Annotated in this window: 365 protein-coding genes and 6 pseudogenes (1 of these 371 cut by a window edge); 179 read left to right on the plus strand and 192 right to left on the minus strand. The window is 63.7% G+C overall.

The window, feature by feature from the left end; genetic code table 11:
- The first annotated feature begins 65 nt into the window (after positions 1-65).
- The 8 genes from BTHE68_RS29075 to BTHE68_RS29110 all read left to right on the plus strand — a co-directional run bounded on the left by BTHE68_RS29075 (position 66) and on the right by BTHE68_RS29110 (position 20164).
- Positions 66-10580 carry a cadherin-like domain-containing protein gene (locus tag BTHE68_RS29075; protein WP_232078238.1) on the plus strand — a complete coding sequence of 3505 codons (10515 nt, stop codon included), beginning with the start codon at positions 66-68 and terminating at the stop codon, positions 10578-10580.
- Positions 10581-10602: 22 nt separating this feature from the next.
- Positions 10603-12231, plus strand: coding sequence for a TolC family protein (locus BTHE68_RS29080; RefSeq protein WP_232078240.1), 1629 nt, complete (start codon positions 10603-10605; stop codon positions 12229-12231).
- A complete protein-coding gene (locus tag BTHE68_RS29085; protein ID WP_232078242.1) occupies positions 12212-12979 on the plus strand; it encodes an efflux RND transporter periplasmic adaptor subunit in 768 nt (255 codons plus the stop codon). Before BTHE68_RS29080 ends, BTHE68_RS29085 begins: the two co-directional genes overlap by 20 nt.
- Positions 12980-12989: 10 nt before the next feature.
- On the plus strand, positions 12990-14339 hold the full coding sequence (locus tag BTHE68_RS29090) for an efflux RND transporter periplasmic adaptor subunit (protein ID WP_162069784.1): 1350 nt from the start codon (positions 12990-12992) through the stop codon (positions 14337-14339).
- Positions 14339-16432, plus strand: coding sequence for a site-2 protease family protein (locus BTHE68_RS29095; RefSeq protein ID WP_162069785.1), 2094 nt, complete (start codon positions 14339-14341; stop codon positions 16430-16432). The genes BTHE68_RS29090 and BTHE68_RS29095 overlap by 1 nt, the downstream gene beginning before the upstream one ends.
- A gap of 108 nt (positions 16433-16540) precedes the next feature.
- Entirely contained in the window at positions 16541-17836 is a 1296-nt protein-coding gene (locus BTHE68_RS29100; RefSeq protein WP_162069786.1) for a sugar efflux transporter, read from the plus strand.
- A gap of 44 nt (positions 17837-17880) precedes the next feature.
- The gene (locus tag BTHE68_RS29105) at positions 17881-18810 is read left to right on the plus strand and encodes a LysR substrate-binding domain-containing protein (protein WP_162069787.1); all 930 of its coding nucleotides are present in this window, start codon (positions 17881-17883) and stop codon (positions 18808-18810) included.
- Between the two features lie 85 nt (positions 18811-18895).
- The gene (locus BTHE68_RS29110) at positions 18896-20164 is read left to right on the plus strand and encodes an MFS transporter (protein WP_162069788.1); all 1269 of its coding nucleotides are present in this window, start codon (positions 18896-18898) and stop codon (positions 20162-20164) included.
- Between the two features lie 716 nt (positions 20165-20880).
- On the opposite strand, the gene BTHE68_RS29115 is transcribed toward BTHE68_RS29110, so the two are convergent.
- The 7 genes from BTHE68_RS29115 to BTHE68_RS29145 form a co-directional block, all read right to left on the minus strand.
- Positions 20881-22113 carry an MFS transporter gene (locus BTHE68_RS29115; RefSeq protein WP_162069789.1) on the minus strand — a complete coding sequence of 411 codons (1233 nt, stop codon included), beginning with the start codon at positions 22111-22113 and terminating at the stop codon, positions 20881-20883.
- Complete coding sequence (locus tag BTHE68_RS29120; protein WP_162069790.1) at positions 22110-23312, minus strand: YbfB/YjiJ family MFS transporter; 1203 nt, start codon at positions 23310-23312, stop codon at positions 22110-22112. The genes BTHE68_RS29115 and BTHE68_RS29120 overlap by 4 nt, the downstream gene beginning before the upstream one ends.
- 108 nt (positions 23313-23420) lie before the next feature.
- Complete coding sequence (locus BTHE68_RS29125; RefSeq protein WP_162069791.1) at positions 23421-24344, minus strand: LysR family transcriptional regulator; 924 nt, start codon at positions 24342-24344, stop codon at positions 23421-23423.
- 65 nt (positions 24345-24409) lie between these two features.
- Positions 24410-24826, minus strand: coding sequence for an organic hydroperoxide resistance protein (locus BTHE68_RS29130; protein WP_197919766.1), 417 nt, complete (start codon positions 24824-24826; stop codon positions 24410-24412).
- Between the two features lie 34 nt (positions 24827-24860).
- Positions 24861-25133 (minus strand): hypothetical protein, encoded by a 273-nt coding sequence (locus tag BTHE68_RS29135; protein WP_162069792.1) that lies wholly within the window; start codon positions 25131-25133, stop codon positions 24861-24863.
- A gap of 42 nt (positions 25134-25175) precedes the next feature.
- Complete coding sequence (locus BTHE68_RS29140; protein WP_162069793.1) at positions 25176-25394, minus strand: DUF4148 domain-containing protein; 219 nt, start codon at positions 25392-25394, stop codon at positions 25176-25178.
- Positions 25395-25606: 212 nt separating this feature from the next.
- Positions 25607-26134, minus strand: coding sequence for a thioredoxin family protein (locus BTHE68_RS29145; protein ID WP_162069794.1), 528 nt, complete (start codon positions 26132-26134; stop codon positions 25607-25609).
- 238 nt (positions 26135-26372) lie between these two features.
- On the opposite strand from BTHE68_RS29145, the gene BTHE68_RS36670 reads away from it, so the two are divergent.
- From BTHE68_RS36670 to BTHE68_RS29160, 4 genes are all read left to right on the plus strand, one after another.
- Positions 26373-26516, plus strand: a complete 144-nt coding sequence (locus BTHE68_RS36670; RefSeq protein WP_167390430.1) for a hypothetical protein — start codon at positions 26373-26375, stop codon at positions 26514-26516.
- Positions 26503-27246 (plus strand): response regulator, encoded by a 744-nt coding sequence (locus tag BTHE68_RS29150; RefSeq protein WP_162069795.1) that lies wholly within the window; start codon positions 26503-26505, stop codon positions 27244-27246. The genes BTHE68_RS36670 and BTHE68_RS29150 overlap by 14 nt, the downstream gene beginning before the upstream one ends.
- Positions 27243-28589 carry a sensor histidine kinase gene (locus BTHE68_RS29155; protein WP_162069796.1) on the plus strand — a complete coding sequence of 449 codons (1347 nt, stop codon included), beginning with the start codon at positions 27243-27245 and terminating at the stop codon, positions 28587-28589. The genes BTHE68_RS29150 and BTHE68_RS29155 overlap by 4 nt, the downstream gene beginning before the upstream one ends.
- A gap of 278 nt (positions 28590-28867) precedes the next feature.
- A complete protein-coding gene (locus BTHE68_RS29160) occupies positions 28868-30868 on the plus strand; it encodes a glycoside hydrolase family 28 protein (RefSeq protein WP_162069797.1) in 2001 nt (666 codons plus the stop codon).
- Here the strand turns inward: BTHE68_RS29160 and BTHE68_RS29165 are convergent, their stop codons facing one another.
- The 8 genes from BTHE68_RS29165 to BTHE68_RS29200 form a co-directional block, all read right to left on the minus strand.
- Positions 30869-31636, minus strand: a complete 768-nt coding sequence (locus BTHE68_RS29165; protein ID WP_162069798.1) for a glycosyltransferase family 2 protein — start codon at positions 31634-31636, stop codon at positions 30869-30871. It abuts the gene before it with no gap.
- A gap of 121 nt (positions 31637-31757) precedes the next feature.
- Complete coding sequence (locus BTHE68_RS29170; RefSeq protein WP_162069799.1) at positions 31758-32120, minus strand: HepT-like ribonuclease domain-containing protein; 363 nt, start codon at positions 32118-32120, stop codon at positions 31758-31760.
- Positions 32117-32407: a nucleotidyltransferase family protein gene (locus BTHE68_RS29175; protein ID WP_162069800.1), complete on the minus strand. Its 291-nt coding sequence runs from the start codon at positions 32405-32407 to the stop codon at positions 32117-32119. Before BTHE68_RS29175 ends, BTHE68_RS29170 begins: the two co-directional genes overlap by 4 nt.
- Before the next feature lie 125 nt (positions 32408-32532).
- The gene (locus BTHE68_RS29180) at positions 32533-33342 is read right to left on the minus strand and encodes a lysophospholipid acyltransferase family protein (RefSeq protein WP_162069801.1); all 810 of its coding nucleotides are present in this window, start codon (positions 33340-33342) and stop codon (positions 32533-32535) included.
- Positions 33335-34150 (minus strand): MipA/OmpV family protein, encoded by an 816-nt coding sequence (locus tag BTHE68_RS29185; protein ID WP_232078245.1) that lies wholly within the window; start codon positions 34148-34150, stop codon positions 33335-33337. The genes BTHE68_RS29180 and BTHE68_RS29185 overlap by 8 nt, the downstream gene beginning before the upstream one ends.
- A gap of 41 nt (positions 34151-34191) precedes the next feature.
- Positions 34192-35529 (minus strand): NAD(P)/FAD-dependent oxidoreductase, encoded by a 1338-nt coding sequence (locus BTHE68_RS29190; protein ID WP_162069802.1) that lies wholly within the window; start codon positions 35527-35529, stop codon positions 34192-34194.
- Between the two features lie 11 nt (positions 35530-35540).
- Positions 35541-36257 carry a 3-oxoacyl-ACP reductase FabG gene (gene fabG, locus BTHE68_RS29195; RefSeq protein ID WP_162069803.1) on the minus strand — a complete coding sequence of 239 codons (717 nt, stop codon included), beginning with the start codon at positions 36255-36257 and terminating at the stop codon, positions 35541-35543.
- A gap of 30 nt (positions 36258-36287) precedes the next feature.
- Positions 36288-36548 carry a phosphopantetheine-binding protein gene (locus BTHE68_RS29200; RefSeq protein ID WP_061173699.1) on the minus strand — a complete coding sequence of 87 codons (261 nt, stop codon included), beginning with the start codon at positions 36546-36548 and terminating at the stop codon, positions 36288-36290.
- Between the two features lie 454 nt (positions 36549-37002).
- Between BTHE68_RS29200 and BTHE68_RS29205 the strand changes: the two genes are divergently transcribed.
- From BTHE68_RS29205 to BTHE68_RS29250, 10 genes are all read left to right on the plus strand, one after another.
- The gene (locus tag BTHE68_RS29205; protein WP_162069804.1) at positions 37003-37656 is read left to right on the plus strand and encodes a COG4648 family protein; all 654 of its coding nucleotides are present in this window, start codon (positions 37003-37005) and stop codon (positions 37654-37656) included.
- Between the two features lie 20 nt (positions 37657-37676).
- Positions 37677-39371: an ApeI family dehydratase gene (locus BTHE68_RS29210; protein WP_162069805.1), complete on the plus strand. Its 1695-nt coding sequence runs from the start codon at positions 37677-37679 to the stop codon at positions 39369-39371.
- 68 nt (positions 39372-39439) lie between these two features.
- Positions 39440-40348, plus strand: a complete 909-nt coding sequence (locus BTHE68_RS29215) for a lysophospholipid acyltransferase family protein (protein ID WP_162070901.1) — start codon at positions 39440-39442, stop codon at positions 40346-40348.
- A 4-nt stretch (positions 40349-40352) separates the two neighbouring features.
- A complete protein-coding gene (locus BTHE68_RS29220; RefSeq protein ID WP_162069806.1) occupies positions 40353-40955 on the plus strand; it encodes an outer membrane lipoprotein carrier protein LolA in 603 nt (200 codons plus the stop codon).
- A 7-nt stretch (positions 40956-40962) separates the two neighbouring features.
- The gene (locus tag BTHE68_RS29225) at positions 40963-43335 is read left to right on the plus strand and encodes an MMPL family transporter (protein ID WP_162069807.1); all 2373 of its coding nucleotides are present in this window, start codon (positions 40963-40965) and stop codon (positions 43333-43335) included.
- On the plus strand, positions 43332-44147 hold the full coding sequence (locus BTHE68_RS29230; RefSeq protein WP_162069808.1) for a polysaccharide deacetylase family protein: 816 nt from the start codon (positions 43332-43334) through the stop codon (positions 44145-44147). Before BTHE68_RS29225 ends, BTHE68_RS29230 begins: the two co-directional genes overlap by 4 nt.
- 39 nt (positions 44148-44186) lie before the next feature.
- Positions 44187-44909 (plus strand): class I SAM-dependent methyltransferase, encoded by a 723-nt coding sequence (locus BTHE68_RS29235; protein ID WP_162069809.1) that lies wholly within the window; start codon positions 44187-44189, stop codon positions 44907-44909.
- 80 nt (positions 44910-44989) lie between these two features.
- Entirely contained in the window at positions 44990-46195 is a 1206-nt protein-coding gene (locus BTHE68_RS29240; protein WP_162069810.1) for a beta-ketoacyl-[acyl-carrier-protein] synthase family protein, read from the plus strand.
- A complete protein-coding gene (locus tag BTHE68_RS29245; RefSeq protein ID WP_162069811.1) occupies positions 46192-46989 on the plus strand; it encodes a beta-ketoacyl synthase chain length factor in 798 nt (265 codons plus the stop codon). The genes BTHE68_RS29240 and BTHE68_RS29245 overlap by 4 nt, the downstream gene beginning before the upstream one ends.
- Positions 46986-47453, plus strand: coding sequence for a hotdog family protein (locus BTHE68_RS29250; protein WP_162069812.1), 468 nt, complete (start codon positions 46986-46988; stop codon positions 47451-47453). The genes BTHE68_RS29245 and BTHE68_RS29250 overlap by 4 nt, the downstream gene beginning before the upstream one ends.
- Here the strand turns inward: BTHE68_RS29250 and BTHE68_RS29255 are convergent.
- From BTHE68_RS29255 to BTHE68_RS29270, 4 genes are all read right to left on the minus strand, one after another.
- Positions 47426-48178, minus strand: coding sequence for a class I SAM-dependent methyltransferase (locus BTHE68_RS29255; protein ID WP_162069813.1), 753 nt, complete (start codon positions 48176-48178; stop codon positions 47426-47428). The two genes, BTHE68_RS29250 and BTHE68_RS29255, sit on opposite strands and share 28 nt — an antisense overlap.
- 85 nt (positions 48179-48263) lie before the next feature.
- Complete coding sequence (locus tag BTHE68_RS29260) at positions 48264-48962, minus strand: hypothetical protein (RefSeq protein WP_232078247.1); 699 nt, start codon at positions 48960-48962, stop codon at positions 48264-48266.
- Between the two features lie 267 nt (positions 48963-49229).
- Complete coding sequence (locus tag BTHE68_RS29265) at positions 49230-49811, minus strand: flavin reductase family protein (RefSeq protein WP_162069814.1); 582 nt, start codon at positions 49809-49811, stop codon at positions 49230-49232.
- Positions 49812-50068: 257 nt separating this feature from the next.
- On the minus strand, positions 50069-50989 hold the full coding sequence (locus tag BTHE68_RS29270) for a LysR family transcriptional regulator (RefSeq protein ID WP_162069815.1): 921 nt from the start codon (positions 50987-50989) through the stop codon (positions 50069-50071).
- Between the two features lie 192 nt (positions 50990-51181).
- Here BTHE68_RS29270 and BTHE68_RS29275 point away from each other — a divergent pair, with 192 nt between their 5' ends.
- Both BTHE68_RS29275 and BTHE68_RS29280 read left to right on the plus strand, forming a co-directional pair.
- Entirely contained in the window at positions 51182-51760 is a 579-nt protein-coding gene (locus tag BTHE68_RS29275; RefSeq protein WP_162069816.1) for a YceI family protein, read from the plus strand.
- Between the two features lie 49 nt (positions 51761-51809).
- Positions 51810-52715, plus strand: coding sequence for an NmrA/HSCARG family protein (locus BTHE68_RS29280; protein ID WP_162069817.1), 906 nt, complete (start codon positions 51810-51812; stop codon positions 52713-52715).
- Positions 52716-52904: 189 nt separating this feature from the next.
- Here the strand turns inward: BTHE68_RS29280 and BTHE68_RS29285 are convergent, their stop codons facing one another.
- The 4 genes from BTHE68_RS29285 to BTHE68_RS29300 form a co-directional block, all read right to left on the minus strand.
- Positions 52905-54014, minus strand: coding sequence for a Gfo/Idh/MocA family protein (locus tag BTHE68_RS29285; protein WP_162069818.1), 1110 nt, complete (start codon positions 54012-54014; stop codon positions 52905-52907).
- Positions 54015-54065: 51 nt separating this feature from the next.
- Positions 54066-54575, minus strand: a complete 510-nt coding sequence (locus tag BTHE68_RS29290) for a nuclear transport factor 2 family protein (RefSeq protein ID WP_162069819.1) — start codon at positions 54573-54575, stop codon at positions 54066-54068.
- 1 nt (position 54576) lies between these two features.
- Positions 54577-55626 carry a homogentisate 1,2-dioxygenase gene (locus BTHE68_RS29295; RefSeq protein WP_162069820.1) on the minus strand — a complete coding sequence of 350 codons (1050 nt, stop codon included), beginning with the start codon at positions 55624-55626 and terminating at the stop codon, positions 54577-54579.
- 113 nt (positions 55627-55739) lie between these two features.
- Positions 55740-56684 (minus strand): 3-keto-5-aminohexanoate cleavage protein, encoded by a 945-nt coding sequence (locus BTHE68_RS29300; RefSeq protein ID WP_162069821.1) that lies wholly within the window; start codon positions 56682-56684, stop codon positions 55740-55742.
- 355 nt (positions 56685-57039) lie between these two features.
- Between BTHE68_RS29300 and BTHE68_RS29305 the strand changes: the two genes are divergently transcribed.
- Complete coding sequence (locus tag BTHE68_RS29305) at positions 57040-57582, plus strand: MarR family winged helix-turn-helix transcriptional regulator (RefSeq protein WP_162069822.1); 543 nt, start codon at positions 57040-57042, stop codon at positions 57580-57582.
- Positions 57583-57703: 121 nt separating this feature from the next.
- Here BTHE68_RS29305 and BTHE68_RS29310 read toward each other — a convergent pair whose 3' ends face one another.
- Positions 57704-57994 carry a DUF4148 domain-containing protein gene (locus BTHE68_RS29310; protein ID WP_162069823.1) on the minus strand — a complete coding sequence of 97 codons (291 nt, stop codon included), beginning with the start codon at positions 57992-57994 and terminating at the stop codon, positions 57704-57706.
- A 485-nt stretch (positions 57995-58479) separates the two neighbouring features.
- On the opposite strand from BTHE68_RS29310, the gene BTHE68_RS29315 reads away from it, so the two are divergent.
- From BTHE68_RS29315 to BTHE68_RS29330, 4 genes are all read left to right on the plus strand, one after another.
- Complete coding sequence (locus BTHE68_RS29315) at positions 58480-59607, plus strand: substrate-binding domain-containing protein (RefSeq protein ID WP_232078250.1); 1128 nt, start codon at positions 58480-58482, stop codon at positions 59605-59607.
- 15 nt (positions 59608-59622) lie between these two features.
- Positions 59623-62100 (plus strand): ATP-binding cassette domain-containing protein, encoded by a 2478-nt coding sequence (locus BTHE68_RS29320; RefSeq protein ID WP_162069825.1) that lies wholly within the window; start codon positions 59623-59625, stop codon positions 62098-62100.
- An 8-nt stretch (positions 62101-62108) separates the two neighbouring features.
- Positions 62109-63119: an ABC transporter permease gene (locus tag BTHE68_RS29325; RefSeq protein WP_353622672.1), complete on the plus strand. Its 1011-nt coding sequence runs from the start codon at positions 62109-62111 to the stop codon at positions 63117-63119.
- Between the two features lie 92 nt (positions 63120-63211).
- Positions 63212-64357 (plus strand): porin, encoded by a 1146-nt coding sequence (locus BTHE68_RS29330; protein WP_232078252.1) that lies wholly within the window; start codon positions 63212-63214, stop codon positions 64355-64357.
- Between the two features lie 78 nt (positions 64358-64435).
- On the opposite strand, the gene BTHE68_RS29335 is transcribed toward BTHE68_RS29330, so the two are convergent.
- On the minus strand, positions 64436-64972 hold the full coding sequence (locus BTHE68_RS29335; protein ID WP_162069827.1) for a MarR family winged helix-turn-helix transcriptional regulator: 537 nt from the start codon (positions 64970-64972) through the stop codon (positions 64436-64438).
- Between the two features lie 217 nt (positions 64973-65189).
- Here BTHE68_RS29335 and BTHE68_RS29340 point away from each other — a divergent pair, with 217 nt between their 5' ends.
- The 3 genes and pseudogenes from BTHE68_RS29340 (at position 65190) to BTHE68_RS29350 (ending at position 69831) form a co-directional block, all read left to right on the plus strand.
- Positions 65190-68147 carry a molybdopterin-dependent oxidoreductase gene (locus tag BTHE68_RS29340; RefSeq protein WP_162069828.1) on the plus strand — a complete coding sequence of 986 codons (2958 nt, stop codon included), beginning with the start codon at positions 65190-65192 and terminating at the stop codon, positions 68145-68147.
- Positions 68117-68989 carry a 4Fe-4S dicluster domain-containing protein gene (locus tag BTHE68_RS29345; RefSeq protein WP_162069829.1) on the plus strand — a complete coding sequence of 291 codons (873 nt, stop codon included), beginning with the start codon at positions 68117-68119 and terminating at the stop codon, positions 68987-68989. Before BTHE68_RS29340 ends, BTHE68_RS29345 begins: the two co-directional genes overlap by 31 nt.
- 68 nt (positions 68990-69057) lie before the next feature.
- Positions 69058-69831 (plus strand): annotated as a pseudogene (locus tag BTHE68_RS29350) (SDR family oxidoreductase).
- A 45-nt stretch (positions 69832-69876) separates the two neighbouring features.
- On the opposite strand, the gene BTHE68_RS29355 reads toward BTHE68_RS29350, so the two are convergent.
- Complete coding sequence (locus tag BTHE68_RS29355; protein ID WP_162069830.1) at positions 69877-70869, minus strand: ABC transporter substrate-binding protein; 993 nt, start codon at positions 70867-70869, stop codon at positions 69877-69879.
- Positions 70870-71225: 356 nt separating this feature from the next.
- Between BTHE68_RS29355 and BTHE68_RS29360 the strand changes: the two genes are divergently transcribed.
- Positions 71226-72926: an FAD-binding protein gene (locus BTHE68_RS29360; protein ID WP_232078325.1), complete on the plus strand. Its 1701-nt coding sequence runs from the start codon at positions 71226-71228 to the stop codon at positions 72924-72926.
- Positions 72927-72949: 23 nt separating this feature from the next.
- A complete protein-coding gene (locus tag BTHE68_RS29365; protein WP_162069832.1) occupies positions 72950-74329 on the plus strand; it encodes an MFS transporter in 1380 nt (459 codons plus the stop codon).
- 367 nt (positions 74330-74696) lie between these two features.
- On the opposite strand, the gene BTHE68_RS29370 is transcribed toward BTHE68_RS29365, so the two are convergent.
- The 6 genes and pseudogenes from BTHE68_RS29370 to BTHE68_RS29395 form a co-directional block, all read right to left on the minus strand.
- Positions 74697-75794, minus strand: a complete 1098-nt coding sequence (locus BTHE68_RS29370; protein ID WP_162069833.1) for a threonine aldolase family protein — start codon at positions 75792-75794, stop codon at positions 74697-74699.
- Between the two features lie 112 nt (positions 75795-75906).
- Positions 75907-76716, minus strand: a complete 810-nt coding sequence (locus BTHE68_RS29375) for a helix-turn-helix transcriptional regulator (RefSeq protein WP_162069834.1) — start codon at positions 76714-76716, stop codon at positions 75907-75909.
- 581 nt (positions 76717-77297) lie between these two features.
- Entirely contained in the window at positions 77298-78767 is a 1470-nt protein-coding gene (locus BTHE68_RS29380) for an MFS transporter (RefSeq protein WP_232078254.1), read from the minus strand.
- A 401-nt stretch (positions 78768-79168) separates the two neighbouring features.
- Positions 79169-80106: pseudogene (locus BTHE68_RS29385) on the minus strand (MFS transporter).
- A gap of 85 nt (positions 80107-80191) precedes the next feature.
- The gene (locus tag BTHE68_RS29390) at positions 80192-80638 is read right to left on the minus strand and encodes a tautomerase family protein (protein WP_162069836.1); all 447 of its coding nucleotides are present in this window, start codon (positions 80636-80638) and stop codon (positions 80192-80194) included.
- A gap of 238 nt (positions 80639-80876) precedes the next feature.
- Positions 80877-81311: a MarR family winged helix-turn-helix transcriptional regulator gene (locus tag BTHE68_RS29395; RefSeq protein ID WP_162069837.1), complete on the minus strand. Its 435-nt coding sequence runs from the start codon at positions 81309-81311 to the stop codon at positions 80877-80879.
- A 722-nt stretch (positions 81312-82033) separates the two neighbouring features.
- Here BTHE68_RS29395 and BTHE68_RS29400 point away from each other — a divergent pair.
- On the plus strand, positions 82034-82423 hold the full coding sequence (locus tag BTHE68_RS29400) for a tautomerase family protein (protein ID WP_162069838.1): 390 nt from the start codon (positions 82034-82036) through the stop codon (positions 82421-82423).
- Between the two features lie 724 nt (positions 82424-83147).
- Here BTHE68_RS29400 and BTHE68_RS29405 read toward each other — a convergent pair.
- The 3 genes from BTHE68_RS29405 to BTHE68_RS29415 form a co-directional block, all read right to left on the minus strand.
- Positions 83148-83990, minus strand: a complete 843-nt coding sequence (locus tag BTHE68_RS29405; protein ID WP_232078256.1) for an isocitrate lyase/PEP mutase family protein — start codon at positions 83988-83990, stop codon at positions 83148-83150.
- A 215-nt stretch (positions 83991-84205) separates the two neighbouring features.
- Positions 84206-84844, minus strand: coding sequence for a hypothetical protein (locus tag BTHE68_RS29410; protein ID WP_162069839.1), 639 nt, complete (start codon positions 84842-84844; stop codon positions 84206-84208).
- Positions 84845-84922: 78 nt separating this feature from the next.
- Positions 84923-85444, minus strand: coding sequence for a hypothetical protein (locus BTHE68_RS29415; protein ID WP_162069840.1), 522 nt, complete (start codon positions 85442-85444; stop codon positions 84923-84925).
- Between the two features lie 417 nt (positions 85445-85861).
- On the opposite strand from BTHE68_RS29415, the gene phaP reads away from it, so the two are divergent.
- From phaP to BTHE68_RS29440, 5 genes are all read left to right on the plus strand, one after another.
- Positions 85862-86443, plus strand: a complete 582-nt coding sequence (phaP, locus tag BTHE68_RS29420) for a TIGR01841 family phasin (RefSeq protein ID WP_162069057.1) — start codon at positions 85862-85864, stop codon at positions 86441-86443.
- Between the two features lie 90 nt (positions 86444-86533).
- Positions 86534-87640, plus strand: a complete 1107-nt coding sequence (locus tag BTHE68_RS29425; RefSeq protein ID WP_162069841.1) for an extracellular catalytic domain type 1 short-chain-length polyhydroxyalkanoate depolymerase — start codon at positions 86534-86536, stop codon at positions 87638-87640.
- A 386-nt stretch (positions 87641-88026) separates the two neighbouring features.
- Complete coding sequence (locus tag BTHE68_RS29430; RefSeq protein ID WP_174258129.1) at positions 88027-88770, plus strand: PadR family transcriptional regulator; 744 nt, start codon at positions 88027-88029, stop codon at positions 88768-88770.
- Between the two features lie 16 nt (positions 88771-88786).
- Entirely contained in the window at positions 88787-89617 is an 831-nt protein-coding gene (locus tag BTHE68_RS29435) for a siderophore-interacting protein (protein WP_162069842.1), read from the plus strand.
- A gap of 80 nt (positions 89618-89697) precedes the next feature.
- Positions 89698-91455, plus strand: coding sequence for an IlvD/Edd family dehydratase (locus tag BTHE68_RS29440; RefSeq protein WP_162069843.1), 1758 nt, complete (start codon positions 89698-89700; stop codon positions 91453-91455).
- Between the two features lie 4 nt (positions 91456-91459).
- Here the strand turns inward: BTHE68_RS29440 and BTHE68_RS29445 are convergent, their stop codons facing one another.
- The 9 genes from BTHE68_RS29445 to BTHE68_RS29485 all read right to left on the minus strand — a co-directional run bounded on the left by BTHE68_RS29445 (position 91460) and on the right by BTHE68_RS29485 (position 99601).
- The gene (locus BTHE68_RS29445) at positions 91460-92329 is read right to left on the minus strand and encodes an isocitrate lyase/PEP mutase family protein (RefSeq protein ID WP_162069844.1); all 870 of its coding nucleotides are present in this window, start codon (positions 92327-92329) and stop codon (positions 91460-91462) included.
- A gap of 16 nt (positions 92330-92345) precedes the next feature.
- Positions 92346-92963, minus strand: a complete 618-nt coding sequence (gene leuD, locus BTHE68_RS29450; RefSeq protein WP_162069845.1) for a 3-isopropylmalate dehydratase small subunit — start codon at positions 92961-92963, stop codon at positions 92346-92348.
- Entirely contained in the window at positions 92960-94366 is a 1407-nt protein-coding gene (gene leuC / locus BTHE68_RS29455) for a 3-isopropylmalate dehydratase large subunit (RefSeq protein WP_162069846.1), read from the minus strand. The genes leuD and leuC overlap by 4 nt, the downstream gene beginning before the upstream one ends.
- Positions 94367-94368: 2 nt before the next feature.
- Positions 94369-95145 carry an ABC transporter permease gene (locus BTHE68_RS29460; protein WP_162069847.1) on the minus strand — a complete coding sequence of 259 codons (777 nt, stop codon included), beginning with the start codon at positions 95143-95145 and terminating at the stop codon, positions 94369-94371.
- Positions 95142-95900 (minus strand): ABC transporter permease, encoded by a 759-nt coding sequence (locus tag BTHE68_RS29465; RefSeq protein WP_162069848.1) that lies wholly within the window; start codon positions 95898-95900, stop codon positions 95142-95144. The genes BTHE68_RS29460 and BTHE68_RS29465 overlap by 4 nt, the downstream gene beginning before the upstream one ends.
- Complete coding sequence (locus tag BTHE68_RS29470) at positions 95897-96757, minus strand: ABC transporter ATP-binding protein (RefSeq protein ID WP_162069849.1); 861 nt, start codon at positions 96755-96757, stop codon at positions 95897-95899. Before BTHE68_RS29470 ends, BTHE68_RS29465 begins: the two co-directional genes overlap by 4 nt.
- A 7-nt stretch (positions 96758-96764) precedes the next feature.
- Positions 96765-97715, minus strand: coding sequence for an ABC transporter substrate-binding protein (locus BTHE68_RS29475; RefSeq protein ID WP_162069850.1), 951 nt, complete (start codon positions 97713-97715; stop codon positions 96765-96767).
- A gap of 283 nt (positions 97716-97998) precedes the next feature.
- Positions 97999-98676 carry a GntR family transcriptional regulator gene (locus BTHE68_RS29480; protein ID WP_225936496.1) on the minus strand — a complete coding sequence of 226 codons (678 nt, stop codon included), beginning with the start codon at positions 98674-98676 and terminating at the stop codon, positions 97999-98001.
- A gap of 49 nt (positions 98677-98725) precedes the next feature.
- Entirely contained in the window at positions 98726-99601 is an 876-nt protein-coding gene (locus BTHE68_RS29485) for a LysR family transcriptional regulator (protein ID WP_162069851.1), read from the minus strand.
- A gap of 150 nt (positions 99602-99751) precedes the next feature.
- Here BTHE68_RS29485 and BTHE68_RS29490 point away from each other — a divergent pair, with 150 nt between their 5' ends.
- Both BTHE68_RS29490 and BTHE68_RS29495 read left to right on the plus strand, forming a co-directional pair.
- Entirely contained in the window at positions 99752-100534 is a 783-nt protein-coding gene (locus BTHE68_RS29490; RefSeq protein ID WP_174258130.1) for a glutaredoxin domain-containing protein, read from the plus strand.
- A 193-nt stretch (positions 100535-100727) separates the two neighbouring features.
- The gene (locus BTHE68_RS29495) at positions 100728-101423 is read left to right on the plus strand and encodes a GntR family transcriptional regulator (protein ID WP_232078258.1); all 696 of its coding nucleotides are present in this window, start codon (positions 100728-100730) and stop codon (positions 101421-101423) included.
- Here the strand turns inward: BTHE68_RS29495 and BTHE68_RS29500 are convergent.
- Positions 101375-101896, minus strand: coding sequence for a universal stress protein (locus tag BTHE68_RS29500; protein ID WP_162069852.1), 522 nt, complete (start codon positions 101894-101896; stop codon positions 101375-101377). The two genes, BTHE68_RS29495 and BTHE68_RS29500, sit on opposite strands and share 49 nt — an antisense overlap.
- A gap of 162 nt (positions 101897-102058) precedes the next feature.
- Between BTHE68_RS29500 and BTHE68_RS29505 the strand changes: the two genes are divergently transcribed.
- The 5 genes from BTHE68_RS29505 to BTHE68_RS29525 all read left to right on the plus strand — a co-directional run bounded on the left by BTHE68_RS29505 (position 102059) and on the right by BTHE68_RS29525 (position 106071).
- On the plus strand, positions 102059-103327 hold the full coding sequence (locus tag BTHE68_RS29505; protein WP_162069853.1) for a LysR family transcriptional regulator: 1269 nt from the start codon (positions 102059-102061) through the stop codon (positions 103325-103327).
- An 89-nt stretch (positions 103328-103416) separates the two neighbouring features.
- On the plus strand, positions 103417-104082 hold the full coding sequence (locus tag BTHE68_RS29510) for an O-methyltransferase (RefSeq protein WP_162069854.1): 666 nt from the start codon (positions 103417-103419) through the stop codon (positions 104080-104082).
- A 96-nt stretch (positions 104083-104178) separates the two neighbouring features.
- A complete protein-coding gene (locus tag BTHE68_RS29515) occupies positions 104179-104727 on the plus strand; it encodes an anti-sigma factor (RefSeq protein WP_232078261.1) in 549 nt (182 codons plus the stop codon).
- 4 nt (positions 104728-104731) lie between these two features.
- Positions 104732-105250: an RNA polymerase sigma factor gene (locus BTHE68_RS29520; RefSeq protein WP_162069855.1), complete on the plus strand. Its 519-nt coding sequence runs from the start codon at positions 104732-104734 to the stop codon at positions 105248-105250.
- On the plus strand, positions 105247-106071 hold the full coding sequence (locus BTHE68_RS29525) for an anti-sigma factor family protein (protein WP_162069856.1): 825 nt from the start codon (positions 105247-105249) through the stop codon (positions 106069-106071). Before BTHE68_RS29520 ends, BTHE68_RS29525 begins: the two co-directional genes overlap by 4 nt.
- Positions 106072-106077: 6 nt before the next feature.
- Here BTHE68_RS29525 and BTHE68_RS29530 read toward each other — a convergent pair whose 3' ends face one another.
- Together BTHE68_RS29530 and BTHE68_RS29535 are read right to left on the minus strand one after the other, a co-directional pair.
- Complete coding sequence (locus tag BTHE68_RS29530; protein WP_162069857.1) at positions 106078-107655, minus strand: SulP family inorganic anion transporter; 1578 nt, start codon at positions 107653-107655, stop codon at positions 106078-106080.
- Positions 107656-107736: 81 nt separating this feature from the next.
- Positions 107737-108384: a carbonic anhydrase gene (locus BTHE68_RS29535; protein ID WP_162069858.1), complete on the minus strand. Its 648-nt coding sequence runs from the start codon at positions 108382-108384 to the stop codon at positions 107737-107739.
- A 269-nt stretch (positions 108385-108653) separates the two neighbouring features.
- Between BTHE68_RS29535 and BTHE68_RS29540 the strand changes: the two genes are divergently transcribed.
- On the plus strand, positions 108654-109481 hold the full coding sequence (locus tag BTHE68_RS29540; protein ID WP_162069859.1) for an alpha/beta fold hydrolase: 828 nt from the start codon (positions 108654-108656) through the stop codon (positions 109479-109481).
- Between the two features lies 1 nt (position 109482).
- Here BTHE68_RS29540 and BTHE68_RS29545 read toward each other — a convergent pair whose 3' ends face one another.
- The 6 genes from BTHE68_RS29545 to BTHE68_RS29570 form a co-directional block, all read right to left on the minus strand.
- On the minus strand, positions 109483-110337 hold the full coding sequence (locus BTHE68_RS29545; protein WP_162069860.1) for a polysaccharide deacetylase family protein: 855 nt from the start codon (positions 110335-110337) through the stop codon (positions 109483-109485).
- Positions 110334-111419 carry a glycosyltransferase gene (locus BTHE68_RS29550; RefSeq protein ID WP_162069861.1) on the minus strand — a complete coding sequence of 362 codons (1086 nt, stop codon included), beginning with the start codon at positions 111417-111419 and terminating at the stop codon, positions 110334-110336. Before BTHE68_RS29550 ends, BTHE68_RS29545 begins: the two co-directional genes overlap by 4 nt.
- Before the next feature lie 432 nt (positions 111420-111851).
- A complete protein-coding gene (gene tssJ / locus BTHE68_RS29555) occupies positions 111852-112502 on the minus strand; it encodes a type VI secretion system lipoprotein TssJ (protein ID WP_502710619.1) in 651 nt (216 codons plus the stop codon).
- Between the two features lie 13 nt (positions 112503-112515).
- Positions 112516-114021 (minus strand): type VI secretion system baseplate subunit TssF, encoded by a 1506-nt coding sequence (gene tssF / locus BTHE68_RS29560; RefSeq protein ID WP_162069862.1) that lies wholly within the window; start codon positions 114019-114021, stop codon positions 112516-112518.
- Between the two features lie 21 nt (positions 114022-114042).
- A complete protein-coding gene (tssA, locus tag BTHE68_RS29565; RefSeq protein WP_162069863.1) occupies positions 114043-115632 on the minus strand; it encodes a type VI secretion system protein TssA in 1590 nt (529 codons plus the stop codon).
- An 18-nt stretch (positions 115633-115650) separates the two neighbouring features.
- Positions 115651-116214, minus strand: coding sequence for a hypothetical protein (locus tag BTHE68_RS29570; protein WP_162069864.1), 564 nt, complete (start codon positions 116212-116214; stop codon positions 115651-115653).
- 309 nt (positions 116215-116523) lie between these two features.
- On the opposite strand from BTHE68_RS29570, the pseudogene BTHE68_RS37370 reads away from it, so the two are divergent.
- The 4 genes and pseudogenes from BTHE68_RS37370 to tssE form a co-directional block, all read left to right on the plus strand.
- Positions 116524-116604 (plus strand): annotated as a pseudogene (locus tag BTHE68_RS37370) (type VI secretion system contractile sheath domain-containing protein); the annotation flags it as partial.
- Entirely contained in the window at positions 116588-117517 is a 930-nt protein-coding gene (gene tssK / locus BTHE68_RS29580) for a type VI secretion system baseplate subunit TssK (RefSeq protein WP_232078327.1), read from the plus strand. The pseudogene BTHE68_RS37370 and the gene tssK, both read left to right, overlap by 17 nt.
- Positions 117514-118176, plus strand: coding sequence for a DotU family type IV/VI secretion system protein (locus BTHE68_RS29585; RefSeq protein ID WP_174258132.1), 663 nt, complete (start codon positions 117514-117516; stop codon positions 118174-118176). The genes tssK and BTHE68_RS29585 overlap by 4 nt, the downstream gene beginning before the upstream one ends.
- A 28-nt stretch (positions 118177-118204) precedes the next feature.
- Complete coding sequence (gene tssE, locus BTHE68_RS29590; protein WP_174258150.1) at positions 118205-118636, plus strand: type VI secretion system baseplate subunit TssE; 432 nt, start codon at positions 118205-118207, stop codon at positions 118634-118636.
- Here tssE and BTHE68_RS29595 read toward each other — a convergent pair.
- Both BTHE68_RS29595 and BTHE68_RS29600 read right to left on the minus strand, forming a co-directional pair.
- On the minus strand, positions 118627-119223 hold the full coding sequence (locus BTHE68_RS29595; protein WP_162069865.1) for a nitroreductase family protein: 597 nt from the start codon (positions 119221-119223) through the stop codon (positions 118627-118629). The two genes, tssE and BTHE68_RS29595, sit on opposite strands and share 10 nt — an antisense overlap.
- Before the next feature lie 106 nt (positions 119224-119329).
- Entirely contained in the window at positions 119330-120784 is a 1455-nt protein-coding gene (locus BTHE68_RS29600; RefSeq protein ID WP_162069866.1) for an NAD(P)-binding domain-containing protein, read from the minus strand.
- Positions 120785-121075: 291 nt separating this feature from the next.
- Here BTHE68_RS29600 and BTHE68_RS29605 point away from each other — a divergent pair, with 291 nt between their 5' ends.
- From BTHE68_RS29605 to BTHE68_RS29645, 9 genes are read left to right on the plus strand one after another with little or no spacing between them, the layout of a single operon-like run.
- On the plus strand, positions 121076-122644 hold the full coding sequence (locus BTHE68_RS29605; RefSeq protein WP_162069867.1) for an ABC transporter substrate-binding protein: 1569 nt from the start codon (positions 121076-121078) through the stop codon (positions 122642-122644).
- 3 nt (positions 122645-122647) lie between these two features.
- Positions 122648-123568 carry an ABC transporter permease gene (locus BTHE68_RS29610; RefSeq protein ID WP_162069868.1) on the plus strand — a complete coding sequence of 307 codons (921 nt, stop codon included), beginning with the start codon at positions 122648-122650 and terminating at the stop codon, positions 123566-123568.
- Positions 123565-124362, plus strand: coding sequence for an ABC transporter permease (locus tag BTHE68_RS29615; RefSeq protein WP_162069869.1), 798 nt, complete (start codon positions 123565-123567; stop codon positions 124360-124362). Before BTHE68_RS29610 ends, BTHE68_RS29615 begins: the two co-directional genes overlap by 4 nt.
- Entirely contained in the window at positions 124359-125354 is a 996-nt protein-coding gene (locus BTHE68_RS29620; RefSeq protein WP_162069870.1) for an ABC transporter ATP-binding protein, read from the plus strand. The genes BTHE68_RS29615 and BTHE68_RS29620 overlap by 4 nt, the downstream gene beginning before the upstream one ends.
- Positions 125351-126328, plus strand: coding sequence for an ABC transporter ATP-binding protein (locus BTHE68_RS29625; protein ID WP_162069871.1), 978 nt, complete (start codon positions 125351-125353; stop codon positions 126326-126328). The genes BTHE68_RS29620 and BTHE68_RS29625 overlap by 4 nt, the downstream gene beginning before the upstream one ends.
- 3 nt (positions 126329-126331) lie before the next feature.
- Complete coding sequence (locus BTHE68_RS29630) at positions 126332-127723, plus strand: LLM class flavin-dependent oxidoreductase (protein ID WP_162069872.1); 1392 nt, start codon at positions 126332-126334, stop codon at positions 127721-127723.
- A complete protein-coding gene (locus tag BTHE68_RS29635) occupies positions 127716-128555 on the plus strand; it encodes a TauD/TfdA dioxygenase family protein (RefSeq protein WP_162069873.1) in 840 nt (279 codons plus the stop codon). Before BTHE68_RS29630 ends, BTHE68_RS29635 begins: the two co-directional genes overlap by 8 nt.
- Positions 128552-129922: an LLM class flavin-dependent oxidoreductase gene (locus BTHE68_RS29640; protein WP_162069874.1), complete on the plus strand. Its 1371-nt coding sequence runs from the start codon at positions 128552-128554 to the stop codon at positions 129920-129922. The genes BTHE68_RS29635 and BTHE68_RS29640 overlap by 4 nt, the downstream gene beginning before the upstream one ends.
- Positions 129923-129945: 23 nt before the next feature.
- On the plus strand, positions 129946-131142 hold the full coding sequence (locus BTHE68_RS29645) for an acyl-CoA dehydrogenase family protein (protein ID WP_162069875.1): 1197 nt from the start codon (positions 129946-129948) through the stop codon (positions 131140-131142).
- 3 nt (positions 131143-131145) lie between these two features.
- On the opposite strand, the gene BTHE68_RS29650 is transcribed toward BTHE68_RS29645, so the two are convergent.
- The 4 genes from BTHE68_RS29650 to BTHE68_RS29665 all read right to left on the minus strand — a co-directional run bounded on the left by BTHE68_RS29650 (position 131146) and on the right by BTHE68_RS29665 (position 134294).
- On the minus strand, positions 131146-132474 hold the full coding sequence (locus BTHE68_RS29650) for an LLM class flavin-dependent oxidoreductase (protein WP_162069876.1): 1329 nt from the start codon (positions 132472-132474) through the stop codon (positions 131146-131148).
- Between the two features lie 136 nt (positions 132475-132610).
- The gene (locus BTHE68_RS29655; RefSeq protein ID WP_162069877.1) at positions 132611-132832 is read right to left on the minus strand and encodes a hypothetical protein; all 222 of its coding nucleotides are present in this window, start codon (positions 132830-132832) and stop codon (positions 132611-132613) included.
- A gap of 33 nt (positions 132833-132865) precedes the next feature.
- Positions 132866-133993, minus strand: coding sequence for an FMNH2-dependent alkanesulfonate monooxygenase (gene ssuD / locus BTHE68_RS29660; RefSeq protein WP_162070910.1), 1128 nt, complete (start codon positions 133991-133993; stop codon positions 132866-132868).
- A 106-nt stretch (positions 133994-134099) separates the two neighbouring features.
- Positions 134100-134294 (minus strand): hypothetical protein, encoded by a 195-nt coding sequence (locus tag BTHE68_RS29665; RefSeq protein ID WP_162069733.1) that lies wholly within the window; start codon positions 134292-134294, stop codon positions 134100-134102.
- Positions 134295-134514: 220 nt separating this feature from the next.
- Between BTHE68_RS29665 and BTHE68_RS29670 the strand changes: the two genes are divergently transcribed.
- A complete protein-coding gene (locus tag BTHE68_RS29670) occupies positions 134515-135504 on the plus strand; it encodes a sulfonate ABC transporter substrate-binding protein (RefSeq protein ID WP_162069878.1) in 990 nt (329 codons plus the stop codon).
- A 15-nt stretch (positions 135505-135519) separates the two neighbouring features.
- Here the strand turns inward: BTHE68_RS29670 and BTHE68_RS29675 are convergent, their stop codons facing one another.
- On the minus strand, positions 135520-135744 hold the full coding sequence (locus BTHE68_RS29675; RefSeq protein ID WP_162069879.1) for a hypothetical protein: 225 nt from the start codon (positions 135742-135744) through the stop codon (positions 135520-135522).
- A 268-nt stretch (positions 135745-136012) separates the two neighbouring features.
- Here BTHE68_RS29675 and BTHE68_RS29680 point away from each other — a divergent pair, with 268 nt between their 5' ends.
- The gene (locus BTHE68_RS29680; protein WP_162069880.1) at positions 136013-137206 is read left to right on the plus strand and encodes a porin; all 1194 of its coding nucleotides are present in this window, start codon (positions 136013-136015) and stop codon (positions 137204-137206) included.
- 33 nt (positions 137207-137239) lie between these two features.
- Here the strand turns inward: BTHE68_RS29680 and BTHE68_RS29685 are convergent, their stop codons facing one another.
- Together BTHE68_RS29685 and BTHE68_RS29690 are read right to left on the minus strand one after the other, a co-directional pair.
- Complete coding sequence (locus BTHE68_RS29685) at positions 137240-138196, minus strand: sulfonate ABC transporter substrate-binding protein (RefSeq protein WP_162069881.1); 957 nt, start codon at positions 138194-138196, stop codon at positions 137240-137242.
- A 213-nt stretch (positions 138197-138409) separates the two neighbouring features.
- Positions 138410-139165, minus strand: coding sequence for a FadR/GntR family transcriptional regulator (locus tag BTHE68_RS29690; RefSeq protein ID WP_162069882.1), 756 nt, complete (start codon positions 139163-139165; stop codon positions 138410-138412).
- 599 nt (positions 139166-139764) lie between these two features.
- Here BTHE68_RS29690 and BTHE68_RS29695 point away from each other — a divergent pair.
- Both BTHE68_RS29695 and BTHE68_RS29700 read left to right on the plus strand, forming a co-directional pair.
- Positions 139765-140187 carry a hypothetical protein gene (locus BTHE68_RS29695; RefSeq protein WP_162069883.1) on the plus strand — a complete coding sequence of 141 codons (423 nt, stop codon included), beginning with the start codon at positions 139765-139767 and terminating at the stop codon, positions 140185-140187.
- A gap of 218 nt (positions 140188-140405) precedes the next feature.
- A complete protein-coding gene (locus BTHE68_RS29700) occupies positions 140406-143084 on the plus strand; it encodes an excinuclease ABC subunit UvrA (RefSeq protein WP_162069884.1) in 2679 nt (892 codons plus the stop codon).
- Here the strand turns inward: BTHE68_RS29700 and BTHE68_RS29705 are convergent.
- Complete coding sequence (locus tag BTHE68_RS29705; protein ID WP_232078264.1) at positions 143081-143776, minus strand: YdcF family protein; 696 nt, start codon at positions 143774-143776, stop codon at positions 143081-143083. The genes BTHE68_RS29700 and BTHE68_RS29705 overlap by 4 nt on opposite strands.
- A 431-nt stretch (positions 143777-144207) precedes the next feature.
- Between BTHE68_RS29705 and BTHE68_RS29710 the strand changes: the two genes are divergently transcribed.
- The 5 genes from BTHE68_RS29710 (at position 144208) to BTHE68_RS29730 (ending at position 150329) form a co-directional block, all read left to right on the plus strand.
- Positions 144208-144462 (plus strand): acyl carrier protein, encoded by a 255-nt coding sequence (locus tag BTHE68_RS29710; protein WP_061179864.1) that lies wholly within the window; start codon positions 144208-144210, stop codon positions 144460-144462.
- Entirely contained in the window at positions 144459-145712 is a 1254-nt protein-coding gene (locus tag BTHE68_RS29715; RefSeq protein WP_162069886.1) for an acyl-CoA dehydrogenase family protein, read from the plus strand. Before BTHE68_RS29710 ends, BTHE68_RS29715 begins: the two co-directional genes overlap by 4 nt.
- A 4-nt stretch (positions 145713-145716) precedes the next feature.
- Entirely contained in the window at positions 145717-146784 is a 1068-nt protein-coding gene (locus BTHE68_RS29720; RefSeq protein WP_162069887.1) for an amino acid--[acyl-carrier-protein] ligase, read from the plus strand.
- Complete coding sequence (locus tag BTHE68_RS29725) at positions 146781-147785, plus strand: DUF1839 family protein (protein WP_162069888.1); 1005 nt, start codon at positions 146781-146783, stop codon at positions 147783-147785. Before BTHE68_RS29720 ends, BTHE68_RS29725 begins: the two co-directional genes overlap by 4 nt.
- Before the next feature lie 78 nt (positions 147786-147863).
- Entirely contained in the window at positions 147864-150329 is a 2466-nt protein-coding gene (locus BTHE68_RS29730; RefSeq protein ID WP_162069889.1) for a glycosyl hydrolase 2 galactose-binding domain-containing protein, read from the plus strand.
- A gap of 3 nt (positions 150330-150332) precedes the next feature.
- Here the strand turns inward: BTHE68_RS29730 and BTHE68_RS29735 are convergent, their stop codons facing one another.
- Together BTHE68_RS29735 and BTHE68_RS29740 are read right to left on the minus strand one after the other, a co-directional pair.
- Positions 150333-151490 (minus strand): L-talarate/galactarate dehydratase, encoded by a 1158-nt coding sequence (locus BTHE68_RS29735; RefSeq protein ID WP_162069890.1) that lies wholly within the window; start codon positions 151488-151490, stop codon positions 150333-150335.
- A 36-nt stretch (positions 151491-151526) separates the two neighbouring features.
- Complete coding sequence (locus tag BTHE68_RS29740; RefSeq protein ID WP_502710620.1) at positions 151527-152891, minus strand: MFS transporter; 1365 nt, start codon at positions 152889-152891, stop codon at positions 151527-151529.
- A 174-nt stretch (positions 152892-153065) separates the two neighbouring features.
- Between BTHE68_RS29740 and BTHE68_RS29745 the strand changes: the two genes are divergently transcribed.
- Positions 153066-154097, plus strand: coding sequence for a LacI family DNA-binding transcriptional regulator (locus BTHE68_RS29745; protein ID WP_162069892.1), 1032 nt, complete (start codon positions 153066-153068; stop codon positions 154095-154097).
- Positions 154098-154099: 2 nt separating this feature from the next.
- Here BTHE68_RS29745 and BTHE68_RS29750 read toward each other — a convergent pair whose 3' ends face one another.
- The gene (locus tag BTHE68_RS29750) at positions 154100-155038 is read right to left on the minus strand and encodes a Gfo/Idh/MocA family protein (protein ID WP_162069893.1); all 939 of its coding nucleotides are present in this window, start codon (positions 155036-155038) and stop codon (positions 154100-154102) included.
- Between the two features lie 283 nt (positions 155039-155321).
- Here BTHE68_RS29750 and BTHE68_RS29755 point away from each other — a divergent pair.
- From BTHE68_RS29755 to BTHE68_RS29765, 3 genes and pseudogenes are all read left to right on the plus strand, one after another.
- Positions 155322-155528: pseudogene (locus tag BTHE68_RS29755) on the plus strand (helix-turn-helix domain-containing protein); the annotation flags it as partial.
- A 452-nt stretch (positions 155529-155980) separates the two neighbouring features.
- The gene (locus tag BTHE68_RS29760) at positions 155981-157372 is read left to right on the plus strand and encodes an OmpA family protein (RefSeq protein WP_162069894.1); all 1392 of its coding nucleotides are present in this window, start codon (positions 155981-155983) and stop codon (positions 157370-157372) included.
- A gap of 194 nt (positions 157373-157566) precedes the next feature.
- Positions 157567-158561 (plus strand): IS630 family transposase gene (locus BTHE68_RS29765; RefSeq protein ID WP_162069895.1). Its coding sequence is split into 2 segments (ribosomal slippage): positions 157567-158032 and positions 158032-158561, totalling 996 coding nucleotides; the frame shifts between segments, so codons are not numbered across the junction.
- A 32-nt stretch (positions 158562-158593) separates the two neighbouring features.
- Here BTHE68_RS29765 and BTHE68_RS29770 read toward each other — a convergent pair.
- Positions 158594-162127: an indolepyruvate ferredoxin oxidoreductase family protein gene (locus BTHE68_RS29770; protein ID WP_162069896.1), complete on the minus strand. Its 3534-nt coding sequence runs from the start codon at positions 162125-162127 to the stop codon at positions 158594-158596.
- Positions 162128-162231: 104 nt separating this feature from the next.
- Here BTHE68_RS29770 and BTHE68_RS29775 point away from each other — a divergent pair, with 104 nt between their 5' ends.
- Positions 162232-163137, plus strand: a complete 906-nt coding sequence (locus tag BTHE68_RS29775) for a LysR family transcriptional regulator (protein ID WP_162069897.1) — start codon at positions 162232-162234, stop codon at positions 163135-163137.
- A gap of 18 nt (positions 163138-163155) precedes the next feature.
- Here BTHE68_RS29775 and BTHE68_RS29780 read toward each other — a convergent pair whose 3' ends face one another.
- From BTHE68_RS29780 to ampC, 5 genes are all read right to left on the minus strand, one after another.
- Entirely contained in the window at positions 163156-164598 is a 1443-nt protein-coding gene (locus tag BTHE68_RS29780; protein ID WP_162069898.1) for an MFS transporter, read from the minus strand.
- 53 nt (positions 164599-164651) lie between these two features.
- On the minus strand, positions 164652-166613 hold the full coding sequence (locus tag BTHE68_RS29785) for an aconitase family protein (RefSeq protein WP_162069899.1): 1962 nt from the start codon (positions 166611-166613) through the stop codon (positions 164652-164654).
- Positions 166614-166706: 93 nt separating this feature from the next.
- Entirely contained in the window at positions 166707-167600 is an 894-nt protein-coding gene (locus tag BTHE68_RS29790) for a LysR family transcriptional regulator (RefSeq protein ID WP_162069900.1), read from the minus strand.
- A gap of 64 nt (positions 167601-167664) precedes the next feature.
- Positions 167665-168633, minus strand: coding sequence for a ferritin-like domain-containing protein (locus tag BTHE68_RS29795; protein ID WP_061179878.1), 969 nt, complete (start codon positions 168631-168633; stop codon positions 167665-167667).
- A 223-nt stretch (positions 168634-168856) separates the two neighbouring features.
- A complete protein-coding gene (gene ampC, locus BTHE68_RS29800) occupies positions 168857-170020 on the minus strand; it encodes a class C beta-lactamase (protein ID WP_162069901.1) in 1164 nt (387 codons plus the stop codon).
- Between the two features lie 108 nt (positions 170021-170128).
- Between ampC and BTHE68_RS29805 the strand changes: the two genes are divergently transcribed.
- Entirely contained in the window at positions 170129-171010 is an 882-nt protein-coding gene (locus tag BTHE68_RS29805) for a LysR family transcriptional regulator (RefSeq protein ID WP_162069902.1), read from the plus strand.
- A 2-nt stretch (positions 171011-171012) separates the two neighbouring features.
- Here BTHE68_RS29805 and BTHE68_RS29810 read toward each other — a convergent pair whose 3' ends face one another.
- Positions 171013-171774 (minus strand): YoaK family protein, encoded by a 762-nt coding sequence (locus BTHE68_RS29810; RefSeq protein ID WP_162070911.1) that lies wholly within the window; start codon positions 171772-171774, stop codon positions 171013-171015.
- 143 nt (positions 171775-171917) lie between these two features.
- Here BTHE68_RS29810 and BTHE68_RS29815 point away from each other — a divergent pair, with 143 nt between their 5' ends.
- The 6 genes from BTHE68_RS29815 to BTHE68_RS29840 are packed head-to-tail and all read left to right on the plus strand — an operon-like array spanning position 171918 to position 177610.
- Positions 171918-172427 carry a MarR family winged helix-turn-helix transcriptional regulator gene (locus tag BTHE68_RS29815; protein ID WP_162069903.1) on the plus strand — a complete coding sequence of 170 codons (510 nt, stop codon included), beginning with the start codon at positions 171918-171920 and terminating at the stop codon, positions 172425-172427.
- 4 nt (positions 172428-172431) lie between these two features.
- Positions 172432-174507 carry an FUSC family protein gene (locus BTHE68_RS29820; protein ID WP_162069904.1) on the plus strand — a complete coding sequence of 692 codons (2076 nt, stop codon included), beginning with the start codon at positions 172432-172434 and terminating at the stop codon, positions 174505-174507.
- Positions 174504-174713, plus strand: a complete 210-nt coding sequence (locus tag BTHE68_RS29825; protein WP_162069905.1) for a DUF1656 domain-containing protein — start codon at positions 174504-174506, stop codon at positions 174711-174713. The genes BTHE68_RS29820 and BTHE68_RS29825 overlap by 4 nt, the downstream gene beginning before the upstream one ends.
- The gene (locus BTHE68_RS29830) at positions 174710-175663 is read left to right on the plus strand and encodes an efflux RND transporter periplasmic adaptor subunit (RefSeq protein ID WP_162069906.1); all 954 of its coding nucleotides are present in this window, start codon (positions 174710-174712) and stop codon (positions 175661-175663) included. Before BTHE68_RS29825 ends, BTHE68_RS29830 begins: the two co-directional genes overlap by 4 nt.
- Complete coding sequence (locus BTHE68_RS29835; RefSeq protein ID WP_162069907.1) at positions 175660-177105, plus strand: efflux transporter outer membrane subunit; 1446 nt, start codon at positions 175660-175662, stop codon at positions 177103-177105. Before BTHE68_RS29830 ends, BTHE68_RS29835 begins: the two co-directional genes overlap by 4 nt.
- A 7-nt stretch (positions 177106-177112) precedes the next feature.
- The gene (locus tag BTHE68_RS29840) at positions 177113-177610 is read left to right on the plus strand and encodes an SRPBCC family protein (protein ID WP_162069908.1); all 498 of its coding nucleotides are present in this window, start codon (positions 177113-177115) and stop codon (positions 177608-177610) included.
- Positions 177611-177620: 10 nt separating this feature from the next.
- Here BTHE68_RS29840 and glcC read toward each other — a convergent pair whose 3' ends face one another.
- The gene (gene glcC, locus BTHE68_RS29845) at positions 177621-178394 is read right to left on the minus strand and encodes a transcriptional regulator GlcC (RefSeq protein ID WP_232078331.1); all 774 of its coding nucleotides are present in this window, start codon (positions 178392-178394) and stop codon (positions 177621-177623) included.
- 199 nt (positions 178395-178593) lie between these two features.
- On the opposite strand from glcC, the gene glcD reads away from it, so the two are divergent.
- From glcD to glcF, 3 genes are read left to right on the plus strand one after another with little or no spacing between them, the layout of a single operon-like run.
- Positions 178594-180093: a glycolate oxidase subunit GlcD gene (gene glcD / locus BTHE68_RS29850; RefSeq protein WP_162069909.1), complete on the plus strand. Its 1500-nt coding sequence runs from the start codon at positions 178594-178596 to the stop codon at positions 180091-180093.
- Positions 180093-181160 carry a glycolate oxidase subunit GlcE gene (glcE, locus tag BTHE68_RS29855; RefSeq protein WP_162069910.1) on the plus strand — a complete coding sequence of 356 codons (1068 nt, stop codon included), beginning with the start codon at positions 180093-180095 and terminating at the stop codon, positions 181158-181160. The genes glcD and glcE overlap by 1 nt, the downstream gene beginning before the upstream one ends.
- Before the next feature lie 22 nt (positions 181161-181182).
- The gene (glcF, locus tag BTHE68_RS29860) at positions 181183-182400 is read left to right on the plus strand and encodes a glycolate oxidase subunit GlcF (RefSeq protein WP_162069911.1); all 1218 of its coding nucleotides are present in this window, start codon (positions 181183-181185) and stop codon (positions 182398-182400) included.
- Between the two features lie 5 nt (positions 182401-182405).
- Here glcF and BTHE68_RS29865 read toward each other — a convergent pair whose 3' ends face one another.
- The 4 genes from BTHE68_RS29865 to BTHE68_RS29880 all read right to left on the minus strand — a co-directional run bounded on the left by BTHE68_RS29865 (position 182406) and on the right by BTHE68_RS29880 (position 186847).
- Positions 182406-184541 carry an FUSC family protein gene (locus tag BTHE68_RS29865; RefSeq protein ID WP_162069912.1) on the minus strand — a complete coding sequence of 712 codons (2136 nt, stop codon included), beginning with the start codon at positions 184539-184541 and terminating at the stop codon, positions 182406-182408.
- A 15-nt stretch (positions 184542-184556) separates the two neighbouring features.
- The gene (locus tag BTHE68_RS29870; protein ID WP_162069913.1) at positions 184557-185450 is read right to left on the minus strand and encodes an efflux RND transporter periplasmic adaptor subunit; all 894 of its coding nucleotides are present in this window, start codon (positions 185448-185450) and stop codon (positions 184557-184559) included.
- Between the two features lie 83 nt (positions 185451-185533).
- Positions 185534-186013, minus strand: a complete 480-nt coding sequence (locus tag BTHE68_RS29875) for a nuclear transport factor 2 family protein (RefSeq protein ID WP_162069914.1) — start codon at positions 186011-186013, stop codon at positions 185534-185536.
- A 12-nt stretch (positions 186014-186025) separates the two neighbouring features.
- Positions 186026-186847 carry an alpha/beta fold hydrolase gene (locus BTHE68_RS29880; RefSeq protein WP_162069915.1) on the minus strand — a complete coding sequence of 274 codons (822 nt, stop codon included), beginning with the start codon at positions 186845-186847 and terminating at the stop codon, positions 186026-186028.
- 240 nt (positions 186848-187087) lie between these two features.
- Between BTHE68_RS29880 and BTHE68_RS29885 the strand changes: the two genes are divergently transcribed.
- The gene (locus BTHE68_RS29885; RefSeq protein WP_162069916.1) at positions 187088-187594 is read left to right on the plus strand and encodes a DUF1003 domain-containing protein; all 507 of its coding nucleotides are present in this window, start codon (positions 187088-187090) and stop codon (positions 187592-187594) included.
- A 6-nt stretch (positions 187595-187600) separates the two neighbouring features.
- Here BTHE68_RS29885 and BTHE68_RS29890 read toward each other — a convergent pair whose 3' ends face one another.
- Complete coding sequence (locus BTHE68_RS29890) at positions 187601-189700, minus strand: putative bifunctional diguanylate cyclase/phosphodiesterase (RefSeq protein ID WP_162069917.1); 2100 nt, start codon at positions 189698-189700, stop codon at positions 187601-187603.
- A 279-nt stretch (positions 189701-189979) separates the two neighbouring features.
- Here BTHE68_RS29890 and moaA point away from each other — a divergent pair, with 279 nt between their 5' ends.
- The 4 genes from moaA (at position 189980) to BTHE68_RS29910 (ending at position 195875) form a co-directional block, all read left to right on the plus strand.
- Positions 189980-191017, plus strand: a complete 1038-nt coding sequence (gene moaA, locus BTHE68_RS29895; RefSeq protein WP_232078266.1) for a GTP 3',8-cyclase MoaA — start codon at positions 189980-189982, stop codon at positions 191015-191017.
- 115 nt (positions 191018-191132) lie between these two features.
- Positions 191133-193475: an FdhF/YdeP family oxidoreductase gene (locus tag BTHE68_RS29900; protein ID WP_162069919.1), complete on the plus strand. Its 2343-nt coding sequence runs from the start codon at positions 191133-191135 to the stop codon at positions 193473-193475.
- Positions 193468-194868 (plus strand): cytochrome ubiquinol oxidase subunit I, encoded by a 1401-nt coding sequence (locus BTHE68_RS29905; RefSeq protein WP_162069920.1) that lies wholly within the window; start codon positions 193468-193470, stop codon positions 194866-194868. Before BTHE68_RS29900 ends, BTHE68_RS29905 begins: the two co-directional genes overlap by 8 nt.
- Positions 194869-194885: 17 nt before the next feature.
- Complete coding sequence (locus BTHE68_RS29910; RefSeq protein WP_162069921.1) at positions 194886-195875, plus strand: cytochrome d ubiquinol oxidase subunit II; 990 nt, start codon at positions 194886-194888, stop codon at positions 195873-195875.
- Positions 195876-196006: 131 nt separating this feature from the next.
- Here BTHE68_RS29910 and BTHE68_RS29915 read toward each other — a convergent pair whose 3' ends face one another.
- Positions 196007-196384 carry a DUF3331 domain-containing protein gene (locus BTHE68_RS29915; protein WP_162069922.1) on the minus strand — a complete coding sequence of 126 codons (378 nt, stop codon included), beginning with the start codon at positions 196382-196384 and terminating at the stop codon, positions 196007-196009.
- 10 nt (positions 196385-196394) lie between these two features.
- A complete protein-coding gene (locus tag BTHE68_RS29920) occupies positions 196395-197327 on the minus strand; it encodes a helix-turn-helix domain-containing protein (RefSeq protein WP_162069923.1) in 933 nt (310 codons plus the stop codon).
- Between the two features lie 476 nt (positions 197328-197803).
- On the opposite strand from BTHE68_RS29920, the gene BTHE68_RS29925 reads away from it, so the two are divergent.
- The 3 genes from BTHE68_RS29925 to BTHE68_RS29935 all read left to right on the plus strand — a co-directional run bounded on the left by BTHE68_RS29925 (position 197804) and on the right by BTHE68_RS29935 (position 200545).
- On the plus strand, positions 197804-198145 hold the full coding sequence (locus tag BTHE68_RS29925; RefSeq protein WP_162069924.1) for a DUF4148 domain-containing protein: 342 nt from the start codon (positions 197804-197806) through the stop codon (positions 198143-198145).
- A gap of 28 nt (positions 198146-198173) precedes the next feature.
- Positions 198174-198977 carry an alpha/beta hydrolase gene (locus BTHE68_RS29930; protein ID WP_162069925.1) on the plus strand — a complete coding sequence of 268 codons (804 nt, stop codon included), beginning with the start codon at positions 198174-198176 and terminating at the stop codon, positions 198975-198977.
- 158 nt (positions 198978-199135) lie between these two features.
- A complete protein-coding gene (locus BTHE68_RS29935; RefSeq protein WP_162069926.1) occupies positions 199136-200545 on the plus strand; it encodes an HdeD family acid-resistance protein in 1410 nt (469 codons plus the stop codon).
- A 5-nt stretch (positions 200546-200550) separates the two neighbouring features.
- Here the strand turns inward: BTHE68_RS29935 and BTHE68_RS29940 are convergent, their stop codons facing one another.
- From BTHE68_RS29940 to BTHE68_RS29965, 6 genes are all read right to left on the minus strand, one after another.
- On the minus strand, positions 200551-201780 hold the full coding sequence (locus BTHE68_RS29940) for an NYN domain-containing protein (protein ID WP_162069927.1): 1230 nt from the start codon (positions 201778-201780) through the stop codon (positions 200551-200553).
- 68 nt (positions 201781-201848) lie between these two features.
- A complete protein-coding gene (locus tag BTHE68_RS29945; protein ID WP_162069928.1) occupies positions 201849-202238 on the minus strand; it encodes a cupin domain-containing protein in 390 nt (129 codons plus the stop codon).
- A gap of 82 nt (positions 202239-202320) precedes the next feature.
- Positions 202321-203145 carry an AraC family transcriptional regulator gene (locus tag BTHE68_RS29950; RefSeq protein WP_162070913.1) on the minus strand — a complete coding sequence of 275 codons (825 nt, stop codon included), beginning with the start codon at positions 203143-203145 and terminating at the stop codon, positions 202321-202323.
- A gap of 64 nt (positions 203146-203209) precedes the next feature.
- Complete coding sequence (locus tag BTHE68_RS29955) at positions 203210-203605, minus strand: SRPBCC family protein (protein WP_162069929.1); 396 nt, start codon at positions 203603-203605, stop codon at positions 203210-203212.
- Between the two features lie 13 nt (positions 203606-203618).
- Entirely contained in the window at positions 203619-205319 is a 1701-nt protein-coding gene (locus BTHE68_RS29960; RefSeq protein ID WP_162069930.1) for a DNA-binding protein, read from the minus strand.
- A 271-nt stretch (positions 205320-205590) separates the two neighbouring features.
- Complete coding sequence (locus BTHE68_RS29965) at positions 205591-205899, minus strand: DUF4148 domain-containing protein (protein ID WP_162069931.1); 309 nt, start codon at positions 205897-205899, stop codon at positions 205591-205593.
- A 256-nt stretch (positions 205900-206155) separates the two neighbouring features.
- Between BTHE68_RS29965 and BTHE68_RS29970 the strand changes: the two genes are divergently transcribed.
- Positions 206156-207085, plus strand: coding sequence for a LysR substrate-binding domain-containing protein (locus tag BTHE68_RS29970; RefSeq protein ID WP_162069932.1), 930 nt, complete (start codon positions 206156-206158; stop codon positions 207083-207085).
- On the opposite strand, the gene BTHE68_RS29975 is transcribed toward BTHE68_RS29970, so the two are convergent.
- Genes BTHE68_RS29975 through BTHE68_RS29995 form a run of 5 tightly spaced genes read right to left on the minus strand, consistent with a single transcriptional unit; the run spans position 207075 to position 212651 of the window.
- Positions 207075-207782 (minus strand): transcriptional regulator NanR, encoded by a 708-nt coding sequence (locus BTHE68_RS29975; protein ID WP_162069933.1) that lies wholly within the window; start codon positions 207780-207782, stop codon positions 207075-207077. The two genes, BTHE68_RS29970 and BTHE68_RS29975, sit on opposite strands and share 11 nt — an antisense overlap.
- A 39-nt stretch (positions 207783-207821) precedes the next feature.
- Positions 207822-209201 carry a 3-oxo-isoapionate kinase OiaK gene (gene oiaK / locus BTHE68_RS29980; RefSeq protein ID WP_162069934.1) on the minus strand — a complete coding sequence of 460 codons (1380 nt, stop codon included), beginning with the start codon at positions 209199-209201 and terminating at the stop codon, positions 207822-207824.
- Positions 209198-210442, minus strand: coding sequence for a ribulose-bisphosphate carboxylase large subunit family protein (locus tag BTHE68_RS29985; RefSeq protein WP_162069935.1), 1245 nt, complete (start codon positions 210440-210442; stop codon positions 209198-209200). The genes oiaK and BTHE68_RS29985 overlap by 4 nt, the downstream gene beginning before the upstream one ends.
- A gap of 15 nt (positions 210443-210457) precedes the next feature.
- On the minus strand, positions 210458-211288 hold the full coding sequence (locus BTHE68_RS29990; protein ID WP_061177837.1) for a phosphogluconate dehydrogenase C-terminal domain-containing protein: 831 nt from the start codon (positions 211286-211288) through the stop codon (positions 210458-210460).
- Positions 211289-211307: 19 nt separating this feature from the next.
- Entirely contained in the window at positions 211308-212651 is a 1344-nt protein-coding gene (locus BTHE68_RS29995; RefSeq protein ID WP_162069936.1) for an MFS transporter, read from the minus strand.
- A gap of 318 nt (positions 212652-212969) precedes the next feature.
- On the opposite strand from BTHE68_RS29995, the gene BTHE68_RS30000 reads away from it, so the two are divergent.
- Positions 212970-213248, plus strand: coding sequence for a type II toxin-antitoxin system RelE/ParE family toxin (locus tag BTHE68_RS30000; RefSeq protein ID WP_162069937.1), 279 nt, complete (start codon positions 212970-212972; stop codon positions 213246-213248).
- 10 nt (positions 213249-213258) lie between these two features.
- Positions 213259-213555 carry a HigA family addiction module antitoxin gene (locus BTHE68_RS30005; protein ID WP_162069938.1) on the plus strand — a complete coding sequence of 99 codons (297 nt, stop codon included), beginning with the start codon at positions 213259-213261 and terminating at the stop codon, positions 213553-213555.
- A 45-nt stretch (positions 213556-213600) separates the two neighbouring features.
- Here BTHE68_RS30005 and BTHE68_RS30010 read toward each other — a convergent pair whose 3' ends face one another.
- Entirely contained in the window at positions 213601-214818 is a 1218-nt protein-coding gene (locus tag BTHE68_RS30010) for a tetratricopeptide repeat protein (RefSeq protein ID WP_162069939.1), read from the minus strand.
- Between the two features lie 324 nt (positions 214819-215142).
- On the opposite strand from BTHE68_RS30010, the gene aspT (BTHE68_RS30015) reads away from it, so the two are divergent.
- The 3 genes from aspT (BTHE68_RS30015) to BTHE68_RS30025 all read left to right on the plus strand — a co-directional run bounded on the left by aspT (BTHE68_RS30015) (position 215143) and on the right by BTHE68_RS30025 (position 220318).
- Positions 215143-216831 (plus strand): aspartate-alanine antiporter, encoded by a 1689-nt coding sequence (aspT, locus tag BTHE68_RS30015; RefSeq protein WP_162069940.1) that lies wholly within the window; start codon positions 215143-215145, stop codon positions 216829-216831.
- 129 nt (positions 216832-216960) lie between these two features.
- Positions 216961-218646: an aspartate-alanine antiporter gene (gene aspT / locus BTHE68_RS30020; protein WP_162069941.1), complete on the plus strand. Its 1686-nt coding sequence runs from the start codon at positions 216961-216963 to the stop codon at positions 218644-218646.
- Positions 218647-218668: 22 nt separating this feature from the next.
- On the plus strand, positions 218669-220318 hold the full coding sequence (locus tag BTHE68_RS30025; RefSeq protein ID WP_162069942.1) for a bifunctional aspartate transaminase/aspartate 4-decarboxylase: 1650 nt from the start codon (positions 218669-218671) through the stop codon (positions 220316-220318).
- 47 nt (positions 220319-220365) lie between these two features.
- Here BTHE68_RS30025 and BTHE68_RS30030 read toward each other — a convergent pair whose 3' ends face one another.
- Both BTHE68_RS30030 and BTHE68_RS30035 read right to left on the minus strand, forming a co-directional pair.
- On the minus strand, positions 220366-221643 hold the full coding sequence (locus BTHE68_RS30030; RefSeq protein ID WP_061177843.1) for an MFS transporter: 1278 nt from the start codon (positions 221641-221643) through the stop codon (positions 220366-220368).
- 25 nt (positions 221644-221668) lie between these two features.
- A complete protein-coding gene (locus tag BTHE68_RS30035) occupies positions 221669-223087 on the minus strand; it encodes a M20 family metallopeptidase (RefSeq protein WP_162069943.1) in 1419 nt (472 codons plus the stop codon).
- A gap of 126 nt (positions 223088-223213) precedes the next feature.
- Between BTHE68_RS30035 and BTHE68_RS30040 the strand changes: the two genes are divergently transcribed.
- Positions 223214-224149, plus strand: a complete 936-nt coding sequence (locus BTHE68_RS30040) for a LysR family transcriptional regulator (RefSeq protein WP_162069944.1) — start codon at positions 223214-223216, stop codon at positions 224147-224149.
- Between the two features lie 4 nt (positions 224150-224153).
- Here BTHE68_RS30040 and BTHE68_RS30045 read toward each other — a convergent pair whose 3' ends face one another.
- Genes BTHE68_RS30045 through BTHE68_RS30060 form a run of 4 tightly spaced genes read right to left on the minus strand, consistent with a single transcriptional unit; the run spans position 224154 to position 227452 of the window.
- The gene (locus BTHE68_RS30045) at positions 224154-224534 is read right to left on the minus strand and encodes a VOC family protein (RefSeq protein ID WP_162069945.1); all 381 of its coding nucleotides are present in this window, start codon (positions 224532-224534) and stop codon (positions 224154-224156) included.
- A gap of 55 nt (positions 224535-224589) precedes the next feature.
- The gene (locus BTHE68_RS30050) at positions 224590-225852 is read right to left on the minus strand and encodes a DUF3734 domain-containing protein (protein WP_162069946.1); all 1263 of its coding nucleotides are present in this window, start codon (positions 225850-225852) and stop codon (positions 224590-224592) included.
- A gap of 9 nt (positions 225853-225861) precedes the next feature.
- On the minus strand, positions 225862-226644 hold the full coding sequence (locus BTHE68_RS30055; RefSeq protein WP_162069947.1) for a 3-hydroxybutyrate dehydrogenase: 783 nt from the start codon (positions 226642-226644) through the stop codon (positions 225862-225864).
- A gap of 28 nt (positions 226645-226672) precedes the next feature.
- Positions 226673-227452: an acetoacetate decarboxylase gene (locus BTHE68_RS30060; RefSeq protein ID WP_162069948.1), complete on the minus strand. Its 780-nt coding sequence runs from the start codon at positions 227450-227452 to the stop codon at positions 226673-226675.
- 341 nt (positions 227453-227793) lie between these two features.
- Between BTHE68_RS30060 and BTHE68_RS30065 the strand changes: the two genes are divergently transcribed.
- The gene (locus BTHE68_RS30065; RefSeq protein WP_162069734.1) at positions 227794-227982 is read left to right on the plus strand and encodes a hypothetical protein; all 189 of its coding nucleotides are present in this window, start codon (positions 227794-227796) and stop codon (positions 227980-227982) included.
- 66 nt (positions 227983-228048) lie between these two features.
- Here the strand turns inward: BTHE68_RS30065 and BTHE68_RS30070 are convergent, their stop codons facing one another.
- From BTHE68_RS30070 to BTHE68_RS30080, 3 genes are all read right to left on the minus strand, one after another.
- Positions 228049-228603 (minus strand): hypothetical protein, encoded by a 555-nt coding sequence (locus BTHE68_RS30070; protein ID WP_162069949.1) that lies wholly within the window; start codon positions 228601-228603, stop codon positions 228049-228051.
- A gap of 5 nt (positions 228604-228608) precedes the next feature.
- Entirely contained in the window at positions 228609-229460 is an 852-nt protein-coding gene (locus tag BTHE68_RS30075) for an oxidoreductase (protein ID WP_162069950.1), read from the minus strand.
- 130 nt (positions 229461-229590) lie between these two features.
- A complete protein-coding gene (locus tag BTHE68_RS30080) occupies positions 229591-229842 on the minus strand; it encodes a hypothetical protein (protein ID WP_162069951.1) in 252 nt (83 codons plus the stop codon).
- Positions 229843-230013: 171 nt separating this feature from the next.
- Here BTHE68_RS30080 and BTHE68_RS30085 point away from each other — a divergent pair, with 171 nt between their 5' ends.
- The 11 genes from BTHE68_RS30085 to BTHE68_RS30135 all read left to right on the plus strand — a co-directional run bounded on the left by BTHE68_RS30085 (position 230014) and on the right by BTHE68_RS30135 (position 241741).
- Entirely contained in the window at positions 230014-231273 is a 1260-nt protein-coding gene (locus BTHE68_RS30085; RefSeq protein ID WP_162069952.1) for an MFS transporter, read from the plus strand.
- A 198-nt stretch (positions 231274-231471) separates the two neighbouring features.
- Positions 231472-232197 (plus strand): ABC transporter permease, encoded by a 726-nt coding sequence (locus BTHE68_RS30090; protein ID WP_162069953.1) that lies wholly within the window; start codon positions 231472-231474, stop codon positions 232195-232197.
- A gap of 3 nt (positions 232198-232200) precedes the next feature.
- Positions 232201-233319 (plus strand): ABC transporter ATP-binding protein, encoded by a 1119-nt coding sequence (locus tag BTHE68_RS30095; RefSeq protein WP_162069954.1) that lies wholly within the window; start codon positions 232201-232203, stop codon positions 233317-233319.
- Positions 233316-234017 (plus strand): ABC transporter permease, encoded by a 702-nt coding sequence (locus tag BTHE68_RS30100; RefSeq protein WP_162069955.1) that lies wholly within the window; start codon positions 233316-233318, stop codon positions 234015-234017. Before BTHE68_RS30095 ends, BTHE68_RS30100 begins: the two co-directional genes overlap by 4 nt.
- A gap of 35 nt (positions 234018-234052) precedes the next feature.
- On the plus strand, positions 234053-234937 hold the full coding sequence (locus tag BTHE68_RS30105) for a glycine betaine ABC transporter substrate-binding protein (protein WP_162069956.1): 885 nt from the start codon (positions 234053-234055) through the stop codon (positions 234935-234937).
- 33 nt (positions 234938-234970) lie between these two features.
- Positions 234971-235789, plus strand: coding sequence for a nitrilase-related carbon-nitrogen hydrolase (locus tag BTHE68_RS30110; RefSeq protein WP_162069957.1), 819 nt, complete (start codon positions 234971-234973; stop codon positions 235787-235789).
- Between the two features lie 19 nt (positions 235790-235808).
- Complete coding sequence (locus BTHE68_RS30115; RefSeq protein ID WP_162069958.1) at positions 235809-236981, plus strand: acyl-CoA dehydrogenase family protein; 1173 nt, start codon at positions 235809-235811, stop codon at positions 236979-236981.
- Positions 236982-236999: 18 nt separating this feature from the next.
- Positions 237000-238574 (plus strand): class I adenylate-forming enzyme family protein, encoded by a 1575-nt coding sequence (locus BTHE68_RS30120; protein ID WP_162069959.1) that lies wholly within the window; start codon positions 237000-237002, stop codon positions 238572-238574.
- Positions 238571-239371, plus strand: coding sequence for a crotonase/enoyl-CoA hydratase family protein (locus BTHE68_RS30125; RefSeq protein WP_162069960.1), 801 nt, complete (start codon positions 238571-238573; stop codon positions 239369-239371). The genes BTHE68_RS30120 and BTHE68_RS30125 overlap by 4 nt, the downstream gene beginning before the upstream one ends.
- Before the next feature lie 3 nt (positions 239372-239374).
- Positions 239375-240706, plus strand: a complete 1332-nt coding sequence (locus tag BTHE68_RS30130; protein WP_162069961.1) for an MmgE/PrpD family protein — start codon at positions 239375-239377, stop codon at positions 240704-240706.
- Between the two features lie 3 nt (positions 240707-240709).
- Positions 240710-241741 (plus strand): GlxA family transcriptional regulator, encoded by a 1032-nt coding sequence (locus BTHE68_RS30135; RefSeq protein ID WP_162069962.1) that lies wholly within the window; start codon positions 240710-240712, stop codon positions 241739-241741.
- 5 nt (positions 241742-241746) lie between these two features.
- On the opposite strand, the gene BTHE68_RS30140 is transcribed toward BTHE68_RS30135, so the two are convergent.
- Positions 241747-242364 carry a hypothetical protein gene (locus tag BTHE68_RS30140; protein WP_162069963.1) on the minus strand — a complete coding sequence of 206 codons (618 nt, stop codon included), beginning with the start codon at positions 242362-242364 and terminating at the stop codon, positions 241747-241749.
- A 406-nt stretch (positions 242365-242770) separates the two neighbouring features.
- Between BTHE68_RS30140 and BTHE68_RS30145 the strand changes: the two genes are divergently transcribed.
- Both BTHE68_RS30145 and BTHE68_RS30150 read left to right on the plus strand, forming a co-directional pair.
- On the plus strand, positions 242771-243934 hold the full coding sequence (locus BTHE68_RS30145) for a porin (protein WP_162069964.1): 1164 nt from the start codon (positions 242771-242773) through the stop codon (positions 243932-243934).
- Positions 243935-244167: 233 nt separating this feature from the next.
- On the plus strand, positions 244168-244719 hold the full coding sequence (locus BTHE68_RS30150; RefSeq protein WP_162069965.1) for a 4-hydroxylaminobenzoate lyase: 552 nt from the start codon (positions 244168-244170) through the stop codon (positions 244717-244719).
- Between the two features lie 54 nt (positions 244720-244773).
- On the opposite strand, the gene BTHE68_RS30155 is transcribed toward BTHE68_RS30150, so the two are convergent.
- The 9 genes from BTHE68_RS30155 to BTHE68_RS30195 all read right to left on the minus strand — a co-directional run bounded on the left by BTHE68_RS30155 (position 244774) and on the right by BTHE68_RS30195 (position 253629).
- Positions 244774-245358, minus strand: coding sequence for a ProQ/FinO family protein (locus BTHE68_RS30155; RefSeq protein ID WP_162069966.1), 585 nt, complete (start codon positions 245356-245358; stop codon positions 244774-244776).
- A gap of 124 nt (positions 245359-245482) precedes the next feature.
- The gene (locus BTHE68_RS30160; protein WP_162069967.1) at positions 245483-245752 is read right to left on the minus strand and encodes a hypothetical protein; all 270 of its coding nucleotides are present in this window, start codon (positions 245750-245752) and stop codon (positions 245483-245485) included.
- 163 nt (positions 245753-245915) lie between these two features.
- Positions 245916-247274 (minus strand): MFS transporter, encoded by a 1359-nt coding sequence (locus BTHE68_RS30165; protein ID WP_162069968.1) that lies wholly within the window; start codon positions 247272-247274, stop codon positions 245916-245918.
- Positions 247275-247510: 236 nt separating this feature from the next.
- Positions 247511-248485, minus strand: a complete 975-nt coding sequence (locus BTHE68_RS30170; RefSeq protein ID WP_162069969.1) for a LysR family transcriptional regulator — start codon at positions 248483-248485, stop codon at positions 247511-247513.
- Between the two features lie 4 nt (positions 248486-248489).
- On the minus strand, positions 248490-249239 hold the full coding sequence (locus BTHE68_RS30175) for a gamma-glutamyl-gamma-aminobutyrate hydrolase family protein (RefSeq protein ID WP_162069970.1): 750 nt from the start codon (positions 249237-249239) through the stop codon (positions 248490-248492).
- Positions 249236-250462: an NAD(P)/FAD-dependent oxidoreductase gene (locus BTHE68_RS30180; protein ID WP_162069971.1), complete on the minus strand. Its 1227-nt coding sequence runs from the start codon at positions 250460-250462 to the stop codon at positions 249236-249238. The genes BTHE68_RS30175 and BTHE68_RS30180 overlap by 4 nt, the downstream gene beginning before the upstream one ends.
- 4 nt (positions 250463-250466) lie before the next feature.
- A complete protein-coding gene (locus BTHE68_RS30185; protein WP_061177872.1) occupies positions 250467-250790 on the minus strand; it encodes a 2Fe-2S iron-sulfur cluster-binding protein in 324 nt (107 codons plus the stop codon).
- 25 nt (positions 250791-250815) lie between these two features.
- Positions 250816-252252 carry a glutamine synthetase family protein gene (locus tag BTHE68_RS30190; RefSeq protein WP_162069972.1) on the minus strand — a complete coding sequence of 479 codons (1437 nt, stop codon included), beginning with the start codon at positions 252250-252252 and terminating at the stop codon, positions 250816-250818.
- 60 nt (positions 252253-252312) lie between these two features.
- Entirely contained in the window at positions 252313-253629 is a 1317-nt protein-coding gene (locus BTHE68_RS30195) for a Rieske 2Fe-2S domain-containing protein (protein ID WP_162069973.1), read from the minus strand.
- A gap of 349 nt (positions 253630-253978) precedes the next feature.
- On the opposite strand from BTHE68_RS30195, the gene BTHE68_RS30200 reads away from it, so the two are divergent.
- Positions 253979-254710 carry a GntR family transcriptional regulator gene (locus BTHE68_RS30200; protein WP_061177874.1) on the plus strand — a complete coding sequence of 244 codons (732 nt, stop codon included), beginning with the start codon at positions 253979-253981 and terminating at the stop codon, positions 254708-254710.
- On the opposite strand, the gene BTHE68_RS30205 is transcribed toward BTHE68_RS30200, so the two are convergent.
- The gene (locus tag BTHE68_RS30205; RefSeq protein WP_162069974.1) at positions 254705-255361 is read right to left on the minus strand and encodes a TetR/AcrR family transcriptional regulator; all 657 of its coding nucleotides are present in this window, start codon (positions 255359-255361) and stop codon (positions 254705-254707) included. The two genes, BTHE68_RS30200 and BTHE68_RS30205, sit on opposite strands and share 6 nt — an antisense overlap.
- Before the next feature lie 86 nt (positions 255362-255447).
- Here BTHE68_RS30205 and BTHE68_RS30210 point away from each other — a divergent pair, with 86 nt between their 5' ends.
- A complete protein-coding gene (locus tag BTHE68_RS30210) occupies positions 255448-256566 on the plus strand; it encodes an MBL fold metallo-hydrolase (RefSeq protein ID WP_162069975.1) in 1119 nt (372 codons plus the stop codon).
- A gap of 17 nt (positions 256567-256583) precedes the next feature.
- Here the strand turns inward: BTHE68_RS30210 and BTHE68_RS30215 are convergent, their stop codons facing one another.
- On the minus strand, positions 256584-257210 hold the full coding sequence (locus tag BTHE68_RS30215; RefSeq protein WP_162069976.1) for a CGNR zinc finger domain-containing protein: 627 nt from the start codon (positions 257208-257210) through the stop codon (positions 256584-256586).
- A gap of 123 nt (positions 257211-257333) precedes the next feature.
- On the opposite strand from BTHE68_RS30215, the gene BTHE68_RS30220 reads away from it, so the two are divergent.
- The 6 genes from BTHE68_RS30220 to BTHE68_RS30245 all read left to right on the plus strand — a co-directional run bounded on the left by BTHE68_RS30220 (position 257334) and on the right by BTHE68_RS30245 (position 263658).
- Entirely contained in the window at positions 257334-258188 is an 855-nt protein-coding gene (locus BTHE68_RS30220; protein ID WP_162069977.1) for an alpha/beta fold hydrolase, read from the plus strand.
- Between the two features lie 43 nt (positions 258189-258231).
- Positions 258232-259203: a zinc-binding alcohol dehydrogenase family protein gene (locus BTHE68_RS30225; RefSeq protein WP_162069978.1), complete on the plus strand. Its 972-nt coding sequence runs from the start codon at positions 258232-258234 to the stop codon at positions 259201-259203.
- Positions 259204-259219: 16 nt separating this feature from the next.
- Entirely contained in the window at positions 259220-259990 is a 771-nt protein-coding gene (locus BTHE68_RS30230; protein WP_162069979.1) for an SDR family oxidoreductase, read from the plus strand.
- A 105-nt stretch (positions 259991-260095) separates the two neighbouring features.
- Complete coding sequence (locus BTHE68_RS30235; protein ID WP_162069980.1) at positions 260096-260989, plus strand: LysR substrate-binding domain-containing protein; 894 nt, start codon at positions 260096-260098, stop codon at positions 260987-260989.
- Between the two features lie 118 nt (positions 260990-261107).
- Positions 261108-262409 carry an MFS transporter gene (locus tag BTHE68_RS30240; protein ID WP_162069981.1) on the plus strand — a complete coding sequence of 434 codons (1302 nt, stop codon included), beginning with the start codon at positions 261108-261110 and terminating at the stop codon, positions 262407-262409.
- 22 nt (positions 262410-262431) lie between these two features.
- On the plus strand, positions 262432-263658 hold the full coding sequence (locus tag BTHE68_RS30245) for a metal-dependent hydrolase family protein (RefSeq protein ID WP_162069982.1): 1227 nt from the start codon (positions 262432-262434) through the stop codon (positions 263656-263658).
- Here the strand turns inward: BTHE68_RS30245 and BTHE68_RS30250 are convergent.
- Positions 263648-264667 carry an Ldh family oxidoreductase gene (locus BTHE68_RS30250; RefSeq protein ID WP_162069983.1) on the minus strand — a complete coding sequence of 340 codons (1020 nt, stop codon included), beginning with the start codon at positions 264665-264667 and terminating at the stop codon, positions 263648-263650. The two genes, BTHE68_RS30245 and BTHE68_RS30250, sit on opposite strands and share 11 nt — an antisense overlap.
- A gap of 110 nt (positions 264668-264777) precedes the next feature.
- Between BTHE68_RS30250 and BTHE68_RS30255 the strand changes: the two genes are divergently transcribed.
- Positions 264778-265158: a DUF1090 domain-containing protein gene (locus BTHE68_RS30255; RefSeq protein WP_162069984.1), complete on the plus strand. Its 381-nt coding sequence runs from the start codon at positions 264778-264780 to the stop codon at positions 265156-265158.
- 35 nt (positions 265159-265193) lie between these two features.
- Entirely contained in the window at positions 265194-265652 is a 459-nt protein-coding gene (locus BTHE68_RS30260; RefSeq protein ID WP_162069985.1) for an MEKHLA domain-containing protein, read from the plus strand.
- Here BTHE68_RS30260 and BTHE68_RS30265 read toward each other — a convergent pair.
- Both BTHE68_RS30265 and BTHE68_RS30270 read right to left on the minus strand, forming a co-directional pair.
- Positions 265631-266512 (minus strand): NmrA family NAD(P)-binding protein, encoded by an 882-nt coding sequence (locus BTHE68_RS30265; RefSeq protein ID WP_162069986.1) that lies wholly within the window; start codon positions 266510-266512, stop codon positions 265631-265633. The genes BTHE68_RS30260 and BTHE68_RS30265 overlap by 22 nt on opposite strands.
- A gap of 202 nt (positions 266513-266714) precedes the next feature.
- Positions 266715-267446, minus strand: a complete 732-nt coding sequence (locus BTHE68_RS30270) for a GntR family transcriptional regulator (protein WP_162069987.1) — start codon at positions 267444-267446, stop codon at positions 266715-266717.
- A 136-nt stretch (positions 267447-267582) separates the two neighbouring features.
- Here BTHE68_RS30270 and BTHE68_RS30275 point away from each other — a divergent pair, with 136 nt between their 5' ends.
- From BTHE68_RS30275 to BTHE68_RS30290, 4 genes are all read left to right on the plus strand, one after another.
- The gene (locus BTHE68_RS30275) at positions 267583-268953 is read left to right on the plus strand and encodes a class-II fumarase/aspartase family protein (RefSeq protein WP_162069988.1); all 1371 of its coding nucleotides are present in this window, start codon (positions 267583-267585) and stop codon (positions 268951-268953) included.
- A gap of 27 nt (positions 268954-268980) precedes the next feature.
- Complete coding sequence (locus BTHE68_RS30280) at positions 268981-270393, plus strand: cation:dicarboxylate symporter family transporter (RefSeq protein ID WP_162069989.1); 1413 nt, start codon at positions 268981-268983, stop codon at positions 270391-270393.
- Between the two features lie 121 nt (positions 270394-270514).
- On the plus strand, positions 270515-273253 hold the full coding sequence (locus BTHE68_RS30285) for an MGH1-like glycoside hydrolase domain-containing protein (protein WP_162069990.1): 2739 nt from the start codon (positions 270515-270517) through the stop codon (positions 273251-273253).
- A gap of 94 nt (positions 273254-273347) precedes the next feature.
- Positions 273348-273794 (plus strand): universal stress protein, encoded by a 447-nt coding sequence (locus tag BTHE68_RS30290; protein ID WP_162069991.1) that lies wholly within the window; start codon positions 273348-273350, stop codon positions 273792-273794.
- Positions 273795-273804: 10 nt separating this feature from the next.
- Here the strand turns inward: BTHE68_RS30290 and BTHE68_RS30295 are convergent, their stop codons facing one another.
- The 8 genes from BTHE68_RS30295 to BTHE68_RS30330 all read right to left on the minus strand — a co-directional run bounded on the left by BTHE68_RS30295 (position 273805) and on the right by BTHE68_RS30330 (position 283761).
- Positions 273805-275262 carry an NAD-dependent succinate-semialdehyde dehydrogenase gene (locus tag BTHE68_RS30295; RefSeq protein ID WP_162069992.1) on the minus strand — a complete coding sequence of 486 codons (1458 nt, stop codon included), beginning with the start codon at positions 275260-275262 and terminating at the stop codon, positions 273805-273807.
- Between the two features lie 209 nt (positions 275263-275471).
- Positions 275472-277133, minus strand: a complete 1662-nt coding sequence (locus tag BTHE68_RS30300) for a cation acetate symporter (protein WP_162069993.1) — start codon at positions 277131-277133, stop codon at positions 275472-275474.
- Entirely contained in the window at positions 277130-277435 is a 306-nt protein-coding gene (locus tag BTHE68_RS30305; protein WP_162069994.1) for a DUF485 domain-containing protein, read from the minus strand. Before BTHE68_RS30305 ends, BTHE68_RS30300 begins: the two co-directional genes overlap by 4 nt.
- Positions 277436-277691: 256 nt before the next feature.
- On the minus strand, positions 277692-278456 hold the full coding sequence (eutC, locus tag BTHE68_RS30310; protein WP_162070914.1) for an ethanolamine ammonia-lyase subunit EutC: 765 nt from the start codon (positions 278454-278456) through the stop codon (positions 277692-277694).
- Positions 278456-279835 (minus strand): ethanolamine ammonia-lyase subunit EutB, encoded by a 1380-nt coding sequence (locus BTHE68_RS30315; RefSeq protein WP_162069995.1) that lies wholly within the window; start codon positions 279833-279835, stop codon positions 278456-278458. Before BTHE68_RS30315 ends, eutC begins: the two co-directional genes overlap by 1 nt.
- The gene (locus BTHE68_RS30320; RefSeq protein WP_162069996.1) at positions 279832-280983 is read right to left on the minus strand and encodes a branched-chain amino acid ABC transporter substrate-binding protein; all 1152 of its coding nucleotides are present in this window, start codon (positions 280981-280983) and stop codon (positions 279832-279834) included. Before BTHE68_RS30320 ends, BTHE68_RS30315 begins: the two co-directional genes overlap by 4 nt.
- A gap of 94 nt (positions 280984-281077) precedes the next feature.
- Positions 281078-282310: an NAD(P)/FAD-dependent oxidoreductase gene (locus tag BTHE68_RS30325; RefSeq protein WP_162069997.1), complete on the minus strand. Its 1233-nt coding sequence runs from the start codon at positions 282308-282310 to the stop codon at positions 281078-281080.
- Positions 282310-283761, minus strand: coding sequence for an amino acid permease (locus BTHE68_RS30330; RefSeq protein ID WP_162069998.1), 1452 nt, complete (start codon positions 283759-283761; stop codon positions 282310-282312). The genes BTHE68_RS30325 and BTHE68_RS30330 overlap by 1 nt, the downstream gene beginning before the upstream one ends.
- A gap of 298 nt (positions 283762-284059) precedes the next feature.
- Between BTHE68_RS30330 and BTHE68_RS30335 the strand changes: the two genes are divergently transcribed.
- From BTHE68_RS30335 to BTHE68_RS30365, 7 genes are all read left to right on the plus strand, one after another.
- Positions 284060-285469 (plus strand): aminotransferase-like domain-containing protein, encoded by a 1410-nt coding sequence (locus BTHE68_RS30335; RefSeq protein WP_162069999.1) that lies wholly within the window; start codon positions 284060-284062, stop codon positions 285467-285469.
- 462 nt (positions 285470-285931) lie between these two features.
- Positions 285932-287194 carry an efflux RND transporter periplasmic adaptor subunit gene (locus tag BTHE68_RS30340; RefSeq protein ID WP_162070000.1) on the plus strand — a complete coding sequence of 421 codons (1263 nt, stop codon included), beginning with the start codon at positions 285932-285934 and terminating at the stop codon, positions 287192-287194.
- Positions 287195-287248: 54 nt separating this feature from the next.
- Positions 287249-290482, plus strand: a complete 3234-nt coding sequence (locus BTHE68_RS30345) for an efflux RND transporter permease subunit (RefSeq protein WP_162070001.1) — start codon at positions 287249-287251, stop codon at positions 290480-290482.
- A gap of 1 nt (position 290483) precedes the next feature.
- Positions 290484-291947, plus strand: coding sequence for an efflux transporter outer membrane subunit (locus BTHE68_RS30350; protein WP_162070002.1), 1464 nt, complete (start codon positions 290484-290486; stop codon positions 291945-291947).
- Positions 291944-293230 carry a paraquat-inducible protein A gene (locus BTHE68_RS30355; protein WP_162070003.1) on the plus strand — a complete coding sequence of 429 codons (1287 nt, stop codon included), beginning with the start codon at positions 291944-291946 and terminating at the stop codon, positions 293228-293230. Before BTHE68_RS30350 ends, BTHE68_RS30355 begins: the two co-directional genes overlap by 4 nt.
- Entirely contained in the window at positions 293227-294828 is a 1602-nt protein-coding gene (locus BTHE68_RS30360) for a PqiB family protein (RefSeq protein ID WP_162070004.1), read from the plus strand. Before BTHE68_RS30355 ends, BTHE68_RS30360 begins: the two co-directional genes overlap by 4 nt.
- On the plus strand, positions 294828-295412 hold the full coding sequence (locus BTHE68_RS30365) for a PqiC family protein (RefSeq protein ID WP_162070005.1): 585 nt from the start codon (positions 294828-294830) through the stop codon (positions 295410-295412). Before BTHE68_RS30360 ends, BTHE68_RS30365 begins: the two co-directional genes overlap by 1 nt.
- 9 nt (positions 295413-295421) lie before the next feature.
- Here the strand turns inward: BTHE68_RS30365 and BTHE68_RS30370 are convergent, their stop codons facing one another.
- The 9 genes from BTHE68_RS30370 to BTHE68_RS30410 all read right to left on the minus strand — a co-directional run bounded on the left by BTHE68_RS30370 (position 295422) and on the right by BTHE68_RS30410 (position 305019).
- Positions 295422-296423 carry a hypothetical protein gene (locus BTHE68_RS30370; RefSeq protein ID WP_162070006.1) on the minus strand — a complete coding sequence of 334 codons (1002 nt, stop codon included), beginning with the start codon at positions 296421-296423 and terminating at the stop codon, positions 295422-295424.
- A 2-nt stretch (positions 296424-296425) separates the two neighbouring features.
- Positions 296426-297208, minus strand: a complete 783-nt coding sequence (fabI, locus tag BTHE68_RS30375) for an enoyl-ACP reductase FabI (RefSeq protein WP_162070007.1) — start codon at positions 297206-297208, stop codon at positions 296426-296428.
- The gene (locus BTHE68_RS30380) at positions 297205-298395 is read right to left on the minus strand and encodes an acetate/propionate family kinase (protein WP_162070008.1); all 1191 of its coding nucleotides are present in this window, start codon (positions 298393-298395) and stop codon (positions 297205-297207) included. Before BTHE68_RS30380 ends, fabI begins: the two co-directional genes overlap by 4 nt.
- A 4-nt stretch (positions 298396-298399) precedes the next feature.
- Positions 298400-299338 carry a phosphate acetyltransferase gene (locus tag BTHE68_RS30385; protein ID WP_162070009.1) on the minus strand — a complete coding sequence of 313 codons (939 nt, stop codon included), beginning with the start codon at positions 299336-299338 and terminating at the stop codon, positions 298400-298402.
- A gap of 39 nt (positions 299339-299377) precedes the next feature.
- Positions 299378-301699 carry a DUF3141 domain-containing protein gene (locus BTHE68_RS30390; RefSeq protein WP_162070010.1) on the minus strand — a complete coding sequence of 774 codons (2322 nt, stop codon included), beginning with the start codon at positions 301697-301699 and terminating at the stop codon, positions 299378-299380.
- Between the two features lie 148 nt (positions 301700-301847).
- Positions 301848-303542 (minus strand): SulP family inorganic anion transporter, encoded by a 1695-nt coding sequence (locus BTHE68_RS30395; protein ID WP_162070011.1) that lies wholly within the window; start codon positions 303540-303542, stop codon positions 301848-301850.
- Between the two features lie 13 nt (positions 303543-303555).
- On the minus strand, positions 303556-304389 hold the full coding sequence (gene ppk2, locus BTHE68_RS30400; protein ID WP_162070012.1) for a polyphosphate kinase 2: 834 nt from the start codon (positions 304387-304389) through the stop codon (positions 303556-303558).
- Positions 304390-304490: 101 nt separating this feature from the next.
- Positions 304491-304748 (minus strand): RNA recognition motif domain-containing protein, encoded by a 258-nt coding sequence (locus tag BTHE68_RS30405; protein WP_162070013.1) that lies wholly within the window; start codon positions 304746-304748, stop codon positions 304491-304493.
- Between the two features lie 58 nt (positions 304749-304806).
- Positions 304807-305019 (minus strand): DUF2964 family protein, encoded by a 213-nt coding sequence (locus BTHE68_RS30410; protein ID WP_225936489.1) that lies wholly within the window; start codon positions 305017-305019, stop codon positions 304807-304809.
- A 228-nt stretch (positions 305020-305247) separates the two neighbouring features.
- Here BTHE68_RS30410 and BTHE68_RS30415 point away from each other — a divergent pair, with 228 nt between their 5' ends.
- Positions 305248-306174, plus strand: a complete 927-nt coding sequence (locus BTHE68_RS30415; protein ID WP_502710627.1) for a hypothetical protein — start codon at positions 305248-305250, stop codon at positions 306172-306174.
- A 9-nt stretch (positions 306175-306183) separates the two neighbouring features.
- On the opposite strand, the pseudogene BTHE68_RS30420 reads toward BTHE68_RS30415, so the two are convergent.
- The 12 genes and pseudogenes from BTHE68_RS30420 to BTHE68_RS30475 form a co-directional block, all read right to left on the minus strand.
- A pseudogene (locus tag BTHE68_RS30420) lies at positions 306184-306681 on the minus strand (hypothetical protein).
- Positions 306682-306717: 36 nt separating this feature from the next.
- Entirely contained in the window at positions 306718-307305 is a 588-nt protein-coding gene (locus tag BTHE68_RS30425; RefSeq protein WP_162070015.1) for a hypothetical protein, read from the minus strand.
- Between the two features lie 36 nt (positions 307306-307341).
- Complete coding sequence (locus BTHE68_RS30430; protein ID WP_162070016.1) at positions 307342-307815, minus strand: glycine zipper domain-containing protein; 474 nt, start codon at positions 307813-307815, stop codon at positions 307342-307344.
- A gap of 70 nt (positions 307816-307885) precedes the next feature.
- A complete protein-coding gene (locus tag BTHE68_RS30435; protein ID WP_232078268.1) occupies positions 307886-308800 on the minus strand; it encodes a DUF2950 domain-containing protein in 915 nt (304 codons plus the stop codon).
- A 10-nt stretch (positions 308801-308810) separates the two neighbouring features.
- Positions 308811-309965: a DUF3300 domain-containing protein gene (locus BTHE68_RS30440; RefSeq protein ID WP_232078270.1), complete on the minus strand. Its 1155-nt coding sequence runs from the start codon at positions 309963-309965 to the stop codon at positions 308811-308813.
- A gap of 215 nt (positions 309966-310180) precedes the next feature.
- Complete coding sequence (locus BTHE68_RS30445) at positions 310181-310852, minus strand: hypothetical protein (RefSeq protein ID WP_162070018.1); 672 nt, start codon at positions 310850-310852, stop codon at positions 310181-310183.
- Positions 310853-310864: 12 nt separating this feature from the next.
- Positions 310865-311860 (minus strand): 2-hydroxyacid dehydrogenase, encoded by a 996-nt coding sequence (locus tag BTHE68_RS30450; protein WP_162070019.1) that lies wholly within the window; start codon positions 311858-311860, stop codon positions 310865-310867.
- A gap of 44 nt (positions 311861-311904) precedes the next feature.
- Positions 311905-313494, minus strand: a complete 1590-nt coding sequence (locus BTHE68_RS30455) for an aspartate:alanine exchanger family transporter (protein ID WP_162070020.1) — start codon at positions 313492-313494, stop codon at positions 311905-311907.
- Between the two features lie 84 nt (positions 313495-313578).
- Positions 313579-315675, minus strand: a complete 2097-nt coding sequence (gene glgX, locus BTHE68_RS30460) for a glycogen debranching protein GlgX (protein ID WP_502710628.1) — start codon at positions 315673-315675, stop codon at positions 313579-313581.
- Positions 315659-318157: a glycogen/starch/alpha-glucan phosphorylase gene (locus BTHE68_RS30465; RefSeq protein WP_162070022.1), complete on the minus strand. Its 2499-nt coding sequence runs from the start codon at positions 318155-318157 to the stop codon at positions 315659-315661. The genes glgX and BTHE68_RS30465 overlap by 17 nt, the downstream gene beginning before the upstream one ends.
- 106 nt (positions 318158-318263) lie before the next feature.
- Positions 318264-319514: a Zn-dependent hydrolase gene (locus BTHE68_RS30470; RefSeq protein ID WP_162070023.1), complete on the minus strand. Its 1251-nt coding sequence runs from the start codon at positions 319512-319514 to the stop codon at positions 318264-318266.
- Between the two features lie 33 nt (positions 319515-319547).
- Positions 319548-320498, minus strand: a complete 951-nt coding sequence (locus BTHE68_RS30475) for a GlxA family transcriptional regulator (RefSeq protein WP_162070024.1) — start codon at positions 320496-320498, stop codon at positions 319548-319550.
- Positions 320499-320604: 106 nt separating this feature from the next.
- Here BTHE68_RS30475 and BTHE68_RS30480 point away from each other — a divergent pair, with 106 nt between their 5' ends.
- On the plus strand, positions 320605-321399 hold the full coding sequence (locus BTHE68_RS30480) for an SDR family NAD(P)-dependent oxidoreductase (RefSeq protein WP_162070025.1): 795 nt from the start codon (positions 320605-320607) through the stop codon (positions 321397-321399).
- Between the two features lie 4 nt (positions 321400-321403).
- Here the strand turns inward: BTHE68_RS30480 and BTHE68_RS30485 are convergent, their stop codons facing one another.
- Together BTHE68_RS30485 and garD are read right to left on the minus strand one after the other, a co-directional pair.
- Entirely contained in the window at positions 321404-322570 is a 1167-nt protein-coding gene (locus tag BTHE68_RS30485; RefSeq protein WP_162070026.1) for an MFS transporter, read from the minus strand.
- Between the two features lie 99 nt (positions 322571-322669).
- Entirely contained in the window at positions 322670-324262 is a 1593-nt protein-coding gene (gene garD / locus BTHE68_RS30490; RefSeq protein ID WP_162070027.1) for a galactarate dehydratase, read from the minus strand.
- Positions 324263-324464: 202 nt separating this feature from the next.
- Between garD and kdgD the strand changes: the two genes are divergently transcribed.
- Both kdgD and BTHE68_RS30500 read left to right on the plus strand, forming a co-directional pair.
- Positions 324465-325382 (plus strand): 5-dehydro-4-deoxyglucarate dehydratase, encoded by a 918-nt coding sequence (gene kdgD, locus BTHE68_RS30495; RefSeq protein ID WP_162070028.1) that lies wholly within the window; start codon positions 324465-324467, stop codon positions 325380-325382.
- Between the two features lie 132 nt (positions 325383-325514).
- Positions 325515-326867, plus strand: coding sequence for an MFS transporter (locus BTHE68_RS30500; RefSeq protein ID WP_162070029.1), 1353 nt, complete (start codon positions 325515-325517; stop codon positions 326865-326867).
- 46 nt (positions 326868-326913) lie between these two features.
- Here the strand turns inward: BTHE68_RS30500 and BTHE68_RS30505 are convergent, their stop codons facing one another.
- Positions 326914-327246 carry a DUF2322 family protein gene (locus BTHE68_RS30505; RefSeq protein ID WP_162070030.1) on the minus strand — a complete coding sequence of 111 codons (333 nt, stop codon included), beginning with the start codon at positions 327244-327246 and terminating at the stop codon, positions 326914-326916.
- A gap of 53 nt (positions 327247-327299) precedes the next feature.
- Positions 327300-327794, minus strand: coding sequence for an MOSC domain-containing protein (locus BTHE68_RS30510; protein ID WP_162070031.1), 495 nt, complete (start codon positions 327792-327794; stop codon positions 327300-327302).
- 133 nt (positions 327795-327927) lie between these two features.
- Here BTHE68_RS30510 and BTHE68_RS30515 point away from each other — a divergent pair, with 133 nt between their 5' ends.
- Positions 327928-328392 (plus strand): GNAT family N-acetyltransferase, encoded by a 465-nt coding sequence (locus BTHE68_RS30515; RefSeq protein WP_162070032.1) that lies wholly within the window; start codon positions 327928-327930, stop codon positions 328390-328392.
- Positions 328389-329006 (plus strand): FMN-dependent NADH-azoreductase, encoded by a 618-nt coding sequence (locus BTHE68_RS30520; RefSeq protein WP_162070033.1) that lies wholly within the window; start codon positions 328389-328391, stop codon positions 329004-329006. Before BTHE68_RS30515 ends, BTHE68_RS30520 begins: the two co-directional genes overlap by 4 nt.
- On the opposite strand, the gene pdxR is transcribed toward BTHE68_RS30520, so the two are convergent.
- Positions 329003-330466 (minus strand): MocR-like pyridoxine biosynthesis transcription factor PdxR, encoded by a 1464-nt coding sequence (pdxR, locus tag BTHE68_RS30525; RefSeq protein WP_162070034.1) that lies wholly within the window; start codon positions 330464-330466, stop codon positions 329003-329005. The genes BTHE68_RS30520 and pdxR overlap by 4 nt on opposite strands.
- A 103-nt stretch (positions 330467-330569) precedes the next feature.
- On the opposite strand from pdxR, the gene BTHE68_RS30530 reads away from it, so the two are divergent.
- A complete protein-coding gene (locus BTHE68_RS30530; RefSeq protein ID WP_162070035.1) occupies positions 330570-331319 on the plus strand; it encodes an SDR family oxidoreductase in 750 nt (249 codons plus the stop codon).
- Between the two features lie 20 nt (positions 331320-331339).
- Here BTHE68_RS30530 and BTHE68_RS30535 read toward each other — a convergent pair whose 3' ends face one another.
- Positions 331340-332449, minus strand: a complete 1110-nt coding sequence (locus BTHE68_RS30535) for a porin (protein WP_502710621.1) — start codon at positions 332447-332449, stop codon at positions 331340-331342.
- A 218-nt stretch (positions 332450-332667) separates the two neighbouring features.
- Between BTHE68_RS30535 and BTHE68_RS30540 the strand changes: the two genes are divergently transcribed.
- Positions 332668-334578, plus strand: coding sequence for a glycoside hydrolase family 28 protein (locus BTHE68_RS30540; protein WP_162070036.1), 1911 nt, complete (start codon positions 332668-332670; stop codon positions 334576-334578).
- Positions 334579-334991: 413 nt separating this feature from the next.
- Here BTHE68_RS30540 and BTHE68_RS30550 read toward each other — a convergent pair whose 3' ends face one another.
- Positions 334992-336962, minus strand: a complete 1971-nt coding sequence (locus tag BTHE68_RS30550) for a PhoX family protein (RefSeq protein ID WP_162070038.1) — start codon at positions 336960-336962, stop codon at positions 334992-334994.
- 213 nt (positions 336963-337175) lie between these two features.
- On the minus strand, positions 337176-337418 hold the full coding sequence (locus BTHE68_RS30555; protein ID WP_162070039.1) for a hypothetical protein: 243 nt from the start codon (positions 337416-337418) through the stop codon (positions 337176-337178).
- Between the two features lie 236 nt (positions 337419-337654).
- On the opposite strand from BTHE68_RS30555, the gene cadR reads away from it, so the two are divergent.
- On the plus strand, positions 337655-338086 hold the full coding sequence (gene cadR, locus BTHE68_RS30560) for a Cd(II)/Pb(II)-responsive transcriptional regulator (protein WP_162070040.1): 432 nt from the start codon (positions 337655-337657) through the stop codon (positions 338084-338086).
- A gap of 12 nt (positions 338087-338098) precedes the next feature.
- Here the strand turns inward: cadR and BTHE68_RS30565 are convergent, their stop codons facing one another.
- The 3 genes from BTHE68_RS30565 to BTHE68_RS30575 are packed head-to-tail and all read right to left on the minus strand — an operon-like array spanning position 338099 to position 342018.
- On the minus strand, positions 338099-339127 hold the full coding sequence (locus BTHE68_RS30565; protein ID WP_162070041.1) for an alpha/beta fold hydrolase: 1029 nt from the start codon (positions 339125-339127) through the stop codon (positions 338099-338101).
- A 40-nt stretch (positions 339128-339167) separates the two neighbouring features.
- Positions 339168-340673, minus strand: a complete 1506-nt coding sequence (locus BTHE68_RS30570) for a M81 family metallopeptidase (RefSeq protein ID WP_162070042.1) — start codon at positions 340671-340673, stop codon at positions 339168-339170.
- Between the two features lie 31 nt (positions 340674-340704).
- Positions 340705-342018, minus strand: a complete 1314-nt coding sequence (locus BTHE68_RS30575) for an MFS transporter (protein WP_162070043.1) — start codon at positions 342016-342018, stop codon at positions 340705-340707.
- A gap of 123 nt (positions 342019-342141) precedes the next feature.
- Between BTHE68_RS30575 and BTHE68_RS30580 the strand changes: the two genes are divergently transcribed.
- On the plus strand, positions 342142-343125 hold the full coding sequence (locus BTHE68_RS30580; protein WP_162070044.1) for a LysR family transcriptional regulator: 984 nt from the start codon (positions 342142-342144) through the stop codon (positions 343123-343125).
- Here BTHE68_RS30580 and BTHE68_RS30585 read toward each other — a convergent pair.
- The 6 genes from BTHE68_RS30585 to BTHE68_RS30610 all read right to left on the minus strand — a co-directional run bounded on the left by BTHE68_RS30585 (position 343067) and on the right by BTHE68_RS30610 (position 350352).
- Positions 343067-344284 carry an MFS transporter gene (locus tag BTHE68_RS30585; RefSeq protein ID WP_162070045.1) on the minus strand — a complete coding sequence of 406 codons (1218 nt, stop codon included), beginning with the start codon at positions 344282-344284 and terminating at the stop codon, positions 343067-343069. The genes BTHE68_RS30580 and BTHE68_RS30585 overlap by 59 nt on opposite strands.
- 86 nt (positions 344285-344370) lie before the next feature.
- Entirely contained in the window at positions 344371-345024 is a 654-nt protein-coding gene (locus BTHE68_RS30590; protein ID WP_162070046.1) for a hypothetical protein, read from the minus strand.
- Between the two features lie 46 nt (positions 345025-345070).
- Positions 345071-347350: an EAL domain-containing protein gene (locus BTHE68_RS30595; RefSeq protein WP_162070047.1), complete on the minus strand. Its 2280-nt coding sequence runs from the start codon at positions 347348-347350 to the stop codon at positions 345071-345073.
- Positions 347351-347430: 80 nt separating this feature from the next.
- Positions 347431-348069: a Vgb family protein gene (locus tag BTHE68_RS30600; protein WP_162070048.1), complete on the minus strand. Its 639-nt coding sequence runs from the start codon at positions 348067-348069 to the stop codon at positions 347431-347433.
- A 38-nt stretch (positions 348070-348107) separates the two neighbouring features.
- Positions 348108-349328 (minus strand): helix-turn-helix domain-containing protein, encoded by a 1221-nt coding sequence (locus tag BTHE68_RS30605; RefSeq protein WP_162070049.1) that lies wholly within the window; start codon positions 349326-349328, stop codon positions 348108-348110.
- Positions 349329-349350: 22 nt separating this feature from the next.
- Positions 349351-350352, minus strand: a complete 1002-nt coding sequence (locus BTHE68_RS30610; protein WP_162070050.1) for an FUSC family protein — start codon at positions 350350-350352, stop codon at positions 349351-349353.
- Positions 350353-350589: 237 nt separating this feature from the next.
- Between BTHE68_RS30610 and BTHE68_RS30615 the strand changes: the two genes are divergently transcribed.
- Both BTHE68_RS30615 and BTHE68_RS30620 read left to right on the plus strand, forming a co-directional pair.
- On the plus strand, positions 350590-352125 hold the full coding sequence (locus BTHE68_RS30615; protein WP_162070051.1) for a methyl-accepting chemotaxis protein: 1536 nt from the start codon (positions 350590-350592) through the stop codon (positions 352123-352125).
- Between the two features lie 142 nt (positions 352126-352267).
- The gene (locus tag BTHE68_RS30620; RefSeq protein WP_162070052.1) at positions 352268-352567 is read left to right on the plus strand and encodes a DUF4148 domain-containing protein; all 300 of its coding nucleotides are present in this window, start codon (positions 352268-352270) and stop codon (positions 352565-352567) included.
- Positions 352568-352596: 29 nt separating this feature from the next.
- Here BTHE68_RS30620 and BTHE68_RS30625 read toward each other — a convergent pair whose 3' ends face one another.
- The 6 genes from BTHE68_RS30625 to BTHE68_RS30650 form a co-directional block, all read right to left on the minus strand.
- The gene (locus BTHE68_RS30625) at positions 352597-353997 is read right to left on the minus strand and encodes a heavy metal sensor histidine kinase (RefSeq protein ID WP_162070918.1); all 1401 of its coding nucleotides are present in this window, start codon (positions 353995-353997) and stop codon (positions 352597-352599) included.
- Complete coding sequence (irlR, locus tag BTHE68_RS30630; protein ID WP_162070053.1) at positions 353994-354677, minus strand: heavy metal response regulator transcription factor IrlR; 684 nt, start codon at positions 354675-354677, stop codon at positions 353994-353996. Before irlR ends, BTHE68_RS30625 begins: the two co-directional genes overlap by 4 nt.
- Complete coding sequence (locus BTHE68_RS30635; protein WP_162070054.1) at positions 354678-357893, minus strand: efflux RND transporter permease subunit; 3216 nt, start codon at positions 357891-357893, stop codon at positions 354678-354680. It lies immediately after the preceding gene.
- Between the two features lie 32 nt (positions 357894-357925).
- On the minus strand, positions 357926-359383 hold the full coding sequence (locus BTHE68_RS30640; RefSeq protein ID WP_162070055.1) for an efflux RND transporter periplasmic adaptor subunit: 1458 nt from the start codon (positions 359381-359383) through the stop codon (positions 357926-357928).
- Positions 359384-359393: 10 nt separating this feature from the next.
- Positions 359394-360614, minus strand: coding sequence for a TolC family protein (locus BTHE68_RS30645; protein ID WP_232078272.1), 1221 nt, complete (start codon positions 360612-360614; stop codon positions 359394-359396).
- 189 nt (positions 360615-360803) lie between these two features.
- Entirely contained in the window at positions 360804-361163 is a 360-nt protein-coding gene (locus BTHE68_RS30650; protein WP_232078274.1) for a DUF4148 domain-containing protein, read from the minus strand.
- Positions 361164-361505: 342 nt separating this feature from the next.
- Between BTHE68_RS30650 and BTHE68_RS30655 the strand changes: the two genes are divergently transcribed.
- The 4 genes from BTHE68_RS30655 to BTHE68_RS30670 all read left to right on the plus strand — a co-directional run bounded on the left by BTHE68_RS30655 (position 361506) and on the right by BTHE68_RS30670 (position 367576).
- Entirely contained in the window at positions 361506-364610 is a 3105-nt protein-coding gene (locus BTHE68_RS30655) for an acetoacetate--CoA ligase (protein WP_162070057.1), read from the plus strand.
- A 137-nt stretch (positions 364611-364747) separates the two neighbouring features.
- Positions 364748-365797 carry a glycosyl hydrolase family 28-related protein gene (locus tag BTHE68_RS30660; protein ID WP_162070058.1) on the plus strand — a complete coding sequence of 350 codons (1050 nt, stop codon included), beginning with the start codon at positions 364748-364750 and terminating at the stop codon, positions 365795-365797.
- A 111-nt stretch (positions 365798-365908) separates the two neighbouring features.
- Positions 365909-366205, plus strand: a complete 297-nt coding sequence (locus BTHE68_RS30665) for a hypothetical protein (protein WP_162070059.1) — start codon at positions 365909-365911, stop codon at positions 366203-366205.
- Positions 366206-366430: 225 nt separating this feature from the next.
- Entirely contained in the window at positions 366431-367576 is a 1146-nt protein-coding gene (locus BTHE68_RS30670) for an IS481 family transposase (RefSeq protein WP_162070060.1), read from the plus strand.
- A 157-nt stretch (positions 367577-367733) separates the two neighbouring features.
- On the opposite strand, the gene BTHE68_RS30675 is transcribed toward BTHE68_RS30670, so the two are convergent.
- Positions 367734-368852 (minus strand): 3-deoxy-7-phosphoheptulonate synthase, encoded by a 1119-nt coding sequence (locus BTHE68_RS30675; RefSeq protein WP_162070061.1) that lies wholly within the window; start codon positions 368850-368852, stop codon positions 367734-367736.
- Positions 368853-369019: 167 nt separating this feature from the next.
- Here BTHE68_RS30675 and BTHE68_RS30680 point away from each other — a divergent pair, with 167 nt between their 5' ends.
- Together BTHE68_RS30680 and BTHE68_RS30685 are read left to right on the plus strand one after the other, a co-directional pair.
- Positions 369020-369694, plus strand: coding sequence for an HAD family hydrolase (locus BTHE68_RS30680; RefSeq protein WP_061173279.1), 675 nt, complete (start codon positions 369020-369022; stop codon positions 369692-369694).
- Between the two features lie 13 nt (positions 369695-369707).
- Positions 369708-370739 (plus strand): aldose epimerase family protein, encoded by a 1032-nt coding sequence (locus tag BTHE68_RS30685; RefSeq protein ID WP_232078276.1) that lies wholly within the window; start codon positions 369708-369710, stop codon positions 370737-370739.
- Between the two features lie 7 nt (positions 370740-370746).
- Here the strand turns inward: BTHE68_RS30685 and BTHE68_RS30690 are convergent, their stop codons facing one another.
- The 6 genes from BTHE68_RS30690 to BTHE68_RS30715 all read right to left on the minus strand — a co-directional run bounded on the left by BTHE68_RS30690 (position 370747) and on the right by BTHE68_RS30715 (position 377757).
- Positions 370747-371883: a porin gene (locus tag BTHE68_RS30690; protein ID WP_162070063.1), complete on the minus strand. Its 1137-nt coding sequence runs from the start codon at positions 371881-371883 to the stop codon at positions 370747-370749.
- Between the two features lie 188 nt (positions 371884-372071).
- Entirely contained in the window at positions 372072-373574 is a 1503-nt protein-coding gene (locus BTHE68_RS30695; protein WP_162070064.1) for an ATP-binding cassette domain-containing protein, read from the minus strand.
- The gene (locus tag BTHE68_RS30700) at positions 373571-374497 is read right to left on the minus strand and encodes a branched-chain amino acid ABC transporter permease (protein ID WP_162070065.1); all 927 of its coding nucleotides are present in this window, start codon (positions 374495-374497) and stop codon (positions 373571-373573) included. Before BTHE68_RS30700 ends, BTHE68_RS30695 begins: the two co-directional genes overlap by 4 nt.
- Positions 374498-374499: 2 nt before the next feature.
- Entirely contained in the window at positions 374500-375375 is an 876-nt protein-coding gene (locus BTHE68_RS30705; protein WP_162070066.1) for a branched-chain amino acid ABC transporter permease, read from the minus strand.
- A 57-nt stretch (positions 375376-375432) separates the two neighbouring features.
- On the minus strand, positions 375433-376698 hold the full coding sequence (locus BTHE68_RS30710; protein WP_162070920.1) for an ABC transporter substrate-binding protein: 1266 nt from the start codon (positions 376696-376698) through the stop codon (positions 375433-375435).
- 162 nt (positions 376699-376860) lie between these two features.
- Positions 376861-377757 carry a LysR family transcriptional regulator gene (locus BTHE68_RS30715; RefSeq protein ID WP_162070067.1) on the minus strand — a complete coding sequence of 299 codons (897 nt, stop codon included), beginning with the start codon at positions 377755-377757 and terminating at the stop codon, positions 376861-376863.
- 92 nt (positions 377758-377849) lie between these two features.
- On the opposite strand from BTHE68_RS30715, the gene BTHE68_RS30720 reads away from it, so the two are divergent.
- Positions 377850-378626 carry an NAD(P)H-dependent oxidoreductase gene (locus BTHE68_RS30720; protein ID WP_162070068.1) on the plus strand — a complete coding sequence of 259 codons (777 nt, stop codon included), beginning with the start codon at positions 377850-377852 and terminating at the stop codon, positions 378624-378626.
- Positions 378627-378793: 167 nt separating this feature from the next.
- On the opposite strand, the gene eno is transcribed toward BTHE68_RS30720, so the two are convergent.
- Together eno and BTHE68_RS30730 are read right to left on the minus strand one after the other, a co-directional pair.
- On the minus strand, positions 378794-380071 hold the full coding sequence (gene eno / locus BTHE68_RS30725; protein ID WP_162070069.1) for a phosphopyruvate hydratase: 1278 nt from the start codon (positions 380069-380071) through the stop codon (positions 378794-378796).
- Entirely contained in the window at positions 380068-381090 is a 1023-nt protein-coding gene (locus BTHE68_RS30730; protein WP_162070070.1) for a phosphotransferase family protein, read from the minus strand. Before BTHE68_RS30730 ends, eno begins: the two co-directional genes overlap by 4 nt.
- 194 nt (positions 381091-381284) lie before the next feature.
- Here BTHE68_RS30730 and BTHE68_RS30735 point away from each other — a divergent pair, with 194 nt between their 5' ends.
- Together BTHE68_RS30735 and BTHE68_RS30740 are read left to right on the plus strand one after the other, a co-directional pair.
- The gene (locus BTHE68_RS30735) at positions 381285-382337 is read left to right on the plus strand and encodes an SGNH/GDSL hydrolase family protein (RefSeq protein WP_162070071.1); all 1053 of its coding nucleotides are present in this window, start codon (positions 381285-381287) and stop codon (positions 382335-382337) included.
- A gap of 590 nt (positions 382338-382927) precedes the next feature.
- Positions 382928-383986, plus strand: coding sequence for a glycosyl hydrolase (locus BTHE68_RS30740; protein WP_232078280.1), 1059 nt, complete (start codon positions 382928-382930; stop codon positions 383984-383986).
- A gap of 96 nt (positions 383987-384082) precedes the next feature.
- On the opposite strand, the gene BTHE68_RS30745 is transcribed toward BTHE68_RS30740, so the two are convergent.
- The 4 genes from BTHE68_RS30745 to BTHE68_RS30760 form a co-directional block, all read right to left on the minus strand.
- The gene (locus tag BTHE68_RS30745; RefSeq protein WP_232078282.1) at positions 384083-385300 is read right to left on the minus strand and encodes a trypsin-like serine peptidase; all 1218 of its coding nucleotides are present in this window, start codon (positions 385298-385300) and stop codon (positions 384083-384085) included.
- Positions 385301-385920: 620 nt separating this feature from the next.
- On the minus strand, positions 385921-386073 hold the full coding sequence (locus BTHE68_RS30750; RefSeq protein WP_162070073.1) for a hypothetical protein: 153 nt from the start codon (positions 386071-386073) through the stop codon (positions 385921-385923).
- A 385-nt stretch (positions 386074-386458) separates the two neighbouring features.
- The gene (locus BTHE68_RS37205; protein ID WP_162070074.1) at positions 386459-387949 is read right to left on the minus strand and encodes a hypothetical protein; all 1491 of its coding nucleotides are present in this window, start codon (positions 387947-387949) and stop codon (positions 386459-386461) included.
- Positions 387950-388064: 115 nt separating this feature from the next.
- A complete protein-coding gene (locus BTHE68_RS30760) occupies positions 388065-388463 on the minus strand; it encodes a hypothetical protein (RefSeq protein ID WP_162070075.1) in 399 nt (132 codons plus the stop codon).
- Between BTHE68_RS30760 and BTHE68_RS30765 the strand changes: the two genes are divergently transcribed.
- The 8 genes from BTHE68_RS30765 to BTHE68_RS30800 all read left to right on the plus strand — a co-directional run bounded on the left by BTHE68_RS30765 (position 388438) and on the right by BTHE68_RS30800 (position 396212).
- Positions 388438-389568, plus strand: coding sequence for an FAD-binding oxidoreductase (locus BTHE68_RS30765; protein ID WP_162070076.1), 1131 nt, complete (start codon positions 388438-388440; stop codon positions 389566-389568). The genes BTHE68_RS30760 and BTHE68_RS30765 overlap by 26 nt on opposite strands.
- A gap of 30 nt (positions 389569-389598) precedes the next feature.
- A complete protein-coding gene (locus BTHE68_RS30770) occupies positions 389599-390828 on the plus strand; it encodes a M24 family metallopeptidase (protein ID WP_162070077.1) in 1230 nt (409 codons plus the stop codon).
- A 156-nt stretch (positions 390829-390984) separates the two neighbouring features.
- Positions 390985-392004 carry an AAA family ATPase gene (locus tag BTHE68_RS30775; protein WP_162070078.1) on the plus strand — a complete coding sequence of 340 codons (1020 nt, stop codon included), beginning with the start codon at positions 390985-390987 and terminating at the stop codon, positions 392002-392004.
- Between the two features lie 3 nt (positions 392005-392007).
- Positions 392008-392871, plus strand: coding sequence for a DUF58 domain-containing protein (locus BTHE68_RS30780; protein ID WP_162070079.1), 864 nt, complete (start codon positions 392008-392010; stop codon positions 392869-392871).
- Positions 392868-393728 (plus strand): hypothetical protein, encoded by an 861-nt coding sequence (locus BTHE68_RS30785; protein WP_162070080.1) that lies wholly within the window; start codon positions 392868-392870, stop codon positions 393726-393728. Before BTHE68_RS30780 ends, BTHE68_RS30785 begins: the two co-directional genes overlap by 4 nt.
- Positions 393729-393733: 5 nt before the next feature.
- Positions 393734-394714 (plus strand): vWA domain-containing protein, encoded by a 981-nt coding sequence (locus tag BTHE68_RS30790; RefSeq protein WP_162070081.1) that lies wholly within the window; start codon positions 393734-393736, stop codon positions 394712-394714.
- A complete protein-coding gene (locus BTHE68_RS30795; RefSeq protein WP_162070082.1) occupies positions 394711-395256 on the plus strand; it encodes an MxaL protein in 546 nt (181 codons plus the stop codon). The genes BTHE68_RS30790 and BTHE68_RS30795 overlap by 4 nt, the downstream gene beginning before the upstream one ends.
- Positions 395253-396212, plus strand: coding sequence for a vWA domain-containing protein (locus tag BTHE68_RS30800; protein WP_162070083.1), 960 nt, complete (start codon positions 395253-395255; stop codon positions 396210-396212). The genes BTHE68_RS30795 and BTHE68_RS30800 overlap by 4 nt, the downstream gene beginning before the upstream one ends.
- Here BTHE68_RS30800 and BTHE68_RS30805 read toward each other — a convergent pair.
- The 5 genes from BTHE68_RS30805 to BTHE68_RS30825 form a co-directional block, all read right to left on the minus strand.
- Positions 396165-397412 carry an enolase C-terminal domain-like protein gene (locus BTHE68_RS30805; RefSeq protein ID WP_162070084.1) on the minus strand — a complete coding sequence of 416 codons (1248 nt, stop codon included), beginning with the start codon at positions 397410-397412 and terminating at the stop codon, positions 396165-396167. The two genes, BTHE68_RS30800 and BTHE68_RS30805, sit on opposite strands and share 48 nt — an antisense overlap.
- 4 nt (positions 397413-397416) lie before the next feature.
- The gene (locus tag BTHE68_RS30810; protein ID WP_162070085.1) at positions 397417-398736 is read right to left on the minus strand and encodes an MFS transporter; all 1320 of its coding nucleotides are present in this window, start codon (positions 398734-398736) and stop codon (positions 397417-397419) included.
- A gap of 13 nt (positions 398737-398749) precedes the next feature.
- Positions 398750-399517: an SDR family oxidoreductase gene (locus BTHE68_RS30815; RefSeq protein WP_162070086.1), complete on the minus strand. Its 768-nt coding sequence runs from the start codon at positions 399515-399517 to the stop codon at positions 398750-398752.
- A 104-nt stretch (positions 399518-399621) separates the two neighbouring features.
- On the minus strand, positions 399622-400341 hold the full coding sequence (locus BTHE68_RS30820; protein WP_162070087.1) for a FadR/GntR family transcriptional regulator: 720 nt from the start codon (positions 400339-400341) through the stop codon (positions 399622-399624).
- A 63-nt stretch (positions 400342-400404) separates the two neighbouring features.
- A complete protein-coding gene (locus tag BTHE68_RS30825) occupies positions 400405-401013 on the minus strand; it encodes a VC0807 family protein (RefSeq protein ID WP_162070088.1) in 609 nt (202 codons plus the stop codon).
- A 116-nt stretch (positions 401014-401129) separates the two neighbouring features.
- Here BTHE68_RS30825 and BTHE68_RS30830 point away from each other — a divergent pair, with 116 nt between their 5' ends.
- Positions 401130-401723 carry a TMEM175 family protein gene (locus BTHE68_RS30830; RefSeq protein WP_162070089.1) on the plus strand — a complete coding sequence of 198 codons (594 nt, stop codon included), beginning with the start codon at positions 401130-401132 and terminating at the stop codon, positions 401721-401723.
- Here BTHE68_RS30830 and BTHE68_RS30835 read toward each other — a convergent pair.
- Together BTHE68_RS30835 and BTHE68_RS30840 are read right to left on the minus strand one after the other, a co-directional pair.
- Entirely contained in the window at positions 401720-401923 is a 204-nt protein-coding gene (locus BTHE68_RS30835) for a hypothetical protein (protein WP_162070090.1), read from the minus strand. The genes BTHE68_RS30830 and BTHE68_RS30835 overlap by 4 nt on opposite strands.
- Before the next feature lie 22 nt (positions 401924-401945).
- Entirely contained in the window at positions 401946-402959 is a 1014-nt protein-coding gene (locus tag BTHE68_RS30840) for a prohibitin family protein (RefSeq protein ID WP_232078284.1), read from the minus strand.
- Positions 402960-403144: 185 nt separating this feature from the next.
- Between BTHE68_RS30840 and BTHE68_RS30845 the strand changes: the two genes are divergently transcribed.
- Entirely contained in the window at positions 403145-403840 is a 696-nt protein-coding gene (locus BTHE68_RS30845) for an SAM-dependent methyltransferase (RefSeq protein WP_162070092.1), read from the plus strand.
- Between the two features lie 109 nt (positions 403841-403949).
- Here the strand turns inward: BTHE68_RS30845 and BTHE68_RS30850 are convergent, their stop codons facing one another.
- Positions 403950-404309, minus strand: coding sequence for a DUF6072 family protein (locus BTHE68_RS30850; protein ID WP_162070093.1), 360 nt, complete (start codon positions 404307-404309; stop codon positions 403950-403952).
- A 176-nt stretch (positions 404310-404485) separates the two neighbouring features.
- Here BTHE68_RS30850 and BTHE68_RS30855 point away from each other — a divergent pair, with 176 nt between their 5' ends.
- From BTHE68_RS30855 to BTHE68_RS30890, 9 genes and pseudogenes are all read left to right on the plus strand, one after another.
- Complete coding sequence (locus BTHE68_RS30855) at positions 404486-405784, plus strand: NtaA/DmoA family FMN-dependent monooxygenase (RefSeq protein WP_232078335.1); 1299 nt, start codon at positions 404486-404488, stop codon at positions 405782-405784.
- Positions 405785-405788: 4 nt separating this feature from the next.
- A pseudogene (locus tag BTHE68_RS37375) lies at positions 405789-407327 on the plus strand (amino acid adenylation domain-containing protein); the annotation flags it as partial.
- 3 nt (positions 407328-407330) lie between these two features.
- Entirely contained in the window at positions 407331-418967 is an 11637-nt protein-coding gene (locus BTHE68_RS30860) for an amino acid adenylation domain-containing protein (protein WP_502710629.1), read from the plus strand.
- A 16-nt stretch (positions 418968-418983) separates the two neighbouring features.
- Complete coding sequence (locus BTHE68_RS30865; RefSeq protein WP_162070095.1) at positions 418984-420480, plus strand: 4-hydroxyphenylacetate 3-hydroxylase N-terminal domain-containing protein; 1497 nt, start codon at positions 418984-418986, stop codon at positions 420478-420480.
- A gap of 13 nt (positions 420481-420493) precedes the next feature.
- A complete protein-coding gene (locus tag BTHE68_RS30870) occupies positions 420494-420697 on the plus strand; it encodes an MbtH family protein (RefSeq protein ID WP_162070096.1) in 204 nt (67 codons plus the stop codon).
- Between the two features lie 20 nt (positions 420698-420717).
- Entirely contained in the window at positions 420718-422352 is a 1635-nt protein-coding gene (locus BTHE68_RS30875; protein WP_162070097.1) for a cyclic peptide export ABC transporter, read from the plus strand.
- 95 nt (positions 422353-422447) lie between these two features.
- On the plus strand, positions 422448-422633 hold the full coding sequence (locus tag BTHE68_RS30880) for an MbtH family protein (RefSeq protein ID WP_162070098.1): 186 nt from the start codon (positions 422448-422450) through the stop codon (positions 422631-422633).
- 21 nt (positions 422634-422654) lie between these two features.
- Positions 422655-423551: a cupin-like domain-containing protein gene (locus BTHE68_RS30885; protein WP_162070099.1), complete on the plus strand. Its 897-nt coding sequence runs from the start codon at positions 422655-422657 to the stop codon at positions 423549-423551.
- 296 nt (positions 423552-423847) lie between these two features.
- Positions 423848-450025, plus strand: a complete 26178-nt coding sequence (locus BTHE68_RS30890; RefSeq protein WP_162070100.1) for a non-ribosomal peptide synthase/polyketide synthase — start codon at positions 423848-423850, stop codon at positions 450023-450025.
- 129 nt (positions 450026-450154) lie between these two features.
- On the opposite strand, the gene BTHE68_RS30895 is transcribed toward BTHE68_RS30890, so the two are convergent.
- Both BTHE68_RS30895 and BTHE68_RS30900 read right to left on the minus strand, forming a co-directional pair.
- The gene (locus tag BTHE68_RS30895) at positions 450155-450904 is read right to left on the minus strand and encodes a GAF domain-containing protein (RefSeq protein WP_225936479.1); all 750 of its coding nucleotides are present in this window, start codon (positions 450902-450904) and stop codon (positions 450155-450157) included.
- A complete protein-coding gene (locus BTHE68_RS30900) occupies positions 450870-451073 on the minus strand; it encodes a DUF6900 domain-containing protein (protein WP_061177443.1) in 204 nt (67 codons plus the stop codon). Before BTHE68_RS30900 ends, BTHE68_RS30895 begins: the two co-directional genes overlap by 35 nt.
- A 162-nt stretch (positions 451074-451235) precedes the next feature.
- On the opposite strand from BTHE68_RS30900, the gene BTHE68_RS30905 reads away from it, so the two are divergent.
- The 4 genes from BTHE68_RS30905 to BTHE68_RS30920 form a co-directional block, all read left to right on the plus strand.
- Positions 451236-452126, plus strand: coding sequence for an alpha/beta fold hydrolase (locus tag BTHE68_RS30905; RefSeq protein WP_232078286.1), 891 nt, complete (start codon positions 451236-451238; stop codon positions 452124-452126).
- Entirely contained in the window at positions 452114-453805 is a 1692-nt protein-coding gene (locus tag BTHE68_RS30910; RefSeq protein ID WP_162070101.1) for a cyclic peptide export ABC transporter, read from the plus strand. The genes BTHE68_RS30905 and BTHE68_RS30910 overlap by 13 nt, the downstream gene beginning before the upstream one ends.
- A gap of 85 nt (positions 453806-453890) precedes the next feature.
- Positions 453891-461066 (plus strand): non-ribosomal peptide synthetase, encoded by a 7176-nt coding sequence (locus tag BTHE68_RS30915; protein ID WP_162070102.1) that lies wholly within the window; start codon positions 453891-453893, stop codon positions 461064-461066.
- Between the two features lie 217 nt (positions 461067-461283).
- Positions 461284-461373, plus strand: the start of a protein-coding gene (locus BTHE68_RS30920) for a cold-shock protein (RefSeq protein ID WP_061177343.1). It continues 114 nt past the right edge of the window; only the first 90 of its 204 coding nucleotides appear in the window; it begins with the start codon at positions 461284-461286; the stop codon falls past the right edge of the window.

A 461373-nucleotide genomic window follows, 5' to 3' on the forward strand; every position in this document is an offset into this window, starting at 1 on the left:
GTCTCTGACAGCGGAGACATGAGATCCGGGTTGCCGTTTCAATTTCGTCGCATCGCGAGGCGAAAATGGCCGATCTGTTGCATTTTCCGAGAACTGCACAGCACCTGAGGCCGCGCAGCGAAGCCCTGGCGCTCGAACAGCGCATTTTGTTCGATGGCGCCGCCGCGTCCGCGGCCGATCATCAGCATCACTCCGACCCCGCGCATGCCGCGGCCACGAGCGAGCCTGCCGCCGCGCCGGAGGTGCGCCCGAGCACGACCGCGCCGCCCGCACCCGTGGCTGCGCCCCCTGCCGCACCAGCCGTCACACCCCGCAACCTCGTGGTGGTCGACAGCCGCGTCGAAAACGGCGGCGAACTGCTCGCCCAAGCGCCGGCCGGAACGCAGGTGCTCGTCGTGCAACCCGGACAGGACGCCGTCGGCGCGATCTCGGCTGCCTTGGCCGGCATGGGCCACGCGGATTCGGTGCAGATCTTCTCGCACGGCGCGGCAGGCCAGTTCACGCTCGGCAATCAGACCTTCACGAGCACGACACTCGTCCAGATGGCCGACGCGCTCGGCACATGGCGCAGCCATCTGAACCGCGACGCGGACATCGAACTGTACGGATGCGACATCGGCGCGGGCGATGCGGGCAAGGCACTCGTGCAGACGCTCGCAAGCGCAACGGGCACGACCGTCGGCGCATCCGACGACGCAACCGGCAGCGCCACGCTCGGCGGCGACTGGACGCTCGAAGTGACGAGCGGCACGCTCGAGAAACCGATCGCGCTCTCCGCCTACGCGCTCGCGCACTATGACCACCTGCTCGCCGACGCAAGCCCGACGGTCACGCTCGCGACCACCACGCAGGACGTCCTGCTCGGCAATCAGTTCTCCTTTGGTGTCTCGTTTACGAACGCGTCGACCCAGGTCGGATACGGCCCTTATGTCGATCTCCTGATGCCCTCCACGGGCCGCGACGGCAACGATGGCGTCACGTTCGTTTCCGCAAGTTACCTCGGCCAGGCGGTCACGGCCTTCACCATCACGTTCGATGCCAACGGCCACGCGGTGCATCCGCTCGCGAAAGACGCGGGCGGCAACGCGCTCGTCGTCAACGCCGCCACCTACGGTCTGCGCCCCGGCGACGAACTCGTCGTGCTCGAACTGCCGTTCGCGAGTGTCGCGCAGGGACAGCCCGCCATCACCGTGCAGGTCAACGCGCAGTTGAGCAATCTCGCCGACACGGCGTTCTCCAACAGCAGCCCCGACCTGACGATCGGCGCGCGCGGCGCATTCCAGTTCGGCAACGATTCGCTCGACAATCCCACGGCGGACCCGACTATCATCGAGACCGCGCTGCGGGACTTCACCGTGCATCCGACGGTCGTGTCGCTGAAGCAGACCGTCAACACGCCCGAAGGCGAGACCGCCACCGGCCCCAACTTCGGGCGCACGGAAACCGTCACCGCGACCGCCGCCACCGGGCAGACGCTCACCGATGTGGTCATCAATCAGGACGTCCCCGCAAACGTTCAAATCACCGCTATCACGCCGGGCGCGGGCGGCACGATCACGTCGCTCACGTTGCAGGACGGGTCGGTGCTGACCAACGCCGCGCTCATCAGTGCCGCGATCAGCAGCGACACCGTGTTCATCCGTTCGTACTCGGTGGAATACGCAAGTCTCAGCGGTTCGGTCGATACCGTGGTCAGCTTTTACGTGCCGCAAACGGATGCGTCCGGCGCCAGCGTGATCAATCCGACCACGGGAGCGCCGGTGAGCATCGCGTTCGGCACGGCATCGGGAAGCGGCCAGTGGGTCCCGCTCGATCCGCGCGATCTCACGCCGCCGAATACGAGTATCGCCTTCACCGGCAAAGCCGATGGCACCGGCACGACCTTCATCGCAAAGGCCGCGACGCTGGAAAAGCAGGTCAGCGAGCAAACCGACACCGGCACGGCGGGCGTCACGCCCGGCGACACGCTTGCCTATTCCCTCGATGTCGCATTGTCCGACTACTTCGCGCTCGGCAAGACGCAGCTCGGCGCGGGACAGTTCATCGTGACGGACCAGCTTGGCGACGGCCAGACGCTCACCGGCACACCGACGCTCACCTACACGCAGGACGGCGTCACGCACACCATCGCGCTCGTCTCGACGCGCACCGTCAACGCGAACGGCACGACGACCCTCGCCTTCGACATCGGCGCGTCGATCGCGGCGGCGCGCGCGCTGCAGCCCGGCGCGCTGGCGGGCGACATCATCTCCGATGGCAGCCAGCAGGGCGCGACCACGGCGCGCATCGACTATCTCGCCGTGGTCGGCCAGCGTTACGCGAGCAACTACACGCAGAGCGACATCAACGAGGGCGATTCCTTCGGCAATCACGCGACCGTCGCCGCGACGCTTCTGCTCGACCGGCTCAACCTGACGGGCGGCTCGGTAAGCGACGACTCATCGACGGTGAGCACGGTGCCCACGCATCAGGTCGACATCGCGCTCGTCACGGTCAACGGGACAGCGCCGCCCGCGAGCGGCGAACTGAATCCGGGCGATGTCGTCACCTTCAGCCTGCGCTACGACCTGGTCACCGGCGACTACGAACGGTTCTCGATCGCGGCCTATCTGCCGCTGCCGCTCCTGAACGCGACCGGCATCAACTGGACGCAGGGAAGCGGCGTCGGCCAGTGGAGCTTCGGCGCGGCCAACACGAACGCGGGCGGCCTCATCAGCGTGAGCGAAGGCAGCGGCAATTCGCTCGTGTTCGACTTCGGCAGCTTCGCGGCGAACGCCACGAGCGGCAGCACCATCCAGATTCTCTTCACGATGCGCGTGGGCGATCAGCCTTACGCCGATCAGCGCTCCTTCGACGTGCTCGCGCAATCGAACCAGGTCACGACGATCGCGCACACGCCGCTCGTATCGTCCGATGTCGCCGTGGTCGCCTCGGTCGCCGAACCGGTGCTCGACATCCGGCAGGGCGTCGTCTCGAGCAGCGACGGCGCCGTGTCCGGCACGACCGGAACCTGGAATGCGCCGGGCAGCGCCGGCGTGCCCTTCACAGGCTCGGTGACCGACGTGAAAGCCGTCGACGGCAACGTCAGCGGCATCGACGGCGGCGACACCGTGCGTCTCGCCACCGCGATCAAGAACACGGGCGGCGGCGGCGCGTTCGACGCCTCGACCACCGTCACGCTGCCCGGCGGGCTTCAGTTCGTCGGCGGCAGTCTCGCGGCGGCCGATCTCGCGATCTATCGCGGCGACGGCACGCGACTGACGGCCGGCGTGGACTACGCCGTCAGCGGCAATACGATCACGTTCCTCGATGCCGGCGGCGTCGCGACGCTGATCGCCGGACGCGCTGGCACGGCGGCGGATCAGGCGGGCGCGAACGTCGTCGTCGTCACGTACGATACGACGGTCGTCAATGGCATCGTCGCGGGCAGCACGCTGCGGACGAGCGCCGCACTCACACACTACGCGAGCGTCGAGGGCGGCACGGACTTCACGCCGACCGACCTCACCGACACGGCCAACGAGCAGATCGCCGCGCCCACCGTCAGCGTGCGGTACGGCGGCGGCACGCTCGACGACGCCGATTCGAGCGCGAGCCACACGACCGGCAGCGACCTCGTGATCGGCGAAAGCATGACCTACGACATCGTGGTGACGCTGCCCGAAGGCGGCACGCGCAATCTGCGCGTCGACGACCTGATTCCCGCCGGCCTGCGCCTCGACACGAGCTTCAACGGCGGCCTCGGCTATCAGATCATCACGACCGCCGCGGGCAGCGCCGCGCTCGCGGCGGACTTCAACGGCAGCGTGAGCGTGGCGAGCCTCGCGGCCTTGTCGGGCCAACTGGGCGCGGACGGCGCGGGCCCGCGCTGGACCTTCGCGACCTCCGCCGCCACCGCCGACAACAACGGCGCGAACGATTCCTTCGTGATCCGCGTGCATCTGGTCGCGAGCAATACCACGGGCAATCAGGCGGGCGTGACGCTCGCCGACCCCGGCCGGCTGGTCTACAGCGATCCGGACGGCGACACGCCCAATGGCGCGGCCGCGCTCGATCGCACCGTCGCGCAGAGCGGCGCCGCGCCGACCGTCGTGATCCGGGAGCCGACGCTGCAGGTCACGCAGACGACGCCCGCGCTGCCGCGTTTCGGTGTCGACCAGGGCGACACGGTCGAGTACGACATCACGATCAGCAACGGCGCGGGCGCGACCGATTTCAACGCGTTCGACGTGAGCTTTCTCGATACGCTGCCCGTGCAGCTCGGCAATCTGGCGATCCTCGGCGTCACGTACCAGAACGGCGCGACCAATCACGGCGGCCCGGATTTCGAGCTGGCGGGCGGCCAGTTGCGCACGACGGCGGGCGCCAATGTCGACATCGCGAAAGGCGGCAGCGTGACGATCCGCGTCTCCGGAACGGTGCTCGCGTCGGCAGCGAGCGTGCCGTCGTTCGACAACACCGCGACGGCCCGGTGGACGAGCCTCGACGGCACCACATCGGCCAGCGCCGATCCCGCTGGCGAGCGTACCGGAGCGGACGGCCTTCTCAACAGCGGCGCGCTCAACGACTACCGCACGAGCGCGACGCTGACGGTGCCGGTCGCGCAGGTCGTGACGATCTCGCGCGTGGGCGGTGTCGCGGACACGCCCGCGCCCGCGCCCACGGACGCATCGGACGAAAGCGTCACCGTGGGCGAAGTGATTCGATACCGCGTGGTCTCGCTGCTTGCCGAGGGCGCCACCAACGACTACTCGCTGCAGATCACGCTGCAGAACGGCCTGCGCTTCATCAACGACGGCACGGCGCGCATCGTGTTCATCGCGAACAACGGCATCACGACGGACATCACGAGTCTCGTGACGGGCGGCACGCTCAACGAAACCGGCAACGAAACCAGCCCCGAGGCGCTGCCGATCACGCCGGACCTGTCGGGCGCCGCGCCCACGGGCGTGCTCAACGCGGCGAACATCAGCGTCGCCACCGATGCCAACGGCAACGAGACGATCACGTTCCGGCTCGGCAATATCGTCAATCCGGACAGCGACGCCGACCTCGAAGGCATCTCGCTCGAATTCAACACGCGCGTGGCGAATCAGGCGTCCAATGTCGCGGGCGCGGCGCTGACGATGAGCGCAGTCGACCGTTCGGGCGCCAGTCTGCTGTCGACGGCGGATACGGTGCGCGAGGATATCGTCGAGCCGAACTTCACCGGCGTGCAAAAGCAGGTGTACGGCTTCGATCCGGGCGTCGGCGCGAATAGCGGCACGGCTCAGGTCGACGTGCGCTTCACGCAGAGCGGCACGTCGCCGGCCTACGACGTCGTGCTGACCGACAGCTTCACGGGCGCGACCGGCTATACATTCGACCATCTCGTCATCAACGGCACGACCTACACGGCGGCGCAACTCGCGGGCATCGGCGCGGCGGTGGACACGAGCAACGGGCTTCGCCTCACCTTCGCCGAACTCGCGGTAAACAGCCAGGTGCAGGTGTTCTACTTCGCCGATGTGCCAAACGGCGCGCCCATCGCCCCGACCAACGCAACGCTCACCTGGACCAGCCTGCCCGCCAGCTTCACGAACTGGGGCGGCTCGGGCGTCGGCGTCGCGGGCACGGCGGACGGCGAGCGCACCGGCGCGGGCATGAGTCCCAACACCTACGTTCGCACGAGCGCGGCGGGCCTCGGCGTGGTGAGCGGGACGCTGTGGGACGACACGGCATCCGCGACGGCATCCGCCACGCCCGACGGCCCCGGACTCGCCGGACAGACCGTCACGCTGACCTGGGCGGGCGTCGATGGCAATCTCGCCACCACCGCCGACAATCTCGCCTACACCGCCACCACCGACGCGAACGGACACTACGAATTCGGCGTGCTGCCGCTCGGCGTCTACCGTATTCAGGCGCCCACGGGCGCGATCACGTATCCGCAACCGGTCGGCGCGCTCGCGGTGCGTATCGACAGCGACGCGGCCACGCCGCTCGGCACCATCGGCTTTACGCTCGCGGATGGCGGCACGGCGAGCGCGAATGCCGGATATGTCGAGCAGAACGATGCGCCCGTCAACACGCTGCCCGCATCGCCGACCGGACTCGAAGACACGACGCTCAGTCTCGCGGGCATCACCGTGAGCGACGTGGACGCGGGCGGCGGCACGCTTCAGGTCGCGCTCAACGTGCTGCACGGCACGCTCTTTCTGAGCGCCCTGCCCGCCGGCGTCACCGAATCGGGCGAGCACACCGCGACGCTCACGCTGACGGGCACGCTCGCCTCGCTCAACAGCGCGCTCGCGAACCTGCAATATCTCGGCAACGCGAACTTCAACGGCCCGGATACGCTCACGGTCAGCACCAATGACCGCGGCAACTTCGGCGACTTCAACGGCAACGGCATTCCAGGCGAAGCGGGCGATGCGCGCATCGCCACCAGCACGCTGCCGATCACGGTGACGGCGGTCAACGACGCGCCCGTGGCCGTCCCCGATGCGGCGAGCGCGACCGAAGCCGGCGGCAACGCCAACGCGCAACCGGGCGTCGATCCGACCGGCAACGTGCTCACCAACGACACGGACGTCGATATCGCCACCAATGGCGACGCGCTGCGCGTCGTGCAGGTCGCCAACCAGAGCGGCGCGAGCATCTTCCTGCCGAACGTGGGGCGCGGCGTCATCGCCGGGCTGTATGGCACGTTGAGCCTGGGCGCGAACGGCGGCTATCAGTATGTTGTCGACAATGCCAATGCGGCGGTGCAGGCGCTGCGGCTCTCCGGCCAGACGCTGGTCGAACGCTTCACCTATGTCGTGAACGACAGCGCGAACGCGAGCGCGAGCACGACGCTCACCGTGACGATCCACGGCGCGAACGACACCCCCATCGGCGTCGACGACAACGGTTCGGCTACCGAAGCGGGCGGCGTCGCGAACGGCACGCCGGGCAGCAACGCGACCGGCAACGTGCTCACCAACGACACCGACGTCGACAGCGCGGCGAACGGCGAAACGCATCGCGTGACGGGCATCACGAATCGGCCCGAAAGCGCGGTCGACGCGCCGCTCGCGACGGTCGCGGCGGGCACGACGAGCGGCAACGGCACGAGCATCGCGGGCGCGTTCGGCACGCTGATCATCGGCGCGGACGGCTCGTATCGCTATGTCATCGACAACAACAATGCGCAGGTGCAGGCGCTCGTACCCGCCGATGCACCGCTCGTCGACACGTTTACCTACGCGCTGGCCGACGCGGGCGGGCTCTCCGATCTCGCCCAGTTGCGCATCGAGGTGCACGGCGCGAACGACAATCCCGTCGCGAGCAACGACGCGGGCGCGGCCAGCGCCGGTTCGGCCAGCACCGGCGTGAATCCCGTCGATGCGACCGGCAACGTCATCACGCAGGCGAGCCGCCCCGGCACGACCACGCAGCCGGGCGGCAACGGCATCGACACGGACGTCGACCATACCGACAATCCGAACACGCTTCTCGTGGTGAACGGCGCTCGAACCGGCGCCGAAGCGGCGGGCGGCGGCCTCACGGCGGTCGCCGCGGGCACGACCGCCGCGAACGGCACGAGCATCGCGGGCCTGTATGGCACGATCCGCATCGGCGCGAACGGCGCGTACGACTACGCCGTGGACAGCAACAACGCGGCGGTGCGCGCGCTCGCGCCCGGCGCGACGCTCACCGAAACCTTCACGTACCGGATCGTCGATACGAGCGGCCTCGCGGATCAGGCGCAACTCGTCATCACCGTGCGCGGCGTGAACGACGCGCCGACGCCCCAGACCGACACCGGCCGCGCGGTGGAAGCAGGCGGCGCGAGCAACGGCACGCCGGGCGTCGATCCGTCCGGCAACGTGCTCGCCAACGACAGCGATCCCGAGCGCGACCCGCTGACGGTATCGGCGATCCGCACGGGCGCGTCGTCGGGCGCGGGCACGGCGGGCACATTGGGCCAGCCGCTGCGCGGCGCTTTTGGCACGCTGACGCTCGGCGCGAACGGCGCGTGGCAGTACATCGTCGACAACGCCAACCCGAATGTGCAGGCGTTGCGGCTCGCGTCCGACCTTCTGACCGAGCGCTTCACCTACACGGTCACGGACTCGCACGGCGCGGCGGCGCAGGCCGAGCTGGACATCGTCATTTCCGGCAGGAACGACAATCCGGTCGCGCAAAACGACGTGGCGAGCGCGATGGAAGCCGGCGGCACGCTCAACCAGACGCCGGGCGTCGATCCGTCCGGCAACGTGCTCCTCAACGACACGGACGTCGACGCCGGCGACACCAAAGCTGTCGATGGCGTGCGCGTCGGCGCGGAAGCGTCGCCGGGCAACTTCGCCGCCGTCGCAGGCGCGACTTCGGTCAAAGGCACCTACGGCACGTTCACGATCAACCCGAACGGCAGCTACACCTACGTCGTCGACAACAGCCTGCCGGCCGTGCAACGCCTGATCATCGGCCAGAGCGTGCAGGAAACCTTCACCTACCGCATGCACGACGCAGCGGGCGCGAGCGACACGGCGCAGATCTCCGTGCAGATTCGCGGCGCTTTCGACGCGCCCGTCGCCCACGACGATTTTGCCCTCGCTTCGGCGAATATCGGCAATGGCAGAGCCTTCGACGCAGTCGGCAACGTGCTCACCAACGACACCGACGTCGATCAGACCGACTCGCTCAGCGGCAACGCGGCCCGCGCAGGCGGCCCGGCCGCGGCCGAGCCGTTGTCGGCGATCACACCGGGCAGCAGCAGCAACGTCGACGCCACGATTCTGCAAGGGCAGTACGGCACGCTTTTCATCGGTGCGAACGGTACCTATGTCTATCGCGTGGATACGACCAATCCGACGGTCATCGCGCTGGGTCCGCTGCAAACCGTCGACGATGTTTTCACGTATCGCGTGCGGGATCGCGACAACCTGACGGACCTGGGGCGGCTCACGATCGTCGTGCGCGGACGCAACGATGCGCCCGTCGTCCGCGACGACACCGCGACCGCCGTCGAAGCCGGCGGCATGAGCAACGCGACGCCTGGCGTGGACCCATCGGGCAACGTGCTCGCCAACGACGCCGACGCCGACGGCGACGCCATCCACGTGAGCGCCGTGCAGGGCGAGAGCGGCGCGGTCGGCACGCCGCTGCGAGGCGCATACGGCACGCTGACGATGAACGCCGACGGCACCTGGCGCTATGCCGTCGACAATGCATCGGCCGCGGTGCAGGCGCTGCGCACGAGCGGCCAGACGCTGCAGGACGTGTTCACTTATACGAGCGTGGATGTGCTCGGCGCGCAAGGCACGGCGCAGTTGCGCGTCACCATCGAAGGACAGAACGACACGCCCGTTGCGCGCGACGACGGCAGCACCGCGATCGAAGCCGGCGGCGTGAACAACGGCACGCCGGGACGCGACGCCACCGGCAACGTCCTCGCCAACGACACCGACGTCGACAGCGCAGCCAACGGCGAGACGAAACAGGTCGTGAGCATCGCAAGCGATGCGGGCGGCAGCGCCGAAGCAGGACAGGCGCTCGCGGGGCACTACGGCACGCTCGTCGTGAATGCGAACGGCAGCTACGACTATGTCGTGGATAACGCCAACGCGGCCGTGCAGGCGCTGCGCACGAGCGGCGACACGCTCACCGAAACATTCGCGTACCAGATGCGCGATACGGCGGGCGCGAACTCGCGGGCTACGCTCACGGTCACGCTCCACGGCGCCGACGATACACCCGCCCCGCATGACGACAGCAACGTCGCGAGCGATCAGACGCCCGCGCCGCAGGCACGCGGCAACGTGCTCCCCAATGACGCCGATGCCGATGCGAACGATCATCTCGATGTCGCCGGCGTACAGTCGGAAACCGGCGCCACCGCCGCGCCAGGACACGCACTTGCGGGGCGCTACGGCACGCTCACGTTGAACGCGGATGGCACGTACACCTATGCGATCGACCTGACGAACCGGCAGGTGCTGGCGGCGGCCGGACTCGGTCAGGTGCTGCAGGACACCTTCACCTACACCGTGAGCGACACCGCAGGCGCGACCGCGCAAGCCGCGCTGGTGATCCACCTCGACATTTCGTCGCCCTATATTCCGCCAGCAGGCGCGGGCCCGTACTGGAACGAGGCGCTCGCGACGACGGCCAATACGCAGACAGAACAGAACATCGTGCCTGTCGTGTTCGTGACGCCCGTCGTCGAGGCGGACGCCGTACGCGCGACCGAGCGCTCGCGCGAGGCGGACGGCAGCCAGATTGGCTGGCCGCTCGAACCCGATACGTCATTGGCGTCCCGCTCGATGCCCGAGCTTCAGCCCGGCGAATTCGTCGGCCGGACGGTACGCGACAGCCAGCTCGCGAGCAACTTCGATCAGGCGTGGATATTCGGCCGGCACGGACGCGTGAGCCTCGATGCCGACGGCCTGCTCGCCGATCCTTCGGTGTTCGCCGCGCTCGCGAACCATCTGACGGACGGCATGCATCCGCCCGTCGAAAAGGAGCCCGCAAAAACCGCGCAAGCCTTCGCGTCGCAGTTGCATGAAGCCGCGCGCAAGCTGCCCGCCATGCGCGGCAGAACGGCCAGCCGCTAGCTCTCGAACGAGGATTCGCGCCATGCCAAGACCTCAGCCGCATCTGTCCGGAGCCGCGGCCGCCTTTGCGCTGTGCGTTCTCGCGGGCTGCTCGTCCCTTCAGCCGCAACCCGCGACGACCGATCAGATCCGCGATCGCGTCGTCACCGACCAGCTCGCCATGTACGACGCACAGGAGCCGGTCAAAGGCCCCATCACGTTCTATCAGGCCGCCGCGCGCGCGCTGAAGTACAACCTCGACTACCGGCTCAAGCTGATGGAAAGCGCGCTCGCGGCGAATCTGCGCGATGTCTCGACCAATGCGCTGTTGCCGCAACTGGTGGCCTCGGCGGGCTATTCGTATCGCAGCAACGACTCGGGCGGAACGTCGATCGGCATCGAGGATCGGCAGGTGAGCTTGCGGCCGTCGACGTCAGAGCAGCGCTATCACGAACTGGTGTCGCTCGGCATGACGTGGAACCTGATCGACTTCGGCATGGCGTATTACCGCACGCAGCAACGCTCCGACCAGATGCTGATGGCCGAGGAGCGCCGCCGCAAGGTCGCGCAGAACGTGCTTCAGGACGTGCGCAACGCCTACTGGCGCGCGCTGTCCGCGCAGCGCCTGAAACCGGAAGTCGATCAGTTGATCGCGCGCACCCAGGCCGCGCTGCGCAATGCACACGAGGCGCAGGACAAGGGGCTCATGCCACGGCAGGACGTGCTGGCCTATCAGCGCGCGCTGCTCGACGCCATTTCGCTCCTGACCGTGCGCCGCCAGGATCTCGAATTCGCGCAGGCCGAACTCGTCGCGCTGATGTCGTTGCCGCCCGGCACGCCGCTCGTGCTCGCCGATACCAACGATGGCGCGCTGCCATTGCCGCCCCTGTCCACGCCGCAGCCGACGCTCGAACTGATCGCCCTGCAGAACCGCCCGGAGATCATGGAGGAGTGGTATCGCAAACGGGTCAACGAGAACGACATCAGGATCGCCAAGGCTCAGTTGTGGCCGAACATCGGCATCGACATGAATGTGAACTACGACTCCAACACCTATCTCTACAACAACTATTGGGCGGCGGTGGGCGTGCGCGTGTCGCTGAATCTGTTCCGGCTGCTGCAACTGCCGGCGCTGAACGAGCAGGCCGCCTCGCAGGAGCAGACCGACAACCTGCGGCGCATGGCGCTTTCGATGGCGATTCTCACGCAAGTGCGCATCGGCTCGCTGCGCTATCAGCTCGCGTTGCAGGAACTGAGCTTCGCCGACGACAGCCTGCGTGTCGATCACGATCTCCTCGATTACGCCAACGCCGCCCGCACGGCGTCGCTCGGGTCCGAGCTGGAAGTGATCCGCGCCGAAGGGCGTTATCTGCTGTCGCGCTATCTGCGCGAGGCGGCGTATTCCGACTGCCAGTCGGCGTGGGGACGGCTCTACAACTCGCTGGGTTATGACGTCATGCCCGATGCCATCGCGAAAGACGACGTCGATACGCTCGCACTCGAAATCAAGCGCACGATGACGCGGCAGGAGACGTATCTGCCGAGGCTTCCCGCCCCCGATTCGGCCGCGCCGCTCGCGCCGTTCGGACAGATGTCGCCGCCCGCGCCTGCAATCGCGCAACCGCTTGTCGCCCATCCGGCCGGAGCGAGCGATGCCCTATCCGTGCGCTGAACGCTTTCGGCGCGCGGCGGCGCTTCTGCTGTTCGTCCTGCCGCTCGCGCAGGCCGCGAAACCCGCCGGCGACGGTCTCGACGATCCCAACGCGATCCGCGTGCTGCTCGCGCCCAGTCTCGAAACCACGCTGTCGAGTGAAATGAACGGCACCGTCACCGAGCTGCACGCGTCGCTCGGCAAGCCGATTGCAAAGAACGCCGTGATCGCGCAGATGAACTGCGCCGAAGTGCAGGCGCGCGCGAGCGTCGCGAAAGCGGAGCTGAACATGGCGACTCAGAATCTCGCCGCCAAGCGCAGCCTGCGCGATCTGAAAGCGGCGGGCGATATCGAAGTGGCGATGGCGTCCACCGATGTCGAAAAGGCCAAGGGCGCGCTCTCGCTCGCGAAAGCACAACTCGGCTATTGCCAGGTGATCGCGCCGTTCAGCGGACGTATCGCGAAGGTGTACGTCAAGCCGTATCAGACCGTCAGCGCGGGCACCCCGATCGTCGATCTGGTCAGCGACGGCGCCCTCAAGGTGCGGCTGAACGTGCCATCCGCGCTGCTAGTCAAATTGCGCTCGGGCAGCCGGCTCGATATCACCATCCACGAAACCGGCAAGACGTATCCGGCGCATGTGAGCGCGGTCAACGCGCGGGTCGACGCGGTCGCGCAGACAGTCGAACTCGAAGCGCAACTCGACGGCGCGCCGCCGGATCTCGTCGCGGGCATGAGCGGCGTCGCGCGGATTCCGGCGAATCCCTGAACGAGCCGCGATGAACGAACCCTTCCCTCCCGCGCCGCTGCTGCTCTATCTGGACGCGCTGCGCGAGCGCGCGATGGCCGCCGATTCGGTCGATGCGCTCGCGTTCACGATGGCCAACGATCTGCACGCGGTGCAGCCCTTTCGGCAGGCGCTCGTGTTCGCCGATCGCGGCAGGCATTGCGAGCTCGTGTGCGCGTCCGGTCTCGCCTCGCCCGCCGAAGATTCGCCCTATCTCGTCTGGCTCGGGCGCGCGAGCGCGTGGATCGCGGCGCGGCTCGCCAGCGACGAGCCGCAATGGTTCGCGCGTGACGCCGTCGATCCGCCGCCCGACATCGCCGATGGCTGGGCCGAATGGTGGCCGAACGGCGTCTGGTGCGTCCCGGTGCATGCGCCGAACGGCAAGCGGCTCGCGCTGCTCTTCGTGCTCCTTGACGATCCGCCGGCCGAAGCCTTCGCCGCAGTGCTGCGCGGCACGGTCAAGACCTGGGGTTACTGCTGGTGGTCGCTCACGCGGCGCAGCCTGCGCTTCGGCTGGCGGCCGTCGCGCCGGCAGGTGCTCGCCGCGTGCGCGGCGGCCGCGCTGCTGCTGTTCGTTCCGGTGCGGCAGACCGTGCTCGCGCCCGCCGAAATCGTCTCGGGCAGCGCGCGCATCATCAGCTCGCCGATCGACGGCGTCATTGCCTCGCTCGCCGTGCGGCCCAATCAGCGCGTGGACGCGGGCGCGCTGCTCTTCTCGCTCGACGAGACGTCGCTGAAAAGCCGCGTCGACGTGCTGCAACGGCAGGTCGCCGTCGCGGATGCGGAACTGACCGCCGCGAGCCAGCGCGCCTTCGACAACGCGCAGAGCAAGAACGAGCTGACCGTGCTGAACGGCGTCGCGGAACAGCGCCGCGCGGAACTCGCCGCAGTGACGGCGCAGTTGCAGCGCACGCGGGTCTTCGCGCCGGAAAACGGCGTGGCCGTGTTCAGTGATCCCAACGACTGGATCGGCAAGCCCGTCATCACCGGCGAGCGCATCCTGCAACTCGCCGATCCGGGCAAGCCCGCGATCCTCATCCATCTGGCCGTCGCGGACGCCATCGCGCTCGATCCCGGCGACGAGGTCACGCTCTATCTGACGGCGTGGCCGCTCGCGCCGCTGCACGGCCGCATCGTCGAGACGAGCTACGAGGCGAAGGCGACCGAGGATGACATCGTCGCGTACCGGCTGCTCGCGAGTGTCGATGACGACGCAAACGAGCGCGAGCATGCGCGGCTCGGCCTGCACGGCACGGCGAAGCTGTACGGCCGGCCGGTGAGCCTCGCGTACTACCTGCTGCGCCGGCCGCTCGCCTCGCTGCGCGCCTGGTCGGGACTGTAATGACGATCGATCCCGACGCGCCCTCGCCCGCCCTGCGCGAAGACCTGCGCCTCTCGGAAGCATCGCCGGGACGAAACGGCGAGCCCGCGTGGGTGATCCAGGACATCGTCGTGAACCGCTTCTATCGGATCGGCTGGCTGGAGTTCGAATGTCTGCTGCGCTGGGACAGGCCGCCCGCGCAGATCTGCAGCGAGATCGAGCAGGAGACCGCGCTGAGGCCCGTGATCGAGCAGGTGATCGCATTCCGCGCGTTTCTCGAACGGCACGGACTCCTCAAGCCGACACCCGATACGCTCGCCCGTCTGCGACGCGCCCAGCGCGCGCAATGGTTCACGTGGCGCTGGTGGCTGCATCACTATCTGTTCTTCCGCATTCCGCTGGTGCGCCCGCAGCGCTTTCTCGCCTGGCTCGCGAAGCGCCTCGGCTGGCTCTTCACGCCGGCTACGCCGATCATCGTCGTGATCGCGAGCGTCGGCGGGATCGTGCTCGTGCTTCAGCAGTGGGACGTGTTCACGAAGGCGGTGGTCGAGTCCTTCTCCGTCGAAGGCATGGTGAGTTTCGCGCTTGCGCTCATCGTCGCCAAGACGCTGCATGAGATGGCGCATGCGATCGTCGCCACGCGGCTCGGGCTGAAGGTCGCGCACATGGGCGTGGCGTTCGTCGTGCTGTGGCCGATGCTCTACACCGACACCGGCGAAAGCTGGAAGCTCAAGCGCGCGCGCCAGCGGCTCGCGATCGCGTCGGCGGGCATTCTGTGCGAACTGTCGCTCGCGGGCCTCTCGACGCTGTGCTGGGCGCTGAGCGATCCGGGGCCGCTGCGCAACGCGTTCCTCTATCTCGCGACGACCAGTTGGGTGCTCTCGCTCGCGCTCAACGCGAGTCCGTTCATGCGCTTCGACGGATACTTCATCCTTTCGGATCTGCTCGACTTTCCGAACCTGCACTTCCGGGCGTCCGCACTCGCGCGCGTGAGCCTTCGACGCGCGATTCTCGGCCTCGACGATCCGTGGCCCGAACCGTTCGGCGTCATGCAACGGCGTCTGCTGGTCGCGTTCGAGTTCGTGACCTGGCTGTATCGGCTCGTGCTGTTTCTCGGTATCGCGATTACCGTGTATCTGTTCTTCTTCAAGCTGCTCGGCATCATGCTGTTCGCAGTCGAAGTGAGCTGGTTCATCGTGCTGCCGGTGTGGCGCGAACTGGGTTACTGGTGGGCGAATCGGCGGCGCGTGGCGCGGGGGCGCCGGCTCGTGTTCGGCGTTTTGGTCGCCGGCGCGCTCGGCTTGCTGGCGGTGCCCTGGCGCACGCAGATCCACGCGGACGGCGTCGCGCGTGCGGAGCGCGTGCTGCGCGTGTTCGTGCCGTTTCCCGCGCGCATCCAGGCGATTCGGCCGGGCGGCCCGGTCCATTCCGACGCCACGCTGATGGAGATGGACGAACCCGACATCGCTGGACGGATGCGCCGCAGCGAAGCCGGCATTCGCGGCTACGAAGGCCGCCTTGCGGGCCTCATCGCCGATGCGAACGGGCTCGATCAGCAGACCTCGGTGCGCGAGCGCCTGCGCGTGCAGGTCGAGGAAGCTGCTGCCGCGCATTCGGAGATCGCACGCCTGAGCCTGCGCGCGCCATTCGCGGGCCTTTGGACCGATGTCGATCCGCAATGGCGCGCCGGGCAATGGATCAACCCGAAAGTGCCGGTGGGCGTGCTGATCGATCCTCGTAGCTGGCAGGTCGACGCGTTCGTCAAACAGGACGAGGTTCAGCGCATCGCCGTCGGCGACCGGGCGCGCTTCTATCCCGTCGGACAGGTTGCGCCGATCGCCGGGCGCGTGCTCGCCATCGACACCACGCGTGTGCGTCAGCTCGATCAACCGATGCTCGCGTCGCGCTACAAGGGGCCGCTGGCGGTGTCGTCGGAGCGTGGCGCACTGGTTCCGAACCCGGCGCTGTTTCATGTGCTCGTCGGACTGGATGCGCCGCCCGTCAACATGTGGGAAACGCGCGGCCAGTTGCAGATCGATGGTGCGCGCAGGAGTCTGCTGGTCGAAGGGGGCACGCATGTGCTCGGCGCGCTGATCCGGCAGAGCGGATTTTGATGCGGCTCCTCCCGAGGACGCTGGCGCGCGCCGCTACAATCGCGTGATGTTTGCAACCGAGCCCGCCCCGCTCATCCCGACTCGCCCCCGAGTCGCCCCCACGCCCCAATGAACACGCGCCTGCTCAGTCTCACCCGGATTCCCTTCTTTCTGCCGCTGTCCGCTGCGACGCTGATGCTCGGCATCGCGATGTCCTTCACCGCGCCGTATCTGTCGCTGTTCAGCGTCGAACAGGCCGACATGAGCCCCTTGCGTCTCGGCGTGTTCATGACGTTGATCGCCGCGAGCGGCGTGGTGGCCAGCGCCTTCGCCGGCAAGTGGTCCGACAGACACGGCCATCATCGCGGACTCCTGCTCGCGGCGCTCGTCGCGTCGTCGCTCGGATTCCTGCTGCTTTGCCTGGTGCGCGACTACGCTGCGCTGGTCGCGATCGGCGTCGTGTTTCTGGGCGCGGGCGGCTCCGCCATGTCGCTGGTGTTCTCGTTCGCGCGCGCCGCGCTCCCCGTCGATGACGAAGCCGAACGCGCCCTCGCCCTCGCGACGCTCAGAACCGTCCTCTCGATGGCGTGGGTGTTCGGGCCTTCCGTCGGCGCGCTGGTCCTGGCCGCCGCCGGCTTCTACGGACTGTTTCTGTTCGCGGCGGCCTGTTTCGTCGCGTGCGGCGGCATCGTCTGGCGCATGCACGAGTCCCCCAGGGGCGACCCGCACAGCGCGCCCGCGCACTACGCCGGCGATCCGACATCACCGCTCGAAGTGACCGCGCCCGACACCGAAGAACTCGTGCCGCCGCACGCCGGCGCGCCGCACACGCGCGCGGAGATCACGCGCGCCACCATCGCGATGACGCTGATCGGGCTCGCCGCGAGCGCCACCATGATCGTTCTGCCGCTGTACGTCGTGCATGGCATGCATGGCTCGCGCATCGACGTCTCCGTCATGCTGGGGCTCGGCGCGCTGCTCGAGATTCCGATGATGCTGGCGCTCGGCGCGCGCGGCTCGCGTCTGAACAAGCAGCGCTGGCTCGCGGCAGGCGCGGTCGTGCATACGATCTATTTCGTTGCGGTCGCGGCGGCGTCGAACGTCGGATTCCTGATTCCGATGCAGGCCTTCAACGCATTCGTCGTCTCGGTGATCTCGTGCCTCGGCATGACCTACATGCAGGACCTGATGCCGCGCAGCCCCGGCTCGGCCACGGCGCTGTTTTTCAACGCGTCGCGCGTCGGCTCGATTCTTTCCGGCGTGTTGTCCGGCGCGCTCGTGGCCGCGCTCGGCTATCGCGGGACGTTTCTGGTCTGCGGCTTCATCGCGCTGGGCGCGGCGGTGCTGTTCGTCAATCCGCCGTTCCGGCTCATCGCCCGGCGTATCTGGGACGGATGGAAAGCATGGCGGCAGCCGGCCCGCTGATGGCAAACTAGCCGCACCTACGCCGCCAATCCGCGCACGCCAACATGCCCCAGCGCCTTCCGCCTCTCAACGCGCTCCGTCTTTTCGAAGCCGCCGCGCGCCACCGCAGCTTCAAGCTCGCCGCAGCCGAACTCAATGTGACGCCGGGCGCGGTGAGCCACGGCATCAGCGCGCTGGAAGAGATGCTCGGCGTCGAGCTGTTCGTGCGCGAGCCGCGCGGGCTGTCGCTGAGCCCCGCGGGCGAACATTATCTGCCGTATATCGCCGAGGCGTTCTCGCTCATCGCCATCGGCACGCAGACGCTGCCGGACAAACGCAAGCGCCGCTCGATCTCCATCACCTGCGCGCCGACGCTCGCCGCGCGCTGGCTGGTCCCGCGCCTCGCCGATTTCCGCGCGCGCTGGCCCAACATCGACGTCAGTGTCGACACCTCGCGCCGTCAGGCAGGCTTTCCCGTCGATGGCTTCGATTTCGGCCTGCGCCTGAGCCGCGGCCCGGTGGACGGCGCATCGTGGCAGCGTCTGTTCGGCGAGCGGCTCGTGCCGGTTTGCAACCCGGACTATCGCGCGGGGCTGACTAACGCTGACGGCGTCGTCGATCTCACACGCGCGGCGCTCATTCATGTCGATACGGCCAGCCAGGACTGGCAGGCATGGATCGACGGCGCGGGTCTCGATGATCTCGATGGTCTCGATCTCCACGGCGGCCTGCGCTTCGATACCGTGCAACTCGCCTTCGATGCCGCCGCGGCCGGGCTCGGCGTCGCGATCGGCCGGCGTCCGCTCGTCGATCGCGAACTTGCGGCGGGCACGCTCGTCGCGGCGTCGCCGACGAGCGTCGAGACGCAGACTGCCTACTGGCTCTGCGAGACGCCGCAAGCGAGCGCACGGGCGGATCTCGTCGCGTTCCGCCACTGGCTGATCGAACAGGCGGCCGGATTCATCGACGGCGCAGACCACGAATGTCGCGGTTGAACTGCGCTCAACCGTCCACGAAAACTTTTCGTTTGCCAGCACGGGCGTTCGGCTGCGAGGATGGCCGCAAGGAGGATTGCCAGCCATGTCGTCCCTGTCGACCACCACGAGCACGAACCGCGCAACGACGTGGGTGCTCATCGGCGCCGCCGCGCTGATCCTGAGCGCCGCCATGGGCGTGCGCCAGACGTTCGGGCTCTTCATCGGGCCGTTTTCCTTCGATCGCGGCATGCCCGTCACGCTGATCGCCTTCGCTATTGCGCTGCACAATCTCGTGTGGGGTTTCGCGCAGCCGTTCGCGGGCGCAGCCGCCGACCGCTATGGCGCCGCGCCCATCGTCGCGACGGGCGCGGCCACCTTCGCCGCCGGACTCGCGCTCGCCGCCGCCGCGACATCTGGCTGGATGCTCGTGCTCGGGCTGGGTGTGCTGGTCGGCATAGGCATCAGTTGCACGAGCTTCGGCGTCGTGCTCGCGACGGTCGGGCGCGTCGCATCGCCGCAAACGCGCAGTGTCGCGATGGGTCTCGCCAGCGCGGGCGGCTCGCTCGGGCAAGTGCTGATGGTGCCCTTCGCGCAGGAAGTGCGCGTGCATGCGGGCGTGGCGGCGTCACTGTACGCCCTCGCCTTCGTGCTGCTGCTCGCCGCGCCGCTCGGCATCGTGCTCGATCGCGCGAGCCGTGCGCGCAAGACGGCGCAATCGCACGAAAAGCACGAACCACACGCGCAACCCGCCACGATGCCGTTGCGCGAAACGCTGGCGTATGCGTCGCGGCATCGCGGCTATCGGCTGCTGACGCTCGGCTTTTTCACCTGCGGTTTCCAGCTCGCGTTCATCGCGACGCATCTGCCGGGCTATCTGATGCTGTGCCACATGCCGGTCGGGCTGGGCGCGACGGCGCTCGCGCTGATCGGCCTGTTCAACATGATCGGCAGTTGGGGATGCGGCTGGCTTGGCGGGCGCTGGCGGCAGCACCACGTGCTCGCGTGGCTCTATCTGATTCGCGGCGGCACGATCGCGCTCTTCGTGCTGCTGCCGACGACCAGCGTTTCCGTCGTCGTCTTCGCCGCCGTGATGGGGCTGACATGGCTCGGCACGGTGCCGCTCACCAACGGTCTGATCGCGAAGGTATTCGGCACGCGGCATCTCGGCACGCTGTTCGGCGTCGTGTTTCTGAGCCACCAGCTTGGCTCGTTTCTCGGCGCGTGGCTCGGCGGCTACGTGTTCGACACGACGGGTTCGTACTCGCTGATCTGGGGCGCGACGGCGGTAGCGGGGCTCGTGGCGGCCTTGCTGCATTTTCCGATCGATGACCGGCCTGTTGCCGATGCATCGATCGCGGGCGCGCGTGCCTGACTGGATCATGTAAGGCATTTTTTTGAGGTATGCGCGAAGTTTTCTGAGGCGCGTTTTCAGGCTTTTGCCGGGTCCCGTTTTCGCGTCGGTCTATTGGCGTTGCCCCTGTGCGGGGCGGCAGTCACTTTCTTTGCTGCTGCAAAGAAAGTAACCAAAGAAAGCAGCTCGACACGCCCGCGGTCACACGCAATTTGGGTGTTCTTCTCCTCGCTCGTGGCACTCAGTAGCGAGTGCCCTCATAGGCCTGATCGGGCTTGGACCGCGCACGGTCTGTCACGTCGCGCCGCGCAAGCGGCTGGTTCAGCACGAAATGGCTCCGGCCCGCTTCGCGGCCGATGGGTACATCGGGTCTGCGTGAGCTTCTGCGTTTCTCTTTTCTCGTTGGTTTCCCTCGCATACCCAACGGCAGCGCGTAGCGCTGTGCCGAAGCCATTTCGTGCTGAACCAGCGCGCTTAAACGACTAGCTCGTCAGACCGTGCGCGGTCCAAGCCCGATTAGGCCTATGAGGGCACTCGCTACAGAGCCCACGAACAACGAGAAGAACACCCAAATTGCGTGTGACCGCGGGCGGCTCAAGCTGCTTTCTTTGGTTACTTTCTTTGCAGCAGCAAAGAAAGTGACTGCCGCCCCGCACAGGGGCAACGCTAACCGACCAACACGCTAACGGGATCCGGCGAAAACCTGAACCTCGCCAACGAAAACCACGCGCAACACTTCAGCGACGCCGCGCCCAAAACGCCAGCCCCGCACACGCAATCAGCAGGCTGCCCGTGGCGAAGAACACCGAGTGCAGCCCGAACCACACACCGATCTGTCCGCCGATCACCGGCCCGACGACTTGCCCACTGAACTGCGCCGATTGCAGATAACCCAGCATCGTTCCGCTGCTGCGTTCATCGACGGCACTACGCGCGAGCTTCGAAATGGCGGGCAATAAACCGGCGAGCGTCATCCCCATCACGACGCGCAACGCCGCGAGCTGCCACCACTGATGCACGAACGCCTGCGGAATCATCGCGACGCCGGTCAGCACGAGACATCCGACGATCACGTTCCAGCTCCCGATGCGATCCGCCAGCGCGCCGAGCCGCGCCGCCGTCAGCATGCTGCCGAGCGCGGAGCATGCCATCACGACGCCCGCGATGCGCGCCACGCGATCGGCCGTCACGCCCAGACTGCCGATATACACGGTGATGATCGGTTCGATCGACATGTTCGCGAGCAGCACCATCATCGCGGTTGCGAGCAGCGCGGCGACCACGACATAGTTCGTGCGATGAGCATGCGTCGATGCCGTGTGCGCCGCGCGCTTCTTCGCATCGGCGGGATGAAAGTCTTCCTTCACGAGGAAGATCGTGGCGAGCGCGGCCACCGCGATCATCCCCGCGCCCGCGAAAAACGTCCCGCGAATGCCGATCAACCCCGGCAACAGCCCGCCGATGAGCGGTCCCGCGAGATTGCCCGCGAGCGCGCCCGTCGACAAAATGCCGAGCGCCCATCCTGCCCTCTCGTGCGGCGCCTGCGTGCCGATCATCACCGTCGATGCCGACGCGTAACCGCCGACCAGCCCCGCAATCAGACGCAACGCAACCAGCTGATGCACCGAATGCGCAACCCCGATCAGCGACATCACGACCGCCATGCCGACAGCCGCGCGCACGAGCATCGGCTTGCGGCCATAGCGATCCGCGAGCCGTCCCCACAGCGGCGCGGTGACGGCGGTGCCGAGAAACGTCGCGCTGAACGCGACACCCGACCATTCGATCACCGCCCGCTGCGATTCCACGCCGAGTTGCCGCACGTACAGCGGCAGAAACGGCAGCAGCATGCTCAGGCTCACGAGCGTCGTGAACGAACCGAATACGCACACGACGAGATTGCGCCGCCAGTACTGCTCGTTACGTTCGGCGTAGCCGAGCGGCATCGCCCCTTGAATGACATGGCTCATTTCGACCTCAACGCAGCAAACAGATCGACGGTCAACGCAACCGCAAGCGCCCCAGCGCCGATCCCGAACAACAACCGGTAGTCCCCGCCACTGCTCGAAAACAGAAACGACATTCCATACGCCGCGAGCGCTTGCAGCACGGCGAAACCCGTGGTCGCGCTGCGCCACGCGCCCTTCTGCGCGGCGGGATGATGCGCGAGCAGTTCATTCACGCGTCCCAGCACGAGCGGCACGATGCCCGGCGTGAACGCGCCGACCAGCACGCTCGACACCATCAGCAGCGAAGCATTCGACGTGACCGCCGGAATCGCGACGGCGATCAGTTGCAGCAGATACGCGACGCGCAACGCAGGCCCGAATCCCGCGCGATCGGCGAGATGGCCCGCCAGCAGCGGACCGGCAATCGCTCCGAGGCCGTACAGCACCCAATACTGCGCGCCCGCATCGACACCCTTGCCGAGTCCGCGCGCGATGAAATCGACGAGAAAGATCATGTGCGGCACGAGACCGACCGCATTGAGCGCGTACTCGACGAACAGCGCGCGCAACGCGGGCGGCGACGGCGCTTTCGCGTGCGTGTGTGCAGTCACAGGCGCCGGGACAGGCGCATCCTGCGACGGCCAGCCGTTCCACGCGACGACAGTCAGCAACAGCGACACCACCGCGAGCCCGAGCCACGTCTCGGTGAGCCCTTGCCGCAGCAGCAGCGGCACGATCGTCCCCGACGCCGCGATGCCAAGCCCGATGCCCGTGAAGATCGCTCCGCTCGCGAAGCCGCGACGCGCCGGCGCGACATGCGCGATGATCGTCGGCGCGGCGAGCACCATCAGCGCGCCGCCGGAAATTCCCGACAGAAACCGCCACACGAAGAACCAGAGAAACGAGACGGGAAACGCGCACGCGATGAACGCGACGGTGGCGAGCACCATCATCGCGCGCAGGACCGTCGCGGCGCGTGCGTGGCGCGCGAGCACGCCGGCCGCGAGCGCGCCCGCGAGATAACCGCCGAGATTGGCCGCGCCGAGATAAGCCGCCGTCGACGCCGGGAACCAGTGCGCGCCGATGATCGCCGGCAAGAGCGGCGTATAGGCGAACCGCGCCAGCCCGATGCCGACCAGACTCGCGCTCGCGCCGGCGAGCACGCCGCGCCAGACCTGGAACGAGCCACGTTCCGACCGATTCAAGACTGCGTATCGCATACTGCCTCCACGACTGCATCGGGCACGCACGCGCGCCCTTCGATGAAGGCCAGTCTATATTCGATCGATTGAAGAGAGAATCGACGTGGAACGGAAGATAATCTTCCGCTATGCGGTTGAATCGATCTGTAACTGCTTGAAATGACGGCGCAGACGCGGCGTGGCGAAGTCGACGAACGCGCGCACCTTCGGCACCGAAAGCCGTCCATGCGGCGTCAGCAGATGCACCGGCAAGGGCGCGTGCTCGCTGTCCGGCAGCACGATCTGCAGCGTCCTGTCCTTCACTTCTTTCGCGACGTGATACGAAAAGAGCCGCGTGAGCCCGTGCCCATCGACGGCGGAAGCCACCGCCGCCCGCACCGTATTCACGATGAGGCGTGGCGTGAACTGCACGACTTGCGGAATCGTCGAGCCGGTGGAGGTCGGAAAGCTCCACGAATCGAGGCCGAAGTGCGTCATCGAAATGATCTGATGCTGCGCGAGATCGGCGGGCTGCGCGATGCGCGGATGCGTCGAAAGATAGCGCGGCGACGCGGCCACGACGCGCCGCACTTCGCCCACGGGAATCGCGATCAGCGTCGAGTCCGACAGATGCGCGATGCGCAGCGCCACATCGATGCCTTCGTCGATCAGGCTCACGGGACGGTCGAGCATTTGCAGGCGCACGGAAACGGCGGGAAAGCGCGCGATGAAGTCATCGAGCATCGGGCGCAGCAGGTCTTCGCCCGCGGCGACGGGCGCGGTGATGGTCAGAAGCCCGCGCGGCGCGGAACGTTCGTGCGCGATCAGCAGATCGGCTTCTTCGAGATCGGTGAGAATGCGGCGGCACGCGGCGGCATAACGCTCGCCCGCTTCGGACAGCTTGATCGTGCGCGTCGTGCGATGGAGCAAGGCCGTGCCGGTGTGCTCCTCGAGAAACGCGATCGCCCGGCTCACGGCGGCGGGCGAGCGGCCGAGCCGCCGCCCCGCGCCCGCCAGACTGCCTTCGTCCAGCGTGGCGATGAACACTTTCATCGCGTCGATTCGGTCCATGTCGGCTCGGTGCTTCACTTGATCGATGAAGCGCCAAGTCTACCGGACCGAATCGTCGAAGCGCCTCAGACCACTGTGATCGTCACATCGATGTTGCTCTTCAGCGCCTTCGAGTACGGGCAGGTCTGATGCGCCAGGTTCGCGATTTCCTCGGCCACCGCGCGCTCGATGCCCGGCAGGCTCACGTTCAGGCGCGCGCGCAGCAGATACGCTTCGCCAGCCATGCCGAGGTCCACTTCCGCATCGACGGCGGTTTCGGCGGGCAGACGCGTCTTCAGTTTCGCGGCGGCCTTGCCCATCGCGCCGATGAAACATGCGGACCAGCCGGCGGCCAGCATCTGCTCGGGATTGGTGCCCGCGCCGGTCGATCCGGGCGGCGACAGCTTGACGTCGAGACGGCCATCGGTGCTCTTCGCGAAGCCTTCACGTCCTCCGACGACGCGGGTTTTGCCGGTGTACAGGACGGTATCGATCTGGGTCATGATGCGTTCCTCGTGGGTTCGAAAGTGGATGGAGTTAGTGATGCGCGAAGAGCGTGGCGACGTCGTTCGTCGTCGCGCCGCGCGCGCCCGATTGCGAGAACGTGTCGCCCATGCCGCCGTATGCCTGCGCCTGCGCGCCGCCGTTTTCATTGGCGATGGTCTGCGCGCTGATGCCGCGTTGCGATGCCGGCGCGCCCGCGAGCGGGTCGTAGTGCGGCGCGGGACCATAGCCGCTGCTGGCGAATGCGGAACCGGCTGCGACGGCGCTGACGGCGATGACTGCGGCGGTGACGAATTGCTTGATCATGATTGGGCCTCTGTTGTTTCGGTGGATTCGGTGAATGTCTGATCAGCTGCCTTGATACAGGCTGCGCAGCGCGGCGATCTGGCCATCGCGCTGGGCCTGCACCAGTTCCTGCTTCACTTCGGCGCGGGTCTTGCCGGCGTAGGCGTGCTTCGCCACGGCCTGTTCGGTCTGCACGCTCATCGGGGTGTTCGTCACGGCGGCGTGAGCAACACCGGTCATGGCGCTGGCGACGAGAGCGAAAGCAACGAGGGTGGATTTCATGGTGTCTCTCCTTAACGGAACAAATGGATCAATCAGTCGGTTGAATGAGTTACGGCACTTGGGCTTCGCGGGTGTTCGTCTTGCGTTTCACTCGTGAGCCGTCGTTGTGTGTATTTGAAGCCCCGCAGGTATCTGGCTTGTGTCCGGAAAGCGGGTCCTGTGCAATGTTTTGTATCGCGTGCGGTGCAGATACATTGCGATACGAAACCCGCTTACTGCGCGGCCAGCAGTTTCTCGATCACGGCTTCGGTCTGCGCGTAATCGCCCTCGCCGACGTGCGTATAGGCCACGCGACCGTGCTTGTCGATCAGATAGAACGCGGGCCAGTATTGATTGCCGTACGCGGCCCAGGTCGCGTAGCGGTTGTCCTGCGCGACCGGATACGTAATGCCGAAACGCTCGATCGCGCGCTGCACGTTGTGCGTGTCCTGCTCGAACGGAAACTCGGGCGTGTGCACGCCGACCACGACGAGCCCCTTGTCCCCATACTTCCGATGCCACGACTTCACGGCCGGCAGCGTGTTGACGCAATTGCCGCACGCGAAGGTCCAGAAATCGACGAGCACGACCTTGCCGCGCAATTGCGCGAGCGTGAGCGGCTGGCTGTTGAGCCATGTGTCGATGCCGGCGAATTCCGGCGCGATGGTGTTATTGACGGGCGCGGCGGCCTGCGCGGGCGCGATGGCCGCGCAGGCGGCCAGTCCGGCGCACGCGGCTGCGTTCTTGATGGCGGCGAGCATGACGAAGTCCTTTGAATGCGGTAGAAGATCGGGGCGCGCGATAAAGTCATATCGCCCCGGCAGGCCGACGTTCGCATCGGCATGACCGCATTGGACTGCGCGCGCGTATCCCGCTTGTGTCGGGCAAAGCGCGTTGCGCAATGTTATGTATCGCGCGGCATGCGGGATACACTGCGATACAAAACGTCCGCTGAGACGCGCTATAACGCAGACATCGCGCAATCAGCGGGAGCTAAAAATGAAACGCATGCTGGCGGTCCTCGCCTTTCTCGTCGGCGGGATCGCGACGGAAATGGCCCATCCGGTTCAGTGTCTGCTGGTCAGCCCGAGCCGGGTGCAACTCAAGCGTCAACGACAACGATCCATCGATGGAAACCACTGATCACGTATTGATCGTCGACGACGATCGCGGCATTCGCGAACTGCTTGCCACTTACCTCGAAAAGAACGGCATGCGCGTGTCGCTCGCCGCGAACGGCCGGCAGATGCGCGCCGTGCTGGAACAGCAAGGCGCGCCGGATCTGATCGTGCTCGATCTGATGCTGCCCGGCGAAGACGGCCTCGTGCTGTGCCGCGAGCTGCGTGCGGGCAAGTTCCGCGACGTGCCGGTGCTGATGCTCACCGCGCGCAACGAGGAAGCCGACCGCATTCTCGGCCTCGAAATGGGCGCCGACGATTACTTGCCAAAACCCTTTGCCGTGCGCGAATTGCTCGCGCGCATCCGCTCGGTGCTGCGCCGCACGCGCATGCTGCCGCCGGGCATGGAAGTGTCGGAATCGGCGGCGATGCTGAGCTTCGGCGACTGGCGGCTCGACACCACCGCGCGTCATCTGCTCGACGCCGAAGGCACGATGGTCGCGCTGTCCGGCGCCGAATACCGGCTGCTGCGCGTGTTTCTCGACAATGCGCAGCGCGTGCTGACGCGCGATCAATTGCTGAATCTGACGCAAGGACGTCAGGCCGATGCGTTCGACCGCTCCATCGACCTGCTCGTGTCGCGTCTGCGGCAGCGTTTGCGCGACACCGCCCGCGAGCCGCGCTACATCAAGACGCTGCGCAGCGAAGGCTACGTGTTCTCGGCCGAGGTCAAACCGATCGAGTCGTCTCAATGAGCACGCTTTCGTCCGCTTCTCATGCATCGCGCGCTTCCCTGCTGCACTGGCCGCGCACGCTGTTCGCGCGGCTCGCGCTGATTCTCGTCGTCGGACTCGCGCTCGCGCAGACCTTCTCGTTCCTTCTGACGATGCGCGAACGCGACGATTCGATGACCAACGTGATGATGGGCTACGTCGAGCGCGAGGTCGCGAGCTCGGTCGCGCTGCTCGATCATCTGCCCGCCGATGAACGCGCGCAGTGGCTGCCACGGCTCGCGCGGCGCAGCTACACGTTCATTCTCGGACCCGGCGAGACCGGCGCGCCGCTGGACGCCGCGCTGTCGGAACGCTTCGCGCGCTCGATCGGCGAAGGCATCGGCAAGCGCTATCCGCTGACGGTCAACGCGGTGCCCGGCGACAAGGAGCGCTTTCAGGTGCACTTGCGTCTGTCGGACGGCTCGCCGCTCACCATCGACATGCGTCCAATGGTCGGCACGCCGTTGTCCAGCTGGCTGCCGCTGGTTCTGGTGCTGCAACTGATCGTGCTCGGCGCGTGCTGTTGGCTCGCCGTGCGCCTCGCGACGGGCCCGCTCAAGAAGCTCGCCAGCGCCGCCGACACGCTCGGCCCCGATCTCAAGGCCGAGCGTCTGCCCGAGTCCGGGCCGGAAGAAGTCGCGCGCGCGGCGAAGGCGTTCAACGCGATGCAGGACCGCGTCTCGATGTACATGACCCAGCGCATGCAAATTCTCGCGGCGATCACGCACGACCTGCAGACGCCGATCACGCGCATGCGCCTGCGCGTCGACGTAATGGACGACGAAACCACCGGCGCCAAGCTCCAGCAGGACCTGAAGGAGATGGAATCGCTCGTGAAGGAAGGCGTGACCTATGCGCGCACGCTGCACGGCACGAACGAAGCGCCGCGCCGCATCGATCCGGATGCGCTGTTCGAAAGCATCGTCGACGACTATCTCGATGCGGGGCAATCGGTGACCTTGCGCGGCGCCATCGGCGGCGCGCTGATGGCGCCCCCGCAGGCGTTGAAGCGCGTCGTCGGCAATCTCATCGATAACGCGATCAAGTATGCCGGCGCGGCGGAAATCGAAGTCGCCACGCGCGACGATGGCCGCGCCGTCGTCGCGATCCTCGATCGCGGGCCGGGCATTCCGGATGAATCGCTGGAAGCGGTGTTCGAGCCTTTCGTGCGGCTCGAAGGCTCGCGCAACCGGCAGACCGGTGGCACCGGACTGGGGCTGGCCATCGCGCGGCAACTCACGCTCGCGATGGACGCGTCGCTCACGCTGCATCATCGCCAGGGCGGCGGACTGGAAGCACGACTGGTGCTCAAAAAGGCCGCTTAAAATACGATGTCCTATATCAAAACAGCCTACAGGTTTGCACCGGCTTGACGGGCGACAGCTAACTCCGCTAACGTTTGCTCCACGACGCGCGGCCCCACGCGCGCACCTGGACATCGCTGGAGACGCCATGCCCTGTCGCCCTAAAGTTGTACGACATCGTTTCTTTGCTCAGCCGCCGCGCTGACGCACGCGCCTTTCTCCCTTCGAATTCAAGACCGGACGCCGCCCCTGCGTCCACGCGCCCGCGCGCGCTCAAAATCCGCATCAAAGGAGACTTCATGAAGCAATCGAAACACGTATCGGCGGTGCCGTCGCCCGCGCGTCGCATGTTCGTGAAATTCGCGGGCATCTCGGCGGGCGCTCCGCTATTAGGCGCGATGGGCTCCCTCGGCCTCGCCGGCTGCGGCGGACACGACGACTCCGGCTCCGGATCGACGCCGCCGCCCGCGCAAGACCCGATCTGGGGCTCGTCCGGCTCCGCTACGCAGATCGTGAACGCGCTGCAAGGCGTATCGACGTCGATGTTTCCGAGCCGCCAGTTCCTCGTCACCGATTACGGCGCGAAGCCTTGCGCGGTCGTCGCGGCGACGAATCCGTACACCGATCCGGCCAAATCGCCGCTGTCCAAGGGCGCCGACCAGACCAACGCGCCCGGCTCGTTCGACTCGCGCCCGGCCTTTCTCGCGGCCATCGCGGCATGCAGCGCGGCGGGCGGCGGACACGTCGTCGTGCCGGCGGGAATGTGGTATTGCGCGGGCCCGATCGTGCTGCTGTCCAACGTCGACTTTCATCTCTCGGCGAACTGCACGATCTACTTCAGCCCGAATCCCGCCGACTACGCGAAGGACGGCCCGATCGATTGCGGCCCGAACGGCAAGCTCTACTACAGCCGCTGGCAGGCGAACGACTGCCTCAACTACGGCCCGCCGGTCTATGCGCGCAACCAGACGAATATCGCGGTGACGGGCGAAGGCAATACCTCCGTGCTCAACGGCCAGGCGATGACGCCCTTCGCCGGCAGCGGCAACACCGCGACCTGCTGGTGGACGTGGAAGGGCAACACGGGCGTGTACGGCTGCGTGAATTCGTCGACGCCTTCGCAGGCATCGAGCAACGCGAAGAACGTGGATCTGAAAACCGCCGTGCCCGGCATCCCCGATACGCTCTACGCGAAGCTCACCGATCCCGCCACGCCCTGGCAGCAGGACCAGAACTATCTGCCGGCGCTGTCGGAAGCGGGCGTCGCGATCGAGAAGCGCATCTTCGGCATCGGCCATTATCTGCGGCCGTGCATGGTGGAGTTCATCGGCTGCACGAACGTGCTGATGGAAAGCTATCGCACCAACAACACGCCGTTCTGGCAGCACCATCCGACCGATTGCCAGAACGTCGTGATGCGCAGCGTGACGGTGGACAGCATCGGTCCGAACAACGACGGCTTCGATCCCGACGCCTGCGACATGGTCCTGTGCGAGAACGTCACGTTCAACACCGGCGACGACTGCATCGCGATCAAGTCGGGCAAGGATCTCGACACGCAATACGGTCCGGCGCAAAACCACGTCATCCAGAACTGCACGATGAACAGCGGCCACGGCGGCATCACGCTCGGCAGCGAAATGGGCGGCGGCGTGCAGAAGATCTACGCGCGCAACCTGCAGATGCTGAACCAGTTCTGGGCGACCAATTCACTGAACATCGCGATTCGCATCAAGACGAACATGAATCGCGGCGGTTTCGTGAAGGATTTCTACGTGGACAACGTGACGCTTCCCAACGGCGTCAGTCTCACGCCTTCCGGTTACGGCAGCAGCCTGATCGCGGGCAGCCCGATCAATGCGACCGTGCCGCTCGGCGTGGCGACGGCGACGGCGGCGAATCCATCGGCGGCGCAGGGCGGCATCATCACGTTCGATTGCGACTATCAGCCGTCGAAGGACGCGATCCGCACGCGGCCCGCGCTCGTGCAGAACGTGAACATCTCGAACGTGAAGGCGAGCAACGTGTCGCTCAACGGCGTGACCGGATCGTGTTTTCAGGCGATCGTCGCGCAAGGGCCAGTCGCGTTCGACTACAACGGCCCTGCGCCGACGCCCACGATTCCGGCGATCACCGGCGTCACCATCACGGATTGCGATTTCGGCACGCCGGTCGCGGCAGGTCCGGCCACGGCGGCGACGCCCGGCCCGATCTACGCGTACAACGTGCACGACATCGTGCTGAAGAACACCATGATCGCGGGCGTGACGATGAACTCGACGGTCAGCGATCCGCGTTGATCATCGTCCGGTCAGGCGTCTCGCGATGAGCATCGGCACACGCAGCACGAAGCCGAGAAAAAGCCGCGTGTGCATCCACGTCAGCAGCGCGTTGTCGCGGCCATAGCGGAAATGCGAGACGCCGCCCTCTTCCGGCGTGAAATAGCGTACGGGGGCGTCGAGATTGATCGGGCGCACGCCGCGCCAGCACAGGCGCACTACCGCTTCGGGATCGAAATCGAAGCGGCGCATCCACGTCTGCCTGCGCATGAGCGCGGCGAGCGGCGCGATCGGATAGACGCGAAAGCCGTACAGCGAATCGCCGATGCCCATCCACAGCGTCTCCAGATTCGCCCAGCCGTTCGAGATGCGCCGGCCCTGGACGCGCAACTGCGGCGCGCTGGCGTCGAACCTCGGGCGGCCGAGGATCATCGCATCGGGCGCGTTCATCGACGTTTGCATGAACGTGCGGATCAGCGCGGCGGGATGCTGGCCGTCGGAGTCCATCGTGAGTGCGTGCGTGAAGCCGAGTTTCGCGGCTTCGTCGAGGCCCGCGAGGATCGCTGCGCCCTTGCCGCGGTTCTCCGGCAGCACGATCACGCGCAGGCCCGGATCGGCTTCAGCCAGCTTCGTGAGGCGTTCGGCGCTGCCGTCCGTGCTGCCATCGACGACGACCCATACCGGGTTCCACTGCTCGCGCGCACCGCGTACGGTTTCGTCGACTTTCTCGCCGGGGTTGTAGCTCGGGATGAGGACGAGATGGGTGGACGATGCGCTTGTCGAAGGCATTGAGAAAGGTGGAGAGTCGGAGGGATAGGGCGAATTTTAACGTCTGTGGACGTCGGCGCCGGAAGGCGTCGTCGTCGCCCAATTCCGCGCAAATCGACTGGACGCTCCAATCGGTGGCGCGTTATGAGGATACGTTTGCAGCGTTGCGAACGGCGGGTAGTTGTCTCAACAGGTCGGGCAACGCGGACTGTACCGTTTCCCACACCACATCGAGATTGATGTCGAAGTAGCCGTGCGCGATGCGGTTGCGCATGCCCCGCATGCCGCGCCACGGCACTTGCGCGTGCGCCTGAATGAACTCGGCGTAGCCGTCCATCACCTTCGTCGCCGCCTCACCGATGATGATGAGGCTCATGATGACGGCCTGCTGCGTGCGCTTGTCTTCCAGGAATTCGGTCTTGGCCATTCCATCCACGAAGGCGCACGCATCCGTCGCGGCCTGCTGCATGTGGTCAAGGTAATCAGGCAGGCGGTTCTCGCTCATACTGGCTGCGCCTCCGCGAGCACCTTGGCCCGGAATTTCAGCGGCAAGTCAGCCGGAGTCAACAGATCGACGTGAATGCCGAGCAGCGATTCCAGTTCGTCTTGCAGGCCACCCAGATCGAACAGCGTCGCGCCGGGCAGCGCATCGACGAGCAGGTCGAGATCGCTGCCGTCCTGGTCGGTGCCGCGAAGCACCGAACCGAAGACACGCGGATTCGCCACGCGAAAGCGGCTTGCCGCTTCACGGATGGCGCTTCGCTTGAGATCAAGTGCGAGTGAGGGTCGCATGGGCAGCGTTCGTTATCGAGACTCTTTGGATCAGTATGGGATCGAGAATAGCATTCCAGGAACCATTTTCGAGCATTCCAACGGCTCGCAAAGGCGAAGCACACAACGCGCTTGCCCGGGCGCTCTCAATCCCGCACCCGATGCCCATCCAGCTCACCCGCATAAAACCGCTGCAATTCGACGATGAACGCCTGCAACGCGGCATGATCGCGTCCTGGCGGCGCGAAGCGTCGGCCTAACGTCACGCGATAAGTAATCGGCAACGCGGGCTTCCTGAAAATCTGCCAGCCTTTGCCCAGAAACCCCGAATCCGTCTCGATGATGAGCGTCTGCACCGGAACCTGCGCGCGCGCCGCAATCAGCGCGATGCCGCCCTTCAGCGGGTTCACCGACGCATGCTCCGTGCGCGTGCCCTCGGGAAACAACAGCAGCGGCGAGCCGCGCTGCAATTCGGCAACAGCCGCACGGATCAGCCCCACGGACGTATCGTTGACGATATAACCCGCGAGCAGCGCGCCCGGCCCGAGAAACACGTTGCCGGCGACATCGCCCTTCATCACGCAGCAGGTGTCGGGCACGCGCGACGCGATCAGGAGCGCATCGAGCAGACACGGATGGTTCGGAGCGAGGATCATCGGCGGCTGCCCCGCGAGCGAGTCGAGCGCCGAGAGATCGAAGCGGCACGCGCCGAGCGCGCGCAGCAGCACGAAGTAGCCGTGCCATACACGCTGCACGACCGCACGCCCGACGCGTCGCCCCGCATCGACGGACAGCGCGCGCCGCAAAATCAGCGCGAACGGAAACCACGCGAGGCACACGAGCGCGAGCACGACCAGCGCGAAGTAGAACGCCACGCATTGCCACGCGGATTCGAGCGCCCCCGCGAACGACAGCTTCTCGCCCGCGCCGCCGATTTTCCGATGCGCGTCACTCATCGCTCGCCACCGTTTTCGACGACTGCCCGAACACCCACGCGAGCGCCACGCCGCCCGAGAGCACGCTCTTTTGCCGCACCAGCGGGCTGTCGGCGAAGCTCGCGCCCGCGAGATTCGCATAGCGCATGAAGGCGCCGACCCAGTAACGGCTGAAGCGCCGCGACATCGAGACGAGCGCCTGCGTGCCCGCGTAGCCGCCGCTCGCCTGGAACGCGGGGCGGCCGGGCGTCGCGTATTGCGGCGCGACGGTGTAGAAATGGTCGCTGTACTTGCCGTCGGCGAACATCGGACCGGCAAACATGCCGACGCGCAACCCCGACACGCCCGCGACATCGACGAGATCCAGATTCACGTTCGGCTCGAACTGCCAGCCGACCGTCGTCGGCGACGATTCCAGCGTGATCCCCATGCGCACCGGCAAACGCAGATCGAGCAGCATGTCGCGCGAAGGCGAGCGCCACAGATGCACTTCCACCGACGGGCCGATTTCGATCGTCGGCTTGAGGTCGGGCATGCCGGTGCGCGCGTTGTCGTCGTGGCTGGAAACCGGCAGCGAGCCGAGCACGCTGATATTGAAGTTGACGCGGTCGGTGCTGAGCAACTGGCCGCGCACGCCGTCGCGGTCGGCGCGCAGAAACTTGCCGCGATAGACCACGTAGGGAAACGGGAACACCCACGCGCGCGTCTGGTTCGAGCCGGGATAATGCGGAAACGCCGCCACGCCCATGCCGACGCCCAGCTCCCACAGCGGCTTGTCGGGCGGCGGCACTTCGTCTGCGCACGCCGCACCGCTTGCGACGAACAGCATCAGGGACGCGAGGCGTAGCGGGCGAAATCCCGGCATTGTGATCAATTGGCCGATAGCTCCGCGCGTTCCGCATCGCTCAGATTGCGACGACGCTGGCGGTACGCACGCAGCGAATTGCGCCAGTCGAGCGCAGCCGCGATGTAATAGATGCCCTTGAACGCGCGCAACGAATGCCAGATCGGCGTCGTGCCGAAGATATCGCCCGCGAGCAGCGACAGCAGCGCTTCCTTCATGCGCAGCGGGTTCTTCGGGCCCATGAAGAGATTGCGCATCGTCGGCGACGTCATGCGGTAGATGAACCACGAGAACTCGCGCGGGCCATGCCGCACGTCGCGATCGAACTTCGCGAGCGCGGCTTGCGCACGGGCGGGATGGGCAAGCGCCGTGTCGATCGCTTCCGCGCCCGCCAACGCGCTTTGCATCGCGAGCATCACGCCGGACGAGAACACCGGATCGATGAACGCGAAGGCGTCGCCGAGCAGCAGGAAGTTGCGCCCGTGCGTCATGTCGCCGGTGTACGAATAGTTGCCCGTCGCGTGGACTTCGCTGATCAGTTCGGCATCTTTCAGTCGCTCGGCGAGCGGCGCGCACAGCGCGATGGTGTCGCGAAAGTACGCTTCCACCGACGTGCCCTTCGGACGCCGCTTCAGATACGCGGGCCACACGACCGCGCCGATGCTGGTCGCGCCGTCCGCGAGCGGGATGAACCAGAACCAGCCGTGCTCGAACCAGAACACGGTGATGTTGCCTTCGTTCTCGCCGGCGTTGCGCCGCGCATTGCGGAAGTGGCCGTACAGCGCCGACGAGTTGTGACGCTCGTTGCGCCGCTTCGTCTTGAAATGATTCGCGAGCAGCGTATCGCGCCCGGATGCATCGACGACGAAACGCGCGCGCACTTCTTCGATGCGGCCATCGTCGTGCTCGGCGCCGATCGTCGCGCTGGAGCCATCCGGCGCGAACACGACATCGCGCGCGCGGCAGGCTTCGCTCACGTGCGCGCCGTGTTTCGACGCGTTGCGCAGCAGAATCTCGTCGAGTTCGGAGCGGCGCACCTGATACGCGCTCGGCATCGACTTGTCCCACGCATCGGCGAACAGAAAGCGCTGCGTGCGATCGCCGTGCTGCGGCGACACGAACTCGGCCGCAAGTTTGACCATGCCGATCGCGCGCACTTCTTCAGCGACGCCGAGCCGCTCGAAGAGCCGCAGATTCGCCGGCAACAGCGATTCGCCGATATGAAAGCGCGGATGCCGCGCCTTCTCCAGCACCCGCACGCGATAGCCGCGGTCCGCGAGCAGCGTCGCCGCCGTCGAACCGGCGGGACCGCCGCCGATCACGACGACGTCCCAGTCCTGCTGCGTTTGCTTCGCTTCCAACATTGCGTTCCTCTTCAGGCGATTCCGCCGTTGATCGACAAGACCTGTCCGGTGACATAAGCCGCCGCGTCCGATACCAGATACGCGACCATGCCCGCGATTTCGTCCGCCGTGCCCGCGCGCTGCGCCGGCACCAGTTGTTTGATGCGCTCTGGCGGGAACGCGTTGCCGAGCATCGGCGAATCGATGACGCCCGGCGCCACCGCATTCACCGTGATGCCGCGCGAGGCGAGTTCCTGCGCGAGCGCGCGCGTCGCGCCGATCAGCCCCGCCTTCGCCGCCGCGTAGTTCACCTGGCCGCGATTGCCCATCAGACCCGACAGCGATGACATATTCACGATGCGTCCCCAGCGCGTGCGGATCATCGGCATCAGAAGCGGCTGGGTGACATTGAAAAAGCCGTCGAGCGTGACGTCGAGCACGCGTTTCCATTGCTGGCGCGTCATGCCGGCCATCGGCGCGTCGTCGTGGATGCCCGCGTTGTTCACGAGAATCTGCACCGGGCCGTCCGCCAGAATGCGCGCGAGCGCGCTTTCGGTGGCGTCGGGATCGGTCACGTCGAAGGCGATTGCATGCGCCGTGCCGCCCGCCGCGCGAATGGCTTGCGCGCAGCTTTCAGCGCGCTCGATACCGCCGTTGGCGTGAATCCAGACCTCGTGCCCGGCGGCCGCCAGCGAGCGGCCGACCGCTTGTCCGATCGCGCCGCTGCCGCCTGTCACGAGCGCGCGCATGGCGTGGCTTCCGTCATCGATTGCATGGGTTTATCGCGTGCGGTGCGCGGCGACGTGCGCCGCGAGCGCGCCGAGGTTCGCGAAGATCTTCTGATTGTCCGGATTGTCCGAGCGCAGCTCGAAGCCGTATTTCTTCGAGATCAGAAGCGCGATCTCCAGGATGTCGATGGAATCGAGCCCGAATCCTTCTTCATACAACCGCGTGTCGGCCGAGACGGCCTTGGGATCGACGTCCTCGAGGTTCAATTCGGTGACGATCAGCTCCGCGAGCTCTCTTTCCAGTTCGTTCATCGTGTGTACAGACCAGCGCAAAAACGCGCGGCGAGGGCCGCTCGGAACACGTGCGCCCCGCGCTTTCCGCACGCTGCCGGCTGCCTGTTATCGAGATAATTGCAGTGGCGAAATTCTAGACGAAGCCCCTTGGGACGCCTAGTAGTAAAGGTAACCGGCCGCACCACTCTCCGCAGCACGATATTTCTGAGAAAAATCAGCGGTTTCGCCCTCTGGCAGGGGGGCCGTGACAGTAGGGTAAAATCGGCCGGTCTGACGAATGTAAGATCATCGAACAATCGGTTACAGACCGGGCCCGCACCCGCGCGGGAAAATACTCGTCAGGCAGGCGACTGCCGGGTTTTTGTTCAACTACCGAGCGTTCATGAAGAACGCCGCAGCCGCATCCCATGTTGCGTACCTTTTTCTTCCCACCTGTTCTTCCGTGTGCGTTTTGTGCGCCGGGAGCGTGCCGATGAGCCCCGTCCGCATCCTGCGCGCGGCGGGCGTCGTCGGCGTGATCGTCGCGTATCAGTTTGCCGCGCACCATGCCGCGTCCACGCCGGACGCGCACGGGCTGGGGCTCGCGCTCGTTCTCGCGCCGCTCCTGCTCATCACGCTGAACGCCGCTGCGCGCGCGTCGGCGCGGGCGTGGCTGCTGCCGCTCTGGGCGCTCGCCTGCGCGGCGCTGTGGTTCGGGCGCGCGCCGCTCACCGCGCACTTCGGCTGGGGTTTGTGGCTCGAACACGCGAGTTTCAATCTCGCGCTCGCGTGGATGTTCGGCCGCACGCTCGGTCACGGCCGCGAGCCGCTCTGCACCCAGTTCGCGACGATGGTCCACGGCAAGCTCGAAGCGCGCGTCGTGCGCTATACGCGGCGCGTGACCCTCGCGTGGACGCTCTTCTTCGTCGCGACCGCGCTCGTGTCGAGCGTGCTGTTCGCCTGCGCGTCGATCGTCGCGTGGTCCACCTTCGCCAACTATCTCGCGCTGCCGCTCGTCGGGCTGATGTTCGTCGCGGAGTACGCGTGCCGCCGCATCGCGCTGCCGGACATGGAGCCGTCGAGCATCATGGACGCCGTTCGCGCCTACACGCATTCGATGCAGATGCGTCGCAGCGGGGCGCAGTGATGCCGTCGAACTCATCGCCCATGCAAACCTTTCCGCTGGTATTCCACGCGTCGCCGGATCAGACGATCGCCTGGCGCGACGGCGCGCCCGTCAGCGTCCGCGAATTTCTCGCCGATGTCCGCACGCTCGCCGATGCGCTGCCCGAAGGCGGCCACGTGTTCAACGTCTGCACCGACCGCTATCGCTTCACGGTGAGCCTGTGCGCGACGCTCGTCGCGGGCAAGACGAGCCTGTTGCCGTCGACGCACACGCCGGAAATGGTGCGCGCCCTCGCCTCGTTCGCGCCCGACGCGTTCTGCCTGCACGACAACGACGATTGCGCGATCGATCTGCCGCGTTTTCGCTATCCGGAGACCGCCGCGCCCCGAGGCGCCGACCAAGCGGCCGTGCCGCACATCGACGGCGCGCGCGTCGTGGCCTACGTGTTCACGTCCGGTTCGACGGGCGTGCCGGTGCCGCATCGCAAGACATGGGGTTTTCTGGTGAAGAACGTGCGCGCGGCGGCGGCGCGTCTCGGCCTGCTGGGCGTTGCACCCGCGACGCTCATCGGCACCGTGCCGCCGCAGCACATGTACGGCTTCGAATCGACGGTGCTGCTGGCGCTGCTCGGCGGTCTCGCGTTCAGCAACCGCCAGCCGTTCTATCCCGTCGATATCCGCGCGGAACTCGATGCCGTGCCCGAACCGCGCGTGCTCGTGAGTTCGCCGATCCACCTGCGCGCGCTGTTCGCGAACGAGGATGCGTTGCCGCGCGCCTCGCTGGTGCTGTCGGCGACCGCGCCGCTTTCGGAAAAGCTCGCGCTGGACGCGGAAACGCGCCTGGACGCGCCGCTGATGGAAATCTACGGCAGCACCGAAACCGGCCAGATCGCGACGCGCCGCACCGCGCGCACCGCCGCGTGGGAGCTGTTTCCGGACATCGCGCTGACGCCGCGCGCCGACGATGCCAACGATAGCGGCGGCCAAACCATGTGGGCCTCGGGCGGCCACGTCGAAGTGCCGGTGCCGATGGGCGACGCGCTCGAACTCATCGACGATACGCATTTCCTGCTGCACGGCCGCAAGGCGGATCTGATCAATATCGCGGGCAAGCGCACGTCGCTCGCGTATCTGAATCATCAGTTGAACGCGGTCCCGGGTGTCGTCGATGGCGTGTTCTACATGCCCGATGAAACCCGCGATGGCGCCGACAGCGAACCCGTGCGGCGCCTGATGGCGCTCGTCGTCGCACCGGAACTCGCGGCGGCGGACTTGCAGCGCGCATTGCGCGAGCGCGTCGACGCCGCGTTCATGCCGCGTCCGCTGCTGTTCGTCGATGCGCTGCCGCGCAACGCCACCGGCAAGCTGCCGCGCGAAGTGCTGACGCAACTGATCGAACAGGAGCGCACGCGCCGCGCGGCGCTGCGCTTCACGGTGCCGCCGGAACATCCCGCGCTCGCCGGCCATTTTCCCGGCCGTCCGATCGTGCCGGGCGTCGTGCTGCTCGATCACGCACTCGATGCGATCGGCTCCGCAATCGGACAGCGCCTCGATGCGTGCAGGATCGAATCCGCGAAATTCCTGAGTCCGGCCGAGCCGGGCGAGCCGCTCGATATCGCCTTCGAGACGGCGGCGAGCGGCGCGATCCGCTTCACGATCCGCGCGGGCGCGCGTGCGGTGGCGAGCGGCGCGCTCGCCGCGCCTTCCACGTCGTCCACGGATATGCACGCATCGTGAACAAGCCGCGCAATCGCGACGACTGGGCCGACCGCCAGGAACGCAGCAACTTCGCGTTGCTGCGCTTCATGACGTGGGTGTCGCTGCGCTTCGGGCGGCGCATCGGGCGCGTGTTGCTGCGGATCATCACGGCGTATTTCGTGGTGTTCTCGCCGCGCGCGCGGCGGGCGTCGCGCGCGTATCTGAATCGCGCGCTCGGCCGGCATGCGGGCTGGCGCGATGGGTATCGGCACGTGTTCTCGTTCGCGTCGACGATTCACGACCGCATCTATCTGCTCAACGAACGCTTCGATCTGTTCGACATCCGCACGCACGGCGTCGAGGAAGTCGAAGCCGCGCTCGCCGGCGGACGCGGCGCGTTCCTGATGGGCGCGCATCTCGGCAGTTTCGAAGTGGTGCGCGCGATCGGGCGTGCGCAGCCGCATATCCGCGTCGCGATCACGATGTACGAGGAAAACGCCCGCAAGATCAACGCGATTCTCGCCGCCGTGAATCCCGCCGCGCATCACGATGTGATCGGACTCGGCAAGGTCGATGCGATGCTGAAGGTGCGCGAACGGCTCGATGCGGGCACGCTCGTCGGCATGCTTGCGGACCGTACGCTGCGTCAGGCCGGCGACACCCTCAAGGAACGCGATTTCCTCGGCGCGCCCGCCGCGTTTCCGCTCGGGCCGCTGCACATGGCGGCGGTGCTGCGGCGTCCGGTCGTCTTCATGACGGGGCTGTATCTCGGCGGCAATCGCTACGATATCCACTTCGAGACGCTCGCCGATTTCTCGACGATCGAACGCGGCGAGCGCGCCGCCGCCGTCGATGCCGCGCTCACGCGCTACGTCGCGCTGCTGGAGAAATATTGCCGCGCGGCGCCGTACAACTGGTTCAACTATTTCGACTTCTGGCAGGCGAACGCCGCAACTGAATCCGCGCCGGCGCGCGCGACGGGTGCCCGCTTGCAGGAAGTCACGAGGGATTCCTGAGCTTATGCGAGTTTTTTCCGCGCTGCTGAGCGCCGCCGCGCTCTGCGCCGCCTCCGCGTTCACTACGTTCGCCGTGGCGGCGGACGCGCCCGCTTCCGGCTGGACGCTCGACCGGCTGATGAACACGCTCGGCGCGAAGAAGTCGGGCCGCGCGCGCTTCACCGAAACGCGCTATCTGAAGATCGCGCAGGAGCCGCTGGAGTCGTCGGGCGAACTGGTGTTCGTCGCGCCCGATCATCTGGAAAAGCATACGGTCAGCCCGAAGCCGGAAAATCTCGTCGTCGATGGCGACATGCTCACGGTCGATCGCAACGGCCGCAAGGTCACGATTGCCCTGCGCAACTATCCGGAACTGGGCGCGTTCATCGAAAGCATTCGCGCGACGCTCGCGGGCAACCGCTTCGCGCTGGAAAACGCGTACACGGTGTCGATCGCGGGCCAGGGCGACGACTGGACGCTCACGCTCGTACCGATCGATTCGCGCATGAAGCAGAAAGTCGCTTCGATCACGCTCGCCGGCACCGGCGCGACACTCGCGCGCGTCGAGATCAGGCAGGCCGATGGCGACCATTCGCTGATGCGCCTGCAAGACGCGTCGGCGCACTGAGCGCGGCATGCGCGCGGTTTCGCGGTCCTTGCGTCAGCCCGCGGTCATCGCCTGGCTGTGCTTTCTCGCGGCGTGCGCTGCGGTCATCGCACGCACGAACTTTTCCGCCGATCTCTCCGCTTTCCTGCCGCGCTCGCCGAGCGAGCAACAGCGCGTGCTCGTCGAGCAGTTGCGCGACGGGCTCGTGTCGCGGCTGATTCTCGTCGGCATCGAGGGCGGCGATGCGAACGGGCGCGCCGACGTCTCGCGCAAGGTCGCGGCGACGCTGCGCGCGGACAAACGCTTTTCCGCGATCAACAATGGCGAACCGGTCGGGCAGGCGCGCGACGAGCGCTTCGTCTTCGAGCATCGTTATCAGTTGAGCCCGGCTGTGACGCCCGCGCGTTTCAGCGAAGCGGGCCTGAAGGATGCGCTCGCCGACAGTCTCGATCTGCTGAGCTCGTCTGCCGGCATGATGGCGAAAGACCTGCTGCCGCACGATCCGACCGGCGAAGTCACCGCGCTCGTCAGTCAACTGGACAGCGGCGCGCAACCCGCGATGCGGGACGACGCGTGGGTCTCGCGCGACGGCCAGCGCGCCGTGCTGCTCGCGCAAACCGCGAGCGCCGGTTCCGACACCGACGCGCAAGCCAGCGCGATGGCCGCGATCCGCGACGCGTTCCGGCAAGCGACGCCGGGCGCGTCGCCGTATCGCCTGCTGATGACGGGGCCGGGCGTGTTCGCCGTCGAAACACGCGATACGATCATGCGCGACGTGCGCTGGCTGTCGGCGGCGAGCATCGTGCTGATCGTCGTGCTGTTGCTGGCGGTGTATCGCTCGGTGCCGACGCTGCTGCTCGGTTTGATGCCGGTGCTGTCGGGCGTGGCCGCGGGCGTCGCCGCCGTGAGCCTCGCGTTCGGCACCGTGCATGGACTCACGCTCGGCTTCGGCACGACGCTCATCGGCGAGGCCGTCGATTATTCGATCTATCTGTTCGTGCAGTCGGCCGGGGTGCAGCGACGGGAATCGCTCAAGGACTGGGTCGCGAGCTTCTGGCCGACGATCCGTCTGGGCGTGCTGACATCGATCTGCGGCTTCGCGTCGATGCTCTTCTCCGGCTTTCCGGGCCTCGTGCAACTCGGGCTGTATTCGATCGTCGGCTTGTCGACGGCGGGCATCGTCACGCGTTTCGTGCTGCCGTATCTGTTGCCGCAAAACTTCGTGATCCGCGATGTCTCGCGCCTCGGCGATGGGCTCGCGCGCGTCGCGGCGCATGCGTCGCGCCTGCGTGTGGCGCTCGCGGTGCTGCTGCTCGCGGCGGTCGCGGCGCTGCTCATGCAGCGGCACGGACTCTGGAGTCAGGAGTTGTCCGCGTTGAGCCCGGTGCCGAAGGCTAGCCAGGATCTCGACGAACGCCTGCGCGCGGATGTCGGCGCGCCGGACGTGCGCTATCTCGTCGTGGTCTCGGCGGCGAGCGAGCAGTCGGCGCTCGAACGCGCGGAAGCGGTGGCGCAGCGCCTGCAACCTCTCGTCGATGCGCGCGTGATCGCCGGCTACGAAAGCCCGGCGCGCTATCTGCCGAGCGATGCTGCGCAGCGTGCGCGCATCGCCAGCCTGCCTTCGGCCAGTGATCTCCGCACGCGCCTCGCGAGCGCGCTGCGTGATCAGACGATCCGCGTGAAACCCGAAGTCTTCGAGCCTTTCATCGCGGATGTGGAAACCGCCCGCGCGCAACCGCTGCTGCGCCGCGCCGATCTGCAAGGCACGTCGATGGCGCTCGCCGTCGATTCGCTGCTGACCTCACGCGACGGCCGCTGGACCGCGATGCTCCCGTTGCGCGCGGCGCAGGGCTCGGACGTACAGGCGCAGCAGATCCGCGCGGCGGTGGCGGCGTCGCAGGTGCCGGACGCGCTTTTCGTCGATATGAAAGCCGAGGCCGACCGCCTCTATCAAAACTATGTGCGCGAGGACATTCGCCTGTCGCTCGGCGGCTTCGCGGCGATCGTCGTGCTGCTCGTGCTCGCGCTGCGCTCCCCGGTGCGGGCGGCGCGCACGCTCGCACCGCTGGTCGCGGCGGTGATCGTCGTGATCGCGGGGCTTGCTGTCGCGGGCAAGTCGCTCACGATCCTGCATCTGATCGGCATGCTGCTGATCGTTGCGGTCGGGTCGAACTATGCGCTCTTCTTCAACTATCGCGCGCACGCCGAAGACAACGCGATTTCGCCGCAAACGCTCGTCTCGCTCGTGATCGCGAATCTCGCGACCGTGCTCGGTTTCGGCCTGCTCGCACTGTCCAGCGTGCCGATGCTCAAGACTTTTGGGCTGACGGTCGGCCCCGGCGCGATTCTCGCGCTGCTGTTCTCGGCGATCCTCGCGCCGCGTTCGGGATTTACGCGATGAACCCGCCCGGCGAGCCGCGCCGATGGACCCCGTCGCCCCTGCTCGGCGGCGCGGCGGCCGTGCATGCGGGCGCGCTCGCGGCGCTGGCGGTCGCGCCGGCCGCATGGCCGTGGGCGGCGGGCGGCGTGGTTGCGTCGCATCTCGCGCTGACGGCAGCGGGGCTGTGGCCGCGCTCGGCGCTGCTCGGACACAACTGGACGGCGCTGCCGGAATCGGCGGGCGCGCGCATCGCCATCACGATCGACGACGGTCCTGATCCCGACGTCACGCCGCGCGTGCTGGATCTGCTCGATGCATATCACGCGCGCGCGACGTTCTTTTGCATCGGCGAGCGGGCGCGGGAACATCCGCGCATTGTCGAGGCGATCGTCGCGCGCGGGCATGCGGTGGAGAACCATAGCCAGCGTCATCGGCATCATTTTTCTTTGATGGGGCCGGGCGCGTTGCGACGCGAAATCGATGCTGCGCAGGCGACGATTGGCGCGATTGCGGGGGCGCGGCCGCTTTTTTTTCGCGCGCCGGCGGGTTTGCGCAATCCGTTTCTCGAGCCGGTGCTGTGCGGGCTGGGGCTGCATCTCGCGAGCTGGACTCGGCGCGGTTTCGATACCCGATCGGGCGATGCGTCGCTGGTCGCGCGGCGGCTGCTGAAGGGATTCGCGGCCGGCGATATTCTGCTCGTTCACGATGGGCACGCGACGAGGGATGCGCGTGGTGCGCCAGTCGTGCTGGCCGTGCTCGATACGGTTTTGCGGGCGGCGGCGGATCGTGGGTTGGGGACTGTGACCTTGCGCGATGCGGTTTTGGGTCACTAACGAAAGCCTGGAATTCACGAGCCTCCACTGCCCTCCCCCATGCCCCCGACCGCGCTCATCGAAACCGCCAGCCTTCCCTACCGCGCCGCGGGCCGTTTCGCGTGGCACTTCGCGCTCGGCAAATTACGCCATGATCCTTTCTTCAGCCACATCCTCGAGCACGGCCTGATTCCCGACGGTGCGCGCATCCTCGATCTCGGCAGTGGTCAGGGACTGCTCGCCGCGTGGCTCATCGGCGCGCACGCGTTGCATCGCGACAGCGCCAAATGCCAATGGCCCGCGCACTGGCCCGCGCCACCCGTGCCGCTATCGATACACGGCATCGAGTTGACCTCGCGCGATGTCGACCGCGCGCGCATCGCGTTGAAGGCGCACGAAGCACGCATCCGCTTCGTCTGCGACGACATTCGCACCGCGCCGTTTCCACAGTCGGATGTCATCGTGGCGTGCGATGTGCTGCATTACATCGACGCCGCCGCGCAGGAATCGATCCTGCGCCGCGTGCATGCGAGCCTCGCCGCGGACGGCGTGCTTCTGCTGCGCGTCAGCGATGCCGGCGCTGGCTGGCGTGCAAGCCTCGATCGCGCCGTCGATTTCGGCGTGCAGATCGCCCGCTCCGGGCGCGCGAACGGCCTCACGGTCCGCAGCGAGGCGCAATGGCTCACGCTGCTCGACGACCTGCGTTTTCGAGTGACGGTCAAACCGATGGGCAGCGGCGCGCACAGCGCCAATCGTCTGCTGATTGCGCGACCCATGGATTGAACCGCGCGCGGTCCGAAAGGCCTCGTTTGTTACAATTCATCGAATTCGAACGCCACCGGACTTTGGAAGACGAGCCCGTAGTGAACCCTCTTTTGCTTACGCATTTCACCGCCACCAGCTGCGCGGGACGCGGTCTCGACGCGACGCTCGCGGCGCTATCGACGGGACGCAGCGGACTCACGCCATGCGACTTCGAAGGCGCCGCGCTCTGCACCTATGCGGGCCGCGTCGCCGGCGTCGAGGGCGCGCCGGTACGCGCGGATCTCGCCGAATTCGACTGCCGCAACAACCGTCTCGCACAACTGGCCATGACGCAGGACGGCTTCGACGAACGCGTACGCGAGGCCATCGCTCGTTACGGCGCGGGGCGCGTCGGCGTCTTCATGGGCACGAGCACGGCGGGCATTCTGGAAACCGAGCTCGCCTACCAGCGCCGCGATCCGCAGACCGGCGCGCTGCCCGCCGCGTTCAAATACGCCACCACGCACAACCCCTATTCGCTGGCCGCCTTCGTGCGCGCGTATTTCGGGCTGCGCGGGCCGGCCATATCGGTGTCGTCGGCGTGTTCGTCGGGCGCGAAGGTGTTCGGCTCGGCGCGGCGCATGCTCGAAACCGGTCTGATCGATGCAGCCGTGGTCGGCGGCGTCGATACGCTCTGTCTGACGACGCTGTACGGCTTCAACTCGCTCGAACTGCTCGCGCCGGGACCGTGCCGGCCGTTCGATGTGAAGCGCGACGGCATTTCCATCGGCGAGGCGGCGGCGTTCGGACTGCTCGAACGCGATCGCCTCGATCATGACGATGACGACGCGATCCGCCTGCTCGGCATCGGCGAATCGAGCGACGCATATCACATGTCGTCGCCGCATCCGGACGGACTCGGCGCGCGCATGGCGATGGAACAGGCGCTCGCAAGCGCCGGACTCGATGCGCGCGACATCGGCTACGTGAACCTGCACGGCACCGCGACGCCCAGCAACGACGCCGCCGAGAGCCGCGCGCTCACGAGCCTGTTCGAGCGCGTGCCGTGCAGCTCGACCAAGGGCGCGACGGGCCACACGCTCGGCGCGGCGGGTGCGCTCGAAGCAGTGATCGCCGCGCTCGCGCTGAAGCATCAGATGATTCCGGCAGGCGCGAACACGCGCGAGCCGGACCTCGTCCTCGGCCTCGATTACGTGCTCACGACGCGGAAAACGCCGTTGCGCGCGGTGCTGTCGAATTCGTTCGGCTTCGGCGGGACGAATTGCAGTCTCGTGTTCGGACGCAAGGGAGCGGCATCGGCATGACTGCATTGCATGGCTTTATCGAAGGCGTCGGCGTGATCGGGCCAGGCCTCGCCGACTGGCCCCGCACCGCCGATGTGCTGACGCGACGCGCCACGCGCGAAGCCGCGAAAACCGTGTTGCCGCCGCCGACCGGCCTGCCCTCCGCCGAGCGCCGCCGCACCGGGCCGGTCGTGCGCGCGGCGCTCGCAGCCGCGCACGAAGCGGTAGCGCAAAGCGGCCGCGATGCGGCGACGCTCGCCGCCGTGTTCGCGGCATCGGGCGGCGACGGCGGAAACTTCCACGCGATTTGCGAAACCCTCGCGAGCGACGAGCCGCAACTTTCCCCGACGCGCTTTCACAACTCCGTCCACAACGCCCCCGCGGGCTACTGGAGCATCGCGACGCGCGCGATGGCCGCATCGAACGTGCTCTGCGCGTACGACGGCAGCTTTGCCGCGGGCTTGCTGGAGGGCCTGGCGCAAGTGCGCGTCGATGGCGCGGCGACGTTGCTGGTCGCTTACGACACGGATTACCCGGAGCCGTTGCGCCACGTCCGCCCGATTGCCGATGCCTTCGGCGTCGCGCTCGTGCTCGCGCCCGAGAAAAGCGAGCGCACGCTTGCGCGGATCGAGGCGCGTCTCACCGATGCCGGCGCGCTCACTTTCGCCGATGCCGATCTCGAAGCGCTGCGGCTTTCGAATCCCGCAGCGCGCGCGCTGCCGTTGCTCGAAGCCCTTGCGCGTGGGACGGCATCGCGCGTCGTGCTCGATTATCTCGATGACACGCGCGTGGCCGTCGATATCGATCCATCATGACGGCCGAGCAAACACTCGATCGCGACTGGATCGCCGCGCGCATTCCGCACAGCGGCTCGATGTGTCTGCTGGATGCCGTCGTCGCGTGGGATGCGGAGCGCATCCGCTGCACGACCACGAGCCATCGCGCCGCCGACAATCCGTTGCGCTCGAAGGGACGGCTCGCGCCGGTGTGCGGCATCGAATACGCGGCGCAGGCGATGGCGACGCACGGCGCGCTCGTCGGCGAGGAAGGCAAGCGTCCGCGCGTCGGCATGCTGACGAGCGTGCGCGGCGTGCAGACGCATATCGAGCGGCTCGACACGCTCGATGGTCCGCTCGATATCGAAGCCGAGCGCATCGGCGGCGATGACAACACCGTGCTCTATCGTTTTGCCGTGCGCTGCGCGGATCGACTGCTGCTGAGCGGACGCGCCGCTGTGATTCTCGATGCCGCTCAGGCCGCCGGTTTGGTCGCGCAATAAGCGGAGAAGATACCGAGCTCGACATCGCGGCGCACGTTCGCGAAACCCGCGCGCGTGATGGCGGCGATCACGGTATCGGGCGGCACGCAAGCCTCGATCGTGTCCCAGTAGTAACGCATCAGCTCGACGCTTTCCTCTTTCTTCCCGACGATGCGCGCGATCATCGGCACGACGCCGCGCATATAGAACCTCAGCGCGGCGACACCCACGTCATGCGCGGGCCGCGTGATTTCGAGCACGCAAAGCCGGCCGCCGGGCGCGAGTACGCGGAAATATTCGTCGAAAACTTTCGCGAGATCGCTCACGTGGCGCAGCGCGAAACCCATGCTCAGGAAATCGTAGGCGGCGCTGTCGCAGGGCAAGTCTTCGGCGGCGCCGATTCGCGTCTGTACGCCGATCGGCAGATGCGCCTGCCCGACCATGCCCGGACTCGGATCGACGCCGGTGACGAGCGCCGGATCGCCCGTTATCGCGATCGCTTCCTTCGTGACGAGCCCGGTTCCCATGCCGACATCAAGCACGCGCATGCCGCGCGCGAGACCAGCGGAACGCAGCGCGCGGTTGCGATACCACGGGCCGGAGCCGAAAGCCATCGCGCGTTCGATCGCGTCGTAGTCGGAGGCGGTGCGGTCGAAAATGCCGCGCAGCCAGAGGCGTCGTCTGGTTTCGTCGGGGTAGTAGGTCGTGAGAGGCTCGTGCGGGGCTGTTTCGTCGGGCCGGGTCATTGAGTCTCCTGTCTCATCGAACCGTTTCGAATTTTGGATGCAGAGTGCTTAATACCATAATTCGATGAGGCCCGGCCTGCCGGCCCTACTCTGGCACCGCTGCCAACGCTGGCGCTTTCGTTGCCGCAACCATGGCTATCGGCGTGGCCACGACCACCGGAGCGGGCAAGGCCAACGTCAACGCCTTGCGCGCGCGCATCATCGAATTGCGCACGCGCCGTTCCGGGCGGCTCAGCATCCCGCCGCCGACGAGCGCGACGAACGAGGCGATCAGAGGCACCGCGAGCAGCATCGTCGCGAATTTGAAGAGGCCGAGCTTGAGCGGACTACGCGACGCCCAGGCCGACCACGCGATCGCGAAGCACACATACGCGATAGCGGCTGGCGCACCCGCCAGTTCCGGCACGCCGACGCGTTGCGCGAAAGGCATCGGGAAAATCAGAACGAAGACCGCGACGCTGGACATCGCATGAACGAGAAGCACACGCCGCCGCCTCACAAGACCTGTGATCGACCAGAACGCCAGCACGAGCACGAAAGGCGGACACGCGGCCACCACGGCCGCGAGCGCGAGATACACCACGACGCCGCTCAGCAGGTTGCGCAGATACCCTTCCGACGACGCGTACCAGACCATGTACGCCGCGGCGAACGACGCCACGCACGCAATGAACGCCGTCATGCCGCTGCGCCCGTCCGGCGAAACGACGAGCCTCAGCGACAGAAGACTCGTGAAGCCCACGAGATAAACCAGGAACCGCATAACCGAAAAACGCTGTTTCATACCACGCCCCTTTCCCCTGACGGTGCGAGCGGTCATCAGCAAGGCCGCTCTGTCGCGCGATATCGCCGTATCGCGCTGCAGGAGACCTTACGAGACCCGTCCTCGCCCATCTATCGCCTGCGTCCGAATTCGAATGACGGATCGCAAGCTCAAAAAGCGCCGCCGCGAATAGCCTTTCGGTCTTTCGCGGTCGACGTCTCTTTATCGACTGGGGAATGGAGAATCTTTAGCCCCCGGTGCGGGGCTAGAGGGGCAACACCAACAACGTCAGCGGGCGAGCGGTTTCGCCAGTTCCATCGACGACGCGCGCACGAACTTACCGGCGCCGAGATGGTGAATCGTGTGCAGCGGCTGGTTCGACTCGTCGATGGTCCAGTGGCCATCGACGAACACGCGCGCATCGGCGGCCGCCGCGACGACTTCGGCGAAGCAGGTGTCGTAGGCGTCTTCCGTGTGCTTCTCGTCGATCAGTCTGCATTCGAGCCACGCCGAACAGTTCGTCTCGATGAGCGGCAGGCCGAGCACCGGCCCCTTCACCGTCTCGATGCCGAAGGCTTCGAACTTGTCGATCTCGCGCCCGCTCGACGAGCCGACGGCATACGTGAGATCGATCATCGCCGCCCCCGGAACGATGACGCCGAACGTGCCGCTTGCGGCGGCGAGTTCGCGCGTGTACGTGCGCTTGTCGATCACGACGGCGATGCGCGGCGGCGTGAATTCCACCGGCATCGACCAGGCGGCGGCCATCACGTTGCGCCGGCCGCCGTGCGCGCTCGTGACCAGAACGGTCGGGCCATGGTTAATGAGACGGCTGGCGTGCTCCAGCTTGACAGGACGAAAGTGGCTCATGGTTTTATGAATGCAAAAGACAATTCGAGCGATTGTATGCGACGTTCAAAATGCACGCGCGACCGTCTGTGATCGATGCCCGGAGTTGTGGCGCCCACTCCTTGATCTCGTTCGAGATGTTGCAGTGCAGTCGCCGGCTGGCTGAAGTCGATGGATTCGATCCACGCTTCGGGCTTGTTCGACGCGACGTAAGTGAGCAGAGTGCCATTTGCACACGCACCCTCGGCTTTGAGCGACCCTCGCGAGCGGCGTACCTATCAGCCGGCATGATGGCTTGATGGGTCTGTCATCGTCTCGTCCAGCTTCTCCACAAGAAATTCCGCAAAGACCGCGACCGCGGGCGGCACCGGTGGACGGCTTGTGTAAACCAGTTGCAGGCCGAGGCCCGAGTTCGCGCGGCGATAGCTCGGCAGTACCCGCACCAGTTTTCCCTGCGCCAGGGCCGGGTCGACCATCAACTGCGGCAGCAACGCAATGCCCAGCCCAGCGATACAGGCTTGCGCCAGCACTCGCATGTCGTTGACCGCGAACCGGCTGTCGATCGAAATCTCCTGACTGCCGCGCGGGCCCTGCAGACGCCATGTGCCACGCGCCTGGCGGGTGGATATCGTCAGGCAGTCGTGTCCGGCGAGTTCCCGCAGCGTGCGTGGTGCAGGACGGCGTTCCAGATAGGCCGGACTCGCCGCGAGAATCATTGCATTCGGCGCCAGCCGACGCGTCTTGAAACCGCTACCGGTCTCGATTCCCATGCGCACGGCGAGATCGATGCGCTCGGAGATGAGATCTGTCGGCGTATCGTCGAGCACGAAGTCGAGGCTGATCCTGGGATATCGCGCATAGAACTCGACTAGCCATTCCATGCCGATGAGTTCAAACAAACCTGCCATCGACGCCACGCGCACCGAGCCGGACGGCGCCTGCTCGTCTGCATGTAGCCGCCCTATCTCGAAGATCCGGTCGAGCGCAGGCGCATAGCGTTCGAACAACACCTGGCCCTCCGCGCTCAGCGAGAGCTTGCGAGTAGAGCGATGCAACAGACGAGTGCCGAGCTGGCCTTCGAGTTGATCGATTCTTCTGCTGAGCGTGTTCGCGGGCATGCCCAGGCGCCGCGCCGCCTCCGAGAAACTGCTCGCGCGGACCACCTGGACGAACATTGCGAGGTCGTTCAGATCGAGCATTTTATTTCTCCAAAAATGGATTAATCCAATCCGATTTTACCGTCTAGTGTTGGACACCGTTCTTACCCATACTTGAGGTTCGCACAGTAGGCGGCCGCCTCGCAGTTCGATTTGCCAACGAGCTTTCCCAACGCCCGCCCCTCCCCGGCACCGCGCACGAGCGCGACAACTCAACGTTTCAAGGAGCCTGATTTGAAGAGGCATTTGATCATCGCGGCCGGAGCACTCGCCGCTTCGCTGTCGTTTTCGGCGTTTGCAGACATCGCGACGTACCAGTTCGATCCGAGCCACACATATCCGGCCTTCGAGGCCGATCACATCGGCGGTCTGTCGGTCTGGCGTGGCAAGTTCGATAAATCGCAGGGCACCGTGACGCTCGATCGCGCATCCAGGACCGGCACTGTCGAGGTGATGACGGACATAGCGTCCGTCCACACGGGTAGTACGAAGCTCGATCAGGAACTGCAGTCGGACCAGTTCTTCGACGCGTCGAAGTTTCCCGAAGCAAGCTACAAGGGCACGATCAGGTTCAAGGGCGACAAGCCAGTCTCGGTCGTCGGCAATCTGACGATGCACGGTGTGACCAGACCGTTGACGCTGAACATAGATTCGTTCAAATGCATGGCGCATCCGATGCTCAAACGCGAAGTCTGCGGCGTCGACGCAGCCGGTGAATTCGACCGCGGTGACTTCGGCGTCGATTTCGGCAAGACATACGGCTTCAGCATGAAGACCAAGCTGCTCATCTCGGCCGAAGCACTCAAGCAGTAAGCGATTCGGAGCGTAGCGCTCTCCTTGCAAAACCTAACGGAAAGCAATCATGTCGAACACACAGAAACTCATCGCCGTCGTCGGCGCAACTGGTCAGCAAGGCGGCGCCGTCGTCCGCGCGCTGCAGGCAAGCGGCCAATTCAAAGTGCGAGCGTTGACGCGCAATCCAGCCGCGCATCCGAAGCTGGGTGACGAAGTCGTTCTGGCGGACTTCAATCGTCCGGAAACGCTCAAAGCGGCGTTTGCCGGAGCGTATGGCGTTTTTCTTGTGACCAACTCATGGGAAGCAGGAGCGGACGAACTCGGCCAGGCGCTCGCCGCTGTCACCGCAGCGAAAGAGGCTGGCGTCCAGCACCTCATCTGGTCGACTCTGCCGAATGTGGAAGCGATCAGCCGTGGCGACATTGATGTCCCGCATTTCACGAACAAGGCGAAGGTCGAACGCATCGTGACTGAAGCCGGATTTGCCCATCACACGTTCGTGATCGCGCCGTTCTACTACCAGAACCTGCTCGGCGCAATGGGCCCGCAAAAACAGGCAAACGGCACGACGGGTTGGGCGTTGCCGCTGGATCGCGAGCGGCGGGTCATTCATGCGGGCGACATCACTGAACTCGGCCGGCTGGTGGCTGGCGCGTTCGCGCAACCGGAACTCGCGGGACGCGGTGAACATTTACCGCTGGTGGGTGACTTCCTCAGCTTCAGCGAAATCATCGCCACGTTGAATCGACAAGGAAACGCGTTCTCGTTCACGCAGGTCCCGCGCGAGGTTTTTGCTACGTGGTTTCCCGGCGCCGGAGATATCGCTGCCATGCTCGCGTACTTCGAAGCGCACACGTATCTCGGCTCGGATTCGCGCGACGCGATCGCGCTCGCGAACAAAGTCGCCGGTCGGCAGCCCACGAGTTTTGCCGAGTGGGCCAGAGCGAACTTTGCGATCCCGGCGGCCTCATAAAAAAGGCCTTTCAGGCCGATCGGGTCCGATGCGTCTGTTCATCATCGCTGTTCGACCTCACGACGTGCCCTCATCGAAGCGTCGATGTTCACCGGATACTTCCTCAACTGCGCGCAGACCGAATCCGACGGCTTGGCGGGCGCCATTTCGTCGCGGTGTGCGCTGCGCGACGAACGCCAGCGGATTGGACTATCCGACTCGTACTCGCTGCCCCGTCGCGGAGGACCGTTCGATGGCATCGAGCGTCATATGCAGTACGAGGGCGTCGTCGAAATCGGGCGCCGTATGCGTGCCGTGCCGCAGGTCATTCGCCATCAACTTGTAGATACCGGCGACGTTCCGGGCCGTAATGGCATCTTCGAGGCCGAAATAGTGCGATCGCGGTACCTCGACTTCGTGATAACCATCCTCCTCTTTGCGGGCCGCCTCGATGCGCAACGGAGAAATATTGATCACGGGCACCTGATCGACCGCCGCCGTGATACGCACGTCCCCCTCTGTTCCGTTGATCTCCCACAGAAGCCGGGTTCCGCGCGGCAAGCCACCGCGAAGCTCCAGCGACAGCGGCGCTCCCGATTGAAGGATGGCATTGACCATCACGTGATCCGGTGTCTTCATCGGAAAGTTTTCGCCAGTCTCGATGATCCTCACGGTCTTCCGCCGCTGCGACAGTTCCGCACCCACTTCCTGTATGGGACCGAGCACGCGCTGTATCGCAGCGACGGCATGTCCGCCGATGACGGAAAGCAGCGTCGCGCCGTTTTTGGAGTCCATTGCATACGCGTCGCCGCCTGCTATTTCATCGCCCCAGGTGAAACCGGAACCAAGATATGTCGATGACAAGACCTCTCCGACAAAACCATCGGCCACCAACCGGCGTACGTACTCCAGTTCAGGTGACACGATCGCCTGCGTTCCGATGACGGCCAGCGCGCCCTTCCCGTGCGCGAGCCCGGCAAGCTCGGTGGCCTCGGCCAGTCCATTCCCGAGCGGCCATTCGCAGTAGATGTCCTTCCCTGCTTCGATAGCCGCGCCGACCACTTCCCGGTGATACGGAACCTTCACTGTGACCACCACGACGTCGATATCGGGAGACGCGACGAGTTCCGCCACATTCGCAAATGCGCGCGAAATCCCGAAGGCGGCCGCAGCGGCCTGAGCGCTCGTCAGGCTGGTGTTCGCCACGCCGGCGATTTCAAAGTCATCCGACAGAGCACGCAGTGCCGGAATGTGAGCTGTCGTGGCCCATCCGCGCTCCGCGCTAAGACCCACGATCCCCACACGTAAACGTTTGTTCATCGCTTCCTCGAACCATAGAAAAGAGTTGCTTGCCGCCGCGCGCCGGACGCTTCACGCGAACCCATACTTGTACGATGGATCATCGCGGCCGCGTCGCCCGACATTGGAGTTTTCCAGCGGCGCCAGGTCGCCGGGGACGGGATCCGATCGCTGCGAATCGAGCACCACGACGCGGTCAGCGATGCGCCACTCGCCATTGCGCCGCTCCATGCGATCGACGTAACGGACGTTCACGACCCAGTCTCTGGCGGGCTTGTCGCCGTCTGGCTTCGTGCGATGAAAGGCCTGTGCGTAGTGCTCGGCGCACGCCACGTCGCCGTTGACCTCGACATACTGGTTGCCCGTGAAGTGCTGGGTGCATTCAAAGGCTGGCAGCAACTCGGCGGCCCATTCGATGAATCCTTCCACACCGCCGTCATAGGCGCCGTGATGATCGACCGCGTCCGGGTGATAACACGAACGCACGAGGTCCCAGTCCATGCGATCGATGCCTCGGCAATAGCGAATATGAACGCGCTTGATTTCCGCCTCGTCGAGAAACTGCTGAAGCCGCGATTCCACGTTAATCCTCCTTGTTCATGCCTGGATGAGGGCCGTACTCTCCCGTTTCCATCAACTGCGACGCGGCGAGCGCTCTGGGTGTCCAGCGCAGGGTCGCGCGCGTTTCGAGCAGCCACGCCTGATAGGTCTCGCGCACGTTCTCGGAAGGCCCGTGATGAATGACGCCCTTGGGAACCCAGGTCAGCGTGCCCGGTTCGGAACAACCGCCCCAGACGCCGGGTCCTCGCACATAACAGATCACTTCGTCGAAGTCCGCGTTGATATGAATCGGCGGGCGGCCCGATGGGCGCGAACTGAGGTTGAACAGCAGCACATCGCCCGCAGCGGACGACAGAAACTGACTCGGCGGTCCGCCTTCCGGCAAGTAGGTGTGCACCTGGATCTTCGTCAGGTTGAGCTTCCATACCGGAACCGACTCGGACAACTGCACGCCGAGCGAGAGCGGGTCGTGCGGCATCGTGAAGACGGTGTTGTCGCCGTCCGACGTCTTCAGTACCAGCCGCGTCGGACCACCCACGGGAATATCGGCGCTCACCGCCGCGTAGGTCACGTCCCTCGCGGCGTTGATCATCCCCGAGGGCGCCGGCGGCGCGAGTCTCAACGCCGACGGACTTTCGATGATCACGCTGCGCATGCCCTCGCCGATCGGCGCGTAACGGTACGCGACCGCACGCGGGATACAGACGAAGTCACCCTCTTCTGCCGTGAGACAGCCGACATCGGTTTCGAATCGGACAGTGCCCGACTGAATGAAATGGATCTCGTCCGCTTCGACGTTTCGAACCACATAGGGCATCGGCTTGCGGCGCGCCGAGACAAGCAGCTTGACGCCAAGCCGGGACGTCGCTACTGCCGTCGGAAGGGCTTGCGCGTCGTCCTGATCGTCGGGAATCAGCCGATCCAGCACCGCTCGCCGCGGCGCATGAGGCCCTTCCACGGACAGGTAGTCCGGCGCATAGGTCGATCGGGTCACGACAGAAAGCGCGCCCATGAAGCCGTCCCGCGTCCACAACTGCACGGGGGGCTCGCCGCCGCTTGGCTTATCACCCATTTTCAGTCTCCTTCGGTGTTAAACACTCACAACAGGCACTTCGCTAAGGAAGCGGATCGACTTCATGCGACGTCGTCCGCTGTCCCGTCCGACGCCATCGCGTTGACGCGTGGTCAGCGCGTCGGCTTTCCGATCAGTGCACGATACTCGTTGGCGGTGGCGGGCTTACGCCCGAGCAGGCCGGCGATGTCGCGCGCCATCGTGAACATCTCGAGATTGCTCTTGAGGCGCTCATCGCTGTTCGGGAATTTCCACGGCGTGTCTTCCGTACCGACGCGGATATGCAGGCCCATCATAGTGGCAAGAGTTGTCATATACAGCGACGATCGGCCCGCTGCACAGACGCTGATGACCGAGGTCGGATCGATCTTGCGAATCTGGTCGACCATGAGGAACATGTGTTGCGCCATGTCCTGTGCGTCGCTGACCCAGGTGCCGGAGACCAGCGTGCGGCCGACGTTGAACGGCAGGCCGTACAGGATCAGCCAGTTGTACGGCTTCTTGAGAATGCCGGTATCGATCAACTTGCGCTTGGCGAGTTCGATTTCGCCCGAGCTATGAACCGCGAGTTCCGGCTTCACGCCAACCTCCTCGAGCGTTGCGACAGCCGGCACTGCAAAGGCCTCCGGATGTCCGGGCGCACACGGCGCAACCTCGGTCAGCCCTTCGCGTGCGGGGCTCATGCACATATCGAACGTGGTGCCATGAAGCACGTTCACATTCGGCACGAAGTCATTGCCGAAGCGGGCGCGCAGCGGCTCGATAACCTGCTTGTACGCTTCGACCGGCAGGATGTCGCGGTCGAGGCGACGCCCCTGTGCGTCGGTCATGAACGAGAAGTCGATATGAACGCCGCACGCGCCGGCCTCGATCACGCTGGTCGCTTCATCCACGTACGCCTGGAACGACGTCGTGTCTTCGAAGCGTCCGGAGACGGCGGCGTTGATTGCGATTTTCTGCGAGACGTCCCACTTGGGCTGCAACTCTGCCCCTGCAATGAATTGATACTCCTCCATTTCGCGTTTCGCGGCTTCCCAGAGTGGCAGCTTTTCAATCATGGTGATCCTCTACAAAGATGGTGAAGTAAGAGTAGAACTGTTCCGAACCTTCGGCCACTTGACTCCGGTAGATGCAGGCGTCATCGCGTCCGATCATTTGATTCGCAGTCCTGTATCAATAAAAATCGAACGGACCCGGTCTTGGCAACATTCATGCCGCAGGCCGACTCCGCTGGTATCACGACCGAATCATTTGTGCTAAGATGATTCCGTTAGATATCGATCTATATCGAATGATGTGTCTTGGAATGAATAAAGTCAAGGACGCTAGGGAATTCCCCAAGGAAGCGTCGTGACCGCGGCCCCGGACAGACGTCGGAGCGTCGAGCCTGTCCCTATCTTGAGGAATGAGCCCATGGCCAAGTCCTGCCCCTCCGCAATCGACACGCCCCTGGATCACATCGCGCCGTCCCGGGCCTCATCGGGAAGAGAGACGCCCGATATCCTTGACGACCGGGGAAGGACAGTGCCGTGGATGACCCGAACATTGCACCGGCTCTATGACGCCGAAGCGCAAAAGATCCTGGGCCGGGAGAGCGTGTCCATCGCGCACTGGTACTACCTGAGAGTGCTGGCACAGCGCGGCGAGCTGAATCAGCTGGAGCTGAGCAAGCGCGTCGGCATCGCCTCGACGACGGCCGTACCTGCTCTCGACAGCATGGAGAAGCGTGGTTTGCTCAAGCGAACGCGAGACCCGAAAGATCGCCGCAAGTACTACGTCAGTCTCACCGACGACGGACGACGTCTCGTGGAGACGATGATGCCGGAGATCGTTCACATGATCTCGAATTCGATCGACGGAGTAGACCCGGACGAGATGCGTGTCTTCTGGAAGGTCTTGCATCAGATCGCGCAGAATCTCCTGGACAAATCCAGCGAGGATTCCGTGGTCGATTGACGTCCGGTGCATGCACATCACCTGGATCGCATAAGAAAACGGCTGAGCCTCCCTGCCGTCTCAGGCAGGAAGGCTCAGCCGCAGGTCGCGATGGCTGGGCGCCGAATGTTAGCGCACGACTTCAGAAACCACTTGCCGAACCCGATCGGGTTGCCCCGTCGGATGCACCCCCAAACGCCGTCCCGGCGCCTTGCGCCGCAGCGTTCTGTGCCGCCAGTCTGGCCTGCGCTGCCTGGATGTTCTCGGGATAGTGCACCCAGTCATGCGGGTCATAACCTGCTTTCTCGAGTTGCGCCAGCTCCGCACGCACCTGTGCACGACTTGCCGGCTGACTGGAACTGGACTGCGCAAACGCCGCAGCCGGTACCGCAACCACGGCGGCAAAAAGAACCATTCTGGCGAACGACTTCATGATCATTACCTCAACGGATTGTTGTTAGCGGCGCTACAAACACTGACTGGCCACAAGTGGCTGAAAGTGTAAACGTCAAAAACGATTCGGGTAACTACTAGTTTTACAAACTCTGCGTTGCCGTGACGTCAACAATGCGTGAGTGAAGATGCTTTCCGGAAGTCGCGGAAGCGTCATTGAATCGGCTCGCACCTTAAGCGGCTGAGGCCTGTCCACAGGGCGTGAGCGGCTGCTTCATCGCTAGGGAGATTCCCCTAGTTGCTTGACTTTGTTCGTCCCGAAACACATCATTCGATATAAATCGATTCTACATAGCACAATATAGCGACGACCCCGTGCCGACGGCGAAGACGAACATCAGGCGGCACGATGACAAGCAATTAAATAGGAATACGTAATACATAAATTCAGATGACGTCGGAGACATCGACACACGTCTCGACAGATATCGCACGCGATTTCAACCACTCCGTTCGAGAATGATTATGCTCAGCCAATCCCGCTTCCGGCACGCCGCATCTCCAGGCAGAACCCCGCTTCGCCGCATTGTCGAGCGCGCCGCACCGTTAGTCTCGGCCGCGCTGCTCTCCGCCGCCGCACATGCTGCGGACGACTCCCTGACGAACCGTCAAGGCGACATTACGCCACTTTGCGGCACGAAGCCGATGATCGTCGGCGTATCCGACGGTTACGGCGGCAACACGTGGCGCAAGACCGGCCTGGCCGAGGTCAAGGACGAACTGAGTCGCTGCAAGAACGTCAAGCGGATCATCTACAGCAACGCCAATGGCGATCCGCAGAAAGCGAACTCCGACATCAACAGCATGGTTGCTCAGGGCGTCAATGTACTGATCATGCTTCCGGATTTCGGGGCCGTGCAGCTCCCGGCGATGCGCTCGGCCATGAAAGCCGGTGTGTCAGTCGTCCCTTATTCGGCCCAGATAGCCGGAGTGGCGGGACGGGACTATGTCGTCAATGTCGTCGGGGACACGAAGGAGATCGGCGCGCTCTGGGCCGACTGGCTGGGAGCGAGCGTCAGGAAAGGCAACGTGGTGTTCCTCGGCGGATCGCCGGGCGCGGCCGGATCCCAGAATTTCATGGACGGACTGAAGGCTGGCCTCAGGAAATACCCGGACATGAAGCTGCTGAATGAACAGTTCGTCGTGACGAACTGGAGCCCGGTCGACGCTCAAAAAGCCACCGCGGGACTCATTGCACAGTATCCGCAGATCAACGCCATCGTGACGGACTACGGCGTGACGGCATTCTCGGCGGCGAAAGCCTTCGAACAGGCTCACCTGCCGGTGCCCGCCATCGTCACCATCGCCAGCAACAATGAGCTGAATTGCCACTATCTGGCGAAGAAGAAGTCCGGCGCAAGCTTCCCCTACTACACGCTCGATGGCACGACCACCTATGTGCGCTTTGCCGTCCGCCATGGCGTAGCCAGCTACCAGGGCACGTCCGACAAGGAGTCGCCCGCGGTCCTTCCGTTCGCCTACGCCGATAGCGCGAAGGGTCTCGATCCCAAATGCGACCCGAGCGCCCCGCCCGACGCCGACCTGTCGTCCGCCCTTCCCCCAGAAAAGCTCAAGGCAGTGTTTGAGCAGTGATAGCGGAGAGACATCATGATCGAACAGAAAACACTGCTACAGATAGATCGCGTCACGAAGATCTTCCCCGGCGTACGGGCGCTCGATAACGTCACGTTCTCCGTGCTCGCCGGCGAGGTCCACGGGCTCGTCGGGGAGAACGGCGCCGGCAAGTCCACGCTCATGGCGGTCGCGTCCGGCGCGCTCGTCGCCGAAGAGGGACGTGTCCTGATCAACGGCGTCGAAACCAGAGGCGATACCGACGAGGCGCGCCGGCTCGGTCTCGCGATCGTGCGCCAGGAGCCGGCCCTCATGCCGGATCTCACCGTCGCGGAAAACCTCTATCTCGGCGTGCCCGTCGAGCAACGCCCTTCGCTGATGAGAACCGGCGGCTGGGCACGGCGACTTCTCCGGCAATGGAGCGACGATGTTGCGATCGACGCTGACGAACGGGTTCTGAGCCTGAATCCCGAGCAGCGTTTCATTGTCGAGATCGTGAAGGCGCTCGCCGCCAATCCGAAGGTCCTGGTGCTCGACGAGCCTACCGAGCACCTGCTCGCGGAAGATGTCGATCGGCTGTTCGAGCGTATTCGCAAGGTGACCGCGTCAGGCTGTGCGGTCGTTTATATCTCGCACCGCATTCGCGAGGTGCGGCAGATCGCGAGCCGCCTCACCGTGCTCCGCGACGGACAGGGGCAAGGAACGTATGAAGCAACGGGTCTCAGCGAGCAGCAGATCGTCGAGCTGATCGTCGGAGCGGCGCTCGATCGGGATTTCCCGCCCAAAGCCGGCAGCGAACGCGACGGCACCGTGCTCGGCGTGACGTCCCTGCGAGGTGCGGGCTTCACCGATATCTCGCTCCAGGTCCAAAAGGGAGAAATCGTCGGACTGGCCGGCATCGATGGCAACGGACAGCGCGAGTTCATGCGCGCGCTTGCTGGCCTGAACCGAAGCCACGGCAGAGTCGACGTGAACACAAGGCCGACGAAACTTCAAAGCTCCGAGGCCGCCGCCAGGTCCGGCATTCGTTACCTGCCCGGCGACCGACACAGAGAAGGCATCTTCGGCGAGCTTTCCTTGCGCGAGAACTTCTCGATCCGCAGTCTTCGCTTCGACGCCCTTCAAGGCTGGATCAGCCAGCGGCGCGAAGCAAAGCGCACGCGACAGGCCGTGGAAGCGTTTTCGGTCAAGACACCGTCGGTGGAAACGCCGATCCGCTCCCTGTCGGGCGGAAATCAGCAAAAGCTGGTGCTGGCAAGCGTACTGGCAAGCCGGCCCGAGGTCCTGCTCGTCGACGAGCCGACCCAAGGCGTCGACATCGGTGCGCGAATGGAAATCTACAAGGTGCTCCGCGAAGCGGCCGCATCGGGCACCGCGATCGTCGTGGTCTCGTCCGACGCACTCGAGGTGGCGGGCCTGTGCGACCGCGTGTTCATCTTCTCCCGCGGACACATCGTCAAGGAGCTGCGCGACGCGGACGTCAGCGAGAACAACATCACGTCGGCCGTGCTCACGGCAACCACGGAGCGCGAGCGCGGATCGGCCGATGTCTCCGGGTTCTGGAAATGGGCCGCGGGAGATTCCGCGCCGCTGGTGATGCTCGCGCTCGCGGTCTTCGCGCTGGGTTTCTTCGCCGCGCATGTCAACGAAAGCTATCTGTCCGCGCGCAATCTGAGCGGCATGCTGGCGCTGGTCGCAACGCTGGCCATCGTCGCTTATGGACAGCAGGCGCTGATGCTCGCAGGAGGAATCGATTTGTCCGTCGGGCCTCTGATGGGACTGATGGTCGTCATACAGTCGTTCTTCCTGGGCGACGGCTCCCCGCTGATGCACCAGTTATCCGGGTGGATCATCGTGTTGATCGCGGCGCTCGCCGTCGGACTGGTGAACTGGATCCTGGTCGACCCGTTCAGGCTCCATCCGATGGTGGCCACGCTGGCGACCTATATGGCCCTGCAGGCCATCTCCCTGTTCCTGCGTCCGGTGCCGGGCGGGTTGATCGCGGATGGCGTCGTCGAGACCATCGGTGCGCAGGCCGGATTCATCCCGGCGTTCCTCATTCTTGCCGTCGTTCTCGCGGTCCTGCTCGAGTTTGCGCTGTTCAAAAGCCGGCTCGGACTCGCGTTCCGCGGCGTCGGCTCCCGGATCGACGCAGCTCGCATGGCGGGCGTGCGTCCTCATCGCACCTTGCTGATGGCCTATGTCGGCTGCTCGCTTCTCGCGGGCGTCGCGGCCGTGCCGATGATGGCGCAAGTCGGCTCAGGCGACCCGAGCGCGGGGATCAACTACACGCTCGCCAGCATCGCTGCGGTTGTGATCGGCGGTGCGAGCCTCTTCGGCGGACGTGGGTCGTTCGTAGGTGCGCTGCTCGGCGCACTGCTCATCATTCAGGTGAACGTGGTCACGTCGTTCCTGGACATCGGGGACGCCTGGCAATCCTATCTGCTGGGCGGGATGATCCTCGCGTCGGTCGCGCTCTACTCGAAGAGCCGGGAAATGGCGGTGGCAAAATGAGAAAGGTCATGAGCAATCAGTCAGACGCCGTTTCGGACCTTCTGCGGTCCCGCGCTCCGAAGTGGAAGTCGTTCCGGGTTTCGGCCCTTGGCGAGTTCTGGTGGATCTGGGTCGGCCTGATCCTTCTCCTTGCCGTGAGCGCGGTCGTCGCCCCCGGCACCGTGACGCACGGCTCCATTCTGGCGATGCTTCCCTTCGCGGGCATCCTCGCGATCGTCGCGACAGGTCAGACGCTCGTCATCCAGCAGCGAGGCCTCGACATGTCGGCGGTCGGGATGGTCTCGCTGGCCGGCGTAGTGATGGCCCGAACCGGTGTCGGGTTCGATTCGATGGTCCTCGCGGTGGTCATGACGGTGCTGGTCGGTGCGTTCGTAGGAATCGTCAACGGAACGCTGGTGTCACGGCTCGCCATCACGCCGCTGGTCGCGACGCTCGCGGTCAACGCGCTTCTCATCGGCTGCGTCCGCTCCCTGACGGGCAACGTTCCGGTCAGCGTTCCCGCCGCCATGCAGACGGTATCCCATGCCCACGTTGGCGGCTTGCCGGCCAACGTGTGGTTCGCCCTGGTTTTCGTGATGACGGCATGGGTGATCACGCGAAAAACCGCGATTGGGCGCCGATTCGTGGCCGTGGGCGTGAATCCGCGTGCAGCCGATGCCGCCGGCGTGCGCGTCATGCACTATCGGGTCGGCGCGTATGTGGCATCCGCGGTCTGCTTTTCCGCGGCAGGCATGCTGCTGGGCGGATTCATCGGCAGCGCGTCGCAAACGTCGGGCAACGACTACCTCCTGCCTGCGATCGCAGCGGTGGTCGTCGGCGGCACGCCGTTCACCGGCGGCAAAGGAAGCGTCATCGCCAGCGCGGTCGCGGCCTTGTTCATGGCGCAGCTCGGCCAGCTCGTGCTGGCGCTCGGCGCGGGCCCTGCCGTCCAGCTGCTGGTGCAGGCATGCGCGATCCTGCTCGCAACCACCGTGCGCCATCTGCCGTCGATGATGCGGAAGTTTCGCAAGCAGGCGTAGTGGAAAGCGGTAAGCAGCGTGAATAGCGCCATCCGATAGTCGCGACCGTTCGCCCGACCGGTTCGCTGGAACATCGAAAGAGCCGGCCTGACTTGCAAGTCGATCGTTCTGGCTCGCAAGAGGCCGTGCAACCCGTTTCTGGAGATTCATACACTAAGGATACCGAAATGAAAAGGTCAGTCTTTTGCGCGGCTCTTGTGGCATGTGGCGTATGCAATGGTTACGCGCAGAGCAGCGTGACCCTGTACGGACGCGTTGCCTCGGGCCTTGATTTCGTCACCAACGTCGCGACGCCGGACGGTCAGTCGAAAAACAACTACAGGTTCGGCAGTAACCAGTATGGATATAGCTGGTTCGGCCTCAAAGGCGATGAAGACCTTGGAGGAGGCTTCCACGCGGTGTTCAAGCTCGAAAGCCTCTTCACTGCCGGCACGGGTCAGATCCCGCCCGACACGATCTTCACGCGTGACGCGTATGTCGGCTTGTCTCACGACAAATACGGCAGCATCTGGTTTGGACGCGCCATGAGTCTCACGGATGAAACCGGCTGGTACCTCGATCCGCTGGGAGAACAGGTGGGCATAGGCGTCGGAAACTTCGCGTTCGGGCGCGCGTGGGGACCGCGATCGAACGTCGTCACTTACAACTCGCCCAATTGGGCTGGCTTCTCGTTCAGAGTGCAGGACGGCTTCGGCAACGACGCGGGCAACTTTCGCGGCGGACGGCAATTCAGTGTGAGCGCGCAATACACGGCGGCAGCGTTCGCGGCTTACGGTGTATACGAAGAGTTGCGTGACGCCAACGGAAAGTTCTCGGGGCTTTATACGGCGTCGCGTGAGTATATGGCGGGCGCCACCTACACGCTGGGCCCGGTGAAGTTCTACGCAGGTTATCAGCAACTCGTCTCGTCGGGCCAGGACACCGTCGCGGATACCTTCAACCCTTTCGCGGCGACGCGCGCCCAGCAGGAGTGGCTCGGCGCCTCATACCAGGTGACTCCGGCGCTTGCCCTGCAGGCCGCCTGGTACCACGGCAATGTCAATCATGGCGGCGGCACAGGGAATCTTGCTGCGCTTGGCACGACCTATTACCTGTCGAAACGCACGTTTCTATACATGACCTTGGGCGCCATGTTCAACGGAAGTTCGTCGGCGTTCCCGGTCGAGACGGCCGACTCGCAACCGCTGCCCGGCCACAATCAGCAGGGCGGCTACTTCGGCATCATGCATTTCTTCTGAACGATTGCCCGCAGCGAGCGCGGGGCACCGGACGGCGCCCCGCGCTGGAACCGGAAGCACATGCCCGAGCGCCACCGCTCAATCCACGACCGTGTCTCCCTGAGACATCTGCATCAGATTTTTTTCGATCTGATGCGTCACCTTCCAGAAAACGCGCATGTCTCTCTCCGAAATTCCTTCGAGCGACGCGGAAATCATGTCGGTGAGATCGGGCAAGAGTTCATTGACGAGCCTCTTGCCCTCATCTTTCAGAGTCACGAAGTACTTTCGTCTGTCGTTCGGATCCCGGGTCCGCTGTACCAAACCGCGTTTTTCGAGGTTATCCAGAGCCGGCACCGCCGTGGTGGACGCAATGCCCACTCGCCTGCTCAGTTCCAGCTGATTGACTTCACCACGCTCCGCCAGCACGCGAAGGTAATACCAGTACGCGATCGCAAGATCCTCCCGGTCGAGAATCTTCTGCGCTTGCGCGTCGTAAAGCCTGTGGACGGTTCGCGCCATCCACGGCACGGATCGGCCTCGCTCATCGAAAACGTCTGAAGGTTGCTTTTCTCCGGGTTCCGTTGGTACGGCAGGCTTGGTGGCCTTGGCAGCGGCAGCGTTTGACTTGGGCATTCGACGATTCCTTTTTGAAAGTACCAATCACGGAATGACGCGAAGTCCTTGACTTTATTCATTCCGAGACACATGATTCGATATAAATCGATTTTGATCGGAATCATCTTTTCGCAGATGATCCGTCTTAATTGAGATCATACAACAGGTGACGGTGGTCGGTAACTCCGTCCTTCGCGCTCGCAGGGGCGTGTGTCGGCTTCAGGAAAAGGCTCTCATGCAAAGGCACGTTCTGGTACTGATACTTTGGCTGATGCCGATCGCGCTGCGGATGGCAGCACGCATGTTTCCTCCCGTGCGCAAGCACCTCGGCGCGCGGGACTGCGTGATTCAATTGCGCCTGCGGGACAACAGTCTCGCGAGGCAGCTTCATTTCAGGGGCGGCGTCCTGTCCGCTCGCTGGGGCGTGGCGCCTCAGCCGGATGCCGAACTCGTCTTCATGGACGCGGCCACCGCGCGCCAGATGCTGGCTCCGACGACCGATCATGCGTTTCTCATCGATGCGCTCAAGAACTTCAAGATCACGCAAGGCGGCAGCGATGCGGCGCTCGTCTGGTTCGGTCAGCTCGTGAACACGATGAAGACTGCGTCATGGCGCAGAGGCACCCGCATGAAAGACGGAACCACGCGTCACGTCACGCTCACCAACGGCGGGCCGGTTTTCGTCTTCGTGAAGGACGGCCGGATCATCCGCACCACCCCTATCGATCTGGAGCAGGACGACGGACCGAGCTGGACGATCAGCGCGAGAGGACATCGGTTTTCGCCCGCTCGCCGTGCGACCGTCAGCCCGCATGCGCTCTCGCTCAAATCGCTTGTCTATTCCGACAAGCGGATTCTCCATCCGATGAAGCGGATCGATTTCGATCCGAACGGTGAACGCAATCCCCAGAACCGCGGAATAGCAGGCTACGAGCGCATCAGCTGGGACGAAGCACTCGACATCGTCGCGGGCGAAATCCGCCGCATGAAGCAGGAACACGGCCCCGGCGCGATCGCGATGGCCACGGGCGCCCATCATCAGTGGGGAAACATCAACTACTACCTGAGCGCGATGCAGCGCTTCGGCAATCTGATCGGCTATACGCGCATCGAAATGAGCCCGATCAGCTGGGAAGGCTGGTACTGGGGCGCGATGCATCACTACGGCAACAGCCTGCGTCTCGGCACGCCGAGCTTCTACGGCACGACCGAGGATTGTCTGGAGCACGCAGAGGTGATCGTTTTCTGGTCCAGCGATCCCGAGTCGACCAACGGGGTGTACGCCGGTTTCGAGGGCACCGAAAGACGCTTGTGGGCCAAGCAGCTTGGGATTCAGTTCGTTCACATCGACCCGTATCTGACGCAAAGCGCCCAGTTCCTCGGCGGCAAATGGCTGCCCATCAAGCCAGGCACCGATTCCGCGCTCGCCATCGCCGTCATGCATGAATGGATGACCAACGGAACCTACGACAAGGAGTACATCGCGGCAAGGACCACCGGCTTCGACGAATGGCGTGCCTACGTGCTCGGCGAAGAAGACGGCGTTCCGAAGACACCGGAGTGGCAGGAGCCGGAAACAGGCATTCCCGCCAAGGACGTCCGCAGTCTCGCGACCTTATGGGCCGCCAAAAAGACCTACCTCGCCGCAGGCGGGCTCGGCGCGGGATTCGGCGGCGCATGCCGCACCGAGACAGGCGCCCAGTGGACGCGCAGCCTCGTCATGATGATGGCGATGCAGGGATGGGGAAAGCCCGGCATCAACTTCGGCAATCTGCAGATCGGCGCGCCGCAGGACCTTAACTTCTACTTCCCCGGCTACGCGGAAGGCGGCATCTCGGGCGACCTCAACTACACGGCGAGCGCGGCCAACAACTATTGCCGCATGCCGCACATCATCACGATCAATCCGGTGAAGCAGTCCATCCCGCGCCAGCGCTTCGCCGAAGCGATCACGGAGGGACACGCGGAAGGCTTCTTCTGGGATGGCTTCTCGGCTGAAGGGCAATTCGGTCAATACGCCTATCCCAAGCTGGGGCATTCGCGGGTTCACATGCTGTACCGCTACGGCTCGTCGTCGTTCGGCACGGTGCCGGGATCGAACAGACTCGTCGATGCCTATCGCCATGCATCGCTCGAGTTCGTCGTCAACCAGTCGGTATGGATGGAGAACGAAGCGCAGTTCGCCGACATCATCCTGCCCGCATGCACAGCGCTCGAACGCGACGACATCTCCGAATGGGCGAACTGCGGCGGATATATCCAGCATGCGCAGACCCAGCTCAATCATCGCATGATGATCATGCAGCACAAGTGCATCGAGCCGCTCGGCGAGTCGAAGTCCGACTATCAGATCTTCCTCGAACTCGCCACGAGGCTCGGCTATGGCGGCATGTACTCGGAAGGCGGCGGATCGGAACTGACGTGGTGCGAGCGCGTGTTCAATTCCACCGATCTGCCCACGCAAATCAGCTGGAAGAAGTTCCTGCAAAAGGGTTATCACGTCGTGCCGCCTCCCGCCGACAATGACAGGCCGCCGGTGGACATGCGCTGGTTCGCGGAAGGCCGCGCCAAGGACCTGCCGGAAGCGAATCCCCTTCCCGGCGTGTATTCGACCGGATTCAACCAGGGGCTTCCGACGCAATCCGGCAAGTTCGAATTCGTGCCATCGAGCCTGCGCCGCATCGAGCAGATCGATCCCGCGCGGCCGGCGGTCAACCGCTACATCAACAAGCCGGGCGACGCGCAACAAAGATTTCCGCTGCAGCTCGTGACCAATCATCCGGTCTACAGCTTTCATACCCAGGCCGATGGAAAGAACAGTCACATCAGCACGATCGACGAGCACAGGCTGAACGTCGATGGCTATCGATACTGGGTGCTGCGCATGAGCCCCGACGATGCCGCGGCGCGCGGACTCGGCTCGGGCGATCTGGTGCGGGTCTATAACGCTCAAGCGTCGGTCATCTGCGCAATCGACGTTTCGCAACTCGTCAAGGCCGGCGTTGCGCGCGGGAACGAATCGTGTGGCGAACTCGATCTGATTCAGACTCGTCTGGGTCCGGTGGATCGTGGAGGATGCCTCAATCTTCTGACTCCGGGACGAAAGATGAGCCCGACCGCGGATGGAATCATGCCCAACACTTGCTGGGTGGAGGTGGAGAAATGGGACACGGAAATAGCGAGGGCAGCATGACCGGATGGGCATTGGTAATCGACGTTTCGCTCTGCATCAACTGCCGGAACTGCGTGATCTCGACCAAGGACGAATACTCGGGCAATACGTTTCCTGGTTACTCGCCGCCTCATCCCCCCGAAGGATTGGAAACGATTCGTGTCGAGCGTCACGTGCGGGGAGAAGGCGCACTCGTGGATGTCACCTACGTTCCGAAGATGTGCAATCACTGCGACAACGCGCCCTGCGTGAAGGCGGCGGCGGACGGGGCGATCTACAAGCGCGCGGACGGCGTCGTGATCATCGACCCCGAGAAATCGCGCGGCCGGCGCGAGCTCGTCAAGAGCTGCCCTTACGGCATGATCGAATGGAACGAACAGGAGCAGGTCCCGCAGAACTGGAACTTCGATGCACACTTGCTCGACGCCGGATGGAAAGAGCCACGCTGCGCGCAAGCGTGTCCGACCAGGGCGATTCGCGCAGTGAACATGCAGGACAAGGAACTGGACGCGATGGTCGCGAACGAAGGTCTGTCGATCATCCATCCGGAGTTCGGCACGAAGCCACGCGTTTTTTACCGGCATCTCGATGACGCTCTGACGCATCTCGTCGCGGGCAATATCTGCGAAGCAGCCGCTGACGGCCGGCTGCGCAATCTGGAAGGCGTCGAGATCGTGATGCGCGACTTCTCCGATGACCGGGAACGCACCACCACAACAGACAGCTTCGGCGATTTCCGGTTTTCAGGCCTGACCGAAACGGTTTCGACAATCGAGCTGCGCGTAAGAAGGGATGGCGGCGAGAAGGTCATTGCAACGAGAGAACGCTCGGGGAGCGTCAATCTCGGCACCTTGCTGTATTGACATCGGACCCGAACGAGGCTTCACAACCAGCCTCACTCCATTTCGCACGATCACGACAGGCAACAGACATGCAACTGATCAACAAGGTGGCCGTCATCACAGGCGGAGACAGTGGAATCGGATTGGCTTCGGCGCGATTGTTCCAGCAGGAGGGCGCCGAAGTCGTCATCATCAGCAACGATCCGGTCTCGCTCGGAGCGGTTCATGATCGGCTGGGCGCGAAGGTCCTGACGCTCGAGGCGGATGTCACCGATGCTCACGCCCTGCGCGCCGCCTTCGGCGAAGTCGCCCGCCGGTTTGCTTCCATCGACGTTCTGCTGGCGGGCGCCGGCATCGTATCGCCCACGCCCCTCGATGACACGCCTTCGCAGCTTTTTGAACGCATCCTCAGCGTGAATGTCGCCGGCAGCTTCTACACGGTCCAGGCCGCATTGCCCTATCTGAGCGCAGGCGCATCGGTCATTCTCGTCGGCTCCGTCGTCGCGACGATGGGCATCGCCGGATTCTCGGCCTATGCCGCAAGCAAGGCCGGACTCTCCGGCATGGCACGCGCGCTGGCCTCGGAGCTCACCCCTCGAAGCATTCGCGTGAACACGCTGGTTCCGGGACCCACGCATACGCCGATCTGGAACACGCTGCGAGCACGGAGGCGGAGTTGCAGGCGCTCGAGCGGAACCTGATCAGAAGCATTCCGATCGGCCGTCTCAATGACGTCGACGAAGTCGCGCAGGCCGCGCTGTTTCTCGCTTCGGACCACTCCCAGGAGCATTCAGACAGCGGAAATCGTCGTCGATGGTGGCGCATCGGGTGCTCCGCAAGGAGCACCGGCGTATCGGGTGTGAATGGCGGCGCGATGCGACCGCGTCGCGCGCGCTTCAATCAGATCGTCAGATCGCAAAGCGTTCAAGGCTTGCCGGATGGAAGAGTTCCCGTGCTTCGAGCCGGCGGTTTGAAAGACCTTCGGCGTAGTGACGTGCGAGAAAGCGGTCGATCACATGCTCGTTCTCGGCGAAACCATATGACCAGAAGTCGTCGCCCATAAGCTTGCGGGCCGCGCGCAGCTGATCCTCCACGAAAGGCAGCGTGATCTTCGTAGCGGATGTATCGCTGAGCCGCGCGAGCGCGACAGACTTGGATTTCTCGAAGGCCTTCACTACTGCGCCCGGCAGCCATGGGTGCGCGTCCGCGAGCGTCTTTCTGATCCCGAGCGTATGCATGATCGGGAAAAGCCGGGTGTGCGAATACCATTCGGCGGCCACTTTCTGGGGATCATCGAACAGATACTTGACTTGAGGATGCCCGCGGTCGAAGCACGAAGGCGCGCGCGGCCCGATGACGGCGTCGATCTGGCCTTCCGCCAGCATGTTCGAGATCGTCTGGCCGTGGGGAGCGTTTTCGAGTTTTACATCGGCAGGCAGATTCAGCGCGATCTTTTCGACGCGGGTCGCATCCTCGTAACCGCCGCGAACCCAGGTCACGTCGGACGCCTTCACGCCGTACTCTTCTTCGAGAAAGAGACGGACCCAGACGTTCGCCGTCAACTGGTACTCGGGCACGCCGATACGCTTGCCCTTCAGATGCTCCGGACTGTCGATGCTCCGGTCCGCCCTCACATAGATCGAGGAGTGTCGAAACGCTCGCGACGGAAACACCGGAACGGCGATATAGGGCGACGTGCCGGCAGCCGTCTTCACCGAGTAACTGCTGAGCGAGAGTTCGCAGATATCGTAGTCCGCATGCCTGAAGGCCCGAAAGAAGATCTCCTCGGGATCCTGCAGCATGAAGACCGGATCGACCCCCTCGATCTGCACATCGCCGTCGACCAGCGGCCTGATCCGGTCGTAGTTGCCTACGGCGACGGAAAGCTGAAGCTTGCTCATTGTGGCTCCCGAATGTATCCAAGAAAGTAGATCGGTGAAGACGGACGCATCACCAATTTGATCTATATCGAATGATCCTATTCAGGTTAATGCATGTCAAGACGTTTTCTGAATCAGCGGGAAGAAGGACTGCCTCGATCCGCACGAGGGATTTCCCAATACTTCCTTGACAAGGTTCATACTGTTACGCATGATTCGATATAAATCTATATGCTCGGCGATGATCATTTGGCCTGTCCCGTGACCCACGGTCGTGGCCGGCACAACCGGGTTTTGAACAGCAGTGCCGATACAGGACATATGTCATGAACAATCGTGCGACGGAGAGTTGGGACCGCGAGGTCGACGTCATCGTCATGGGAGCGGGCGCGGCCGGCATGACGGCCGCTATCGTGTCGAAGAACGAAGGTCTCGTGCCGCTCGTTCTCGAAAAGACCGATCAGGTCGGCGGCACCACCGCGTGGTCGGTCGGCATGATGTGGTTCGTCGACAGCACGCCGATGCAGGCGGCCGGCTTCAAGGATTCGCCCGACAAGGCACGGCAATACTTCGCCGCGACCGTCGGGGACACAGTCGATCGTTCATTGCAGGAAGCCTATATTTCTCAGGGCCGTGTCGCGCTCGACTATATGCTGCGCCACTCGGAACTCGAGGTCGCGGCGCTCGAGTATCCGGACTACAGTCCTGAACTGGCGGGAGGCATGTTCGGGCGTGCGCATGCTCCCATCGAATTCGACGCCCGGAAACTGGGCCCGAACTTCAGAAACTTGCGCGCCCCACTGCCCGCTTTTGCACCATTCGGCGGGATGATGCTCGATCTCGTCGACCTTCTTCACTTCCTTTCATTCACCCGCTCGGCGCGTTCGTTCGTTCACGTATCGAAGCGCCTTGCGCGTTATGCGGTGGACCGCGTGAATCATCACCGGGGCACGCGGCTCGTCGGCGGAAATGCACTCGCAGGTCGTCTCTACAAGACGATGCTCGATCAGAAGATCGACGTCTGGCTGCAGGCATCCGCCACGCGTCTGATCATGGATGACGGCAAGGTCATCGGCGCGGAAGTCACGCGCGACGGCCGGGAGATCCGCGTTCGCGCCCGGCGCGGCATCGTCATTGCGACCGGCGGCTATCCAGGCAATCAGGCCATGCGCCGCGAGCACTCCCGTCAACCAACGGTGGAACTCGGTCTGGGACTGCCCAGCAACGTCGGCGAAGGTCTGCGCCTGGGCGAATCGGTCGGCGGCCGAATGGACCATAACGCTCGGGACACGGGCTATTACGTTCCCATGTCCCTCTTTCCGGACAAGGCGGGCAACATGCAGCCCTGGGGGCACTTCATGCTCGATCGTCCCAAACCCGGCTTCATTGCCGTCGGCAAGGACGGCAACCGTTTCACCAACGAAGCTGCCTCGTATCATGCCTTCACACTCGGCATGTTCGACGCAGGCGCGATACCGGCCTACCTGATCGCCGATGCCGCGACCGTGAAGAAGTATGGAATCGGCGTCATCCTGCCCGGCAGCCTGTCATTGCGACGCCATGAAAAGGCCGGTTATCTGTTCAGCGGCCGCACGCTCGGCGAACTCGCGAGCAGGATCGGCGTCGATCCGAAAGGACTGGCGCGAAGCGTCGAGCGCAACAATCGCTTCGCGAAGACAGGCGTCGACGAAGACTTCGGCAAGGGATCTTCCGCGTACAACCTGTACAAGGGCGACCCGACGCACGGGCCGAATCCTTGTCTCGGTCCCATCGAGAAAGGCCCTTTCTACGCCGTCAAGCTGATGCCCGGCGACTTTGGCACGAGCCGCGGACTCGTAACGGGCCCGCACGGGGAAGTTCTCGACGACCACGGCCGTCCCATTCGAGGCCTGTACGCCTGTGGCAACGACATGAACTCGCCCGTAGGCGGACATTACATCGGGGCCGGCATTACCCTCGGGCCGGCATTGACGTTCGGCTACCTTGCCGCGATGGCGTTGGCCCGGAATGACGCGTCAGAGAAACCAGTGAATCCGGAGATGGACTCACCCGCCGAACCGAACGTGAAACTGGCCTGACTCGGGCTTCGCTGGAGATGCTCATGAAACATGAATCGGTCGTCGACGTTCAGACGTTCATCAACGCGCATCCGTTCGGCAGGTTTCAGAAACTCGTTTTTCTGATGTGCTTCGTGATCGTCCTGCTGGACGGCTTCGACACGGCGGCGATTGGTTTCATCGCTCCCGCATTGCTGGGCGAATGGCACCTCGCGAAGCCCGCGCTGGCACCGGTGCTGAGCGCCGCGCTGCTCGGACTCGCATTCGGCGCGCTCGCGTCCGGCCCGGTGTCCGATCGCGTCGGCCGGCGCAAGCTGGTCGTCAGCGCGGTGTTCCTCTTCGGCATTGCCTGCCTCGCATCGGGCTTCGCGACCAGCATCGGTCAATTGACGGTGCTGCGGTTCATCACGGGCGTCGGTCTCGGCGCCGCGATGGCCAACGCAGTCACGATGATCGACGAGTTCAGCCCCACCCGGCGCCGCGCAACGATCACGAGCCTGATGTGTTGCGGCTTCCCGCTCGGCGCCGCCCTGGGCGGAACGCTGGCCGCATGGTTGATTCCACACGCAGGCTGGCGCAGCATCCTGATACTGGGCGGAGTGATGCCGATCCTGCACGGCGCGCTGCTGCTGCTCTGGATGCCTGAATCGGTACGGTTCATGGTCGCGAACGGCAAACCGGCTCCGGACGTGCGCGCCGTGCTCGCGCGGATCGGTCCTGAAGCAGACCATGCAGGCAGATTCACGCTGACCGAAAGCGCACTGCCGACCGGCTTCAAAGGGCTGAGCCTCGTCATGTCGCGGCTGTACATCGTCGGTTCGCTAATGCTCTGGGTGGCGGCCTTCATGGGTCTCGTGGTCTTCTACGCCGCAATCAACTGGATGCCGCTCTTGCTGCGCGATGCGGGCCTGAGCGCAACGAGCGCGACGCTGATATCGGTCCTCTTCCCGCTTGGCGGCGTCGGCGCGGTATTGTGCGGCGCGTTGATGGATAGGTTCAATGCCAGTCTTGTCATCGCCGGCTGTTATGCGCTCGCGGCAATCAGCCTGCTGTGCATCGGACAGACGGTCGGAAACGTGGCGCTGCTGGTGCCCGCCGTGCTGTTGTCCGGCGTATTGCTAAATACCGCACAGGCTTCGATGAACGCGCTCGCAGCCGCCTTCTATCCGACCGAAGGACGCGGCACGGGCGTCGCCTGCATGCTTGGCATCGGCCGCTTTGGCGGCATTGCAGGGTCCTTTCTCGTCGCCGAACTGATGCGCCGCCACTTCGCTTTCGCCGGAGTCTTCACCACGGTTGCCGCTGCGGCGGGACTCGCGTGCATTGCCTTGCTGATCAAGCACCTTGCACGCCCGCGGGCCTCGCGCGCGGCGCATGACGTCGTGAGCACCATCGATCCTCGAACGCCGCGCTCGCCGGTCTGATTGCGGGCGCCAGGCTGCTCGGGTTCATCGTCGTCTCCGCCATGCCTCCCCGGGGCATGGACTCGGCCCGCCGAATCGTGCGGGCCATTTTTCATCGCGCGCGGCTTGCAGGCTCCAAAGGCCACTGTACGAAACTGTGGCCTCCGGCGCTTCAGATAGTGTGCCGCATTCCTGCCGCCACCCCGGTCTGATTCACGCCGGGCAACCGGGTCGATGCGGACGCCCTCGATGGTGAAAGCGATGCAACTGGCGCGCGGAAGGCGACGGGACGCGCTGCATCTATTACGGCGCTGATGGCGAAGGCGAAGGCCTTTAAGGATATCGTGGAGCGCACGCGCTCCACGCCGCAGGGCACCGTCACCGCACGTCATCCACGCGGCATTTGAGCTCCGTGACCTGAGTCGCTCGCGTCCGCTCTTCGATGCGTCGAAGGCTTGTCGAGCCGGGCCAGGAACGCATCGATTTGCTGCTCGTCCGTAGCCCATGACGTTACAAGCCGAATGACTGAATGATCGCCTTGTGCTTTCGTCCAGATGTAGAAGGCAAAGTGCTCTTTCAATGCCGAGATGACGGAATCCGGCAGGATCGGAAACACCTGATTCGTGGCCGTTTCCGCATCCAGTGCGTAACCCCGATCCGCGATTCCCGCAGCGAGCCTTGCGGCCATCGCATTGGCGTGTCTGGCATTCTCGACGAACAGATCCTTGACCCCGAATAACGCCTGAAACTGGATGCCCAGCAGCCTGCCCTTTGCCAACATGCCACCGCGCTGCTTGATGTGAAACGCGAAGTCTTCCTTCAACGCCGGATTGCATACGACAATGGCCTCGCCCAGCAGTCCGCCCGCCTTGGTTCCACCGATCCAGAAAAGATCGACGAGGGATGCAATATCGGCCAGCGTTGCGTCGTTCCTGCTCGAAGCCAGTGCCGCGCCCAAACGCGCGCCATCGAGAAACAGGATGAGGCCGTGTTGCCTGGCAAGGGCGGAGATTTCCCGCAGTTCCGTGAGGGTATAGACCGTGCCTGTTTCCGTCGCATTCGAGAGGTAAAGGAGCCGGGGCCTCGCCATGTGCGGGAAATGGGCATTGCCCGAAAGCGCGGCTTCGATATTCTCCGGCGTGAGTTTTCCGTCAACGGCGGGGACGGTGATGAGTTTATGGCCCGTTGCCTCGATGGCTCCGGCTTCGCGCACGACAATATGGCCGGAGTTCACCGCGATGACGGCCTCGTGAGGACGCAGGCAACTCGATATCGAAACGATATTCGCCATGGTCCCACTCGCAACATAGTGAATTGCACCGTTGAATCCGGATCCCAAACGGGCCCTGATCAGATTCGTGGCGTCGGCAGAGTAAGTGTCTTCGCCGTAAGGTGCCTGCTGAATGTAGTTCGATCCGACCAGCGCGCTGAGAATATCTGGATGAGCGCCTTCACTGTAGTCGTCGAGAAAGCTGTAGATAGCCATTGAGTGCCTTTGTGCCTTGGATGAAAGTCGCGTTGCGAGAAGCGCGACATCTAAAGCCGACAGGTTATCGATGGTCTGACCAATCTCCTTGTATAAAATTGCCGCTCCACGCTCAGAACCGGGCTGGCGTGACCCCGTACGCCTGGCGGAAAGCCCGCGTGAAATGACTCTGATCGAAAAACCCCACTGCGTGCGCAACTTCAGTGATCGACATGCTCTTGCTCGCGCTGATGAGCGCAATCGCCTTTTCCAGCCGCAAGCGCAGCAACCACGCGTGGGGCGTCATGCCGATGGTCCGCTTGAACATCTTCAGGAAACGGAACCGGTCGAGGCCGACAAGAAGGGACAGGTCTTCAAGGATGATCTTGTCGGCAAGGTGGGCTTCGACAAAATCCCTGACTGTGCCCATCTGCTGGACGGACAAGCTGCCCTTGATCGTCTGCGGGGCGGGTTGTTTCAGACGCGCAAATAGCGACTCCAGCAACGCCAGAACGTATGTCTCACTCAGCATCGGGTCGGCGTGACGCTGGCGTAGGGTCGCATGTATTCCGAGCAACTGCTCCGCGAGATGGCCATCTAGCAGAACGACGGCGTCCTGCGAAGGAAAGTAGTACCTGCCGGTGATTTCCCCACCGAAATTCTCGATCAATGCAGGCGAAAGGCGGAAGGTCTGGAGGGTATACGACTCGTCGGCGCCCGCGTTGCCATCGTGTACTTCCCCCTGCGGCATGATCTGAATCGCGCCGCGTGTGAGCAGAAGGGATTCGCCCCGAAAAGTTTGATGCTGCACACCGCTGGCAACCAGTGCGATGTGACAGTCGAGATGATAATGGGGCTCGAACTGAAACGCCGCAAACTGGGCGGTACCGAGGATCAATCCCGGGATATGGCCGGGATGACTGTATTGAACTTCTTCTGGCATCGGAGCCTACTCGAAAGGCTGAGCGTCAGGCTCCATTATCCCAGCTTTGGCTTGATTCAGCTCTATCCAGAGAAGCCCCGGAAGGCGTTCGTCCACCGGCTGCGCGGCACATCTGCACCCTGCTCCATCATGCATTCATCGATATCGAGTTCGAGAGGTATTGACGAGCTTCTCAATGAAGGAAGATGAACACGGCTCGTGAGCGGCATGCGAGATCCGAGCGATATATTCACGCGTGTCCGATGGAGAGTCTCCTGTCCGCCGATCTGTACTCCAAAACGCGACTATTACGATAACGCTCATGCATTCGACAGCGGCATTTTCGCTGCAGACTCGATCCCGCCAAGGCGTCGAGCTGGGGAAGACTGTTGACTTGCACCGGAAACTGACCCACTTTTCTCTCCTGCAAACGCGAACGTAGTGATACTCACGGCTAGTCTTTCGCTCACTTATCTCAATGAAATTGTCTAGCTATCGCCGCGATTCCGAGCTTCAGCTGGGAGACACGTTAAACGTGCTGAAACCAGGCTTTAATCTTCATTTCATCGCCAATCCAGTACGCTGTTCAATCGATCAAACGATCAATTACCGAGTCTCCTTGGTCCCGAGGGCGCCGTTTCGGCTGGGCTGATTAGCCAGTGTGATGCTATCGCCGCCACAAAGGCGGTCATCGAGGCATATCTCATTACTTCATGAAGCCCCGCACCGACGATCTCCCTTGCAACACTTCCTGCGACGCCTTGTTTCTGCAAAAGCGCGGCAGCAGCCGTCATTTCGCCGCTACCAATAGCGCTCGATATCTCGCGCAAGAGATCACTACCGGCGAACGGTATTATATTACCTACCCCTGATGTGATTCCTTGAAAAAAAACAGCTCCCAGTGCCGCAAAGCCGATCACAATCCCGCTGAATCTCATTGTCCCGGAAACACCAGACGCCATCCCCGCGCGATCCGCCGGAATCACCGTCATACCGACCTTTACTACCTGCCCATTCAGAATGCCGGCGCCAATGGACGCCAGCATCATCGGAATAGCGATTCTTAGATAACTCATCGTGCCAACCTGTGTTGATGCGATCAAAAGACCGCTTCCAACCAGAATGAGACCGACGACGAGAAGCAATCGCCCCGAGACGCGGTGCTCAACATACGCAGTCACTAGGCGAGGGACAACGAAAAGCCCGGCAGCAAGAGGCAGCATCAACGCCCCTGCCTTCATCGGACCAAACGCAAGGCCATTCTGAAAGAAGAATGGTAGGTAGGTCAGCATGGTCAGGAAAGTCGCCGCGTATGCCACTGCCGCAATGTTTGCGCCGAGATACGTCGGCCGGATAAAGTACGTGAAGTCCATCATCGGTCGTTCCTGGATCCGTTCGACCACGATGAACGCAACCAGGGCCACGGCTGCACAGAAAGCACTCGTCAAGACAGGTTGGCTTGACCAGCCTGCATGATTTCCAGAGATCAATGCGTACGTCGCCAACCCAAGGAAGGCCGCCAAAGTCACCACGCCCATCACGTCAATGCGATTGGCCTTCGGGTCTCGCGATTCGTTCACAGTGAAAATTGTGAGCGCGATCATAGCCGCGCCAATCGGAAGATTGACGTAGAACGCCCATTGCCATCCGAGCATCTGCGTTATCACCCCGCCGGCGACCGGTCCGAGCATGATCCCAATGCCGATAATCGAGCCCCAGAACGCAAACGCCTTTGCTCGGTGCTTGCCCTGGAATTCGTTGGACAGGATTGCCAATGCCGCACTCAACTGCAACGCTGCGCCGGTACCTTGTACCGCGCGCGCCCAGTTCAACACCGTTACCGACGATGCTGCTCCGCATATCAATGACGCGAGTGTAAATACCGCAAGACCAGTGACCAGCAGCCGCTTGCGTCCAAACCGGTCAGCGAGCGCACCTCCCGGCATAACAAGGCTTGCGAACGCAAGCGTATATGCGCTAATTACCCATTCGGTCGCCCCAAAGTCCGCGTGCAACGTCTGTGCGATTGACGGCAATGAGACGGAAACAATGTTCGCATCCAGATTGATCATGAACGACGGTATTGAAACGCAGAGCAGTATCAAAAAACGCCTATCCATTCTTCACTCCACCTCGAAAGAAGCGGCAAACGCGCTTCAAAAGCGACTCCACCCTACGCGATGCGACAAGGAAATCAGGGAAAACATGTAAGCGCCATCACATTAGTCGTCGAATGGGTGCGTCTTGATATGCCTTCTGGCTGCCTCAAGAAGCTCCTCTGACAATTTGTTGTCCGCTATTGCTCGTGCGAGCGCGACAGCACCTAACAGATCAGCAGGGGGACGAATTATCGATATTCAAAATTCAAAAGATGACTTCGGAGGAAGCTTGGACAATCAGCTTCCTCCTTGTTAAGACATGCTAAGTTTCAATGGACGTCTCAGTTACACCTGCGCCGGCACGTACCATATCATCAGTCGATGATGCTCCTTTGGCGAGTCTCCGGTAGAAAGACAAAGCCAATGACCAGGGACACTGCGGCGATAACTACAGGGTACCAAACGCCTGCGTAAATATTACCCGTTGCGGCTACCAGCGCGAACGCAGTTGTCGGGAGGAAGCCGCCAAACCAACCATTACCGATGTGATACGGGAGCGACATTGCCGTATATCGGATGCGGGTCGGAAACAGTTCGACAAGCGTCCGAGGCGAACATTCTTCCACTCGCCGAACGCCTCCTTGATCGGCGCTTTAGAAGTCGTGTTTTCCGCCTTCATTTTCAGGAACACAGGAGATTCCGACAGAGTCATCCGAATCCATACCGAGATTGACACAAGGATCACTGAAAACAGGAACGGAATGCGCCACGCCCAATCGGCGAACGCAGACTCACCTGCAATCAGACGTGTTCCAAGAATCACGAGCAACGACAGGAAGAATCCCAAGGTAGCCGTGGTCTGGATCCACGCCGTGTAGCCACCCCGTTTGTGCCCCGGCGCATGTTCCGCGACATATGTCGCCGCGCCGTCATATTCGCCGCCTAGGGCGAGACCTTGCACAAGTCGGAGCACAATCAGCAACACAGGCGCAGTGATACCGATGCTCGCGTACGAAGGTAGTACGCCGACGAGAAACGTTGACGTACCCATCAAAAGAATTGTGACCAGGAACGTGTACTTACGGCCGACCAGATCTCCGAGACGCCCAAATACCAGCGCCCCAAACGGCCGCACTGCAAAGCCTGCTGCAAACGCCAGCAACGCAAAAATGAACGCCGCCGTTTCGTTGACGCCCGAGAAAAACTGCTTCCCGACAACAGCTGCAAGCGAGCCGTACAAGTAAAAGTCGTACCACTCAAAGACAGTACCGAGCGACGACGCAAAGATGATTTTGCGTTCGTCAGAGGTCATGCGTCGTGACTCGTTAAGGGGAATGACTGAGGTGTTCAAGGGCGTCTCCTACCTGGGTTCTGTGCGGTCGCGTCTGATTCGCGTGTTATTGAGCTTTACTGAGGCTCAACATGTAGTCACGATCTGCCGCTGACAGCGACTCGAGCCACTCGGCCTCCTTGCCAGGCTGGGGCAGCACTCGCCCATACTCGACCATATTGTTCGGCGTCAGCTCGGAGATATACGCCCACAGAAAGCGTTTCTCGATCCCTGTGACACCGTGAATTGAGTTGATGATGTCGGCGAGTAAGGCGCCTTTCTGTTCTTCAGTACGCCCAGCCCGGATGTGTCCATGTACGTAAACCTGATTCGCGCTGATTTCCACACCACCCATGAAATGCGATCCCGACGGGATTTCGCTGAAAATCACCTGAGCGAAAAAGCCTTGCGCGCCAGTGGCCTGGCTGTGGGCTCGTGTAACCTCCTTAGCGACCTTCTTTTTTTCCTCGGGAGACAACAGGTTTTGAGTTGCGGATACGATGTAAGTAGGCATCTTTCAGTCTCCAATAAGAATCCAATCGAACGCGAATGAGCTGTCTCAGAACGTTCAAGTGTGACGTCAATCATGTTTAGATGTAGCTGCAACTATTTGTCGGTGAAAAGGCGTGTTTATTTCAAGGAACTACCTGGCAAATAGTTGTAGGTACATCTTATACGGCGTGACCCACATGTCAATACGTATTTTGCCTTCGAGTCGCGCGCCCTTACTAGGACAATCCTCAGCTAACCGGTTACTTTAGTGGTACCCGTTGCAGCGCTTCTAACGCTTCCAGCAACTGCTGATTCGCGGGCCCATTAAGAAAACGCTGAACGCCATCCTCAACGAGACGCTGGGCGACTCTCCAGTACGGCTCGGCACTTCGGAGCTTCTTAACCCCTTCCTTGCTCAATTGAGCGGATCTGTAGCGCGCGTCCTCCTCGGGCGGTACGCTGACACTAACCCAGCCAGCGTTGATAAGCACCTTCAGATTTCGTGAAATTGTCGTCTTATCCAACGCTGCTTCCGCAGCGATCTCGTTGTACGTCGCCGCCCCTAGACGCTCAATTGCGCGCAGCAGCGAGAACTGAGTGATCTTCAGGCCAACCGGCCGCAAAGCCTCGTCGTAAATAGCAGTTAGCTGGTTTGCCGAGCGTCGAAACTGTGTGCAGTAGCAATCCGTAAACATGGATCCTGTCCTGTTTGTCTATGTCTAGGTGGATGCCCTCATGGGACCAAGAGCTGCAAGATGCATATACATCCATCAAGGACCAAGATCACACGGCACAGCCAGATTGTCAAGCCACAACAATCTTCCTACTAATCAGAGCAGCTTTTCTACGCCATCGCTGCCGTCCTCATCCAACCTCAGCACGGATCGAGCTACCGAAGTCAGATTACTGCGCCGAATACACAGAAAATCCGAAAGTTGCGTCTCGAAGCCCAAATCGCTCATACATACATAACGTGTCCGCCTCACTGCTCGCCACGTTCGCAATCGACCTTCTTTCACCGTGCAGCAAACCATATCCATGATCTGCCCTTCAGTGAGACAAGCTCGGCGTACTTCATCTAAGTCAATCGTTGAAATCCTCCCCCGGAACTCAGTAAGCCTTCTTGCGAACCAAACCGATGCACCCGCCTTCTGATCATCGGACTTGCGATGTCACGCCAACAGCATCTCGTCTTTCCCCCATCTTCGAGTGTGTCTTCCTAAAGTAAATTAGCGGACCCCCACATCTAATTACTCACGCGCAGAAAGCAACCGTGATGGATGCGCGACCAGAGATTGTTCACCTCAATGAACAATGATTTTTCAGTTCAACCATTTAAACCGGGGCAACCAACTCCTACACTGAGGACATGGTTCGATTGCAACCGCCATACGACTACCTTCACCAGGAGAAAGCAATGCCTCTCATCAAGTTCGACATTCTCAAGGGACGTACGGAAGCACAAACCCGTGCAATGCTCGATGGCGCACACCGCGCTGTTGTCAACGCATTCCAAGTGCCAGAGCACGACCGCTATCAAGTCGTGATGGAGCATGAACCAGCCCATCTTATTGTTGAAGATACGGGGCTAGGAATTGAGCGCACAAAGAACATGGTCATGATCACCGTGGTGACCCGTCCGCGAGCGCAAGAGGCGAAGGAACACTTTTATCAAGAACTCACCCGGGAGCTGCAAGAGCGTTGCCAGATCGCTCCAAGCGATGTAGTCGTTTCGCTTATAAGCAACTCCGACGCTGACTGGAGCTTCGGTCATGGCGTAGCGCAGTTTCTTACGGGCGAACTGTGATTCCGAGGAATGCATGAAGGCAAGCTGAACTTCTTACCAGGGACGATCGCCCCTGCTTTCCGCGTCGCTGTCAGGTCAGACGCCCGTTACCGGGCCGTCTGATACCGAAGGCTCTACGTGGCAATCAATGCTTTCTATATACTGCTCGCGTTACCGGTTGCGTCAGATTCCGACTCGGGATTGTGTGCATTTTTCTTCTGCCAACAGCGCGTCTGATACATCACTTCCGCAAGAAGCGACGCTTTTCTCCGGCCTATAGTCGTGTCTGCTCCACAAGCAAGATTGTTTGTCTGACGACGATCGCGGGCAGCTCTCGATCAGCCAGCTTTACCCCACTTATGCAGCGTCGATACTGTGCCCGAGTCGCGCCATGTAAGCCTTAACTTTTCGCTTAGCCAATTTAAGGGAGGGGTGCGCGGATGAATTCCCGCCGTATTCAGTCGATACACGAAACCTGACTTCGCCTTCGTCATAAAACGGGGGGCTTCGTGTTGCACATGCCGCTGCGCGGCACGCCATCGGCCGCAGCAGCCCGCGCGTTTGCATCGAACAGCATCTGGTGGGCTTGGGTGATGTAGGCGGTGAGCCAGAAGGCACTGTGCGCGTTGGGCTCAACGTGCGTCACATGTTGATGTCGATACAGAATTGACCCGTCGAATTCGGTGCAAATCAAGAGCAAAAGCGCGGCCGAAGTAGTCGCCCCTGCCGCGAGACTATCCCGCACTTACGTGCGCTCGGCAAACAGGCCTTGCAGTTCGCTATGGGCCATATAGTCAACTGCCATCGGGCCGGATTCGCCCTTTTCAACAAAAGCCCTGGCCAGGCGTGCTGCGTGGTTCCAGATCACCTGCGTAATGCCGGAGCCGGAGGATAAACGTACCACGCCCAGCTTTTGCAACTCGGCGGAATCGGCCAGCCCAGCCCATGCCATGAGAGCGGTCGGGATCGGTGAACCTTTGACCACGGTTCTGATGTCGTTGGCATCGTTAAGTGCTGGCAGGAAGATGCTGCTGGCGCCCGCCTTACCATACAGTTCGGCGCGCTTGATCGATTCGTCTGCACGCTTCGGCTCATCGACCAGTTGTTGCAGGTAGACGTCGCAACGTGCATTGATCCAGAGGGCGATACCCGCCTTTTCCGCGGCGGCCCGCACCGCTTCGATTTTCGCTGCCAGCACAGAGGGTGCGTCCTGACCGTCCTCGATGTTGATGCCGACAACGCCGGCGTCCAGGATTGGTTTGATATTCTCCGCGACTTTTTTGGGGTCATCGGAATAGCCAGCTTCGAAATCGATCGACAGCGGTACGCGGATCACGCGGGTGATGGTGGCAGCCACTTCCGCCTGCAGCCTCGCCGGTGCAAGATTTCCATCGGGATAACCCAGAGCCCAGAGTACTCCCGCGCTGGTGGTGGCGATTGCCTTCGCACCTTGTGCTTCAAAGATGCGCGCGCTACCCGCGTCCAGGCGTTCGGCAGGTTCAGGATCGGGTTGGCTTGATGAAGGTCGGCGAATACCGTGTCGAGTTTGCTCATGGTGTTTTCCTCGTGAGGTGGCGTGAGTCAACAACGGGGTGTGAATTCAGTTAAAGATGGTGTTCGGAAGGACAACGCGATCACGGCGAACGGAGTTCTTCCACAATGTTTGGCATAGCTCGTCTTCTGTGAATCGTTGCGGGTGATGAGCAGTCTGTTCTTCATGGTCTTGCAGAAGGTCCGGGACATGTCGCCTCGCGTCCATTTCCGGCTGGCTTCCGCTGCTTACCTGGCTCGCAGATAACGCCGTCATCTGACATACATGGCTTCATATTTGGCCAGCTGCGGGAATCCCTCATACTGGTCACTGTGGTCGCCCTCGTGGTTTTCATATCCCGGACGAGTCAGCAGACCACGCGGCTTCACCCAGCTGCAAATGGAACGGACCGGCATCTCATTCCAGGCAATGTTGAAGGCGCCGATTTTTGGGAAGAACTGCAGCTCGCTGTAGGGCAAGTGATCATGGATCCACCATGCAAGCGATTGCCACCGTTTCCCCTCGGCCAGTTTGTCAACGAACCAGGGCATGACAACGGTGGCCATCGCGCCAAAATGACCGGCAGCGTCGCGCTGGTCCCAGATGTGGCGCGCGCGGTCGCGTTCTTTGGACGCACAACTCAGGTCGTGCAGATTTCCGAGTTCGTTCACCTCCGGTGATCGGTATCCGGAGCGTAGAGAGATGCGTCCGAATGTTGCCTGCAAAGGCTCCAGCAACAGTTCGCAAAGGTGTCGACCTGCGGTGACAGCGAGATCCGGATTGTCCGGAAGATTCGGAAACCCGTTGATGGCCGCGATTTCGCTGAACATGAATTCGCGCATAAAGAAATTGCGCGACAGACGGGTGCGGCCCAGGTTTTCCAGACCGCGAACGGTACGGACCGGTCTCATAAGTTATTCTCCTCTTTCATTAGAACAAGCCCGCGGGTTCCAATCTGCCGGTCAAATTCTTTGCGCCAATCGCGTGTGTTACAACCTCGTTGCCTTCGTCGTCACGGCGACCATGACGTAGTAGCCAGTGAGCCCGATCAGATCAAGCATAGCCTCGGGTGAAAGGACGGCAGCAATCTGGTCCCAAGCCGCGCTGTCGATCTCACCCCCTTTCAGCAAGCACCGCACAAACTCGTGCACCACGAAATCCTCTTCTCGCGCATAAGGCGGTCGGCGCCCCACGCGGATGTGCTCAACGACTTCCTTTGAAAGGCCTTCCGCGATCGCCAGTGACGCGTGATGCGTGAAAACGAAGTTTGCCTTCCATTCGAAGGCGACCAGCAAGATCGTGTGTTCGATCATGCGTTTCGTCAGGCGGCTATCGAAACGCAAGTAGTTACCAACCTCCGCCAGGCCATTGGCCAGCTTTGGCGAATACAACCAGGTCCGGAAAGGACCGCTGACGCCAGCACGCGGGCCGCTCGACAATCGATCGTGAATGGTTCGCTGCTCAGACGTCAGTGCGTCGTACGACAGCAATGGGAAACGCGGCTCGAACATGTGTGAGTCCCTCGTGAATCAAGCTTCGGCGGGAGCTTCTGGTTCATGTTTTCTCGTCCAGGCGGCCGCTCTCAAAGTCCGGTGAAGAACCCTTACTTCCCGGCAGCGAACACTTCGACTTCGACCAGTATTTCTGGCTTGACCATCTGGTTCACGATGGACAACAAGTTCGTCGAAGCGGGCTTCTCGTGCCTGGTCTACGACCATCGCGGGTTGTTACCGACGTCCACTAATTTAGATGCTCAGTTTTTCACGACTGGATTTTCTCAGTGTTGTCTCCATTATCCCGGCCCGGCCCATCGCCGGCAGTGGGATGGTCCGTGTGTTTGAGCAGAGCCGTGAATTGTCCAGATTGAAGTCCACACCACCGATGACACGGAGAGGGAATCACGAATGCTTACTTGACGACAGCCGAAAGTGCCGTATGATAAGTCTCTATATTGCGGTGCAGCAAAATCGCGCTCGGTCATAACTACAGCTTTTTATACGAAGCTGAACGCAGGAGCAACAATGTTTCCTTCTTCTTTCGCGAATCAAACGTTTGTCTACCCGGCAGCAAGCCTCCAGGTCCTCGTGAATGTTGCAAAGCGGTATGCGAGCGGGCTTCAGCAACTTGCTGAACTGAATGTGCAGACGGCCAAGACCGTCTTCGAAGAAAGCACTGCCGTTGCCAAGGCCGGCCCGCAGGCAAAACCCGCCGATTTCCTGAGCTGGCAATCGACTCTGCTCGCCGAGACGCCCGAAAAGGCGGCTGCTTATACGCGGCATTTCTGGCAGATCGTTCGTGCGACGCAGACGGACATTCTCAATGAGGCGCGTGGCCCGATCGAGCAGTTCGGCTTCGGACTGAAGAAGGCGTCCGAATCTGCTTCGCAAGAGGCTGTCGGACTGCTATCGAGTGCCGCCGAGGCATCGACCGATCTTGCGGATGCCGGCGCCGAGGCGATCGAGTCATCCGAGAAGGCCGTTCGTTCCGCCAAGGCCGACGCGAAGCGCTAATCCGTGCCGTCAGCCCTGACGTGCCACTGTTGACTTTCGAAACCCGCATCACGCGGGTTTTTTATTCTGCTCGACCCGACGGGAAAATCGATGAATCCATTCCATCCGCTTGCGTGGGCGCACGACTCGTTCTGGTCGATGTTTCCGCGCGAACTCGTCGGTCTCACGGCGCAATTCTTCGACAATGCCGAGACAGCGGTCGCAAGCCCTGCGACTCCGCTGCCATCGGAAAGTGAAACGAAAAAGACATCCTCCGAAGATGAACCGCCGCACAGCGACGACCCGATCGCGCAAGCGGGCGCTCATCGCTGGTTGAGCAAGAGTTTCGAGCATGGCAACGAGCGCTATCGATTCAAGGTCTACGTTCCGACCGCATACGAAGGCCAGCCGCTGCCGATGATCGTCATGCTCCACGGCGCGCAGCAGGACCCGGACGACTTCGCGTCGGGGACCGAAATGAACATCGTCGCCGAAGAGAACGGCTTTATCGTCGTCTATCCGGAGCAGTCGGAAAGTTCGAATCCACTGAGGTGCTGGAACTGGTTCATGCCGGCGAATCAGACGCGCGAATCAGGCGAAGCGGCGGCCGTCGCGGCCCTCACGCGCGAGGTCGCGGCCACGTATAACGTGGATCGCGCTCGCGTTTATATCGCAGGTATGTCGGCTGGTGGAGCATTGGCCGTCAATCTTGCGGTGACGCATCCGGAGCTTTACGCGGCCGCGGCGATTCATTCGGGCCTGGCGTTCGGCGTCGCCGACGAGCAGATGACAGCACTCTGCGCGATGAATGACGGCAAAGGCAAAGTGCGCTTGCCCGACACCCTGTCCGGCGGCCCAAAACCGCGCGCGGTGCCTCTGATCGTTTTTCACGGCGATGCCGACGACACGGTGCATCCGCGCAACAGCGAACAGATCGTGGCGATGAGCCAGTTGCTGCATGGCATGTCCGACGACGCAGTGACGTCATCCTCGATATACGTCGCCGACGACGCGGGTGGCCACGCCTATACCCGGCACGTGTTTCATGATCGTGACGGTGAATCGATCGGCGAGCAGTGGGTCGTACACGGACTCGGTCACGCGTGGTCCGGAGGCCATCCCGACGGCACCCATACGGACATGCGCGGACCGGCGGCGAGCCGTGAGATTGCGCGATTCTTCGGTCAATTCACGAGAGACGGCAGCCGGCAATACTGACGGCAAGCGCTTATGCGTGGCGAAGTACATCCGCGAGAAGCCGACCGCTTCTCTGTGATACTCATCGCATCACAGAAAAAATTCAGGACGGAGCAACTTGCCTTAGGTGACAAGGGTGTACCGTGCCGCCCCTCTTCGGCTTGTGCCCGTTCGCGGAAGACTCGATAGATTTGCACCTTTTCTTGGGGCGACAGTGACCGCCAAGGAACTCGCCATGCACATCCTAGCCGTCGCTACTTGACGGCCAATGCCAGCGGCTCGGGTCTGCGCGAAGCCGCTCCATCGCACCCGCTCGCCGGTTCGGCACCCCGCTGAAACTCGCCTTGACAGACACTCTTAAGATATATATCTTTAGATATGTTTTACGACATATCTGGAGTGTTCCTATGAGATCCCGTTGTTTTCAACGTGCGCGTGAAGCCGGTTTCCGCGCATTCGGTTTTGGTTCTCCCTTCGAAGCCCCCGAGTGGGCTGAACGCTTCGCCTTCGAGCGCTGGGGCATGATCGGACGGCATCGTCATGGCGGCGGCGGCCGCTTCGGCGGTGGTCCCGGCGGCATGGGTGGAATGGGCGGCATGGGCGGTGGATTCGGCGGCGAGGACGGCATGCCGCGCGGCCGCAAGTTCTCGTCCGACGATCTGCAACTTCTGCTGCTCGCGCTGCTCGCCGAAGCGCCGCGCCACGGCTACGAACTGATCAAGGCGCTGGAAGACCGCTCGAACGGCTTCTACGCGCCGAGCCCCGGCATGGTCTATCCGGCGCTCACGTATCTCGAAGAACTGGGGCATACGACCGTCGAACTGGAAGGCAATCGCAAGCGCTATGCGCTGTCCGATGCGGGCCGCGAATACCTCGCATCGAACCGCGAGCGCGTGGACATCATGCTCGCGAAACTCACGCACTTCGCGCGCAAGATGGATCTCGTGCGGCGCGCATACATGGGCGAGGAAGTCGATGACGCTGCGGCCGACAGCGGCTGGGCGCCCGAACTGATCGCCGCGCGCCGCGCGCTGAAGAAAGCGCTGCTCTTGCGCACCGATGCGCCGCAGGACGAACAACGCCGCATCGCCGCGATCCTTGCCCGCGCCACTGCGGAAATCGAACAGAATCCCGCGCCGAAGCAGGCGTAAGAAGGAGCCACACACGATGACCGAATCCATTCTGCAAGACCGGCCCGATCTCGAAGTCACGCGCGTACGTCACGCGCTCAGGTTCCGCCTGCTGCAAGTCACGCGCGTGCAGGCGCTCAATCCCTATCTCGTGCGCGTGAGCTTCACGGGCGACGATCTCGCGGACTTCGTCAGCGCCTCGTTCGACGATCACGTGAAGCTGTTTTTCCCACAGCCCGGCGAGACGATGCCGGCGCTGCCGCAAGCAGGCTCCAATGGTCCCGAGTTCGATCCTTCGAAGCCGCGTCCGATCGCGCGCGATTTCACGCCGCGCCGGTTTGACACGGCCAGGCGCGAACTCGATATCGAATTCGCGCTGCATGAAGCCGGCCCCGCGACAGCATGGGCCACGCAAGCCGCGCCGGGCCAGTATCTCGGCATCGGCGGGCCGCGTGGTTCTTTCGTGATACCGACGCAATTCGACTGGCATCTGATGATCGGCGACGAAACCGCGCTGCCCGCCATCGCGCGTCGTCTCGAAGAGTTGCCCGAAGGCACGCGCGTCGCGACGCTGATCGAAGTGGCCGATCCATCCGCACGCATCGAATTCGACACGCGCGCCGATCTCTACGCGCAATGGCGCTATCGCAATGAGAGCGAGCATCCGGGCGGCGAGCTTCTGCTCGCGCTGCGCGAAACCTTTTTGCCCGATGGCGAAGGCTACGTGTGGGCTGCGGGCGAAGCCACGCTCATGCGCGCCGTGCGCAAGCTGCTCTGCGAGGAACGCGGCATCGACAAGCGCCGCATTCGCGCATCGGCGTACTGGAAGCGCGGCGAGCAAGGCGTGCACGAAACGATCGACAATTGATCGGACGTCGGGCGACGCAGGCATCATGGAAAGCCGCGATAATCGAGGGCATTCAACGCTCATCGAACGGCAGTGCGACCATGACCGACACATTCAAGAAGAAGCCCGGCGACGAACCCGCGCAACCGGGCGGCCTGCGCAAATCGCTGACGAGCTACGGAGACAGCGGCTTTTCGCTGTTCCTGCGCAAGGCATTCATCAAAGGCGCGGGTTATACCGACAGCGCGCTCGATCGCCCGGTGATCGGCATCGTCAATACGGGCAGCGCGTATAACCCGTGTCACGGCAATGCGCCGCAACTCATCGAAGCAGTGAAACGTGGCGTGATGCTCGCGGGCGGCTTGCCGATGGACTTTCCGACGATATCCATCGCCGAATCGTTCTCGCAACCGACGAGCATGTATCTGCGCAATCTCATGTCGATCGACACGGAAGAGATGATCCGCGCGCAACCTATGGATGCGGTCGTGCTGATCGGCGGATGCGACAAGACCGTGCCCGCGCAACTGATGGGCGCGGCATCGGCGGGCATTCCCGCGATTCAGCTCATCACCGGTTCGATGCTCACGGGCGCGCATCGCGGCGAACGCGTGGGCGCATGCACCGATTGCCGGCGCTACTGGGGGCGTTTTCGCGCGCAGGAGATCGACGAAGCGGAGATCGCGGCGGTGAACGACCGGCTCGTCGCGAGCGTGGGCACGTGCTCCGTGATGGGCACGGCAAGCACGATGGCCTGCATCGCCGAGGCGCTCGGCATGACCGTGCCGGGTGGCGCATCGCCGCCGGCGGTGACATCGGACCGCATGCGGATTGCGGAACTGACCGGCACGCAGGCCGTGCAGATGGCGCACGATAACCTCACCATCGACAGGATCCTCACCGCCGAAGCATTCGAAAACGCGATGCGCGTACTGCTCGCAATCGGCGGCTCGACGAACGGCATCGTGCATCTCACCGCGATCGCCGGGCGCATGGGCTACGACGTCGATCTGAAGGCGCTCGATCGCATGGGACGCGAGACGCCCGTGCTCGTCGATCTGAAGCCGTCAGGCTCGCATTACATGGAGGACTTCCACAAGGCCGGCGGCATGGCGACGCTGCTGCGCGAACTGAAGCCGCTTCTGAACCTCGATGCGCTGACCGTCACGGGCCGCACGCTCGGCGAAGAGATCGAAGCCGCGGGTCCGGCATTCGAGCAGGACGTCGTGCGTGCGTTCGACCAGCCGATCTATCCGCAAGGCGGCATCGCGGTGCTCGAAGGCAATCTCGCGCCCGGTGGCGCGATCATCAAGCAATCGGCGGCGAATGCGAAGCTGATGGAGCACGAAGGCCGCGCGGTCGTGTTCGAGAACGGCGCGGATCTCGCAGCACGCATCGACGCAGACGATCTCGACGTCACGCCCGAAGATATTCTCGTGCTGAAGAACATCGGCCCGAAGGGTGCGCCCGGCATGCCCGAAGCGGGCTATATCCCGATTCCGCGCAAGCTCGCGATCGCGGGCGTGAAGGATATCGTACGCATTTCCGACGGACGCATGAGCGGCACCGCGTTCGGCACGATCGTCCTGCACGTGACGCCGGAATCGGCGGTGGGCGGGCCGCTCGCGCACGTTCGAAGCGGCGACCGTATCCGTCTGAGCGTGTCGAAGCGCGAGATCAGTCTGCTCATCAGCGATGAAGAACTCGCCGCGCGCGCGCACGCTTCGCCCGTCACGCCGCCGAGCGCGGAGCGCGGTTATCGCAAGCTGTTTTACGACACCGTGACGCAGGCGGACAAGGGCGTCGATTTCGATTTTCTGCGCGCGACGGAGAAGCGCGGCGTGACGCCGCGCAAGTGAATGGCTATTTCGCGAAACGCTTTTCGACATCGACCGCCTTGTCGAGTCCGACGAAGCGGTTATATTCGTCGAACGGCGTCAGACGATCGGCGATGGCATCCGTCGAGCCTTCGCGCATGAACACGGCGAGCATGTCCTTTACCGCCTTGTGCATCGCGAGCATCGGCTCGATGGGACTCAACGTGTAATCGAAGCCGATTTCATAGGCGTCTTTCATCGACACATAAGGACTCTTGCCCGTGCGCGCCTGATTGAAAAGAATCGGCTTGCCGAGCGGCTTGAGGCGCCGCGTCAGCTCGCGCATGTGTTCGAGGCTTTCGGGCGCATCGGCATAGAGCCCGTCCGCGCCCGCTTGCGCGTACGCTTCGAGCCGCGCGATGGCGTCGTCGATGCCCGTCACCGCAATCGCATCGGTGCGCGCCACGATGAAGAAATCCGGATCGCGGCGCGCGTCGATCATCGCGCGTAGTTTCAGCACCATCTCTTCCTTCGATACGAGTTGCTTGCCCGCATAGTGGCCGCATTTTTTAGGCAGCGCCTGATCTTCCAGATGCAGCACGGACGCGCCCGCCTCTTCCCAGAGACGCATCGTGCGCTGCACGTCGAGGATGCCGCCATAGCCCGTATCGGCATCCGCGAAGATCGGCACCGATGTCACGCGGCAGATGCGCCGGATGTGCTCGAACATTTCCGTCTGCGACAACACGCCGACATCGGGCTGCCCCGCGACGACACCCGACGCGACGAAGCCCGACACATAAATGGACTTCGCACCGGCCTGTTCCGCGAGCATCGCGGTAATGGCGTCGTGCGCGCCCATGCAGACGAAAGGACCTTCCTTGAACAACTCGCGAAAGCGTGCGGAACGGGTCAAGATGAGTCTCCGGAAGTCAGGCAAGGTAAGCCCAGCCGCGCGCCTTGCGGTCGTCGGCGCGAAAACGATTGATCTGCTCTGCGAAGCGTCGTGTCTGGTCGATTTCGTCGAGTCCCTCCAGCAACGCCTCGCGTTGCGCTTCGTCGAATTCGAAGCGAATCGCGTCCAGTCCGGGCGCGCGTATCTCGAGCGCGCGCAGATCGACATCGACATGCGCGCCATCGCGTGAAGCAGCGGCGATGCGCTCGATCGCGATTGCATCGAGTTGCACCGGAAGCAAGCCGTTCTGCAGGCAGTTGTTGTAGAAGATATCGCCGAACGATGGCGCGATCACGCAGCGGATGCCCGCTTCCTCGAGCGCCCATACCGCCATCTCGCGCGAACTGCCGCAGCCGAAATTCTTGCCGCCGAGGATCGTGCATGCATCGACGAACGCAGGCTGATTCAGCACGAAGTCTTCGCGCGGGCCGCTTGCCGGTCCATCGCCGCGATAGCGCAAGGTCTCAAGCAGATAAGGCCCGAGCTGGCCGCGCTTCAGTTGCGAAATGCGTTCGATACGAATGATGAGGTCCGTATCGACGTTGTCGCGCAAGAGCGGCGCGGCCGGGCCCGTGATCGTCGTGACAGCTTTCATCGCGATGCTCCTGCCTGCGGCGCGGCGATGTGCCCCGCAAGCGCGCTGGCGGCGGCAACGGCGGGACTCGCGAGATGCGTGCGCGCGCCCGGCCCCTGTCTGCCGATGAAATTGCGATTCGACGTCGACACGCAACGCTCGCCACGCCCGACGACATCGCCATTCGCGCCGACGCACATCGAGCAGCCCGGCTCGCGCCATTCGAAGCCTGCCGCGCGAAAGATATCGTCGAGCCCTTCATCATGGGCCTGGCGCGCGATTGTGAGCGAACCCGGCACGACCCAGGCCTTCACATGACGCGCGACATGCTGACCTTCGACGACGCGCGCCGCCGCGCGCAAGTCCTCGATGCGGCTATTCGTGCACGAGCCGATGAATACGCGGTCCACCGCGAGCTCATCGAGATGCTGTCCCGCGCGCACGCCCATGTAATCGATCGCGTTCTGCGCCGCCTGGCGACGCGATTCGTCCGTGAGCGTCGCCGGATCGGGAACCGCGTCGTCCAGTGCGATCACATGTTCGGGGCTCGTGCCCCACGTCACCTGCACGCGAATCGCCGAGGCATCGATGGTCACCTCGCGGTCAAAGTGTGCGCCTTCATCTGTTGCGAGCGCTTTCCAGTCTGCGAGTGCGGCATCGAACTGCGTGCCTTGCGGCGCGTATGGCTTGTCGCGCAAATAGGCGAACGTCGTTGCGTCGGGCGCGACGAGCCCGAACTTCGCGCCCAGCTCGATGCTCAGGTTGCACAACGTGAGACGCCCTTCCATCGACAAGGCTTCGATCGCTTCGCCCGCATATTCGACGGCATGCCCCGTTCCGCCCGCCGCGCCGATCTGGCCGATCACATACAGAATCATGTCCTTGGCGCTCACGCCTTCGCGCACGCGCCCATCGAAGCGCACGCGCATCGTCTTCGGCCGCTTCTGGCGAATGGTTTGCGTTGCGAGCACATGCACCACTTCCGTCGAACCGATGCCGAATGCGAGCGCGCCCATCGCGCCGTGCGTGCAGGTGTGACTGTCCGCGCAGACGATCGACGTGCCTGGCAGCGAGAGCCCGAGCTCCGGTCCGATCACATGCACGATGCCCTGCTGTCCGTCGTTGCCGATATCGAAGATGGGAATCGCGTGATGCGCCATCTGATCGCGCATCGCATCGACCATGTCGGTGGCCCAGTCAGCATCGCCTGCGCGGCGGCCCGGCTTCGTCGAGATGACGTGATCGAGCGTCGCGAAGGTGAGCGCGGGGCTGTCCACGCTCAGGTTGCGCCGCTCCAGCACGCGCACGGCTTCCACGCCCGTCAGTTCGTGCATCAGATGGCGATCCACTTGCAGCAGATCGATGCCGCCTGCGAGATGCGCGATCGTGTGGCTGTCCCACAGCTTGTCGAAGAGCGTTTTCATGATCAGTCGCTATGCGTGAGATGACGTTGCCAGGCAAGGAACAGCATGTTGACGAGCGTGGCGAACACGAAGAGCATCAGCGCGAGCGCCATGATGGTGCTGGTTTCGTTGCGGTTCATCGCGATCATCAGCATTCTTCCGATGCCGCTCTGCGATGCGAACATTTCGCCGATCAGCGTGCCGAGCAGCGTCAGCGAAAACCCGATGCGCAATCCCGACACCACTTCAGGAACGCATGCCGGAAAAAGCACATGGCGCGCGAAATCGCCTGGACTCATGCGGTACGTCTTCGCCGCGCGCGCGTAGATCGGCGGCATGTTGCGCACCGCGTTCATCGTGAAGAGCGTGATCGGCACGATGCCGTGCATCACGCCGAAGACGATCTTGGCCCACAGCCCGAGACCGCATGCAAGCAGCACGACCGGATAGAGCGTGACCTTCGGGATCGAATAGAAGCCCATCATCAGCGGCTCCATGACGTCGCCAGCCATGCGGCGCGCGCCGAGCAGCAGGCCGAGGCAGACGCCCGCGATCGCCGATATCGCGAACGCCGAGGCGAACGCGAGCGAGGTCACGTACAGGCTCGCAGGAAAATCAGCATCACTGACGATATGCATCGCGCGCTGCACGGTATGCGCGGGCGTGGTCAGCACATCCGGGCCGAGCGCTTCGCTCAGAATCTGCCACAGCGCGACGAGCACGACGATCAGCACGAGCGCATCGGTCCAGCGCTGCGCGTGTCGCGTTCTCGTGCCGTGCGTGATGACGACGCTACTCATGCCGCCTCCCTTCTGATGCGCCGGTACAGGCGCTTTTCAGCCTGGCGCAGCAAGCCGTTGATCGTCGTGACGAAGACCAGCATCAGGAGCATGAGGCCGTACATCGTCGGATTGTCGAATGCGTTGTAGGCGAATGCGATCTGATAGCCGAAGCCGGAGCCCGACAATACGAACTCGCCCGCGACGACCGCGATGAACGCGTACACCACCGTCAGCTTGATTCCGGTGAACACGAACGGCAGGCTCGAAGGAAACGTGATCAGACGAATTTCATCGAGCGTGCTCAGGCGGCATACGCGCGCGGTGCGCAAGAGCACACGCGGCACGCGCTCCAGCCCGTTGAGCGTGTTCACCGCCATCGCCACGACGGCGAACAGAAAGCCGATGCCGACGAGCGGCCAGCGATTCAGCCCGAAGATCACGATGAGAATCGGATACAGCACGAACACCGGCACCGCGTAATACGAGAGCAGCAAGGGATCGAGCACCCGGCGCAGACGCGGCAAACGGAAGAGCAGCACGCCGCCGAAGAAACCGACGACCACGGCCAGCGCCACGGCCGCCAGCGCGCTGCCGAGCGTCTGCACGATATCGATAGTGTATTGCCCTGACGTGATGATGTCCCACGCACTGACCGCCATGCGCGAAGGCGGAATGAACGAGACGGGATTGATCCACGCGAGACGCGTCGCGATTTCCAGCAGCGCGATGAACGTGACGACGAGCACGACGCGCCAGCGCGCGGCCTCGTTCACGGCTTGCTCCCGAGCGCTTTCAATGCTTCGTCGCGCAACAGGCCCCACACTTGCGCGGTGAGTTCGCCGAAGCGCGGATCGAGTGCGATCTTGCTGTCGCGCAGGCGCGTCCAGCCTGTTTCGATGGTCGCGATGAAGCGGCCCGGACACGCCGACATCACGCCGATGCGATCCGACAGCAGCACCGCTTCATCGATCGAATGCGTGATGAGCATGACGGTCGCGCCCGTATCGCGCCACAGCTTCAGCATTTCGTCGCCCATCAAGAGACGCGTTTGCTGATCGAGCGCGCCGAACGGTTCGTCGAGCAGCATCAGGCGCGGACGCACGCACATCGCGCGCGCGATGCAGACGCGCTGACGCATGCCGCCCGACAACTGCGCCGGATACGCGCGCGCGAACGACTTCAGGCCCATGAACGACAACGCATGATCGACACGCTCGCGCACTTCGTTCTCCGCCACGCCCGCGCGGCGCGCGGCAAACGCTGCGTTGTCGAATACGTTGAGCCATGGAAAGCTCGCGTCTTCCTGAAACACGACCGCGACGCCGTCGGGCACTTCACGCCCCACGGGATTGTCTTCGAACTCGACCGTGCCGCCGCTCGCGGCATTCAGGCCGGCGAGCACATCGAGCAAGGTCGATTTGCCGCAACCCGATGGCCCGACGACCGAAAAGAACTCGCCCGCGCGCAATTCGAGGCTCACGGGACCGAGCGCGTGAAACGGCGGCTTGCCCGCAGCGCCGGGATAGATGCGCGTGACATCGGTGAGACGCGCCTGAACGCGCCCGGCGTCCTGTGAAGCGGGATCGCGCGATACGACCGATATCTTCGTGCGACGTGACAACACGCTCATCGCAGCCTCACTTCTTCGTTTGCAGATCGGCGGGGAGCAGCGATTCGTCGACGATCTTCGACCAGTCGAACGGGCCTTCGGGAATCGCCTTCACGAGAATCAGGCCCTTGAGCACTTCGTCCATGCTCTTGCGGTCGAAGCTGCCTTCGCTCCAGTACTTCGGGTCGGAGTCCAGCACGTTGTTGAGCGCGGAGGCCGCTACCGCCGGGTCCATCTTGTACTGCTTCGCGAGAATCTGCCCGGCCTCGTCGCGATGCGCGGTCATGTACTGCACGGCCTTGCGTCGCGCCTTGATGATCCCTTTGATCACCTCGGGATGCGCCTTCAGATAATCGGTTCGCACGATGCCGACCGTTTGCGTTTCATTGGGCACGATATCCGTCGATCTGAACGCGATGCGCAGCTGATCCTTCTTCGCGCTATACGACGGTTCCGTCATATAGGCGACATCGACCGCGCCTTGCTGCAGCGAAGTCAGCATGCCGCTCGAACTGCCGACGGGCTTGCGCTGCACTTGCCCCGTCAATCCAGCACGATCGAGCGCGATGGTGACGACCGTATCGGTCGTCGACTTCGGGCTGCTATAGCCGATGGTCTTGCCTTTCATCTGCTGGATGTTGGTGATCGTGCCGTTCTTCTGCTCGACCCAGACGAGATCGGCGAGGCTCTGGACGCCGCCATGCACGATGGTCAGATCGACGCCCTGCTTCACCGCCGAGATCGCCGCAGGCAGCGCGACTTCGCCATAGGGAATCTCGGACGCCATCGCATTGCGCACGGTGGTGCCGCCGCCTTCGGATGTGATAAAGCCGGTCACGTCGACGCCTTCTTCCTTGAAGAAGCCCTTTTCCATCGCGACCGCGAACGGCACGCCGTACATGCCGTCGCCCCAGTGCGTGACGGTGAGCGGCGCGGCGCGCGCGCCGATACTGCACGTCAGCGCAGCCGCGAGAGACATGAGACAGGCACCGCGCGCGAATCGCGCGATCTTTCCAGGCGCAAACATGTAGGCGTCTCCATCCATGATCGGCGGTCTCGCAACGTGCTCGGGGCCATGCGGCCGCACTGTGGTTTTCGGACCTGCTCTGGAGGTAGCAATCTGCATGAGCGCTGCGCATTCGTGGCAGCGCTCGCACGGCTGTATCGCTTAACCGTGCAAGTTAATGTATGCATTAAATTCGCAAAAGTCCAGATTCACGAAGGGCGTAGATACCCTCGTCGAAACTGGCGCGAGTATTGAATCAGGCTTGCTGAATGCCGTATTGCTGCAGCACGCTGGTCTGGTCGCGCCAGCCGCGTTCGCGGTGAGCGCGATAGAGCTCGCTCGCCTTCGCTGCATCGCCGCAACGCATCGCATCGATGATGTCGTAGTGTTCCTGTATCGACTTCGACGGCTGTGGGTGCGCCTTGACCATCTGCGTGAAGCGCCGCACGCGATGCACCTGGTCGCGGCAGTTCATGACGATGCCATGAAGCCGCGCATTGCCGCTCAACGCGACGAGCGTCTCGTGAAAGACCTCGTCCGCTTCGGCCCATGCGAGCATGTCGCCGCGTTCGAGCGCGGCGGTCATCGCATTGCATGCGTCGACGAGCGGCGCGAGATCCGCGCTCTTTCGTGCCGCGACAAGCGCCGCCGCCGTCGATTCGAGGCTGATCAGCACTTGATAGATGTGTTTGATATCGGAGATCGACGTGGGCACGATACGGATGCCGTGACGCGGCACGATCTGCACGAGCCCCTCGCCTTGCAGACGCAGCGCGGCTTCGCGGATCGGCGTGCGGCTGAAGCCGAGCATCAGCCCGAGTTCCTGTTCGAGCAGATACGAACCCGGCGTCAATTCGCTCTCGATGATCCGGCGACGCAGCTCGCGATACGCGAGCTCGGTCGTGTTGCGTCTCGCTGGCGATATGGCGGCCATGCTTGAAGTCTCCAAAGAAGACCGGCTGTGCGCCGATGGTAGCACCACATCAAACGTTCGCAAGATGCGCGACGAGCTTCCTGCACGCCTCCGGCAACGCATCGAGCGAGCGCACGCCGATGAGCAGTTCGCGCGCGGCCCAGGCATCGCTCAATGCGACGATGGCGAGCGCGTGTTGTCTCGCCACCGCCTCGGGCATCACGCCGAGGCCCAATCCCGCTTCGATCATCAAACATTGCGCGTCGTAACTCGACACCTGAATGCGTACGCGCACCGGGCGTCCGAGTTCATTCGCAACGCGCGTGAGGCGCTGACTGATCGCGGTATCGGCGGGCAAGGCGACGAACTCTTCATCGAGCGAATCGGCGAAAGCAATCGAGCGCGCTTGCGCCAAAGCATGTCCGGGCGGTGTCACGAGCACGAGGTTGTCCGTGCGATACGGCATGGCGTGGATCGCATAACCGTGCGGGACTGACGTGAAGACGCCGATATCCGCCGCATTGTCCGCAACCGCGCGCACGACCTGCGCGCTCGGTTTTTCATCGAGCTGGATGCGGACGTTCGGATGGCGCGCCGCGAACGACTGGATATCGCGCGGCAGAAACTGCACGATCGACGATATGTTCGCGGCAATGCGCACGATGCCGCTCGTGCCGCTCGCGAAGTCGCGCATCTGCACGGCGATATCGTCGAATTGATGCAATGCACGATGCGCGAGCGCCGCGAGCCGCTCGCCCGCTTCGGTCGGCTCGACGCCCTTGTTCGTGCGCCGCAACAGCGGCACGCCGAACATCGCTTCCACTTCGCTGATGCGCCTGCTGACGGCCGCCGCCGCGATGTGTTCGCGCTGCGCGGCCGCGGCGATCGTGCCCGCATCGATGACGGCGAGGAAGAGTCTCAGCGAAAGCGGATCGATCGGCGGCATGGGCTGATTTGCTCGGAGGACACGTCGGCAGTGTACTTAAAGAACGCTTGCCATCGTCTGTGGCGATGCCGGCATGACGAAGCATTGCTTTGCAGTGTCGGCCGCGTGATCGAAAATGCCCTGAATCAGGCACGATTCGAAGGAACCATCATGCAGGAAGCAATCAATGCGACCGCAAGCGGCACGCGAATCCGCGTGTTCTGGCAACCGGGCTGTTCATCGTGCTTGCGCACGAAAGAATTTCTCACGCGCCAGGGCATAGCGTTCGAATCCATCGACGTGCACAACGATCCCGAAGGTCGCGCGGCGCTCGCGGCGCTCGGCGCACGCAGCGTGCCCGTGGTCGCGCTCGGGACGAAGTACACGCTATGCCAGTCGATCAACGACGTGATCCGCTTTCTCGATCTCAAGACCACGCCGACGCCGCCTCTGCCGCCTGAGGAACTCGTCAGGAAACTCGCGCAAGTTCTCGAAGCGAATGCGCGCTATGCGCGGCAATTCGGCGCCGAGTATTTCCGCAAGCCCTTTCGGAACCGCAACCGGACGCCGGCCGGCTTGACGTTCCATGTGTTTCGCGTCGCTGAAATGGGCGTGCAGGCCGCGCATCAGATCGAATTGCGCTTCGAAGGTTTCGACGACGTGCCGCCGCAGGAATGGCAAGCGCAAGACATCGCGCGCTGGGGCGAAAGCGTACGCGCACAGCTGCTCGACTGGTGGGAACACGAGTCCGACCGCTCGCTCGCCTATGACGTGCCGACCTACTATGGCCGACGCTCGATGCACGAAGTGCTCGAACGCACCGCATGGCACAGCGCCCAACACACGCGGCAAGTGATGCTGATGCTGGAAAGCGACGGCGTGACGGTCGATCGTCCATTGACGGCGGACGAGCTCGGAGGTTTGCCGCTGCCGGAAGAAGTCTGGGATAAGTGATCTTCACGCTCGCGATCGCACGGTACGCGCCGCCCTTCACGGGGCGGCTTTTTTATCGGCCGCTAACGTATACGTTGAGCGATACGGCAATTTTCTTTTCATATAATGATGGCATTCCGTCTGCCGGCCCGATGATCCATAGCCCGGCAGACATTTCGTCCGTGCATCGACGGCAATGTTTTCGGAATGCCCCATGGCTCCAGCCCGAACCGCCGAAGCGATCAGCAAAGCGCGCGAAAAATCGACCGACACGGTCTATCAGGCGCTGCGAGAGAGAATTCTCAGCAACGACCTGCGGCCCGGCACGCAGATGCTCGAACAGGAACTGGTGGAAATGTTCGGCGTGAGCCGCACGCCCGTGCGCGAGGCGCTCATTCGTCTGCAAAACGAGCATCTCGTGCAGATCATTCCACGGCACGGCATGCGCGTGCGCAATGTTTCGATGGCCGATATCGAGGAAGTCTTTCAGGTGCAAACGAGCCTCGAAGCGACGGCTGCCGCGGCCATCGCCGCGCGAAAACCTGGCGCGCGCGAACTCAAAGCGCTGGAAAAAACGTGCACCGAAATGGATCGCGCCTTCGCGAAGCAGGATCGCGACGCGTGGTCCGCCGCGCGTGAAGCCTTCTATATGCGCCTCATCGAACTGAGCGATAACCCGCGTCTCACGCAGATCGTCGGTGAATGCTCGGATCAGGTGCGACGCGTGCGCGAGCTGACGCTGCGGCTCATCGATCTCGACGAATCGCAAGCGCAGGCCTTGCGCGCAATCGTCGAAGCGTTGCGGCAAGGCGATGCGTCATCGGCGCAATCGCTTTGCCGCGACGATCGTGCGCGCAATCTTCAGACGCAAATCGAAGCGTTGCGACGCTTCAGAGTGCTCGACGTCTGATCGCGCGTGCCGATGACGTTCGCTTGTTCTGATTCGCACGCGCTCGCGATCAGCACTTCCCGGTCCGTGTGACGGCACACGACATTGCGTACATGATTCACGCCGAGGCTATGGAAGCCGCGCTTGTTCGCGCCGAGCACGACGAGATCCGCATCGAGGCGATCTGCTTCATCGGCGATCACGCGCCCGATGCTGCGGCCATCTACTGGTAACGTGCGTGTGATCCACTCGGCTTCGATGCCGGCGCGCCGAAGCCGCTTCTCGCTGCTGCGGCGAATCACGAGCGCAAGCTGATTGACGAGCGACTGCGTGTCGCACAGGCTGTCCCACTGCCAACCGGCCCACCACGGCGCGGAATCGATCACGTGCAACACGGTGAGGTGCGCGTGACTTTCGCGCGCGCGGGCAATGGCGGTCGACAAGGCGGCTTCGCTGAAGCTCGGTCCCACGGCGACAAGAATATTCTGGTACATGGCACAACCCTCCGATCATTTGGACGGCGCCTTTCGCGGGCGCCCGTTGTTCTGCATGTCGTCATGATCGGCGCGCACAATTAGCAGAAAGTGAGCGTGCGCTGCGGGAAGCGTTACGATGCGATAAATCAAACTGATGGCATCAAAAGCGCCTTTTCCCATATGGACCATCGCGAATTGCTCAACCTCGCGTATCTGCGCGCCTTTCGTCTCGTCGCGCAAACCGGCAGCGCCACGCGCGCCGCCGCTGCGCTATTCCGCGCGCAATCGGCAGTCACGCGCTCGCTGCAGGAACTCGAAGCCGCCGTCGGCGAAACCCTGCTGGAGCGCCGCCCGTCGGGCATGCTGCCGACGCCCGCGGGTCGCGTCGTGCTGCTGCGATGCGAACGCATCTTCGGAGAGCTGGAGGAACTGGCGCAATGGTGCGCGACGCGGCAATCGCGCCGCCGCACCGCGACGGGGGGCACGCTCCCCGCCTTTCTTCTGAACACGCGGCGGCTGCAATTGTTCTCCGCACTCGCGCGCCATCGCCATATGCCGAGCGCGGCGCAAACGCTCGGGTTGAGCCAGCCGGCCGTGAGCAGCGCGATCCGCATCATGGAAACGGGCGCGGGCATGCAACTGTTCTACCGCAGCCCGCGCGGACTGCTGCTCACAAGCGAAGGCGAAACCTTCGTGCTGCATGTGCGCCGCGCGCTCAACGAACTGCGCCACATCCCCGACGATCTCGCGGCCTTGCGCGGCACGATTCAAGGTTATGTCACGGTCGGCGCGCTGCCGCTCGGCAGAACGCTGATCCTGCCGGGCGCGATCGCACGCGTGGCCGCGCAGTATCCGGGCGTTCGCATCGTGACCGACGAGAGTTCTTACGAAACGCTGGTCGCCGGCCTGAGATCAGGCGACATCGACTTCGTGCTCGGCGCGCTGCGTCAGAACGATGCGTCGAGTGGACTCGTCAACGAGCGGCTCATGTCGGAGGACATCGTCGTGATCGCGCGGCGTGGACATCCGCTTGCGGGCGTGAACGGACTCACGCTCAAGGATCTGATTGCCGCGCAATGGATTCTGCCGCGCAGTCAGGCGCCCGCGCGTGGCATGTTCGAGGCGCAATTCAAGCGCTGGAAATTGAAGCCGCCGATGCCGAGCGTCGAAACAGCGGACCTCGCCGTCATTCGCGGCCTGTTGATGCACACGGACATGCTCGCCGCCGTGTCCGCGCAACAACTGCACTACGAATGCGAATCGGGCCAGCTCGTCGTGATGGACATTCCGTTGCAGAACACGCGACGCGAGATCGGGCTCACGATGCGCGCGGGCGGCACGCCATCGCCGGCGGCGCGCGTGTTGATCGATGCAATACGATTGACTGTCGATCAGCTCGGGCATGAAATGCGGCGCGAAGCGGCTGCCATCGCCAAAGCCGCCATCTGAGTTGTTTATCGCGGCTGGGCATTTGTGTTCGTTCACACGTGTGCTGTATGGTAGTCGGCGCGATTCCCGGCAACGTCTAAGGAGATGCGATGAACGAGCAGCAATGGACCGCGATGGACGAGTACCTGTGCGACCGAACGCAAACACCCGACGAAGCGCTCGAAGCGGCTTTGAAAGTCAGCACGCAAGCGGGACTTCCGGCGATCAACGTCGCGCCGAATCAGGGCAAGCTGCTGCAGATGCTCGCGCGTATGAGCGGCGCGCGGCGGATTCTCGAACTCGGCACGCTCGGCGGCTATAGCACCATCTGGCTAGCGCGCGCCCTGCCCGCCGACGGCACATTGCTCACGCTCGAAGCCCTCGAGCATCATGCGGACGTCGCGCGCGGGAATATCGAACGTGCGGGTCTGTCAGGCGTGGTGTCCGTGATCGTCGGCGATGCGGTCGATACGCTCGAAGCGTTTGTGCGCGACGGCATTCCGCCTTTCGATTTCATCTTTCTCGATGCCGACAAACAAAGCTATCCGGCGTATCTGCGTCTCGTGCTGCGTCTGAGCCGGCCGGGCACGGTGATCGTCGCGGACAATGTCATTCGCCAGGGCCGCGTCGCGGATGCGAAGAGCAGCGACCCGGACGTAATCGGTGTGCGCCGGTTCTTCGACATGCTGGCGGCGGATGCCAGTGTGTCCTCCACCGCGATACAAACGGTCGGCACCAAGGGATGGGACGGATTCTCGGTTTCGATCGTATCCTGATCGCGTCGGCTTCGAAAATAATCGAGCGACTGCGGGAATAAAACGCTCGTCCGGTATGTTAGCGCATCGAGAGCCCATAAAAATCGATGCACCAACATGGAAGACCCGTTCGATCTACGAGACATTCGAGCCTTAGCGGACGGCCGCCATCGCTGGCGCGTGCGCCTTGTGTGGCGCCGCGTACTCATCGCCGCGAGCCTGGCCTCCGCCGCCGCCGGTTGGTGCGCGGCGACGCACGTTTCCGCCGACATGCTCGATGCCGCCGCAGTCATGGCCTTGATGGAAGCATCGAAGCATGACGGCGCGGACGTGCGGCCGCTCGTCTCGCACGACCCGCACTTCATCGAACTGACGCCTGTCGGACTCGAATTGATCGCAACGCGGACGCGACCTGCGGGCAAGTTCACGCATATCGACGAACTCGATTACCGCAACGCGGACGGCAATGCGGTCATCCTGCTGATCGCCGCCGCGCCGTTCGCGAGCGACGAGCCGCACTGGAGCGCACAACGCGTGGGCGATATCCGGCTGCTTTCGTGGATTGCCGGCGGCAAGCGTTACGTGCTCGGCGGACGCGCGGACACGCACGGACTCATGCGCGCCGCCGACGCGCTGACGCTCGCGCGCCAGCAAGACAACGGATAACGCGATGGCCATCCGTGACGAACTGATCGAACATGTTCCGCGGCTGCGCCGCTATGCGCGCGCGCTTCTGAACAACCGCGACCTCGCCGACGATCTGGTGCAGGACACGATCGAACGCGCCTTGTCGCGCACGACGATGTTCGAGGCGGGCACCGATCTGCGCGCGTGGCTTTTCACCCTCATGCATAACGTATTCGTGAATCAGATACGCAAGGCGTCGTCGCGTGCGGTGCATGTGTCCGTCGACGATGACGATATCGGCGAGCGCGAGTTCGCCGCGCCGGGCAATCAGATGCGCTCGCTCGAAGTGCGCGATCTCGACTATGCATTGCAGCGCCTGCCCGCCGAACAGCGAGAAGTCGTGCTCCTCGTCGGGCTTGAAGAGATGACCTATGCGGAAGTGGCGATCGCACTCGATATTCCCATCGGCACCGTGATGTCGCGGCTATCGCGCGGTCGCGAACGTCTGCGCACGTTGATGGCGGGCACGCAGCCCAGTGCCAGATTGAAGGTGGTGCGATGAACGAGCCAAAGACTCCGATCAGCGAAGACGATCTTCACGCTTACGTCGATGGCGCGCTTTCGCCCGAGCGCCGCGAACAGGTCGGGCGCGCCATCGAACTCAACCCCGCGCTGGCCGCGCGCGTGAGCGACTACTTCTCGCTCAATAACATGTTCCATGAACGCTACGACCGCGTGCTCAACGAACCTATGCCTGCACGCCTGCGCACGCTGAAGAAGCGGCGCTGGTTCAGCGCGGCGAACTGGCCGCATATCGCGGGCATGGCGGCGTCGCTCGTGCTGGGCATCGGCATTGGCGTTGGCGTCGGCATGGGGCGGGATGCGGTGTCGCTACCAGGAATGATTGCATCGAATACACATGGCGTGAGTGCCGAAAGCATGGAAGGCATGGCGCGTCAGGCCGCGCTTGCGCATGTCGTGTACATGCCCGCGGTCGATCGTCCCGATGATATCGGCAAGGATCGCGATCAGGACTTCGTGCAGTATCTGTCGAACAGACTCGGCACCGATGTGCATCCGCCGCTGCTCACGAAGAGCGGCTTCGAACTCATGGGCGGCCGTCTTCTTCCCGGCGAAAACGGCCCGACTGCACAGTTCATGTATCGCGATGCCAAAGGCGAGCGCGTGACGCTTTGCATCTCGCATCGCAAGACGAGCACGAACACGACTGCGTTCAAGCTGTATCGGGACGGGCCCGTGAACGTGTTCCACTGGATCGATGGCGATTTCGGTTACGCGGTATCGGGCGGCATCGATCGCAAGGTGATGCTCGAACTCGCACACGATGTCTACGCGCAACTGACGCCATCGACGCCGGGTTGAACGCGCTTATTCGGAAGACATTTCCCGTCTGCTCACGCGAAGCCATCTCCCGCGCACGGCGGGCACGCCCGTTTGCGCCCGCACGCGTGGCAGACTTCTGCATTCGACATGCATGCCGCGGTCAGGCGCCGCCGCCACAAAGCTGTCGATTTCCTCGCGCACGTCCGGGTCCATGTAGTCCGCCCGCGATGCATCGACGATCACGGTCGCGCCATCGGGAATCGTGCGCAGATGGTGCTTGAGCGTCACCTTGCCGAGAAACGATACGTCCTTGCGGAACGACAGCAGGTAGTGATCATCGTGTTGCGCGATCGTGATCGAGCGTTTGACATTCGCGCTGATCGCAAGGAGCAGGCTGCACGCGATGCCGAGCAGAATGCCCATCAGCAGGTCCGTCAGCAACACGCCTGCGATCGTCACGACGAAGGGCGCAAAGCGCTCCATGCCCTGCTTCGCCACTGCCGCGAACAACGAAGGCTTGGCGAGCTTGAGGCCCGTGAAGATCAGGATCGCAGCAAGACAGGCGAGCGGAATCAGGTTGATCACGCTCGTCAGCGCGAAGACGCTCGCGAGCAGCAGCACGCCATGCACGACCGACGACCAGCGGCTCTGCGCGCCCGCATTCACGTTCGCCGAACTGCGCACGATCACCGATGTGATCGGCAGCCCGCCGATCGCACCCGCCATCATGTTGCCGATGCCTTGCGCCTTGAGTTCGCGATCCGGATGCGCCGCGCGCTTCTTCGGATCGAGTTGCTCGACGGCTTCGAGGCTCAGCAGCGTTTCGAGACTCGCGACGATGGCGAGCGTGAAGGCAAGCCGCCATACATCGGGGTTCACGAACTGCGAGAAGTTCGGCAATGCGAGGGCATTCGTCAGCGCCGCAAACGTTTCAATCGACGGCAACGCAACGCGATGTTGCGCCGGCGGAGCAAACCCCGGCGCGAGGGAATCGAGCAGCAACGTGATGCCGATGCCGAACGCAACCACCGCGAGCGGCGCGGGCACGGCGCGCACGAGAGCGAAGCGGCGCATCACACGCGTTTCCCAGGCTGCCAGCATCGCGAGCGAAATCACGGCGACCATGCACGCGGCCATCGATATCGGACCGAACGGCGTGTCGAACATGCCGGGACCGCTCGCGACCGGCGCGCCCTCGTTGGCAAAACCCGCGGCGAGCGGAATCTGCTTGATGACGAGCAAGAGGCCGATGGCGGCGAGCATGCCTTTAATGACGGACGAAGGCACATATGCCGCGAAGCGCCCCGCCTTCAGCACGCCGAAGCCGAACTGGATCGCGCCCGACAACAGCACTGCGAGCAGAAAAGCGGAAAAGCTGCCGAGGCCCGCGATGCCATCGACGACGATCACGATGAGACCCGCGGCCGGACCGCTCACGCTCAATTGCGAGCCGCTCAGCAACGCGACGACAAGACCGCCGATGATGCCGGACAAAAGCCCGGCGAACGGCTCGACGCCGGATGCATTGGCAATGCCGAGACACAACGGCATTGCAACGAGAAACACGACCGTGCCCGCGAAAAGGTCACGCGGAAAAGTGGCTAATCGGTTAATTGAGCTCATGATTTTTTCGAACGAGTGGGGGCCTGCGAAGATCGCAAAAGCGATATCGCATCGAGAAACGATCGATGGGATGCGGCCGGTCTAAGCGGCCTGAAGCGATGCGACCTGCATGCGCTTGTCGTCTTGCGTGATGCCCTCTGCCTCGTAGCCGCAGGCGAGCACATTGATCAGGCCGTCGTGAAGCCCGAAGATCCAGCCGTGAACGAGGGGCGGCACTTCGCGATCGCGCACGACAGAGTGTTGTTGCAAGAGACGCACTTGCTCCAGCACGTTCAATTCGGCGAGGCGATTCGCTCGCGCATCGAGTTCGGTGTGTGCATCGAGTTCATCGCGATGCCGCTCGCCTAAGGCGCACAACGGCGCGATACGTCGATTCACGTGCGGCAAGTCGCTCGATTGCGGCAGCAGCGAGGCGCGCACACCGCCGCATCCGTAATGCCCGCAAATGATCACGTGATCGACTTTCAGCACGCGCACCCCGTATTCGAGCACGCTCATCGTGTTGTCATCGGACGGTGAGAACAGGTTCGCAATGTTGCGATGAACGAAGAGGTCGCCGGGATTGGCGTTCGTTACGGTTTCAGCCGGCACGCGGCTATCCGCGCAGCCGATCCACAGCACCTTCGGGCTTTGGCCTTGCGCCAGTCGCGGAAAAAACTGTTCATCGGCGTGGGCAGTCTCGCGTGCCCAGGCAAGGTTTTCCAATAACATCCGTTTCGGTCGATTCATGCATTGCTCTCCAAAGGATCGTAAAGGGGCCGCATCTGCATTGCAGTGGAGCGAGTTTCTTACGAATCACTTTCGCATAGAAAGTTCAGTGACGTCCAGCTAAAAAATCAGAACAATCGAATATGAACGTAGAGCGAAATTCAGCACCTTTTTGGAAACATGCACAATGTTGAAACATGCATGTGATTGCCGCGTTTTTTTTCTGACGAGAAAATGACGCAGACCGTCTGTTAATCTCTATCCCTCTCATGCTCGGCACTTTCATCTCCATGCACGATCCAGTAACAAGCGTCGACACGACGCGTTTCGTCGAATTGAAGATCGGCGCATATCCCTTGCGCATCGAATATCGATGGTTGAATGCGGACCGCGCCGATGCGCCCATTGCGTTGTTCCTGCATGAAGGGCTGGGTTCGATCGCGCTATGGAAAGGCTGGCCGCAAATGCTATGCGATCGCCTGAATTGCCGAGGCCTCGTTTATTCGAGGCCCGGATACGGACGCTCGACGGCGCGCCGGCCTGAAGAGAAATGGCCCGTCGAGTTTCTGCATGTGCAGGCGCATGACGTGCTGCCCGCGTTGCTCGATGCGCTGGAAATCAACGCGGAAGAACGCGCACGCATGTGGCTCATCGGGCATAGCGATGGCGGCACGATCGCGCTGCTTTATGCAAGTGCCTTCCCTGACGCGCTCGCGGGTCTCGCCATCATGGCGCCGCATCTGTTCGTGGAACCGATGACGGTCGAAGGCATCGAAAAAGCCCGCAACACATATGAAACGACATCGTTCAGAGAGAAGCTGCGGGCCTATCACGACGACGTGGATTCGGCCTTTTACGGATGGAACGACGCGTGGTTGAATCCCGCGTTCCTGCATTGGGATATCACGGAAGAGATAGCGTCGATCAGGCGGCCATTGCTCGCCATTCAAGGTTATGACGACGAGTACGCATCGATGCTGCAACTCGACAGCATCGAGGCGGCCGTCGATCACACACAACTCGTCAAGCTCGAGCAATGCCGGCATTCACCGCATCGCGATGCAGCCGATGCGGTGAACGAAGCGATCAGCGCTTTCGTGCAAGCGCATCGCGTCTGAATCAGCGCTTGATCGTCAGATACGCGCGGCTGATGGTGGGCCGCGTATGCACCCATAAGCGCGACGCCAGCCACGAAGCCGGACGATCGCGCACTTCCAGTCGCTTGATGGTGCGCTCGCCATCCACCGACCCGTTGCGATCCAGCGGATTCACGCCGACGTTCGTTCCCGAATGGCACGTATGGAAGTGCCTGAATCCCGCGTTCAACGCGACTTCGCGATAATCGTCGTCGTAATAGCCTTGCGGCCAGCACAGATGATCGGACACGTCGCCCAGACGCGTGCGCAATGCCGCGCGCGCCGCGCTCAGGTCCGCATGCAGACGCTCACGCTTTTCACCCCGCGAACCTGTGACCTGATCCCAGCGCACATGCGTATGCGTGTGGCTATGAAACTCGAATGTGCCGGCTTCGCGCATCGCTTCGATTTCGGACCAGCGCAGAATGACATCATCGACACGACCGTTCTCGATTGCACGTTCGCCCGCGTGATGATCGAGCAAAGCCGGAAGCGCGGAGTTCGCATTCGATACATTCGGGCGCACGCCGCCTTCGCCGGGCCAACTGCTCACGAGGAAGCACATCGCCGTCAATCCATGACGCTGCAGTACGGGATGCGCGTGTACCCAGTTGTCGAGATAGCCATCGTCGAACGTGATGACGATGGATTTCGCCGGCATGTCCTCACCGCTCAGAAAAGCAGCAAGCTCAGTCGAGCCGATCGTCCGATAGCCTGCGCCCGCGAGATACGCCATCTGCGCGGCGAAATTGCCCGGCGTCACGGTGATCATGCCGGGCGATGTGCTGACGTGGTGATACATCAGCACGGGAATGGCGCGCGCCTGATTGCGGCTCATCGGCGATGGCCTCGCTCGTGCAATGCGCGTCCATAAAAGAGCGCTGTTTCGTGCGCCATGTCGCCGACGGTGAAGCCGCGTTCGGTGATGCGCAGGCTTTCGCGTTGAAGTCGCTGCCGCAGTGCCGGATCACCGATCATGCGCGCGATCGCGCCGCGCAATGCGACGGGATCGTGCGGCGGCACGAGCAGCCCGTTGACGTTGTCTTCGATGAGTTCGGGCACGCCATCGACGTGCGTGCCGATGACAGGCAAGCCCGCGGCCATCGCCTCGATGAACGCCTGACCGAGTGCTTCCTGATGCGTGGGCAGCACGAAGAGATCGGAGCCGCGAAAGATGTTCGGCACGTCGGTGCGAAAGCCGAGCAAGTGAATGCGGTGCGCGAGTCCAAGGTTCACGACGATGCTTTTTATGCGATCGAAACTTGGACCGTCGCCCGCCATCACGACATGCAGATTCGCGTGCGTATCGAGCATCGGGCGGACTGCCGCGATCAGATCTTCATGGCCTTTCTTGTCGCGCATGATTGCGACCATGCATGCGATGAAAGCGTCCTGACCGAGACCGAGTTCCGCGCGCAAGGTCGAATGCGCGACAGGGTGCGTATTCACGATGCCGTCATGGATAGTCTGCACGCGCTTCTCCGCAACCCCTGCCGAGATCAGGTAGCGGCGCACGTAATGACTCACCGCGATCACGCGATGCGGAATCCATGAATACGTCGCAAGCGACGAAATCGGCAACGCGAGATGCCGCGTACGCACGATGAGCGGCGTGCGCGCGAGCCGCGCCGCCGTGCCTGCGACGAGACTGTCGTGACCACTGTGCGTATTGAGCACGTCGAATGCGCGGTGGCGCAATAGCGACTTGATGCGCAGCATCGATTGCATGTCCCCGCCGCTGCGCATGCGCGCGTGATGCACGGCGAAACCGAGCTCCGCGCAACGCTCACCAAGACGAGCCTCGCGGGGGCAAATCAGCTCGACGGTATGACCGCTTTCGCGCAGCGCCACCATCTCCTTCAACGTGCGGATCTCCTGACCACCCCATCCGGTCGATGACTCGCTATGTAAGATCTTCAAGTGCATGGTCTCCACAACCCCGGCGGCGAAGCGCCGGTAATATCTTGTAATAATTCGAATACCTTTCTGCCCTTGGTTATTCGTAAAGAAATAGCAAGGGAGAGAGTTAGGCCTCGAATGAGGCTTATCGGTAAAGACGCGCTGCTTGCAGGCGCAATGAAAGTCGACGGCCGACAGCGTTCTGTATGGCCAATCGACGCTTCAATGCAAGGTCGATTGGCGTGTTTGACTAAGCAAGCAGATGACCTGATCTGGCTAACGGCTTATCTTGGCGTTTGGTTGACGCGTAGCTGGCAATTTTGTCAGCTACGCAAGTACCAACGCAAGCGGAGTGCAGCGGCGCACTCAGTTGGAAAGCAGTCCGGCGGCGCTGTTCGACATCGCTGCGGCACTGGCGTTCTGCGCCGCGGCCTTGCTCGCGGCGGAAGCCGTCTATACGCCCGAAGCCGCCGATTTCGTCGCCGGTGCAGACTGCTGAGGCGCATCACGTTTCACCGGTTTCGGGTCCGCGCCCTCTATTGCGAGCATATTGCCCTGCAACCGGATCCTTTCCGGATCGGTGTCCTTCCACTGTTTCCTGGGTATCAGCAATTTCCATACTCCGGCATTGCCGGGCGTACGGAAGAACGCCACCACGCCCACGTATTCGGCGTCTTTCTGCATAGGCTCGCTCACGCTGACGGCCGCGCCCGGGCGCAAGACGACATCCTTCGTGGCGACGAGATCAGCCTTGAGCAGTTCCAGATCGTTGTTCTGCAACTGAGCGTACTCGAGTTGCGCGAACGTTTTCGAATCCTTGAGCTGATAGAACCGCACCACCGTCGAAAGCGACTGGCCGGCGACGGTTTCATTCAAGGCGGCGCGCCCTTTGAGTTCGACGTTCATTGTCTTGACCTGCGTGGTGAAGAGCCACTGTGCGGCGCTGACCGTCGTGTCCTTCGTGGCTTGCCAGGCGCCGCAGCCGCCCATCGACAGCAGACCCGTTGCGACGAGACCAGCGATCGCGCCGTTCAACACGCACCCGGACATTCGATTGTCGAGTGAGGTCACTTCTTTCATTCGTTGCATTGCCTTGTGTTGCATAGTTTTTGTTCAGTCAGTCGCGCCGGTCCAGCGGCCCAGATGCACGGGCGTGATCCGCGCGGACATCGCCGATCAGCACGCGCCATTGAAAGCGGTCGCCCGTGGGCGGGTAGACCGGCAGCGTCGGCGCGGCCAGATTGCGCACCGCGCCGATATTCGTGAAGCCGCCGCGCATGCGCGTGATGCCCGCCTCGCGCAACGCCTTGCGCGGCAGCATGCCGTTCGTGCCGGTCACGGACACCGAGAGCGTTTGCTTCCGCAAAACGCGTCCCGTATCCCAGGCGTGGCCGCCGAGTGTGAGCCAGGTTTCGAATCGTCCCGACGGCCCGCGCCGCATGCGTATGGAAATAGCGTTCGGGCGTCGCGTGGCGCAGCATGCCGCCGGATGCTTGAACGCCGCGAACGGGACGTATTCGAAACGTCGCCCGCCTGCGAAACCTTCGACGGTGTCGACCGAACAGATATCGACGAGCGGGCCATACTGCTCGCGCGCTCGCACACGATATTCAGTTTCGAACTGCGTGACCTTGACCGGATCGGCTGCGATCGGGAACAGGTTGATCACCGGCGTGCAATAGAGGCGCACGTTCTCTTCGGTGAAACGCATATCGTCGGGATAGGGCTTGTCGAGCACGACTTCGACATCGGACGACGACGCCGATGCGGGAATCGCCATCATGTCGAGGCCGAGCAGATCGACGAACATGAACTTCTCGGGGAACGTGAAATATTCGAGCAGCAACTGATAGCCGCCAAACGCGTTGTCGGCCTTGGGCCACAGCCGCTCGTCGGTAGCGAAGCCGGCTGGCGCGAGACGCAGACCTTCCATCGATTGCGGTGCGCCCGGACGATCGTCGGGAAAGCCCGGCACGCGCACCTGCATCGCCACGGGTTTCGCGCTCAGCGCCGCATAAAGGGCGTGCGCCACCGGACGGTCGGCGTTCAGGTAGAAGCGCAAGCGCGGCACACGCAGCCGGTCGCGCTGCGTCTGCGGCTGAATCGCGAAGCGAAGGCGGATCACCGAGCGCCCGTCCTCGCGTGCGTAGGCGCCCGCGTCCGTCAGCGTGAGCGGATACAGATCGACGGGTTGAGTCGTGCGATACACGCATTCGATCTGCGTTTCGTCGCCGGCGCTCAAACCTGTCGCGATCAGATCGGAAGTCGCTTCCAGTCCCGCTTCGACGATCTCGTGCTTTTGCAGCGCCCCCGCGTTCGGGATGAGCTTCAGAATCGACAGCGACGGAATCATCCGCAGATAGTGCGGCCACAACATGCTCACGAGCCCTTCGGTGAGTTCGGGCAGTTCGTCATCGAGCTTGTGGCGCAGACGCCCCATCAGAAACGCGAACCCTTCGAACAGACGTTCGACATGAGGATCGCGCTCGCCGAGGCGATCGATATCGAGTTCGCGCGCGCGGTCGGGAAACGCGCGGGCGAATTCCTTGCCCGCTTCGCGCAGATAGCGCATCTCCGCTTCGTAATAGCGCAGTATCTCGTTGTCCTTCGTGGGGGACGACATGCGTGGTTCTTCCTTCTTCTTTTAGATGAGCGCCACGGCGCGCGCGGCGTCGATCGCGGTCAGATCGCCCGTGAGACTGTCGATCCGGCCGCTCAATGCGGTCTTGTCGGCGTCCTTGCGGTTAAAGCGGCTCTTGAGGATGCGCAGCAGATGATGTTTCGCTTCGAACGCAAGCGACGGTTCCCAGCGCGCGAGCTGGAAGCGTTCGATGTCGGCGTCGAGGTGACCGAGCAGATACAGCGCGGTGTCGGAGCGCTTCGCGCGCTCGGCCACGCGCGCCATCACCAGTTGTCGCGTGAAGCGCTCGCGCTCGCCGCCCGCAATACGTGCGTCGTCCTGTGCGGGCTGGCGTTGCAGCCACGCGAGCGCGGCACCGATCCCTTGTTGCGCGGCGGTGTCGATAGCCTGTGCTTCGATCTCGGCCCAGTCGGAGCCGGCGTGAGACGCGGCCACCGGTGCCGCGGTCTCGCCGCGCTCGATGTCGCGCACCGTCGCATAGCGCGCGATCCATTCGAGCGTGGCGTCGTCGGCGAAAGATGATCCGTCGGAGAACGAGAGATGTTCGAGGCCCGGCAGACGCTCGAGCATCAGCGCGCAGTCGGTCGCCGCGCTTTCACGCACCTGCGCGTACTCGCCGCCGGCCTGCTCCTGCGCAACGAACGCGTAGTACTGCAGGTCGAGCCAGAAATGATTGGCGCCTTCGGCGAAGGCCGCTTCCACGCGCTCCAGCAATTCCGGCCATTGCTTTTGCAGCAGCAGACGCTTGAGGTTCGCGCGCAGTTCGGCGCGCGGCGCCACGAGACGCGTCTTTCCGCCCGCTTCGAACGGCGGCACCTCGGTGAGCGTGTCCCACCGCACGCAACGCATCAGCCGATACGCGGCCAGATAACCTTGCGGCTGCTCGCGAAGAAACTGCGCCATCTCGCGCGCGCGGTCGAGTAGTTCGCGGGTGGACGTGACTTCAGACGCTGCGGACAACGCCGACGATGTGGCCGGCGTCGGCGCAGCGCTCGAACCGGTCTGGTCGCCCGGCGGCGATTCGATCCGGCTCTCGAAGCGCCTGAACAACGGAGCAAGCGATGGGCGCGTGTCTTCCGGCCACATTTCGATACGCTCGCTGATCAGCGCGAGCGCGGAGAGCGTGCGTTCGAGCAGCGCTCCGTTGAGCCCTTGCACGGCATCGAGCCGATCGGCGAACGTGCTGCTGCACAGCCATTCGAAGGCCGCACGGCGCGAGCCGGCACGCGCGGGCAGAAGCGTATCGCCGAAGCGGTCGACCAGCGCCGAGAGTAGTTCGAAGCCGGCGGCGACGCCTTCCGCGCCATCGCGACGCAAGCGGCCGTAGACGTAGTACACCGCCAAGCGCACGTCCTTCGCACGGCTTTTGATCAAGCGCTCGGCGGAGTCGACGATCAGCGCATCGTCGATACTGGACAGCTTCGCCACTTCGTCCTTGATGGCGAGGAATTCGTCGTCGCAGCCGGGATCGTCGCCGACGGGCGTATCAGAGCGGATCGGTGTGAGCCAGTCGTGCCATTGCGGTAAAGCTTCGATGGCGAGATCGGATGGCTTGCGCGTGCCGAACAACGCGTTGAGGAGATTCGTGAACATGGATAGTGAGGCTTGAGATTAACGTGGGCGTGGCGAAGATCGGTTTGCAAGCGACGGCAGCGCAATCAGCGCCGGCTCGATGGCCATGCTGTCGTCGGGTCGCGCCTTTCGTCGCGCGGCTCGATATCGACGTTCTCGCTGCCAGTCATTCCAGAAACGGAGCAAGGGCCAGCGTGCATGAATGACATCCTCCAGACCGCGCCGCCACCCGACGGACCAGTAGCGGCGCATACCGAGATCGCGTTCGAAATCGTTGCCGCCGCCCTGGAGCAGCAGGCGCGCGAACGAAAGCAAAGGCGTTCCGACCTTGAGATCGTCGAAAGGCGTGTCTTCGCGCATGCGCGGTGTGCATGCGAGTGGAACGGGTTCATGGCCGAATGGACTCGTAGCGTACTCCGACCATTGGGCAACGGTCTCAACCTGTTTGGCCGCTTCGATCGCGGGCTTGGGTAGCGGCGGCGGGATGTCGGCTTTCGCGTTGCGCGCGAGCGTGTCGCGTTTCACAAAGATGCGGCTGGGCATGGTGAAGCCGCGCGGGTCGAGTAGCTCGAGCGGTCCCTTGCCGACATCGGTGCGCAGCATATACCTCACCGGATGCCGGTTCAGACAAGTGTTGATGAGCCTTCGCGCGCGGATGCGCTCGTTTGATTGGGGTCGGACCTTATCGTATTCGGCCCATTCTTAAAACCTCGAAAATTCTTAAATAGATCAGATGTTGCGCTTTGCTCATCATTTTTCAAAGCGTGACAAATATCAGCCTTCAGTCATGCTACACGTTTCGCTTTTCCGGAATCGCTGAAGGACCGGCACGCAGTCTCGGCGCTAATGCCGCTGCTCACGTGACCCGCCCCTCAAGAATAAGAAAGCCTCATCGGCCATCAGCTCGATGCGATCCTTCACCACCCCGATTTTCAACGGCTCGAAGCGGCCTGCCGCGGACTCAAGTTTCTCGTCGATCACACCGACTTCCGCAAGAACGTGTGGATCGAGGTGCTCGATGTACCAAAGGAAACGCGCAGGCGGCGATTACGTGACGTGTCCGGTCGCGCGCTTCATCCGCAACGCGCAGGGACGCTTCGATCCCGATGCGTCGTTCGTGCCGCCGTGCCTGTTTCTGTCGGCCAATGCGACGTTGACGACCCGCATGAAGCGCCTGTCGGAAATCCTCAGCGCCAAAAGCGCGAGCCTCGCGGTGCGCAGGCGCGAACGCTCCGACCAGATCGCCGACTACGCCGTGGCCGATGTATCGCTCTTCTGGCTGCTGCACAGCGTGAATTCGTCGTGGCCGGAACTCGCGCGCCTCGCGCAGGCGCCGGCTCAGCATCCGGAGAAGCTCTATGCGCTGCTGTCTCGCCTGGCCGGTTCGCTGCTGACCTTTTCGACCACGGAGACGCTGCAGGCGATTCCGCCCTACGATCACAGCGCGCCGGAACCCGTGTTCGCCGAACTGGAGTCGTTGATCCGCAACCTGCTCGATACGGTCATTCCGTCGCGCGTCGTGCCGATCGCGCTCGAGCGCGTCCGCGGCACGCTCTGGACGGGTCAGATCAAGGACGAACGTCTGGTCGAGGGCGCGGACTATTACCTGTCCGTGCAGGCCGCGCTGCCCGCGCACGCGCTCATCGAGCAGTTCCCGCGTCTGTGCAAGGCGGGCACGCCCGATGAAGTCGAACAGATCGTCAATTCGGCGCTCTCCGGCATTCCGATCAAACCGATGTCGCGCCTGCCTGCGGCGATTCCCGTGCGAATCGAAAATCAGTACTTCGCGCTCGATGCCGCGCATCCCGCGTTTAAGCGCATGATCGACGCACGTGCATGCCAGTTCTACGTGCCGGCCTCGATTCCCGATGTTTCGCTGGAACTCTACGTGGTGCTGCCGACATGAGAGACATGACATCGGCGCATGACGAGTTGCTGCCCGTGGCGCTGCGCGACACGGCGCTCATCGTTGCGGACTTCGCCGGCAAGCACACGGAGCAACCGGCCGAGGACCTGCGCGACCAGTGCGAGGCGCAGATCAAAGCGCTGAAGGCGGAACTCACTGCGCGCGGCTGGCCGCACGATGCCATTGAAGACGCGCTGTACGCGCAGTGCGCGCTCCTCGACGAGACGGCCTTGCGCGATCTGCAGGGACGCCCCCGCGATGAATGGGAACGCCAGCCGCTGCAATTGACGCAGTTCGACACCAACAATGCAGGCGAGGAACTCGTGAAGCGAATCGAAAAGCGCCTGCACGAAACACAGCCTCTTCGTCCGCTGCTGGCGATCTTCGGCGCAGCGCTGGATCTGGGGTTCACCGGACGGCTCGCGCTCGAATCCGGCGATGCGAAAGCGAAACTCAGAGAAGCCATCGATACACGCCTGGGCGTCACACGCTCACCGCACGATGACGCTTCCATCGTTGTCAAGACGGCGGTCGCACGTCCATGGACGCGGCGCATTTCTCCGCTCGCGTGTATCGGACTCGCGTGCGTAGCGGTCGGACTGGTCTGGTTCGGGACAAATCGATGGCTGGATGCGTCGGTGGCCCGCATAACGCATTGAAGTGAGAACAGTCATGACGTCGCATATGATGCGCCCCGGACCGGGCCTCTTCGAGCGAATCACCGGACACTTCGCCGATGGCACCGCGATCACCGATCATTCGCCCGAAGCGCAGACCTTCTATTCGGTGCGCGACAACTTCCAGCGCATTCTGAACAGCCGCCGCAAGGCGCTTGCGCATCTGCCGGGTTATGGACTCGATGACCTGTCGGAGATTTATCGGCATCTGCCTGCGTCCGCGCACAAGTTGAAGTCCGAAATCGAAGCGACGCTGCTGGAATACGAGCCGCGTCTGAAGTCGATCGACATCGAGATCAACAAGCCCGAACCGGGCATGCTGCTGAGTTTCACGATGGCGTGCCATCTGCGGCGCAAAGGCCTCGTGCGCTTCGGCACGGACTTCACGCCGGACGGCAGGACGCGGCTCAGGATGCTGCAACAGACGCCAGATCAGGGCTGAGCGCTCTTCCACGCGCCGAATTGCGCGATCTCGCCGATCGGCAAGCGTTTGCGCGGCGCCTGCTCGCGTTCGGCCAACGCCTCGGACAAGGCGCGCGCGTCGCCATGATGCGCCACGGAGATCACGGCGAGCGGCACGTAGCGCTCCGCGATGCCGAAGGTCTCACGCAAGGCCGTCGTGTCGAAGCCGCTCATCGAATGCGCGGCGAGGTTGCGGGCGTGCGCCTCCAGCAACAGCGCCAGCCCGGCCGCACCGGCGTCGTAGCTGGCGGTCGGATTCGCTTCGCCCTTCGCGTTGAGCGTATCGGCGATCACCACGATCAGCACCTGCGCGTGCCTGTTCCATGACTGGTTGAACGGCACGAGCGTCGCGAACGCGCGCTCGAACGCTGCCGCGTCCTCGCCCTTTTCGAACACGAGAAAGCGCCACGGCTGCATGTTGTACGCCGATGGCGCCCAGCGCGCGGCCTCCAGCAAAGCAAGCACGTCCGCGTGGGCGACGGGCTGCTCCGCATAGGCGCGCGGGCTCCATCGCCCGGCGATCAGCGGATGGATATCGATATCGGTCGGTGCGGGTCTGTGTGTCATGGGTTCCTGGCAAGAAGGCTTGCAGTTGATGAAAGAGCTTGAGCAGCGCGGCCTGATGCTTTCCGCTTCCCAAACCGGCTAGCTATGATAGTTCGCCCTGACGCACTCAATCCGCCGATTCGACATCCCGCTCGCGATAGACGCGCGGCTCATAGAGCGCCGTATCGAAATCCGCTGGCACGTCGGCGCTCATGCGCGCCTCGTGCGCGTCGAGGTCTTCGAGAAAGAGATCCTGGCTGATGCGCCGCACGACAGCCGGGATATCCCGCTTCATGCAGGGCACGTCGCCCACCGGCACGCCGCGACTCACGAAGCCCGCCGGGTTGAACACATGGATGTTCCTGAGGAACGGCGCGGTGCCTGACCGCTTTTCCACGTATTCGAGCGCGTCGCCGAGATAGGGATGCGCGCCCAGCGCGTCGTCGCGCTCGTCCGGAGCGGGCTGATATCGGTCGCGCCAGAGCAGCACGCGATCGGCGATGCGCGCAAGCTCGGGCCGCGCGTGCAGATCGATCGCATAGCCGGTGCCCGCGATCACGAAGTCGAATGCGAAGTCGCCATCGGCGGCGCAGGCGTGGACGCGGCCATTCGCGACGCTCGCTTCATGCCACGGCGCGCCCAGATGCAGATGAAAGTTGGCGAAGCGCGCCACGCGCTCGACCGCGTCGGCAGGCGCGGTCGAGCCGGCGCGTCTGAAGCGCAGCGCCTGGCGCCAGCGCACCGCGTCGGGCAGCGCGGGAAAGTTGTCGTAGGCGCCCGGATACGCACGCGCGCGGCTCACGGGCACCGCGGGTAGCCCGGCGCGGCGCACGAACAGATGCACGTCGCGCGCGCCGGCTTCGAGCGCGCTCGCCGCCGCATCGAAAGCCGAAGCCGCGCCACCGATCACCGCGACGGACTTGCCCGCGAGCGCGGCAAAGTCGATCGCATCCGAGGTATGCGCGAGATGACTCGGCGGCAACGCCGTGAGCGGCGGGACGATATTCGGTCTGCCGTTGCCCGCGACGCCATTGCCGAGAATGATCTTGCGCGCGGTTTCCACACGTGTCTCGACGCCCCGCTCCGTGCGGACCGTCAGATGCAGACGGAAATGCGAACCCGCCGGCTCGATGAGCGTAAGCGTCGTGCCATAGCGAATCGTGACGCCGAGAAACTGCCGATACCACGCAATGTACTCAGCCCATTGAGTGCGCCCGATGCGTTCGATGTTCGCATAGGCCGCCGCGCCATAACGCGCTTCGTGCCATGCCTGAAAGCTCAGCCCGGGCAAGCCCGCCTCTGGTCCCGCAAGCGTCTTCGGCGTGCGCAGGCGGTTCATCCGCGCGTAGTTGGTCCACGCGCCCGCGCGCGTCTCATCGGGCGCGGCGTCGATCACGCTGACTCGGCCAATGCCCGCGCGCCGCAGCGCGAACGCAAAGGCCGCGCCCGTCTGCCCGCCACCGACGATCAGCACATTGTGATCGATGCCCGCCCGTCCGACGACCCAGTCCTCGGGATCGGGACCGATGAGACGCAGGGTGTCGCGCGCGTGCTGGTCTTGCAGAGGGGACGATTGACTCATGAACGATGCATGCGGTGAAGTGTGTCGAACGATCGAGTATCGATGGTTCGCGCCACGTCGCAAACGAATCATTCGTGCTTTTCAATCCAGCGAAAAGCATGCGCGGACCATGAGTATTCCGACGCAAATCCCTTCATGAGCATCGATCGAATCGACCTGAAGGGCGCCTTGATATCGATATCACTTTTACTCGCTTCGAATTCCGGGGCGCGCGCGTCATCATGTTCGCTCCATCCGCAGGCTTTTCCAATTAGACGAGGGCGTTCCCTCGCCCGGCACTCAGACCAACCTATGCGTACCTTTTCGTCAGTCCTTCGCGGACTGGTCTTCGCCGCCGCCTTGTCCGGCGCTTTCACCGAACCGGCACGCGCCGCAAGCACCGCGCCCGCCGTCGATCGCGACACGGTCGTGATCGGCGTCGAAAAGGAGTTCTACAACCTCGACGGCCTGGTCGCCGTGAGCGGCGATTCGCTGCGCTACGGCTGGCAGATCTACGACACGCTCTACGGCTTCGACCAGAAGGGCAATCTCGTGCCGCGTCTCGCGACGAGCGTGAGCGTGTCCGCCGACGCACGCGTGTTCACCTACAAGCTGCGTCCCAACGTCAAGTTCCATAACGGTGCGACGCTGAGCTCGCGCGACGTGAAGGCATCGCTCGAACACGTGCTCGACCCGCGCAGCAAGAGCACGCGCCGTCCGTTCTTCGCGCCGGTCGTCGAGTCGATCGAGACGCCCGACGACCTCACCGTCGTCTTCAAACTGAAGCAGCCCGATGGCGCGTTCGCCAACAAGGTCGCGGGCTATCTCTACATCATTCCGGCCGACTATCTCGCGAGCCTGCCGAATCCCGATGCGTTCGCGCAAAAGCCAGTCTCGCTCGGACCGTACAAGTTCAAGTCGCTCGCGCCGGGTGGCAGCGAGCTCGTGCTCGAACGCTTCGACGATTACTGGGGCGAAAAGCCGCGCGTGAAAACACTGATCTTCCGCGCGATCACCGAGCCGGCGAGCCGCGTCAACGCGGTGCTGCGCGGCGAAGTCGATCTCTCGGTGGCGCTGCCCTTCTCCGACTATGCGCGGCTCAGGAAGGAAAGCGGGCTCGACGTGATCGAAAGCCGTGTTGCGTCGCCGGTCTATGTGCGGGTCTACACCACCGACAAGAACTCGCCCTTCGCCAACGTCCAGGTGCGTCAGGCGCTCAGCTACGCGCTCGACACCAATGCCATCATCAAGAGCGTGCTGTACGGCGTGGGCGAGCCGCTCGGCACGATGATCTCGAACTACTATCCGTACGGCGCGGACCGCTCGATCAAGCCGTATCCCTACGATCCCGCGAAGGCGCGCGCACTGCTTGCGCAGGCAGGCTATCCGAAGGGTTTCGAGACCACGCTCAACATTCAGGGCGACATGCCGCAAGGCGTCGCCGAGGCTATCGCGGCGTACTGGGGACAAGTGGGCGTGAAGGTCAAGCTCAATCGCCTGACCTATGCGACTTTCCAGCGCCTGAACAACACGCACACCTCCGGGCCGCTCGCGCTCAGCCAGTTCACCAATGCGCTGTATGACCCGGTGCACCCGGTCGGTGGCGCGTTCGCATCGGAGGGAAGCTGGTCCGACTATTCGAATCCGAAGGTCGATGCACTGCTCGCCGACGTCTCCCGCGTCAGCGATACGAAACAGCGCGGCGAAGTGTTCCAGAAGATCGGCCGCGAGCTGCATGACGATGCCGCCGCGTTCTTCATCTCCGAGTTCACCTACGTGTACGCGAAGAAGAAGACGCTGCAATGGCAGCCGCAGCAAGGCGGCGGCTTCCTCAACTTCCGCACGATCCAGTGGGCGCCGCAGACGGTCGCCGGAAACTGAGCGATGCCCGCCTATCTCCTGCGCCGCGTCGGTTCTGCCCTGCTCACGGTGTGGCTGATGTCGGTGCTGATCTTCGTGCTGGTGCGCCTGGTGGGCGATCCCGCCTATCTGCTGATGCCGCCCGAGGCGACCGAAGCCGACCGTCAGCTCTTTCGCGAGCAACTGGGTCTCGCCGATCCCGTCCCGCTGCAATACGCCCGCTTTCTGGCGGGCGTGCTGCGCGGCGACATGGGCAACTCGTTCCACTTCGGCGCGCCCGCGCTCTCGATGGCGCTGAGCCGGCTCGCATCGAGCCTGTTGCTGGTCGGCATTTCGCTGACGCTCGCACTGGCCATCGGCTTGTCGCTGGGCGTCGCGTCGGCGGTGCGGCGGGGAAGCTGGATCGACCGGCTCGCGTCGCTTTTTGCGGTGCTCGGGCAGGCCGCGCCGCCCTTCTTCGTCGCGTTGCTGCTGATCCGTCTTTTCTCGGTGCAATGGGGCTGGCTGCCGACCGGCGGCCACGGCACATGGCGTCATCTGATCCTGCCGGTATGCGCGCTCGCGTGGTATTCCGCCGCGGGCATCGCCCGGCTCACGCGCGCCAACATGCTCACCGTGCTCGAAGCCGATTACATCCGCATGGCGCGCATCAAGGGGCTGCCCGCGCATGTGGTGATCGGCACGCATGCGCTGCGCAATGCGGCGCTGCCGATCGTCGCGTTCGCGGCATCGCAGTTCGGCGTGCTGATCGGCGGCGCGGTCGCCATCGAAACGGTGTTTTCGTGGCCCGGCTTCGGCAGCCTGATGGTCGAAGCCATCAGCACGCTCGATTTCACCGTGGTGCAGGCCGCCGTGATCGTGTCGGTGCTGCTGTTCGTCTCGATCAATCTCGCGGTCGACGTGCTCTATGCGCTCGTCGATCCACGCATCCGGTACCAGCGATGAGCACGCGATCCCTTCTATTCGGCGGCCTGCTCGTCGCGATCGTCGCGGCGTCGGCGTTCGCGCCGCTGCTCTCGAACGTCGATCCGAATGCGATCGATCTGTCGGCCACGTTCCAGTCGCCGACCTGGCACCACTGGTTCGGCACCGACCAGATGGGCCGCGACGTCTTTACGCGCACGCTCTACGGCGGGCGCATCTCGCTCGCTATCGCGTTCTGCGCGGTGTTGCTCGCGGGGTTCTTCGGCGCGATCGCGGGCCTGCTGTCCGCATACCTAGGCGGACGTTTCGATGCCGCGCTCATGCGTATCGTCGATGCGCAATACGCGTTGCCGCCCGTATTTCTCGCGATGCTGATCGTCGGCATCTGCGGGCCGAGCATGACGAACATCGTCATCGTGGTGACGCTCGCGAACTGGGGACGTTTCGCGCGCATCATCCGCGCCGAGGCGCTGAGCCTGCGCGAGCGCGACTTCATCCTGATCGCGAAGCTCGCCGGCGCGACGCCGCTGCATGTCGTGATGCGCCATCTGCTGCCCAATGTGCGCAATACCTTCGCCGTGCTGCTGACGCTCGACATCGGTCTCGTGATCTTCATGGAAGCGGCGCTGAGCTTCGTGGGCCTCGGCGTGCAGCCGCCCGATCCGTCGTGGGGCGGGATGATCGCGGAAGGTCGCAACTATCTCGATACCGCATGGTGGCTCTCTGCACTGCCGGGGCTGGTGCTGATCGCGACGGTGCTGTCGAGCAATCGCATCGGCGAATCCCTGCAACGTGGCGATGGAGTGCTGCGATGAACGTGTTGACCGTTCATGACCTCGTCGTCGAGACGGAACACGCGCGGCTCGTCGATGGCGTCAGCTTCGCCGTGCGCGCCGGACGCACGCTCGGCCTCGTCGGCGAATCCGGCTCGGGCAAGAGCGTGACGTGTCTGTCGGTGCTGGGCCTGCCGCCGCGCGGCGTGCAGGTGAGCGGCGGCCGCATCCTGCTCGATGGCGACGATCTGCGCGCGAAGACGCCCGCCGAACTGAACGCGCTGCGTGGGCGCGAGATCGGCATGATCCTTCAGGACCCGATGACCTCGCTCAACCCGCTGCTCACGATCGGCCGGCAGATCACGGAGATGTTCCGCTATCGCGACGGCGTCACGAGCCGCAAGGAACGCGAGGCGCGCGCGATCGAGTTGCTGCGGCGCGTACGCATTCCCGCACCGGAAAGCCGCCTGAACAGCTATCCGCATCAGTTGAGCGGCGGCATGCGTCAGCGCGTGGCGATCGCGATGAACCTCGCATGCAATCCGCGTCTCCTGATCGCCGACGAACCGACGACCGCGCTCGATGTCACCGTGCGCCTGCAGATCCTCGATCTGCTGCGCGAAGTACAGGCCGAACGCGGCACGGCGATCGTGCTCGTCACGCACGATCTGCATCTCGTGCGCCGCTATTGCGACGATGTCGCCGTGATGTACGCGGGCCGCATCATCGAGCAGGGGCCGGTCGGCGACGTGTTCGCGCGGCCGCGTCACCCGTATACGAAAGGCCTGCTCGGCGCGGTGCCGCGTCTGCGCGAGCGGCAACATCGGCTTACCGTCATTCCGGGTCAGCCGCCTCTGGCCGGCAGCATCGCACAAGGATGTCGCTTCGCGCCGCGCTGCCCGCGCGCGCAAGCCGATTGCCTGAGCGCGTATCCGGCGACGCGTGCAATCGATACGCATCGCGGCGTCGCGTGCTGGCATCCGGAACCGGACCCGCAGACCGCCGACTCTCTTCTCGCGACGGCCACATCATGAACGCTCTCGACGTGTCGAACATCGGGCGCGCCTTTCCCGTGCGCGGCGGTCTGTTCGCCAGATCAAAAATGCTGCGCGCGGTGGAAGACGCCTCTTTCGCCCTGCCGAGCGGCGGCACGTTCGGGTTGGTAGGCGAATCCGGATCGGGCAAGTCGACGCTCGCGAAAATCATCCTCGGCGCCGACGAGCCGACGCGCGGCGAAGTGCGCTTCGGCGCGCGCGTGTTCGGCAAGACCACGGGCGACGCCGACCGGCGCTGGCGGCAACGCGCGGTGCAGGCGGTGCTGCAGGACCCGTTCGGCTCGCTCGATCCGCAGATGAACGTCGGCGATATCGTGCTCGAACCGTTGCGCATCCAGAAAAGCGGCTTCGCGCGCGATGCCTTGCACAAGCGTCTCGATGAACTTCTCGCGCAAGTCGGCCTGCCCGCGGAGTTCAAGCGCCGCCGTCCGGGCGAGCTGAGCGGCGGCCAGCGCCAGCGCGTGGCGATTGCGCGCGCGCTCGTGCTGGAGCCGGAAATTCTCGTGCTCGACGAACCGGTGTCCGCGCTCGACGTATCGATTCAGGCGCAAGTGCTCAACCTGCTTAAGGATCTTCAGGATGCGCTCGGCCTCTCCTATCTGCTGATCTCGCACGATCTCGCGGTGGTCGCCTTCATGAGCAGCCATATCGGCGTGCTCTATCTCGGCCGCTTCATGGAGCAAGGCACGCGTGACGATATCGTCGAGCGCGCGGCGCACCCGTACACGCATGCGCTGATCGCCGCGTCCGGACCCGATGCGCCCGACGTGCAGGCCGGTGTGCACGTGATAAGCGGCGAGATTCCATCGCCGCTCGCGCCGCCTGCCGGATGCGTGTTTCACACGCGCTGCCCCGCCGCGCGCGATGTCTGCCGCGTCAATACGCCGCCCGTGCAGCGTTTTTCGGCCACGCATCGCGTGACATGTCATTTCCCGATCACATCGAAGGCTTGAGCCATGTCCAAAGAGATTCGCATCAACGCATTCCTGGCCTTCGCGCCGACGCATCTGTCGCCCGGACTATGGGCGCATCCGCGCGACCGTGCGCTCGACTACAACTCGCTGTCGCTATGGACCGATCTCGCGCGCACGGCCGAGCGCGGCGGCTACGACGCACTTTTCTTCGCCGATGGCATCAGCCAGTACGACGTCTATGGCGGCTCGAACGCTGCCGGCGTGCGCTGGGGTTTGCAGTTTCCGCGTCTCGATCCGCTATTGCTCGTCTCCGCCATGGCGCAGGTCACCGAGCATCTCGGCTTCGCGGTGACGAGCAGCGTGAGCTACGAAGCGCCGTTCCTGTTCGCGCGCCGCATGTCGACGCTCGATCATCTGACGCGCGGGCGCATCGGCTGGAACATCGTGACGAGCTTCGGACAAAGCGGCTCGCGTGCGATCGGCCAGCCCGACGCGCGTCCGCACGACGAGCGCTATGACCTCGCCGACGAGTACATGGAGATCGTCTATCGGCTGTGGGAAGAAAGCTGGCAGGACGGCGCGGCGGTGCGCGACCGCGAGACGCGCGTGTTCGCGGACCCGGCGCGCGTGCATGAAATCCGCCACGAAGGCCGCTTCTTCTCGATGCAGGGCACGCACTACGCCGAGCCTTCGCCGCAGCGCACGCCGCTGCTCTATCAGGCAGGCACGTCGAATCGCGGCAAGGACTTCGCCGCGCGTCACGCCGAATGCGTGTTTCTCAGTTCGCCGACCGCGCAACTGGTGGCGCGCGATGTCGCCGACGTGCGCGCACGCGCCGCCGCGCTCGGACGCGATCCGGCCTCGGTGCTGTTCTTCTCGCTCGCAACCGTGATCGTCGCGCCGACGTCGGAAGAAGCGCAGGCGAAATGGCAGGACATCCAGCGCCACGTGAGTCTCGAAGGCGCGCTTGCGCTGTTCTCGCGCTGGAGCGGCATCGATCTGTCGAAGTACAGCCCCGACGATCCGTTGCGCTACGTGAAGAGCGAAGGCATGCAGTCAGCGATCGAAGCGTTCACCGTGGCCGATCCCGAGCGCGTGTGGACCATCGGCGAGCTGGCGATTTTCAATGCGATCGGCGGCAAGGGGCCGGTGTTCATCGGCTCGCCGACGGAAGTCGCCGATGCGCTCGAAAGCTGGAAGGCGCAGACCGGCGTCGACGGTTTCAATCTCAGCCACGCGCTGTTGCCGGGCACGCACGAGGATTTCGTCGATCTCGTGGTGCCGGAGTTGCGGCGTCGCGGCGTCTACAAGCAGGACTATCGCGCGGGCACGTTGCGGGAAAAGCTCTACGGCGAAGGGCAAGCGCATCTGTCCGCGCCGCATCCCGCCGCTACCCATCGCGCCGCTACTATCGAGGAACCCGACCATGCTTGATACCGCTTACGAAACCATCACCGTGCAGCCGTTGACGCGCCATATCGGCGCGCTGATCGGCGGCATCGATCTGACGCGGCCGCTCGCGCCCGAACAGGTGAACGATGTGCGTCGCGCGCTGCTCGCGCATCAGGTCATCTTCTTTCGCGATCAACCGATCACGCTCGATCAGCATCTCGCGCTCGGCCGGCACTTCGGCACGCTGCATGTGCATCCGAACAGTCCCGGCCCGGACGGCTATCCGGAAATCCTGCAAATCCATAGCGATGCGACCACGAAGCGCATCGCAGGCGACCGCTGGCATTCCGATGTCTCATGCGACGAACAACCGCCGATGGGCAGCATCCTCCATCTGCACACGCTGCCCGCGCACGGCGGCGACACGCTCTTTTCCAGCTCGTACGCGGTGTATGAATCGCTGTCGCTGGGTCTGCGGACCTATCTCGAAGGACTGAGCGCCACGCACGACGGCGAGCCGACGTATCGGCAACGCAACCGGCTGCGCGGCATCGACGATAGCGGCAAGACGTTTCCGAGGGCATCGCATCCGGTCGTACGCACGCATCCGGAAACGGGCCGCAAGGGCATCTTCGTGAATTCGAACTTCACGACCCATATCGACGGCGTGCCCGCAGCCGAAAGCGAAGGCATTTTGCGTCTGCTGTTCGAACGCTTCGCGTCGCCCGAATTCCAGGTGCGCTTTCGTTGGGAGCCGCATTCGATCGCCTTCTGGGACAACCGCGCCGTGCAGCATCTGGCCGTGTGGGACTACTACCCGGACGTGCGCTCGGGCTTTCGCGTGACCATCAACGGGGACAAGCCTTTTCTATGAGCAAGCCGAAGCAGATTCGCGTCAACGCGTTCGCGCTGCGCAGTCCGGTGCATCATTCGCCGGGCATGTGGCGGCATCCGCGCGACCGCTCGCTGGAATACAACACGCTCGACTACTGGGTCGACCTGGCGCGCACGCTGGAGCGCGGGCTGATCGATTCGCTTTTCATGGCCGACAGCATCGGCGTCAATGACGTGTACGGCGGCAGCATCGACACCGCATTGCGTCACGGCGCGCAGGTGCCCAAGCAGGACCCGGTGATGGCGCTCTCCGCGATGGCATACGCCACGCGCGATCTCGGCCTGTGCGTGACGAGCAACGCCAATCACGAACCGCCCTACGTATTCGCGCGCCGAATGTCGACGCTCGATCATCTGACGCGCGGGCGCATCGGCTGGAACATTGTGACAGGCTTCGCGCAGAGCAGCGTGAAAGTGCTCGGCAAGGATGGCGTGGCCTCGCGCGACGAACGCTACGACATCGCCGACGAGTACATGGACGTCGTCTACAAGCTGTGGGAAAACAGCTGGGAAGACGGCGCGAGCGTGCGCGATACCGCCACGGGCATCTTCGCCGATCCGTCGAAGGTGCATCGCGTCGAACATGAGGGCCGGTACTTCAGGGTGCACGGCATCCACATGACCGAGCCTTCGCCGCAGCGCACACCGGTGCTGTTCCAGGCGGGATCGTCGGCGCGCGGGCAGCGCTTCGCGGGGCGTCACGCCGAAGGCATCTATCTGAGCGGGCCGAGCAAGAAGGTGCTCACGCCGGTCGTCGCGGGCACGCGCGCCGAGGCGGTGAGAGCCGGACGCGATGCACGCGATATCCAGTTCTTCACGATGGCGACCGTCATCACCGGCCGCACGTCGAAGGAAGCGCGCGACAAGTACGAGGACTATCGCCGCTACGTGACGCCCGAGGCCGCGCTCGCGATGTTCTCGGGCTGGACCGGCATCGACTTCTCGACCTACGACCCCGACGAACCGATCCGCTACATGCAGCTCGACGCCGGCACCTCCTCCGCGCTCGAAGGCTTCACGAAGCTCGATCCGGAGCGCGTGTGGACGGTGCGCGAGCTTGCGCTGCACAACGCGATCGGCGGGCGCGGCCCGGTCTTCATCGGCGCGCCCGATGAAGTCGCGAACGCGCTCGAAGACTGGGTCGATGAAACGGATATCGACGGCTTCAACCTGAGTTACGCAGTCACGCCCGAAGCCTACGAAGATTTCGCGGATTTCATCGTGCCGGAGTTGCAGGCGCGCGGCCGCTACAAGACCGCCTATGCCCCGGGCACCTTGCGCGAAAAGCTCGGCGGCGCGAATGGCCGTCTGAACGAGCGTCATCCCGGCGCGGCATTTCGCCGATAACTTTTCTCTCGCAAACCAAAATCATGAGCACGACCCCGTATCACAAGGCACTGGCCGCCCTTCCCGCGCTGGCCGAAGAAATCGGCGTCGACGCCGCACAGCGCGAAATCCGCCGCGAATTGCCGTTCGCGGCCTTCGATGCGTTCCGCCGCTCCGGTCTCGGCGCGTTGCGCATTCCCGTCGAGCGCGGCGGTCTCGGCGGCACGCTCGAAGACGCGATTCATGTCGTCACCACGCTGGCCGCCGCCGAATCGAACGTGGCGCATGCGCTGCGCGTGCATTTCGACGTGGTCGAATCATTGCGGCTCGCGCCAGCCACGCCCTTTCACGACCGGCAAGTGAGCCGCATCGTCGAAGGGGCGCTGTTCGGTGGCGCATCGGGCGAACAGGGCACGGCGCGCGCGGGTGAGATCGAAACCGTGCTGCGACGCGAAGGCGACCACTTCCGCGTGACGGGAAAGAAGTACTACACCACGGGCACCGCGTATGCAGACTTCGTTCGCACCAACCTCGTCGATGAAAACGGCAAAGGCGTCACGGCGATCGTTCCGGTGCGCGCCGAAGGCGTCCAGGTGCTCGACGACTGGGACGGCATGGGCCAGCGCATGACCGCGAGCGGCAGCACGGTGTTCGACAACGTCCGCGTCGATGCGCACGAAGTGACCGAGAAAGGCTACGGCTCGCTTATCGGACGGCATGGCGGTGCGTATCGGCAACTGCATCTCGTGGCGGTGGCGGCGGGCATCGTGCGCAGCATCGTTGCCGATGCGCGCGGCTACGTGACCGCGCATGGCCGCCCCGTGATGCACTCCACCGCGCCGAGCGCGCGCGAGGATGTGTTCATCCAGCAGGTCGTCGGCGAATTGTCGGCGCTGAGCCATACCATCGACGTGCTGGTGCGCGAGAACGCGCGCACGCTCGGCGTGTCATCGGATGCGATTCTGCGCGGCGATCCCGATGCGGACGAACTCGTGCTGCAAGGCGCGCTCGCAACCGCGCGCACGCAGATCGTCGTCGGCAGGCTCGCGTTGCAGGCGGGCGAGCGGCTGTTCGATGCGGGCGGCGCGTCGGCGACGTCGCGCAAGCATAACTTCGACCGCCACTGGCGCAATCTGCGCACGATCTTCAGCCACAACCCGCTGCATCACAAGGCGAAGGTCGTCGGCGACTACATGCTCAATGGCGTGAAGACGCATCTGGTCGAAGGGCGCACGTTTTAAGCGCTAGCCTTCGAAGAAGCGGTTGGCGGGCCTCGGCAGGCCGAGATGCTCGCGCAGCGTCGCGCCCTCATAGGCTCGCCGGAAGATGCCGCGCCGCTGCAACTCGGGCACCACCTTCGTGGCGAAATCGTCGAGTCCCTCGGGCAGGAACGGGAACATCACGTTGAATCCGTCGCTGCCTTCCTCGACAAGCCACTGCTCCATTTCGTCAGCGATCTCCGTCGCGGTTCCGACCATCTGCAAGCCGGAATAGCCGCCGACGCGCTGCGCCAGTTCGCGGACGGTGAGCCCTTCGGCGCGCGCCATGTCGATCACGCGGTCGCGCGCGCTCTTGCTTGCATTCGTTTCGGGAATCTCGGGCAAGGGGCCGTCGGGATCGAACGATGAAACATCGTGGCCGAGCGCGATCGACAGCGATGCGAAGCCGCTGTCGTCGTGCACGAACGTGTCGAGCAGCGCGCGCTTCTCCTGCGCTTCGCCGTGCGAATCGCCCACCACGACGAACGCGCCCGGCAGGATCTTCAGATGCTCGCGCGCGCGTCCGAGGCGTTCCATGCGGCCTTTGACATCGGCATAGAAGCGCTTGCCTGCCGCGAGATTCGGCTGCGCGGTGAACACGGCGTCGGCGGTTTCGGCGGCGAGCTGCTTGCCTGCTTCCGACGATCCCGCCTGCACCACCACCGGCCAGCCCTGCACCGGCCGCGCGACGTTCAGCGGCCCGCGCACGGACAGATAGTCACCCTTGTGATCGAGCACGTGCAGCTTGTCCGGATCGAAGAACAGGCCGCTTTGCGTGTCGCGCACGAAGGCGTCGTCGGCCCAGCTGTCCCAGAGGCCCGTGACGACATCGTAGAACTCGCGCGCGCGCCGATAGCGCTCGTCGTGTTCCATATGCTCTTCGCGGCCGAAGTTGCGCGCGGCGTCGGGATTGGATGTCGTGACGAGGTTCCAGCCCGCACGCCCTTCGCTCAGGTGATCGAGCGAAGCGAAGCGTCGCGCGATGTGATAAGGCTCGTCGAACGTGGTCGACGCCGTCGCCACCAGCCCGATGCGTTCGGTCACCGAGGCGAGCGCCGAAAGTAGCGTGAACGGCTCGAACGATGTCGCGGTATGGCTGCGCTTGAGCGCGTTCACCGGCATGTTGAGCACGGCGAGATGATCGGCCATGAAGAACGCATCGAAGCAGGCTTTCTCCAGCGTCTGCACGAAACGCTTCAGATGCCTGAAATTGAAGTTGGCGTCGGGGTACGCCCCCGGATAGCGCCACGCGCCGGTGTGCAGGCTGACCGGGCGCATGAACGCACCGAGATGGAGTTGTCGGGGGTGTGGCATCGCGTCGGCTGGAGAACGAATGGCAGGTCGCGCCAAGGTACCCCAACTCGCGAAAACGCGCTCGAATGTCCGGGCATATCGATATCGCCCGATGTCATGTGCGGCGCCCTTCTACCTGCGCGCCGCAGTATTTCCGCTACCTTCCCCGACGTCCGCGCAGGATTTCATGGGCGGCGTACACCGAGATGAAGACGCCGATCAGCAAGGCCGCGACGCCGAGCGACTGGTCGACCGTATCGCGCCACGCCAGCCTGCCGTAGCACCAGAGCGCCACGCCGAGCGCCGTCATGATCGCGCCGAACACCAGTTCCCAAGCGGGCCCTGTCGTCGATGAACTGATCCGGTGCGCCATCTTCATCCCTACCTCCGTGACGGCGGCAGACGCCGCCCTTTAACGCGGGCCGTGACCCGCGCGAATATCGAAGGCGCCGCCCGTCTGCCGCGCGCCGGTCGTGACGCGCCCCTTACCGGGCAGGAGCGGGAACACCAGCTCCGCGAAGCGATACGCCTCCTCCAGATGCGGATACCCCGACAGCACGAAGCTGTCAGCGCCCGCCTCCGTATATTCCCGCAGGCGAGCCGCCACTGTCTGTGCGTCGCCGACCAGAGCCGTGCCGGCGCCGCCGCGCACGAGCCCGACGCCCGCCCAAAGGTTCGGGCTGATTTCAAGCCGGTCGCGCCGGCCGCCGTGCAGTTCCGCCATGCGGCGCTGGCCAACCGAGTCCATCTTCGCGAAGTTCTGTTGCGATTGTGTGATGTCTTCGTCGGTGAGACGGCTGATCAGCGAATCGGCGGCGGCCCACGCTTCGTCGCTGGTCTCGCGCACGATCACGTGCAGGCGCACGCCGCAGCGCAGCGTGCGGCCACGGCGCGCGGCGCGCTCGCGCACATCGGCGAATTTCGCGGCGACGGCGGCGGGCGGCTCGCCCCAGGTGAGATAGGTATCGACGTGCTCGGCCGCGATCTCGTGCGCCGCCTCCGACGAACCGCCGAAATACAGTGGCGGATACGGCTTCTGCACGGGTTCGTGGAAGTTTTTCGCGCCTTTCACGCGCACGTGCTTGCCCTCGAAATCGATCGTTTCGCCCGTGAAGAGCCTGCGCCATACGCCGAGAAATTCGTCCGCGTATTCGTAGCGCGCTTCGTGATCGAGAAAGACGCCATCGGCGGCGAGTTCGGTCGCATCGCCTCCCGGCACGACGTTGAGCAGCAGCCGGCCGCCGAGCGCCTCGTCGAGGGTGGCGGCCTGACGCGCCGACGCCGTGACATTGCCGAGCGAAGTGCGCAACGCGACCAGCAGCTTGATGCGGCGCGTAACAGGCGCGAGACTCGCGGCGGTCACCCACGGATCGAGGCAACTGCTGCCGGTGGGAATCAACAGGCCGTCGTAGCCGAGTTCATCGGCGGCGACGGCGATCTGCCGCATATAGGCGTTGGTCGGCGCACGGCCGAAATCGGACGCGCCGAGATAGCGCGTATCGCCCGATGTGGGCAGGAACCAGAAGACATCGAGACTCATCATGCACTCCGAAGCAGCGTGAACCGCGCCGAGTCTAGCGACGCGCGGATGACCGGCTAACCATCGAATGCAGATAAGGATATGCGCGCAGGCGCTAAGAGACGCTTCAGAATGGCGGCGGCTGGAACAGATCGACCGCAGTGCCCATGTTGAAGTACCCGGCCTGAGCGAACAACGCGATGTATTCCAGCCGCTCCGCGCAGCTTGCCTCTTCATGGCGGCCAGGCGTCTCGCAGGCGCATGGGTTCATCGCGCGCCGGACTTCGCGAATGCGCCAGTAATGCGTGAGCAATTGCGGCATGGGTCGCTTCCTTCAGTACATGAAGGCTCCAATCTAGGCCGCTGCGAGTGGATTCACAAACGAGCTTTTCTGCGATGCATTCCACTCGGATCATGTGCAGCGCCTGTGCGAAGCACAAGCATATGACGCCGATTGCGATAGCGTTATCTCCATTACTACGTTGGTCCCAAGGAGCCTTCGCTCTAGCATCTGAGCTCCTCGAAAACTCCCGATTCCTGTCATGTCAAAAAGCAGAACAACCGCCGACCGTCGCGCTTTCCTGTCCTTCTCCGTTCGCGCCGCGGCGAGCGCCGCCGCATTCGCCGCGATGCCCGCATCGTTCGCGCAACAGGGCGCGCCGGGACAAGCGCGCGTGCTTCGTGTCGGCAACCAGAAAGGCTATCTGAACCTGCTCAAGGGACGCGGCACGCTGGAGAAACGGCTGGCCCCGCTCAACGCATCGGTTAGCTGGACGGAGTTCTCCGCCGGGCCGGTGCAACTGGAAGCGCTCAACGTCGGCTCCATCGATTTCGGCGATGTCGGGGAAGCGCCGCCCATCTTCGCGCAGGCCGCGGGCGCGCCCCTCGCCTACGTCGCGGCGACACCGGCGCGGCCGCGCTCCGAAGCCGTGATCGTGCCTGCGCAATCGTCCATCAAGAGCGTGGCGGATCTGAAGGGCAAACGCGTGGCTCTGAACAAGGGCAGCAACGTTCACTACTTTCTCGCGAAGCTGCTGCATCAGCATGGTCTTCGATATGGCGACGTCGAACTGGCCTTTCTCGCTCCCGCCGATGCGCGCGCTGCGTTCGAGCGCGGCTCCATCGATGCGTGGGTCATCTGGGACCCGTTTTTCGCCGCCGCGCAGAAGACGCTGAATGCCCGCATCGTGGCGGATGCGAGCGGCGTCGTCGGCAATCGCGCGTATTACTTTTCATCGCAGAGTTATGTGGCGAAGAATCCCGATGTGATTCGCATCGTTATCGAGGAAATCAAGGCGGTCGATCAATGGGGCAAGCAGCATCCCGACGAACTCGCGAGCGAGCTCGCGCGGCTGTGGGGCTTGCCGAAGCCGGTCGTCGAGCTTGCGGTGAGCCGGCAGGTGTTCGGCACCGAGGCCATCACACGCAGCATCATCGGCGAACAGCAGCAGATCGCCGATACGTTCGTCGAACTCGGGCTGATACCGAGGCATGTCGATGTGCTCAAGGCCGCGCCACCAGATCTCGCCTGAAGCGCGTGCGCCGGCTCAACCGCCGGCGCGCCCGGACTTGCCGCGCTGATCGATCCATAGCCGGGCCCAGCGGGCCGCGTACGCGATGGCGTGATCGGCTTCGAAAAAGTAGTCGAGCGCATCGAACGTATGCGATGCGCGACTCGCCGGTGTGCCGCTCTCGATGATCAGATTCGCGGCGTACAGGCCGCTCGGCAATGCATGCGCGGACGGCGCCACGTCATATCCCTTGTATCGCATGAGGGTTTCCCAATATCGTCCCAGGCGTTCAATGCTAGGGGCCTGCGCATGCTTCACCAACCAATGCTTTGACGAAAGCTAATCAGCGACGGCGTCAGTTGATCATCACGTCGCGCTGCGTGAATTGCGATGCATCGCATGGATTGTTCGGATTACAAATGACTGCATCGAACGATTACACATGAGAAATCGATCGTTCGACTTCAGTAAGCGCGACCGTAAGATCGGCTTCCCCAAAAACTCGTGGTTAACACGTATAAGGAAGTCAATGAAACGAGTCGCACTCGCCGGCGCTACCGGCATTCTGGTCACCCTTCCGGGCATCGTGCAGGCACAAAGCTCGGTGACGCTGTACGGGCTCATCGATGCGGGTATCGCCTATACGAACAATCAACGGGGCGCGCACAACTTTCAGGCGACGAGCGGCAAGCTCAACGGCAGCCGCTGGGGTCTGAAGGGCGTCGAGGATCTGGGTGGCGGTTACAGGACGGTCTTCACGCTCGAAAGCGGCTTTCGCGTGAACGACGGCCCGCTTGCACAGGGCGGCCGCGAATTCGGGCGACAGGCGTTCGTGGGCATCGCGAAGACCGGCGTGGGCACGCTCACCTTCGGACGTCAATACGATCCGAACACGGATCTGGTCGCCGCGTATGCTGGCCCGGGCTTCTGGTCGCCGGCCACGCACGTCGGCGACAACGACAATCTGAACCAGACCTTCCGCATCAACAATGCCGTGAAGTTCCGCAGCGACACGATTGCCGGGTTCACCGTCGATGCAGTGTATGCGTTCAGCAATCAGGCCAACAGCGGCGCGGGCTCGGGCTTCGGCAACAACCGGGCATGGGGTGTGGCGGCGAACTACGTGAACGGCCCGCTCTCGGCCGGCGGCGGCTATGTGCTGCTCGATCATCCGAACGTCGCATCGAACACCGCCGGCGCGGTAGGCGGCGCATCGACCACGACCGGCGATGATTACAGCGGCGCGTTCTTCTACGGCCTCAACGGCGGCGTGGCGCGTCAGCAGATTGCCGTTGCGGGCGCGAACTACGCGCTCGGCGGCGTCGCGACACTCGGCTTCGCGTTCAGCCACACGCAGCTCGATTACAACGACGGCTCATCGCGAAAGTTCAACAACTACGATGTCAACGCGCGCTACAACCTGACGCCAGTGACGACGCTCGTCGGCGTCTACACGTTCACCGACGGCCGCGCGAGCAGCCTGCCCGGCAGCGGCGGCGCGACGCTCAAGCCGCGTTGGCATCAGTTCACGCTCGGCCTCGACTACGTGCTCTCGAAGCGCACCGATCTGTATCTTTCCGCTGTGTATCAGCTTGCATCGGGCGATGCGTCCACGCGCGTGGGCAGCGGTTATCAAAAGATCGCGGCGATCGCGGACGCCGGCACGCCTTCATCGACGAACCGGCAGGTCGCGGCTTTCGGCGGCGTGCGCGTGCGCTTCTGACACTAACCGCTTAGTGACGGGCGAACCCACGGCTCACGCCAGCACCGCGTCCTTCGTCGTGATCTTGCGCGGGATCAGCTTGAGTTCGTGGAACGTATCGGCGATGCGTTGCTGCTCGTCCAGCACGGCCGCGTCGATGGGCCGGTAAACGTGTTCGTAATGCTGCAGGCCGGTCTGGATCGTGGCGGCGTCGAGCCCCTGAATCGGTGCGAGTTGCGCGGCGGCGGCCCCGACGTTCTGTCTGATCCACTGCCCTTCCTTGCCGAGTTCGTCCATCGTGATGACGATGACGTCCTTGCGCTTTTGCGCATACTCGCGCTGGCTGAGAAAGAACTGATGATGGCTGGCGACGCCTTGCGCATCGGCCAGCAATCGCGCATTGCCTTGCGACTGCGCTGCGGCGAGGAACGGGTCCCAGATCGCCCAGGCGTCGATTGCCTGGCGCTCCAGCGCCGCGCGGGCATCGGCTGGTGCGAGATAAGCCGGCTGGATATCGCCATAATCGAGGCCGTGCTTGCGCAACAGCGCGATGATGAACCAGTGCACGTCCGAACCGCGATTGAAGGCGACCTTCTTGCCTTTCAGATCGGCGACCGTCCTGATGGGCGAATCCTTCGCGACGACCACGCCTTCCGCGCGCGGCGTCGGCACCTCGTAGGCCGTATAGACGAAATCCGCGCCCGCGGCCTGCGCGAACACGGGCGGCGCCTCGCCCACATAGCCGAAGTCGATCGCGCCGACGTTCAGGCCTTCGAGCAACTGCGGCCCCGCCGGAAACTCGGTCCAGGTGACCTTCACGCCCAGCGGCGCGAGCCGCTTCTCAAGCGTGCCTTTCGCCTTGAGCAGCACGAGCGTGCTCGCAGCCTTCTGATAGCCGATGCGAAACTGATCGTCGGCGAACTTCGCCCATGACGGCAAGGCGATGCCGGCCAAAGCGGCGGGAAGCGTGGCGAGGAAGGTCCGGCGGCCCCGCGAGGTCGTTCGATTCATGGTAAAGCGTCCGTGGTGATCAGTGAGAGTGAAGCCGTGCGCGGCCCGCCGCGCGGAGGGCGAGCCATGCTATCCCGCGCGTCGGCAACGGCAAAATGATCTTTCGAGCTAAGCTAAGAAGCGCAGATCAGAACGCATCGGCTACGAGCGAACTTATTCGCTTTACTAAGTATTTTTTTCGCTACGCGACGATACGCCGCGTGTTTTTCTACGTTAAATCGCGTCCTGCGTCTTCGACGACGCTTCGTGCGCGCGCCGCAAGCGCTCGCGGCTGTTCGACAGATGCATCCGCATGGCCGCGCGCGCCGCCTCGGGATCGCGTCGCTCGATGGCATCGTAGATGTCTTCGTGCTCGCGATTCACGCGATCGAGATAGCTGCCCGGATCGTTATGTGCGAGCGCCGCCGAATTGACGCGCGTGCGCGGAATGATGGTGTTGCCCAGTTGACTCAGAATGCTGTGGAAATAGCGGTTGCCGGTGGCCTTGGCGAGTTCGAGATGGAACGCGACATCGGCGACGACGGCGTTGCCCTCGCCCGCATCGATGAGCCGCTCGAATTCATCGAGCGCGCGGCGCATCTGCGCGAGGTTTTCATCGGTGCGTCGCATGGCGGCGAGTCCGGCCGCCTCCGCTTCGAGACTGATGCGCAACTCGAGGATCGCCATCACGTCGCGCACCGTGAGATCGCCCGCGGCTTCGATCTGGAAGCGTTCCTGATCGCCCGCTTCGAGCACGAAAGTGCCGATGCCGTGACGCGTCTGCACCAGCCGCGCCGCCTGCAACCGCGAAATGGACTCGCGCACGACCGTTCGGCTCACGCCCAGCTGGGCCATGATTTCCGATTCCGTCGGCAGCTTGTCGCCGGGTTGCAGCGCGCCGCTGCGAATCCGCTCGGACAACTCGGCGACGACTTCTTCGGTGAGATTGCGAGAGCGGCGAAGCGCGCCGGACGCGAGGGCTTGTGACATTGAAGGGCCGGTCTTGGTGTGCTCGATGAGCAATTATAGGGCGCGGCACAGCTTGTACGATGACTATCGATTTCAGATCGAAATATGCGGCGGCGCGCATGGGTCATTTAGAAGCAGCACTCGCTTTACTGGCGTTATTGAATCGGCCTCGGTCCGGCTACACACCCGGCCGATTTGGCCATGCTGGAAAACCCCTGCGAAATCATGCGATTAGGGACAAAACAAACCGTTGATAAACCGTCTGTTGCGGCGTAAAGTTGAAGTACAGCATGAAGTGAAACCGCGCCGTCAGACGGCATCCGCCGCACGCAGACGGCGGCAGTCCATCTTGAACAATGCAGGTTCGCTTCATCGTCCGGCTCGCGAATCCATGTCCGCATCCGTTGGATTCGCCATCTTCTCGCGCACTCGCGGGCCAGAATCAGCGGTTCACCGGCTCGTCGCCGCGCGTGTCTATGCGCTACACCACGCGGCTTGCGCCTCTCGCGCGTCTCGCTCATTGAATCAGGCGGCAGCCGGTGCATCTCCGTATTCACATTCGCCGGATTCGCGGCGATACTGAAGCGCAGCATCGAGTTGGCAGGCAAGGAGACGAGCAAATGATGCGTGAAGTCAGTGGAGCGTTCTTTGGCTCTCGTAAGCTGGACGAAGCACTGGAAGACCTACGGGCGGAAGGCATCGCGGGCGATCGGGTTCGCGTCGCGAACATGAGCGGCTTTGCCGACTTCCGTGCATCGCAAGCACAGAATGCCGCCTTGCAGACGCAATGGATCGCGGCGGAATACGCGGGCCACGGCGAACATCTCGGCGTCGTCGATACGCACGACTATCCTTTCGGCCTCGACGTTTCGGGCGACGACATCCTTCCCTCGTTCGGCGCCGACGGCGGCGATGCGGACGCCGCGTGCGGAGTCACGCGCGTGATCGTCAGCATTCGCGACGACGCGGAGATGCGCGCGGTCTGCGACATCTTCTCGCGGCTCGGGACCGACGATATCGACGTGGAAGGCGCGACGGTCTGATTCGCGCCGATTGAATTCCGCGACGGCGCACGTTCTTCGTCACGTGCGCCGCCCATCTTCCGCCCTGGCGCCCCCCCTTCTACGCGCAAGCCGCACCCAGCCTCGGCTTGCATTTCGCATTCAAGATGCATAACGCAAAATGCCATCGGGTATATGGCATGCTGCATGCAAATCTCCTCCCTTCCGATGTCACGTCCGGCCCCGAAGCCGCCCTGCTCATGGATGTCCGCAAAAATACCCGCAAATCAGCCGCCCCCGACGAGACCGCGGCCCGCTCGCGCGCCGGCTTCGTGCGCGTGCGCGGCGCGCGCGAGCACAATCTGAAGAACGTCGATGTCGACGTGCCGCGCGATGCCCTCGTGGTCTTCACCGGCGTATCGGGTTCCGGCAAATCGTCGCTGGCATTCGGCACGCTCTACGCCGAAGCGCAGCGGCGCTATTTCGAGTCGGTCGCGCCGTATGCGCGGCGTCTCATCGAACAGGTCGGCGTGCCGCAAGTCGATTCCATCGAGGGCTTGCCGCCCGCCGTCGCGCTTCAGCAGCAGCGTGGCGCGCCGAATGCGCGTTCGTCGGTCGGCAGCGTGACGACGCTTTCGAGCCTCGTGCGCATGCTGTACTCGCGCACCGGCAGCTATCCGCCGAAGCAGCCGATGCTCTACGCGGAAGACTTCTCGCCGAATACGGTCCAGGGCGCGTGCCCCGTGTGTCACGGCCTCGGACGCGTCTACGAAGTCACAGAAAAGTCGATGGTGCCCGACGACTCGCTGACGATCCGCGAGCGCGCCGTCGCCGCCTGGCCGCCCGCATGGCACGGGCAGAATCTGCGCGACATCCTCGTGACGCTCGGCTATGACGTCGATACACCGTGGCGCGACTTGCCGAAGAAGGACCGCGACTGGATTCTCTTCACCGAAGACCAGCCGACGGCGCCTGTCTATGCCGGACTCACGCCGAAGGAAACGCAGGCGGCGTTGAAGCGCGGCGCGGAACCGAGCTATCAGGGCACCTTCACGGGCGCGCGCCGCTACGTGCTGCACACCTTCGCGCACACGCAGAGCGCGCTCATGAAAAAGCGCGTGTCGCGCTTCATGATCGGCAGCGATTGCCGCGCGTGTCACGGCAAGCGGCTCAAGAAGGAAGCGCTGTCCGTGACCTTCGCGGGCCTCGATATCGCCGAGTTCGCGCGATTGCCGCTCAACCGTCTCGCCGATCTGCTCGCGCCCATCGCGCACGGAGACTGGCCCATTGACGACGGCGCGCCCGCATCCGCCCTCGCGAAGAAAGACCGGGTCGCGGCGACCGCGAAGCGCGTCGCGGCCGGCGGCTCGGCGCACAAGGCCGCGCCCGACGTGCGCCGCACCGCGAACCTCTCCAGCGAGAAACGCGCCGCCGCCGAGCGTATCGCCGCTGAACTGCTGGAGCGGCTCGCCACGCTGATCGATCTCGGCCTTGGTTATCTGTCGCTCGATCGCGCGACGCCCACGCTGTCCTCCGGCGAACTGCAACGTCTGCGACTCGCGACGCAGCTCGCGTCGCAACTCTTCGGCGTCGTGTATGTGCTCGACGAACCCTCCGCGGGCCTGCATCCCGCCGACAGCGAAGCGCTCTTCGCCGCATTGCAGCGCCTGAAGGCCGCGGGCAATTCGCTGTTTGTCATCGAGCACGATCTGCATACGATGCGGCGCGCGGACTGGCTCGTCGATGTCGGTCCGGAGGCGGGCGAGCGCGGCGGTCACGTGCTGTACAGCGGGCCGCCCGACGGCCTCGCATCGATCGAGGAGTCGCAGACGCGCAAACATCTGTTCGCCCCGAAGCAGACGATCGCACGCGCCACGCGCGAGCCGCGCGGCTGGTTGCGGCTCGAAGGCATCACGCGTAACAACCTGCATGGCATCGATGCCGCGTTTCCGCTCGGCGCCTTCACGGCGGTAACGGGCATCTCGGGTTCGGGCAAGTCGAGCCTCGTCAGTCAGGCCTTGCCCGAACTCGTCGCGGAACGGCTCGGGCGCGCGCTCGACGACGCGGAGGAAGACGAACAGGACCCGCTCTTCACGCCAGCGGCCGCATCGGCTGGCGGACGCATCATCGAAGGGATGGAAACGATCCGGCGTCTCGTGCGCGTCGATCAGAAACCGATCGGCCGCACGCCGCGCTCGAACCTCGCGACCTATACGGGCCTTTTCGATCACGTTCGCAAGCTGTTTGCGAATACGCCCGCCGCACGCAAACGCCGCTACGGCGCGGGGCGTTTCTCGTTCAACGTCGCGCAAGGACGCTGCCCGACATGCGAGGGAGAAGGCTTCGTCAGCGTCGAGTTGCTGTTCCTGCCGAGCGTCTATACGTCCTGCGCGACCTGTCACGGTTCGCGCTACAACCCGCAGACGCTGGAGATCGAATGGCAAGGCAGGAACATCGCCGATGTGCTCGACATGAGCGTCGACTCCGCATGCGCGTTCTTCGCCGATGAGCCGAACGTGATGCGCGCGCTCGCCGTATTGCGCGATATCGGACTGGGCTATCTGCGGCTCGGGCAGCCCGCGACGGAACTCTCGGGCGGCGAAGCGCAGCGCATCAAGCTCGCGACGGAACTTCAGCGGGCGCATCGCGGCGACACGCTCTATATCCTCGATGAACCCACGACCGGCCTTCACCCCGCCGACGTCGACCGTTTGATGACGCAATTGCATGGGCTTGTGGATGCGGGCAATACGGTGGTGGTCGTGGAGCACGACATGCGCGTTGCATCGCTGTCCGATTGGGTCATCGATATCGGTCCCGGCGCGGGCGAGGATGGCGGCAGGATCGTGGTGGCGGGTGTGCCTTCCAGCATCGCGAAGTTTGCTTCTAGCAGGACGGCGCGTTATCTGCGGGACGCCATGAATCTACAGCCCGTCTAATACAACCCAACCCATCTCCACACATAAAACCGTGCGATACCGATCAGTTCATGCAACGCGCTGTCCGCATCGAACCATCCTCGCCGATGCGGCACCCACCATGTCCTCGGAACCCGGATAAAGGCAACCGCCGGTTGAGGATGAAGGTCGAAAGCATCGAAAGCAAGCAATGCACGCCGCATATGCAACGACGATGTGATCAGCACCGAAGCATCGTATTGCCGCGAGCGCAATATCTTTTCCGTATTGCGCGCGTTCTCGTAGGTATCGAGACTCTGGTTTTCGAGAATCAGATCGGCGCGCTTCACGCCTGCATCAACGAGCAAGCCGCCGTATAAATCCGCTTCGCTCTGTTCGTGATGTTGCGGATTGCCTCCGCTCATAATCACGAAGCACACCCGCTCCGTTTCGACGCAGCGTTTGTAAAGCGCTGCCGCGAGTTCGACGCGCGTTCCCGAATCGCCCTTTGGCACCAGACGCCGCTGCCGGTCATACCAGGTCCCGCCGCCGAGCACGATGATCGCCGTACGCGCACCGAGCGTCGGCTCGATCATGGAAGCGTGACCATGATTCGCAAGCCGCACCAGCGGTCCAGGCAGCCAACTCCCGAGCAGCCAGAATACGACGCCCGCAACGAGCATGACGGCGATACGCCGTCTCTTCCACGCAATGCCCAACACAACGAATGCCATCAATAAGACTGTCAGTATCAATTACCTCACCCCGCCCAATAAGTTTTCAAACACCTTTCTACTTGCGCATAGTTTTTGCAAGGTCCGCAACGCAAAAGACGCAGGAGTTACCTGCATCGCCGCAAGCCGCGCCCCGCATCAGTTCGAATGATGCCGTTACTTCGCAGCATGCTTGATATCGCACAGAGCGCCGGATTCTCATCGAAGCCAACCGTGCGGCATCGCACGGACGCAGGGGCCTCGTAATTCGTTAAATACGATCAAACGAGAAACAAGACAGTGGGTGCGAGGGCGCTCGCGAAGGCGTCTTCACGAGACGCGAACAACAACACTGACTTTGAGTCCCGGAGCACTGCGGCATTCGATAAGAATTCATCGCCGCACTCCGGATTAGCTGCACCGTTGGCCGGGTACAAGGGAAAACATACACAATGAAAACTGAATTGCGTCGCATCCTCGCCGAGTCCGCTCGTCTCGACGTGCCTATCGACACGCTCGCCGACGGCGACGATCTCTACGCCGCAGGTCTTTCCTCGCTTGCCACGGTACACGTGATGCTCGCGATCGAAGACGAGTTCGGCATCGAGATTCCCGATCACATGCTCACGCGCCGCCTGTTCTCGAGCGTCGATTCGCTCGCGTCCGCCGTCGACGAACTGCGTCGTCAGCAGCAGGCGGCAGCATGAACGCGCCCGCTCAGGAGCTGGAAATAGCCGAGCTCGCGCAAAGCGTGCACGCGCGCGGCGAAAGCGAGCTGATAGAAGCCGCCAAGCGCGTCGCGGCCATCGCAGCGAAGCACGCCGATGCGGTGGACCGCGAGGCACGCTTTCCCGCTGAAGCGATCGCCGCGATGCGCGATGAACGCCTCTTCTCGGCGATGATCCCCAAAGCGTATGGCGGCGATGGCCTCTCGCTCACCAGCGTCGCGCGCTTGTGTGAAGCGCTGGCGCAAGGCTGCGCATCCTCCGCGATGATCTACGCGATGCATCAGAGCCAGGTCGTGTGCATCGTCGAACATGGCGTGAACGTCGCGTGGCAGCGCGATTTCCTCGCGCGCATGATCAACGAGCAGTTGCTGCTCGCATCGGCGACATCGGAAGAGAACATCGGCGGCAACATGCGCACCAGCGCATGCGCGGTCGATCTCGTCGATAACGCGTTTCGCATCGAGAAGCTCGCGCCGACCATTTCGTACGGCAAGTATGCCGACTGCATTCTCGTGACGGCGCGCCGTCATCCGGATGCACCGCCTTCGGATCAGGTGCTGATCGTCGCTCCCCGCGATACCTTCACGCTCGAACAGCGCGGCACGTGGGACACGCTCGGCATGCGCGGCACGTGCAGCGAAGGACATCGTCTCGTCGCGAGCGGCACGGCCGAACAGATCCTGCCGACGCCGTTCTCGAAGATCGCCGACGAAAGCATGCTGCCGGTATCGCATACCTTGTGGTCGTCGGTATGGTGCGGGATCGCGAGCGACGCGGCCAACCGCGCGCATCAGTTCTTCCGCAATCAGGCGCGTGGCAAACCCGCGTTGCCGCCCTCGGCTGCACGGCTCTCGCAAGTGCTCACGCTCATCAAGATGATGCAGGCGCGTCTGCGCGAATCGCTCGCCAATGTCGAGGCCGCGCAGACCGAACGCGCGGCGCGCAAGGCGAGCCAGAGCAATGACGATGACGCGCCGCTCGCGGCGTCGATCGGCATCAACGCGGACCTGAACATGCTCAAGCTGGCGATTTCGCAATCGGCGGTGCATGTCGTGCAGGAGACGCTGATGATCTGCGGCATGGCCGGTTACAAGAACGACACGCCGTTCAGCGTGGGGCGCCATCTGCGCGATCTGCATTCCGCCCCGCTCATGATCAGCAACGACCGCATCGAATTGAACACGGCGAATCTGCTGCTTGCGCAGCGCGCCGCAACGGGAACCATTTGACGATATGAACATGCCGACGGAACAGGCCGCCATGATGCAGGCCGAAGCACAAGCACAATCACAAGAGACTCGGGCACCGTACGACAAATCGGACCTGACGTTGCGCGATCGCCTGATCGAAGCCGGGATTCTGCTCGACACGGGCGAAGACGGTCTCTACGGCCGCAGCGAAGTATTCGAGGATGTCGTCGAGCGTCTCAATCAGGCGATCACGATGCTCGGCGCGGATCAAAAAGCGGAAGTGCTGCGCTTTCCGCCCGCGATGCGCCGCCGCGACTTCGAGGACAGCGAGTATCTGAAGAGCTTCCCGAATCTCGCGGGCACGATCCACTCGTTCCAGGGCAACGACCGCGGGCATCATCGCCTGCTCGAAGCGCTCGACAAGATCGTGCATATCGGCGAGGAAGAAGAGCGTTCCGACGACTGGATGGATCAGCAGAAGCCCACGCGCCTCGTGCTCACGCCGGCCGCCTGCTACCCGATCTATCCGCTCGTCGCGAAGCGCGGCAAGCTCGCCGAAGACGGCGCGACCTTCGACGCGTTCTCGTACTGCTTCCGTCACGAGCCGTCCATCGATCCGGGCCGCATGCAGATGTTCCGCATGCGCGAGTACATTCGCGTAGGCAGCCCCGAGCAGGTGATGGCATTCCGCCAGAAGTGGATCGAGCGCGGCTCGCTGCTCGTGAATCTGCTCGAACTGCCCTTCGAGATCGATCTCGCCAACGATCCGTTCTTCGGTCGCGGCGGCATGATCGTCGCCGATAGCCAGCGCGCGCAGCAACTCAAGTTCGAACTGCTGGTGCCGGTTGCCACGCCCGATCGTCCGACCGCGTGCCTCTCGTTCAACTATCACCAGGACCACTTCGGCGAGTTGTGGCACATCAACCAGGCCGACGAGCAGGTCGCGCATACCGCGTGTGTCGGATTCGGCATGGAGCGCACGACGCTCGCGCTGTTCCGCCATCACGGTCTCGATGTCAACGCGTGGCCCGAGCAAGTGCGTCAGTTGCTGTGGGGCGACAAGGCGCCGCTCATCGAGCAAGGTCTCGCCAGCCTGGGCAGCCAGGCATGAACGCACGCTCGCCGGCAGAAGCCGTAACCCACACGCCCGCATCCGCGGACGGCCAGTTCCGTCAGCACGCGCTGCATCGTGACGAGCGCGTGTGGCTGGAGACGAACTGCTACGTCGACCTGTGGATCGAGCTGCTGAACCACTATGGCTGCGATCCGCATGCGGCGCTCGGCTTCACGGTGACGCAGGCGTTCGAGGGCGATCAGTTCACGTTCCCGAAGTTCTCGCTCGACGATATATCGCGGCTCTACGGCCTGCAGGCCCAGGAACTCGCGATCTTCGACACGCTGGAAGCGCACGTGCGCGAGCAGACGCGGCGCGGGCAGATGGTGGTGGTCGAGATGGACTCGTACTATCTGCCCGATACGCGCGCGACCGCGTACCGGCAGACGCATACGAAGACGACCATCGCCATCGACGCGATCGATACCGATGCGAAGCGCATCACGTACTTCCATAACGCGGGCTATTTCGCGTTGTCGGGCGAGGACTACGATGGCGTGTTCCGTCTGATGCCCGGCCTCGCAAGCGATGTGCACGCGCTCTTCCCGTACGTCGAGTTCGTGAAGCGCGCGCGCGCACCGCTGCAAGGCCAGGCGATGGTGCAACGCTCGGTCGAACTGCTCGCGTTGCGCCTCGTGGATCGTCCCGCGACGAATCCGGTCGCGCAATGGCGCGCGGCATTTCCCGAGCACTTGCGCGCATTGCTCGAACGCGACCCTGCGTACTATCACCTCTACACATTCAACGTGATGCGTCAGCTCGGCTCGAATTTCGAGTTGCTGTCGAAGTATCTCGGCTGGCTCAACCAGCACGGCGTGGAAGTCGCGAGGGAGATTCAGGCGAACGCGCAGTCCATCGCCAGCGAAGCGATGGTCATGCAGTTCCGTCTTGCGCGCGCACGCATGCGTTCGCGCATCGATCCGTGCGAGGACTGTCTCGAATCGATGCAGGCTGCCTACGACAGAGTCATCGAGCCGCTCGCCGCGCGCTTTCTCTGAACGCCGAAGCCGCGCTTTCACGCGCGGCTTCGGTGTCGTTCATCGGATTTCATCAACGTCCATCAACGAGGAAGGTTCATGCACGTCTTGTCCGCGCACGCGCCGCGGCGTCTGTCCGAAGGCTGGCAGTGCGTGTGCACGCCCGCGGGCGCGTGCGCCGCGCCCGCATCGCTCGATACGTTCACACAGTGGATCGACGCGCCCGTGCCCGGCACCATCGCATCGGCCCTGCGTGCGTCGGGCGTGAACGATGAAGCGCTCGCGCAACCGTTCGCGCATGCGGATCACTGGTATCGCGTGAAGCTCTCGGGGACCGGCAAACGCCGTTTGCGCTTCAACGGACTCGCGACCATCGCGGAGATATGGCTCGACGATCGCAAGCTGCTCGATACGGATTCGATGTTCGTCGCACATGATCTCGATGTCGATCTGAACGGCGATCACATGCTGCATCTGTGCTTTCGCTCGATCGCACCCGCGCTGGCCGCAAAACGCGGACGCGCGCGCTGGCGGCCGAAGCTCGCGCAACCGGCGACGCTGCGCAACGTCCGTACGACGCTGCTCGGGCACATGTCCGGATGGTGCCCGACGATTCAACCGGCGGGTCCCTGGCGCGCGATCGAATTGATCGGCGAATCGCGCAGTTGCATCGACAACGTGGACATGCATACGCGCATCGACGGAAACGACGGCGTTCTGGATATCGCCGTGCGCTTCTTTCATGCGCAGGAGCACGCGCCGATCACGCTGCAATGCGGCGAAACGCAAGCCACGTTGCAATGGCAGGACGCGCATACGCTCACGGGCCAGGTACGCGTGCCGAACGTGCGCGCGTGGTATCCGCATACGCACGGCGAGCCGTCGCTATATGCCGTGAAGCTCGGCGATATCGCGCTCGGCGACGTCGGCTTTCGAACGATCGAAGTCGATCGCGGCGCGGATAACAAGGGCTTTCAGCTCGTCGTGAACGGTGTGCCGGTGTTCGCGCGCGGCGCGTGCTGGACCTCGGCCGATATCGTCGCACTCGATGCGCCGCGCGACAAGCTCGACAGCATCTTCAGGCTGATGCGCGACGCGGGCATCAACATCGTTCGCGTGAGCGGCATCACGCTCTACGAATCCGACACCTTCTACGAACTCGCCGACAGGCACGGCGTGCTCGTGTGGCAGGACTTCGCGTTCGCGAACTTCGACTATCCCGACGATGAAGCCTTTCGCGGCAGCGTGCAGCGCGAAGCCGAGCAATTCCTTGCGCGCACGCGCCGCTTCGCATCGCTTGCGGTGCTGTGCGGCGGAAGCGAAGTGCATCAGCAGGCGGCAATGCTCGGCCTGCCGTTCGACGCATATCAGCAACGCCTCTTCACCGAACTGTTGCCGAACGCGATCGCCGCACGACGGCCCGATGTCGCCTATGTCGTGAACTCGCCGAGCGCGGCACCCGGCGACACCGAATCGATGCCCTTCAACACGCGCGGCGGCATCACGCATTACTACGGCGTGCCCGCGTATCAGCGTTCTTTCGACGACGTACGCCGCGCGCAGGTGCGTTTCGCGTCCGAGTGCCTCGCCTTCGCGAACGTCCCCGACGATGTCGCGTTGCGCGCGATCCCGAACCCGCGCGCGCACGAACCGCGCTGGAAAGCGGGCGTGCCGCGCGATCCCGGCTCCGCATGGGACTTCGACGATGTGCGCGAGCACTACATGCACTCGCTCTATCGGCTGGACGTGCCGCGCCTGCGTTATGAAAACCCCGAGCGATATCTCGAACTGTCGCGCGCCGTCGTTGCGGATGTGATCGGCGCGGTGTTCTCGGAATGGCGTCGCGAGGGATCGACCTGCGCGGGCGGCATCGTATGGAATCTGCTCGATGTGCGGCCGGGCGCGGGCTGGGGCGTGATCGATGTGCTCGGCGCACCGAAGAGCGCGCTGCATGGACTCGCACGCGTGTTGCAGCCCGTGCAGGCGCTGATTCTCGATGAAGGACTCGATGGCCTCGACGTGCATCTCGTCAACGAAACCGCGCGCGAGATTCGGGCGCGCGTCGAACTCGCCTGCCTGCGCGATGGCGCGGTGAAGGTCGCGGGCGGCTCGCGCGATCTCGTGTTGCAGCCGCGCAGCGTGCAGCGCGTCTCGTCGAATGCGCTGATCGGCGCGTTCTTCGATATCGCATATGCGTACCGCTTCGGCCCGCGTGCGCATGATGCGACGCATGTCGTCCTGCGCGATACGGACACGGGCGCGGTGCTATCGGAAGCGTTTCATTTTCCCGATCCGTCGATTGGCGAGCGGCGCGATATCGGCCTGCATGTCGCCGTCGAGAAAGACGACGACGGCTGGAGTCTCGTCGTCGGAACGGATCAGCTTGCGCGCTGGGTGCATGTCGTCGATCCGAACTACTACGCGCGCATCGACTGGTTTCATCTCGCGCCGGGCAGCACGCGGCGCATTCCGCTGGCGGCGCGCCACGCGAACGTACGCGCCGCGCCCGAGGGCGATGTGTCCGCGATCAACGCGATGCGCAGCGCGACGTATCGCGCTCAATGAAACTCAGCCACGCACGCCGATCTCGGCTTCCTGCGCGGTCCATCCCGCGACCCGATCGCTCAGCGTCAATCCGAGGCCCGGCCGCGTCGGCACGATCATGCGGCCGTCGCGCGTTTCGAGCCGCTCGTTGAACAAAGGTTCGAGCCATTCGAAATGCTCGACCCACGGCTCGCGCGGATAGCATGCGGCGAGATGCACGTGCAGTTCCATCGCGAAGTGCGGCGCGAGCATCAGACCCGCATGGTCCGCGAGCGCCGCCACCTTCAGGAACGGCGTGATGCCGCCGACGCGCGGCGCATCCGGCATGAGGTAATCCGCGCCGCGTTGCCGGATGAAGTCCCAATGCTCGGACACGCTCGTCAGCATCTCGCCGGTCGCGATCGGCGTATCGAATTGCGCGGCGAGCGCGGCGTGGCCTTCGGCGTCGTAGCAATCGAGCGGCTCTTCGATCCAGATCAAATTGAACTGCTCGAATGTGCGGCACATGCGCTGCGCGGTCGGACGGTCCCATTGCTGGTTTGCATCGACCATCAGCGGGAAGCTGTCGCCAAGATGCTTGCGCACGGTCGCGACGCGATGGATGTCGAGCGCGCAATCCGGCTGGCCGACTTTCAGCTTGATCCCGCCGATGCCCTTCTCGCGCGATGCGTCCGTGTTCACGAGCAATTGATCGAGCGGTGTATGCAGAAAGCCGCCCGACGTGTTGTAACAGCGCACGGAATCGCGATGCGCGCCGAGCAGCTTCGCGAGCGACAGATTCGCGCGCTTCGCCTTCAGATCCCACAACGCGACATCGAATGCGCCGATTGCCTGCGCGGCCATGCCACTGCGTCCCACCGATGCGCCCGCCCACGCCAGTTTGTCCCACAGGCGCGCGATATCGCTCGGATCTTCACCGATCAGCACCGGCGCGATTTCCTTCGCATGCGCAAACTGGCCGGGACCGCCCGCGCGCTTCGAGTAGCTGAAGCCGAGACCGCGATGACCATCCGCCGTTTCAATTTCGACGAAAAGCATCGCGATCTCCGTCATCGGCTTCTGACGGCCGGTCAGCACCTTGGCGTCACTGATCGGATTGGCGAGCGGCAGAAAGGTCGACGCGATGCGAATCCACTTGATCTGATCGTGCGATATTCCGTTGATGAGCGAGGTCGTGTTCATGAAGCGTGTCCTTTGATGAAGTGAGTGCGTGCGCGTTCAGTTGCCGTGGCGCGGTTCGAGTGTTGCGGGCGCGCCGCGCTCGCCGGATGCGCCGTCGCGCTCGTCCGGGTCGAGCCGCTGCAGCTTGCCGACGATCACGAGATATGCGAACGCGCCGATCAGCGAGAGCGTCGCGATATAGGTCAACGCGACTTCGAACGAGCCGGTCTCCTTGATCATCCAGCCGATCGCGAGCGGCGTGACGATGCTCGCCAGATTGCCGCAGAAGTTGAAGATGCCGCCGCTGATGCCCATGGCGTGCTTCGGCGATACATCGCCGACGATGCACCAGCCGAGATTGCCCACGCCCTTCGCGAAGAATGCGATCGACATCACGAGGATCACGACGGAGGTCGACTGCACATAGTTCGCGACGACGATCGAACTCGACAGCACGAGGCCGAAGATGATCGGCGTTTTGCGTGCGGCGGTGAGTGAGAAGCCGCGCTTCAACATCCAGTCCGACCACACGCCGCCGATCAATCCGCCGACGCAACCGGCAATTGCCGGCAACGCCGCGACCATACCGACCTTGAGAATCGACATGCCTTTCGCTTCGATCAGGTAAGTCGGGAACCACGTGAGAAAGAACCAGGTGATCGACGTGAGACAGAACTGGCCGATGTAGATGCCGATCATCATGCGGTTCGCCGCAATCGCGCTGACCTGTTTCCACCTGAACGGCTGCGGGCTGTCGCCCATCTTCGGCAGGCCGCCGCCCGCCGCGATGTAATCGAGCTCGGCCGCATTCACGCGATGATCGCGCTGCGGCTCGCGCACCGCCTTGAGCCACCACAAGCCGATCAGAATGCCGACCGCGCCCGTCGTATAGAACACGTAATGCCAGCCCCACGCGCTGACGGTGTAGGTCATGATCGGCGTGAAGACGGCGAGCGCGAAGTACTGCGCAAGCTGAAAGACGGACGTAGCGAGACCGCGCTCGGCGCTCGGAAACCACATCACCGTGAGGCGGCTGTTGCACGGAAACGCGGGCGATTCCGCGATGCCCATCAGGAACCGCATCACGAACAGCGCGACGAACGCCGACGCGAACAGATGCACGTAGCCCTGCATGAACGTGAGCGCGGACCACACGATGAGACTCACGCCCAGCACCATGCGCGCACCGAAGCGATCGAGGATCAGTCCGCCCGGAATCTGCATGCCCGTGTACGCCCAGCCGAACGCTGAGAACGCGATGCCCATCGTCAGCGCATCGAAGCCGAGTTCGTGACGCATGCTCGGAGCGGCGATCGACAAGGTCGCGCGATCGACATAATTGAACACGGTGACGATGAAGATCATCGCGAGGATGAGCCAGCGCACGTTGGTGCGCTTCGTGGTGGGCTGTGCGGTTTCCAAGGCGTCTCCTGAGGTTCGCGGCATCGATATATGCCTTGGATGATACAATGATTGCGCAATCATTCAAGCGATAATGGTTGCGCAATCATCATGGTTTACACTGACGCCGCCGCGCGCCTTGTTGCGCGTGGTCTAATTCGATGATTGAACGGGAGCGCGCACGGGACGATTGAGATGGTGAAGAAACTCGAACGAAAAAATGCCGTATCGGGCCCAGGCGAAAGCGTCACGCTGATCGATGTCGCGCGCGTGGCCGGCGTCGCGCCGATGACCGTCTCGCGTGCGCTCAACCGGCCCGAACTCGTGCGCAGCGACACGCAACGCAAGGTGCTCGAAGCGGTGCGCAAGACCGGCTATGTGCCGAACATGCTGGCTGGCGGACTTGCGAGCAGCAAGAGCCGCCTCGTCGCGATCCTGTTGCCGACGATAGCGAACTCGATATTTTCCGACACTGTTCAGGCGCTGATGGACGGCCTGACGTCATCGAACTATCAGACCTTGCTCGGCCTGACCGCGTATTCGCCCGAACGCGAGGAAGCGCTCGTCGAGGCCATTCTCGGCCGCCGTCCCGATGGCATCGTGCTCGCCGGAACGAGTCACAGCAAGGCGACGATCGAGCGGCTCACGAAGGCGCGCATTCCGGTCGTCGAGATATGGGATCTGACGGACAAGCCGATCGACATGATGATCGGCTTCTCGCATGAGGCGGTGGGCAAGCAGGTCGCGCAACACTTGCTGGCGAAGGGTTATCGCAGGTTCGGCATCGTGTCCGTCGACGATCCGCGCGGCTTGCGGCGTTGCGAAAGCCTCAGGCGCGAGCTGACGAAGCATCGGGTCGCGAAGCCCGCGTTCGAAGTGCTGCCCGCGCCCGCGACCTTGCAGGCGGGGCGCGAAGGATTGAGCCGGATGCTGGCATCGGGTGCGCCTGAAATCGTCGTGTGCAGTTCGGATACGCTCGCGCAAGGCGTGCTCGCCGAAGCCGCGAGCCGCCGCATGGATGTGCCGCGCGATCTCGCCGTGATGGGTTTCGGCGATCTCAGCACGGCGGCGCATAGCTACCCAGCGCTATCGACGGTGCGTATCGATGGCGCGACCATCGGCATGAAGGCGGCCGAAGCGCTGCTGCAACGCTTCAATGCCGATGCGCCGCCCGCCGATGTGCGTATCGATACCGGCTTCACCATCATCGAGCGGCAGAGCACCTGAGATCAGCGCCCGAATGCTTCCGTTTCGATGCGCCGTCCGGTGAGAAACGCGTCGGCGACGAGACGCAGCGGACGCACATCGACATCGCTCGCCTTCGTTTCGATGAGCGCGTGAAATTGCTCGTATAACGCGGGATATTCGCGCTCGCGCCCGAGATCGATCTCCTTGCCCGCGATGGAAAGCCGCTTGCCGCCTTCGCGCATCGACAGGCGGCCCGCGTCGGTATCGATATCGATATCCCACTCTTCGACGGGACCGTGACGCCAGTCGAACACTGCGCGTACCGGCGCGCCATTGGTCGCGATGCAATCGAGTTCGGCTGCGATCGGCGTGGACGTATCGCTCGGCACCGTGAGTGTCGCCGCGCGCAACGCGACTTCGTGCGGCAGGATGCGCGTGACGATCGACAGCGCGTTGATGCCCGGATCGAACACGCCGAGGCCGCCCGGCTCCCAGATCCATTGCTGTCCCGGATGCCAGCGGCGCACGTCTTCCTTCCAGCGCACTTCGACGGAACGAATCGCGCCCGCCTCTTTCGACGCGAGCCAGGCGCGCGCCGGTTCGACGGCGCTCGCCGCGCGCGAATGCCACGACGCGAACAGCGTGCAGCCGCGTGCCCGCGCGATGTCATGCAGGGCTTCGACCTCGCTCACGCTCGCTCCGGGCGGTTTCTCCAGCATGACGTGCTTGCCCGCTTCGAGCGCGGCGAGCGCCTGCGTGTATCGCACTTGAGGCGGAGCGCACAGCGACACCGCATCGAGCGAGGCCTCGGCGGCGAGCAGCGCGTCGATATCCGGATAGTTGCGCACGCCTTCGACGCTGGCGTTGCGGCTCGCGCACGCGACGAGTTCGAACCCCGGCTGCGCGGCGATGGCGGGCAGGTGCTGATCCCGCGCGATCTTGCCGATGCCGACGACGGCGAGCTTATGAACGCCTTTCATGCGCTGTCTCCTTTGACTCCGCGTTTGTTTGCAAGCGTAACGATAACGCTTTTGGACCCGGCGCAACATCAGCGTTTCGCGTCCCGTCGCGAGAATGTCAGCGTCGTGCGGGCTCGGTCGGAAGAATCGCAGCGTAGAAAAGCTCTCCACCTAAGTGTCTGTATCGCATGTCTCCGAGGTTCGAACACTGAAACGCGTCGCTTATTGAGATTTCCATAAAAGATGACAACCGATTCGATGCTGGTGCGTTGTATCTCTGAGGGATTGATTGGAGATGCATGCCATGGCAAAGAAGCCGATGGACGAGGCAACCAAGAAGCGCTTGCGGGCCGCCCGCATGCTTACGGCGGGCAAAGGTCCGGCAGAGGTAGCACTTGCCGTAGGGGTAGCCCGACAGACGGTGTACACATGGAAGCGATTGCTCGATGAAGGCGGAATCGACGCGTTGCGCGCGGTATGTACCACGCCAAGGAGCCAAGAATGCTCGCAGCATGCGAAAGCTCAGGCTAAGTAAACCGCCATCAATGCGACTTTGAGACAACCTATTATGACTAATAGACCCGCGCAGCTGATTGACGGCCCATGCAAGCCGCTCTCGGGGCCACCGGGTTGGCACCAGGTGCCAGGCCCCGAGCTTGAAGGGCGCGCCTTAGAGGAATTCCCGTGCGTGGAAATTCAGGCTAGTCAATGTCTTGACTATCTCTCCGGCTAAAGCACAGACCGTTCAAAACCCGGATTACTGACTCGTCTTGGGGAAGGGGTGGTTGCACTCCGTCGAAAGTGCAAACATACCTTGTCGCCCCGACGAGCGATTTGCGACCAGCCGATTCAGGCCTGGCGTGATTCACGGTTCCTGCCGCTCCCTAAACCGCGCCGATGTCTTGCCGGCATCGCGTCGGGTCCCTGCGCTCCTATAGCTCGCAGTATTAGGAATGACTCGAAATGGCAAAAAACTTCACGGATTTTTCGGGCTCGCTGCCTGATTCGCAAGACGCGTATCACATCGCAGGCGATGGGATCTTCAAACTGATCAACTTCGCGGTTGGCGTTGGTGAATTGCGCGAAGAACACAAGCGCTTGATTGAAGCTAAGCTGGTCCCCTTTCTCCTTGCGGCTACCAAAGCGCTTGGCCCGGGCGACTGGCATTTACTGTGCGTCGGCATGGCTAGCGCTTCTGGCTCATTTTCGATGAACGAACAGCTCTCGGATCGTCGCGCAAAGAGCGCGCTCAGGCATGCGATTGATGCGTTCAACTCCCATAGCGCAACGGAACCTCACGTCAAGAACTGCACGCTGTTCGGCAATCCCCATGGCGACGGAAAGATCGAAGCGTCAATCGACGCGGTTGAGCATCATATCAAATCATACGAGATAGATCGCAAGCAGGCACGCTACCGCGCGGCGCTATTCATACTCGGCGCGAGAAAGGAACATCCCAAGGGATCGAGTACTTTCCAGATTCGTGAAATCTACTTATTCAACTTCAAAACTAAAGAAGAGCCGCTCCCCGTCGTCCTGAAGCGCCTGAAACAGTTCTACGATAGCAACAGCGTGTTGTTGCTCATTGGGAAGAGGTTCAGGGCACTGGCTCCGTTGATCGAGAAATTCAGTCTGTTCATGACGAATATCGACAAGGCGCTCGGGCCGGAGGGAGTCGTCGCAAAGATGATGATCAAATTCATGATCCCCGAGGAGACCGACGCCTGTTACGAGATCAAGAATAGCGAGGGGAATCATGCGCTTTACCGGTTCAACGGCCTCGGTCACAAGCTGGAAATCGGCATAATGACACTGCTCGAATTTGTATCGGAAGCGATAGCTGCGATGAAAGGCGTGATCAAGGTTCTGGGCGTGATAAGCAAGGTCCCCGGGAGCGCCGATAAAGCAGTGCAATCCATCGAGTCGATCATGCACGATTTCCACACGCAGGCGGTGCTGGTTGCGCGTCAGGTCGGCGACAACTTTGCCGAGCTCGTGGATATTATTCTCACTATGACTGAAAACGGCGTGACCGCGAAAGCCGCGTTCGCACCTTCGTCGCTCTGGTGTCCTTTCAGGTTCCATGACGGCTCGGCAAATCACCAGGTCGTCGAACCCAATCATCGAAGCGCGCAGCGAAATGTCTTTGGAGCCGTCTCGCATCAGGTGGTAAACCTGGATTTCGATGGCGGTGTGACGAATGACTGGCGTAATTTCAACGCAGAAGTAAAGATCACGCGAGTCATTCCGAATGTGCTGGATATCGAAACAGCGAAGTCGGGCTTTCTCTATCTGCTGAAGGGAAACTATCCGTTCGATACCGTGGTTGGGCCGACTAACATCGTTATCGATTGATAAGCCTGGTGGGTAGCGGCGCACCAATCACGCCAAACGCTGCACCGATTGCCGCCACGGAGTCCTATGGCGCCGTTGGTGTATGCTCGTCGATGTCGGCGTTATGAAGAATCTATTGAGATTTTCATAAAAGATGACAACCGATTCGATGCTGGTGCGTTGTATCTCTGAGGGATTGATTGGAGATGCATGCCATGGCAAAGAAGCCGATGGACGAGGCAACCAAGAAGCGCTTGCGGGCCGCCCGCATGCTTACGGCGGGCAAAGGTCCGGCAGAGGTAGCACTTGCCGTAGGGGTAGCCCGACAGACGGTGTACACATGGAAGCGATTGCTCGATGAAGGCGGAATCGACGCGTTGCGCGCGGTACCGGGTCGAGGTCGTCCGGCTCGGCTCGATGCGCAGCAACTGGCGCAGCTGCGGCAGGCATTGCTACAAAACCCCACCGAACACGGCTTTGGCACGGAGCTATGGACGCTCAAGCGCGTCGGTATGCTCATCAGGCGCATGTATGGCGTCGAGTTCGGACAAACGCAAATCTGGCGCATTCTTGGGACGCTCGGTTTCAGCGCACAGAAGCCTGAGCGGCGCGCCATCGAGCGTAACGAAGAAGCAGTGCGCCACTGGAAGCAGCACACCTGGCCCGCGCTTAAAAAAAAGCCAAGCGCGAAGGCCGACTGATCGTCTTTATCGACGAGACCGGCATAAGCGAACGCCCCACCCGGGTGCGTACTTGGGCACCGAAGGGGCAAACGCCGGTTATCCAGTTTCATTTCAACTGGAAGCATGTGTCCGCGATTGCGGGCCTCAGTCGCTCGAACTATCTGTTTCGGTTGTACGAAGGCAGCGTAAAGAAGGAGCAGGTGATCGAGTTTCTCAAGGCGCTCAAAGCGCATCTGAGGCAGCCGCTGTTGATCATCTGGGACGGTGCCAGGCCCCACCACGCGGCAATTGTCCGGCAATACCTGGACTCTCTCGAGGGCCAAATTCAGATCACCTTTCTGCCGCCGTACTGTCCAGAACTCAATCCCGTCGAGTATCTGTGGGCATGGCTCAAACGTCACGCGATTGCCAATTTCTGCCCCGACAACCTCGACGAGTTGCAGACCGTCGCCCGCAACAAGCTGAAAAGCGCGCAGCACCGACCTTCAATCATTGCCGCGTGCTGCATTCAGGCAACCCTGTGGTGACGTAAAGAATTATGGAAAGGTCAATAATACGCTCAGGCCGTCGCCGCGATTTCAACTGAATCGCGATAACGCGCGATCAGGCGTTCACGTTTGCTGTCTGCGGCCGCCATATTGCGCTCCTTCACATGACCGAAGCCGCGAATCTCGTCGGGCAGCTTCGCAAGTTGCAACGCGGCATCGAGGCGAGCTTCATCGAGCGTCGCGCAGAATTCATCGACCAGTGCGACGTAATCTGCAATCATCCGACGCTCCGTGCGGCGTTCGGCCGTCTTGCCGAACACATCGAGCGAGGTGCCGCGCAGCGCCTTCATCTTCGCGAGCACACGGAACGCGGGCAGCATCCACGCTCCGAAGCGCTGCTTCACGAGATGACCGTGCTCGTCGCGCTTGGCCAACATCGGCGGCGCGAGATGGAACATCAGCTTGTAATCGCGGCCCGGCTCGCCTTCGAACTGCTCGCGCAGCTTGTCGAGATACGCGGGATCGGCATAAAGACGCGCGACTTCGTACTCGTCCTTATAGGCCATGAGCTTCGCGAGATTCACCGCGACCGCGCGCGTGAGCGGCAGCTTCGCATTCAGCGGCTTTTCCTTTTCGCGGATGCGCTCGACCACGCTGCGATACGTCCGCGCATAAGCCGCGTTTTGATACGCCGTCAGCAACGCTTCACGCGTCGCAATCACGTTCTCCAGCGACTCGGGCATCTTCATCACGATCGCGTGTTGCGCGGGCTTGATGAGGTCGCCCACACCGTGTTGCGCGACGACGCGTCCCCAGTCGAACGCGAGGAGGTTCTTTTCGATCGCCACGCCGTTCAGTTCGATCGCGCGCTTCAGGCTCGAAAGCTCCAGCGGCAACCAGCCCTTCTGCCACGCAAAGCCGAGCAACAGCGGATTCGAATAGATCGTGTCGCCGAGCAGCTTCAGCGCAAGCGCGTTGGCATCGATGAATTCGCAGCCCGCGCCGATGCTGTCCGTCAACGCCTGCTCCGTCTGCGTCGCGGGAAAGGTCCATTGTGCATTGGTGACGAATTCGGCCGTCGGAGTCGCGCCGCTGTTGATCGCGGCCTGCGTGATGCCGTGCCGCGTGCGCGAGAGCACATCGTTCGACGCCGACACGATCGCATCGCAACCGATCACGAGGCGCGCCTCGCCCGTCGCGATGCGCGTCGCATGCAGCGCCCGCGGCTCGGGTGCGATCTGCACGTGGCTCAGCACCGCACCGCCCTTCTGCGCGAGACCGGCCATATCGAGCACGGTCACGCCCTTGCGCTCGATATGCGCCGCCATGCCGATCAAACCGCCGATCGTCACGACGCCCGTGCCGCCGACACCCGTCACGAGAATGCCGTAAGGCTTCGACAACGCGGGCAATACGGGCGACGGCAGGCTGTCGAAATCGGGCTTCGCGCCCGCGGCGGCTTTCGGCTTGCGAACCTGCGCGCCTTCAGCCGTCACGAAACTCGGGCAAAACCCGTTCACGCACGAAAAGTCCTTGTTGCACGACGACTGATTGATCTTGCGCTTGGTGCCGAGCGGCGTGTTCAGCGGCTCGACCGACAGGCAATTCGATTGCACCGAGCAATCGCCGCAACCTTCGCACACGGCGTCGTTGATGAACGCGCGGCGTGCCGGATCGGGATACGTGCCGCGTTTGCGGCGGCGGCGCTTCTCCGTCGCGCACGTCTGATCGTAGATGAGAATGGTCGTGCCCTGCGTATCGCGCAGTTCGCGTTGAACGCGATCCAGTTCATCGCGATGATGCACGTTGACGCCTTCTGGCAATGCGATCTTCGCATCGTATTTCTGCGGCTCGTCCGTCACGATGACGATGCGCTTCGCCCCTTCCGCATGCACCTGATGCGCGATTTGCGGCACGGTCAGTACGCCGTCGACGGGCTGGCCGCCGGTCATCGCCACGGCGTCGTTATAGAGAATCTTGTACGTGATGTTCGCGTTCGCCGCGATCGCCGCGCGCACCGCCAGCAAACCCGAATGGAAATACGTGCCGTCGCCGAGATTGACGAATACGTGCTTGTCGCCCGAGAAATGCATCTGGCCGATCCACGCAACGCCCTCGCCGCCCATCTGGCTGAAGGTCTCGGTCTTGCGGTCCATCCACATCGACATGTAGTGGCAGCCGATGCCCGCGAGCGCGCGCGAACCTTCGGGCACGCGCGTCGACGTGTTGTGCGGACAGCCCGAGCAGAACCACGGCTTGCGCTCGACATCCACGCGCGGCTTGATCGCCTCGCGCTCTTTCGCTTCGATGGTTTCGACGCGCGCAAGCATGCGGGCGCGCACATCGTCGGGAAGATCCGCACGCGAAAGACGCCGCGCGATGGCCTTCGCGATCAGCGCGGGCGATAGCTCGTAATGCGCGGGCAGCAGCCAGTCGCCGCGCGGCACGGACCATTCGCCGCCTTCGTTGTCGCGTTCGTCGAACTTGCCGTAGATGCGTGGTCGTACGTCCTCGCGCCAGTTATAAAGCTCTTCCTTCAGCGCGTATTCGAGAATCTGGCGCTTTTCCTCGACCACGAGAATCTCTTCGAGACCCGTCGCGAATGCGCGCGCGTCCTGCGCGTCGAGCGGCCACACGCAGCCCACTTTCAGCACGCGCAAGCCGATCTGCGCGCAGGTTGCATCGTCGAGCCCGAGATCGACGAGCGCCTGACGCACATCGAGATAGGCCTTGCCCGCCGTGATGATGCCAAAGCGAGGCTTGTCCGAATCGATCACGACGCGATTGAGCTTGTTGGCGCGCACATAGGCCAGGGCCGCGTACCACTTTTCGTCGAGCAGACGCGCTTCCTGCGCGAGCGGCGAATCGGGCCAGCGAATATTGAGGCCGCCCTCGGGCACCGCGTAATCGGTCGGCGTGACGATCTCCACGCGGTCCGGATCGAGATCGATCGACGCGGTGGATTCGACCACGTCGGTCACGCATTTCATCGCGACCCACAAACCCGAGTAACGGCTCATCGCCCAGCCATGCAGGCCGTAGTCGAGATACTCCTGAACATTCGACGGATACAGCACCGGAATGCCCGCCGCGATGAACGCATGATCCGACTGATGCGCGACCGACGACGATTTCGCCGCGTGATCGTCGCCCGCAAGGACGAGCACGCCGCCGTGCTTGTCGGTGCCGGCCGAATTCGCGTGCTTGAAGACGTCGCCGGTGCGGTCCACGCCCGGACCCTTGCCGTACCACATGCCGAATACGCCATCGCGCGTCGCGCCGGGCCATAGATTGACCTGCTGCGTGCCCCAGATCGAGGTCGCGGCGAGATCCTCGTTGACCCCCGGCTGAAAGACGATGTCGTTGTCCTTCAGATGCTGCTTGGCTTTCCACAGCGACTGGTCGAGCGCGCCGAGCGGCGAGCCGCGATAACCCGAAATGAACCCGGCCGTATTCAGCCCTGCCCTGCGATCGCGCGCTTTTTGCAGCATCGGCAGACGCACGAGCGCCTGCGTGCCGCTGATATAGACGCGGCCTTTCTCCAGCGTGTATTTGTCGTCCAGCGAAACGTCGGCGGCCAGGGCGGCGCGATCGGGTGCATTCATGGGGGCGTGTCTCCAGATTCGGGAATGGTCTTTTTTGGCGAGTATAGAAAGCCGATTTGCCATCGTAAAATCACGAATAAACAACTCTGGTATTCGAAAATCAGATGGCCTTCGATCTCACGCTCCGACAATTGCGCTATTTCGTGGCCGCCGCGCAAACCGGCCAGTTCTCGATGGCGGCGGCCAACGAGCATGTGTCGCAATCGGCGATTACGAACGCAGTTCTGGCCCTCGAAAGCGCGCTCGATACGAAGCTGTTCGAGCGTCTGCCGCAAGGTGTCGCACTGACGCCCGATGGCCAGGATTTCCATAACCATGCGCGCCGCGTTCTCGACGCCGCCCGCGACGCGCTGCACAAGACGCCGTTTCGCGCGCACGACATGCGCGGGGTCGCGCGCATCGCGGCGTCCTATACGGTGCTCGGGTATTTTTTGCCGGAATTGCTGGCGCGCTTTCGTGCGACGTATCCGTACATCGATTTCGATCTGCGCGACATGGAGCGGCCGCAGATCGAAGACGCGGTCGCGAATGGCGATGTCGATATCGGCGTGGTGCTGCTATCGAATCTGCAGCGGCCGAACCGCTTCGACAGTCAGGTGCTGATGCGCTCGCGCCGGCAGTTGTGGGTGGCGCCGTCGCATCCGCTGGCACGGCAGCAGGCGGTGTCGTTGAAGGATATCGCCGCGCATCCTTATATCCTCATTACCGTCGATGAAGGCGAGCAGTCGACGATGCGTTATTGGCACAAGAAGCGCATCGAGCCGAATATCGCGTTTCGAACGAGTTCGATGGAAGCGCTCCGTGGACTCGTGGCGCACGGTTTTGGCGTCACGGTGCTGTCGGATATGGTGTTTCGGCCGTGGTCGCTAGAAGGCAAGCGCATCGAGGCGCGACCCGTGAACGACGCCATTCCTCATATGGAAGCCGGCATGATCTGGCGCAAGGGTGCGACGTTGAGCACGCCGTCGACCGCCGTGCAGCAGTTTCTGATTCACGCGTGCGGGGGTTAGCACGCGTGAATCACGCGCTCAGTGAGAAATGCTTTCGAGCGACTTCCCGAGCGTGCGCGGCCCCATCAACCCGATGGACAGCATCACGAGCAACATCGCGCCCGCGATAAACCCGAATACACCCGTCACGCCCGCCTCTTTCAACACGAACGCGATCACGAACGAACTGAACACCGCCGACAGCCGGCTCCACGAATACACGAAGCCAACGGCACGAGCGCGGATCATCGTCGGATAAAGCTCCTGCTGATACGTGTGATACGTGAACGAAATGATGTTGCCCGCAAGCGTAAGCATCACGCCGAGCGCGACGATCATCACCGCCGCCGAAGCCTGGCTGAACAACAAGCCCGCAACGATATTCACGCCCGCCATGAACACGATCACATGCTTGCGTTCGAAACGGTCCGCGATCCAGTAACCAAGCAACGGACCGAGCGGCGCGGCGAGCCCGATCACGGTCGTATAAAGCAGGCTCGAAGTCACCGTCACGCCCTGCCTGACGAGCAGCGTCGGCACCCAGTTCGCGAATCCGTAGAACCCCACCGTCTGAAAGATATGGAAGATGATGAGCATCACCGTGCGCGTGCGATACGGCGGCTTCCACATGTCGGCGAAACCGGCCTTTCTGGCAATCGGGTCGGACGGTCCCGGCGCGGGCAGCGGTCTGCCATACTGCAACGCGACCTTGTCTTCGAGGCGGCGCAGGACTTCATCGGCTTCCTCGACACGGCCCTTGCTCGCAAGCCAGCGCGGGCTTTCGGGAAGATTGCGCCGGAAATACCAGACGAAGAGCGCGCTCACGCCGCCCGCCATCGCGACCCAGCGCCAGCCGTCGAAGCCGAACGGCGCGCGCGGCACCAGCAGATACGAGAGAAACGCGACCACGGGCACGGCGGAAAAGCCGATCGCCTGGCACACGGCGAAGGCTCTGCCGCGCAGATGCTTGGGCGCGAGCTCCGACATATACGTGCCGATGGTCACCAGCTCCACGCCGATGCCCAAGCCCGAAACGAAACGCCAGAAGTTGAGCCAGAGCGCCGTGTCCTGAAACGCCATCACGGTATTCGCCGCGACGTACCACAGCAGCGAATACGTGAAGATCGCGCGACGTCCATAGCGGTCGGCGAGAAAGCCGCACGCGATCGTGCCGATGAACAGCCCGCAAAACAATGCGGCGATGAAGCTCGCGACGCCCGTCGTGCCGAACAGGCCCGCGGTCGTTGCGGTGAGAATGCCGCTCTTCACGAGGCCCGGCGCGATGTAACCCGTGAAGAGCAGATCGTAGAGTTCGAAGAAGAAGCCGAGACTCAACAGAAAGACGAGCTTCCACACCGCGCGCGTCGCGGGAAGCCGGTCGAGGCGCGCCGAAATGCCCGCGGTGTCCGCGAGCGCGGGCGCATCCGTTAACGCGACGCCGGGGGCGTCGTGCAGACGCGAAGTGCCCTGCATGATGGCCATTGCTGTCTCCTGTAAGTATCTTTGATGCCGCATCGGTGGCGGCTCGATCGTGCTTACTTCGTGAACCGGTGCTGCAATTCCGCGAACGACGCGATGCTGCCAGCGAGCGCGCTCGCCGCGACGGTCGGCGGGCTTGCGAGCCACACTTTGCCCGGACCCGAGCGGCCCGGAAAATTTCGATTGATCGCGCTGATCGTGACCTGCTGCGCATCGGTCGATGTACCCGGCCCGCAATTCGCGCACGCGCCGCACGATGGCTGAAGCAGAATCGCGCCGACGCGCTCGAACGCATCGACATAGCCTTTCTCGATGCAATAGTCGCGCACGTCCTGCGTGCCGAATTGCAGATAGAGCTTCACGTGATCCGGCACGCGCAGGCCGCGCGCGGCAGCCCACGCAAGCACGTCGTGATAGTGATCGAAGTCCTCGCGCTTGCCCGCCGTGCATGAACCGCCATAGGCGATATCGATGCGCGGCCTTTGATCGAGCGCCGCAAGCGCGACGCCGTTGCCGGGATCGCCGGGCGCGGCGAGCATCGGCGAGAGACGCGCGCAATCGATTTCGATCACATCGGCGTAGCGCGCGCCTGCGTCGCTGCGCATCCACGGCTCGATCGTGAAGTCGATGCCGCGCCGCTCCTTCAGGAAGCGCACGGTTTCATCGTCGGGCGCGACGATGCCGGTGAAGCCACCGAGTTCGGCGGTCATGTTGGTGAGCGTCGTGCGCTCGTCGGTCGACAGGCTCGCGATCGCCGTGCCTGCGAATTCGAACACCTTGCCGACGCCAGCGCCCGCGCGGATGCGCGAATCCGCGAGCAAGTGGAGCACGATGTCCTTCGCCGTCACGCCCGAGGGAATCGGGCCGTTCAGATCGATACGCAACGATTGCGGCACGGTCATCCGCACCGCGCCCGTGACGAACGCATTGGCCATGTCCGTCGTGCCGACGCCGAACGCGACGCACCCGAGCGCGCCGCTATGCGGCGTATGCGAATCCGTACCGACGACGACCTGCCCCGGCAATGCGTAGCGCTCAGCCATCATCGCGTGCGAAATGCCTTCCGAGCCTTCGTCGACATCGCTTTTCGTCTCGCTCAGATAGCCGTGATTGCGCACGTCGTAGTCATGCGCAAAGGCGCGATGGGCTTCCGACAGTTCACGCACATTCGGCAGCAAGCCATTCCTGATATGCAGTTCGCTGCGATGCGAATACGAAAGATGATCCTCGAACGCAAGCATGCTGCGCGGTTCGCGCAGCGTCAGCGGACGCCCGAACGCCGCATGCAACATGTGCGCCGCCATGCCGGTGTAGTACTCGTGGATGAAGCGCCAGTCCGCGCGCACGAAGATGCCGTTGCCCGGCTCAAGCGAGGCGTTCGTGGCATCGGTGATCAACGCATGGCGCGCGAGAATCTTTTCGACGAGCGTGCGCGGCGTGTCATCGCGCGATGTCGCGCCAGCGCCGACTCGTTGCATATGCGACTTTCCGTAGCGCAGCAGCCCGCCGCTCTTGAGGATCGCGGCGGCGAGCGGATCGCGACCGGCTACGAGTTCGTCGATATCGATTGTCTCGCCGCGCCGGATTCGCTCGATCAGGCCGAAATCCGTCGACGTGAAAAGCCCGAGGTTGTCCGCGTTCTGCCGATAGATCCGCTCGAAGCTGCGCGCGATCACGAGGCGAATGCCCGCGTGATATTCCGCGAGCGGGCTATGCTCGCGCGACGATCCCTTGCCATATCGATTGCCCGCGACCGTCACCTGAAAGCGGCCCGCGCGCACCGCATCGATGCCCACCGGATTGCGCCCGCCCGCATGAAAACCCACATACGGACACTGGCCGAGACGTTCGTCGAAACGCGTGAGCACGCTGATGGGCGTGATTTCGTCGGTGGAAACATCGTCGCGCAGCGCGCCTGCTTCATCGGGCGTCAGGTCCTCGCCCGCGAGCTGGCGCTCGACGTTTGCCGGGTCCGTGCACAGAAACAGGACTCGTCCGCTCACATCCAGATTGGCCATCGCATTCTCCTTCGATGCCAATCTAGACGCACATGCGCGTATGCACGAAGTGTTCGTTCGTCACTGGGGGCATCGCGAGATGCGATGTCCGTATTAACCCTTGCCGTCGATGAGGATATCGATCAGCGCCTGCACCGCCTTCAGTCGCGACGACTTGCGCGGCGCATGCACGCGCAGGCAACGGCCGCCGCCCCACGGCTCGCGCAACGGCACGCGCGCGAAGTTGCGCGAGCCCGCGAACGCGGACGCCGCGCTCGTCGGCACGATGCCGATGCCGAGCCCCGCCTCGACCATGCGGCACTGCGCATCGAAGCTGTTGACGGTGACCGCCACGTTGAGCGGCAGGCGCGCGGCGTCGGCGTGCTCCTTCAAGATCTGATCGAGCGAGCCGCCCGCCTGCAACGCGACGAGCGCAAAGCGCGTGACTTCGGCGAAACTCAGCGCGTCGGCCTGCGCGAGTTCGTGCGCGTGCGGCAGGACGACCATCAGCGGATCGCTGGCGAAGTGCCACGCGTCCAGGCCCGCGGGCGTCTTCGCGCTCGCCGATATGCCGACGTCCGCGCGATCGTCGAGACAGGCGCGGATGACTTCATCGCTGATCTGCTCGGTCAGCGCGATCTCGACGAGCGGATAGCACGCCTTGAACCGCGTGAGCCGCTCCGGCAGGAAGCCGACGATCGCCGATGCGTTCGCATGCAGACGCACGACGCCCGCGATCTGACCGCTCATCGACTGGATTTCGCGCGCCATGCCTTCGAGCTGGCCGTGGATGGAACGCGCGCTGGAATACGCGTGCTGGCCCGCTTCGGTCAGTTGCACGCCCGACGGCGAGCGGATCAGCAGCGCGACGCCGATGGCCGCTTCGAGATCCGCGATGCGTCTGCTCAACGCGGAAGGCGCGATGTGACTGCGGCTCGCGGCGCGCGCGATCGATCCTTCCTCGACGACCGAGATGAAGAGCTCGAGACTGTAGGGATCGATACGCATTCGTGTGACATGCAAGGGCCAATGGCGAAGTATGTCACGGGCCCTTGCGAATCACGAAGCGTCGCTATGCGCTCATGTGCAAGGTGCCGTTGACGCCATTCGGGAAGAAGCCGCCCTTGGTCGTCGACGCGCTCGTCAGATACACGATATTGAGCACGTTGGCATAGTTGCGGCTGAACGCGAGGCCGTTGTCGTCGAGCGGGACGATGTTGGACGAGCCCGGCGTCGCGCCTGTGATGCCCTGATCGTCGGTGCCGACGTGATCGAGACTGCCGCGCGCTTTCGATATCGCATTGGCGGCCGTGACGAGGCTGCCCATCTGGATACCCTTTGCATAGAGCACGGTGCGTACGAGACCCGCGTGATAAGCCTCGGCGGCGAGAATGCCCGCGGCCGCTTCGAGATAGGTCTTGTTGCTGATGAGCGGCGCCGCGCCCTTGTATGCTGTCACGCCGACGTCCTCGAAGATGAACGCGCCGAGCAGAAAGTTATTGTCGTCCTGATAAGGATTGAACGCGACGCCCGCGCCCACGAGGCCCGCCGCGCGCGCGGCCATCGAGAACGCGCCGTTCGGATCGGTCCCGCCGATATCGATCGCAGGCTGCGCGACCGCCGAACCGCCGAGGGCCGAGCGCAGGAACGTCACGTGCTCGAGTTCGTCCTTCGCGATCTCGTTCGCATAGGCCTTCACCACCGGGTCCTGAAACGGCACTTGCTGTCCGCCGGTTACCGTGCCCATCGTTCCGACGCCGCCTGTCATGCTCGCGGCCAGCCCCGCACCGGTCGTTGCGAACGAGTAGAACTGCGATTCGAGGTATTCGAGATTGAGCGCGAAGTTGAGGATCTCCGCGTCCGTGGGCGCGCTCGAATTCGCGTTCGCGTTATCGCCGGAGCCGCCGCCGCAAGCGCTGATCAATGTGCCGCCGACCAGCCCCAACCCCAGGCCTCCGGCGTTCCTGAAAAACTGACGGCGACGCTCGCGCCGCTCGACACGACGATCCAGCGTCTCAATGAGAGGTTTGGCATTCGACATGACCTTTCTCCGAAAACATTCCGAACGATATGAAAAGGCGCGGACGAAAGGCCGAAGATACGGTCCGACGATGCGCTCACGCTGGCGTCAAGCAAGCGGAGGCCGGATCGAAGGACCTGAGTGAAAGGCATGAGGGTGCGGCGTCTCCAACATGACATACGGCCCGATGAACGAGCCGGATGCATGTGCATCGATCTATTTCGATGTGCGGACGCACATTGCTTTACTGGTTCTGGACGAGCGATGTGATGATTGCGTACGCGGCCTTCACGCGCTCTTCATTGGGGATGTTCCGGTTCGCCAGCATCACGATGCCCACGCGCTCCTTCGGCACGAACGCGATATACGCGCCGAACCCATTGGTCGAGCCGGTCTTGTTGATCCACACATTGTCGCGCGGCGCTTGCGGCGGCTCGATGCGGGTGACGGGCGTGGCGTTCATGATCATCGACGCCGAGTTTCCGTCGAGCAGCGCCTGCAACGCGACCGGATACGGATACTGCTCCCAGATGAGGTCCTGCGTCATCGCACCGGCCTGGAAATAGCCCGTGTGCGTGGCGTCGACGGCGCGCTGGAACGCCGGATCGATACGCACCATGTTCATGTTGATCTGCAGGAAGCGCGTCATGTCGGCGGCGGTCGATCTCACGCCGTACGCCTCCGAGGACAGCACGCCGCCCTTCATGCGGATCGGCGCGTCATCTTTTGCATAGCCTTGCGCATAGTCGCGCTGCTTCGAAGCGGGCACGTCGATATAACTGTGCTTCAGACCGAGCGCGGGAAAGAGGCGCGTTTGCATCAGCGCATCGAAGTCCTGCCGCATGCTCTTCGCGGTGATCAGCCCGAGCGTGCCGATGCCGGGATTCGCATACGTGCGGATCGTGCCGGGCGGCTGAGCCGGACGCCACGTGCGGAAGTACTGCATCAACTGATCATTGTCGTGAACCTGGTCGGGCACTTGCAGCGGCAGCCCGCCCGGCGTATGCGTGCCGAGATTCAGCAGCGTCACCTTGCCGAACTCGCTTCCCGCGAGCGACGGCAGATGCCTGCTCACCGGATCGCTCAATGAGAGATCGCCCTCGATCTGCGCATAGGACGCAAGCGTCGCGGTGAACGTCTTGCTGATCGAGCCGAGTTCGAAGAGCGTATCGCGCGTCACGGGTTGCTTCGTCGCTTTCGACGCCAGACCGTAGTCGAACACGTATGGCTTGCCCTGCACGACGACGCCCACCGCCATGCCCGTGATGCCGTGCAGCGCCATCAAGGGCTTGATGGTCTCATCGACGGTCGACTGGATTGCGTCCGCGTCACCGGCATACGCGGCGCGCGATATCGCGCCAAAAGAAAAAATGGCTGTCGCCAACAGACTCAGCGCACGAAACTTCATCGTCTTGATCCTTCTTTCTGGGTTGCATGATTGGAACGAAGCGAAATATCCGCTCTTTTTCGCGCTTCGACAATCGAGGATAATTTGCCGCAGGCAATAGAAAATCTTATGCGAGCCATGCGCCCTCATCTTCCCCTGAATGCGCTGCGCGCGTTCGAAGCATCCGCGCGGCACCTGAGTTTCACGCGCGCCGCGCAGGAACTGAACGTCACGCAGGCGGCCGTCAGCCAGCAGGTGCGCGCACTCGAAGAACGGCTCGGCACGCCGCTCTTCAGGCGCCTGCCGCGCGGCCTGCACGTCACCGATGAAGGCCGCGCCCTGCTGCCCGTGCTGAGCGACGCGTTCGGCCGCATCGAAGCCGTGCTCAAGCAATTCGAAGGCGGGCATTTTCATGAGGTGCTGACTGTCGGCGTCGTCGGTACGTTCGCGGTCGGCTGGCTGATGCCACGGCTGAAAGCGTTTCGTGAGACGCATCCGTTCGTCGAATTGCGGCTGCTCACGCATAACAATCTCGTCGATCCGGCCTCGGAAGGGCTCGATTTCGCGATCCGCTTCGGCACGGGCATCTGGCCCGCGACGCACAACGCGCTCCTGCTCGATGCGCCGCTCGCGGCACTCTGCGCGCCCGATATCGCGCGCCGCCTGAGCAAGCCAGCCGATCTCGCGAACGAAGTGCTGCTGCGCTCCTATCGCGCCGACGACTGGACCGACTGGTTCGACGCCGCCGGCCTCGAAGCGTGGACGATGAGCGGCCCGGTGTTCGATTCATCGCGCCTGATGGTGGAAGCCGCGGTGCAAGGCGCGGGCGTCGCGCTCGCGCCGCCGCGCATGTTCGTGCGCGAATTGCAGGCGGGCCTGCTCGTGCGCCCGTTCGATATCGAAGTGAAAACCGGCAGCTACTGGCTCACGTGGCTCAAGTCGCGGCGGCTCTCGCCGGGCATGCAACTGTTTCGCGACTGGATCGTCGCTGAGGCCGCGCAATCGCCGTGAGATCAGCGGCGCGCGCGACGCCGGCCCGCCGCAAGATCGTCCGCGAGCGGCACGGACGAGAACAGCAACAGCAGCGCGGCAAGCGGCACGGTCGTTGCAAAGCCCAGATGCGCGAAGCCGATCGCGCCCGCGAAGCCGCCGAGCATGAACATTGCGAAAAGCGCGCTCAGCAGCGCGAGACGCGCGTGATTGGCACGCACATAGCCGGCGTCATCGCGTGCGACGCCACGGTTCCAGTACAGGCTCTTGCCGATTTCGATGCCGATATCCGTGACGAGACCCGTCACGTGCGTCGTGCGGATCTCGGCCTTCGAGATCTTCGTGATCATCGCGTTTTGCAGGCCCATCACGAAGCACAGCAGCGCGACGGTCAACGGCACGTCCCACACGCGATGCGTTTCCAGATTCGCGCCGAGCACGCCGAACACGAGCAGAAGCGCGGCTTCGAGCAGCAGCGGCGTGGCGAATACACTGTGCGCGCGCCGCTGTCGTCCCCAGTTGATGAGCACCGCCGACGTGGCCGCGCCGCCGAGAAATGCGCCCACTGCGCCGATCGCGGAAAAGACGAACGCGGCCTGCCCGAGCACGAGGTTATCGGCGATCGAAGACACGAGCCCCGACATGTGCGACGTGTATTGTCCGACAGCCAGAAAGCCGCCCGCATTCGCAGCGCCGGCAACGAAGGCCAGCGCGCAACCCAGGCGCCGGTTCGCGGAGTCGGTGCGGCTGGGCGAGGTCAGGCCCCGCAGATAGGCGATCGGCATGGTGGCGCGCTCGGGATGGTCGAGCCGAAAAGATAGCACGACAATTTGCGTGCCCGGCGGCCGTATCGCCGTACACGTTCTGAAAGAAAAAACATAAGTCGATAGGATGCTAACGAATCGACTTCTCGCTATAATCCCGCCGCATGACCCATCTCGACATTCTGCGCCGCTCCGTGAGCAGCACGCTCGTGCTGGCCGCGCGACGCTGGCGCCGCACGAGTCACGGCGTGCTCGCTTCGTACGGTGTGTCGGAAGCGTGCGCCGTGCCGCTGCTCACGGCCAACCGGCTCGGCGAGGCGGTGCGCCAGGTGACGCTCGCGGAGCATGTCGGCATCGAAGGGCCGTCGCTCGTGCGCCTGCTCGATCAACTCTGCGCGGCGGGGCTGGTGCGCCGCGACGAAGATCCGGAAGACAAGCGCGCGAATACCATCACGCTCACCGATGAAGGCCGCGCCGTCACCGCGCGCATGGAAGCGCGCCTCGTCACGCTGCGTGCTCGGCTCCTGAAAGGCGTGAGCCGCGAGGATCTCGAAACGACGCTGCGCGTGCTCAACGCGTTCGGCGCGTCGCCCGACGCGAAGTTGCTCGCCGCGCTCGAAGCGGTCGACGAACCCGCGAAGCCGGCCCGCTCCGCCGCAAAGCGCGGAGCCTAGCGCCATGGCCTTTCCATCCGCGCGCGAGTGGCTCTTTTCCGCGAAGACCTTCGCCGCCGCGATGATCGCGCTGTATATCGGCCTCGCGCTCGAATTGCCGCGTCCCTATTGGGCGATGGCGACGGTCTATATCGTCTCGAATCCGTTCGTCGGCGCGACGCGCTCGAAGGCGCTCTATCGCGCGCTCGGCACGATGATCGGCGCGGCGGGGGCGGTGCTGATCGTGCCGCCGTTCGTCGAGTCGCCGTTTCTCTTCAGCGTGATCGTCGCGTTGTGGACGGGCACGCTGCTCTATCTCTCGATGTTCGACCGCAGCGCGCGCAGCTATGTCTTTCTGCTCGCGGGCTACACGCTGCCGCTGATCGCCCTGCCCGCCGTCACCAATCCGACGACCGTCTTCGATCTCGCCATCACGCGCACCGAAGAGATTGTGCTCGGCATCGTGGTGGCGAGCGTCGTCGGCAGCGCGGTGTTTCCGAGCCGTCTCGCGCCGACGCTCATCGAACGAACGGACGCATGGTTTCGCGACGCCGCGTTCTACGCGTGCGAGACGCTCTCCGGCCATGTCGCGGGCGCATCGATCTCGGCGGCGCGCCAGCGGCTCGCGGCGACCGTCAACGGGCTCGAACTGCTGCTGAGCCAGTTGACCTACGATCACACGCGCCCCGACATCATCCGCCGGGCGCGCGCGTTGCAAGGCCGCATGCAGATCTTTCTGCCGCTGATTTCGTCGATGGCCGATCCGCTCATCGAACTCGTCGACAAGCACGGCACGCATCCGGAAGGGCTCGAAACGCTGCTCAAGGAGGTGGCCGCGTGGGTCGGCTCGCCCGTGCCGCGCGCCGTGCAGGACATCGAGAACGACCGCGCGCCGGATGCGCTGCGCGAACGCATCCATGCGATGCGTCCATCCGTCGAAGCGCTCGCGAGCGCGGACGGCGCGCTGCTGTCGAATGCGCTGTGGCGTCTCGGCCAGGTCATCGACGTATGGCAGGACATTCGCGCGTTGCGCGCCGCGATTCTCAACGAAACCAGCGAATGGCGGCCGCATTTCCGCCACTGGCGTCTCGGCGGCACGGCGCGCTTTTTCGATCGCGGCATGATGCTCTTTTCGACGGGCGTCGCGGTGAGCGCGATCATCGTCGCGTGCGGGCTATGGATCGAATCGGGCTGGAACGATGGCGCCGGCGCCGTGACGCTCGCCGCCGTCGCGTGCTGCTTCTTCGCCGCGCTCGACGAACCCGCGCCGCAAGTGTTCACGTTCTTTCTCGCAACCTGCATGAGCGTCGTGTTCGCCGGACTCTACGTATTCGCGGTCCTGCCGCACGTACACGACTTTCCGATGCTCGTGCTGATTTTCTCGGTGCCGTTCCTGATCATCGGCACGCTGATTCCAAGGCCGCGCTTCACGCTCGTGACCATGCTCACGGCGGTGAACACCGCGACCTTCATCAGCATTCAAAGCGCCTATGAAGCGAACTTCTTCGTGTTCATCAACAGCAATCTCGCGGGCGTCGCGGGCCTGCTGTTCGCGTTCATCTGGACGCGCATGACGCGTCCGTTCGGCGCGGAACTCGCCGCCGCGCGGCTCACGCGTTCAGCCTGGGCGGATATCGTGTTGAGCGCGTCGTCTGCGGAAGTGATCGAGGATCAGCGCAATCTCTATGCGCGCATGCTCGACAGACTGATGCAACTTCTGCCGCGTCACGCCTCGACGGACTCGCATCGCCATCCGTCGATCGAGAGCTTCCGCGATTTCCGCGTCGCGCTCAATGCGCTCGATCTGCGCCGCACGCGCCGCAAGCTGCCGGTCGAATTGCAGAGCTCCGTCGACATCGTGCTCGATGCACTGCGCCATTACTTCGAACTGTGCATCGCGCGGCGCGCGCGTCAGCCGGTGCCGGCTGAACTCATCCACAACATCGATACGGCAAGCGCGCAGGTCACGTCGCGCGCCATCACGAACGCACAGGATGTCGTCGCGGAGAAATGGTTGCGCGATACCTTGCACGCGCTGGTCGGCATGCGCCTGTCGCTGCATCCGCCCGCCACGCCTCTTTCACCGGAAAGCCCTACATGATCGGCGAAATCGACATTCTCGGCGTGTTCGTGCCCGCCGTGCTCGTGCTGATGTTCATCGCCTATCTCGTGAATCTGGCGATCCGCACCGTGCTCGCGCGCGTCGGCTTCTATCGCCTCGTGTGGCACCGTTCCATTTTCGATCTCGGCATTTATGTTCTGGTGCTGGGTGTTGTCGTCATCGTTTCGCAGCGGCTCATCTCGTGAAAAATACCTGGTTCTCTATTGGGCGGATTCTGCTTACGCTCATCGTCGTCGCGATTGCGTGCGTCGTGTTGTGGAAGCTCGTCGATTACTACATGTTCGCGCCGTGGACGCGCGATGGTCACGTGCGCGCCGACGTGATCCAGGTCGCACCCGACGTGTCCGGCCTCATCACCGAGGTGAAAGTCGTCGACAATCAGCAGGTCAAGAAAGGCGATGTGCTCTTCGTGATCGATCAGGCGCGCTATGCGCTGGCATTGCGCAACGCGCAGGCGAGCGCGCAGCAACGCCGCGCGACGCTCGATCAAGCGCGCCGCGAAGATGCGCGCAATCGCGCGCTCGGCAATCTCGTCGCGCGTGAAGTCGTCGAGGAAACGCATTCACGCGTCGAACAGGCAACCGCCGCGCTCGCCGATGCCGACGTCGCGATCGATACCGCGCGTCTGAATCTGCAACGCACGGAGATCGTCAGTCCCGTCGACGGCTATCTGAACGATCGCGCTCCGCGTGTCGGCGAATTCGTGTCAGCCGGGCGCGCGGTGCTTTCGGTCGTCGACATGCATTCGTTCCGCGTCGATGGGTATTTCGAGGAAACGAAGCTGGGCGGCATCGATATCGGTCAGCCGGTCGATATCAAGGTGATGGGCGAGCCGGGCATTCTGCGTGGACACGTGCAGAGCATCGTCGCGGCAATCGAGGATCGCGATCGCCAGCAAAGCCCGAGTCTGCTGCCGAACGTGAATCCCGCGTTCAGCTGGGTGCGTCTCGCGCAGCGCATTCCGGTGCGCGTGACGCTCGATGAGATTCCGGCGGACTTTCGCATGATCGCGGGCCGCACGGCGACGGTGTCGGTGCGCGGCATCGGGCCGAAGATCGGCAAGCGCGCGGCGTCGGAGACGTCTCCGGCATCCGCGCCTGCACCGACTTCAAGCGTGTCGGGCGCATCGCAATGAAAGCTATCGCCATTGCCGTTTCGTCGGCCATCGCGCTCATCGGCTGCACGACCGTCGGACCGGACTACACGCTGCCCGGGAACGCCGCGCGCAACGCGCCCTATGCGAACGCGGCCATCGACGGCGCCGATCAGGCGCCCGTGACGCAGGGCGCGGTGCCTGCGAAATGGTGGCGTCTCTATGACGATCCCGTCGTCGACCAGCTCGTCACTCAGGCGCTCGCGTCGAATAGCGATCTGCGCGTGGCCGCCGCGAATCTCGCACGCTCGCGCGCCGAAGTCGAATTCGCGAATCAGCAAGGCGGTTTCTCCGGCAAGACATCGGCAGCGTTTCAGCGCGCGCAGGAATCGGCGGAGCAATATCTGCTGACGGAGAAGCTTCCAGTCGTCAATGAAGGCGTGCTCGATCTTTCGATATCCTATGAAATCGATCTGTTCGGCAAGCTCAAGCGCGGTGTCGAAGCGGCGAACGCCGACGATGAAGCCGTCGAAGCCGCGCAGGATCTCGCGCGCGTCACGGTGGTCGCGGATGTCGTGCGCGCGTATGTCGAATCGTGCTCGGCGGCGGAAGAACTGGAGATCGCGCGCAAGTCGCTCGACTTGCAGAAGCAGCGGGTGCTACTCACGCGACGTCTGCGCGATGCGGGCCGCGGCAATCAGTCGGAAGTCACGCGCGGACAGACGCAAGCCGACACGCTCGCCGCCGATATTCCGCGCTTCGTCGCGCGCCGCCGCGTCGCGCAATATCGGCTCGCGATGCTGCTCGCGCGCGCCCCGTCCGACTTGCCGAAAGCCGCCCTCGCCTGCAAGAAGCTGCCGAAACTGCGCGCGCCGATTCCCGTCGGCGATGGCGCCGCGTTGCTCAAGCGCCGCCCCGATGTGCGTCAGGCTGAGCGTCAGCTTGCGTCATCGACCGCGCGCATCGGCGTCGCCACGGCGGCGCTGTATCCGTCGGTGAGCCTCGGCGCATCGGCGGGGTCGGTCGGTATCGCGGAGGATCTGTTCAGCGCGAACACGAACCGCTGGGCGTTCGGGCCGCTCATCAGCTGGAGCTTTCCGATCAACGGTCAGCGCGCCCGCGTGCATCAGGCCGAAGCGGCGACGAGCGGCGCGCTCGCGCGTTTCGACGGCGTCGTGCTGAAGGCGCTGGAGGAAACGCAGAGCAGCCTCGCGACCTATGCATCCGATACCACGCGCGCCGATGCGTTGCGCACCGCCTACAAGTCCGCGATTCAGTCGGCGGATGAAACCAATCGGTTGTATCGCGCGGGCCGCGAGTCCTTTCTCAATGATCTCGACGCGACGCGTACGTTGACGGGCGTCGCGGCGCAGGTGGCGGCGGCCGAAAGTCAGGTCGCGATCGATCAGGTGAACCTTTTCCGCGCGCTCGGCGGCGGCTGGGAAACCGACGAAGCCATCGCGCAGAATTCGAAGGGAAAATGAGGCCATCGTGCGCGCGAGCGAATATCGATTCGTTACGGTCTGGAGAATCGCAGCGCCGCTTCAATGCGTGTGGGACACCATCCACGATCCGGCGACGTGGCCGCAATGGTGGACGTGTGTCGAACGCGTGACCGAAGTGGAAAGCGGCGCGGACGATGGCGTCGGCGCGTTGCATCGATATACGTGGAAAGGTCGTCTGCCGTATCGCGTGCGCTTCGACATGCGCGTCACGCGCGTCGAGCCGCTCGTATCGCTCGAAGGCGAAGCGAGCGGAGATGTCGAGGGCTTCGGATGCTGGCGATTTTCATCGCAGGGCGATATCGCTATCGTGCGATACGAATGGCGCGTACGCACCGGCCCTGAATGGATGAATCTGCCCGCACCCATCGCGCGCCCGCTGTTCAAATGGAACCACGACTACGTCATGCAGCAGGGTGGCGAAGCGCTCGCGAGGCGGCTCGGCGCGCGGCTTGTCGGCATCGATCATCGCGAGCCGGGTAGCTGAGTCATCAGCCTCAACCCCACCCTTCCAGCCGCAACGTCGACCGCACGAGCCGCTCTTCTTCCTTCTCGATTTCCGCAAGATTCTCGCGCACGCTCTTGACATGCTGGCCCGCCGCGCGACGCGCCTGCTCCGGCAGTTTGCCGGTCACGGCGTTGTACAACCGCGCGTGCTGACGATCGATCAGACGCTTCTGCGGCTCGCGATGATAGAGATTGTTCACCGATGCGAACACGGCGCTCAGCATCAGATCGTTGAGCATGGCGAGCGTATGCACCAGCACCGCATTGTGCGACGCCTCGCAGATCGCCAGATGAAACGCGTGATCGAGCCGCGCATGCGTCGATGCGTCGGTGTCGTGGATATCGGCGGCGGCGAGTTCTTCATAGCGACGCCGGATCATGATGTGATCGGCTTGCGTGCCGCGCAGCGCGGCAAGACGCGCCGCCTCCGCTTCCAGCATCTCGCGCACTTCCAGCAGATCGTAGAGCGTGCGCGGTTGCGATCCGAGCAGATGCATCATCGGCGTCTGCGCAGGCTCGGCCGTCAGTCTCGCGACGATCGAACCCTTGCCTTGCGCGGTTTCGATCAGTCCCCTCGCCCGCAAGACCTTCAGCCCTTCGCGCAGCGCGGTGCGCGAGACGCCGAGCTTTTCAGTCAGCCGCCGCTCGGACGGAAGCGTCTGTCCGACCTTCAGCACGCCGTCGACGATCAGCGCCTCAATACGCTCGACGACCACGTCCGCGAGTTTTCGTCTGCTTTCTTCCGCTTCCATCATTGCGCCCATCACTGGTATTACCAGCTTGAAATGCTAGCACGACGATGGTCAACGTGCCTCGGCAAAATGCAATAGCGGTTGCGCTTCAGTCGATTAAAGCCCGGTCCATCGATCCAAGAAACTGGTAATACCAGTTGAAAAACAATCGACATGGCGGCGCAGACCCGGAAGAATCGCAAAAAAACACACGTGGCCACGGAGACACCGCATGACCTACGCCTACGACGAACGGCTCGACGGGCCACTCGCCGATCACGACAAAGCCGCGATCGTGCGCGACCTGCACGCCCTCCTTCCCGATCTCGAACTGCTGCATGCGAAGGAAGACCTGCGCCCCTTCGAATGCGACGGCCTTTCCGCCTATCGCATCACGCCGATGCTCGTGGCGCTGCCCGCAACCATCGACGAAGTGCAGACGCTGCTCAAATACGCGAATGCTCATGGCGTGCCGGTGGTCGCGCGCGGCGCGGGCACGGGTCTTTCAGGCGGCGCGTTGCCGCTCGAAAAGGGCATCCTTCTGGTGATGTCGCGCTTCAACCGCATACTCGATGTCGACGCGCAAGCCTGCACCGCGCGCGTGCAGCCGGGCGTGCGCAATCTCGCGATCTCGCAGGCGGCCGCGCCGCACGGCCTTTATTACGCGCCCGATCCGTCATCGCAGATTGCGTGCTCGATCGGCGGCAATGTCGCGGAAAACGCGGGCGGCGTGCACTGCCTCAAGTACGGGCTTACGGTCCACAACATCCTTCGCGTGGAGATCGTCACGATCGACGGTGAACATCTCACGCTCGGCTCCGAAGCGCTCGACGCGCCCGGCTTCGATCTGCTTGCGCTCATCACCGGATCGGAAGGCATGCTGGGCGTAGTGGTCGAAGTCACCGTCAAGCTCCTGACGAAGCCGCAAAGCGCGAAGGTACTGCTCGCGAGCTTCGACGACATCGAGAAAGCCGGCGATGCCGTTGCGCAGATCATCGCGGCAGGCGTGATTCCCGGCGGCCTCGAAATGATGGACAACCTCGCGATCCGCGCCGCCGAGGACTTCATTCACGCGGGCTATCCCGTCGATGCACAAGCGCTGCTGCTCTGCGAAGTCGATGGCGCGGAATCGGATGTCGAGGAAGATTGCGCACGCGTCGATGCATTGTTGCGCACGGCGGGCGCGACCGAGATTCGCCTCGCCGCCAACGAAGCCGAACGTCAGCGCTTCTGGGCGGGCCGCAAGAACGCCTTCCCCGCCGTGGGCCGCGTGTCGCCCGATTATTACTGCATGGACGGCACGATTCCGCGCCGCGAACTGTCGCGCGTGCTGCGCGGCATCGCGGATCTGTCGGTGCAATACGGACTGCGCGTCGCCAACGTGTTTCATGCGGGCGACGGCAACATGCATCCCCTCATTCTCTTCGATGCCAATGCGCCCGGCGAGATGGACCGCGCCGAAGCCATCGGCGCGCGCATTCTCGAGTTGTGCGTGGAAGTGGGCGGCAGCATCACGGGCGAGCATGGCGTCGGCCGGGAAAAGATCAACCAGATGTGCGCGCAGTTCAACAGTGACGAGCTCACGTTCTTTCATGCCGTGAAGGCCGCATTCGATCCTTCCGGGCTGCTGAACCCCGGCAAGAACGTGCCGACGCTGCATCGCTGCGCTGAATTCGGCTCGATGCATGTGCATCATGGCGCGCTGCCTCACCCCGAACTGGAGCGCTTCTGATGCGACGCGACCTCATTTCCATCGACGACAGCGCGCGACTCGTCGACCAAGTGCAAAACGCGATCGCGCGCAAGGCGCCGCTGCGCATACGCGGCGGCGACAGCAAGGCGTCGCTCGGCAGGCCCGTGCAAGCCGACGAGATCGACACGCGCTCGCATCGCGGCATCGTGAGCTACGAGCCGAGCGAGCTCGTCATCACCGCGCGCGCGGGCACGCCGCTCGCGGAACTGAACGCGATGCTCGACGAAGCCGGACAGATGCTGCCATGCGAGCCGCCGACGTTCGGCGAAAGTGCGACGCTCGGCGGCGTCGTTGCGGCGGGACTGTCGGGACCGCGCCGACCGTGGGCCGGATCGGTCCGCGATTTTCTGCTCGGATGCCGCATCGTCACGGGCGAAGGCAAGCATCTGCGTTTCGGCGGCCAAGTGATGAAGAACGTCGCCGGATACGATGTATCGCGCTTGATGAGCGGCAGTTTCGGCTGTCTCGGGCTCATCACCGAAGTCTCGTTGAAGGTACTGCCCAGGCCGCGCGAAACGGAGCACCTTTCGCTCGCGCTCGAAGCGAGCGAAGCGATGCGCGAGCTTGCGACATGGCGCAAGGCGGCATTGCCGGTGACGGGCGCATGCCATGTCGATGGGCGCCTGCATGTGCGTCTCGAAGGCGGCACGGGCTCGGTGCGCGCGGCGGTGGACCGCATCGGCGGACAACATCAGGATGCACAGTTCTGGTCCGATCTGCGCGAACAGCGTCTGCCCTTCTTCAGCGACGAGCGTCCGTTGTGGCGTCTGTCCCTGCCGAACGATACGGCGCTCATCGACACGCCCGGCACAGTCGTGCTCGACTGGGGCGGCGCGCAGCGCTGGCTCAAGAGCGATGCGAACGCCGACGTCATTCGCGGCATCGCGAGCGCGGCGGGTGGCCACGCCACGTGCTTCACGCCGACTGCCGCAGCCGATCCGTTTCATCCGCTCGCCGCGCCGCTCATGCGCTTTCACCGGCAACTGAAGCAACGTCTCGACCCGCGCGGCATATTCAATCCCGGCCGCATGTACGCGGACTACTGACGCTTTCCTCGACAGGCACCCCATGCAAACGAATCTCAGCGACGAAGCCAAAACGCTCGCGCGCGCGAAGGAAGCCGAAGACATCCTGCGTTCGTGCGTGCATTGCGGCTTCTGCAATGCAACGTGCCCGACCTATCAGTTGCTGGGCAACGAACTCGACGGCCCGCGCGGGCGCATCTATCTCATCAAGCAGATGCTCGAAGGCGAGCCCGTCACCGACAAGACGCAGTTGCATCTGGACCGCTGTCTGACCTGCCGCAATTGCGAAACGACGTGTCCTTCGGGCGTCACGTATCACGCGCTGCTCGATATCGGCCGCGCGGAACTGGATCGCCGCGTGCGGCGTCCCGCACGCGAGCGCATGTTGCGCCACGGTCTGCGTCATGTGATACCGCGCCCTGCCGTGTTCGACACGCTCCTGAAGGCGGGCCGTCTCGCGCGTCCGTTAATGCCTCATGCGCTGCGCCAGAAGATTCCGGCTAAGACCGTCGCGGCCAAGTCCCGGCCGCCGGCGAGACACGCACGCCGCGTGCTGATGCTCGAAGGATGCGTGCAGCCTTCGCTGTCGCCCAACACCAATGCCGCAGCCGCGCGCGTGCTCGATCGTCTCGGCATCAGCGTCATCGATGCGCCGCGCGCAGGCTGTTGCGGCGCGACCGACTACCACCTCGACGCGCAGGAAGCTGGCTTGATGCGTGCGCGCCGCAATATCGATGCATGGTGGCCCGCGATCGAAGCGGGCGCAGAAGCGCTCGTGCAGACCGCGAGCGGCTGCGGCGCGTTCGTGAAGGAATACGGGCACTTGCTGCGCGACGATCCGCACTATGCGGCAAAGGCCGCGCGCGTGAGCGCGCTGACGCGCGATCTCGTGGAAGTGCTCGGAGCCGAACCGCTCGATGCGCTCCACGCAGGCGAGCGCCGCCGTATCGCGTTTCATTGTCCCTGCACGTTGCAGCATGCGCAGAAGCTCGGCGGCGCGGTGGAATCGATCCTCACGCGTCTGGGCTACGACCTCACCGCCGTGCCCGATGCCCACCTGTGCTGCGGATCGGCGGGAACGTATTCGATCACGCAACCCGCGTTATCGACGCAACTGCGCGACCGCAAGATGGACGCGCTCGAAAGCGGCGCACCCGAGATGATCGTCACCGCGAACATCGGCTGTCAGACGCATCTCGCGGGAGCGGGACGAACGGGCGTGCGTCACTGGATCGAACTGGTCGAAGACGCGCTGCGATAACGCGTTCATGTCGCAAACGGCGTGTCGCGATCGAGCAGCACGCTGCGCATGAAATGCAGGCGTGCAAGCATCCGGCGCATGTGCGGGATGCCGTGAGTCGAACCGCCCATCGTTTCGATGATGTGCGTCGCGTGCTCCGCCTGCGTGTCGATCGCGCGAATGGCTTCGTCGCGATTGAGTTTCGATGGCATGTCGAAGAGCATCGTCAGACGTTGCATCGTCGCCTCCGTGGAGGCATGCCAGTCCGCGTACACGATGCGAATCGCCAGCGCATCGCGGCTTTCTGCTCGAAGCTCGATCGACGCGTGCCCGAGTTCAAGCACGGCCAGAATCCACGCCAGCGCTTCACGATACTGCGCATTCGGCTGCGGCAAGAGCGCGCGAATCTGCGCGGTGATATCGTGCGTGCCCGACTGGAAGATCGGCTTCAGGTCTTCCAGCGGCGCAGTACATGCGACTTCGATCTGGCGTCGCAAGTCGCGGATCAGTGCCGCGATACGCCACGGCTTCTCGGCGGGAAACACGAACGCGCACGCTACCGCGCAGGCCAGCATCGCCAGCGTGAGCGCGATGCCGTCATTCAGCAGCGGCTCCGGCGCATAGCGGATCACGCGGTCCGGTCCGCCGAGCACGCAAAAGAAGATGCAGAAGCTCAGGCCGAAGCCCGTGAACTTCGGCCGCGTGGCGAGCAACGCACCGAGCCCGAGCAAGGGCGTCAGCACGAAGCACAATAGCGGAAAGCCTTCGATGGCCGGATACACGTAGCAGAGCACGAGATAACCCGCCAGCGTCGCCACGGCCGCGCCCGAAGCCATCTGCAGCGAGAACTTGATCGGCGTCGCTGAATTCGATCCCAGCGCGCAGACCGCGGCCGCGCCGATGATCGCATAGCCGCCGCTCGGCCAGTCGCTCGACAGCCACAACGCGCCGATCGTACCGAGCACGGCGCACGTCATCAGAAAGGTCACTACGATCACGTTCCTGTTCGTCACGAAGACGCGCTTCAAGTCTGCCTCTTCGAATACATGCTTCTGGAAGACGAGCGAAACAAAAGTCTCGGCATAGTTCGAACACGCCGATACATAGCCGGACAACAATTGAACCGCTGTATCGTAATCGAGCAGTTGTTGCGCGCTCGCCGTGTGTTCGAGCGCCTTGCGATCGGTTTCGACGCGTTCGGCAAGCTGCACACGAAACCTCGCAACGAGCGCGGCCCGGCGAACGAGAAAGGCATCGTCGACGAGACCGGCATCGCGCCTTACGATCAACAGATTCGCCAAATCCGCGCAGTAGCTTGCGACGAGATCGCTCGCGTGACTTCGTCGAGACGTCTCGACCATCGATACGAAGCGATGCAGCGCGTGCAGCCGCGTGCACAGTTCCATGAACGCGTTGTTGAGTCGCGCGAGACGCCGCGAGCGTGAACGCACCTCCGGGTCTTCGAACGATGCGAACGCGCGCGTAGCTTCGAAGCCGACCACGCTGTCGATGAACTCGCCGTACTTCAGCCGGAATCCGTTCCGGTCGATTTCACCGCGCAAAGTCTGCGCCGCGAAGTTGGAGAACGACACGAATCGCTCGCGACGAATATGCTTCAGCCGCGTCGACGACCATTGCGGCAGCACGATCGCACTGACCACGCCGCAGCAGACGATACCGAGCAGCACCGCCGCCGAGCGATTCAACGCGGCGATGAAGAGCCCGTTCGGGTCCGTCAGGCTCGGAATGCCGATGAGCGCCGCCGTATAACCCGCCAGCACGAACGCGTACCAGCGAAAGTTTCGATAGCGCAGCGCCGCCGCCGTGCAGAGCGAAACCCAGAGCGTCATCGCGCCGATATAGAGCGGTGGCTGTTGCGGAAACAGTGCCCCGAGCAAGACCGCGACGATCGTCCCGATGATCGTACCGAGCATCCGGTAGACGCTCTTCGACAGCACCATGCCGCTTTGCGGCTGCATCAGCACGAACACGGTCGCCATCGCGGTGCGTGGCGTCGGAATTTCGAGCTTCATCGCAATGCCCATCGCGAGGAAGGCTGCGGTCAGCGTCTTCGCGAGATGCAACCACACGAGGCCGTCCGTCGCGGCCCAATGCGCGAGGTGCATACGCAGATCATCGCTTCGTGAATAGCTCGCGTCCATGTGTCGTGCCTCGCCTTACAGCGCGCGTAGCATCAGATGCCCCGGCGCACCGCCTCCATCGACGACAACGGTGCATGTCGTCCCCGCAGTAAGCTCGACGCCTTGCGGCACGCTGTCGATACCGATACGCACCGGCACGCGCTGCGCAAGGCGCACCCAGTTGAACACGGGATCGACGTTGGCGGTGAGGTCCATGCTCTGCGGATTGTCGCGATCGTAGATACCGCGCGCGATGCTTTCCACGTGACCTCGCAGCAGCGTACCGCTCATCAGACGGATATTCACTTCGCGCCCGATTTTCACTTCCGGCAACTTCGTTTCCTCGAAGTAGCCATAGACCCAGAAGGAATTGCGATCCACGACCGCGAGCTTCGGCGTTGCGATGGTCGCGTAATCGCCCTGCCATGTGTTCAGGTTCGTCACGTAACCGTCGACCGGAGATACAACCCGGGTGCGCGAGAGATTCAACCTTGCCGCATCGAGCGCGGCAAGCGCCTGATCGTAAGCGGCCTTCGCAGCATCGGCCTGAAAGCCCGAATTCTGCTTCACTTCTTCGGAGACGACTTCGTTTTCGAGCGCGGCGCGGCGCTTCGCGTCGTCGCGGCGCAGCGCCAGTTCCGCCCTGCTCGCGGCGACTTTCGCCTCGGCCTCGTCCACCGCGATCCGATAATGCGACGGATCGATCTGCATCAGGAGATCGCCCTTTCTGACGAACTCGTTGTCATGCACCGGCACGCCGACGATCATGCCCGACACATCCGGCGCAATGGTGACGACGTCCGCGTGGATGCGGCCGTCGCGCGTCCACGGCGCATACATGTAGTGATCCCACAAGGTCTTGCCGATGAACGCGGCCATCAGGAAGAGCACCATCGTCGCGAAGACGCTCCAGATTCGCTTGACCTTCATCACGCCCTCTCATCGATGACACATGCGAAGCCACGCCGCACAGCGATGCGCGCGGCGTGGCTCATCACAGAAGACTCACACGCTCAAAGCCCGAGTTCGCTCAGGCCAGGATGATCGTCCGGCCTCCGGCCGAGCGGCCAGTGAAACTTGCGCTCGCTCTCCGTGATCGGCACGTCGTTGATGCTCGCGTGTCGATGATTCATCAGGCCGTCGAAACCGAATTCCCAGTTCTCGTTGCCGTAGGAGCGAAACCAGTTGCCGGCATCGTCGCGCCATTCATAGGCGAAACGAACGGCGATGCGATTCCCGCCGAAGGCCCACAATTCCTTGATCAGCCGATAGTCGAATTCCTTGCGCCATTTCCTGTCGAGAAACGCGCGCACATCCTCGCGGCCGTGAACGAACTCCGCTCGATTGCGCCATTGCGTGTCGCGCGAATAGACGTACGACACGCGATCGGGATCGCGCGAATTCCAGCCGTCTTCCGCCTGCCTCACTTTCTCGATGGCCGTCTCGCGCGAGAACGGAGGAAGCGGCGGACGAGACTCCGAAGTGTTGACCATGACGCCGCTCCCTTACTTGCGAATGAATGAGAGCAGGTTCTCGTTGACCGCATCCGCGTGCGTCGTGCACACGCCGTGCGGCGCGCCGGGGATGATGGTGAGCGAGCCATCGGGAACGATCTTCGCGGAGAGCTTGCCGGAATCGTCGATCGGCACGATCTGGTCAGCATCGCCTTGCAGCACGAGCGTCGGCACGGTCATCTTCTTCAGGTCTTCGGTGAAGTCCGTTTCCGAGAATGCCTTGATGCAGTCGTACGCGCTCTTTATCGAACATTGCATGCCCGCGAGCCAGAACCAGTCGATCGTGCCTTGCGAAACTTTCGCGCCCTCGCGATTGAAGCCGAAGAACGGCGTCGCCAGTTCCTTGAAGAACTGCGAGCGGTTTTCGATCACGCCACGGCGAATGTCGTCGAACACAGAGAGCGGCAGGCCGCCGGGGTTCGCTTCGGTCTTGAGCATCAGCGGCGGCACCGCCGAGATCAGCACGGCCTTCTTCACGCGCTTCGTGCCATGGCGGCCGATATAACGCGCCACTTCTCCGCCGCCCGTCGAATGGCCGATGAACACCGCATCCTTCACATCGAGGTGGTCGACGAGTTCGGCAAGATCGTCCGCATAGCGGCTCATGTCGTTGCCGTCCCACGGCTGGGCCGAGCGGCCATGGCCGCGCCTGTCGTGCGCGATCACGCGATAGCCGCGCTGCGCGAGATACATCATTTGCGAGTCCCACGCGTCCGCGTTGAGCGGCCAGCCATGAGAGAAGACGACGGGCTGGCCCGAGCCCCAGTCCTTGTAGAACAGTTCGGTTCCGTCTTGCAGTGTGAATGTGGCCATTGCTGATACTCCTTCAAGATGCTGGATTGACGCGGCGGGTCCGTCGCGTATGAAAGGAGTATTCATGCCGGAGGGATACCGGTCTTTTCGATGCAACCGGTGTTTTCGCGTACGCACGGCGGCGCATTGTCGGACTATTGCGTCGTGCTGACGCGCATTGTCGCGTGGCTTTTTAAAACCCTTCTCGCGCGTCGGAAGCTAGAGTGAGATGCAGACAACTCCACTCTATTCATCGCCAACATGAAGGTTGATCAGGACGATAACAGCGCTTCAGACCGCGATCATTTGCGCTTTCAATTACCGTATCTGCATCTGACGAGCGCGTTCGGCAACGACTGGTTCGCGTTGAAGGCGGAAGCGTTTGCGCGCTTCTTCGGCACGCCGACGTTCCTGCTCGCGCAGACCTTGATCGTCGTCGTGTGGATCGCGCTGAACGTGATGCGCGTCATTCATTTCGATCCTTATCCGTTCGTGTTGCTGAATCTCGCGTTCAGTCTTCAATCGGCCTACGCCGCGCCGATGATTCTGCTCGCCCAGACTCGCCAGGCCGATCGCGACAAGGCATTCTCGGATGCGGATGCGCGGCATCGCGAAGCGCTCGCGCTCGCGGCGCAGCGGCGCGACAAGGCGCTCGCGCGTCAGGCGGCGCAGATCGAAACGCTGTTACGACAGAACACCGAACTGACCGCGCTCACGCGCGAACTGGCGGAGCAGATCGCCGCATTGGTGAAGGACCAGGTTCATTGATGGCGCTCATACGGCGGGCGCCGCACAAGCGCGCTCGGCCACGACGCCACGCTTCGCCGCACCGCTCAGAAACCCCGGAAGCTCGGCCGCGGGCATCGGCCGGCTCAGCAGGAAGCCCTGCATCTGATCGCAATCGAGCTCGCCGAGCGTGCGGAATTGCGACTCCGTTTCGACGCCTTCCGCGACCACTTCGATCTGCAACGCGCGCGCGAGCGTCACGACGGCCGATAGCAACGCGCTGCCGCGATTGCCCGCGGTATCGAGATCGCGCACGAACGAGCCGTCGATCTTGATCTGGTCGAACCGAAAGCGCTGAAGATAACCGAGGCTCGAATAACCGGTGCCGAAATCGTCGACCGCCACGGCATAGCCACGCGACTGCAACGCTTCGATGGTGCGGCTCGTCTTTTCGATGTTCTGCATCGCCGTGGTTTCGGTGATCTCGAACATGAGGCGCGACGGCACCACGCCGGCCGCGACGATCAGCGCATCGATGCGCGCGACGAGATCCGGCACGTTGAACTGGATCGGCGACAGATTCACCGAGACCGGCACCGCAGGCAGCCCTTGCGCATCCCATAGCGCGATATTGCGGCAGACCTCGCGCAATACCCAGTCGCCGATCTCGACGATGAGACCCGAGCGCTCCGCGATCGGAATGAATTCGAGCGGCGCGATCTCGCCGAGCTCCGGATGACGCCAGCGAATCAGCGCCTCGACGCCCGTCACCGATTGCGACGCGACGCTGAACTTCGGCTGGAACGACAGGCTCAGTTCGTCGTCGCTCAGTGCACGATGCAGGTCGCGTTGCAGGATCAGCGACTTGAGCGCGGTGTGATTCATCTGCGGCTCGAATACGCGGAACGTGTTTCGCCCGCTCTGCTTGGCGGCGTACATCGCGGCGTCGGCGCTATGCAGCAGTGCGTCGGCATCGGCGCCATCGTGCGGATGGAAGGCAATGCCGATGCTCGCGCTCACGCGCAGCGGCAAGCCGTTGACGACGATCTCCTGCGACAGCCGCCGCAACACGCCATTGGCGACCGCCACCGCGGACGAAGTCTCCTGTGCGTTCTCCACTACGATCACGAACTCATCCCCGCCGAGCCGCGCGACCATGTCCGTATGGCGCAAATCCTGGCGCAGCCGCTCCGCGCACACTTGCAGCAAATCATCGCCGACGCCGTGGCCGAGCGAATCGTTGATCGACTTGAAGCCATCCAGGTCGATGAACAGCAGCGCGAACGCCGATTCCGTGCGCGCGCTGTCGGCCACCGCCTGTGCGATGCGCCGCGAGAGTTGCTGACGGTTGGGCAGGTTCGTCAGCGCATCGTGCGTGCCGAGATAATGCAGTTGACGGTTCGCGCGCTTCAGCGAGATCGACAGACTGCTCGTATGGAAGCCGAGCAAGGCGAGCGTGCCGACCAGCACGATGAACGACATGGCGGTGACGGCGAGCGCGAGCCAGTTCGCATCGAGTTTCGCATCGGCGAGACACAGGCTGCCCGCCGCGAAGTTGGCGGCGCTCATGCCGAGATAGTGCATGCCCGTGATCGCGATCGCCATGATGAACGCCGCGCCGAGCCGCTTGACGACGAGATTCTCCACGTCCGATGCGCGCAGCGTGAACGCAAGCCAGAGCGCCGCCATCGACGCGAGAATCGCGACCGCCACCGATAGCGCGAGCTTCCAGAACGTGTAGTCGATGCCCGGCGACATCTGCATCGCCTGCATGCCGGTGAAATGCATCGCGGCGACGCCGAGGCCCATGATCGTTCCCGCGACGAGGAGACGCCGCCACGACAGCGCGCCCCGGCTCGCCGTGGCGAGCGCGATGAACGACACGCCGATCGCGAGGACGAGCGAGGCGGCGGTGACGGAGACGTCGTAGCCGACCTCGATCGGCAGTGAGAATGCGAGCATGCCGATGAAGTGCATCGACCAGATGCCGACGCCCATCGACACCGCGCCGCCGGCAAGCCACACAGGACGGCGTTTCGCGCTCGCGAGCGCATTGAGACCGCCGGACAGCTCCACCGCCGTGTAGGACGCGAGGAACGCGACCACCAGCGACAGACAGACCAGCAGCGGGTTATAGAAACCAGTCATCGGCTCTCTCTCGTTTCGTATCAGTCTTTTGGTGACTGCTTGTTTTTGTGCCCCGACTCGGCTTGGGCCCGCGCCGCGATCCTGCGCGGCGCTTGGCTCCTCATGCGCTATCGGCCGGCTGCGGAAAAACTTTATGGCGTGCGTGCATCGCGTCCCGCCGCATACCTTCGTATAACCCTGTCAAACAAACCTCTTGGGCCATCGACTCATCGTGCAATGGTCCGCGTCGCGCCCCTCGCTTATCGTGGACTTGCCTCGATCAAGCCCAGGGAGCGTCCATTGAACACGATAGCCTTGCCGCCGCGACCGCTCGACACGCGTGGCCGCGCGTTGAAGGATCTCCGGCTATCGGTGATCGACCAATGCAATTTCCGTTGCTCGTATTGCATGCCGAAGGACGTGTTTACGAACGACTATCCGTTTCTTTCGTCCGATGCGTGGTTGTCCTTCGATCAGCTCTTCGCGCTCTCTCGTGCGTTTGTGCAGCTCGGCGTCGAAAAGATTCGGCTGACGGGCGGCGAGCCGCTGTTGCGCAAGGGAATCGAGACGTTGATCCAGCGGCTCGCAACGCTCGATACCGATATCGCCCTGACGACCAACGGCTCGCTGCTCGCGGCGAAAGCGCAGCGCTTGCGGCAAGCGGGTCTCAGGCGCGTCACCGTGAGCCTCGACGCGATCGATGACGATCTCTTCGCGCGCATGAACGGCGTCGGCTATCCGGTTGCGCGCGTGCTGGAAGGCATCGATGCCGCGATCGATGCGGGTCTGCTCCCGCTCAAGATCAATGTCGTGATGGAGAGAGGCGTCAACGAGTCGCAGATTCTGCCGCTTGCGCGGCATTTTCATCGACGGCCAGTGGATCTGCGCTTCATCGAATACATGGATGTGGGCGGCGCGCACGCGTGGAGCCACGACAAGGTCGTGCCTTCCGCGCAGATTCTCGCGCTCCTGAAACGGCATTTCGCGCTCGAACCCGAGGCGCGCGACGAACCGGAATCGACCTCGGTGAACCATCGCTTCGCGAATGGTCTCGCGCGCGTGGGCTTCGTGTCGAGCATGTCGAAGCCGTTTTGCTCGTCGTGTTCGCGCGCACGCGTTTCCGTCGACGGACAGCTTTACTCGTGTCTGTTCGCCACGCAATCGTTCGATCTGAAACCGTGGCTTCACGCCTCGCTCTGGCCGGATGAACTCGCCGACACGATCCGCGCGCGCTGGATGCAACGCGACGACCGCTATTCGGAGTTACGCAACGCGATGCACGCGCACGCTTCACGCAAGCGTTATCCGACCGTGCGGATGTCGCTCGTCGGCGGCTGACGAATACACACCGTTCGTGCACATCGCAAACGAGGCGCGCATTTACGCAAAGCCGCCGAAGGCCTAACGACCATCATCACGATCGACCCACTCTACTCAATGCGAGGCGAAGGAAATGAGCGACAAGAAAGTTATACGCATCTATAGCGAGCCCGCCGGTGGCTGGGGCGCGCTCAAGGCCACAGGCGAAGCGCTGAAGATTCAGGGCATTCCGGTGTCCGGCGCGCAGACGCTGCTGCACATGAATCAGCCGCAGGGCTTCGACTGTCCCGGCTGCGCGTGGCCCGATCCGAAGCACACGTCATCGTTCGAATTCTGCGAGAACGGTGCGAAAGCCGTTGCATGGGAAGCGACCGCAATGCGCTGCACGCCTGAGTTCTTCGCGCAACACAGCGTGTCGGAACTGACATCGTGGAACGACTACGATCTGGAAATGGCGGGCCGTCTCACGCATCCGATGGTGTATGAAGCCGCATCGGACCGCTATGTGCCGATCGAATGGAACGATGCGTTCGCGCTCGTCGGGCGTCATCTGAACGCGCTCGATCATCCGGATCAGGCGGATTTCTATACATCCGGGCGCGCATCGAACGAAGCGGCGTTTTTGTATCAGCTCTTCGTGCGCGAGTTCGGCACCAACAACTTTCCCGACTGCTCGAACATGTGCCATGAAGCGACCAGCGTGGGCTTGCCGCAATCGATCGGCGTCGGCAAGGGCACGGTGCTGCTCGAAGATTTCGAGCATGCGGACGCGATCTTCATCTTCGGTCAGAATCCCGGCACCAACAGCCCGCGCATGATGAGCGACCTGCATTCGGCGTCGCGCCGCGGTGCGAAGATCGTCTCGTTCAATCCGTTTCGCGAACGCGCGCTGGAGCGCTTCGCCTCGCCGCAGAACCCGATCGAAATGGCGACGCTGGGCTACACCAGCATCAGCTCGTTTCTCTATCAGGTGCGCGTGGGCGGCGACGTCGCCGTGCTCAAGGGCATGATGAAGGCGATCGTCGAAGCGGACGATGCCGCCATCGCCGACGATCAGCCGCGCGTGCTCGACGTCGAGTTCATCGCGGGCCATACGCACGGCATCGACGCGTTGCTGGCCGATGTGCGCGCGACACGCTGGGACGCAATCGAGCGTCATGCCGGCCTCACGCGCGACGAGATCACCAATGCCGCGAACATCTACATGCGTGCCGAAAACGCGATTCTCGTGTACGGCATGGGGCTCACGCAGCATCGGCGCGGCACGGAGACCGTGCAACAGATCGCCAATCTCGCGCTTCTGCGCGGCAATGTCGGGCGGCCCGGCGCGGGCATCTGCCCGGTGCGCGGGCATTCGAACGTGCAGGGCAATCGCACGGTCGGCATCACCGAGAAACCGAATGCGCAGCTCATCGCAGGCATCGAACGCGCGTTCGGCTTCACGCCGCCGGCCAAGCATGGCAACGATGTCGTCGCCACGCTCGAATCGATGATGCGCGGCGACGCGAAGGTGTTCTTGGCGCTCGGCGGCAACTTCGCGGCCGCGATTCCCGACTGGGCGCGCATGCAGGACTCGATACGCGAGCTCGATCTCACCGTGCATATCGCGACGAAGCTCAATCGCAGCCATCTCGTGCATGGCAAGGACGCGCTGATTCTGCCGTGCCTCGGCCGCACCGAAATCGATATTCAGGCGGACGGCCCGCAGTCGATCACCGTCGAGGATTCGATGTCGATGGTGCATGCATCCGCCGGACGCAACGAGCCCGCATCGCCGCATCTGATGAGCGAGCCGGCCATCGTCGCGGGCATCGCGCGCGCGACGCTCGGCGACAAGTCGCGCGTGCACTGGGAGCATCTCGTCGCGAGCTACGACCGCATTCGCGACGCGATCGAAATCGTGTTTCCGATCTTCCAGGCATACAACGCGCGCATTCGCGTGCCGGGCGGTTTTCATCTGACCTCTTCCGCACGCGAGCGCGTGTGGGATACGAACACGGGCCGCGCGAACTTCCTCGTCTTCGAAGGCCTCGACGCGGACCCCGCATCCGACGATCCCGATGCGCTCTCGCTCACCACGATGCGCAGCCACGATCAGTACAACACCACGCTCTATTCGCACTCGGACCGTTATCGCGGCGTGTTCGGCCAGCGCGATGTGATCTTCATGAACACGCGCGAGTTGAAGAAGCGTCATCTGCGGGCAGGCGATCGCGTCGATATCTTCGCCATTGCCGACGATGGCATCGAACGCGTGATCCGCAATTTCAAGGTCGTCGAATACGCACTGCCCGATGGTTGTTGCGGCGCTTACTACCCGGAAGTGAATCCGCTCGTGCCGCTTTACGCGTTTGATCCGCAAAGCCGCACGCCGTCCTACAAGTCCGTGCCCGTGAGAGTCGTGTCCACGGCCACCGCGCCTGAGGCCGTCTTGCACGCCATCGAACTTCAACACGGGGACGCGCACCATGCTTGATCACGTACTCGACCTGTCGCGCGCGCAGTTCGCGATGACCGCGATCTTTCACATTCTCTGGCCGATTCTGACCATCAGCCTGTCCGCGTTCCTCGTGCTGGTCGAAGTGCTGTGGATTCGCACCGGCGATGTCGCGTATTACCGGCACGCGCGTTTCTGGAGCAAGCTGCTGGTGCTGAACTTCGCCGTCGGCGTGGTGAGCGGCATTCCGATGGAGTTCCAGTTCGGCACCAACTGGGCAGGCTTCTCGCAATACAGCGGCCAGTTCATCGGCAACATACTCGGCTTCGAAGGCGCGATGGCCTTCATGCTCGAAGCGGGCTTCGTCGGCGTGATGCTGCTCGGCTGGGGACGCGTGTCGCGCGGCGTGCATCTGTTCGCCACCTCGATGGTCGCGCTCGGTTCCAGCATCTCCGCTTTCTGGATCATGGTCGCGAACTCGTGGATGCAGACGCCGGCGGGCTATGCCGTCGTCGATGGCAAGATCGTCGTGACGGATTATCTCGCCGCGATCTTCAATCCCGACATGGTATGGGGCGTTTCGCACATGTGGGTCGCGGCGATCGAGACCGGCATGTTCGTGATTGCCAGCATCTCCGCGTGGAACCTGTATCGCCGCCGGCACGCCGAGTTCTTCGCGCGTTCGTTTCGTCTTGCGCTGCTGGTGCTGGTGTTCGTCGCACCCTTGCAGATCTGGCTCGGCGATTCGAGCGGCGTGAGCGTATTCGAAACGCAACCGGCGAAGGGCGCCGCGATCGAAGGTCACTGGAAGACGAATGCGCCGGGCACGGGTGCATCGTGGTCACTGCTCGCGTGGCCAAACCAGAACGCGCAACGCAACGACTGGTCGATCGAAGTGCCCGGCATGTTGAGTGTGCTCGGCACGCACTCATTGCATGGCCAAGTGAAAGGCCTCACCGACTTCGCGCGCAACGATCAGCCGCCTGCCCTTCCGCTGCTCTATTACGCGTTCCGCGTGATGGCGGGCATCGGCTTCGCCTTCATGCTGCTCGCGTTCTGGACCGCGTATGCGCTCAGGAAAACGCGCGGCAGTCTCGCGGCGCTGCTCGCGCAACGCAAGCTTCTGCTCGCATGGGTGCTTTGCATACCGTTGCCGTATGTCGCCGTGGAAGCGGGATGGATCGTGCGTGAAGTGGGCCGTCAGCCGTGGGTCGTCTACGGCTTGCTGCGCACACGCGATGCCGTATCGACGATTCCGGCTTCGTCGGTCTCGCTCAGCATGGCGATGTTCCTCGCGTTCTATGTCGTGCTGCTCGTCACATTCTTCGTGCTGGCGCGGCGCTGGCTGCGCGCCGGACCCGATCTGGACATCATGCCGCCCGCGAACCTCGCCGCGCAAACGAAGGCGGCCAACACCATCGCCGGTTACTGAACTCTGGAGCTCGACTCATGGATAACGCAGTTCAAACGATGCTCGCCGACACCTGGTTCGGCCTGATTGGCCTGATGCTGGTCTTCTATGTCGTCACCGACGGCTTCGATCTCGGCGTCGGCATTCTTTCGCTGTTTCGCCGCAAGTCAGCGGATCGCGACGTGATGGTGCAATCGATCGGCCATGTCTGGGACGCGAACGAAACCTGGCTCGTCGTGCTGGGCGGCGCGCTGTTCGGCGCGTTTCCCACCGCCTATGCGCTGCTGATGGAGCATCTCTACCTGCCCGTCATGGCGCTCATCGCGGGGCTGATCATGCGCGGCGCGGCGATCGAGTTCCGTCATAGCGTGGATCATGGTCCGTTGTGGGACAAGGTATTCGGTATCGGCAGTCTGATTGCGGCGCTCTCGCAAGGCGTCGTGCTCGGCAAGGTCATCACGGGCCTCGCGCCGGGCAAGGCAGCGTTTGCGTTCATCGTCGTCACGGCGATCGGCGTCGTCGCGGGATATTGCCTGCTCGGCGCGACGTATCTCGTCAAGAAGACCTCGGGCATGGTCGAACAGTGGGCGCGGCGCATTTCATTGCTGAGCGCGTTGTTCACTGTGATTGCTGCTGCATTGCTGACGCTCGCGACGTGGTTCGACAGCGATATCGGTCACGGGCGCTGGACGCATCCGGCGGTCATGCATCTGCTGATCGCGCTGGGTCTCGCCTCTGTGCTCGCGTTTGCGCTCATCATGGCGTCGCTGTATCTCGGCAGCTCGCGCGGACCGTTCCGTGCATCGGTGGCGTTGTTCGTGTTGTCGTTTGCAGGACTCGCGATCAGCCTCTTTCCCGATTTCATTCCGGGCAAGCTGGGCATTCTCGAAGCCGCATCCGATGCGCCGACGCTTGCGTTCATGCTGATCGGCATCGGGCTCGTGTTCCCGGTGATGATCGGCTACAACCTTTACCAGTACCACATCTTTCGGGGCAAGCTCGCGGGGAGTGCACATGCGGGTGAGTGACTGATCGATTCAACTTCATTTGCAACGACGCTCGAATCGGTCACGTTCGAGCGTCGTTTTCGTTTGCACGCAACTCCGCACAAAAAAACACCGCCTCGCAGGCGGTGTTCGTTCGTGCATTGCGGAAAGCCTCATAACGGCGTCGCCTGATCCAGCACCGACGCCAGAATCATCGCACCCGCATTGCGCGGAACGGGCCGCGGATTCGGCCCATAGACCTGATCGCCCGGCCGAATCTCCGCGCCGCTCATCGCGCACACACCGGCCGTGCGCGCGCGCATCGCGCGCCATACCTGATCGCCATAACAGCAGCGCGTGGAGTCGCGCCATTCGATGGTGGCCGTCGTGGTCGACGGGCGCTCGATCAGTTTCACCGCGACGCGGCGCTCGCCTGTTTCGGCGAACGGACGCCTGAGCATCGGCGCCTCGAAACTCAGACCGTCATGCAACGACGTCAATCGGGAGATCGTTTGCGCCCACGGATCGAGGGCAAGTGCAGCTTCGGCCATGTTCGGCTCCTTAGCGAAGAATTGCGTCGAGCGCACCCGTCTGCCAGTGCTTCGGCGTAGCGCCGGCAAGACGCTTGAAGACGGTCGTGAAATGCGCCTGCGAACGAAAACCGCAGCACAGCGCGACATCGAGAATGCTGTGTCTGGACGTGCGCAAGAGTTCCTGCGCGCGTTCGATGCGCTTCTGCAGCAGATATTCGTGCGGCCGCATGCCCGTGGCGCGGCGAAACTGCGCGGCGAAGTGCATGCGTGTGAGTCCCGTGCTCGCGGCGATATCCGCGAGACTGATGTTTTCGGCGAGATGGGCATCGACGAATTCGGCGACGCGATTGATGCGCCATTGCGGCAAGGCCGAAGGCTCGCGCCCGCGCGCGACGGGCGCGGTGAAATGACGCGCGACGAGCCGCGACACGACCGCAAGGCCGATGCCTTCGATGAACACGCTGCCGAGCGCCGCGCCGTCGGTCTTGCACACGGCGAACGCCTGGCCGAGCCGTTCGAGCGCCGGATCGCGAATCAGCTTCGGGTCGCCGAGGACGATATCGCCCGCATGCGGACGATGAAACAGATCCTCGTAGCACTCGGCCAGCGTCTGCTGCGAGACGAAGAGATGCAGCACATCCATCGCCGATTCGAAGACGGCGCTCACGCGCGTCGCCGGCGCGGTCACCTGCACGACGCCCGCAGGCAAGCGGCCATGCAGCAGCCTGCGGCCCGCGTGATGAAAAATCAGCGACGCGCACTTCAGATTCAGGCTGATGCAATGAAACGTGGCGTTGCCGTCGTTCGATGCTTCGAGCGGCGACTCACCATGATGCATCCAGCGCGACATCGTGATCTGTCCGGGGCGAGCGCCGGTGTCTGGCTGACGCCATCGGTCTTCCAGTCCGATCAATGGCGGGCGCGTCGGCGTTCCGGGATGCGAAAGCAGGGTAAGCGTCATGATGGGTCCGTTATGAAAACTGAAGCCAGTGCGATGACTCCAAGTTAAACAAACGGCAACCGGCCGCCTAGCCGTACATACGGTTGACGCAACCGCCTAATGGTTGAGTCAACCTATATCAAGGTATAGGTTCGCGCGCCGCGCACCGGGGCTCGACGGGGGAACGCGAAGCGCTGACACCTTCGTATAAGCGCGCCAGCCGCGCGGATGACCCGGCTCATCCGGGCGCACTAGATGATGCGGCCCGAGGGATCGATCAACGACGCAAACGCCATGCGAACGTTTGGCCGATACACCGATGGTTGGTGCAGTCACGCTCTTTCGTAGGTGTAGTCGAGGCGCATCGCGGCCTATACATTTGTCACCAAGGTCGCGATACGAATACAGACCGACGGCCTTGACCACGGAAACCGAACAAATACATTTAATTCGGATACCGGATCAGAAGTACATCACCATCCACCTTGGAGTCGATCATGAACAAGTATCTCGTCAGCCTCACCCTCGTCGCCGCCACGCTCGCAGCGCCCGCACTCGCATTCGCACAGTCGAACGGTCCCGTCACGCGTGCGCAGGTTCGCGCCGATCTCGTCGCCGTCGAAAAGGCCGGCTACAACCCCGCCGTCGCAAGCGATGCGTACTATCCCGCCGACATCCAGGCGGCCGAGGCAAAAGTCGCTGCGCAACACGCCGGCGCCGCACAAGCCTATGGCGGCGTGCAGACCGGCACGAGCGCATCGGGTGCAGCCAAGCATGCCGCGATGAAGAACACGTGCGTCGGTCCGGTCGACTTCTGCCAGCCGTACTTCGGCAGCTGATCTCTCATTCGCGCAAACGGAGTCTTTCATGAAGCGAATCTTGCAAGCAGCTTCGGTGCTGGCGCTGTCGGCCGGTCTGTTCTCATCGGCTGGCGCAATGGCTCAGGATGCCGCCCCCGCCGCCGCCGGCCATGCCCCGGTCAAAAACATCGTGCTCGTGCATGGCGCATGGGTCGATGGCTCGGGATGGAAGCCGGTCTACGACATCCTGACCCGGGACGGCTATCACGTGACGATGGTGCAGGAACCCCTGACCTCGTTCGAAGCCGATGTCGCCGCGACCAGACGCGTCCTCGATCTGCAGAACGGCCCGGCGATTCTCGTCGGTCATAGTTACGGCGGGTCGGTCATCACGGAAGCGGGCGTGCATCCGAATGTCGCGGGTCTCGTCTATGTCGCGGCGCACGCGCCGAACGTGGGCGAGGACGAAGGCGCGCTCGGCAAGAAGACGCCCAGCTTCCTCGCGAAGCAGACGGACGCGGTGGAAAAGACGTCGGATGGCTACACGTATCTGAATCCCACCGTCTTCCCGAAAGACTTCGCGGCGGATCTGCCGCTCAAGCAGGCGCAGTTCGAATCGCGTTCGCAGATCCTGACGGCGGCGCAAGTCTTCACGACGCCGCTGACGGCGGCGGCGTGGACCTCGAAACCGAGCTGGGGCATCGTGGCGGGCAGCGACAAGATCATCAATCCGGATCTGGAGCGCTGGTACTACGAGCGCGCGCATAGTCACATGACGGTCATACCCGGCGCGAGTCATTCCGTGTATGAATCGAAGCCGAAGCAGGTCGCGGCCGTGATCGAAGATGCCGCGAAGCATGCGGTGCAGTAAGTGAAGTGATCGCGCGGCTGTCGTGCAACATGCATGACAGCCGCGTATTTGTCTGTGGTTTGATTTTCCGCGCTTGCGGCTTTCCCCGTCATTGCCTTATAAAATGTGTGACCGCGCGGGTCTCGCACAAGGCATCGAATGATCGGACGGAGGAAGCAATGGTTCGGCTCGTGATGATTCTTCTCGGCGTCGACTATCTGCGCACCCGCTGGCGCGCGGTGATGATCGTCGGGTTGCTCAGCATCGCGCTCGGTGGCGTCATCTTCACCGACGCGCTCGACGGCTCGCTCTACTTTCCCATCATCCCGTTCGCGCTGATGATGCTGTTCGAAGGCCTCGCCACGCTCGCGGTCGCGTGGACCGGCATGGGCGGCCAGCGCAAGCTGCGCTATGTGAAGGGCACGACGTTCTGCCTGTCGGCGCTACTCGTGCTGTTCGGCGGCGAACACGGCAATTTCGTGCTGTCGCTCATCTTCGGCACGCTCTTTCTGGTCGATGGCGCCTTGCAGATCGTCTCGGCGCGCCTGGTCCGCTTTCGCAAATGGCGTCTCGCGACGGCGGGCGGCGTGCTCGAAATCGCCATCGCAATCTTTTTTTATCAGCCGTATCCCGATCACTACGCGGGCACCGTCGCGTATTGCGTCGCGTTCGGGCTGTTCTTCGGCGGCTGGAACATGATCCTGCTCGCGGCGCGCGTGCGGCGCATGGCGGCGAATCCGGCCGTCGATGGCGATGCGGACGCCACTGCGCAGCAAGGATCGAGGCAAGCCGCGCCGTCATTCGCCGGCGCGGTCTGGGACGGTCCGCCCGCGCCCGACGAAGCGGCACTGACCGTGCACGTCTGGACGCCGGTCGGCACGGCCAAGTCGCAGCCGCGGCGGCAATTGCTCGTCGACCGCTATATCGCCGCGGTCGACAGGAACGGCACCATCTCGACCGGCCACGCCGCGCTGGAGACGCCCGAAGGCGTGTACATCAGCCTGTATCCGGCGGTCGAGATCGACCGTTCGCCGAACGAGTTCACGCGCACGCTGCGGGCGACCCGCGAGAACGATGTGCCCGGCCTGTTTCAGCCCGACTATGCGACCGAATCGAAAGCGTGGTGTCCGTCAACGCAGCAGGTGCGGATCCGCAATTACGATCCGGACCGGCTCGCGCGCTTCTGGCAGGCGTATCAACGCGACACGACCTACAACCTCACGTACCGCAATTGCTCGAGTTCCGTGGCGCGCGCGCTGGAAGCGGCGATCGAAGGGGCATCGGCGCGGGTCTGGGGCAAGGGCGGCGGGTGGAAGCCGCTCGTGCGCATCATGGCGACGCCCGAGCTGTGGGTCGCGGCGCAAGTGCGCAAACGCGCCGCGACGATGGCCTGGACGCCCGGCCTCACGCTCGATTACGCGCGCGCGCTAAGCATGCTCGCGGACCCGCGACATTCGGGCTGGGTGCGGATGGCGCGCATGGCTGTCGCGACCATGTATCGGTCGCGGCAGCGCTGGCGCGCCGAGGAAGACGCGGCGGCGCATGCGCGCGAAGCGGCCGCGGTGACGGCCGAACAGCGGCCGGGATGACCGGCTTACTGGTCGCTTGCCTTGTCGGCTGCTTTGCGTGAACGGCCCGAGCGCGACGACGACTTGCGCGGCGGCTTCACCGCTTCGGGTTCGGCAGCGAGCGCGCTTTCTGCAGCCGCTTCGTGAGGTACGTCAGCGGCGCGTGCCTTCGCTGTCGTCTTGCGCGCGCGGCGCGGCGCGGCGGTCTTTTTCGGCGCGGGCGCGGGTTCGAAAGCAGGCGCGGGTTCGGCTTGCGGTTCGGGCGTGTACGCTTCGACGATCGGCGGCGCTTGTTCGACGACCGCCACGGTTTCGGCCACGGGCATCGGCGCCTGCTTGCGGCCACCGCGCTTGCTCCGGCGGTTCGCATTCCCCGCGCCGTCGCTCTCTCTCGCGGCTACCGGCGCCTCGGCGTGCCGTACGTCCAGCGCCACTGACTGCGCGAACTGGGCGGATCGAAACACGAACGCGCCGGATTTATCGTCGCGGCCGACTTCCAGCAGACCGCGCGATTGCGCTTCGTCGAGCAGATTGCCGAACGCGCGAAAACCGTATTGCGTTTCGCTGAAGCCGGGCTTGCGCCGCTTGATCGCGCTCTTCAGGACCGATGCCCAGATCTTGCCGCTTTCGCCGCGCTCCGAGGCGAGCGCCTCGAAGGTTTCGACGGTGATCGCGATCGCCTGCGACTTGCGCGATTCCATCTCGTGTTTCGGCTGGCGCTCCTCTTCGGGCGGGCGCTTCGTTTCGCGCGCCTCGCGCTTGGCGATGGCGCGTTGCTGTTCGCGCACGAGGTCGTCGTAGAAGATGAACTCATCGCAGTTCGCGACGAGCAGATCGGAGGTCGACTGCTTTACGCCGACGCCGATCACCTTCTTCGCGTTCTCGCGCAGCTTCGAAACGAGCGGCGAGAAGTCCGAATCGCCGCTGATGATGACGAACGTATCGACATGCGCTTTGGTGTAGCAGAGATCGAGGGCATCGACGACGAGACGGATATCGGCGGAATTCTTGCCCGACTGGCGCACGTGCGGAATCTCGATCATCTCGAAGCTGGCCTCGTGCATCGCCGACTTGAAACCCTTGTAGCGATCCCAGTCGCAATAGGCTTTCTTGACGACGATGCTTCCCTTCAGCAGCAGGCGTTCGAGCACAGGTTTGATATCGAATTTCTCGTACTTCGCATCGCGCACGCCGAGCGCGACGTTCTCGAAGTCGCAGAACACCGCCATGCTGACGCTTTCCTGAGGTCCAGCCATTTGGTTCTCCAGCCCGTGCGGCATGTTTGGAATGTGCACATGATAGCTTGTCGGGCTGGGGACGCAGATCAAACCCAGAGATCGTTGGGCGCGGTGCGCTCGTTCTGCGTCTCGCCGGTATTGACGACGCCACGCGGCTCGATGAGCATGATCTTCACTTCGCGCGCCGCATACGGCTTATGCTCGACGCCCTTCGGCACGACGCCGAACTCGCCCGCGCGCAGAACCATCGCGCCGTCGCGAAAGTCGATGCGCAATTCGCCCTCGAGCACGATGAAGGTCTCGTCGGTGTCCGCGTGACGATGCCAGATGAAATCGCCTTCGAGACGCGCGACCTTGAACTGATAGTCGTTCATTTCGGCGATCACGCGCTGCTGCCAGAAGCCGTCGATCTTGCGCGCCTTGTCGAGCGGGTCGATCGCGACGCGCTGGCCGCGAGAGCTTTCGATGGATGTCATGACTGGGCTCCGTATCCGTGAAGTTGACGAAGCCAGACTAACGCTCACGCGCGGCGTGCGTCTTGAACGATCGTGCAGACGCTCAGCGCGATGCGACGCCGCTCGCGATCGTCCGCCAGCGCGCGGGCGGAATGCCGAACGCACGCGTGAACTGGCGCGTCATGTGACTCTGATCGGCGAAGCCCGCGTGCGCCGCGATATCCGCGAGCGGCGCGCCGGTCAGCATGAGGCGGCGGGCCAGATCGAGGCGGCGCATCGTCAGATAGCGATACGGACTCGTGCCGTAGAATTTGCGGAAATCACGCGACAGCCCGAAGCGGTCGCGCCCTGTCACACGCTCGAGTTCGTCCAGCGTGATGATGCGATCGCAGTTCGCATGCAGATAGGCATGAGCGCGCGCGGCGCTCGTGTAATCGCCGCTATCGGAGACCGTTGGCGCGCCGGCCGCTTGCGCGAGCGCAAGCGCCAGTTCGGTCAGCGCATCGTGCTGTTCGAGCGGCTCGAACGGCGGCTGCGCCCCTTCGGTGCGCTGCAGCAGGGCTTCCGTCGCGCGCGAGACGCGTACATCCGTCGTCACGCCGCCTTCGACGAAAGGCAGCGCGCGGCCGCCGAGTATCGCCTGAATCAGCGCGGGATCGACATACAGCATGCGATAGCGGAAGCCCTCGCCGGTGCCCGCCTGTCCGTCATGAAGTTCGTCGGGATGCAGGACCATCGTCTGGCCCGGCACGCTGTGACGCAGCCCGCGCCGATAGTTGAAGCTCTGCACGCCCGCGAGCGTGCGGCCGATCGCATAGGTGTCGTGCCGATGCATGCCGTAGGCCTTGCCGCCAAACCAGGCCTCGATGCGTTCGATGCCTTCGGTCGGCGCGGCGCGCAGTACCCAGTCCGGCGCGGTTTTCTTCATCTTGGCCACGGCTCCCCGCCTTCGTCGAAGGCGCTATCGGAATACGGCGATTCGGCGCACGCTGTCAGGGCTTCCCGTAACGCCCGGCAAGCGCCGCAAGATCCCGCCGAACCCAGTCCGCATCCGCAGCGAATTTTTCATCGCTCATGCCGGGCTGACGAAACAGCGTGAGCGCCACTTCAGCGCCCGCGCCGTTCTGATAGACGCGCAACGGAACATGGACCTCATCGCCGTTCGGCAGATACACCCGATGATCCATCACGCCGAACGCGTTGTGCTCCGTGAAGCGAATCGTCACGTCCCCTTCCGGCCCACGGGCGCGCCAATGATCGCCCATGTCTTCGAGCGTCGACTGCGCGAGCCCCGACGCCCACGTCGGAAACACCTCAGGACGCCAGATCGCGTCGTAAAGCTCGCGCCAGTCACGCGCGATCGTCACGGTAATGGTCTGCGTTTCCATCGTCAAACGCGCGTCAGGATTCGATCTTCGACATCACCGCCGTCGCCGGATCATAGCGATAACCCTTCTGCGCGAGCTGTTGCGCCATCTTGTCGCCGATCAGCTTCTGCTGCGCCTCGCGCAGCACGAGTTCGTGGTCCGGCTTCATGCGCTCCAGTTCGACCGCGAGCCTGCGCATCAGCGCGACTTCGCCGGTGCTGCGGGCATCGATGAAAAGAATCTTCTCGTTGGCCACATCGAGCCGCTGACGCAAGTCCTTCGCGTAGGTGACCCATTGCTCGGCGTTGGCGCGAAGTTCGTCGTACGCTTTCGAATGCGACTTGGCCTGCGCCGAAACCTGACGCTGCAACGACGCGAGTTCGGACTCTTCGCCCTGCTCCTTCTCGACGAGACGCTTCGCCAGATCGGTCGCGTTCTTCTCGGCGGACTCAGCGCGCTCGCGCAAAGCGTTGACATCGTTCGATACGCGCGCGAGTTCGGTGCCCTGCTCGGCCTTTTCTTCCATCAACGCGCTGATGCGCTTGCGGGTTTCCTCCAGCTCGCCGCTCACGCGCTCGACGTGATCGCGCTGCGCCACGACTTCCGCGCTGCGCGCAGCCGCGCTTTCACGCTCCGCCGCCAGCGCGGCGCGCACTTCGTTCAACTCGGCTTCCAGCGCGGCGACGCGCGCGAGACTTTCGCTCGCCTGTGCTTCGGCGGCTTGCGCGCGCGCCTGCGCGGCGTTCGCATCCTGCGACGAGCGCTCGACCTGCGCCGAATTATCATGCGCAATCCGGGTCAGCGCCTCGTGCTCCTGCCGAAACTGATCGCGCTCCTGCGCAACGCGCGCGAGTTCATCGTCCTTGCCCGACAGCAACGCATGCAGATCCGCGTGATCCTGACGCGCCCGATCGCGCTCTTCGGCGATACGCGCGAGGTCCTGGTCCTTGCCGGCGATCAAACCGTGCAATTGCTCGTGCTGCTGTTGCGTCTGATTGCGTTCATCCGCGATACGCGCGAGTTCTTCATCCTTGCCTGCAATCAAACCGTGTAATTGCTCATGCTGCTGGCGCGTCTGATCCCGCTCCTGCGCGATGCGCGCGATCTCTTCGTCCTTCGCGGCCAGCGCCGCGTTCAGCGCATCCTTCGCACGCCGCTCTTCCTCGAGCGACGCCGTCACGGCTTCGCGCTCGGCCTGTTCCGTCGATGCGCGCCGCGCCGCTTCCTCGATCTGCGTCTCGGCGGTCTGCGCGCGCGCCGTGGCCGTCCCAACCTCTTCGCGCAGGCGCGCGGCCGACTCTTCCGACGCCCGCAACGCGCTCAGCATTTCCGCCATCTGCTGACGGTTCTTTTCGGCTTCGCTGCCGGTCTTCTGGAACTCGGCGAGCGCCTCGTCGCGCTCCGCGAGCGCCGTCGAGAGCCGCTGGTTCACCACGGAGAGGCGCTGGCCGGCGAGTCGTTCGGTGTCGTCGCGGGAAACCGTCCAGAGTCGCCGCGCGACGTTCACGAGCGTCTCGGCCAGGTCGTCGGGAAGTCCGGTCAGGGCCTGCTGCTGCGGCACGTCCGGCGAACGCGCCTCGCGCCAGCGCTGCAGGCCGGCCGCGATGGCGAGGAGCGAACCGCCGCCGGCCGCCTCCCAAACGGTCAGTGGGGAGACCTTGCGGCCTTCTTCGGTCAGGCGATCGGCGATCGACGCGATCTGCTCGACAGTGATGATGTCTACGTCTGTGGGCATAAGCGCCTCGAAAATCAGTGGCGTCGCACTCAAAAAACTGCGATACGTTGTTACATTCGGCTCAATCCGCGCGGGGCGGACAGGGATGATACCCATTTTCCGCGCCCTTCCCTTTGGCCGGATGTCACATCCGGTCAAAAATGGGATTTTCTCGCAAGAGTGTATCGCCTGCATGGCGATAAGTTCGAAGGGTAATACGCTATTCACAGAAACGTATCAAGCCCGGACGGTCGATCCGTCCGGGCTTGCGAAGATGGCTGAACCCGCGCGCTTACGGCTTCGCGAAAACCGGTCCGAGACCGATGACGTCCGCGTCCGTCGAGCGCGCACCCGACGCGACGCTGCCGCCCGCCGGCGCGCCGTACGCGGTCAGGCCGTGGGCCGCATCGACACGCGCCTGCGCGGCCTGGATGTTGCGCGGGTATTGCGTCTGGTCGCTCGCGGGGTTGTAGCCCGCCTTTTGCAGTTCGACGAGTTGCGCGCGCACCTCGGCACGGGTAATCGGCTGGTTCGACTGCGCGAACGAAAGAGCCGGAATGGCGACAGCGGCAGCGACGATCAGCGATTGAATGACTTTCATGATTTACCTCCAGAGATTGTGATGGAAGGCCGTCTTGCCGATCCGCCGTGTGTTTCGGATCGTTCGGCTTGAAAGTATTAGAACCGCCGGACGTATCCGGCATGTTTCGCGAAACGCGCGTTATGAAACGCCGTATGTCGGCATTCGCCGCAGATACAGTGCGATACAAAGACGCCGCTTGGCCCCGCGCGCCGTCTACAATCGGCGTGTCCGTATCGCGACGGGAAACAATCGAGACCATCGACGGAGGAGACCCATGCAGACCCCGCGCCCTTCGCTGAACGCCCTGCGCGCGTTCGAGGCCGTGGCGCGCCTGCGCAGCATGACGCTCGCCGCGCAGGAACTGTGCGTCACGCACGGCGCGATCAGCCGGCAGGTGAAGGCGCTGGAGGACACGCTCGGCCTCACGCTGCTGGTGCGCTCGGCGCAGTCGTCGGACCCGACGCCCGAAGGCAGGCGCCTCGCCGAAGGCCTCACGACGGCGTTCAACCTCATCGACGCGAGCATCGAGCAGCTCAAGCCCGAGCCGCTCACGCTGTCGTGCTCCGCGACCATCATGATGAACTGGCTGATTCCGCGTATCGCCGGCTTTCACCGGCGCTATCCGCAGACCGAGCTGAAGTTCAACATGAACTACGACCAGATCGATTTCGTGCGCGACAAGATCAGCGTTGCGATCCGCGCGAGCACGATCGAGCCGCCGAAGGACGCGCTCACGCGCACGCTCATCGACGAATGGATCGGGCCGGTGTGCTCGCCCGATTACGCGCAGTCGATCGGCCTCGCGACGCCCGCCGATCTCGCGCGCGCGAAGCTGCTTGCCACGCGCACGCGTCCCGAGGCGTGGGCGGACTGGTATCGCGCGACCGACATCGCGCCCGTCGCCGGCGCGAGCGCGGATGCCTACGAGCACTTCTATCTGCTGATCCAGGCCGCCGTGTGCGGGCTCGGCGTCGCGCTCGTGCCGCAGATGCTCGTGATGAACGACCTCGTTTCCGGCAAGCTCGTCGCGCCGTTCGGCTTCGCGCCGGGGCCGCGCCAGCTCGTGCTGTGGGTCGCGCCGCATCTGCGCGCGCACGCCGACGTCGCGCAGCTGGAACGCTGGCTGATCGAGGAAATGAACGAGAGCCTGAAGGAGATGACCGCGTTCCTGCGCTCGCGCGAGAACGCTGCGCTCAGGACGTGATGAGCGTGCCGTACAGCGCGCTCGCGCGCGACAGATGCGCGTGCATCGCGGCGGCTGCCGCGTCGCCGTCGCGCGACGCGATCGCTTCGACGATGCGTTCGTGCTCCGCGAGCGTCAACGATTCGGCGCCGGGCGCGCGCACCATCGGCCGATAGTATTCGGACGCCCAGTTGAAGATGGATTCGACGATCGACGGATAGATCGGATTGCCCGTGACATGCGCGATCTCGCGATGAAACGCCATGTCGCAGGCGAGGAATTCGTCGCGATCATCGACCGCCGCGCGCTGCGCCTCGACCCGCTGCACGAGCCGCGCGATGTCCTCGTCCGACGCCTTCTCGGCCGCCATGCGCGCCGTGCCGGTTTCGAGAAAGAGCCGCGCCGCTTTCAGATGTTCGAGCATGTCCGGTTGCGTGCGCAGCAGATGCATCGTGCCGATGGCGATCTGTGCGATGAGGCTCTGCGCCGTCGGCACGACCACGCGCGCGCGCTCGCCGTGCGCGATCTCGACGATGCCGGAGCGCTCCAGCGTCTGCAAGGCCTCGCGGATCGCCGGGCGTCCCACGCCATAGGCTTCCATCAACTCGCGCTCGGACGGAAGCTGCGCGCCGGGCGCGATCTCGCCCGAGCGGATGCGCTCCATCAACCGGTCCAGTACGTCCTGATACAGCTTGCGCCGCTGAATGATGTCCGCCATCGGAATGCCCGTCTTCGATGATTCTTCGCGCCGACCTTATCACGAAGAAGCCGCTCGCGAAGCGCCGTCGCGCACATTGCCGAAGAAAGACACGCCGCCGATCTGCCCGCCTTTCAGCACGATTTCGAGGCCGTCGCGCGCGGGATCGCCGGACCATGCGCGGCACAGCGGCGCGCCCGGCGCCATGCCCGCCGCGACGCTCAATGCGCTGATGCCCAGCGTGCTCGCCACTTCGCCCGAGCTGTCGCCGCCAGCAACGACGACGCGTCGCAACGGCGCGCGATCGAGCAACCGGCGCATGACGTCGGCGAGCGTTTCGCCGACGCGGCGCGCAGCTTCGGCGCGGCTCAGGCCGGCGTCCGATGCGATGTCGTCGAAAGCGAGCACGGCGGGATCGTCGGGGCCTTCGGCGCTGAACACGAGCGGGCTGCGACCTTCGCTCACGGCTTGCACCGCGACGCCGACCACGCGTTCGATCTCGGCTTCGCGCGCACGCGCATCGAGCGCGCGGCGCAGTTCAAGCCGCTCGACGCGAAAGCCGTTGTCGCGCGCCCAGCGAATCTGCCCCGCCGTCACCGGCGAGCAGCTTCCGCTGACGGCGGCGATCACATCGACGGCGGATGCGTCGGGCAGCGCCGGCGTCTGCGGCACGAGGCCTTGCGAGCGCCAATGCGCCGCGAGCGCATATTGCAATCCCGACGACGACGCCGTGAACACGCCATCGCCGCGCCCTTCCCAGACGAGCTTGCCGCCGGCGGCGAGCGTCTCTTCGTCGAGCACGTCGATCATGACGATGGGCGCATCGTCGTTCGTCAGCGCGTTCAGGCGTTCGCGAACATCGGGCGAACGCAGCCGCACGAAATCGATCAGTTCGATGCGCCGCTGCGTTTGCTGCCGCAAATGCACGCGCAAGTCCGCTTCGTTCATCGGCGTGACGGGATGACGCGACATCGTCGGATGACGATCGAGCCGATAGCCTTCGCCGTCCACCGCCGCGAACAGATTGCCGAACGCCTGATAGCGCTTCAGACGCGGCGCGCCGACGATCATCGGCGACCATGTGCCGCGCATCCGCGTGACGCCGATATCGATGGCGCGGCCGATCGAGCCAGTATGCGGCGATGAATCGAAGGTCGAACAGACCTTGTATTGCAGGATCGGCGCGCCCAGTGCCGCGAGGCTCGCGAAAGCGCGCGGCAATTCGTCGTCCATCCATTGCGGACTGCGCCCGCGCGACGATCCCGCCAGCCCGACGCAACGCACATCGGGAAAGCGCGCGAGCAGCTCGGGCGTCGGCGCTTGCAGACAGAGCAGCGTCGGGACGCCGGCGGCGCTCAGCGCTTCCATCGCGTCGGTGGAACCCGTGAAGTCGTCGCCGTAATACGCGAGCAGCAGGCCAGCGGGCCATTGCGTGCTCATTTCCAGAACTCCAGTGCGGCCTTCAATGCCGGATTGCGCTCGGCATGACGCGCGAGCGGCACGCCTTCGATCGCCGCGACCCACGCCTCGCGCAACGCCTCGACGCCCGCCGCCACGCCGCCCGGATGACCGAAGATGCCGCCGCCCGCCGTGTGGATCAAATCCGCGCAGCCGATCGCCGCATACGTATCGGCCGCCTGCAAACCGGTCTGGCCCGAACTGAACACGGGCATCGCGGTCAGCGGCGCATCGTCCATCACCGGCGACAAGACCGCGCGCGCCGCCGCGATCACGCTTTCATCCGACTCGCTGAACTTGTTGCGCAAGCCATTCACATGCAGATGGTCCGCGCCCGCGAGACGCCACAGCATCTGCCACGGCGCGTAGTCCCAGCCGAGCGCTTCGGCGCGCGTCAGATAACCCCAGCCCGCGCGATGCGCGTGAATCGGCAACTGACTGTGCTTGCGCAACTCGGTCATGCCGACGAGACCGATCGAATTGAGCACCGCCATCACGCACGTGCCGCCCTGTTCGAGCACGAGATCGTGACGACGCTTCATCTGGTCGAGATCGCCGGTCACGTTGAACGCGACCATCACCTTCTTGCCGGTGCGTTCGGCGTGGTCGTTCACGACGCGCATCACCGCGCGCACGCGTTCATCGAACGGGCAATGCGAGCCATCGGCCTGTAGTTCGTCATCCTTGATGAAATCGATGCCGCCCGCGACCAGCGCCTTCACCTGCTCCGCGGTTTCCTCGGGCGAAAGTCCGACGCTCGGCTTGATGATCGTGCCGATGAGCGGCCCGTGCGTCACGCCCGACAGCTTGCGGGTGCCCTCGATGCCGAACGCCGGACCCGGATACGCCGCCGCGAACGATGCGGGCAGGCGCAAGCCGGTGAGACGCAAGCCCGACACCTGCCGCAGCTCGAACAGATTGCCCGCGATGGTCGACATCAGGTTCGGCAGCGATGCGCCGAAGTTTTCGATCGGCCATGACAGCTCCAGCACGCACTGCGTGTAGCGCGCCGATGCCGCGCCGCCCGGCAGACTCGGCGTCTCGCTGTGTCCCAGCACGTCGAGCCGTTCGACGCGCGCGCCCGAACGCGCCTTCAGCTCGGGCGTCTCGTTGGGCAGCGCGATGAAGGTGCCGCTCGACTGCTCGCCCGCGATCGTCTCGGCGGCAATGCGCGGGTCGACGCCGGTTTCGAGCCAGTAAGTGGCGTGGATGCGTTCGGTCACGGTCAGTTCCTCGTTTCAGGTAATACGGCGGATGCTTTCCGCGATCTCCTCGCGGTCGAACACGTTCTTCCAGTCGTCGCGCATCAGACGCGGCTTGCCGAACTCGATCGCCTTGTTGCACGCATCGGAGAACGCGCCGGGAATCTCGTTGAAGATCACCGCGCCGAGAATATTCATGTGGCCGAGCAGAAAGTCGCGTGCGGCCTGCTCGGGCACGCCGCGCTTGATGGTTTCATCCATCGCCTCGCGCATCACGTAGAGCAGCGTCGCGCAGATCGTTTCCGACAGACCCGGCTCCAGGATCGCCATCTGATCGACGGTCAGGCGATACGAGCGCAGGATCGGCGCATAGATCACCTTCGCGACGGCCTCGCCGAGATCGAACGCTTCCTCCGGCCCTTGCATCAGCGCGCTGACGATCGACTGCTTCGCGTGCGCGCCGCCGAAGTGATCGTGCACCGACTTTTCGTCGAGGTCGTAGTTGAAGATGATCGGATGGCACGGATGCGCGACGAAGTACGTCAGGTCCTTGCGGTCCGGAAGGTGGCCGGCGAACGGCGCGGCGGCATCGAGCGTCATGACCATCGTGCCGGGCTTGAGCTTCGGCGCGATCTCGTGCGAGAGCTTGCCGATCAGCGTATCGGGCACGGCCAGGATCACCACTTGTGCGCCGTCGAGCGCGGCATCGGCGGACACGCATTCGATGCCCAGTTCATCCTTCAGGCGCTTCTGTCCGGCCGCGCCCGGTTCGACGTGCGCGACGCGATAATCCGACTTCAGCAGATTGCTGGAGAGGCGCACGCCCATCTTGCCGCCGGCTCCGAACAACGCGATCTTTTCCTTCATGTCGATATCTCCAATGTGTTTAATGTGCGTTAGCGGCGACCGCTTCCGGCGTCCGCTCCTGGCTCGTGCGTCCGATGGCGAAAGCGAGCGCGGCGGACATGAGCATCATGGCGCCGACGATCAGCATCGGCAGTTGGTATGAGCCCGTCGCGTCCTTCGCCATGCCGGTGATGTACGGCGCGACGAAGCCCGCGAGATTGCCCACGGTGTTGATGAGCGCGATGCCCGCCGCGGCGGCGGCGCCCGACAGGAAACGCGCGGGCAGCGCCCAGAAGTTCGGCAGCGCGGAGAAGATCGCGCAGGCCGTCACGGTGATCACGGCGATGGTCGCGGCGGGCGAGTTCATCTGCATGGCGAGCGGCACGCTCAACGCGCCGACGAGCGCCGGCACGCCGATATGCCACGAGCGCACGCCGCGTTTGGTCGCGTCACGGCTCCACAGGAACAGCGCGAACGCGGCGGGCAGGTACGGAACCGCCGTGATCAGGCCTTTCTGGAACACGTTGAAATGCGTGCCGAAGCGCGCCTCGAAGCCGCCGATGATCGTCGGCAGGAAGAACGCCAGCGCATAGAGACCGTAGATCAGGCCGAAATACATCAGCGCGAACAGCCACACGCGTCCGCTCATCAGCGCGGCCATCGGACTGCCGTGGCCTTTGGCCGATGCGCCCTTCGCGCGCTCTTCCTCGTCCAGACGCGTGACGAGCCAGTCGCGCTCGGCCGTCGTGAGCCACTTCGCGTCGGCGGGTCTGTCGGTCAGATAGAACCACGCGATCACGCCGACGAGAATCGCCGGAATCGCGACGCCGAAGAACATGATGCGCCAGCCGGCGAGATCGAACAGCCCGTTGGCCTGGATCAGCAGCGCGGCGAGCGGCGCGCCGATGACGATCGTGAGCGGCTGCGCGAGATAGAACAGCGCGAGGATATGGCTGCGATGCTTCGCCGGCACCCACATGCTGAGGAACAGGATCGCGCCAGGGAAGAAGCCTGCTTCAGCGACGCCCAGCAGGAAGCGCAGGGTGTACAGCCCGTTGATGCTGCTGACCCACGTGAACAGTAGCGCGACGACACCCCACGTGACCATGATGCGCGCGAGCCAGCGGCGCGCGCCGAACTTGTGCAGCGCCAGATTGCTGGGAATCTCCAGCACGATATAGCCGATGAAGAACACGCCCGCTGCGAACCCGAATTGCGCGGCGGTGAGACCGAGATCCTTGGTCATCCCGTTCGGGCCGGCGAAGGAAATCGCGGTCCGGTCGAGAAAGTTGATGAAGAACATCAGTGCGACGAACGGCACGAGCCGCCACGACACTTTTCTGATCGCCGATTGCTCGACGGACTGCGTTTCTGCAACGTTCATGTCTCCTCCAGACGTAGCGCACGGATGTGGTCAACTGGTGTGATGAGTAGACCACTGCTGGAGGGGTGGTAAATATAGGTGGAAACGCCGAAAGGCCTCGATTTTTTCTCACATCTGGGTGCGTTAAGGTCACCGCCGTCGCCCAGAATTAAGCAGATCCTATTGCAGAAAACTCACATCGATCGCGGTGACGTTCTGGAGCGCTCACATTGACGCCGTCCGCCAACATCTGTATAGTGCAGCTATACACTATACAACTACTATCAGTGCCCATTGGAGTAATGCAAATGACTTATCTTTTCAGGCATTGGGAGAACCATGATCAAGTCATGGCGACACAAAGGGCTCGAGGAATTTTTCATTCGAGGAAGTAAGGCAGGCATCAGGCCGGATCACGCGTCGAAACTTAGACGTCAACTGGCTCAACTCGATGTCGCCCAGTCTGCGCAGGACATGAACGTTCCAGGCTGGAGACTGCACGGACTGGACGGCGATCTGGCCGGTCACTACTCCGTGAGCGTAAACGGAAACTGGCGGATGACGTTCAGGTTCGAAGGCACCGACGCCGTCCTGGTGGATTACCAGGACTATCACTGAGGTTCGGAATATGACTCAAATGTTCAACCCGCCGCACCCGGGTGAAACGCTTCGGGAAGACGTCCTTCCCGAGCTTGGTTTAACGGTTACTCAAGCGGCTGAGCAACTCGGCGTTACGCGCGTGGCGTTGTCGCGCGTGCTGAACGAGCGCGCCGGCGTCTCGCCCGAAATGGCACTTCGGATCGAGGGCTGGCTCGGCGTGGAGAATGGCGGACGTGCGGATCTGTGGCTGGCCCGGCAGGCAGCCTACGATTTGTGGCAGGCGCGATCGAAAGGCATGCCGAAGGTCGAGCGCGCACATCTCTGAGTTATCTGTCGAAGACTCAACGGCCGCTGGGAGACGCAGACGCTGCTATTCCCTTTGCCTGAACTCAGCGGCCTCCCGCGTGACGCCCTCGCATTCCGACGCAAAACTCATCCACATATCGCCGAAATCCCGCTCCAGAAGCTTGCAGTGAATCGGATAGAGCATCGAATTGCGTAGCTGCTGCATGTCCCGCTCATCGTAGGAGCACAGCAGGCTATGCAGTTTCACCTCGATGTCCCGATACGCCTGCGCATCGGGGCAGGCATCGACTTTCATTGCGATGAAATCAGCCGGGTAAGCGTCGATGAATTCCGCGACATCCGGATAGCGCTTCCGATCGTCGAATCGCGACACCTTGTCCAGTTCATTGAAGAAGTGATATTCGACGAACGGCTGGTCATACGTGTTGTACTTCCATCGGCCGGGTTCGATCCCGAAGCACACGCACAGCATTCTTCCGGCGATCTCGTGTGTGTCGCCGTCCTTGAGTTCCTCGATCAGCTTCTCGCGAAAGCCATTCCGATAACCGAGCGTGACCAGATTCGCATGTTCGAGCTCGCGTGCGATTTCTGTCGGGAATTCGTTGGCCTGTTCTTCGTCGAGCCGCTTCGCTTTGAGAAGATCCTGCAATGCTTCGAAGTGCCGGATTCGCTTGCCGAAAAGATTCGCCCGATTGATGTACGGCACCGGATTCGCGCTTGCCTCGATGGAACGCGTGTAGCAATCGATCGCTTCCGTGGACCGGAATTGCAGCGCATGGCGCATTCCCTGTTCGAAGAGCGCCTTGCCGCGCTCGTGTGCATCGTCGTGACCGGCTTTCTCTTCCGATGCATCGTTCGCTGCATGAAGGTGTGCGCGCGCGAAATCTTTCGTGAAATCGGCAGCGCCCACGATCTGCTCGGAACGGCTGAAGCCTTCCTTTTCGAAGCTGGCGGCAGCGGTCATCACCGCGTTGGCCACGCGCTGCTGCGAAAACCACGTCTTCGCCTGTTCCGCCGACATGCCGGCGTCGACCGCCGCCTTGGTCGTCTCGATCACGAGCTGCTTCTGAAACGCCGGGTTGAGAATCGATGTCGGCAACGTGGCGCTGCCCGCCTGCGCGGCCGCGCGGGCGCTGGCTTGCGCGTCCAGATAGGCGGCGCGGGTTTTCGCCGCCTTGCCTCGCAGATAACCGCGACCGAGCAGGATGGCGACGTAGGCGATCAGGGACAGGCCCGTCGTCGGCCAGGCGAGGAACAGGGCCACGAGAAAAAGCAACGCCATGAAAGAGCGAACTCCGTTTGCACCAAGAAGACCGGCCGCGCGTGGCCGGTCAGACGTGAATATCCGTACACGTCGATATCGGCATGTCGGCGGATATCTTTAGATTCATCGTGAAACTCGATTCACAACTATCAATAATATATTTTTCATAGATTTAATCGAATGCCTATATTGCGTATTTAGATTATCGGTACCAACGACGACGCCTCTAAGGTGGCGTCGTCAAGGCTTCGCGCGCATTTCAGGCTGGAAAGTCAGTTGAAATTTCCGTATGGAATTTAAAAGCAATCCATTCGAATAGACGAAATTTCCGGGGACGCGTAGATGATCGCTGAATTGTTCAGGTCTCAGCCGGAAATTGCGTTGTTCGCGAGTCTTGCATTCGGATATCTGATTGGCTCTTTCAAGATCGGCCCGATCCAGTTGGGCGGCGTGTGCGGCACGCTCATCGTTTCGCTGCTGCTCGGCCAGACGGGTGCGCGCCTGTCACCCGACCTGAAGAACGTCGCATTTGCGCTCTTCATCTTCGCGCTCGGCTTCACCGGTGGCCCGCAGTTCTTCGCCAATGTCGGGCGCGGCTGGCGCTATGGGGTTCTGTCTATCGTCGAAATCGTCTCGGTGCTCGTGCTCGTGTTGCTCGCCGTCGCGCTGCTGCATCTCGATCCTGGCACCGCAGCGGGGCTGCTGGCGGGCGCGGCGACCGAATCGGCCGTGATCGGCACGGCGTCGGAAGCTGTCTCGAAGCTCGGCTTGCCCGACGCCGACACGCTGCGCCTGCAGGCGAATATCGTCACCGCGTACAGCGTCAGCTATCTGTTCGGGCTTATCACCATCGTGCTCTTCACGAGTCAGTTCGCCGCGCTACTGATGCGCGTCGATCTGCGCGAAGAAGCCGAGCGCGTGTGGCGCAAGCTCGGCGGCGGCGATTCGCTGGGCGAAGGCGAGCGGCTCGCCGCACCCGCGCTCGTGGGGCGCGCGTTTCGCGGGGGCCGCGCGGCGGGCATCACGGTCGGCGCGTTCGAGGCGCAATACGGCCACAACCTGACCGTCGAGCAGATCGAGCGCGGCGGCGCGCCGCTGGCCGTCGCGCCTGACCTGATGCTCGCGGCTGACGATCTCGTGCTGGTCGGCGGGCGGCGCGAGGCGCTGATCCAGGCAGCGCCGACACTCGGTGAAGAGGTCGCGTCGGGTCATCATTTTTCGACGGCGCTCGCCGACATGGTCGACGTCGTGCTCACGCGCAAGGACGCCCACGGCGCGACGATCCGTCAGTTGCGCGAGCGCGCGGACCCCGAGCAGGGACGCGGCATCTACATCGCGGCCGTGACGCGGATGGAGAACCGCGTGCCCGCGCTGCCCGGCACCGTGCTCAATCGCGGCGACGTGCTGACGCTGGTCGGCGCGAAGGCCGACGTGCTGCGCGGCGCGCAGCGGCTCGGTTATCTGCTGCCGGCCACCTTGAAGACCGACTTCGTGTATCTCGGCCTGGGCGTGCTGGTCGGCATGGCGATCGGCCGGCTGTCGGGCACGTTCGGCGGCGTCACGCTCGCGCTCGGCACGGGCGGCGGATGTCTGCTGTCGGGACTGCTGTTCGGGTGGGCCCGCTCGTTCCATCCGATCGTCGGTTCACTGCCGCCGGCGGCGGCGCAGATCCTAAAGGACTTCGGGCTCGCGACCTTCATCGCCGCAGTCGGCCTGTCGGCCGGGCCGGATGCGATCAAGCTCGTGCATCAGTACGGCCTCGCGCTGCCGGTCGTCGGCATTCTGATGGTGCTGGTGCCGGGTCTGCTTTCGCTGTGGATCGGCAGGATGTTCCTGAAACTCGATCCGCCGATGCTGCTCGGGGCAATCGCCGGCCAGCAGTGCAGCACGCCCGCGATCAGCGCGCTCGTGGCCGTCACCGGCAATTCGACGCCCGTCATCGGCTACACGATCACCTATGCGCTGTCGAACATTCTGTTGCCGCTGATGGGGCCGGTGGTCGTCGGCCTCGCGGCGCAGTTCCGGGGCTGAAGGGGCGCCATGCGCCAATTGGACACAACCGGCGTCGATCGTCAGGGAGGCGCGGCTTTGCGATTGAGCAAGGAAGACGGCACCACATCGGTGCATAGTACATGTTCGCGTTTTCATTGAGAGGGCACGATGGACTGGATACACAACATCTTTCACAAGTCACCCGAGATAGCGTTGTTCCTGTCGCTGGCCGTGGGGTACTTCATCGGCCAGATCAACTTCGGCAAGTTCCAGCTCGGCGGCGTGGGCGGCTCGCTGCTGGCGGCCGTGGTGATCAGTCAGGCGGGCGTGTCGATCGACAACGGCGTGAAAGCGGTGATGTTCGCCGTCTTCATCTACGCGGTCGGCTACGACTCGGGGCCGGGCTTTTTCAACTCGCTCAACCGCAAGACGCTGCGTGAAATCGCGATGGCGGTGTTTCTGGCCGTATCGGCGCTCGTGACCGTCATCATCTGCGCGAAGATTTTCCATCTGAACAAGGGGCTCGCAGCAGGCCTCGCGGGCGGCGCGCTCACGCAGTCGGCCATCATCGGCACGGCGGGCGATGCCATCGCGCGTCTCGGTCTGCCCGCCGAAGAAGTGAAATCGCTGCAGTCGGACGTCGCCATTGCGTACGCGGTGACGTACGTGTTCGGCTCGCTCGGCGCGATCATCGTGTGCGTGAACATCCTGCCGAAGTTCATGGGACGCGACCTGCGCTCCGCCGCGCTCGATGCCGAAGCGAAGCTCGCGGGCGGCACGCCGTCGCGCGGGCCGGGGCAACTCGCGGCGCTGCCCGAACTGGTCGGGCGGGCGTTCAGGGTCGGACCGGCGGCGGGGCGCAAGGTCTCCGAGATCGAAATGGCGGCGCAAGACTTCGTGTCGGTCGAAAAGATCCGCCGCGCGGGCAAGGAGATCGAGCCGGGGCCGGACGTCGTGCTCGCCGCCGATGACATCGTGCTCGTGGTCGGGCGGCGCGAGGGCATGGTGCCCGTCGCGCCCAGGATCGGCACGGAAATATCGGACGTCACCGATGTCAGCGCGGTCATGCAGACGCGCCAGGCCGTGTTCACCGCGAAAGGCCTGAACCACACGACGATCCAGAAAGTGCGCGAGACCGTCGACCGCGATCTGCGCCACGGCGTCTTCCTCGAAAGCATCACGCGCGTCGGGCAGCCGGTGCCGATCCTGCCCGAGACACAGCTCGAACATGGCGACGTGCTCACCTACTTCGGCTCCGCGAAAGACACGAAGCGCGCGGTGGAGGCGACGGGCTACGAGCTGCCCTACTCGATCAAGACCGACTTCATCTATATGGGCGTCGGCATGGTCGTGGGGCTGTTGATCGGGCTGGTCGTGGTCAATATCGGCGGCGTGCCGCTCACGCTCGGCTCAGGCGGCGGCTGCCTGCTCGCGGGCCTCGTGTTCGGCTGGATGCGCGGCAAGCATCCGATGTACGGCGTGATGCCGCCCGCCGCATCGCGCCTGTTGCAGGACTTCGGGCTGGCGGCGTTCGTCGCGGTGGTCGGTCTGAATTCGGGACTGCAGGCCGTGACGACGATCAAGCAGCTCGGCGTCACGATCTTCCTGCTCGGCGTGGTCGTGACGATGGTCCCGCTGCTGCTCACGATGCTGTTCGGCCGCTACGTGCTGAAGTACGACAACGCGGCGATTCTGGCGGGTGCGCTGTCCGGCTCGCGCAGCGCGAACCCGGCGTTCGGCGGCGTGCTGGACAAGGCCGAAAGCGCCGTGCCGACCGTGCCGTTCGCGATCACCTACGCGATCGCGAACGTGCTGCTCACATTATTGGGACCGCTCGTCGTCGGTCTGGTTTGAATCTTTCACTGGAGAACGCATCATGGCAAAGGCCAACAAGAGCAAGGATCAGGCAGCGCTGCAGGCATTGAGTCCGTTCGAACTGAAAGACGAGCTGATCAAGGCGGCGGGCGGCGGAGCAGTCGAACGTCCGGCCAATATCTCGATGCTGAACGCCGGACGCGGCAACCCGAACTTTCTCGCGACGATTCCGCGCCACGGCTTCTGGCAGCTCGGCCTCTTCGCGATGCGCGAGTCGGAGCGCTCGTTCGCGTACATGCCCGAGGGCGTCGGCGGTTTTCCGAAGCGTGAAGGGCTGAGCGAGCGCTTCGAGTTATTCCTGCGCGAGAACAAGGGCGTGCCCGGCATCGCGTTTCTCGCGGGCGCGGTGTCGTATGTGCGCGATCAGCTCGGCCTGTCGGGCAACGATTTCCTCTATGAGATGTGCGAAGGCATTCTCGCGTCGAACTATCCGGTGCCGGACCGGATGCTGAAGCTCTCGGAAGTCATCGTCGGGCAATATCTGCGGCGCGAGATGATCGGCAAGTATCCGTTCGTCGGCGAGTTCGACATCTTCGCCGTCGAGGGCGGCACGGCCGCGATGACGTACATCTTCAACACGATGAAGCAGAACCATCTGATCAAGGCGGGCGACACCATCGCGCTCGGCCGCCCGATCTTCACGCCGTACATCGAGATTCCGACGCTCGGCGAGTACGACCTGAAAGTCGTGAATCTGGATGCCGATGTCGAGAACAACTGGCAATACTCGAAGGCCGAACTCGACAAGCTGCGCGATCCGAAGGTGAAGGCGTTCTTCCTCGTGAACCCGAGCAATCCGCCTTCCGTGAGGATCAGCGACGAGAGCCTCGAATACATCGCGCAGATCGTCAAGGAACGCCCCGATCTGATCCTGCTGACGGATGACGTGTACGGCACCTTCGCCGACGACTTCGTGTCGCTGTTCGCGCTCGCGCCGAAGAACACGATTCTCGTCTACTCGTACTCCAAGTATTTCGGCGCGACGGGCTGGCGGCTCGGCACGATCGCGACGCACAAGGACAACATCCTCGACAAGCTGATTTCCGAGTTGCCGAAGGACACGAAGAAGATCCTGCACCATCGCTACGAGTCGATCACGACCGAGCCGGACAAGCTGAAGTTCATCGACCGGCTGGTTGCGGACAGCCGCACTGTCGCGCTGAATCACACGGCGGGACTGTCGACGCCTCAGCAGGTGCAGATGGTGCTGTTCTCGCTCTTCTCGCTGATGGACACGCCGGATGCCTACAAGGACGCGCTCAAGCGCCTGATCCGCAGCCGCAAGCGCGCGCTTTATGAAGAGATCGGCATCGCGTTCGACGAGAAGGACGCGAATCAGGTCGACTACTACTCGATCATCGACATGGAGTATTTCGGCGAGCGTGCGTACGGGCGCGAATTCGTCGACTGGCTGCTCAAGCACACCGAGGCGTCGGAACTGCTGTTCCGTCTGGCGACCGACGCGCGCGTCGTGCTGCTGCCGGGCATGGGCTTCGGCACGAAGCATCCGTCGGGGCGTGTATCGCTCGCGAATCTCAACGAGTCCGACTACCGGAAGATCGGACGCGCGATCCGCAAGCTCACCGACGAGTATGTCGAGCGCTATATCAAGGAGACGGGCAAGAAGATCGAGAGAAAAGAGGTGAAGTAAGGACGACTGTGCCAGGACTGCCCGCTGCATGCGGCGGGCAGCCGCCCTCACGCCGCGACGCGCAACGCCCCCATCCCGCCCTTGCCCCGGCTCACCGCAGCCAGCGCCGCGAGACTGATCATCGCGGTGAACATCATGTAGAAGCTCGGCGCCGCCTTGCTGCCGGTCGCGCTCAGCAGCCAGATGATGATCGCGGGCGTGAAGCCGCCGAACACCGTCACGCCGATGTTATAGCCGATCGACATGCCCGTCGCGCGCGTCGACACGGGAAAGATCTCCGACATCAGCGCCGGCAACGCGCCGAAGTAGATCGCCTTGAGCAGCGCCAGCCACGCGACGAGCGCGAACAGCGCCGGCACCGACACATGCCCGACGACATACGCGAACGCCGGATACCCCGTCACGAAAAGCAGCAACGCGGCGGTCGACATCTGCTTCACGCGCCCGATCTTGTCCGACAGATGGCCTGCGAACGGCGTGACCAAGGTCAGCATCAATCCCGCGACGGTGCTCGCCGCGAAGCCCGTCGAGGCATCGAGATGCAGCTCGCGCATCGCAAACGTCGGCACGTACTGCAGCAGATAGTTCACTGCCGTCGACACCGTCAGCGCGCCGATCGAAATCAGCAGCAAGGTCTTTTGCCGCGCGAACACATCGCGCACCGGCGTGGCCGTATGTTCGGCTTCGGTGTAATCGGTCGCGTCTTCCAGATAGCGCCTCAGGAACAGGCCCGCCGGCCCGATCAGCAAGCCGAAGAAGAACGGAATGCGCCAGCCCCAGGCGGCGAGTTCGGCGGCGGGCATCAGCTTGGCGAGCGCGAAACCGAAGAGCGACGCGAGCAAGGTCGCGAGTCCTTGCGTCGCGAATTGCCAGCTCGCGAGCAGGCCGCGCCGGTCGGGCGCGTGCTCGATCAGCATGGCCGTGGACGCGCCGAACTCCCCGCCCGCCGAAAAGCCCTGGATCAGACGCGCGATGAACACGCCCGCCGGCGCGATCAGCCCGATCGACGCGTAAGTCGGAATCACCGCGATGATCGCCGTGCCGATCATCATCAGGCCGACCGACATCATCAGCGCCGCCTTGCGCCCGCGCTTGTCGGCATAGGCGCCGAGCACCATGCCGCCGATCGGCCGCACCAGATACGATGCGCCGAACGAGCCGAAGGTGAGCAGCATCGACGCTGTCTCGTTCGCGGCCGGGAAAAAGTTCTTCGCGATATACACCGCGAAAAACGCATAGATCGCGATATCGAACCATTCGAGCGCGTTGCCGACCGAAGTCGCGAGCACGATCTGCGTCAGACTCAGAGGCTTTTTGTTCATGATGTCCGCGTGTGAGTGAAGTCGTCTGTCAACGGGCGTTGCGCGTGGCGACGATCGCCTCGCCCGCTTCGCCGAGATCCCACCAGAGGCCCGCCATCAGGCCGAGCGATTCGCGCATGACCGGCGCGAGCACGTGCTCGTTCGGCGCGTGCTGATTGCAGGCGGGATATGAATGCGGCACCCAGAGCGTCGGCAGGCCGAGCGTTTTGGCGAAGACGTCGTTGGGCACGGTGCCGCCGAGATTCGGCAGCAAGGCCGGCTTCTTGCCGGTGGTCGCGCGCATCGAATCGAGCGCCCAGTGCACCCACGGATCGTCGAGTTCGAGACGCGTCGCGGGCGTGCCGCGCGTCGCCTTCACGCTCACTTCGGTGAAGCCCTGCGCCGCGAAATGGCTTTCGAGATGCGTCTGCAAGTTCTCCCAGTCCGTGCCGACGACGAAGCGCAACTGACACACCGCTTTCGCGGCGGGCGGAATCGCGTTGACGGGCGCATCGGCGTTGCCGGATTTCATCGCGAGCACTTCGAGCGCATTCCAGCCGATCACGCGTTCGGTCGGCGTCAGGCCCGGTTCGCCCCAGGTCGGATCGATCTCGGGCGAGCTTTCGTCGCGGCCCAGTTCGATATCGGCGAGCGCGGCGCGGACCGCAGCGGAAATCGGCGGCGGCCGCAATCCCTCGACAGTAATGCGCCCGTTGCGATCGACGAGACTCGCGATCGCATGGGACAGCACGACCGCCGGATTGCGCAGCACGCCGCCCCAGTTGCCCGAGTGATGCCCGCCTTCGCGCAGATCGACCGTCAGTTCAAACGGCACGCCGCCGCGCGAACCGAGAAAGAGCGTCGGCCGCTCCGCCGAGACGCGCGGGCCATCGGACGCGATGAACACATCGGCTGCGAGCGCGTCCTGGTGCGCGGCGCAGACTTCGTCGAGACCCGGCGAGCCGATTTCCTCGCCGGTCTCGAAGATCACCTTCACGTTGTAGCCGAGCTTGCCGCCGCGCGCCTGCAGCACCGCTGCGAGCGCCGCGAAGTTGACCGAATGCTGGCCCTTGTTGTCGGCGGTGCCGCGACCGTACCAGCGGTCTTTGTCGACGACGATCTCCCACGGCTTCAGGCCCGCGCGCCATTGCTCGTCGTAGCCGCGCACGACATCGCCGTGGCCGTAGGTCAGCACGGTCGGCGCGCGATCCGACTCGTGCCGTTCGGCGATCAGAAACGGCGGGCCGTCGGCGACGGGGTTTTCGATCACGCGCGCCGTGAAGCCGAGACGCGCGAGCGTGTCGCTGACTTCATCGGTCAGATAGGCGTGCAGCGCGGCATTCGGCCCGTTCTGGCTCTCGGTGCGAAACGCGACGCGGCGCTGCAAATCGGCCAAAAACACGCCCGAATCGAACGACTGGCACGCTATATCGATGGCGGTTTTTCGAGTGTTATGGGGCTCTTTCACGACGTCTCCGGATGAAATGATCACTGCAATTCCGGCCAGTCTAGGAACGCCAATAATTCGCGACAATTTCAAAATTTGCGGATAGCATTGCCAAAAAGGCAACGCTCGACGATCGGGGAAAGCATCGTGCTGCATGGCATAGCACTCAAATACTTCGTGGAAGTCGCGCGCGTCGGCTCGCTCGCGGCGGCGTCGGAACAGCTTCACGTGGCGGTGTCGGCGATCAGCCGGCAAATCGCGAAGCTGGAGGAGCAGGCGGGCACGCCGCTATTCGAGCGCATGCCGCGCGGCATGATCCTGACCGAAGCGGGCGAACTGCTGGTGCAGCACGCGCGTCGCGCGCTGATGGATGGCGACGCGGTGCTCGACGAAATCTCGGACATGCATGCGCTCGGGCGCGGGATCGTACGCATCGGCTGCACGGAGGGTTTCACGCGCTGCTTTCTGCCGAGCGTGATGGCGGCGCATTATCGCGAGCACCCGCGCACGCGCTTCGTGATGCGCTCCGGCACGCCCGGGCAGGTCGAGCATTGGGTCGCGAGCGGCGAAGTGGATATCGGGCTCGCGTTTTCGACCTCGACATCGACGGCGCTGAGCGTCGAATACAGCGTCAAGGCGCCGGTGTGCGCGTTGCTGCCGCCGACGCATCCGCTCGCGAGCAAGCCAGGCCTCACGCTCGACGATATCCTTCAGTACCCCACTGCCGTGCTCGATCGCGGCACCACCGTGCGCCAGTTGATCGACTGGTGTTGCTCGGCGCGCGGCGTGCATCTGGAGCCGGTTCTTACGAGCAACAACTCGAGCGCCATGCATCATTTCGCCGCGCTCACCGGCGCGATCACGCTGGGCAGCGCGGTCGCGCTCGAAGGCGATCCCGGCCGGCAGACGCTCGTCGCCACGCCTATCGACGAGCCTTTGCTCAACGAACGTCTGCTGCAGGTGACGGTGATGCGCGAGCGCCGTCTGCCGCCCGTGGTCGATCAGTTTCTGAACACGCTGACGGACGCGCTGCGCGAGAGTCTCGGCAAGCCCGAGGCGCGCGCAAGGAGAAAAAAACGTTAGCCGGTTACTGTGTCGCAACCCACCACGTCGTGCCGGCGGCATCGCAAAAGCCGCCACGGAAGTCGTCATCGGCGCGTTTGCGCCCGGGCGCCTGCACGCTGCGCGCGCCGTGTTGCAACGCGCGGTCGTAGACGGCTTGCGCGTCGGGCACATAGACGTGGATGTGCGGACCGGACGATTGCTGATCCGTCGCGCCGCCGCCGATCATCACGACACTGTCGTCGATGCGTACTTCGGCGTGCATCAGCGAGCCGTCGGGACGATCGAAACGGCGGATCAATGCGCCGTCGAAGACGCGTTCGAGAAACGTGATGATCGCTTCAGCGTTGGCGCAGACGAGATAGGGGCTGACGGAAGGGTAAGTGGCGGGTTTCCAGTCGGGCATGACGTTACTCGAAGTCGTGACGAGTGGATCAGCGTAATGGAAACCCGCGTCGGCTTCAAATCCCTTCGACCACATCCACATCGTCCAGCTTCTGCGCCACCGCCTTCGGCATCTCGGCGGTCGCCTTCGGCGCAGGCTCGAAGCGGTGCACGTCATGCGTCACGAAGCCGAGATCATGGCTCGGCACCTCGAACCACTCCGGATGCGCGAACGAGCGGCGAATGTCGTCGAGACCGCTCGCCCAGTGTTCGTCCATCGTGTCGTTGCTGAACTCGAAGTCCTTGTAGTGTCCTTCGAAGAACTTGTTCTTGTAGATGAGATGCACGACGTTCACCGCGCCACCATCCGCGACCTGCTGCGCCTCGCGCAACCCCGGATGCGTGCGACGCACTTTCTCGGGAACGTGCTCCAGCAGTTCCTTGATGAGCCGCGCATGCTTCTGGTTATGCGAAACGAAGTCGGTGATCGCGCGCGTCCGGCTCGAATACTGAATGTCCTTCGTGCGCTCGCTCACATCGAGAAAATCGCCGGGCAGCGTGCCGCGCGCGCTCCACAGATCTACCTGAAATACGAGCGTGTCCTTGTGCTGGCTTTCGCGGATGATTTCCGTCAGCGGCGTATTCGATACGAGGCCGCCGTCCCAGTAGAACTCGCCATCGATCTCCACCGCCGGAAAGCCCGGCGGCAACGCACCCGAGGCCATGAAATGCTCGGGCGCGAGACGCATCTTCGTATTGTCGAAGTAGACGAGATTGCCGGTACGCACATTCACCGCGCCCACCGACACGCGCATCGGCCCATCGTTGATGCGATCGAAATCGGCGAATTGCAGCAGCGTCGCGCGCAGCGCCGAGGTATCGTAGTAGCTCACTTCGCTGGGACGCCTGCTCTTCGTCTGGATCGACGGCACCTGCACGCGTGGCGAGAAGAAACCTTTCTGTCCTTCGGTCAGCGCGCGCGCCGCCGCCCACATGCTCGAAAACTTGCGGCCGAGATTGGCGAAGCCGAAGGCGGCGGGCACGAACGCGCCCACGTGCCCGATCAGATCCGCGGGCTGACAGATCGTGTTCCAGAAACCGCGCAGCGCGGCCACGCGGTCTTCAGGCGCATTGCCCGCGATGATCGCGGTATTCAGCGCGCCAATGGAAATGCCCGACGTCCACGTCGGTTCGACGCCGACTTCGGCAAGCCCTTCGAACACGCCGGCCTGATATGAACCCAGCGCGCCGCCGCCTTGCAGCACGAGGCAAACATCATCGTAGTCCGGCAGCGCGACATCGTTCGGCCGCGTGAGTGTGTTGCGTTGACTGCGGCGCATGAATTCTCCTTATTGCATGAACCAGCCGTGGCTCACGACGACCGACTGCCCCGTCAGCGCATTCGATTCGAAGCCCGCGAGGAACGCGACCGTGTTCGCGACATCGGCTACGGTCGTGAATTCGCCATCGACGGTTTCCTTCAGCATCACGTTCTTCACGACGTCTTCTTCCGAGATGCCGAGCGCCTTCGCCTGCTCGGGAATCTGCTTTTCGACGAGCGGCGTGCGTACGAAACCGGGGCACACCACATTGGCGCGCACGCCACGCGGACCGCCTTCTTTCGCGACGACGCGCGCCAGTCCCAGCAAGCCGTGCTTCGCCGTGACATACGCCGACTTCAGCTTCGATGCCTCATGCGAGTGCACCGATCCCATGTAGATGATCGAGCCGCCCTTGCCCGATGCGTACATATGCTTGATCGCGGCCTTGGTCGTGAGGAACGCGCCGTCGAGATGGATCGCGAGCATCTTCTTCCAGTCCGCATACGCGTACTCTTCGACCGGCGCGACGATCTGGATGCCCGCGTTCGATACCAGCACATCGATGCCGCCGAGCTTCGCCACCGCTTCTTCGATGCCCGCGTTCACCGCGTCTTCGCTCGTCACGTCCATCGACACGGCGATTGCCTTGCCGCCCGCCGCGACGATGCTGTCCGCGACCGTCTGCGCATTCGCGAGATTCAGATCGGCGATGACGACCGCCGCGCCGTCTGCCGCGAGCTTTCTCGCGGTCTGTTCGCCGATACCGCTCGCTGCGCCCGTGACGAGCGCGACTTTTCCTTGCAATGCCATTTGGTTGATCCTTTCGATTGATGCGAAGTTATTGATTGACGGCGAGCTTGAGTTCGTCGGGCGGTGCGAGATAGTCGTAGGCGACTTCGCCGATATCGAGCGTGAGATTCGCAATGACATGCCGCGCGCCGACGACCTTGCGCACCGGCAGATCGGCCACGGGCGCGAGCGCGTGCGCATGCAGTTCGAGCGCGGCCGGCCCTTCCCATGCGCCGATCACGCTCACATCGCGCAGAAAGAAGCGAACCAGTTCGCACACGCGCGCGGTGCCGTCGACATGCGGGATGACCTTCAGCAGATAGTTCGGCGTATCGGCGAGCTTCTTGCGCTCGGCTTCCAGATCGAGCGGACGATACTTGTAGCCCATCGTGCCCGTCGCGATGCGTTGTGTGCCGTAATCGAGCGTGCCGAGCAGCGTGTCCTTGCCATCGACGCCAAGACGCGGCGACGCGAGCTTCTTCGGAAAGCCCCAGATCTCGCGGCCGCCCGCGATCGGGCCTTCGTCGTCGAGATACATCGCATGCGTGTAGCTGCCCCTGTTGCCATCCGGATCGATGACGGAGATCACCTGACCGCTTTCGGTGTAGTCGCCGAAGCCCGATGAATCCGGCATGCGAATGAATTCGTAATGCACGAGACCGTTGTCCACCTTGAGCGGTTCGGGCACCACGGCGCGCAACGCGTCGAGATCGGTCTCATAGGAGATGATGAAGTACTCGCGCTCGAGGAAACGGAACGGCGGACGCGGGTAGGCGGGATTGTGCACAGGCATGGCGAAGGCATTCCTGCGGATGTCGTCTTCTTTCACTGGGTCGTCCCTGAGTTGAGAACAGGCACGATAGTAGATGCAGTCGATGACATTTGTCGCGGACCCACCCGCGCTCAAACGCAGCTATCGAAGCACTACGAAGCGACAAAATCTTGCTTGATCAGGCACTTGAGTACCCCTTCACTGAAATTGCACTTTTTTGTGCAATATACTGTTGCCGAAGCGGGACCGCCGCCCGGCGCTCAGATGTACGAACGCGACCGGGACAGTGGCCCTCTTTGTTGCACCGGAATCGAGTCTCATGTTGCTCACCGTGCGAAGCGGCAATTCCCGCGTTGCTTTGCCGGTTTCTAAGGCCATCACCTCCAAACGAGTCTGCGATGAAAACGTCCTTGAAGAAATCCCTCGTGCTTCTGGTCCTGGCAGCGTTCGCTGCGCCGACACTGTCGTTCGCGGCTGCGGACTATCCGTCCAATAAGTCGCGCCCCGCGTATCACAAGAAGGGCCAGAAACACCACAAGAAGTCCTCGTCAACGACGACGCCGCCTCCCGCCGCACCCGCGCAGTAAGCCTTTTTGATTGATAAAAGCACGCGCATCCTTGACGGGTGCGCGTGCTTCGTCGTTTTTCGGAAGCTATTTGTAAGAAAGCGCACGCATCGCTTCGATGCGTGCAGCGTCGATGTGTCCGCGCGCGGCCATCGCTTCGAGCGCGGCGAGCGCCGATGCAGGACCGCAGATCGATGCGGCTTTCGCGTCGGCATCGAGTTCGAGGGCGGCCGAACGGCTTGCACCATGCGCGCGCCGAATCTTCCAGCACACGATGTACGCCAGCACGAAACCGAGACCGGGAACGCTCACGCGCCACAGGTCGTCATCGGATGAGCTGGCAAAAAAGACACACGGCATGGCGAGGAGAATGACGACGCAGAGGCATGTCCACGCGAAGTCGATGAGCATCGCCCTGCGTTGCGTCGCATGGCCGACTTCGTGCGCCACGACGATGCACAGGAGCGGCTCCGGCAGCGCGAGCGTGGCGCGATCGATCTCGATACGGTTGAACAAGGCCTCATAGCACGGTCCGGCGGAAGCCGCGACAAAGCGCACGCATGGCGGCGCGACGTGCAGCGCCGCGGCGTCATCGGCGACGAGCGAGAGAATATGCCGTTCCTCCGCGCACAACGGCCTCATGACGATCAGCGCTCCGGGCTATCGGTCCACTCGCTGCGCGTCTGCCAGGCATCGATCTCGGCGGTGAGCTTCGCGAGCTTCGTGCGGACCAGTTCCAGCCCCGGCCCGCCGAGCACGAGATGCCCCGGCGGCTCGGCCGACGTGACCGCTTCGATGATCACCTGCGCGGCCCGCGCCGGATCGCCCGGCTGCTTGCCGCTGCGCTGCGCGATCGCCGCGCGCCGCACGCCCGAGGTCTGCGCGTAATCGTCGATGACATTGCGCGTCTGCTTCAGCGACCGCCCCGCCCAATCCGTGCGGAACGGTCCCGGCTCGACCGCCGTCACCTTGATGCCGAGCGTTTCGGTTTCGCGCGCGAGCGCTTCGCCGAGGCCTTCGAGCGCGAACTTCGTCGCCGCGTAATAACCGCTGCCCGGATTGCCGACGAGCCCACCCACCGACGTAATGTTGACCACGTGCCCCGAGCGACGCTCGCGCATGCGCGGCAGCACGGCCCGGATCATCGCGGCGGCGCCGAAGAAATTCGTCTCGAACATCGCGCGCACTTCGTCGTCTTCGCCCTCTTCCACGGCCGAGAGATAGCCGAAACCCGCGTTGTTCACGAGCACGTCGATATGGCCGAAAGCGGCATGAGCATCGTCGACCGCTGCGCGGATTTCATCGGCGCGCGTGACGTCGAGACGCACCGCGATCGCACGATCTCCGGCCCGTTCGACGAGATCGGCGACGCTGTCCGGATCGCGCGCCGCCACGACCGCACGCCAGCCCTTCCCGAGCACCGCCGACGCCAGTTTCCGGCCGAAACCGGTCGAGCATCCGGTGATGAACCAGACAGGCGTGTCATTCGAAACGGTCATTGCGGTTCTCCATGGAAAACGCGCGGCGTGCCGATCGTCGCGACCGTGACGCGCGCACGTATGTTCGTTCGAAATCGGGGTCTCACGTCATGTTGCAACAAATCGGGCGCGCACGCAGCGCGTGCTCGAACTAGCGCAGCGCCGGCATGCGAATGGCGCGATGCTGCCGCGGCTCGAATAACACCGACTGCTCGATGCGGGCAGCGACCTGTCGCCATCCGGCGAGTTCGTCGTCGAGCACGGCGAGCGTCAGAAGAATGCGCTCGCGGTCGTGTTTCGTCTGCGCATGCTCCGCGCTCGCGCGCAGAGACACGAGCGACGCTTCGCGCTCCGCGATCTGCCGCGCGATTCTTTCTGTCAGGCGTTTCAGCGATTGGTCCATTTCCGTATGACAGGATGATGTCACCAACGCATGAGCAAACACCGCGCCCGGCCCGTCCAACGCACAATGCCGCCTGCGTGCAAGGCGATGTCGCTCCCGTGCTACACGCCGGTGCGGTCCCGTCCTTATAGTGAGCCGTCGATCCGGCGCGCATTCATTCGAGGCGAGAGCGTGAGCACTGAAGAACTGGGCAGCATGAGTGCTGCGGGTGAATGCCATCAACGCGATGACACGGGGCCTCCTTTTGGCCGCATCGTTTCGTCGATCGCCAGCCTGTTGCTCGGCTTCGCGCTGCTCGTGATGGGCAATGGCCTGCTCGGCACACTGGTCGCGCTGCGCATGGTCCATGCGAACTTTCCGGCTTCGACGATCGGCTTCGTTCAGGCCGCTTATTACACGGGTTTCATGCTCGGCGCGTGGCGCGGCTCCGCGATCATCGCGCGCGTTGGGCATCATCGCGCGTTCGCGGCCTTCGCGGCGCTCGCCGCATGCAGCGCGCTCGGTTATGCGGTCAGTTCGCAAGCGCCCGTCTGGATGGCGTTGCGCTTCATGACGGGCTTTTCGCTCGTCGGCATCTTCGCCGTGATGGAGAGCTGGCTTAATGGCGTCGCGCCCAATGCATTTCGCGGACGCGTGTTCTCCATCTATCTCATCACCACCTATCTGTGCGTGGGCGCGGGGCAGTTTCTCATCGGCGTCGCGAGTCCGAATGGCTTCGAACTGTTCAGCCTCGTGGCGGGCCTCTTCGCGCTGTCGCTCGTGCCCGCGAGCCTCGCGCGTGTTGCCGTCGCGGACAGCGATGAACGGCCCGAGCCGGCCGGTCCGCTCGAATCGCCGCCGAAGACAAAGCTCAAGGCGTTGCCGACGCTATGGCGCGACGCGCCGCTCGCGTTATGGGGATGCTTCGCGTCGGGTCTGCTCAACAGCACGTTCTATGCGCTCTATCCCGTGTATATGCGCGGCGCGGGTTATGCCGTCGACGAGATATCGCATTTCATGGGCGTCGCGCTGATCGCGGCGCTGCTGCCGCAATGGCCGCTCGCTCATCTGTCGGACAGGCTCGATCGCACGCGCGTGATTCGCGGCATTGCCTTCACGCTGATGATCGCGAGCGCCACGCTGTTCGTCTTTCACGGCGCGGCGTTCGTGCAACCTGTCGCGTATCTCTTCGTGAGTCTCATCTTCACCATCTACGGCGTATCGGTCGCGCACGCGAACGACTGGATCGCTTCGCATCAACGCGTGGCGGTGAGCGCCGGCCTGCTGTTGACGTTCGCGCTCGGCGGCAGTATCGGCCCGATCGCGGCTTCGTTCGTGATGACTTGCCTGGGTCCGGCGGGCCTGTATTTCTTCTCGATGTGCGTGACCGCCGCCCTCCTCGCGCTCGCCTGGCGCAACCTGCGCGTGCGCCGCGATGCCGCATCGCATTGACCGTATCGTACATTCCCCTAGTTTCATACACGACTGATTTAAAAGAACAAATTGTAGTCACGTGTGCGTCATGCCGCTTTTGTGACAAACAATGTCGGGTCGATGTTAGCCATATGTCCCCACTCCGCTCTATCGTTTAGTCCATAGCAGGACCCAAACACAGACACGGCTCTTCAACGAAGGAGCTCAGGAGACATAGTGGAAACCCTTGCCTTCATCTGGGACAACCTGGCAAGCATCGCCAGGATGACCGCCGAGCACATCGAGATCGTCGGCGTGGGCGTCGGACTCGCGATCATCACCGGCGTGCCGCTCGGCATCGTCATCACCATCAATCAACGCCTCGCGAAGATCGTGCTGTATGTCGCCGCGATCATCATGACGATTCCCTCCGTCGCGCTGTTCGGCCTGATGATCCCCGTCCTCTCGGTGATCGGCCAGGGCATCGGCTTTCTGCCGACGGTCATCTCGCTCTTCCTCTACTCGCAACTGCCGATCGTGCGCAACACCTACACCGCGATCACCAACATCGATCCGGCGCTGCGTGAAGCCGCGCGCGGCATGGGCATGACGACCGGTGAGCGGCTGCGCAAGGTCGAGATCCCGATCGCGTTGCCGATCATCATGGCCGGCGTGCGCATGGCAGTGGTGATCAACGTGGGCATCGCGGCGATCGCGGCGTATATCGGCGCGGGCGGCCTCGGCAAGCTCATCAGCCGCGGCATTTCGCAATCGGACCCGCGTCAGTTGATCGCTGGCGCGATTCTGGTGAGCGTGCTCGCCATCGCCGCCGATATCGGTCTTTCATGGGTTCAACGCTTTCTCACGCCCAAGGGTCTTCGCGCGCCTTCCCGCGCAGGCAGCCTCGCGCTGCGTCTCTCCGCCATGACGGGCTTTCGCAAACAAACCGGACACGCGCAATAGATCATGATCAAGCTCTCCAACCTTACCAAGCGATATGACGGCGCGGCGAGCCCGGTCGTCGACGGCATCAACATGGAAGTCGGCGCGGGCGAGATCTGCGTGCTGCTCGGGCCGTCGGGATGCGGCAAGACCACGACGCTCAAGATGATCAACCGTCTCGTGCGCCCCACCTCCGGCAAGATCTATCTGGAAGGACGCGATACGGACGAGTTCGAAGTCGTCGAGTTGCGTCGCCGCATCGGTTATGTGATCCAGCAGATCGGGCTCTTTCCGAACATGACGGTCGAGGAAAACATCAGCGTGGTGCCGACGCTGCTCGGCTGGGACAAGGCGAAGGCGCGCCGCCGCGCGGCAGAACTGCTGGAGATCGTGGCGCTCGATCCGGCCACGTACCTCACGCGCTATCCGAAGGACCTGTCGGGCGGTCAGGCGCAACGCGTGGGCGTGGCGCGCGCGCTCGCCACCGATCCGCCCGTCATGCTGATGGATGAACCGTTCGGCGCCATCGATCCGATCAATCGCGAACTGATTCAGGACGAGTTCCTGCGCATTCAGAAGCAGGTGAAGAAGACAATCATGTTCGTGAGCCACGACATCGACGAAGCCGTGAAAATGGCCGACAAGATCGCGATCTTCCGCAACGGCCATCTCGAACAATTCGATTCGCCGGACAACATTCTCGCGCGGCCCGCGACGCCGTTCATCGCAGGCTTCGTCGGCTCGGACCGCGCGCTCAAGCGTCTGCGTCTGCTGCGTGCCCGCGATGCGCTCAGCGCATGCGACTGCCTCGTGCGCGTCGGCGAAGACAGCACGCGCGCCCGCGCGATGATGGAAAAGCACGGTGTCGAACAGATCGTGCTCGTCGATGCCGCCGACAAACCGCACGGCTATCTCACGGTCGACCGCCTGCTGAAAGTCGAAGGTCCGATCACGGCGGCGCATGCGCTGCCCGTGCAGGCCACCGCGAGCCAGAAGGACGACCTGCGCACAGTCGTTTCGACGATGTTCGCGAGCGGCGCATCGTGGATGCCCACCGTCGATGACGACGGCCGCTTCGTCGGCTATGTGAGTCAGGAACGCATCGTCGATATGTTGAAGCTTCCCGCGGGAGAGCACGCATGAAACGCCTCTTGTCAGTCGCGCTGCTTGCATTGAGCACGCAGGCGCACGCGGATAGCTGGTGGGAAAGCATCGTGCAGTACCGCAGCGACATCGTCTATCAGGGCGTGCACATGATGATGATGGTCGTGGTGGCGGGCGTGCTCGCGATCATCGTCGCGATTCCGGCGGGCGTCTATCTGAGCCGTCCTTCGCAGAAGCGCGGCGCGGCCGTCGTGATGCAGTCGCTCAACGCGGGACAGGCCGTGCCGAAACTCGCGCTGCTCGCCCTCGCGATGAGCGTGATGGGCATCGGCGCGGTGCCTGCGATCTTCGGGCTGTGGGTCGCGACGCTGCTGCCGATCGCATTGAACACCTACGAAGGCCTGCGCGCGGTGCCGCCCTCGCTGATCGAAGCCGCGACCGGCATGGGCATGACGCCGTGGCAGATTCTCTGGCGCGTCGAGCTTCCCAATGCGCTCTATGTGATCTTCGCGGGCATCCGCACGGCACTGGCGATCACGGTCGGCACGGCGCCGCTCGCATTTCTGATCGGCGGCGGCGGGCTCGGCGAGCTGATCTTCACCGGCATCGATCTGAATGACTTCGGCATGCTGCTCGCGGGCGCCGTTCCGACCGCGCTGCTCGCGATCTTCACGGATGCGTTCGTCGGGCAGATGCAGCGCCTGCTCGTTTCGCGCGGCGTGAATCCGCAAACCTGACTTATCAACCTGAACTCGCAACGGTGAGAGAGACCATGAGAAAGTTATTCGCTGTATCGTTCGGCATCCTTATTTCGATGTTCGCAAGCACAGCCGCAAGTGCCGCCTCGGTGGTGGTCGGCGGAAAGAACTTCACGGAGCAGCAGTTGATGGCCGAGATGACCGCGCGTTATCTCGAGGCGAAAGGCTTCACCGTGACGAAGAAGGACGGCATGGGCAGCGCCGTGCTGCGTCAGGCGCAGGAGAACGGCCAGGTCGACGTGTACTGGGAATACACCGGCACGTCGCTGATCACCTACAACAAGGTCAACGACCGTCTCTCGCCCGACGACACCTACAAGAAAGTCAAGGAACTGGATGCGGCGAAGGGCCTCGTGTGGCTGAACCCGTCGAAGGCGAACAACACGTACGCGTTCGCGATGAATCAGGACGAAGCGAAGAAGCTCGGCATCGTCACGATGAGCGATCTCGCGAAAGCGATCAAGGACGGCAAGGAACTCACGTTCGCTTGCAACTCCGAGTTCTATGCGCGTCCGGACGGTCTCCGCCCGCTGCAAAAGCAATACGGTTTCGAGTTCAGCCAGGGTGACGTGAAGCGCATGGACACGGGCCTCACGTATCAGGCACTGAAGGATCGTCAGGTGAATGTCGCGCTGGTTTTCGCCACCGATGGCCGCGTGCCGGCGTTCAACTTCGTCTTGCTGAAGGACGACAAGGGTTATTTCCCCTCCTACGCATTGACGCCGGTGATCCGCAAGGCGACGCTCGACGCGAACCCGACGCTCGGACCGCTGCTCAACGCGCTGTCGGCGAAGCTCGACGCGTCCACGATGGCGCGCCTGAACGCGAGCGTCGACGTGCAGAAGAAGTCGTTCTCCGATGTCGCGAATCAGTTCCTCAAAGAGTCCGGGCTGATCTGAGCCGCGCGTCTCGCAAAACCAAGGAACGATCTCATGACCACGATCAAGGTGGCGGCCGCGCAAACCGATACGGCTTACGGCGACCTGCACGCGAACCTCGCGCGGCATCTCGACCATATCGGCGATGCGAAGCAGCGCGGCGTGCGTCTGCTCGTCTTTCCCGAGCTTTCGCTGCATGGCCATAGCGGCGGCAAGGACGCGCTGCGGCTCGCGATGACGCGCGACGATCCCGCGATCGCCCAGCTCGCGGAAGCGAGCGCCGGGATGCACGTGGTGTTCGGCTTCATCGAGGAAGCGCCGGGCGGACAGTTCTACAACAGCCAGGCGACGGTCGCGAACGGCAAGCTGGTTCACGTGCATCGCAAGACCATGCTCGCCACCTACGGAAAGCTGCGCGACGGTCTCTACTTCGCCGCGGGCACAAAGCCTGAAAGCTATGCGATCGATGACGAATGGCGCGTCGCGACGCCCATCTGCAACGACATGTGGAACCCGGCGGTCGTGCACGGACTCATGTGCGACGGCGTCACCCTGCTCGCCGTGCCGATCAGCTCGGCGCGCGAGGCAGTGGGCGAAGGCTTCGACAATCCGTCGGGCTGGGACATCAATCTGCGCTTCTACGCGCTCACCTACGGCGTGCCGATCGTGATGGCGAACCGCGTCGGCACCGAGGGCATGATGACCTTCTGGGGCGGCTCGCGCGTTCTCGATCCGTTCGGCAAGACCATCGCGCAGGCGCAAGACGAAGAGGAATGCCTCGTCGTCGGCGAACTCGATTACGAAGCTGTTCGCCGCGCGCGCTTCCTTCTGCCGACGGTGCGCGACGCGCGCATCTACGCGCAGCGAACCTGAACGAACATACACGACAACCATGCGCGATTTTCTTTTAGACGATGCGGACCGGGCCTTCCGCGCCGAAGTCCGCGACTTCCTGCAACGCGAGCTTGCACCGCGCGCCGCCGATATCGAAGACCGTCAAAGCTGGGATGCGGTCAAACATGTGGTGCGCGCGCTCGGCGCGGCGGGCTATCTGAAGCTGATGTTTCCCGATCTGTATCAGGGCAAGCTCGAACACCCCGGCCTCACACACGCGACGATCCTTTCCGAAGAGGCGTCCTACATCAACTACGCGTTCGAGACGACCATCGCGACGGCGCTCTCGTGCGCGTATCCGCTGCATCGCCATGCGAGCGAGCGTCTGCGCGATACGTATCTCACGCCGATTCTCGAAGGCACGGCGATCGGCGCGATCTGTGTGACCGAGCCGAACGTGGGCAGCGATTCGGCGGGCATGGAAACGCGCATCGAATTCGATGAAGCGCGCAACGAGTGGGTCATCAACGGCTTCAAGCGATATATCTCGAACGCGTCGGTGGCGGATGTCTATATCGTGTACGGCCTGACCGGTGACGGCATGACCGCGGTCGCCGTGCCGAAGCATGCGCGCGGCATCAGCTTCCCGCGCAACTACACGTTCATGGGCCGGCGCGGCTGCATCGTCGGCGAAGTCAGGTTCGAGAATTGCCGCGTGCCGGCCGATCATCTGCTCGGCGAGCGAGGCGGCGGCTTTCGCATCATGCGCGGCATGTTCAACTTCGAGCGCGCGATTCTCGGCGGCTCGGGTCTCGGCGTCGCGCGCAGTGCATTCGATATCGCCACGGCGCACGCGCAGTCGCGCACATCGTTCGGTCAGCCGCTCGGCTGCAAGCAGCTCATCTGGGACAAGATCGCGCAGATGAGCTGGCGCATCGACGCATCGGAACTCATCACCTATCGCGCGACCAAGATGTACGACGCGGGCGCCGACGGCAAGGCGCTGATGAAGGAAGCCGCGATGGCCAAGCTGGTCGCGACCGAAACCGCGAACTACTGCGCCAACGAAACCGTGCAGATTCTCGGCGGCGACGGCATCACGAAGGAATACGGCCGCGCCGAGCAACTGTATCGCGATGCGCGTGCGCTGACCATCGTCGGCGGCACGTCAGAAGTCGCCAAGTATCTGATCGCGGGCCGCGATCTTCCCGACATCCGGATCACTCTCTAGAGAGCACCACCACGCATCATGCTCACGATCACGTCGCTCTTCGAAAACACGGTCGCCAAATATCCGGACCGTCCCGCGCTCACCTGCGGCGCCGTTTCACTCACGTATGCGCAATGGAGCATGCGCGTGCGCCGTCTCGCGCAGGCGCTGTTCGATCTCGGCGTGCGTCAGATGGACCGCGTCGCCATTCTGCAGAAAACCTCCGACGCGACGCCGACCGCCTACATGGCGTGCCAGTTGCTCGGCGCAATCGCGGTGCCGATGAACTTTCGCCTGTCCGCCAACGAAGCCGCGTTCATCCTGCGCGACGCCGGCGCGCGCGCGTTGATCTATGACGATTCGATGCTTCCGGTCGTCGGCAAGATCGAGCAGGCGCTGCCGGATCTGCGCACCTATGTGTGCGTCGACAACGGCGCCGACATACCCGCGCATCACCATTCGTTCGAGGCGTTGATCGAACGCGTGCAGCAACTCGATGCGCCGCTGCCGCGCCTCGAACCCGGCGATATCTCCGCGCTCGTCTACACGTCCGGGACGACGGGCCGCCCGAAAGGCGCGATCCATACGCATGGCAACGATGTCGCCATCGCGACGAACTGCGTGATGGAGTACAGCCTCACCAGCACCGACGCCGCGCTGCATATCGCGCCGCTCTATCACGTCGGCGGCATGCAGGCGTACTTCGTGCCGCATCTGATGGTCGGCGCGCACAACGTGATTTTGCCGCGCTACGAACCGCTCGCCACCTTGCAGGCGATCGCGCACTACGGCATCACGACGCTCTTCGCCGTGCCGACACAGATTCAGGACATGCTGTTTCATCCGGACTTCGCCTCGATCGACACGCACAGTCTGCGGATGATCACGACCGGCGGCGCGGCGATTCCGGCGAAGACGATGCAACGCGTGATCGACGAGTTCTGCCCGAACATCTTCAACGGCTACGGCATGACCGAAGCGAGCCTTACGCTGCTGCTGCATCCGCGCGATGCGCTCACGTATCTCGGCTCGTGCGGCAAGCCCACGCTGATCAGCACATGCCGCGTGATCCGCAACGATCCGGCGCGCGTCGTGACGCCCGGCGAGACCGTCGCGGCGGGTGAAGTGGGCCAGTTGATCGTGAAAGGTCCGCAGCTCGCATCGGGCTACTGGAACAACCCGGTCGAAACCGACAAGAAGTTCAAGTCCGGCTGGCTCTATACCGGCGATCTCTTCAGCATCGACGAAGCCGGTTACTTCCACTTTCAGGGCCGCGCCGACGACATGATCGTGTCGGGCGGCGAGAACATCTATCCGCGTGAAATCGAAGAGGTGCTGTATCACTGCCCCGGCGTGCAGGAAGCCGCGGTGATCGGCGTACCCGACGACAAGTGGGGACAGGCGGTGACGGCGTTCATCGTGCGCAGCGTGGCGACGCTGACGGAAGACGATGTCGTCGCGTTCTGCAAGAACGGCGACGATCTCGCGCCCTACAAGCGGCCCAAGAAAGTCTTCTTCGTCGAGAAACTGCCGCTGAATCCGAGCGGCAAGGTGCTGCGTCACGAACTCGCCGGACCCGTTTATCAAAGCATGCTGTCAGGAGCCCCGCAATGAGCGAACCCGTACTGTACGAACAGGACGGCCACGTCGTCACGATGACGCTTAACCGTCCCGAGACGCGCAACGCCATCACCGAACTGGCAGTCGTCGATGCAATCATCGCGTGTCTGGAGCGCGCGCAAGGCGACCTGTCGGTGCGCGCGATCGTGCTGACGGGCGCGGGTCCGGCGTTCTCGTCGGGCGGCAACATCAAGCATATGCGCGATGAAGTCGGCACGTTTTCTGGCACGTCCGCGCATATCCGCGAGAACTATCGGCGCGGCATCCAGCGCATTCCGCGCGCGTTCCATGAACTCGACGTGCCGTGCATCGCGGCGGTCAACGGTCCCGCGCACGGCGCGGGCTGCGATCTCGCATTGATGTGCGATATCCGCATTGCGGGCGAAAGCGCGCTGTTCGCCGAGAGTTTCGCGAAGGTCGGCATCATTCCCGGCGATGGCGGCGCGTGGCTGCTGCCGCGCGCGGTCGGCCTGTCGCGCGCCAATGAAATGATCTTTACCGGCAACGCGATCGATGCGAAGCGCGCCGAGCAATGGGGACTCGTGTCGCGCGTCGTGCCCGATGCGGATCTGATGGACACCGCGCTCACGCTCGCGCGCGAAATCGCGAGCAACGCGCCCGATATCCTGCGCATGTCGAAGCGCCTCGTGCGCGAAGGGCAACGCATGGACCTGCCGAGTCTGCTGGAACTGTCGGCGGCGTTTCAGGGCATCGCGCATCGCACGGCGGATCATCGCGAGGCGATCGCGGCGACCTTCGAGCGGCGCGCGGCAGTCTATACGGGAGACTGACGGATGGGCACATCCGCCATCGCATTCATTCATGAGCTGACGTTCGATGCGCTGCCTGAACGCGTCATCGAACAAGCCAGACTATGCGTGCTCGATCTGCTCGGCGTCGCGCTCGCGGGAAGGCAGACGGAACTGGCGCGCATCGCGGGCGATCACGCGGCCGAGTTCTTCGCGCCCGGCACGCTGCGCTCGCGCATGCTCTTCGATGGGCGCGTCGCCAGCCCGATCGGCGCCGGTCTCGCGGGCGCGATGACCATCGATAGCTGCGACGGTCACGACGGTCACGCGCAAACCAAAGGCCATGTCGGCGTGACCGTGCTGCCCGCGCTGCTCGCGCTCGCCGACATGCGGCCCGGCATGAGCGGCCGCGAGTTTCTCGCGTGCGTGGTGCTCGGCTATGAACTCGGCACGCGTGCGGGCATTGCGTTGCACGCGAGCGCCTGCGATTATCATACGTCGGGCGCGTGGAACGCCCTTGCCGCGGCGGCGCTCGCCGCGCGCGTGTTGCCGCTCGACATGCGGCAGACGCGCGAGGCGCTCGGCATAGCGGAGTATCACGGCCCGCGCAGTCAGATGATGCGCTGCATCGATCACCCGACGATGGTGAAGGACGGCTCCGGCTGGGGCTGCATGGCGGGTCTCTCCGCGGCCTTTCTCGCGCAGCGCGGCTTCACGGGCGCGCCGGCGCTCACTATCGAGCAGGACGAAACCCGCAGTCTATGGAGCGATCTCGGCGAACGCTGGCGCATCATGGAGCAATATTTCAAACCGCAACCGGTCTGCCGATGGGCGCATCCCGCCATCGATGCCGCACTCGCGCTCAAATCGAGGCACGGCTTCACCAGCGCGCAGATTCGCGCGGTGAACGTGCGTACCTTTCATCACGCGACGCGCCTCGCGCACGCCGCGCCGGCATCGACGGAAGAGGCGCAATATAGTCTGCTCTTTCCCGTCGCCGTAGCGCTGAAGCACGGTGCGGTACGTTTCGACGCGCTTCACGGCGACGCGTTGCGCGACAGCGAAGTGCTGCGCCTGAGCCATCTCATTCGCACCGAGGAAGGCGCGGAGTACACGTCGCGTTTTCCGGGCGAGCGCCTGGCCGAAGTGAGCATCGAGCTTTTCGACGGCAAGCGTTTCGACTCCGGCGCGACGCAAGCACGGGGCGATCCCGATACCCCGCTCGATGAAGCGGCGATCCGCGCCAAGTTCCACGCCTTTGCCGATACCGCATGCGGCACGGACATGGCGCATCGACTGGAGCAAACCATCGACGCACTCGACACCGGCGACGTGACGCCCTTGCTCGATCTCGTGCTCGGTTCGATTCGCGTCTAGCGCATGAACGCGAACGACATCCCGCCGACCACGCGCCCGATCAAAACCGGGCGCGTGAGCGCATCCATCGTCGGCGAAGATGCGGTGACGCAACGCATGGGCTTTTTCCTGGTCCCGCATTTTTCGATGATGGCGCTCAGTTCCGTCACCGAGCCGCTGCGCGCGGCGAATCGCGTGAGCGGCAAGGCGCTGTATAGCTGGCATCTGATGAGCGCGGACGGCGAGCCGGTTTCCTCGAGCTCGGGATTCGCGCTGTTGCCGGACTTCGCGATCACGTCGTCGCCCGCGCTGAGTCATGTGTTCGTGGTCGCGAGCATTGGCGTGTCTAACTATCGCAATGCACAGGTCTTCGACTTCCTGCGCCGCTATGCCGCGAACGGATCGACGATCGGCGGCATCAGTCTCGGCACGATGATCCTCGCGCGCGCGGGCCTGCTCGACAAGCGGCGCTGCACGATTCACTGGGAAGCGCTCAAGGAACTCGCCGATGAGTTTCCATCGCTCGACGTGAGCCGCGATCTCTACTGCATAGAAGGCGATCGCATGACGTGCAGCGGCGGCACCGCCGCCATCGACATGATGCTCGATCTGATCGCGCGTCAGCACGGGCATCAACTCGCGGCTGAAGTGGCCGATCAGTTCATCCACACGCGCATGCGTACCGCGCAGGAAAGCCAGAAGATGGCGATTCAATGGCGCTACGGCGTGGAAGACCGGCGCATCGTTCATGCGGTCACGCTGATGGAACAGAACATCGAGCGCCCTATTCCGATGAAGACGATCGCATCGCTCGCGGGCATTTCGCCACGCACGTTCGAGCGCATGTGGATCAAGCATTTCAACGTGCGGCCTTCGCAGTTTTATCTGGAATTGCGGCTGAAAGCGGCGCAAAAGCTGATTCGCGAATCGTCGCTCTCCTTGCTCGATGTCGCGATGCAATGCGGCTTCGCGAGCGCATCGCATCTCGGGCGCTGCTACAAACAATTGTTCTCCAAGACACCCGGACAGGAGCGCGCCGCGAGCGACGCGCGCTGAATGGGTCATCCCGCATCGCCCGCGCTGATCACCGATTGCATGCTCTTCAATAGCTTCGTCAGATAGCGAAGCAAACCGACCGTATCGCCGAACGCCAGGAAGCCGGGCCTGACGCCATCGCTGAAAAGCAGCGTGCCGTCCAGCGACGGATCGACGATCAAGCCTGCATAGGCCGCGTGCGGCATGTATTCGTCAGTGGGAATGCTGAACGTGTTGCCGTTTACCGCGGCATCGCGCACGCGCATGAGAAATTGCACTTCGGGCGCGCGCGACGCCGAAAACCGATGAATATCGAAGTATTCGGCGACCGCGAGAATCGCGTTCGTGCACGGAACGATCGACGCGAACGCGATGCGCTTGTCGGCGTCGTCGAACGATGGCCACGACCACGTGTCTTCCGGCGGCGGGGTCTTCATCGGCGTGCCGTCTTCGCTGTGCGTATGCGCTTCCGGATGCGAATGCCGGCGCGCCAATAGTGGCTGCGCTTTGGCGAAATCGGGCGGCGGCGCACCGCGTTCGATCCAGTCGGACAAGAGGCTGGCGTAAGCGATGAGCGCGCTCAATTGCGCCTCGATGAAAGCAACGCCGATTCTGCAAGCGTCCGGGTGTCTGTTCTCGGCCATCACGTCTCCTTTTGTGTAGCTTCAGCATCGGCCATGCAATCCGCGCGCCTGTTCGAAGTCGGGGTATGCGCAAGACAGTTAGTTGCGAACCAACTACGAGAACGTGATGGCCCTCGATGACAATGCTGTGGAAGAAATACTACAGATTGCGTTACCTAAATTTACCAACGCCTGACGACGCGCTATATTTCGATCGCTATAACGCGAAGCAACGATTCCACTGCTTGTCGCAGCGGGACCGCTTGCCCCCTTCTCGCGAAAGCAGCGACCTCAATATCATCACGTCCGACTCGACCTTCAAGCGATTAAGCGCGAAGCCGGGATGGCAGCGTTCGCGCTCTGAAAAAGCGTTGCGGCGCTTCCCAAAGCGAGCCGCGTCACGCGGACCACACCAAGGAAAAGAAAAATGAAGAAGCACATCGTAGCGGCAGCGGCACTCGGCATGTTCGCCATGTTCAGTGGTGCGGCGCACGCGCAAAGCAGCGTCACGCTGTACGGCATCATCGACGCCGGCATCACGTATGCGAACAAGGTCGCGACGGCCGGCGGCCACGATAGCGTGGTCAAGTACGCGGACGGCGTCGCGCAAGGCAGCCGCTGGGGTCTGCGCGGCGCTGAAGATCTGGGCGGCGGTCTGAAGGCGATCTTCGTGCTCGAGAACGGCTTCAACAGCGGCGATGGCACGCTCGGCCAGGGCGGCGCGGAATTCGGCCGTCAGGCGTATGTCGGTGTTTCGAAGAATGAATTCGGCTCGCTGACCTTCGGTCGTCAATACTCGTTCTCGACCGACTATCTCGGCGGCAACTACACGATGGGCAGCCAGACGCCCGCGGGCAACTACGCGTATCACATCAACGATCTGGATCAACTGACCTCGAGCCGCATCAACAACGCGGTCAAGTTCAGCAGCGCGAGCTTCTACGGCGTGACGTTCGGCGCGATGTACGGCTTCTCGAACTCGACGAACTTCGCGGGCTCGCCCACGATCGGAACCGGTGCGAACGCGGTGCAGGGTTCGTCGAGCGCGTACAGCTTCGGTTTGAACTACGCGCAAGGGCCGCTCGGCATCGGCGCGGCGTATACCAAGCTGCGCTATCCGAATGCCGCGACGCCCGCGTTCAGCGTGAGCATCGCCAATGTGAACACGCTCGGCCTGCATGATCTGGAAACCTTCGGCGTCGGCGCGCGTTACTCGATCGCCGCCGCGGTGATCTGGGCAAACTGGACGCACACGATGTTCCATCAGATCACGGCTGGATCGTCGACGCTGAACAACTATGAAGTCGGCGGCAAGTATACGTTCACGCCGGCCTTCAGCGCGGGCGTCGGTTATACGTTCTCGGACCTCAGCGGCAACTTCGACGGCAGATGGAATCAGTTCAACGGCGTGGTCGACTACGCACTGTCGAAGCGCACCGACGTCTATTTGATCGGCGCGTATCAGAAGGCGTCGGGCAGCAACCGGGGTGTGCCGGTGCAGGCGGAGATCGGTTCGGCGTCGTCGTTCATCGGCAATGCGGGCGCGAACACGCAGTTCGTGACGCGCGTCGGCCTGCGTCACAAGTTCTGATCGAAGTTGATTCAATGGAAGCGCGATGCCGATGAGGCATCGCGCTTTTTTTTATTGCTTCGATGCGCGGCACTATTGCGCTGCAACGATTCATTCGGATGGCGAATCGTTTTTCGGGTTTTCTGGTCAACGCCAATATATGCACGACGTTCACGTTTCCCTTGCAACAACTTCGCTTCTAATGCGCCAGTCGATATGTCATCGTGCCTTCATTCGAATCAAGGAGAAGATCGATGCCCCAGACTCAAGCCGCACAAACCAGCAAGGAAGCACTCATCGCGCGATGCCTGCCCTTTCTCGAAGAGATCAAGGACATAACGCCAGACACGAACGTCGAGCACTGGCTCAACACTCGATACGGCGTAAATAGCGCGTTATACAGGGATCTGGCACGGCTGATCAAGCTAGGCGTCGAAGAAGGCTGGGCAGCGGATGTCGAAATCTCCGGCCCGCAATATCGGCGGGGGCGTCTCGTCGCGCCGTGTCCGGAGACGTTCTTCTTCAGCATCACCGCCGTTCTGATGGACAGCACCGGCAACGAGCAGAACAATCCGGAAGGCAGCTTTCGCGGCGACTATCACGCGCACCCGTACGGCGAGTTCAACATGGTCGTGCCGCTCGATGAAAGCGCGGCGCTCGCCGGTCCGAACGGATGGTGTCATGGCGGCTGGACCGCGCCCGCGCCGGGAAGCCATCACTACCCGGAAGCGAAGGGCGGCGCGGTGATCGCGCTGTTCTTTCTACCGGCCGGGCGAATCTCATACGATATCGCGCCGCCGCGATGAGGCCATCGGAAAAATAGAAAACGCCGCGCGGCAGACTGCGCGCGGCGTGTCGTGTTACTTGGCGGATTCCGCCGTCTTGGCGGATTCCGCCGTCTTGGCCGGTTCCGCCGTCTTCGGAGCCGCAGCCGACCGCGCCAGGCGGTTCGCTTCCAGATACCCGGCGCGTTCCGCATCCGCCGGCGATACTTCGCCCGCCTGCCCGCCCGTCAGATCGATTCGAGGCGCGCCCTGCACGAGACAGGTCCAGTAACGATTGCCGCGGCACCAGACCTTGATCGCGCCACGCAATTCCTTCTCGTCGAGGCCGAGTTCCGCCGCATGTTTCACGAGGTCCTCGAAAATACCGACCTTGAGAGGAACCTTGGGAGCGGGATTCTTCGGAAATGCGAGCGGAAACCGCTTCTGCAGCTTGCCGATCGTGTGCACGACCGGATCCACCGGCTTCGATGGCGCCGCCGGCTTCTGCGCTGCCGCCGGCTTCGCCGGCTTCGACGGATTCACCGGCTTCGCTGCCGCCGCCGGCTTCGCCCCGGCCGCCGGCGCGGGACGCCGCCCGCGCGGCGCCTTTTTCTCTGCTGCCTTGCTAGCAGCCTGTTTCTCGAGTTGCTTTTTCAGTCCGGCGAGTTGTTCGAAACCCATCACATCGTGCCCGTAAAAAACGTTTCGGGGATTTTAACAGCCTCCGATGACACCTTCTCGCGCGGCACCTGGCGGCCCCGTCGGATGAGCTTCCGGTTCCGAGAGGCCGCGAGGTGCATTACGCTCACTGACCACCGCCCGAATAGATGTTGCAGAAAGGCTGCGGGTTGCATCTGACCGCTGCGCCGCCAGCCCACTTCGACGTGCTTCCGCTGGCGCTCTGACCCGTGGCCGCCCCGCCGTAAGCGGTGTCGCCGGAAGGTGTCGCGCTCTGCGCGCTCTGCTGGCGCGGCGCGGGGATGGATTGCAAGGTGTCGGTGGCCTCTTCCGCCTGAGCCAGGCTTCCGAGCGAGACGACGGCCACGAGCGTGGCCGAAACGAGAACGATCTTCATGACTTTCTCCTTCAACGAAGGCTCACTGCTGATGCGTGTGCGCTGCGCGCGCGCACACTTCAACCATATACCCAGGCGCGAGCGAAGGGTAATGCGTTCATGTCATCCATCCGGACCGACGTTTCGAATTCGAGCATGAACGTTCGACATATCGCCGATGAGGTCAATGCGCGAACGGCTGGCCATCCACGACTTCGGTCGTCGAGCGGGGACTCGCCACCTGCTTGAGCAACAGTGCGGCGCACGATGCCGCGCCCGCCATCGCCACCACGGTGAAGATGCCCGGCAAACTCATCTGCTGCCGCGCAAGCTCTGCGACCAGAAACGAGCCCGCGATGCCACCGAACCGGCCGACGCCCAGCATCCACGCGACGCCGGTGCCGCGTCCCGAGGTTGGATAGAACGCCGCCGCGAGCGCGGGCATCGAAGCCTGCGCGGTATTCACGAGCACGCCCGCCACGAACACCGCGCACACGAGCAGTCCGACATTGCCGATCGCCTGTCCGATCGCGTACACGCTCACCGCGCCGAGCGCGTATGCGCCCGCCACGACGCCGTTCGGATTGAAGCGATCCATCAGCATGCCGCACAGCACCGTGCCTGCGCCGCCGAGCGGAAAGAGCGCGGAAATCAGCGCCGCGCGCTGCGGGCTCAGACCCGCATCCTTGAGGAGCACCGGCATCCAGTTGATGAGGCCGTAGAAGATCACGAGGCCCATGAAATAGCACAGCCACAGCATCAACGAACCGAAGACATGCGCGCGCGACAACACGATGCGCGCCCCGCCGCTGCCCGCTGCGGGTCCGGCGGCTTCACGCATCACGAACGATTCCGCCGCCGCGACGTGCGGCGCGATGCGCGTAAGCACCTTGCGAACGCGCTCGACAGGTTTCTTCTTCGACACCATGTACTGGATCGATTCCGGCAGCGCGAGCACGAGCACCACCATCAGCAACAACGGCACGGCGCCACCGAAATGCAGCACGCTGCGCCAGCCGAAGTGCGGAATCATCCAGGCCGCGAGAAATCCGCCGAATGCCGCGCCCAGCGGAAAGCCGCAGAACATCAGATTGACGATGGTCGCGCGGCGGCCGTTCGGGCAGAACTCGCTCATCAACGTAACGGCGTTCGGCATCGCCGCGCCGAGGCCCACACCGGTCACGAAGCGCAGCGCGGTCAACGAAGTGAGATCGCCCGCCTGGCCCGAAGCGAGACACGCCAGGCCGAATATGAACACCGCCGCGATCAGCACGCCGCGCCTGCCCCAGCGATCCGCGAGCGGCCCGGACAACAGCGCGCCGCACGCGAGCCCGAACAGCGCCGCGCTCAGCACGGGCGCGAGCGCCGCCCGGCTCAGATGCCATTCGCCGACGAGCGATGGCGCGATGAAGCCGATCGCGGCCGTATCGAAACCATCCATCAATACGATCACGAAGCACATCGCGAATACGAGCCATTGATAGCGCGAAAACGGCTGCGTGTTGATGAGCGCCTGTACATCGACAACCTTTGTCTCTTCCATAACATCCTCTCTGATCGACGGACGCCCAGATTAAGAGCGCGCATACGGGCGAACAACCCGGCAAGTCACGAACGCGCGGCGCGCAGCGCGCACCGACGCCTCGCGCCGTTGCGCGCGATGTCACCATTTCGAATGAAAAAGCCCTTGTTTCAGGGACTTTCGACGACATTCACACGCGCGCACTCAGCAGCACGCACGCAGTGAATCCTTTGCACGACGATGTTGCATGCCGCGCATCAGCGGCTTCGCACCTGCCGCGATACGTCGATGAGTTGCTGCCTGAGCCATTGCAGCCCAGGGTCGGCATCGTTGCGTTCGTGCCAGACGGCGCGCACGGTCGCATCGGGACATGCATAGGGCGTCGCGCGCATCTTCAGCTCGCCATTGCGTTCCAGTTCGCGACCGAGCGACGACGGCACTATCGCAAGCATGTCGCTATGACGCAACAGCGCGGGAATCGCGAGCGAATGCGCGACGGCCACGCGCACGCGCGGAACATCGGCGCTATCTGCGAAGCCACGGTAAAGCGCATCGCGATCGAACATCTCCGATTGCCGCGCGAGTCCCCGTTCGACGATAAAGCCGCTCACCGCGCCCTCTTCCTCGCCGCCCTGCGATACCGCGACGAGCGGATACGTCAGCAAGTCGTCTCGCGTGAGCGGCCGCTCCGCGATCGGATGCTCGCGATGCAGCAGCAGCACGTCGGTCTGCGCCCACACATCGATCGAGCGAAAGCGACGCGGCACATCGGCAAAAATGCCGATCGCGATGTCGATCCGGCCGACATCGATCTGGCCCGCGAGATCGAGCCGCGTCGATGGCCGCACCACGATATCCACGAACGGGGCTTCCGCGCTCAGACGCTGGCTGAGCCGCCCGAGCAGGAGCGCCGTGACGTAGTCGTTCGCGGCCAGCACGAACGTGCGCCGCGCGATCGCCGGATCGAACCTGTCGACGCCCAGCGCCGCCTTGATCTGCGCGAGCGCGCCGCGCACCTGTGTCGCCATGGCGAGCGCGCGCACGGTGGGCTCCATGCCGCGCCCGGTACGCACGAAGAGATCGTCGCCGAGCACGTCGCGCATGCGTCCGAGCGCATGACTGATCGCCGATTGACTGAGGTGCAGACGCTTGCCCGCCAGCGCCAGATTGCGGTCTTCGAAAATGGCGTCGAAGACGCGCAGCAGATTGAGGTCGATGCGCTCGGCCGACATCGCGTCAGACCTCGCCGCGCGTCGCGTAGCGTCTGCAACTCGCGCCGAACGCCTCGAACAGCGCGCGCGAAAGGGCATCGCTTGCGACCATCGCTTCCGGATGCCATTGCACGCCGAGCGCGAATGGATGCCCTTCAAGGCGGATTGCTTCGATCAGGCCATCCGGCGCGCGCGCCTCGACCGCCAGTCGCGGCGCGAGCCTCGCCACGCCCTGACGATGCAGCGAGTTCACCCGCACGCGCCGCGCGCCGCCTGCGAGCGTCACCAACGCGCCGTCATCGGCGAGTTCGATTTCATGACGATAGCGATAGCGCTCGAGCAACGCTTCGCGCTTGTCCTCGAGATGATCTTCCGAATGCCCCGACGCATGGATGTCCGGATGCAACGTACCGCCGAACGCGACGTTCATCTCCTGAAAGCCGCGGCAGATGCCCAGGAGCGGCATGCCGCGCGCCGCCGCGCCGCGCATCAGTTCCAGCGCGACATGATCGCGGTCGGGATCGACGAGCATCTCAGCGTCATCCGCGCCACCGTACAGACGCGCCTCGACATTCGACGCGCCGCCGGGAAACAGCAGGCCGCTCACGCCGTCGAGATAGTCCGCGACCGCTTCGACATCGCGCGATGCCGGAATCAGCACCGGGCTGACTTGCGCGCACGTCATCAATGCGCGGACATAGCTGTGCTTCGCACTATGCAGATCGTATTCGCCGACAAAGAACCGGTCGCATACGACACCGACCATCGGTTTCATTGCGCCGCTCCTTTCAGATCGAACGCGGGATCTTCCGCTTCGTGCGGCGCCAGCTTCACGCTCTGCGCGAGCAGCTTGCGCGCGAGCATATGCTCCTGCGGACGATTGATGCTGTCCACCGCGATCAACGCGTCGCCGCGAAAGTAGAAGATCGAGAACTTCTTCTCGTCGACGGAACCGCGTAACACATGATTCGTGAAGCCCGAGTGAATGCCCGCCATCTGCAGCTTGAGATCGTATTGATCGGACCAGAACCACGGCACCACGCGATACGGCTGCGGCCGCCCGACGATCGCGAGCGCCGCGACTTTCGCCATATCGTTTGCGTTCTGCACCGATTCGATGCGGCTCGCGCGCGAATCGGGCGGCGCCCAATGCGGCACGAACGCGGCGCAATCGCCCGCGGCGACGATCGCCGGATCGCTCGTGCGCGCGCATTCGTCGACGACGATGCCGCCCGCCACCGTCAGGCCGCACTCCGCCGCGAGTTCGGTATTCGGAATCACGCCGATACCCACGACGACGAGATCGCACGGCAGATGCGTATCGTCGTCGAGCACGACGGACACCGCATCATCGAGCGGCTGGAGCGCGACCACCTTGCGCCCGAATTCGAAGGCGACGCCGTTATCGGCATGCACGCGCTGCATGAATGCCGACATCCACGGCGACGCGACGCGTGCCAAGAGGCGCGGCTCCGTTTCCACGACCGTCACGTCGATGCCATGCTGACGCAGCGACGCCGCCGCTTCGAGACCGATATATCCGCCGCCGATCACCACCGCGCGCCGCGCCGAGCGCGCCGTTTGCGCGAGACGCCGCGCATCGCGCAGATCGCGCAGGTAATGAACGGCATCGAGCGTCGCGCCCGGGCAATCGAGCTTGCGCACGCGCGCCCCGGTAGTGAGCGCGAGATGATCGTAGGCAATGCGCGTGCCGTCATGCAGCTCGAGTTCACGTTGCGCGCGATCGATGTGCGTTGCACGCATCGACGGCATCCATTCGATGTTCTCTTCATCGAAGAAGGCTTGCGAGCGCAACGGCAGGCGCGCTTCGCTGAAGCTTCCGGTGAGAAATCCTTTGGATAGCGGCGGACGCTGATACGGCGCATCGGCCTCGTCGCCGATGAGCACGATGCGTCCTTCGAAGCCGGCTTCGCGCGTGGCCGCCGCGAGCTGAACCCCCGCATACGACGCACCGACGATCACGAGCGTCTGATTCATAGTCTCACCCCTGTCTCTGCGGAATCTGTACGACGAGCCCGTTCATCGCGGCGCTCATCACGAGTTGGCAACTCAGTCGGCTTTCGGGACGCCGCTCCGCTGCGACGCCATCCAGCAATTCGAGCTCCGATTCGTCGGGCGACGGAAGATCCGCCGTCGACGATGCATCGATATAAACATGACACGTCGCGCAGGACAAGCAGCCGCCGCATTCCGCGTCGATGCCGCGCACGTTGTTGTGAATCGCGGCTTCCATCACGCTCGTGCCGTCGGGCACGTCGATGTCGCGGCGCGTGCCGTCGCGCAAGATGACCGTAACGATAGACATGATATTTCTCCTTGAGTGCGCGCCGTCAGAACGCGTCGAAGTATTCGCGATGTTCCCACTCGGTGACTTCCAGATTGAAGCGGTCGATTTCCGCCTGCTTCAGCTTGCAGAAGTAGTCGATGAACGCGCTGCCAAGGCCTTCGCGCAGGCATTCGTCAGTACGCAGCGCGTCGAGTGCGTCGCTCAATGTGCGCGGCAGCGCTTGCGCGTGCGCTTCGTAGGGCGTATCGGCAGAAGGCGGCAATTCGAGCTTGCGCTGCATGCCGTCGAGACCCGAGATCACTTGCGAGGCGAAGTACAGGTAAGGATTCGCGGTCGGCTCGCCCACACGATTCTCGATGCGGCTTGCCTGATCATTCACGCCGCCGAGCACGCGCAGCATCACGCCGCGGTTGTCGCGCCCCCAGCTCGCACGATCCGGCGCATTCGAATACGGCCGATAACGCCGATAGCCGTTGATCGTCGGCGTCGACAGCGCGGTCGCGCCCTGTGCGTGCGCAAGCAGTCCCGCGAGATAGCGTTGACCGGCTATCGACAGGGATTCGGACGCATCGCCGGGCATGAACGCATTCGCGCCATCGCCCGCATGCACGAGCGATTGATGCAGATGCCATCCGCTCGACACGACATTCGGAATGCGCGGACGGCACATGAAGGTCGCGTGATAGCCGTTACGCTGGCAGATCTGCTTCACCGCACTGCGGAAAAGCACCATGTCGTCAGCGCTCTTGATGCCCTTGGTCGGCGCGAACGTGAACTCGAACTGGCTCGGGCCGTATTCGACTTCGAGCGAACGCACGCCCAGACCGAGCGCGTCGACATTGCGCCGAAGGAGCTCCATCACGTCATCGACCCCGTCGTAGCGCAACTCCGTCAGATACTGATAACCATGCGACAGCAACTCGACATCGGGCGGCAAGCCGGGCTGTCCCGAATGCTCGGGCTTCATGTGCGGGTCGGTGACCTTGAAGACATGAAACTCCACTTCGAGGCCCGACACGAAGTCATAACCGTGATTCGATAGCCGGTCGAGCGCGCGCCGGAAAAGCTGTCGCGTGCCGAACGGCACCGGCATGCCGTTGGCGAAATGCACGTCGCACAGCACCCATCCCGTATGCGGCGCCCACGGCAGCACGCGAAACGTGTCCGGGTCGGCGACCATCAGCGTGTCGCATGCGCCCTGCATCTCGGGCATGTCGAAGCCGCCGCCCGCCGTGAACACCGGAAACACCGTGCGATGCGAAGTGTCCTTGGCAAACAGCGTGGTCGTCAGCGTGACGCCGCTTTTCATCGCGCGGATCGCTTCGTCGACGACGAGCGTCTTGCCGCGCAACAGGCCGTGCTGATCGGGAAACGAGAAGCGTACGACCTTCACATCGCCCTCTTTCAGACGTTCGACGAGTCCGGCATACGCGGCGTGCTGCGCGTCCGTCCACAAACCATGAGTTTCTACGAAAGACATGTGTGTTCCGCGCGGCAGCATCGGCGCCGCGCGCTCCATTCGGGTTGCGGTTCGGTGGGTTCAGGCTTTCGGCGCGGGCCACGGCGCATTCACGCGGCGCTTCACGTCGGACTCTTTCCAGTATTCGTCCCAGCGGTCCGCGGGCCCGATGCCGTCGATCGAAGCGGGACCGGTCAGATGCGCTGCCTGTTGTTCATCGATCAGCATCAGCGTCGGCTCGCCCGCCTGCGTCTTCTCGATCGCATCGACGAGCAGGCGTCGATACGCGATGATTCCCTTGTCGGTCGTGCCCAGATGCTCGCGCGTGCGGTCCTGAATCGCGCCCTGCGATTCCACGGCCCACTGATCGTGCACGTTGATGTCGAAGCCCATCCCCGTGTAGGTTTCGCTCAACTGCTCGCGCGGATCGAAACCGTAGTTGTTGCGCTTGTTTTTGCGCGAGGTGTAATCGGGCAGTTCGTACAGTTCGAGCCGTTGCTCGCGCATCTGCGCCTTGTCGGTCGGCGCGCCGAAACTCGTGAAAATCGCGTACCAGTAGCAGTTCTCGTCGTCGACGGGCACGTGCCATTGCGTGATCGTCATTTCCGAGCTCATCGGAATGACGAACGCTTGCGGGAACACGACGTTGGTCACGCGCACATGCGTATGCGCTTCGTCGAGCGGGCGCTTTGCGATGAGACGCAGGCCGTAGTCCGCCGGGCTCACGAGAATCTCGGGCGATTCGAATTCGCGCAGCACCTTGGTGATCGGCATGTTCGAATCCGCCGACGCGCCGCGGAACTGCTTGCCGTAGCTCTCGCTCACGTCCTCGTCCTCGAAGAAGCGATGCAGAAACGATGCATGCGCGGGGTCGATGCCGACTTCGAGCGCCTGCAGCCAGTTGCATTCGAACAGGCCTTTGAACGCGAATGTGTACGCATCGGGCGCAGCGAAGCAATCGAAGTTCGGAAACGCGGGCGGCGCGTCCTTGCCGATGTAACCGAACAGAATCCCGGCCTTCTCGACGATCGGATACGCCGACTGGCGCACCTTGTTGCAGAGCGTGCTGCCGACGGGCTCGCCCGGCGTCGAGAGACAGCGTCCGCTGGTGTCGAAGAGCCAGCCGTGGAACGCGCAACGCAGTCCGCCGTCTTCGAGACGCCCTGCCGCGAGATCCGCGCCGCGATGCGGGCAGTCGCGATCCAGCATGCCGTAACGGCCTTGTTCGTCCCTGAACACGACGAAATCCTGCCCCATCAGGCGCACGGCTTTCACGGGACGCTCGGCGGGCAATTCATCGACGAGCGCCACGGGCTGCCAGTACCGGCGCAACAACTGGCCGGCGGGCGTGCCCTTGCCGACGCGGGTGATCGTTTCGTTTTGCTGCGAACTCATCATGGCGATGTCTCCGGTTCGTTGAATTCAAACGGCGTTTGACTGCATGCAATGCGCCGTGTTCTTGAGACGGAGAATAGCCATAAGTACGCATTTGTACAAACGATGTATGCAGCACGCTTGTGCGAATCTCAACCTACAACAGCCTTAGTCAGTCCTATATCGTTGATTTTTCTGATTTTATAGAAGCAAATAAGGTTTACCCGCAGTCAGTCACGAAAACGTTTCGACCTGTATTTTCGCCATGTTGCATACATCAAAAAACATTACTGCAGTGAGTTCCCTCAAATCCCAAACGCAGCAGACCGTCTTTCGCCTAGAATCACCCACAGTGGCGACCGGAGAGAAAGCAATGGAATCCCAGCAAGAACGCGTATTGGTCTATCTGCGCGACCTGATCCTGAAAGGCGAATTCGCGCCCGGCGAACGCCTGGGCGAAGTCGCGCTCGCCGAGCGGCTGAAAGCGTCGCGCACGCCGGTGCGGCTCGCGCTCACCACGCTGGAGCAGGAAGGTCTGGTCGAGCCATCGCCGGCGGGCGGATATGTGATGCGGCGCATCACGGCCGCCGAAATCGGCGATGCCATCGCAGTGCGCGGTCATCTGGAAGGCATGGCGGCGCGTCTGGTCGCCGAGCACGGCGTGCCGCGCCAGCTATCGAATGCGCTGGCGGAATGCCTGCGCGCGGGCGATCGGCTGCTCGCGAAATCCGAACTCGATCTCGACGACTACGCCGCCTACACCGACATGAACAATCGCTTCCACAAGCTGATCGTCGAAGGGTCGGGCAACGCGGCGCTGATGCGCGCCATCGACATGAACAATCGCCTGCCGTTCGCCGCAGCGAGCGCGATGTTGCCGATGCAATCGGCCATCGAAGAAGGACGGCAATGGCTTTTCATGGCGCATCAGCAGCACCACAGTCTGGTGGATGCGCTGGAACGCGGCGAAGGCACGCGCGCGCAGGCGCTCGCGACCGAGCACGTGCAGATCGCGCAGAAGAATCTGGCGTATGCGCTGGAACGCCCGGAAGTGTGCGTGAAACTCGCGCCCGCGTTGCAACTGGTCGCGGAAGCGGTTTTATAAGGGTTTCGAAGTGGGTTTCGAAGCGGCGCGCTCATAGCGCGCAAGGAACATGTCGGCGGCCGCTTCCGCCACTTTCTTCTGCTCATTTTTTGAAAGCGGCGGCTGGCCCATCGTCACCTGCGGCCAGAACGCGAAACCCTTCACGATGCCATGCAACTGCTGCCCGGCGAAGACCGGGTCCGCGACCACGAGACGGCCATCGGCGGCGGCTTTCCTGATCCACGCCGTGACGTCTTCCTCACGCTCGCCGATGCGCGCGACCATGTCCCGCGCGCGCTCCGGCGAATGAATGCCCGCCGCGATCGCCACGCGCGCGAGCGACAGAAAAGCCTCATCGGTCATCAGACGCAGCTTGCGCGTGAGCAGCGCGAGCAGTTGCGCGCGCAACGGTTCATCGGCGCGATAGACGGGTGAATCGCCGGTTTCACTCGCGTCCCAGAGACGATGCAGGATCGCGGCGAACAACGCTTCCTTGCTCTCGAAATGGTTGTAGACCGTGCGCTTGGACACGCCCGCGCGTGCGGCGATGCGGTCCATGCTGGTCGCGTCGTAGCCCGCCGCGATGAACTCCTCCACGGCCGCGCTCACGATCGCGGCGCGCTTGCGGTCGGTCAGGCGCTGGGGAATTTCGTCGATGTCGTTCGAATCCATCCCCATATTTTACACCGGCCGGTTTACTTTTTTCTCAAAATTAAACTACACTGTGCAGTCTACTTTCCGATCCGGGATGACGCCCCATGACTTCGTTTGCCGCTCGCATCAGCCGTGCCCTGGGTATCGCCGCAGCCAAGCGCTCACGCGTGATGTCGAGCGCGTCGCCGCAACATGACGGCGAGCGCTTTCGCAACGTGAAGCCGCGTCCCGTCGAAGGCGTCGGCAAGACCTTGCGCATCGTGTGGAACATGCTTTTCAAGAAGCCACAGAACGCGGTGCCGGCGCAAGCGCCCAGCGTCGACGCGCTCACGCGCGCGCAACTCGACGCCGCGCCCGATCGCAGTCTGTACCGGCTCGGCCATTCGACGATGCTCTTCAAGCTGCGCGGTGAATACTTTCTGACGGACCCGGTTTTCGGCGAGCGCGCGTCGCCGTTCAGGCGCGTCGGGCCGAAGCGTTTTCACGCGCCGCCCATTGCGCTCGATGACCTGCCGCCGCTGCGCGCCGTGATCCTGTCACACGATCACTACGATCACCTCGATCGCGACACCGTGCTCACGCTGGCCGCGACGACGCAGGTGTTTCTGACACCGCTCGGCGTCGGCGACCGGTTGATCGAATGGGGCATCGACGCATCGAAAGTGCGTCAGCTCGACTGGTGGCAAAGCGCGCAACTCGACAGCCTCTCGTTCACCGCGACGCCCGCGCAACATTTTTCCGGCCGCAGTCTGCTCGACGGCAACAGCACGCTGTGGGCGTCGTGGGTCATCATCGATGATGACGTGCGCGTGTTCTTCAGCGGCGACACCGGCTATTTCGACGGCTTCAGAACGATCGGCGAACGCCTCGGACCGTTCGACGTCACGCTGATCGAAACCGGCGCCTACGATGCGCAATGGCCCTACGTCCACATGCAGCCCGAGGAAACCGTGCAGGCGCACATCGACTTGCGCGGCCGCTGGCTCGTGCCGATTCACAACGGCACCTTCGATCTGGCGTTGCATCCGTGGCAGGAGCCGTTCGAGCGGGTGACGGGACTGGCGCTTGCACGCGGCGTCGCGGCTGCGACGCCGCGCATGGGCGAGCGGCTGGATCTCGAAGCGCCGCATCGCGGGGAACGGTGGTGGCGTGAAGTGGCCGATGCAAAGCCGGCTGCGTCTTCGTGGCGCTTGTGCGCGTCGCGGGTGGAAGGGGTGGAATAGCGCGGTTCGCGCGCCGGTTACACCTTCCCCTCTCTGAGCCGCGCCCGATGCGCGGCCACCTTCGCGCGATTCCCGCAAATCGCCATGCTGCACCAGCGGCGCGCATGCCCACGCGTGTGATCGGCAAACAGCAACGTGCACGACGGCCCTTCACACGCCTTCACGTAAGTAAAGTCCTCTTCGCAGACGAGTTTCGCGAGCGCTTCGACGATCGGCATCAACAGCGATTCGGCCGTCGGCCAGCGCCGCTGCATGCCGTACGCGAAACCGCTCGCGGCATTCGCATCGGCGACGATCACACCGTGTTGTTCATCGCGCTGCAACACGCGATTCAGCGCATCGAGTTCGCTCAAATCCTTCGCCGATAGCGGCCTTCCCTTCCTCTTTTGCACGAATGCGCGAAACCATTCGCGCAAGCCACGCGCTTTCGCCGCGACGTCATCCAGTTCGGCCGGCGCGACATGCGAACGCATGTGCGCAAGCACTTCGATGGGCACGAGCCGAGCCTGTTCGAGCCATGACAGCAAGCCTTCGCCGTCGCCGATCCAGTCGACGGGTTCATCGACCGGCGTCGCAATCGAATTCAGGAAGTCGAGGCCGGGCGCATCGGCCAGGAAGATCGCCGGGATGGAGCGGTAGTCCATTTTTGAGTTCAGCCGTGTTTCTTCGATGACTTCATAGTAACCGCTAAAAAACCTCTTGACAAGTTACATGTTCGGTTTGTAACCTTCTCAACACACTTTTAACGGTTACACGGAGAGACAGCCATGCCCTCTATCGCTCATCGTCATATCGACGTCGACGGCTTCAACGTGTTCTATCGCGAGGCCGGTCCGGCAGACGCGCCGAAGCTGCTTCTGTTGCACGGATTTCCGAGTTCCAGCCACATGTTCCGCGACCTGATTCCGCTCTTGTCCGAACGGTTTCATATCGTCGCGCCCGACCTGCCCGGTTTCGGCCTTTCCGATATGCCGAGCCGCGACGCGTTCCCGTACACGTTCGAGAACATCGCGAACGTGATCGATCGCTTCACCGAAGTCATCGGTTTCGATCGTTATGCGGTCTATGTCTTCGATTACGGCGCGCCTACTGGTTTTCGTCTTGCGCTGAAGCATCCCGAACGCATCACGGCGATCGTTTCGCAGAACGGCAATGCCTACGAAGAAGGACTGAGCGACGGCTGGAATCCGATCCGCGCGTACTGGCAAGCGCCGACGCAAGCGAACCGCGACGCATTGCGCGCGTTCCTCACGAAAGACACGACGAAGTGGCAATACACGCACGGCGTGCCCGACGTATCCGCGATTTCACCCGATGGTTATGCGCTCGACGACTACTACCTGAACCGTCCGGGCGCGCATGACGTGCAGCTCGATCTGTTCTACGACTATCGCAACAACGTCGCGCTGTATCCGGCATTCCAGGCTTATTTCCGCGAGCATCAACCGAAGTTGCTCGCCGTGTGGGGCAGGCACGATCCGTTCTTCCTGCCGCCGGGCGCGGAAGCTTTCAAGCGCGATATCCCGAATGCGGACGTGCGCTTCTTCGACACGGGCCACTTCGCGCTCGAAACGCACGCGACGCAGATCGCGGAAGCCATCACCGAATTCCTCGCTCACTGAAACGCGGATTCCTCACCGCGCTCGTCCCTCCAAGGAGAACATCATGCGTGCAATCGTCCTCGAAAAGTTCGGCGGTCTCGACAGCCTCGTCCATGCGGAGATTCCGGAGCCGGAACCGTTGGCAGGCCATGTCGTCATCGAGATCAAGGCGTTCGGCATCAACCACGCCGAGATGCACATGCGGCGCGGCGAATGGGCCGAAGCTGCGAAAGTCAGCGGCATCGAATGCGTGGGCATCGTGAAGTCGTGTCCGGGCGGCGAGTTTGCGGTCGGCGCGAAAGTGGCCGCGCTGATGGGCGGGCTCGGGCGCACCATCAACGGAAGTTATGCGCAGTTCACGCGCGCGCCGGTGTCGAACGTGGCGCTGATCGAATCGGACTTGCCGTGGGCCGAGCTTGCCGCGATTCCCGAAACCTATGCGACAGCATGGACGTGCCTGTTTCGCAACCTCGAACTCGAGCAAGGCCAAACGATCGTGATTCGCGGCGCGACGTCGTCGTTCGGTCAGGCGGCCGTGAATCTCGCGGTGAACGCGGGCGCGAAGGTCATCGCGACGACGCGCAATCGCGCGCGCTTCGCGAAGCTCGAAGCGCTGGGTGTATCGCGCGTCGAACTCGAAGGACCGGACCTCAGCAGGCGCATCGCGGAAGCGAAGGAGATCGATGCCGTGCTCGATCTCGTCGGCAACAGCACGATTCTCGATTCACTCGCGATGCTGCGTCGCGGCGGCCGCGCGTGTCTCGCGGGCTGGCTCGGCGGCCTCGCGCCGATCGCGGATTTCAATCCGCTTTTGCAGATGTCGAGCGGCGTGCATCTGACCTTCTTCGGCAGCTTCGTCTTCGGTACGCCAGGCTTTCCGCTGTCGGATGTGCCTTTGCAAGCGATCGCGGCAGACATCGCCGCAGGCCGCTTCGACGCGAAGCCGTCACGCGTGTTTTCCTTCGATGAAATTCGCGAAGCGCATCGCGTGATGGAAGCGAATGAAGCAAACGGAAAGATGGTCGTCGTTCACTGAAAACGGGAGAAAGGATATGTCCACGAAAGTAGCCATCGTCACGGGTGCGAGTCAGGGCATCGGCCGTTCGACCGCGATCCGTCTGGCGCGCGATTTCGATTCGCTCGTGCTCGTCGCGCGCAATCGCGCGAATCTCGACGAAACCGCGCGAATGGTGGAACAAGCGGGCGCCGGCACGCTCGCGATCGATATCGATCTGGCGCTGCCCGAAGCCGCGCAGGAGGTCGTCGATCGAGCGCTCGCCGCGTTCGGTCGCGTCGACGCGCTGCTCAATATCGCGGGCGCGGTGCCGCAAATCGATCTGTTCGACATGACCGACGAACAATGGGACGCAGGACTCGCGCTGAAGCTGCATGGCGCGCGGCGGCTGACCGTCGCTGCGTGGCCCTCGTTGAAGGAAACATCGGGATCGGTCGTGTTGATGTCGGGCAATTCGGCGCTGTTTCCCAAGGCGCCGTATGCGGCGGTCGGCACGATCAACGCGGCGATCGTCGCGTTGGCGAAGGCGTTTTCCGATCGCGGCATCGCGGACGGCGTGCAAGTGAATAGCGTGTTGCCCGGTCCCGTGATGACGGGACGACGCCGCTCGTATCTCGAACATTGGGCGCCGCTGCACGACATGAGCGTCGAGGAAGCGACCGCGCGCTTTCCCGCTGAAGCCGGCATCGCGCGTTACGGCAACCCGGAAGAGATCGCCGAGTTGATGGCGTTCCTCGTCTCGCCCGCCGCGAAATGGATGACGGGCAGCACGCTGAGAATGGACGGCGGCGAAGTGAAATCCGTGTGATGGCGTCATTGCGCAGACGCAAGCGTTTCGCACGCTGAACCCTTGCAAACTCTGCGCATTCCTCGTATGGTCGGCGCGTTGCACGATTCTCCTTCACGACCGACCATGCGAATCGCACCGCTTCCTCCGCTGCAATGTCTCATCGCCTTCGAAGCTGCCGTGCGTCATGCGAGCTTCACGAAGGCCGCCACCGAACTGCATCTCACGCAAAGCGCGATCAGCCGCCAGATTCAGCAACTCGAGGAGTTTCTCGGCCGCTCGCTGTTCGTGCGCGAGCATCGCGCCTTGCGGCTCACGCTCGCGGGCGAGCAGTATGCGAGCCAGGTGCAGACGATCCTCGCGCATTGCGCCGAAGCCACGCACGACGTGATGAAGCATCACGGCGACATGGCGCTCACGATCGCGTGCTCGTCGGGAGTGGCCGTGTTGTGGCTCACGCCGCAATTGCCGCGCTTTCGCGCCGCGCATCCGAACGTGAACCTTCGACTCATCGTGCGCGATGGCCTCGCGACGATGACCGCCGCCGAGTTCGATGTCGGCGTCTACTACGTGCGCCAGGAACTCGCCTCGCATTTCAGCGCGCGGCGTCTGTATGACGAAGAAGTCTTTCCCGTTTGCGCGCCCGCATATCTCGTGGGCCGCTCGCTGAGTCTCGCGGATCTCGCGCACGAAACGCTGCTCGTGCTCGAAGACGGCCAGCGACAGTGGATGTCGTGGTCCGAACTCTTTCGCCAAAATGGCCTGGACATGCCGAAGTCGCCGCGCACGATCACGATCAATCACTATCCGCAACTCGTGCAGATGGCGATACTCGGCCAGGGCGTCGCACTCGGCTGGAAACACATGATCGATCCATGCATCGACGAAGGACTGCTCGTGCGCATGACGCGCGAGTCGGCGAGTCATGGCGGCGGCTACTACGTCATCACGCCGAGCGACCGTGCGCAGAATCAGGCCGCGCGCATCTTCACGCGCTGGCTCTTCGAACAGGCGGCATGATCCGTTCGCATGCGTCCAGCGCATGCATGCATGCGAATCTTTCGTTTCAGAAACAAATCTCCCCGTACTTAGCATGTCGTCATGCAAGGGAGACTTATTTCTGGAGGAGGATCGTCCGATGCAAGGAACACTGTCACCCGCCACGCCGCACGCGCCCGCTCTCGGGACGCAGCGGCGGCGCGCCATCGTCGCAACGGTGCTCGGCAACGGGCTCGAATGGTTCGACTTCACCGTCTATAGCTTTTTCGCGGTCACTATCGCGAAGCTGTTCTTTCCCACCGGCAACGAGCTGACCTCGGTGCTGCTCACGGTGGCGACCTTCGGCGTCGGCTTTTTCATGCGGCCCGTGGGCGGCATCGTGCTCGGCATCTATGCCGACAAGGTCGGACGCAAGGCCGCGCTTTCGCTCACCATTCTGTTGATGGCGTTCGGCACCGCGCTCATCGGCATCGCGCCGACGTTCGAACAGGCCGGCATCTTCGCGCCGCTCGTGATCGTCGTCGCGCGGCTGTTGCAGGGCTTTTCCGCAGGTGGAGAAATGGGCGGCGCCACGGCCTTTCTCACCGAGTACGCGCCGCCCAAAAAGCGCGCGTTCTATTCGAGCTGGATTCAGTCGAGCATCGGCTTTGCCGTGCTGCTCGGCGCGGCGACCGGTGCGTTCGTGACCTCGTCGCTAGATGCAGCCGCGCTCAATAGCTGGGGCTGGCGTGTGCCGTTCCTGCTCGGGATCATCGTCGGTCCGGTCGGTTACTACATCCGCAGCCATATCGACGAAACGCCCGCCTTCGCCGCCGTCAGCGACGAAGCGAAGGCGAAGTCGCCGCTCGCCGAAGTGCTGTCGAACTTCCCGCGCGAAACCTTCGCGAGCTTTTCGATGGTGATTCTCTGGACCGTCTGCACCTACGTGCTGCTCTTCTACATGCCGACGTACTCCGTGCGCACGCTGCATCTGCCGCAATCGACGGGCCTCGTCGCCGGCATGATGGGCGGCCTCATGATCATGTGCTTCTCGCCGGTGATCGGGACGCTCGCCGACCGCTACGGCCGACGCCCCTTCCTCTCCGGCGCCGCGCTCGCGATCCTCGTGCTCGCCTGGCCGATGTTCGCGTGGATCAACGCCGCGCCCGGCCTCGCATCGCTGCTCGTGTTTCAGGCGGTGTTCGGCGTGCTGATCGCGGCTTACACCGGCCCGATTCTCGCCGCGTTCGCCGAGCTGTTCCCGACCAAGGTGCTTTCGACCGGCCTGTCCGTCGCGTACAACTTCGCCGTGACGATCTTCGGCGGTTTCGCGCCCTTCCTCATCACCTGGCTCATCGCGAAGACCGGCAGCAACATGGCGCCCGCGATCTACGTGATGATCGCCGCGGCGATCAGCTTCGCGGGCACGCGCTTCATCAAGGACGCCACGAAGCGCGTCTGAACCAAACAACGAGGTCAATGCAATGACAACCATCGTCATCCAGGGCGGCAACGTGCTCGATCTCGAGCGTGGCGAACTGCTCGAACATCATCATGTCGTGATCGAGGGCGAGCGCATCGTCGAAGTGACGGACCGTCCCGTCGATATGCCGAACGCGCGCGTGATCGATGCGAAGGGCAAGACCGTGATGCCCGGCTTCATCGACTGTCACGTTCACGTGCTGGCATCCAATGCGAATCTCGGTGCGAACGCCGCGCAGCCGAACATACTCGCGGCCATTCGCTCGCTGCCGATCCTCGCGGCGATGCTTTCGCGCGGCTTCACGAGCGTGCGTGACGCGGGCGGCGCCGACTGGGCGCTGATGCAGGCGGTCGAAACCGGCCTCGTGCCGGGCCCGCGCATTTTCCCGTCGGGCAAGGCGCTGTCGCAAACGGGCGGTCACGGCGATTTCCGGCCGCGCAACGATCTGCTGGAACCGTGTTCATGCTGCTTTCGCGCCGGTGCGATCGCGCGCGTGGTCGATGGCGTCGATGCCGTGCGTCTCGCCGTGCGCGAGGAAATCCAGAAGGGCGCGACGCAGATCAAGATCATGGCGTCGGGCGGCGTCGCTTCGCCGACCGATCCGATCAACAACACGCAATACTCGGAGGACGAGATTCGCGCGATCGTCGCGGAAGCCGAAGCCGCGAACACCTATGTGATGGCCCATGCGTACACGGGCCGCGCGATCGCGCGCGCGGTGCGTTGCGGCGTGCGCACGATCGAACACGGCAATCTCGTCGATGAGGCCGCCGCAAGCCTGATGCGCGAACACGGCGCGTTCGTGGTGCCGACGCTCGTCACTTACGATGCCCTCGCGAAACATGGCGCGCAATACGGTCTGCCGCCCGAGTCGGTGGCGAAGGTCGCATCGGTGCAGCGCGCCGGACGCGAATCGCTCGAAATCTACGCGCGCGCCGGCGTGCCGATGGGTTTCGGCTCGGACCTGCTCGGCGAGATGCACGAGTTTCAGTCCGGCGAATTCCGCATTCGCGCGGACGTGCTCGGCAATCTGGAAGCGCTGCGCTCCGCGACGACGATCGCGGCGGACATCATCGGCATGAAGGGCAAGCTCGGCACGATCGCGGCGGGCGCGACCGCGGACGTGCTGATCGTCGATGGCAATCCGCTGAAGGATATCGAGGCGGTGTCGGGCAATGGCGAGCGCATCGAAGTCGTGCTTCAGGCGGGCAAGGTCGTCAAGTCCTGAGCGTATCCGCGCAAGCCCGCAGTTGCGCGACGAGCGACGCGGGCAATTCGATGCCCTCGCGCGCCGACTGCGCGGCCACGTCATGGCGCCGATAACCCGGCAAGCGCACGCCTTCATCGGCGAGCATCAGCTCGATCAGCGTCTCGATGCGTTCGAGATACGCATCGTTGCCCGCGAGCGCGCCCGGATCGATGATCCAGAACAGATGGCCCACGCGCGAGCGCTTGCCTTCGGCCGTCAGGAACGATCCCGCTTCCGCGCCGAACTGCGCGCCCGCAAGCGCCGCCGCGAGCAGTTCCACCATCAACGCCAGCATCGCGCCCTTCGCGCCGCCGAAGGGCAGCATCATGCCGTTCAACGCGGCATGCGCGTCGGTGGTCGGCTCGCCGTCGGCGGTCGTGGCCCAGCCTTCGGGAATCGGCTTGCCGTCGCGCGCGGCGACCATGATCTTGCCGCGCGCCACTTGCGACAAGGACAGATCGATCATCAGCGGCTTGCCGTTCACGCGCGGGAATACGGCGGCAATCGGATTCGTGCCGAAGAGCGGTCGCGAGCCGCCCCATGCGGGCATCGAGCCGGGCGCGTTGCTGAACGCGAGACCGACGAGCCCCGCTTCACCCACGCCTTCGAGGTGATACGCACCGGCGCCAAAGTGATGACTGCGCGTGATGCTCGCCGCCGCCGTGCCGAACGTGCGCGCGCGTTCGATGCCTGTGGCGATCGCGAGTTCGCAGGCGGCGAACGCGAGACCATCGGCGGCATCGACGAGAAACGCCGCGCCCTTGTCGCGCACGATGTGCGGTACCGCGGCCGGATCGACGCGGCCGTTGCGCAATTGCGCGAGGTACATCGGCAGGCGCGCGACGCCGTGAGACGCGAGACCGTGTGTGTCGGCATAGACGAGCGCTTTCGCGGTGGCTTCGGCGGTTGCTTCGGTGGAACCCGCTGCGAGCAATGCGCCGTGTGCAATTTGATGAAGCGCCTCGGGAGTCAGTGTTTCGTGATTCATGTCCGGAATATCTTGATGCACGTGAGACGACAGTGTAGCCGTACTCGTATAGCCAGAAAACGGTAGAGTATCGGCTCACCAGTCGTGCATCGCTTTTCGTGAGGCCATACATGAAACTCGCATTCAAGGCATTGCTGATCGTATCGCTCGCAAGTCCGCTCTATTGCGCGGCTCAATCGAAAGGATGCGATGCGAAGCGCAGTTCGATCGAACAGGAAATCGCGTATGCGCGCGCGCATGGCAATGCGAATCGCGTGGACGGGCTAGAGACGGCGCTCGCGCGTCTGAATGCCAATTGCACGGATGAGTCGCTGAAAAGCGAGGCCCAGCGCAAGGTCGCGGCGGCGCAGAAGAGACTCGACGAACGTCAGCACGACCTTCAGAAAGCGAAGAGCGAAGGCAAGAGCGCGAAGAAGATCGCGGAGCGGCAACACAAGGTCGATGAAGCCCATGCGGACCTGGAGCGTGCACAAACCGAAGCAAACGAGTAAGGTTATCGCCTTCTGTCTACTCGATTCATTGCACGATGCAGCCCACCGATTCCGACTTCTTCACGCTTCTCGACGAAAGCTATACGCGCTTGCTGGGAAAGTCGCTGGTTCCCGATCCAAACATGAGTTCCGCCGAAGCCGCGCGCTGGCTCTATGAAGACGCGCCCTTCGGCATTCTTGCGCACGACACGCAGGCCGATCCCGTTTTCGTCTATGGCAACCTGCGCGCGCAACGATTGTTCGGCTATACGTGGAACGAGTTGACGGCGTTGCCCTCGCGGCTCTCCGCCGAAGCGCCCGAACGCAGCGAACGTCAGGCGTTTCTCGAACAGGTGACGCGTGATGGATATGTCGATGGTTATCGTGGCGTTCGCGTCAGGAAGACGGGCGAGCGATTCTGGATCGAGCGCGCGACTGTGTGGCAGTTGTTCGATCGCGATGGCGTGTATCGTGGGCAGGCGGCGATGATTCCTCACGTGAGTGATATTGCCTGAGGCTTGGTAACGAGCCTGCGAATCACATCGACAAGCAACGTCGTCCCCTTGACGATCTCCGCGCGACCGTTCTCAAAATCGATCCAGCCTTCGTTGAACCCGTCGAGCATCCGCATGCGCGGCATCGGGTTCCTCATGCCCTGACTGACGAAGAGCGCCTGCCATGTTCCGCGCGGAACTGCCTCCATCCGTACCGGCTTGCCAAGCACCTCCTCGAACGCCGCAGCGATATCATTCGGACTCACGCGCCGCGGCCCCTCCAGTTCGACGACACGCACGCCCGCCCAGTCTTCCTGCATCAGCTTTGAGGCAAGCAAGCCGATATCATCGGTAGCCACCATCGGAATCGCGCGATCGAGCGGTTGCAAGAACGACTGCACAACGCCCTCGCCACGCGCGCCGTCGACATCCCATGCGCAGTTCTCCATGAACCAGCCAGGACGCAGAAACGTGACAGGAATCGATTGCCGACGAAGCGCGTCTTCCAGCAACGTGCGCTGCGTCAGCAAATTGGTCTGTGCGGCCTGAGCACCAATCGTCGACAGGCAAACGATCTTGCGCGGCTTCGCCCGCGCCACCGCCGCGACGATCGCGTCGATGACTTCACGCGCTTCCGGAAAGTCCGGCGCGGGATCGAATTCCGGCGGCGGAAGAATGAACACGGCTTCGGCACCTTCGAAGGCATGCGCGAGCGAGTCGGCATCGGTCATGTCGGCGAGCGCGACATCGCACCCCCGCGCCGACCACGCCGCGCCCTTTTGCTCATCGCGCACGACGGCGCGCACGGGCTTGCCCGCTTCCAGCAGCGCATTCGCGAGCGCGCCGCCGACTTGTCCAGTGATTCCAGTGATGACGTACATGGTCCGGCTCCTTATGCAATCCGTTTGACTTCGATGGATCGCATGTTAGGGCGCGGACGCTTCGGGAAAAATGACTTGCCGGTTATGGCATCGATGACGCGGTGTCATCGATGGCCGCTCAATGCCGCGGTCCGTTCTGTTCGATGCAACTCAGCACGAGCGTGCTATTCGCATCCGCTCCGGGTACGCCCACATAGCACGCTCAGCCTTGAGACCGCTTGAGGCGCATCGACACCGAAAACCGTTCGGCCGGATGCACGGTGACCGACACTTCGAACGTCGCGCCGGTCGCATCGAGATAGCGGCGCACGATTTCCAGCGCCGCCGTGCCCGCCTCCACGCGCAGGCGCTTCGCCATTTCGGCGGTCACCGTAATGGCCCGCACATCCTGCTGAATCTCGTCGATGCTGCGGCCATAGCGTGTCTCGATCAGCGAGCTGATGAGCGTATCCGGATTCTCCTTCGCGGCTTGCGCGATGTCCTCGTATTCCGGATCGATATACACGTCCGTCCAGCCGACGGGCGGGCTGTCCTTGTCGCCATCGATCCGCAGACTCGACACGCGCAGCCACGGCGCACCCTGCGCGCAGCGCAAGGTCTTCGCGAGCTTAGCCGTCGCCTCGATCTGCTGCGTCGACTGCACGAGGCGCAAATGCTCCGAGCCGAACTGCACGAGATCGTCGACGGACGCGAGCGAGGGCCGAAAGTCATTGCGTGGCTGCATCGACTCGACGCGCGTGCCGGCATTCTTGCGCCGCGACACGAGCCCCATTTGCTGCAACTCGTGCAACGCGGCGCGCACGGTGTGCCGGCTCGTCTGGTAGTGGTCACGCAGCTCCAGTTCGGTCGGCAGATAGGAGCCGACGGGAAAGCGCCCCGATGCGATTCCCTCGGTCAGTTCTCGCGCGATCTCGGCGAAATGCGGTCTGTTCATTGCTGCGATGGTGGTGATTTTCGGTGGTCAGGGTAAATCATATCTTGCCCGATATGTTCGAACATATTAATCTGCATATGTCCGGACATATTACGTGTCCTCTTTCATCTTCGTTCTGCATCCCCGAGAGGTCTTCATGACGAGTTCCGTGTCCCCCCTGGCCAGCACCGTGTTCGATTCCGTGCTGTTCCGCGATGCCTTCGGCACCGCGAAAATGCGCGCGTTGTTCGCGGATCACGCGCTGGTGCAGCGTTATCTCGACGTCGAAGTGGCGCTCGCGAAGGCCGAGGCGCGCGCCGGCGTCATTCCCGCCGAAGCCGCCGAGGTGATCGCGCGTGAATCGAAGATCGAGCGCATCGACTTCGATCACATGCGCGAGGAAACCGATATCGTCGGCTATCCGATCCTGCCGCTCGTGCATCAGATGGTGAAGATGTGCGGCGACGCCGGACGCTACGTTCACTGGGGCGCCACGACTCAGGACATCATGGATACGGCCGTCGCGCTGCAGGTGCGCGATGCGCTCGATTCGATCGATGGCGATATCCGCGAACTGCGCGCGATTCTCGCGAACCTCGCGAAGAAGCATCGCGATACGCCGATGGCCGGCCGCACGCACTTGCAGCAGGCGCTGCCCGTCACCTTCGGCTACAAGGTCGCGATCTGGCTCGCGATGTTCGATCGTCATCAGGAACGTATCGCGCAGATGCGTGAACGCGTGGCCGTCGTCGAATTCGCGGGCGCGGCGGGCACGCTGGCATCGCTCGGCGAGACGGGCTTCGCGGTGCAGAAGGCGCTCGCCGAAGAACTGAAGCTCGGCGTGCCGGCGACCACATGGCACGTCGCGCGCGACGGCTTCGCCGAAGCGGTCAACCTGCTCGCGCTCGTCACGGGTTCGCTCGGCAAGATCGCCATCGACATCATGATCATGGCGTCCACCGAATTCGCGGAAGTGTACGAGCCGTTCGTGAAGGGCCGCGGCGCGAGCAGCACCATGCCGCAAAAACGCAATCCGATTTCGAGCGAACTCATGCTTGCCGCAGCTAAAGCGGTGCGCCAGCACGCGGGCCTGATGGTCGACGCGATGATCCAGGACTTCGAGCGCGCCACCGGCCCGTGGCATGCCGAATGGATCGCGATTCCGGAGAGCTTCATTCTCACGTCGGGCGCGCTGCATCAGGCGAAGTTCGCGCTCGGCGGCCTGATCGTCGACGAAGCGCGCATGAAGCACAACCTCGGCATCAGCCGCGGCCTGATCGTCGCGGAAGCAGTGATGATGGGCATGGCGCCGTACACCGGACGTCAGCAGGCGCACGACATCGTGTACGACGCGTGCCGCACCGTCAACGAACACGGCGGCACGCTCGCCGAAGCGCTCGCCGCATTGCCTGAAGTGACGAAACACTTCGACCGAGCCGCGATCGATCGCATGACCGACCCCGCGAACTATCTCGGCCTCGCGCCGCAGATGGTCGATCGGGCCATCGCGCTGTCGAGCGAAATCTGATTACAGAAAATCATGGAGGAGCATGCGATGCATAACGAACACGCATCACACGACGACGCGACCGTCGCACCGCCAAAGAAGCTGCCGTGGTATCGCAAGCTCGGCATGCAGGTGCTTTTGTCGCTCGTGATCGGTATAGCAGTCGGTCTCGTCTTTCCGAAGTTCGGCGCGCAATTGAAAGTGCTCGGCGATATCTTTCTCGCGCTCATCAAGGCCGGCGTCGCGCCGCTCGTGTTCCTCACGATCGTGCACGGCATCGCGTCGGCGGGCGACGTGAAAAGCGCGGGACGCGTCGGCTGGCGCTCGATCGTCTACTTCGAAGTCGTGTCGACGCTCGCGCTCGCGTTCGGCCTGCTCGCGGGCAACTTGCTGCAGACGGGCAAGGCGATGACGTCGGTCACGGTCGGCGCCGTTCCCGCGACGGCCGCCAAAGCCGCGCCGCAAGGCTTCACCGAGTTCGTCATGCACGTGGTGCCGGACAACTTCATCGGCGCGTTCGCGAAGGGCGAGCTATTGCAAGTGGTCGTGCTCGCGGTGATGGTCGGCATCGGCATTCTCGCGATTCCCGAGCGCCGCCGCGTGCGGATCAACGAAGGCCTCGATCTCATCTCCGAAGTGCTGTTCTCGTTCATCAATCTCGTGATGAAGCTCGCGCCGCTCGGCACGTTCGGCGCGGTCGCGTATTCGGTGGGCAGCAACGGCACGGCGGTGCTGATCGCGCTCGCGCAGCTCGTCTTCAGTTTCTATGCGGTGGTCGTGCTGTTCATCGTCGTGGTGATGGGCGCGATCGCGAAGCTCGCGGGCTTCAGCCTGTGGCGCTTCCTGCGCTATATCAAGGACGAGATCTTTATCGTGCTCGGCACGGCTTCGTCGGAAAGCGCGCTGCCGCGTCTCCTGATCAAGCTCGAACGGCTCGGTTGCGCGAAGCAGACCGTCGGGCTCGTGCTGCCGACCGGTTACGCGTTCAATCTCGACGGCACTTCGATCTTCATGTCGATGGGCGTGATGTTCATCGCGCATGCCTATGGCGTGCCGATCACGATCGAGCATCAGATCGGCATTCTGTTGCTGATGCTGCTGACGTCGAAAGGCGCGGCCACGGTCTCGGGCGGATCGTTCGTGGTGTTCGCGGCGACCGTCACATCGACGGGCATCCTTCCCGTCGAGGGACTCGCGTTGATCTTCGGCGTGTACCGCTTCATGTCGATGGCCATCGCGACGTGCAACACGATCGGCAACAGCCTCGCGACCGTGGTGATTGCGAAGTGGTCGCGCACCTTCGATGCGGCGATCAGCGAACGTCATCTCTATCCCGAGCGCTTTCCGGAGACCGCGCAAGCCGACGAACGCCTCGCTGACGGCAATCTTCTTCCCGAGGACATGAATGACGCGAATCCGCATCCCGAAGGCATTTCGCTGAGAAGCGCGGGAACGCGTTGATAGCAGCACGATTCAACTTGCAGCGCGGCAATCGCCGCGCTTTTTTTCGTTTCGCTTATCATCGGAGAACCGCGCATCGAACGCATCGCGGGTTTGGATCGTCATCCGGAACGGAGGTCGCATGCCACCGCTACGCGCAATCCATCTGCTGCAGACGAAGGAAGGCTCGCGCCTGCACGGGCCCGAACTCGATCACTGGCGCCGCTGGGGACCGTATCTGAGCGAGCGTCAATGGGGCACCGTGCGCGAGGATTACAGCGAATACGGCACGGCATGGGATTACTTTCCGCACGACCATGCGCGCAGCCGCATGTATCGCTGGGGCGAGGACGGCATCGCGGGATTCGGCAACGATCCGCTCGACTGGTGCGTGTCGCTCGCATTGTGGAACGGGCGCGATCCGATCATCAAGGAACGGCTTTTCGGCCTGACCAACGAGCAAGGCAATCACGGCGAAGATGTGAAGGAGCTGTACTTCTATCTGGACGGCACGCCGACGCATTCGTACATGAAGATGCTGTACAAGTATCCGCACGACGCGTATCCGTATCAGCAACTGATCGACGAAAACAGGAAGCGCGGGCCCGAGCTTCCCGAATACGAAATCCTCGACACCGGCGTGTTCGATAACAATCGATACTTCGACGTCTGCATCGAATATGCGAAGCACACGCCGGATGACATCGTGATGCGCGTGACGGTGGAAAATCGCGCGGACGAGGCTGCGACGCTTCACGTCCTGCCGCAGTTCTGGGCGCGTAATCGATGGTCGTGGTCGAGCAAATGGGGTAAGCCGTCGCTGACACTCGAAGCGGATGCGGGCGAAGGCGCGCGCATAGTCGCGCACAATCCTTCGCAAGGAACGACGATCGTCACGGCCACGGCCGATGTTCCCATCGAATGGATCTTTTGCGAAAACGAAACGAACGTTCGTCGCATCTTCGGCATCGAGGGTGCCGGACCATTCAAGGACGGCTTCAACGACTATCTCGTCGAAGGCGACGACAAAGCCATCCGGCGCGATCGCGGCACACGCTGCGCCGCGCATGCGTGTCTGCAACTCGGGCCGCATGAAAGCGCCGTGATGTATCTGCGCTGGCGTCCCGCGTCAGTATCGAATGCGCCGCCGCTCGACATGCAACAGCTTTTCGCGCGCCGTGAAGCGGAAGCTGACGAGTTCTATGCGACGCTGCAACACGATATCGACGATGCCGACGCGCGCCTCGTGCAGCGCCAGGCGCTCGCCGGCATGCTGTGGTCAAAGCAGTATTACCAGTTCGACGTCACGCGCTGGCACGACGGCGATCCGGGCCAGCCCACGCCGCCGAAGGGACGCAGACGCGGCCGCAATGCGGACTGGCGGCACATGTGCAACGGCGACATCGTATCGATGCCGGACAAATGGGAGTACCCGTGGTACGCGTCGTGGGATCTGGCGTTTCATGCGGTTGCCTTCGCGACCATCGATCCCGACTTCGCGAAGAAGCAGTTGTCGCTGCTCGTGAAAGAGCGCTACATGCATCCGAACGGGCAATTGCCCGCGTATGAATGGGCGTTCGGCGATGCGAATCCACCCGTTCACGCATGGGCGACATGGCGCGTGTTCGAACTCGATCGCGAGATGACGGGCATCGGCGATCACGCGTTTCTCGAAGTGATGTTCCACAAGCTGCTGCTCAACTTCGCGTGGTGGGTGAACCGCAAGGACGCCGACGACCGCAACATCTTTCAGGGCGGTTTTCTCGGGCTCGATAACATCGGCATCTTCGATCGATCGCAACCGCTGCCCACGGGCGGGCGCATCGATCAGGCCGATGGCACCGCGTGGATGGCTTCGTATGCGCTCGATCTGATGCAGATCGGCCTCGAACTCGCGATGACGAACGAGTCGTATGTCGAAATCGCGGTGAAGTTCTTCGAGCACTTTCTGTATATCGCGGAAGCGGTCAGTTGCGGCGAAGGCTGCAACACCGGGCTATGGGAAGGCAAGGACGAATTCTTCTATGACGTGCTGCATCTTCCGAACGGCGCGCGCGTGCCCATGCGGATTCGTTCGATCGTCGGACTGATTCCGCTTTTCGCCGTGCATGTGCTCGAAGAGCGCGTGTATGGCGATCTGCCGGGGCTGCGCGAACGGCTCGTGTGGTTTCTGGATCATCGGCCGAATCTCGCAAAACTCGTGTCGCGCTGGACGGAGCCCGGCAAGGGCAATACGACTTTGCTTTCGCTGTTGCGCGGACATCGCATGAAAGCGCTTTTGCGCCGCACGCTCGATCAGAGTGAGTTCCTTTCCGACTATGGCATTCGGGCCTTGTCGCGTGTGCATTGTGAAGCGCCCTATGTCTTCGATCACGATGGCGTGAACGTCTGTATCCGATACTTGCCTGCGGAATCGAACACGCGTGTGTTCGGCGGCAATTCGAACTGGCGCGGGCCGATCTGGATGCCGGTCAATTACCTTCTGATCGAATCGCTGTACGAGTTTCATCGCTACTACGGCGATGAGTTTCGCGTCGAGCATCCGACGGGATCGGGAGAAACGCACTCGCTGAGCGAAATCGCCGACGATCTTTCACGGCGCATCACGACGCTATTCTTGAAAGATGCGGACGGCAAACGTCCTGTGATGGCCGCGTATCCGCAGTTGCAGGCCGATCCGCGTTCGCGCGATCTCATCCTCTTTCATGAGTATTTTCATGGCGACAATGGACGCGGTGTCGGCGCATCGCATCAGACGGGCTGGAGCGGGCTTGTCGCGTTGCTGTTGCAGCCAAGGTTGATGAAGCTGTCGCATGTGGGGCCCGAAGCGCCTGTCATGGCCGTGCGTTTGCATGAGGAGCCTGCGGCGATGGCGCGTTAGGGTTTTGGCTGTCGATTCGCCTACGACCGTCGACACGCTCGCCTATACTTGATTGTGTCACTTCACTGTCCCCAGAGAACCGGAGGACGTCATCATGTTCAAGCATCTGCTGGTTCCCACAGACGGCTCCCCGCTATCCGAGGCGGCATTGCGCATGGCGGTCGGGCTGGCCAAGGAAAACAGCGCGCGCATCACGGGTCTTTATATGGTGCGGCCGTTTCATATGACCGTTTATAGCGCCGAAATGGTGGGCTCGGATCAGGCCGATCTTCAATCCGTCGACAGGGCGCGCGCCGAACAATATCTCGAGAGCATGCGAAGCATCGCCACCTCGGCCGGCGTGGAATGCGATACCGAAGCGCCTACCGGCGCGCATCCCTACGAAGCGATCCTCGATACGGCGAAGGCGCGCCACTGCGACCTCATCGTGATGGCGTCGCACGGACATGGCGGCATTCGCGGGCTATTGCTCGGCAGCGAAACGCAGAAGGTGCTGACGCACAGTCACTTGCCGATTCTGGTGGTGAGGCCGCCGGAGTAAGCCTGAGAGCCTACCTCTCCAGATTCCCAAAACACACATACTTCGATTCCAGATACTCCTCGACCCCCGACGACGCCCCCTCACGCCCCATCCCCGATTCCTTGATGCCGCCGAACGGCGCGACCTCATTGAACACGAGGCTATCGTTCACGCCGACGACGCCGCACTCCAGCGCCTCCATCACGCGAAACGCGCGGCTGATATCCGCGGTGTAGAAATACGCCGCGAGCCCGGTGCGCGTATCGTTCGCAAGCGTGATCACATCGTCTTCGTCCCTGAAGCGCAGCACGCTCGCAATCGGCCCGAGCACTTCGTCGCCGCACACGCTCATCGACGGATCGACGCCGGTCAGCACCGTCGGCCTGAAAAAGTTCGAGCCGGGCGCGAGGCGCGAGCCGCCCGCCGCGATCGTCGCGCCGAGCTTCACGGCTTCGTCAATGAGACTTTCGACGCGCGTCACCGCCGTCTCGCCGATCAGCGGACCGATCTGCGCGCCTTCGTCCAGGCCATTGCTCACCTTGAGCAACGCGACCTTCGAAACGAGCTTCGCGACAAAGGTTTCGTACACGTCTTCATGCACGAAGAAACGGTTCGCGCACATCGCGGCCTGACCCGAATGACGGAAACGCGCATCGAGCGCGCCTTTGACGGCAAGGTCGATGTCCGCATCGCCAAACACGATGAAAGGACAGTTCGCGCCCAGCTCCAGCGACATCTTCTTGACCGTGGGCGCGCACAAGGTCATCAGCCGCTTGCCTTCGTCGATGGAACCGGTGAACGACACCTTGCGCACATCGCGATTCGCGAGCAGCGTGCTTCTGATCGGCTCGCCCTCGCCCGTCAGCACGGACAGCACGCCGCGCGGCAAGCCGGCGTTTTCGCCGAGCACGCAAAGCGCGAGCGCTGAAAAAGGAGTCTGCGGATCGGGATGATGAATGACCGTGCAGCCCGCCGCGAGCGCGGCGCCGACGCGTCGCGCGACCATCGAGGAGGGAAACGTCCATGACGTGATAGCGCCGCACACGCCGATCGGCTGATGCAGCACGCGGATGCGTTGATTGCGCCGCGGCGCAGGAATGTTGTCGCCGTAAATGCGGCGCGCTTCTTCCGCGAACCAGTCGAGATAATTCGCCGCCTGCGTGATTTCCGAGCGCGCTTCGTGCAGCGGCTTGCCCTGCTCGCTGCACAGAATGATGGCGAGATCGTCGCGATGAAGCTCGACGAGGCGCCCCCACTCTCGCAACACCGACGCCCGCTCACGGCTGCTCCAGCTGCGCCAGTCCTGCAACGCCGCGTTCGCGCATTCGACAGCTTCACCCACCTGCTCCGCCGTGACCTGCGGCACGCTGCCGATGATCTCGCCATTCGCCGGATTGGCGACAGGCACGCGCGGCAGCGACGTGTTGTCGACCCACGCGCCGCCGATATACGCCGATTGCTCGAAAAGACTCGGGCACTGCAGTTCCATGGCTCGCTCCAATGCGTGTGGCGCTTCGTGCATACAGTTGCAGCGAGCTTAACGCATTTTTTCGGCCATTCGATAACGCGGGACTGTGTTGTCGTATCAGTGCAGCGGCATGTCGCGCCGGCGATGTATTCATCGCAAAACGACCGGTCGGTCGATCGGAAGCGCTTACGCGGCGGCACGCCGATGCGCGCCGCCGCGTCAACCTCACATCAATGACTCGCGCCTTCCACCGCGCCGATGCCCGTCTCCGAGCGCACCGTCTGCGCTTCGAACCCGGCCTTGTCGATGCGTGCGCGCGCGGAGCGGTCGGTCACCGAGAAGAGCCAGATGCCGGCGAAGCCGATCGCCATCGAAAACAGCGCGGGCGATGCGTACGGGAACGGCGCGCTCGCGTAGTGGAACACGTCGACCCACACGGCCTTCGAGAGCACCGTCATCGCGACCGCCGACAGCAGGCCGAGGAAACCGCCGATCGCCGCGCCGCGCGTCGTGCAGCCGCGCCACAGTACGGACATGAAGAGCACCGGGAAATTGGCCGACGCCGCTACTGCGAACGCGAGCGACACCATGAACGCGATGTTCTGCTTCTCGAACACGATCCCGAGCACGACCGCGACGATGCCGAGCACGATCGTCGTGATACGCGACACCTTCAGCTCGCTCTTGCTCGACGCCTTGCCCTTCTTGAACACGGTCGCGTACAGATCATGCGACACCGCCGATGCACCCGCGAGCGTCAGACCCGCGACCACCGCGAGAATGGTTGCAAACGCGACGGCCGAGATGAAGCCGAGGAACACGTTGCCGCCGACCGCGCTCGCCAGATGCACCGCCGCCATGTTCGTGCCGCCGAGCAGCTTGCCGCCCGCGTCCTTGAACATCGGATTGGTGCTCACCAGCACGATCGCACCGAAGCCGATGATGAAGGTGAGAATGTAGAAGTAACCGATCCACGTCGTCGCCCAGAACACCGACTTGCGCGCTTCCTTCGCGTTCGGCACGGTGAAGAAGCGCATCAGGATATGCGGCAGGCCGGCGGTGCCGAACATCAGTGCAATGCCGAAGGAAATCGCGGAGATCGGGTCCTTGATGAAGTTGCCCGGGCCCATGATCGACTCTTTCTTCTCGTGTACCTCGACGGCCTTCGCAAACAGCGCTTCGGGGCTGAAGTGGAACTGCCACAGCACCATGAACGCCATGAACGACGCACCCGCGAGCAGCAGACAGGCCTTGATGATCTGCACCCAGGTGGTCGCGGTCATGCCGCCGAAGAGCACGTACACCATCATCAGTGCGCCGACGATCACCACCGCGATCCAGTATTCGAGGCCGAACAGCAGCTTGATGAGCTGGCCCGCGCCGACCATCTGCGCGATCAGGTAGAACGCCACGACGACGAGCGTGCCCGACGCGGCAAACGCGCGAATGGGCGTCTGCTTGAAGCGGTACGCGGCGACATCGGCGAAGGTGAAGCGGCCGAGATTGCGCAGGCGCTCCGCCATCAGGAACGTGATGATCGGCCAGCCGACGAGAAAGCCGATCGAATAGATCAGGCCGTCATAGCCGTTGCTGTAGACCGCCGCCGAGATGCCGAGAAACGAGGCCGCCGACATGAAGTCGCCCGCGATCGCGAGACCGTTCTGGAAGCCGGTGATGCCGCCGCCGGCCGTGTAGAAATCGGCCGCCGAGCGCGTCTTCTTCGCGGCCCATTTGGTGATGAACAGCGTCGCGATCACGAACGCGATGAACATGCAGATCGCCGTCCAGTTGGTCGCCTGCTTGACCGCCTGACCGAGATCGCCGCCCGCGGCGAAGGCACTGGCGGATGCGGCGAAGAGCGCGCCTGCCGCGAGGAAACGTTGCGACTTCATGCGGCCTCCCGCTTGATCTTGTCGGTGAGTTCGTCGTACGTGCTGTTGGCGTGGCGTACGTAGAGGCCCGTGATGACGACCGTGAAGACGATCACGAACAGGCCGATCGGCATGCCCCAGGTCATCACGCCCGCGCCCATCTTCGCGGAGAGCAGTTCCTTGTTGAACGCGATCAGCAGCACGTAGCCGTAATACACGATCAGCACGAGCGCGGTGAGCGTCCAGCCGAGCTTCGAGCGCTTTCGCACCAGTTCGCCGTACGCGGCGCTCGATTTGATTTTTTCTACGATCTTGAGGTCCATTTCCGTCTCCTGCATGGATGTCTTTTCTCTGCCTGCAAAAGCGCCCGCGTCCGGCGCGGCGCGCGAACGATAAGCGATGCGTAGAATCAAGGGAAATCCCCTAGCGGGGACATCATGCGATGCCTTCGCGCATGCGCTTTCAGGCGAGTTCTGCTTTCGATGCGCTGGAGACTAAGGTAAGAGCATCCGCTTACCCGTTTCTTACGGGAGGCGTTTTCTTTCGACGGGGTTTACGCGGAGCGTTGCGGCTATGTCGTCAGCGCGAGAGCTGATCGATCGTGCGCGCGGGCAAGGTCGCGGCGCTTTCGTCCTTGAGAGCGACGCCGGTCAGCTTGCGCAGACGCGCCTCGTTCAACAGCCAGGCGAGCTTGAACGCGGCCGCGTCGTAAGCAAGTCCTTCAGGGCGCACGTTGGAGATGCAATTGCGCTCTGCATCGCTGCGGCCCTGCATGGGATCGTACGTGACATAGACGCCGAGGCTCGCGGGCGAACTCAGCCCCGGCCGCTCGCCGATCAGCACGGCAACGATGCGCGGCTTCAAAATCGATCCGATGCAATCGCCGAGCGCCACGCGCGCCTGTGTCGCGATGACGACGGGACCGATGCGCCATCCTTCGAGCCGCGCCATCGTTCTTTCGATGAGCGGTATCGCGTGCGTCGACGCAGCGCTGGACGACAGTCCGTCAGCGACGACGAACACGAGGTCTGCGTGCTTCGCGTGGGATTCGAGACGCGCCGCACTTGCGTCGCTCAGGCGCCGGCCGAGATCGGGACGGCGCAGATAAACATCGCGCGAGGGCGCCGCACTTTCGACCGTGGCGGTGTCGAATCCCTTCTGTAGCAACGCGCTTCGCAATGCGTCGACATCGAGCGGCCGATGCACCGCATCGCGCGCCTGCGCATGCGCGAGATTGAACGCGAGCAGCGGCGCGGTCGGCAGACTGCTGCCCGCGCGGCCCAGCGCGATGCGGGCATCGGTGAAACGCCGCAGCGCGTCCCATGGATTAGCGCTTACGCTCATCATGCCCTCATCCAGTCGTTCAACGCGGGCCAATGCGTGCGTTCCTGAAGCATCCCGCGCCCGTTCGTGATCTGGATCGCGCGCAACCACGCTTCGAATTCCGGCGCGCGCTTCAGTCCGAGCACTTCGCGCACGTAGAGCGCGTCATGAAACGACGTGCTCTGATAGTTCAGCATCACATCGTCGGCGCCGGGCACGCCCATGATGAAATTCACGTTCGCCGCGCCGAGCAGCGTGAGCAGGGTGTCCATGTCGTCCTGATCGGCTTGCGCGTGATTCGTGTAGCAGACGTCGCAACCCATCGGCACGCCGAGCAGCTTCGCGCAGAAATGATCTTCGAGACCCGCGCGAATGATCTGCTTGCCATCGTAGAGATATTCCGGGCCGATGAACCCCACCACCGTATTCACGAGAAACGGATTGAACCTGCGCGCCACTGCATACGCGCGCGCTTCGCAAGTCTGCTGATCCACGCCATGATGAGCATTCGCCGATAAGGCGCTGCCCTGCCCCGTCTCGAAGTACATGAGATTCTCGCCGACCGTTCCGCGCTGCAACGACAGTCCCGCTTCATACGCCTCCTGCAACAGCGCAAGCGATATGCCGAACGATGCATTCGCCTTCTGCGTGCCCGCGATCGACTGGAACACCAGATCGACGGGCGCGCCCTGTTCGATCGCCGCGAGCGTGTTGGTCACGTGTGTCAGCACGCAAGTCTGCGTCGGCACGTCGTAGCGTTCGCGGAACGCATCCATCATCGCGAGCAGCTTGCCGATGGCCTGCGGCGAGTCCGATGCGGGATTGATGCCGATCATCGCGTCGCCGCAGCCGTACATGAGGCCGTCGATCATCGATGCGGCGATGCCCTGCACGTCGTCGGTCGGGTGATTCGGCTGCAGGCGCACCGACATGTGTCCGGGCAAGCCAACCGTGTTCCGGAAGCGCGTGACGACCGGCCGCTTCTTCGCGGCGAGGATGAGATCCTGATTGCGCATCAGCTTCGATACGGCCGCGACCATCTCCGGCGTCAGTCCCGGAGACACCGCCACGAGCGCGGCCGTATCGGTCGAATCGGCCAGCAGCCATTCGCGGAACTCGCCGACCGTGAGATGCGACACGGCGGCGAACGCGTCCTTCGAATGTTCGTCGATGATGAGGCGCGTCACTTCGTCGTCTTCATACGGAATCAGCGCGTCTTCGATGAACGCGCGCAGCGGCACCGCTGACAAGGCCAGCTTCGCCGCCGCGCGCTCTTCCTCGGTCGCCGCGGCGATGCCCGCGAGTTCATCGCCGGAACGTGGCGGACTCGCTTTCGCCAGCAGCGTCCTGAGATCGTCGAAGCGATACGTGCGAACGCCTACGGTTTCGCTGAAACTCATACGCCGTTCCCGCCGACCGTTTTCAAACTCTTCCACTGCCCCTGTTCGACCTGAAAGAGCGTATAGGGCGGCTTGATGAGATCGCCATACGGGTCGAACGATATCTTGCCGGTCACGCCGGTCACGTTGACCTTCGCGAGCGCTTCGACGATCTTGCCGCGATCGAGCGAGTTTGCATCGTGAATGGCTTTGATCATGGCGAGCGCGGCGTCGTAGGCGAACGGCGCATACAGTTCGACATCCTGATTGAAGCGCGCCTTGTAGCGCTTGCCGAACTCCTGCGCGGACGGCAGCTTGTCGAGCGCGGGCCCGGGTTCGAGATCCTGCGTGCCGTTTCCGGAGTTGCCTGCGATCTGCAGGAACGCATTGCTCTTCAACGCGCCCGCGCCGAAGAGTTGCGTCGTCATGCCGAGCGAGCGCATCTGCTTGACGAGCATCGCGCCCTGTTCGTCGAGCCCGCCGAAGAAGATCAGATCGACGTTCTGGCTCTTCATCGTCGTGAGAATCGCGCGGAAGTCGACGGCCTTGTCGTTGGTGTATTCACGCGCGACGACCTTGCCGTTCGCCTCCTTCACGCCCTTCTCGAACGAATCGGCGAGACCCTGGCCGAACGCCGTGCGATCGTCGATGATGCCGATGCGCTTCGGCTTCATCTGCTCGACGACGAAGCGCCCCGCCACCACGCCGCCCACGCCGTCGTGACCCATCGTGCGGAACACGTTCTTGAAGCCCTGCTTCGTGAGTTGCGGGTTGGTCGAGCCGGGCGTGATCATCGCGACATTCGCCTGGTGATACACCGTCGACGCCGGAATGCTGCAACCGGAGTTGTAATGCCCGATCACGCCGACGATGCCGCTATCCACCGCCTTTTGCGCGACCTGAATCGCAACGCGCGGGTCGGCCTGATCGTCATAGACGTCCAGTTCGAACTTGACGGGCTTGCCGCCGATAGTCGGATGCTTCGCGTTCTCTTCATCGATGGCGAGTTGCGCGCCGTACTGCAAATCCTTGCCGACACGCGCGACCGGACCCGTCAACGGCCCGACGAAGGCGATCTTCACGACTTCGGGATCGGCGGCCCACGACATCGGCATGTACGCGGCAAGCACGCCTGCGGCAAGACTCGAAAGCATTAAGCGGCGGTTCATGTTCGTGCTCCACAGAATTGGACGTCGCGCCAGGTTCATACGGTCCGCACGCGGCGCGACACCGCGAGCGGGCCTCATGGAAATGCGCGCCGCGTCAGTGAAAGCGCGACGCGCGATAGCTCGCGAGATCGAGCGGCGGCGCGCGCCGCGCGATCAGATCGGCGACGATGCGTCCGCTCACGCCCGCGAGCGTCAAACCCAGATGCTGATGCCCGAACGCGTAAATCACGCGCTCGCTCGCCTCCGATGCGCCGATCACCGGCACGCCGTCGGGCAGCGTCGGACGAAAGCCGAGCCATTCGCGATCCGGCGCGCCGAGCGCGGGCAACGCGCGCTTCGACGATACGGTCACGAGATCGAGCAACGCGCGATTGCGTTGTTCGGTGAAACCCGCAAGCTCGACCGTGCCCGCGACGCGAATGCCGTCGCTCATCGGTGTCATGTAGAAGCCGCGTTCCGCCCAGCCGCACGGCCGCGAGATCAGGCCCGACGCCGACGCATAGCGCACGTGATAGCCGCGCTCGGTGTCGAGCGGAACGTGATCGCCGCATTGATGCGCGAACTCGCGCGAGCGCGCGCCGGTCGCGATGACGACATGATCGAAACGGCGCGCATCGCCGTTCACGCGCAATGAGACGCCTTGTCCATTCGGTTCTATCGCGTCCACCTTCACGCGCTCGAGTTGCGCGCCGCGCGCGGCCAGACGTTCGAACAACGCCTGCAAAAAACCGGCAGGATCGGTGAAATGCCAGCTATCGCGAAACAGCACGCCGCGCGCGAAGATCGGCGCGAGTTGCGGTTCGAGTTCGCGGATCGCGCCGCTGTCGAGCACATCGAAACCCACGCCGAGGCTTTCGCGCAGGGCAAGCGAAGCACGCGATGCATCGAACGAGGCAGCGCTCGAATACAGATACAGACACTCGCGCGGCTTTACGAAACGCGGGAGGCCGTCTTCCTCGAGCAAGGGCGCATAGCCTTCCTGCGCGCGAGAGAGTAAGGCCGCCAGCGCCCGCGCGCTCGCTTCGTAATTGGCGCGCCGCGAACTCAAAAGAAAGCGCGCGAGCCACGGCGCGAGTTGCGGCAGATAACCCCAGCGCAATCTGAACGGGCTGTCGTTCGAGAGCAGAAAGCGCGGGATATCGCGGAACACGGACGGATTGTTCACCGGCACGCATCCGTAAGGCGCGAAGGTGCCCGCGTTGCCGAACGACGCGCCCTGCGCGACGCCCGCCGGATCGAACAGCGTGACGTCATGTCCGTCGCGCATGAGCCACGCAGCGCTCGCCATGCCGATGAACCCCGCGCCGATGATCGCCACCTTCGACATTACTCGCGCCCCTTCCAGGCAAGATCGCCTTCATGCGACAGGAATCCCGTCGCCGACTCGCTCTCTTGTTCGTGACGATGAGGATGCTTGGCCGCGAAGAAGTAAGCCGCCGACGCCACCGCGAGACTCGCGAGACTGGCCATCATCTGGGGACGCAGTTCGTGGTCCGCGCCCATCGCCGCGAGCACGCCGACGATCGCAAAGACCACCGCATACGACAGCCACGGAAACAGCCACATCTTCAGCGTGAGACGCTCGGGCGCCTGCTTCTCGATGCGCCGGCGGATGCGGATCTGCGCGAGCGCGATTGCGAGATAGACGAACAGCATCACCGCGCCCGATGCGTTCACGAGGAACAGGAACACACCCTGCGGCGACACGATCGCCGCGATGATCGCCACATAGCCGACCACGCTCGACAACATCACCGCAAGACGCGGCACCTTGTGCGGCGTAAGCCTGAGCAGCGACTTCGGCGCATCGCCGCGTTCGGCGAGACGGAACAGGATGCGCGACGACACATACAGACCCGAGTTCAGCGCGGACAGCACGGCGATGAGCACGATCGCGTTCATGATGTCGGCGGCATAGGGAATCCGCATCGTCTCCAGAGCGGCGACGAACGGCGAGTGACCCGTCACGATGCTGCCCCACGGCACGATGCACGCGATCAGGAACAGCGAGCCGACATAGAACGTGATGACGCGCAGGATCACCGAGCGCGTCATCGCGGCGACGCTCTTGGCGGGATCGTCCGATTCGGCGGCGGCGATGGTCGCGATTTCCGCGCCGCCGACCGCGAAGATCACCGTAGGCACGGCGGCGAACACGGACATCGCGCCGAACGGCAGAAAGCCGCGATCGCCGACCAGGTGCGTCGCCGCGCTGCCCGTGTGCCCGAAACCGAGCAGATAGCCCGCGCCGATCGCGATGAACGCGATGATCGCCGCGACCTTGATCGACGCGAACCAGAACTCGAATTCGCCATACGACTTCACGGACAGAAGGTTGATCGCGGTCATGACGGACAGCAGCGCGAGGCCGATGACCCACACCGGCGCCGGTATCCAGCGCTGCAAAATGGCCGCGCCCGCGACCGCTTCCACCGCGACCACGATCACCCAGAAATACCAGTAGAGCCAGCCGCTCGTGAAGCCGGCCCAGTTGCCGAGGCCGATGCGCGCGTATTCGGTGAACGAGCCGACGCCGGGCACCGCGAGCGCCATTTCGCCGAGCATACGCATGACCATCAGCACGACGATGCCGGCGACGAGATACGACACGCACGCCGCCGGGCCGACCGTGGCGAGGGTAGCGCTGCTGCCGACGAACAGGCCCGCGCCGATGATGCCGCCGAGCGCGATCATCGTGACGTGGCGCTGGCGCAGCGCCGAGCCGAGCTTCGGCGGGCTGCCGGATGGCGCCGATTGAGCGGATTGAGACAAGGACATCGGGAATCTCCTGCGGACAAAGATCGAATGAATTGCACACGCGGCCAAGGCAAAAACGCACCGCACACCAGACAAACTCTGATTCTAGAATCACACAAGATTTTTTTGTGTGCAATTAAAAACACGATTGTGTGGTGCCGGGATTTTCCCTAAGTGCGACTGGAGCGGCTCTTGCAGAGCCGACGCGACGCGCCTGTGGGGCTTATATGGGCATTGCATCGGCACCACTCTGAGTTAAAATCGGCTCACTTCCGCACAAATCGCGGACAAAGCATCGTTTGTATGGAGACAGAGATTCATGGCTTCCGACAAGGATCAGACGCTGACCGCGAACGGCGAAGCCGAAGGCACGACCAGGCGATCGACCTACATCGAGGTATCGAGCTCGATCGAGCGGGAAATCCGCAGCGGCATCTATCCGCCCGGCAGCCGCCTGCCGCCGCAGCGGCAACTGGCGAGCGAACTGGGCATCAATGTCTCGACCGTGTCGCGCGCATACAAGGAGCTGCAGTTGCGCGGCCTCGTGATCGGCAGCAAGCGGCGCGGCTCGCTCGTGACCGGCGGCGCGATGCCGAGCGTCGAGACGCCGCCCGCGAGCGCGGGAAGCGGCGTCATCGATCTGACCGTCAACCGGCCCGCGACCGGCGAATTCCTCGCGTGCCTCGCGCGCACCATGGGCGAGCTGCCGCGCGATCCGCGCTTCGCGCAGTTGCAGGAATATCAGCCGCCGCAGGGGCCGTCATGGGCGCGCGCGGCCGGGGCGCGCTGGATGAGCGCGCCGGGCTTCGCGCCGACCGCCGATCAGGTCGTCGTCACGAGCGGCGCGCAGCATGGGCTGTATGCGGTGCTCAACAGCCTGATCGGCACGGATGGCGTGATCCTCGCGGATCAGCTGACGTATTACGGGCTGAAGGCGCTCGCGCCGGTGTTCCAGTTCGAGATCGTGGGCATTCCGAGCGACCGCGACGGCCTCATCGTCGACGAGGTCGAACGCGTGTGCAAGCGCGTGCCGGTCAAGGCCATCTTCACCGTGCCGAATCTGCAGAATCCCACCGTCACGACAATGAGCCTCGAGCGGCGCATGGCGCTCGTCGATGTGGCGCGCCGGCATGGCGTGGCGATCATCGAGGACGACGTGTACGGCCCGCTCGTCACGCAACGCCTGCCGACGATCGCGAGCCTGTGCCCGGAGCTGACGTTTCATATCTCGGCGACGTCGAAGATACTCGCGCCCGGCTTGCGGCTCGGCTATCTGCTGAGCCCGCAGGACAACGCCGCGCTGTGTGCGGAAGCCGTCCGCACGACGGCGTGGATGCCCGCGCCGCTCTCGATGCTGATCGCGGCCGTCTGGATGGAGGACGGCACCGCGCAGCACATCATGGACGCGCAACTCGCCGAGATTCGCGCGCGGCACGATCTCGCGCGCGAGTTGCTGCCGCAGGAGTTGCTGCAGTCCGATCCGGCCTGCATGTTCGTGTGGCTGAAGCTGCCGCTGCCGTGGCGCGCCGATGACTTCGCCGCCAATGCGAAGGCGCGCGGTGTGGTGGTGATGCCATCGTCGGCATTTGCCGTGGACAGGTCCGAGATCGAGCATGGCGTGCGGATCAATCTCGCGTGCGCGGAGAGCCGGGAACAGCTCGTGAGCGGGCTGCGGATTCTGGCGAGCACGTTGCGGGATCGGCCGCGGGCGTTGTTCGGACATCTGTAAAGCGCGTGACGACGCAGGAAGCATCGACGGTTCTCTTCGGCATTTCACAAATCGGCATGACGAATCCGCGCCTTGCTAAGCGATCCATAGCTTCGCGCCTGCGATAGCGATTCGTCGGGCCGCCCGCCTATTCAGTAATTGCTACGCATGGCGATCCACAGCGTTCAGTCGATATGGCATTAAACGCTATGGCGTTTTCAGCCGTATTCAGCTATTAGTAGATTCGTCACGCACGCCACGCCATCAGGTGGCGAACCATGAGCATCTCTGGCTATAACTCGACCGCAAAACCGGAGGCAGCTACGACACATCACAAATATCAGGCTCGCGCTCGCTGACGTCGCCAAAGAATCCTGTCCCGCGCGATTTCATCTGAAACGCATACCGCGAGCATGTCGTGGCGAGGCGCCCTGCCGGCGCGCTCGCTCATCATCGATCGGCCATCCCAAGAGGGAGGCGCCTATGGCGTTCGTGTCGGAACAGATGCTGCACTGCTGCCCGTTCGCTCAATCTTCGCGCCGGATGCGCGCACTGCGCCTCGTTGCGCTCGCCGCATTCGCGTCGCTCTCGCTCGTGGCGTGCAAGAAGCCGCCGCCCGAAGCCGCGAAGCCCGCCGTCGATGTCACGGTCGTGACCGTCGCCGCGCAATCGACGCCCGTGGAATTCGATTTCACCGCGCAGACGCAGAGCTCGCGCGAGGTGGAAATCCGCGCGCGCGTGGACGGCTTTCTGGAAAAGCGCATGTATACGGAAGGCGCGGTCGTCTCGGTCGGCCAGGTGATGTTCATCATGGACAAACGCCCCTTCGAAGCCGCGTTGCAGACCGCCAAGGGCTCGCTCGCGCAGCAGCAGGCGCGGCTGCTCGTCACGCAGCAGAATCTCGGCCGCGTGAAGCCGCTCGCCGCGATGAACGCGTTGAGCAAGAAGGATCTCGACGACGCCGTCGGCAACGAAAAGAGCGCCGAAGCCGCCGTGATCGCCGCGAAAGGCGAGGTGCAGACCGCGGAACTCAACCTGAGCTACACGACGATCCGCTCGCCGCTCAAGGGCCTCTCCAGTTTCGCGCGCGTGCAGGAAGGCAGCTACGTGACGCCGACGCAATCGGGCCTGCTCACCTATGTCTATCAGCTCGACCCGATGTGGGTGAACTTCAGCATCTCGGAGAACGAGTTGCTGAACTATCGCGAGCAGATCAGAAAAGGCCTGCTGCACTTCCCACCCGACAACCAGTTCGACGTGACCGTCATTCAGGCCGACGGCTCGGTGTATCCGCAGACAGGCCGCATCGACTTCACGAATCCGGCGTTCAGCACGGAGACGGGCACGTTCCTCGTGCGCGCGGTATTCGCGAATCCGAAGGGCACGCTGCGCCCCGGCCAGTTCGTGAAGGCGCGCGTGACGGGCGCGGTGCGGCCCAACGCGATCCTCGTGCCGCAACGCGCCGTGCTGCAGGGCGCGAAGAGCCATTTCGTCTGGGTGATCGACGATCAGTCGAAACCGCATCAGCGCGTCGTCGAAGTCGGCGAGTGGCACGGCGACGACTGGTTCATCACGAGCGGCCTGAAAGCGGGCGAGCGCGTCGTCGTCGATGGCGCGATCCGGGTCAGCTCGGACTCGCAACTTCGCGTGGTCGCCGCACCCGCCGCGGGCGATGCGCCAGCCTCGGGCGCGCAGGAGGCGTCGCTCGGGCAGACGAAAAGCGCAACCGGCGGGACCGAAAAGTGATCCGATCCGATTTGAACTGACGACGATCGAAAACACGTCGCGCGGAAGAGGCCAATGAACATTTCACATTTCTGCATTGACCGTCCGATTTTCGCGTCGGTCATATCGATCGTGATCACGCTGGGCGGCGCGCTGTGCATGTTCGCGCTGCCCACCGCCCAATATCCCGACATCACGCCGCCGCAGATCACGATCTCCGCGACCTATCCGGGCGCGAGCGCCGACGTCGTCGCGAACAACGTCGCCGCGCCGATCGAGCAGCAAGTCAATGGCGCGGACAACATGATCTACATGAGCTCGTCGAGTTCGTCGACGGGCAATCTGACGATCAACGCGTACTTCCAGATCGGCACGAATCCGGAGCTCGCGCAGGTCGACGTGCAGAATCGCGTGAATCTGGCGCTGCCGCAACTGCCGCAGTCGGTGACGAATCAGGGCGTGCAGGTGCAGAAGAAGTCGCAGGCGTTCATGATGGTGATCGCCATCTATTCGCCCGACGAGCGCTATGACGCGACCTATATCGCGAACTACGCGAACGTGTATGTCCTCGACGCGCTCAAGCGCATTCCCGGCGCGAACCAGTCGGCCATCTTCGGCACGCCCGATTACGCGATGCGAATCTGGCTTAAGCCCGATCGCATGGCGCAGCTCGGCATCACGGCCTCCGACGTGCAGCGCGCGGTCGCCAACCAGAACCAGCAGTTCGCAGTCGGACGTCTCGGCCAGTCGCCGACGGGCGCGGCCGTCGAGCAGTCCTTCGCGGTGACGACGACCGGACGGCTGACCGAGCCTTCCGAATTCGAAAACATCATCATTCGCGCGCAGTCGGGCGGCGCCGCGATCGTGCGCCTGAAGGACGTGGGCCGGGCCGAGCTCGGGCAGAAAGACTATTCGATCCGCAGCCGCTTCCAGGGCAAATCCGCGACGGTGCTCGCCGTCTATCAGCAGCCGGGCGCGAACGCGCTCGACGTGTCGAAGCAGGTGCGCGCGCAGCTCGCCGAGATGAAGAAGACGTTCCCGCAGGGCATCGACTACGAAATCGCGATGGACACGACGGAGTTCACGCGCGCGTCCATCTCCGACGTGGTGCATACGTTCTTCGAAGCGGTCGTGCTGGTCGTGATCGTCGTGTTCGTGTTCCTGCAAAGCCTGCGCGCCACGCTGATTCCGGTGATCGCGGTGCCGGTGTCGATCGTCGGCACGTTCATGGGCATGGAGGCGCTCGGCTTCTCCATCAACATGCTGACGCTGTTCGGCATGGTGCTCGCGATCGGGATCGTCGTGGACGATGCGATCGTCGTGATCGAGAACGTCGAGCGCAACATGACCGTGTTCAAGCTCGATCCAAAGACCGCCGCGAAGAAGGCGATGGACGAAGTGGCCGGGCCGGTCGTCGCCATCGTGCTGGTGCTGTGCGCGGTGTTCGTGCCGGTGGCGTTCCTCTCCGGCATCACGGGGCAGATGTACAAGCAGTTCGCCATTACCATCGCGATATCGGTGGTGATCTCGGGCCTCGTCGCGCTGACCTTGTCGCCCGCGCTCGCCGCGCTGCTGCTCAAACCCGGGCATCACGAGAAGAAGGGCTTTTTCCGCTGGTTCGACAACCAGTTCCTGCGCATGACGCACGGCTACACCAGCGTCGTGCGGCTCATCATCAAGCGCTTTCTGATCGCGCTGCTGCTGTTCGTCGGCATGATCGCGCTCGCCGTCGTGATGATGCGCGACATACCGACCGCGTTCCTGCCGCCCGAGGATCAGGGCTATCTGCTCGGCGCGGTGATCATGCCGGACGCCGCATCGCTCGATCGCACCGGCGCGGTGTCCGAGCGCGTCACCGACTACTTCATGAAGCAGCCGGCGGTGAGCAGCATCACGACGATCGACGGTTTCAGCATCCTCGACAGTCAGAACAAGAACAATTCGTCCACCTTCTTCGTCGGCTTCAAGAGTTTCGACGAACGCTACAAGTCGGCCAACATCCGGACGCAGAACGCGCGCGCGGTGCTCGTCGACGCCTACAAGCATCTGTCGCAGATCAAGGAGGGCATCGTCGTGCCGCTGAATCCGCCGTCGATTCCGGGTCTCGGCACGACGGGCGGCACCGAGATGTGGATTCAGAGCAAGGGCGACGCGACCATCGGCCAGTTCGCGGCCATCGTGGACGATTTCGTCGCCAAGGCCAAGGCGCGCCCGGAGCTGACGGGCGTCACCTCGACCTTCAACGCATCGTCGCAACAGATGCTCGCCAATGTCGATCGCGACAAGGCCGAGACGCTCGGGGTGCCTGTCGAGGACGTCTATAGCGCGATGCAGACGATGTTCGGCTCGCTCTACGTATCGCAGTTCAACCGTTCGAGCCGCCTCTGGCAGGTGATTCTGCAGGCGGAGCCGCAGTACCGGCTGAAGCCCGACGATCTCACGCAGATCTTCGTGAAGAGCAAGACCGGCGAGATGGTGCCGCTCAAGGCCATGGTCACGACGCGCTATGTGACGGGCCCCGATCTCATCACGCGCTTCAACAACTTCCCGGCGGTGAAGATCACGGCGAACGCAGCGCCCGGCTACGCGTCCGGACAGGTCATCGCCGCGCTGGAAGATATCGCGAAGGGTCTGCCGACGGAGTACGGCATCGGGTGGAGCGGCGAGGCCTACGAAGCGCAGCAATCGGGCAGTTCGTCGGCGCTCGTCTTCATCTTCGGTCTGATCATGGTGTTCCTGATCCTCGCCGCGCAGTACGAGAAGTGGAGCCTGCCGTTCGGCGTGCTGATGGCGGTGCCGTTCGCGATCTTCGGCGCGCTGCTCGCCATTCTGCTGCGCGGCCTCAACAACGACGTGTACTTCCAGATCGGCCTGACGATGCTGGTCGCGCTCGCCGCCAAGAACGCGATTCTCATCTTCGAGTTCGCCGTGCTGAACCGCGAGGCCGGCAAGTCCGTGTACGAAGCCGCGATGACCGCCGCCGAAGAACGCCTGCGCCCGATCGTGATGACCTCGCTCGCGTTCATTCTCGGCTGCGTGCCGCTCGCCATCGCGACGGGCGCGTCCGCCAACAGCCGCCATTCGATCGGCACCGGCGTGATCGGCGGGATGCTCGGCGCGACGGTCATCGCCGTGTTCTTCATTCCGATGTTCTTCTGGGGACTGGAAACGATGTCCTCGCGCTCGAAGAAAAAGAAAGGCGACGAAGCGAGCGCCGCCACCAATGCCGCCGATCCAAAAGCGCCAGGCCAGAACGCGCCCGGCAGCGGCCCGAATGCCTCGCCGTCCGCTCCGGACAAGGGGGACTGACATGCGGCGCACTTACGCCAGCCTCGCCGCCGCGCTATCGCTCTCCGGCTGCCTGCTCGGTCCGAACTACTCGCGCCAGCCGGTCGAGACGCCCGCGACCTACCGCTTCGCCGCAGCCGAAGTCGCCGATACCGCGAACTCCGAATGGTGGAAGCAGTTCCAGGACCCGGTGCTCGACGAGCTGATCGCGACCGCGCTCGCGAACAACAAGGACGTGAAGATCGCGGCAGCGCGCGTCGAACAGTTCATGGGCCAGTTCGTCACGACGCGCTCCGCGCTGTTCCCGCAGATTTCGGCGGGCGCGAACGCGGCGCGGCAGCGCGCTTCGGTGGCGGGAACGCAGCCGCTCAACGGCTTCGGGCCGGTCTACAACAGCTTCGACGCGTCCGTGTCCGCCGCGTGGGAACTCGATCTGTTCGGGCGCAACCGGCGGCTTACCGAGGCCGCGCGCGCGAACCTGCTGTCGAGCGAGGAAGGCCGGCGCGCGACGATCCTCTCGCTGGTGGCGTCGGTGGCGACGTCGTATCTGAATCTGCGCAGCTTCGACAAGCAGCTCGAAATCGCCAAGGCGACGACCCAGAGCCGCGCCGAATCGGTGCATGTGTTCACGCTGCGCTTCGAAGGCGGCGAAGTCTCGCAGATGGAACTCGCGCAGAGCCAGTCCGAATACGAAGCCTCGCTCGCGACGATTCCGCAGCTCGAAACGCAGATCGCGCAGCAGGAAGACGCGCTCTCGGTCCTGCTCGGCGCGAATCCCGGACCGATCATGCGCGGCCGCACACTCGGCGAACTCGCGACGCCGGTGATTCCGTCGGGGCTGCCATCGGACCTGCTGGAGCGGCGCCCCGATCTGCTGCAGGCGGAACAGGATCTGGTCGCGGCCAATGCGCTGATCGGCGCGGCGCGCGCGCTGTACTTTCCGCAGATTTCGCTGACCGGCCTGCTCGGCACCGCGAGCGGACAGTTCTCCTCGCTCTTCACCGGCCCGTCGCGCGTATGGGCGTTCGCGGGCCAGGTCACGCAGCCGATCTTCACGGCGGGCAACATCTCGGGCCAGGTGCAATCGGCCGAGGCGCAACAGCAGGCGGCGCTGCTGACGTATCAGAAGGCGATCCAGGTCGCGTTCCAGGAAGTCGACGATGCGCTCATCTCGTCACAGAAGCTGCATGAGCAACTCGAAGTGCAGGGCCGCCAGGTCACCGCGCTCGCCACCTATTCGCGGCTCGCGCGGGCGCGCTACGAAGGCGGCTACACGAGTTATATCGAAGTGCTCGACGCCGAGCGCAGCCTCTTCAACGCCCAGCTTTCGCAGACGCAGACAGAGGCCGCCGCGCTCGGCTCGTTCGTGACGCTCTACAAAGTGATGGGCGGCGGCTGGGTCATGACCGCCGACAAGATGACCACGCAGCAACAATCGGCGACACCGCCCGCCGACGCGACGAAACCCGGCCAGACCGTGCAATGAACACGCTCGCCTCCGATGATCGCACGACGCGCCCGCTGATCGCGTGCCATGAATGCGATCTGGTGCAGCGCGAGGGCGAGGTGCCGCCGGGCGGCACGCTGCGCTGCTGCCGCTGCCGCGCCGTGCTCTATCGGCGGCGCGCACGCGGCTTCGACCACGCGCTCGCCTATGCGCTCACCGCCTGCGTGCTGTGGCTGATCTCGAATGCGTTTCCGATCGTCGGCCTCGCGGTCAACGGCGATCTCGTCGAAACGACGCTGATCGGCGCGGTGCGCGTGCTGTATCGCGACGGCATGTGGCCGCTCGCCGGCCTCATCTTCATCACGACGATCCTGATGCCGGCGCTGCAGGCGCTCGCCATGGTGTGGCTGCTGATGCCGCTGCATCTGAATCACAGGCCGTGGCACGCCGACGCGGTGTTTCGCATGCTGCGCATCGCGCGCAACTGGGGCATGACCGAAGTGCTGATGCTCGGCCTGCTCGTCGCGGTCGTGAAGCTCGCGCATATCGCGTCGGTGGTGACGGGGCCCGCGTTGTGGTCGCTCGCCGCGCTGATGCTGCTGCTCGTCGCGGCGACCTCCTCGTTCGACGAGCGCGCGATGTGGCTGCGCCTCGAAGGCGCGCCGCCCGGCATGCCCGCCGACACGCCGCTTCGCGGGCGCACGGCGGCCGCGAGCGGCATTTGCGTCTGTCACGACTGCGGCCTGTGCACGCGCGGCATCGAGCGGCATGAGCATCTGTACTGTCCGCGCTGCGGCGCGCGCCTGCATCTGCGCAAGCCCTCGAGCCTGTCGCGCACGTGGGCGTATCTGATCGCGGCGGCGGTGCTCTACATTCCGGCGAACACGCTGCCCGTGATGAACACGAGTTCCCTGTTCGGCGCGCAGAAGGACACGATCATGAGCGGCGTCGCGTATCTGTGGCATTCGGGCTCGTGGCCGCTCGCGATCATCGTGTTCATCGCGAGCATCGCGGTGCCGATGCTCAAGATCCTCGCCATCGGCTATCTCGCCGCGACCGCGAATCTGCGCATGACGCAGCAGAGCACGCAGCGCGCGGTCATCTACCGCATCGTCGAGCTGGTGGGCCGCTGGTCGATGCTCGATATCTACGTCATCGCCGTGCTCGTCGCGCTCGTGCAGTTCAGCGCGATGGCGACGATCGAGGCCGGGCCGGCGGCGATCGCGTTCGGCGCGGTCGTCGTGCTGACGATGTTCGCGGCGATGTCGTTCGATCCGCGCCTCATCTGGGACACGCCGCCACCTCGGGAAGAATCAAGATGAACACGCCCGGCGATATCCCCGATGCGGAAGTCGCGCCGAAGAAGCGCTGGCGCATTCCGTGGATCTGGATCGTGCCAGCGATCGCGGTGGCGGTCGGCATCTGGCTCGCGGTGCAGACGGTGCTCCAGCAGGGACCGACCGTCACCATCACGTTCAAGACCGGCGAAGGCATCGAAGCCGGCAAGACCAAGATCAAGTTCAAGGACGTCGACATCGGCCAGGTGAAGTCGGTCGCGCTGTCGGAGGATTACAAGCATGTGATCGCCAAGGCTGAACTCACGCGCGATGCGACCAACATGCTCGTCGAGGACACGCGCTTCTGGGTCGTGCGGCCGCGCGTGGCGGGCGGCTCGGTGTCGGGCATCGGCACGCTCCTGTCGGGCGCGTATATCGGCATGGATATCGGCCATACGAAGCAGAGCCGGCGCGACTACACGGGCCTCGAAACGCCGCCGGTGTTCGCGAGCGACGTGCCCGGCCGGCAGTTCGTGCTGAAGGCGACGGATCTCGGCTCGGTCGATGTCGGCACGCCGATCTATTTCCGCCGTCTGCAGGTGGGCCAGGTGACGTCCTTCGAACTCGACAAGGACGGCAGCGGCGTCACGCTGCATGTGTTCGTCAACGCGCCCTACGACCGCTACGTGAACGCCGATTCGCGCTTCTGGCAGGCGGGCGGCATCGACCTGACGCTCGGCACCGACGGGCTCAAGGTCAACACGCAATCGCTCGTGTCGATCCTGATCGGCGGGCTCGCGTTCGAGACGCCGGCGGTGTCGCTGAGTTGGTCCGAGGCGCCGCCCGACACGACTTTCAATCTGTATCCGACGCGCGCGGAAGCGTTGCGCGTACAGGAGCGCATCGTCGACAAATATGTGTTCGCGTTCGAGGGCTCGGTGCGCGGGCTGGCGGTCGGCGCGCCGGTGGAATTCCGCGGCATCCAGATCGGCGAAGTGGCGGCGATCAACACGCGCTTCGACCCGGTCACGAAGCGCATCAGCATACCGGTCGAAATCAATCTCTATCCGGAACGCTTCACGTCGCGCTTCACGACCGAGCCGAAGAGCGGCCGGGTCGTGGCCGACCGGCGCGAGCTCGCGGACGTGCTCGTCTCGCGCGGCTTGCGCGGGCAGTTGCGCACGGGCAGCCTGCTGACGGGGCAGCTTTATGTCTCGCTCGATTTCTTCCCGACCGCGAAGAAAGCGAGCATCGACTGGAACCGCGACCCGCCCGAATTGCCGACCACGCCGAGCGGCCTCGAATCGATGCAGGATTCGATCAACCGCATCATGACGCGCATCGACAAGCTGCCGATCGAGGAACTCACGGCGAGCGCGCGGCAAACGCTCAACAGCACGACCGCGCTGATGCAGGGTCTCAACACGCAGGTCGTGCCGCAAGCCGCGACGACGCTCGCCGCCGCGCGCGCCGCGCTCGACGCCGCGCACTCGACGCTCATGCCGGATTCCGGCCTGCAGCAGGACACGGCCGAAGCGGTCCGCGAACTGACGCGCACCGCCGCCTCGTTCCGCAGTCTCGCGGATTATCTGCAGCAGCATCCGGAAGCGCTGCTGCGCGGCAAGCCGGAGGACAAGAAGTGATGCGGCCCGCCCTACTGACTTTCTTTCTCCTCGCGGCGGTGCTCGCCGGATGCCGTTCGCCGCAGCCGAGCTTCTATCGTCTGAGCGCCGATCCCTCGCTCACCGCCGCGACCACGCGCGCGAACGCGCGGCCCGTGATCGTCGGACCGGTGACGGTGCCCGATCTCGTCGACCGGCCGCAGATCGTCACGCGCAACACCAGCAACGAAGTCGCGCTCAACGAGTACGCGCGCTGGGGCGAGCCGCTCCGGAGCAGCATCGCGGACGCCATCGCGGGCGATCTCGCGTTGCTGCTCGGTTCGAATCGCGTCGCGCCCGCATCGCGCGCGATTGCGGAACCGGAAGCGTTGCGCGTGCGCGTCGATATCCAGCAGTTCGAATCCGTTCCAGGCGATGCCGTCGCGATCGATGCGCAATGGTCCGTGCGCCGCTTCGGCGACGACAACGCGCTCACCGGCCGCTCGCTCGTGCGCGAACCCGTCAACGGCGCCGACTGGAACGCGCTCGTGGCCGCGCACAGCCGCGCGCTCGCGAGCGTGAGCCGCGACATCGCCGCGGCGATACAGGGCGCCGCGCCGCAGTAAGGACGGAAGTCACAGCACCAGACGCGCAGCCTCGTCGAATGCGGCGCCGGCGGGCGGCACATCGCGCCGCGCGATGCGTACGATCTCGACCGCGCGTGTTTGCGGCGGTTGCGTCGGCAGGTGCGCGAGTTCGATCGCGATGTCCGCATGCGGCCCATCGCAGCCCGCTTCCATCAGCAGGTTCATCTGATTCAGGCACAGCTCGCGATGCGTGAGCGAGATGAGCGCCGCCGGTTCGGCGAGCAGATCGATGATGGTCTGAAGCTGCGTCTCGATGGAATCGGCGAGCGAGCCCAGCGCGGCAAGCGCGGCTTCGTTTTCCTCGAAGTCGCGCTGAAGCCGCGTGGCGTCGCCCGAAAGATCGGTGGCGGAGATCAGGCTGCTCATGCCCGCGCCGCGCCGGCCGAGCATGTGCATGCGCGCGTTCAGAAGCGCGCGATGTTCCTGCAGCGCGTCGCGCCGCGCTTCCTGATTCGCGACGCGCGACATCGCCTCGAGCGCGAACTGCTCGACGATCCGATGCACGAGTTCGTGTCTGAGCGCTTCGTCCGTCTCGCTGCAAAAGCGCATGCGCTTGTCCTCGAAGCTCACTGCCGTGCGCGCGACATCCGAGCGCAGCGCGCCGTTCTCGACGGCCGAGACGAGCACGCGCCGCTCGACGAGCGTCGCCCCGAGCACCGCGAAGGCGTGGTCCGCGGCGATGTTCCCGTCGAACCAATCGCGCACGTCGCGCGACTCGCCGATGATTCGTACGATGTCGTCGGGTGTCGCGAACTTCGCGCGCAACGAGGGATCGTCGGCCCATGCGCCAGGCGTCGCATCGCGCGGCGCGGGCAGCGCGGCGACGAGTTCATTCGCATGGTCGAGCGTCTTGCCGATGACCGAGGCGATCCGCGACTCGTAACGATTCGCGAGCTTCACCTGCGGCGCGACCGCGACGATGCGATCGAGCGCCTGCCGGACGTCTTCGCGCGACCTGTGGTCCTCGCGCCCGAAAAGCCAGTTGAACATGCTCATCCCATGATGTGCACGCCGCCGTCCACGTAAAGCGTTTCGCCCGACATGCGGCGCGCGAAAGGCGTCGCGAGAAACGCGCAGGTGAAGCCGACGTCCATGATGTCGACCAGCTCGCCGAGCGGCGCGCGCTCTGCGGCCTCGGTCAGCAGCAAGTCGAAGTCCTTGAGTCCCGAAGCGGCGCGCGTCTTGAGCGGCCCCGGCGAGATCGCGTGCACGCGAATGCCCTGCGGGCCGAGTTCGTAGGCGAGATAGCGCGCGCATGCTTCGAGCGCGGCCTTCACCGGGCCCATCACGTTGTAGTTCGGGACGACCTTGTTCGCGCCGTGATAGCTCATCGTGAACATGGTGCCGCCGTCTTTCATGAGCGGCGCCGCGAGCCGCGCCATGCGGACGAACGAATGACAGGAGATGTCCATCGCCTTCGCGAAGCCTTCCGCCGAGCAGTTCAGCAGACCGCCTTGCAGATCGTCCTTCGGCGCCCATGCGATCGAATGCACGAGGATATCGAGCGTGCCCCACTCGCTCGCGATGCGTTCGAACACCGCATCGAGCTGATCCTGGTTCGATGCGTCGAGCGGCATGAAGATGGGCGCTTCGAGTGCTTGGGCGAGCGGCTCGACATAGGGCCGCGCCTTCTCGTCCGCGTGCGTGATGGCGAGATCCGCGCCCAGTTCGCGGAACGCCTTCGCGCAGCCATAGGCGATCGAATGTTCGTTGGCGATGCCGGTCACGAGCGCCTTCGCGCCCTTCAGCACGGGTTGCGGGACGTTCAGCGTCATGCGGATGCTCCTTCGATCAGCGTCAGCGCATGTCTCGCGATCATCAGTTCCTCGTTGGTCGGAATCACCCACGCGCTCACCTTGCTCGCAGCCGTGCTGATGCGCGGGCCGCCGCTCGCGTTGGCCTGCGCATCGAGCTCGATGCCCCACCATGCCGCCTGCTCGCACACGCGCTGGCGAATCTCCTTCGAATGCTCGCCGATGCCCGCCGTGAACACGACGGCATCGAGCCCCTGCAATGCCGCGCTCATCGAACCCAGCTCGCGGCCGATGCGGTACACGTACAGATCGATGGCGAAGCGCGCGCGTTCGTCGTGGCTCGCGAGCAGTGCGCGCATGTCGCCCGAGATGCCCGAGACACCGAGCAGGCCCGAGCCGCGATACAGCAGGTCTTCGATCTCGCGCGCGTTCATGCCTAGCTCGTCGAGCAGATAAAGGATCACGCCGGGATCGAGATTGCCGCAGCGCGTGCCCATCATCAGGCCGTCGACGGCGGTGAAGCCCATCGTGCTCGCGACGCTCTTGCCGGCCGCGAGCGCGCACAGGCTCGCGCCGTTGCCCAGATGCGCGACGACCGTGCGCCCGCGCGCCGCGTCCGGCGCGATCTCCGGCAACGCGCTCGCGATGTATTCGTACGAGAGGCCATGAAAACCGTAGCGCCGCACGCCGTTCTTCGTGATCGATTCGGGCAGCGCGAACGCCTGCGCAAGTGGGTTCTGCGTCGCGTGAAACGCCGTATCGAAACAGGCGACCTGCGGCAGCCCCGGATTGCGCTCGGCGATGATGCGAATCGGCTTGAGATTGTGCGGCTGATGCAGCGGCGCGAGCGGCGTGAGCTTGTCGAGTGCGTCGAGCACTTCCGGACTCGTCAGCACGGGCTTCGTGAAATGCGCACCGCCATGCACGACCCGATGTCCCACGCCGATCAGATGATGTCCCGCGCCGTGTCCGCGCAGGAACGCGCCCAGATGCGCAATGGCTTCGGCATGTTCGAGCTTCACGCCATCGCCCCATGCGTGCTCGCCGGTCTTTTCGCCGTTCGCATTGAACGCGACGAAACGTGGCGAACTGAAGAGACCTTCCACCTGCCCGTGCGTGACGAGCGAGAGCGCCTTGCCCTGCACGTCGAACGCGCTGAACTTGATGCTCGATGAACCCGCATTCAGAACCAGAATGACGTCGGCCATGGGATCACCCCGCCACTTGCGTTTCTTCGCGGCGCTTCGCCGCCACCAGCGCGGCGATGGCGCACGACGCGAGCCGCGATTGCAGCGAATCGGCGCGGCTCGTCAGGATGATCGGCACACGCGCGCCGAGCACGATGCCCGCCGCGTCCGCGCCCGCCAGAAACGACAGGCTTTTCGCGAGCATGTTGCCCGCTTCGAGGTCCGGCACGATCAGCACGTTCGCGCGGCCCGCGACGGGCGAGTCGATCTTCTTCGTCTGCGCCGCTTCGAGATCGATCGCGTTGTCGAGCGCGAGCGGCCCGTCGACGAGCGCGCCCGTGATCTGATGGCGGTCCACCATCTTGCACAGCGCGGCGGCCTCCAATGTCGAGGGCACTTTCGGGTTCACCGTTTCCATCGCCGAGAGAATCGCGACGCGCACCTCTTCGAAGCGCAGCGCGTGGCCGAGATCGATGGCGTTCTGCAGAATGTCGACCTTGTCGGCGAGCGTCGGCAGGATGTTGATCGCGGCGTCGCTGATGATGAGCACGTTCTCGTGGCCCGGCACGTCCATGATGAAGCAGTGCGACACCCGCCGTTGCGTGCGCAGTCCGCCTTCGCGTCTGACGACGGCGGCCATGACTTCGTCGGTGTGCAGACTGCCTTTCATGAGCGCTTCGGCCTTCGCCTCGCGCACCAGTTCGACCGCCTTTTCCGCCGCCGCGTGACTGTGCGGCGCGTCGACGATCGGCAGGCCCGCGATGTTCAGCCCGCATTCCTCCGCGACCTCGCGGATGCGCTCGCGCGGCCCGACGAGAATCGGCGCGATCAGGCCCATCTCGTGCGCCTTGACCGCGCTTTCGAGCGATGTCCGGTCGCAAGGGTGCGCCACCGCCACCGCGAGCGGCGGCAGGGACCGGCAAACCTCGATGAGCCGTTCGTACTTTTCGTGCGTATGAACCATATCGCCTCCCGTGTGAACGTGAGATGCGCCGCCCGCGCCTCAGTGCGCGGGCGCGGAACGTCTTGCTGCACGCGCCGCCTTCACGGGCAGCGCCGCGCGAATGCGCGCGAGCATGTCCTGCTGCGCGGTAGTAGGCTCGAAGCCTTGCATGCGGCTATCGGCGAGCAGCTTGTCGATGAGCGTGAGGAGCTTCTTGCGATCGCCGTTGTCGCCGAGCAGTTCGGGCAGCGTCGAGAGCGCCTGCTCCGGCTCGTAACGCACGATGATTTCCTGCTCGCCGCGCACGCGCCGCCATTCGTCGCGCGGCATCTGCGGCAAGTACTCCGCGTAGTCCTCCGCCAGTTCCTGCCGCAGCACCATGCGCGCGAGCGGCAGCGGCTCGTCGTGACGCACGAGCAGGCACGCGACGCGCGCGACGGCCTGCGCATAGCCGCCTTGCGCCACCGATGCGAGCGCATCCTGCACGAACGGCAGATCGCGCGGATCGGTTTTCTGCGCCGGGTCCTCGTGCGCCTGCGCCTGATGCACCGAAAACATGTTGCCGTACACGGAGAAGAACATCGCTTCGGTCGCGGCATCGCGCATCACGCGATAGAAATCGAGGCTCGCGCTGATCACGTCGGAGCCGCAATGTTCCGCGCGGCGCAGCACGTCGCGTTCGGTGTCGGGCTGGCGCGCGGCCTTGACCGCCTGCGCCGTCGGGCCGAGCCATGCGAGCCACGGATTCAGGTCGGAGAACATCCAGCGTTGCGCGCGCAGCGGATGGAACGCGCGCAGCATCGTCGCGGTCGTGTCGTTCGCGAGCGCCTGCACGACGGGTTGCGCGAACAGCTCATAGGCACGCTGATTGAAATCCGATACCTGTTTGACGGCTTCGAACGGCAATTCGTCGACGCGCTGGAAGCGATTGAAGCTGGTCACTTCTTCGAGACGCCGTTCGTGAAAACTCACGTCGTACTCGATCTTGCCGCCCTCGCCCTTGCGTTCGGCGATCTCCATGCCGTACAGCCCCGGCGGAAACGATTCGATCGCCTCCAGCACCGATGCGATCTGCGTGTATTCCTTCTTCGCGACCTTGCCGCTCACGAAGATGCCCAGATGGCCGATGCTCTTGTGCATCAGTCCGACGATCACCTGTCCGCGCGCCTTGATCTCGTCGGTGCTGCCGTAGATGTCCGCGACCCAGTTGAACGCCTGCTGCGGCGGCGTGATGTTGTCGCCCATCGACGCAAACAGAATGATCGGCGACTTGATCGCGCGCAGATCGAACGATGCGCCCGACGCACCGCTCACTTCACCCGACCATAGCTTGTTGCCGACGAACAGATTGCGCGTGATCCATTCGATCTCTTCGCGGTTCATCAGGTAATAGCCGCCCCACCAGCGCTCGAAATCGAGAAAGCGCGGCGGTTCGGTATCGATGTTGGCGAACAGGGTGTAGTACTTGTCCCAGAAGCTGTTGGCCGGATTGAGGTTCTCGAAGTTCTCGACGAGATACGCGCCGTCGAACTTGCCGTTGCCGAGGTCCGCCGTCAGCGACGCGAGCCAGGTGCCGCCCAGCATGCCGCCCGAATAGCGCATCGGGTTGTCGCCCTCGCCTTCGCTCCACGCGCCGCTCCAGTACGACATCGGCGCGCCGTTGATGACGAGCGGGCCGGTATCGTCGGGCTGGGAGCTTGCCAGCATCATCGCGGCCCAGCCGCCCTGGCAATTGCCGACGATCGCGGGCTTCGGGCTTTCGGGATGCAGCTCGCGCACGTGCCGCACGAACTGCTGCTCCGCCGCGCAGACATCGAGCAAGGTCTGACCGGGCTGCGGGTCGCGGAAGAACGTGACGAAGTACACCGGATGCCCCGCGCGCAACGCGACGCCCACTTGCGAATCGTCCTTGAAGCCGCCGATGCCGGGACCGTGCCCCGCGCGCGGATCGATGATGAGATACGGGCGCTTCAGCGCATCGACGATCACGCCCTCGGGCGGCACGATGCGCAACAGCGCGTAGTTCACCGGGCGCGTGAACGTGCGGCCATCGATCAGCATTTCATGGTCGAAATGCAGCACCGGTTCGAGGCCCCGCTTCGTCTGCTCGACGAAGTTATTGCCGCGCTGACGCAGCGTGTCCCAGAACAGCACGGAGCGCTGCACGAGATCGACCGCATACGCGTAGCCGTTGAACTGACCCGTTGCGTTCGCGCCCGGACCACTGAAATGATCCGCGCCGCCGTTGCTGAAAAGACGCATGCCCGCATCGCGTGCGCGCTCGCTGAAATTCTGCTGCGCCACTTCCGCGCGTTTCTGAAACACACGCGTAACCTTGTCCGCGATGTCCCGGCTGCGCGCCAGTTGATCCGCATACGTCATGACGTAACCTCCTCGACGAAAACCTGCAAGGGATGACGCTGGAAGCAGATGCATCGGCCAGTCTGACGAACGCATGGACCGATGATCTGAATACCATCAACAGAATATATTCGCAATGCGCGACAGGGACGTGGCAAAAATTGGCGACTTAACGTCGCGCGGCATCATCGCTATTGCGCGAATCAATCTCCCGATACTTCATCACGACATGTTCGAGGTTATAGAACATGCGTGTCTGGCCGAGCCGCTCGCCGAGCGGCGAGCGCCGCACTGCCGCGAGCACGCCCGGATTCAGGCCCGCGAGCCACAGCGTGGTGCCGTTCGCGGCGAGGCGCGCCTCCGCTTCGATCATCATCTTGAGCGCAGTGTATTCGACATCGAACACCCGGCTCAGGTCCAGCACGACGATATTCGCACCCGAATCGCGCACGAGCGGCCGGATCTTTTCGGCGAGACGTTCCGCATTGACGAAGAATATCCGTCCCTCCGGACGTAGCAGCAGCAGGCCAGGAAACGCTTCGTCGTCAGGGTGTTTCGACGAATCGCGGCGGAACACGTTGGTGCCCGGAATCCGCCTGAGCGCGTAGACCGGCGGGTCCGACACCTGATGCGCAAGCGCGAACAGCGACACCACGATCGCAACCACGATGCCTTCCAGCGTGCCCAGCAGCACGACGCCCGCGCATGCCGTCACCGCCCAGACGAATTCGGTGCGGCGAACCTTCAGGATTGCGTGAAATTCGGCGGGGCTGAAAAGCCCGATGGAATAGAACACGACGACGGCGGCGAGCGTCGCGTGCGGCATCGACGCCATCAATGGCGCGAACAGCAGCATGACCGCGAGCGCGATGAGCGCCGTCACGAGGCCCGCGAGTTGCGAGCGCGCGCCCGCTTGCCGGTTCACGGCGGTCTGGCTCGTTCCGCCGCCCGCGACCATCGCGCCGAGCACTGCGCCGCCCGCGTTCGCCAGGCCGGTCGCGAGCAGTTCGCGGTTCGCGTCGGGCGCGGGCTCGTCGTTGCGCGCGAATGCGCGGGCCGCCGCGATGCTTTCGGTGAAACTCATCAGCGCGATGCCGAGCGCGTCCGGCCATAGTTTCAACGCCTGCGGCAGATCCGGTTTTGTCCACGACGGCAATCCGGCGGGCACTGCGCCCACCGTTTCGATACCGTGCGCGCGCAGGCCGAAGAGCGCGACCGCGATAATCGCCGCCGCGACGACGAACAATGGCGCCGGGGCGCGCGGCACGAAGCGTTCGAGCAGCACCAGCGCGGCCAGCGTGAGCGACGCGAGCGCGAGCGTGCTCACCGACAGATGCGGCAGATCCGCGACGAACGCGCCGACATTGTGAAAGAACGATCCTTTCGGATAGTGCATGCCGAACAGTTTCGGCAACTGATCCATGACAATGACGATCGCCACGCCCGCCTTGAAGCCGACCAGCACCGGCTCCGAAATGAAGTTCGCGACAAAGCCCAGGCGCAAGACCGCGGCCGCGACGAGCATCGCGCCGACGAGCATCGTCAGCGTGGCGCTGGCGGCGGTGAGCGCGTGCGCGTCATCGCCGCCGACCGTCACGCTCAGCGCGTTGGCAGCGAGAATCGCGAGCGTGGTCGTCGTGCTGACGGAGAGCGCGCGCGATGATCCGGTGAACGCGTAGACGATCATCGGCACGCATGCCGTGTAGAGGCCGGCTTGCACCGGAAGGCCCGCGATCGTCGCGTAAGCCAGCGCCTTCGGAATGACGACGGCCGCCGCCGTCAGTCCCGCGATGATATCGGCGCGCGCCCATTGTTTCTCGTAGTGAAACAGCCACTCGGGAAGCATGGACGAGCGACGGGGCATGACGATGCCGCGCTCAGAAGCGTTCGGGCACGTAGCGCAGCGGCCGGTCGCTCTCGCGATAACCCTCCGCTTTCTGGCGTTTGGGCAGCTTCACCTTTTCGCGCGGCACGGCCTTGTACGGGATGTTCGCGAGCAGATGGCTGATCAGATTCAGGCGGGCGCGGCGCTTGTCGTCGGAACGCACGACATACCAGGGCGCGAGATCGGTGTCGGACGCTTCGAACATGTCGTCGCGGGCGCGCGAATAGTCGTACCAGCGGCTGTAGGAGCGCAGGTCCATCGGCGAGAGCTTCCAGATCTTGCGCTCGTCGTGGATGCGCTCTTCGAGCCGCCGCGTCTGCTCTTCCTGCCCGACTTCGAGCCAGTACTTGAACAGGAGGATGCCCGAATCGATGATCGCGCGCTCCACGAGCGGCACGCCCTTCAGGAAGGTGGTCGCCTGTTCGTCGGTACAGAAGCCCATCACGCGTTCGACGCCCGCGCGGTTGTACCAGCTCCGGTCGAAGAGCGTGATCTCGCCCGCCGCGGGCAGATGCGGCAGATAGCGCTGGACGTACATCTGGGTTTTCTCGCGCTCGGTGGGCGCGGGTAGCGCGACCACGCGGAAAACCCGCGGGCTCACGCGCTCGGTGAGCGCCTTGATCGTGCCGCCCTTGCCCGCGCCGTCGCGCCCTTCGAACACGATGCAGATCTTCGCGCCCGTATGGACGGCCCATTCCTGCAGCTTCACGAGCTCGACATGCAAGCGCGCGAGCTCCTTGTCGTACTGCTTCCGGCTCAGGCGCTCATTCACGCCCGCGCCCTCGCGCACGCCCCGCGACTCGCTGACAGTCTTCTCTTCTTTCACCCCGGTCTCCTCATGTGGATCGACGCAAACCGCGCGGCCACGCCCGGGCCGCCGTCGCGACGAAGCGAGCGGCAAATGGCGGCAGGCCGGTCACGATGCGCTCAGGTTTCGTTGCGCTCGGGCATGACCTGCACCACGAGCGTGCGATTCTTCCAGAACATGTTGTGGATGCGCGGCTGAAACGTGCGCAGTACGTGCGGCTCGACCGTATCGAAACTCACGACCGCGGCCGGATGCTCTCCGGTGCCGGGCACGCGCTGAATCGAATCGTACGGAGGAAAGCCGTAATTGCAGAGAAACTGCCGGATTTCGTCATCGGTCGTGGATTCTTCTACATTGCCTAGCCAAAGATCACCCATTGCGAGATTCTCCGTTGAGTTCTGTGGTGCTTCTACAGCCTAGTACACGAACGAGCGATCAGGTCGATCCATCGCGCTTTCCCGACCTGCGTTGCGCAAGCGGATTCAACGCGACGACGAAAATCACGATGCCGATGCCGAGCGCCCACATGCCGTAGCGAAACTCGCGCGTCATGTCGTACAGGAGACCGTGAATCGTGAAGTAGAGGCCGCCGAGCCAGATGAATACACCGATCGAGGCAACCACCATGCGCGGCTCATTCAGTCTCATCGACGTCTCCCCGATGCGTTGCGCGAGATAGCTCCAGTTTAGGCAAATCTGGGTCGCCGTGTGAACGTACGTGCATCTCCCGCACTTGGCGTACGGCGATCGGTAGACTACATTCTCTGCGTGTGACCGTGGATCGGGCAATGTACGACCAATCGCCGTTCAACGTTCGGGTGCGCTCCGCTCATGCGAAAGCCGATCCTCTCTTCGAGCCGGTCGTTCATCGTTTCGATGCTCATCCTGCTCGCCGTCGCGCCAGTGGCCGTGCACGCGCAAGCCGCGCCGGACCGCGCCGTGGTCGGGACCAACGTCAAGAACTACGCGAACGCCGTGCTCGCGATCATGTCGTACACGGCGGTGCCGGACGTCACGACGAGTTCGCTCTCCATCAACAGCGGCGCGACCGGTAACCCGGGCTTCGGCCAGACGCAGCTCGGCGGCGGCTTCACCATGAGCAGGTCGTTTCCGCTCTATCTCGAGGGCACCGTCGCGTACAGCCGCTACGATCCGACCTTCATCGCGACCGAAGGCAATCAGCAACGCCCGGTGCCGGCGAAATGGAACACCGCGAGCACGACGATCGGTATCGGCTGGGACATCCCGATCACCAACGAGTTGCGCCTGCGGCCGATCCTCAACGGCATGATCGGCCGTGTCGCGAGCGATCTGCGCGTCGCGCAGAGCGTGGTCAACCGTGTCGCCAACACCAACCTCCAGTTCCTCGAAGACGGCGCGCTAAACGCGTACGGCCTTGGCGGCTCGCTGATGCTGGATCTGGAGCACTATCGCGAGCACTACGAGGTCGATGTCGAACTGCGCGCAACCGATATCTATTTACGCAGCTTCGGCAGTTCGTCGGAAGCCGTGCAGGGTTCGGCGACGGCGCAGCAGTTCAGCCTCTGGGCGCGCTGGCGTGCGCCGACGGGCTTTGCCGCACTCGACCGGCCGGTGCGCTACGTGCTCGAAACCGCGTACTCGCATTACTTCGGCGACAGCGCCGGCGTACTCGGCTTCAACGACCTGACCTCGCTCGGCGTGGGCCTCGAACTCGATAGCAGCAAGTATCCCGTCGTCATCACGCGCACGCGCGCGATGGTGCGTTACGTCTTCGGCCACAACGTGCACGGTGTGTCGTTTGGCTTCGCCGTCAGCTTCTAGCGAGCGACGTCAGAACCTGTTTCGCTGACTGGGATCGAATTTCGGGTCCGGCTGCTTCTGCGTCTGTGTGAGTATGCCTTGCGGGTCGAAATAGAAGTTGAAGATCATGTGGTCGATGTTGTTCTCCATATACCGGTACGACCATACCTCCCGATCCATCCGTTTGAATTACGCCGTTTCGAAGGGTCTGCCAAATGCGACCATCACGTCGTTGCGCGTCCATTTGTTGACCACGGCGCGATAGAACTCTTTTTCCTGAAGCACTTGCCGCACACTGACGGTATTGCCCGACGCGTCGAGATCGACGGCGGTGGTCGTCGAACCCATCGGTTGCGTAGGCCACATCAGACGCTTGCCGCCGTTGGGCAAATCGTAGGTTTCCTTCGACGGCCCCAGCTTCGCGATGATCGCCTGCTGATCCATGCCGGGCTGCACGCGCTGCTCGGGCTGTGCGCAGCTCGCGAGCGTGAGCACGACGACGCACGCACATGCAAAGCGTTTTTTCATTGGTCTCTCCCGCGTCGCCGTGACCGGCGTTCTCGCTTATTTCGTCGTGGCGGGCTCCACGGCGATTGCAAGCGCTTCCGTGTAGACCGCTTTCACCTGATCGCCCTTCTTCAAGTGCTTCAGGCGCTCGGGGTCCTCCACGAGCAGATCCACCGTCTGGCCGCGCGGTCCGCGCAACGTGACAGTCTTGGCATGACGGTCGACGCCGACCACATCCGCGATGATCGTCACTTCGCGGCCTAGCTCTCCGCCCGGCTTCGCGCCGCGCGGCGCGCGCTCGGACGTGTCCTTCTCCGAACGCGATGCCTCCGTCTTTTTGTCGAGCAGGCTCAGCGTCAACGATTGACGATACTGCGCGGTCACGACATCGCCGAGGGCGAGCTGGTCGAAGTTGCGCGCCTCGTTCGTGACTTCGAGTTCGATCACCTTGCCCGCCGCCGTTTTCAGCGTGACGGTGCGCGTCGCCGGATCGATGCCGACGATCGTCGCCGTCACCTTGGCGGTGCCCTGCACCGTGGCGCCGTTCGCGTCGCGCACGACGCTCACGTCGGTTTCGGGCCCGGCGGACAATGCGCTCGTGGATATCGCAAGGCATGACAAGACAATGAGGCTCACACGCTTCATGATCGCGCTCCTGGTTTCAGCCGCACCGCAATGAGGTTACTGAATCGAGTAACCGCGTCCCTGCATGCACGCCGCCCATGCGCGGTAGTACGTGTTCATCGTGCCCTGACTCTGGGCTTGCGCGTTGGCCTGCTGCGCGCGTTTTTCCTGCCGCGCGCGCGCGCCGCCTGCCATCGTGCCCGCTACCGCGCCGACGGCCGCGCCCTTGCCGGCATCGCCGGCGATCGCGCCGATCGCAGCGCCACCGGCCGCACCGCGCGCCGCGCCACCCACGCGCTGGCCGCCGCCCACCGCCGCGCCGCCTTGCGGTGGCGGCGCCGCCGATGCGGTGGCCGGGTCGATGCCCGTGTTGCTCTTCGCCCAGCTATAGCACGCGCCATCGTCGTTTTGCTGTTGTTGGGCGCTTTGACCTTTGGCTGGGTAAGCGATCGGCTTGCTCTGCGCGATGGCATCGAGCGCCATCACGGCGATCACGATGGCGCAGCCCGCACGCAATTTATATGCATTCATGGCGACTCCTTGCCTGAGTTCAAGAGTTCAAGCGATTCAATGGTCCAGCGATACCGCGCATGCCCTTTGATCAGCGTTCCTGCACGCGGGTCCAGGATGCATCGGGATCGAACTCCGTCAGCGGCGCGGCAGATCCGCCGCGATTCTTCTGATACACGACTCCATTGTTGTTGACAATGAAAGTCATCACGCCGCTCTCGCCGTACTGTGCTGGATAAGCGGCCATCGCGAAGCCTGCGAGCATGCGCCCGTTGATGATATAGCTGAACGGGCCACCTGGCGCATGCTTTCCCTGCTTGGTTAGGATACGAAAATAATATCCGTGATAAGCGTCACCCGGGTTTCGATTCTTGAAATAATTCGTGCTCGCGGCGATCAAGGGTCCGAAGGGGCTCGGCTCTTCGCCCTTCGATTCATCGGCGGGCCAATAGAGTCCGTCGCGCTTGCCCGGCGAACTGCCCAGCTTGCGCGCGTACTGCAGCACGCCGTCTCCCATGCGATCTTTGGTCGCGTACTCGCGTTGTGCATCGAGATACGCGCGCAGCACCTTGATCGCCTCGCGCTCGTTCGCCCCGATGCGCCGGTCCAGCACTTCCTGCTCGCCCTCTTCGGTCGCGAACCGCCACGCGCCGTGTTCGCGCACGAGCGGAATCGGCATCGGCCACGCTTCGTCGCCGATGCGCAGAATGCGGCGGTCGGACGACGTTTGCTCCAGCGCGTGATACGCGCTGAATTCGGCGAGCGCATTAGCGCGCAGTTCGCGATTCTCCGCTTCATCGGGCGTCACGACGAGGCGCTTGTGCGCGTCGCCGAAGATCGCGATGAGCGCCGCGTCATCGTTCGACTTGAGCGCCTGTTCCAGCGCGCTCACGGCTTCGTCGGGCGTCGCGAACGTCTGCTGCTGTTCGGCGGCGAGAACGCGTATTGGCGCGAGCAGCATCGTGAGGGTTGCCAACGCAATCAACAAGCGCGTCGATATGTTCATGATCCGGCTCCTATCGACGTCCACTGCGACCGCCGCCGCCGAATCCGCCGCGGCCGCCTCCGGAGAAGCCGCCGCCGCCCTGGAAGCTGCGGCCGCCTTGCGCGCCCGACATCGATTGCCGGCTCGCCGCGCCGCGCGCTCCGTCCGCTCGTGCGTTCTGTGCAGAGCCATAGCCGCTGAACGCATCGCCGCCGCGTCCCTGAAAGTTGCCGGCGTTCTGCGCGGCCATCGGCGCGCGCCCCGCTGCGCCCTGTGCACCGCCGCCTGCGCGCGAAGGCGCATCGCCGACGCGTTGCCCGGAGGCGCGGGCAGTCGTGCCCGACACCTGTCCGGGCTTCTTCTCCGAGCGCCAGGTGCTCGACTGTTGCGATCCTGTTGCGCCGCGATTCGCCGCGCGATTGCTCAACTCGTTCTTCACGTCGGTGCGATTGACGTTTCCCTCGCGATTGATGTTGATCGTGTTGTTGCCGCCGTTGTAGTTGGTTTCGTAGTGCCCGCCGTGCCACACGGCGGTAATCGCCGCGCCCCATATCAGACCGGTCGCGAACGCCGCCCCGGGCGCGTACGGATAGTAATAGACGGGATAAGGCGCGGGCGCATAGGCGTAGACCGGCGTCGGACTGCTCACGATGACCGTGGCCGGGTTGTACTGCGGCACATAGATGACTTCGGGATTCGACGGCACGATCCTGATCACTTCCTTCTCGACGACGATCGTCTGCTTGTCATCGGTCGTGAGATTGCCGACTGACTGAGTCTGCCGCCGAAAACGCTGCACGGCCTGCAAAACGGCGCTTTGATCCGCGACCACCGCTTCGCCGAGCGCAACGGTCCAGTCGAGATCGTTGCTCAACTTCTTGACGACTTCCGGGTAATTGAGAAGCGCTTTCACCGGGTCCTGCCATGCTTCGTTCACAGGCAGATCCTTGTCGATCTTTCTGCGCTCGAGAAAGCGGTCAGCCTGCACGATCTCGATCGGATAGGTCGACGAGGGCAGAATGATCGCGATGAGATCGTCGGGATAGAGCGCGATCGGTCCGACGAGCCTGTCCAGGTCAGCCGGAGTCATCGCGACAGGCGCGGGCGCGTCCGTGCTCGCCACCGGCGCTTGCGCGCACACGCTGGCACCGCAGGCGAGCGCGGACGCGACGAGAAGCACGCTCATGAGTTTGCGCATCGTCTTGTACCCGCATCGAGCCGTGAAGCGTCGAATGCGTGAAGAAGCCTGAGATCGGAACAGCGTCTATATATTTTCGTAGTGCCGTTTGCAGCTCGATGCGCGCTGAAGTTGTCATTGCAAGATATGCGAACGCTTTCGCGATTACAAGAACGACGGCGTAGGTATTTATTCGCTCGTCCGTCCGTGATTTCAACGTTTAATTACCCGCCCAGGGCGATGATCGCCATCGTCAGGAGCACGCCCAGCGCCATCATCGAAAGGCCTGCTTTCCAGCCGCTCCAGCCCGCATAGCCGCCCAGCGCGAAGCCGCAGAAGAACAGCATCGCAAGCGTCAGCACCCGCGATATCAGCAGCGCGGTCGGCACGTGTCTGACGAGGACAAAAGGCGCGGCGACAGGAAACGTGGAAAGCACGATGATGATGAAGATGCCCAGTGCCGCGAGAAAGTCGCCGCGCATGAAACGCGCGCGTTCGGGCAGGCTCGTGCTCGCGGCGATGCGCTTGCGGATGGCTTCGAGATCGGCGTCGGAGACGAACGGGTCGAGCGCCGTGGATAGGCGCTCGCGCAAGGCGCGCACGCCCGCCGCCGCGTCGCGCTCACGCTGGATGGAAAGCGCGAGCGCGTGCCTGCGCGCGCGGTCCGCGATCGTGCGGACGAGATACATGACGGCATCGGCGAGACCCCACGCGAGATTGCAGCCGAAGGCCGTATAGAGCATCTTGCGGCCCGCGGCGTCGCCGCCTGTCGTCGCCGATACCGTACCGACGAACGTCAGCGCCATGAACAGCCCGAAGCACAGCTCGGACACGCGATCGACCGTGTCGAGCACCGGCTCTCGCGCGCGTTCCTGTGGCGAATCCCCGGCGGCCATCGGCGCGCGCCGCTACGCGACCTTCACTTCATTGACCAAGGGCTGATTCTTCTCGAACGCGGTGATGCTCTGCAATGTGGTCTCGCAGATGGTGGTCAACGCTTCGCGCGTCAGATATGCCTGATGCCCCGTCACGATGACATTGGGAAACGAAACGAGCCGCTGAAAGATGTCGTCGGTGATGATTTCGCTCGACAGGTCGCGAAAGAACAGATCCGCCTCCTGTTCGTAGACATCGATCGCGAGGCCGCCCAACTGGCCGGTCTTCAACGCTTCGATGACGGCTTCCGTGTCGATCAGCGCGCCGCGGCTGGTGTTGACGAGCAACGCGCCGGGCTTCGCCCGCTTGAGCGACTCCGAGTTGATGATGTGATGCGTCTGCGGCGTCAACGGACAGAACAGCGCGACGATGTCCGCGCGCTCGCCGATTTCGCCGGAGGTCGCATAGCGCAGCCCGAGCGCCTCGAACTCCTTCGACGGATAGGGATCGTAGCCGAACACATGACAGCCGAAGCCCTGCATGATCTTCGCGAACACGCAGCCGATCTTGCCGGTGCCGACCACCGCGACCGTCTTGCCGTACAGATCGAAGCCGATCAGGCCGTCGAGCGAGAAGTTCGAATCGCGCGTGCGGTTGTAGGCGCGATGCACCTTGCGATTGATCGCGAGCAGCAGCGCAACCGCATGCTCCGCCACCGAGTTCGGCGAATAGTTGACGACGCGCACCACCTTGATGCCGAGTTTCGCGGCGGCGGCGAGATCGACGTTGTTGAAGCCCGTGCAGCGCAGCGCGACCAGGCGCGTGCCGCCCTTGTGCAGCGCTTCGAGCACCTCGGCATCCGCCTTGTCATTGACAAAGACGCACACCGCGCCATAACCCGCCGCAAGCTCGACGGTATCCATATCGAGCGACATGTCGTGGTACCGGAGCTTGTGGTTCTCGGTCTTGTTCGCCTCGTCGATGTACTGCCGCTCGTAGGGTGTCGAGCTGTAGATCGCCACTTCCATGATGTGCTCCTTCTGACGTTCGATCCGGCATGGTGGGGCAAAGCCTATCCTGCGGCAAGCGATATGGCGATCTGCACGAAAAGCACTTTGACGATGGTCATCGAAGGGAAAATCATCGCGTACATGATGTCGGGCTGATCGGTCGGTGCGATGCGATTGGCGAACGCGAGGATCGCCGGATTGCCGGTCGCGCCGCAAATCACGCCGACCGACGTATCGAACGGCAGGCGGAAAATCCACAGGCAGCAGACGGCGGTCACGGCGACGAGAACCAGCAGCGTGATCACGCCGTAGATCAGCAACAATGGCCCGGCCGAGCCCACGGTCGCGACGAACTTCGGCCCGCATGAAATGCCCACTTGCGCGAGAAAGATCGTCAGGCCGAGATTGCGCAACACGAGATTCGCCGACAGCGGCATCACCCACACGAACGGCCCGTTGCGCCGCGCCTTGCCGAGACACAGCGCCACCAGCAGCAACGCCGCGAGTCCGAGGCTGAACGCGCCGAGGCCGGGCACGGGCAGCGGAATCGCGCCGACCAGCAAGCCCACCGCCGCACCGATGCCGAGGCAGATGAAGCTGAGATCCGCCGTGCCCTTGATCGAATCGCCGAAGAAGGTACGCATGGTCGCCTGATGCGCGCGATTGACGAGCAGGCCGACGCGGTCTCCCGCCTCGAGGATGAGATCGGGCGCCGAGACCATGTCGGCGTCGCCACGGCGCACGTGCGCGATCGCGCAGCTCACGCCATCGGGAAAGCGAATGTCGCCGAGCGCCATGCCGACGACCGCCGGATTCGACGCGAACACACGCATGTAGTCGAGATCCTCGCGATGACTCGCCATGCGCCCCGGCTGCGATTCGCCGCACAGCGCGGTGGCTTCGTCGAGCAGACGCCGGTCGGTGGCGGTGGCGAGCAGCACGTCGTCCGCGCGCAAGGTGAAGTCTGGCGTGGGCAACTGATTGTGATGCGCGCGCCGCACCGCCGCGATCACCACGCCCGACGGAAGCCGGCTCGCGAGCTCCGACAGCTTGAGGCCGAACAGGCTTGCGTTCCTGAGCGCGATCTCCGCCGTTTCGATCAGCTTCGCCGGCGGCTTCTGTATCTTGACCTTGAGCAGGACGTTCAGGAGGTAGATGAACAGAATCGGCCCGGCGACGCCGAACGGATACGAGATGCTGTACGCGACGGCGGCGTCGTTGCTGTTCATCGACGCGATCGCGACCTGCAGGCTCGCCGTGCTGGTGCCGCTGCCGGCGAACATGCCGAGCGAATCGGCGAGCTTGATGCCGAAGTGCATGAAGCCGCACGACACGAGACCCGCGACCACCACGCCAATGCACGCGGCAGCGTTCGCCTTCATCCCCTCGCGGCTGGTGAGCCCGCGAAAGAACTGCGCCCCGTACTGAATGCCGATGCCGTACAGGAACAGCAGCAGCCCCAAAGTGCCCAGCAACGGAGGCGGCGCGGACTTCGGCGCGAATGCACCAATCGCAAGCCCGACGAACAGCACCGCGCCGGAGCCAAGCGCCACGCCCTTTATATTGATCTCGCCGATCAGATAGCCCAGCGCGATCGTCAGAAAGAGCGCAAACAGCGATTGATTCTCGAGGAACGTTCTCACTGCCTCCATGCCGCCTCCTGTAGATGGGCCAACGCAGCAGTACACGGACATTAAAGGCGCTTTACGGCGCACAGTCCAGCACCACCGTGCACATCAATGCTTTTCGAGCACGACGACACTGCGCCCTTCGACGCGGCACTGCCCACGTTCGGTTTGTGCCGTTTCGGCATGCGGCACAATGTCTTGCGGCGATTCGGCGGCCGTATCGACGATTCTGTGCCAGCATCGATCGTCGGACGCGGGAAGCGCGACGTCGCGCGCATCGTCGTGCATATTGAACACGATGTGCAGCATCGGCTCGTCGGGCGTCTGCCCCGCCAGCGTGAACGCGACGAAACGCGCGCCGGGGTCGTGCCATGCGGGCGCGTCGAGGCGTTCGCCGTGCCATGCTACATCCGGATGCGTCTGCCCGTTCGCGGGCCGCCCGGTCAGAAAGCGCCGGCGGCGCAGGCTCGCGTGACGCTTGCGCAGCGCGATCATCTCGCGCACGAAGCGCAGCATATCGAGCGCGTCGCCGGTGAGTTGCCAGTCCATCCACGAGAGGGCGTTGTCCTGACAGAACGCGTTGTTGTTGCCGTGCTGGCTGCGCAGGATCTCGTCGCCGGCGAGCAGCATCGGCACGCCCTGGCTCAGCAACAGTATCGCCATGAGATTGCGCGCCTGCCGACGACGCATGCCGATGATCGCCGGATCGTCCGTCTCGCCTTCCGCGCCGCAATTCCACGACATATTGTCGTTGCTGCCATCGCGGTTGTCCTCGCCGTTCGCCTCGTTGTGCTTGGCGTTGTAGCTGACGAGATCGCTCAACGTGAAGCCGTCGTGACAGGTGACGAAATTGATGCTGTTCGCGGGCAGCCTGCCGTCTTCCTGATACAGATCCGCGCTGCCCGCGATGCACGTGCAGACGTCGCCGACCAGGCCCGGATCGCCGCGCACGAAGCGCCGGACCACATCGCGATAGCGTCCGTTCCATTCGGCCCATGCCATGCCCGGAAACGCGCCGACGTGATAGAGGCCGCTCGCGTCCCACGCTTCGGCGATCAGCGGCACGCGCGCGAGCACCGGCGACGCTTCCATCGCCCACGGCAAGTAAGGCGTGCGCAGCACCTCGCCGTTCTCGCCGCGCGCGAAGACGCTCGCGAGATCGAAGCGAAAGCCATCGACGTCGAGTTCGCGCACCCAGTATTCGAGGCAGCGCATGATGAACGCCGATACCAGCGGATGATTGCAGTTGACGGTATTGCCGCAACCCGTGTAGTCGCGATAATGCCGCGCATCGTTCACATCGACCTGATAGAAGGCTTCGTTGGCGAACACCTTGAAGTGGATCACCGGCCCGTTCCTGCCCGCTTCCGATGTGTGATTGAACACGACATCGAGCAGCACGCGGATGCCCGCCGCATGCAAGGCATCGACGAAGGCACGGAATTCCTGCGGCGCACGCGCCGGCTCGACGCAATAGCGCGGATGCGGACTATAGAAGCTATGCGTGCTGTAGCCCCAGTAGTTGCGCAGCCCGCGCGCGGCGGCGAAGTCGGGAATGTCCTGCTCGTCGAAGGCCATCACCGGGAGCAGTTCGACATGCGTGATGCCGAGCGCCTGCAGATAAGGAATCTTCTCGATGAGCCCCGCGAACGTGCCGGGATGGCGCACGCCGCTCGACGGATGCCGCGTGAAGCCGCCCACGTGCAGTTCGTAGATGATGGCGTCGTCGAGCGTGCGGACTTCGACATCGTCGTCGGGGCGGTCGAGCGGCTCGGTGACGATCGCTCGCAACGACGCGTGACCTGCGGCACCCTCGCCAGCCGCCTGCCTGCGATCATAGAAGCGGTCGCTCACGCCGCGCGCGTTGGGATCGAGCAGTTCCTTGGCTGCCGCGGCCTCGTCGCTCATCTGCGGCACGCCGAGCGGGCCATATGCGCGCCATGTAAAGCAGCAACGCAGCGGAAGACCCTCGACCAGCACATGCCAGAAGAAGAACGTGCGGTTCACGTCGCTCGTGAGTTCGACGATCTGAAACGGCTCGGCGCTTTCCTCGGATGCATAGAGCAGCAGTTCGAGACGCGTCGCATGGCGGCAGAACACGCAGAAATTGACGCCGCCCGGCACGACCTTCGCGCCGAGCGGAAAGCGCGAACCGGGCCGCGTGCGATAGCCGTCGCGACCCTGCGCCTCAGGGCTGAGCAAGATCGATCCTCACGGGATGCGTCTTCCAGATGCGCTCGCAATACTCGGCGATCGCGCGGTCCGACGAGAACTTGCCCGAGCGCGCCGTGTTCATGATCGACATGCGCGTCCATTGCCGCGCGTCGCGCCATGCCTGGCTCACGCGGTCCTGGCACGCGACGTAATCCGCGAAATCGGCGAGCACGAGAAACGGATCGTGTTGCAGCAGGTTATCGAGCAGCGGGCGGAACATCGCCGTGTCGCCGCGCGAGAAGCGCCCTTGCGCGATCTGATCGAGCGCATCGCGCAAGTCATCATGTCCTTGCGCGTATTCAGCGGGCCGATAGCCTGCGTGCTTCAGCTCGTCCACTTGCTGCGCGGTGAGGCCGAACAGAAAGAAGTTTTCCGCGCCCGCTTCCTCGCGTATCTCCACGTTCGCGCCATCCAGCGTGCCGATGGTCAGCGCGCCGTTGATCATGAACTTCATGTTGCCGGTGCCGGACGCTTCCTTGCCCGCTGTCGATATCTGCTCGGAGAGGTCCGCGGCAGGATAGACCCAGTGCCCGTTCTTCACATTGAAGTCCGGATAGAAGACGACTTTCATCCGGCCACGGACCGCCGGATCGTTGTTCACGACTTCCGCGATCCCGTTGATCAGGCGGATGATGAGTTTCGCCATCGCATAGCCCGGCGCGGCCTTTCCGCCGAAGATGAAGCAGCGCGAGGCCGTGTCGAGTTCGGGATTGCGGCACAGCCGTCGATAAAGACTGATGATGTAAAGCGCATTCAGATGCTGCCGCTTGTATTCGTGGATGCGTTTCACCTGGATGTCGAACAGCGCGTCCGGATCGACGTCGATGCCTGTCGTGTTTGTGATGCGCGCAGCGAGCGCCGTCTTGTTGTCGCGCCGGATTGCGCGCCATGCATCGTGAAAGGCGGAGTCGTCGGCGTGGGCGGCCAGCGCATCGAGGCGTGCGAGATCGCTGCGCCATCCATCGCCGATGGTCTTGTCGAGCAGGCGCGCGAGCCCAGGATTGCTCAGCATCAGAAAGCGGCGCGGCGTGACGCCGTTCGTCACGTTGAGGAAATGTTCCGGGAACATCTCCGCGAAATCGTGCAGCACGGTCTGTTTCAGCAAGTCGGAATGCAGCGCCGCTACGCCATTGACCGCATGACTGCCGACCGTCGCGAGATTCGCCATCCGCACTTTTCTGTCGCCGGTTTCGTCGATGAGCGACATGCGTTTGATGCGCGCATCGTCGCCGGGGAATCGGCGGCGCACCTCATCGAGAAAGCGGCGATTGATTTCGTAAATGATCTCCAGCGGGCGCGGCAACAGGCTCTGAAAGAGCGGCAAGCCCCATGTTTCGAGCGCTTCGGGCAACAGCGTGTGATTCGTATAGGCGAGCGTGCGCCGCGTGATGTCCCACGCCGCATCCCACGAAAGCAGACGTTCGTCGATGAGCAGGCGCATCAGCTCCGCCACCGCGACGGACGGATGCGTATCGTTGAGCTGCGCGGCGAAGAGGTCGGCGAATTGGTCGATCGGCGTGCCCTTCGCATCCATCAGGCGCAGCATGTCCTGAAGCGAGCAGGACACGAAGAAATACTGCTGCGCGAGACGCAGACGCTTGCCGGCTTCGGGCTCGTCGTTCGGATAGAGCACTTTCGACAGCGTCTCGGAGACCACCTTTTCCTCGACGGCCTCGTAGTATTCGCCCGCATTGAAGTCCTGAAAGTCGAACGACTCGACCGCTTCGCTCTTCCACAGACGCAGGATGTTGCAGGTATCGACGCGATAACCTTGCATCGGCATATCGCACGCGACGCCTTTCACCTGGCGCGCGGGAATCCAGCGCACGCGCAGCCGGCCTTCGGCGTCCGTGTCGCTTTGCGTGTGGCCGCCGAAGGACACATAGCAACTCACATCGGGCCGCACGATCTCCCACGGATTGCCCTTCTGAAGCCACTTGTCCGTGATTTCCGCCTGCCAGCCGTCGCGGATTTCCTGATCGAAGATGCCGAACTCGTAGCGGATGCCGTAGCCGATGGCGGGTATCTGCAACGTCGCGAGCGAATCCAGATAGCACGCGGCGAGGCGTCCCAGACCGCCGTTGCCGAGGCCCGGCTCTTCTTCCAGCGCGAGCAGGCCGTCGAGATTCTGGCCGAGCGCATGCATTGCTTCGCGCGCTTCGGCTTCCATCTCGAGATTGAGCAGGTTATTGCCGAGTTGCGGACCGATCAGGAATTCCGCCGAAAGATAGCAGGCGACCTTCACGTCCTTCGACTTGTAGCTTTTGGTCGATGCGGCCCAGCGCGCGAGCATGCGATCCCTCACGCTGAAGGCGAGCGCCATGTACCAGTCCTGCTGGGTGGCGATGTCGGGATAACGCGCCTGACGGCAAATGAGATTCCGCACGACGTCATGCTGGAATGCATAGCCGGACACTTCGCTCGCGGCGGCTCTGGCGTTCGCGGCTGCATCGGCTGCAGGAACATCGCTCATGATCGTCCCCCGGTTCGCTTATCGCACTGAGGAAGAATATGTTAGGTGCCGGGGATTACAAGCCGCGCGCGCGGGCGCGTTACAGCGATGGGCCTCGCGCGCCCGACTATTGTTGTCTGCGCAACGATCCGGAACCATTGCGCAGGATGGCCGCCGCCGCACTCGCCGCCACTTCGCAACCCAGCACGATATGCGCCTCGGCCGTGTTCTCGACGAAGTCGTGACTGATTCCGCCGATGCTCGGCACGAACAGCATGCAGGCGGGCACATGATGCGCGATCACCTGCGCATCGTGCGACGCGCCGCTCGGCATGCGCTCCCATTGCCCCGGCGCGAGCGCTTCGGCCGCGTCGGCGAGTTGCGCCTGCAACGCGGTGTCCATCACGACGGGTTCTTCGGGCGGTTCGCTGTCGATCATGGCGACGCTCACCTTGCCTTGCGCGTTGAAGTCGCGAATCAGCGCGGCGAGCGATGTTTCCATCGCGTGCAGACGTTCGGCGCTGGCGTCGCGAAACTGCAGATGCATGGTCGCCGCGCCCGGCACCACGCTGAACGAGCCGGGATCGAGCTCGATGCGTCCGACCGTCCACACGGTATCGGCGTCGGCGAGTGCACGGAACGCTTCGTCCATGCGCGCGATAAACGCGACGAGCGCCGCGCCCGCGTCGCGTCGAATCGCCATGGGCGTGGTGCCCGCGTGGTTGCGCTGGCCCGTGAAACGCAGTTTCATTTCCCGTATGCCGACGATGGTCGTCACCACGCCGATCGACTTGCCGTGCGCTTCCAGACGGCCGCCCTGCTCGATGTGCGGCTCCAGGTACGCCGTGTATCGCGTCCTGTCGAGGCGCACCCGCGGCGCGTCGATGATCCCGGCCTGCCTGAGCGCATCGCCGAGCAGCACGCCTTCGCGATCGCGCGCGCCGCGAATGGCTTCATCGACGTTTTCACCGACGAAACTGCGGCTGCCGAGAAAGCCCGAGAACGTGCCCTCTTCGTCGATCCACGAAGCGACGTCCACGGCGAAATGGCGCGTCTCCTCGCATTCGGCGAGCGCGCGCGCAATCTCCAGACCGTAGATGACGCCGAGCGCGCCGTCGAGCCAGCCGCCGGTCGGCTGGGTATCGGTGTGCGAGCCGATCAGGAGCGCCGGGCCGGCGTTGCGCGAACGGCCGAACACGGTGCCGACGCCATCGATGGTTGCGCTCAGTCCTGCGTCGCTCATGCGGCCCGCGAGCCAGCGACGCGCGTCCATATCGACCGGCGACAGCGACAGGCGCACGACGCCCGGCCCCGTCGCGCCGAATGTGCGCAGATGTTTGAGGTCGTTCAGCAAGCGTTGAGGGTTGATCTTCGGCACAGCGTGTCCTTGTCGTGCGTAAAAAGTATGGGTTCAGGCCAGCGTCCGCGCTTCGCGCCGCACTTCCTGCGGCGGCACGCCGAAGCCGCGCATGAACGCCTCGCGCATGTGACGCCGGTCTCTGAAACCCGTTTCCTGCGCGATCGTTTCGAGCGAATGGCGGCTCTTTTCGATCATCAGGCGCGCCGCCTCCAGCCGCAAGCCTTCGACGGCCTTCGCCGGCGACTGCCCCGTTTCCAGCGTGAACACGCGGCTGAACTGACGCGGGCTCAGATGCGCCTCGCCCGCGAGTTCCTCGACCGTCAATGGCCGGCTCAGATGCTTGCGCGCATAGTTCAGCGCGTTCTGGATGCGGTCCGTCTTCGGCGCGAGATCGAGCATCTCCGAATGCTGCGACTGCCCGCCCGCGCGGCGCTGGTGCATCACGAGCTTGTGCGCGACGGAACGCGCCACGTCCGCGCCGAGGTCCTTCTCGACCATCGCGAGCGCGAGATCGAGTCCGGCCGTCATGCCCGCCGAGGTCCACACCGGACCATCGACGATAAAGATGCGGTCCTCTTCCACACGCACATCCGGAAAGCGCTGCTGCATCTCGCGCGCGTACGCCCAATGCGTGGTCGCGCGGCGGTTCGCGAGCAGGCCCGCTTCCGCCAGCACGAAGCCGCCCGTGCAGACGCCCGCGATGCGCCGCGCGCGCTTGCCGGCCCGGCGACGCAGGAACGCGAGCACATCGGCGGGCGCGGGCGTGGTGAGCGGCGAGTTGACGCCCGCGACGATCCACGTGTCCATCGAGGTGCGCGGGGTGATAGGCCGCGTGTCCACTTTCATGCCGAGCGACGAGCGCACCTCGCCGCCCGTCGTCGAATAGTTTTCGATTCCGTAGAACGCTTCACCCGCAACGACATTCGCATACTCGAACACCGATTGCGACGCCAGCGCCATCACCTGGAAGCCTTCACTCAACAAAAAGCCGACGCGATGCATTTTTCTGTTCCGCTGTCATGTCCTGAATCAGTATCATATACGTCATTTGCGTCACGGTCAAACGGGCTCATCATTCACTCACGCAATTATCGAACGGAGTGAAATCATGACGCAGACTTATCTTGGCACCGCGCTCGTCACGGGCGCATCTTCCGGCATCGGCGCGGTCTATGCGGAGCGTCTCGCGCGCCGCGGCTACGACCTCATTCTCGTCGCTCGCAATCGCGACCGGCTCGCAACGCTCGCCGAGCGCATCACGAACGAGACGCGCCGCAACGTCGAAATTCTCGATGCCGATCTGAACGACCGCCACGCGCTCGCCGCCGTCGAAGCGAAACTGAAGCAGGACGCGAGCATCACGCTGCTGGTCAACAACGCGGGCGTCGGCACGCATACGCCCTTGCTCGACAGCGACGTCGACGCGATGACGCGCATGATCGACCTGAACGTGACCGCGCTCACGCGTCTCACGTACGCGGCGGTGCCGGGCTTCGTTGCGCGCGGCAAGGGTGCGGTCATTAATATCGCGTCGATCGTCGGCATCGCGCCGGAGATTCTCAATGGGGTGTACGGCGGCACCAAGGCGTTCGTGCTCGCGTTCAGTCAATCGTTGCATCGCGAACTGTCGGGCAAGGGCGTGCAGATTCAGGCCGTGCTGCCCGGCGCCACCGCGACCGATTTCTGGGAAACGGGCGGCCTGCCGATGGAAAATCTGGACCAGGCGATCATCATGTCCGCGGGCGATCTGGTCGATGCGGCGCTCGTCGGCTTCGATCGTGGTGAACTCGTGACGATTCCACCGCTGCACGACGGCGCGAAGTGGGACGCGTACGAAGCGGCGCGGCAGGCGATGGCGCCGGAGCTGTCGACCAACACGCCGGCTGCGCGCTACGCGGCTTGAGGCGTTATTTCGAGCGCGGCGCCAGCATGCACATGACGAGCGGGATCACCGCGATCGCGGCGCCTGCAAAGAACGTCGTCGATGCGCCGCTGCGATCCCAGAGCCACCCGGCGACCGTGCTCGACAGCAGCATGCACATGCCGCTCGCGAGATTGAACACGCCGAATGCGGTGCCGCGCAGCGACGGCGGCGCCGCTTCGGCGACCATCGCCGCGAGAATGCCCTGCGTGAAACCCATGTGAAGTCCCCATACCGCGACGCCTGCGAACAGCGTGATCATCGATGCGCCCGCGCCGAGCAGCACATCGGCCGCGATCAGCAAAACGAGGCCGCAGGCGAGCAGAGCGCGCGGATCCCATCGGTCCGACAACACGCCGGCGGGATACGCGCTCAGCGAATACGTAAGGCTCATCATCACCATCACGCCGGGAATCCAGGCGATGTCGAGTCCCGTCTGCTGGGCGCGCAGCACCAGAAACGCCTCGCTGAAACGCGCGAGCGTGAACGTCGCGCCGATGCCGACGACATACCAGTAGCGCCCGGAAAACTCGCGCATCGACCGCCAGTGGAGCGGCGCGCGGAATGCGCCCTGCGCGGGCGTACGTTCCGGTTCGCGAACCCCGAACAGAATAATGACGATGGCGATGAACGCCGGAACTGTCGCGAACCAGAGCACCGCCCGGATGTGATCGGACAGCGCGAGCATCAGCGCGATCGCGAGCAGCGGGCCAGCAAACGCGCCGATCGTGTCCATCGATTGCCGCAGGCCGAAGCAGGCGCCGCGAATGGCTGGCGGCGCGATATCGGCGACGAGCGCATCGCGCGGCGCGCCGCGAATGCCCTTGCCGAAGCGGTCGAGCAGACGCGCCGTCACGACCATCGTGGAAGTATCGGCGAGCGGGAACAGCGGCTTCGTCAATGCGGCGAGGCCGTAGCCGAACAGCAAGAGGCCCTTGCGGCGGCCGAGCCAGTCGCTGAGCGATCCGGAGAAGATCTTCACGATCATCGCGGTCGCTTCGGCTGCGCCCTCCAGCGCGCCGAGCGCGGTGACGCTCATCCCCATGGTCGTGACGAGGTAGATCGGCAGCAGCGCATGCACCAGTTCGGAAGACAGGTCCATGAACAGGCTGACGAAGCCTAGGGCCCAGACGGTGCGGGGGATGGGTGTCATGGGTTCACGCCCGGGCGACGAGTTGGACCGACTCCATCGTGCCAAAAAAATGCCCCGCACGAGGCGAGGCAGTTTTTCCTGCAGCGAGCGCGGTTCGAATCACGTCACCGGCGCCGGATTGAACAGCACGAGCGCGTTATGCAGCTTCAACGCCTCCGCCTTCGTCTGCTTCTTCCCGCTCGCAACATCCAGCATCAGCCGGAACAGCTCCCAGCCCACATCGGCGATGGTCGCTTCGCCCGTCGCGATGGTGCCCGCGTTCACATCCATCAGATCGTGCCAGCGGCGCGCGAGATCCGAGCGCGTCGCGACCTTGAGCACCGGCACTTCGGCGAGACTATAAGGCGTGCCGCGCCCGGTCGTGAACACATGCAGGTTGATGCCCGCCGCGAGTTGCAGCGTGCCGCAGATGAAATCGCTCGCGGGCGTCGACGCGTAGATCAAACCCTTCTGCGTCACCTTCTCGCCCGGCGACAGCACGCCTGAAATGGCCGAGCTGCCCGACTTGACGATGGACCCCATCGCCTTCTCGACGATGTTCGACAGCCCGCCCTTCTTGTTGCCCGGAGTGGTGTTCGCGCTGCGGTCCGCGCCGCCGCGCTTCAGGTAATCGTCGTACCACTGCATCTCGCGGATGATCGCCTGCGCCACGTCGCCGTTCGCCGCGCGCGCCGTGAGTTGCGCGACGCCGTCGCGCACTTCCGTGACTTCCGAGAACATCACCGTCCCGCCCGCGCGCACGATGAGATCCGTCGCGAAGCCGACCGCCGGATTCGCCGTCAGGCCGGAAAACGCGTCGCTGCCGCCGCATTGCACACCGACGACGAGATCCGCCGCCGGACACGTCTCGCGACGGCGATTGTTCAGCCGCTTCAGATGCGTGTCGGCCATCCGCATGATCGAATCGATCATCGAGCCGAAGCCGACATGCGCCTCGTCCTGCAGAACGACTGTGCCGCCGTTGTCGTCGTGGGTGTTGTCGCCGATATCGGCCACGTCTTCCGTCTGCGCGGTTGCCGCCGCGATCGGAATGGTGCCGGGCGGCATCAGGCGCTCGGGCTGAAGCTTCTCGCAGCCGAGACTCACCATCATCACTTCGCCGCCGAAGTTCGGATTCAGCGCGATGTTGCGCACGGTGCGGATCGGCACCATCGCGTCCGGGGCGTCGATCGCCACGCCGCAGCCGTAGGTGTGACCGAGGCTCACGACATCGTCGACATTCGGATACTGCGGCAGCAGTTCCGCCTTGATGCGCGTGACCGCGTGCTGCACCACGTCCGCGACGCACTGCACAGTGGTCGTGATCGCGAGGATGTTGCGCGTGCCGACCGAGCCGTCCGCGTTGCGATAGCCCTCGAACGTGAAGCCGTCCAGCGGCGATTCGTCCGGCGCCTTGATCGTCGCGATGGGCAGGTCGTGCAGTTCCGGCGACGCCGGCATGCGCGTGACGTGCTCGTTCACCCAGCTTCCCTTCGGCAACGCTTTCGTCGCATAGCCGATCACCACGTTGTAGCGCATCACGGCCTCGCCTTCCGCGAGATCCTTCAGCGCGACCTTGTGGCCTTGCGGCACGCGCTCGCGCAGCACGAGGCCATCGGAGAAGGCGGCGCCTTCGCCCAGACCGCCGTCATTGACGACGATCGCGACGTTGTCGTCCGGGTGGACGCGAATATAGAGAGGGGACTGATTCATTCTGACGAATCCTTGAGCGGACACACCGCGCGGCTTGCGGCTGGAGTTATGTCATCCTACAACATAGAGAGTCACAATTGCTTAGTATTTACCCGTATCCGTTGATTCTATTGGCTTAAAACGGTTGTCCGATGTCATCTCATGTTGTACGATGACTTATAAGCTCGGCACCCGCCGGTCGCTGACCAACGAGATATTCACCATGACGACACCGCAAGAACTGAAGCAAATCGTTTCCGAAGGCCTGCTCTCCTTCCCCGTGACGGACTTCGACCAACAAGGCAACTTCCGCGCAGATACCTACGCGGAGCGCCTCGAATGGCTGGCTCCGTACGGTGCTTCAGCGCTGTTCGTCGCGGGCGGCACGGGCGAGTTCTTCTCGCTGACGCAACCCGAATATTCGCAGATCGTGAAGACGGCCACCGAAGTGTGCCGCGGCAAGGTGCCGATCCTCGCGGGCGCCGGCGGCCCGACCCGCACGGCCATCGCGTTCGCGCAGGAAGCCGAGAAGCAAGGCGCGCAAGGCGTGCTGCTGATGCCGCACTATCTGACGGAAGCGTCGCAGGATGGCATCCGCGTGCACGCCGAGGAAGTGTGCAAGGCCGTGCCGAACATGGGCGTGATCATCTATAACCGCGCCAATTCGAAGCTCAACGCCGACATGCTGGAGCAACTGGCAGACAGCTGCCCGAACCTGATCGGCTTCAAGGACGGCGTGGGCGAAATCGAGAACATGGTGACGATCCGCCGCCGTCTCGGCGACCGCTTCTCGTACCTCGGCGGCCTGCCGACGGCCGAAGTCTACGCAGCGGCGTACAAGGCGCTGGGCGTGCCGGTGTACTCGTCGGCGGTGTTCAACTTCATCCCGAAGACGGCGATGGACTTCTACCGCGCAATCGCGGCGGACGACCACGCGACCGTCGGCAAGCTGATCGACGAATTCTTCCTGCCGTACCTGAAGATCCGCAATCGCAAGGCGGGTTATGCCGTGTCGATCGTCAAGGCGGGCGCGAAGCTCGTCGGCCACGATGCGGGTCCGGTGCGCGCGCCGCTGACCGATCTGACGGAAGAAGAGCTCGAACAGCTCGACGCGCTGATCAAGAAGCTCGGCGCGCAGTAAGCAGCATTACGGAAGGAGACAGCGAAGCGTGGGAACGCGTGGCGCCGCAACGGCGCCGTGCGTCGCTTCGCCCATGAGGGCCGCTGCTGCGGCCCTCCGTGCATCAGCACGATCGAATCAAAGGGGAAGTCCATGTCGATGAGCCGTACCGCGAATCCCGCAGACGTCATGAAGCGCACCCGCGTGCGCTATCTCATCCTGTTGCTGATCTTCGTGATCACGACGTTCAACTACGCAGACCGCGCGACCCTGTCGGTGACCGGTTCGGCGATGCGCGCCGAATTCGGCTTCGATGCGATCCGCATGGGTTACATCTTCTCGGCCTTCAGCTGGGCGTACGTGCTCTCGCAAGTGCCCGCGGGCTGGCTGCTCGATCGCTTCGGCGCGCGGCGCGTGTATGCGGCGAGCATTTTTCTGTGGTCGCTGTTCACACTGCTGCAAAGCTCGATCGGCCTGCTCGGCAGCGCGGCCACGGCGGTGACGGCGCTGTTCGTCCTGCGTTTCGCGATGGGCGCGGCGGAAGCGCCCGCGTTTCCGGCCAATGCGAAAGTCGTCGCGAGCTGGTTCCCGACGAAAGAGCGCGGCACGGCTTCGGCGATCTTCAACTCCGCGCAGTATTTCGCGGCCGTCGTGTTCACGCCGCTGATGGCGTGGCTCACGCACGCTTTCGGCTGGCATCACGTGTATATCGTGATGGGCGTGGCGGGTCTCTTGCTCGCGCTCACGTGGCTGTCCGTGATGAAGAATCCGGTTGACCATCCGCGCGTGAACAAGCAGGAACTGGAGTACATCGAGGAAGGCGGCGGTCTCGTCAGCGGTCATCACCGCGCGGGCGGCGCGGCGGGTGCCAGGTCGAACAGCGTGGGCTGGCCGGTCGTGAAGCAACTGCTGACCAACCGCATGCTGCTCGGCGTGTATCTCGCGCAGTACTGCATCAACGTGCTCACGTACTTCTTCCTGACGTGGTTCCCGATCTACCTCGTGCAGGCGCGTCACATGACGATTCTGCAGGCAGGCTTCGTCGCGTCGCTGCCGGCCATCTGCGGCTTCACGGGCGGCGTGCTCGGCGGCGTGATCTCCGATGGCCTCATCCGCCGCGGCTGCTCGCTTACGCTGGCACGCAAGGCGCCGATCGTCGGCGGCATGCTGCTGTCGTCGTGCATCATCGGCTGCAATTACGTCGATACGGACTGGGTCGTGGTCGCGCTGATGTCGCTGGCGTTCTTCGGCAAGGGTATCGGCGCATTGGGCTGGGCCGTGGTCGCGGATACGTCGCCGAAGGAAGCCATCGGGCTTTCCGGGTCGATCTTCAACATGTTCGGCAATGTGGCGGGGATCGTGACGCCGATCGTGATCGGCTATCTCGTCGCGCAGTCGGGCTCGTTCAATGGCGCGCTGGCGTTCGTCGGCATCAATGCGCTGATCACGGTGTTCAGTTATCTCGTGATCGTGAAGGACATCAAGCGCGTGGAATTGCGCGCCTGATTGGACTTGCAAGCCCGTTCCGTCGATGGCGGAACGGGCACACGCATCAACTCGCCTGAATCACGTCGATGCGCAGCGCTTCGCCGCCATCGACGATCGCGAGCAGCCGATCCACATTCGGATGCGCGCCCGGCCGGTTGCGCGCATCGGCGGTATGTTCGGCGAACACGGCAAGCGCGTGCTGCGCGGCCTTCGCGTCGAGCGTGCCGAACGTCTGCTGCACGTAGTTGTAGACCGCCAGCGAACCCTGCTTGCCCGGCTTGTTCTCGATACTCGCGACCACATCGCCCCGGCCGTCGACCAGATCGATGCGCTCGATGCCATCGATGGCAGGCAATTGGGCGAGGTTATCCTTGAATACGTTGCTCGGCTGGATCACGAAAAGCACTCCACGTTATGAGTTGATGATACGGGGCGCAGTATCTTATCCGATCATCGCAATGGCTCGACCAGACTCGCGAGCCCGATCCCTCCGCCGACGATCACGCGCGCCGTAATGCCGCCGAAACCGCGCACCGCGTTATAACCGCCCACACCGAAAGTCTCTTCCATGCGCGAGCACGGATGACACTCGCCGCTCGCTTCGAACACCGCATCGCCGATGCGAAAACGCTGCCCCTTCAGCGCATGGAGATTGATGCCGGATGTGACGATATTGCGCCGCAGATCGCCCGGCGCGACGTCGTCGAGGCCGAGATGGCTCGCGATCGCGCGCAGGCTTTCCGCCTGAATCAATGTGACCTGGCGATTGCCGTCCTTTCGGCAGTAGTGATCGCCATCGAGACCGATGCCTTCGATCGCCAGCGCCGATTCGACCACACGAAGCGGCGCGCGCCGCGCTTCACGCAAGCCGATCCATTCGACGCGGCCCGCCTTCACGGACGCGTTCATGAGACGGGCGAGAGGGGAATCCGGATTGAGCGCCATGAGCGGGAATCGAAAATAGTCCGTCCGATTCTACCCGTGGCCGGACATGGCCTAGTCCAAAGCGCGATTCTTGGCTCTTTGGGCTGTGTCATCGCGCCGATATCGTAGGTGGCATGCAACGTGGAGAACACGCATGGACACTTCGATCACCTTTCGGCATCTCGACTCGCCCGACGACTGGACGCGCGCCTTCGACGTCATGAAGGAACTACGCCCGCATCTGACCGACGCCGCCGCGTTCGGCGCGCAAATGCGCCGTCAACGCGAGGAATGCTATCGCCTGCTCGCGGCATGCAGCGAAGACGGCGCGATCCTCGGTCTCGCAGGTTATCGCACGCAAACGAATACGCTGTACGGCCGTTTTGTCTATGTAGACGATCTCGTCGTGACGGCGCGGCTGCATCGCAGCGGCATCGGCGCGCAATTGCTCGACAAGGTCCGCGAGATCGCGCGCCATTCGCGCTGCGCGCATTTCGTCCTCGACACCGGCCTGCACATGGCGCTCGCGCAGCGCTTCTACTATCGCAATGGCCTGCTCGCGAAGGGCATGCATTTCGTCCAGCCGCTGACGGGCAACGACACGGAGGCCGTGCGATGAAAGTGCTCTTCATCAACGCGAGCCCGCACGGCGACGCGAGTCATGGCTACCAGCTCGCGCTGGAAATGATCGAGATGTTGCGCAAGACGGCGCGCGTGGAGATCGTCGAACGCGATCTCGCGGCGGCGCCATTGCCGCCCATCACGCAGGATTACGCGAGCGCGATCACATCGCGCCAGCCGGATGCGACCCGGTTCGACGTCTCCGAACAACTCATCCGCGAAATCGAAACGACCGACGCGCTGATCATCAACACGCCGATGCACAACTTCACCGTCCCCGCCGCGCTGAAGCTGTGGATCGATTATGTGCTGCGCATTCACCGCACGTTCGCCGCGACGCCCGAAGGCAAGCTCGGACTGATGCGTGACCGGCCCGCGTTCGTAATCGTCGGATCGGGCGGGTTTCATAGCGGCGAGCACGCGCGCCAGCGCGATTTCCTCACGCCGTATCTGCGTTACGCGCTCGGCTCGATCGGCTTGCAGAATCTGCATTTCCTCTTGCTGCAAGGACTCGTGCACGGCCATGACGCCGTGGCCGAAGCGCTGCGAAGCGCACGCGACGAGATCGCGCGACACGCGCTCTTCGCATCGGATGACGCCGTCGCGTTTTAACCGTCGTAGGCCCGCCGAAGCATGCCCGCGAGGCGCGCCGCTTCGGCGGCATCGGCGACATTCGCAAAGCCGACGACGATCCCGCGCAACGCATGCTTCGCGCGCGCGTTCAGATACCACGCCGATAGCGCGAGCACCGCGAGACCCGCTTCGCGCGCGCGTGCGGCCATCGCGGTGTCGTCGATGGGTCCATCGCGTCCCGCATGGAAGATCGCGACGAGATGCATGCCGCCGGTCGGCAGTTCGATGCTGACCCTGTCGCCGAAAGCCGTCAGGATCGCATTCATGAGCAGCATGCGCCGCTCGGCATAGAGCGCGCGCATGCGCTTCAGATGCCGCGCGAAATGCCCCTGTGCGATGAAGTCCGCCACCGCCGCCTGATAGAGATACGGCGACCCCGCATTCATGCTCTTCGTGATCTGCCCGAACCGCGCGACGGCCCGTTCGGGCGCCACCACGTATGAAAGCCGCAAGCCCGGAAACAGCACCTTGCTGAAGGTGCCGCAGTAGATCACGCGGTCGTCGCGATCGAGGCTTTTAAGCGCGGGCAGCGGACGGCCCACGTAGCGGAACTCGCTGTCGTAATCGTCCTCGACGATCCAGCTTCCCGCGCGGCTCGCCCAGTCGAGCAGCTTCATGCGCCGCGCGAGCGAGAGCGTCACGCCGAGCGGACTCTGATGCGACGGCGTGACGAACGCGAAGCGCGCATCGTCGTACAGCGCGCGGGCGGTGTCGACGTCGAGTCCTTCATGATCGACGGGCACCGGCACGAGCCGCATGCCGGCATCGACGAGAAAGTTTCGCGCGAGCAGATAGCCCGGCTCTTCGAACCATGCGCGGTCGCCGGGCTTCGCGAAACCGCGCAGGATGAGTTCGAGCGTCGCGCGATAGCCGTTCGTGACAAACACCTGCTCCGGCACGCACTCCACGCCGCGCGACAGGCCGAGATAGGTTGCGATGCGCTCGCGCAACGGGCGATAGCCGGACGGATCGGGATAACTCAGCGTGGCGGGATCGCCGCCGCGCGCGCGATACGCGACGAGCCGGCTCCAGACCTTGCGCGGAAACGCGTCGAGCGCGGGCAAGCCGGGACGCAGCGGCTTCGCGTCGTTGCCGATATCGGTGTCGGCCTGCGTGCGCTTCGCACGCGGTGCATCGGCGCGCTCGCGGCTCGTGCGCGCGGGTGTCACCGCGCCCGGCAGCGACGTCGACACGAACGTGCCCGCCGCGCCGCGCATCTGCAAATAACCCTCATCGACGAGGACGTTATACGCCATCTCGACCGTGCCGCGGGCAGTATTCAGTTGCGTCGCGAGCGCGCGCAGCGCGGGCACGCGGTCGCCGGGCTTCAGGTGACCCGCCGCGATCGCCGCCTTGAAACGCTCGCAAATCTGCAGATAGATCGGCGAAGCTTCGCGCCGGTCGATCTCTATGTTCAACGCATGGTCAGTGGTCGGCATGTCACGGCTCATGGACTAGTTGAATCGACGATTCTTGTCCCTTTCTGCTAAGCCATGATTGTCACACAATGACTTCACTTTCACTTATCCAGCGAGGTGCATCATGAAGATCGTCGTCATTGGCGGTTCGGGTTTGATCGGCGCGAAGACGGTTGCGATTCTGCGCGCGAAGGGCCACGAGGCAGTCGCCGCGTCGCCGCGCAACGGCGTGGATTCGGTGACGGGCGCGGGATTGGATGAAGCGCTTCGCGGCGCGCAGGTCGTCATCGACGTGTCGAACGCGCCTTCGTGGGCGCCGGATGACGTGATGGCGTTTTTCCGCGCGTCGACCACGAACCTCGTGAAGGCCGAAGCCGCAGCGGGCGTGCACCATCATGTGGCGCTGTCTGTCGTCGGGACGGATCGCATGCCGGACAACGGTTATTTCCGCGCGAAAGTGGCACAGGAAAAGCTGATCGCGGAATCGCGCGTGCCGTATTCGATCGTCCGGGCGACGCAGTTCCTGGAGTTCCTCGGCGGCATCGCCGACGCGGGCATGCAGGACGGCAAGGTGCATCTGTCGACGGGACAGTTTCAGCCGATCGCCGCCGATGACGTCGCGGGCTTCGTCGCGGACGCCGCGCTCGATACGCCGCTGAACGGCATCGCCGATATCGCGGGGCCCGAACGTGCGCCCTTGCACCGGATCGTCGGCCAGTATCTGAAGGCGCAGGGCGATGCGCGCGAGATCGTCGTCGATCCGAAGGCGACGTACTTCGGTGGCACGATCACGGAAGACTCGCTCGTGCCGACCGGCGTCGCGCGTCGTGGAAGCATCAGCCTCGAGCAGTGGCTGGCGCGCGCACACGCGTAACCGGGCGATGACGGGCACGGCTAGAACACATGCATCATCCCGATGTACGCGCCCGTCTGCGATTCGCCTGCCATCGGGCTCGTGCCCGGTTCGGCATCGCGCGGTGTCGCGAAGACCGAAAACGAGCCGTTTGCGCTGTTGCGCACGTAGGCCACGGTGCCGTACAGGAAGGTGCGCTTGCTGAAGTTGTAGGTCGTGCCGAGCGCGTACAGCATTGCGTGGCTCGCGGGGTCGTGCGCCGCATCGCCCGCGCCTTCGCCGACGTGGATATAGAAGCCCGCTGCCGTGACGGCCCATGCGGACGTCGCCTGATAGGTCGCGCCGAGCCAGTAGTGATCGGCGCTATCGGCCAGGCCCGCGGGCGAATCGGGCGCGGCGTAATGCGTGTACGCGGCCTGCACCTTCCACTTGTCGATTCTCACGTTCGCGCCGACGAAGACTTCGCGCGACGCCTGAAAGATGTTGTCCAGCTTGCCGTTCTGGCTGCGCAACTCATCGTAGATGCCGCGCACGTCGAACAGGGTCGAGTGATACGTCAGCATGACGCCTTCGGAGCGTCCGAACTCGCCCTGCGCGCCCTGATTGAATGCTCCCGGCTGATTGCCGAATGCATATTGCCCCTGCACGTCGAAGCCATGAAACACGGGGCTGTGATACTCGACGTTATTGCTGGTCTGCTGCCAGTTGCGCCCGCGCACGAGCGATGCCGACGATACCGCCTGTTGTACGAAGGGATCGAATTCCCACACGCCGTCGCTGTCGATGAACAGGTTGCGCCCCGCCTGCAACTGGCCCCAGGTCTTCGAATTCAGCCCGGCATAGGCGCGGCGTGACCACAGGCGCCCGCCGCCAGTCGTGCCGTTCATGATCTGAATGGCGGTTTCGAGGTCGAAGACCGCGCTCAGGCCGCCGCCCAGATCCTCACTGCCTTTCAGGCCCCACATGCTGGTGCCCCAGTCGCCGCCTTCGGCGCTCCATCGCGAGTCGCTGCCGCCCGTGCCGTTCGCGATGTGATTCAGATACTCGATGCCGCCATCGATCCGGCCGTACATCGTGACACTCGTCTGCGCCGCCGCGCCCGTGCTGACGAGCATCAAAAGACCTGCCGCTTTCCAGAGACGAACTTTCATGGTCGACGACTCCATGCGGGTTCTGTTCGGTTGAGAGAAAACGATTGGCCGCACATTAGCACCATCCAGGAAAGCCGGCACGAATCGAGGCCGAAGCGAAACCGTCGAACTGGCTTAAGGGCGAACACCAGATATCGCTTCTTTCATTCGGATGCCTAATATCCGCATGATGTCATACGACATTATCGATTCGATCGTTTTACAAAGAGGCACAATAATTGAACCAAAACCCTGCTCTTTCTGAGCTAGTCAAGCATGGCGCCGCCTGGCTCGCCGCCGCGTCCATCGCGCTGACGCTCAGCGCGTGCGGCGGCTCGGATGCGTCGCCGTCACTGGCTACGACGTCCGCCGCGACCAGCGACGTCGTGAATAGCGACGACGGCAATCCCGCAGCATCGGGCGCATCCACGCCTTCGGCGGACCCGACGCCGACACCGACGCCGACGGGCTTCCAGGTTGGCACGACGACCTACGATCCCGCGCTGCCGCCAGAACCCACCCTGCCCCTCCCCCCGCAAATCTGCGCGACGCTCCCCGCCACGCTGACCGCGCAGCCGAACGGCCTGCTGCCCGACAACGCCGACTCGACCAACACCGCCCCCGACAGCCCGCGCATCCAGGCCGCGCTCGACGCATGCAAAAACCCGTCGAGCAGCGGTCTCTCGACCAACAAGGCCGTGCGGCTCGTCCCCGGCCCGAACGGCGCGAACGCGTTCGTCGCCGGCGCGCTGAACCTGCAAAGCGGCGTCACGCTCTGGATCGACAAGGGCGTCACCCTGTTCGCCTCACGCGATCCGCGCCAGTACGACAAGACCCGTGGCACCACGAGCTGCGGCATCATCACCGCGAGCGACAACGGCTGTCTCGCGCTCATCAATGCCAGCAAGATCGCGAATGCCGCAGTGATGGGCGATGGCGTCATCGACGGACGCGGCGGCAGCCCGCTCGTCAGCAGCAAGCCGAACGATCCGGACCTGATGATGCGTCCGGACGGCAGCGGCACGATGAGCTGGTGGGATATCGGCTGGATGGCGAACAAGGTGCAGAACCTCGCGCAGAACAATCCGCGCCTCATCCAGATCAGCAATGGCCGCAACTTCACGCTGTATCGCGTGACGCTGCAGAACGCACCGAAGTTTCACGTCGTGCCGAGCGGCGTCGATGGCTTCACCGCTTGGGGCGTGAAGATCTATACGCCGACCGCCGTCTACGAGGCGATGACGAACTATCTCGGCATGCACTACAGCCCGGACACGGCGAAGAACACGGACGGCATCGATCCCGCGAGCTCCGGCCCGATCACGAGCAACCCCGGCAATCCCGGCAAGCTGACCGGCGATGCGAGCAACATGCTGATCGCGTACACGCACATCCGCACCGGCGATGACAACATCGCGATCAAGGGCGGCACCGGCACGGTCAACGGCCGCACGTACAACATCACGGTCGCGCACAGCCGCTTCTATACGGGACACGGCATGTCGATCGGCAGCGAGACGGCGGGCACGGACGCAGGCACGGCCAATCCGGACGTCACGCCCGTCGATGGCGTCCTGCCGAGCGTGAGCAACGTCAATGTCTACGATCTCGTGCTCGATGGCGCCGACAACGGCCTGCGCATCAAGTCGGACTGGAGCCGCAGCGGGCTGGTGTCGAACATCCGTTACTCGAATGTGTGCATTCGCATGCCGGAGACGTCGACGGACGGCAAACCGCAGGCGCTGATCTTCTCGCCGTACTACAGCCCGACCAAGAACAACGGGCTCTATCCGAGCTTCAGGAACATCGCGCTCGATGGCGTGCGCGTCGTCAATGCGTCGAGTTACACGTTCCAGGGCTTCAGCTCCGCGAGTCCGGTCCTGCAAGGCTCGGGCTGGTCGGGCGGCTCCTCCGGCTGGCCGGCGCCGCCGGTCGTGAATCCGTTGACGATCTCGCTGAACAACGTCATTGCGGATGTCGCGCCTGCGAATTTCACCGTCACCGATGCGCTCGTCACGATCGGCGCGGGCGGCACGTCGCTGCCGTTCAAAACGGGCGGCACGGTCAGCGTCACGCGCGCAGCGCCCGGCACGGAAGACGCCGCGCCGGTCGATTGCAGCAAGGCGTTCGGGCCGTTTCCCGGGCAGTGATAGCGCTTTCGGTAAAGAAACGTCTACTCGTGCCGATAACTGAAACAGAAGGAGCCGGACGATCGTCCGGCGCTTTATCGATACCGAGACGAGTGCCCCGGCGCCGCACGCCGGGGACCGACAATATCCGACAGAGAGAGAAATGGTCTTCAGCTACAGGGACATGATGGTCACGCCGGCAGCGGTCCGGCAGGGCAATGTGTTTGCCGCAACGGCGCGAATCCAGGATTTGAACGGGATGGAACGTTCCGTGAGACTGCCGGGCGAGTTCGCGAACGTCGAAGAAGCGATCCGCTACGCGATCGCGGCGGGCTTCGAATATATCGACTGCGAGCGGCGCTGCTGATTGCACGCGTGCCGTCACGAGCCAAAAAACCGACGCCGCGACTTTCGTTCGCGGCGTCGTCACATCGTCAGCTCAGTTTGATCGAAGCCGGATCGGCGGTCAGATAACCCACCGCCGCGCCGAAGCGATCCTTGTAGTTCGCGCGGATGAGCGGATCGAGCGTCGACTGCACCTTGCCGTGCAGCGCGCTTTCCCAGTCGCCCGCGTGCTGGAAGTTGCTCATGATGTAGGTCCAGCCGTTGATCTCGTCGACCGCGTGCAGGCCCGTCGACTCCGCGCCCGCAGGCGCCGACAGGATGCGCGTCAGCGACTTCGTATCGACGTTGTACGCCCACAGGAAGTTGTTGACGTGCGCGCCGCTGTCCTCGCCAATGAACAGCGTGCGCAGCTTCTCCGAGAACTTGAGGTTGTCCGGATTCGCGATACGCTCCGGGTTCGCGAGATTGCCGAGCGCGTCGGCCGCGATGTCTTCGCCGACGAGCGCGGCGGGCGCAGCCATGTCGACCGGCACCCATTCGCTGTCGATCGCCGCGCCCGCGAGATCGCGCTGGCCGCCCTTCAGGTTGAACGCGTAGACCGCGCCGGCGGTGATGGCTTTGTCGAGCTTGATGTCGGTCGAATGCGCGTCGCCCTTCACCATCGACTTGACGATCTGCGACATCGCCGAGTAGACGATCTTGTCCTTCGCGTTGACCGTCGTGCCTTCGAGCTTCGTGAAGCACATGCTCGCGCCGCGCAGCGCGGCATAGCGATGCGTCTCCAGGAACGCGGCTGCCTTCTCCATGCCGGGCTTGATGCGAATCCAGTTGAACTTGCCGCCGAAGTGGATGCGCGTGTAGCTCGCGTCCAGCGTCGGGCCGACCTTTTCGTCGGTGGCGACGTCCATGATGTCGGTGATCGTCAGCGTGTTGGCGAGGTTCTCGATTTCATCGCTCGTCGCGTGACCGAGATTGAGCCATGTCAGCGTGGCCGAACCCGCGCCCGCCGAAGACGTCTGCGCGCACTTCGCAACGTACAGCGTGCCCGCCGAAAGATCCGCCTGCCTGTCCGCGACGAACATGAAGACGCCGCCGTTGGTGGCGTCATCGCCCATCATCACAGTGCGCTGGTCGGGCATCACCTGAATCAGCTCGTGCGAGATGCGGCCGAGGCAATAGTGCTTCTGGATCGTGCCGGTGCCGTCCGGATGCACGGTGACTTCCGGAATATGACCGTAGTGATACGGACGCGCCTTCGTTTCGTCGCCGTAGAGATTGCGGCTGTATGCCTTGAACTGCGCGTCGCTCGATGCCAGCGCCGCGTCCGGCTCGTACTCCTCGCTCGACAGATGCGTGTTCCACGGCGACAGGCTCGCGCCACAGGTGATCCACAGGCCGTGCGCCTTCGACGTATCGACGTTCGCGTAGCTCACGAGCGAGAGCTTGCCGGTCGCCGGGTCCTGATCTAGCGTGAGCACGGCGATCGGCGACGGCAGGCGACCGTACATGCTGGCCGCGCTCTGGTCGCGCGTGGTGTATTCGAACTGCACGACCGCGAACACGGCGTTGCCCTTCACGCCCTTCACCGTGGGATTGTCGAGCTTGATGAGCGACGTGCCGTCCGGGCAGTCCGAGAAGAACTGACGTTCCTTGCCCGCAGCCGAACGGTCGATGATCGGCTGATTATCGATATCGAAGTAGCCGCCCGCGACGATCGTGCCGCCCGTCGTGTTCGGCACCGTGTCGCCGGTCATGAAGAACGGCTGATACGCGAGCTTGTACGCGCGGCTGCTGCCGTCGCTGAAGTTCGCGGTCAGCGTCGAGGCGACGGTGGTTCGGGCCATCGCGTCGGGCGCGGCGAGCGTCGGCGCGGCCATGCCGGTGAACGTGGCCGTGGTGAACGCGGCCGTCGCTGCGGGCGTGGGCGTGGCCGCGTTGCTGTCGCTGCCGCCGCAAGCCGTGAGCAGAGACGCTACGGCGGTGCCGCCGAGCGGCAGCATCGGTGCGCCGGCAAGGATCTTCAGTGCCTTGCGGCGGGAGAGGTCGAGTGGCTGCGCCATGTGTGGTTTCGATTCCTTGATTGTGGGTGACATACCGGCGATGGAAGTTGTCGTTTCAGACCATTGCGGCCTGATATTCCGGATGACGCGCTACTCTAGGAAATCAATGTGAAACCATTTTGACAAACTTACGTAATTATTCTGTTTATGTGTTGAAAGCACGGTCAGATCGCGAACCTGTGGCGCGGGTGCTGGCCCGCCGCACCACGCGTCTCACCGATTTCCGCCCAGCGGCGTATCACATTGCTTGCATGCGGGCGTCCCGGGCGGATTGGACTTGCGGCATTTCGGGCAGATCAGATCGGGCGGCATTGCTGGAATCGAGCCGGGATGACGGTCCCATCGTTCGTCGTAATCGTCTGCGCGATAACGCTGGTCGTATCCCTTCCCGTTCCGGCGGCGACGGTACCGGCCGCCCTCGTGCTCGATGCCGAACAGCTTGCGCAGCAAGTTCATGATTTCCCCTTTTTTCTTGATGTCTTTAGATGAAGCGCTTGTGCAGCACCCGAAGCCCGGCGATGAAGGTTTTATTATTTGCTTCGTATTCCTTTAAATCATTTCGAATTTGAAAACTTCTCTTGTTCGATCCGGGCTTGCCGATACTCCCGGGACGCAACATACTGATTCCGTTTTCTTGACACTATGACAAGTAAACACCTTGGAGCGGCTCCAGGGTCAAGAAGGAAGTCGAGATGAAAATTGGGGAACTGGCGCGCATCACGAATTGCACGCCCGATACGATTCGCTTTTACGAAAGAGAAGGCCTGCTTCCGCCAGCCGGAAGGACGGAAGCCAACTACCGGACCTATGACGAAACGCATGTCGAGCGCCTGCGTCTGATCAGAAATTGTCGCGAGCTCGACATGACGCACGACGAAGTGCGCGCGCTGCTTCAGGCTTCGGAGGCGAACGCGTCGAGTTGCTGCGCCATCAATGCGCTCGTCGAAGCGCATATCTGCCGTGTCGGCATGCGCATCGACGAATTGATCAAGCTACGCGACCAGCTCAACGCATTGCGCAAGAAATGCCGCGGCGAGCGCGCGGTCGATTCGTGCGGAATCATGCACGAACTGACATCGCGCAAGACGCCCGGACGCAAGCAGAAAAAATCGCATCTCGCGTAGCGTCGTTCGCGCTTACATGCGGTCGGCTTCGATCACCGCATCGGCGAATGCCTTGGGCGCCTCCTGCGGCAGATTGTGGCCGATGCCGCCCGCGACGTTGCGATGCCTGTACTTGCCCGTGAACTTCTTCGCATACGCGGAGGGATCGGGATGTGGCGCGCCGTTGGCATCGCCTTCCATCGTGATGGTCGGCACGCCAATCGTCGGTGCGCCGGCGAGACGCTGTTCGAGCGCGTCGTATTGCGCCTCGCCCTGCACGAGCCCGAGACGCCAGCGATAGTTGTGAATCACCACCGCGACGTGATCAGGATTCACGAACGATTTCGCCGAACGGTCATAGGTCGCGTCATCGAAATTCCATTTCGGCGATGCGAGTTGCCAGATGAGCTTGTTGAAATCGTGACGGTTCGACTCGTAGCCCGCCTGGCCGCGCTCCGTTGCGAAATAGAACTGATACCACCACGCGAACTCGGCCTTCGGCGGCAAGGGCGCGCGATTCGCCTGCTGGCTGCCGATCAGATAGCCGCTCACCGACACCATCGACCTGACGCGCTCGGGCCACAGCGCCGCGATGATGTTCGCGGTGCGCGCGCCCCAGTCGAACGCGCCGAGTGTCGCCTTCTGGATCTTCAGCGCATCCATGAGCGCGATGATGTCCACCGCGACCACCGCCTGCTGACCGTTGCGCGGCGTATCGGTGGAGAGGAAACGCGTCGAGCCGTAGCCGCGAAGATACGGCACGATCACACGATAACCCTGCGCCGCGAGGATCGGCGCGACGTCGGCAAAGCTGTAAATGTCATAGGGCCAGCCGTGCAGCAGGATCACCGCCGGGCCGTTCGCCGGCCCCGCTTCCGCATAGCCGACATTGAGCGTGCCCGCGTCGATCTGGCGAATCTCGGCAAAGCCCGCGCTCGACGATGCACGTTGCGTCGTTTGAGCGCGAACCAGGTCGCTCAACCCAAGCTGCATGGCGCCGACACTGGCGATCGCTGTGCCGAGAAAGCGGCGTCGCCACGCGTTGATCTGATCATCCGGCATGTTGTGCTTCTCCTTGTTCGATGTATTCGATGAAATCGTCTCACGCAGCCGACGCCCGCAGCGCCGCGAGCGTCGGGCCCATCGGCCGCACGCGCATGCGCGCATCGAGACGACGCCACGGCAGATCGGCGGGATCGGCGGCCATCGGACCGGGCGCTTTCGCGACCAGTATGCGATGCGCGATCGGCTCGAAGTCGGCGCGAAAATGCACCGAGCTCTTGTTCACCAGAATCTTCATGCGCTCGGGCTCGATGCCCGCGACGCGAAACAGATTGCGGTCGAACACCTGCATCTTGACGCTGCTCACCGCGATACGCACGCCGTCGATGCGCAGGCACGCGGTCGGTCCCAGTTCGCCCGACATGCCGTTGAGCATCGGCCCGTCGAAACGAAAGCGCCCGTCCGACAGATACTCGACTTCGAACTCGCCTTCAAGCGGCGAATCGCCCGGCACGTTCGACCCGCCGCCCAGCGCGAGCCGGATGCGCCCGCCGACGCCCGCGCGATGCGCCGCACGCGCCGCCTGCTCGTCCCAGATGACGCCCACGGCCGCATCGCGCGCGCCGTTGCGCAGAAGCGCCCGGACCATGCCCATCGTGTTCGAATCGCCGCCGACGCCCGGATTGTCCTGCGTATCCGCGATGATCACGGGCTTCGTCGCATCGCGGCTCGCGTCGATCGCGTCAAGCGCGGCTTCGTCGGGCGAAAGGAACGGCACGTCCCAGCGCGCTTCGTCGTTCACGAGCTGCGCGTAGAGCGCGTCGACGGCTTTGTCCGCCGCGTCCTGATCGAGCGCGTAGCCCCAGAAAACGGGACCGCATTCATCGAAATCCGATGCGGGAAAGCCCGGCGCGAACGACAGCGACACGACTTCCCTTTCAAGCGATTCGAGCATGCCGTACATGCCGCGCGCGGGTTCGACGAGCGTGCACATGCCGTTCACCGGAATCAGGAACGGAACGCGGCGCATCGCGCGCTTCAAAGGCTTGCCGTACGCGATGCGCTGCGCAAGCAGATGCGCCGCGCGCAAACCGGTTTCGGCCATGTCGACGTGCGGATACGTGCGATACGCGACGAGCGCATCCGCGAGCGCAACCATGCGCGCGGTGACGTTCGCATGCAGATCGAGCGAGACGATCAGCGGCATGTCTTCGCCGATGATATTGCGCACGCGCGCCAGCAGCTCTCCTTCGCCATCGTCGAGATGTTCGGTCACCATCGCGCCGTGCAGATCGAGATAGATCGCATCGAAACCGCCCTGCTGAACGCGCTCGACGATCGCGCCTGCGATGCGCTCATACGCATCCTTCGTCACATGCGCCGATGCGCTCGCGCCCGCCCAGATCACCGGTATGAGTTCATGTCCTTGCGCCTCGGCCCACTGAATGAAACCGCCGATCGGCACGTTCACGTCGCGCAGCTTCAGGACATCGTCGCCGTGCGCCATCGGCGGGAAGCCTTCGCCCTGAATGAAGCTCTGGTAGCTCGCCTTGGTCGGCGCGAAGGTGTTCGTTTCGTGCTGGAATCCAGCGATCAGGATCTTCATGTTCGTCATCCTTATGAATATCGATTGAGATTCAGGCCGTGCGCGCCCTGGCGGCGGCAGCGGTTTGGCGGTTCGCCAGGATCAGCACGCACGAGAGCGCCGCCATGCACGCCATCACGACGAGGCCGCCGTTGGTGCTGCCGGTCGCGGATTTGACCCAGCCGATCACCGCCGGGCCCCAGAAGCCGCCCGACAGACCGATCGTGTTGATGAGCGCGATGCCGCCCGCCGCGGCCGGGCCGGCAATCGTTTCGGACGGAATCGCCCAGAAGACCGTGTAGGCCATCCACATGCAAGCCGTGGCGAGCGTGAGCAGCGTGAGCGTCGCGACGAGATTGCCCGATGCATACGGCGTCATCACCAGCAGCGCGGCGGCGCCGAGCGCGGGCAGCGCGCAGTGATAGCGGCGCTCGCCGACCTTGTCGGAGCGTCGTCCGGCGGCGTACATCGCGATCGCGGCGGCGACGTACGGAATCGCGGCATACCAGCCGAGGCGAATCGTGTCGCTGACACCTTGCTCCTTGATGAGCGTAGGCAGCCAGAAGCTGATCGCGTAGATCGGGAAGATGATGCAGAAGTACGCGATCGCCAGCAGATAGATGCGCGGATTCTTCGCGATTTCCCTGAACGAATCGATACGATGCGACGTCCCGCCATGACCGCCGACTTCCGCCTCGACCAGACGCTGTTCGTCCTGCGTGAGCCAGCGCGCATCGGCCGGACGGTTTGCGAGCACGCGCCACACGAGCGCACCGAGCGCGATGCACGGCAGGCCTTCGACGAGAAACATCCACTGCCATCCCGCCAGGCCGCCGACACCCGCGAGCGACGAAATCAGCCACGCCGAAAGCGGCCCGCCGACGACACCGCCGAGCGGCCCCGCGACGAACACGAGCGCGATCGCGCGGGCCATGCGCTTCGGCCCGTACCAGCACGACAGGTAATAGATCATGCCGGGCGCGAAACCCGCTTCGAACACGCCGAGCAGAAAGCGCATCGCGTAGAACGCGGGCACGTTGTGCACGAACAGCATGCACGCCGACGTGATGCCCCACAGCACGAGAATGCGGCTGAACGTGAGGCGCGCGCCGATCTTCGGCAGCATCAGGTTGCTCGGCAATTCGAATAGCACATAGCCGATGAAAAAGATCCCGGCGCCGACGCCGTACGCTGCATCGGAAAAGCCGAGATCGCTTTGCATCTGAAGTTTCGCGAAACCCACGTTCACGCGGTCCAGATACGCGAACATGTAGCACACGATGAGCAGCGGCAGGAGCCGCCAGTTGATTCTGTTGTAGAGCGCCGAAACGGCATCGCCGCCTCGCAGGGTCTGAATCGTCGGCATCCGCGTCTCCTGGTTTGTCTCCCCCGTCTTCGGGTAAGGCCATGTTGAGCGCGTGCGACTGTGCGAGCAAGAGCAACTAAGTTCACGTATCGTTGCTCTGTGAGCAACACGGAGACAATGACCATGCGGGAAATCAATCAGCAACGGCTGCGCTATTTTCAGGAAGTGCTGTCGCACGGCACGATTCGCGGCGCGGCGGACCATCTGAATACGTCGCCTTCGGTGATCGCGCGGCAGATCAGATTGCTCGAAGACGAACTCGACACGACGCTGTTCGAGCGCGAACCGCGCGGCGTGCGGCCGACCGAGGCGGCGTTTCATCTGCTCGAATTCTGGCGCGGCTACCGCTCGCAGCAGGAAAAGCTCGAAGACCAGTTGCACGCGCTGAAGGGTTTGCAGCAGGGCCAGATTCGGCTCGCGGTGAGCGAAGGTTATGTCGATACGCTCGTCGACGACGTGCTCGCGCCGTTCTGCGCGCGCTATCCGCGCCTCGAAATCGACGTGCAGATGCTCGCCGTCGACGACCTGCTGGAAGAAGTCGCGCAGAGCCGCGCGCATATCGGGCTGGCGTACAACCCGCCGCCGCACGAGCGCATCGAAATTCGCGCGAGCTCGGCGCAGCCGGTCGTGCTGCTTGCGCGGCGCGATCATCCGCTGGCGCGGCGCGGCGGCGCCGCGAAGATTCGCGATCTGCTCGATTATCCGCTCGCGCTGATGCCGCCGACCTTCGGCATCGGCCATGTCGTGAAGATGCTGGAGACGACCGACAATCTCGCGATCCGCCCGACGCTCACGACGAACTCGCTCGGCGCGCTCAAACGCTTCGTCGCAGCGGAAAATTTCATGACGCTGATCGGCGAGTTCGCCGCGTATCGCGAACTGGCGAGCGGCGAGCTGACGACGATTCCGATCGCGCATCCGCTGTTCGAAAGCGCGCAGGCAAAGTTGCTCGTGAAGACCGGGCGGCCACTCGCGGCGGGACCGCAGGAATTGCTCGACTGGATTCTCAAACGCATGCCGATGTTCGCTCATCCGCCCACGGCGAGCGTCAAACGAGCGCGCCTTCGGGCACCTCGGCGAGACGCGCCGCCGGAGAAACCACGATGATCCACGCCTGCACCACGAACCCCGCCGCCGCCGCGACGAGGCACGGCCCCATGCCGTAGCGCGCGGTGATCGCCGCGCCGAGCAGCGCGCCGAGCGGCCGCGCGCCGTACGTCGCCGTGCTGTTGAGCGCCGAGACGCGGCCCATCATGGTCGCGGGCGTGATGGCCTGGCGCAGCGTCGTCGAGCCGACGGTCCACAGGATCGGTCCCACGCCCAGCAGGAAGAAGCTCGACGCCGCGAGCCAGAATGACGGCGCGGCGAGCGTCGCGACCATTGCGAGCGATGCGGCGAGCCCGCAGAACGGCCCGACGAGCAACATGCGGCCAAAGGCGATGCGCCGCGCGACCACGGGCGCGGCCAGCGCGCCGCATACCATGCCGACGCCGTACGCGCCGAGCGTCACGCCGACCGCCGACGCGCTCAAGCCAAGCCGCTGCACCGCGTACGGCACATAGACCGACTGCAACGTGAAGAAGCCGAGGTTGAAGAACACGGCGGTGGCGAGCATCGGGCGCAGCAGCGCGTCGCGGGAGACGAAGCGCGCGCCCTCGCGCAACTCCGTCAGGAAATGACGCGCGGCGGCGCGCTGGCGTGGCGGTTCGCGCAAACCCGCGAGCAGCATCGCCGCCGATGCCGACAGCCCCGCCGCGCAACCGTACGCCCATCCCGCGCCGATCCATCCGACGAGAAGCCCGCCCAGCGCCGGCCCCGCCGAATACGCGACGCTGCGCGCCAGTTCGATCCGACCGTTGGCGGCGGGCAGCGCGGCCCGCTCGACCAGCGCCGGAACGAGCGCGGGCGCGGCGACGTTGTAGGCCACCGTGCCGGTCGCGCCGAGAAAGCCGAGGAGCGCGAGCAGCGGCAGCGTCAACGCCTGCGACAGCACGAGCAGCAACACGCAGAGCATCGCGAGCGCGCGGGCGCATTCGGCCACCGTCATCAGCGCGCGGCGCGAGCGGCGGTCCGCGATCACGCCGAGCGGCATCGACAGCAACAGAAACGGCAGCGTCTGCGCGCTCTGCAACAGGCCGATATCGACCGCGGACGCGCCGAGCGCGAACACGGCGGCGAGCGGCGCGGCGGCAAGGCCGATCTGCTCCGCCGATTGCGCCAGCAGATTCGACCAGGCGAGGCGCTGAAAGGAAGCGGGAAAGCGCATCGAAGTGGCTCCGTGACGTGATGAGATGGCTCATCGTCACGGATGCGGCGCGTGCCGGCACTCCAGTTCTTGCGCCGTGATTCGCGTTATTGCGCGCCGCTTTCGAGCTTCGCCTTTTCCGCCGCTATCTGATCGGCGATCTTCGCCGCGAGATCGTCGAGCGACGAGATCGATTCGGCCGTGTTGATGACGAAGCGCGCCGCCGCGCCGTAAGGCTTGGGTGCGGCCGCCGACTTCTGTCCTTTCAGCTCGCTGCTCGTGTCGATCTGCGTGAGCGGCGCATCCGGGCTCGCCGCGAGATCGGCAAGCTGCACGGTGACGTGCGTGTTGGGCGCGTCCTTCCCCGACGAACCCATCGACGGCAATCCGGCGCCGAGCCCGGTGGAGAGCGTTTCGTCGAACTCGCCGGTGACGAGCCAGCCCGAGCCGGGCGGCGACGATTGCGCCGTCACATGGCACGCGCCGATGCCCTTCGCGTTGAGCGCCTTGACGATGCCGTCCGCCAGCGCCGATGCGTTCTGATCGACCTTCATCGAATTGCGCGCGGCGCGCAGCCGCGAGCCGGGAAAATGCGACGCGCTGCTTTGCTGGCTCACCGGCGTGAAGTCGCGTACTTGCACCAGCCTGCCTGCGTTCGCCTCGTTCACGCCTGGACACGGCGGCGCGGCGTCGGCGAGCGCGAGCGTGCTGATCGCGCAGCCGAGCACGGCCAGTGAAACGCTTAAGGATGATGTTTTCATCGATTGTCTCCGGCTCGCATGCGCGAATGCCGCGATGATACGCGCGTCAGCGCAGCGTCGCGGCTTCCTGCGCGTGCGCCTGCTCCATCAGGCTTTCCAGCCGGACCGGACGGCTCAGCAGGAAGCCCTGCACCTTGTCGCAGCGCGCCTCGCGCAGCAGGTCGAGTTGCTCGCGCGTCTCGACGCCTTCCGCGACGACCGTCACGCCGAGCTTGTGCGCGAGATCGATCACGCCTTCCACGACCGTGCGAACCATCACGTCGGTCGCGATATTGTCGACGAAGGACTTGTCGAGTTTCAGCACGTCCGGCCGGAACCGCGCCAGATAGCTGAGGCTCGAATAGCCCGTGCCGAAATCGTCGATGGCGATGCGCACGCCCATCGCGCGGACGTTGGACAGCACGTCCTGAGCGTGGTCGACATTGTCGATCAGCGCCGACTCCGTGATTTCCAGCGTGATGCGGCCCGAGTCGATGCCGCCACGCCTGATCGCGTGCCGCAGCACGGACACGAGGCGCGGGTCGCGAAACTGCTTCGGCGACACGTTGACCGCGACCGAGCATGCCGCGGGCAGCGCGAGCGCGAGCTGCGACGCCGCCAGCACCGCCTCGCGGATGACCCAATGCCCCGCCTCGACGATGAGCGCGCTTTCCTCCAGCACCGGCACGAATGCGCCGGGCGCGAGCAGCCCGAGCTGCGGATGATTCCAGCGCAGCAAGGCCTCCACGCCGACAAGCTCACCCGAATCGACACGATATTGCGGCTGATAATGCAGCACGAACTGATTCTCGCGGATCGCGCCGTGCAGTTCCGCTTCGAGATGCGCGCGCGCGAGATCGTCCTTCTCGCGATCGCCGAACACGCGGAACGTGTTGCGGCCGGCGCGCTTCGCGGCGTACATCGCCATGTCGGCACTGATGAAAAGCGCTTCGGGCGTGCGTCCGTGCTCCGGATACAGCGCAACGCCGATCGAGCATGTCATCGTCAGGCTCTTGCAGTCGATCTTGATCGGACGATGACACGCGAGCGAGAGCTTGCGGCACGCCCGCGCGATACTCTCCTGATCGAACGTGCCCGGCAGGATCACCGTGAATTCGTCGCCGCCCGGACGCGCGGCCACCGCGTCTTCCGGCAGCGTCTCCTGAATGCGCCGCGCGATGGTGCGCAGCACCGCGTCGCCGGCGATATGGCCGGCCGTGTCGTTGATCGACTTGAAGCGGTCGATATCGATGAACAGGTACGCGAACGGCGCACCCGATTCGCAGCGCTTCAACAGCGCTTCCATCATCGCGTTGCGGTTGCTGAGGCCGGTGAGGCTGTCGGTATTCGCGAGCCGATGCAGTTCCTGCAGGCGCTGGCGCTCGTCGGTGGCGTCGACGCACACGCTCACGACGCGCGACACCGCGCCTTCTTCGATTACCGGGTAGATGTCCGCGCGCACCCAGCGCGTGCGGTCGAGCGGCAGACAGAGGCGGAAGTAGCTCTGCGTCGCCGCGCCCGTGTTCACCGCCGTACGCATTTCGTCGCGCAATGCGGGCAGATCGTCGGGATGCACGCGTTGCGACCAGGCGGTCTGATCGGCTTCGAGCGCGGACATCGGCATTTCCCACATGCGCTGGAACGCCGAACTCACGTGCAGAAGCTCGCGGAAATCGTGCGTCGCGGTCCAGAAGACGGCGTCGACGTGATCTTCCATGTCCTTCTGCACGCGCGCGTTGCCGCGCAACTCGTCGATGAGATCCACCTCCGCCGTGATGTCGCGCGACTTGCACAGCACGGCCGTGACCTTGCCGTGCTCGCCGTAGACGGGCGCGAAGGTCGACGTCCACCATTTGAGCTTGCCGTTCATCGTACGGCACGCGCCGGAAAACGACGTCGATTCACCCAGCTTCGCGCGCTCGAACGCCTGCCGCGCGTCGGGGCCGTCCCACAGCGCGAGCCAGTCGAGGCCAACGAGATCGTCGGCGCAGTCCGCTTCGATGAGGCCGCGGCCGATCTCGGAGATACACATGATGCGGCCTTCGAGCGACAGCAGCTTGAGGCAATCCTCGGCGATGGAAAGCAGCCCGTTCGCGACCTGCCGCGCGACGAAAATCTTGCGGTTCGCCTCCTGCATCCGATGCACGACGATCGTCGCGCCGATCACGAGCGCCGCGAGCAGCACGTTCCACGGCAGCGGCACGAAAAAGGTGCCGCACGCGGCCAGAAGCACGGCGAGCGGAGCGAGGCCGAGCCCATCGAAACGGCGCGCGTGTTCGATGTACGGCAAGTTCCTGGCGACGTTCTCGCCGATGATTCCGAGGAAATCGGTCGCTTTGCTCTGCACCGCTGTGGCCCTGTTGCGCTGATTGCTTGTATCGGTGTTTATCGGCCAGGCAGCGGAAGTCTTTAGTAAGGATCGAGACCTCAACCCCGCTTGGGCTTGCGCACGGCCCGCACCTTGCCGGTGCGCCCGCCGCCGCAAAAGAAGCGGTCCTGACCATCCGATTCGAGCCCGGATACGCCCATGCCTTCGGGCATGTCGAGCCGCTCGATGACCTCGCCCGATTGCGGATCGATATGCCTGAGTTCGCTCTCGTCGCCTTCCCAGGTGGCGTGCCACAGTTCACCGTCGATCCACGTCACGCCGGTGACGAAGCGATTCGATTCGATCGTGCGCAAAATCGCGCCGCTCTCCGGATCGACCTGATGAATCTTGCGTTCGTTGTATTGACCGACCCACAGCGTGCCTTCGGCCCACGCGAGACCCGAATCGGCGCCGCCGCCGGGCGCGGGAATCGTCGACAGCACGTGTCCCGTCTTCGGATCGATCTTCTGGATGCGGTCTTCGGCGATCTGGAACAGATGTTCGCCGTCGAAGGCCGTGCCCGCATGCGCCGCGATGTTGAGCGTGCGCTCCTTTTCTCCGCTCTCGGGATTGAAGGCGTTGAGCGTGTCGCCGGCGGCGAACCACACACGCTCACCGTCCCAGGTCACGCCGTGCACGCCTTCGATGTCCGCAAACGGTCCGTATTCGCGGATGATTTCCGCCTTTGCGCGTTTCATGCCGTTATCCTCCGTGCTTCGTTGATCGTGACTTCATGCTAATCACTCGCGAGCTCGACGGGGAGTAACAAGGCCGTCGTGAATCCGGGCATCGGCGGCGTGGTCCAGCGGCGCGCACGGCCACGCCCGAACGATTGCACCTTGCCGCTCGTGGCGAGCGCATCGAGCGAACGCTGCACGGTGCGCTGGCTCGCGCCGAGCGCAATCGCGAGCGCGGAACTCGACCACGATTCGCCATCGGACAGCAATGCGAGCAGCGGCGCGTATTCGTCTTCGACGGGCAGCGCGAGCACGGCCACCTCGCGCGCGTGGCGCGGCTTCAGCACGAAGCCGCGCGGCGTCGCATCGATGTCCGCAAGCGCGCGCAGCAGCGTGCGCAAGCGGCCCATTTCGACGCGCAGCCGCGCACGATGCGTCTCGTCCGCTTCCCTGATGCGAAACGCGCGCAGGATCAGCGCATCGCGCGGCACGTCGCCGGGCCAGGCCTGCGCGAGCATGCGCGCGAGCGTGAACAGCACGGGACGCGTCGCGAGCGAGATCGACGTGCCGTCCTCGCGCACGCATAGACGGCACGCATCGACGACGAATGTATTTGATGCGAACAGCGCCTCCACTTCGGCAAGCCGAAGCAGGCGCTCGTTCCCTTGAGCGATAAGACGCGCCGCGGGCGTGTTCAGGATGCGCCACGCGCTCTCGACTTCGGCGGCGAGCGCGGGGATCGCCGCCTGCCGCGCGGCTCGCGTCGCGCGTTCGAGCGCGGCGTGCGCGGCGCGGGTCTGAAGACGGCGCATCGCGATGCCCGCCGCGATCAGTTCATGCGCGGTGCGCGAAGCAGCCGGCAGCGTGTCGGGAACCAGTTCGGCGAGCATGCGCGCGGCATCGTCGATCCTTCCGATGAGCAGCGCGCGACGCACCTCCAGATAGCGCGCATGCGCGGCGTTCACATGATCGCCATGCGCGTCGAGAATCGCGCGTGCGTGATCGAGCGCTTTCGCGGGCCACGTGAGATCGCGCGATGCCAGCGCGATCTCCGCCTCCGCGACGATGCAGCGCGAGCGCGCCAGCGCCTCTTTCGTGCCGAACGCGCGCGCCGCGCTTTTCACGAGCGCGCGCGCACGCACGAAGTCGCCGAGCTGAGCCATCGCGATGCCGCGCAACGCGAGCGCGCTCGCATCCTCGCGCAGCGCGATGCGGTTCAGCGCGCCGAGCGGATCGCCCGCGGCGAGCGCGCGCGCGGCCGCCGTGATCAGCGAATCCATGCGCGTCCCGCCAAGACCGCCATCATCGTGACAGACGGCTTGCCGCCGCATGCACGCCGAGCACGCACACGATGCCGATCACGCCGCCCGCGAGCACATGCGTGATTCGCTCGAAGGCATCGGCGGTGGACTGATTCGCCAGCATGATCGCGAGCGTGACGAACACACAGCGAAAAAAATATCCGACAACATAGCGCTGGAACGCGACCAGCGTGAGAAACACGGCCAGCGTCGCGAGCGTCACAGCGATGCTCGAATGCGGCACCACATAGCGCCCGAGCACCATGCCGAGCGGCACGCCCGTCATCACCCCAAAGGCGCGATGCTTCAGCTTCACGCGCGCCGTATCCACCGTGCCCGTCACGATGCTGGCCGCGCCCCAGATCACCCATTGCGCGCGATCCATATGCCAGTACACGACCATCATCGCCGCGATGCCGACGCCCGCGAGCATCGCGGCGAGATCTTCGCCGAAGGGCGCGCGCGGGCCGAAATCGTCGAGATTGGACCAGTGCGCGGCGGGCTTGCCGCGCGAGCGTATCGTCGCGGAAATCACCGAGGGCACGAGCGCCACGAGCAGATATGGCAGATACGCGGGCGTCTCGCGCAACAACGCATCGACGGTGCGCCCGCCATGCAGTTCGTTCGCGAGGATCAACACCGGAAGGAAGGTCCAGTTGCCGAGCGCGCGCAGCTTTTTTCCGCGCGATGCGAACAGAATCACGCCCGCCGCGAGCGTCATGCACGCGATGACGAAGAACGCGGGCACCAGTTCGGCGAGCAGCAGCAGATACGTTCCGGCGATCACCGCGAGCCCGTACGCGATCACGCCGGGCGGCCTGAGCGCGAGCTTGTCCTCTGCGATGACGGCGCCGATCGCGAGCAGCGACGCTTTCATCCATATCGCGTTGCCGGTCGCGAGCGCGAGCACGACGAACGGCAACAGCGCGATGGCTGCGTGCAGGAGCGTCCAGACCTTGATCTCGCTGGCGAGACGGAATTGCTGCGGCGCATCGGCGGGCATACGCGGCCATATCGAGTGTGAATCCGCATGAAGTTTAGAACGGTTTTCAAATCGAAAGCCCTTGAATCAGGGGCGATCGCGCGCCGTAAGCCTTTCGTAGCTTTTAAGCAATTCCTAAAGGCGTTCGCGGCGCGGTCGTTATACAGGTCAGCCGATGGGTTTCATCGGCCGCGCAGCAGGCGAAGCATCGCCGCCCCCGCGCTCGCGTCCCTGCGATGCAGCCACCTTGAGAGAGCTATGTTTTCCACAATCAAAGGCCGACTGGCCCTGGCCATGACGCTTCTGAGCGCGCTGCTGATCGCGATCGGCATGGTCGGGCTGATCGGCATGAGCCGGTCCAATTCGGTCACGCACAACCTTTTCACGAATGAAATGCCGAGCGCGGTGTCGGTCGGCAATGCGGAAATGTTCATGGCGCGCGAGCGCCTGAGCTTCGACCGTGCGGCGCTGAATGTCGGCACGCCGGGCGCGGAAGATGCCATTGGACGCGGCGCGCTGATGCGCAAGACCTCCGACGACGCATGGACGACCTACACCGGCCTGCCGCAAGGCCCCGGCGAAAAGCAGCTCGCGGACAACTTCAACGCGCAGCGTCTCGCGCTGCAAAAGCTGATCGACGAAGGCTATGCCGACGTGCGCGCGAAGGATCAGGCGAAGATCCTCGCCGACGCGAGCGCGATGCAGGCCGCGTTCAACGACTTCGCGAAGACGGGCGCCGGGCTGCGCAAGCTGCAATTCGAACAGGCCAAGGCCTCGTATGACGAAGGTGAAGAAATCTTCGGCATGTTCCGCATCGGCTGCATCGTCGCGATTCTGATCGGCGTGGCGGCGGCCTTCTATACGTGGATCTCGCTGCGCCGCCGCATCTCCCGTCCGCTCGATGCGGCGCTCGCCCAGTTCGATGCGATCGCTTCCGGCGATCTGCGCCGCAGCGTCAAGGCGACGTCGAACGACGAAATGGGTCAGTTGCTGCACGGTCTCGCGACCATGCAGGCGAGCCTCATCGAAACCGTTCGCACGGTGCGCGGCGGCAGCGAATCGATTGCGTCCGCGACCAAGCAGATTGCCGCGGGCAACGTGGATCTTTCCTCGCGCACGGAAGAACAGGCATCGGCGCTTCAGGAAACCGCGTCGAGCATGGACGAGCTCACCGGCACGGTCAAGCAGAACGCCGACAACGCGCGTCAGGCGAGCGTGCTGGCGGCAAATGCATCGGAGATCGCGGGCAAGGGCAGTCATGTCGTGTCGCAGGTCGTGACGACGATGGGCGAGATCAACCATAGTTCGTCGAAGATCGCGGACATCATCACGATCATCGAAGGCATCGCGTTCCAGACCAACATTCTCGCGTTGAACGCGGCGGTGGAAGCGGCGCGCGCGGGTGAAGAAGGACGCGGCTTCGCGGTCGTGGCGGGCGAAGTGCGCTCGCTTGCGCAGCGTTCGTCGGCGGCAGCGAAGGAAATCAAGGAACTGATCGACGATTCGGTCGAGCGCGTGCAATCGGGCACCGCGCTGGTCGATGAGGCGGGCCGCACGATGACCGAGATAAGCACGGCGGTGCAGCGTGTGACCGACATCATGGGTGAGATCGCGGCGGCATCGGAAGAGCAGAGCAGCGGCATCGAGCAGGTGGCGCGTGCGGTCACGCAGATGGATGAAGTGACTCAGCAGAACGCGGCATTGGTGGAGGAAGCGGCGGCGGCGGCCCAGTCGCTGGAGGATCAGGCCGGGGCTTTGCGGACGGCGGTGGAGACGTTTCGTCTTCACGAGTGACGGGGTGGGGTCGCAGCATTCCGTTCGTCAAACGAAGCGTCCCCGCCGCATTTCTCATGTTCGCGTCACGCTGACGCACTGTCTACCTTACATACTGCTCTCATGACGCGTCACTTGGCGCGTCGAAACCTGGAGAACAGCAATGAGGGCAACTCACAGCGCAGTCGTGCTCGCGATTACGGGCATATCGTTCGGCCTGATCTCTCAGTCCGCACTGGCACAAAAGTCCCGTCAGCAGGTCCAGCAGGAACTGGTACAGGCCCAGCACGACGGAATCACGCCGAGCACCAAAACCCAGTACCCGCCGACGGATGCGATGGTCGCACGCAACAAGGAAGTTCACGCGGCCACGACTCATCGCGGCGAGAAGTCGCCTGCAACCGATCATCACGATCAGGGCGTGAGCCGCCAGGCATCGGCGACCCCGCCGACCACGAAATAGCGAAGATGGCGCGTCGCGATGCGCGCCATTCACGCGCACTGCGCCGCGCTGGGAAAACGCAAGGAGAACGTCGTGGCGACGCCGGGTTCGCTGTGAACCCGGCACACCCCGCCATGGCTTTCCATGATCGATCTCACGATCGCAAGCCCAAGACCGGTTCCCGCAGCGGAATTGTGTCGCGCAGGGTCGACGCGGTAGAACCGTTCAAAGATCCGCTCGATGTGCGCAGCCTCTATGCCGGGGCCCGCGTCGGACACGGCGACCGTCGTCGAGTCCGGCGACGCATTGCAATCGACGCGAATGACCGTGCCTCGCGGCGCAAACCTGAGCGCATTCGATATCAGATTGCTCAGCGCCCGCTGATACAGCAGCAGGTCGGCATCGACGTGCGCGCGCCCCTGCACGACAATGCTTACGCCGGCCTCTTCCGCCATCGATTCGTAGTAGTTCGCGACGCGCTCCGCTTCGGCGGCAGCATCGAGTCTGACCGTTACGATGCTCGCGTCGACACGCTCGGATCGCGCGAGAAACAGCATATCCTCGATCATTCCCGACAGCCGCCGATACTCATCGATACTCGATTCGATGACGTCCCGGTAATCGGCCGCGCTGCGGGGATGCGAGAGCGCGACCTGCGCGGCGGCCTGGAGATTGGTGAGCGGCGTACGCATGTCGTGCGCGAGATTCGACGAGAACTGGCTCAGCCGGGTAAATGATTCATCGAGCCGTTGCAGCATTTCATTGAATGCGCGCTCCAGTTCCTTGAGTTCGCCCGACGCGTCGAGATCATCGAACGGCTGAGCCAGTCCCGTGGAAGACATCTGCTCGGCTCGTGCCACCAGCCGGCGAAGCGGACTCAATCCGACGAGCGAGATGCCGTATGCCAGTCCCGCCGCGACGAGGACACCCAGCAACTGAATGACGATGATGGTGCGGGCATGAGCGCGCAGCAAGGCGACATCGCTGCTGCGGTCGTATTGAATCGTCACGCGCACATGCGGCCCATTCGCGCCTGCGAGCGACACATCGGCGACGAGGTAACTGAGCGTCGACCCGTCTCGTGCAACCAGTCGCGGCGTCTGTCCCGGTTCCACTGCCTGTATGTATGGAGACGACCTGAACCCGCCTGTCGTGACCAGGCCGCGTCCGTCCATGTCGGAAATGGCAAGCTCCATCTGTCGGTGCCCATGCAATTCATCGACCAGAAGCGCGCGATTGGCCGGAATCGCAGGTGCGTCGCGCATCTCGCCGAGGTGCGACTGCAACGCGTTCAACGCACTGATCATCTGTTCCTCTGCCATCGATTCGAGCCGGCTTTGCAAGGCTCCATAGAGCGCCGCGCCGCTCATGGTCAGAATCGCGGACGTCGAAAGAACGATGAGGACCGTCAGCCGCGCACGCAATGTCCGGGGCAGGAAACGCCGGATCAACATTTGTTGACGTCTCGGCATTCGAGGACGTAGCCCATGCCGCGCACGGTGTGGATCAGCTTGGGAAAGTAGCCCTCGTCGACCTTCGATCGCAGGCGGCGGATCGCGGAGTCCACGACGTTCGTGTCGCTGCTGAAGTTCATGTCCCAGACCTGCGAGGCGATCGTCGCGCGCGGCAGCACTTCGCCTTCGCGACGGATCAGCAGCCACAGGAGCGTGAACTCTTTCGCGGTCAGCAGGATCGTGTCGCCCTGGCGGATCGCCTTGCGTCGATTCAGGTCGAGTTCGAGATCCGCCACGCGAAGCGTGGAGACGTCGCGCGACTGGCCGCGGCGCAGCACCGAGCGGATGCGGGCGCTCAGTTCCACGAAGTCGAACGGCTTGGCGAGGTAGTCGTCGGCGCCGAGTTCCAGGCCCTTCACGCGGTCGCCGACCTCGTCGCGCGCGGTCAGGAACAGAACGGGCGTCGAGTGGCGCTGCCGGATCTTTTCGAGCAGCGTCCACCCGTCCTGACCGGGCAGCATGACGTCGAGGATCAGCAGGTCATAGCTTTCCGATTCGGCCTGATGCTCGCCCGAGATGCCATCCTGCACCCAATCGACGACGTATCCCGCCTCGGTCAGCCCTTTCTTCAGATACGAACCGGTTTTCTGTTCGTCTTCGACAATCAGGATTCGCATTTACACATCTCCTTCATTGACACGTGCGTCTTGCAGCCATCGCGTCGTCAAACCGCGACGCGCGCTGCTTCTGAACGACATCGAATGGCACACACGATAAAGCACCGGCAAGACCAGTAGCGTCAGCGCCGTCGACGACAGAATGCCGCCGATGACGACCGTCGCGAGCGGTCGCTGCACTTCCGATCCGGTTCCCGTCGCGAACGCCATCGGCAGGAAACCGAGCGATGCGACCAGGGCGGTCATGAGAACGGGGCGCAGTCTGGTCAGCGCGCCTTCCCGCACCGCTGCGTCGATCGGCGCGCCTTCTTCGCGCAGATTGCGGATGAACGAAATCATGACCAGGCCGTTCAGCACGGCAACGCCCGACAGCGCGATGAATCCGACCGCGGCGGTGATGGAGAGCGGGATGCCGCGCAGCCACAGCGAAACGACCCCGCCGCTCAGCGCGAACGGAATGCCGGTGAAGACCAGCAGCCCGTCTTTTACATTGCCGAACATGACGAACAGCAGCACGAAGACCATGAACAACGCGAGCGGCACGACCAGCTTCAGCCGCTCGCTCGCGCTCTGCAATTGCTCGAACTGTCCGCCCCACGACACCCAGTAGCCCGCCGGCACCTGCACATCCTGCTGAATCAGCTCACGTGCTTCGGCGACGAAGGAACCCACGTCCCGGCCGCGCACATTGGCGCTCACCACGACCCGGCGCTTGCCGTCTTCGCGGCTGATCTGATTGGGGCCCGGTCCGACCGTGACCGTCGCCAGTTCATCGAGCGGAACATACGGCGCCTGAAGCATCGACGCGCGAGGCGCGGACGATGCGGGCGGCGGCAGCGCAATGGGCAGCCGCTTGATGGCCTCGATGTCCGAGCGAAGCTCATCGGGCAGGCGAACCACGATGTCGAACCGCCGATCGCCCTGAAACACCGTGCCCGCCTTCTGTCCGCCCACCGCCGCCGCGACCGTGTCCTGCACGTCGGCCACGGTGATGCCATAGCGGGCCAGCTTGTCGCGCACCAGATCGATGGTCAGCACGGGCAGACCCGTCGTCTGCTCGACCTTCACTTCGGCGGCGCCCGGCACCTTGCGCAGCGCGGCGGCGATCTTCTCGCCGGTATCGCTCAACACGGTCATGTCGTCGCCGAAGATCTTCACCGCGACGTCGCTGCGCACGCCGGAGATGAGTTCGTTGAAGCGCAGCTGAATCGGCTGCGAGAACTCGTACGCGTTGCCGGGCAAGGTGGCGAGCACGGCTTCGATTTCCTTGATGAGCTCGGTGCGCGGCTTGCGGGGATCGGGCCATTGATCGGTTGGCCTGAGCATCACATAGGCGTCGGACAAGTTCGGCGGCATGGGGTCTGCGGCGATCTCCGCCGTGCCGGTGCGCGCGAATACGCGGTCGATCTCGGGGATTTTCTCCTTCAGCGTGCGCTCGATGCTCTTTTGCATCTCCAGCGACTGCGACAGGCTCGTGCCCGGAATGCGCAGCGCGGCGACGGCCAGGTCTCCTTCGTTCAGGCTTGGAATGAACTCGCTGCCCAGGCGCGTCGCGAGCGCAGTCGTGACAGCGACGATCACCACCGCGCCGACCATCACGCGCTTCGGCCGGCTCATGAAGCGCGTGAGCGCCGGTTCATAGGCGCGCCGCGCCCAGCCCATCACGCGATTCTCCTTTTCCGCGACATGCTCGCCGATGAACAGCGCGACCGCGGCCGGAATGAAGGTGACGGTCAGCACCATCGCCGCCGCGAGCGCCATGACGACGGTGACGGCCATCGGATGAAACATCTTCCCTTCGACGCCGGTGAGCGCAAAGATGGGCAGATAGACCACCATGATGATGAGCTGACCGAAGATGAGCGCCCGGCGCGCTTCCTGCGAGGCACCGAACACTTCCGCGGAACGTTCTTCCCGCGTGAGCGGCCTGCCCGCTGCCGCCTGGGCGTGAGCAAGACGCCGCACGCAATTCTCGACAATGACCACGGCGCCATCCACGATGATGCCGAAATCGAGCGCGCCGAGGCTCATCAGGTTCGCGCTCACTTTCGCGTTCACCATGCCGGTGATGGTCATCAGCATCGACAATGGAATCACGAGCGCGGTGATGATGGCCGCGCGCATGTTCCCGAGGAACATGAACAGAATGACGATCACCAGCACCGCGCCTTCGAGCAGGTTCTTCTTCACCGTGTTGACCGCTTTCTCGACCAGCACGGTCCGGTCGTACACCGGGATCGCGCGCACGCCGGCCGGCAGGGTCCGGTTCACGTCGTCCATCTTGCGGGCGACGGCGCGCGCAACGGACCGGCTGTTCTCGCCCATCAGCATGAAGACCGTCCCCAGCACCACTTCCCGGCCGTTCGACGTCGCGGCGCCCGTGCGAAGCTCGCGGCCCGCATCGACCTGAGCCAGGTCTTTCACGCGCACCGGCACGCCGCTCACGTTCGTGAGCACGATGTTCGCGATGTCGTTGACGGAGCCGGCCTGACCCGGCACGCGAACGAGATACTGCTCACCGCGCTTTTCGATGTAGCCCGCGCCCACGTTATCGTTGTTTCGTTCGACGGCCTTGACGATATCCGCGAGCGTCAATCCGTATGACATCAGTTTCGTGGGATTGGGCGCGATCCGAAACTCCCTGACATAACCGCCGATGGAATTGACTTCGGTGACGCCGGGCACACTACGCAACTGAGGCCTGATCACCCAGTCCTGCAACTCGCGCAGATCGGCGGGCGTGTAGAGCGTGCCGTCCGGCTTGCGAGCGGACGCGCCCGCCTCGACGGTCCACAGGTAGATCTCGCCCAGTCCGGTCGACGTGGGGCCCATCGCGGGCGCGATGCCGTCAGGCAGCTTTTCCCTGGCCTCCTGAATGCGCTCGTTGACGAGCTGGCGAGCGAAGTAGATGTCCGTGCCATCCTTGAAGATGACGGTGACTTGCGACAGGCCATAGCGCGAGATGGAACGCGTCTGACTCAGGTTCGGCAGGCCCGCCATCGCCGTCTCGATCGGATAGGTGATCCGTTGCTCGGACTCGAGCGGCGAGTAGCCCGGCGCCGATGTGTTGATCTGCACCTGCACGTTGGTGATATCGGGCACCGCGTCGATCGGCAACTTCTGGTAGCTGAAGACGCCGAACGCCGCCACGCTGACGACGGCCAGCATCACCAGCCAGCGGTGAAAGATCGCGAAACGAACAAGTCGCTCGAACATTGAATGGTCCTGTGAACTGGGAAGCGTCGATGTCACTCTTCCTCGACGCTGCCCTTGCCGAGTTCGGCCTTCAGCACGAAGCTGTTGGACGCGACGTACTGCTGACCGACGGACAGGCCGCTCACCACTTCGACCATGCGGTCGTCCTTGCGGCCTGTCCTGACGGGCTGCGCGACGAACCCCTTCGGCGTCGCGACGAACACGGCGGGCGAGCCGTCGATCTCCTGCAGCGCGTCGCTGACGACCGCGACCGGGACAGTCTGCCCCCCGGCGCTTACAAACACGTTGACGAACATGCCGGGACGCCACGCGCCGTCAGGATTCGGCAGAACAACGCGAGCCTGCGCCGAGCGTGTCTGCTCTCCGAGCAACGCGCCCACATACGAAATCGGGCCTTGCGAACTCGAAGCGAAAGCGGCCGCCTTGACGGTCGCGGTGCGGCCCACGCGGACCGCATCGAAGTGCTGCGCGGGCACGGCCATTTCCGCCCATACCGTCGAGAGATCGGAGAGCGTGAACACGTTCGCCTCGGCTGCGATCGCCTCGCCCGGCGTGACGTGTTTCGCCACGATGGTTCCTGAAAACGGCGCGCGCAGCTCATAGCGATTCAGCGCGCCGCCGCCCGGGTTTGCGTTCAACGCAATGAGTTTCTGCCGCGCGTTCTGCACCGCGATCTCCGCCTCACGGAGCTGGACTTGCGCTTGCAGATAATCCTGCTCCGCGGAAATGCGCTCCTCCCAGAGCATCTTTTCCCGCTGGTAAGCCGTGCGCGCGGCGGAGAGTCGGCGCTCCGACGTCAGGAGTTCGCTCCTTCGGTCGGCGAGGTCCGTGCTGGCGACGACAGCAAGCAACTGGCCCTTCCGGACCGTTTCGCCGATCGAAACTGCAACCTGTTCGACGATGCCCGCCACGCGCGGGACGACGTGCGCCGTGCGGTCTTCGTTGAAGCGAATCTCTCCGGGCACCTGGACGATCGAAGCGATCTGCGCGGGCCCGGACTTCCTGACATCGATGCCGGCGTTGCGCATTTGCTGCGCATCCAGTGGGATGGCGCCGTCGCTGCGCGCGAACTCGAATGTCGCCTGCTTGCCGTTCCATAGGACCTGCAGCGTCGATTCGAACACGTGTGGCTTCGCGATGGATTGCGCGGACGTCAGCCTGTTTCCGGCAGCGATGAAGCGGATGGTCTCGGTGGTTCCTTGCGCGCGTCTCAGTTGCACCGTGGCGGTCACGCCGTTTCGCAGCGGCTTGCCGCCCGCGGACGGATACAGAATGATGCGAGCGTCATCGGGCTTTTCGGAGAGCACGACTTCGAGCGTGAGGTCGCCGGACTTGAGCATCGTGCCGCCGTGCGGGCTGCCCGCTGCGACTGATGCGCCATCGCCGACAACATCGGTCTGCTTCGCCCTGAGCGTCGTTACCAGCACGGCAAGCGCGATGCTCACCCCGACGGCAGCCACAGTGATCGCTAGAAGTCTGGAACGCGGCATGGCGAATCCCTCAGGGAGCGGTGGATGGACTGACGCTCGCAGCCGGCAACGGCGTGCCGGTGAGGCGGCCGATATCGGCTACGGCGAGATGCGCGTCCTTGAGCGCCTGCACGTAACGCGACTGCTCCTGAAAGAGCGTGCGCTGCGCATCCAGAACGTCGAGGAAACTGAACTTGCCTAGCTGATAACCGCGCGACATCGCGTCGAGCGCTTGACGAGCGGCGGGCAGCACATCGACCTTGAGCCGCGACGCCTCCTGTTTTGCGCGCTCGTAGTTCGCGTAAGCCTGTGTCAATTCGAGTCGCAGGTTGGCCCGCTCGGTATCGAAGTCGGCCTGTGCCTGCTCGGCCTTGTGTGTCGCTTCGAGCAGCGCGCCCTTGTTGGTGTCGAAGAGCGGCAGTGGAATCGACACGCCGATGACAGCCTGATTGTCGCGAAGCCCTCCGGCGACGACGCGCTTCACGCCGGCCGTCACCGTGATGTCCGGAATGCGCCGCGCACGTTCGACAGAAATCACGGCATTGGAACGCAGCACTTCGGCTCGCGCGGCACGCGTCAGCGGCGCATCTTCGAGACGGGGGGCAAGCTCGGAGTAGGCGTCGACCTCGGGTATGGCTTCAATGTCGTCGAGCACGTTTCGATCGCGCACCGACGGCGCGCCCGTGACCGTGACGAGCTTTTCCGCGGCCGTCGAGACGCGCGCCTGCGCATTGACGACTTCGATCTGAACGCCGCTCGCCGCGACCCTGGCCTTGGTGGCTTCGACCGGCGACACCTTGCCCGCTTTCGCCCGCTTGTCGGCCAGGTCGGCGGAGCGTGTGGCGATCTGGGCCGATTCTTCCGCGACCTGCAATTGTCGTTGTGCGGCGAGCAGTCCGTAAAACGCTGCGATGACCTGGGCCCGTAGCGTCGCGCTGCTGCTGTCGAGCGTGGCCAGGGCCACCTCCCTGCCGTATGACGCCACGTCGAGCCGCGCGCCGCGCTTGCCGCCCAACTCGATCGGCTGATTCACGGCGGCGGTCGACGTGCGATCGGTGCCACCGAAACCTTCCTGGAGGAAAGAGAGTGACGGATTCGGCCGTGCGCCGGCTTGCATGAACACACCCTCGGACGCGCTCACGCCGGCGCGCGCACCGCGCAGCATCGGATTGGCGTCGGCCGCGAGACCGAGCACCTCGGCAAGCGATAAATCGGCCGGCGCTTGCGCGTACAGCGCGGGCCCGGTCAACATCAGCAGCACCGCAGTAAAAGCGCGTAGGACCATGATGGTGGATAAAGAAACGCTGTGACGAATGCTACGGTCTGTCCGGCGTGTGACGATGACGCGAACATGAATTTTTTCGTATGCCATTCGTTTCGATATACGAATCAATGGCGATCGATGCCGACACTTGCGCGCCCGATCGATCGCGCGAAACCTTCAGTCCGCGTGCCTCGAAAGCGACGCCTCGTTCGGCGAGTCTTCCGGGTACTTGGTGGCATAGCGCTTCTTGTTGCGCTCCCGCGTCGCTTCGGTGGGCGGATATTCGGAGCGCTTGTTCGGCAGCCATCCATCGCGCCACGCCTGATCGAGTTCGGCTCGCGCCTGCTCTCTCGTCTTGCCTCCGGATGCGCTGAGTTCTGGCGATGACGCGCACCCGGAGAACAGGACAACGAGGGCGGCCGGGAGTATGACGGTTCGTGTCGGAAGCATGTTTGCCTCGATGATCTGGATGACTGAGTATCGAGTTTGCGACACTGCCGGTGCGCCATCATGAGAAAGAGATGACATTTTTGTCATGTGAGCGACGCCAGCGACGGGAATATTCGCCAGGCGGCGACAGTATTGCCATACAACGAACGGCAACCCATCGAGAACGAAATGCCAATCAATCGCCGTTTTCAGCCAACCTTGCCGAAGCCGACGGCCTCGCATCGATCAGCCGATGACTTTTGTCTTGCGCCGCACATTGCGGCGCGATCTGGCTGGATAACCTTGATCATCGATGACTGCGGTCCGCCCGGGAACGGACCTCATCAAAGCGAGAGCGCTCAAGGCGCCAGATGACGAACCACAGTTTCAAAAATAAAAAGGCAAGCCGGCAAGACACGGTGAAGCCATTACCACTGAGGGAGCCCAACCATGAATCGTTCGGAATCGCCCAACGAGGCGAAGACACGCCTGCCGCTTTTCGATCCACCACCCGAGCGCGCCACGCCATCGCAGATGACCGTGTTCACCGCGGCGCTGCAGGCACGCACGGGGCGTTCATTCGACGACTACGCCGCGCTGCACGACTTCTCGGTCCGGGAATTCCGGACATTCTGGAATTATTTCATGCAGTGGCCGCCGGGCCTGACGTGGTCGGGCGAAGCGGAGCCAGTTTGTATCGGCGATATCTGCGAGCACGCGAGCTTCTTTCCACGCGTGAAGCTGAACTACGCGGAGAACCTGCTCGGTCTGTCGATCACCGGCGCCGATGCGCCCGCGCTCATCGCCTGTCATGCCGATGGCCGCCGCGTGCGCTTCACGCGCGGTGAGCTGCGCGAGCGCGTTGCCCGCCTCGCCGACGCCCTCACGCATCTTGGGATGCGCGAAGGCGACCGCGTTGCGGCCGTGATGCGCAACGACGCCGACGCGATCGTCACCGCGCTTGCCGTGACCGCCATCGGCGCGACGCTATCTACGGCTGCGCCCGAGATGGGCATCGAAACCTTGCTCGATCGCTTCACGCAGCTCGAACCGCGCTTCCTGTTCGCGCATAGCGCAGCGAAGCCTTTCGACACCGGCACGCCGCTCGCGCAGAAGATCTCCCAGCTCGCCGATGCGCTGCCGACGCTCGCGGGCATCGTCAGCCTCGACGGCGATCCATCGGCCGTACACGCGACGCCAACCGTCAATTCGCTCGACGCGCTCGTCGCCGCTGGCGACCCGCAACGCGTGCAATGGAAGCGCTTCGGCTTCAATCATCCGCTCTTCGTCATGTTCTCGTCGGGCACGACCGGCAAGCCGAAATGCATCGTGCACGGCACGGGCGGGAGTCTGATCGAGCATCTGAAGGAGCATCGGCTGCACTGCGACCTGCGGCCCGGCGATCGCATGTTTTTCCACACGAGCTGTGCGTGGATGATGTGGAACTGGCAATTGTCGGCGCTCGCATCGGGCGTCGAAATCGTGACCTACGACGGACCGATCGCATCGGTCGATACGTTATGGCGGCTCGTCGCCGAAGAGCGCGTCAACGTATTCGGCACGAGTCCCGCCTATCTGAAAATGTGCGAGGACGGCGGGCTCGTGCCCTCGCGCGAATTCGATCTGAGCGCGCTTCATTCGATGATGTCGACGGGCGCGATTCTCTTCGACGCGCAGTTCGAATGGGTCCGCGACAAGGTGAAGCCCCTGCGCCTGCAATCGATTTGCGGCGGCACCGACATCCTCGGCTGCTTCGTGCTCGGCAATCCGAACCTTCCCGTGTACGCGGGCGAAGCGCAGTGCAAGAGCCTCGGGTTCGACGTTCAGGCGTGGCGCGACGGCGCGCGTGCGCAAGGCGTCGGGGAACTGGTCTGCGTGAATCCGTTCCCGTCGCGCCCGCTCGGGTTTCTGAACGACCCGGACAGCGAACGCTTTCACAAAGCCTATTTCAGCGCCAATGCCGGCGTGTGGACGCATGGCGACCAGATCGAATTTCCGCCGCGCGGCACGGCGCGCCTGCACGGGCGCAGCGATGGCGTGCTCGTCGTGCGCGGCATCAATGTCGGGCCGGGCGAGATCTACCGCGTGCTGAACGACATTCCCGGGATTCGCGACGGCATCGTCGTGCAGCAACGCATCAGGGAGACCGGCAGCGAGCGTCTCGTGCTGCTGGTCACGCTCAAGCCGGGCGCGCAGCTCAACGGGCCGCTCATCGCGCGGATTCGCCGCGAACTCGTGCGCCGCACGTCCGCTGCACATGTGCCGGACGTGATCGCCGCCGTCGACGATCTGCCGGTCACGCATAGCGGCAAGCTCACGGAAGCCGCCGTGCGCAACGCGGTCAACGGACTCGACGTGACCAACGTGGCAGCGCTGCGCAACCCCGCCTCGCTCGATGCGATCCGCGCGCACCCTGCCCTGCGGCATCAGTCCGATGAGATGCCGCGAAGCTACGCGTCGCGCGAGGAGCTGGAGCGGCTGCTGCGATCGAAATGGGAGCAGCTTTTCGCCTTCGCGCCGATCGGCCGCGACGACAACTTCTTCGAACTGGGCGGCCATTCGCTGCTCGCCGCGCGCCTGCTCGCGGAATTGCAGCCGCTCATCGGACGCCCGATTCCGCTTGCGACGATGCTGCGCGCGCCGACCATCGCCCAGCTCGCCGACGTGATCGACAACGGCGCGCTGCCGGAGACATCGGAAGTGCTGGTGCCGATGCGCGAAGGCGACGGCACGCCGCTCTTTCTCGTGCACAGCGTGACGGGATCGGTGCTCGAATGCACGCGGCTCATCGGCTCGATGCGCAAGCAGCGTCCGGTGTACGGCCTGCAGGCGCTCGGGCTCGATGGCGAAACGCCGCCGCAACGCCGCGTGGAAGATATGGCGAGGACTTACGTCGAGCAGATTCGCAAAGTTCAGCCAACCGGTCCGTATGCGCTCGCCGGCTTTTCGTTCGGCGGACTCGTGGCGCTCGAAATTGCGCAGCAACTGTTCGGCGCGGGTGAGCAAACGGAGTTCGTGTGCCTGCTCGATACCTACGTGCAGGAACGCTGGCTGCCGTGGTTCGCGTGGCTGGACTTCCGGCGCGACTACGTGAGCCGTCTATGGAAGACGTTCACGAAGATGAAGCCGCAGGAGCGCGCGGGTTTCGTCGCGGCCAAGTTCGTCGCCGCCACGAACAAGCTGGCGATGCGGCTCGGCCGCGTGCCGAGCGCGCAGGCAGCTCCAACCGCCCATCCGATGCCGCCGGTGCTGCGACGGCTGCGTGACACCTGCCGCACCGCGATGAACAACTATCGGCCCAGACCGTATGAGGGCGGACGGATCGTCTATGTGCGCGCGGCCTCGCGCGAGCAGGACCGCGGCGACCCGCTGCCGCTCTGGCGGAACATCGCGCGCCGTGGCCTGACGGTCGCGGAAGTGCCGGGCAACCATGCGGGCGTCATCGAAGAGCCGGGTGTGTATGCCGCCGCCGCCGCGCTCGATGGCGACTATGGCGTCGCGCATGCGCCCGAAGCGCCGAGCCGCGGCCATGGCGGCATGGTCCGGCGCGCGTGAGGCATAGGGCGGGCGGGAACCTTCGGCCGTTCACCCGGCTGACGGTTCCCGCCCAAGTACGATTTCGGACGCGTAAACCAACACCGCTATCATGGATGGTACAAATTGAAATTCGTTTTTAGGGTGGGCTGGAGCAAATGAGAAAACCCATCGTGATCGGCGTGTTACTGGTTGGCGTGGCGGCAGTGGTAGTCGGCATTCCGGGTGTGACGAGACAGGTGCAGACGGCCTATGCGGCGTGGCAGGACGGCCGTATCCAGGACCACCTTTCGACGGGGAATTTCAGACGCTGGTGGCATAAGATCAGATACGGGCGCGACGAAAGCGTCCCCAGCGCGAGTCTCAACAGCTCACCGGTCCCGCCCACGGCCAGTTGCCCGCAGACGTCCTTCACGCCGCCCAAACTGATCGACCCGCGCAGCCCGAAGGATTTCGGCGCCAAGGGCAACGGCACCACCGACGACACCAGAGCGTTCCAGGCCGCCGTCGATGCGGGCGACGTGCTGATTCCCGCCGGCACTTATCTGCTCAATCACACGGTCGTGATCTCGGCCAGCAACCGCCATATCCAGTGCGAACCCGGCGTGACGCTCAGGAAGTCGGTCCGCGCGGACAGCAACATGTTCAACTACGAAGGCCCGTCGACGGGGAACAGTCTCGTAGGCTGCAACTTCGTGGGCGCGAATCCGACCCGCGTGCGCGACTGGGAGAACCCCGGCCACTACGACATCCCGGTTCAGACCAACGGTGCGGTGGACAACTTCGTCCTCGCGGGCAACAGCTTCCGCGACTTCTTCGGCCAGTCGATGTTCCAGACCGAAGGGCAAGGCGGCGGAACCGGCGCCGTGCTGGTGTTCAATTCTTTCGCCAACTGTCCGCTCTACGGCATCGCGCTGGTGGGCTCGGTGAACGGGCGTATCGCCTATAACCTCGCCGACAACTGCCGCATGGGCCCCGAGAACAACGATGCCACGCAGGATTCCGGCGGCAATGTTCTCGAATGCAACCGCATGGTCAATGGCGGCAACATCACCGGCGGGTCCAACGGCGAAGGCGGCGTCGACTATAGCCGCAACGTCGTCCGTCATAACGTCCTCGATGGCGGCTATATGCAGATCAGCCCGCCGGAGCGAGGCAAGGCGGCGCGCTACATCGACAACACCTGCAACGACTGCGAAACCGAATGATGTAGTCGCGCGTGCGACTGCACGTCCCTCATTCTTCGCTCATTCAGGACGTCCACAATCTTTCTCAACCGATGCGTGTCCACGCCGCACCGCGTTTCCAGGAGAAGAATCATGAGAAAGATCGGTTATGTCGCCGTCGCTACGCTGTGCGGCATCGGATTGGTGAATAGCGCGCAGGCGCATGTGTTCGTCGGGATGAGCGTCGGCATGCCGGTCGTGCCGGTGGCGCCCGTCGTCATTGCGCCGATGGCGCCTGTGGTTCCGGTCGCGCCCGTCGCGGTCTATGGGCCGCCGCCGATGCCCTATTACGCGCCGCCTGCGCCGGTGTATGCGCCGTCCGTCGCGGTCGGTTACTGGGGGCGTCCCGGATGGGGATATCGACACTATGCGGCCGGTTACTGGCGCTAGAGCGAGTTCTGTACCTTTTCTAAGGAATGGAAAGTTTCCTGGCGAAAGCGCATTACACGTTTCTGGCTTTTCGTCGGATCCCGTGATCGTGTCGGTCTATTTGCGTTGCCCCTGTGCGGGGCGGCACCTACTTTCTTTGCTGCTGTGTATAGACCGGGGACATAGCTGACAGATCCGCGGGGACATGGTTGACACTTTCGGGCATCTCGATGCCCGGACCCGACCATGCCTTGGAACCCGCAGGACACCATGCAACTGCGCCTTGAGTTCGTAACCCTGGCCATGCAACAAGAGATTGATTTCAGCGAACTGTGCCAACGCTTTGGCATCAGCCGGCAGACCGGATACAAGTGGGTCAACCGCTATCAGGCCGGGGGCCGCGAGGCGCTGGGCGATCTCTCCAGACGTCCGCACAGCAGCCCGAATCGAACCTGTGACGAACTCGAAGCGCGGGTGCTGGAGGTGCGAAGCCAGCATCCGGCCTGGAGCGCGCACAAGATCAGCCGGCGCCTGAAGGATCAAGGCCTGCAAGGCGTGCCTTCGCACAGCACGGTCAATGCCATTTTGCAGCGCCATGGATGCATCGGCGAGAAGGCTTCGGACGCGGCCACCGCCTGGACCCGTTTCGAGCGCGCCGAGCCTAACGAGCTGTGGCAAATCGATTTCAAGGGCCACTTCGGCATGCTCGATCAAAGGCGCTGCCACCCGCTCACCGTGCTCGACGATCATTCGCGCTTCAATCTCGTGCTGCAGGCGTGCTGCAGCCGGGACACCGAGACGGTGTACACGCACCTGCGAAACGCTTTCGCCTGTTACGGGCTGCCGCAACAGATCGACGCCGATAACGGCGCGCCGTGGGGCACGCCAAGCAAGCCTGGCGAATTGACCGAGTTGGCCATCCGATGCATTCGGCTGGGTATTCGTATGAGCCATAGCCGTCCCTATCACCCGCAGACCAACGGCAAGGACGAGCGCTTTCATCGCTCGCTCAAGGCCGAGGTGCTGAACCACCGCAGCTTCACCGGGCCCGATCAGGTGCAGGCTGAATTCGACCGCTGGCGCCAAAGCTACAACTTTGAGCGCCCGCACGCGGGCATCGCCATGGCGACGCCGATCTCGCGCTATCGGCCCAGTGCGCGGGCGATGCCCAGCCGCCTGCCGCCGCTCGAATACGGACCGGATGATCAGGTTCTGCTGGTGGGCTGGAACGGCAAGGTGACGTTTGGAAAGCACCGCTTGCGCGTATCCAGCGCACTGCACGGACTGCACATCGCGGCGCGACCGAGCAGCACGATTGCCGATGCCTACGACCTCTATTTCGCGCATCACCGACTCATGACGTTTGACCCGAACCAGCCCGATACACAATGATCAAAGTGTCAACGATGTCCCCGACGAAAGTGTCAACCATGTCCCCGGTCTATACACAGCAGCAAAGAAAGTGACTGCCGCCCCGCACAGGGGCAACGCCAATCAACCGACACGAATACGGGATCCGGCGACAAACCCAAACCCAAACCCCGCCCCTTCACCCCCCGCGCCGCTTCCTCACCGCCTCAGCAAGCAGCTCCAGCACCGGCTCGCTCTGCGTCCACCCCAGACACGCATCCGTAATCGACACACCGTGCTTCAACGGCACACCCGGCTTCAAATCCTGCCGTCCCTCTTCCAGATGGCTCTCGATCATCACACCCGTGATCCGCCGCTCGCCCGCTTCCAGCTGCCGCGCGATATCCTGCGCAACGTCCACCTGCCGCAGATGCGATTTGTTCGAATTGGCATGCGAGCAATCGATCATCACCTGCTCGCGCTGCCCGAGCTTGGCCAGCGCGCCACACGCAGCCGCCACGCTTTGCGCATCATAGTTCGGCCCCTTCGTCCCACCCCGCAAGATGACGTGACAATCATCATTGCCGCGCGTCTCGAAGATCGCGGCCATGCCCATCTTGGTCATTCCCATGAACGCATGACTCGCGCGCGCCGCGACGATCGCGTCCGCCGCTACCTGCACGCCGCCATCCGTGCCATTCTTGAACCCGATCGGGCAACTCAACCCCGACGCAAGCTGCCGATGGCTCTGACTCTCGGTCGTGCGCGCACCGATCGCGCCCCACGCGATCAGATCGGCGATGTACTGCGGACTCAACAGATCGAGAAACTCCGTTGCGGTCGGCAGGCCCAGGCCACTGATGTCGAGCAGAAGCTCGCGCGCACGGCGCAAGCCCTCGTTGATGCGGAAGCTGCCGTCCAGACGCGGATCGTTGATATAGCCCTTCCAGCCCACCGTCGTGCGCGGCTTCTCGAAGTACACGCGCATCACGATGAAGAGATCGTCGCGCAGCCGGTCGGCGACAGCCTTCAGGCGCTGCGCGTATTCCATCGCCTGATCGTGATCGTGGATGGAGCACGGCCCCACGACGACGACCAGCCGGTCGTCGCGGCCATGCAGAATGTTCGCGATCGCCGCGCGGCTCTCTTCGACGAGCGTCTGCACGCTGGACGTAACCGGCAATTCGTCGAGCAGCAACGCGGGCGAAATCAGCGGACGCACGGCGCCGATGCGCGTGTCGTCGATACGGGTCGTGTCTTGCGTGGAGTCGGCCACGCCTGCCTCCTGATCGCGGGAGGGATTGTCGATGCGGGTCAAGATCAGCTCCGTCATGCGTAATTGATGCAAAATTCAGGGACTTTATGCGTACTTTCCGCTCGCTCAGCGGCGTGCGGCGCAAACATCGATTATCGCATTTGCGACGCCCCGCGCGCTCGATCGTGCGTATGATGAAGCCGGAACGACACCTTCACAGGGAGCCAGTCATGCGAATCGAAACTTCATTCCTTTTCGACCTCGACGGCACGCTCGTCGATAGCGTCTATCAGCACGTGCTTGCATGGAAGGAAGCGCTCGACGCCGAAGGCATCGAACTGTCCGTCTGGCGCATCCATCGGAAGATCGGCATGAGCGGCGGCCTCTTCACCAATCAACTGCTGCGCGAAACCCACGGCGAAATCAGCGCGGACCGCGTCGAGCGTCTGCGTCAGTTGCACGCGGAAGCGTACAAGCGGCTGCGCGCGCAGGTCTGTCCGCTGCCGGGCGCGCGCGAACTGCTCGATGCACTCACGCAAGCCGGCACGCGTTGGGCCATCGCGACGAGCGGCCGTATGGAAACCGCGCAGGTGAATCTCGAAGCGCTGGGCGTCGATCCGGCGAAGCAGGTCGTCATCACGCGCGACATGGTGAAGTACGCCAAGCCCGATCCCGATCTCTTCCTCGCCGCCGCCGCGCGCCTGAACGTGCCGATCGAACATACGGTCGTCGTCGGCGACAGCATCTGGGACATGCTGGCCGCGCGGCGTTGCCGTTCGCTGGGCGTCGGTCTGCTGTCGGGCGGTTATGGCAGCGATGAACTGGAACGCTCCGGCGCGTTGCGCGTCTATGAAGATCCGGCGGATCTGTTGCTGCATCTCGATGAAGTCGCGGCGCGGCCGTGAGATGATCGCGCGCATGACTCAATCCAATATCGATGTCCGCCCCTGGGGCGATGCGCGTCTCTATACGTTATGCAATGTGTCGGGCATGCGCGTCGAGATCAGCGATCTGGGCGCGACGCTCGTCTCATGGCACGCGCCCGATCGCGACGGACATGTCGCCGATATATTGCTCGGCCATGACACGCCCGCCGAATATCTGAACGGCAGCGCGTTCATGGGGGCGATCATCGGACGCTGGGCGAATCGCATTCGCGATGCGCGTTTCATGCTCGATGACGTCGCGCATCAGGTCGAACCCAACGAAGGCGCGAATCATCTGCATGGTGGATCGGCGGGTTTTCATCGGCAGATGTGGCGCGCCGAAGTCGCCGGCGATGCGCTCGTCATGACGTTGCGTTCGCCCGATGGCGCAGCCGGCTTTCCCGGCAATCTGGACGTCACCGTGCGCTATGCGCTCAACGACGAAGGCACGTTGTCGATCGACTACGAAGCGCGCACCGATGCGCCCACGCCCGTCAATCTGACGAACCATGCCTACTTCAACCTGAGCAACGGCGCGAGCATTCTCGATCATCGGATATCGATCGCATCGGATAGCTACTTCGCGATCGATGCCGCGTCGATTCCCGTTGCACGCGAACAAGTCGCGGATAGCGTGTTCGATTTGCGCGCGCCCGCTTCGATCGGCGCGCGGCTCGCTGCATCACACGCGCAACTCGCCATCGCGGGCGGCTTCGACCATTGCTATGTCCTCGATGAAGACGCGCAGGAACCGCGCGTGGCCGCCGTGCTGTTCGATCCGTCGAGCGGACGCGAGCTGAGCGTATCGACCGATGCGCGCGGTTTGCAGTTCTATTCGGGGAATTATCTGGAAGGCGTGTCCGCGCGCAACGGATCGCGCTATCGCAAGCATGCGGGGCTGTGTCTCGAAGCGGGCGGTTATCCGGACGAGATCAACATGGACGGCGAGCGCGCCGTCCTGCGTCCTGGCGAGACATATCGGCAGCGCACGCGCTATGGCCTGCGCGTGCGGCATGAACCTTGACGCGTGATCAGAAGATGTTGCGCAAGCCGATCGACACGCCGGTCTGATTCGACCGGCCCGGCAATTCGACGTCGGCCGCGCCCGTCACCTTGTTGAAGTCCACGGTGCCATACACTTCCGTGCGCTTCGACAGCGCGTATTCCGCCAGCGCGACGCCCGTATAACGATTGCCGCTGCCCGTCGCGCCGCCGCCAATGGCCGCGTTCTTCATGTGGTCGTAATAGAACGCGCCGGTCAGCAAGAGCGCCGGCGTGACCTGATACGTGACGCCCGCGAACGGGCCATCGTCGCGGCGGCCCGAGCCCTTCAGGATATCCGTGCCCGCCACGAGCCCGCGCTGCTGCAGGATGCTGTCGACGAAGCCGGTGTCATCGGTCGAATGCAGATAGCCCGCATAGAGCTTCGCCGCGCCGATCGAGTAGACGAGATTCGCATTCCAGATCTTCTGCTTGTTCGCCGAGTTGTCGCTGTTCTGCTGATAGCCGCCGCCGATGGACAGCGGACCCAGCGCATACGACGCCGTGAAGCCGTACATGTTGCCCGCGCCGAGATGGCCCGGCACCTGACCCGAGAAGCCGCCCGCGCCCGTCGAGGTGTAGTTCGTGCCGAACGAATACATCGCACCGATCGTCAGACCCGCGAACGTGCCGTTGTACTTCACCGCGTTATCCGCGTAGAGGCCCGCGCCCAGTGCGACCGGCAGCCACGCGTTCTCGAAGTAATTGCCGACGGTGAGCGGGTCGTAGGTGTCACCGAGCATGTCGAAGAGCGGCGTCTTCTGGCGGCCGAGCGTCAGCGTGCCATAGCGGCTCGAAAGACCGACGAAGGCCGCGCGATTGAATGCGCGCGCGCTGTCGGCGTACTGGCCGTTCTCCAGTTCCACACCGCTCTCCAACTGGAAGATCGCCTTCAGGCCGCCGCCCAGATCTTCCGTGCCCTTGAAGCCGATACGGCTGTTGGTGATCGCGCCGTTCGTCATGAACACCTTGCCATCGTTATTGGCGTTGGCGTTCGTCAGATAGCGCACGCTCACGTCGGCGACGCCATAGAGCGTGACCGAGCTTTGCGCGAATGCGGACTGACAGGCGAGCGCGATGAACGAAGCGCCGATGCCGGCGATGGCGCGCGATGTGTTTGTCTTCATGATGTGATGGACGCGTTTAGTTATAAGCAGTTATCGATGCGTTTCGATGGGCCGCCTTTCAGTTCACTGTCTGCGCAGCGATGGCTTCGGCCTGGCGCATGAACGCACGCGTTTTTTAGCACATCAAATGTCGCGATGCTCGGTTTGGTGCAATACGTGTGGTGTTTTTTCGCAACAATGCTCGCGATTCACGCTCTTGCCTGAACCGGCTCGGGCACCGCGCTGAGAAAACCGCGCCCCATCTCCGTCTCGAAGCGCGACGGACTTCCTTCCCAGACGATGCGCGCGTGTTCGAGCACATAGACACGATCCGCATGCGGCAGCGCAAAAGTGACATTCTGCTCGCCGAGCAGCACGGTGATCGGCGTGGTCTTCTGCAGCAGTTCCATCGCCTTCGACAATTGCTCCAGAATCACCGGCGCGAGACCGAGTGTCGGCTCGTCGAGAATGAGGAGCTTGGGCTGCATCATCAGCGCCCGTGCGATCGCGAGCATCTGCTGCTCGCCGCCGGAGAGCGTGCGCGCGGTCTGCGCCTGACGCGATTCGAGTATCGGAAAGAGCTCGAAGAGCCATTTGAGTTGACTTGCGCGCGTCTTGTCCGGCAGATGATAGCCGCCGAGATCGAGGTTCTCGCGTACGGTCATGTCGCCGAACAGCTCGCGGGTTTCCGGACATTGCACGATTCCCGCGCGCGCGATCGCCGCACCGCTCATGCCTTGCAGATCGCGCGCGCCGTAGCGGATGGTGCCCGCATAGGGCACGAGTCCGGAGATCGCATTGAAGAGCGTGGTCTTGCCCGCGCCGTTCAATCCGACCACCGACACGAACTCGCCCTCGCGCACATGCATACTCACGCCGTCGAGCGCGCGGGCCTTGCCGTAGAGCACGCCGACATCCTCGACCTGAAGAACCGGCGGCCGGTTGTTCACGACTTCCGCCCCGCGTTCGCGCGCTTCGATCTTGCCGCCGAGATAGACACGTCGAACGGTCTCGTTCTGCATCACCTCAGCGGCTGTGCCTTGCGCGACATACTCGCCGAGATACATCGCGAGCACGCGATCGGCCAGCGCGGCGAGACTCTTCACGTTGTGATCGACGAGCAGCACCGCGCGCCCTTCCGCGCGAAAGCCGTGAATCAGCTCGGAGAACACTTCGGACTCGGCCGCCGTGAGACCCGCGAAAGGCTCGTCGACGAGCACGACGCGCGGATCGCGCGCAATCGCCTTCGCCATCTCCATGCGCCGCAGATCGGCGAACGGCAACGTCGCAGGATGACGATGCATCACGCGACTCAAGCCCACGCGCTCCGCGATCTCGCGCGCGCGCCGGTTGACGTGCGGATCGGCGGCGAGCTTCACGAGCGAATCGGGCAACAGCGCGAGCTTGATGTGCTCAAGCACGGTCTGACGATGCAGCGGCCGCGAATGCTGAAACACGATGCCCACGCCCGCGCGCGCGATGCGATGCGGCAGCCAGCCGCTCATCTCGACGCCATCGACCTTGATCGATCCCGCATTGGGCCGCTCGATGCCCATGATGAGCTTCATCACCGTCGACTTGCCCGAGCCGTTTGGACCAATCAGACCGAGTATCTCGCCGGGCGCGATATCGAAGCCGATGTCCTTCACGGCGACGAGGCCGCCAAAGCGTTTCGTCAAACCGCGCACGGAAAGCAAAGGCGTATCGTTCATTCGCGCTCCCTCACGCGCAGGATGTTGCCGAGCAATCCATCGGGAAAGAACAGGATCACCGCGAGCGCGACGGCCGCGACCACGAATGTATTGATCTGCCCGAGCGGACGCAGGAACTCGCCCGCGACGATGAGAAAGATCGAGCCGAGCACCGCGCCGAGTATCGTGCGTCTTCCGCCGAGCACGGCCGCGATGATGATCTGCACGCCGATGCCGATATCGACCACCGTGCTGACCGATGCCGTGCCTTGATAAAACACCAGCATCGCGCCTGCGAGGCCGGAAAACACCGCGCTGATGCAGAACGCCGCGAGCTTGTGCTTCACGACGTTGAAGCCGAGCGCCTGCGCGCCGACCGTGTCCTGCCCGCTCGCCTGCAGAATGAGGCCGATCGCCGAGCGCGACAAACCGAACAGGATGATCGCGCAGACGATCAGGAACGCGAGCGCGATCCAGTAGTTGATGCCCGCATCGACGGACATGACGTCGGGCACCATCATGCCGATCTCGCCGCCCGTGATGCCCGCGAAGATCACGATCGCGTTTTGCAGCAGCAGGACCGCGACGAGCGTGACGAGACCGAAATACGGCCCGCGCAATCGCAACGCGGGCACCGCGAGCAGCAAGCCGCCGACGAGCGCGACGAGGCCGCCCGCCATCACGCATATCGGTATCGGCGCGGCAGCGTGCGCGTTCAGGATCGCCGCGGAATACGCGCCCAGACCGATCAGGAATGTCGGGCCGAAGTTGACTTCACCGGCGAAACCGAACAGCAGGTCCCACGACATCGCGAAGACGCCGAAGTAATACGCGACCGTCAGCACGCCGAGAATGTAGCCGGTGAGCCACCACGGCAGCGTCGCGGCAATGATCGCAAGCAGGATCGCACACACCGTCAAACGCGAACGAGCGATGTCTTTCATGATCAGCGCCGTCCGAGAAAGCCTTGCGGCCGCACATACACGACGAGCACGAGCAGCAACAGCGCGGGCAGCGGCCGCAGCGTCGGCGCGATGAGATACGCGGTGACCGTCTCCAGATAACCCACCACATACGCGGCCATCAACGAACCCGACACGCTCCCCAGCCCGCCCAGCACGACGATGGAAAAGGCGCTCGCCGTGAGTTGTCCCGTGTTGTTCGTACTCACGCCGAGGAACGACGCGAGCAGCACGCCCGCGATGCCCGCGAGCACGCCGTAAAGCGTCCACGCCAGCAGATAGATGCGCGAGAGCTCGAAGCCGAGCAGCGTGAGACCGCGCGGATTCATCGACGCCGCTAGCAGCGCCTTGCCCGCCTTCGTCCGATTCACGAAGAGCCACAGCAAGCCGATCACGACCCAGCAGACCACGGCGATCATGATCTCGTTGTACGGCACGCGCACGCCCGCGATGTTCGCGACGCCGGGAATCAGCGGGCGCATCGTGATGGGGTTGTCGGAGAAGAGCCAGGCCATGCCTTGCTGGATCATGATGCCCCAGAGGAGCGTGCCCGTCAGCACGAAGATTTCTTTCTCCTCGCGGGGAATCGCGGTGGATCGTTGAATGGGCCGCACCACCATGAAGTACGTGATGTACGCGGCGATCATCCCGCAGATCACGCCGAGCGGCGTGCCGAGATAAGTGCCGAGACCCGCTTCGCCCGCGAGCGCCCAGCCGAGCAGCGCGGCGATCAGCATCACGCCGCCGTGGGCGAGATTGAGCACGCCGGAGACGCCGAAGATCAACGTGAAGCCGATCGCGCCGAGCGCATAGAGCGAACTGATCGCGAAGCCGTCGATGAGTATCTGCAGTGGCAACATGGCGGCCTTTATGTCGATGCCAACGTGACGCATGCGCCTTACGCGACGCATGCGCTTCTAATTCGCTGCCGCCTGCACCTTCACGAAAGCCGGGAACTTGACCTTCCCGTTCGCCACCGATTTCGGCCAGATCGCCACTTGCCTGCCGTTCTGCCATTGCAGGTTGATGCCGGTGATATAGCCTTCGCCGTACTTCAACGCATGCGTGAACTGATCGTTCTTGCCGTAGAACTGCCAGCGTCCGATCGTGCCGACATAGTCGGTCTTCTCCAGCGCATCGACCATCATGTCCGGATCGGTCGATCCTTGATTGCGATGGATCGCGTCCGCGATGATGTACACGAGGTCATAGCTCGTGAAGCCGTCATACGCGGGCGATACGCCCGCGAAGTGCTTCTGATACGACTCGACGAAAGGCACGGTCTTCGGTGTCATCGCGACGCCGGGCGCCGCCGCCGATGCCGTGATCACGCCTTCGGTCGCGCCGTTGGTGTCTTTCCAGAAGCTCGTCGTCGTGGCTTGCGAGCTTTGGCCGGACATCGGAATCGGCACTTGCTGGTCGTGCCATTGCACGGTCGGCTGCACGCCGACGTGACTGATGCCCGTGGTGATCGTGTCCGGATGCTTCGCTTCGATCTGGTTGAAGATCGGCGTGAAGTCCGACGTGTCAGGATTGAAGCGGATGTGATCGAGCACCTTGAGGCCCGCTTTCGGCAGGCATTCGAGGTAGCGTTCGTCGAGCGGCTTGGTCCATGCCGCATCTTCGCTCATCACGACGGTCGTCTTCATCTTGAACTCGCCGACGAGCACGTCATGCGAGAAATCGCAGATCGACTGCGCGATGAACGCCGACGTCATCCAGCCGTGGAACGTGTACTTGTAGTTGTTGTAGTCGTCGTGAACGCGCTTCGAGATTTCATTGCTTGCCGCGCCCGGCGTGATGAACGGCATCTTCAGGCGCGCGGACCACGGCTCCATCGCCAGCGCGACTTCGCTGATATAGCTGCCGATGATCGCGACCACTTTGTCCTGGCTCGCCGCGCGCTGGAATGCGCGCACGCCGTCCGACGCCGACGAGTGGTCGTCATACGCGATGATCTGGATTTGCCTGCCGTCGACGCCGCCCTTGGCGTTGATCTCTTCCGCCGCGAGCTGCGCGGCCTTGCTGATCGAAGCGCCCGCCACCGCGGACTCTTCGCTGATGACGCCGATCTTGATCGGCTCTCCCGCCGCATGCGCCGATGCCGACAGACTTAGCCCCGCCGCCACCGTCCCCGTTGCGATGACGGCGTTCACTCTCCGCCACGACTTGCCTTTTGACATCATCAGTCTCCTCTTTGTAGTGGATCGTGGAGCGACGCCAGCCAGACACATGCAGCAATTAAGGATTTGCCGACAAACAGTAGCACTCGCGATTCACACGCTGAATTGGTGATAACGATAAAGACGATCATGCGAAAACGTCATGAATGGACCGCGATACTTTCAAACAGCTTGCGCGATGAATTCACGCAGCCATCGGTGCGCGGGATCGCGATGCACACGCTCATGCCAGTACATCGACATTTCGTAGCCCGGCACGTCGACGGGTGGCGCGACGATGCGCAACTCCGGCCAGTGCTTTGCGAGGCGCAGCGGTTGCATCGAAACGAGATCGGTCGTGGCGAGCACGGAGCGCACGAACAGGAAGTGCGGCACCGAAAGCGCCACATGCCGCTTCATGCCGAGCGTTGCGAGCGTGGCGTCTGTCGGCCCGAAGAACCCGCCGCCATCGGGCGACACGATCACATGTTCCAGCGCACAGAATTGCGCGAGCGTCGGCCGCCGTTTCAATCGCGGATGATCCTTGCGCCCCACGAGCACGTAGCTTTCCGTGAAAAGCGCCTGCTGGTGAAAGCCCGCTGTTTCGGTCGACACGATGTGAAACGCGAGATCGATCTCGCCGTTCTCCGCCTGCTTCGTGAGCCGTGGTGGCATGATCTCCAGCACCGCGATGCGCGTGCGCGGCGCAGCCGCGCGCAAGCCGCTCAACGCTGGCAGCAGCACGGTCGATTCGGTGTAGTCGGTGGCGGCGATGCGCCATGTGTTGTCGGCGGTCGCGGGATCGAATGCAGTGTCCGGCGACACCGCGCGTTCGAGCGAGGCCAGCGCTTCGCGCAACGGCTCGCGCAGACTTTCGGCGCGCGCAGTGGGCCGCATGCCGCGCGGTCCGGGCAGCAACAAGGGATCGCCGAAGATATCGCGCAGCTTGGCCAGATGCACGCTCACGGAAGGCTGTGAGAAATGCAGACGCTCGGCCGCGCGCGTGACGTTCTGCTCGGCGAGCAGGACATCGAGCGTGACGAGCAGATTGAGATCGAGCCTTCTCAAGATATTATTCATCGTAATTTCTGCAATTTCAGATATTCATTTCCAATATACCCGAGCAGTCTTTAAGCTGGTCTCCATTCCTGAATCGAACTGGAGAAAGCTTGATGAATGTGCTGATCGTATATGCCCATCCCGAACGCCGCTCGCTGAATGGCGCGCTCAATGATTACGCCGTCGAGCGCCTGCGCGCCAGCGGCCACCATGTGCAGGTCTCCGACCTGTACGCGATGAACTGGAAAGCCCCGCTCGATGCGAAGGACGTCCGCGAACGCAACGGCGATGCGCCGTTCCACGCGAGCCTGGACTCGAAACACGCGTTCGAGAACGGCCTGCAAAGCCGCGACATCGAGACCGAACAGGACAAGTTGCGCTGGGCCGATGCGCTGATCCTGCAATTCCCAATGTGGTGGTTTTCGATGCCCGCGATCATGAAGGGTTGGGTCGAGCGCGTGTATGCGTACGGCTTCGGTTACGGCGTGGGCGAGCACTCCGAGACGCATTGGGGCGACCGTTACGGCGAAGGCATGATGGCGGGCAAGCGGGCGATGATCGTCGTGACGACGGGCGGATGGGAATCGCATTACAGTGCGCGCAGCATCAACGGTCCGATCGACGACATCCTGTTTCCGATTCAGCACGGCGTGTTGTTCTATCCGGGATTTGACGTGCTGCCGCCTTTTGTCGTCTATCAGACGAGCATGATGGACGACGCGCGACTCGATGCAACCTGTGACGCGCTTGGTCGGCGTCTGGACCGGATCTTTGGTGATGCGCCCATCGCGTTTCGCAAGCAGAATCACGGGGATTATGCGATTCCTCATCTCACTCTCCGCGATGAACTCGCGGCCGAACAAAGCGGGTTCGCGGCGCACATCGACTGAGGCTTTCGCCGGATCCCGTGGTCGTGTCGGTCTATTTGCGTTGCCCCGCACAGGGGCAACGCTAACCGACCAACACGCCAATGGGATCCGGCGAAAAGCGAAACCCTGCGAAGCGTCTATAGCGCCGCCCAAAGTCCCCGACATGCTCGAGGCGCGGATCGCCCCGCTCAGCGACCCGCCAGCACCGACGCCGACGCGAAACCCGCAGGCCGCTCCCGGCCATCCTCGATGCGAATGCCCTCGTTCCACTTCGCCATGCGCTCGGAGCGCGCGAACGATCCGACCTTCAGTTGCCCCGCGTTCCAGCCCGTGGCGAGATGAACGATCGCGACATCCTCGGTCTCGCCTGAGCGCGCCGACACGATCGACGCATAGCCATGCGCTTTGGCCACCCGCAGCGCCGCGAGCGTTTCGGTCACCGTGCCGGCCTGATTGAGCTTGATGAGCGCGGCATTGCACGCGCCTTTCGACGCGGCCGCTTCGATGAGCGCGGCGTTGGTGACCAGAAAATCGTCGCCGACGATCTGCACCTTGCTGCCCGCCGCGCGCGTGAACGCGATCATGCCGGCTTCATCGTCTTCCGATAACGGGTCTTCGATCGACACGATCGGATAGCGCTCGATCCACGTCAGCAACTTCTCGATCATCGCGTCGGTGTCGAGTCGCGCTTTGTCCAGACCCAGCGTGTACTGTCCATCCTTGCCGAACTCCGATGCGGCGATGTCCAGTGCGATGCCCACGTCCGCGCCCGGCACAAAGCCCGCCGCTTCGATCGACGCGACCAGCACGTCCAGCGCTACTTCGTTGCTGGAAAATGCCGGCCACCATCCCCCTTCGTCGGCCACGCCCTGCGCGGCGCCGCGCCTGCGCATGAGCTTGCCCGCGTGGAGATAGACCTCCGCCGTCATCTCCAGCGCCTGCGCGAAACTCGTGGCTGACGTCGCAATCACCATGAAGTCCTGCACGTCGACGCGCCGTTGCGCATGCGCGCCGCCACCGAAAATCTGGATCTGCGGAAGCGGCAGCCGCACTGCCTCGTCGCCGGCCACGTAGCGCCACAGCGGCAGGCCCGACTCATGCGCCGCCGCGTGCAATACCGCAAGCGACGTCGCGATCAGCGCATTGCCGCCGAGCCGCGACTTGTCCGCGGTGCCGTCGAGCGCGATCAGCATCGCATCGATCGCGGCCTGCTCCGATACGTCGAACCCGCTCAGCGCGGGCGCGATCTCGCGTCCGATGCCCGCGATGGCCGTCTTCACGTCCTTCCCGTCGAACGCCGCGCCGCCATCGCGCAGTTCCATCGCTTCGCGCGAACCGCGAGATGCGCCGGCGGGCGCGATGCCGCGTCCGCGCGCGCCGGACTCGGTGACGATCTCCACTTCGATGGTCGGCCGTCCGCGAGAATCCCAGATACGCCGCGCATGCACCGCTTCGATTCGACTCATTCGGAGAACTCCTTTTGCCAGAGCGTGGTGATGTCGTGGAGCGTGCTGTCGGGCCGCCCGAGCAGTTCGATGGCCGCGACACGCACGCGCGCCCGGCGGTTTTCGTCGAGATATTCGACCGGCGACTTGCCGTCCACGCGCGCCAGCAGCAGCGCCGGGAGCAACGCTTCGACGCGTCCGAGCAGCACGTCCGGCTCCGTCCATATGACGTGCGGCACGTAATGCGCGACGAGTGTCTCGAACGACGTCATCAGCGCCGCGAGCGTATCCGGCGCGCGCGCCGCCTTGAGCAGGAAATGGTTGAGGCAGAAGGCGACATCGAAGGCGGGATCGCCGTACCACGCGCATTCCGCGTCCAGCAACACCGGCCCGCGCGGACCCAGCAGGATGTTCTTGGGACTCACGTCGCCATGAACCAGCGCTTCGCGCGTGCGCGCCGTGCGCCCGATCAGCGCGCGCAGCCTGAGCGCCACATCGGGATGCTGTCGGGCGGCCTCTTCCAGATAAGGTTCGAGACGGATCGCGTGGAATATGTCATCGGTGGCGAAACGCGCGGCGATGTCCGGGTCGCCTGCCGTTGCCGCGTGGATCCGGCCTAGCACGTCGCCCAGTTGCGCCGCGATCGCCGGGTCCACGCGGCCATCCATCAATACGCGCTTCCAGTTCGCACAGGTCGGCGGAAGCAAGGTCATGACGAAGCTTTTCGTTTCGCGATCGACGCCGAGCACCTCAGGCACGTGACCCGGCACGATCCGGCCGGCCGTCTGAAGCCAGCCGATTTCCGCATAGACGCGCTCGACCGGCACGAGCCAGTCCTTCGCGACTTTCAGCTTCGGTAAGGCCTGCTTCAGGCAGTAGGTTTCATCGCCGATATCGAGGCGAAAGATGTTCGAGGAGACGCCGCCCGTCAGCGGCGTCAGTGTCGCCGTGGCCGCGGCATTGACATCGGCGAGGCCGAGTCGCTGCACCAGCGTGGCGAGCGCGGAAGAGTCGTTTGCCAGATCGATATAGTGGTCCAACTTGGCGCCCTCGGAACGGGGATTCGAACGCATCGTCGGCCCATGGTAGCCGATTCGATCGGCTGTGGACCGTGCGCGCACGTGAGGCGCATCTTTCTTGCTTGCCGGTCCAGCGTCCGCGACTTCATTCCCGCCTGACGAAGAGCCTTCGCCACGCACGAAGCCGCGCAGGCCAACGATGGAACGGACGCGCAATGGGCCATATCGCGATGACTTCCGGCATCCGCAGAGCAATTTCTGCCATGCTGATTGCACTGCTTACCGCATGCGGCGGCGGAAGCGACTCGGGCGGGAGCGACTCGGGCGGGAGCGACTCGGGCGGGAGCACCACCACCGGACCGGCGGGCGGCGTTCATCTGCAGGTCGTGTCCTTCGGGGACAGTCTCTCCGATGTCGGGACGTATGCGCCGATCGCCAGCGCGGTTGGCGGCGGCCGGTTCACGACGAATCCCGGCCAGGTCTGGACGCAGAACGTCGCGCAGTATTACGGCGACACCCTCACTGCCGCATTCACGATCAACCTGGGGCACGAACTGAAGCCGCAAAGCGGACTGGGGTACGCGCAAGGCGGTTCCACCGTCGCCACGCCGGCCGATCAGTCGCAGTTCCTGACCGACGTGATCGGCGATGTCGAGATGCCGGTCAATCAGCAGATCGCGAGCTATCTGTCCGCACACGGCAGCTTCAATTCGGGTCAACTGGTGCTCGTGTGGGCCGGCGCGAACGACGTGCTGCGCGCGGGCAGCCCGCCCGCAGCCAATACGACGGTGCAGAACGCGGCCACCACGCTCGCGCAACTCGTCGCGCAGATCGTGCAGAACGGGGCCACGCATGTCGCGGTGATCAACGTCGCGAATATCGGGCTTTCGCCCGATGGCATCAAATCGACCGATGGCGGCGCGAACTTCACGCAGCTATCGCAACTCTTCAACGCCACGCTGAACGGCGCGTTGCAAACCAACGGCCTGCAAGGCAAGGTCATTCTGATCGATTCCTATACCTGGACGACGCAAACCATCGCCAACTATCGGGCCAACGGTTTCACCGTGTCCAATACCGCGCAAGCCTGCGATCCGTCGAGAACACCGCGCGATACATCGCTGCTGTGCTCGCCCGCCACGTACTCGACACCGGATGCGGACCAGACCTACATGTTCGCCGATGACCTGCATCCGACGACGCGCATGCACGCGCTCTTCGCGCAGTATGTGGAGCAACAGATCGCGGCAAGCGGGCTGGGCCGCTGATAAACAGCCAGTAATTTTTGCTGTGACACGACGCAACAAACGTCTGTTTTTTACTGTGACAGTGGTTTACATTCATCTCATAAGACGATAACCTTGCTCCCGTTGATCAAGATTTCGGCAACGGTTGCCGGTAGCGAAGCAAAAAGCCGGCACTATCGGTATTTTTGACCTCTACTGCGCAAACGTTACCGAGTTTCCGTCGACACCGCCTTCGAACTGAGCTCGTTGTCATTTCGTAAGGCCCGCGCGGGCAGACGTGATCGTTTGCCCGACTCCGCCATCCAGAGCGCTTGCCGTGCCGCGCGCTGGACCTTGTCAGCGAATCCGTGCCGCTCCGGTTGTCATTCCACGCTTCGACTCTGGCGTCGGAACGATCGGACTTGCTTCGGATATGTCGTTTGGATGACTAACTAAACTCATCCGACGGCGACACGAATCATCACCGTCATCCCAACGCATTTATCGTTGGATCGCGCATCGCCGAAAAGGCCAGACAGCGTGCTCGAACTCACGGGCATCGTGCTAATGACTCTTAGCAATGCTAAACGCAAATGACGACTCAAGAACGAACCTCTCTTCGCACTTTCAATATGTTCTCGGCACGTAAGGCCGCAGCGGTCGCGACCGCACTTCTCACGAGCGTGCTGCTCGCAGCGTGCGGCGGCGGCGACGTCGACAGCACGCTCGACGCGACCGGCAAGAGCGCCACTCTGCCGGAATCGACCGCGAAGGCATCGACCAGCACCTCCATCTTCTACGGCGCGAATGGCCGCAACACCAACGGCGGCGCATACGACTCCACGGCTGTCGCGACCCAGCTTGCGCAACTGCAGGACATCGGCGCGAAGATCTACCGTAACGACGTCTATAGCCTGAGCTCGGCGAAGGTCGTCGCGAAGATGGCGCAGACAATGGCGGCCAGCGGCATCACGGTGTACCCCGTGATCCTGCTCGGCACCGGCTACAGCAACGAGCAGACCGCCTACAACGCGGGCTACACGCTCGGCCAGCAGGTCGCGGGCACCTACAAGTACAAATACTACGAAGTCGCCAACGAACTTGAAGCGCAAGCCCTCACCGGCAATGTGGACGGCACCAACTGGACGCACTACAAGAATCAGCCGTTCGTGGTCGCGCGCGGCGTGATGCGCGGTCTGATCGCAGGCGTGAAGTCGGTGGACAGTTCGGCGAAGATCGTCGTGAACGGCACGTGGCTGCACTACGCGTTCTTCCAGATGCTCATGGACGGCTCGCAGCCTGACGGCACCCACGGCCATCCGACCGTGAACTGGGACATCACTGCATGGCACTGGTATTCGAACCAGGGCGACATGACGCGCGCCTGCGGCGGCACGGGTTGCTACGACATGCTGGGCGTGCTCCGTTCGTTCGGCAAGCCGATCTGGATCAACGAATTCGGCGTGCGTCCGAACTACGGCACCGATCAGCAGATCGCGAATTACATGGCGGGCAACACGATGATGGCGCAGTTCCAGAGCGTCGCGTCGAAGTACAACATTCAGTCGATCCAGGCGTTCGAACTGTATGACGACAGCGAAGGCAACTTCGGCCTGATGAAGTCCGACGGTCAGACGCCGAAGGCCGCGTACTACGCGTACAAGAACTTCGTCGCCAGCCACCCCATGTAAGTTGCATGCGACTCGGCGGCCTCGCTGAGTCAGGTATTCCACGAGCGACCCGATGCGGTCGCTCGTGGCGTTTCAGGCGCTCCATCGACGCACGGGCTAGTTGCAATAACCCTGCGATGCATACGTACCACCGCCACTGGGCGCCGCGCTGCTGCACAGCGAATTCAGCAGCGACGCGATGTTGCCCGAGCCGTAATTCCCATAGGTCGCGTTCGGATACTGCGTGTTCTGCCGGAACTGCGACGCGTAGTTGTCCTTGGGCGCGTTCGGGTCCGACGATCCCCAGGACGTTACGCCGACGATCGCAAGGTTCGACGAATTGCCGACGACCGCGCCGCCGGCGAGCGCGGCATCGCGTGCTCTGAAGTTCACGATCCACGGACCGCCGCTCGCGCCACCCGTGAGATTGCTGCCCTGCCAGAGTTGCGATGCGCCGCTGACTGTCGTCGTGTAGGTCGGGCCATCGGTTCGCTGCATGATCGCGCCGCCATCGAGCAACGCCGGATAGCCAAACGTCGTGACGGCCGCCGTCTGAAGATTGCCGGTCTTGGGCGACGATATGAAGGAATAGTTGTTCCACCCATAGTTCAGATAGCCGGTGATGTCGCCGATGAACTGGTTCGATGCGTTCTTCGCCAGCGCGATCACCGCGATATCGTTGTTGCGCGCCGAGCCCGATCCGGTATCGGTGCCGTTCGCCCACGTCGATGGCCGGACCAGCGCGATCCAGGACCATCTGCCGTAAGGCGCGATTTGCGCGGCCGTGGCGCCGGAAGCGCCGTAGTGTCCGGGGATGAACTGCCAGCCCGAGAAGAGCGTGCCGCCGCCGCCGAAGCTCTGGATGCAGTGCGCCGCCGTGACGATCACGCTGCGGCGAATCAGGCTCGCCGTGCAGTATCCGGCCGAAAACGTGAGCTTGCCGATCGCCCGGTATGGATATGTGGTGCTGAGGTAGTTCGCGGTCGTGGTGCCGGACGCGCTTTGGTTGCCGTCCTGCACGCGACCGGTTGTATATGGAATGCCGAAATCGCCGAAGGCTCTCGTCTGTGCATTGCTCACGATGCCGCTTTGCGTCTTCATGCCCGGCGTATAAGGCCCGGCGTCGGTATTCGGCACGATCGAAGAGGTGTCCGGCGGAAGCAGCACGTTGACGACCGGCTTGAGATTCGACACATCCGCTGCCGCAGTGCGCGCCTCGGAGGGGTTCGTATTCACGACGACTTCATCGTCCGCACGGGCGATGCCCGCGCTCGCCATCGACAGTGCGACGACTGCCGTCGCCCCGATGCAGGCGACTGGTTTGCATCTTTGCATGACGTCCTCCGGTTATAGATAAGATGTGTCAATGTTTATCTGATCTTTTGTTTGGTATTCCTAAGTCTTATGAAGAACACTGCTTTTACGATGAATTCTTCTCCTGCGGCGTACGCTTAACTTCGACGAATCAGCGCGACAATCAGTAAAGCGAACAATAAAGAACTCTAGTCCATAAATTCGCTCGTCTCGGTACTGATTCTTTGGTCAGCGGATATGTGCGATTTCCACGTAACGATATGTCTGACGGCATCTGCGGCCCAGAGCACATAGCGTGTTTGACGGCTCACAACCATACAGTTAGCCTACATATAACCGATGAAGAGCTTTCGCATCAGGTTACGGCGAACGCCCTTCTTTCTCGATGCTGACGGCAGACGTCGTCCGCGTGATACCCCTCGATCTTCACCGCCGATGGCCGCACCAGCCGCCATCGCCAGTCACAAGTCCGACGAACGAAGCCGCCGCAAGCGGTCACGATCCGGGCTTTCCCACTGCGCGCAAACGTTCTCTGCGCGGTCTCGCACGACGTAAAACGACAGTGGCCCCGCTTCGGGTTATGTAACGCACAGAACGCTCCATGGAGCCTGTCATTCTTGCCCCACGTCGCATCTGACGCTTCAGGTGACGCGTGGCGAAGAAAGACCATAAGGGGCAACCATGAGTAATCCTAAAAAATTGACGTTAAATACCGCGATCAAACTCAGCGTGATCGTGATCGCCGCGGCCGTGTCGAATTTTGCGTCCGCGCAAACGGCGGCGGATCCTTGCACGAACCAGACATCTCCGGGATGCGCGCCAATCGTTCTGAGCGCCGTGATGACCGTTGCGGCGGCGGACTCGCCGGCGGGCACAGCCCCGGCGACGGAATCGACGGCCGATACGACGTCACCCGTCGTGCCCCTGATCCAGGGTGGTCACGGCAACGCCGGATCGACCGGATCGACTGGAGCAAGCGCGGGCGGGGGCACGAGCGGATCGAGCGGCACGAGCGGTTCGGGCGCCGGTCAGGGCTCGACCGGCTCCGGACCGGGCGCTACGGCCGGCGCGGGCGGCACGGGAGGCACGGGCAACGGATCGTCGGGCGCTCCCGGCAACGGCTCGGGATCGACCGGAGGCGGAAACACGGGTGGTGGCGGTGATTCGGGCGGAGGCGATTCAGGCGGAGGAGATTCCGGCGGAGATACGGGTGGTCATGGGCACCACGGCCATGGTCATGGCGACGGGGATGGACACGGCGACGGGGATGGACACGGCGACGGCCATGGTCACGGCCACGGCGATGGCGATGGCGACGGTCACGGCGATGGCCATGGTCACGGTCACGGCGATGGCCATGGTCACGGCGATGGCGACGGACATGGCGACGGACATGGTCACGGCCACGGCGATGGTGACGGACATGGCGATGGTGACGGACATGGCGATGGTCACGGCCACGGCGATGGCGACGGGCACGGCGACGGCCACGGACAAGGTCACGGCGATGGCGACGGACATGGCGATGGCCATGGTCACGGCCACGGCGATGGCGACGGGCACGGCGACGGCCACGGACAAGGTCACGGCGATGGCCATGGCGACGGCCACGGCGATGGCAACGGGCACGGTGACGGCCACGGACAAGGTCACGGCGATGGCCACGGTGACGGCCACGGCGATGGCAACGGACATGGCGATGGCCATGGCCAGGGTCACGGCGATGGTGACGGCGGTCACGGCCACGGTGCTGCCGGTCATGGCGATGGTGGTCATGGCGATGGTGGTCATGGCGATGGTGGTCATGGCGATGGTGGTCACGGCGACGGCGGTCACGCCAGTGGAAATGGCAACGGCGGTGATGGCGGTGGTCACGGTAGTGGTCATGGCAATGGCGGCAGCGGCTCCGGTGGCGGTCACGGCAACGGCGGCGGTAATGGCGGCGGCAACGGCGGCGGCAACGGCGGCGGCAACGGCGGCGGTAACGGCGGCGGTAACGGCGGCGGCAACGGCGGCGGCAATGGCGGCGGTAACGGCGGCGGCAATGGCGGCGGTAACGGCGGCGGAAATGGCGGCGGTAACGGCGGGGGCGGTCATGGTGGTGGCGGCAACGGCGGCGGCAATGGCGGCGGTAACGGCGGCGGTAACGGCGGGGGCGGTCATGGTGGTGGCGGCAACGGCGGCGGCGGCCACGGTGGCGGCGGCGGTAACGGCGGCGGAAACGGTGGTGCTGGCGGCGGTAACGGCGGCGGAAACGGTGGTGCTGGCGGCGGCAACGGCGGCGGCGGCCATGGTGGCGGCGGCGGCAACGGCGGCGCTGGTGGTGGCAACGGCGGCGGCGGTCATGGTGGCGGTGGCGGCAACGGCGGGGGTAACGGCGGCGGCAACGGCGGCGGCGGTCATGGCAGCGGTGGTGGTAATGGCGGCGGCAATGGCGGCGGCAACGGCGGCGGTGGCGGTGGCGGTGGCGGTGGCGGTGGCGGTGGCGGCAACGGAAATGGCGGCGGCGGTCATGGCGGCGGCGGACACGGCGGTGGCGGCGGCAACGGCAACGGCGGTGGCAACGGCGGCGGCAACGGCGGTGGCAACGGTGGCGGCAACGGCGGTGGCAACGGTGGCGGCAACGGCAATGGCGGCGGCTCGGGCGGCGGTCACGGCGGTGGCGGCCATGGTGGCGGCGGCCACGGTGGCGGCGGCAACGGCGGTGGCGGTGGCGGTGGTGGCAACGGCGGCGGCGGCGGCCGTGGCCGCTGATCGAGCGGCAGCACAACCATCGCATTACTGATCAACCGATCAGCGCAAGTGAAGAACCGATGCCCTTGACCAGGCATCGGTTTTTCTTTTTGCATTCTCCACTCGACCAGAGATCATCCACGCGCACGCCAATCACGGGAACAATCGTGACGCGCGCGTACGCCCGGCTCCAAATCACGCCCACATCAGCAAGCTTCACCTCCCCCGCAGGCAACGCTGCGCCGCTCGCATAACCTAAAGTAATGGCGCCGGGAAAATAAAGCGCATTGACGGTGTTTTTGCGCAAACCAATACTCGGCCCCAAGCGCAAGCAATCGAGCAGCTCCCAAACCGAAGGAAGCTTTCGCGAAGCCACCACCATCCGCACACGCACGTCGAGCAGACGTTTCAACAGACTTGAGGCCATGAACTCGGTAGAAAGAATTTTCACTCCCGCGCCAGAGACGGACGAACGATTTTCGGACCCCGGCACGTGGGAAAGTGGCGGCAGGCTCTGGCCGAGTGGCGAGCAACGAACCCTGACGTGTTGTCGCGTGGTCGACGAAACCCACGACGTGAGAACTTTCGAATTCCGTGTCGGAGATGGCGCGCCGGTGCGCTTCGAGCCCGGTCAGTTCATGACTATGTCGGCGAGCGTACACGGACAATCGGTGGAGCGCTGCTACACGATCTCATCGCCGCCGACGCGGCCTTACCTGCTGTCGATCACCGTCAAGCGCGTGCCCGGCGGCGTCATGTCGAACTGGCTGCACGACCACATGAAGCCCGCAAGCCTGCTGCGCGCCTACGGCCCTTCCGGCACGTTCACAGCGACGGCCGCCGGTTCCGCGAAGTCGCTTTATTTGTCGGCGGGTTCGGGCGTGACCCCATTGATGTCGATGACGCGCGCGAGCATCGACCTCGGGCTGGATCGTGACGTCGTCTTCGTTCATAGCGCGCGAACGCCGGCCGATATCGTTTTCAGGAAGGAACTGCGGCGACTCGCCGAGTCGTCTCCGCGCCTTCGCACCTACTTCGTCTGCGAGGGAACCGGCGATGAAGAAGACTGGACAGGACCAACCGGCCGGCTCAGTCTTCAATTGCTGTCCGAGTGGGTGCCCGACTATGCCGAGCGCGAAGTCTTCACATGTGGTCCGGCCGGATACATGAACGCCGTGCGCGCGCTGCTGCGCGAAGGCGGACACGACCCGGCGCGCTATCACCAGGAGAGCTTCGACATCACCGCCGGTGTCGCGCCGGAGCCCGCTCACGAAACCGCGACCGCTACGCAGGAGACGTTCACCGTTAAGCTCTCGCGCTCGTCGAGAAGCTTCAGCATGGGCCCCGCTGAAACGGTGCTCTCAGCGGCGAGAAAGGCCGGTGTCTCGATACCATCATCATGCAGCCAGGGCGTCTGCGGCACGTGCAAGACACGGCTGATCGAAGGCACGGTCGATATGAAGCACAACGGCGGCATTCGCGACAGAGAAGTCCAGAAAGGATTCCGGCTGCTCTGCTGCAGCCGGCCGACTTCCGATCTGGTCCTCGAACTCTGACGCATCTTCGAACTCTCCAGGAGCGACAGCATGGCCGGCGACCGCCTGTCCGAAGCGAAGAGCACGGTTGAACAAGGCGGAAAGGAAGCGCTATTGCGCGACGTCCGCGCATACAGGCTCGGGCGAGTGCAGGCGCAATTGCGCGCGCACGACGTCCCGGCGATCCTGCTGTACGACCCCGTCAACATTCGATATGCAACCGACACATCGAACATGCAGGTCTGGGCGGGACGCAATCCGGCGCGATACATCATGGTGTTCGCCGATGGCCGCATCGTCGCCTGGGAGTTTCATAGCAGCGAGCATGTCTGGGACGGATTGAATCTCGATGTCGAGTTGCGGCACGCCCTGAGCTGGACCTTCTTCAACGCGGGACATAAAGCCGAACGGCGCGCGGAGGCATGGGCCGCCGAGATCATCGACGTATTTCGAAAGCACGCTCCGGGCGACCAGCGTCTGGCGGTCGATCGGCTCGACCCGTTCGGCAGCGCGTGTCTCGAGAAGCAAGGCATCACGTTGCTGGACGGTCAGGCCTTGATGGAAACGGCGCGGCTGATCAAGTCTCCCGGCGAGCTGGTCCTGATCGGCGAGTCGTTGCGAACCGCCGAGACAGGCATCGCGCGAATGCGACGCGAGTTGCGCCCGGGAATAACCGAGAACGAACTCTGGGCCCATCTTCACTTCGAAAATATCCGGCATGGCGGAGAGTGGATCGAAACGCGGCTGCTCGCTTCCGGAGACCGGACGAATCCGTGGATGCATGAATGCTCATCGCGCGTGCTGAACGACGGCGATCTCCTCGCGTTCGACACCGACATGGTCGGACCGCACGGCTATTGCTCCGATATCTCGCGCACCTGGCGGGTGGGCGACGGCCGGCCATCGGACGAGCAGCGCAAACTTTATGAATATGCCTATGCGCAGGTTCACAACAACATGGAGCTCCTGCGGCCCGGCATGACGTTCCGCGAGTTCTCCGAGAAGGCGTGGAAGATTCCGGAGCCGTTCATCAGGAACCGCTACTGCTGCCTCGCGCATGGCATCGGCATGGTCGATGAATATCCCTCGATCGCGCATCAGGTCGATTGGGACAGCTCGGGCTATGACGGACGGTTCGAAGCGGGCATGACGGTGTGCGTCGAAAGCTATATCGGCGCTGAGGGCGGCACGCAGGGCGTCAAGCTCGAACAGCAGGTCGTGCTTACCGAGCAAGGTTGCGTCTCGCTCACGGCGTGCGGCTTCGAGACCGACTGGCTGTGAGCCAGTCCTGCCACAGTATGTCTCACGCGATGACACTGTGCCCCGCGTATCCGCGTGCCGACCCGACATGTCGAGTCGGCACGTCTTATGCATTCGACGCACGGCAGCGCCCGGATCACGCATCCGGTCATTCACGCTCGCCTCGTCACGATAACCATGGCATCGGAAAGCGAACTGCAGGACTGGCGCGGCGACGCCCTGAAGATGGAAGCCGCTGTCGCGCATGCCGTCGTCGGTCAGAAGGATACGATCCACCTGATCAACGTCGCTCTGTATGCGCGCGGACACGTCCTGCTCGAAGGCGGCGTGGGCGTAGGCAAGACGACCTTGCTGCGCGCATTCGCGCGGGCGACGGGCGGCGATTTCGAGCGCATCGAAGGCACCATCGACCTGATGCCCGGCGATCTGATCTATCACACCTTCGTCGATGCGGACGGCAAGCCGCGCATCGATCCCGGTCCGCTGCTGCGCCACGGTGAACAACTCACCACCTTCTTCTTCAACGAAATCAACCGTTCGCGGCCGCAGGTGCAGTCGCTGCTGCTGCGCGCGATGGCCGAGCGCACCGTGTCCGCGTTCGGCCGCGACTATCGCTTTCCGCATCTCACCGTGTTCGCTGACCGCAACAAGGTCGAGAAGGACGAGACCTTCGAACTGGCCTCCGCCGCGCGCGACCGCTTCCTGTTCGAACTCAACATGCCGACGCCTTCGAGCGCCGACGTGCGCCGCGCGCTCGTGTTCGACCCGGTTTTCCACGATGCCGACGCGCTCATGCAGGCCGTCCCCGCCGCCGTGATCGATGCCGCGCGCCTGAACGACATCGGCGCGGCGATCCAGCGCGGCGTGAGCCTCAGCCCGAGCATCGAGAAATACGTGCTCGACATCTGGCAGGCGACGGAGACGCCGCAGCGCTTCGGCATCGAGATCGATGGCGTCGACATGGAACGGCTGATTCTCGCGGGCGCGAGCCCTCGCGGCATGAGCGCACTGGTGCGCGCGGTGCGCGCGAACGCCTGGCTCGATGGCCGTCTGCACGCGCTGCCCGAAGACGTGCACGCCGTGCTTTTACCCGCGCTCGGTCATCGCGTGTTCTTCACGCCGGTGTATGAAATGCGCCGGCACGAGATCGCCGAAGCACTCATCGCGACGATGGTGCAGAAGATCGCGGTGCCTTGAATCATGAAAGATCCGGTCGAATTCCACTATCGACTGCCGGGACGCGCGCGCGGCTTCAGGCCCGGTTCGCATCCGGGGACGAGCTTCGGCGCGGGACAGGAATTCGCCATGCACGCGCGCCTGTTCGATCATCCCGATCCCCGCAGGCTGGATCTGCGCGCGAGCCAGCGCTCGGTGCCGCAGCAGTGGCTCGTGCGCCTGCATCTGCAGCGCGTCGCGGTGCCGGTACAGGTGATCGTCGACGTGTCCGCGTCGATGCGCTTCGGCACGGACCGCACGAAGCTCGATCTCGCCGCCGATTTCGTCGAGGCGCTTGGCTATAGCGCATTCCGGGCCGGCGATCAGGTCGGCATGCTCGGGTTCGATCACGAAGCGCGCGAGGACCTTTTCGTGCCGCCCCGGCACGGCCGCGCCGCCGGCGACGAAATGGCGGCGCTGTTGCGCCATTGCGTACCGTCACCCCACACGGCAAATGGCGACGCGGGTCTTGCGCGCACGCTCGACCGTCTTGCGGGCCGTCGCGGGCTGGTCTTTCTGGTATCGGATTTTCATTGGCCGCTTACGCGCCTCGACGCGGCGCTGGACCGCCTCGTCAGCGCCCGCGTCGTGCCTATCGTGATCTGGGACAAGGCCGAAATCGAGCCGCCGGACGCGGGCCGGTTCCTGCCGGTGCGCGACATGGAAACCGGCGGCAAGCGGACGCTCTGGCTGCGGCCGCGCATGGTCGAACAGTGGCGCGAGAATGTCGCGAGGCGCCGCGTCGAACTGAAAGCGGCGCTTGGCAGGCGCGGCGCGCATCCGTTCTTCGTCGAAGGCGCGTTCGATGCCGAAGCGCTGTCCCGCCACTTTCTGGAAAGCGCCGCATGAGACGCGGCCGGGCCGTGCGTATGGCCATCGTCGCGATGATTGTCGCGCTGAATGGCCCTTGCCACGCGCAGGATGCCATCGTCGAGCAACCGCGCGCATTCGGCCACGTTCTCGGCGATGTGCTGACACAACGCGTGCTCCTTCCCATCGATGGCGACCTGCCGATGCCATCGGCGGGACGCGTCGGCGTGTGGCTCGAACGCCGCGCGCCGCGCATCGAGAAGGATGCGCAGGGCCGCTCGTGGATGGTCATCGACTATCAGATCGTCAACGCCGCGCAGACGCTCACGCAAGCCGAACTGCCCGCATTCGAACTCGCGGCGGCCAACGGCGCAACGCTGCATGTGGCCGCGTGGCCGATCAGCGTCGCGCCCCTGACGCCGCGCGCGTCATTCCGCGCGGGCGATCTTCAGCCGCTGAGGCCGGACCGCATCGTCGCGCCGCCGGATCAAGTGGAACCGCGTCGCCGCATGCTGATGATGCTCGCGCTCCTCTTCGTCACGCTGGCAGGCTGGGCCGCGTGGGCATCGTGGCGCAGGCGCGAGGACGCGAGACGGCTGCCCTTCGCCCGCGCATGGCAGGCGATTCGCACGCTCGATACCCACGACATCGACGCCAGCGACCGAGCATGGCTCCATCTGCATCGCGCGCTCGACGAAGCCGCCGGTCAGGTCGTTCACGCCACGTCGCTGCACGCGCTGCTCGCGCGCGCGCCGTATCTCGAAGCGCTCCGGTCGCGCGTCGAAGCGTTCTATGCAAGCTCGCAGCAGCGCTTCTTCAATCGCGATGGCGCACCGACGCCGTTCGCCCTGCGCGAGTTCGCGCGAGCGCTGTATCAGGCCGAGAAGAGGCGCTGACGGTCATGCCTGTCGATTTCCTCCGGCCCTGGCTCCTGCTCATGCTGCCGCTCGCGCTTCTACCCTTGCTGCCGAGGCCAGCGGAGGCATTCTCTTATTCGTCGATCGACTGGCTGCCGCGCGATGCCATCGGCGCGGCGATCGAACATGGGCGACGCCTGTGCGCGATGCTGGCGCTGCTCGCCATCGTCTTCGGTCTGGCGGGTCCGGGGCGCTCGCATGTGCAGGTCATGCGCACCGGCACCGCCTCCGAGATCCTGATTCTGATGGACCGCAGCGCGAGCATGGATGGCGTGATGTCGAAGACGCCCGTCGCCGAGCCGCGCGGTCAAACGAAGAACGCTGTGGCACGCCATGCGCTCGAACGCTTCGTTGCCGGGCGGCCGGACGACCGGCTCGCCTTCATGATGTTCGGCATCAGCCCCGTTCTCGCCGTGCCGTTCACGGCGAATCACCGGATAATCGACGCGGCGCTGTCGGGCACGGCGATCGGCCGCGGCACGCCGGACACGCGCCTCGACCGCGGCCTGATCGCCGCAATCCGTCAGTTCGATGGACACAGCTACGCCGGCCGCCGCGCCATCGTACTGGTCTCCGACGGCGGCGCGCATCTCGATGCAGACGCGCGCGCCGCCATCAGCGGCGGCCTGGCGCGCAATGGTGTCGCGCTGTACTTCGTCTATCTGCGAAGCGGCGTCTACAGTCCCGATCTCACGAAGCCCGCTCTCGCCGACGATCAGTCCGAGGAAGCGGAACTGCATCGCTATTTTCAGGGGCTTTCATCGCCCTACCGGCTGTATCAGGCGGAAGACGCGGCAGCGATGGCCACGGCGATGTCGGACATCGACCGGCAGCACAGCGCGGTCGTGACATTCGAGGAGCGCCTGCCACGGCAGGATTGCAGCACGCTGTGCTTCGCACTCGCGCTCTTCGCGTGCGCGGCGCTGCTGGCGCTGCGGCTCGTTCAGGTACGGAGCTGGTCATGAGGCGCGGCGCCGTTCACCTCGCATTCGGCGCAGCAGCGCTCTGCTTCGCCGCGATGGCCGCTTACGACTGGGCGATGCTGCGGCACGCGCAAGCCGTCGCGGCGGCGCTGAACGCAGTCACGGCCAATGGCCCTGCCACACAGCAGCGTGACGACGCGCTCGAAGTGCGGCTCGCGCGCGCGGTGTCGCTCGCGAAAGCGGGACGGCCGAACGAGGCGCAACGGCTCTTCGATGCGCTCGTCACGCAGCCCGACGATCACGCGATACAAGCCGCAGCGCTGTTCGATCTCGGCAACATGCATCTGCGCGAAGCGGCCGGTGTGGACGGCGCGGGTCCGATCCGTTCGCTGCCGCTGCTCGAGCAAGCCAAGGAGCGCTATCGCGCGGCGCTGCGGTTGATGCCCGACGACTGGGACGCGCGCTACAACCTCGAACGCGCGCTGTGGCTCGCACCCGAAACGCCCGGCGATCAGGAGGACGCGGAAGTCAAGAAGCGCTCGACGGTGAAACTGCGCGGCGCGCAAAGCGATGATCTGCCATGAGCGCCATCGCTGCGACGGTCGCGTTTCTGAAACGGCGAAACTGGGCCATCGTCGCGGCCGTGCCCCTGCTTGCCGCCGCGGTCTGGATGCCCGATGTGATGTTTCAGCGCAACGTGTACAGCTACATCGTCACGTTCGACATCACGCAAAGCATGGATGTCGAGGATGTCGGCACCGGAAGCACGCCGGTCAGCAGGCTCGACTTCGCGCGCGCGGCCATGCGGGAAGGTCTGGAGCGTTTGCCGTGCGGATCGAAGATTGGCTGGAGCATCTTCACGGGACAGAGCACGTTGCTGCTCGTTCCGCCGATCGAGGTCTGCGCCAATTTCGATGCGCTGCTCGCTTCGCTGGACAGTATCGGCGGCGACATGCGCTGGACCAACTGGAGCCGCGTGGCCGAAGGCGGCGTTTATGCGGCCGTGCGCACGGCGACAAGCATAGGACATGATGCGAGCATTCTGTTCTTCACGGACGGGCAGGAAGCGCCGCCGGTCCTGCCCGGCGATCAGCGCGTGACTGATATCCCGCGCGGCCAGGTGAAGGGCTGGCTGATCGGCGTCGGCGGCGATCAGCCAGCGCCGATTCCGCGCACCGACCGGGACGGCAAGCGCATCGGCTACTGGCGCGCGGATGACGTGATTCAGGTGCCGCCGCAATCGCGCGCGAGTGCGGGCGTTGAAAGCCACGAGGAACTGTCCGAGTTGCGTGAGCGGTATCTGTCGTCGATCGCGCAGCAAGTTGCCTTCGACTATCGCCGATTGCGCGCGCCGCAAGACTTGATCGCAGCGATGATGGACGAGCGTTACGCGCATCGCGACCGCGTGCCAACCAGTCTGAACTGGGCGCCTGCAGCGCTTGCTCTCGCGCTGCTCGTGTGGCGCTTCCTGCCGGCGCCCGCCCGCATACGCTCAAGGCGTTTGCAGCCCGCCGTCCATCAAACGCGTTTGCGTCCATAGCGTGACGTCGCGCTCGCACGGATACTTCGCCGCTTCGGTCTCGTCGAGATCGACGCCCAGCCCCGGCCTGTCGTTCGCGTAGACGAAACCGTTGCGAAACTGCGGCAGCCCGGGGAACACATCGAGCAACGCCTCGCGCGGTCCTTTGAGCTCCTGGATGACGAAGTTCGGCGGCTCCGTGCCCGACCATTCCTGCACGCCGAAATTACGCGACGCGAGATCGATATGAATGTTCGCCGCATGCGCGAGCGGCGACATATCGCCCGGACCATGCCACGCCGTGCGTACGCCGAACTGCTCCGCGAAAATCTGCAGCTTGCGTCCCGCCGTGATGCCGCCGATCTGACTCAGATGCACGCGGATGAAATCGATCAGACGTTCCGTGATCAGAAAACGCCACTCGTACGGATTGTTGAAGAGCTCGCCCTGCGCCAGCGGTGTCGTGGTCTTCTCGCGCAACTGGCGCATCCACTCGCCCTCTTCGAGCGCGATCGCATCTTCGAGAAAGAACAGTTCGTAGGGTTCGAGTTCGCGCGCAAAACGAATCGCTTCGATGGGCTTGAGGCGCTCGTGCACGTCATGACACAACGCGACATCGAAGCCGATCTTGCTGCGGATGCCATCGAACAGTTTGAGCGTTTCGCGGATGTACTTGCGGCTGTCGAGATAGATACCGTCCGCCGCGCCTTCGGGCGCATGGGACGGCGCGCGGCCGAACGCGCCGCCGCCATAACCGCCGCTCTGACAGCGGATATGCGTGATGCCCTGCTCACGATAGCGCTGGATGTTCTCGCACAGTTCGTTCAGATCGCGGCCATCGGCATGACGATAGATCGGCACGCCTTCGCGCACCTTGCCGCCGAACAACTGATACAGCGGCATGTTCGCCTGCTTGCCCTTGATATCCCACAACGCCATATCGACGCCTGAAATGGCGTTGTTTTCGATCGGACCATTGCGCCAGTACGCGTTCTGATGCATCAGCTGCCACAGCTCTTCGATCGCTTCGGCATCGCGTCCGATGAGCAAAGGCCGCAAGTATTCCTCGATCAGACACTTGACCGCGAGATGACGGTAAGCGAACGTCGCGCAGCCGAGCCCATACAAACCGGGCTGATTCGTCTCGACCCTGACGACAATGAGATTGATGCCTTCCGGCGCGGTCAGAATGACCTTGACGTCGGTGATGAGCGTTGCCATTGCGTTAATCCACGAGAGCGGAAGACACGGCATCGGACTTCGTGCCCGCGCCTCCCCTGGGTGTCGAGCGCTGGCCCGACTGCGCGGGCACCAGCATCATGAGGACGACCGCCGCGAGCAACGCCGCAGCCATGAACACGTAGGATGCCGAAGGACTTCCCGTCGCGCCATTCAGATACCCGACGAGCCACGCACCGAGGAACGCGCCGAGCGCGCCACATGCGTTGATCAGACCGATCGCGCCGCCCAGCACGTTGCTCGGAATCAGTTCGGGCACGAGCGCGAAGAACGGTCCGTACGGCGCATACATCGTCGCGCCCGCGATCACGAGCAACCCGAACGACAGCCAGAAATTCGAGCTTCCGACGAGATAGGACCCGACGAACGCGATCATGCCGACCAACAGCAGGGGCCACACGAAGAGCTTGCGATTGCGCGTCTTGTCCGACAGATACGACGCGATCAGCATCAGCACGATGGCCGCGAGATACGGCACGGCGGAGAGCCAGCCGACCGATACGATATCGATCGTCTTCGATGCCGACTTCAGAATCGAAGGCAGCCACATGATGAAACCGTACACGCCGATGCTCCACAACGCGTGAATCGCGCAGCATTTGAGCACGATCGACGAACGGAACGCCGCCTTGTAGTCGCGCACCGGCGCGATATGCGCCTGCTCGGACTTGAGGATCGCGTCGAAATCGGCTTTCTCCTTGTCGCTCATCCACGGCGCGTCGGCCGGACGATCCTTTACCGTGAACCACCACACGATGGCCCACAAAACCGCAGGCACGCCTTCGATCACGAACATCTCGCGCCAGCCGAAGTTGCGCACGAGATAGCCGGACACGATCGACATCCACAGCACCGTCACCGGATTGCCGAGAATCAGGAACGTGTTGGCGCGCGAGCGTTCGGTGCGCGTGAACCATCGGCTGATGTACATGAGCATCGACGGCATCACCGCCGCCTCGACGATGCCGAGCACGAAACGCAGCGTCATCAGCATCGGAATGTTGCTGACCATGCCGGTTGCGGCGGCGCACACGCCCCACAGGATCAGGCTCGCGAAGATCAGTTTCTTGACGCTGTTCTTCTGCGCGTAGATCGCGCCGGGCACCTGAAACAGGCAGTAGCCGAGGAAGAACAGCGAGCCGATCAGCGATGAAGTCGCGGGCGTGATGCCCAGGTCCTTGTCGATGCCCGCCGCCGCCGCGAAGCCGTAGTTCGCGCGATCCAGATAAGCGAGGCTGTACGTGATGAAGATGATCGGCATGAGATGCCACCATCTTTGCGGCGCTATCGTCTTTAAGCTATCCATAATATCTCCGATGTCAAAGGACGGCGAGCCAGCCGCCATCGACGTAAATGATCTGTCCGTTCACATAGCTCGATGCGGGCGACGCTAGATACACCGCCGTGCCGACGAGTTCTTCGGGCTTGCCCCAGCGTTGCGACGGGTTGCTGCTCTTCACCCATGCGTCGAAGCTCGCGTTATCGACGAGCGCCTGATTCATGTCGGTGAGGATGTAGCCGGGGCCGATCGCGTTCGCCTGAATGTCGAACGGCGCCCATTCGGCGCTCATCGCGCGCGTGAGCATCTTGATGCCGCCCTTCGCGGCCGTGTAAGGCGCGACGGTGGCGCGCGCGCCCTCGCTCGTCAGCGAGCCGATGTTGATGATCTTGCCGCCGCGCTTGCGCTCGATCATGCGCCGCGCCGCCTCCTTCGCGACGATGAACGCGCTCGTCAGATTGGTATCGATCACGCGTTGCCAGTCGGCAAGCGCGAGTTCGATCATCGGCTTGCGGAACTGGATGCCCGCGTTGTTCACGACGATGTCCACTTCGATGCCCTCCGCGTCCCATGCCGCGAAGGCGGCGGCGACGGACGATTCATCGGTCACGTCGAAGGCCCGGCCGCGCGCATCGAAGCCTTGCGCCTGCAGGCGGCTCACCGCGACGTCGACGGTATCGGCCTTCGTGCCGTTGACGATGACGCGCGCACCCGCCGCCGCGAGCCCTTCCACGAGTGCGTAGCCGATGCCGCGCGCCGAGCCCGTGACGAGCGCCGTGCGGCCATTGAGATCGAACAACTTGTTCATGCGTGTTTCCCTGATCAGATACATTCAAAAACGCGGACGCGAGCGCGCCCGCGCGACCTCTTTTCGAGGCTGCGGTCCTTCAATTGCGTATCGGAGACGCGCTGCTACAGAGGCTTGTCGTTTGCGGTGCGATTGAGCATCGCGCGATCGTCGAAGTCCTTTTCCGCGCGTTCGATCAGCGTGAGCACGGCCTGCTCGGCAGCGGGCGCATCGCCTTGCTCGATGGCGATGCACAACGCTTCGTGCATCGGCAGCGAGCGCGCGGGGCCGCCCTCGATCTCCGAGCTCAACTCGAAGCTCGTGCGCAGGATCGCGGAGAGCGCGTTTTGCATCTGCTGAACGAACTGGTTGTGGCATGCGGTGAGGATCGCGCCGTGAAACGCGAGATCCGCGGGCACGTATTCGCCCTGCCCCGCGACGGCGCGCTCCATTGCCCTGAACGCGCGACGCACCGCGACGCGGTCTTCCGGTGTCGCGCGCTTTGCCGCGAGCTTGGCGGCGTTCGGCTCGATGATCGTGCGCAATTCCATCAGGTCGCGGATGAGATCGGCGTCGACCGTGCCGGCGCGCGCGCGCCATGTGATGACGTCGGGATCGAACAACTGCCAGCTCGAGCGCGGCAGCACGATCGTGCCGTGACGGCGTCTCACCTGGAGCATGCCCTTCGCAGACAGCGACTTCATCGTCTCGCGAATCGTGATGCGGCTTACCTGCATCAGTTCTGCGAGTTCGTCTTCGGCGGGCAGAATCTCGCCCGGCGCGAATTTACCCGCGCAGATCTGCTCGCCCATCTGGTTCAGCACTTGCCGGTGCAAGGTTGGCATCGGATTTCCTTCTAGATCATACGTATGATGTTGAAGGTATCAGAGCACGGCGCATCGGAACAATCAGGGTTGACCCTGCTGTCTGCGCAGATACATGCGGCGATAGAGCATCGTCCAGACCGTCAGTCCGCCGTAGCAGGCGTATCCGATCCAGTTCGAATCACGTCCGGCGTGTTCGACGTCGATCGAGTTGACCACCCACAGTCGCAAGGCGTTCTCGCTCACAAGGCCGATGCCCCAGACGGCCGTCATCAGCCGAATCGATCGCACGAGTTGCGGGCGGTTTTGCCACATCGCGTCGAATTCGCGTTCGCGGCCCTGACGCTCACGCGAGAGCGTCGAGCGCGCCAGGTAAAACACGAGCGGCCGGCGTAACAGGAGCGAAAGCAGAAACAACACGCCGATGGTGCCGCTAACCAGTGGCGCACGCGATTGCAGAAGCCAGTTCGCGGGTTTCAGCGCAAGCACGCAGGTGGAGATCAGAATGCCGGCCAGTACGATCGCGCTCAGGGCATCGAAATGAGAAAAACGGGCAAGGTCGACGCAAACCCAGATACACAGCGGCACGGCTGAAGCCAGGAGCGCGCCTTCTGTGCCGAGACTCGGCAGTGCGAGTCGATAAGCGACCCAAGGCAGGATCACATTGACGAGGAACGCAAGCGCGTAGCGCACTGAAACGGCTCCGTGGCGGTTGTCACCGTGAATCGTCGCAGCGTCGGACCGGTTTCGCGCAGACCTGACGCCTGTCGAATAATATGGTGAAGGTCCGTGATAAAGCCACTGACATCATGATCAAAGCCGAAGACCGACTGGCGCGCTTTTATGCGCTCTCCGACGGAATCTTTGCCGTCATCATCACCGTCATGGTGCTGGCATTCAAACCGCCGACGGGTCACGATTTGCGCGCGTTGCTGAGCCTATGGCCGGATCTCGTCAGCTATGCGGTGAGTTATGCATTTGTCGCCGTGGTCTGGTTGAACCATCACGCTGTGCTCCGGCACGCTCAGCATCTGACCGGCACGTTGGCACTGGCCAATTTCGCCAACCTGTTCGCGATATCTTTCATTCCATTTACCACGGCCTGGCTCGCTGAAAGCGAAATGGCCACCTTTCCGCTCACGCTCTATGCGCTCGTGTTTCTTCTGGTGCAGGGCACCTATATGGTCCTGATGTGGGAAAGCTATTCCCATCATCGAGAGAACAGAGCTGACGTTTATCCCCGAAGGTGGCAGTGGTTCAGGGCGTGGATCATGCTGACGGTATTCTTCATATCCGCTTTGGTCGTGATCATGCCGCCGCTCTTTCGGCTCGGATTGCTCGCTTCCTTTCTTATTCTGTATTGCCGTCCTGATCCGTTCCTGCGCAATCGTCCAGCACGCTAAACCTTCTGCTTATCCCCGCGATAGACAATCTCGACATTCTCCGGCGATGGCGTCAGCAGCAGCAATCCCACGAACACGATAACCGGCGTAAGGAACAGGCTCAGAAGAAAGCTGCCGAGATAACCGATATGCGTGCGCCGGCCACGATAAGCGACGAGCAGGCAAAGCACGACATAAACGAAGGTTGGAATGACGATCATGATGGCGCCTCCCGAAATCGAATCAAGGTTTCTTCACGCCGGGGCTGGCGGCCTGAGAAAGATTCCTGTCATTGCCTGAACCCGTGCTGCCGCCACTGTTTTCAGCACCCGAACTTCCATCGCCCGCGTTGGGGAAAAGCTTCGGAAGCTCATGCCATTGCGGAAGCTGATGCGACTGCGGGTCCACCGGCTTGGGCGCAGGCAGATCCGGCTGTTTGGCAATATCGCTCCCGAGAATCAACGGGAGCTGATCCTTCCCGCCGCCCACGACGACGATCTTCGAGTTACTGGAATTGGACAACTGCACGGTCGCTTCGATGCCTCGCCATGTCAGCAATTGAGGCGTCAGCGAATTGGCGACGATGGAATAGAAAGTCTGAATGCCGATAGCTTCGATCCTCTTGCGCTCCGCTTCATCTTTCGCCTGCGCGATCAGGAACTGATAGGCCTGCGCATTCTGCTCTTCCGTGAGCTTTCGGTTGATCGAGTCATTCACGGTTGTCGGCAGATCGAGATCGCGCACGACAACGCGCTCGAAGAAAATGAGCCCTGCCGCAGCCGGCGACCCGTGCATCTTTTCGAGTATGCGGCCTTCCAGTTCTTCGACGTTGATGCGATACAGATCATGCGGATCGCTCTTGCCGATGATATCGCGCACGGCGCCGAGCGAAATCGGCCGCACCACGCGGTCGACATAATCATAGCCGACTTCCTGATGCAGCTTTCCCGCGTTATCCGGCACCGGGCGATACAGAACCGAAATCTCGACCTGGACACTGAGTCCGTCCCGGGCGAGCGCATGGACGCTTTCGTCGAGCGTCTTGGTCCTGACTTCGTAGGTATAGATCCGATCAAACGGCCACTTGACGTTGAGCCCTTCGTGATAGACGAAGTTCGTCTCGGTACCGTGTCTGAGCAAGCGATACAGCACGCCGACGTGCCCCGCCGGAATGATGATGAACACAAAGGGAATCAGCGCGAGCACGATGACGCCGACGATCAGCGACACCGCAATGAACTTTTCGCTGCGGCTCATCCGATACCGGACGTGCCTGACTACGCGATGCTTTTGAGGTTCGGAAGCATCGTCATCGACTGGATCCGCTGTGCTCATCTGGCATCAACTCGTGCGGAGAACGAAGAATTCGGATAAATTGGCGGCGCAAGAAGTGTTTGCATAGTAACATCGAGCGCAAGATCGGACGACACCCCCGGATAGAAATGCTCGCTCCCGCATCTGCTTCCATCCCCTCCATAGACGCCTCGGCAACGCCCGCGCAATTGCGGCGTTTCTTCTACGCGGCCTATTGCGACACGCCCACGCCATTGCGATGGCTGAGCGCGATTCGCCCGTATGTCTGCCCTTACGACAAGCTGCTGCAATTCGTCCGCGACGGCGCCGATGTGCTCGACGTCGGCTGCGGCGCGGGCTCCCTGCTCGCGGTGCTCGCCGCGACAAAGAAGATCCGGCGCGGCGTGGGTTGCGACGTCATGGCGCCGCCGCTGGAATCGGCGCGCGCCGCCGCGCAGCGGCTCGGCGCGCAGGACATGCTGACGTTCGAACATATCCGGTCCGTCGCCCACGCGCCCGAAGGGCCGTTCGATATCGTCGCGATGATCGATGTCCTGCATCACGTTCCGCCGCCGGACAGGCGCGATGTATTTGCAGCCGCCGTCCATCGTGTCAGGCCAGGCGGCATCTTTCTCTACAAGGACATGACGGCGCGCCCGGGCGGGCGACGCCTCGCTCATAACATCGACGATTACGTATTTACGCGCGAGTGGGTGGAGCAGGTCCCCGAAGGCGCTGTGGAAGCCTGGGCGCGCGATCACCAGCTCGCTCTCGTGCATGATGAGTTCATTCCCCGCCTGATCTATGGGCACGAGCTTCGGGTCTTCCAGCGACTCGAGCATTGAAACGAGCGTCCGAACTCCTTCAGACGCGCGTATGGACTGCTTCGAGCGCATCTGAAGGAAAAATGCTCAGTGATGCTTGTGGTGTTTCCGGCAGTGAATCAGGCGGGCTTCATTCCACCGGCGGACGTGCCGCCTCTGCTCTCGCCTTGCGGGTTTCCTTGGCCTTGTCGACCAGATCGCTGACGTGATTCCACAGGTATTTGTCGGTCACCGATTTCGAGTAGGAATCGGCCGCTGCGAGCAGCAGACCCACCGGCCCGAACAGCATCTTGATGCCGATGCCAGCGGCGACATGCGCGGCCCCGTTGACGACGTTTCCATCCATCAACAGACTCGCGCCGGGAACGAATGCTTCACCCACGAGCTTGACGCCATTGGTGGCCGGACTCGTGCTGCGGACCACAGCGGGCGTGTCGCTTGTAATTTTTTCCGTATGAGGAGTTTCGGCGACTGCAATGTTGTCTTTCATGTCATTACCCTCAGGGAAACTTAATTGACAACTTCAATCACACTAGAACAATATACGCAGAAATTCTGGTGACTACCAGTAAAAAGGTGGTGTCGCATGGTCGTCATGATCCCTGGTGGAAATGATCGCATAAAGGCATCGCAAATGTGTGACACGGCAACCGGAGCCGTGTCGTGATGCGCCGGCACATGCTTCTTTCGGCGTATGTGCTTACTCCGGGTAGCCACTTCGGCGCAATGTGGCGCCATCCCTATAGCGAAACCGATTTCTGCGATCGCGAGCTCTACGAAAACCTCGCTCGCAGCCTCGATCGCTACGGCTACGACTATGCTTTCGTGCCGGAGTCGCTCGCCGTTCCAATGGGCGATGACGGCGTCTGGCAAACGATGACGAGCCGTGGCGCGAGCGGCGCGCTCCGTCACGATCCCGCGCTGCTCGTTTCACCGATGATCGGCGTAACACGGCGACTCAGGTTCACGGTCACGCTGTCGACCACCTTCATGGAACCGTATCATCTCGCCAGAACGCTTAGTACACTGAATCATTTCAGTCATGGCCGCATGGCATGGAATATCGTGACTTCGGCGGGAGCGAGCAATGCCATCAACTTCGCGCATCTGACATCGCTCGATCACAGCGATCTGTATGAGCGCGCCGAAGAAGTGCTGACGGTCTGTAACGACCTCTGGTCTTCGTGGGATGAAGGCGCGCTCGTCGCCGACAAAAAATCGGGCGTCTATGCCCGCGCCGACAAGATCCGTCAGATCGATCACAAAGGCCGTCACTTCGACATACGCGGCCCGTTGACCTTGCCTTATCGGGGAAATCCGACGCTGATGGCCGCCGGCGTGTCGCCCCGAGGCCGGGACTTCGCGGCGCGCTGGGCGGAAGTCATCTTCGCCATCCAGAACGAGCCCGCCGCCATGCGCGAGTTGCGTGACGACGTCCGGGCGCGCGCCGCGCGCATGGGCCGCTCGCCGCAGGACATCCGCCTGATGGCCGCCGTGCAGCCCGTGATCGGTGAAACGCGCGATATCGCCGAGGCTCGCGCCGCGCATCTCGACACGCTCGTCGCGCCGGACGCGGCGAGAAGCTATCTGGCCGCGATGCTGGGCCTCGATCTGTCAGACGTGTCCGGTGATGCGCCGCTGCAGCCGATTCTCGAAAGCCAGCACAGGCGGCCCGCGGTCGACGCAGGCGGCACGCTGGCGTGGCTCGCGAAGCTGCTCGACACGAGGCCGGACGTCAGCGTCGACGAGGCCGCCATCGCGCTGTCGGGCAGCACGGGCACGCCGCGTCTCGTCGGCACGGTGGTTGACATCGCCGATCAACTGCAAGCCTTGTTCGAAGACTGCTGCGACGGCTTCGTCATCACGCCGACGCATTTCCCGGGCACCTTCGAGGAATTCGGCCGCGCAGTCATTCCCGAGTTGCGCGCGCGCGGACTCGTAGCCAGTCATCATCAGGATCACTGACGGAATGGACGCATTGACCGATCAGATCGGAGGCGGCCACGACGCTGCGCGCTGGTCCGCCGACGGTTTGGCCACGCTGACCGTGTGCGACCTGCTGGAGCGGCAGGCCGCGCGCACGCCGACCGCCTTGGCACTGGTGCAAGGCGCCCGGCAGATGACCTATGCCGAACTGAACGTGCGTGCGAACCGGCTCGCCGATCAGCTCATGTCGCGCGGACTCGGGCCAGGCGACATCGTCGCGATCGCGCTGCCGCGGTCGTTCGACATGGTGATGGCCATTCTCGGCGTGCTCGGAAGCGGCGCGGCCTATCTGCCGCTCGACCCCGCGTATCCCGCCGAGCGGCTCGCCTTCATGTCCCGCGACGCGCGCCCGTCGTGCGTGCTGACCAGCACCGCGCTCGCCGCCGAACTGGCCGATGCCGTGCAGGACATACCGATACTGCATCTGGTCGACCTGCCCGGCAACGAACAGTGCGCCGAAGGGGAAACCGCCGTTCGCGGCGGCGCGCGTGCGCGGCCGCTCGATGCGGCCTACGTCATCTACACATCGGGTTCCACGGGCAGGCCCAAGGGTGTGGTCGGCCTGCACGCCGGTCTGGTGAACCGCCTGTGCTGGATTGCCGCGACGTATCCGTTCGCGCCCGGCGAGACGGTGCTCGCCAAGAGTTCGATGAGCTTTATCGACGGCGCCACGGAACTCCTCGCGCCGCTGATCGCCGGCGCGACCGTCGCGCTTGCCGATCCGCAAGTCGCCCGCGACCCGGCGCTGCTGGCAGCCGAGATCGCGCGTCTGGGCATCGGGCGCATCACGATCGTGCCGAGCCTGCTCGCCGCCCTGCTCGATCAGCCCGATCACGCCGCGCTGAACCAATGCCCGCTCTGGATATGCAGCGGCGAGCCGCTGCCGCCCGCGTTGGCCGCGCGCTTCGCGGCGCGCGTGCCGGACGCGTGTCTGGTGAATTTCTACGGCTCGTCGGAAGCGAGCGGCGACAGCCTGCACGCCGTCGCTACGATGCAGAACGGCGCGCCGATCGGCCACGCGCTCTGGAACACCTCGGCTTACGTGCTCGACGAAAGCCTGCGGCCCTGCCCCGACGGCGAGCCCGGCGAACTCTACCTCGCCGGCGCGGGACTGGCGCGAGGCTATCTCGGACAACCCGGCCTGACGGCGGAGCGTTTTCTCGCCGATCCACATGGTCCGCCCGGCTCGCGGATGTATCGCACGGGCGATCGCGCGCGGCGGCGCGGCGACGGCGAGATCGACTATCTCGGCCGCGCGGACCGGCAAGTCAAGATTCGCGGCTTCCGGGTCGAGCCCGGCGAGATCGAGGCGGCGCTGCTCGCGCACAAGCAGGTTGCGGCGGCGGCCGTCGCCTTGCAGGAGAATGAGCGGCTCGTTGCTTATGTCGTGCCCGCGTCCGGATATGAAGAAGCCACCGTGCGCGACGCGCTGGCGCGACGGATGCCGGATTACATGGTGCCGTCGTCCTTCGTTGCGCTGCCGGCGCTGCCGCTGCTTCCCAATGGCAAGCTCGATCGGGCCGCTTTGCCCAAAACGCGGCGCGATACTGCTGGACGCACCGCAGCCCGGACGCCCGTCGAGATCGAACTTGCGCGCCTGTTCGCCGACGTATTGCGGCTGGACGCCGTAGGCATCCACGATGATTTCTTCGCATCCGGCGGCCATTCGCTGCTTGCCGCTCAGTTGGCGAACCGGATCCGCGCCGTACTGAAAGTCGATGCAAGCGTCAGCGATGTATTCAGCGCGCCGACCGTCGAGCGGCTCGCGGCTTTGCTCGCAGGCGGCGGTGCGCGTCGCCCGCGCTTGTCGGCGGCGGGCTCGGGCGCGCACGCTTGCGTGTCGGCGGGTCAGCAGGGACTGTGGTTTCTCGCGCGGCTGGGACGCGGCGACGCCGCCTACAATCTGCCTTACGCCTTCGATCTGACGGGATCGTGCGACTTGCACGCGCTGCGCCTCGCGCTGCTCGACATCGTCACGCGTCACGAGAGCCTGCGCACGCTTTTTCGCGATGCGGAGCATGGCGTGGTCCCGCATCTCGTGCCCGCCGATGAGTTCGATGATCTGCTCGCCGTCACCGACTCGACGCCTGCCGAACTCGATCGCCATATCGCCGCCGAAGCCGGCACGCCATTCGACCTGGCAAGCCAGATACCCTTCAGGGCGCGCTTGCTGCGCTGGGCGCACGATCGCGCCGTGCTGGTGTTCAGTTTCCATCACATCGCGTTCGATGGCGCATCGCTTGCGCCCTTTCTGCGCGATCTGTCGACGGCCTATGCGGCGCGGCGCGAAGGCGCGCAACCGGACTGGACGCCGCTGCCGGTGCAGTACGCCGATTTCGCGCAGTGGCAGCGCACGCTGCTCGGCCCGTCCGATGAAACCGGCAGTCTTGCGCACCGGCAACTCGCCTACTGGCGCGATGCGCTGGCCGACCTGCCGGATGAATTACCGCTGCCGCGCGTACGCGCGCGACCCACCGACGGATCAGGCCGCGCCGAGCGTATCGCGTTTCGCATCGAGCCGGACTTGCATCGCCGCGCGGCGCACTTTGCGCAGGCTCACCACGCCACGCTCTTCATGGTCTTGCAGAGCGCGCTGGTTGCCGTGTTGCGGCGCTTCGGCGCTGGCACCGACGTGTTCATCGGCACGCCGTGCGAGGGGCGCTTCGACGAGCAACTCAAGGACGTCATCGGCTACTTCGTGAACAGCCTGGTGCTGCGCGTCGATGCCAGCGGTCGTCCCACCTTCCGCGAGCTGCTCGCGCGCGTGCGCGCAGCCGATCTCGCCGCCTACGCCCATCAGGAAGTGCCGTTTTCGAGCATCGTGGAGACGCTCAATCCCGAGCGCAGCGTCGCGCGCCATCCGCTGTTTCAGGTTGCGCTGACGCTCGAATACGGCGCTGACGCGCCACTCGCGCTGCCAGGCGTGAGCGCGCTTCCCCGCGTCATCGGCAATGCGGCGGCGAAGTTCGATCTCGCGTTCGAACTCGTTGCGCGCGGCAGCGGCGACGACGCGTACGGCGTCATCGAAGGCAGTCTCGAATTCGCTGCCGAGCTGTTCGATCCGGCGACGGCGCGCCGCATGGCGTCCGCGTTTCAGCGTCTGCTCGATCAGGCCATCGCCGATCCCGACGCGAGCATCGGCCGACATGCCGTGCTCGCCGCCGATGAACGCGCGGCGACGCTCGCGTTCGGCGTGCCGTCGCCGCAGCGTCGACGGGACGCGCAGTCGATCCCGCAACGGTTCGCGCAGATCGTCGAGCGGCAGCCCGACGCCATCGCCCTGCGTAGCGGCGGCAGCGGCGGGCGCGCGCTGACGTATCGCGAACTCGACCGGATGTCGAACCGGCTGGCCCATCGGCTGCGAGCGCATGGCGTCGCGCGCGAGGCGCGCGTTGCGGTCGACATGGCGCGTTCGCTGGAACTGATCGTCGCGACGCTCGCCATCGTGAAGGCGGGCGGGTGCTATCTGCCGCTCTATCGCGGCCAGCCGCCCGAGCGCCGCCAGCGCATGCTGGACGACACGCACACGGCACTGGTCCTGCACGACGCCGGTTCCAGCGCCGTCGATTGGCCCGTGGCCGCGCTGCGTATCGATTCCACGATGCTCGATGAAGGCGACGACCGGCCCGTCGATATCGACATCCCGCCGCAGTCACTCGTCAACATCATGTATACGTCCGGTTCGTCCGGGCAGCCCAAGGGCATCGAGCTGACGCACGGCGGTCTCGTCGACATGGCGATGGATCTGCTGGACTTCCCGCCGCAGTGCGTGCTGTTCCAGTCCTCCTATGCGTTCGACGCCAGCAGCTACGAAATCTGGAGCGCCCTGTTGCGCGGCGACGAACTGGTCGTGGCCACGTGCGAGCAGTTGACGCCCGCCGACCTGCGCCGCGAAATCGCCACGCACGGCGCAGGCAATCTTCTCCTGACGACGAGCCTCTTCAATCTGCTGGTCACGGAAGATCTGGAATGCCTCCGCGGACTGCGCACGATCCTGACCGGCGGCGACACGGCGTCGGTCGCGAGCTTTCAGCGCGTGCTGCGGCGTTTCCCGAACATAACGCTCCTGAACTGCTATGGCCCGACCGAGACCAGCGTGTTCGTCACGAGTTTTCGGGCAAGGCCGGACCGGCGGCTGCGGCATCCGGTCCCGATCGGCGCGCCGCGCGCATCGGCGCGGATTCATGTGCTCGATGACTTCCTGAACGTCTGCCCGATCGGCGTCGCGGGCGATCTGTACATCGCAGGCGATGTCCTCGCGCGCGGTTATGTCGGTCTGACGGGCATCACGGCGGAACGCTTCGTCGCCGATCCTTACGGCGCGCCCGGCGCGCGCATGTACCGCACGGGCGATCTCGCGCGCTGGAACGAAGCGGGAGAACTTGAGTTCGCGGGCCGCGCCGATCAGCAGGTGAAAGTGCGCGGACTGCGCGTCGAGCCGGGTGAAATCGAAACCGCGCTGTCCGAGCAGCCTGCGATCCGGGCCTGCGCAGTGCTGGCGCAGCAGGACGGCGCGGCCAGCCGCCTGATCGCTTATGTCGTCGCGGACGGGCATTACGACGAAAGCCGCGTGCGCGCGGCGCTCCGCCAGCGTCTGCCCGACTACATGATGCCGGTCGGCTTCGTCCGGCTCGACAGGCTGCCGATCACGCGCAACGGCAAGCTCGACCGCAAGGCGTTGCCCGCGTTCCAGGCGCGACCGTCCGCGACGCGCCAGCCCGCGAGCCCACGCGAAGCGACGCTGACGAAGCTGTTCGCCGAAGTGCTCGGCCTCGCATCGGTCGGAGCGGACGATGGCTTCTTCGCGCTGGGCGGCGACAGCATTCTGTCGATCCAGCTCGTCAGCCGCGCGCGCAAGGCGGGGCTGGTGCTGACGCCAGCCGACGTCTTTCGCGAAAAGACCCCGGCAGCGCTCGCCGTCGTCGCGCGCGATCCAGACGCCGAGCCGCAGCCCGCCGACGCTTCGTGGCCGGGCGTGCCTGCGGCGGTCGTCGCGGCGCTGCGAGCCGAGATTCCCGCCGCGACGGAGATTCTGCCGCTCGCGCCATTGCAGGAAGGCCTGTTGTTCCACGCGATGTTCGATGCCTCCGGCCCCGACCCGTACATCGTGCAACTGGTGCTCGACTTCGACGGCAAGCTGGACCGGGACAGGCTGCGCGCCGCCATCGACCGGCTGGTCGAGCGGCACGAAGCGTTGCGGGTCAGTTTCCATACCGTCGACGGGCGTGTCGTGCAGGCGTTGCACAGTGCCGTCTCCACACCGTGGCGCGACGTCGATCGACATGAAGCGCTCGCGGACTGGCTTGCGCAAGACCGCGAACGGCGCTTCGATCTGACTGCCGCGCCCTTGCAGCGCGCCGCCTTGCTGCGGCTCGGCGACGGCCGTCATCGGCTGGTGCTGAGCCTGCACCATCTTTTGATCGATGGCTGGTCGATGCCCGTCATGGTGTCGGAATTGATGCAGGCATACGCGGGCGAGCCGCTCGGCCTCGCGCCGCCGTTGCGCGATCAGTTCGTGTGGCTGGCGAAGCAGGATCGCGACAGCGCGCGCAAGGCATGGCACGCGGCGTTGGCCGGGCTGGACGGCCCCACGCGTCTCGTCGCGAGCGCCGATCCCGGCCTGCATGCCGCGCGGCAGCAGTCCGTCACCGGCACACTGGATGCGGACACGACGCTGTGCCTGCAAGACTGCGCGCGTCATCTCGGCCTGACGCTGGCGACTTTCGCGCAGGGCGCGTGGGCGATCCTGCTCGGCCACCGGACCGCGCGGGACGATATCGTTTTCGGCGTCACGGCGGCCGGCCGGCCGGCCGAGCTACAGGATGTCGAGCGGCGCGTCGGACTGTTCATCAACACGCTGCCGCTGCGTGCGACACTGCGCGCCGACGAAACCATCGCGCAGTTGCTCGAACGCATCCAGCGCGACCAGTCGGCGCTGCTGCCGCATCAGCATGTCGGATTGACGGAGGTTCAGGCGCTCGTCGGGCACGGCGAACTGTTCGACACGCTGATGGTGTTCGAGAACTATCCTGCCGCGCACACGCATGCCGAGATCGACGGCGCCGCGCTGACGGGCATGACCATCAACGACACGACGCACTATCCGGTAAGTGTGATGGTCACGCCGGGACGCGAACTGGAGGTGCGGATCGATCATCGCGCGGAGCTGGTTTCCGGCGACGACGCGCGGCGGCTGCTCGCCACGCTCATGCAGATTCTGCGGACGATGGCCACGCAGCCTGACAGTCTGGTTGGACGCATCGATCTGCTGTCGCGCGACGAACACGATGAGCTCCGCCACTGGAACGCGACCGCGCATCCCGTCGCCGAAGCCGATGTCGCGACGCTCTTCAGCGCGCAGGCTGCGCGCACGCCGGACGCCATCGCCGTGATGCAGGGCGGCGAGCGGCTGACGTACCGCGAACTCGAAGCGCGCTCGAACGCGCTGGCGCATTGGCTCGTGGAGCATGGCATCGGCCCGGAGCGCATCGTCGCCCTGACCATGCAGCGCACGCCCGACATGGTGGTCGCGATGCTCGGCGTGCTCAAAAGCGGCGGCGCGTATCTGCCGGTCGATCCGCACTATCCGCAGGCGCGCATCGACGCGATGCTCGCCGATGCACGGCCCGCGCGTACGCTCGCGGCCTTGCCATCGCTCGCGAACTGGCCGACCGGCGCGCCGTCGCGCGTTGTCGCGCCCGGCCATCCGGCCTATGTCGTCTATACGTCGGGCTCCAGCGGCAGGCCGAAGGGCGTCGTGGTGACGCGCGCCGGCATCGCGAGTCTGGTCGGCGCGCAGGCCGCGCGCTTCGGCATCACGGCGGCATCGCGCGTGCTGCAGTTCGCGTCGCTTTCGTTCGATGCCGCCGTGTCCGAAGTGCTCGTCACGCTGCTGCGCGGCGCGCGGCTCGTGCTGGCCGATCCGGCGTTGATGTCTGCGGAACGGCTCGCCGGGCTGATCCGCGGGGAGGAAATCACCTGCGTGACGTTGCCGCCCGCGCTGCTCGCGGCGATGGACCCCGCCACGATTCCCGCCGCGTGCACGATCGTCACGGCGGGCGAAGCCATCACGCCCGACACGGCCGGACGATGGTCGAACGGGCGGCGCCTCATCAACGCATACGGACCGACCGAAGTCACCGTCTGCGCGACCATGAGCGACGACCTCGCCGGCCCGGTCGCGCCGCCGATCGGACGGCCCGTCTGGAACAGCCAGATTCATGTGCTCGATGCCTGCCTGCGACCGTGCGGCGCGGGCGTGACCGGTGAAATCTACGTCGCCGGCGCGGGGCTGGCGCGCGGCTATTTTGGGCGGCCCGATCTGACGGCCGAACGCTTCGTCGCCAATCCGTTCGGCGCTGCCGGCACGCGACTGTACCGAACCGGCGATCTCGCGCGCTGGCGTGCCGATGGACAACTCGAATTTCTTGGCCGCGTCGATCAGCAAGTGAAGTTGCGCGGCTTTCGCATCGAGCCGGGCGAGATCGAAGCGGCGCTGATGGAACACGAGGGCGTGCGCGCATGCGCCGTGGCCGTGCGCGAGCGGCAGCTCATCGCTTATGTCGTGCCGGCATCGGCGGTCGACGAACCAGCGCTACGCGCAGCCGTGGCGAGCCGTCTGCCCGAGTACATGACGCCGTCGGCCTTCGTCGTGCTCGACGCGCTGCCGCTCACGCCCAACGGCAAGCTCGATCGCCGCGCGTTGCCTGCGCCGTCGCGCGCGGCGTCCTCGCTGCGGCGCGTCCCGGCGACGGAGCGGGAAGCGCTGATCGCACGTCTTTTCGGCGAAGTGCTCGGACGCGAGGACGTGCAGCCCGACGACAGCTTTTTCGCGCTGGGCGGCGACAGCATTTCGTCGATCCGCTTCGTGAGCCGCGCGCGTGCCGCCGGACTCGATCTGAGCCCGGCGCATGTGTTCCGGCACAAGACGCCGGCCGCGCTGGCGCGGGTCGCCGGTGCGGTTCCGGAGGTCCTGAAAGCCACGGAGGACACAGCCGGCCGCGTGCCCGCCACGCCCATCATGCGTTGGCTGATGGCGCGCGGCGGTCCGATCGACGCATTCAGTCAGTCGATGCGCGTGGCCTTGCCGAACGATGCGCGACAAGCACCGCTCGCAGAAGCGTTGCAGGCAGTGATCGCGCGGCATGCGCTGCTGCGGGCGCGCTTCATCGACGGAGAACTCGATACGGCCGCGCCCGCCGCCGATGCGCAAACCCCGTTGTATCGAATCGACGCGCGCGCCTGGACCGATGCCGATATCGATCGACACATCGCCCGCGAGCAACAGGCGTCCGAACGATGGCTCGCGCCGCAGCAGGGCCGCGTGTTGCGCGCAGTGTGGTTCGACCGGGGCGCGGCGGCGGGCTTGCTTCTGCTCACGATCCATCATTTCGTCGTGGATGGCGTGTCGTGGCGCATCCTGCTCGACGATCTGGCGCAGGCCTACGCACTCGCCGCGCAAGGCGAGCCGCCCGCGCTGCCGCCAGTGCCGACGTCCTTTCGCGGCTGGGCGCGCCATCTCCACGACGACGCACATAGCGCGCGGCGCGTCGCCGAACTCGCGCGCTGGCGATGGATCCTGGCCGCGCCCGATACACCGCTCGGCGGCCGCCCGCTCGAGCGCACCGACACACTCGCGACCGCGCGCCGCGTGAGCTCGGTGCTCGACGCCGCGACGACATCGCGTCTGCTCGGCAGCGTGCCCGCGCTGTTCCGTGGAGGCGTCAACGACGTGCTGCTCGCCGGCTACGCGCTCGCCGTGTCCGGATGGCGCGACGATACGCGCCCGGTCCTGCTCGATCTCGAAGGGCACGGCCGCGAGCCGGGCGAAAGCGGGCTCGATCTGTCGCAGACGGTGGGATGGTTCACGAGCCTGCATCCCGTGCGGATCGATCTCGACGGCGTCGAGCCCGGCGCGGCGCTGGTGAAGCGAGTCAAGGAAGCGTTGCGCGCGCTGCCCGACCACGGCATCGGCTACGGCATGCTGCGCTATCTCAATGCGCGCACAGCGGCGGAACTGCAAGGCGCGCACGCGCAGCTGTCATTCAACTATCTGGGCCGCTTCGGCCGCTCGGGCGACGCGTGGACTTCGATCGGCGGCCTGTCGCTCGAAGGCGGCGACGACGCCGATGCGCCCTTGTCCCATGCGATCGCGCTGGATGCGCAAGTCGTCGACAGCGACGAGGGCGCGCGCCTGCACGCGCACTGGACCTTCGCCAGCCGCGTGTTCGACGAGACCTCCATCCGCGAACTGGCCCGGCGCTGGTTCGACGCGTTGCGCGCCATCGCCCGAATCGAAACCGGGGGACTGACGCCGTCCGATATCGGCGTCGCCCTCACGCAAGCCGAGATCGATGCGATCGAGGCCGCCGCGCCCGGCGCGCAGGACATCCTGCCGCTTCTGCCCTTGCAGGAAGGACTGCTGTTCCATTCCCTCTACGATGCGTCCGGCCCCGATCCCTATATCGCGCAGATTTCGCTTGCGCTCGAAGGACGCGTCGACGCCGCGCGTCTGCGGGCCGCGGCGGATGCGCTGCTGGCGCGTCACGAAGCGTTGCGCGTCAGCATTCGCACGGTGGGCGGCCGGCCCGTCCAGGTGATCGCCGATGCGGTGAGCGCGCCGTGGCGCGAGACGGATGTGTCCGGCGCGGATGACGTCGCCGGGGCGCTGTCGGCCGTGCTCGCGTCCGAGCGCGAGCGCCGCTTCGATCTGACGCGCGCGCCGCTGCTGCGTTTCGCGCTCGTCCGGACCGGGCCACGGCGGCATCGGCTGGTCATGAGCAATCATCATCTGCTGCTGGACGGCTGGTCGATGCCGATTCTGGTGTCCGAACTGATGTCGCTATATGCGGGCGATCCGCTCAAAGGCGGTCTTCCGTTGCGCGACCAGCACGCATGGCTGACGCGTCAGGACAAGGCGGCTGCGCGCGCGGCATGGCGCGAAGCGCTGCGCGGGCTGGACGGACCGACACGGCTGAGCCGCCCCGAAACGGGTTCGCATGCACCGGATGTGCGTACCGCCCGCATCGAATTGCCCGAGTCTCTGACCAGCCGGCTCGCCGCGCTGGCGCAGCGCCTCGATGCTACGTCCAGCACGATCCTGCAAGGTTGCTGGGCCGTGCTGCTCGCGCGGCTCACGGGACGCGCGGACATCGTGTTCGGCGTCACGGTGTCGGGCCGTCCCGCCGAGCTGCCCGAGGTCGAGCGCCGCGTCGGCCTGTTCATCAATACGTTGCCGCTGCGCGTCACGCTCGATCCGGGCGAGCGCTGGACGGCGCTGTTCCGGCGCATGCAGGCGGCCCATGCGGACCGCTTGCCGCATCAGCATCTCGGCCTGACGGACATTCTGGAGGCGTCCGGACACGGCGAGCTGTTCGATTCGCTGCTGATCGTCGAGAACTATCCGATGGATGCCATCCGCGCCACCGATTCCGCCGATGAACTCGCGATCGCGGGCATCGACGGATACGACGGCACGCATTATCCGGTGACGCTCGTCGCGATTCCGGGCAGGCGCATGACGCTGCGTCTCGACTGCCGGACCAGCCAGTTCGATGCCGACGCGACGCACACGCTGCTGGAAAGATTCGTGCGCGTGCTGGAGCACGTCACGACGGCGCCGGATGCCGCGATCATCGCCCGCGATCTGCTCGCGCCCGCCGAAGCCGAACGGCTGGACGCGTGGAACCGGACGGCGCGCGCGATTCCCGAAGCGGATGTCGCTACGCAGTTTGCGCGGCAGGTACGCCGCGCGCCGCACGCCATCGCGGTCATGCAGGGCGACGAGCACTGGACTTACGCCGACATCGAACGGCGCTCCGACCGTTTCGCGCAGGCATTGATCGCACGCGGCATCGGGCCGGACGATCTGGTCGCGCTGACCCTGCCGCGCACGCCCGACATCGTAGTGGCCGTGCTCGGCGTGCTGAAGAGCGGCGCGGCCTTCCTGCCGATCGATCCGACTTATCCGCAGGCGCGCATCGCGGCCATGCTCGCCGATGCGAAGCCCGCGCTGGTAGTCGAAAGCTTGCCTGCGCATGAGGTCGATGGACACCCTGTCGCGTCCGCTTCCCGCGCGGAACATCTGGCCTATGTGATCTACACATCCGGTTCCACCGGCACGCCGAAGGGCGTCGCGGTGTCGCGCAGCGGGTTGGCAAACCTGCTCGCAGCGATGCAGGACCGCATGAGCCTGAAGGCTGGCGACCGCCTGCTCGCGGTGACGACGCTGGGCTTCGACATCGCCTGTCTCGAATTGCTCGGTCCGCTGCTCGCGGGCGCGACGATCGTGCTGGCCTCGTCCGACGACGTCAAGGATCCGCGCCGGCTCGCGCGTCTCGCCGGTTCATCGCGCGCCAACGTGATGCAGGCGACCCCGACGCTCTGGGACGCGCTGCTGCGCGAAATGGAGGACATGCAGCATGCGGACTTCACGCTCGCGCTCACAGGTGGCGAAGCGCTCTCCGCGCCCCTCGCCGAACGGCTTCACGCGCACGCCCAACGCGTGATCGATGTCTATGGACCGACCGAAACCACGATCTGGTCGACATCGGCGCAACTCGCGGTGCAAAGCCCGGGACCGGTCATCGGACGGCCGCTGTGGAATACGCGCGCGTACGTGCTCGATCGCTGGCTGGGCCGCTGCCCGCCGGGAACGGCCGGCGATCTGTACATCGCGGGCCGGGGACTCGCACGCGGCTATCTCGGCAGGGCCGATCTGACCGGCGAGCGCTTCGTCGCGGACCCATACGGCGCGCCGGGCGAGCGCATGTATCGAACCGGCGATCTGGCGCGCTGGTCCGCCGATGGCGAGCTGGAATTTCTCGGCCGTTCCGATCATCAGGTGAAGATACGGGGCTTTCGCGTCGAGATCGGCGAGACCGAAGCCGCGCTGCGCGCGCAGCCATCGGTGCGTGACTGCGCGGTTGCGCTGATCGACGGGCAACTGGCCGCCTATCTCGTCGCCGGCGCGGATTACGACGAAGCCCGCGTGCGCGCCGCGCTCGTCGGCAGTCTGCCCGACTACATGATTCCCGCGATCTTCACGACGCTCGACCGGCTGCCCGTGACGCTGAACGGCAAGCTCGACCGTGCCGCGCTGCCGGCTCCGGCGCGCGCGCCGCAACGCTTCCACCCGCCGCGCAACGCGCGCGAAGCGGAACTGGCGCAGCTCTTCGCGGATACGCTGGAACGCGACGCCGTATCGATCGACGACAACTTCTTCGCGCTGGGCGGCCATTCGCTGCGCGCGGCGCGCCTCGTCAACCGCATCCGCGACCGGATGGGCGTGGACGTCGGCATCCGCATGCTGTTCGAAGCGCCGACCGTCGCGCAGCTCGGCGAGCAGATGCGGCATCGTTACGCGCCGGATGCGCTCGCGTCCCTCTTGCCGCTGCAGCATGCGAGCGCCGCCGCGCCGCTCTTCTGCGTGCATCCCGGCTACGGCCTGAGCTGGTGCTATGCGACGCTCATTCCACATATTGGCGTCGATGTTCCGCTATACGGCCTGCAATCGCCGATGCTGATCGGCGAGGCCGCGCCGCCTTCGGTCGCCGGGCTCGCCGACCGCTATATCGCGCATATCCGCACGCTTCAGCCGCGCGGTCCGTATCGGCTGATGGGATGGTCGTTCGGCGGGCTGGTCGCGCATCAGATCGCGACGAGCCTCGAAGCGCAGGGCGAAACCGTCGCGCATGTCGTGCTGCTCGACAGCCATCTGCCGCGCGGCCTGCGGCACGAAACGCTCGCGCCGGCCACGCATCTGGGCAATGTCCTCGCGATGATCGGCTATCCGTTCAGCGAGGCGTCGCACGGCGCGCTGCAATGGGACCGCGTGATGGAGCATATGCGCGCGATCGAAAGCCCGCTCGCGCACATTCCGCAAAGCGCGTTGCCGGCGCTGGTCGAGGTGACGGCCTGTCATGCGACACTTGCCGCGTCGTTCCGGCCCGCGCCGCTCAGCGCGCCGATGACTTTCATGCGCGCCACCGCTACCCTCACTAACGAATCCTCGTTGGGCGCATGGCGGGCGAGCGCCCGTGGCGCGCTCAACGTGATCGATGTGCCCTTTGAACACGACCACATGCTGCGGGCCGACGCGCTCGCGGTCATCGGACCGGTCATTCGTGATCTATTTGCCAATCGGGTGAGACACAGTGAATGAGCTATCGCGACCTCTGATGGCGCGGCCGTTGACCGGGCGGGCATTTATCGACAGCCTGCGGGACGGACGCGACGTCTTCTTCAACGGCGAGCGCATCGACGACGTCGCGGCGCATCCCGCGTTTCGCAACAGCGCGCGCTCGATGGCCCGGCTCTACGACGCGCTGCACGATCCCGCGCATCAGAGCGCGCTCACCTGCGCGACGGACACGGGAAACGGCGGCTACACGCATCGCTACTTTCGTCACGCGCGCAACGCGGACGATCTGGTCGCGCAGCAGGAAGCGATTGCGTCGTGGGCGCGGCTCACTTATGGCTGGATGGGACGCACGCCGGATTACAAGGCGTCGATCATGAATACGCTCGACGTCAACGCCGGTTACTACGGCGCGCATGCCGACAACGCGCGGCAATGGCACAAGCTCGCGCAGGAAACGGTGCCCTTCATGAATCACGCGCTCGCCAATCCGCCGATCGATCGCGCGCGGCCCGAGCAGGCGCAGGATGTCTACATTCATATCGACGAGGAAACCGACGGCGGCCTCGTCATCTCGGGCGCGAAAGTGGTCGCGACCTCCGCCGCGTTCACGCACTACACGTTTCTCAGCCATCACGCGGGCATCGCGCGAAGCGACAAGAGCCGCGCCGTCATGTTCTTCACGCCGATGAACGCGCCGGGGCTCAAGCTCATCTGCCGCAACTCGTACGAATATCAGGCAGCGCAGGCGTCGAGCCCCTTCGATGCGCCGCTCAGTTCCCGCTTCGACGAGAACGACGCGATCCTGATTCTCGACCGCGTATTCGTGCCGTGGGAAAACGTGCTGAGTCACGGCACGGACGCCATGCCGCCGGATTTCCCGACCGCTTCCGGCTTCATGCACGGCACGAGCTTTCACGGCTGCACGCGTTTCGCGGTGAAGCTGGACTTTCTCACCGGGCTGCTTTCGAAAGCGCTGCACGTCACGAGCGGCGACGAGTTTCGCGGCAATCAGGTGATGCTCGGCGAAGTCATCGCACTGCGTCACATGTTCTGGTCGCTCGCCAACACGATGGCGCGTCAGCCGGATCGCTGGGTGCATGGCGCGGTGCTGCCGAATCTGCACGCGGCGCTCGCGTATCGCGCGCTTGCGCCGGATGCCTACGGGCGCATCAAGGAAATCGTTCACAAGATCGTGGCTTCGGCGCTGATCTATCTGCCGTCCTCCACGCGCGATTTCGATAACCCGGAGATCGACCGCTATCTGTCCCGCTACGTGCGCGGCTCGAACGGGATCGGCCACCGCGAGCGCATCAAGCTGATGAAGCTCATGTGGGACGCAGTCGGTTCGGAGTTCGCGGGCCGTCACGAACTCTACGAACGCAACTACATGGGCAGCCACGAAGAAATCAAGGTGCATCTGCAAGCGATGGCGTCGGCGGATGGTTCGCTGGCACAGATGACCGATCTGGTCGATCAGTGCCTCGCCGACTATGACGAACACGGATGGGTGAATCCCGTCTGGCAAACGCCATGATCCGGAGAGCGAGATGAATCCTTTCGATGACGAAACCGGCGAGTTTCTCGTGCTGCGCAATGAAGAAGGGCAGCATTCCCTGTGGCCTTCGTTCGCCGCCGTGCCCGCCGGATGGGATAGCGTGTTCGGCGTGGCGACGCGTCAGGCGTGCATCGCCTACATCAACGAAAACTGGACCGACATACGGCCGGCAAGCCTGCGGCGCGAAGCGCCGTAGCACGGGGATAACAAGCACTTATGAAATTCATCAAGCTGCTGTTCGGCGAGGCCAGACGCGACCGCACGCCCTTGCTCCTGGCCTCGACCTTGCCAGGCGTGATGATGTCCGGCGTGATCGCGCTGGTCACGACCGTCGCGAACCAGGATCAGTCGAAAGGCCCGAACCTCTATCTGATGGCGTTCTTCTTCATCGCGAGCGTCGCGTTGCTTCTCGCGATGAACTATGCGCTCAACGCCACCACCACCGTGATCTCCAACTTCATCCTGCAGAAACGCCTGAGCCTCGCGCGGGCAGTGCGTTCGCTGGACCTGGAGGCCTATGAGAACATCGGCGCGATGCGCGTGGACTTTGCCATCGGCCGGGACCTGCAGACCATCGAGGAAGCCGCGCCGACCGTCATCGTGCTGATTTACTTCGTCACGCAGCTATTGTCTTCGGCGCTGTATATCGGCTACCTGTCGCTGATTGCGTTCGGTGTCACGCTGCTGTTTCTGGGCGTCGCGACGTTCTTTTATCGCAGCAGCTACAAGTATGCGGAAGCGCTGTCGAAAGAAGCGACGGAACTCGAAAGCGCGTTTCGTTCGAGCTTCGATCACTTGCTGCGCGGCTTTCGCGAGATCAAGATGAATGCGCGCCGCGACACCGACCTCTTCGACAACTACATCGTGCAGCGGGCGCTCGCCGTGCAGGATTTGCGCGTGAGTTCGGGGCGCGGTTTCAATCGCGGCCAGACGCTGAGCGACGCGTTTTTCTATGGCCTGCTCGGTTGCATGGTGTTTCTGATGCCGTACTACATCAGCAATACGTCGACGCCGGCGAAGATCATTCTCGTCATCGTGTTCTCGGGCGGCGCCATCGCCAGTCTGATTCAGGCGCTGCCCGCGGTGTCGCGCGCCGATCTCGCCGTGGACCGCCTGGACGCGCTCGAACGCGAACTGGAGCAGGCCAAACGCGCGGCCGAATCGGGGCCCGACGCATCGGCACCCGTACTGGCGCACGGCATCACGCTAAGCGGCGTGAGCTACAGCTACAAGAATGCGGACGGACAGCAGGGCTTTCATGTCGGTCCGTGCGATCTTTTCATCAAGGCAGGCGAAGTGACGTTCATCGCAGGCGGCAACGGCAGCGGCAAATCCACCTTGCTCAATCTGGTCACACAATTGTACGCGCAGGATAGCGGCGAAGTGCGCTGGGATGAAAAGATCGTCACCGATGCCAATGCGACGGCGTATCGGCAATTGTTCTCGGTGATCTTCTCCGACTTTCATCTGTTCGATCGTCTCTATGGCCTCGATGCCGCGCAGGATGATCTGGCCGAACTGATCAGGGAAATGGATCTGTCCGACAAGGTTCATTACAAGCTCGGGCGTTTCAGCACCACGGATCTGTCGAGCGGGCAGCGCAAGCGGCTCGCGATGGTCAGCGCGCTCGCGGAAGGGCGCCCCGTGCTGATCTTCGATGAATGGGCGGCCGATCAGGACCCGCAGTTCCGTCGCTATTACTACGAGAAACTGCTGCCGCGGCTGAAGGCGGCAGGAAAGACGATCATCGCCGTCAGTCACGACGATCGCTGGTTCGGCGCCGCCGACAAGGTCGTCTGGATGGAAGAAGGAAAAGTCGCGCGCGTGATGACGGCGGCCGTCGATACCTGAGCGCATCTTTTCCCTCACACGACCCCTAATTCATTGCTAACTCCCTTTGCCTATATTTCATTGCGACTGGAAACGCGAACGAAGGGAGCAACAGCATGGACAACCCATTCGACGATGAACGAGCCACGTTCCTTGTCCTGATCAACGCATCGCGGCAACGCTCGCTCTGGCCCGCTCATCTCGACGTGCCGTCCGGCTGGGAAGTGGAGCATGCGCATAGTTCACTCAGGCAATGCCTCGACTTCATCGATGCCCGTTCGATCGATCCGCGTTCTCATTGAACCTTGCTCTGGGGATAGAAAATGGCAAAGCGCATCGTGAAGGTTATCGATCTGGTTCCGGGCCGGAATGTGGAACTTCCATCGATCGAAAACGAAACACTCGGACACGACAGATTCTGGCGCGATTTCGTCTGCGCCCAGCAGCCTGTCGTCATCAGACATGCTGTCCCGAACTGGCCTGCATTGAAGAAGTGGGGCACGCCCGGTTATCTCGAAGCACTGACGAATCGTGAGGTAGGTGTATCCGATACCTTCAACGCGAGTCCGGCCGGACTCTGGCACCAGAACCTGCCGAAGTACCGCCTCGATGAAGCCATCGCGCGACTGCGCAACGCCACGCCGGAAGACACGTTGGCCATTCGCGCGTTGCCCATTCCACCGGAATGGAAAGCCGATCTCGGCAGCTATGATTTTCTCGGCGCGAACCGCGATTTGCCGCCACGCGTCTATGCGCGCGACCGTCTTTTCATTTATCGCAATGCTTCGACCGAGTGGCATTACCACACGACGGACGAGACGTTGACGACACAGATTCTCGGATCGAAACGCATCTCGATGTTCAGGCTCTCGAATGAAGACTGGCACGCGTATGCCGGGCCGATCAGGTCCAACCTTCACCACATGGAGGAACGGGCGCGTTTCTTTCCCGCGGACGCGTCGCTGATGAAATTCGAAGCGACGCTCGAGCCCGGCGATGTCCTCTATATCCCGCCGTTCTGGTGGCATGGCGTCGACCCTGCGGATACCGGGTTCGGCATCACGCTGGCGCATTGTTTTCGTACGCCGCTCAACCGGCTCGGATCGTTGAGCGACCCGGCCGTGAGGGACGTCATCCGGGCACAGGGAAGCCTCGCGCTGGCGCTGCGCATGAGAGCGTTCGTCGCGCTGGGCTCGCTGTCGCGAATCGTGAATCCCTGATCGATTCCGCCCTTCATCGCCCTGTCACCGCCGATGCGCGAGCATCTCTAATTCGACCATAATTCATCGGGCTCATCCTGTACGCATTGGATTGGCCTGTTGTGTCGAATGCGAGAGATCCCGCGAAGCGAATATCGACGGCAATCAGGTTTGACAGTCTGATCACTACGCAAGGATCCGTGGCCGGCTGGAAGAAACGCGAACAAACGTGCATTTCTTCCATGCGTGTTGGGTAACGATGTCCTTGATCATCGGTTTCCAGAGCACCCGCGTGCTCGCATATACGGATTGATGCCATGCTCAGCTTTCCTCTTGCTCCCGCTCAATCGGGCATCTTCTTTCGGCAACAACTCGACTTGCGCGATCCGCGCTTCAATCTCGCGCAGTTGACCGAAATCATCGGACCGCTCGATATCGAAATTCTGCAAGCGGCGGTGCGGCAGACGGTCGGCGAAGCGGACGCGATGCAGGTACGCATCGTCATCGAGGATGGCATGCCGCATCAGGCCGTGCCGGATGCGCTCGTAGACTTCACGCTGCCGGTGGTCGATGTCAGCGATGCGCCCGACCCCGTAGAAGCCATCGATCGCCATGTGCAGGGCGCGCTTGCCGAAGCCATCGATCTCGGCCGTCATCCCCTCTTCGACGGCACGCTTTTTCAGGCCGGACCGACGCGGTTCTTTCTGTTTCAGCGGATTCATCACATCGCATTCGACGGCTTTTCGTTTTTCCTTTTCACGCAGCGTCTCGCGTCGGTCTATTCCGCGCTGGTCGAGCGACGCGAGCCCGCGCCAGCCGGCTGGGGACGGCTCGCCGATCTGCTCGACGACGATGACGCCTACCGCGCGTCCAGCGCGTTCGAGCGTGATCAGCAGTTCTGGCGCGACTATCTGGCCGACTGTCCCGAGCCGGTGATTCTCGGCGAATGCATGGCGCACGAACCGATTCACGCGGACGGTTCCGCACAGGCGATCGCGCAAATGCGCCTTTCAGCCGAAACGACGCGGCTTCTCCGGCAAGTCTCCGAGCGCAACGGCGCGACGTGGCCGCAATTCATCACGGCGGTCATGGCCGCCTATGTCGCGCGTCTGAGCGGGCAACCCGAAGTGGTGCTCGGCTTTCCGGTGACGGCGCGGGTCGGACGACTGGCGAGAAGCGTGCCGGGCATGTTGTCCAACGCGCTGCCGTTGCGGGCGGCGCTCGGCGAGGACACGAGCATCGTCGATCTGCTCGACGCGGTGTCGAAACAAAGTCGCCGGGTCCTGCGACATCAGCGCTATCGCGTCAAAGACATCCGGCGCGATGTGGGACGCATCGAATCCGACCGGCCGCTTTTCGGCCCCACCGTGAACATCATGCCCGACTACAGCGTTGCGCTGGACTTCGCGGCCTGCCGGATCGGCTCGAATCGCTCTTTCTATGGAACGCCGGATGACCTCGCGCTGATCGTGCACGACGAAGGCGATGCATTCGGTATTGAACTGATGTTCGACGGCAATCCGTCGCTCTATACGCCGGAAGACGTGGATGCCCATGCGCGGCGCTTCACGCGTCTGCTCGAACAGGCGCTGGAGCGGCCCGACGCGCCGCTGCATGAGTTCGAACTCCTGTTGCCTGAGCGAAAGGCGCTGCTCGAACAATGGAACGATACGGCCGCGCCTTATCCCGAACATCTGTGCATCCATCAGCTTCTCGAACAGCAGGTTCGACTCACGCCCGATGCCGTCGCGCTCGTCTGCAACGACGAAACGCTCACGTTCGCGCAACTCAACGCGCGCGCGAACCGGCTCGCGCATCGTCTGATCGCGCTCGGCGTGCGTCCGGAAGACCGCGTGGCGCTGTGCATGGAGCGCGGTATCGGCGCGATCGTCGCGCTGTTCGCGATCCTCAAGGCCGGCGGCGCGTATGTGCCGCTCGATCCGGCCTATCCGGGCGAGCGCCTGAGTTACATCCTCGAAGACGCCGCCCCCGTGCTGCTCATCGCCGATGCCGCCGGCCGTCATGCGCTCGGCGACACGGGCGCGCTTACTGTGCTCGATCCCGCCGCATCATTCGATGACACGCTGCCGCAGGGCGATCCGCTCGTGCCCGGACTCGCCTCGCATCATCTTGCCTATGCGATCTATACATCCGGTTCGACCGGCAAACCGAAGGGCGTGCTGGTCGAGCATCGTCATGTGCTGAACCTGCATCACGCCTTGCAATCGACGGTATTCGCCCATTGTGCGCCGCACTCCGGCGTCACGCTGAACGCGAGCATCGCGTTCGACGCGTCGGTGCAGAACCTCACCGCCTTGCTGTCCGGACATCGGCTGATGATCGTCTCCGCCGACGTACGCACCGATGCGATGGCGCTGGTCGATTTCCTCGATACCGCCGGCATCGACGTATTCGACTGCACGCCGACTCAGCTCGAATCGCTGTTTTCCGCTGGTCTGCTCGAACGGCGGCAGTCGGCTCTGACGATTCTCGTGGGCGGCGAGCCGCTCACGCCGCAGACCTGGAACCGACTGGCGCGCGCCGGACAATTTCGCGCCTTCAACGTCTATGGTCCGACCGAATGCACAGTCGATGCGACCGTCGCCGAGATCACGGCCGAACAGGCGCAGCCCGTGATCGGCAAGCCGCTTGCCAACACGCGCGCCTATGTGCTCGATGCGCAACGTCGCGTGGTGCCGCCGGGCGCGGTCGGCGAGCTTCATATTGGTGGTGCGGGCGTGGCGCGCGGCTATCTGAATCGACCTGAACTCACCGCCGAGCGCTTCCTCGATGACCCGTTCGTTCCCGGTGGCCGCATGTATCGCACGGGCGATCTCGCGCGTTATCGGCTCGATGGCAATATCGAGTTTCTCGGCCGTAACGATCATCAGATCAAGATTCGCGGCTTTCGCATCGAGCCTGGTGAGATCGAGACGCAGATCGAAAGCCACGCGGCCGTGCGTGAAGCGGTGGTCATTGCGCGGGCGCGCCATCAAGGTTCGCAGGATCAGCAGCTCGTCGCCTATGTCACGCTGCATGCCGATATCGATGCCAGCGCCCTGCGCGAGCATCTTGCCTCGCGTCTGCCCGACTACATGGTGCCATCGGCCTTCGTCACGCTCGATGCGCTGCCGCTGACGCCGAGCGGCAAGCTCGATCGCCGCGCGTTGCCCGATCCGCAAGCCGATGCGTTCGCGCTGCGCCCTTTCGAAGCGCCGCAAGGTCGAACCGAAACCGCGCTCGCCGAGTTGTGGGCCGAGTTGCTCGGGCTCGAACGCGTCGGACGTCACGACAATTTCTTCGCGCTCGGCGGCCACTCGCTGCTCGCCGTGACGCTCATCGAACGGCTGCGGCGCATCGGCATACAGGCAAGCGTGCGCGACCTGTTCGCCACGCCCGTGCTCAGTGCGCTGGCGCCTTCACTCGATCGCGGTACGTCCACGGTCGATATCGTCGTGCCGCCCAATGCGATCACGCCTGGCTGCACCGCGCTCACGCCGTCGATGCTGCCGCTCATCGAACTCACGCAGACGGACATCGATCGAATTGTCGCGCAGGTTCCCGGCGGCCTCGCCAATGTTCAGGATATCTATGCACTGGCGCCATTGCAGGAAGGCATCCTGTTCCATCATATGCTGACCACGGAAGGCGATCCGTATCTGCAAACTGCGCGTCTCGCCTTCGATAGCCGCGCACGGCTCGATGCGTGGCTCGATGCCTTGCAGCGCGTCATCGACCGGCACGACATCCTGCGCACCGCCTTCATTCACGATAGCCTCAGCACCGCCGCTCAGGTCGTCTGGCGCAAGGCGCCCGTGACGATTACCGAGATCGACGGGCCGTTGGCGCAACACTTCGATGCCCGCACGCAACGCCTCGATCTCACGCAGGCTCCGCTGCTGCGAATCGCGATCGCCCCGGAAGCGCAAAGCAGCCGCTGGCTCGTGCAACTGAACTGGCATCATCTGATCGGCGATCACGCGACGCTGGATGTGATGCATGCGGAAATCGATGCGATCGTCAACGGAAAAGGCGATACACTCGGCGCGGCTCAACCGTTCCGCAATCTGGTCGCGCAGGCGCGGCTCGATGCGAATCAGCAAGCGCATGAAGCGTTCTTCCGCGACATGCTCGCCGATGTCAGCGAACCGACGCTGCCCTTCGGCCTCACCGACGTGCATCATGACGGCTCGGCCATCGCCGAAGCGCGTGTGACGTTGCCCGCGTCGCTCGATTCACGTCTGCGCACGCAGGCCCGAAGCCTCGGCGTAAGTCTCGCGAGCCTCTGTCATCTCGCCTGGGCCCGCGTGCTGAACGCGGGCAGCGCGGTCGACTCCGATGGACGCATCGTGTTCGGCACCGTGTTGCTCGGGCGCATGCAGGCGGGCGTCGATCAGGCGTTGGGGCTGTTGATCAATACGCTGCCGGTTCGCCTCGACATAACCGGTGCCGCAGTCGCCGACAGCGTGCGTGACACGCATGAACGGCTCGCAGCCTTGTTGCAGCATCAGCATGCGCCGCTCGCGCTCGCTCAGCGATGCAGCGGTGTCGCCGCGCCCGCGCCGCTCTTCAGCGCCTTGCTCAACTATCGCCACAACCAAGGCCCGGCGGATGAGCGCGAAGGTTTCGACGGCATAGAATTGCTCAGTGCCGAAGAGCGCACCAACTATCCGCTGACGCTTTCGGTGGATGACAACGGCGACAGTCTCGAACTCACTGCGCAGACCGTTGCGCCGCTGTCGCCCGAGCAATTGTGCGGCTATATGCAGCAGGCGTTGTCGAGTCTCGTGCAGGCGCTCGAACAGGCGCCTCGGACGCCGGTGAACCAGCTCGACGTGTTGCCGCCCGATATTCGTACGCTGCTGGTCGAAACGTGGAACGGCATCGGCGCGGGCTATCCTGCGGATCTGTGCATCCATCAGCTCTTCGAGCAGCATGCCCGACGCACGCCCGATGCGATCGCGCTGGTCTTCGAAGATGCGTCGCTCACTTATGCGCAGCTCAATGCGCGCGCGAACCGGCTCGCGCATCATCTGATCGCGCTCGGGGTTGCTCCGGAAGATCGCGTGGCGCTGTGCGTGGAGCGTGGCATCGGCATGGTCGTCGCGTTGATGGCGATACTCAAGGCCGGCGGCGCTTATGTGCCGCTCGATCCGGCTTATTCCGGCGAGCGTCTGAACCACATCCTCACCGACTCCACGCCCCGGCTGCTGCTCGCCGATGCCGCCGGCCGTGAAGCGTTGGGAGACACCGGCTCGCTGACCGTGCTCGACCCCGATGCATCGCTCGATGACTCATATCCGCAGGACGATCCGCAAGTGCCCGTCGCTCCGCCTCATCTTGCGTATGTGATCTACACGTCCGGGTCGACAGGCAAACCTAAAGGCGTGATGGTCGAGCATGCGCAGATCGTGCGCCTGTTCGACGCGACGCAGGACTGGTTCGGTTTTCATGAACGCGATGTGTGGTGCCTGTTTCACTCGTTCGCGTTCGATTTCTCGGTCTGGGAGCTTTGGGGCGCGCTGCGCCATGGCGGCAAGCTGGTGATCGTGCCGCAGCATGTGGCCCGGTTCGCACCCGATTTCCTTCGTCTGCTTCAGCGCGAAGGCGTCACCGTTCTGAATCAGACGCCCAGCGCGTTTCGCGCACTCATTCAGGCGCAGGAAGCGAACGACGGCCCTATTGCACTGCGCTATGTGATCTTCGGCGGCGAGGCGCTGAATCCGTCGATGCTCGAACCCTGGTACGCGCGGCACTCGGACCAGCAACCGCGCCTGATCAACATGTACGGAATCACGGAGACGACCGTTCACGTGACCTATCGGCCGCTGACGCGCGAGGACTGCGCGGACGGCAATAGCCCGATCGGTGTGCGTATTCCTGATCTGACGGTCTATCTGCTCGATGCGCAAGGGCAACTGGCGCCTGTCGGTGCTGTGGGCGAACTGTATGTCGGTGGTGCGGGGGTGGCGCGGGGATATCTCAATCGGCCAGAGTTGACTGCCGAGCGGTTCATCGACGATCCGTTCGTTCCTGGATCGCGGCTTTATCGTACGGGTGATCTCGGGCGTTATCGTCCTGATGGCAGTCTGGAGTTTTTTGGCCGCAACGATCATCAGGTCAAGATTCGCGGCTTCCGTATTGAACTGGGTGAGATCGAGGCGCAGATCGCCAGTCATGCGGCGGTGCGCGAAGCGGTGGTCATCGCGCGGGCGAGACAGCAGGATGATCAACAGCTTGTCGCCTATGTCACGCTCGCTTCGGAGATCGATGCGAACGCGTTGCGCGAGCACTTGAGTTCGCGTCTTCCGGACTACATGGTGCCCTCTGCCTTCGTCGCGCTCGATGCGCTGCCTCTCACACCCAATGGCAAGCTCGATCGTCGCGCGTTGCCCGATCCGCTGTGGCAAAGCCTCGACGAATACGTCGCCCCGCGTACCGCGCTCGAAGCGACGCTCGCGCAGTGCTTCGCCAGCGTGCTCGGTCTCGAGCGGGTGAGCGTGTTCGATAACTTCTTCGCGCTTGGCGGGCATTCTTTGCTTGCTACGCAACTCGTGTCGCGTTTGCGTGAGGCACTTGCTATCGAATTGCCTCTGCGTGCGCTGTTCGATGCGCCCAGTGTTGCCTCACTCGCTGAAGCTCTTGGGGAATCGTCTCGTCAGATCATTGCATTGCCGAGTTTGCAGGCACTTCCGCGCCCCGCGCATCTGCCACTGTCCTTCGCGCAGGAACGTCTGTGGTTCCTCGAGCAATTGAACCCCGGACAATCGACCTATCACATCCCGATTGCCCTGCGTCTGCGCGGCGCGCTCGATGTTCCCGCGTTTCATGCTGCTTTGAACGCGCTCGTCGCGCGTCACGAAAGCCTTCGTACGTCTTTCGCCCAGCACGATGGTCAAGCCGTTCAGCGCATCGCTGCGGAAGTGGAACTCGCACTGCCGTTGGACACACTCGCTCCCGGTACACAAGCCGCCGAAGTCCGACGCCTCGCGCAAGACGAAGCCCGCCGTCCCTTCGATCTTCAACACGGTCCGTTGTTGCGCGCCCGATTGCTGCGCCTCGCAGAGGAAGAACACGTCTTGCTGTTCACCATGCATCACATCGTCTCCGATGGATGGTCCAGCGGTGTATTGGTGCGTGAACTCGGCGCCTGCTATACGGCCGCATTGCGTAACGAACCTATCGCCCTGCCGCCGCTGGCCGTGCAATACGCCGACTACACCCTGTGGCAGCGCGACTGGCTCGCTGGCGCCGAACTCGAACGTCAGACTCAGTACTGGCGCAATCAGCTCGCCGAACTCGCACCGCTGGATCTGCCCACCGATCGCCCTCGCCCCGCGCAAATCAGCGGACGTGGTGCAACGCTGCCCTTCGCTGTAAATCCCGCGTTGTACGAGCGCCTGAACACGCTTGCGAATCGTGAAGGCGTCACGCCCTTCATGCTGCTGCTCGCCGTGTTCCAGACGCTGCTTGCACGTTTGTCAGGGCAAACGGAGGTGGCCGTGGGCTCGCCTATCGCCAACCGCACGCATGCGCAGATCGAGCCACTCATCGGTCTGTTCGTCAATACGCTGGTGCTGCGTGCCGATCTCTCTGGTGCGCCTTCTTTACGCGATCTGCTTGCGCAAGTCCGTGATACGACGCTGGCCGCTTACGCGCATCAGGATCTGCCATTTGAAAAACTCGTCGAAGCACTCGCGCCAGTTCGCGACACTAGCCGCACGCCGCTGTTCCAGGTGATGTTCGTGTTGCAGAACGCGCCGATGGACGCGCTCGCGCTGCCCGGTCTCACTCTGGAATTGCTGCCCGCAGCCGAAGCCGGAGCCAAGTTCGATCTCACGCTCAGTCTGACGCATTCGCAAGACGGACTGGCTGGTACGTTCAGCTACGCCACCGACCTGTTCGATGAGCGCACCATCGCGCGGCTGGGCGAACGCTTTACGCGCTTGCTTCAACAAGCGCTCGATCAACCTGATGCACCGCTGCATGCACATGAACTCGTGCTGCCCGAGGAGCACGCACTGCTCGAACGCTGGAACGACACGGCGGCGGCGTATCCGGAGCATCTGTGCATTCATCAGTTGTTTGAACAACAGGTGCAACGCACGCCCGATGCGATCGCGCTGGTCTTCGAAGACGCATCGCTCACGTATGCGCAACTCAACGCGCGCGCCAATCAGCTTGCGCATCATCTGATCGCGCTGGGCGTGTGTCCAGAAGATCGCGTGGCGTTGTGCATGGAGCGTGGCATCGGCATGGTCGTCGCGCTGATGGCGATACTCAAGGCTGGCGGCGCTTACGTGCCGCTCGATCCGGCGTATCCGGGCGAACGTCTGAGTCATATCCTCACCGATGCCACGCCCCGCTTCCTGCTCGCCGATACTGCTGGTCGTGAAGCGCTGGGAGACACCGGTTCGCTGACCGTGCTCGATCCTGATGCATCGCTCGAGGACGCGCTCTCGCAAGACGATCCGCAAACAGCCGTCGCTCCGCATCATCTTGCTTATGTGATCTACACCTCGGGTTCAACCGGCAAGCCCAAAGGCGTTGCGATTGAACATCGAACGTTGGTCGCCTCCACATGCGCCCGGCACCAGTTCTATGAGCGCACTTCGAACGAGCGCTTCCTGTTGCTTTCGTCGCTCGCCTTCGACAGTTCTGTCGCCGGCCTCTTCGGGACGCTCACTAACGGGGGCTGTCTCGCCCTCGTTGATATCGACACTGCACGGGACCCCAACGCAATCATCAAGCTCGTGCGGGATCGTGACATCACACGCGTCCTGTGCGTTCCTTCTCTCGGTCAGGCCATTCTCGACAGTATGTCGTCGAGCGGCGAGCATCAGCTTCGGGAAATCATCGTCGCGGGTGAGGCGTGCCCTCCGAATCTCGCACGGCAAAGCTCGACGTTGCCGCGGCCCGTATCGCTTTATAACGAGTACGGTCCTACGGAGGCGACTGTCTGGGCAACGGCGTATCGATGCCTTCCTGAAGAAACGAATCTGGTGCCGATTGGTCGCCCCATAGCAAACACACGCATCTATCTGCTCGATGCACAACGTCAGTTGATGCCACCGGGTGCGGTGGGTGAGCTTTATGTCGGTGGTGCTGGGGTATCGCGTGGGTATCTGAATCGGCCAGAGTTGACTGCCGAGCGGTTCATCGATGATCCGTTCGTTGCCGGCGCACGCATGTATCGCACGGGCGACCTCGCGCGTTATCGCGCCGATGGCAATATCGAGTTTCTTGGCCGCAACGATCATCAGGTCAAGATTCGCGGCTTCCGGATCGAGTTGGGTGAGATCGAGGCGCAGATCGCCAGTCATGCGGCTGTGCGTGAAGCGGTGGTCATCGCGCGGGCGCGTAATGAGAAGACGCAGGATCAACAGCTTGTCGCTTATGTCACGCTGGCTTCGGAGATCGATGCGAACGCGTTGCGCGAGCACCTGAGTTCGCGTTTGCCCGACTACATGGTGCCGTCAGCCTTCGTCGTGCTCGATGCGCTGCCTCTCACACCCAATGGCAAGCTCGATCGTCGCGCGCTGCCCGATCCGCAGTGGCAAAGCCTTGACGAATACGTCGCCCCGCGTACCGCGCTCGAAGACACGCTCGCACAATGCTTCGCCAGCGTGCTCGGCCTTGAACGCGTGAGCGTGTTCGATAACTTCTTCGCGCTTGGTGGGCATTCTTTGCTTGCTACGCAACTCGTGTCGCGTTTGCGTGAGGCGCTTGCTATCGAATTGCCTCTGCGCGCGCTGTTCGATGCGCCGAGCGTTGCATCGCTTGCTGAAACGCTGGAGAAATCGTCTCGCCAGGTCATCGCGTTACCGCCTCTGCAGGCACTTCCGCGTCCCGCGCATCTGCCGCTGTCCTTCGCGCAGGAACGTCTGTGGTTCCTCGAGCAATTGAACCCCGGACAATCGACCTATCACATCCCGATTGCCCTGCGTCTGCGCGGCGCGCTCGATGTTCCCGCGTTTCATGCCGCTTTGAATGCGCTCGTCGCGCGTCACGAAAGCCTTCGCACGTCTTTCGCCCAGCACGATGGTCAAGCCGTTCAGCGCATCGCTGCGGAAGTGGAACTCGCACTGCCGTTGGACACACTCGCTCCCGGTACACAAGCCGCCGAAGTCCGACGCCTCGCGCAAGACGAAGCCCGCCGTCCCTTCGATCTTCAACACGGTCCGTTGTTGCGCGCCCGATTGCTGCGCCTCGCAGAGGAAGAACACGTCTTGCTGTTCACCATGCATCACATCGTCTCCGATGGATGGTCCAGCGGTGTATTGGTGCGTGAACTCGGCGCCTGCTATACGGCCGCATTGCGTAACGAACCTATCGCCCTGCCGCCGCTGGCCGTGCAATACGCCGACTACACCCTGTGGCAGCGCGACTGGCTCGCTGGCGCCGAACTCGAACGTCAGACTCAGTACTGGCGCAATCAGCTCGCCGAACTCGCACCGCTGGATCTGCCCACCGATCGCCCTCGCCCCGCGCAAATCAGCGGACGTGGTGCAACGCTGCCCTTCGCTGTAAATCCCGCGTTGTACGAGCGCCTGAACACGCTTGCGAATCGTGAAGGCGTCACGCCCTTCATGCTGCTGCTCGCCGTGTTCCAGACGCTGCTTGCACGTTTGTCAGGGCAAACGGAGGTGGCCGTGGGCTCGCCTATCGCCAACCGCACGCATGCGCAGATCGAGCCACTCATCGGTCTGTTCGTCAATACGCTGGTGCTGCGTGCCGATCTCTCTGGTGCGCCTTCTTTACGCGATCTGCTTGCGCAAGTCCGTGATACGACGCTGGCCGCTTACGCGCATCAGGATCTGCCATTTGAAAAACTCGTCGAAGCACTCGCGCCAGTTCGCGACACTAGCCGCACGCCGCTGTTCCAGGTGATGTTCGTGTTGCAGAACGCGCCGATGGACGCGCTCGCGCTGCCCGGTCTCACTCTGGAATTGCTGCCCGCAGCCGAAGCCGGAGCCAAGTTCGATCTCACGCTCAGTCTGACGCATTCGCAAGACGGACTGGCTGGTACGTTCAGCTACGCCACCGACCTGTTCGATGAGCGCACCATCGCGCGGCTGGGCGAACGCTTTACGCGCTTGCTTCAACAAGCGCTCGATCAACCTGATGCACCGCTGCATGCACATGAACTCGTGCTGCCCGAGGAGCACGCACTGCTCGAACGCTGGAACGACACGGCGGCGGCGTATCCGGAGCATCTGTGCATTCATCAGTTGTTTGAACAACAGGTGCAACGCACGCCCGATGCGATCGCGCTGGTCTTCGAAGACGCATCGCTCACGTATGCGCAACTCAACGCGCGCGCCAATCAGCTTGCGCATCATCTGATCGCGCTGGGCGTGTGTCCAGAAGATCGCGTGGCGTTGTGCATGGAGCGTGGCATCGGCATGGTCGTCGCGCTGATGGCGATACTCAAGGCTGGCGGCGCTTATGTGCCGCTCGATCCGGCGTATCCGGGCGAACGTCTGAGTCATATCCTCACCGATGCCACGCCCCGGCTGCTGCTCGCCGATACCGCTGGTCGTGAAGCGCTGGGAGACACCGGTTCGCTGACCGTGCTCGATCCTGATGCATCGCTCGAGGACGCGCAGGACGATCCGCAGACACCCGTCGCTCCGCATCATCTTGCTTACGTCATATACACCTCGGGTTCAACCGGCATACCCAAGGGCGTGATGGTCGCGCATCATCATGTAGCGAACCTCCATCACGCGTTGCAATCGACGGTGTTCGCACATTGCGCGGCGAACTCCGGTGTCAGCCTGAATGCCAGCATCGCATTCGATTCCTCGCTTAAGAGCCTTACTTCCTTGCTGGCGGGACATCGTTTGATCGTGATTCCCGCCGACGTGCGGGCCGATGCCGCAGCGTTGATCGAGTTTCTGAACGCCGCCGACGTCGATGTGCTCGATTGCACGCCCACTCAGCTCGATGCACTGCTCGCGACCGGTCTGCTCGAACGGCGACAGTCTGACCTGACGCTGCTCGTCGGCGGCGAAGCACTCACGCAACAAATGTGGAATTGCCTGGCGCACGCCGATCAAATCCGCGCGTTCAACGTCTACGGTCCGACGGAATGCACGGTGGATGCCACTGTCACCGAGATCACGACCGACCAAACGCAACCTGTCATCGGCAAGCCGATTGACAATGCACGCATCTATCTGCTCGACGCACAACGTCAGTTGATGCCACCGGGTGCGGTGGGTGAGCTTTATGTCGGTGGTGCTGGGGTATCGCGTGGGTATCTGAATCGGCCAGAGTTGACTGCCGAGCGGTTCATCGATGATCCGTTCGTTGCCGGCGCACGCATGTATCGCACGGGCGACCTCGCGCGTTATCGCGCCGATGGCAATATCGAGTTTCTTGGCCGCAACGATCATCAGGTCAAGATTCGCGGCTTCCGGATCGAGTTGGGTGAGATCGAGGCGCAGATCGCCAGTCATGCGGCTGTGCGTGAAGCGGTGGTCATCGCGCGGGCGCGTAATGAGAAGACGCAGGATCAACAGCTTGTCGCTTATGTCACGCTGGCTTCGGAGATCGATGCGAACGCGTTGCGCGAGCACCTGAGTTCGCGTTTGCCCGACTACATGGTGCCGTCAGCCTTCGTCGTGCTCGATGCGCTGCCTCTCACACCCAATGGCAAGCTCGATCGTCGCGCGCTGCCCGATCCGCAGTGGCAAAGCCTTGACGAATACGTCGCCCCGCGTACCGCGCTCGAAGACACGCTCGCACAATGCTTCGCCAGCGTGCTCGGCCTTGAACGCGTGAGCGTGTTCGATAACTTCTTCGCGCTTGGTGGGCATTCTTTGCTTGCTACGCAACTCGTGTCGCGTTTGCGTGAGGCGCTTGCTATCGAATTGCCTCTGCGCGCGCTGTTCGATGCGCCGAGCGTTGCATCGCTTGCTGAAACGCTGGAGAAATCGTCTCGCCAGGTCATCGCGTTACCGCCTCTGCAGGCACTTCCGCGTCCCGCGCATCTGCCGCTGTCCTTCGCGCAGGAACGTCTGTGGTTCCTCGAGCAATTGAACCCCGGACAATCGACCTATCACATCCCGATTGCCCTGCGTCTGCGCGGCGCGCTCGATGTTCCCGCGTTTCATGCCGCTTTGAATGCGCTCGTCGCGCGTCACGAAAGCCTTCGCACGTCTTTCGCCCAGCACGATGGTCAAGCCGTTCAGCGCATCGCTGCGGAAGTGGAACTCGCACTGCCGTTGGACACACTCGCTCCCGGTACACAAGCCGCCGAAGTCCGACGCCTCGCGCAAGACGAAGCCCGTCGTCCCTTCGATCTTCAACACGGTCCGTTGTTGCGCGCTCGATTGCTGCGCCTCGCAGAGGAAGAACACGTTCTGCTGTTCACCATGCATCACATCGTCTCCGATGGATGGTCCAGCGGTGTATTGGTGCGTGAACTCGGCGCCTGCTATACGGCCGCATTGCGTAACGAACCTATCGCCCTGCCGCCGCTGGCCGTGCAATACGCCGACTACACCCTGTGGCAGCGCGACTGGCTCGCCGGCGCCGAACTCGAGCGTCAGACTCAGTACTGGCGCAATCAGCTTGCCGAACTCGCACCGCTGGATCTGCCCACCGATCGTCCTCGTCCCGCGCAGATCAGCGGACGTGGTGCAACGCTGCCCTTCGCTGTAAATCCCGCGTTGTACGAGCGCCTGAACGCGCTTGCGAATCGTGAAGGCGTTACGCCCTTCATGCTGCTGCTCGCCGTGTTCCAGACGCTGCTTGCACGTTTGTCAGGGCAAACGGAGGTGGCCGTGGGCTCGCCCATCGCCAACCGCACGCATGCGCAGATCGAGCCGCTCATCGGTCTGTTCGTCAATACGCTGGTGCTGCGGGCCGATCTCTCTGGTGCGCCCTCTTTACGCGATCTGCTTGCGCAAGTCCGTGATACGACATTGGCCGCTTACGCGCATCAGGATCTGCCATTTGAAAAACTCGTCGAAGCACTCGCGCCAGTTCGCGACACCAGCCGCACGCCGCTGTTCCAGGTGATGTTCGTGTTGCAGAACGCACCGATGGAAGCGCTCGCGCTGCCCGGTCTCACACTGGAATTGCTGCCCGCAGCCGAAGCCGGAGCCAAGTTCGATCTCACACTCAGTCTGACGCATTCGCAGGACGGACTGGCCGGCACGTTCAGCTACGCCACCGACCTGTTCGATGAGCGCACCATCGCGCGTCTGGGCGAACGCTTTACGCGCTTGCTTCAACAAGCGCTCGATCAACCCGACGCACCGCTGCATGCGCATGAACTCGTGCTGCCCGAGGAGCACGCACTGCTCGAACGCTGGAACGACACGGCGGCGGCTTATCCGGAGCATCTGTGCATCCATCAGTTGTTTGAACAACAGGTGCAGCGCACGCCCGATGCCATTGCGCTGGTCTTCGAAGACGCATCGCTTACGTATGCGCAACTCAATGCGCGCGCCAATCAGCTTGCGCATCATCTGATCGCGCTGGGCGTGTGTCCGGAAGATCGCGTGGCGTTGTGCATGGAGCGTGGCATCGGCATGGTCGTCGCGTTGATGGCGATACTCAAGGCTGGCGGCGCTTACGTGCCGCTCGATCCCACCTCCGTCGCGGATCGCCTCGGGTACATGCTCGACGACGCCCAGGTCTCCATGCTGATCACTCAGCCGCAGCTTCTCGAGCGCCTCCCGGACGTTGCGCGGAACTTGCCCGTCGTGTGCCCCGACATCGAAACGAGTGCGATCGAAGCCCGCCCTGACACTGAGCCCGCCATCGAAGCGCACCCGCAGTACCCGGCCTATGTGATCTACACATCCGGCTCCACCGGCCAGCCAAAGGGCGTCGTCCTGAGTCACAGGAACCTTGCCAACTATCTGAACGGCGTGCTGGCAAGAATGAACGTGCCCACGCCAAGCAGCATGGCGCTCGCTTCAACCATCGCCACCGACCTCGGTCATACGATCCTGTTCGGTGCGTTGATGGCAGGTCATGCCCTGCACATTCTGTCGACCGAGCGGACCTCCGATGGCTATCTGTTCGGGCAGTATATGCGCGACAACAATATCGGCATCCTGAAGATCGTGCCGGGTCATCTGCGTGCGCTCATCGATGTAATGTCCGATACATCGGCGTTGCCCACGCAGTTGCTGGTGCTGGGCGGCGAGGCGACCCGGTCCGAGTGGATCATGTCCGTGCAGGCACTCAACCCGGATCTGCGCATCCTGAACCACTACGGACCGACTGAAACGACCGTGGGCGTGCTGACCCATGCGTTCAGCGATACCACCACCTATGGCACGTCGATTCCCATCGGACAGCCGCTTGCCAACACGCGCGCATACGTGCTCGATGAATATCTTCGCGCCCTGCCCATTGGTGGCACCGGCGAGCTTTACATCGGCGGTGCGGGTCTCGCGACCGGTTATCTGCGACGCGCGGCGCTCACCGCGCAACGGTTCGTCGCGAGTCCATTCGTCCCCGGCGCACGCATGTATCGCACGGGCGACCTCGCGCGTTATCGCGCCGACGGCAATATCGAGTTCCTCGGCCGCAACGATCATCAGGTCAAGATTCGCGGCTTCCGTATCGAACTCGGCGAGATCGAGGCGCAACTCACCGACCATCCGGCGGTGCGTGAAGCGGTGGTCATCGCGCGTGCCCGACAACAGGATGACCAGCAACTGGTCGCCTATGTCACGCCGCTTGCCGATATCGACGGCAGCGCCTTGCGCGAGCACTTGAGCGCGCGCCTGCCCGACTACATGGTGCCCTCTGCCTTCGTCGTGCTCGATGCGCTGCCCCTCACGCCCAACGGCAAGCTCGATCGTCGCGCACTGCCCGATCCGCAAGCCGATGCCTTCGCCCTGCGCCCCTTCGAAGCACCGCAAGGTCAAACCGAAACCGCACTGGCCGATCTGTGGGCCGAACTGCTCGGCCTCGAACGCGTCGGCAGGCAGGACAACTTCTTCTCGCTCGGCGGCCACTCGCTGCTTGCAGTAACGCTCATCGAGCGCATGCGCCGCGTCGGCCTGCACGCCAGCGTGCGCGATCTATTCGCCACGCCCGTGCTCAGCGCGCTGGCCGCTTCACTCGATCGCGGTACGTCCACGACCGATATCGTCGTGCCGCCCAACGCCATCACGCCCGATTGCACCGCGATCACGCCTGCGATGCTGCCGCTCATCGCGCTCACGCAATCGGACATCGATCGCATCGTCGAACACGTGCCCGGCGGGCTCGCCAATGTGCAGGACATTTATGCACTCGCGCCACTGCAGGAAGGCATTCTGTTCCATCACATGCTGACCACGGAGGGCGATCCGTATCTGCAAACCGCGCGTCTTGCCTTCGATAGCCGCGCACGGCTCGATGCCTGGCTCGATGCCTTGCAGCAGGTCGTCAAACGGCACGACATCCTGCGCACCGCCTTCATCTACGATGCACTGAGCACGCCCGCGCAAGTGGTTTTGCGTGAAGCACCGGTTAGCCTCGATGAGATCGAACTCGATCCGACGCACGGTCCAATCGCTGAACAACTCGCGGGCCTGTTCGATGCCCGCTCCCAGCGCCTGTCATTGACTCAAGCTCCGCTGCTTCGCCTCACCATCGCTCAAGAACCCGCATCGGGCCGCTGGCTCGCGCTGCTCGTCTGGCACCACCTGATCGGCGATCACGTCACGCTGGAGGTCATCCAGAAGGAAATCAGCGCGCTGCTCGATGGCCGCGGACATTCGCTCGGCGCGGCTCAACCGTTCCGCGATCTGGTCGCCCAGGCGCGACTCGGCGCGAGTCAACAAGCACACGAAGCCTTCTTCCGCGACATGCTCGCCGATGTCAGCGAACCCACGTTGCCTTTCGGTCTTACCAACGTCCATCACGACGGCTCGGCTGTGGCCGAAGCGCGTGTCACGTTGCCCGCATCGCTCAATACGCGTCTGCGCACGCAGGCCCGAAGCCTCGGCGTGAGTCTCGCGAGCCTCTGCCACCTCGCCTGGGCACGCGTGCTCAGTGCGAGCAGTGCAATCGATTCCGACGGACGCATCGTGTTCGGCACCGTGTTGCTCGGGCGCATGCAGGCGGGCGTCGATCAGGCGTTGGGGCTGTTGATCAATACGCTGCCGATTCGTCTCGACGTGAACGGGACTTCCGTCGCCGACAGCGTACGCGATACGCACGAACGTCTCGCGGCTTTGCTGCAGCATCAGCACGCGCCGCTCGCACTCGCTCAGCGATGCAGCGGTGTGGCCGCGCCCGCGCCGCTCTTCAGCGCCTTGCTCAACTATCGCCACAATCAGGCATCGGCCGACGATGCTCAGGCCTTCGACGGTATCGAATTGCTCGGTGCCGAAGAACGCACCAACTATCCGTTGATGCTGGCGGTCGAAGACAACGGCGAGAGCCTCGGGCTCACTGCGCAGACTATCGCGCCGCTGTCGCCTACGCAGTTGTGCGGGTATATGGAACAGGCGTTGTCGAGTCTCGTGCAGGCGCTCGAACAGGCGCCTCGAACGCCCGTCAATCAGCTCGATGTGTTGCCGCCTGAAACCCGCACGCTGCTCGTTGAAACATGGAACGACACCGCTGCTACGTATCCCGAGCATCTGTGCATTCATCAGTTGTTTGAACAACAGGTGCAGCGCTCGCCCGATGCGATCGCGCTTGTCTTCGAAGATACATCGCTCACCTATGCGCAACTCAATGCGCGTGCCAATCAGCTTGCGCATCATCTGATCGCGCTGGGCGTGCGTCCGGAAGATCGTGTGGCGTTGTGTGTCGAACGTGGCATCGGCATGGTCGTCGCGTTGCTCGCGATACTCAAGGCGGGTGGCGCTTATGTGCCGCTCGATCCGGCCTATCCGGGCGAGCGCCTGAGCCATATCCTCACCGACTCCACGCCCCGCCTGCTGCTCGCCGATGCCGCCGGTCGTGAAGCACTGGGCGACACCGGTTCGCTGACCGTGCTCGATCCCGACGCATCGCTCGATGACACCCTCCCGCAAGACGATCCGCAAACGACCGTCGCCCCGCAACACCTCGCCTATGTGCTCTTTACTTCGGGTTCCACCGGCAAGCCCAAGGGTGTGATGGTCGAGCATCGCGAGATGCTGAACTTCCTCTGTTCGATGCGCGATGTCACCGCCATGCGTGCAGACGACACGCTTCTGGCCGTCACGACCATCGCCTTCGATATCGCCGGGCTGGAGCTGTATCTGCCCCTGAGCACGGGCGCCCGCGTCGTACTCGCGCGCAGAAGCGATGCGGCCGATCCGCTCGCCCTGCAAGCGCTGCTCACGAAGCATGACGTGAGCTTCATGCAAGCGACGCCTGCCACCTGGCGCATGCTGCTCGATGCGCAGTGGAGCGGCAACGCGCAGTTGACCGCATTGTGCGGCGGCGAAGCGTTGTCCGCTGGTCTGGCCGCCCGTCTTGGCGACAAGGTGAAGTCGTTGTGGAATCTCTACGGTCCGACGGAAACCACGGTCTGGTCTTCGTGCTATCACGCAGGCGTCGAAGCGAGCGTGTCATCGACGGTGCCGGTCGGTCGACCGATCGCCAACACGCGCATGTATCTGCTCGATGCGCAATATCGGCTGGTGCCGCCGGGTGCGGTGGGTGAGTTGTATATCGGTGGTGCGGGCGTGGCGCGTGGGTATCTGAATCGCCCGGATCTGACTGCCGAGCGGTTCCTCGATGATCCGTTCGTTGCCGGCGCACGCATGTATCGCACGGGCGATCTCGCGCGTTACCGCGCCGATGGCAATATCGAGTTCCTCGGCCGCAACGATCATCAGGTCAAGATTCGCGGCTTCCGGATCGAGCTGGGTGAGATCGAGGCGCAGATCGCCAGTCATGCGGCTGTGCGCGAAGCGGTGGTCATCGCGCGGGCGAGACAGCAGGATGATCAGCAGCTTGTCGCTTATGTCACCGCAGCGGCTGAGGTCGATGCCAGCGCGTTGCGCGAACATCTCGCCCAGCGTTTGCCCGACTACATGGTGCCGTCCGCCTTCGTCGTGCTCGATGCGCTGCCTCTCACACCCAATGGCAAGCTCGATCGTCGCGCGCTGCCCGATCCGCTGTGGCAAAGCCTCGACGAATACGTCGCCCCGCGTACCGCTCTCGAAGACACGCTCGCGCAATGCTTCGCCAGCGTGCTCGGTCTCGAACGGGTGAGCGTGTTCGATAACTTCTTCGCGCTTGGCGGCCACTCCTTGCTCGCTACGCAACTCGTGTCGCGTTTGCGTGAGGCGCTTGCTATCGAATTGCCTCTGCGCGCGCTGTTCGATGCGCCCAGTGTTGCCTCCCTCGCTGAAGCTCTTGGGGAATCGTCTCGGCAGGTCATTGCGTTACCGCCTCTGCAGGCACTTCCGCGCCCCGCGCATCTGCCGCTGTCCTTCGCGCAAGAACGTTTGTGGTTCCTCGAGCAACTGAACCCCGGACAATCGACCTATCACATCCCGATTGCCCTGCGTCTGCGCGGCGCACTCGACGTTCCCGCGTTTCATGCTGCTTTGAATGCACTCGTTGCGCGTCACGAAAGCCTTCGCACGTCTTTCGCCCAGCACGATGGTCAAGCCGTTCAGCGCATCGCTGCGGAACTGGAACTCGCACTGCCGTTGGACACACTCGCTCCCGGCACACAAGCCGCCGAAGTCCGACGCGTCGCGCAAGACGAAGCCCGTCGTCCCTTCGATCTTCAACACGGTCCGTTGTTGCGCGCCCGATTGCTGCGCCTCGCAGAAGAAGAACACGTCTTGCTGTTCACCATGCATCACATCGTCTCCGATGGATGGTCCAGCGGTGTATTGGTGCGTGAACTCGGCGCCTGCTATACGGCCGCATTGCGTAACGAACCTATCGCCCTGCCGCCGCTGGCCGTGCAATATGCCGACTACACCCTGTGGCAGCGCGACTGGCTCGCCGGCGCCGAACTCGAGCGTCAGACTCAGTACTGGCGCAATCAGCTCGCCGAACTCGCACCGCTGGATCTGCCTACCGACCGTCCTCGCCCCGCGCAAATCAGCGGACGTGGTGCAACGCTGCCCTTCGCTGTAAATCCCGCGTTGTACGAGCGCCTGAACGCGCTTGCGAATCGTGAAGGCGTCACACCCTTCATGCTGCTGCTCGCCGTGTTCCAGACGCTGCTTGCACGTTTGTCAGGGCAAACGGAGGTGGCCGTGGGCTCGCCCATCGCCAACCGCACGCATGCGCAGATCGAGCCGCTCATCGGTCTGTTCGTCAATACGCTGGTGCTGCGGGCCGATCTCTCCGGTGCGCCTTCTTTACGCGATCTGCTTGCGCAAGTCCGTGATACGACGCTGGCCGCTTACGCGCATCAGGATCTGCCATTTGAAAAACTCGTCGAAGCGCTTGCGCCAGTTCGCGACACCAGCCGCACGCCGCTGTTCCAGGTGATGTTCGTGTTGCAGAACGCACCGATGGACGCGCTCGCGCTGCCCGGTCTCACTCTGGAATTGCTGCCCGCAGCCGAAGCCGGAGCCAAGTTCGATCTCACGCTCAGTCTGACGCATTCGCAAGACGGACTGGCTGGTACGTTCAGCTACGCCACCGACCTGTTCGATGAGCGCACCATCGCACGGCTGGGCGAACGCTTTACGCGCTTGCTCCAACAAGCGCTCGATCAACCCGACGCACCGCTGCACGCACATGAACTCGTGCTTCCCGAAGAACACGCACTGCTCGAACGCTGGAACGACACGGCGGCGACGTATCCCGAGCATCTCTGCATTCATCAGTTGTCTGAACAACAGGTGCAGCGCACGCCTGATGCCATTGCGCTGGTCTTCGAAGACGCATCGCTTACGTATGCGCAACTCAATGCACGCGCGAATCAACTCGCGCATCATCTGATTGCGCTGGGCGTGTGTCCGGAAGATCGCGTGGCGTTGTGCATGGAGCGTGGCATCGGCATGGTCGTCGCGCTGATGGCGATACTCAAGGCTGGCGGCGCTTACGTGCCGCTCGATCCGGCCTATCCGGGCGAACGTCTGAGTCATATCCTCACCGATGCCACGCCCCGGCTGCTGCTCGCCGATACCGCTGGTCGTGAAGCGCTGGGTGACACCGGTTCGCTGACCGTGCTCGATCCCGATGCATCGCTCGATGACGCGCTCTCGCAGGACGATCCGCAGACAGCCGTCGCTCCGCATCATCTTGCTTATGTTATCTACACGTCCGGCTCCACCGGAAAGCCCAAAGGCGTAGCGATCGAACATCGAAATGCCGTCAACTTCCTGGCCTGGAGCCACGAGGCCTTCGCGCCGGAAGAGCTCTCGCAAACACTGTTCGCAACCTCGCTCAATTTCGATCTCTCGATCTACGAATGTTTCGCTCCTCTGACGCGAGGCGGAACGATTCATCTGGTCGACAACGTTCTCGCACTCGTCAGAAGTCCGCATGACGTCAGCCTCATCAATACGGTGCCATCGGCGATCACGGCATTGTTGGATGCGAGCGCATCGCTGACATCGATCCGCACGATCAACCTCGCCGGCGAGCCGTTGAAGCTTGCGCTCATGAAGCGGATCTTTGCCGAAACCGGAATCGAGCGGCTGTGCAATCTGTATGGCCCATCTGAAACGACGACGTACTCGACCTGGATCGAGATGAAGAACGGCGAGCGTTTGACGGAAACCATCGGCAAACCCATCGCCAACACGCGCATTTATCTGCTCGATGTGCAACGCCATCCGGTGCCACTCGGTACGGTCGGCGAGCTTTATATCGGTGGCGCGGGTGTGGCGCGTGGCTATCTGAACCGACCGGAACTCACCGCCGAGCGCTTCCTCGACGATCCATTCGTTCCGGGCGCACGCATGTATCGCACGGGCGACCTCGCGCGCTATCGCGCCGATGGCAATATCGAGTTCCTCGGCCGCAACGATCATCAGGTCAAGATTCGCGGCTTCCGTATCGAACTCGGCGAGATCGAGGCGCAACTCACCGACCATCCGGCGGTGCGTGAAGCGGTGGTCATCGCGCGTGCCCGACAACAGGATGACCAGCAACTGGTCGCCTATGTCACGCCCCTTGCCGATATCGACGGCAGCGCCTTGCGCGAGCACTTGAGCGCGCGCCTGCCCGACTACATGGTGCCCTCCGCCTTCGTCGTGCTCGATGCGCTGCCCCTCACGCCCAACGGCAAGCTCGATCGTCGCGCACTGCCCGATCCGCAAGCCGATGCCTTCGCCCTGCGCCCCTTCGAAGCACCGCAAGGTCAAACCGAAACCGCACTGGCCGATCTGTGGGCCGAACTGCTCGGCCTCGAGCGCGTCGGCAGGCAGGACAACTTCTTCTCGCTCGGCGGCCACTCGCTGCTCGCCGTGACGCTCATCGAGCGCATGCGCCGCGTCGGCCTGCACGCCAGCGTGCGCGATCTGTTCGCCACGCCCGTGCTCAGCGCGCTGGCCGCTTCACTCGATCGCGGTACGTCCACGACCGATATCGTCGTGCCGCCCAACGCCATCACGCCCGATTGCACCGCGATCACGCCTGCGATGCTGCCGCTCATCGCGCTCACGCAATCGGACATCGATCGCATCGTCGAACACGTGCCCGGCGGGCTCGCCAATGTGCAGGACATTTATGCACTCGCCCCACTGCAGGAAGGCATTCTGTTCCATCACATGCTGACCACGGAGGGCGATCCGTATCTGCAAACCGCGCGTCTCGCCTTCGATAGCCGCGCACGGCTCGATGCCTGGCTCGATGCCTTGCAGCAGGTCGTCAAACGGCACGACATCCTGCGCACCGCCTTTATCTACGATGCGCTCAGCACGCCCGCGCAAGTGGTTTTGCGTGAAGCACCGGTTAGCCTCGATGAGATCGAACTCGATCCGACGCACGGTCCAATCGCTGAACAACTCGCGGGCCTGTTCGATGCCCGCTCCCAACGCCTGTCATTGACTCAGGCTCCGCTGCTTCGCCTCACCATCGCTCGCGAACCCGCATCGGGCCGCTGGCTCGCGCTGCTCGTCTGGCACCACCTGATCGGCGATCACGTCACGCTGGAGGTCATCCAGAAGGAAATCAGCGCGCTGCTCGATGGCCGCGGACATTCGCTCGGCGCGGCTCAACCGTTCCGCGATCTGGTCGCCCAGGCGCGACTCGGCGCGAGTCAACAAGCACACGAAGCCTTCTTCCGCGACATGCTCGCCGATGTCAGCGAACCCACGTTGCCTTTCGGTCTTACCAACGTCCATCACGACGGCTCGGCTGTGGCCGAAGCGCGTGTCACGTTGCCCGCATCGCTCAATACGCGTCTGCGCACGCAGGCCCGAAGCCTCGGCGTGAGTCTCGCGAGCCTCTGCCACCTCGCCTGGGCACGCGTGCTCAGTGCGAGCAGTGCAATCGATTCCGACGGACGCATCGTGTTCGGCACCGTGTTGCTCGGGCGCATGCAGGCGGGCGTCGATCAGGCGTTGGGGCTGTTGATCAATACGCTGCCGATTCGTCTCGACGTGAACGGGACTTCCGTCGCCGACAGCGTACGCGATACGCACGAACGTCTCGCGGCTTTGCTGCAGCATCAGCACGCGCCGCTCGCACTCGCTCAGCGATGCAGCGGTGTGGCCGCGCCCGCGCCGCTCTTCAGCGCCTTGCTCAACTATCGCCACAATCAGGCATCGGCCGACGATGCTCAGGCCTTCGACGGTATCGAATTGCTCGGTGCCGAAGAACGCACCAACTATCCGTTGATGCTGGCGGTCGAAGACAACGGCGAGAGCCTCGGGCTCACTGCGCAGACTATCGCGCCGCTGTCGCCTACGCAGTTGTGCGGGTATATGGAACAGGCGTTGTCGAGTCTCGTGCAGGCGCTCGAACAGGCGCCTCGAACGCCCGTCAATCAGCTCGATGTGTTGCCGCCTGAAACCCGCACGCTGCTCGTTGAAACATGGAACGACACCGCTGCTACGTATCCCGAGCATCTGTGCATTCATCAGTTGTTTGAACAACAGGTGCAACGCTCGCCCGATGCGATCGCATTGGTCTTCGAAGACACGTCGCTCACCTATGCGCAAGTCAATACGCGTGCCAATCAGCTTGCGCATCATCTGATCGCGCTGGGCGTGCGTCCGGAAGATCGTGTGGCGTTGTGTGTCGAACGTGGCATCGGCATGGTCGTCGCGTTGCTCGCGATACTCAAGGCGGGCGGCGCTTATGTGCCGCTCGATCCGGCCTATCCGGGCGAGCGCCTGAGCCATATCCTCACCGACTCCACGCCCCGCCTGCTGCTCGCCGATGCCGCCGGTCGTGAAGCGCTGGGCGACACCGGTTCGCTGACCGTGCTCGATCCCGACGCATCGCTCGATGACACCCTCCCGCAAGACGATCCGCAAACGGCCGTCGCCCCGCAACACCTCGCCTACGTGCTCTTTACTTCGGGTTCCACCGGCAAGCCCAAGGGCGTGATGGTCGAGCATCGCGAGATGCTGAACTTCCTCTGCTCGATGCGCGATGTCACCGCCATGCGTGCAGACGACACGCTTCTGGCGGTCACCACCATCGCCTTCGATATCGCCGGGCTGGAGCTGTATCTGCCCCTGAGCACGGGCGCCCGCGTCGTACTCGCGCGCAGAAGCGATGCGGCCGATCCGCTCGCCCTGCAAGCGCTGCTCACGAAGCATGACGTGAGCTTCATGCAGGCGACGCCTGCCACCTGGCGCATGCTGCTCGATGCGCAGTGGACCGGCAACGCGCAGTTGACCGCATTGTGCGGCGGCGAAGCGTTGTCCGCTGGTCTGGCCGCCCGTCTTGGCGACAAAGTGAAGTCGTTGTGGAATCTCTACGGTCCGACGGAAACCACGGTCTGGTCTTCGTGCTATCACGCAGGCGTCGAAGCGAACGTGTCATCGACGGTGCCGGTCGGTCGACCGATCGCCAACACGCGTATGTATCTGCTCGATGCGCAATATCGGCTGGTGCCGCCGGGCGCGGTGGGTGAGTTGTATATCGGTGGTGCGGGCGTGGCGCGTGGGTATCTGAATCGCCCGGATCTGACCGCCGAGCGGTTCATCGATGATCCGTTCGTTGCCGGCGCACGCATGTATCGCACGGGCGATCTCGCGCGTTATCGTGCCGATGGCAATATCGAGTTTCTTGGCCGCAACGATCATCAGGTCAAGATTCGCGGCTTCCGTATTGAACTGGGTGAGATCGAGGCGCAAATCGCCAGTCATGCGGCGGTGCGCGAAGCGGTGGTCATCGCGAGGGCGAGACAGCAGGATGATCAACAGCTTGTCGCTTATGTCACCGCAGCGGCTGAGGTCGATGCCAGCGCGTTGCGCGAACATCTCGCCCAGCGTTTGCCCGACTACATGGTGCCGTCAGCCTTCGTCGTGCTCGATGCGTTGCCTCTCACACCGAATGGCAAGCTCGATCGTCGCGCGTTGCCCGATCCGCAGTGGCAAAGCCTCGACGAATACGTCGCGCCGCGTACCGCGCTCGAAGACACGCTCGCGCAGTGCTTCGCGAGCGTGCTCGGCCTTGAACGGGTGAGCGTGTTCGATAACTTCTTCGCGCTCGGTGGCCACTCCTTGCTCGCCGTACAACTGACAGCGCATATCGACGCTAAACTCGGCCAGAACATTTCCATCCGCGAATTGTTCAAGGCGCCCTCAGTGGCCGAACTTGCCGACCGCCTGAACACGACGCCGTCGAATACGGAATTCGACACCATTCTGCCGATCCGCGCTCCGGGCGAAGGCGCTCCGCTGTTCTGCATCCACCCGGTCGGCGGGCTGGCCTGGAGTTATGCGGGTTTTGCTCAGAGCCTCGAAGGGAATCAGCCGATCTACGCCATACAAACTCCAGCGCTCCAGCAACCCGATTACAGCCCGGCCACTATCGAAGAGATGGCGAGCGACTACATCGCGCGCATCCGCAGCATTCAGCCTCACGGGCCATATCGCCTGCTTGGCTGGTCTTTCGGGGGATTGGTGGCTTATGAAATGGCGACACAACTTCAGAGCCTGGGCGAAACAATCGATCAGCTCGTTCTGCTGGATTCGCGTCTCTCTGATGGCCGCCAAACGCACGAAGTCGACGAATGCACGCTCATGGCAGCCGCGTTCCCGGGCATGTCCGACGAACTGACCATCGCGCTTCGCGACATGCGCACGACTGCGGAACGAGTCGATGCGCTGCGCGCGAACCGTCTGATTCCGGCCTACATCACAGACCGACACGTCATGACCCTTATCGATGCAACGCAGCAAAACATGCATTTGCAAGCCACGTTCGCGCCGAAGCGATATGGCGGCGATATCGTCTACTTCACGGCCGCTCGATCCGAGAAACCCGGACAGCCACGTCATGTCGCAGAATGGCGCGAGTGGGCCGATGGCTCGATTGTGAATGTCGATATGGATTGCGCGCACGCCGATATGTGCCAGCCATCGTCCGTCGTGACGATCGGACATCAGCTCGCGTCGTTGAACGTCTTCGAAGAGTCGAAAGTAGCAAATGATTGAAATGCGGCGCGTATTGCCATCGGTCGATAGACCGATGGCAAGCGCAGCTTCGGGAGAAAGGAGAACAGAATGACGGAAAACAAAAAGGCGGCGCACAACGCGCCGCCGCCCGCTACTCGATGCGAATCGCTAACTTCCTCGCCGCGTCTTTCGATCGCTATGCTTGCGCACGTTACTGGCGAGTTCGGAAATGATTTCGGTGGCCGCGCCGATGATCTGATTGAAATCGAAACCTGCGCGCGTCATTTCGCGATAGAAGGATCGCGCGAGCATCTTCGAAAGCTGGCCCGGATTCTGGACCGACTGAGCGACGATGTCACCGATCGTCTGATCCGAAGCGCGCTTCAGTGTCATTCGCGCGAAGGGCGAAGCGACGAGCTTCTGCAATCGGTCAGCCTCGACCGCTTTCGCAATGAACGCAGCAAAAATGCGCAGCAGCTTCAGGTCATGCTCGCTGAATTGCCGCTTGTCTCGCGGACCCGAAACCTGCACGACGCCAATCGCTTTCCCGCCCAACTCGAGCACCGAAAACATCTTGTCGCGCGCGTCCGAGTATTCGACGATCGCCGTCGTCGCGCTCAAATGCACCTCGCCGAACGACGCATAATGACCGGAGCACACTGCGGCAATGCGCTCATCGTGCGTCATCGAAACGACACATCGCTTCGCGCCCAGCGCGTCGGCGACCATCGTCGCGAGTTCCTCTGGTGAACTGAGGGAATCCGGTGTGCCCGCGACCTCAGGCTCCGGATATTGTTCTTCGAATACAGGTTCTGAATTTTTCATGTGGATATCCAGCGGAAAATTTGAACATGCGTCGTCACGGCGACGACATCGGGTCCAGTCAGAAAGGGCTGTAACCTGCTGCGCGCCCGACAAAAAGTCCTGCCTCGTAAGCGGCATCGAGCGCGCGTCTGAGTTCGCGCACGCTCACGGTTCGAAAGCCAGCAGACGGAATGCCCGCCGGCTCGAAGGAATCGATTCCAAGCACTTCGTCCGAAATGGTGCGCAGTACTTCTTCGCGCGCTTCGTTTCTTGTACTTTCCATGATCGTGCACATTTTCGTCGCCTCCATCGTAAATGTGACCGTAGGTTATGCGTCGAAAATTAGCATCCGGTTAGCCTGACCGGATACGGTTGCGTCGAGATCCCTAATTTGCCTGTAACTCTCGACCGCCAAGCTGTCTCCGTTCGATTCCCGACAGGTGACATGATGAAACGACCCTCTTTCGTGCAACGACGCAGCGTCAGAATCCGTAACGGCCGTTTCGAAATTTCCATCGAGGATTCAGGGAGTGCCGGAACACCGTGCGTTCTGCTTCACGGTCGCGGCGAGTGCAGCGGCGTATGGCGCACCTTGACGGAAGCCGCATCCGCCGATCGCCGTTTCATATCCATCGATCTTCGCGGCCATGGCGATTCGAGCTGGGATCCGGAGCGGGCCTACGATGCCAGAACCCTTGCGGGCGACGTGCTTGAAGTTCTGCTGGCATTGAACATACGAAAGCCGGTATTGGTAGGTCACTCGCTCGGCGGCAGCGTTGCGTTACATTTGACCGGAATGCTCGAACAGTTTACCTCCGGACTCGTCCTCGTCGACTTTGGACCGGATTCGGATGCCGCCGGTTCGCAAAGAGTCGTTGCCGAAATTCGCGAAACGCCCGCGCAATTCAATTCGATCACCGAATATGCGCAGTGGCTGCAGGAACGCCGTCCGCTCGCGAACGGTCGTGCATTGCATCATCTGGCGTCGCACGCGTTGCGCCGCACCCAAACGGGCGCTTTCGAGCCGAAGCTCGACCGCGCCGTCGCCGATGATTCGCAGTTGAATGAAGGATCACGCGAAGCGCATCTGTGGGACATGCTCAAATCCGTGCGATGCCCGAGCCTAGTCGTGAGAGGCATCGGCTCCGCCATTCTCAAGCCTCAGGTGGCATGGCGCATGGCGCATCAGGCGTTGCCCCAAGGACGCCTCGCCACCATTTCAGGCGCCGGTCACTCCGTGATGACCGACAATCCAGACGAATTCAACCAGACGATTCAAACCTTCCTCGCGTCCCTGTCGCCCGTCGCGCATGGAGGCCTGCCATGTTCGCGTTGATTCCCGCCGAGATTCGACGTCAGTCCTTGCCGCGTATCGCGATTGGCATCGTCGCCGGATTCGCCGGTGCCATTTGCAGCGCGGAAATCGCACGGCTGATCAGCGGCGTCGCCGGAGGGCACATCCCGACGCGCGGACTGGCGATCGCCTTCTTCGGCGTCTGCGCAGCACAACTGCTCTTCAGAACGAGCTCGCAGATACTCATCATGGACTTCGGGCAGCAGGTGATATGCAGCTTGCGCATCGAGTTATGCCGGAAGATCCTGCAAACGCCCTACAAGAAGCTGGAAGCGCTCGGCAAGCCGCGCCTGCTCGCCATTCTCACGACGGACGTAGGCACATTCGCGCAGGCAGCGCAGATGCTTCCGGTGACGTTCGGGCATCTGGTCCTGATCGCGGTGTGCCTCGGATATATGGCGTGGCTCTCGTGGCAGGCATTCGCGTGCTTTTTTCTTTTTCTGATAACCGCAGCTGTCATTTATCACTGCGTGGAGCGCTGGCCGCTGCGCGAGATGCAGGCGGTTCGCGATCAGCTCGACGTCATCTTCCGGCATTTCCGCTCGCTGCTGGAAGGCACGCGTGAATTGCAGCTCAACACCTCGCGAGCCGCGTATTTCACGGATCACGTCGTGCATCCTACTGCGCATAACTTCCGGCGCTCCTTCACGCGAGCGATGCTCATCTACTCGCTCGTCGCCAATGCGGGCGGCATGTTGTTTTACGTGGCCATCGGCCTGATCCTCCTCGTCATGCCGCACTGGTTCCCGCAATCGCCTGGCGTTCTCGTGACGCTCACGCTTTTGCTGCTCTTTCTGATTCAGCCTGTCAGCGAAGTGATGACCACCCTGCCGATACTGCGTCAGGCGTCCATCGCATTGACGCGAATCCGCGTGCTCGATGCGGAACTGACACAAGCGACGAACGACGACGCCCACGTGACAAAAGACGATCCCTTTGCCGACACGGTCGAAGGCGCTCCGCTCCTTAGATTCGCCGGTGTGTCGCACCGCTATCCGGGACTGACCGAAGACCGTCCGTTCACGCTCGGGCCAATCGACCTCTCGGTCAAACAGGGCGAAGTGATCTATCTGATCGGCGGAAACGGCAGCGGCAAGACCACGCTCGCGATGCTGCTGCTCGGGCTTTACGAACCCGAGCAAGGACATGTCGAGCTGAACGGCATCGAGGTCGATAAACATAACCTGACGCAATATCGTCAGCGATTCTCCGCCGTGTTCGCTGACTTTCATCTGTTCGACGAGATCCTCTGTCACGATCAGGCGCAGATCGCGAAACAGGCGACGCATTATCTGCGCACGCTCGAACTCGATCACAAGGTAAGCCTCAGAGGCAACCGGTTCAGCACGACGAGTCTGTCGTCCGGACAACGCAAGCGCATGGCGCTCATTGCGTCGTATCTGGAAGATCGTCCGATCTATCTTTTCGATGAATGGGCGGCCGATCAGGACCCCGTGTTCCGGCGTGTGTTCTACACGGAGCTGATTCCCGATCTCAAGCGCCGGGGCAAGACGGTCATCGTGATCTCCCATGACGATGCCTATTTCGAGTGTGCCGACCGGCTGGTACAGGTCGCGCAGGGACGTCTTGTCGACGTATCCGCCGAAGCGCTGAAAGCAGGCCTGTATGCAAGACGCAATGGCTCGACGGTGGCCGAGTGATGCGGCAGTGTCATCGAAGTCCGTGCCTCATGAGAAGAACGGCAATGCGGCGCGTCTGGTTAATACTTTTTCGTCGAGTGAAACCATGCTCAGCTTTCCTCTTACTCCCGCACAGTTGGGCATCTTCTTTCGACAACAGGTCGACTTGCAGGATCCCCGATACAACCTGGCGCATCTGACCGAAATCGTCGGGCCACTCGATATCGACGTATTGGATTCGGCTTTGCGGCAGACCATCGCGGAGGCGGATGCAGTACAGGTCCGACTGCGCGGCACGGACGGCTTGCCGCATCAGGTACTGGAGCGCGTCGACTTCAGACTGCCAGTGCTCGACGTCAGCGGCGCTGCCGATCCGCTTCAGGCAGTCGAGGACCACGTACAGGCCAAACGTTCCACCGCGATCGATCTGAACGCGTGGCCGTTGTTCAACATCGCACTGCTGCGGACTGCGCCGGAGCGCTACTTTCTGTTTCTGTGCTTTCATCACCTCGTGTTCGACGGCTACTCGTTTCTTCTTTTCATCGAGCGGCTTGCGCAGATCTATTCGGCCTTGAAGAGCGGATCACAGCCCGCTGCGGCCAGTTGGAGCTCTCTGACCGATCTGCTCGCCGATGACGAGGCTTACCGCGGATCGAGCGCTTTTCAGAAGGACCAGCATTTCTGGGGCGAATATCTGGCGGATTGCGCCGAACCCCCGATCCTCGCCGGGGACGTGCAGAACGCATCGCCTGACGTTTCGACAGTCAAGGCCAGGATCAGGATTGCGCGGGAAACGGCTGTATCCCTGCGCCAGACGGCCCAGCAGAACGGCACCTCGTGGTCACAGTTCATCACCGCTGCGATGGCCGCCTATCTGGCGCGCGTCAGTGGCCAACCCGATGAAGTAGTGCTGGGGATGCCCGTCACTGCCCGCGTCGGACGTACGGCCAAGAACGTGCCGGCCATGATGTCCAATGTCCTGCCGCTGCGCGTTCCCGTCGATCCGACGTCGAGCATGATCGACCTCGTGAAGCGCGTTTCGGCTCAAAGCCTGCGCGTATTGCGTCATCAACGCTATCGGATCAAGGATATCCGGCGCGATCTGGAACGCCTCGATATTGGTCAGCGATTGTTCGGGCCGATCGTGAATATCATGCCCGGCTTCAACAATGCAATCGCCTTCACGGATTGTGAGGTTGCTTCGACTCGCACCTTTTCGGTCACTCCGGATGACCTGACGCTGCACGTACACGATGAAGGAGAGGATGCAGGACTGAGGCTCGTGTTCGATGCAAGCGCCGCGCTCTATACCGCCGAAGCGGTGCAAACGCATTTGCGGCGGTTCACGCAGTTTCTGGAGCATGCCATCGCACAGCCTGGCGCTCCCTTGCATACGCTCCCGCTGCTGTTGCCCGGCGAGCGCGCGCAACTCGATGGATGGACTGACACGAACGCTTCGTTATCCGAATCGCAGTGCGTCCATCATCTGGTCGCGCGGCAAGTCGCGCGTACTCCCGATGCGATCGCGCTCGTCTCCGAAGATCAGTCTCTTACCTATGCGCAACTCGATGTGCGGGCCAATCGGCTTGCGCATCAGTTGATCGCGCGGGGCGTCGGACCCGAAGCGCGCGTGGCGCTGTGCGTGAAGCGCGGCCCTGAATTCGTGATCGCGCTGCTGGCGATTCTCAAGGCAGGCGCGGCCTATGTGCCGCTCGATCCGGCCTATCCTGGCGAGCGGCTGGCCTACATGCTCCGCGACGGGGCGCCCGTACTGCTTATCGCCGATGCCGCCGGACGCGAGGCGCTCGGTCATACCGGCGAGGTGCCGACACTCGGCCCCGACGCCATCCACGACACCCTGCCCGGTCACGCTCCGCAGGTTCCCGGTCTCGGTTCCCGCGATCTCGCGTACGTGATCTACACATCCGGGTCGACGGGCACGCCGAAGGGTGTCATGGTCGAGCATCGCAACATCGTCAATCTCGCTGAAGCGCAGATCGAGCTTTACGGTGTCTGTCCGGAGAGTCGCATCGTGCAGTTCGTGTCGCCCGGCTTCGATGTCAGCGTTGCCGATGTATTCATGACCCTGGCTGCGGGCGCTGCGCTCTATCTGCCGGTTCGTGACGACTGCCTCGCGGCCACTTCGTTGATCGAGTACATGCGACGGCACGCCATCACGCATGCGCAATTGCCACCCGCGCTGCTGCAGGGACAGAATTCGCTGGCCCTGCTGCCGAGGCTTCAGGTTCTCGTGCTGGGTGGCGAATCGCCGGGTGTCCCGCTGATGCGAGCGGTGCAATCCGAAATAAAAATTTTCAACGCCTATGGGCCGACGGAAACCACGGTGTGCGCAACAGCGTGGCGCAGGCCAGAGGGATTCGACGGCAACACCGTGCCCATCGGCCGGCCGCTTCCCAACACGCGGATCTACCTGCTCGATGCACACGGCCAGTTGATGCCGCCCGGCGCGGTCGGCGAGATGTTCATCGGCGGTGGCGGTGTCGCGCGTGGTTATCTGAATCGACCGGATCTCAGCGCCGAACGCTTCCTCCATGATCCCTTCAGCGACGCGCCCGGCGCGCGCATGTATCGCACCGGCGACCTCGCCCGCTGGCTCCCCGACGGCAACATCGAGTTTCTGGGCCGCAACGACCATCAGGTCAAGATACGGGGCTTTCGCATTGAACTCGGCGAGATCGAGGCGCGGCTGGCGGCGCATGAAGGCATCCGCGAGGCGGTCGTTCTGGCGCGCGAGACGGGTGGCGCAAGCAAACATCTGGTGGCCTATTACACGCCTGCCGCCGGGCACGAAGCGCCGCAGAACCAGCAGATGCGCGCGCATCTGATGCAGACGTTGCCGGAGTACATGGTGCCCGCAGCTTACGTGATGCTGGAGGCGCTGCCGCTCACGCCCAACGGCAAACTGGACCGGCGTGCGTTGCCCGCGCCGGACGACGAAGCGTTCACGCGCCGTGATTACGAAGCGCCGGTGGGCGACTCGGAAACGCTCATCGCCGCGATCTGGGCCGAAGTGCTGGGGCGCGAACGCGTGGGCCGGCACGACAACTTCTTCGAACTGGGCGGCCATTCGCTGCTGGCGGTGACGCTGATCGAAAGAATGCGTCAGGCGGGCGTGCAGGCCGAGGTGCGCGTGCTGTTCAGTCAGCCGAGCGTCGCTGCGCTCGCGGCGGCGGCACATGACGTGCGCCACGCGGTCGCGGTGCCGCCGAACGGCATTCCCGCCGGCTGCGAAGCGATCTCGCCGGAAATGCTCACCCTCGTGAAGCTCAACGAGCGGCAGATCGAGGCGGTCGTGGCGCGCGTCGAAGGCGGCGCTAGCAATGTTCAGGATATCTATCCTCTTGCGCCGCTGCACGAGGGGATGCTGTTCCACCATATCGCGGAAGCCGACAGCGATCCATATCTGCAAAGCATGATGCTGGCCCTGCCCGAGCGCGTGGAACTCGCGCGCTTCGTGGAAGCGCTGCAAACGGTGATCGCGCGGCACGACATCCTGCGCACCGCGATGCTGTGGGAAGATCTGCCCGAACCGGTTCAGGTGGTGTGGCGCGAAGCGCGGGTGATCGTCGAGGAAGTCACGCTGTCGCCGCAGGGTGGCGAGATCGAAGCGCAATTGGCGCAGCGTTTCGATTCGCGGCATCATCGGCTGGACGTGCGGCAGGCGCCCATGATGCGCCTTTATGCGGCTCGCGATGAGGCCAACGGCCGCTGGCTGCTGCAACTCCTGGGCCATCACATGGTGATGGACTACACGGCGCTCGAACTGATGCTGCAGGAGATCGAGTCGATCCTGCGTGGCGAGACGGATCGCCTCCCCACTCCGCTTCCGTACCGCAACTTCGTCGCGCAGGCGCGACTGGGCATCAGCCGCGACGAACACGAGGCTTACTTCCGCGAAGTGCTCGGCGACGTGGACGAACCGACGCTGCCGTATGGCCTGAGCGACGTTCAATCCGGCGGCTCGGGCATCGCGGAGTTCAGGACGATGCTCGCGGCGGGACTGAACCGGCAGTTGCGCGAGGAAGCGCGCAAGCTGGGCGTGAGTGTCGCGAGCCTGTTTCATCTTGCGTGGGCGCATGTGCTGGGGCGGGTATCGGGCCGTGAGGACGTGGTGTTCGGTACGGTGCTGCTCGGCCGCATGCAGGGTGGCGAAGGCGCGGACCGCGTGCTCGGCATGTTCATCAACACGCTGCCGATTCGAATCGACCTGCACGATGTCAGCGTCGGCGATGCCGTGCGGCACACGCACGCGGCATTGTCCACGCTGCTGCACCATGAACACGCTTCGCTGGCGCTGGCGCAGCGTTGCAGCGGCGTGGCCGCGCCGTCGCCGCTCTTCAGCGCGCTGCTGAATTACCGGCATGGCCGCGCGTCCGCCGCAGCGAACGACTTGAGCGGCGTGACAGTGCTGCGCGGCGATGAGCGCACCAACTATCCGCTGTTGTTGTCGGTGAACGACTTCAGTGACGACTTCGAACTGGTCGTGCAGGCCGACACGCGTGTCGATGCATCACGCGTGGCCGGCTACATGAACTGCACGCTCGACGCGTTGGCGGTGGCGCTCGCGCAAAGCCCGTCGCTGCCCGTACGCGGTCTCGAGATGCTGCCGCTCGCCGAGCGCGAACGCTTGCTGGTGAAGCGCAACGAAACCGCGATGGAGGTGCCCGAAACCACGCTGACGGCGATGTTCGAAGCGCAGGTCTCGAAGTCGCCCGACGCCGTCGCCGTGGTGTACGAAGCACAGCGCCTGACTTACGGCGAGCTGAACGCCCGCGCCAATCAACTGGCGCATCACCTGATCGCCGAGGGCGTCCAGCCCGACGACCGCGTCGCGATCTGCGCGGAACGCGGCCTCGAGATGATGATCGGCGTGCTGGGGATTCTGAAGGCCGGCGCGGGCTATGTACCGCTTGACCCGGCGTACCCTGTCGAGCGGCTCGCCTACATGCTGGACGATTGCGCGCCGGTGGCGGTGCTCGCGCAGGCAAGCGTGCGCGACGTGCTGGGCGAACCTTCCGCGCCGGTCATCGAACTGAACGCCCGGGCCTTCGACGCACAACCGGCGCACAACCCGGTGGTGGCGAATCTGAACTCGCACCGCCTTGCCTATGTGATCTACACGTCCGGCTCGACGGGCCAGCCCAAGGGCGTGATGATCGAGCATCGCAATGTGGTGCGGCTGTTCGCCGCCACGGCCCACTGGTTCGAATTCGGCGCGAAGGATGTCTGGACGCTGTTCCACTCCTTCGCGTTCGATTTTTCGGTGTGGGAAATCTGGGGCGCGCTGCTGTATGGCGGCCGGCTGGTGGTGGTGCCGAAGCTGGTGAGCCGCTCGCCGCAGGACTTCTATCGCCTGCTGTGCGACGAAGAGGTGACGATCCTGAACCAGACGCCGAGCGCGTTCCGGCAATTGATCGCGGCTCAGGGTGAAAGCCATCTGACTCATCGTTTGCGCCAGATCGTCTTCGGTGGCGAAGCTCTGGAGCCAGCGATCCTGCAGCCGTGGTATGCACGCGAGCAGAACGCGGCCACGCAACTGGTGAACATGTATGGGATCACGGAAACCACGGTCCACGTGACCTATCGCGCGCTGAGCGCCGAGGATGCGCTGCGCACGGGCCGGAGTCCGATAGGCGGGCGGATTCCCGATCTTCGCGTCTATGTGCTGGACGCTCAGGGCCAACCGGTGCCCGAGGGCGTGACCGGCGAGATTCATGTCGGTGGCGCGGGCGTCGCGCGCGGCTACCTGAACCGTGCGGAACTGACCGCGCAGCGATTCGTGCACGATCCATTCAGCAGCGACGCGCAAGCGCGCATGTACAAGTCCGGCGATCTCGGTCGCTGGCTGGCCGATGGCACGCTCGAGTATCTGGGCCGTAACGATGACCAGGTGAAAATCCGGGGCTTCCGGATCGAGCTGGGCGAGATCGAGGCGAAGCTGCTGGGATGCAAAGGCGTGCGCGATGCTGTCGTAGTCGTTCGACAGGATAATTCGGATGACAAACAATTGGTCGGATATGTGGTGGCTCATGACGGAACGGCACCATCGGCGGCAGATCTGCGTGAACAGCTCTCGATGGTACTGGCCGACTACATGGTGCCGAGCGCCTTCGTGAAACTGGATGCGTTGCCGCTGACGCAGAATGGCAAACTGGACCGGCGTGCGTTGCCGGCGCCGGATCAGTCATCGGTGGTGACGAAGAACTACGAAGCGCCGCAAGGAGAGGCGGAAATCACGATCGCACGGATCTGGCAGGAGCTTCTGGGTGTCGAACGAGTTGGCCGTCACGATGACTTCTTCGCGCTCGGAGGCCATTCGCTGAAAGTGATCACGTCGCTGGCGCGTCTTGCCAGTGTGTTCGATAAGAAGATCGCTCAGCTCGATTTCTATCGCCAGCCGACGGTCGCGGGCGTCGCCGCCCTGCTTGCTCGCGATACCCACGCGGCGGACGAGACCAGCGCACTGGTCCCGCTGATCGCGCGCGGTACCGCACCCACACGACTGACGGTCGTGTGCGCACCGTATGCGGGTGCATCGGCCACCGTGTTCCGGCCTTTCGCCGACGCGCTCTGCTCGCGCGATCCGACGCTCGCCGTGCGCGCGATCGCGCTGCCGGGCAATGAGCTTGGCAGTGATCCGCAAGATTACGTATCGGTGGAGAAAATGGCGCAAGCCTGCGCCGACGAACTCATCGATACGGACACGGGCGAGATCGCAGTGTACGGCCATTGCGTCGGGAGTTTTCTGGCGTTCGAACTGGTTCGCCAGCTCGAACGGCGTGGGCGGAAAGTCGCGCTGCTCACGGTTGCGGCGGCGTTTCCGCTTCCCTGGCTTCTGCGCAGGCTGCCGATGCCCGCGCCCTGGAGCTTCACCAGCGACAGCAAACTGCAGGCGCTGATAAAACGCTGGGGCGGCACGGCCGAAGAGATGGAGCCGGATGTCATCGCCTTCATGATGGGCAACTTCCGCAGAAACGCGCAACTGACGTTCGAATACGAGCGGCGCCGGGCAGACGAGAAGATCGCCGCGCCGATACTCTGCATCGTCAGCCGCGACGATCCCCTGACGCGCGGACATGCGCTGCGCTTTCGCGCGTGGTCCGCGTTGTCGGATCGGGCGGCGCTGGCCGTCATTCCGGAGGGGCAGCACTATTTCATCGGCACTCGTCCCGGGCAGGTGGTCGATATCGTCTGCAGACATCTGGATGACGGCGCGCCGACGCGCGCGAACGAACCGCACGGGACGTTGACGACCGGGTAACGTGCAAAATCCGGGGCGCGCGTTTCGAATTTCGCGCGCTTCGACCGAGTCTTACCCAATACTTGATCAAATCGGTTGGACTTGATATACTCTAAGGCGAAGTTCAAGAAGTCGACTGCTGCTCATCAATCGTCCGTCCGTTGCCGGAATTCGTTGTCCACTCCCTCCTTGATTCTTCTCCCGCTCAACAGGCACATCATATTTTTCAAGGTTTCACATGGATAACGGCACCGTCAAGTGGTTCAACGACACCAAGGGCTTCGGCTTCATTACGCCCGATAACGGCGGCGATGATCTGTTCGCCCAC

The sequence above is a fragment of the Burkholderia sp. THE68 genome (assembly GCF_009938265.1).
GTDB lineage: Bacteria > Pseudomonadota > Gammaproteobacteria > Burkholderiales > Burkholderiaceae > Caballeronia.

What these genes read in the sequence shown, in the direction of transcription:
- BTHE68_RS30875 (WP_162070097.1), top strand. Translation starts at nt 420,718, where the DNA reads ATGAAATTCATCAAGCTGCTGTTCGGCGAGGCCAGACGCGACCGCACG.
- BTHE68_RS29610 (WP_162069868.1), top strand. Translation starts at nt 122,648, where the DNA reads ATGCCCGCCTATCTCCTGCGCCGCGTCGGTTCTGCCCTGCTCACGGTG.
- BTHE68_RS29085 (WP_232078242.1), top strand. Translation starts at nt 12,212, where the DNA reads ATGCCCTATCCGTGCGCTGAACGCTTTCGGCGCGCGGCGGCGCTTCTG.
- BTHE68_RS30685 (WP_232078276.1), top strand. Translation starts at nt 369,708, where the DNA reads ATGACTCAATCCAATATCGATGTCCGCCCCTGGGGCGATGCGCGTCTC.
- BTHE68_RS29255 (WP_162069813.1), bottom strand. Translation starts at nt 48,178, where the DNA reads ATGACCCGGCCCGACGAAACAGCCCCGCACGAGCCTCTCACGACCTAC.
- BTHE68_RS29810 (WP_162070911.1), bottom strand. Translation starts at nt 171,774, where the DNA reads ATGCCGATCGCCTATCTGCGGGGCCTGACCTCGCCCAGCCGCACCGAC.
- BTHE68_RS30000 (WP_162069937.1), top strand. Translation starts at nt 212,970, where the DNA reads ATGATCAAGTCATGGCGACACAAAGGGCTCGAGGAATTTTTCATTCGA.
- BTHE68_RS30110 (WP_162069957.1), top strand. Translation starts at nt 234,971, where the DNA reads ATGACCACGATCAAGGTGGCGGCCGCGCAAACCGATACGGCTTACGGC.
- BTHE68_RS30710 (WP_162070920.1), bottom strand. Translation starts at nt 376,698, where the DNA reads ATGTCAAAAGGCAAGTCGTGGCGGAGAGTGAACGCCGTCATCGCAACG.
- BTHE68_RS29155 (WP_162069796.1), top strand. Translation starts at nt 27,243, where the DNA reads ATGAGCACGCTTTCGTCCGCTTCTCATGCATCGCGCGCTTCCCTGCTG.
- BTHE68_RS30165 (WP_162069968.1), bottom strand. Translation starts at nt 247,274, where the DNA reads ATGGAAGAGACAAAGGTTGTCGATGTACAGGCGCTCATCAACACGCAG.
- BTHE68_RS29435 (WP_162069842.1), top strand. Translation starts at nt 88,787, where the DNA reads ATGACCGAATCCATTCTGCAAGACCGGCCCGATCTCGAAGTCACGCGC.
- BTHE68_RS29210 (WP_162069805.1), top strand. Translation starts at nt 37,677, where the DNA reads ATGCAAACCTTTCCGCTGGTATTCCACGCGTCGCCGGATCAGACGATC.
- BTHE68_RS30735 (WP_162070071.1), top strand. Translation starts at nt 381,285, where the DNA reads ATGGGCCATATCGCGATGACTTCCGGCATCCGCAGAGCAATTTCTGCC.
- BTHE68_RS29325 (WP_353622672.1), top strand. Translation starts at nt 62,109, where the DNA reads ATGAGCAATCAGTCAGACGCCGTTTCGGACCTTCTGCGGTCCCGCGCT.
- BTHE68_RS29700 (WP_162069884.1), top strand. Translation starts at nt 140,406, where the DNA reads ATGGATGTCCGCAAAAATACCCGCAAATCAGCCGCCCCCGACGAGACC.
- BTHE68_RS29375 (WP_162069834.1), bottom strand. Translation starts at nt 76,716, where the DNA reads ATGCCAGAAGAAGTTCAATACAGTCATCCCGGCCATATCCCGGGATTG.
- BTHE68_RS30510 (WP_162070031.1), bottom strand. Translation starts at nt 327,794, where the DNA reads ATGGCGCTCAATCCGGATTCCCCTCTCGCCCGTCTCATGAACGCGTCC.
- BTHE68_RS29480 (WP_225936496.1), bottom strand. Translation starts at nt 98,676, where the DNA reads ATGGCCGCCATATCGCCAGCGAGACGCAACACGACCGAGCTCGCGTAT.
- BTHE68_RS29595 (WP_162069865.1), bottom strand. Translation starts at nt 119,223, where the DNA reads ATGACACACAGACCCGCACCGACCGATATCGATATCCATCCGCTGATC.
- garD (WP_162070027.1), bottom strand. Translation starts at nt 324,262, where the DNA reads ATGAATCAGTCCCCTCTCTATATTCGCGTCCACCCGGACGACAACGTC.
- BTHE68_RS29285 (WP_162069818.1), bottom strand. Translation starts at nt 54,014, where the DNA reads ATGAACAAACGTTTACGTGTGGGGATCGTGGGTCTTAGCGCGGAGCGC.
- BTHE68_RS30075 (WP_162069950.1), bottom strand. Translation starts at nt 229,460, where the DNA reads ATGACCGTTTCGAATGACACGCCTGTCTGGTTCATCACCGGATGCTCG.
- BTHE68_RS29725 (WP_162069888.1), top strand. Translation starts at nt 146,781, where the DNA reads ATGAACGCACGCTCGCCGGCAGAAGCCGTAACCCACACGCCCGCATCC.
- BTHE68_RS29260 (WP_232078247.1), bottom strand. Translation starts at nt 48,962, where the DNA reads ATGAAACAGCGTTTTTCGGTTATGCGGTTCCTGGTTTATCTCGTGGGC.
- BTHE68_RS30680 (WP_061173279.1), top strand. Translation starts at nt 369,020, where the DNA reads ATGCGAATCGAAACTTCATTCCTTTTCGACCTCGACGGCACGCTCGTC.
- BTHE68_RS29425 (WP_162069841.1), top strand. Translation starts at nt 86,534, where the DNA reads ATGAATCCATTCCATCCGCTTGCGTGGGCGCACGACTCGTTCTGGTCG.
- BTHE68_RS30055 (WP_162069947.1), bottom strand. Translation starts at nt 226,644, where the DNA reads ATGGCATTGCAAGGAAAAGTCGCGCTCGTCACGGGCGCAGCGAGCGGT.
- BTHE68_RS30230 (WP_162069979.1), top strand. Translation starts at nt 259,220, where the DNA reads ATGTCCACGAAAGTAGCCATCGTCACGGGTGCGAGTCAGGGCATCGGC.
- BTHE68_RS30550 (WP_162070038.1), bottom strand. Translation starts at nt 336,962, where the DNA reads ATGGCGCAGCCACTCGACCTCTCCCGCCGCAAGGCACTGAAGATCCTT.
- BTHE68_RS29535 (WP_162069858.1), bottom strand. Translation starts at nt 108,384, where the DNA reads ATGAATCGACCGAAACGGATGTTATTGGAAAACCTTGCCTGGGCACGC.
- BTHE68_RS30515 (WP_162070032.1), top strand. Translation starts at nt 327,928, where the DNA reads ATGGACACTTCGATCACCTTTCGGCATCTCGACTCGCCCGACGACTGG.
- BTHE68_RS30720 (WP_162070068.1), top strand. Translation starts at nt 377,850, where the DNA reads ATGAATGTGCTGATCGTATATGCCCATCCCGAACGCCGCTCGCTGAAT.
- tssE (WP_174258150.1), top strand. Translation starts at nt 118,205, where the DNA reads ATGCGCCCCGGACCGGGCCTCTTCGAGCGAATCACCGGACACTTCGCC.
- BTHE68_RS30380 (WP_162070008.1), bottom strand. Translation starts at nt 298,395, where the DNA reads ATGGCCGACGTCATTCTGGTTCTGAATGCGGGTTCATCGAGCATCAAG.
- BTHE68_RS29975 (WP_162069933.1), bottom strand. Translation starts at nt 207,782, where the DNA reads ATGGCGGACATCATTCAGCGGCGCAAGCTGTATCAGGACGTACTGGAC.
- BTHE68_RS30870 (WP_162070096.1), top strand. Translation starts at nt 420,494, where the DNA reads ATGAATCCTTTCGATGACGAAACCGGCGAGTTTCTCGTGCTGCGCAAT.
- BTHE68_RS29500 (WP_162069852.1), bottom strand. Translation starts at nt 101,896, where the DNA reads ATGTACCAGAATATTCTTGTCGCCGTGGGACCGAGCTTCAGCGAAGCC.
- BTHE68_RS30160 (WP_162069967.1), bottom strand. Translation starts at nt 245,752, where the DNA reads ATGAAGATCGTTCTCGTTTCGGCCACGCTCGTGGCCGTCGTCTCGCTC.
- BTHE68_RS30850 (WP_162070093.1), bottom strand. Translation starts at nt 404,309, where the DNA reads ATGAAAGACAACATTGCAGTCGCCGAAACTCCTCATACGGAAAAAATT.
- BTHE68_RS30835 (WP_162070090.1), bottom strand. Translation starts at nt 401,923, where the DNA reads ATGATCGTCATTCCAACCTTCGTTTATGTCGTGCTTTGCCTGCTCGTC.
- BTHE68_RS30265 (WP_162069986.1), bottom strand. Translation starts at nt 266,512, where the DNA reads ATGTACGTCATCACTGGAATCACTGGACAAGTCGGCGGCGCGCTCGCG.
- BTHE68_RS30455 (WP_162070020.1), bottom strand. Translation starts at nt 313,494, where the DNA reads ATGGAGGCAGTGAGAACGTTCCTCGAGAATCAATCGCTGTTTGCGCTC.
- BTHE68_RS29120 (WP_162069790.1), bottom strand. Translation starts at nt 23,312, where the DNA reads ATGCGATACGCAGTCTTGAATCGGTCGGAACGTGGCTCGTTCCAGGTC.
- BTHE68_RS30200 (WP_061177874.1), top strand. Translation starts at nt 253,979, where the DNA reads ATGGAATCCCAGCAAGAACGCGTATTGGTCTATCTGCGCGACCTGATC.
- BTHE68_RS30365 (WP_162070005.1), top strand. Translation starts at nt 294,828, where the DNA reads ATGCGGCCCGCCCTACTGACTTTCTTTCTCCTCGCGGCGGTGCTCGCC.
- BTHE68_RS30810 (WP_162070085.1), bottom strand. Translation starts at nt 398,736, where the DNA reads ATGGATAGCTTAAAGACGATAGCGCCGCAAAGATGGTGGCATCTCATG.
- BTHE68_RS30465 (WP_162070022.1), bottom strand. Translation starts at nt 318,157, where the DNA reads ATGAGCGATGTTCCTGCAGCCGATGCAGCCGCGAACGCCAGAGCCGCC.
- leuD (WP_162069845.1), bottom strand. Translation starts at nt 92,963, where the DNA reads ATGAAAGCTGTCACGACGATCACGGGCCCGGCCGCGCCGCTCTTGCGC.
- BTHE68_RS30045 (WP_162069945.1), bottom strand. Translation starts at nt 224,534, where the DNA reads ATGCCCGACTGGAAACCCGCCACTTACCCTTCCGTCAGCCCCTATCTC.
- BTHE68_RS29265 (WP_162069814.1), bottom strand. Translation starts at nt 49,811, where the DNA reads ATGAGCCACTTTCGTCCTGTCAAGCTGGAGCACGCCAGCCGTCTCATT.
- BTHE68_RS30195 (WP_162069973.1), bottom strand. Translation starts at nt 253,629, where the DNA reads ATGATGAGTTCGCAGCAAAACGAAACGATCACCCGCGTCGGCAAGGGC.
- BTHE68_RS30840 (WP_232078284.1), bottom strand. Translation starts at nt 402,959, where the DNA reads ATGAGCCGCAGCGAAAAGTTCATTGCGGTGTCGCTGATCGTCGGCGTC.
- BTHE68_RS30580 (WP_162070044.1), top strand. Translation starts at nt 342,142, where the DNA reads ATGCGGGAAATCAATCAGCAACGGCTGCGCTATTTTCAGGAAGTGCTG.
- BTHE68_RS30780 (WP_162070079.1), top strand. Translation starts at nt 392,008, where the DNA reads ATGAAAGATCCGGTCGAATTCCACTATCGACTGCCGGGACGCGCGCGC.
- BTHE68_RS29890 (WP_162069917.1), bottom strand. Translation starts at nt 189,700, where the DNA reads ATGACTGGTTTCTATAACCCGCTGCTGGTCTGTCTGTCGCTGGTGGTC.
- BTHE68_RS30610 (WP_162070050.1), bottom strand. Translation starts at nt 350,352, where the DNA reads ATGCCCGCCGATGCGCCGCAGCAATTCCGTCTCGCCAGCGAGATCAAG.
- BTHE68_RS30290 (WP_162069991.1), top strand. Translation starts at nt 273,348, where the DNA reads ATGTTCAAGCATCTGCTGGTTCCCACAGACGGCTCCCCGCTATCCGAG.
- BTHE68_RS30665 (WP_162070059.1), top strand. Translation starts at nt 365,909, where the DNA reads ATGAGAAAGATCGGTTATGTCGCCGTCGCTACGCTGTGCGGCATCGGA.
- BTHE68_RS30270 (WP_162069987.1), bottom strand. Translation starts at nt 267,446, where the DNA reads ATGAACAGACCGCATTTCGCCGAGATCGCGCGAGAACTGACCGAGGGA.
- irlR (WP_162070053.1), bottom strand. Translation starts at nt 354,677, where the DNA reads ATGCGAATCCTGATTGTCGAAGACGAACAGAAAACCGGTTCGTATCTG.
- BTHE68_RS29505 (WP_162069853.1), top strand. Translation starts at nt 102,059, where the DNA reads ATGGACCATCGCGAATTGCTCAACCTCGCGTATCTGCGCGCCTTTCGT.
- BTHE68_RS29970 (WP_162069932.1), top strand. Translation starts at nt 206,156, where the DNA reads ATGCAGACCCCGCGCCCTTCGCTGAACGCCCTGCGCGCGTTCGAGGCC.
- BTHE68_RS29900 (WP_162069919.1), top strand. Translation starts at nt 191,133, where the DNA reads ATGAGCGACAAGAAAGTTATACGCATCTATAGCGAGCCCGCCGGTGGC.
- BTHE68_RS30145 (WP_162069964.1), top strand. Translation starts at nt 242,771, where the DNA reads ATGAAGAAGCACATCGTAGCGGCAGCGGCACTCGGCATGTTCGCCATG.
- BTHE68_RS30620 (WP_162070052.1), top strand. Translation starts at nt 352,268, where the DNA reads ATGAGGGCAACTCACAGCGCAGTCGTGCTCGCGATTACGGGCATATCG.
- tssJ (WP_502710619.1), bottom strand. Translation starts at nt 112,502, where the DNA reads ATGCAACACAAGGCAATGCAACGAATGAAAGAAGTGACCTCACTCGAC.
- BTHE68_RS29960 (WP_162069930.1), bottom strand. Translation starts at nt 205,319, where the DNA reads ATGCCCACAGACGTAGACATCATCACTGTCGAGCAGATCGCGTCGATC.
- BTHE68_RS30640 (WP_162070055.1), bottom strand. Translation starts at nt 359,383, where the DNA reads ATGCCGCGTTCCAGACTTCTAGCGATCACTGTGGCTGCCGTCGGGGTG.
- BTHE68_RS30800 (WP_162070083.1), top strand. Translation starts at nt 395,253, where the DNA reads ATGAGCGCCATCGCTGCGACGGTCGCGTTTCTGAAACGGCGAAACTGG.
- BTHE68_RS29540 (WP_162069859.1), top strand. Translation starts at nt 108,654, where the DNA reads ATGCACGATCCAGTAACAAGCGTCGACACGACGCGTTTCGTCGAATTG.
- BTHE68_RS30080 (WP_162069951.1), bottom strand. Translation starts at nt 229,842, where the DNA reads ATGGACCAATCGCTGAAACGCCTGACAGAAAGAATCGCGCGGCAGATC.
- BTHE68_RS29805 (WP_162069902.1), top strand. Translation starts at nt 170,129, where the DNA reads ATGCGAGCCATGCGCCCTCATCTTCCCCTGAATGCGCTGCGCGCGTTC.
- BTHE68_RS30255 (WP_162069984.1), top strand. Translation starts at nt 264,778, where the DNA reads ATGAAACTCGCATTCAAGGCATTGCTGATCGTATCGCTCGCAAGTCCG.
- BTHE68_RS30120 (WP_162069959.1), top strand. Translation starts at nt 237,000, where the DNA reads ATGCTCACGATCACGTCGCTCTTCGAAAACACGGTCGCCAAATATCCG.
- BTHE68_RS29885 (WP_162069916.1), top strand. Translation starts at nt 187,088, where the DNA reads ATGAAGGTTGATCAGGACGATAACAGCGCTTCAGACCGCGATCATTTG.
- BTHE68_RS30065 (WP_162069734.1), top strand. Translation starts at nt 227,794, where the DNA reads ATGAAAACGTCCTTGAAGAAATCCCTCGTGCTTCTGGTCCTGGCAGCG.
- BTHE68_RS30315 (WP_162069995.1), bottom strand. Translation starts at nt 279,835, where the DNA reads ATGAGTTTCAGCGAAACCGTAGGCGTTCGCACGTATCGCTTCGACGAT.
- BTHE68_RS29720 (WP_162069887.1), top strand. Translation starts at nt 145,717, where the DNA reads ATGAACATGCCGACGGAACAGGCCGCCATGATGCAGGCCGAAGCACAA.
- BTHE68_RS29715 (WP_162069886.1), top strand. Translation starts at nt 144,459, where the DNA reads ATGAACGCGCCCGCTCAGGAGCTGGAAATAGCCGAGCTCGCGCAAAGC.
- BTHE68_RS29880 (WP_162069915.1), bottom strand. Translation starts at nt 186,847, where the DNA reads ATGGCCACATTCACACTGCAAGACGGAACCGAACTGTTCTACAAGGAC.
- BTHE68_RS30885 (WP_162070099.1), top strand. Translation starts at nt 422,655, where the DNA reads ATGGCAAAGCGCATCGTGAAGGTTATCGATCTGGTTCCGGGCCGGAAT.
- BTHE68_RS30585 (WP_162070045.1), bottom strand. Translation starts at nt 344,284, where the DNA reads ATGCGCTTTCCCGCTTCCTTTCAGCGCCTCGCCTGGTCGAATCTGCTG.
- glcE (WP_162069910.1), top strand. Translation starts at nt 180,093, where the DNA reads ATGCGACGCGACCTCATTTCCATCGACGACAGCGCGCGACTCGTCGAC.
- BTHE68_RS29365 (WP_162069832.1), top strand. Translation starts at nt 72,950, where the DNA reads ATGAAACATGAATCGGTCGTCGACGTTCAGACGTTCATCAACGCGCAT.
- BTHE68_RS29935 (WP_162069926.1), top strand. Translation starts at nt 199,136, where the DNA reads ATGGTTCGGCTCGTGATGATTCTTCTCGGCGTCGACTATCTGCGCACC.
- BTHE68_RS30395 (WP_162070011.1), bottom strand. Translation starts at nt 303,542, where the DNA reads ATGCCCCGTCGCTCGTCCATGCTTCCCGAGTGGCTGTTTCACTACGAG.
- BTHE68_RS30410 (WP_225936489.1), bottom strand. Translation starts at nt 305,019, where the DNA reads ATGAGACTGAATGAGCCGCGCATGGTGGTTGCCTCGATCGGTGTATTC.
- BTHE68_RS29915 (WP_162069922.1), bottom strand. Translation starts at nt 196,384, where the DNA reads ATGGCCGAAGCTGCACTTGCCCTCGATCCGTGGGCGCAAACGATCTCC.
- BTHE68_RS30190 (WP_162069972.1), bottom strand. Translation starts at nt 252,252, where the DNA reads ATGTCTTTCGTAGAAACTCATGGTTTGTGGACGGACGCGCAGCACGCC.
- BTHE68_RS30180 (WP_162069971.1), bottom strand. Translation starts at nt 250,462, where the DNA reads ATGAATCAGACGCTCGTGATCGTCGGTGCGTCGTATGCGGGGGTTCAG.
- BTHE68_RS29520 (WP_162069855.1), top strand. Translation starts at nt 104,732, where the DNA reads ATGGCCATCCGTGACGAACTGATCGAACATGTTCCGCGGCTGCGCCGC.
- BTHE68_RS30010 (WP_162069939.1), bottom strand. Translation starts at nt 214,818, where the DNA reads ATGGCGTTGCTTTTTCTCGTGGCCCTGTTCCTCGCCTGGCCGACGACG.
- BTHE68_RS29090 (WP_162069784.1), top strand. Translation starts at nt 12,990, where the DNA reads ATGAACGAACCCTTCCCTCCCGCGCCGCTGCTGCTCTATCTGGACGCG.
- BTHE68_RS29910 (WP_162069921.1), top strand. Translation starts at nt 194,886, where the DNA reads ATGGATAACGCAGTTCAAACGATGCTCGCCGACACCTGGTTCGGCCTG.
- BTHE68_RS30345 (WP_162070001.1), top strand. Translation starts at nt 287,249, where the DNA reads ATGAACATTTCACATTTCTGCATTGACCGTCCGATTTTCGCGTCGGTC.
- oiaK (WP_162069934.1), bottom strand. Translation starts at nt 209,201, where the DNA reads ATGAGCACGCAATGGCCCGCTGGCCTGCTGCTCGCGTATTACGGCGAC.
- BTHE68_RS29680 (WP_162069880.1), top strand. Translation starts at nt 136,013, where the DNA reads ATGAAACGAGTCGCACTCGCCGGCGCTACCGGCATTCTGGTCACCCTT.
- BTHE68_RS29760 (WP_162069894.1), top strand. Translation starts at nt 155,981, where the DNA reads ATGGCAAAAAACTTCACGGATTTTTCGGGCTCGCTGCCTGATTCGCAA.
- BTHE68_RS30185 (WP_061177872.1), bottom strand. Translation starts at nt 250,790, where the DNA reads ATGTCTATCGTTACGGTCATCTTGCGCGACGGCACGCGCCGCGACATC.
- BTHE68_RS30570 (WP_162070042.1), bottom strand. Translation starts at nt 340,673, where the DNA reads ATGAAGATCCTGATCGCTGGATTCCAGCACGAAACGAACACCTTCGCG.
- BTHE68_RS29730 (WP_162069889.1), top strand. Translation starts at nt 147,864, where the DNA reads ATGCACGTCTTGTCCGCGCACGCGCCGCGGCGTCTGTCCGAAGGCTGG.
- glcF (WP_162069911.1), top strand. Translation starts at nt 181,183, where the DNA reads ATGCAAACGAATCTCAGCGACGAAGCCAAAACGCTCGCGCGCGCGAAG.
- BTHE68_RS29775 (WP_162069897.1), top strand. Translation starts at nt 162,232, where the DNA reads ATGGCCTTCGATCTCACGCTCCGACAATTGCGCTATTTCGTGGCCGCC.
- BTHE68_RS29945 (WP_162069928.1), bottom strand. Translation starts at nt 202,238, where the DNA reads ATGACATCCATCGAAAGCTCTCGCGGCCAGCGCGTCGCGATCGACCCG.
- BTHE68_RS30915 (WP_162070102.1), top strand. Translation starts at nt 453,891, where the DNA reads ATGCTCAGCTTTCCTCTTACTCCCGCACAGTTGGGCATCTTCTTTCGA.
- BTHE68_RS29345 (WP_162069829.1), top strand. Translation starts at nt 68,117, where the DNA reads ATGGGACACGGAAATAGCGAGGGCAGCATGACCGGATGGGCATTGGTA.
- BTHE68_RS30805 (WP_162070084.1), bottom strand. Translation starts at nt 397,412, where the DNA reads ATGGCAACGCTCATCACCGACGTCAAGGTCATTCTGACCGCGCCGGAA.
- BTHE68_RS29115 (WP_162069789.1), bottom strand. Translation starts at nt 22,113, where the DNA reads ATGAGCCATGTCATTCAAGGGGCGATGCCGCTCGGCTACGCCGAACGT.
- BTHE68_RS29470 (WP_162069849.1), bottom strand. Translation starts at nt 96,757, where the DNA reads ATGAGCGTGTTGTCACGTCGCACGAAGATATCGGTCGTATCGCGCGAT.
- BTHE68_RS30340 (WP_162070000.1), top strand. Translation starts at nt 285,932, where the DNA reads ATGGCGTTCGTGTCGGAACAGATGCTGCACTGCTGCCCGTTCGCTCAA.
- BTHE68_RS30405 (WP_162070013.1), bottom strand. Translation starts at nt 304,748, where the DNA reads ATGGGTGATCTTTGGCTAGGCAATGTAGAAGAATCCACGACCGATGAC.
- fabI (WP_162070007.1), bottom strand. Translation starts at nt 297,208, where the DNA reads ATGACGCTGAACGTCCCGCAACCCGTGCTGAAGGGCGCGAAGGCGCTC.
- BTHE68_RS30535 (WP_502710621.1), bottom strand. Translation starts at nt 332,449, where the DNA reads ATGAAAGTTCGTCTCTGGAAAGCGGCAGGTCTTTTGATGCTCGTCAGC.
- BTHE68_RS30125 (WP_162069960.1), top strand. Translation starts at nt 238,571, where the DNA reads ATGAGCGAACCCGTACTGTACGAACAGGACGGCCACGTCGTCACGATG.
- BTHE68_RS29395 (WP_162069837.1), bottom strand. Translation starts at nt 81,311, where the DNA reads ATGTTTACGGATTGCTACTGCACACAGTTTCGACGCTCGGCAAACCAG.
- aspT (WP_162069940.1), top strand. Translation starts at nt 215,143, where the DNA reads ATGATCGCTGAATTGTTCAGGTCTCAGCCGGAAATTGCGTTGTTCGCG.
- BTHE68_RS29140 (WP_162069793.1), bottom strand. Translation starts at nt 25,394, where the DNA reads ATGAAATCCACCCTCGTTGCTTTCGCTCTCGTCGCCAGCGCCATGACC.
- BTHE68_RS29795 (WP_061179878.1), bottom strand. Translation starts at nt 168,633, where the DNA reads ATGTCGAATGCCAAACCTCTCATTGAGACGCTGGATCGTCGTGTCGAG.
- BTHE68_RS29685 (WP_162069881.1), bottom strand. Translation starts at nt 138,196, where the DNA reads ATGAATCGAACGACCTCGCGGGGCCGCCGGACCTTCCTCGCCACGCTT.
- BTHE68_RS30005 (WP_162069938.1), top strand. Translation starts at nt 213,259, where the DNA reads ATGACTCAAATGTTCAACCCGCCGCACCCGGGTGAAACGCTTCGGGAA.
- BTHE68_RS29780 (WP_162069898.1), bottom strand. Translation starts at nt 164,598, where the DNA reads ATGGCCATCATGCAGGGCACTTCGCGTCTGCACGACGCCCCCGGCGTC.
- BTHE68_RS29305 (WP_162069822.1), top strand. Translation starts at nt 57,040, where the DNA reads ATGGCCAAGTCCTGCCCCTCCGCAATCGACACGCCCCTGGATCACATC.
- BTHE68_RS30240 (WP_162069981.1), top strand. Translation starts at nt 261,108, where the DNA reads ATGCAAGGAACACTGTCACCCGCCACGCCGCACGCGCCCGCTCTCGGG.
- BTHE68_RS29300 (WP_162069821.1), bottom strand. Translation starts at nt 56,684, where the DNA reads ATGATTGAAAAGCTGCCACTCTGGGAAGCCGCGAAACGCGAAATGGAG.
- ssuD (WP_162070910.1), bottom strand. Translation starts at nt 133,993, where the DNA reads ATGAGTCTCGATGTCTTCTGGTTCCTGCCCACATCGGGCGATACGCGC.
- BTHE68_RS29630 (WP_162069872.1), top strand. Translation starts at nt 126,332, where the DNA reads ATGTCCAAAGAGATTCGCATCAACGCATTCCTGGCCTTCGCGCCGACG.
- BTHE68_RS30355 (WP_162070003.1), top strand. Translation starts at nt 291,944, where the DNA reads ATGAACACGCTCGCCTCCGATGATCGCACGACGCGCCCGCTGATCGCG.
- BTHE68_RS29875 (WP_162069914.1), bottom strand. Translation starts at nt 186,013, where the DNA reads ATGGTCAACACTTCGGAGTCTCGTCCGCCGCTTCCTCCGTTCTCGCGC.
- BTHE68_RS29815 (WP_162069903.1), top strand. Translation starts at nt 171,918, where the DNA reads ATGACCCATCTCGACATTCTGCGCCGCTCCGTGAGCAGCACGCTCGTG.
- BTHE68_RS30175 (WP_162069970.1), bottom strand. Translation starts at nt 249,239, where the DNA reads ATGAAACCGATGGTCGGTGTCGTATGCGACCGGTTCTTTGTCGGCGAA.
- BTHE68_RS30745 (WP_232078282.1), bottom strand. Translation starts at nt 385,300, where the DNA reads ATGCAAAGATGCAAACCAGTCGCCTGCATCGGGGCGACGGCAGTCGTC.
- kdgD (WP_162070028.1), top strand. Translation starts at nt 324,465, where the DNA reads ATGACGACACCGCAAGAACTGAAGCAAATCGTTTCCGAAGGCCTGCTC.
- BTHE68_RS29150 (WP_162069795.1), top strand. Translation starts at nt 26,503, where the DNA reads ATGGAAACCACTGATCACGTATTGATCGTCGACGACGATCGCGGCATT.
- BTHE68_RS29530 (WP_162069857.1), bottom strand. Translation starts at nt 107,655, where the DNA reads ATGAGCTCAATTAACCGATTAGCCACTTTTCCGCGTGACCTTTTCGCG.
- BTHE68_RS30305 (WP_162069994.1), bottom strand. Translation starts at nt 277,435, where the DNA reads ATGGACCTCAAGATCGTAGAAAAAATCAAATCGAGCGCCGCGTACGGC.
- BTHE68_RS30215 (WP_162069976.1), bottom strand. Translation starts at nt 257,210, where the DNA reads ATGGACTACCGCTCCATCCCGGCGATCTTCCTGGCCGATGCGCCCGGC.
- BTHE68_RS30700 (WP_162070065.1), bottom strand. Translation starts at nt 374,497, where the DNA reads ATGAAAGACATCGCTCGTTCGCGTTTGACGGTGTGTGCGATCCTGCTT.
- BTHE68_RS29620 (WP_162069870.1), top strand. Translation starts at nt 124,359, where the DNA reads ATGAACGTGTTGACCGTTCATGACCTCGTCGTCGAGACGGAACACGCG.
- BTHE68_RS29495 (WP_232078258.1), top strand. Translation starts at nt 100,728, where the DNA reads ATGGCTCCAGCCCGAACCGCCGAAGCGATCAGCAAAGCGCGCGAAAAA.
- BTHE68_RS29105 (WP_162069787.1), top strand. Translation starts at nt 17,881, where the DNA reads ATGCCCCAGCGCCTTCCGCCTCTCAACGCGCTCCGTCTTTTCGAAGCC.
- BTHE68_RS29770 (WP_162069896.1), bottom strand. Translation starts at nt 162,127, where the DNA reads ATGAATGCACCCGATCGCGCCGCCCTGGCCGCCGACGTTTCGCTGGAC.
- BTHE68_RS29825 (WP_162069905.1), top strand. Translation starts at nt 174,504, where the DNA reads ATGATCGGCGAAATCGACATTCTCGGCGTGTTCGTGCCCGCCGTGCTC.
- BTHE68_RS30555 (WP_162070039.1), bottom strand. Translation starts at nt 337,418, where the DNA reads ATGAACTTGCTGCGCAAGCTGTTCGGCATCGAGCACGAGGGCGGCCGG.
- BTHE68_RS29160 (WP_162069797.1), top strand. Translation starts at nt 28,868, where the DNA reads ATGAAGCAATCGAAACACGTATCGGCGGTGCCGTCGCCCGCGCGTCGC.
- BTHE68_RS29360 (WP_232078325.1), top strand. Translation starts at nt 71,226, where the DNA reads ATGGGAGCGGGCGCGGCCGGCATGACGGCCGCTATCGTGTCGAAGAAC.
- BTHE68_RS30605 (WP_162070049.1), bottom strand. Translation starts at nt 349,328, where the DNA reads ATGGATTCGCTGATCACGGCGGCCGCGCGCGCGCTCGCCGCGGGCGAT.
- BTHE68_RS30430 (WP_162070016.1), bottom strand. Translation starts at nt 307,815, where the DNA reads ATGAATGCATATAAATTGCGTGCGGGCTGCGCCATCGTGATCGCCGTG.
- BTHE68_RS29280 (WP_162069817.1), top strand. Translation starts at nt 51,810, where the DNA reads ATGTCGAACACACAGAAACTCATCGCCGTCGTCGGCGCAACTGGTCAG.
- BTHE68_RS30335 (WP_162069999.1), top strand. Translation starts at nt 284,060, where the DNA reads ATGGCTTCCGACAAGGATCAGACGCTGACCGCGAACGGCGAAGCCGAA.
- glcC (WP_232078331.1), bottom strand. Translation starts at nt 178,394, where the DNA reads ATGGGCGCAATGATGGAAGCGGAAGAAAGCAGACGAAAACTCGCGGAC.
- BTHE68_RS30150 (WP_162069965.1), top strand. Translation starts at nt 244,168, where the DNA reads ATGCCCCAGACTCAAGCCGCACAAACCAGCAAGGAAGCACTCATCGCG.
- BTHE68_RS29250 (WP_162069812.1), top strand. Translation starts at nt 46,986, where the DNA reads ATGACGGCCGAGCAAACACTCGATCGCGACTGGATCGCCGCGCGCATT.
- BTHE68_RS30370 (WP_162070006.1), bottom strand. Translation starts at nt 296,423, where the DNA reads ATGTTCAACTGGCTTTTCGGGCGCGAGGACCACAGGTCGCGCGAAGAC.
- BTHE68_RS29215 (WP_162070901.1), top strand. Translation starts at nt 39,440, where the DNA reads ATGACGTGGGTGTCGCTGCGCTTCGGGCGGCGCATCGGGCGCGTGTTG.
- BTHE68_RS29390 (WP_162069836.1), bottom strand. Translation starts at nt 80,638, where the DNA reads ATGCCTACTTACATCGTATCCGCAACTCAAAACCTGTTGTCTCCCGAG.
- BTHE68_RS30530 (WP_162070035.1), top strand. Translation starts at nt 330,570, where the DNA reads ATGAAGATCGTCGTCATTGGCGGTTCGGGTTTGATCGGCGCGAAGACG.
- BTHE68_RS30450 (WP_162070019.1), bottom strand. Translation starts at nt 311,860, where the DNA reads ATGGAAGTGGCGATCTACAGCTCGACACCCTACGAGCGGCAGTACATC.
- BTHE68_RS29410 (WP_162069839.1), bottom strand. Translation starts at nt 84,844, where the DNA reads ATGAGACCGGTCCGTACCGTTCGCGGTCTGGAAAACCTGGGCCGCACC.
- BTHE68_RS29790 (WP_162069900.1), bottom strand. Translation starts at nt 167,600, where the DNA reads ATGCGTATCGATCCCTACAGTCTCGAGCTCTTCATCTCGGTCGTCGAG.
- BTHE68_RS30155 (WP_162069966.1), bottom strand. Translation starts at nt 245,358, where the DNA reads ATGGGTTTCGAACAACTCGCCGGACTGAAAAAGCAACTCGAGAAACAG.
- BTHE68_RS30435 (WP_232078268.1), bottom strand. Translation starts at nt 308,800, where the DNA reads ATGAACATATCGACGCGCTTGTTGATTGCGTTGGCAACCCTCACGATG.
- BTHE68_RS29545 (WP_162069860.1), bottom strand. Translation starts at nt 110,337, where the DNA reads ATGAGCCGCAATCAGGCGCGCGCCATTCCCGTGCTGATGTATCACCAC.
- BTHE68_RS29170 (WP_162069799.1), bottom strand. Translation starts at nt 32,120, where the DNA reads ATGAGCGAGAACCGCCTGCCTGATTACCTTGACCACATGCAGCAGGCC.
- leuC (WP_162069846.1), bottom strand. Translation starts at nt 94,366, where the DNA reads ATGAAAACGCTCTTCGACAAGCTGTGGGACAGCCACACGATCGCGCAT.
- BTHE68_RS29955 (WP_162069929.1), bottom strand. Translation starts at nt 203,605, where the DNA reads ATGGAAACGCAGACCATTACCGTGACGATCGCGCGTGACTGGCGCGAG.
- BTHE68_RS29130 (WP_197919766.1), bottom strand. Translation starts at nt 24,826, where the DNA reads ATGACCCAGATCGATACCGTCCTGTACACCGGCAAAACCCGCGTCGTC.
- BTHE68_RS30360 (WP_162070004.1), top strand. Translation starts at nt 293,227, where the DNA reads ATGAACACGCCCGGCGATATCCCCGATGCGGAAGTCGCGCCGAAGAAG.
- BTHE68_RS29990 (WP_061177837.1), bottom strand. Translation starts at nt 211,288, where the DNA reads ATGAAGGAAAAGATCGCGTTGTTCGGAGCCGGCGGCAAGATGGGCGTG.
- BTHE68_RS30565 (WP_162070041.1), bottom strand. Translation starts at nt 339,127, where the DNA reads ATGCCGGATGATCAGATCAACGCGTGGCGACGCCGCTTTCTCGGCACA.
- BTHE68_RS30865 (WP_162070095.1), top strand. Translation starts at nt 418,984, where the DNA reads ATGGCGCGGCCGTTGACCGGGCGGGCATTTATCGACAGCCTGCGGGAC.
- BTHE68_RS29200 (WP_061173699.1), bottom strand. Translation starts at nt 36,548, where the DNA reads ATGAACGAACTGGAAAGAGAGCTCGCGGAGCTGATCGTCACCGAATTG.
- BTHE68_RS29315 (WP_232078250.1), top strand. Translation starts at nt 58,480, where the DNA reads ATGCTCAGCCAATCCCGCTTCCGGCACGCCGCATCTCCAGGCAGAACC.
- BTHE68_RS30765 (WP_162070076.1), top strand. Translation starts at nt 388,438, where the DNA reads ATGAACTCGGTAGAAAGAATTTTCACTCCCGCGCCAGAGACGGACGAA.
- aspT (WP_162069941.1), top strand. Translation starts at nt 216,961, where the DNA reads ATGGACTGGATACACAACATCTTTCACAAGTCACCCGAGATAGCGTTG.
- BTHE68_RS29440 (WP_162069843.1), top strand. Translation starts at nt 89,698, where the DNA reads ATGACCGACACATTCAAGAAGAAGCCCGGCGACGAACCCGCGCAACCG.
- BTHE68_RS29490 (WP_174258130.1), top strand. Translation starts at nt 99,752, where the DNA reads ATGCAGGAAGCAATCAATGCGACCGCAAGCGGCACGCGAATCCGCGTG.
- BTHE68_RS29695 (WP_162069883.1), top strand. Translation starts at nt 139,765, where the DNA reads ATGATGCGTGAAGTCAGTGGAGCGTTCTTTGGCTCTCGTAAGCTGGAC.
- BTHE68_RS30695 (WP_162070064.1), bottom strand. Translation starts at nt 373,574, where the DNA reads ATGAACGATACGCCTTTGCTTTCCGTGCGCGGTTTGACGAAACGCTTT.
- glcD (WP_162069909.1), top strand. Translation starts at nt 178,594, where the DNA reads ATGACCTACGCCTACGACGAACGGCTCGACGGGCCACTCGCCGATCAC.
- BTHE68_RS29615 (WP_162069869.1), top strand. Translation starts at nt 123,565, where the DNA reads ATGAGCACGCGATCCCTTCTATTCGGCGGCCTGCTCGTCGCGATCGTC.
- BTHE68_RS29145 (WP_162069794.1), bottom strand. Translation starts at nt 26,134, where the DNA reads ATGCTCGCCGCCATCAAGAACGCAGCCGCGTGCGCCGGACTGGCCGCC.
- BTHE68_RS29750 (WP_162069893.1), bottom strand. Translation starts at nt 155,038, where the DNA reads ATGAAAGGCGTTCATAAGCTCGCCGTCGTCGGCATCGGCAAGATCGCG.
- BTHE68_RS29185 (WP_232078245.1), bottom strand. Translation starts at nt 34,150, where the DNA reads ATGCTGTTCGTCGCAAGCGGTGCGGCGTGCGCAGACGAAGTGCCGCCG.
- BTHE68_RS30220 (WP_162069977.1), top strand. Translation starts at nt 257,334, where the DNA reads ATGCCCTCTATCGCTCATCGTCATATCGACGTCGACGGCTTCAACGTG.
- BTHE68_RS29370 (WP_162069833.1), bottom strand. Translation starts at nt 75,794, where the DNA reads ATGGCTATCTACAGCTTTCTCGACGACTACAGTGAAGGCGCTCATCCA.
- BTHE68_RS29400 (WP_162069838.1), top strand. Translation starts at nt 82,034, where the DNA reads ATGCCTCTCATCAAGTTCGACATTCTCAAGGGACGTACGGAAGCACAA.
- BTHE68_RS30440 (WP_232078270.1), bottom strand. Translation starts at nt 309,965, where the DNA reads ATGAGCGTGCTTCTCGTCGCGTCCGCGCTCGCCTGCGGTGCCAGCGTG.
- BTHE68_RS30615 (WP_162070051.1), top strand. Translation starts at nt 350,590, where the DNA reads ATGTTTTCCACAATCAAAGGCCGACTGGCCCTGGCCATGACGCTTCTG.
- BTHE68_RS29925 (WP_162069924.1), top strand. Translation starts at nt 197,804, where the DNA reads ATGAACAAGTATCTCGTCAGCCTCACCCTCGTCGCCGCCACGCTCGCA.
- BTHE68_RS29675 (WP_162069879.1), bottom strand. Translation starts at nt 135,744, where the DNA reads ATGCGATACAAGGGATATGACGTGGCGCCGTCCGCGCATGCATTGCCG.
- BTHE68_RS29655 (WP_162069877.1), bottom strand. Translation starts at nt 132,832, where the DNA reads ATGAAGATGGCGCACCGGATCAGTTCATCGACGACAGGGCCCGCTTGG.
- BTHE68_RS30425 (WP_162070015.1), bottom strand. Translation starts at nt 307,305, where the DNA reads ATGAAGCGTGTGAGCCTCATTGTCTTGTCATGCCTTGCGATATCCACG.
- BTHE68_RS29665 (WP_162069733.1), bottom strand. Translation starts at nt 134,294, where the DNA reads ATGCCGCAATTGCTCACGCATTACTGGCGCATTCGCGAAGTCCGGCGC.
- BTHE68_RS30645 (WP_232078272.1), bottom strand. Translation starts at nt 360,614, where the DNA reads ATGTTGACCGGGCCCGCGCTGTACGCGCAAGCGCCGGCCGATTTATCG.
- tssA (WP_162069863.1), bottom strand. Translation starts at nt 115,632, where the DNA reads ATGTTCACGAATCTCCTCAACGCGTTGTTCGGCACGCGCAAGCCATCC.
- BTHE68_RS30285 (WP_162069990.1), top strand. Translation starts at nt 270,515, where the DNA reads ATGCCACCGCTACGCGCAATCCATCTGCTGCAGACGAAGGAAGGCTCG.
- BTHE68_RS29125 (WP_162069791.1), bottom strand. Translation starts at nt 24,344, where the DNA reads ATGGACCGAATCGACGCGATGAAAGTGTTCATCGCCACGCTGGACGAA.
- BTHE68_RS29430 (WP_174258129.1), top strand. Translation starts at nt 88,027, where the DNA reads ATGAGATCCCGTTGTTTTCAACGTGCGCGTGAAGCCGGTTTCCGCGCA.
- BTHE68_RS29645 (WP_162069875.1), top strand. Translation starts at nt 129,946, where the DNA reads ATGAGCACGACCCCGTATCACAAGGCACTGGCCGCCCTTCCCGCGCTG.
- BTHE68_RS29380 (WP_232078254.1), bottom strand. Translation starts at nt 78,767, where the DNA reads ATGATCAATCTGGATGCGAACATTGTTTCCGTCTCATTGCCGTCAATC.
- BTHE68_RS29705 (WP_232078264.1), bottom strand. Translation starts at nt 143,776, where the DNA reads ATGGCATTCGTTGTGTTGGGCATTGCGTGGAAGAGACGGCGTATCGCC.
- BTHE68_RS30295 (WP_162069992.1), bottom strand. Translation starts at nt 275,262, where the DNA reads ATGGAACTGCAGTGCCCGAGTCTTTTCGAGCAATCGGCGTATATCGGC.
- BTHE68_RS29180 (WP_162069801.1), bottom strand. Translation starts at nt 33,342, where the DNA reads ATGAGTGACGCGCATCGGAAAATCGGCGGCGCGGGCGAGAAGCTGTCG.
- BTHE68_RS30050 (WP_162069946.1), bottom strand. Translation starts at nt 225,852, where the DNA reads ATGCGCCGCAGTCAACGCAACACACTCACGCGGCCGAACGATGTCGCG.
- BTHE68_RS30855 (WP_232078335.1), top strand. Translation starts at nt 404,486, where the DNA reads ATGCGCCGGCACATGCTTCTTTCGGCGTATGTGCTTACTCCGGGTAGC.
- cadR (WP_162070040.1), top strand. Translation starts at nt 337,655, where the DNA reads ATGAAAATTGGGGAACTGGCGCGCATCACGAATTGCACGCCCGATACG.
- BTHE68_RS29100 (WP_162069786.1), top strand. Translation starts at nt 16,541, where the DNA reads ATGAACACGCGCCTGCTCAGTCTCACCCGGATTCCCTTCTTTCTGCCG.
- BTHE68_RS30330 (WP_162069998.1), bottom strand. Translation starts at nt 283,761, where the DNA reads ATGTCCTTGTCTCAATCCGCTCAATCGGCGCCATCCGGCAGCCCGCCG.
- BTHE68_RS29640 (WP_162069874.1), top strand. Translation starts at nt 128,552, where the DNA reads ATGAGCAAGCCGAAGCAGATTCGCGTCAACGCGTTCGCGCTGCGCAGT.
- BTHE68_RS30260 (WP_162069985.1), top strand. Translation starts at nt 265,194, where the DNA reads ATGCAGCCCACCGATTCCGACTTCTTCACGCTTCTCGACGAAAGCTAT.
- BTHE68_RS29080 (WP_232078240.1), top strand. Translation starts at nt 10,603, where the DNA reads ATGCCAAGACCTCAGCCGCATCTGTCCGGAGCCGCGGCCGCCTTTGCG.
- BTHE68_RS29965 (WP_162069931.1), bottom strand. Translation starts at nt 205,899, where the DNA reads ATGAAAGTCATTCAATCGCTGATCGTCGCTGCCGCTGTCGCCATTCCG.
- BTHE68_RS30815 (WP_162070086.1), bottom strand. Translation starts at nt 399,517, where the DNA reads ATGAACAAGTTGTTCGATCTCAATGGCCGCACGGCGCTCGTCACGGGC.
- BTHE68_RS30520 (WP_162070033.1), top strand. Translation starts at nt 328,389, where the DNA reads ATGAAAGTGCTCTTCATCAACGCGAGCCCGCACGGCGACGCGAGTCAT.
- BTHE68_RS30445 (WP_162070018.1), bottom strand. Translation starts at nt 310,852, where the DNA reads ATGGCCGCCGGGGATTCGCCACAGGAACGCGCGCGAGAGCCGGTGCTC.
- BTHE68_RS29220 (WP_162069806.1), top strand. Translation starts at nt 40,353, where the DNA reads ATGCGAGTTTTTTCCGCGCTGCTGAGCGCCGCCGCGCTCTGCGCCGCC.
- BTHE68_RS29295 (WP_162069820.1), bottom strand. Translation starts at nt 55,626, where the DNA reads ATGGGTGATAAGCCAAGCGGCGGCGAGCCCCCCGTGCAGTTGTGGACG.
- BTHE68_RS29930 (WP_162069925.1), top strand. Translation starts at nt 198,174, where the DNA reads ATGAAGCGAATCTTGCAAGCAGCTTCGGTGCTGGCGCTGTCGGCCGGT.
- BTHE68_RS29650 (WP_162069876.1), bottom strand. Translation starts at nt 132,474, where the DNA reads ATGCCACACCCCCGACAACTCCATCTCGGTGCGTTCATGCGCCCGGTC.
- BTHE68_RS30475 (WP_162070024.1), bottom strand. Translation starts at nt 320,498, where the DNA reads ATGCATCGCGTCGGCTTTTTGTTGAGTGAAGGCTTCCAGGTGATGGCG.
- BTHE68_RS29605 (WP_162069867.1), top strand. Translation starts at nt 121,076, where the DNA reads ATGCGTACCTTTTCGTCAGTCCTTCGCGGACTGGTCTTCGCCGCCGCC.
- BTHE68_RS30790 (WP_162070081.1), top strand. Translation starts at nt 393,734, where the DNA reads ATGCCTGTCGATTTCCTCCGGCCCTGGCTCCTGCTCATGCTGCCGCTC.
- BTHE68_RS30690 (WP_162070063.1), bottom strand. Translation starts at nt 371,883, where the DNA reads ATGAAGACAAACACATCGCGCGCCATCGCCGGCATCGGCGCTTCGTTC.
- BTHE68_RS29175 (WP_162069800.1), bottom strand. Translation starts at nt 32,407, where the DNA reads ATGCGACCCTCACTCGCACTTGATCTCAAGCGAAGCGCCATCCGTGAA.
- BTHE68_RS30025 (WP_162069942.1), top strand. Translation starts at nt 218,669, where the DNA reads ATGGCAAAGGCCAACAAGAGCAAGGATCAGGCAGCGCTGCAGGCATTG.
- BTHE68_RS37205 (WP_162070074.1), bottom strand. Translation starts at nt 387,949, where the DNA reads ATGGCCGCCACCGCCGTGACCGCCGCCCGAGCCGCCGCCATTGCCGTT.
- BTHE68_RS30880 (WP_162070098.1), top strand. Translation starts at nt 422,448, where the DNA reads ATGGACAACCCATTCGACGATGAACGAGCCACGTTCCTTGTCCTGATC.
- BTHE68_RS29270 (WP_162069815.1), bottom strand. Translation starts at nt 50,989, where the DNA reads ATGCTCGATCTGAACGACCTCGCAATGTTCGTCCAGGTGGTCCGCGCG.
- BTHE68_RS29745 (WP_162069892.1), top strand. Translation starts at nt 153,066, where the DNA reads ATGGTGAAGAAACTCGAACGAAAAAATGCCGTATCGGGCCCAGGCGAA.
- BTHE68_RS30245 (WP_162069982.1), top strand. Translation starts at nt 262,432, where the DNA reads ATGACAACCATCGTCATCCAGGGCGGCAACGTGCTCGATCTCGAGCGT.
- BTHE68_RS29785 (WP_162069899.1), bottom strand. Translation starts at nt 166,613, where the DNA reads ATGGCCAATCTGGATGTGAGCGGACGAGTCCTGTTTCTGTGCACGGAC.
- BTHE68_RS29310 (WP_162069823.1), bottom strand. Translation starts at nt 57,994, where the DNA reads ATGAAGTCGTTCGCCAGAATGGTTCTTTTTGCCGCCGTGGTTGCGGTA.
- BTHE68_RS30820 (WP_162070087.1), bottom strand. Translation starts at nt 400,341, where the DNA reads ATGCCAACCTTGCACCGGCAAGTGCTGAACCAGATGGGCGAGCAGATC.
- BTHE68_RS30275 (WP_162069988.1), top strand. Translation starts at nt 267,583, where the DNA reads ATGACGAGTTCCGTGTCCCCCCTGGCCAGCACCGTGTTCGATTCCGTG.
- BTHE68_RS29460 (WP_162069847.1), bottom strand. Translation starts at nt 95,145, where the DNA reads ATGAGTAGCGTCGTCATCACGCACGGCACGAGAACGCGACACGCGCAG.
- BTHE68_RS29095 (WP_162069785.1), top strand. Translation starts at nt 14,339, where the DNA reads ATGACGATCGATCCCGACGCGCCCTCGCCCGCCCTGCGCGAAGACCTG.
- BTHE68_RS30650 (WP_232078274.1), bottom strand. Translation starts at nt 361,163, where the DNA reads ATGACAAAAATGTCATCTCTTTCTCATGATGGCGCACCGGCAGTGTCG.
- BTHE68_RS29710 (WP_061179864.1), top strand. Translation starts at nt 144,208, where the DNA reads ATGAAAACTGAATTGCGTCGCATCCTCGCCGAGTCCGCTCGTCTCGAC.
- BTHE68_RS29415 (WP_162069840.1), bottom strand. Translation starts at nt 85,444, where the DNA reads ATGTTCGAGCCGCGTTTCCCATTGCTGTCGTACGACGCACTGACGTCT.
- BTHE68_RS30590 (WP_162070046.1), bottom strand. Translation starts at nt 345,024, where the DNA reads ATGAAAACATCATCCTTAAGCGTTTCACTGGCCGTGCTCGGCTGCGCG.
- fabG (WP_162069803.1), bottom strand. Translation starts at nt 36,257, where the DNA reads ATGCGCGCGCTCGTGACAGGCGGCAGCGGCGCGATCGGACAAGCGGTC.
- BTHE68_RS29190 (WP_162069802.1), bottom strand. Translation starts at nt 35,529, where the DNA reads ATGTTGGAAGCGAAGCAAACGCAGCAGGACTGGGACGTCGTCGTGATC.
- BTHE68_RS29475 (WP_162069850.1), bottom strand. Translation starts at nt 97,715, where the DNA reads ATGTCTCTCGCGGCTGCGCTGACGTGCAGTATCGGCGCGCGCGCCGCG.
- BTHE68_RS30705 (WP_162070066.1), bottom strand. Translation starts at nt 375,375, where the DNA reads ATGTTGCCACTGCAGATACTCATCGACGGCTTCGCGATCAGTTCGCTC.
- BTHE68_RS30105 (WP_162069956.1), top strand. Translation starts at nt 234,053, where the DNA reads ATGAGAAAGTTATTCGCTGTATCGTTCGGCATCCTTATTTCGATGTTC.
- BTHE68_RS30135 (WP_162069962.1), top strand. Translation starts at nt 240,710, where the DNA reads ATGAACGCGAACGACATCCCGCCGACCACGCGCCCGATCAAAACCGGG.
- BTHE68_RS30250 (WP_162069983.1), bottom strand. Translation starts at nt 264,667, where the DNA reads ATGAATCACGAAACACTGACTCCCGAGGCGCTTCATCAAATTGCACAC.
- BTHE68_RS30775 (WP_162070078.1), top strand. Translation starts at nt 390,985, where the DNA reads ATGGCATCGGAAAGCGAACTGCAGGACTGGCGCGGCGACGCCCTGAAG.
- BTHE68_RS30715 (WP_162070067.1), bottom strand. Translation starts at nt 377,757, where the DNA reads ATGAATAATATCTTGAGAAGGCTCGATCTCAATCTGCTCGTCACGCTC.
- BTHE68_RS29245 (WP_162069811.1), top strand. Translation starts at nt 46,192, where the DNA reads ATGACTGCATTGCATGGCTTTATCGAAGGCGTCGGCGTGATCGGGCCA.
- BTHE68_RS30390 (WP_162070010.1), bottom strand. Translation starts at nt 301,699, where the DNA reads ATGACGTATGCGGATCAACTGGCGCGCAGCCGGGACATCGCGGACAAG.
- BTHE68_RS29510 (WP_162069854.1), top strand. Translation starts at nt 103,417, where the DNA reads ATGAACGAGCAGCAATGGACCGCGATGGACGAGTACCTGTGCGACCGA.
- BTHE68_RS29625 (WP_162069871.1), top strand. Translation starts at nt 125,351, where the DNA reads ATGAACGCTCTCGACGTGTCGAACATCGGGCGCGCCTTTCCCGTGCGC.
- BTHE68_RS29225 (WP_162069807.1), top strand. Translation starts at nt 40,963, where the DNA reads ATGCGCGCGGTTTCGCGGTCCTTGCGTCAGCCCGCGGTCATCGCCTGG.
- BTHE68_RS29865 (WP_162069912.1), bottom strand. Translation starts at nt 184,541, where the DNA reads ATGGACGCGAGCTATTCACGAAGCGATGATCTGCGTATGCACCTCGCG.
- BTHE68_RS30905 (WP_232078286.1), top strand. Translation starts at nt 451,236, where the DNA reads ATGATGAAACGACCCTCTTTCGTGCAACGACGCAGCGTCAGAATCCGT.
- BTHE68_RS30575 (WP_162070043.1), bottom strand. Translation starts at nt 342,018, where the DNA reads ATGCCGACGATTCAGACCCTGCGAGGCGGCGATGCCGTTTCGGCGCTC.
- BTHE68_RS29585 (WP_174258132.1), top strand. Translation starts at nt 117,514, where the DNA reads ATGAGAGACATGACATCGGCGCATGACGAGTTGCTGCCCGTGGCGCTG.
- BTHE68_RS30910 (WP_162070101.1), top strand. Translation starts at nt 452,114, where the DNA reads ATGTTCGCGTTGATTCCCGCCGAGATTCGACGTCAGTCCTTGCCGCGT.
- BTHE68_RS29320 (WP_162069825.1), top strand. Translation starts at nt 59,623, where the DNA reads ATGATCGAACAGAAAACACTGCTACAGATAGATCGCGTCACGAAGATC.
- BTHE68_RS30115 (WP_162069958.1), top strand. Translation starts at nt 235,809, where the DNA reads ATGCGCGATTTTCTTTTAGACGATGCGGACCGGGCCTTCCGCGCCGAA.
- BTHE68_RS30830 (WP_162070089.1), top strand. Translation starts at nt 401,130, where the DNA reads ATGATCAAAGCCGAAGACCGACTGGCGCGCTTTTATGCGCTCTCCGAC.
- BTHE68_RS29635 (WP_162069873.1), top strand. Translation starts at nt 127,716, where the DNA reads ATGCTTGATACCGCTTACGAAACCATCACCGTGCAGCCGTTGACGCGC.
- BTHE68_RS30210 (WP_162069975.1), top strand. Translation starts at nt 255,448, where the DNA reads ATGACTTCGTTTGCCGCTCGCATCAGCCGTGCCCTGGGTATCGCCGCA.
- BTHE68_RS30845 (WP_162070092.1), top strand. Translation starts at nt 403,145, where the DNA reads ATGCTCGCTCCCGCATCTGCTTCCATCCCCTCCATAGACGCCTCGGCA.
- BTHE68_RS29940 (WP_162069927.1), bottom strand. Translation starts at nt 201,780, where the DNA reads ATGGCTGGACCTCAGGAAAGCGTCAGCATGGCGGTGTTCTGCGACTTC.
- BTHE68_RS30100 (WP_162069955.1), top strand. Translation starts at nt 233,316, where the DNA reads ATGAAACGCCTCTTGTCAGTCGCGCTGCTTGCATTGAGCACGCAGGCG.
- BTHE68_RS30070 (WP_162069949.1), bottom strand. Translation starts at nt 228,603, where the DNA reads ATGAGGCCGTTGTGCGCGGAGGAACGGCATATTCTCTCGCTCGTCGCC.
- BTHE68_RS29670 (WP_162069878.1), top strand. Translation starts at nt 134,515, where the DNA reads ATGTCAAAAAGCAGAACAACCGCCGACCGTCGCGCTTTCCTGTCCTTC.
- BTHE68_RS30900 (WP_061177443.1), bottom strand. Translation starts at nt 451,073, where the DNA reads ATGGAAAGTACAAGAAACGAAGCGCGCGAAGAAGTACTGCGCACCATT.
- ampC (WP_162069901.1), bottom strand. Translation starts at nt 170,020, where the DNA reads ATGAAGTTTCGTGCGCTGAGTCTGTTGGCGACAGCCATTTTTTCTTTT.
- BTHE68_RS29905 (WP_162069920.1), top strand. Translation starts at nt 193,468, where the DNA reads ATGCTTGATCACGTACTCGACCTGTCGCGCGCGCAGTTCGCGATGACC.
- BTHE68_RS30235 (WP_162069980.1), top strand. Translation starts at nt 260,096, where the DNA reads ATGCGAATCGCACCGCTTCCTCCGCTGCAATGTCTCATCGCCTTCGAA.
- BTHE68_RS29165 (WP_162069798.1), bottom strand. Translation starts at nt 31,636, where the DNA reads ATGCCTTCGACAAGCGCATCGTCCACCCATCTCGTCCTCATCCCGAGC.
- tssF (WP_162069862.1), bottom strand. Translation starts at nt 114,021, where the DNA reads ATGTCGTCCCCCACGAAGGACAACGAGATACTGCGCTATTACGAAGCG.
- BTHE68_RS30890 (WP_162070100.1), top strand. Translation starts at nt 423,848, where the DNA reads ATGCTCAGCTTTCCTCTTGCTCCCGCTCAATCGGGCATCTTCTTTCGG.
- BTHE68_RS29920 (WP_162069923.1), bottom strand. Translation starts at nt 197,327, where the DNA reads ATGACGCTTACCCTGCTTTCGCATCCCGGAACGCCGACGCGCCCGCCA.
- BTHE68_RS30740 (WP_232078280.1), top strand. Translation starts at nt 382,928, where the DNA reads ATGTTCTCGGCACGTAAGGCCGCAGCGGTCGCGACCGCACTTCTCACG.
- BTHE68_RS30770 (WP_162070077.1), top strand. Translation starts at nt 389,599, where the DNA reads ATGGCCGGCGACCGCCTGTCCGAAGCGAAGAGCACGGTTGAACAAGGC.
- BTHE68_RS29335 (WP_162069827.1), bottom strand. Translation starts at nt 64,972, where the DNA reads ATGCCCAAGTCAAACGCTGCCGCTGCCAAGGCCACCAAGCCTGCCGTA.
- BTHE68_RS29950 (WP_162070913.1), bottom strand. Translation starts at nt 203,145, where the DNA reads ATGAAGAAAACCGCGCCGGACTGGGTACTGCGCGCCGCGCCGACCGAA.
- BTHE68_RS29515 (WP_232078261.1), top strand. Translation starts at nt 104,179, where the DNA reads ATGGAAGACCCGTTCGATCTACGAGACATTCGAGCCTTAGCGGACGGC.
- BTHE68_RS30485 (WP_162070026.1), bottom strand. Translation starts at nt 322,570, where the DNA reads ATGACACCCATCCCCCGCACCGTCTGGGCCCTAGGCTTCGTCAGCCTG.
- BTHE68_RS36670 (WP_167390430.1), top strand. Translation starts at nt 26,373, where the DNA reads ATGAAACGCATGCTGGCGGTCCTCGCCTTTCTCGTCGGCGGGATCGCG.
- BTHE68_RS30660 (WP_162070058.1), top strand. Translation starts at nt 364,748, where the DNA reads ATGAGAAAACCCATCGTGATCGGCGTGTTACTGGTTGGCGTGGCGGCA.
- BTHE68_RS30600 (WP_162070048.1), bottom strand. Translation starts at nt 348,069, where the DNA reads ATGAAACGCGCAAAGGCGGAAATCATCCGCGAATACGGACCGTTTGCG.
- BTHE68_RS29735 (WP_162069890.1), bottom strand. Translation starts at nt 151,490, where the DNA reads ATGAACACGACCTCGCTCATCAACGGAATATCGCACGATCAGATCAAG.
- BTHE68_RS30795 (WP_162070082.1), top strand. Translation starts at nt 394,711, where the DNA reads ATGAGGCGCGGCGCCGTTCACCTCGCATTCGGCGCAGCAGCGCTCTGC.
- BTHE68_RS29485 (WP_162069851.1), bottom strand. Translation starts at nt 99,601, where the DNA reads ATGCCGCCGATCGATCCGCTTTCGCTGAGACTCTTCCTCGCCGTCATC.
- BTHE68_RS29995 (WP_162069936.1), bottom strand. Translation starts at nt 212,651, where the DNA reads ATGAACGTTGCAGAAACGCAGTCCGTCGAGCAATCGGCGATCAGAAAA.
- BTHE68_RS30385 (WP_162070009.1), bottom strand. Translation starts at nt 299,338, where the DNA reads ATGGTTCATACGCACGAAAAGTACGAACGGCTCATCGAGGTTTGCCGG.
- BTHE68_RS30325 (WP_162069997.1), bottom strand. Translation starts at nt 282,310, where the DNA reads ATGTCGAAGGTGGCGATCATCGGCGCGGGGTTCATCGGCATGGCGAGC.
- BTHE68_RS29870 (WP_162069913.1), bottom strand. Translation starts at nt 185,450, where the DNA reads ATGAAGGTCAAGCGAATCTGGAGCGTCTTCGCGACGATGGTGCTCTTC.
- BTHE68_RS30140 (WP_162069963.1), bottom strand. Translation starts at nt 242,364, where the DNA reads ATGGCCGAGAACAGACACCCGGACGCTTGCAGAATCGGCGTTGCTTTC.
- BTHE68_RS30205 (WP_162069974.1), bottom strand. Translation starts at nt 255,361, where the DNA reads ATGGATTCGAACGACATCGACGAAATTCCCCAGCGCCTGACCGACCGC.
- BTHE68_RS29075 (WP_232078238.1), top strand. Translation starts at nt 66, where the DNA reads ATGGCCGATCTGTTGCATTTTCCGAGAACTGCACAGCACCTGAGGCCG.
- BTHE68_RS29235 (WP_162069809.1), top strand. Translation starts at nt 44,187, where the DNA reads ATGCCCCCGACCGCGCTCATCGAAACCGCCAGCCTTCCCTACCGCGCC.
- BTHE68_RS29340 (WP_162069828.1), top strand. Translation starts at nt 65,190, where the DNA reads ATGCAAAGGCACGTTCTGGTACTGATACTTTGGCTGATGCCGATCGCG.
- BTHE68_RS29835 (WP_162069907.1), top strand. Translation starts at nt 175,660, where the DNA reads ATGAAAGCTATCGCCATTGCCGTTTCGTCGGCCATCGCGCTCATCGGC.
- BTHE68_RS29205 (WP_162069804.1), top strand. Translation starts at nt 37,003, where the DNA reads ATGAGCCCCGTCCGCATCCTGCGCGCGGCGGGCGTCGTCGGCGTGATC.
- BTHE68_RS30130 (WP_162069961.1), top strand. Translation starts at nt 239,375, where the DNA reads ATGGGCACATCCGCCATCGCATTCATTCATGAGCTGACGTTCGATGCG.
- BTHE68_RS30225 (WP_162069978.1), top strand. Translation starts at nt 258,232, where the DNA reads ATGCGTGCAATCGTCCTCGAAAAGTTCGGCGGTCTCGACAGCCTCGTC.
- BTHE68_RS30635 (WP_162070054.1), bottom strand. Translation starts at nt 357,893, where the DNA reads ATGTTCGAGCGACTTGTTCGTTTCGCGATCTTTCACCGCTGGCTGGTG.
- BTHE68_RS30785 (WP_162070080.1), top strand. Translation starts at nt 392,868, where the DNA reads ATGAGACGCGGCCGGGCCGTGCGTATGGCCATCGTCGCGATGATTGTC.
- BTHE68_RS30480 (WP_162070025.1), top strand. Translation starts at nt 320,605, where the DNA reads ATGACGCAGACTTATCTTGGCACCGCGCTCGTCACGGGCGCATCTTCC.
- pdxR (WP_162070034.1), bottom strand. Translation starts at nt 330,466, where the DNA reads ATGCCGACCACTGACCATGCGTTGAACATAGAGATCGACCGGCGCGAA.
- BTHE68_RS30415 (WP_502710627.1), top strand. Translation starts at nt 305,248, where the DNA reads ATGCTCATCCTGCTCGCCGTCGCGCCAGTGGCCGTGCACGCGCAAGCC.
- eutC (WP_162070914.1), bottom strand. Translation starts at nt 278,456, where the DNA reads ATGAGCGTAAGCGCTAATCCATGGGACGCGCTGCGGCGTTTCACCGAT.
- BTHE68_RS30350 (WP_162070002.1), top strand. Translation starts at nt 290,484, where the DNA reads ATGCGGCGCACTTACGCCAGCCTCGCCGCCGCGCTATCGCTCTCCGGC.
- BTHE68_RS29820 (WP_162069904.1), top strand. Translation starts at nt 172,432, where the DNA reads ATGGCCTTTCCATCCGCGCGCGAGTGGCTCTTTTCCGCGAAGACCTTC.
- BTHE68_RS29690 (WP_162069882.1), bottom strand. Translation starts at nt 139,165, where the DNA reads ATGTCACAAGCCCTCGCGTCCGGCGCGCTTCGCCGCTCTCGCAATCTC.
- BTHE68_RS30670 (WP_162070060.1), top strand. Translation starts at nt 366,431, where the DNA reads ATGCCTTGGAACCCGCAGGACACCATGCAACTGCGCCTTGAGTTCGTA.
- BTHE68_RS30320 (WP_162069996.1), bottom strand. Translation starts at nt 280,983, where the DNA reads ATGAACCGCCGCTTAATGCTTTCGAGTCTTGCCGCAGGCGTGCTTGCC.
- BTHE68_RS29600 (WP_162069866.1), bottom strand. Translation starts at nt 120,784, where the DNA reads ATGAGTCAATCGTCCCCTCTGCAAGACCAGCACGCGCGCGACACCCTG.
- BTHE68_RS29525 (WP_162069856.1), top strand. Translation starts at nt 105,247, where the DNA reads ATGAACGAGCCAAAGACTCCGATCAGCGAAGACGATCTTCACGCTTAC.
- BTHE68_RS30170 (WP_162069969.1), bottom strand. Translation starts at nt 248,485, where the DNA reads ATGTCGGCCGAGCGCATCGACCTCAATCTGCTGCGCGTCTTCGACGCC.
- BTHE68_RS30095 (WP_162069954.1), top strand. Translation starts at nt 232,201, where the DNA reads ATGATCAAGCTCTCCAACCTTACCAAGCGATATGACGGCGCGGCGAGC.
- BTHE68_RS29135 (WP_162069792.1), bottom strand. Translation starts at nt 25,133, where the DNA reads ATGATCAAGCAATTCGTCACCGCCGCAGTCATCGCCGTCAGCGCCGTC.
- eno (WP_162070069.1), bottom strand. Translation starts at nt 380,071, where the DNA reads ATGAGTCGAATCGAAGCGGTGCATGCGCGGCGTATCTGGGATTCTCGC.
- BTHE68_RS30300 (WP_162069993.1), bottom strand. Translation starts at nt 277,133, where the DNA reads ATGAAGTCGCAACGTTTCCTCGCGGCAGGCGCGCTCTTCGCCGCATCC.
- BTHE68_RS30655 (WP_162070057.1), top strand. Translation starts at nt 361,506, where the DNA reads ATGAATCGTTCGGAATCGCCCAACGAGGCGAAGACACGCCTGCCGCTT.
- BTHE68_RS30500 (WP_162070029.1), top strand. Translation starts at nt 325,515, where the DNA reads ATGTCGATGAGCCGTACCGCGAATCCCGCAGACGTCATGAAGCGCACC.
- BTHE68_RS30280 (WP_162069989.1), top strand. Translation starts at nt 268,981, where the DNA reads ATGCATAACGAACACGCATCACACGACGACGCGACCGTCGCACCGCCA.
- BTHE68_RS29355 (WP_162069830.1), bottom strand. Translation starts at nt 70,869, where the DNA reads ATGAGCAAGCTTCAGCTTTCCGTCGCCGTAGGCAACTACGACCGGATC.
- BTHE68_RS29570 (WP_162069864.1), bottom strand. Translation starts at nt 116,214, where the DNA reads ATGCTGCGCACCGATGTCGGCAAGGGACCGCTCGAGCTACTCGACCCG.
- BTHE68_RS29230 (WP_162069808.1), top strand. Translation starts at nt 43,332, where the DNA reads ATGAACCCGCCCGGCGAGCCGCGCCGATGGACCCCGTCGCCCCTGCTC.
- BTHE68_RS29110 (WP_162069788.1), top strand. Translation starts at nt 18,896, where the DNA reads ATGTCGTCCCTGTCGACCACCACGAGCACGAACCGCGCAACGACGTGG.